General features: G+C 64.8%; 352 protein-coding genes, 5 pseudogenes and 1 riboswitch. Of the genes and pseudogenes, 173 read left to right on the top strand and 184 right to left on the bottom strand.

The window, feature by feature from the left end; all coding sequences use genetic code 11:
* From CAG11_RS13035 to CAG11_RS13025, 3 genes and pseudogenes are all read right to left on the bottom strand, one after another.
* Nucleotides 1-147: pseudogene (locus CAG11_RS13035) on the bottom strand (acetyl-CoA C-acetyltransferase); the annotation flags it as partial.
* Between the two features lie 10 nt (nt 148-157).
* On the bottom strand, nt 158-817 hold the full coding sequence (locus CAG11_RS13030; protein WP_031320552.1) for a CoA transferase subunit B: 660 nt from the start codon (nt 815-817) through the stop codon (nt 158-160).
* 36 nt (nt 818-853) lie between these two features.
* The gene (locus CAG11_RS13025; protein ID WP_085596668.1) at nt 854-1,552 is read right to left on the bottom strand and encodes a CoA transferase subunit A; all 699 of its coding nucleotides are present in this window, start codon (nt 1,550-1,552) and stop codon (nt 854-856) included.
* 223 nt (nt 1,553-1,775) lie between these two features.
* On the opposite strand from CAG11_RS13025, the gene CAG11_RS13020 reads away from it, so the two are divergent.
* Entirely contained in the window at nt 1,776-2,675 is a 900-nt protein-coding gene (locus CAG11_RS13020; protein ID WP_085596657.1) for a LysR family transcriptional regulator, read from the top strand.
* Nucleotide 2,676: 1 nt separating this feature from the next.
* Here CAG11_RS13020 and CAG11_RS13015 read toward each other — a convergent pair whose 3' ends face one another.
* From CAG11_RS13015 to CAG11_RS12975, 9 genes are all read right to left on the bottom strand, one after another.
* Complete coding sequence (locus CAG11_RS13015; protein ID WP_085596656.1) at nt 2,677-3,516, bottom strand: NAD-dependent protein deacetylase; 840 nt, start codon at nt 3,514-3,516, stop codon at nt 2,677-2,679.
* Nucleotides 3,517-3,660: 144 nt separating this feature from the next.
* Nucleotides 3,661-5,892 (bottom strand): LTA synthase family protein, encoded by a 2,232-nt coding sequence (locus CAG11_RS13010; RefSeq protein ID WP_085596655.1) that lies wholly within the window; start codon nt 5,890-5,892, stop codon nt 3,661-3,663.
* Between the two features lie 418 nt (nt 5,893-6,310).
* A complete protein-coding gene (locus CAG11_RS13005) occupies nt 6,311-6,751 on the bottom strand; it encodes a CBS domain-containing protein (RefSeq protein ID WP_022641043.1) in 441 nt (146 codons plus the stop codon).
* A 207-nt stretch (nt 6,752-6,958) separates the two neighbouring features.
* Nucleotides 6,959-7,483 carry a DUF2867 domain-containing protein gene (locus tag CAG11_RS13000; RefSeq protein ID WP_085596654.1) on the bottom strand — a complete coding sequence of 175 codons (525 nt, stop codon included), beginning with the start codon at nt 7,481-7,483 and terminating at the stop codon, nt 6,959-6,961.
* Nucleotides 7,484-7,868: 385 nt separating this feature from the next.
* Nucleotides 7,869-8,981 (bottom strand): polyamine ABC transporter substrate-binding protein, encoded by a 1,113-nt coding sequence (locus CAG11_RS12995; protein WP_022641041.1) that lies wholly within the window; start codon nt 8,979-8,981, stop codon nt 7,869-7,871.
* A gap of 60 nt (nt 8,982-9,041) precedes the next feature.
* The gene (locus CAG11_RS12990) at nt 9,042-9,938 is read right to left on the bottom strand and encodes an ABC transporter permease subunit (protein WP_085596653.1); all 897 of its coding nucleotides are present in this window, start codon (nt 9,936-9,938) and stop codon (nt 9,042-9,044) included.
* The gene (locus tag CAG11_RS12985; protein WP_177409115.1) at nt 9,935-10,816 is read right to left on the bottom strand and encodes an ABC transporter permease subunit; all 882 of its coding nucleotides are present in this window, start codon (nt 10,814-10,816) and stop codon (nt 9,935-9,937) included. The genes CAG11_RS12990 and CAG11_RS12985 overlap by 4 nt, the downstream gene beginning before the upstream one ends.
* 41 nt (nt 10,817-10,857) lie before the next feature.
* Nucleotides 10,858-12,000 carry a polyamine ABC transporter ATP-binding protein gene (potA, locus tag CAG11_RS12980; RefSeq protein ID WP_053136440.1) on the bottom strand — a complete coding sequence of 381 codons (1,143 nt, stop codon included), beginning with the start codon at nt 11,998-12,000 and terminating at the stop codon, nt 10,858-10,860.
* 226 nt (nt 12,001-12,226) lie between these two features.
* Nucleotides 12,227-12,982, bottom strand: a complete 756-nt coding sequence (locus CAG11_RS12975) for a gamma-glutamyl-gamma-aminobutyrate hydrolase family protein (RefSeq protein ID WP_053136438.1) — start codon at nt 12,980-12,982, stop codon at nt 12,227-12,229.
* Nucleotides 12,983-13,248: 266 nt separating this feature from the next.
* Here CAG11_RS12975 and CAG11_RS12970 point away from each other — a divergent pair, with 266 nt between their 5' ends.
* The 5 genes from CAG11_RS12970 to CAG11_RS12950 all read left to right on the top strand — a co-directional run bounded on the left by CAG11_RS12970 (nt 13,249) and on the right by CAG11_RS12950 (nt 18,916).
* Nucleotides 13,249-14,625 carry a glutamine synthetase family protein gene (locus CAG11_RS12970; protein WP_022641037.1) on the top strand — a complete coding sequence of 459 codons (1,377 nt, stop codon included), beginning with the start codon at nt 13,249-13,251 and terminating at the stop codon, nt 14,623-14,625.
* A gap of 33 nt (nt 14,626-14,658) precedes the next feature.
* Entirely contained in the window at nt 14,659-16,149 is a 1,491-nt protein-coding gene (locus CAG11_RS12965; protein WP_022641036.1) for an aldehyde dehydrogenase, read from the top strand.
* Between the two features lie 52 nt (nt 16,150-16,201).
* Complete coding sequence (locus tag CAG11_RS12960; protein WP_085596651.1) at nt 16,202-17,482, top strand: FAD-binding oxidoreductase; 1,281 nt, start codon at nt 16,202-16,204, stop codon at nt 17,480-17,482.
* Between the two features lie 306 nt (nt 17,483-17,788).
* A complete protein-coding gene (locus CAG11_RS12955) occupies nt 17,789-18,337 on the top strand; it encodes a cupin domain-containing protein (protein WP_022641033.1) in 549 nt (182 codons plus the stop codon).
* An 81-nt stretch (nt 18,338-18,418) separates the two neighbouring features.
* Nucleotides 18,419-18,916 carry an HIT family protein gene (locus CAG11_RS12950; protein ID WP_085596650.1) on the top strand — a complete coding sequence of 166 codons (498 nt, stop codon included), beginning with the start codon at nt 18,419-18,421 and terminating at the stop codon, nt 18,914-18,916.
* A 112-nt stretch (nt 18,917-19,028) separates the two neighbouring features.
* On the opposite strand, the gene CAG11_RS12945 is transcribed toward CAG11_RS12950, so the two are convergent.
* The 3 genes from CAG11_RS12945 to CAG11_RS12935 form a co-directional block, all read right to left on the bottom strand.
* Complete coding sequence (locus CAG11_RS12945; RefSeq protein ID WP_085596649.1) at nt 19,029-19,190, bottom strand: DUF2986 domain-containing protein; 162 nt, start codon at nt 19,188-19,190, stop codon at nt 19,029-19,031.
* An 83-nt stretch (nt 19,191-19,273) separates the two neighbouring features.
* A complete protein-coding gene (locus CAG11_RS12940) occupies nt 19,274-19,933 on the bottom strand; it encodes a hypothetical protein (protein WP_085596648.1) in 660 nt (219 codons plus the stop codon).
* A gap of 89 nt (nt 19,934-20,022) precedes the next feature.
* Nucleotides 20,023-21,201: a hypothetical protein gene (locus CAG11_RS12935; protein WP_143494550.1), complete on the bottom strand. Its 1,179-nt coding sequence runs from the start codon at nt 21,199-21,201 to the stop codon at nt 20,023-20,025.
* Between the two features lie 298 nt (nt 21,202-21,499).
* Between CAG11_RS12935 and CAG11_RS12930 the strand changes: the two genes are divergently transcribed.
* Nucleotides 21,500-22,006 (top strand): N-acetyltransferase, encoded by a 507-nt coding sequence (locus CAG11_RS12930; protein ID WP_085596646.1) that lies wholly within the window; start codon nt 21,500-21,502, stop codon nt 22,004-22,006.
* A gap of 114 nt (nt 22,007-22,120) precedes the next feature.
* On the opposite strand, the gene CAG11_RS12925 is transcribed toward CAG11_RS12930, so the two are convergent.
* The 5 genes from CAG11_RS12925 to CAG11_RS12905 form a co-directional block, all read right to left on the bottom strand.
* Nucleotides 22,121-22,870, bottom strand: a complete 750-nt coding sequence (locus CAG11_RS12925) for an amino acid ABC transporter ATP-binding protein (RefSeq protein WP_177409113.1) — start codon at nt 22,868-22,870, stop codon at nt 22,121-22,123.
* 14 nt (nt 22,871-22,884) lie between these two features.
* Entirely contained in the window at nt 22,885-23,544 is a 660-nt protein-coding gene (locus tag CAG11_RS12920) for an amino acid ABC transporter permease (RefSeq protein ID WP_022643710.1), read from the bottom strand.
* Nucleotides 23,545-23,553: 9 nt separating this feature from the next.
* The gene (locus CAG11_RS12915; RefSeq protein WP_085596644.1) at nt 23,554-24,201 is read right to left on the bottom strand and encodes an amino acid ABC transporter permease; all 648 of its coding nucleotides are present in this window, start codon (nt 24,199-24,201) and stop codon (nt 23,554-23,556) included.
* Nucleotides 24,202-24,264: 63 nt separating this feature from the next.
* The gene (locus tag CAG11_RS12910) at nt 24,265-25,053 is read right to left on the bottom strand and encodes an ABC transporter substrate-binding protein (protein WP_085596643.1); all 789 of its coding nucleotides are present in this window, start codon (nt 25,051-25,053) and stop codon (nt 24,265-24,267) included.
* Between the two features lie 208 nt (nt 25,054-25,261).
* Nucleotides 25,262-28,309 (bottom strand): aminotransferase class III-fold pyridoxal phosphate-dependent enzyme, encoded by a 3,048-nt coding sequence (locus CAG11_RS12905; RefSeq protein WP_085596642.1) that lies wholly within the window; start codon nt 28,307-28,309, stop codon nt 25,262-25,264.
* A gap of 139 nt (nt 28,310-28,448) precedes the next feature.
* On the opposite strand from CAG11_RS12905, the gene CAG11_RS12900 reads away from it, so the two are divergent.
* The 4 genes from CAG11_RS12900 (at nt 28,449) to CAG11_RS12885 (ending at nt 33,459) form a co-directional block, all read left to right on the top strand.
* Nucleotides 28,449-28,889, top strand: coding sequence for an Lrp/AsnC family transcriptional regulator (locus CAG11_RS12900; protein ID WP_085596641.1), 441 nt, complete (start codon nt 28,449-28,451; stop codon nt 28,887-28,889).
* A gap of 169 nt (nt 28,890-29,058) precedes the next feature.
* Nucleotides 29,059-29,565, top strand: coding sequence for a sigma-70 family RNA polymerase sigma factor (locus CAG11_RS12895; protein WP_085596640.1), 507 nt, complete (start codon nt 29,059-29,061; stop codon nt 29,563-29,565).
* Nucleotides 29,562-30,527, top strand: coding sequence for a FecR domain-containing protein (locus CAG11_RS12890; protein WP_085596639.1), 966 nt, complete (start codon nt 29,562-29,564; stop codon nt 30,525-30,527). Before CAG11_RS12895 ends, CAG11_RS12890 begins: the two co-directional genes overlap by 4 nt.
* A gap of 97 nt (nt 30,528-30,624) precedes the next feature.
* Nucleotides 30,625-33,459: a TonB-dependent receptor gene (locus tag CAG11_RS12885; RefSeq protein WP_085596638.1), complete on the top strand. Its 2,835-nt coding sequence runs from the start codon at nt 30,625-30,627 to the stop codon at nt 33,457-33,459.
* Nucleotides 33,460-33,542: 83 nt separating this feature from the next.
* Here the strand turns inward: CAG11_RS12885 and CAG11_RS12880 are convergent, their stop codons facing one another.
* The 3 genes from CAG11_RS12880 to CAG11_RS12870 form a co-directional block, all read right to left on the bottom strand.
* Complete coding sequence (locus CAG11_RS12880; RefSeq protein WP_085596637.1) at nt 33,543-34,037, bottom strand: OsmC family protein; 495 nt, start codon at nt 34,035-34,037, stop codon at nt 33,543-33,545.
* A gap of 75 nt (nt 34,038-34,112) precedes the next feature.
* A complete protein-coding gene (locus tag CAG11_RS12875) occupies nt 34,113-34,526 on the bottom strand; it encodes a hypothetical protein (RefSeq protein ID WP_085596636.1) in 414 nt (137 codons plus the stop codon).
* Between the two features lie 48 nt (nt 34,527-34,574).
* Nucleotides 34,575-35,198, bottom strand: a complete 624-nt coding sequence (locus tag CAG11_RS12870) for a TetR/AcrR family transcriptional regulator (protein ID WP_085596635.1) — start codon at nt 35,196-35,198, stop codon at nt 34,575-34,577.
* Between the two features lie 196 nt (nt 35,199-35,394).
* On the opposite strand from CAG11_RS12870, the gene CAG11_RS12865 reads away from it, so the two are divergent.
* The 7 genes from CAG11_RS12865 (at nt 35,395) to CAG11_RS12835 (ending at nt 44,940) form a co-directional block, all read left to right on the top strand.
* Nucleotides 35,395-37,185 carry an ABC transporter ATP-binding protein gene (locus CAG11_RS12865; protein ID WP_085596634.1) on the top strand — a complete coding sequence of 597 codons (1,791 nt, stop codon included), beginning with the start codon at nt 35,395-35,397 and terminating at the stop codon, nt 37,183-37,185.
* Nucleotides 37,179-38,930 (top strand): ABC transporter ATP-binding protein, encoded by a 1,752-nt coding sequence (locus tag CAG11_RS12860; protein WP_085596633.1) that lies wholly within the window; start codon nt 37,179-37,181, stop codon nt 38,928-38,930. The genes CAG11_RS12865 and CAG11_RS12860 overlap by 7 nt, the downstream gene beginning before the upstream one ends.
* Nucleotides 38,930-39,871, top strand: a complete 942-nt coding sequence (locus CAG11_RS12855; protein WP_085596632.1) for an ABC transporter permease — start codon at nt 38,930-38,932, stop codon at nt 39,869-39,871. The genes CAG11_RS12860 and CAG11_RS12855 overlap by 1 nt, the downstream gene beginning before the upstream one ends.
* Entirely contained in the window at nt 39,868-40,812 is a 945-nt protein-coding gene (locus CAG11_RS12850) for an iron chelate uptake ABC transporter family permease subunit (RefSeq protein WP_085596631.1), read from the top strand. Before CAG11_RS12855 ends, CAG11_RS12850 begins: the two co-directional genes overlap by 4 nt.
* On the top strand, nt 40,809-41,585 hold the full coding sequence (locus CAG11_RS12845; protein ID WP_085596630.1) for an ABC transporter ATP-binding protein: 777 nt from the start codon (nt 40,809-40,811) through the stop codon (nt 41,583-41,585). The genes CAG11_RS12850 and CAG11_RS12845 overlap by 4 nt, the downstream gene beginning before the upstream one ends.
* Nucleotides 41,582-42,583 (top strand): siderophore ABC transporter substrate-binding protein, encoded by a 1,002-nt coding sequence (locus CAG11_RS12840; protein WP_085596629.1) that lies wholly within the window; start codon nt 41,582-41,584, stop codon nt 42,581-42,583. The genes CAG11_RS12845 and CAG11_RS12840 overlap by 4 nt, the downstream gene beginning before the upstream one ends.
* Nucleotides 42,584-42,711: 128 nt before the next feature.
* Entirely contained in the window at nt 42,712-44,940 is a 2,229-nt protein-coding gene (locus tag CAG11_RS12835) for a TonB-dependent receptor (RefSeq protein ID WP_371857892.1), read from the top strand.
* A gap of 84 nt (nt 44,941-45,024) precedes the next feature.
* Here the strand turns inward: CAG11_RS12835 and CAG11_RS12830 are convergent, their stop codons facing one another.
* Together CAG11_RS12830 and CAG11_RS12825 are read right to left on the bottom strand one after the other, a co-directional pair.
* Nucleotides 45,025-45,552 (bottom strand): glyoxalase superfamily protein, encoded by a 528-nt coding sequence (locus CAG11_RS12830; RefSeq protein ID WP_085596627.1) that lies wholly within the window; start codon nt 45,550-45,552, stop codon nt 45,025-45,027.
* Nucleotides 45,553-45,735: 183 nt separating this feature from the next.
* Nucleotides 45,736-46,431, bottom strand: a complete 696-nt coding sequence (locus CAG11_RS12825; protein ID WP_085596626.1) for a tRNA (adenine(22)-N(1))-methyltransferase TrmK — start codon at nt 46,429-46,431, stop codon at nt 45,736-45,738.
* A 442-nt stretch (nt 46,432-46,873) separates the two neighbouring features.
* On the opposite strand from CAG11_RS12825, the gene CAG11_RS12820 reads away from it, so the two are divergent.
* The 7 genes from CAG11_RS12820 to CAG11_RS12790 are packed head-to-tail and all read left to right on the top strand — an operon-like array spanning nt 46,874 to nt 52,135.
* On the top strand, nt 46,874-47,071 hold the full coding sequence (locus CAG11_RS12820) for a hypothetical protein (RefSeq protein WP_085596625.1): 198 nt from the start codon (nt 46,874-46,876) through the stop codon (nt 47,069-47,071).
* Nucleotides 47,059-47,733, top strand: coding sequence for an amino acid ABC transporter permease (locus CAG11_RS12815; RefSeq protein WP_085596624.1), 675 nt, complete (start codon nt 47,059-47,061; stop codon nt 47,731-47,733). The genes CAG11_RS12820 and CAG11_RS12815 overlap by 13 nt, the downstream gene beginning before the upstream one ends.
* Nucleotides 47,734-47,735: 2 nt before the next feature.
* A complete protein-coding gene (locus CAG11_RS12810) occupies nt 47,736-48,470 on the top strand; it encodes an amino acid ABC transporter permease (protein ID WP_085596623.1) in 735 nt (244 codons plus the stop codon).
* A 41-nt stretch (nt 48,471-48,511) separates the two neighbouring features.
* Entirely contained in the window at nt 48,512-49,240 is a 729-nt protein-coding gene (locus CAG11_RS12805; RefSeq protein WP_031321487.1) for an amino acid ABC transporter ATP-binding protein, read from the top strand.
* A 23-nt stretch (nt 49,241-49,263) separates the two neighbouring features.
* Nucleotides 49,264-50,217: a bifunctional Delta(1)-pyrroline-2-carboxylate/Delta(1)-piperideine-2-carboxylate reductase gene (gene lhpI, locus CAG11_RS12800; RefSeq protein ID WP_085596622.1), complete on the top strand. Its 954-nt coding sequence runs from the start codon at nt 49,264-49,266 to the stop codon at nt 50,215-50,217.
* Nucleotides 50,218-50,242: 25 nt separating this feature from the next.
* Nucleotides 50,243-51,250 (top strand): trans-3-hydroxy-L-proline dehydratase, encoded by a 1,008-nt coding sequence (gene lhpH / locus CAG11_RS12795; protein ID WP_085596621.1) that lies wholly within the window; start codon nt 50,243-50,245, stop codon nt 51,248-51,250.
* A 60-nt stretch (nt 51,251-51,310) separates the two neighbouring features.
* On the top strand, nt 51,311-52,135 hold the full coding sequence (locus CAG11_RS12790) for a transporter substrate-binding domain-containing protein (protein ID WP_085596620.1): 825 nt from the start codon (nt 51,311-51,313) through the stop codon (nt 52,133-52,135).
* A 48-nt stretch (nt 52,136-52,183) separates the two neighbouring features.
* On the opposite strand, the gene CAG11_RS12785 is transcribed toward CAG11_RS12790, so the two are convergent.
* The 4 genes from CAG11_RS12785 to CAG11_RS12770 form a co-directional block, all read right to left on the bottom strand.
* Nucleotides 52,184-52,906, bottom strand: coding sequence for a FadR/GntR family transcriptional regulator (locus CAG11_RS12785; RefSeq protein ID WP_022643722.1), 723 nt, complete (start codon nt 52,904-52,906; stop codon nt 52,184-52,186).
* 381 nt (nt 52,907-53,287) lie between these two features.
* Nucleotides 53,288-55,492 (bottom strand): OsmC domain/YcaO domain-containing protein, encoded by a 2,205-nt coding sequence (locus tag CAG11_RS12780; RefSeq protein ID WP_085596618.1) that lies wholly within the window; start codon nt 55,490-55,492, stop codon nt 53,288-53,290.
* A gap of 110 nt (nt 55,493-55,602) precedes the next feature.
* Nucleotides 55,603-56,130, bottom strand: coding sequence for an AAA family ATPase (locus CAG11_RS12775; protein WP_085596617.1), 528 nt, complete (start codon nt 56,128-56,130; stop codon nt 55,603-55,605).
* A gap of 62 nt (nt 56,131-56,192) precedes the next feature.
* The gene (locus tag CAG11_RS12770) at nt 56,193-57,083 is read right to left on the bottom strand and encodes a LysR family transcriptional regulator (protein WP_085596616.1); all 891 of its coding nucleotides are present in this window, start codon (nt 57,081-57,083) and stop codon (nt 56,193-56,195) included.
* A 245-nt stretch (nt 57,084-57,328) separates the two neighbouring features.
* Here CAG11_RS12770 and CAG11_RS12765 point away from each other — a divergent pair, with 245 nt between their 5' ends.
* Nucleotides 57,329-58,525 carry an MFS transporter gene (locus tag CAG11_RS12765; protein WP_085596615.1) on the top strand — a complete coding sequence of 399 codons (1,197 nt, stop codon included), beginning with the start codon at nt 57,329-57,331 and terminating at the stop codon, nt 58,523-58,525.
* A gap of 4 nt (nt 58,526-58,529) precedes the next feature.
* Here CAG11_RS12765 and CAG11_RS12760 read toward each other — a convergent pair.
* Nucleotides 58,530-58,754: pseudogene (locus CAG11_RS12760) on the bottom strand (helix-turn-helix domain-containing protein); the annotation flags it as partial.
* Between the two features lie 150 nt (nt 58,755-58,904).
* On the opposite strand from CAG11_RS12760, the gene CAG11_RS12755 reads away from it, so the two are divergent.
* The 4 genes from CAG11_RS12755 to CAG11_RS12740 all read left to right on the top strand — a co-directional run bounded on the left by CAG11_RS12755 (nt 58,905) and on the right by CAG11_RS12740 (nt 63,665).
* The gene (locus tag CAG11_RS12755) at nt 58,905-59,756 is read left to right on the top strand and encodes a hypothetical protein (RefSeq protein WP_085596613.1); all 852 of its coding nucleotides are present in this window, start codon (nt 58,905-58,907) and stop codon (nt 59,754-59,756) included.
* A 45-nt stretch (nt 59,757-59,801) separates the two neighbouring features.
* The gene (locus CAG11_RS12750; protein ID WP_219738284.1) at nt 59,802-60,080 is read left to right on the top strand and encodes a barstar family protein; all 279 of its coding nucleotides are present in this window, start codon (nt 59,802-59,804) and stop codon (nt 60,078-60,080) included.
* 75 nt (nt 60,081-60,155) lie between these two features.
* Nucleotides 60,156-62,711 carry a valine--tRNA ligase gene (valS, locus tag CAG11_RS12745; protein ID WP_085596611.1) on the top strand — a complete coding sequence of 852 codons (2,556 nt, stop codon included), beginning with the start codon at nt 60,156-60,158 and terminating at the stop codon, nt 62,709-62,711.
* A 114-nt stretch (nt 62,712-62,825) separates the two neighbouring features.
* Nucleotides 62,826-63,665 (top strand): EcsC family protein, encoded by an 840-nt coding sequence (locus CAG11_RS12740; RefSeq protein WP_085596610.1) that lies wholly within the window; start codon nt 62,826-62,828, stop codon nt 63,663-63,665.
* 183 nt (nt 63,666-63,848) lie between these two features.
* On the opposite strand, the gene CAG11_RS12735 is transcribed toward CAG11_RS12740, so the two are convergent.
* Nucleotides 63,849-64,145, bottom strand: coding sequence for a cyclic-phosphate processing receiver domain-containing protein (locus CAG11_RS12735; RefSeq protein WP_085596609.1), 297 nt, complete (start codon nt 64,143-64,145; stop codon nt 63,849-63,851).
* Between the two features lie 24 nt (nt 64,146-64,169).
* A complete protein-coding gene (locus CAG11_RS12730; RefSeq protein ID WP_085653199.1) occupies nt 64,170-64,535 on the bottom strand; it encodes a hypothetical protein in 366 nt (121 codons plus the stop codon).
* 163 nt (nt 64,536-64,698) lie between these two features.
* Here CAG11_RS12730 and CAG11_RS12725 point away from each other — a divergent pair, with 163 nt between their 5' ends.
* The 3 genes from CAG11_RS12725 to CAG11_RS12715 are packed head-to-tail and all read left to right on the top strand — an operon-like array spanning nt 64,699 to nt 66,229.
* On the top strand, nt 64,699-65,340 hold the full coding sequence (locus tag CAG11_RS12725; RefSeq protein ID WP_085596607.1) for a DUF4375 domain-containing protein: 642 nt from the start codon (nt 64,699-64,701) through the stop codon (nt 65,338-65,340).
* A gap of 8 nt (nt 65,341-65,348) precedes the next feature.
* Nucleotides 65,349-65,747, top strand: a complete 399-nt coding sequence (locus CAG11_RS12720; RefSeq protein WP_085596606.1) for a hypothetical protein — start codon at nt 65,349-65,351, stop codon at nt 65,745-65,747.
* A gap of 35 nt (nt 65,748-65,782) precedes the next feature.
* The gene (locus CAG11_RS12715; protein WP_103323919.1) at nt 65,783-66,229 is read left to right on the top strand and encodes an NUDIX hydrolase; all 447 of its coding nucleotides are present in this window, start codon (nt 65,783-65,785) and stop codon (nt 66,227-66,229) included.
* Nucleotides 66,230-66,286: 57 nt separating this feature from the next.
* Here the strand turns inward: CAG11_RS12715 and CAG11_RS12710 are convergent, their stop codons facing one another.
* The 3 genes from CAG11_RS12710 to CAG11_RS12700 form a co-directional block, all read right to left on the bottom strand.
* Nucleotides 66,287-68,719: a TonB-dependent siderophore receptor gene (locus CAG11_RS12710; protein WP_177409112.1), complete on the bottom strand. Its 2,433-nt coding sequence runs from the start codon at nt 68,717-68,719 to the stop codon at nt 66,287-66,289.
* A 101-nt stretch (nt 68,720-68,820) separates the two neighbouring features.
* Nucleotides 68,821-69,792, bottom strand: coding sequence for a FecR domain-containing protein (locus CAG11_RS12705; RefSeq protein ID WP_085596603.1), 972 nt, complete (start codon nt 69,790-69,792; stop codon nt 68,821-68,823).
* Nucleotides 69,785-70,318, bottom strand: coding sequence for an RNA polymerase sigma factor (locus CAG11_RS12700; RefSeq protein WP_085596602.1), 534 nt, complete (start codon nt 70,316-70,318; stop codon nt 69,785-69,787). The genes CAG11_RS12705 and CAG11_RS12700 overlap by 8 nt, the downstream gene beginning before the upstream one ends.
* 249 nt (nt 70,319-70,567) lie before the next feature.
* Here CAG11_RS12700 and CAG11_RS12695 point away from each other — a divergent pair, with 249 nt between their 5' ends.
* On the top strand, nt 70,568-71,188 hold the full coding sequence (locus tag CAG11_RS12695) for a cell wall hydrolase (RefSeq protein WP_085596601.1): 621 nt from the start codon (nt 70,568-70,570) through the stop codon (nt 71,186-71,188).
* Nucleotides 71,189-71,197: 9 nt separating this feature from the next.
* Here the strand turns inward: CAG11_RS12695 and CAG11_RS12690 are convergent, their stop codons facing one another.
* Both CAG11_RS12690 and CAG11_RS12685 read right to left on the bottom strand, forming a co-directional pair.
* Nucleotides 71,198-71,539, bottom strand: coding sequence for a hypothetical protein (locus CAG11_RS12690; protein ID WP_085596600.1), 342 nt, complete (start codon nt 71,537-71,539; stop codon nt 71,198-71,200).
* Nucleotides 71,536-71,937 (bottom strand): GFA family protein, encoded by a 402-nt coding sequence (locus tag CAG11_RS12685; protein ID WP_085596667.1) that lies wholly within the window; start codon nt 71,935-71,937, stop codon nt 71,536-71,538. Before CAG11_RS12685 ends, CAG11_RS12690 begins: the two co-directional genes overlap by 4 nt.
* A 275-nt stretch (nt 71,938-72,212) precedes the next feature.
* Here CAG11_RS12685 and CAG11_RS12680 point away from each other — a divergent pair, with 275 nt between their 5' ends.
* Nucleotides 72,213-72,674: an isoprenylcysteine carboxylmethyltransferase family protein gene (locus CAG11_RS12680; RefSeq protein WP_085596599.1), complete on the top strand. Its 462-nt coding sequence runs from the start codon at nt 72,213-72,215 to the stop codon at nt 72,672-72,674.
* A gap of 17 nt (nt 72,675-72,691) precedes the next feature.
* Here the strand turns inward: CAG11_RS12680 and CAG11_RS12675 are convergent, their stop codons facing one another.
* The gene (locus CAG11_RS12675; protein ID WP_085596598.1) at nt 72,692-73,126 is read right to left on the bottom strand and encodes a hypothetical protein; all 435 of its coding nucleotides are present in this window, start codon (nt 73,124-73,126) and stop codon (nt 72,692-72,694) included.
* Between the two features lie 173 nt (nt 73,127-73,299).
* Here CAG11_RS12675 and CAG11_RS12670 point away from each other — a divergent pair, with 173 nt between their 5' ends.
* Nucleotides 73,300-73,833 carry a DUF1993 family protein gene (locus tag CAG11_RS12670; RefSeq protein WP_085596597.1) on the top strand — a complete coding sequence of 178 codons (534 nt, stop codon included), beginning with the start codon at nt 73,300-73,302 and terminating at the stop codon, nt 73,831-73,833.
* 20 nt (nt 73,834-73,853) lie between these two features.
* Here the strand turns inward: CAG11_RS12670 and yfcF are convergent, their stop codons facing one another.
* Both yfcF and CAG11_RS12660 read right to left on the bottom strand, forming a co-directional pair.
* Nucleotides 73,854-74,486: a glutathione transferase gene (gene yfcF, locus CAG11_RS12665; protein WP_085596596.1), complete on the bottom strand. Its 633-nt coding sequence runs from the start codon at nt 74,484-74,486 to the stop codon at nt 73,854-73,856.
* 218 nt (nt 74,487-74,704) lie between these two features.
* The gene (locus CAG11_RS12660; protein ID WP_085596595.1) at nt 74,705-75,664 is read right to left on the bottom strand and encodes a DMT family transporter; all 960 of its coding nucleotides are present in this window, start codon (nt 75,662-75,664) and stop codon (nt 74,705-74,707) included.
* Between the two features lie 155 nt (nt 75,665-75,819).
* Between CAG11_RS12660 and gcvA the strand changes: the two genes are divergently transcribed.
* From gcvA to CAG11_RS12635, 5 genes are all read left to right on the top strand, one after another.
* Complete coding sequence (gene gcvA / locus CAG11_RS12655; protein WP_085596594.1) at nt 75,820-76,728, top strand: transcriptional regulator GcvA; 909 nt, start codon at nt 75,820-75,822, stop codon at nt 76,726-76,728.
* 49 nt (nt 76,729-76,777) lie between these two features.
* Nucleotides 76,778-77,311, top strand: coding sequence for a GNAT family N-acetyltransferase (locus CAG11_RS12650; protein ID WP_085596593.1), 534 nt, complete (start codon nt 76,778-76,780; stop codon nt 77,309-77,311).
* Nucleotides 77,312-77,386: 75 nt separating this feature from the next.
* The gene (locus tag CAG11_RS12645; RefSeq protein ID WP_085596592.1) at nt 77,387-77,716 is read left to right on the top strand and encodes a hypothetical protein; all 330 of its coding nucleotides are present in this window, start codon (nt 77,387-77,389) and stop codon (nt 77,714-77,716) included.
* A gap of 130 nt (nt 77,717-77,846) precedes the next feature.
* Complete coding sequence (gene metE / locus CAG11_RS12640) at nt 77,847-80,135, top strand: 5-methyltetrahydropteroyltriglutamate--homocysteine S-methyltransferase (RefSeq protein ID WP_085596591.1); 2,289 nt, start codon at nt 77,847-77,849, stop codon at nt 80,133-80,135.
* Between the two features lie 540 nt (nt 80,136-80,675).
* On the top strand, nt 80,676-81,398 hold the full coding sequence (locus CAG11_RS12635) for a type II CAAX prenyl endopeptidase Rce1 family protein (RefSeq protein WP_085596590.1): 723 nt from the start codon (nt 80,676-80,678) through the stop codon (nt 81,396-81,398).
* 15 nt (nt 81,399-81,413) lie between these two features.
* Here the strand turns inward: CAG11_RS12635 and CAG11_RS12630 are convergent, their stop codons facing one another.
* Entirely contained in the window at nt 81,414-82,310 is an 897-nt protein-coding gene (locus CAG11_RS12630) for a DMT family transporter (RefSeq protein WP_085596589.1), read from the bottom strand.
* A 116-nt stretch (nt 82,311-82,426) separates the two neighbouring features.
* Here CAG11_RS12630 and CAG11_RS12625 point away from each other — a divergent pair, with 116 nt between their 5' ends.
* The gene (locus CAG11_RS12625; RefSeq protein WP_085596588.1) at nt 82,427-83,761 is read left to right on the top strand and encodes a PLP-dependent aminotransferase family protein; all 1,335 of its coding nucleotides are present in this window, start codon (nt 82,427-82,429) and stop codon (nt 83,759-83,761) included.
* 44 nt (nt 83,762-83,805) lie between these two features.
* Here the strand turns inward: CAG11_RS12625 and CAG11_RS12620 are convergent, their stop codons facing one another.
* The 5 genes from CAG11_RS12620 to CAG11_RS12600 form a co-directional block, all read right to left on the bottom strand.
* Nucleotides 83,806-85,434: a methyl-accepting chemotaxis protein gene (locus tag CAG11_RS12620; RefSeq protein WP_085596587.1), complete on the bottom strand. Its 1,629-nt coding sequence runs from the start codon at nt 85,432-85,434 to the stop codon at nt 83,806-83,808.
* Nucleotides 85,435-85,678: 244 nt separating this feature from the next.
* Nucleotides 85,679-86,560 (bottom strand): alpha/beta fold hydrolase, encoded by an 882-nt coding sequence (locus tag CAG11_RS12615; protein ID WP_022643758.1) that lies wholly within the window; start codon nt 86,558-86,560, stop codon nt 85,679-85,681.
* Nucleotides 86,561-86,647: 87 nt separating this feature from the next.
* Nucleotides 86,648-87,169 carry an alpha-ketoglutarate-dependent dioxygenase AlkB gene (locus CAG11_RS12610; protein ID WP_085596586.1) on the bottom strand — a complete coding sequence of 174 codons (522 nt, stop codon included), beginning with the start codon at nt 87,167-87,169 and terminating at the stop codon, nt 86,648-86,650.
* 55 nt (nt 87,170-87,224) lie between these two features.
* Nucleotides 87,225-87,530 carry a hypothetical protein gene (locus CAG11_RS12605; protein ID WP_085596585.1) on the bottom strand — a complete coding sequence of 102 codons (306 nt, stop codon included), beginning with the start codon at nt 87,528-87,530 and terminating at the stop codon, nt 87,225-87,227.
* Between the two features lie 70 nt (nt 87,531-87,600).
* Complete coding sequence (locus tag CAG11_RS12600; RefSeq protein WP_022643762.1) at nt 87,601-88,326, bottom strand: murein L,D-transpeptidase catalytic domain family protein; 726 nt, start codon at nt 88,324-88,326, stop codon at nt 87,601-87,603.
* Between the two features lie 150 nt (nt 88,327-88,476).
* Here CAG11_RS12600 and CAG11_RS12595 point away from each other — a divergent pair, with 150 nt between their 5' ends.
* The 3 genes from CAG11_RS12595 (at nt 88,477) to CAG11_RS12585 (ending at nt 90,682) form a co-directional block, all read left to right on the top strand.
* A complete protein-coding gene (locus tag CAG11_RS12595; protein ID WP_085596584.1) occupies nt 88,477-90,048 on the top strand; it encodes a murein L,D-transpeptidase in 1,572 nt (523 codons plus the stop codon).
* 78 nt (nt 90,049-90,126) lie between these two features.
* The gene (locus CAG11_RS12590) at nt 90,127-90,498 is read left to right on the top strand and encodes a hypothetical protein (RefSeq protein ID WP_022643764.1); all 372 of its coding nucleotides are present in this window, start codon (nt 90,127-90,129) and stop codon (nt 90,496-90,498) included.
* Nucleotide 90,499: 1 nt separating this feature from the next.
* Nucleotides 90,500-90,682, top strand: a complete 183-nt coding sequence (locus CAG11_RS12585) for a DUF1289 domain-containing protein (protein WP_022643765.1) — start codon at nt 90,500-90,502, stop codon at nt 90,680-90,682.
* A gap of 28 nt (nt 90,683-90,710) precedes the next feature.
* On the opposite strand, the gene CAG11_RS12580 is transcribed toward CAG11_RS12585, so the two are convergent.
* Nucleotides 90,711-91,352 (bottom strand): LysE family translocator, encoded by a 642-nt coding sequence (locus tag CAG11_RS12580; RefSeq protein WP_085596583.1) that lies wholly within the window; start codon nt 91,350-91,352, stop codon nt 90,711-90,713.
* Between the two features lie 85 nt (nt 91,353-91,437).
* A complete protein-coding gene (locus CAG11_RS12575) occupies nt 91,438-91,986 on the bottom strand; it encodes a hypothetical protein (RefSeq protein ID WP_085596582.1) in 549 nt (182 codons plus the stop codon).
* Between the two features lie 190 nt (nt 91,987-92,176).
* On the opposite strand from CAG11_RS12575, the gene CAG11_RS12570 reads away from it, so the two are divergent.
* A complete protein-coding gene (locus CAG11_RS12570) occupies nt 92,177-92,851 on the top strand; it encodes a hypothetical protein (protein ID WP_031321508.1) in 675 nt (224 codons plus the stop codon).
* A gap of 67 nt (nt 92,852-92,918) precedes the next feature.
* Here the strand turns inward: CAG11_RS12570 and CAG11_RS12565 are convergent, their stop codons facing one another.
* The 6 genes from CAG11_RS12565 to CAG11_RS12540 all read right to left on the bottom strand — a co-directional run bounded on the left by CAG11_RS12565 (nt 92,919) and on the right by CAG11_RS12540 (nt 99,295).
* A complete protein-coding gene (locus CAG11_RS12565) occupies nt 92,919-93,770 on the bottom strand; it encodes a CAP domain-containing protein (RefSeq protein ID WP_085596581.1) in 852 nt (283 codons plus the stop codon).
* A 93-nt stretch (nt 93,771-93,863) separates the two neighbouring features.
* Complete coding sequence (locus CAG11_RS12560; protein WP_085596580.1) at nt 93,864-94,559, bottom strand: DUF1963 domain-containing protein; 696 nt, start codon at nt 94,557-94,559, stop codon at nt 93,864-93,866.
* A gap of 105 nt (nt 94,560-94,664) precedes the next feature.
* Nucleotides 94,665-97,106, bottom strand: a complete 2,442-nt coding sequence (locus CAG11_RS12555; protein WP_085596579.1) for a TonB-dependent receptor — start codon at nt 97,104-97,106, stop codon at nt 94,665-94,667.
* A gap of 96 nt (nt 97,107-97,202) precedes the next feature.
* Entirely contained in the window at nt 97,203-98,174 is a 972-nt protein-coding gene (locus tag CAG11_RS12550; protein ID WP_085596578.1) for a FecR family protein, read from the bottom strand.
* Entirely contained in the window at nt 98,171-98,680 is a 510-nt protein-coding gene (locus CAG11_RS12545) for a sigma-70 family RNA polymerase sigma factor (protein ID WP_219738283.1), read from the bottom strand. The genes CAG11_RS12550 and CAG11_RS12545 overlap by 4 nt, the downstream gene beginning before the upstream one ends.
* 120 nt (nt 98,681-98,800) lie before the next feature.
* Nucleotides 98,801-99,295 (bottom strand): PaaI family thioesterase, encoded by a 495-nt coding sequence (locus tag CAG11_RS12540; protein ID WP_085596577.1) that lies wholly within the window; start codon nt 99,293-99,295, stop codon nt 98,801-98,803.
* 718 nt (nt 99,296-100,013) lie between these two features.
* Between CAG11_RS12540 and mqo the strand changes: the two genes are divergently transcribed.
* From mqo to CAG11_RS12525, 3 genes are all read left to right on the top strand, one after another.
* Nucleotides 100,014-101,651, top strand: a complete 1,638-nt coding sequence (gene mqo, locus CAG11_RS12535; protein ID WP_022643772.1) for a malate dehydrogenase (quinone) — start codon at nt 100,014-100,016, stop codon at nt 101,649-101,651.
* 226 nt (nt 101,652-101,877) lie between these two features.
* A complete protein-coding gene (locus CAG11_RS12530; protein WP_085596576.1) occupies nt 101,878-102,597 on the top strand; it encodes a GNAT family N-acetyltransferase in 720 nt (239 codons plus the stop codon).
* Nucleotides 102,598-102,813: 216 nt separating this feature from the next.
* Nucleotides 102,814-103,596, top strand: coding sequence for a DeoR/GlpR family DNA-binding transcription regulator (locus CAG11_RS12525; RefSeq protein WP_085596575.1), 783 nt, complete (start codon nt 102,814-102,816; stop codon nt 103,594-103,596).
* Nucleotides 103,597-103,628: 32 nt separating this feature from the next.
* Here the strand turns inward: CAG11_RS12525 and CAG11_RS12520 are convergent, their stop codons facing one another.
* From CAG11_RS12520 to CAG11_RS12500, 5 genes are all read right to left on the bottom strand, one after another.
* Nucleotides 103,629-104,414, bottom strand: coding sequence for a nucleotidyltransferase family protein (locus CAG11_RS12520; protein WP_085596665.1), 786 nt, complete (start codon nt 104,412-104,414; stop codon nt 103,629-103,631).
* A gap of 81 nt (nt 104,415-104,495) precedes the next feature.
* Nucleotides 104,496-105,824 (bottom strand): MFS transporter, encoded by a 1,329-nt coding sequence (locus tag CAG11_RS12515; RefSeq protein ID WP_085596574.1) that lies wholly within the window; start codon nt 105,822-105,824, stop codon nt 104,496-104,498.
* 102 nt (nt 105,825-105,926) lie between these two features.
* Nucleotides 105,927-107,120, bottom strand: a complete 1,194-nt coding sequence (gene lhgO / locus CAG11_RS12510) for an L-2-hydroxyglutarate oxidase (RefSeq protein WP_085596573.1) — start codon at nt 107,118-107,120, stop codon at nt 105,927-105,929.
* Between the two features lie 95 nt (nt 107,121-107,215).
* Nucleotides 107,216-107,926 carry a FadR/GntR family transcriptional regulator gene (locus tag CAG11_RS12505; RefSeq protein WP_053136270.1) on the bottom strand — a complete coding sequence of 237 codons (711 nt, stop codon included), beginning with the start codon at nt 107,924-107,926 and terminating at the stop codon, nt 107,216-107,218.
* 83 nt (nt 107,927-108,009) lie between these two features.
* Nucleotides 108,010-108,537 carry a GNAT family N-acetyltransferase gene (locus tag CAG11_RS12500; protein ID WP_085596572.1) on the bottom strand — a complete coding sequence of 176 codons (528 nt, stop codon included), beginning with the start codon at nt 108,535-108,537 and terminating at the stop codon, nt 108,010-108,012.
* 137 nt (nt 108,538-108,674) lie between these two features.
* On the opposite strand from CAG11_RS12500, the gene CAG11_RS12495 reads away from it, so the two are divergent.
* Complete coding sequence (locus CAG11_RS12495) at nt 108,675-109,559, top strand: LysR family transcriptional regulator (RefSeq protein WP_085596571.1); 885 nt, start codon at nt 108,675-108,677, stop codon at nt 109,557-109,559.
* A gap of 10 nt (nt 109,560-109,569) precedes the next feature.
* Here CAG11_RS12495 and CAG11_RS12490 read toward each other — a convergent pair whose 3' ends face one another.
* Together CAG11_RS12490 and CAG11_RS12485 are read right to left on the bottom strand one after the other, a co-directional pair.
* Complete coding sequence (locus tag CAG11_RS12490) at nt 109,570-110,190, bottom strand: LysE family translocator (RefSeq protein WP_085596570.1); 621 nt, start codon at nt 110,188-110,190, stop codon at nt 109,570-109,572.
* Between the two features lie 92 nt (nt 110,191-110,282).
* Nucleotides 110,283-111,143, bottom strand: a complete 861-nt coding sequence (locus tag CAG11_RS12485; protein WP_085596569.1) for a LysR family transcriptional regulator — start codon at nt 111,141-111,143, stop codon at nt 110,283-110,285.
* 139 nt (nt 111,144-111,282) lie between these two features.
* Here CAG11_RS12485 and CAG11_RS12480 point away from each other — a divergent pair, with 139 nt between their 5' ends.
* The 5 genes from CAG11_RS12480 to CAG11_RS12460 all read left to right on the top strand — a co-directional run bounded on the left by CAG11_RS12480 (nt 111,283) and on the right by CAG11_RS12460 (nt 116,128).
* Complete coding sequence (locus tag CAG11_RS12480) at nt 111,283-112,341, top strand: agmatine/peptidylarginine deiminase (RefSeq protein ID WP_068586877.1); 1,059 nt, start codon at nt 111,283-111,285, stop codon at nt 112,339-112,341.
* Nucleotides 112,338-113,246, top strand: a complete 909-nt coding sequence (gene aguB, locus CAG11_RS12475) for an N-carbamoylputrescine amidase (protein WP_085596568.1) — start codon at nt 112,338-112,340, stop codon at nt 113,244-113,246. Before CAG11_RS12480 ends, aguB begins: the two co-directional genes overlap by 4 nt.
* 2 nt (nt 113,247-113,248) lie before the next feature.
* A complete protein-coding gene (locus CAG11_RS12470; RefSeq protein WP_085596664.1) occupies nt 113,249-114,358 on the top strand; it encodes an extracellular solute-binding protein in 1,110 nt (369 codons plus the stop codon).
* 40 nt (nt 114,359-114,398) lie between these two features.
* A complete protein-coding gene (locus CAG11_RS12465; protein ID WP_085596567.1) occupies nt 114,399-115,529 on the top strand; it encodes an agmatine/peptidylarginine deiminase in 1,131 nt (376 codons plus the stop codon).
* Nucleotides 115,530-115,669: 140 nt separating this feature from the next.
* Nucleotides 115,670-116,128 (top strand): GNAT family N-acetyltransferase, encoded by a 459-nt coding sequence (locus CAG11_RS12460; RefSeq protein WP_085596566.1) that lies wholly within the window; start codon nt 115,670-115,672, stop codon nt 116,126-116,128.
* 123 nt (nt 116,129-116,251) lie between these two features.
* Here the strand turns inward: CAG11_RS12460 and CAG11_RS12455 are convergent, their stop codons facing one another.
* From CAG11_RS12455 to CAG11_RS12445, 3 genes are read right to left on the bottom strand one after another with little or no spacing between them, the layout of a single operon-like run.
* Entirely contained in the window at nt 116,252-117,193 is a 942-nt protein-coding gene (locus CAG11_RS12455) for a class I SAM-dependent methyltransferase (protein ID WP_085596565.1), read from the bottom strand.
* Nucleotides 117,194-117,251: 58 nt separating this feature from the next.
* Nucleotides 117,252-117,701: a hypothetical protein gene (locus CAG11_RS12450; protein ID WP_022643789.1), complete on the bottom strand. Its 450-nt coding sequence runs from the start codon at nt 117,699-117,701 to the stop codon at nt 117,252-117,254.
* A gap of 28 nt (nt 117,702-117,729) precedes the next feature.
* Nucleotides 117,730-118,665 carry an ankyrin repeat domain-containing protein gene (locus tag CAG11_RS12445; RefSeq protein ID WP_085596564.1) on the bottom strand — a complete coding sequence of 312 codons (936 nt, stop codon included), beginning with the start codon at nt 118,663-118,665 and terminating at the stop codon, nt 117,730-117,732.
* A 200-nt stretch (nt 118,666-118,865) separates the two neighbouring features.
* On the opposite strand from CAG11_RS12445, the gene CAG11_RS12440 reads away from it, so the two are divergent.
* Both CAG11_RS12440 and CAG11_RS12435 read left to right on the top strand, forming a co-directional pair.
* Nucleotides 118,866-119,849 carry an MDR family oxidoreductase gene (locus tag CAG11_RS12440; protein ID WP_085596563.1) on the top strand — a complete coding sequence of 328 codons (984 nt, stop codon included), beginning with the start codon at nt 118,866-118,868 and terminating at the stop codon, nt 119,847-119,849.
* Nucleotides 119,850-119,976: 127 nt separating this feature from the next.
* Entirely contained in the window at nt 119,977-121,332 is a 1,356-nt protein-coding gene (locus tag CAG11_RS12435; RefSeq protein WP_085596562.1) for an MATE family efflux transporter, read from the top strand.
* Nucleotides 121,333-121,341: 9 nt separating this feature from the next.
* Here CAG11_RS12435 and CAG11_RS12430 read toward each other — a convergent pair whose 3' ends face one another.
* Nucleotides 121,342-121,665: a DUF2834 domain-containing protein gene (locus tag CAG11_RS12430; RefSeq protein ID WP_085596561.1), complete on the bottom strand. Its 324-nt coding sequence runs from the start codon at nt 121,663-121,665 to the stop codon at nt 121,342-121,344.
* Nucleotides 121,666-121,678: 13 nt separating this feature from the next.
* Entirely contained in the window at nt 121,679-122,080 is a 402-nt protein-coding gene (locus CAG11_RS12425; RefSeq protein ID WP_085596560.1) for a DUF6713 family protein, read from the bottom strand.
* Nucleotides 122,081-122,221: 141 nt separating this feature from the next.
* On the opposite strand from CAG11_RS12425, the gene CAG11_RS12420 reads away from it, so the two are divergent.
* Complete coding sequence (locus tag CAG11_RS12420) at nt 122,222-122,680, top strand: GNAT family N-acetyltransferase (protein WP_053136225.1); 459 nt, start codon at nt 122,222-122,224, stop codon at nt 122,678-122,680.
* Nucleotides 122,681-122,696: 16 nt separating this feature from the next.
* A complete protein-coding gene (locus CAG11_RS12415; protein ID WP_103323883.1) occupies nt 122,697-123,518 on the top strand; it encodes a helix-turn-helix domain-containing protein in 822 nt (273 codons plus the stop codon).
* On the opposite strand, the gene CAG11_RS12410 is transcribed toward CAG11_RS12415, so the two are convergent.
* Together CAG11_RS12410 and CAG11_RS12405 are read right to left on the bottom strand one after the other, a co-directional pair.
* Nucleotides 123,515-124,216, bottom strand: a complete 702-nt coding sequence (locus CAG11_RS12410) for a TetR/AcrR family transcriptional regulator (RefSeq protein ID WP_085596559.1) — start codon at nt 124,214-124,216, stop codon at nt 123,515-123,517. The genes CAG11_RS12415 and CAG11_RS12410 overlap by 4 nt on opposite strands.
* A 132-nt stretch (nt 124,217-124,348) precedes the next feature.
* Nucleotides 124,349-124,723, bottom strand: a complete 375-nt coding sequence (locus tag CAG11_RS12405; protein ID WP_085596558.1) for a DUF2784 domain-containing protein — start codon at nt 124,721-124,723, stop codon at nt 124,349-124,351.
* A gap of 135 nt (nt 124,724-124,858) precedes the next feature.
* On the opposite strand from CAG11_RS12405, the gene CAG11_RS12400 reads away from it, so the two are divergent.
* A complete protein-coding gene (locus CAG11_RS12400; protein WP_256578566.1) occupies nt 124,859-125,884 on the top strand; it encodes a hypothetical protein in 1,026 nt (341 codons plus the stop codon).
* A 58-nt stretch (nt 125,885-125,942) separates the two neighbouring features.
* Here the strand turns inward: CAG11_RS12400 and ppnN are convergent, their stop codons facing one another.
* From ppnN to CAG11_RS12385, 3 genes are all read right to left on the bottom strand, one after another.
* Nucleotides 125,943-127,316 (bottom strand): nucleotide 5'-monophosphate nucleosidase PpnN, encoded by a 1,374-nt coding sequence (ppnN, locus tag CAG11_RS12395; protein ID WP_085596556.1) that lies wholly within the window; start codon nt 127,314-127,316, stop codon nt 125,943-125,945.
* Nucleotides 127,317-127,536: 220 nt separating this feature from the next.
* Nucleotides 127,537-128,190: a suppressor of fused domain protein gene (locus tag CAG11_RS12390; RefSeq protein ID WP_085596555.1), complete on the bottom strand. Its 654-nt coding sequence runs from the start codon at nt 128,188-128,190 to the stop codon at nt 127,537-127,539.
* 51 nt (nt 128,191-128,241) lie between these two features.
* Complete coding sequence (locus tag CAG11_RS12385; protein ID WP_085596554.1) at nt 128,242-128,991, bottom strand: NAD-dependent deacylase; 750 nt, start codon at nt 128,989-128,991, stop codon at nt 128,242-128,244.
* A 164-nt stretch (nt 128,992-129,155) separates the two neighbouring features.
* Here CAG11_RS12385 and CAG11_RS12380 point away from each other — a divergent pair, with 164 nt between their 5' ends.
* On the top strand, nt 129,156-129,560 hold the full coding sequence (locus CAG11_RS12380) for a response regulator (RefSeq protein ID WP_022643802.1): 405 nt from the start codon (nt 129,156-129,158) through the stop codon (nt 129,558-129,560).
* Between the two features lie 33 nt (nt 129,561-129,593).
* Here the strand turns inward: CAG11_RS12380 and CAG11_RS12375 are convergent, their stop codons facing one another.
* On the bottom strand, nt 129,594-130,463 hold the full coding sequence (locus CAG11_RS12375) for an oxaloacetate decarboxylase (protein WP_031321513.1): 870 nt from the start codon (nt 130,461-130,463) through the stop codon (nt 129,594-129,596).
* 447 nt (nt 130,464-130,910) lie between these two features.
* On the opposite strand from CAG11_RS12375, the gene CAG11_RS12370 reads away from it, so the two are divergent.
* Nucleotides 130,911-132,029, top strand: coding sequence for a saccharopine dehydrogenase NADP-binding domain-containing protein (locus CAG11_RS12370; RefSeq protein ID WP_085596553.1), 1,119 nt, complete (start codon nt 130,911-130,913; stop codon nt 132,027-132,029).
* A 15-nt stretch (nt 132,030-132,044) separates the two neighbouring features.
* Here the strand turns inward: CAG11_RS12370 and CAG11_RS12365 are convergent, their stop codons facing one another.
* The 3 genes from CAG11_RS12365 to CAG11_RS12355 all read right to left on the bottom strand — a co-directional run bounded on the left by CAG11_RS12365 (nt 132,045) and on the right by CAG11_RS12355 (nt 135,408).
* Nucleotides 132,045-133,364 (bottom strand): YncE family protein, encoded by a 1,320-nt coding sequence (locus CAG11_RS12365; RefSeq protein WP_085596552.1) that lies wholly within the window; start codon nt 133,362-133,364, stop codon nt 132,045-132,047.
* Between the two features lie 103 nt (nt 133,365-133,467).
* Entirely contained in the window at nt 133,468-134,415 is a 948-nt protein-coding gene (locus CAG11_RS12360; RefSeq protein ID WP_085596551.1) for a sensor domain-containing diguanylate cyclase, read from the bottom strand.
* A gap of 3 nt (nt 134,416-134,418) precedes the next feature.
* Nucleotides 134,419-135,408, bottom strand: a complete 990-nt coding sequence (locus CAG11_RS12355) for a response regulator (protein WP_085596550.1) — start codon at nt 135,406-135,408, stop codon at nt 134,419-134,421.
* A 662-nt stretch (nt 135,409-136,070) separates the two neighbouring features.
* On the opposite strand from CAG11_RS12355, the gene CAG11_RS12350 reads away from it, so the two are divergent.
* Nucleotides 136,071-136,607 carry a DUF4174 domain-containing protein gene (locus CAG11_RS12350; protein ID WP_085596549.1) on the top strand — a complete coding sequence of 179 codons (537 nt, stop codon included), beginning with the start codon at nt 136,071-136,073 and terminating at the stop codon, nt 136,605-136,607.
* 81 nt (nt 136,608-136,688) lie between these two features.
* On the opposite strand, the gene CAG11_RS12345 is transcribed toward CAG11_RS12350, so the two are convergent.
* Nucleotides 136,689-137,861 carry an aspartate aminotransferase family protein gene (locus tag CAG11_RS12345; protein WP_085596548.1) on the bottom strand — a complete coding sequence of 391 codons (1,173 nt, stop codon included), beginning with the start codon at nt 137,859-137,861 and terminating at the stop codon, nt 136,689-136,691.
* A gap of 103 nt (nt 137,862-137,964) precedes the next feature.
* On the opposite strand from CAG11_RS12345, the gene CAG11_RS12340 reads away from it, so the two are divergent.
* Complete coding sequence (locus tag CAG11_RS12340) at nt 137,965-138,870, top strand: LysR family transcriptional regulator (protein ID WP_022643810.1); 906 nt, start codon at nt 137,965-137,967, stop codon at nt 138,868-138,870.
* Here CAG11_RS12340 and CAG11_RS12335 read toward each other — a convergent pair.
* From CAG11_RS12335 to CAG11_RS12325, 3 genes are read right to left on the bottom strand one after another with little or no spacing between them, the layout of a single operon-like run.
* Complete coding sequence (locus CAG11_RS12335; protein ID WP_085596547.1) at nt 138,867-139,373, bottom strand: NUDIX hydrolase; 507 nt, start codon at nt 139,371-139,373, stop codon at nt 138,867-138,869. The genes CAG11_RS12340 and CAG11_RS12335 overlap by 4 nt on opposite strands.
* Nucleotides 139,374-139,378: 5 nt before the next feature.
* Nucleotides 139,379-140,086 carry an NUDIX hydrolase gene (locus CAG11_RS12330; protein ID WP_022643812.1) on the bottom strand — a complete coding sequence of 236 codons (708 nt, stop codon included), beginning with the start codon at nt 140,084-140,086 and terminating at the stop codon, nt 139,379-139,381.
* Nucleotide 140,087: 1 nt separating this feature from the next.
* Nucleotides 140,088-140,633: an adenylyltransferase/cytidyltransferase family protein gene (locus CAG11_RS12325; RefSeq protein WP_085596546.1), complete on the bottom strand. Its 546-nt coding sequence runs from the start codon at nt 140,631-140,633 to the stop codon at nt 140,088-140,090.
* Between the two features lie 184 nt (nt 140,634-140,817).
* Here CAG11_RS12325 and CAG11_RS12320 point away from each other — a divergent pair, with 184 nt between their 5' ends.
* The 3 genes from CAG11_RS12320 to nadE are packed head-to-tail and all read left to right on the top strand — an operon-like array spanning nt 140,818 to nt 143,551.
* The gene (locus CAG11_RS12320) at nt 140,818-141,465 is read left to right on the top strand and encodes a nicotinamidase (RefSeq protein ID WP_085596545.1); all 648 of its coding nucleotides are present in this window, start codon (nt 140,818-140,820) and stop codon (nt 141,463-141,465) included.
* A 9-nt stretch (nt 141,466-141,474) separates the two neighbouring features.
* Nucleotides 141,475-142,704: a nicotinate phosphoribosyltransferase gene (pncB, locus tag CAG11_RS12315; RefSeq protein ID WP_085596544.1), complete on the top strand. Its 1,230-nt coding sequence runs from the start codon at nt 141,475-141,477 to the stop codon at nt 142,702-142,704.
* 1 nt (nt 142,705) lies between these two features.
* Entirely contained in the window at nt 142,706-143,551 is an 846-nt protein-coding gene (gene nadE, locus CAG11_RS12310; RefSeq protein ID WP_085596543.1) for an ammonia-dependent NAD(+) synthetase, read from the top strand.
* A 131-nt stretch (nt 143,552-143,682) separates the two neighbouring features.
* On the opposite strand, the gene CAG11_RS12305 is transcribed toward nadE, so the two are convergent.
* The 6 genes and pseudogenes from CAG11_RS12305 to CAG11_RS12280 form a co-directional block, all read right to left on the bottom strand.
* The gene (locus CAG11_RS12305) at nt 143,683-144,147 is read right to left on the bottom strand and encodes a hypothetical protein (RefSeq protein WP_085596542.1); all 465 of its coding nucleotides are present in this window, start codon (nt 144,145-144,147) and stop codon (nt 143,683-143,685) included.
* A complete protein-coding gene (locus CAG11_RS12300) occupies nt 144,144-144,530 on the bottom strand; it encodes a GFA family protein (protein WP_068586767.1) in 387 nt (128 codons plus the stop codon). Before CAG11_RS12300 ends, CAG11_RS12305 begins: the two co-directional genes overlap by 4 nt.
* Before the next feature lie 66 nt (nt 144,531-144,596).
* On the bottom strand, nt 144,597-145,910 hold the full coding sequence (locus CAG11_RS12295; RefSeq protein ID WP_085596541.1) for an FAD-binding oxidoreductase: 1,314 nt from the start codon (nt 145,908-145,910) through the stop codon (nt 144,597-144,599).
* A gap of 78 nt (nt 145,911-145,988) precedes the next feature.
* A complete protein-coding gene (locus CAG11_RS12290; protein WP_085596540.1) occupies nt 145,989-147,353 on the bottom strand; it encodes a glutamine synthetase family protein in 1,365 nt (454 codons plus the stop codon).
* 624 nt (nt 147,354-147,977) lie between these two features.
* Nucleotides 147,978-148,638 (bottom strand): annotated as a pseudogene (locus tag CAG11_RS12285) (isoprenylcysteine carboxylmethyltransferase family protein).
* A gap of 76 nt (nt 148,639-148,714) precedes the next feature.
* Nucleotides 148,715-149,608 carry a LysR family transcriptional regulator gene (locus CAG11_RS12280; protein ID WP_085596539.1) on the bottom strand — a complete coding sequence of 298 codons (894 nt, stop codon included), beginning with the start codon at nt 149,606-149,608 and terminating at the stop codon, nt 148,715-148,717.
* Nucleotides 149,609-149,766: 158 nt separating this feature from the next.
* On the opposite strand from CAG11_RS12280, the gene CAG11_RS12275 reads away from it, so the two are divergent.
* The 3 genes from CAG11_RS12275 (at nt 149,767) to CAG11_RS12265 (ending at nt 152,977) form a co-directional block, all read left to right on the top strand.
* A complete protein-coding gene (locus CAG11_RS12275; protein ID WP_068586830.1) occupies nt 149,767-150,408 on the top strand; it encodes a hydrolase in 642 nt (213 codons plus the stop codon).
* 111 nt (nt 150,409-150,519) lie between these two features.
* The gene (locus CAG11_RS12270) at nt 150,520-151,098 is read left to right on the top strand and encodes an antibiotic biosynthesis monooxygenase (RefSeq protein WP_085596538.1); all 579 of its coding nucleotides are present in this window, start codon (nt 150,520-150,522) and stop codon (nt 151,096-151,098) included.
* Between the two features lie 28 nt (nt 151,099-151,126).
* Nucleotides 151,127-152,977, top strand: coding sequence for an amidohydrolase (locus CAG11_RS12265; protein WP_085596537.1), 1,851 nt, complete (start codon nt 151,127-151,129; stop codon nt 152,975-152,977).
* Between the two features lie 78 nt (nt 152,978-153,055).
* Here the strand turns inward: CAG11_RS12265 and CAG11_RS12260 are convergent, their stop codons facing one another.
* Both CAG11_RS12260 and CAG11_RS12255 read right to left on the bottom strand, forming a co-directional pair.
* Nucleotides 153,056-153,634, bottom strand: coding sequence for a hypothetical protein (locus CAG11_RS12260; RefSeq protein ID WP_085596536.1), 579 nt, complete (start codon nt 153,632-153,634; stop codon nt 153,056-153,058).
* Between the two features lie 280 nt (nt 153,635-153,914).
* A complete protein-coding gene (locus CAG11_RS12255) occupies nt 153,915-154,244 on the bottom strand; it encodes a hypothetical protein (protein ID WP_031321517.1) in 330 nt (109 codons plus the stop codon).
* A 571-nt stretch (nt 154,245-154,815) separates the two neighbouring features.
* On the opposite strand from CAG11_RS12255, the gene CAG11_RS12250 reads away from it, so the two are divergent.
* Nucleotides 154,816-157,176 (top strand): DNA polymerase II, encoded by a 2,361-nt coding sequence (locus CAG11_RS12250; RefSeq protein ID WP_085596535.1) that lies wholly within the window; start codon nt 154,816-154,818, stop codon nt 157,174-157,176.
* Between the two features lie 57 nt (nt 157,177-157,233).
* Here CAG11_RS12250 and CAG11_RS12245 read toward each other — a convergent pair whose 3' ends face one another.
* The gene (locus tag CAG11_RS12245) at nt 157,234-157,530 is read right to left on the bottom strand and encodes a hypothetical protein (protein ID WP_022643829.1); all 297 of its coding nucleotides are present in this window, start codon (nt 157,528-157,530) and stop codon (nt 157,234-157,236) included.
* A 269-nt stretch (nt 157,531-157,799) separates the two neighbouring features.
* On the opposite strand from CAG11_RS12245, the gene CAG11_RS12240 reads away from it, so the two are divergent.
* The gene (locus CAG11_RS12240; RefSeq protein WP_085596534.1) at nt 157,800-159,257 is read left to right on the top strand and encodes a serralysin family metalloprotease; all 1,458 of its coding nucleotides are present in this window, start codon (nt 157,800-157,802) and stop codon (nt 159,255-159,257) included.
* Between the two features lie 105 nt (nt 159,258-159,362).
* Here CAG11_RS12240 and CAG11_RS33790 read toward each other — a convergent pair whose 3' ends face one another.
* Nucleotides 159,363-160,103, bottom strand: a complete 741-nt coding sequence (locus CAG11_RS33790; protein WP_085596533.1) for a hypothetical protein — start codon at nt 160,101-160,103, stop codon at nt 159,363-159,365.
* A gap of 204 nt (nt 160,104-160,307) precedes the next feature.
* On the opposite strand from CAG11_RS33790, the gene CAG11_RS12230 reads away from it, so the two are divergent.
* On the top strand, nt 160,308-161,525 hold the full coding sequence (locus CAG11_RS12230; protein WP_022643832.1) for a DUF2599 domain-containing protein: 1,218 nt from the start codon (nt 160,308-160,310) through the stop codon (nt 161,523-161,525).
* Nucleotides 161,526-161,575: 50 nt separating this feature from the next.
* Here the strand turns inward: CAG11_RS12230 and CAG11_RS12225 are convergent, their stop codons facing one another.
* A complete protein-coding gene (locus CAG11_RS12225; protein WP_085596532.1) occupies nt 161,576-163,198 on the bottom strand; it encodes an MFS transporter in 1,623 nt (540 codons plus the stop codon).
* A 208-nt stretch (nt 163,199-163,406) separates the two neighbouring features.
* Nucleotides 163,407-165,053, bottom strand: coding sequence for a GMC family oxidoreductase (locus CAG11_RS12220; RefSeq protein ID WP_085596531.1), 1,647 nt, complete (start codon nt 165,051-165,053; stop codon nt 163,407-163,409).
* Nucleotides 165,054-165,215: 162 nt separating this feature from the next.
* Here CAG11_RS12220 and CAG11_RS12215 point away from each other — a divergent pair, with 162 nt between their 5' ends.
* A complete protein-coding gene (locus CAG11_RS12215) occupies nt 165,216-166,115 on the top strand; it encodes a LysR family transcriptional regulator (protein ID WP_085596530.1) in 900 nt (299 codons plus the stop codon).
* A 6-nt stretch (nt 166,116-166,121) separates the two neighbouring features.
* Here CAG11_RS12215 and CAG11_RS12210 read toward each other — a convergent pair whose 3' ends face one another.
* Together CAG11_RS12210 and CAG11_RS12205 are read right to left on the bottom strand one after the other, a co-directional pair.
* Nucleotides 166,122-167,039 (bottom strand): phytanoyl-CoA dioxygenase family protein, encoded by a 918-nt coding sequence (locus CAG11_RS12210; protein WP_085596529.1) that lies wholly within the window; start codon nt 167,037-167,039, stop codon nt 166,122-166,124.
* A gap of 166 nt (nt 167,040-167,205) precedes the next feature.
* Nucleotides 167,206-167,643, bottom strand: coding sequence for a hypothetical protein (locus CAG11_RS12205; protein WP_085596528.1), 438 nt, complete (start codon nt 167,641-167,643; stop codon nt 167,206-167,208).
* A gap of 244 nt (nt 167,644-167,887) precedes the next feature.
* On the opposite strand from CAG11_RS12205, the gene CAG11_RS12200 reads away from it, so the two are divergent.
* Genes CAG11_RS12200 through CAG11_RS12180 form a run of 6 tightly spaced genes read left to right on the top strand, consistent with a single transcriptional unit; the run spans nt 167,888 to nt 174,496 of the window.
* Complete coding sequence (locus CAG11_RS12200) at nt 167,888-169,072, top strand: MFS transporter (RefSeq protein WP_085596527.1); 1,185 nt, start codon at nt 167,888-167,890, stop codon at nt 169,070-169,072.
* Nucleotides 169,062-170,210, top strand: coding sequence for a class II histone deacetylase (locus CAG11_RS12195; protein ID WP_085596526.1), 1,149 nt, complete (start codon nt 169,062-169,064; stop codon nt 170,208-170,210). The genes CAG11_RS12200 and CAG11_RS12195 overlap by 11 nt, the downstream gene beginning before the upstream one ends.
* A gap of 25 nt (nt 170,211-170,235) precedes the next feature.
* Complete coding sequence (locus CAG11_RS12190; RefSeq protein WP_085596525.1) at nt 170,236-171,621, top strand: carbohydrate porin; 1,386 nt, start codon at nt 170,236-170,238, stop codon at nt 171,619-171,621.
* A gap of 19 nt (nt 171,622-171,640) precedes the next feature.
* The gene (locus CAG11_RS33610) at nt 171,641-172,723 is read left to right on the top strand and encodes a hypothetical protein (RefSeq protein WP_158091418.1); all 1,083 of its coding nucleotides are present in this window, start codon (nt 171,641-171,643) and stop codon (nt 172,721-172,723) included.
* 16 nt (nt 172,724-172,739) lie between these two features.
* Nucleotides 172,740-173,714, top strand: coding sequence for an SDR family NAD(P)-dependent oxidoreductase (locus tag CAG11_RS12185; RefSeq protein ID WP_158091417.1), 975 nt, complete (start codon nt 172,740-172,742; stop codon nt 173,712-173,714).
* Nucleotides 173,711-174,496: a MoaF C-terminal domain-containing protein gene (locus CAG11_RS12180; RefSeq protein WP_085596523.1), complete on the top strand. Its 786-nt coding sequence runs from the start codon at nt 173,711-173,713 to the stop codon at nt 174,494-174,496. The genes CAG11_RS12185 and CAG11_RS12180 overlap by 4 nt, the downstream gene beginning before the upstream one ends.
* Before the next feature lie 192 nt (nt 174,497-174,688).
* On the opposite strand, the gene CAG11_RS12175 is transcribed toward CAG11_RS12180, so the two are convergent.
* Entirely contained in the window at nt 174,689-175,705 is a 1,017-nt protein-coding gene (locus tag CAG11_RS12175; RefSeq protein WP_143494546.1) for an AraC family transcriptional regulator, read from the bottom strand.
* 106 nt (nt 175,706-175,811) lie between these two features.
* Nucleotides 175,812-177,350, bottom strand: coding sequence for an MFS transporter (locus CAG11_RS12170; protein WP_085596521.1), 1,539 nt, complete (start codon nt 177,348-177,350; stop codon nt 175,812-175,814).
* 154 nt (nt 177,351-177,504) lie between these two features.
* Here CAG11_RS12170 and CAG11_RS12165 point away from each other — a divergent pair, with 154 nt between their 5' ends.
* Together CAG11_RS12165 and CAG11_RS12160 are read left to right on the top strand one after the other, a co-directional pair.
* Complete coding sequence (locus tag CAG11_RS12165) at nt 177,505-178,137, top strand: TetR/AcrR family transcriptional regulator (protein ID WP_085596520.1); 633 nt, start codon at nt 177,505-177,507, stop codon at nt 178,135-178,137.
* Nucleotides 178,138-178,166: 29 nt separating this feature from the next.
* A complete protein-coding gene (locus CAG11_RS12160) occupies nt 178,167-178,541 on the top strand; it encodes a hypothetical protein (RefSeq protein WP_085596519.1) in 375 nt (124 codons plus the stop codon).
* A 46-nt stretch (nt 178,542-178,587) separates the two neighbouring features.
* On the opposite strand, the gene CAG11_RS12155 is transcribed toward CAG11_RS12160, so the two are convergent.
* From CAG11_RS12155 to CAG11_RS12140, 4 genes are all read right to left on the bottom strand, one after another.
* Nucleotides 178,588-179,613: a DUF6602 domain-containing protein gene (locus tag CAG11_RS12155; RefSeq protein ID WP_085596518.1), complete on the bottom strand. Its 1,026-nt coding sequence runs from the start codon at nt 179,611-179,613 to the stop codon at nt 178,588-178,590.
* Nucleotides 179,614-179,643: 30 nt separating this feature from the next.
* On the bottom strand, nt 179,644-180,738 hold the full coding sequence (locus CAG11_RS12150; RefSeq protein WP_085596517.1) for a DNA alkylation repair protein: 1,095 nt from the start codon (nt 180,736-180,738) through the stop codon (nt 179,644-179,646).
* Between the two features lie 74 nt (nt 180,739-180,812).
* Nucleotides 180,813-182,642 (bottom strand): monovalent cation:proton antiporter-2 (CPA2) family protein, encoded by a 1,830-nt coding sequence (locus CAG11_RS12145; RefSeq protein WP_085596516.1) that lies wholly within the window; start codon nt 182,640-182,642, stop codon nt 180,813-180,815.
* Nucleotides 182,643-182,789: 147 nt separating this feature from the next.
* A complete protein-coding gene (locus tag CAG11_RS12140; protein WP_085596515.1) occupies nt 182,790-183,680 on the bottom strand; it encodes a LysR family transcriptional regulator in 891 nt (296 codons plus the stop codon).
* A 168-nt stretch (nt 183,681-183,848) separates the two neighbouring features.
* Between CAG11_RS12140 and CAG11_RS12135 the strand changes: the two genes are divergently transcribed.
* The 3 genes from CAG11_RS12135 to CAG11_RS12125 all read left to right on the top strand — a co-directional run bounded on the left by CAG11_RS12135 (nt 183,849) and on the right by CAG11_RS12125 (nt 187,911).
* Nucleotides 183,849-184,931, top strand: coding sequence for a 4-oxalomesaconate tautomerase (locus CAG11_RS12135; protein ID WP_085596514.1), 1,083 nt, complete (start codon nt 183,849-183,851; stop codon nt 184,929-184,931).
* A 330-nt stretch (nt 184,932-185,261) separates the two neighbouring features.
* Complete coding sequence (locus tag CAG11_RS12130) at nt 185,262-186,566, top strand: CitMHS family transporter (RefSeq protein WP_085596513.1); 1,305 nt, start codon at nt 185,262-185,264, stop codon at nt 186,564-186,566.
* 91 nt (nt 186,567-186,657) lie between these two features.
* Complete coding sequence (locus CAG11_RS12125) at nt 186,658-187,911, top strand: OprD family porin (protein WP_085596662.1); 1,254 nt, start codon at nt 186,658-186,660, stop codon at nt 187,909-187,911.
* Nucleotides 187,912-187,916: 5 nt separating this feature from the next.
* Here the strand turns inward: CAG11_RS12125 and CAG11_RS12120 are convergent, their stop codons facing one another.
* Together CAG11_RS12120 and CAG11_RS12115 are read right to left on the bottom strand one after the other, a co-directional pair.
* On the bottom strand, nt 187,917-188,927 hold the full coding sequence (locus CAG11_RS12120) for a M48 family metallopeptidase (RefSeq protein WP_085596512.1): 1,011 nt from the start codon (nt 188,925-188,927) through the stop codon (nt 187,917-187,919).
* A gap of 27 nt (nt 188,928-188,954) precedes the next feature.
* Nucleotides 188,955-189,554 (bottom strand): LemA family protein, encoded by a 600-nt coding sequence (locus CAG11_RS12115; protein ID WP_085596511.1) that lies wholly within the window; start codon nt 189,552-189,554, stop codon nt 188,955-188,957.
* A 124-nt stretch (nt 189,555-189,678) separates the two neighbouring features.
* Between CAG11_RS12115 and CAG11_RS12110 the strand changes: the two genes are divergently transcribed.
* The 4 genes from CAG11_RS12110 (at nt 189,679) to CAG11_RS12095 (ending at nt 191,377) form a co-directional block, all read left to right on the top strand.
* Nucleotides 189,679-190,110: a DUF4265 domain-containing protein gene (locus CAG11_RS12110; RefSeq protein ID WP_085596510.1), complete on the top strand. Its 432-nt coding sequence runs from the start codon at nt 189,679-189,681 to the stop codon at nt 190,108-190,110.
* A gap of 32 nt (nt 190,111-190,142) precedes the next feature.
* Entirely contained in the window at nt 190,143-190,535 is a 393-nt protein-coding gene (locus CAG11_RS12105; RefSeq protein WP_085596509.1) for an Imm10 family immunity protein, read from the top strand.
* A 76-nt stretch (nt 190,536-190,611) separates the two neighbouring features.
* Nucleotides 190,612-190,950: an FKBP-type peptidyl-prolyl cis-trans isomerase gene (locus CAG11_RS12100; protein WP_022643858.1), complete on the top strand. Its 339-nt coding sequence runs from the start codon at nt 190,612-190,614 to the stop codon at nt 190,948-190,950.
* A gap of 16 nt (nt 190,951-190,966) precedes the next feature.
* A complete protein-coding gene (locus CAG11_RS12095) occupies nt 190,967-191,377 on the top strand; it encodes an NUDIX domain-containing protein (protein ID WP_085596508.1) in 411 nt (136 codons plus the stop codon).
* 9 nt (nt 191,378-191,386) lie between these two features.
* Here the strand turns inward: CAG11_RS12095 and CAG11_RS12090 are convergent, their stop codons facing one another.
* Nucleotides 191,387-192,409, bottom strand: coding sequence for a sensor domain-containing diguanylate cyclase (locus CAG11_RS12090; RefSeq protein WP_085596507.1), 1,023 nt, complete (start codon nt 192,407-192,409; stop codon nt 191,387-191,389).
* 213 nt (nt 192,410-192,622) lie between these two features.
* Here CAG11_RS12090 and CAG11_RS12085 point away from each other — a divergent pair, with 213 nt between their 5' ends.
* Together CAG11_RS12085 and dmeF are read left to right on the top strand one after the other, a co-directional pair.
* A complete protein-coding gene (locus CAG11_RS12085; RefSeq protein WP_085596506.1) occupies nt 192,623-192,898 on the top strand; it encodes a metal/formaldehyde-sensitive transcriptional repressor in 276 nt (91 codons plus the stop codon).
* A 9-nt stretch (nt 192,899-192,907) separates the two neighbouring features.
* Nucleotides 192,908-193,900: a CDF family Co(II)/Ni(II) efflux transporter DmeF gene (gene dmeF / locus CAG11_RS12080; protein WP_085596505.1), complete on the top strand. Its 993-nt coding sequence runs from the start codon at nt 192,908-192,910 to the stop codon at nt 193,898-193,900.
* Between the two features lie 4 nt (nt 193,901-193,904).
* On the opposite strand, the gene CAG11_RS12075 is transcribed toward dmeF, so the two are convergent.
* Nucleotides 193,905-194,540, bottom strand: a complete 636-nt coding sequence (locus CAG11_RS12075; RefSeq protein WP_031321526.1) for a LysE family translocator — start codon at nt 194,538-194,540, stop codon at nt 193,905-193,907.
* 118 nt (nt 194,541-194,658) lie between these two features.
* Here CAG11_RS12075 and CAG11_RS12070 point away from each other — a divergent pair, with 118 nt between their 5' ends.
* Complete coding sequence (locus tag CAG11_RS12070; RefSeq protein ID WP_085596504.1) at nt 194,659-195,606, top strand: LysR substrate-binding domain-containing protein; 948 nt, start codon at nt 194,659-194,661, stop codon at nt 195,604-195,606.
* Between the two features lie 15 nt (nt 195,607-195,621).
* Here the strand turns inward: CAG11_RS12070 and CAG11_RS12065 are convergent, their stop codons facing one another.
* Together CAG11_RS12065 and CAG11_RS12060 are read right to left on the bottom strand one after the other, a co-directional pair.
* The gene (locus CAG11_RS12065; RefSeq protein ID WP_085596503.1) at nt 195,622-196,116 is read right to left on the bottom strand and encodes a DUF1543 domain-containing protein; all 495 of its coding nucleotides are present in this window, start codon (nt 196,114-196,116) and stop codon (nt 195,622-195,624) included.
* Between the two features lie 94 nt (nt 196,117-196,210).
* Nucleotides 196,211-197,329, bottom strand: a complete 1,119-nt coding sequence (locus CAG11_RS12060; protein ID WP_085596502.1) for a cytochrome P450 — start codon at nt 197,327-197,329, stop codon at nt 196,211-196,213.
* A gap of 81 nt (nt 197,330-197,410) precedes the next feature.
* On the opposite strand from CAG11_RS12060, the gene CAG11_RS12055 reads away from it, so the two are divergent.
* Both CAG11_RS12055 and CAG11_RS12050 read left to right on the top strand, forming a co-directional pair.
* A complete protein-coding gene (locus tag CAG11_RS12055; protein ID WP_085596501.1) occupies nt 197,411-198,160 on the top strand; it encodes a helix-turn-helix transcriptional regulator in 750 nt (249 codons plus the stop codon).
* 43 nt (nt 198,161-198,203) lie between these two features.
* On the top strand, nt 198,204-198,719 hold the full coding sequence (locus tag CAG11_RS12050; RefSeq protein ID WP_085596500.1) for an AAA family ATPase: 516 nt from the start codon (nt 198,204-198,206) through the stop codon (nt 198,717-198,719).
* A 17-nt stretch (nt 198,720-198,736) separates the two neighbouring features.
* On the opposite strand, the gene CAG11_RS12045 is transcribed toward CAG11_RS12050, so the two are convergent.
* A complete protein-coding gene (locus tag CAG11_RS12045) occupies nt 198,737-199,534 on the bottom strand; it encodes a helix-turn-helix domain-containing protein (RefSeq protein WP_068584514.1) in 798 nt (265 codons plus the stop codon).
* Between the two features lie 168 nt (nt 199,535-199,702).
* Nucleotides 199,703-200,513: pseudogene (locus tag CAG11_RS34050) on the bottom strand (DDE-type integrase/transposase/recombinase); the annotation flags it as partial.
* 523 nt (nt 200,514-201,036) lie between these two features.
* Here CAG11_RS34050 and CAG11_RS12035 point away from each other — a divergent pair.
* Together CAG11_RS12035 and CAG11_RS12030 are read left to right on the top strand one after the other, a co-directional pair.
* Nucleotides 201,037-204,072 (top strand): non-ribosomal peptide synthetase, encoded by a 3,036-nt coding sequence (locus tag CAG11_RS12035; RefSeq protein WP_085596498.1) that lies wholly within the window; start codon nt 201,037-201,039, stop codon nt 204,070-204,072.
* Between the two features lie 64 nt (nt 204,073-204,136).
* The gene (locus CAG11_RS12030) at nt 204,137-204,829 is read left to right on the top strand and encodes a thioesterase II family protein (RefSeq protein WP_085596497.1); all 693 of its coding nucleotides are present in this window, start codon (nt 204,137-204,139) and stop codon (nt 204,827-204,829) included.
* 207 nt (nt 204,830-205,036) lie between these two features.
* On the opposite strand, the gene CAG11_RS12025 is transcribed toward CAG11_RS12030, so the two are convergent.
* Nucleotides 205,037-205,219 carry a hypothetical protein gene (locus CAG11_RS12025; RefSeq protein WP_143494544.1) on the bottom strand — a complete coding sequence of 61 codons (183 nt, stop codon included), beginning with the start codon at nt 205,217-205,219 and terminating at the stop codon, nt 205,037-205,039.
* A gap of 226 nt (nt 205,220-205,445) precedes the next feature.
* Here CAG11_RS12025 and CAG11_RS12020 point away from each other — a divergent pair, with 226 nt between their 5' ends.
* The gene (locus CAG11_RS12020) at nt 205,446-206,381 is read left to right on the top strand and encodes a DMT family transporter (RefSeq protein WP_085596495.1); all 936 of its coding nucleotides are present in this window, start codon (nt 205,446-205,448) and stop codon (nt 206,379-206,381) included.
* A gap of 9 nt (nt 206,382-206,390) precedes the next feature.
* Here CAG11_RS12020 and CAG11_RS12015 read toward each other — a convergent pair whose 3' ends face one another.
* Nucleotides 206,391-207,038, bottom strand: a complete 648-nt coding sequence (locus CAG11_RS12015; protein WP_085596494.1) for a sel1 repeat family protein — start codon at nt 207,036-207,038, stop codon at nt 206,391-206,393.
* A gap of 173 nt (nt 207,039-207,211) precedes the next feature.
* On the opposite strand from CAG11_RS12015, the gene CAG11_RS12010 reads away from it, so the two are divergent.
* From CAG11_RS12010 to CAG11_RS12000, 3 genes are read left to right on the top strand one after another with little or no spacing between them, the layout of a single operon-like run.
* Nucleotides 207,212-208,432, top strand: a complete 1,221-nt coding sequence (locus CAG11_RS12010; RefSeq protein ID WP_085596661.1) for a putative DNA modification/repair radical SAM protein — start codon at nt 207,212-207,214, stop codon at nt 208,430-208,432.
* Nucleotides 208,429-209,319 carry a TIGR03915 family putative DNA repair protein gene (locus CAG11_RS12005; protein WP_085596493.1) on the top strand — a complete coding sequence of 297 codons (891 nt, stop codon included), beginning with the start codon at nt 208,429-208,431 and terminating at the stop codon, nt 209,317-209,319. The genes CAG11_RS12010 and CAG11_RS12005 overlap by 4 nt, the downstream gene beginning before the upstream one ends.
* Nucleotides 209,320-209,331: 12 nt before the next feature.
* Nucleotides 209,332-210,018: a hypothetical protein gene (locus CAG11_RS12000; protein WP_085596492.1), complete on the top strand. Its 687-nt coding sequence runs from the start codon at nt 209,332-209,334 to the stop codon at nt 210,016-210,018.
* Nucleotides 210,019-210,110: 92 nt separating this feature from the next.
* On the opposite strand, the gene CAG11_RS11995 is transcribed toward CAG11_RS12000, so the two are convergent.
* The 5 genes from CAG11_RS11995 to CAG11_RS11975 form a co-directional block, all read right to left on the bottom strand.
* The gene (locus CAG11_RS11995; RefSeq protein WP_022643880.1) at nt 210,111-211,130 is read right to left on the bottom strand and encodes a branched-chain amino acid aminotransferase; all 1,020 of its coding nucleotides are present in this window, start codon (nt 211,128-211,130) and stop codon (nt 210,111-210,113) included.
* Between the two features lie 293 nt (nt 211,131-211,423).
* Nucleotides 211,424-212,815, bottom strand: coding sequence for a dihydrolipoyl dehydrogenase (gene lpdA, locus CAG11_RS11990; RefSeq protein WP_085596491.1), 1,392 nt, complete (start codon nt 212,813-212,815; stop codon nt 211,424-211,426).
* A 3-nt stretch (nt 212,816-212,818) separates the two neighbouring features.
* Entirely contained in the window at nt 212,819-214,117 is a 1,299-nt protein-coding gene (locus tag CAG11_RS11985; protein WP_085596490.1) for a dihydrolipoamide acetyltransferase family protein, read from the bottom strand.
* The gene (locus CAG11_RS11980; RefSeq protein WP_022643883.1) at nt 214,118-215,176 is read right to left on the bottom strand and encodes an alpha-ketoacid dehydrogenase subunit beta; all 1,059 of its coding nucleotides are present in this window, start codon (nt 215,174-215,176) and stop codon (nt 214,118-214,120) included. It abuts the gene before it with no gap.
* A gap of 1 nt (nt 215,177) precedes the next feature.
* Nucleotides 215,178-216,413, bottom strand: coding sequence for a 3-methyl-2-oxobutanoate dehydrogenase (2-methylpropanoyl-transferring) subunit alpha (locus CAG11_RS11975; protein ID WP_022643884.1), 1,236 nt, complete (start codon nt 216,411-216,413; stop codon nt 215,178-215,180).
* Nucleotides 216,414-216,609: 196 nt separating this feature from the next.
* On the opposite strand from CAG11_RS11975, the gene bkdR reads away from it, so the two are divergent.
* The gene (gene bkdR, locus CAG11_RS11970; RefSeq protein WP_022643885.1) at nt 216,610-217,098 is read left to right on the top strand and encodes a Bkd operon transcriptional regulator BkdR; all 489 of its coding nucleotides are present in this window, start codon (nt 216,610-216,612) and stop codon (nt 217,096-217,098) included.
* Between the two features lie 3 nt (nt 217,099-217,101).
* On the opposite strand, the gene CAG11_RS34045 is transcribed toward bkdR, so the two are convergent.
* Together CAG11_RS34045 and CAG11_RS11965 are read right to left on the bottom strand one after the other, a co-directional pair.
* Complete coding sequence (locus CAG11_RS34045) at nt 217,102-217,236, bottom strand: hypothetical protein (RefSeq protein WP_256578564.1); 135 nt, start codon at nt 217,234-217,236, stop codon at nt 217,102-217,104.
* Between the two features lie 70 nt (nt 217,237-217,306).
* Entirely contained in the window at nt 217,307-218,215 is a 909-nt protein-coding gene (locus CAG11_RS11965) for an AraC family transcriptional regulator (protein WP_158091416.1), read from the bottom strand.
* A 257-nt stretch (nt 218,216-218,472) separates the two neighbouring features.
* Between CAG11_RS11965 and CAG11_RS11960 the strand changes: the two genes are divergently transcribed.
* Nucleotides 218,473-219,882: an aldehyde dehydrogenase family protein gene (locus tag CAG11_RS11960; protein ID WP_085596488.1), complete on the top strand. Its 1,410-nt coding sequence runs from the start codon at nt 218,473-218,475 to the stop codon at nt 219,880-219,882.
* A 164-nt stretch (nt 219,883-220,046) separates the two neighbouring features.
* Nucleotides 220,047-221,138 carry a zinc-binding dehydrogenase gene (locus CAG11_RS11955; protein ID WP_085596487.1) on the top strand — a complete coding sequence of 364 codons (1,092 nt, stop codon included), beginning with the start codon at nt 220,047-220,049 and terminating at the stop codon, nt 221,136-221,138.
* A 71-nt stretch (nt 221,139-221,209) separates the two neighbouring features.
* On the opposite strand, the gene CAG11_RS11950 is transcribed toward CAG11_RS11955, so the two are convergent.
* Both CAG11_RS11950 and CAG11_RS11945 read right to left on the bottom strand, forming a co-directional pair.
* Nucleotides 221,210-222,418: an HD-GYP domain-containing protein gene (locus CAG11_RS11950; RefSeq protein WP_085596486.1), complete on the bottom strand. Its 1,209-nt coding sequence runs from the start codon at nt 222,416-222,418 to the stop codon at nt 221,210-221,212.
* A gap of 111 nt (nt 222,419-222,529) precedes the next feature.
* Nucleotides 222,530-224,152 carry a methyl-accepting chemotaxis protein gene (locus CAG11_RS11945; protein WP_085596485.1) on the bottom strand — a complete coding sequence of 541 codons (1,623 nt, stop codon included), beginning with the start codon at nt 224,150-224,152 and terminating at the stop codon, nt 222,530-222,532.
* A gap of 346 nt (nt 224,153-224,498) precedes the next feature.
* On the opposite strand from CAG11_RS11945, the gene CAG11_RS11940 reads away from it, so the two are divergent.
* Nucleotides 224,499-225,983: a DASS family sodium-coupled anion symporter gene (locus CAG11_RS11940; protein ID WP_085596484.1), complete on the top strand. Its 1,485-nt coding sequence runs from the start codon at nt 224,499-224,501 to the stop codon at nt 225,981-225,983.
* 24 nt (nt 225,984-226,007) lie between these two features.
* Here CAG11_RS11940 and dapF read toward each other — a convergent pair whose 3' ends face one another.
* Entirely contained in the window at nt 226,008-226,802 is a 795-nt protein-coding gene (dapF, locus tag CAG11_RS11935) for a diaminopimelate epimerase (protein WP_085596483.1), read from the bottom strand.
* A 237-nt stretch (nt 226,803-227,039) separates the two neighbouring features.
* Between dapF and CAG11_RS11930 the strand changes: the two genes are divergently transcribed.
* Together CAG11_RS11930 and CAG11_RS11925 are read left to right on the top strand one after the other, a co-directional pair.
* Nucleotides 227,040-228,695 (top strand): MFS transporter, encoded by a 1,656-nt coding sequence (locus CAG11_RS11930; protein ID WP_085596482.1) that lies wholly within the window; start codon nt 227,040-227,042, stop codon nt 228,693-228,695.
* Nucleotides 228,692-229,822, top strand: a complete 1,131-nt coding sequence (locus CAG11_RS11925) for an HlyD family secretion protein (protein ID WP_068584445.1) — start codon at nt 228,692-228,694, stop codon at nt 229,820-229,822. The genes CAG11_RS11930 and CAG11_RS11925 overlap by 4 nt, the downstream gene beginning before the upstream one ends.
* Nucleotides 229,823-229,977: 155 nt before the next feature.
* Here CAG11_RS11925 and CAG11_RS11920 read toward each other — a convergent pair whose 3' ends face one another.
* Together CAG11_RS11920 and CAG11_RS11915 are read right to left on the bottom strand one after the other, a co-directional pair.
* Complete coding sequence (locus tag CAG11_RS11920; protein ID WP_085596481.1) at nt 229,978-231,033, bottom strand: permease; 1,056 nt, start codon at nt 231,031-231,033, stop codon at nt 229,978-229,980.
* A gap of 108 nt (nt 231,034-231,141) precedes the next feature.
* Nucleotides 231,142-231,918, bottom strand: a complete 777-nt coding sequence (locus CAG11_RS11915; RefSeq protein ID WP_085596480.1) for an IclR family transcriptional regulator — start codon at nt 231,916-231,918, stop codon at nt 231,142-231,144.
* A gap of 167 nt (nt 231,919-232,085) precedes the next feature.
* Here CAG11_RS11915 and CAG11_RS11910 point away from each other — a divergent pair, with 167 nt between their 5' ends.
* The 4 genes from CAG11_RS11910 to CAG11_RS11895 are packed head-to-tail and all read left to right on the top strand — an operon-like array spanning nt 232,086 to nt 235,602.
* Nucleotides 232,086-232,856 (top strand): ABC transporter substrate-binding protein, encoded by a 771-nt coding sequence (locus CAG11_RS11910; protein WP_085596479.1) that lies wholly within the window; start codon nt 232,086-232,088, stop codon nt 232,854-232,856.
* 60 nt (nt 232,857-232,916) lie between these two features.
* Nucleotides 232,917-233,573, top strand: a complete 657-nt coding sequence (locus CAG11_RS11905) for an amino acid ABC transporter permease (protein WP_085596478.1) — start codon at nt 232,917-232,919, stop codon at nt 233,571-233,573.
* The gene (locus CAG11_RS11900) at nt 233,570-234,316 is read left to right on the top strand and encodes an amino acid ABC transporter ATP-binding protein (RefSeq protein ID WP_085596477.1); all 747 of its coding nucleotides are present in this window, start codon (nt 233,570-233,572) and stop codon (nt 234,314-234,316) included. The genes CAG11_RS11905 and CAG11_RS11900 overlap by 4 nt, the downstream gene beginning before the upstream one ends.
* Complete coding sequence (locus CAG11_RS11895) at nt 234,313-235,602, top strand: FAD-binding oxidoreductase (protein ID WP_085596476.1); 1,290 nt, start codon at nt 234,313-234,315, stop codon at nt 235,600-235,602. The genes CAG11_RS11900 and CAG11_RS11895 overlap by 4 nt, the downstream gene beginning before the upstream one ends.
* Here CAG11_RS11895 and CAG11_RS11890 read toward each other — a convergent pair whose 3' ends face one another.
* A complete protein-coding gene (locus CAG11_RS11890; RefSeq protein WP_085596475.1) occupies nt 235,603-236,277 on the bottom strand; it encodes a histidine phosphatase family protein in 675 nt (224 codons plus the stop codon).
* A 227-nt stretch (nt 236,278-236,504) separates the two neighbouring features.
* On the opposite strand from CAG11_RS11890, the gene CAG11_RS11885 reads away from it, so the two are divergent.
* Nucleotides 236,505-237,209, top strand: a complete 705-nt coding sequence (locus CAG11_RS11885; protein WP_085596474.1) for a glutathione binding-like protein — start codon at nt 236,505-236,507, stop codon at nt 237,207-237,209.
* A gap of 207 nt (nt 237,210-237,416) precedes the next feature.
* Here CAG11_RS11885 and CAG11_RS11880 read toward each other — a convergent pair whose 3' ends face one another.
* Nucleotides 237,417-237,845 (bottom strand): type II toxin-antitoxin system HicB family antitoxin, encoded by a 429-nt coding sequence (locus CAG11_RS11880; RefSeq protein WP_085596473.1) that lies wholly within the window; start codon nt 237,843-237,845, stop codon nt 237,417-237,419.
* A gap of 202 nt (nt 237,846-238,047) precedes the next feature.
* Nucleotides 238,048-238,713, bottom strand: coding sequence for a TetR family transcriptional regulator (locus tag CAG11_RS11875; protein WP_085596472.1), 666 nt, complete (start codon nt 238,711-238,713; stop codon nt 238,048-238,050).
* Between the two features lie 102 nt (nt 238,714-238,815).
* Between CAG11_RS11875 and CAG11_RS11870 the strand changes: the two genes are divergently transcribed.
* The 4 genes and pseudogenes from CAG11_RS11870 to CAG11_RS34490 all read left to right on the top strand — a co-directional run bounded on the left by CAG11_RS11870 (nt 238,816) and on the right by CAG11_RS34490 (nt 242,555).
* The gene (locus tag CAG11_RS11870; protein WP_085596471.1) at nt 238,816-239,472 is read left to right on the top strand and encodes an O-methyltransferase; all 657 of its coding nucleotides are present in this window, start codon (nt 238,816-238,818) and stop codon (nt 239,470-239,472) included.
* 187 nt (nt 239,473-239,659) lie between these two features.
* Nucleotides 239,660-240,214 carry a hypothetical protein gene (locus tag CAG11_RS11865; RefSeq protein ID WP_085596470.1) on the top strand — a complete coding sequence of 185 codons (555 nt, stop codon included), beginning with the start codon at nt 239,660-239,662 and terminating at the stop codon, nt 240,212-240,214.
* Nucleotides 240,215-240,929: 715 nt separating this feature from the next.
* Nucleotides 240,930-241,700 (top strand): annotated as a pseudogene (locus CAG11_RS34495) (MCP four helix bundle domain-containing protein); the annotation flags it as partial.
* Nucleotides 241,692-242,555, top strand: a complete 864-nt coding sequence (locus CAG11_RS34490) for a methyl-accepting chemotaxis protein (RefSeq protein WP_371857893.1) — start codon at nt 241,692-241,694, stop codon at nt 242,553-242,555. The pseudogene CAG11_RS34495 and the gene CAG11_RS34490, both read left to right, overlap by 9 nt.
* A gap of 743 nt (nt 242,556-243,298) precedes the next feature.
* Here CAG11_RS34490 and CAG11_RS11855 read toward each other — a convergent pair.
* The 3 genes from CAG11_RS11855 to CAG11_RS11845 are packed head-to-tail and all read right to left on the bottom strand — an operon-like array spanning nt 243,299 to nt 244,821.
* Nucleotides 243,299-243,730 carry a carboxymuconolactone decarboxylase family protein gene (locus CAG11_RS11855; protein ID WP_085596468.1) on the bottom strand — a complete coding sequence of 144 codons (432 nt, stop codon included), beginning with the start codon at nt 243,728-243,730 and terminating at the stop codon, nt 243,299-243,301.
* Nucleotides 243,731-243,757: 27 nt separating this feature from the next.
* Nucleotides 243,758-244,378, bottom strand: coding sequence for an FMN-dependent NADH-azoreductase (locus CAG11_RS11850; RefSeq protein ID WP_085596467.1), 621 nt, complete (start codon nt 244,376-244,378; stop codon nt 243,758-243,760).
* Nucleotides 244,375-244,821 (bottom strand): GNAT family N-acetyltransferase, encoded by a 447-nt coding sequence (locus CAG11_RS11845; RefSeq protein WP_053136458.1) that lies wholly within the window; start codon nt 244,819-244,821, stop codon nt 244,375-244,377. Before CAG11_RS11845 ends, CAG11_RS11850 begins: the two co-directional genes overlap by 4 nt.
* 87 nt (nt 244,822-244,908) lie before the next feature.
* On the opposite strand from CAG11_RS11845, the gene CAG11_RS11840 reads away from it, so the two are divergent.
* Nucleotides 244,909-246,312, top strand: coding sequence for a PLP-dependent aminotransferase family protein (locus CAG11_RS11840; protein ID WP_085596466.1), 1,404 nt, complete (start codon nt 244,909-244,911; stop codon nt 246,310-246,312).
* Nucleotides 246,313-246,466: 154 nt separating this feature from the next.
* Here CAG11_RS11840 and CAG11_RS11835 read toward each other — a convergent pair whose 3' ends face one another.
* Together CAG11_RS11835 and CAG11_RS11825 are read right to left on the bottom strand one after the other, a co-directional pair.
* The gene (locus CAG11_RS11835; RefSeq protein WP_085596465.1) at nt 246,467-246,868 is read right to left on the bottom strand and encodes a type II toxin-antitoxin system HicB family antitoxin; all 402 of its coding nucleotides are present in this window, start codon (nt 246,866-246,868) and stop codon (nt 246,467-246,469) included.
* Between the two features lie 529 nt (nt 246,869-247,397).
* Nucleotides 247,398-247,679 (bottom strand): hypothetical protein, encoded by a 282-nt coding sequence (locus tag CAG11_RS11825; protein WP_085596464.1) that lies wholly within the window; start codon nt 247,677-247,679, stop codon nt 247,398-247,400.
* Nucleotides 247,680-248,131: 452 nt separating this feature from the next.
* Between CAG11_RS11825 and CAG11_RS11820 the strand changes: the two genes are divergently transcribed.
* A complete protein-coding gene (locus CAG11_RS11820; protein WP_085596463.1) occupies nt 248,132-249,970 on the top strand; it encodes a DUF4209 domain-containing protein in 1,839 nt (612 codons plus the stop codon).
* Nucleotides 249,971-251,154: 1,184 nt separating this feature from the next.
* Here CAG11_RS11820 and CAG11_RS11810 read toward each other — a convergent pair.
* The 6 genes from CAG11_RS11810 to CAG11_RS11785 form a co-directional block, all read right to left on the bottom strand.
* Nucleotides 251,155-251,955 (bottom strand): amino acid ABC transporter ATP-binding protein, encoded by an 801-nt coding sequence (locus CAG11_RS11810; protein WP_085596461.1) that lies wholly within the window; start codon nt 251,953-251,955, stop codon nt 251,155-251,157.
* A gap of 16 nt (nt 251,956-251,971) precedes the next feature.
* Nucleotides 251,972-253,213, bottom strand: a complete 1,242-nt coding sequence (locus CAG11_RS11805; protein WP_085596460.1) for an FAD-binding oxidoreductase — start codon at nt 253,211-253,213, stop codon at nt 251,972-251,974.
* Between the two features lie 45 nt (nt 253,214-253,258).
* A complete protein-coding gene (locus tag CAG11_RS11800) occupies nt 253,259-253,969 on the bottom strand; it encodes an ABC transporter permease (RefSeq protein ID WP_085596459.1) in 711 nt (236 codons plus the stop codon).
* Nucleotides 253,966-254,685 (bottom strand): ABC transporter permease, encoded by a 720-nt coding sequence (locus CAG11_RS11795; RefSeq protein ID WP_068584345.1) that lies wholly within the window; start codon nt 254,683-254,685, stop codon nt 253,966-253,968. Before CAG11_RS11795 ends, CAG11_RS11800 begins: the two co-directional genes overlap by 4 nt.
* A gap of 73 nt (nt 254,686-254,758) precedes the next feature.
* Nucleotides 254,759-255,511 (bottom strand): transporter substrate-binding domain-containing protein, encoded by a 753-nt coding sequence (locus CAG11_RS11790; protein ID WP_085596458.1) that lies wholly within the window; start codon nt 255,509-255,511, stop codon nt 254,759-254,761.
* Nucleotides 255,512-255,527: 16 nt separating this feature from the next.
* Nucleotides 255,528-256,403: a MurR/RpiR family transcriptional regulator gene (locus CAG11_RS11785; RefSeq protein ID WP_085596457.1), complete on the bottom strand. Its 876-nt coding sequence runs from the start codon at nt 256,401-256,403 to the stop codon at nt 255,528-255,530.
* Nucleotides 256,404-256,535: 132 nt separating this feature from the next.
* On the opposite strand from CAG11_RS11785, the gene CAG11_RS11780 reads away from it, so the two are divergent.
* The 4 genes from CAG11_RS11780 (at nt 256,536) to nahK (ending at nt 262,910) form a co-directional block, all read left to right on the top strand.
* Complete coding sequence (locus tag CAG11_RS11780; RefSeq protein ID WP_085596456.1) at nt 256,536-257,573, top strand: Ldh family oxidoreductase; 1,038 nt, start codon at nt 256,536-256,538, stop codon at nt 257,571-257,573.
* A gap of 209 nt (nt 257,574-257,782) precedes the next feature.
* Entirely contained in the window at nt 257,783-258,967 is a 1,185-nt protein-coding gene (locus CAG11_RS11775; protein ID WP_085596455.1) for a porin, read from the top strand.
* Between the two features lie 186 nt (nt 258,968-259,153).
* Nucleotides 259,154-260,317, top strand: a complete 1,164-nt coding sequence (gene nosP, locus CAG11_RS11770; protein WP_085596454.1) for a nitric oxide-sensing protein NosP — start codon at nt 259,154-259,156, stop codon at nt 260,315-260,317.
* Nucleotides 260,247-262,910 carry a hybrid sensor histidine kinase/response regulator NahK/ErcS' gene (nahK, locus tag CAG11_RS11765; protein WP_085596453.1) on the top strand — a complete coding sequence of 888 codons (2,664 nt, stop codon included), beginning with the start codon at nt 260,247-260,249 and terminating at the stop codon, nt 262,908-262,910. Before nosP ends, nahK begins: the two co-directional genes overlap by 71 nt.
* A 23-nt stretch (nt 262,911-262,933) precedes the next feature.
* Here nahK and CAG11_RS11760 read toward each other — a convergent pair whose 3' ends face one another.
* The 6 genes from CAG11_RS11760 to CAG11_RS11735 form a co-directional block, all read right to left on the bottom strand.
* Complete coding sequence (locus CAG11_RS11760) at nt 262,934-263,599, bottom strand: response regulator transcription factor (RefSeq protein ID WP_022643626.1); 666 nt, start codon at nt 263,597-263,599, stop codon at nt 262,934-262,936.
* 50 nt (nt 263,600-263,649) lie between these two features.
* The gene (locus CAG11_RS11755) at nt 263,650-264,192 is read right to left on the bottom strand and encodes a PQQ-dependent catabolism-associated CXXCW motif protein (protein ID WP_085596452.1); all 543 of its coding nucleotides are present in this window, start codon (nt 264,190-264,192) and stop codon (nt 263,650-263,652) included.
* A 309-nt stretch (nt 264,193-264,501) separates the two neighbouring features.
* A complete protein-coding gene (locus CAG11_RS11750; protein WP_085596451.1) occupies nt 264,502-265,296 on the bottom strand; it encodes an ABC transporter permease in 795 nt (264 codons plus the stop codon).
* Between the two features lie 26 nt (nt 265,297-265,322).
* Entirely contained in the window at nt 265,323-266,081 is a 759-nt protein-coding gene (locus CAG11_RS11745) for an ABC transporter ATP-binding protein (protein WP_085596450.1), read from the bottom strand.
* On the bottom strand, nt 266,078-267,052 hold the full coding sequence (locus tag CAG11_RS11740) for a YVTN family beta-propeller repeat protein (RefSeq protein ID WP_085596449.1): 975 nt from the start codon (nt 267,050-267,052) through the stop codon (nt 266,078-266,080). Before CAG11_RS11740 ends, CAG11_RS11745 begins: the two co-directional genes overlap by 4 nt.
* 29 nt (nt 267,053-267,081) lie before the next feature.
* A complete protein-coding gene (locus tag CAG11_RS11735) occupies nt 267,082-268,275 on the bottom strand; it encodes an ABC transporter substrate-binding protein (protein ID WP_085596448.1) in 1,194 nt (397 codons plus the stop codon).
* 161 nt (nt 268,276-268,436) lie between these two features.
* On the opposite strand from CAG11_RS11735, the gene CAG11_RS34035 reads away from it, so the two are divergent.
* The 5 genes from CAG11_RS34035 to CAG11_RS11715 are packed head-to-tail and all read left to right on the top strand — an operon-like array spanning nt 268,437 to nt 271,077.
* Nucleotides 268,437-268,559 carry a hypothetical protein gene (locus CAG11_RS34035; RefSeq protein ID WP_256578563.1) on the top strand — a complete coding sequence of 41 codons (123 nt, stop codon included), beginning with the start codon at nt 268,437-268,439 and terminating at the stop codon, nt 268,557-268,559.
* Between the two features lie 2 nt (nt 268,560-268,561).
* Nucleotides 268,562-269,833, top strand: coding sequence for a HAMP domain-containing sensor histidine kinase (locus CAG11_RS11730; RefSeq protein ID WP_085596447.1), 1,272 nt, complete (start codon nt 268,562-268,564; stop codon nt 269,831-269,833).
* Nucleotides 269,833-270,471 carry a response regulator transcription factor gene (locus tag CAG11_RS11725; RefSeq protein WP_085596446.1) on the top strand — a complete coding sequence of 213 codons (639 nt, stop codon included), beginning with the start codon at nt 269,833-269,835 and terminating at the stop codon, nt 270,469-270,471. Before CAG11_RS11730 ends, CAG11_RS11725 begins: the two co-directional genes overlap by 1 nt.
* Nucleotides 270,472-270,514: 43 nt before the next feature.
* On the top strand, nt 270,515-270,751 hold the full coding sequence (locus CAG11_RS11720; RefSeq protein WP_085596445.1) for a type II toxin-antitoxin system ParD family antitoxin: 237 nt from the start codon (nt 270,515-270,517) through the stop codon (nt 270,749-270,751).
* Nucleotides 270,748-271,077, top strand: coding sequence for a type II toxin-antitoxin system RelE/ParE family toxin (locus tag CAG11_RS11715; RefSeq protein ID WP_085596444.1), 330 nt, complete (start codon nt 270,748-270,750; stop codon nt 271,075-271,077). Before CAG11_RS11720 ends, CAG11_RS11715 begins: the two co-directional genes overlap by 4 nt.
* A gap of 297 nt (nt 271,078-271,374) precedes the next feature.
* Here the strand turns inward: CAG11_RS11715 and CAG11_RS11710 are convergent, their stop codons facing one another.
* A complete protein-coding gene (locus CAG11_RS11710) occupies nt 271,375-272,034 on the bottom strand; it encodes a pentapeptide repeat-containing protein (RefSeq protein WP_085596443.1) in 660 nt (219 codons plus the stop codon).
* Between the two features lie 67 nt (nt 272,035-272,101).
* Nucleotides 272,102-273,988 (bottom strand): quinoprotein ethanol dehydrogenase, encoded by a 1,887-nt coding sequence (gene exaA, locus CAG11_RS11705; RefSeq protein WP_085596442.1) that lies wholly within the window; start codon nt 273,986-273,988, stop codon nt 272,102-272,104.
* Nucleotides 273,989-274,241: 253 nt separating this feature from the next.
* Between exaA and pedF the strand changes: the two genes are divergently transcribed.
* The 14 genes from pedF to CAG11_RS11635 all read left to right on the top strand — a co-directional run bounded on the left by pedF (nt 274,242) and on the right by CAG11_RS11635 (nt 290,811).
* Nucleotides 274,242-274,703 carry a cytochrome c-550 PedF gene (gene pedF / locus CAG11_RS11700; protein WP_085596441.1) on the top strand — a complete coding sequence of 154 codons (462 nt, stop codon included), beginning with the start codon at nt 274,242-274,244 and terminating at the stop codon, nt 274,701-274,703.
* 5 nt (nt 274,704-274,708) lie between these two features.
* Nucleotides 274,709-275,581: an ABC transporter substrate-binding protein gene (locus tag CAG11_RS11695; RefSeq protein ID WP_085596440.1), complete on the top strand. Its 873-nt coding sequence runs from the start codon at nt 274,709-274,711 to the stop codon at nt 275,579-275,581.
* A gap of 11 nt (nt 275,582-275,592) precedes the next feature.
* Entirely contained in the window at nt 275,593-276,372 is a 780-nt protein-coding gene (locus CAG11_RS11690) for a quinoprotein dehydrogenase-associated SoxYZ-like carrier (protein WP_085596439.1), read from the top strand.
* Nucleotides 276,373-276,401: 29 nt separating this feature from the next.
* Complete coding sequence (locus CAG11_RS11685) at nt 276,402-277,331, top strand: quinoprotein relay system zinc metallohydrolase 1 (protein ID WP_085596438.1); 930 nt, start codon at nt 276,402-276,404, stop codon at nt 277,329-277,331.
* 309 nt (nt 277,332-277,640) lie between these two features.
* A complete protein-coding gene (gene pedH / locus CAG11_RS11680; protein ID WP_085596437.1) occupies nt 277,641-279,401 on the top strand; it encodes a PQQ-dependent alcohol dehydrogenase PedH in 1,761 nt (586 codons plus the stop codon).
* A 194-nt stretch (nt 279,402-279,595) separates the two neighbouring features.
* Complete coding sequence (locus CAG11_RS11675) at nt 279,596-281,116, top strand: aldehyde dehydrogenase family protein (protein WP_085596436.1); 1,521 nt, start codon at nt 279,596-279,598, stop codon at nt 281,114-281,116.
* A gap of 190 nt (nt 281,117-281,306) precedes the next feature.
* Entirely contained in the window at nt 281,307-281,378 is a 72-nt protein-coding gene (pqqA, locus tag CAG11_RS11670) for a pyrroloquinoline quinone precursor peptide PqqA (RefSeq protein WP_011060521.1), read from the top strand.
* 59 nt (nt 281,379-281,437) lie between these two features.
* Nucleotides 281,438-282,352, top strand: coding sequence for a pyrroloquinoline quinone biosynthesis protein PqqB (gene pqqB, locus CAG11_RS11665; protein WP_085596435.1), 915 nt, complete (start codon nt 281,438-281,440; stop codon nt 282,350-282,352).
* A gap of 223 nt (nt 282,353-282,575) precedes the next feature.
* Nucleotides 282,576-283,739 (top strand): alcohol dehydrogenase-like regulatory protein ErcA, encoded by a 1,164-nt coding sequence (gene ercA, locus CAG11_RS11660; protein ID WP_085596434.1) that lies wholly within the window; start codon nt 282,576-282,578, stop codon nt 283,737-283,739.
* Nucleotides 283,723-285,462, top strand: coding sequence for a NahK/ErcS family hybrid sensor histidine kinase/response regulator (locus CAG11_RS11655; protein ID WP_085596433.1), 1,740 nt, complete (start codon nt 283,723-283,725; stop codon nt 285,460-285,462). The genes ercA and CAG11_RS11655 overlap by 17 nt, the downstream gene beginning before the upstream one ends.
* A 98-nt stretch (nt 285,463-285,560) precedes the next feature.
* Nucleotides 285,561-286,379 carry a VanW family protein gene (locus CAG11_RS11650; protein WP_085596432.1) on the top strand — a complete coding sequence of 273 codons (819 nt, stop codon included), beginning with the start codon at nt 285,561-285,563 and terminating at the stop codon, nt 286,377-286,379.
* Between the two features lie 197 nt (nt 286,380-286,576).
* Complete coding sequence (locus CAG11_RS11645) at nt 286,577-287,245, top strand: ABC transporter ATP-binding protein (protein WP_085596431.1); 669 nt, start codon at nt 286,577-286,579, stop codon at nt 287,243-287,245.
* Between the two features lies 1 nt (nt 287,246).
* Complete coding sequence (locus CAG11_RS11640; RefSeq protein ID WP_085596430.1) at nt 287,247-289,724, top strand: FtsX-like permease family protein; 2,478 nt, start codon at nt 287,247-287,249, stop codon at nt 289,722-289,724.
* A complete protein-coding gene (locus tag CAG11_RS11635; protein ID WP_085596429.1) occupies nt 289,714-290,811 on the top strand; it encodes a lipocalin-like domain-containing protein in 1,098 nt (365 codons plus the stop codon). Before CAG11_RS11640 ends, CAG11_RS11635 begins: the two co-directional genes overlap by 11 nt.
* A 282-nt stretch (nt 290,812-291,093) precedes the next feature.
* Here CAG11_RS11635 and CAG11_RS11630 read toward each other — a convergent pair whose 3' ends face one another.
* Nucleotides 291,094-291,480 (bottom strand): hypothetical protein, encoded by a 387-nt coding sequence (locus CAG11_RS11630; RefSeq protein WP_085596428.1) that lies wholly within the window; start codon nt 291,478-291,480, stop codon nt 291,094-291,096.
* A gap of 140 nt (nt 291,481-291,620) precedes the next feature.
* On the opposite strand from CAG11_RS11630, the gene CAG11_RS11625 reads away from it, so the two are divergent.
* A complete protein-coding gene (locus tag CAG11_RS11625) occupies nt 291,621-292,010 on the top strand; it encodes a hypothetical protein (protein WP_256578562.1) in 390 nt (129 codons plus the stop codon).
* Between the two features lie 11 nt (nt 292,011-292,021).
* Here CAG11_RS11625 and CAG11_RS11620 read toward each other — a convergent pair whose 3' ends face one another.
* A complete protein-coding gene (locus CAG11_RS11620) occupies nt 292,022-293,428 on the bottom strand; it encodes an FAD-binding oxidoreductase (protein WP_085596426.1) in 1,407 nt (468 codons plus the stop codon).
* A gap of 89 nt (nt 293,429-293,517) precedes the next feature.
* Entirely contained in the window at nt 293,518-294,912 is a 1,395-nt protein-coding gene (locus CAG11_RS11615) for a VOC family protein (protein WP_085596425.1), read from the bottom strand.
* Nucleotides 294,913-295,262: 350 nt separating this feature from the next.
* Between CAG11_RS11615 and CAG11_RS11610 the strand changes: the two genes are divergently transcribed.
* A complete protein-coding gene (locus tag CAG11_RS11610; protein WP_256578561.1) occupies nt 295,263-296,336 on the top strand; it encodes a diguanylate cyclase in 1,074 nt (357 codons plus the stop codon).
* 141 nt (nt 296,337-296,477) lie between these two features.
* Here CAG11_RS11610 and CAG11_RS11605 read toward each other — a convergent pair whose 3' ends face one another.
* From CAG11_RS11605 to CAG11_RS11560, 10 genes are all read right to left on the bottom strand, one after another.
* Entirely contained in the window at nt 296,478-297,407 is a 930-nt protein-coding gene (locus tag CAG11_RS11605; protein WP_085596423.1) for an ABC transporter substrate-binding protein, read from the bottom strand.
* Nucleotides 297,400-298,152 (bottom strand): ferredoxin, encoded by a 753-nt coding sequence (locus CAG11_RS11600; RefSeq protein WP_085596422.1) that lies wholly within the window; start codon nt 298,150-298,152, stop codon nt 297,400-297,402. The genes CAG11_RS11605 and CAG11_RS11600 overlap by 8 nt, the downstream gene beginning before the upstream one ends.
* A gap of 11 nt (nt 298,153-298,163) precedes the next feature.
* Nucleotides 298,164-300,083, bottom strand: coding sequence for a TonB-dependent siderophore receptor (locus CAG11_RS11595; protein WP_256578568.1), 1,920 nt, complete (start codon nt 300,081-300,083; stop codon nt 298,164-298,166).
* Nucleotides 300,084-300,235: 152 nt separating this feature from the next.
* A riboswitch (cobalamin riboswitch) is annotated at nt 300,236-300,438 on the bottom strand.
* A 221-nt stretch (nt 300,439-300,659) separates the two neighbouring features.
* Nucleotides 300,660-301,727, bottom strand: a complete 1,068-nt coding sequence (locus tag CAG11_RS11590) for an arginine N-succinyltransferase (protein ID WP_085596420.1) — start codon at nt 301,725-301,727, stop codon at nt 300,660-300,662.
* Between the two features lie 43 nt (nt 301,728-301,770).
* On the bottom strand, nt 301,771-302,787 hold the full coding sequence (locus CAG11_RS11585) for an arginine N-succinyltransferase (protein ID WP_085596419.1): 1,017 nt from the start codon (nt 302,785-302,787) through the stop codon (nt 301,771-301,773).
* A gap of 169 nt (nt 302,788-302,956) precedes the next feature.
* Entirely contained in the window at nt 302,957-304,306 is a 1,350-nt protein-coding gene (locus CAG11_RS11580; protein WP_085596418.1) for an APC family permease, read from the bottom strand.
* Nucleotides 304,307-304,487: 181 nt separating this feature from the next.
* A complete protein-coding gene (locus CAG11_RS11575) occupies nt 304,488-305,240 on the bottom strand; it encodes an N-formylglutamate amidohydrolase (RefSeq protein ID WP_085596417.1) in 753 nt (250 codons plus the stop codon).
* Nucleotides 305,224-306,579: a glutamine synthetase family protein gene (locus CAG11_RS11570; protein ID WP_085596416.1), complete on the bottom strand. Its 1,356-nt coding sequence runs from the start codon at nt 306,577-306,579 to the stop codon at nt 305,224-305,226. The genes CAG11_RS11575 and CAG11_RS11570 overlap by 17 nt, the downstream gene beginning before the upstream one ends.
* A complete protein-coding gene (locus CAG11_RS11565; protein ID WP_085596415.1) occupies nt 306,576-307,220 on the bottom strand; it encodes an isochorismatase family cysteine hydrolase in 645 nt (214 codons plus the stop codon). Before CAG11_RS11565 ends, CAG11_RS11570 begins: the two co-directional genes overlap by 4 nt.
* 2 nt (nt 307,221-307,222) lie before the next feature.
* Nucleotides 307,223-308,077 (bottom strand): MurR/RpiR family transcriptional regulator, encoded by an 855-nt coding sequence (locus CAG11_RS11560; RefSeq protein ID WP_085596414.1) that lies wholly within the window; start codon nt 308,075-308,077, stop codon nt 307,223-307,225.
* A gap of 308 nt (nt 308,078-308,385) precedes the next feature.
* Between CAG11_RS11560 and CAG11_RS11555 the strand changes: the two genes are divergently transcribed.
* A complete protein-coding gene (locus tag CAG11_RS11555; protein WP_085596660.1) occupies nt 308,386-308,949 on the top strand; it encodes a histidine phosphatase family protein in 564 nt (187 codons plus the stop codon).
* Between the two features lie 77 nt (nt 308,950-309,026).
* Nucleotides 309,027-309,788 carry a precorrin-6A synthase (deacetylating) gene (gene cobF / locus CAG11_RS11550; RefSeq protein WP_085596413.1) on the top strand — a complete coding sequence of 254 codons (762 nt, stop codon included), beginning with the start codon at nt 309,027-309,029 and terminating at the stop codon, nt 309,786-309,788.
* Between the two features lie 44 nt (nt 309,789-309,832).
* Here cobF and ftrA read toward each other — a convergent pair whose 3' ends face one another.
* Nucleotides 309,833-310,819, bottom strand: coding sequence for a transcriptional regulator FtrA (gene ftrA, locus CAG11_RS11545; protein WP_085596412.1), 987 nt, complete (start codon nt 310,817-310,819; stop codon nt 309,833-309,835).
* Between the two features lie 101 nt (nt 310,820-310,920).
* Here ftrA and CAG11_RS11540 point away from each other — a divergent pair, with 101 nt between their 5' ends.
* From CAG11_RS11540 to CAG11_RS11520, 5 genes are all read left to right on the top strand, one after another.
* Complete coding sequence (locus CAG11_RS11540) at nt 310,921-311,355, top strand: rhodanese-like domain-containing protein (RefSeq protein WP_085596411.1); 435 nt, start codon at nt 310,921-310,923, stop codon at nt 311,353-311,355.
* A gap of 269 nt (nt 311,356-311,624) precedes the next feature.
* Nucleotides 311,625-312,404 carry an ABC transporter substrate-binding protein gene (locus tag CAG11_RS11535; RefSeq protein WP_085596410.1) on the top strand — a complete coding sequence of 260 codons (780 nt, stop codon included), beginning with the start codon at nt 311,625-311,627 and terminating at the stop codon, nt 312,402-312,404.
* Between the two features lie 97 nt (nt 312,405-312,501).
* Nucleotides 312,502-313,614: a succinylglutamate desuccinylase/aspartoacylase family protein gene (locus CAG11_RS11530; protein WP_053138046.1), complete on the top strand. Its 1,113-nt coding sequence runs from the start codon at nt 312,502-312,504 to the stop codon at nt 313,612-313,614.
* A gap of 87 nt (nt 313,615-313,701) precedes the next feature.
* Nucleotides 313,702-314,109: a hypothetical protein gene (locus CAG11_RS11525; protein ID WP_085596409.1), complete on the top strand. Its 408-nt coding sequence runs from the start codon at nt 313,702-313,704 to the stop codon at nt 314,107-314,109.
* Nucleotides 314,110-314,223: 114 nt separating this feature from the next.
* Nucleotides 314,224-314,940, top strand: a complete 717-nt coding sequence (locus CAG11_RS11520) for an alpha/beta hydrolase (RefSeq protein ID WP_085596408.1) — start codon at nt 314,224-314,226, stop codon at nt 314,938-314,940.
* Nucleotides 314,941-314,947: 7 nt separating this feature from the next.
* Here CAG11_RS11520 and CAG11_RS11515 read toward each other — a convergent pair whose 3' ends face one another.
* The 5 genes from CAG11_RS11515 to CAG11_RS11495 all read right to left on the bottom strand — a co-directional run bounded on the left by CAG11_RS11515 (nt 314,948) and on the right by CAG11_RS11495 (nt 319,965).
* Nucleotides 314,948-315,526 (bottom strand): hypothetical protein, encoded by a 579-nt coding sequence (locus CAG11_RS11515; protein WP_085596407.1) that lies wholly within the window; start codon nt 315,524-315,526, stop codon nt 314,948-314,950.
* 106 nt (nt 315,527-315,632) lie between these two features.
* The gene (locus CAG11_RS11510; RefSeq protein ID WP_085596406.1) at nt 315,633-317,435 is read right to left on the bottom strand and encodes a B12-binding domain-containing radical SAM protein; all 1,803 of its coding nucleotides are present in this window, start codon (nt 317,433-317,435) and stop codon (nt 315,633-315,635) included.
* Between the two features lie 28 nt (nt 317,436-317,463).
* Nucleotides 317,464-318,378, bottom strand: coding sequence for a DMT family transporter (locus CAG11_RS11505; RefSeq protein WP_085596405.1), 915 nt, complete (start codon nt 318,376-318,378; stop codon nt 317,464-317,466).
* A gap of 101 nt (nt 318,379-318,479) precedes the next feature.
* Nucleotides 318,480-319,256: an AraC family transcriptional regulator gene (locus CAG11_RS11500; protein WP_085596404.1), complete on the bottom strand. Its 777-nt coding sequence runs from the start codon at nt 319,254-319,256 to the stop codon at nt 318,480-318,482.
* A gap of 268 nt (nt 319,257-319,524) precedes the next feature.
* Nucleotides 319,525-319,965 (bottom strand): thiol-disulfide oxidoreductase DCC family protein, encoded by a 441-nt coding sequence (locus tag CAG11_RS11495; protein ID WP_085596403.1) that lies wholly within the window; start codon nt 319,963-319,965, stop codon nt 319,525-319,527.
* Nucleotides 319,966-320,279: 314 nt separating this feature from the next.
* Between CAG11_RS11495 and CAG11_RS11490 the strand changes: the two genes are divergently transcribed.
* Complete coding sequence (locus CAG11_RS11490; RefSeq protein WP_085596402.1) at nt 320,280-321,593, top strand: Nramp family divalent metal transporter; 1,314 nt, start codon at nt 320,280-320,282, stop codon at nt 321,591-321,593.
* A gap of 123 nt (nt 321,594-321,716) precedes the next feature.
* On the opposite strand, the gene CAG11_RS11485 is transcribed toward CAG11_RS11490, so the two are convergent.
* The gene (locus tag CAG11_RS11485) at nt 321,717-322,649 is read right to left on the bottom strand and encodes a LysR family transcriptional regulator (RefSeq protein ID WP_085596401.1); all 933 of its coding nucleotides are present in this window, start codon (nt 322,647-322,649) and stop codon (nt 321,717-321,719) included.
* Nucleotides 322,650-322,761: 112 nt separating this feature from the next.
* On the opposite strand from CAG11_RS11485, the gene CAG11_RS11480 reads away from it, so the two are divergent.
* Together CAG11_RS11480 and CAG11_RS11475 are read left to right on the top strand one after the other, a co-directional pair.
* Nucleotides 322,762-323,265 (top strand): DMT family transporter, encoded by a 504-nt coding sequence (locus CAG11_RS11480; protein ID WP_085596400.1) that lies wholly within the window; start codon nt 322,762-322,764, stop codon nt 323,263-323,265.
* Nucleotides 323,266-323,267: 2 nt separating this feature from the next.
* Complete coding sequence (locus CAG11_RS11475; RefSeq protein ID WP_085596399.1) at nt 323,268-323,720, top strand: DMT family transporter; 453 nt, start codon at nt 323,268-323,270, stop codon at nt 323,718-323,720.
* A 31-nt stretch (nt 323,721-323,751) separates the two neighbouring features.
* On the opposite strand, the gene CAG11_RS11470 is transcribed toward CAG11_RS11475, so the two are convergent.
* The 4 genes from CAG11_RS11470 to glcD are packed head-to-tail and all read right to left on the bottom strand — an operon-like array spanning nt 323,752 to nt 327,964.
* The gene (locus CAG11_RS11470; RefSeq protein ID WP_022643682.1) at nt 323,752-324,159 is read right to left on the bottom strand and encodes a heme-binding protein; all 408 of its coding nucleotides are present in this window, start codon (nt 324,157-324,159) and stop codon (nt 323,752-323,754) included.
* 17 nt (nt 324,160-324,176) lie between these two features.
* Nucleotides 324,177-325,397 (bottom strand): glycolate oxidase subunit GlcF, encoded by a 1,221-nt coding sequence (glcF, locus tag CAG11_RS11465; protein ID WP_085596398.1) that lies wholly within the window; start codon nt 325,395-325,397, stop codon nt 324,177-324,179.
* A 3-nt stretch (nt 325,398-325,400) separates the two neighbouring features.
* A complete protein-coding gene (gene glcE / locus CAG11_RS11460) occupies nt 325,401-326,465 on the bottom strand; it encodes a glycolate oxidase subunit GlcE (protein ID WP_085596397.1) in 1,065 nt (354 codons plus the stop codon).
* Entirely contained in the window at nt 326,465-327,964 is a 1,500-nt protein-coding gene (gene glcD, locus CAG11_RS11455; RefSeq protein ID WP_085596396.1) for a glycolate oxidase subunit GlcD, read from the bottom strand. The genes glcE and glcD overlap by 1 nt, the downstream gene beginning before the upstream one ends.
* Before the next feature lie 232 nt (nt 327,965-328,196).
* Between glcD and glcC the strand changes: the two genes are divergently transcribed.
* Nucleotides 328,197-328,964, top strand: coding sequence for a transcriptional regulator GlcC (gene glcC, locus CAG11_RS11450; protein ID WP_085596395.1), 768 nt, complete (start codon nt 328,197-328,199; stop codon nt 328,962-328,964).
* A 47-nt stretch (nt 328,965-329,011) separates the two neighbouring features.
* Here glcC and CAG11_RS11445 read toward each other — a convergent pair whose 3' ends face one another.
* Nucleotides 329,012-329,239 (bottom strand): DUF6555 family protein, encoded by a 228-nt coding sequence (locus CAG11_RS11445; protein ID WP_085596394.1) that lies wholly within the window; start codon nt 329,237-329,239, stop codon nt 329,012-329,014.
* A gap of 218 nt (nt 329,240-329,457) precedes the next feature.
* Here CAG11_RS11445 and CAG11_RS11440 point away from each other — a divergent pair, with 218 nt between their 5' ends.
* From CAG11_RS11440 to CAG11_RS11430, 3 genes are all read left to right on the top strand, one after another.
* On the top strand, nt 329,458-330,234 hold the full coding sequence (locus CAG11_RS11440; RefSeq protein WP_022643688.1) for a helix-turn-helix transcriptional regulator: 777 nt from the start codon (nt 329,458-329,460) through the stop codon (nt 330,232-330,234).
* A 248-nt stretch (nt 330,235-330,482) separates the two neighbouring features.
* Nucleotides 330,483-330,656 carry a DUF1427 family protein gene (locus tag CAG11_RS11435; protein WP_083457005.1) on the top strand — a complete coding sequence of 58 codons (174 nt, stop codon included), beginning with the start codon at nt 330,483-330,485 and terminating at the stop codon, nt 330,654-330,656.
* A gap of 39 nt (nt 330,657-330,695) precedes the next feature.
* On the top strand, nt 330,696-331,652 hold the full coding sequence (locus CAG11_RS11430) for a zinc-binding alcohol dehydrogenase family protein (RefSeq protein ID WP_085596393.1): 957 nt from the start codon (nt 330,696-330,698) through the stop codon (nt 331,650-331,652).
* A gap of 98 nt (nt 331,653-331,750) precedes the next feature.
* Here CAG11_RS11430 and CAG11_RS11425 read toward each other — a convergent pair whose 3' ends face one another.
* Entirely contained in the window at nt 331,751-332,770 is a 1,020-nt protein-coding gene (locus CAG11_RS11425; protein ID WP_371857890.1) for a purine nucleoside permease, read from the bottom strand.
* A gap of 107 nt (nt 332,771-332,877) precedes the next feature.
* Nucleotides 332,878-333,834, bottom strand: coding sequence for a nucleoside-specific channel-forming protein Tsx (locus tag CAG11_RS11420; RefSeq protein WP_085596391.1), 957 nt, complete (start codon nt 333,832-333,834; stop codon nt 332,878-332,880).
* Nucleotides 333,835-334,308: 474 nt separating this feature from the next.
* Between CAG11_RS11420 and CAG11_RS11415 the strand changes: the two genes are divergently transcribed.
* From CAG11_RS11415 to mnmH, 6 genes are all read left to right on the top strand, one after another.
* A complete protein-coding gene (locus CAG11_RS11415) occupies nt 334,309-344,835 on the top strand; it encodes an autotransporter-associated beta strand repeat-containing protein (RefSeq protein WP_371857889.1) in 10,527 nt (3,508 codons plus the stop codon).
* Nucleotides 344,836-345,323: 488 nt separating this feature from the next.
* A complete protein-coding gene (locus tag CAG11_RS11410) occupies nt 345,324-345,539 on the top strand; it encodes a hypothetical protein (RefSeq protein ID WP_085653195.1) in 216 nt (71 codons plus the stop codon).
* A gap of 775 nt (nt 345,540-346,314) precedes the next feature.
* Nucleotides 346,315-347,289 carry a PAS domain-containing protein gene (locus CAG11_RS11405; RefSeq protein ID WP_158091415.1) on the top strand — a complete coding sequence of 325 codons (975 nt, stop codon included), beginning with the start codon at nt 346,315-346,317 and terminating at the stop codon, nt 347,287-347,289.
* A gap of 101 nt (nt 347,290-347,390) precedes the next feature.
* On the top strand, nt 347,391-347,756 hold the full coding sequence (locus CAG11_RS11400; protein WP_085596388.1) for a DUF4440 domain-containing protein: 366 nt from the start codon (nt 347,391-347,393) through the stop codon (nt 347,754-347,756).
* A 43-nt stretch (nt 347,757-347,799) separates the two neighbouring features.
* The gene (selD, locus tag CAG11_RS11395; protein WP_085596387.1) at nt 347,800-348,834 is read left to right on the top strand and encodes a selenide, water dikinase SelD; all 1,035 of its coding nucleotides are present in this window, start codon (nt 347,800-347,802) and stop codon (nt 348,832-348,834) included.
* On the top strand, nt 348,834-349,931 hold the full coding sequence (mnmH, locus tag CAG11_RS11390) for a tRNA 2-selenouridine(34) synthase MnmH (RefSeq protein ID WP_085596386.1): 1,098 nt from the start codon (nt 348,834-348,836) through the stop codon (nt 349,929-349,931). The genes selD and mnmH overlap by 1 nt, the downstream gene beginning before the upstream one ends.
* Before the next feature lie 106 nt (nt 349,932-350,037).
* Here the strand turns inward: mnmH and CAG11_RS11385 are convergent, their stop codons facing one another.
* The 7 genes from CAG11_RS11385 to CAG11_RS11355 all read right to left on the bottom strand — a co-directional run bounded on the left by CAG11_RS11385 (nt 350,038) and on the right by CAG11_RS11355 (nt 356,415).
* Nucleotides 350,038-351,348 carry an aspartate aminotransferase family protein gene (locus tag CAG11_RS11385; RefSeq protein ID WP_085596385.1) on the bottom strand — a complete coding sequence of 437 codons (1,311 nt, stop codon included), beginning with the start codon at nt 351,346-351,348 and terminating at the stop codon, nt 350,038-350,040.
* A gap of 32 nt (nt 351,349-351,380) precedes the next feature.
* Nucleotides 351,381-352,385, bottom strand: a complete 1,005-nt coding sequence (locus CAG11_RS11380; RefSeq protein WP_158091414.1) for a phosphotransferase enzyme family protein — start codon at nt 352,383-352,385, stop codon at nt 351,381-351,383.
* Between the two features lie 196 nt (nt 352,386-352,581).
* Complete coding sequence (locus CAG11_RS11375; protein ID WP_158091413.1) at nt 352,582-353,559, bottom strand: helix-turn-helix domain-containing protein; 978 nt, start codon at nt 353,557-353,559, stop codon at nt 352,582-352,584.
* 231 nt (nt 353,560-353,790) lie between these two features.
* Entirely contained in the window at nt 353,791-354,645 is an 855-nt protein-coding gene (copD, locus tag CAG11_RS11370) for a copper homeostasis membrane protein CopD (protein WP_085596382.1), read from the bottom strand.
* 3 nt (nt 354,646-354,648) lie between these two features.
* Complete coding sequence (gene copC, locus CAG11_RS11365) at nt 354,649-355,017, bottom strand: copper homeostasis periplasmic binding protein CopC (RefSeq protein ID WP_085596381.1); 369 nt, start codon at nt 355,015-355,017, stop codon at nt 354,649-354,651.
* A gap of 56 nt (nt 355,018-355,073) precedes the next feature.
* A complete protein-coding gene (locus CAG11_RS11360) occupies nt 355,074-355,508 on the bottom strand; it encodes a GNAT family N-acetyltransferase (protein ID WP_085596380.1) in 435 nt (144 codons plus the stop codon).
* 184 nt (nt 355,509-355,692) lie between these two features.
* Nucleotides 355,693-356,415: an Imm52 family immunity protein gene (locus CAG11_RS11355; RefSeq protein WP_085596379.1), complete on the bottom strand. Its 723-nt coding sequence runs from the start codon at nt 356,413-356,415 to the stop codon at nt 355,693-355,695.
* A 306-nt stretch (nt 356,416-356,721) separates the two neighbouring features.
* Here CAG11_RS11355 and CAG11_RS11350 point away from each other — a divergent pair, with 306 nt between their 5' ends.
* Nucleotides 356,722-357,342 (top strand): TetR/AcrR family transcriptional regulator, encoded by a 621-nt coding sequence (locus CAG11_RS11350; protein WP_085596378.1) that lies wholly within the window; start codon nt 356,722-356,724, stop codon nt 357,340-357,342.
* A gap of 66 nt (nt 357,343-357,408) precedes the next feature.
* Here the strand turns inward: CAG11_RS11350 and preA are convergent, their stop codons facing one another.
* The 3 genes from preA to hydA all read right to left on the bottom strand — a co-directional run bounded on the left by preA (nt 357,409) and on the right by hydA (nt 361,778).
* Nucleotides 357,409-358,710, bottom strand: a complete 1,302-nt coding sequence (preA, locus tag CAG11_RS11345; RefSeq protein ID WP_177409111.1) for an NAD-dependent dihydropyrimidine dehydrogenase subunit PreA — start codon at nt 358,708-358,710, stop codon at nt 357,409-357,411.
* Nucleotides 358,707-360,074, bottom strand: a complete 1,368-nt coding sequence (locus CAG11_RS11340; protein WP_085596376.1) for an NAD(P)-dependent oxidoreductase — start codon at nt 360,072-360,074, stop codon at nt 358,707-358,709. Before CAG11_RS11340 ends, preA begins: the two co-directional genes overlap by 4 nt.
* Before the next feature lie 264 nt (nt 360,075-360,338).
* Nucleotides 360,339-361,778: a dihydropyrimidinase gene (gene hydA / locus CAG11_RS11335; RefSeq protein WP_085596375.1), complete on the bottom strand. Its 1,440-nt coding sequence runs from the start codon at nt 361,776-361,778 to the stop codon at nt 360,339-360,341.
* Nucleotides 361,779-362,399: 621 nt separating this feature from the next.
* Between hydA and CAG11_RS11330 the strand changes: the two genes are divergently transcribed.
* The 6 genes from CAG11_RS11330 to msrA all read left to right on the top strand — a co-directional run bounded on the left by CAG11_RS11330 (nt 362,400) and on the right by msrA (nt 370,189).
* Nucleotides 362,400-363,887 (top strand): NCS1 family nucleobase:cation symporter-1, encoded by a 1,488-nt coding sequence (locus tag CAG11_RS11330; protein WP_022643934.1) that lies wholly within the window; start codon nt 362,400-362,402, stop codon nt 363,885-363,887.
* Between the two features lie 152 nt (nt 363,888-364,039).
* Nucleotides 364,040-365,314 (top strand): Zn-dependent hydrolase, encoded by a 1,275-nt coding sequence (locus CAG11_RS11325; protein ID WP_085596374.1) that lies wholly within the window; start codon nt 364,040-364,042, stop codon nt 365,312-365,314.
* 184 nt (nt 365,315-365,498) lie between these two features.
* On the top strand, nt 365,499-366,467 hold the full coding sequence (locus tag CAG11_RS11320; protein WP_085596373.1) for an aliphatic sulfonate ABC transporter substrate-binding protein: 969 nt from the start codon (nt 365,499-365,501) through the stop codon (nt 366,465-366,467).
* A 124-nt stretch (nt 366,468-366,591) separates the two neighbouring features.
* The gene (locus CAG11_RS11315; RefSeq protein ID WP_085596372.1) at nt 366,592-368,676 is read left to right on the top strand and encodes an ATP-binding cassette domain-containing protein; all 2,085 of its coding nucleotides are present in this window, start codon (nt 366,592-366,594) and stop codon (nt 368,674-368,676) included.
* Nucleotides 368,673-369,728, top strand: coding sequence for a glycine betaine ABC transporter substrate-binding protein (locus tag CAG11_RS11310; protein WP_085596371.1), 1,056 nt, complete (start codon nt 368,673-368,675; stop codon nt 369,726-369,728). The genes CAG11_RS11315 and CAG11_RS11310 overlap by 4 nt, the downstream gene beginning before the upstream one ends.
* 11 nt (nt 369,729-369,739) lie before the next feature.
* Nucleotides 369,740-370,189, top strand: a complete 450-nt coding sequence (msrA, locus tag CAG11_RS11305) for a peptide-methionine (S)-S-oxide reductase MsrA (protein WP_085596658.1) — start codon at nt 369,740-369,742, stop codon at nt 370,187-370,189.
* A gap of 64 nt (nt 370,190-370,253) precedes the next feature.
* Here the strand turns inward: msrA and CAG11_RS11300 are convergent, their stop codons facing one another.
* The 4 genes from CAG11_RS11300 to CAG11_RS11280 all read right to left on the bottom strand — a co-directional run bounded on the left by CAG11_RS11300 (nt 370,254) and on the right by CAG11_RS11280 (nt 377,452).
* Nucleotides 370,254-370,514, bottom strand: a complete 261-nt coding sequence (locus tag CAG11_RS11300) for a hypothetical protein (protein ID WP_085596370.1) — start codon at nt 370,512-370,514, stop codon at nt 370,254-370,256.
* Between the two features lie 1,161 nt (nt 370,515-371,675).
* Nucleotides 371,676-373,091, bottom strand: coding sequence for an efflux transporter outer membrane subunit (locus CAG11_RS11290; RefSeq protein ID WP_085596369.1), 1,416 nt, complete (start codon nt 373,089-373,091; stop codon nt 371,676-371,678).
* Nucleotides 373,075-374,241: an efflux RND transporter periplasmic adaptor subunit gene (locus CAG11_RS11285; RefSeq protein WP_085596368.1), complete on the bottom strand. Its 1,167-nt coding sequence runs from the start codon at nt 374,239-374,241 to the stop codon at nt 373,075-373,077. Before CAG11_RS11285 ends, CAG11_RS11290 begins: the two co-directional genes overlap by 17 nt.
* Nucleotides 374,231-377,452: an efflux RND transporter permease subunit gene (locus tag CAG11_RS11280; protein WP_085596367.1), complete on the bottom strand. Its 3,222-nt coding sequence runs from the start codon at nt 377,450-377,452 to the stop codon at nt 374,231-374,233. The genes CAG11_RS11285 and CAG11_RS11280 overlap by 11 nt, the downstream gene beginning before the upstream one ends.
* Nucleotides 377,453-377,674: 222 nt before the next feature.
* Here CAG11_RS11280 and CAG11_RS11275 point away from each other — a divergent pair, with 222 nt between their 5' ends.
* From CAG11_RS11275 to CAG11_RS11260, 4 genes are all read left to right on the top strand, one after another.
* Nucleotides 377,675-378,085: a hypothetical protein gene (locus CAG11_RS11275; protein ID WP_085596366.1), complete on the top strand. Its 411-nt coding sequence runs from the start codon at nt 377,675-377,677 to the stop codon at nt 378,083-378,085.
* Between the two features lie 123 nt (nt 378,086-378,208).
* Nucleotides 378,209-379,225 (top strand): YhcG family protein, encoded by a 1,017-nt coding sequence (locus CAG11_RS11270; protein WP_085596365.1) that lies wholly within the window; start codon nt 378,209-378,211, stop codon nt 379,223-379,225.
* A 100-nt stretch (nt 379,226-379,325) separates the two neighbouring features.
* On the top strand, nt 379,326-379,766 hold the full coding sequence (locus CAG11_RS11265) for a carboxymuconolactone decarboxylase family protein (RefSeq protein ID WP_085596364.1): 441 nt from the start codon (nt 379,326-379,328) through the stop codon (nt 379,764-379,766).
* Between the two features lie 2 nt (nt 379,767-379,768).
* Nucleotides 379,769-380,533 (top strand): sigma-70 family RNA polymerase sigma factor (locus CAG11_RS11260; RefSeq protein WP_085596363.1); only part of this gene is annotated, 765 nt, incomplete at its 3' end.

The following is a 380,533-nucleotide window of genomic DNA, read 5'->3' as shown; positions in this document are numbered from 1 at the left end:
GTCGACCTGGGCCGGGTCGATGCCGGTCTGGGCCAGCAGTTGGCGGATCACCGCGGCGCCGAGGTCGACGGCGGGAATGGCCGCCAGCGAGCCCTGGAAGGTGCCCACGGCGGTGCGGGTAGCGGCAACGATTACGACGTCTTGCATGATGGGCTCCTCAGGCGAACTGCATTTCGGGAACGTGGTCCGGCACGATCAGCTTGCCGGCGGTCTTGCTGACGATTTCCTCGACGCTGACCCCGGGGGCGCGCTCCTTGAGGATGAAGGCGCCATCCTCGATTTCGAGGTAGGCCAGGTCGGTGAGCACGCGCTTGATGCATTGCGCGCCGGTCAGCGGCAGGCTGCAGCGGCTGAGCAGCTTGGACTCGCCGTCCTTGGACGCGTGGGTCATGGTGACGATGATGTTGTCGGCACCGGCCACCAGGTCCATGGCGCCGCCCATGCCCTTGACCAGCTTGCCGGGGATCATCCACGAGGCGATGTTGCCCTGCACGTCCACTTCGAAGGCGCCGAGCACGGTGAGGTCGATGTGGCCGCCGCGGATCATCGCGAAGGATTCGGCGGAGGAGAAGATCGATGCGCCGATGCGTGCGGTCACGGTCTGCTTGCCGGCGTTGATCATGTCGGCGTCGATCTGGTCCTCGGTGGGGAAGGCGCCCATGCCCAGGAGGCCGTTTTCCGATTGCAGCATGACTTCCATGCCGTCGGGGATGTAGTTGGCCACCAGGGTCGGGATACCGATGCCCAGGTTCACGTAGTAGCCGTCCTGCAGTTCGCGGGCGACGCGCTGAGCCATTTGTTCGCGGGTAAGAGCCATGTTTATTGTCCTTTTAGTCGGGCTGGGGAAGGGCGATCACTTGCGCACGGTGCGCTGTTCGATGCGCTTCTCGAAGGTGCCGCAGATGACCCGGTCGACGTAGATGCCCGGGGTGTGGATCTGCGCCGGGTCCAGTTCGCCCGGCTCGACGATTTCTTCCACCTCGACCACGGTGATCTTGCCGGCGGTGGCCGCCAGGGGGTTGAAGTTCTGTGCGGTATGGCGATAGATCACGTTGCCGAAGTGGTCGGCCTTCCAGCCCTTGACGATGGCGAAGTCACCGGTGATGGACTCTTCCATCAGGTAGGTGCGGCCATTGAACTGGCGGGTTTCCTTGCCTTCGGCCACTGGAGTACCGACGCCGGTGGCGGTGAAGAAGGCCGGGATGCCGGCGCCGCCTGCGCGCATTTTTTCCGCCAGGGTGCCCTGGGGGGTCAGTACCACCTCGATCTCGCCGCTGAGCAGTTGCTGCTCGAACAGGGCGTTCTCGCCGACATAGGAGGCCACCACCTTGCTGATCTGGCGGTCTTCGAGCAGCACGCCCAGGCCGAAGCCGTCGACGCCGCAGTTGTTGGATACCACGGTCAGGTCGCGGGTCCCCCGGCGCTTGATCTCGGCGATCAGGTTCTCGGGAATGCCGCACAGGCCGAAGCCCCCGGCGATCACGGTCATGCCGTCTTGCAGACCTTCCAGGGCTTCCTCGTAGGACGCCACGCGCTTATCGAAACCTGCCATATGCACCATCCTCTTTCTTGTTCGTTGGCGGCTGGCCAGCCGTTGTGGGATCAGTGTTGCGCCATGGGATTGATTTGTTAAGTTGATTTTTAAGGTTGATTGATTTGAAAAACAGCATAATGAGCTGCAAGCTGCAAGCTGCAAGCTGCAAGCTGCAAGCTGCAAGCTGCAAGCTGCAAGCTTATAGCTTGTGGCCTGTCGCTGCGCCTCCTGAGGATGATGGATGACGGTCAAACAGATAAGGGCCTTCCTGGCGGTGGCCCACAGCATGAGTTTCGCCCTGGCCTGTGAGCGCCTGCACCTCTCGCAGTCGGCGCTGAGCCTGACCATCAAGGCCCTGGAAGAGGGCCTGGGCGGACGCTTGTTCACCCGCAATACGCGCAACGTCGCCCTGACGCCCGAGGGCGAGGCGCTGTTGCCCCTGGCCCGGCGCCTGATCGCCGACTGGGACAACGCCGAGGACGAAATGCGCCAGCGCTTCACCCTGCAACGCGGTCGGGTGACCCTGGCGGCCATGCCGTCCTTCGCCGGCAACCTGCTGCCGCCGATCCTCAAGCAGTTCCGGGCCCGCTACCCGCAGGTCAACGTCACGGTCAACGATGTGATCAACGAGCAGGTGCTGGAGATGGTCCGCGACCGCGAAGTCGAGCTGGGGGTGGCCTTCGAACCCCAGGACAGCACTTCGCTGGCGTTCACCCCGCTGTATGTCGATCGCTTCGTCGCCGTGGTGTCCCGGGAGTCGCCCCTGGCACAGCGCAGCGAGATCGACTGGCAGACGCTGTTGCAGGAGCCCTTCATCACCCTGCAGCGCCCCTCCACGGTGCGGGTCATGCTCGAGGAGCATCTGCGGGCCCAGGGCGTGCAGTTGCCGGTGGAGTTCGAGAGCCACCAGTTGGCGACCGTGGGCCGCATGGTCGCCAGCGGTCTTGGGGTGAGCGCGGTACCGGCCTTGTGTGCCGGGCAGATGCGTGAACTGGGTGGGCACTGCATCACCCTCGGCGAGCCGGTAGTGGAGCGGGCCATCGGGGTACTGACCAAGCCGGGAGAAGAGCTGTCCACCGCGGCCCAGGCCTTGTTCGACATCCTGCGCGAGGCCAGCCTCGGCCAGCGCCTGCCTGCCTGATTCAACTGCCCAGGCGTTCGGCGAGCCAGGGCAGGGCCTGGTCGCAGGGCTGCTCCAGCTTGAGGTCCAGCAACGCATCGGCGCGGGTCTTGCCGAAATTGATGGCCAGCAGCGGCTTGCCTTGCTCGACCACCGCCCGGCACAGGCGAAAGGCCGAGTAGGCCATCAGCGACGATCCCACCACCAGCAGGCCGCCGGCTTCATGTACCGCACTCCAGGCCTCGGCGGCCGTGGGCGGGGCCACGTTCTCGCCGAAGAACACCACGTCGGGCTTGAGCCGCGCGCCCTGGCAGTGGGGGCAGTGTGGCACCTGGAAGCGTGCCTCGAAGGCCGGGTCCAGCAGGGTATCGCCATCGGGCGCCTGTACTGCGTCGACGCCGGCCAGGTACGGGTTCTGTGCCTCCAACTGTTGCTGGATGGCGTCGCGCTCGCTGCGCTGGTTGCAGTCCAGGCACAGTACCCAGTGCAAGCTGCCGTGGAGTTCGATGACCCCGGGGCTGCCAGCCTGGTCGTGCAGGGTGTCGACGTTCTGGGTGATCACCCCGGCGATCCGCCCCTTGGCCTGCAACTGCGCCAGGGCCAGGTGCGCGGCGTTCGGCCGGGCCTGGCGGATGCGCGGCCAGCCGAGCATGGCCCGGGCCCAGTAGCGCCGGCGGGCTTCGCTCTGGTTGAGGAATTCCTGGTACATCATCGGTTGCCGCCCACGGCGCACACCTTCGTTGTCGCGGTAGTCGGGGATGCCCGAAGGGGTGCTGATACCGGCTCCGGTCAAGACCATGAAAGGCTGGGTGTCCAGGGCGGCGGCGAGTCGTTCCAGGGAGGGCGCGGCGGGTTGGTTCATGCTCGGGGCTCGTTCAGGCAGGCCTGGTAGAAATAGCCGCAAAGCCGGCGTTGCGCCAGCGCCCGTCAGCAGGTGGCGGAACCCGGGCCAGGTTACGGATTGCCGTGGGGCCTGCCGCAGGGCATCGGCAGGCCCGCCCGGGGATCAACTGGAATGCTCGCTGTCGTCCTCCAGGGGCATGTCCACGTTGTTGTCTTCCTGGCCCGGCAGTTCGGTGATCACGCTGAAGTCGCTGACCTCCACGGCGCCCAGGCCATAGCCCAGCAGGTGGAAGGAGAATGCCTTGCGGGTCTGCGGGTTGTCGAAGCGGAAATCCATCTGCAGGGGCTGGTCCGGGGTCACCAGCATTTCTTCCGGCAGGCCCAGGGGCACGTCCTGTTCCAGTTCCTTGCCCTTGAGCAGGATGTAGGCGTTCTGCTGCGGATCGGCCGAGCGCACGGTGAAGCGCACGCGGGTCTGGGTCCCCTTGGGCATCTCCAGGTATTGGGCGCCGATCAGGTTGTCGGCCCAGTCGTCCTTGATCTGCGCCTGCAGCGGGATGATCGCCGGGCTGCCGAACTGGTAGTGCTGGTTCAGTGGCGATTGCAGCAGGCTGCGGTCCAGGTTCGCCGCCCGGGCGCTGACCAGGCGAGCCCGCTGGCCACCGTACTGGCCCAGGAAGCTGGCGCTGTCGGCGATGAAGCCGGGGCTGGCGTAGTTGCGGCAGCGCTGCTGGAAATCACACTCGGTGAAGGTGCCCTGGCCATCGTGGTAGCGCAGCTTGCCGTTGGTGTAGGACATGATTTCCCGGCCCCCGGCATAGTCGCGGAACAACGAGCGGCCGCTGAGGCTGGCGGGTACCGGCAGGGCGAAGTAGTCCAGCACCGAGGCGCTGAGGTCGACATGGCCATAGGTGCCGGACTTGATGTGCGGCAACAGTTGCTGGTCCGGGGCCAGCATCAGGTTGAAGCCCCAGGACGAGGCCAGGCGCACGCCATCGATGCCGTGGGACTCATCGGACGTGATGATCACCAGGGTGTCCTTGAGCACGCCCTTGCGCTCCAGGCCCTCGAGGAAGTTGCCGATGGCGTCGTCCAGGTAACCGACCGCAGCCTGCTTGGGCGTGTCATAGCGTTCCAGATACTCCTCGGGGGCCGAATAGGGCTGGTGGGTGCCGACGGTCAGCAGGGTGAGCATCCACGGCTGCTTGTTCTTCTTCAGCTGGTCGATGTAGCCCAGGGCGCCTTCGAAGAACGCCTTGTCATCCTTGCCCCAGGGAAATTCCAGGTAATTGGGGTTGTTGAACCATTCCAGGCCATGGGTCGAATCGAAGCCGATGTGCGGCATGATCTTGTCCTTGGCCATGAAGCGCAGGCCGGCACCCTGCAAGTAGTGGGTCTGGAAGCCGAACTTGTGCATCTGCGCCGGCAGGCAGGCCTTGTTGCGCTGGTTCTGGGTCAGCATCTCCACGCCCTTGGGCGTGCCGTTGTCCAGCTTGTCGTAGTCGCCGCAGAGCATGGCGTACAGGCCACGGATGGTCTGGTGGCTGTGCAGTACGTAGTCGGGGGTGTTCATCCCGCGTTCGGCCCAGGCGCTGAGCTTGGGCATCAGGTTTTCCTGGTAGCGGCTATGCAGCGCTTCGCGGTTGGTCTTGATATAGGCGCCGGGAATGCCTTCCAGGGCGATCAGCAGCACGTTGCGCGCCCGGCCGGCGCTGGGCAGCAGCGGCTGGCCCGCAAGATCCAGGTTGGTCAGGCCGGCCATCTGCACTGGCGCGTCTGGGGCGTCACCATCGAGCCAGTCTTCGACGCGGATCTGCGCCTGGCCCACGGCAGTGGCCAGGGCCTGGTGCGGCAGGTTGAACAACTGCCATTGGTCAGCCTCGCTGGGCTTGAGGTACTGGATGCCACCGTGGGCCAGCAGCAGCACCGCCGGCAGGCTCCAGGCGTGGCGAGGCAGCGCCGGCAGCGATACCCCGCGACTGCTGCGCTGCACCACCAGCCACAGCACCAGGCCCAGCAACAGCGCCAGGCCCAGTTCGGGGTGGGCCTGGCCGCCGCCAGTGGAGTTCTCGACGAATTGCGGGTCCACCAGGTAGTGCAGGTCGGCGACGTTGGGCATGCGGCCCACGGCGCTGACCAGCTCGGCGCTGACCAGGGTCAGCAGGGCCCAGATCACCAGCACCGACAAGGCCAGCCACCAGCGTCGGCGGTACAGCAGCACGGTGAGCAGGCTGGCGCTGGCCAGGTCGGAAAGGTAGCCCAGCGGGTTCGACCAGCCCAGGGCCAGGCGCGCGCCCATGGGGATCAGCAGCAGAAGGCCGAACAGGGTGCACAGGGGGGCAAGGGGGTGTTGTAGGCAACGACGGATAAAATTCACAGATAACCTGCCTGTCATCAAAGCTTCACGCAAATGTGCGCAATGGTAACAAGACCCGACGGCAAGTCCTGCCATAAATTGCCGGCGCGATGCTGATCCAGGGGTTGTTGCTGAACGCCCCAGTGCGCCACCAGGGAGCTGCCGGGCCCTGGAACAGGGGCTCGCAGGATGCATAGGGGCCGGGTGTGCAGGCTGGATTTACTATTGCAGGTTGTTAAAAAACGCGTGGCCAGTGGCGGCGCTGCCGGCCAGCGAGGCAGGAGCATCACCCGTGCCAGGCAATCTGCGTCGTATGCCTGGGCCCGGGCTTGGCGAGTTCCGGGCAGGCAGATATCCCCGCTGCCCATGGCGTTGTCCGTGATTGGCAGGAGTGGCCAAGGCCTGCGCTGGTCCTCGGGGTGGTGGGAGGAGCCGAAGGTCCGGCCCCTGGAAAGCATCATTCGCCGCGGATGTACTGCTCCAGCTGGCGGATCAGGTCGGCCTGTTCGGCGATCGCTTCCTTGACCAGGTCGCCGATGGACAGCAGGCCCAGCAACTGGCCGTTCTCCACCACGGGCAGGTGGCGCAGGTGGTTGTCGGTCATGATGCTCATGCAGGTCTCGACATTCTGGTGCGAGTCCACGGTGATCACCGGCGAGCTCATGATCGCGCTCACCGGCGTGCCTACCGAGGAGCGCCCGTGCAGCACCAGCTTGCGCGCATAGTCGCGTTCGCTGATGACCCCGACCACTGCGCCGTTTTCCAGGACCGGCAAGGCGCCGACGTTTTTCTCGGCCATCAGCATCAGGGCTTCCAGCACCATCTGCTGCGGGGCGATGGTGTGCACTTGCTGATGGTGCTTGGCCTTGAGTTTCAGCAGTTCTGCGACGCTCTTCATTGGGGGCGCTCCGGTTGTTCTGCAGGGGGCGGCGCCGGCCGCCCCAAGGTGGGTTTCTACAGAATCGTAGAGACTGGGCCGGCCGGCAAGGCTGAAAGCGGCAGATAGACGGCGAAAAACGTCAATCGGCAGGATTTTTCTGCTGCCTTGCCAGGAAAAGTCCCGCCTGGCCTTGGCATCGGGCGCTCCAATCCTGGGCGCAGCGGTTCAGCAGCGGTTGATATTGGCCAGGGTCATGGGCGCGATGATCCGGTGAAAGGGCGCCACCGGCAGCATGTACAGGCGCCCCAGCAGGTTGTGCGGGTGCACCACGGTGGACAGCACCACCGGGCGTTGCCCGTCGTCGTTCAGGGCCAGGCGATTCAGGGACAGGTACACGTCCAGGTGCTTGTCGCGGTCCACCACTAGCACCTCGTCGGGCGTCTGCGACACCAGGGTGAAGATGCCGACCCGCTGGCCTGGCTGGTAGTCCTCATCGGCTCGTGCCAGGTCGATGCGGGTCAGGCGGCCCAGGTCCTTGAGGCCGACCAGCTGCACCACGCGATTACGCAGGGCCATCATCCGGTCGATCCAGGCCGGCGTCCGGCTCATCAGGCCCAGCAGGTGGCGCATGGCGCTGCGCTCGGGGTCGTCGGCCAGCACCTGACGGCAATCGATGAAGCTTGCCCCGACGGCCAGGTTGGCGATGCTGGATGGGCTGGGCACTGGGCAAGGCTGGACGGCGGTATGCATCGATACGATTCCCTGTAGGTCATGACGGCGCTTGGTGGCGCGCGGCAAAAATACCATTGTGCTATGGCCGCTGCCGAGCCTGCGAGGTTGCGACAAGGTCGAGCCTCGGCGGCCGCTGTGCGCCCGTACGCAGCCTGCGGCAGCGGCTACACGAAGCGACCTCGAGGCCTCCACTGCACGCGTCAATGGCCGCAACGCCCAGCAAGACCTGGGCAGTGGCTATGCGCAGAAGGTGGCAGGCAGCATGAAAAAAGGCGCCCGCAGGCGCCAAGGATTCACCCCAACCGAGGGAGCCGGGTGAAGCCGTTCGCAGGAGTGTCGCGGTGGTAAGGCGCGACGTGAACGGAAGAGGGAGGGCGCCGGCGGGAGCACGGGCGCCGGAACATCACTTGCCCAGCTTGATCCGGGTCCAGCCGCGGTTCATCACGCGCTGGATCGGGATCGGCTGGTCGGGCACCGCATACAGGGTGGCCAGCACGTCCTGGGGCGGGTAGGAGGCCGGATCGTTGCGGATCGCCTCGTCCACCAGCGGTGTGGCGGCGGCATTGGCGTTGCTGTAGCCCAGGCTGTTGGTGACCTCGGCGATGATGTCCGCGCGCATCAGGAAGTTCATGAACAGGTAGGCGTTGTCGACGTTGGTGGCGTCCTTGGGGATGGCCATCATGTCGTAGAAACTGCCGGCGCCTTCCTTGGGAATGCTGAACGCGACTTTCTCCTTGTTGCCCGCTTCTTCGGCGCGCGAGCGGGCCTGCAGCACGTCGCCGGAGTAACCCACGGCCACGCAGATGTTGCCGTTGGCCAGGTCCGAGATGTACTTGGAGGAATGGAAGTAGGTCACCGACGGGCGGATCTTCATGAACAGCGCCTCGGCCTCGAGGATCTGCGCCTTGTCCTTGCTGGCCGCCGGGTAGCCCAGGTAGTGCAGGGCGGCCGGGAGCATCTCGGTGGGCGAGTCGAGGAAGCTGATGCCGCAGGCCTTGAGCTTCTCGGCGTTCTCGGGCTTGAACAGCAGGTCCCAGGAGTTGACCGGTGCGTCGCTGCCCAGGGCCGCCTTGACCTTGTCCGGGTTGTAGCCGATGCCGATCGAACCCCACATGTAGGGGAAGGCATGGGCATTGCCCGGGTCGCTGGCGGAAGCGTTCTTGAGCAGCACCGGGTTGAGGTTCTGCCAGTTGGGCAGCTTGGACTTGTCCAGTTCCTGGTAGACCCCGGCCTTGATCTGCTTGGCCAGGAAGCTGTTGGACGGCACCACGATGTCGTAGCCCGACTTGCCGGTCAGCAGTCGCGCTTCCAGGGTCTCGTTGCTGTCGAAGACGTCGTAGGTCACGTGGATGCCGGTCTCGGCCTCGAACTTCTTCAGGGTGTCCGGGGCGATGTAGTCCGACCAGTTATAGACGCGCAGCACTTTGTCGCCAGCTTGGGCGCCGGCGACCAGGGCGCCGGTCAGGGACAGTGTCAGCAGCAGTTTGGCGGACCATATCCTGCCAGGCATTTTCATCACGACAACTCCATTCTTATTCTCAAAACGGCCGCCGGGGCGGCCTTGTCACGCAAGGGTTCAAGCCGTTGCCGGCTGCCGCTTGGCCTGGGGCCTGGCGGGTGTGGGGTTCCACGCTTCGTTGGCCGTGAACTCCATGGCCTCCTGGATCGCCCGCTTGCGGGCTTCCTCGGCGCGTCGGCCGAAGTACCAGACCAGGAAGGTCACCAGCGATACCGCCAGCAAAATCAGGCTGGCCACCGCGTTGATCTCCGGCTTGACCCCCAGGCGCACCGCCGAGAAGACTTCCATCGGCAAGGTGGTGGAGCCCGGGCCGGACACGAAGCTGGCCAGCACCAGGTCGTCCAGCGACAGGGCGAAGGACATCATGCCGCCCGCCGCCAGGGAGGGCGCGATCATCGGGATGGTAATCAGGAAGAACACCTTGAAGGGCCGCGCTCCCAAGTCCATGGCCGCTTCTTCGATGGACAGGTCCAGTTCACGCAGGCGCGCGGAGACTACCACGGCTACGTAGGCTGCGCAGAATGTCGTGTGGGCGATCCAGATGGTGGCGATCCCACGCTCCATGGGCCAGCCGATCAATTGCGCCATGGCCACGAACAGCAGCAACAGCGACAGGCCGGTGATCACCTCGGGCATCACCAGCGGCGCGGTGACCAGGCCGCCGAACAGGGTGCGGCCCTTGAAGCGGGTGACCCGGGTCAGCACGAAGGCCGCCAGGGTGCCCAGGGCCACCGCCGCCACGGCGGTGTAGCAGGCGATTTCCAGGGAGCGCAGTACCGAGCCCATCAGTTGCTGGTTGTCCAGCAGGCCCACGTACCATTTCACCGACCAGCCGCCCCACACCGTCACCAGCTTGGAGGCGTTGAACGAATAGATCACCAGGATCAGCATCGGCAGGTAGATGAACGACAAGCCGAGCACCAGCATCAGTTTGGAAAATTCAAAGCGTTTCATGCCCGTCCCTCCATCTCTTTGGCCTGGCTGCGGTTGAACAGCAGGATCGGCACGATCAGGATCGCCAGCATCACCACCGCCAGGGCCGAGGCCACCGGCCAGTCACGGTTGTTGAAGAACTCCTGCCACAGCACGCGGCCGATCATCAGGGTTTCCGGGCCACCCAGCAGTTCCGGGATCACGAATTCGCCCACCACCGGGATGAACACCAGCATGCAGCCGGCGATGATGCCGTTCTTGGCCAGGGGCACGGTGATCTTCCAGAAGCTGTTGAAGTTGCTCGAACCCAGGTCGGCGGCGGCTTCCAGCAGGCTCTGGTCATGCTTGACCAGGTTGGCGTACAGCGGCAGCACCATGAACGGCAGGTAGGCGTAGACCACGCCGATGTACACCGCGAGGTTGGTGTTGAGGATCTCCAGCGGCTGGCTGATCAGCCCGGTCCACAGCAGGAAGCTGTTGAGCAGGCCGTTGTTGCTCAGGATGCCCATCCAGGCATAGACGCGGATCAGGATCGCGGTCCAGGTCGGCATCATGATCAGCAGCACCAGCACGTTCTGGGTTTCCTTGCTGGCCCGGGAGATGGCGTAGGCCATGGGGAACCCCACGGCCAGGCACAGCAGGGTGCTGATCAGCGCCACCTTCAGCGAGCCCAGGTAGGCCGAGAGGTACAGCTCGTCGCTGGCGAGCATGGCGTAGTTGCCCAGGTTCAGCAGCAGCTGGAATTTCTGTTCGGCGTAGGCATAGATCTCGGTGTAGGGCGGGATCGCCAGGGCTGCTTCGGAGAAGCTGATCTTCATCACCAGGAAGAACGGCAGCATGAAGAACAGGAACAGCCAGAGGAAGGGAATGCCGATCACCAGCTTGCGGCCAGAGGGCAACATGCGCAGCAGTTTGCGGTCCAGGGTCATGGTCGAGGTCCTCATGCGCGCAGTACCACGCCGCTGTCGTCTTCCCACCAGACGTAGACTTCGTCATCCCAGGTCGGCCGGGCGCCGCGGCGTTCGGCGTTGGCCATGAACGACTGGACGATCTTGCCGCCGGGCAGCTCGACGTAGAACACCGAGTGGCCGCCCAGGTAGGCGATGTCGTGGACCTTGCCCCGGGACCAGTTGTAGCGCGACTCCGGCTTGAGGGTGGTGACCAGCATCTTCTCCGGGCGGATGGCGTAGGTCACCGACTTGTCCTGGACCGAGGTGCTGACCCCATGGCCGACGTAGATCTGCTGCGCCAGGTCCGGGCAGTCGATGATGGCGTAGCCTTCCAGGTCTTCGGTGACGGTGCCTTCGAAGGCGTTGACGTTGCCGATGAACTCGCACACCAGGCGGCTCACCGGGGCCTCGTAGATGTCCACCGGGCTGCCGGTCTGGGCGATCCAGCCCAGGTGCATGATGGCGATGCGCTGGGCCATGGTCATGGCTTCTTCCTGGTCGTGGGTCACCATCACGCAGGTCACGCCTACGCGCTCGATGATCTCCACCAGCTCCAGTTGCATCTGCGAGCGCAGCTTCTTGTCCAGGGCGCCCATGGGCTCGTCGAGCAACAGCAGCTTCGGCCGCTTGGCCAGGGAGCGGGCCAGGGCCACGCGCTGGCGCTGGCCACCGGAGAGCTGGTGCGGCTTGCGCTTGGCGTACTGGGTCATGTGCACCAGCTTGAGCATCTCGCCGACCCGGGCGTCGATCTCGTCTGCCGGCAAACGGTCCTGCTTGAGGCCGAAGGCGATGTTCTGGGCCACGGTCATGTGGGGGAACAAGGCATAGGACTGGAACATCATGTTGATCGGCCGCTCGTAGGGCGGCATGTCGGTGATGTCCACGCCATCCAGCAAGATGCGTCCCTCGGTGGGCCGCTCGAACCCGGCGAGCATGCGCAGCAGGGTAGACTTGCCGGAGCCGGAACCGCCCAGCAGGGCGAAGATCTCGCCTTGGTGGATCTCCAGGGACACATCGTCCACGGCCACGGTTTCATCGAACTTCTTGGTCACGCGGTCGATCTTCACCAGAACCTTCTGCGGGCTCGGGTGGCCTTCGAGGGCCTTCCGGTAAGTGCTGGAGGCGTTTGCCATGTGAAACTCCCAACAGATATCAGCGGCCCGGCCAATTCGGCCCGGCCTAAAGGTTGATTGCCAGCCCGGGGGCGGGCTGATTCGGCGCCGCCTCCCTGGCGGCCTGACGCTATTTGTTGTTGTGGTCTTGCCGTTTGCCGCTCACGCCGAATGTGGGGCGCGCACGAGGGCACGCGCCATGGGGCAGGGCGTGTTGTTACAGGTGCAAATGCGCGACGCGCAGGGCTTAGCGGCGCTGTGCGGCTCGTTGCCGGCAGGCGTCGCCGAAGGCCTGGAAGATCCGCAGGTAGGCCGGGTTCGACAGCACCTGCCATTCCGGGTGCCACTGCACGCCGAAGGCGAAGGCCTTGCTGTGTTCCACCGATACCGCCTCGATCAGGCCGTCCGGCGCCACGGCCTCGACCCGCAGACCCGGAGCCAGGCGATCGATGCCTTGGCTGTGGATCGAGTTGACCTGGATCTCGCCATCCAGGCCCATGGCCGCGAAGACCCCGCCGGGCTGGATCGCCACCGGGTGCGCGGGGGCGTACTGCACCTCGATACGCGGATCGTCGGCTTCGCGGTGATCGAGAAAGCCCGGCAGCTCGTGGACCTTCTGGTGCAGGCTGCCACCGAAGGCCACGTTCATTTCCTGGAAGCCGCGGCAGATACCGAGCACCGGCACGCCGGCGGCGACGGCCGCACGCAGCAGGGGCAGGGTGGTGGCATCGCGTTGCGGATCATGGGCGGTACCCGGTTCGCTGGGCGGGCCCTGATAGTGGAAGGGTTCGACATTGGATGGCGAGCCGGTGAACAACAGCCCGTCCAGGTTGTGCAGCAGATCCTGGATATCGACCAGGTCCGCCAGGGAAGGAATGACCAGGGGCAGGCCTTCGGCCGCGACGCTGACCGCACGCAAGTACTTGTCGCCGCTGACGTGGTAGGGATGCAGACCGATCTCTTTGACGCACGCAGTAACGCCGATCAATGGCTTGAATGCCATTTTTATCACCTCGAAATTCACGCTGGAACGAGTTTTTCCAGAGCTTATCCTCGTTGATTTTAATTAACAACTTCCATGTAAAAAATTCTAAACGCATTTCATCTGAAAGCCTTGAGTGGCGCAGGTGCTGAGGCTTATTTGGTTTTTATGGGGCAAAATAATTAACGAATCGGCGCCCTGCGGGGCTATTGACTTCGGTTTTTCTTTCGGATTGACTGCTGATGCGTCACCGCAGTGAACATAATAATTAACACGATAGGTGCATCATGTCGGTCCCCCCGCGTGCCATTCAGCTCAATGAAGCCAACGCCTTCCTGAAAAAACATCCCGAGGTTCTCTACGTCGATCTGCTGATTGCGGACATGAACGGTGTGGTGCGCGGCAAGCGCATCGAGCGTACCGCCCTGCACAAGGTCTATGAGAAGGGCATCAACCTGCCGGCCTCGCTGTTTGCCCTGGATATCAACGGCTCCACGGTGGAAAGCACCGGCCTGGGCCTGGACATCGGCGACGCCGACCGCATCTGCTACCCGATCCCCGGCACCCTGAGCGTCGAGCCCTGGCAGAAGCGCCCCACCGCGCAGTTGCTGATGACCATGCACGAGATCGAGGGCCAGCCGTTCTTCGCCGACCCCCGCGAAGTGCTGCGCCAGGTGGTGAGCAAGTTCGACGAGCTGGGCCTGACCATCTGCGCCGCCTTCGAGCTGGAGTTCTACCTGATCGACCAGGACAACGTGAACGGCCGGCCGCAATCGCCGCGTTCGCCGATCTCCGGCAAGCGCCCGCAATCGACCCAGGTCTACCTGATCGACGATCTGGACGAATACGTCGACTGCCTGCAGGACATCCTCGAAGGCGCGAAAGAGCAGGGCATCCCCGCCGACGCCATCGTCAAGGAAAGCGCCCCGGCGCAGTTCGAAGTCAACCTGCACCATGTGTCCGACCCGATCAAGGCCTGCGACTACGCGGTGCTGCTCAAGCGCCTGGTGAAGAACATCGCCTACGACCATGAGATGGACACCACCTTCATGGCCAAGCCTTACCCGGGCCAGGCGGGCAACGGCCTGCACGTGCACATCTCGATCCTCGACAAGCAGGGCAACAACATCTTCGCCAGTGAAGACCCCGAGACCAATGCGGCCCTGCGCCATGCCATCGGCGGCGTACTGGATACCCTGCCGGAGCAGATGGCCTTCCTGTGCCCCAACGTCAACTCCTACCGCCGTTTCGGCGCCCAGTTCTACGTGCCGAACTCGCCGACCTGGGGCATCGACAACCGCACCGTGGCCGTGCGCGTGCCCACCGGTTCGCCGGACGCGGTGCGTATCGAACACCGGGTGGCCGGTGCCGACGCCAACCCCTACCTGCTGATGGCCTCGGTGCTGTCGGGCATCCACCACGGCCTGACCAACCAGATCGAACCCGGCCCAGCCATGGAGGGCAACGCCTACGAGCAGAGCGAGCCGAGCTTGCCGAGCAACCTGCGCGACGCCCTGCGCGTGCTGGACGACAGCGAGGTGATGGCCAGGTACATCGACCCGATGTACATCGACGTGTTCGTGGCTTGCAAGGAAAGCGAGCTGGCGGAGTTCGAGAACTCCATCTCAGACCTGGAATACAACTGGTACCTGCACACGGTCTGACGGCCGTGTGTCCTCGCGCGTTGAGTATTCGCCATGACTAGATCCCGCAGCGATTGGGAGCAGCGCTTCCAATCCCTCACCCTGGAAGGTCGCGCCTTCATCGACGGCCAGTACTGCGCTGCCCAGGGCGGCGCCACTTTCGAATGCCTGAGCCCGGTGGACGGGCGCTTCCTGGCCAATGTCGCCAGTACCGACCAGGCCGATGCCGATCATGCCGTGGCCGTGGCGCGCCAGGCCTTCGCCAGCGGCGTGTGGTCGGGCAAGGCCCCGGCCGAGCGCAAGCGCATCCTGATCCGCTTTGCCGAGCTGATCCTCGAGCACCAGGAAGAACTGGCGCTCCTGGAGACCCTGGACATGGGCAAGCCCATCAGCGATTCCCTGGCCATCGACATCCCGGCCACGGCCAACGCCATCCGCTGGAATGCCGAAGCCATCGACAAGCTCTACGACGAAGTGGCGGCCACGCCCCACGACCAGTTGGGCCTGGTGACCCGCGAGCCTTCGGGGGTGGTGGCGGCCATCGTGCCGTGGAATTTCCCGCTGATCATGGCCAGCTGGAAGTTCGCCCCGGCCCTGGCGGTGGGCAACTCGTTCATCCTCAAGCCTTCGGAAAAGTCGCCGCTGACCGCGATCCGCATCGCCCAGCTGGCCCTGGACGCCGGCATTCCCAAGGGCGTGTTCAACGTCCTGCCGGGCTACGGCCACACTGTGGGCAAGGCCCTGGCCCTGCATATGGACGTGGACGTGCTGGCCTTCACCGGCTCCACCGCGGTGGGCAAGCAACTGCTGCAGTACTCCGGCCAGAGCAATATGAAGCGGGTATGGCTGGAGGCCGGCGGCAAGAGCGCCAACGTGGTGTTCGCCGATGCACCGGACCTGGGCGAAGCGGCCCGAGCGGCGGCTGCGGCGATCGCCTTCAACCAGGGCGAAGTCTGTACTGCCGGCTCGCGGCTGCTGGTGCAGGCGTCGATCCGCGAGCAGTTCCTGCCGTTGCTGGTGGAGGCGCTCAAGGCCTGGCAGCCCGGGCATGCGCTGGACCCGGCCAGCCGCGTCGGCGCCGTGGTGGATGAGCGCCAGCTGGACAACGTGCTGCGCTACATCGGCATCGGCCGGGAGCAGGGCGGGCGACTGTTGGCCGGTGGTGCGCGCACCCTGCAAGGCACCGGCGGCCTGTATGTCGAGCCGACCGTCTTCGACGGGGTGACCAACGCCATGACCATCGCCCGCGAGGAGATCTTCGGCCCGGTGCTGGCGGTGATCGAGTTCGACAGCGAGGAACAGGCGCTGCAGATCGCCAACGACAGCATCTTCGGCCTGGCTGCTGCCGTATGGACCCGCGACCTCAGCCGCGCCCATCGCTTCGCCCGGGGCCTGCGCGCCGGCAGCGTATGGGTCAACCAGTACGACGGCGGCGACATGACCGCGCCGTTCGGTGGCTTCAAGCAGTCGGGCAATGGCCGCGACAAGTCGCTGCATGCCTTCGACAAGTACACCGAGCTCAAGGCGACCTGGATCAAGCTCTAAGACCTATAACAACGGCAGGGCGGTCGAGCCGCACCTGCTGGGGAACTACGACATGCAAACCTACGTGAACAGCTATTACGCGGCGACCCGCAACCGGACCGTCGACTACCCCGAGCTCGACCAGTTGGTGGAGTGCGATGTCTGTGTGATCGGCGCCGGCTATACCGGCCTGTCCTCGGCGCTCTTCCTGGCCGAGGCCGGCTACAGCGTCACCGTGCTCGAGTCGGCCAAGGTCGGCTTTGGCGCCAGCGGGCGCAACGGCGGGCAACTGGTCAACTCTTACAGCCGCGATGTGGATGTGATCGAAGAGCGCTACGGGGAAAAGAGCGCCGAGGTGCTCGGCAGCATGATCTTCGAAGGCGCGGACATCATCCGCCAGCGCATCCAGCACTACGATATCCAGTGCGACTACCGTCCTGGTGGCATCTTCGCCGCCCTGAACCCCAAGCAGCTCAAGGGCCTGGCCGAGCAGAAGCGCAACTGGGAACGGCTGGGCAACCACAACCTCAAGCTGCTGGACAAGGCGCAGATCGACCGCGAAGTCGGTACCCGCAACTACGTCGGCGGCTTGCTGGACATGCAGGGCGGGCATATCCACCCGCTGAACCTGGCCCTGGGCGAGGCCAACGCCATCATCGGCCTGGGCGGCAAGATCTTCGAGCAGTCGGCGGCCCTGGAAATCACCTACGGCGAGCCCAACGTGGTGCGCACCGCCAAGGGCGTGGTCCGCGCCAAGTACCTGCTGATCGCCGGCAACGCCTACCTGCAGCAGGACCTGGACCCGCGCGTGACCCGCAAGAGCATGCCCTGCGGCTCGCAGATCGTGGTCACCGAACAGCTGCCGGAACCACTGGCCCGCAGCCTGATCACTAACAACTATTGCGTGGAAGACTGCAACTACCTGCTGGACTACTTCCGTCTAACCGGTGACAACCGCCTGCTGTACGGCGGCGGGGTGGTCTACGGTGCCCGCGAGCCCAACGACATCGAGCAACTGATCCGGCCGAAGATCCTCAAGACCTTCCCCCAGCTCAAGGACGTGAAGATCGACTACCGCTGGACCGGCAACTTCCTGCTGACCATGTCGCGCATGCCGCAATTCGGCCGGATCGAGAAGAACGCCTACTACATGCAAGGCTACAGCGGCCATGGCGTGACCTGCTCGCACCTGGCCGGCAAGCTGATCGCCGAGATGATTCGTGGCGATGCCGAGCGCTTCAACGCCTTCGCCTCGCTGCCGCACATGCCGATGATCGGCGGCCGCACCTTCCAGGCGCCGCTGACCGCCATGGGCGCCGCCTATTACGCCCTGCGTGACTGTTTCGGCATCTAATCCGAAAGGACGCCCGCGCTCCTGTTCTATGCAGGAGCGCAGCTTGCTCGCGATGAACGATGACGCTGTTTGCCAAGCACCAAGCGTCGATAGGCTTGGTGCCCGCTTCGCGGTCGAGCGCATTACCTCCCAGGCCCCCGAAAATCCACCGTAAAATCCCCGTAAACCCCTTGTCGCCAGCCTTTACAGCACCGCCGTCAAACATGTTTAAATAGCCGCCTTTCCGGCTCCAGGGGCAGCCAGATCGCGATTTTCGCGACCCAACCGCCACACGATTCCCTCCAGTTCCTCTCACATAAGGCTGTTATGGACACGGGCACACGACTCAAACTCGTTCGCGAAAGCTACAACCTCTCCCAGCGCGAGCTGGCCCGGCGTAGCGGCGTTACCAATGCCACCATCTCCCTGATCGAACAGAATCGCGTCAGCCCCTCCGTCAGTTCCCTGAAAAAGCTGCTGGAAGGCATTCCCATGTCCCTGGCCGACTTCTTCACCTTCGACCAGCCGCCCCGTGAGCACCAATACGTATTCCGTGCCAGCGAACAACCCGACCTGGGCCGTGATGGCCTGCGCCTGTTGATGGTCGGCGCACCCCTGGCCAACCGGCAGATGCGCTTTTTGCGCGAGCAGTACGCCCCGGGCGCCAGCTCCGGCGAAGAGCCGATCGTGCACAACGAAGGCGAGGAGTGCGGCCTGGTGATCCGTGGCACCGTGGAACTGACGGTGGATGGCCAGGTGAGCGTGCTCAATCCGGGCGATGGTTACTACTTCCCCACCACCTTGCCCCATAGCTTCAGGAACATTGGCCAGGATGAGGCCGAGATCATCAGTGCCAACACTCCGGCGAATTTCTGAGCCGGGATACTCGCCCTGGCTTGGGAACGGTATCCGGCAACGTCGTTACCTTGCGGTGGACGCTGAAAAGGACAATGACAGATGGATATTGCTGCACGATTCATCATCCACCAGACCCGACACTGGACCCTCAATCACCGAGTGAACAGTGCGTTGCCCGGTTACCTGATGCTCGGCGCCCGGCAACCGACCACCTCACTGGCGTCATTGCCAGTGCAGGCGCAGGTCGAGTTGGGCAGCCTGATGGCGCTGACCCAGCAGGTACTCGAAGACCAACTGCAACCGACACGCCTGTACATAAGCCGCTATGGCCACGATGCCGGTCACTCCATCCACTTCCATTTCATCCCCATCTATTGCTGGGTCGAGGCGTTGTTCTGGGAGGATGAGCGCTATCGGCTACTGGAGTCTTTCGATGGGGGGCAACGCCCTCGACTCCAGACCGATGGCGCCGAGCTGACCCTGTTCGTCTGGCGGGAGTTCTGCGAGCGCCCAGAGCCGCCGGCCATCCAGGGGCCGTCGGTGGATGAAAGCATTGCGAGCCTGCGCAGGGCGTTTGCATCCCTGGCCGATGTCTAGCTGGAGTCAGTCGTGGTGGTAGGTTGCAAGGTGAAAACGGCGGCTCACCGACTGCTGCGTGGGACACTCAGGCGGTAAGCCAATCAGCGGTGCAGGTACCCGGACGGGCGTATCAGCCCTCTGTCGAAGCCTGGGCCTCGCGGGCGGCCTCTTCGGCCAGCTTCAAGCGATCGGCCTTGCAGATGTACCTGGGCTTGTTTTTTGGTGCCAGCTTGGCCTTGGCTTTCTTGGCGTGGGCGTCCAGCAGCTGCTTGATTTTCTTGCGACGATTCATCGTTCTCTACCTGGGGGACAAGCGCGCGGATGATATCAGCTTGAACTGGATCCCCGTACGCGCCTGGGTTGCCGCGTGTCGTCTCAGCAGCCTGGGCCCTTGAGGTCGGTGCCGATGGTGACCGCGGTGACCTGGACTTTTTCAAAGGCTTTCTGGGCTGCGGCGGCGTATTTCTGGTCGCAGTTGAAGCGCGTTTCCATCACATAGTCCTCGCCTTCGGCCTTTTGCATCTGGCTCGCCCATTGGTCGGCGGCGTTGATCGCGGCATCCGAGACCAGCGTCACTTCCAGCATTACCTGCTTGAAGTCCACGGCATGGGGTCCTTCCCACAGCGCATAGACCGAAGGGTCCGCGGCGTTGCCGCACATGCTCAGGCAGTCGGCGCTATAGCTCAGGCCGCCGCCGGATGAAGCCTCGAAGGCGCCCAGGGTCAGGGGCTGGCCGGGAGCAGGGGCATAGGTACCGACGAACTGGGTCAGGTCGGCCTGGCATTTGGGGCCCAGCTCCATGCGCAGGGCGCTGACCTTGCCGCCTTCTACCGTTGCGGTGATCTGGCAACCCTGGATCTTGAACACATGGGCATTGCCGTTGGATTCCCGGGGGATTCCGGCGATCGATTCGAAGTAGCGCTGGTTGGTGCCCAGCATGTCGCCGGTGAAGACCTCGGCCACGGAGGCGGCGTGGGCCACGTCGAGAGACAGCGCCAGGGTGGCGGCACAAAGGCTGTAGAGCGCCTTGTTCATGGAAGCGTCCTTTCAATTGAGAGACCAATGCCTGTGGTCATCGGCAGGTGGATCGGGACGCGAGTGTAGCAGGCGCGCGCCGGTGTATTTCAATGGGGACTGTGATCGGTATGGGGGTCATACCAGATCTTGTTGACGTAGCACTTGGACTTGTTGTTGCCCACTTCGTCGGATGAGTACGCCTGAAGGGATTTCGCTGTGGAGGCGATGGTATCCAGCCGCGCCTGATACTCCGCCAGTTGCGGTTGGGTGAGCATCTCGAAGCTTTTCACTTGCTCCAGGCCTTGTGCCAGGGCCTGGCCGCGAGCGGTCAGGGAGTACCCCAGGTTGCAGGAGTGGACGCGCTGGCTGGTATTGCCCGAGGCAAGTTTCCTGGCGTTGGACAGATCCGCCTCGGCACTTGCCAGGTACCTTTCCTGTTCCGACAGACGAACCTTGGCCTTCTCGATCCGGGAGGTGGAAACCAGGAGCAGTTGATCGCTCAGGAACAGCATCTTGCCGAGCGCTTGTTCGTATTCCTGGACGTTGTAGGTATTGGCCAGGCCCAGGAAGGAAGACTTTCGCTCGATGCTGGGCTTGAAGCTGGCGAAGCGTTCTTCTGCCCTGGTCATTGCAAGATCCTGTCGCGCCGCGGAGCTCAGGTTGTCCTTGAGGGTCTTGTAGACCAGGGCATAGCAATCTTCGGAACGTGTGCACATGTCCCGCAGCCTGGCCCAGAGGATGTAGGACTCGCTGGCCTGTCCTCGCAGTCGGGTCATTTCCCTGCCGGTTGCACTGGTCCTACCCTCGGCGCATACCACTGTGCGTGCGCTGGCATCGTAATCGGCATAGACGGTCGTGAAGTCATCGGCGGTTGTCTTGTAGGAGAAGTCCTTTCTTATTTCTATCAGTGCGTCCTTCATGTCCTTGACGTCGTTGGGGGTGAATCCCAATACCTGCTTCAAGCCCTTGCCCGCCCCGTAGCCTGCGCCGGTAGCGGCACACGAGAGCTCGTCCACGGCATTGCGCACGGTTTCGTTCACTTTATCGAGGTATCCATAGACGCTTCGGTCGGTGCGATCGAGGATCTTGAACACCTCGGTGCGCACATCGGCGGGCAACGCCTTGATGACCGCCAAGGTCTCCTTGTCGACCCCGGCGGTTACTTCGAAACCCAGGGTCGCTTTCAATTCCCCCAGGAAGGCGAAGCTCGTGCCTGGCAGGCCCAGCAAGATCGTGGCCCCCAGCGCCTTTGAAACCGTCCTGAATACTGCTGCATGTTTTGGCATTTGAACTCCTTGTAGGAAGACAGGCTGACCAGCTTGACCCTGCATCTGAACCATGAGCCTGGGCAGCGCAATGCTATCAAAGCGCCAGGTTTCGCCGAGAAGCGTAGGTGCAAACGGTGGCAAAGCCATCGCGGGCAAAAAATATACCTGGCCCCCGTATTAAGTACCTCGAGTGCCGGGATACTTCGGGTCAAGCTGGATAACGCGGCGGCCCTTGCTTGCAATCGACCCTGGGCCCATGGTTCATGTCCGGGTGGAGTCGGCAGCGACGAGCTGACTATTGAAAAGGAGCTGCGGGGTGATTTCGACGCGTTCGATAAAGGCCAATGAATGGCCGCAATACCGGGATATGCGCCTGCGGGCGCTGGAGGATTCACCGGATGCTTTCGCCAGCACCCTTGAGGACGAAGCGGCGCGGACGGACGAGGAGTGGGCGGCACGTATCGCTGCTGGCCTGGCTGGCGGCAATGACCTGCCGTTGTTCGCCTTCAAGGGGAGCCAGGCCTGTGGCCTGGTCTGGTGCAAATTGCCGGTCGCCGAAAGCGCGGTAGCCGATATCTACCAGATGTGGGTCGATCCGGCTTGCCGTGGTCTCGGGGCCGGCGCTGCCTTGCTCGAGCAGGTACTGGCCTGGGCCCGGGGCAAGGGCGCACGGCGGATTCGGCTGGGGGTCACCTATGCCCGGACGCCAGCCATGCATTTGTACCAGGCCTGTGGTTTTCGCCCCGTGGGTGCGCTCGAGCCATTGCGCGCGGGTTCCAGCCTGATGTCCCAGGCCATGGAGTTGGAGCTCGCGGCGCTGTGAAACACCGGCGAGCCGAGTCCGGATCGGGCGGTGCCCGGCCCATCCTGTTGCGCCAGGCAAACGGTCAAGACCATTGGCCTGGCGCAACAGCTGCTGGCGAAGCGACCGGGCAACCTATCGATCGTGCAGGTGCTTTTTCAAGAACAGGCGAGTCCGTTCATGGGTCGGGTTCTGCAGGATTTCCCGGGGTGTTCCTTCCTCGACCACCACGCCACCGTCCATGAAGATGATCCGGTCGGCGACCTCGCCGGCAAAGCGCATTTCATGGGTGACGATCAGCATGGTCATGTGTTCGGCGGCGAGCTGCTTCATTACCTGGTTGACCTCTTCGACCAGCTCCGGGTCCAGGGCCGAGGTCGCTTCGTCAAACAGCATCACCTTGGGGCGCATGGCCAGCGCCCTGGCGATGGCCACCCGTTGTTTCTGCCCGCCGGACAGGCGCGAGGGGTATTCGTCGAGCTTGTTGGCCAGGCCCACTTTCTCCAGGTACTCCATGGCCAGCTCGCGAGCCAACGGCTTGGTGAGCCCCTTGAGCTTGATCGGGCCGATGGCGATGTTTTCATGCACGGTCAGGTGCGGGAACAGGTTGAAGTGCTGGAACACCATGCCCATCTGCTGGCGCACGCTATTGATGTGCTGCTCGAAGGCCCGGCCTGTCAATGGTCGGTTGACCTGCTCGCCTTCCAGCCAGATCTCGCCGTCGTCAAGTACTTCCAGGTGATTGATCGAACGTAGCAGGGTGCTTTTACCGGAGCCGCTGGGGCCGATGATGGCGATGATCTGCCCGCGTGCGACGGACAGGTCGATGCCCTTGAGGACTTCCAGCGCCCCATAGGCCTTGCGCGCCCCCTTGACTTGGATCATGAGCTTTTCTGTGGTCATCGAGACATCTCTACCCGGGTTTCAAGAAGGTGCAGGCCGGCTTCCAGAACAAGATTGACGGCGTAATAGATCACCGCGACGGCCAGATAGAATTCGAACGGACTGTAGGTTTCGCTCACCGCGCGCTGGGCGCTGTAGACCAGCTCGGCGATACCGATGATGGAGACCAGGGAGGTGTCCTTGAGCAGCACGATCAAGTTGTTGCCAAGAGGAGCGATGGTGCTGCGCAGGGCTTGCGGAACGATGATGTAGCGCTGGGTCTGGCTGCGGCTCAGGCCAATGGAGCGCGCGCCTTCGACCTGGCCCGGATCCACCGACAGTACGCCGGCCCGAATGACGTCGGCGTTGTAGACGGCAAAATGCAGGCTCAGGCCGATGATCCCGGCCATCAATGCCGGGATGTCGATCCCCACTTGCACCAGGCCGTAGTAGATGAGGTACAGCTGTAACAGCAGCGGGGTGCCCATGAGCAGCCAGGTCATGAAGCGTATGGGCAGCGATACCAGCCTTGGGGTGTAGAGCACGATCAGGGCGAAGGCGATTCCCGCCAGCAGGCTCAAGGCGCTGGAGCTCAGGAACAGGACGACGGTCCACCACAGTCCGGTCGCCAGCAGTTCGGAATAAGGCGTCACGATACTCAGGTCGAGGCTTGGCATTGGAGGGTCTCACTTGGCCGCGAAGCGCTGATCGAGGTGGTCGACCAGCAACCTCACCGCGTAGACCATCACGATGTAAAGCACGGCCGATACCATGAAGATTTCAAATGGCTTGTAGGTCGAGCTGATGAACCGCTGCGCGGTATAGGACAGCTCGACCACGGAGATCGTCGACACCAGTGCCGAGCCCTTGATCAATGCCACGGCATTCACGCCCAGGGGCCGGATCATCAGCTTTGCCGTTTGCGGCAGGGTGATCAGCCAGAGGGTCTGGCCCTTGCTGAAACCAATGGAGCGAGCGGCTTCCACCTGCCCGGGATCGACGTTACCGATAGCGCCTCGAATGGACTCGGCCATGTAGGCCGCGATGTTCAGGCCCAGGCCGAGGACCCCGGCCGAGAACGGCTCCAGCTCCAGGCCGATTTGCGGGCCGCCAAAGTAGATGAGGAACAGCTGCACCAGGCAGGGCGTGCCGCGAAACACACTGATGTAGAGCCTGGCCAGGCAGCGCAGGATGAAGCTGCTGCACAGGCGCGCCGCCACCAGGACGATGGAAACCAGCAAGCCGAGCACCAGTGCCAGCAGTGACACTTGCACCGTGGTCCATGCGGCCTCGAGAAAAAACGGCAGCGTACGCTGTATGAGAGTCAGGTCCATGGGAAGGCTCGGAAAAATCAGGTGGACGGGCTCGACGCCGGGTCGAGCCAGGAGGCAAGGGCGTCAGCGAATATCCTTGCCGATCCACTGCATCGAGATCTTTTCGTAGCTGCCATCGGCGAGCATGTTGTCCAGCGCCTTCTGCAGCGCCGCCTTGAGTTCGGGGTTGTTCTTGCGCAGCGCGATGCCCATGCCTTCGATGCCGCCATCGCTGTCCGGGGGCGTGATGATGCGTACTTTCTGCCCGGTTTCCTTGACGGCCACCAGCACCGGGACGCTGTCCATCACGATGGCATCGATCCGCCCGGCCTCCAGGTCGACCAGCATCTCGGGAAGGCCCTTGTAGGTCTTCACCTTCAGGTTGCCGCGGGCCCTGGCCCATTTGTCGTGGGCATCGCCCAGGGTCACGCCGACCGTTACAACCTTGAGCTGGTCCAGGCTGTGGATCGCCGAGTCATCCTTGACCACTATCGTGCGCCCGGCGTGGTAGTAGGGGCCGGCGAAGTCCACGGCCCTCAGGCGCTCCGGGGTAATGGTCATGGAGGCGATGATGGCGTCGTATTTCTTGGCCAGCAGGCCGGCGATGATCCCGTCGAACGGCGTGGTGATGATGGTCACTTTCACCCCCAGCCGCTCAGCCAGGGCTTCGCTGATGGAGGCGTCGAAGCCGACGATCTGGTTCTGCTCGTTGGCGAAGCTGAAGGGGGAATACTGGCCGCTCATGGCGATGCGGATTTCCCTGGCTTGCTGGATCGTCTGCAGGTCATCGGCCTGGGCGGCAGTGGGACAGAGCAGCGCTGTGGCTGCCACGGTGGATGCGAACAACAGACCCTTGAGCGTTCTGGCTAGCATTGGATGGCACCTTTGAAGAATTTTTATTTGTTTTATCGGGCTCTTCACCCAGGCCTCGCAAAAAGCTTTGCACAGGCCACCCTGGAAAGCACCAGGCAAGGTGTTCACTTGCCGGGCACATTGCCGGAATTGGCCGGCACTATGCCGGCGCCGCGTGCAGCCCGCGCCGGCCCATGAGTGCTGTCTTTGCCGTGCCGTTGCTGGCGGCTTATTGCAGCGCCGCCTTGAAGCTCTCGTCCAGGACCTCGAGCAGGAAGTCGGCGTTCTTCTGGCTGAAGATCATCGATGGGCGCATTTTCAGCACGTTGTCGTAGGGGCCTTCGGTGCCGATCAAGATGCCGCGCTCCCGGGCGCCATCGGCGACCTTCCGGGCCAGCTCGGTGGCGGGGAACTTGCTCTTGCGATCGGTCACCAGTTCGATCCCCAGGAACAGCCCCAGCCCGCGCACATCGCCAATGGCCTCGTAGCGCTGCTGCAACTTGCCAAAGCCATCGAGCAGGTAATTGCCGATGGTCAGGGCGTTGAGTTTCAGGTTGTCGCGCTCGATCACCTCCAGGACGCTGAGCCCTACCGCACATGAAACCGGGCTGCCGGCGAAGGTGTTGAAGTACTCCATGCCATTGTCGAAGCTGTCGGCCAGCTCCCGCGTGGTGACCACCGCCGACAGCGGATGGCCATTGCCGATGGGCTTGCCCATGGACACCGCATCGGGCACCACCCCCTGGGTCTCGAACGCCCACCAGTGGCTGCCCACCCGGCCAAAACCGACCTGGACTTCGTCGGCCAGGCACAGGCCGCCTGCGGCGCGAACCATGGCATAGACCTCCCGCAAGTAGTTTTCCGGGAAGAAAAGCTGTCCGGCGACACTGGGAATGGACTCCGCCAGAAAGAACGCCGGCGCTCGATCCTGCTTGCGCATGCTCTCGATTTGCTCGGCCACGCTTTGCGCGAAACGCTGGCCCAGCTCCTCGGACGGCCAGTCGTCGGCGGCGCGGTAAGTATCCGGAACGGTCGCCTCGAACACATGTGCGGCGCGGCCTTTGCCGGCCTTGCGCTTGTACTTGTAGGGGCTGAGGTCGATCAGCTCCTGGGTCGTCCCGTGGTAGGCCCAGTCCAGCACGATGGCGTCGTTGCGCCCGGTGTGATTGCGCGCCATGCGCAGCATCAGGCTGTTGGCCTCGCTGCCCGAGCAACCGAAGGAGGCGACCGTCAGCCCTTCGGGCAAAGTGGCGGTGAGCCGCTCTGCATACTCCACGATAGTGTCGTGCAGGTAGCGGGTATTGGTGTTCAGCCGCGCTGCCTGGCGCGCCAGCGCTTGCACCACGTCCGGGTGGCTGTGGCCCAGGTGGCAGACGTTGTTGAAGCAGTCCAGGTAGGCCCGGCCGAAGTTATCGATCAGCCAGACTCCGTCGCCACGCACGAACTTGATCGGGTCCGAATAGGAAATCGACAGGTTGGGCAGCAGCAGCTCCTTGCGCCTGGCCACGATCTGGGCCTTGCTCCTTCCCTCCTGGCTGTAGGTTTCCGCGGGGATGCCGGCCAGCTCCGAGGCGTCGGGGAACAGGTCGGCCCACACATCCAGATAGGCCCGCTCGCCAACGCCGATGAACTCGCTGGCTTGCAGCTGGGTGTCGGTGGACATCTGCAGGTGCAGGTGGGGCAGCCAGCCGCCGTTTTCCGTGTCCGCGCCCATGTAGCCCAGCAGTGCGCCGGCTTCCAGATGATCGCCGGGCTTCAGGCGCTCCAGGGCTTCGTGAGCCAGGTGGCCCCACAGGGTCAGGAAGGGCGGGCAGCCCTGCGGCGCGTGCTCGAGCATGATCAAGCCGCCATAGCCAAGGGGTTCGGATTCGACCTCGACGCTGCGCACCACGCCGGCCACCGGGGTGTATAGCGGGGTGCCGGCGGGCATGATCAGGTCCACGCCGAGGTGGATGATCCGGCGCTGCCCTTCGATGAATCGCGAGACGAATGCCACGTCGGTGTAGATGGTCCGTTCTTCGCCCCAGGGGCCGATGCCGAGGGGGACCTTGTGCCGGGCAGAGAACTCATTCCACCACTGGGTCGCCTCCGCCGGACGTTGGGCGGCCGAGGCGATCGTCATCTCGTGGGAGGCGTCCGCGAACGGCACTATGACCTTGTTCAGGGTCGCTGCCGCTGGCCGCACGATATCCGCGAACGACTTGCGGTTGTCCATGACCCAGCGGCGCACCTCGCCGGCGCCTTCCATGGCGTCATGGCCACAAGCCTTGCGCAGGATCGCCGTCGCCAGTCGCGGGTGCATGCGATCCAGCCTTTCCAGCAGGCGCCAGGCCGGGGCTTCGCTGATCGCCAGGTAGGGGTTGTCCTGGGCCTGCTCTTGCCGCGATGCCGACAAGGTGACGCTGATGACCAGGCGCATGGCGATCAGGTTGAACAGCACATCCAGCTCTTGCGGTTGCAGGGGGAAGCGCTCGTGGAAGCCGGCAGTGAGAGCCGCGGCCGCGCCGATCGGGTCTTCCATGTCGAGGATGGCGTAGGCGCAGGCGATGGCGACTTCGGCGATGAGCACCGTATGCAGCGCATCGCCAAAGTCGATGATGCCCGCGACCTGCTGGTGGTTCTGCGGGTCGACGAGGATGTTCCAGTCGTTGCCGTCGTTGTGGATGACCTGGGTGCGCAAGCGTGCGAGCTTCGGCTGCACCGTGCTTTGGAAAGCATCGATGAAGCGCTCGAGGATGGCTCTTTTGCCAGGATCCTTGACCAAGTGCAGGCGTGACCTGGAGCGTGCGGCGTGGCGCAGGTCCCAGTCCAGATCGCGGACCGCGCCCGGATGCATGAAGCCTTGCAGTGCGCGATCCAGGTTGCCGAACGCCTGGCCCAGGCTACGCATCAACCCGGGCGTGCGCTTGACCTCGGCCAGGGGCGTGCCGTGCAGCCAGCTGACCAGGCGGACCGCATGGGTCTCGCCGGAAGGGGCCAGCGCAGAGGCGAGGAAGCCGCCTGCAAGGCTGGTCTTGAGCTGGGGTATGGCAAGTTCGGGATCGCTGTTGGCGAGGTGGTCGAGGATGGCGGTCTGCAGCTCGCTTTCGGTGCGCGGTTCGCTGGAGTTGACCACTTTCAGGATCCATCCCGCGTCGGTGCCCGTCTGCAAGCGGAAGTTGCAGTCACGTTCGCTAGCCAGGGGCGTGGCCGTGCCGGTGACATTGAACAACTGCTCGGCCAGCTGTTCGGCGGCGCTGCTGGAGAACTGCGGGGCGGGGTGGCGAAGGTCGGTCATGGCGGCGGTTTTCCAAGCTGTTCTTTTCAGTTAGCTTGGCATGCGCGGCCTGGGCGGGCAGTAGGTATGCGGTCGGCCCTGGCCGGCATATTGTCGGAATCGGCCGGCACAAAATCGGTAGCGGACTTGAGGAGTTGCAATGCGCGACCTCGATGCAAAAGATCGCGAAATACTCGAAATCCTGTCCAAGGAGGCGCGGATTGCCTTGAAGGCCCTGGCCGCGCGAATCGGCCTTTCAAGAAGCGCCACCAGCGAGCGGGTCATCAACCTGGAACGCAGTGGCGTGATCAGGGGTTACCGGGCCGATATCGGCGAAATCGATGCCCATGTGATTCGCGCCATCCTGCTGGTGAGCCTCAAGCGCACGCCGGCCATGGGTTTGCTCGACGTCCTGGCGCAGCACTCGCAGGTACGCCGCGTCTCTTCGGTCAGTGGCCAGCTCGACCTGGTGATCGAGATCGAGGCGCGGACCATCGATGACCTGAACCGCGTCCGGGATGCCGTCGCTACTCACGAATCGGTCGAGGACATCACCACGGCGGTGGTGCTGCGTCGCGACATCGATCGACAAAGCTCCTGATTCGCCGCGCGGGCCAGATCGGCCGGCAGGTTGCTCTTGCCGCCTGGTCCCGGTTGCCCGGGCTGTGGGGCAGGCCTGTCGCCTTGCTGCAATTGTGGGCTTCGCGGCCTGTACAATCCTCGTCGGTAAATAATAAAATGAGAAGCATTATCATTAATGCGAATCTCCCATGCACGACAACAGCACTGCCTCGCCCGTCGCCCAGTTGTATGTGAACCATCATGGCTGGCTGCGTGGCTGGCTGCACCGGCGCCTGGGGCACAGCGCCGATGCCGAGGACCTGGCCCACGACACCTTCATTCGCGTGCTGCGCTCCAAGGAAGACGTGCATGAGTTGCGCCAGCCCATGGCATTTCTCGCCACCATCGCCAACGGCCTGTTGATCAACCGCTGGCGGCGCCAGGCGATCGAGCGCGCTTACCTGGAGGCCCTGGCGGCGCGACCGATGGCCGAGGAGCCGTCGCCGCAAGAGCGGCACTTGATGATCGAGACCCTGCTGGAGCTGGACTCGCTGCTGGTGGGGTTGTCGATGCAGGTGCGGCAGATTTTCTTCCTGTCCCAGCTCGACGGCCTGACCTACCCGCAGATCGCCGCGCAACTGAGCCTGAGCGTGGCCCAGGTGCAGCGAGCCATGGGCAAGGCCTTCAGTGTCTGCTACGCGAGCCGTTTCGAATGAACGGCATGGCCGTCGACCCGCAGGTGCGCGACCGTGCCATCGACTGGCTGGTGCGCTCGCAGTCCGGGCTGATGAGCGTTGGCGAGCAACAGGCCCTGGAGCGCTGGCGGCAGTCCTGCGCCGAACATGAACAGGCCTGGCAGCGGGTCAGCAGCCTGCCATTGTTGTTGCAACCAGGCGTGGGGCTGTTGGCCGATGCGACGGCCCGGCGGACCCTGGAGGCCGCCGGAACCGATCCTCGGCGGCGCCGGCAATTGCTCAAGTGCCTGCTGGCTTTCGGGTTGCTGGGCGGGGTGTCCTGGCAGGGGGCGGATTCGACCCTGGTGCGCTCGGCCCTGGCTACCTACCGCACAGGTATTGGCGAACGGCGGCGCTGGACCCTGGCCGATGGCAGTGCGCTGTGGCTGAACACCGCCAGTGCGGTCGACCTCGAGTTCGATTCGCAGCGACGCAACGTGCAACTGATCGAGGGCGAGCTGGCGCTGGATGCGCGTGCGCAGGCTCCGGCCCTGCAACTGCTGACGCCCGATGTGTTGCTCCATGGCCATGGTGCCCATCTGCTGGTACGCCATGACTCCCTGGGGACCCAGGTCACGGTGTTGCGCGGGCAGCTGCAGGTCGAGCCTCGGCAGCGTCCGGCCTTCCTCAGCCTGGAGGCCGGCTGGCGGGTACGGGTCGACAGCCGTGGCGTCGGGGTGCCGAGTCCGGTCGATCCGTCCCTGGCCCAGGCCTGGTTGCGAGGTATCCTGCCGGCCGAACGCATGCGCCTGGATCAGGTGCTGGCCGAGCTGTCGCGCTATCGACCGGGGGTGTTGCGTTGCAGCGAGGCGGTGGCGGCCCTGCGGGTGACCGGCAGTTTCCAGCTGGACGACACCGATGCGGCCCTGGCGCTGATCGCCCGGACGCTGCCGGTGCGTATCGAGCGCCGGACCCGCTACTGGGTGACTGTGGTGCCGGTCTGAAAATATTTTTTTCTTCGTGCGCAGTTTTTGCCGAGCTCGCGGGGCCTCCAGGTATTACCCACCGGGACAGGTGGGTGCCAACCCCTAGGAGCCTTGCATGACATCCCCCGCCCGTGCCTTGCGCACCCGCACATTTGCCCTGCTATTTCTCAGTTTGCAGCCACTGGGCAGCGAGCTGGCGTTTGCCGTCGGCGAGCGCCAGTACCAGATCGATGCCGGCCCGCTGGATGAGGTCCTGGCGCGTTTCGGGGCGCAGGCGGGCATCAGCATGGCGGGCAATGCCTTGCTCACCGCAGGCAAGACCAGCCGGGGCTTGCACGGTGAATTCACCGCCGAGAATGGCCTGAGCCAGTTGTTGCAGGACACCGGCCTGGGCTTCCAGCGCCAGCCCGACGGCGGTTATGCCTTGCGCTTGCGCCAGGAGTCGGTAGCCCTGCCAGTGCAGAAGGTCAGGGGCGAGAATCCTGATCAGGACGAGGTCTACCGAGCGCCACGTTCCTCGGTGTACATCTCCAGCGAAGACCTGCAACGCTTCGGCGTGGTTTCGGTGGGCGACATGCTCAAGGGCCAGCCCGGCGTACAGGTAGGTGACAGCCGCAATGGCGGTGGCTTGGATGTGAACATCCGCGGCATTCAGGGGCAGAGTCGGGTGGCGGTGACGGTGGACGGTTCGCAGCAGGCACTGGACGTCTATCGTGGTTATGCCGGCACCCAGCAGCGCAGCTACATCGATCCCGACCTGATCAGCGACGTCAGCATCGACAAGGGCCCGAGCCTGACCTCCAGCGCCATCGGCGGCACGGTGAAAATGCGCACCATCGGCGTCGACGATATCTTGCGTGAGGGCAAGGATGTCGGCCTGCGCTTGAAGGGCGACCTGTGGAACAACGGCGTCGCGCCGGCCTCGCGCGATGGCCACTCCAGGACCCAGGACCTGTATTCCGAGCCGCACCAGAGCCGTGGTGGCCTGTTCGGTTCGGAAGCTGAAGCCGGCAGCGCCGCGTTCGCCTATCGCCATGACCTGTTCGATGTGGTGGCCGCCTACGCCAAGCGCAACCAGGGCAACTACTTCGCCGGCAAGAAGGGCCAGGACCGCTACCGCGTCTACAACCGCTATGGCGACGAAGAGAGCAGCGTAGCCAAGACCTACAATGCCGACGAGGAAGTGCTCAACTCCTCGTCACGGACCGAGTCGTTCCTGCTCAAGACCACCCTGCGCCCGGCGGACGGCCACACCTTCGAGTTGGGCTATCGCCGCTACGACGGGCGCATTGGCGAAATCATGCCTTCGGACATCTTCCGTTTCGGCACGGGCGGCATCTACCAGTATCCGTTGGGCCAGACCAAGATCGACACCTATACCGCGCGCTACAACTACCTGCCCGACAACAACCCCTTGGTGGACCTGACTGCCGGCCTGTGGATGACCGACGCACAGACCAGCCAGCTGACTTCGGTGGCGGCGCCGGCATCCCAGGCCTATCGCTCGGACCGTAGCTGGAGTCGCCAGGCCGACCAGCGCATCGGGGGCGACTTGAACAACAGCTCGCGGTTCAAGACCGACTACGGCGACTTGAAGCTGGACCTGGGCGGTTCGTTCCAGATCGAGGACCTCAAGCCGCAGAAAGGGGTGGTGACCACCCAGCACGACATCAACGCCAACCGCATGTTGCGCGAAGGTTCGCGGCAGGAGTTCAGCCTCAACGGCAAGCTGGAATACAAGCCCGTGCAGAGCCTCACCCTATGGGGCGGCGGACGCTACACCTACTACCGCACCAAGGATGAAATTCCCCAGGCCAGCGCCCGCCGCGAGGAGCTCGAGCACAAGTACGTGATGGTTTCCAAGCCCGGCAACTACGGCTACCTGATGTGGTTCCCCGACCAGACCGGCCAGTACACCGATGCCACCGATCCGCGGTTGAACAACGGTACGGTGTTCACCAATACCAACTTCCCATTCGAAGGCACGCCCTACAACCAGTATGGTGCCACCAGTACCAGCGTCTATGGCGCCCAGGTGGGGGAGGTGGTCACCGGCTATGCCTACTCCGGCAAGGATCGCAACAGTGGCGGCGCCTTCGCCCCGGCCTTTGGCGTCAACCTGGAAGTGGCGCCCGATACCTTCATCTATGCCTCGTACACCCAGGGCATGCGCATGCCTTCGCTGTTCGAGACCAGCCAGGGAGTGCTGCAGACCATGCCGGGCAAGAACCTCAAGCCGGAGCGCTCGAGCAACTGGGAAATCGGCGCCAGCACGCTGCACAAAGACTTGCTGGTGGACGGTGACTCGGCCGCGATCAAGGTGGCCTACTTCAACAACACCATCAAGAACTACATCACTCGCTACTACGACCCGAGCCCGGGCCTGTGGGGCCTGATGCGCTTCAGCAACACCGACAGCTTCAAGACCAGCGGCCTGGAGCTGCAGACCCGCTATGATGCCGGCCGGGTGTTCGCCGACCTGTCGTCCACCTACTACCTGAAGACCGAAACCTGCGACTCGCAATTCGCCGCTACGTTGCGGGCCACCAGCAACCGCTACCAGCCAACCGCCGATACGCCGAACTGTACCCCGGGCAGTTTCATGGGCTCCTACACCAACACCCAGAACCCGCCGCGGATCGCCGGCAACCTGACCACCGGCTTGCGCTTCTTCGACCAGAGCCTGACTCTCGGTACCCGCATCACCTATACCTCGGGGCCTACCGTCACCGCCGACAAACCCTGGCAGACTGGCGCCACCACCACGCAGTTGAACTACCGGGAAGTGGCCCTGGTGGATCTGTTCCTCCACTACAAGCTGCAGGATCACACCAGCTTCAACGTCTCGTTGCAGAACCTCACCGATCGCTACTACCTCGACCCGTTGGCGCAAAGCTTCATGCCCGCGCCGGGGCGCACGCTGCGGGTGGGGATGCAGACGAAGTTCTAAGGGCGGGCAAGGAGCGCGTCGGCGTGGGCCGATGCTCTCCTTGGGAGGGTGAACGAGCCGGAGCAGCTCACTCGGCGCGGAGGCTAGAAGGCGATTTCAACGGGCGTCCGGTTCCGGAACAGGTCCATGACCGGGCAAGAGTGGTCAACGCTTTCCTTGAGGGCCATGAGCTCCTCTTTACTGGCCGTGCTATCGAACTTGACCGTCCCGCGTATGCCGGTGAAGCCGGGGCGGGTTTCATCATCGACCGCGAAGAACCCCCTCAGATCGAGTGTTCCTTCAAGGGTGACGCTGACTTCCTTGAGCGGTATCCCGAGGGCGGCCGCATGGAGGTGATAACTGATTTCCTGGCAGGTCGCCAGGGAGGCGAGGGCCATCTCCACGGGGTTGGGCCCCTGGTTCGTTCCCCCCAGGTTTTGCGGTTCATCGATATCCAGGATGAACTCGCGGATTTTCACCTGGCGATGCAGCGCACCATCGCCGCTGCTGGTCACCGAGAAAGTCGCCGTGGCCTTTCCCGGGTTCGCCCTGAAAAAATCCTGGCTCGAGAGAAACAGTGATTTCAGTTGTTCGGACATGCACAGCTCCTTTGTGTTTGCAGGTTCGATGGCTGGATTTGTAGCGGGTACAGGAGTGTCGTGCAACCCGGATCGTCAGGATCGCAAGCTGCACCGCGCCTCTTCGGCCTGCAGGCGCAGGATCAGCCCCGACTGGAACTCGATCACCAGGTGGTGATCGGTGGGGAAGTCGTCGCTGAGGTAGAACTCACCGGTGGCGGCATCCTGCGGTACCACGCCGATGGCGTGCAGGCAACGATCGTCCTCCGGGCCCCAGGCGCAATCACGGCCATCGGCCGAGAAGTAGCTCACGCCGCTGAAGAGCAGGTCGATCGCCTCGGGTTCCTCGGCGGGCACCCAGGGTTCTGGCCACCGGCGAAAGTGCAGGGCCAGGGTGCGGCTCGTGACGTCGTACCGGATATGCTCGGCCCGGTAGAAGTTGTGCAGGTCGTGGGCGCGGCCCTGTACTTGCACCTCGATGTGTCCTAGCACGAAATCGTGAAACAGCATGTTCCGGTCCTTGTTCCGGTAGGCCGCTGGGGGGGCCGGGTAGTTGGCTCAGGAACCTGGAATCAGGCCTTCCTCGAGCAGGGCCAGGGCGCCGACGATCAGTGCATGCATGCCCTGGATCAGTTCGGCCTCCATCTCCGCCACTTCCGCCAGGCGATCAGCCTCCAGTTCCGGCTCTTGGCCTGACACTGCATAGACCGTATCGGCCACGGCGAAGCAGTGGAACGCCACCGTGGCCAGCAACCAGCGGGCCTGCTGCGGCGCGATGTCGTAGGCCTGGGCGATATGCAGCTGGTGCTCGATGATCTTGTCCAGCATCGGCTGGGTCGCCGCCAGCCGGCGGATCATGTAGGGCGTCAGCCCCGGATGCGCCTTGACGAACTCCCGGGCCGAGGTGGCGAACAGGATCAGGTAGTCCTTGAGGCTGGTGCGCTGTTCGGCGTTGACCCGGGGGATCTGCCAGCGCTGGAACAGCTCCTCGGCGATGAGGCTCTTGAGCGCATCGAGTCCCGCGATGTGCTTGTACAGCGCCATGTGGCTGACGCCCAGGGCGGCGGCGACGCCGACGAAAGTGATGTTCGACAAGCCGATGCCGATGCCGGCATCGGCGATCCGTTCCCGGGTGATGGTGCGCGGGCGCCCGCGCGCCGGGGTTTTCTGTGGCGGTTCCATGGAGAGGTCCTGGCTCGATGAGGCATGACTTTTAGCTGTCTTGTCTGGATTTGGCAAATTAGTTTATAGTCATGCAACTAAATATGATTCTGATTCTCAGATCTATCCATGAGCTACTCCCGGCCAGGGTTTCCGGCTCCGTTTACCAGGGGCGGGTGGGTCAGGCCGGTCTTCGAATGTCTGGAAAACTTCATCTATGAGCACCCATGACGCGATCTCGGCCCACTCCAAGGCCCAGGGTCCGATCAGCCAGGTCTTGACTCCCGTGCGCGGTCGGCTGATTACGGCGGCGGCCCTGTCCGCCAGTGGATCGATGCTGACCCTGGTTCCCTTGGCCGTTATCGAACGCATCGCCAGGCTGGCCCTGGGCGATGCCACCCATGTGGCCGGCGATATTGGCTGGCTGCTGCTGGTGGGCGTGGCGAGCCTGTTCTGCGGCATGGCGCTGCTCTGCGCCGGCGAGTTGCAGGCGCACCTGGCCGACAACCGCATCACCCATCAATTGCGCCTGGCGATCGTCCAGCGCCTGGCCCTGGTGCCGCTGGGCTGGTTCACCGAGCGCGCCTCGGGGGAGGTCAAGCGGGCGATGCAGGACGACATCGGCACGTTGCACAACCTGACGGCGCACTTCTTCACCACCCTGGGCCGTGCCGCTGGCGCGCTGCTGATCGGGGTGATCTACCTGTTCGCCATGGACTGGCGCCTGGCGCTGCTCTCGCTGCTGCCGTTCCCCGGGTTCTTCGTGTTCCTGGGCCGGGCCATGAAGTCCAGCGGCGCCAACATGCAGGAGATCGTCACTGGCCTTGGGCGCATCGACAATGCGGTGGTCGAGTTCGTCAACGGCATCCCGGTGATCAAGGCCTTCGGCAGCAGCGGCCAGGCCCATGGGCGCTACCGCGAGGCGATCGACGCCTTCGCCCACACCTTCGTCGCCTTCACCCAGCCGCTGGTGGCGGCCATGGCCAACGCCAACGCGCTGGTCGCCCCGGTCTCGGTACTGGGGATGGTGCTGGCTTGCGGCGCCTTGTTCGTGAGCCAGGGCTGGGCCACGCCACTGGACGTGCTGCCCTTCGCCCTGGTGACCCCGGGACTGTGCGCGCCGGTATTGTTGTTGCACTACATCCTCCACGACCTGGGCAGTGCCACCGGCGCGGCCCAGCGGGTGCAGGCCTTGCTGCAGACCCCGGTGCTGGAACAGCCGGCCCCCGGTACCGGGCAACAGCCCCAGGGCAATGAACTGCGCCTGGAGCGGGTGAGCTATGGCTACGACCCCGAGCATCCGGTGCTGGCGGATATCGACCTGGTGCTCGAACCTGGCACCACCACCGCCATCGTCGGGCCTTCCGGGGCCGGCAAGTCGACCCTGGCGCGCCTGCTGCTGCGGTTCTTCGACCCCAGCGCCGGACGCATCACCCTGGGGGGTGTCGACCTGCGCCAACTCGACAGCGCCAGCCTCTACCGCCATATCGGCTTCGTGTTGCAGGACGTGCGCCTAATCCACGCCAGCGTCGGCGAGAACATCGCCCTGGGCAAACCCTTGGCCAGCCGCCAGGAGATCGAAGCCGCCGCGCGCCTGGCCAATATCCACGAACAGATCCTGCGCTTGCCTCGGGGCTACGACTCGGTGGTGGGCGAGGACGCGCACTTTTCCGGGGGCGAGCAGCAACGCCTGAGCATCGCCCGCGCCGTACTGCTCGACCCACCGCTGCTGGTGCTCGACGAAGCCACGGCCGCGGCGGATGCCCAAAGCCAGGTGGCGATCCAGGAAGCACTGGCGCGTTTCTCCCAGGGCCGTACCCTGCTGGTGATCGCCCATCGACTGGATACCGTGATGCACGCCGAGCGCATCGTGGTGCTCGACAACGGCCGGGTCCGTGAACAGGGCCGGCACTCCCAGTTGCTCGAGCAAGGAGGGCTGTACGCACGGCTCTGGAGGCTCGGTGGCTATGGCGACAACCGCAAGGAACAGGTAGCACAACCATGCTGAAGACCTTCATCCAACTGCTGGGCGAGGATGTCCCGGTATTGCGTCGCTATGCCTGGATGGCGGTGGGCTATGGCTTGCTCAGCGGCCTGACCATCACCGTCCTGGTGCCCTTGCTCGGCCACTTGCTGGCCGGTGATACCCGAGGCGCCAGTGCCTGGCTGGCGTTGTTGCTGGCCGGCGTGCTGCTGTGCTGGCTCTGGCGGCGCCAGGTGGAACGCGCCGGGGTCGCGGTAGGCGTCGCCGTCCTGCAAGGCGTGCGCTTGCGCATGGGCGAGCATATCGCCCGGCTGCCGGTGGGCTGGTTCACGCCCGAGCACAACGCCCGGCTGGGACACGTCATCACCCAGGGCATGATGGCCATCGCGCAGTTGCCGGCCCATGTGTTCACGCCCCTGATCAGTGCCGCGATGACTCCCTTGGCGATGGTCGTCGCCCTGGGCGTGCTGCACTGGCCGACCGGATTGCTAGCCCTCCTGGCCTTGCCGCTGCTGGCGCTCGCGGTGTCGTTCTCGACCCGCCTGGGGCGCCGCGCCGATAGCGCTTTCCATGCGCATTTCGCCAAGACCAGCCAGCGCATGGTGGAGTTCGCCCAGGCCCAGTCGGTGCTGCGTGCGTTCAACGGCGAGCAGGGCGGCACGCGCTTGCTGCGCCAGGCCATCGACCAGCAGCGCCAGTCCGCCGGGCGCTTGATCTACCTGTCGTCATTATCCTCGGTGCTCAACACCTGGGTGGTCCAGGGCATCTTCGCCGCCTTGCTGGTGAGTGCCGGCCTGTGGCTCGAACGCCTGTTGGGCCTGGGCCTGGAAACCGGCCCGGCCATCGCCCTGGCGGTGACCCTGGTAGTGGTCAGCCGCTTCGTCGATCCGCTGCTGGAGCTGGCCAGTTATGGCGAGACCCTGCGCGGGGCCCTGGGCCAGCTCGAAGAAGCCAGCCAGATCCTCGCCGTGCCGCCTCTGGCCCAGGCCCAGTCGCCCCAGGCGCCGGACGATGCCTCGGTCGAACTGCAAGGCGTGAGCTTCGCCTATGGCCCCGGGCAGCCCGAGGTCCTGCGGGACGTCAGCCTGCGCCTGGCGCCGGGCAGCATGACCGCGTTGATCGGCGCGTCGGGTTCGGGCAAGACCACCCTGGCCAGGCTGATCGCGCGGTTCTTCGAGGTCGACCAGGGCAGCGTACGGGTCGGTGGCGTGGATGTGCGGCAGATGTCCGAGGCGCAACTGGCCGGCCACATCAGCCAGATCTTCCAGGATTCCTACCTGTTCCAGGGCAGCATTGCCGACAACATCCGCCTGGGCGACCCCGAGGCCAGCGCCGCCCAGGTCATGGAGGCCGCGCGCCAGGCCGGCGTGGTGGAGATCATCGAGCGCCTGGCCCAGGGTATCGACACCCAGGTGGGCGAGGGCGGGGCGCGCTTGTCGGGAGGCGAGCGCCAGCGCATCGCCATTGCCCGGGCGCTGCTCAAGCAGGCGCCGATCCTCCTGGTGGACGAAGCCACCGCGGCCCTGGATGCCGAAAACCAGGCGGTCATCGCCCAGGCCCTGGCCAGGTTGCGCGGCCAGTGCACGCTGGTGGTCATCGCCCACCAGCTGTCGACGGTGGCCATGGCCGACCAGATCGTAGTGCTGGACCAGGGCCGGGTGGTGGAGCAGGGAACGCCGGATGAGCTGCGTGCCAGGCCGGGGTACTACGCGCGTTTGCTCGACCAGCGTGGCGCCGCCCAGGGCTGGCGGATCGGAGCGTCCCGCTGATGCGTGCCAGCTGGCTGGGGGCCTTCGTCATCCTCTGCGGCGCCTCGTTGCTGGTGGGCGTCCGGCAGTTCTCCCTGGAGCAGTTGTTGTCCGGGGCCGGCGATGCCTGGCTGACCCTCACCGCCAGCCGCCTGCCACGGTTGATGGCGCTGGTGCTCAGCGGTGTGGGGCTGGCGGTGTGCGGGGTGATCCTGCAGCACATCGTGCGCAACAAATTCGTCGAGCCGGCCACCACCGGCGGCCTGGATGCGGCCAAGCTGGGCATCCTGCTGTCGCTGGTGCTGCTGCCGGGCGCCGGCACCCTGGGACGCATGCTGTTCGCCCTGGGGGTGTGCTTCGCCGCGAGCCTGGCGTTCGTCCTGATCATCCGCCGCGTGCCGTTGCGCAGCGCAGCATTGGTGCCGGTGATCGGCCTGATGTACGGCGGCGTGCTGAGCGCCCTCGCCGAGTCCTACGCCTATCGCCATAACGTGCTGCAAAGCATGCAGGGCTGGTTGCTCGGGGACTTCTCCCGGGTGGTCCAGGGCCACTACGAAATCATCTACCTGATCTTGCCGATCGTGGTCCTGGCCTATCTGTATGCCCAGCGTTTCACCGTGCTCGGCATGGGCGAGGGCATGGCTGCGAGCCTGGGCCTGAATTATCCGGCGACGGTGGCCCTGGGGTTGCTGCTGGTGGCCGTGACCGTATCGGCCACGGTAATCACAGTGGGCTCGATTCCCTTCGTCGGCCTGGTGATCCCGCAGCTGGTCGCCCTGCGCCACGGTGACCAACTGGGCCGAACCCTGCCGCTGGTGGCCCTGGGCGGCGCATCGCTGCTGCTGGTCTGCGACCTGGTGGGGCGCCTGGTCATCTATCCCTACGAAGTGCCCATCGGCCTGACGGCCGGATGCCTCGGCGGCGTGCTGTTCCTGATCCTGCTGGCAAGGGGGCGCCGATGAAGCCTTCGCACTATGGGGTGTGGCTCGCGGTATGCGTCCTGGCGCTGCTGTTCCTGTTGCTCGGCTCGGGGCTGGATTTTGCCCAGGTGATCCCCAGGCGCCTGGTCCGGCTGGGGGCGATGGTGATCGGCGGGGTGTGCGTCGCCTGGTCGTCGATCGCCTTCCAGACCTTGACCTGCAACCGCATCCTGACCCCGGCGATCATGGGCTACGAGGCGGTCTACCTGCTGTTGCAGGCGGTACTGGTGGCGGTGCTGGGCATGTCCGGCCTGCTGGTGCTGGGCGCCCATGGCAACTTCGGGTTGTCGGTGCTGCTGATGCTGGCCTACTCCTGGGCGCTGCACCGCTGGCTGTTCGGCGATGGCCGGCGCGACCTGTTCTTCCTGCTGTTGGTGGGGCTGGTACTGACCATGGTCATCGGTACCTTCACCCAGTTCGTCCAGTACCAGGCCAGCCCTGGGGAGTTCTCCATGCTGCTGGGGTTCAGCCAGGCCTCGTTCAACCGGGTGCAGCCCCAGCAGTTGCTGTACGCCGGGTTGCTGGTGGCGGGGCTGTGCCTGGTAGGGCGCAAGACCCTGGCGACCCTCGATGTGCTGGCGCTGGGGCGCGACCAGGCGATCTCCCTGGGGGTCGACTACCAACGCTGCGTGCGCCTGCAACTGGCGCTGATTGCCGGCCTGGTGGCGGTGTCCACCAGCCTGCTGGGGCCCGTGGCCTTCATGGGGGTATTCGTGGCGAACATCGCCTATGCCCTGGCCGGGACCTTCCGCCACCGGGTCACGCTGCCCCTGGGCTGCGCCATCGCCGTGGGCCTGTTCCTGCTCGCCCAGCTGCTGGTCGAGCACCTGTTCAACTACAAGACCACCGTGGGCCTGCTGGTCAACCTGTTGTGTGGCGCTTACTTCCTGGCCCTGATGCTGCGTACCCGAGGAGCTGCATGATCACTGTCCACGACCTTCACAAGAGCTACGGCGCCAAGACTGTGCTGCACGAGGTCAACGTGCAGTTCCCGGCCCGCCGCCTGACCTCGCTGATCGGTCCCAACGGCGCGGGCAAGTCGACCCTGCTGATGATGATCGCGCGACTGCTGGAACCGACTCGCGGCAGCATCCTGGTGGCGGGCCGCGATACCCGTGGCATGGCCATCGGCGACTACGCCCGCACGGTGGCCACCCTGCGCCAGGCGCCGGACTTCAACCTGCGCCTGACGGTCGAGGAACTGGTGGCCTTCGGGCGCTTTCCCTACAGCCGTGGCGCCCTGACCCGGGCCGACCAGCAGGCGATCGACGAGGCCATTGCCTTCCTCTCGCTGCAGGAGCTGCGCGGGGCCTTCCTCGATGAGCTCAGCGGTGGCCAGCGGCAGATGGCGTTCCTGGCCATGACCATCGCCCAGCAGACCGACTACCTGCTGCTGGACGAGCCGCTGAACAACCTCGACATCAAGCATGCGGTGCAGATCATGCGCGCCCTGCGCCGGCTGTGCGACGAACAGGGGCGCACGGTGGTGCTGGTGGTGCACGACATCAACTTCGCCGCCAACTACTCGGACCACATCGTGGCGATGAAACAGGGCGCCGTGCACGCCGCCGGCAGCGTCGCCCAGGTGCTGACCGAAGAGCGGCTGCGAGAGCTCTACGGGCTGGATTTCAGCATCAGCCATGACGCCCACGGCTACCTGTGCAACTACTTCAACCCCGCAAGAGAACTGAAATGACCCGACATCACGCAAGCAGGTATGGGACGTTGGCCCTGTTGGTGGCCGCGATCCTGGCCGGGCAGGGCTGCCAGGATAAAACCGCCACCTCGCCCGCAACGGGCCAGGCTCCGGCTGCTGCCAACCAGGCCCCGGCCTACACCCCGGTCACGGTCCGGCACCAGCTGGGCACCACGCTGGTGGAGCGACTGCCCCAGCGCACGGTGGCCCTGGACATGAACGAAGTGGATTTCCTCGACCAACTGGGCATTCCCGTGGCCGGCATGCCCAAGGATTTCATCCCGCACTTCCTGGCCCGGTACAAGCAGGCGGCCCAGGTCGAGGACCTGGGGGCGATCGTCCAGCCCAATCTGGAGCGGATCTACGCCGTGAAGCCGGACCTGATCCTGATCACTTCGCTGCAGGCCAGCCACTACCAGGAGCTGAGCGCAATCGCGCCCACGGTGCATTTCGATGTGGATTACCGCGACAGCCAGGGCCGGCATATCGAGGTCATCAAGGAGCACCTGGCGAGCCTCGGCGAGATCTTCGGCAAGCAGCAACAGGCCCGGGAGCAGGCCGCGCAACTGGAGGCCAAGGTGCAGCAGGCCCGGCAGGTCACGGCAGGTCGCCCTGAGCGCGCCTTGATCGTGCTGCATAACAACGGCGCCTTCAGCTCCTTCGGCGCGCATTCGCGCTATGGCTTCATCTTCGATGCTCTAGGCGTGAAACCGGCCAGCCCCGAGGGCGAGACCGGCCTGCATGGCCAGCCGATCTCCAGCGAATTCATCCAGCAGGCCAACCCCGACATCCTCTACGTGGTGGACCGCACTGCCGTGATGCAAGGGCGCCCGGCCCTGGATGCCCAGAGCCTGGACAACCCGCTGCTGCGCCAGACCAACGCCTGGAAGAACGGCCGTGTGGTCTTCGCCGATGCCCAGGCCTGGTATGTCACCGCCGCCAGCCCGACCTCGGTGAAGCTGATGATCGACGACGTCATCAAGGGTTATCAGCCCTGACTTCGAGCCTAAGGCTGTTCGCGGTATTTGTTCGGTAGCAAATGATTATCAACAGCCTTAGCTCTTGCATTCGAATCAAGCCAACTAATCAAAAAAACACTGCCTTCTCACTTCAACGGAGCTGTAGCGTGACTCACCGTCATTCTTTCCATCGCAATGCACATCTTTCCCAGGCTTTGGTCGCCAAACCCCTGGCCGTGGGCGTCCACCGCGGGCTGGCAGGGCTGGCCCTGGGGGTCCTGGCCACGCTGGCGGCGCCGGCGGGCGCAGAGGTTCGCGAGCCGGCCGAAGCGACCCAGGACCGGGCACTGGCGTTGCCCGCCACCACGATCCAGGGCGAAGCCGTCTCCAGCCTGCCACCGGCCTACGCGGGGGAGCAGGTGGCCTCTGGCGGCAAGCTCGGCTTGCTGGGCAACAAGGACTTCATGGAGACCCCGTTCAGCACCATCAGCTACACCGAGAAGTACATCGAGGACCGCCAGGCCAAGAGCATCACCGATGTGATCGCCGCCACCGATCCGGCGGTGTTCAGCAACGGCTTGACCGGCACCTTCAGCGAGAACTACTCGATTCGCGGCTTCGCCTCGGACATCAGCGACGTGACCGTCGACGGGATGTTCGGCATGGCGCCGTTCTATCGCGTGTCCCCCGAAATGTACGAGCGCATCGAAGTGCTCAAGGGCCCCTCGGCGTTGCTCAATGGCATGCCGCCAGGCGGCTCGGTGGGCGGCACGGTCAACCTGGTGCCCAAGCGTGCCGGCAACGAACCGCTGACACGCATGACCGGCAGCTACATGTCCGACTCGCAGCTCGGGGGGCACCTGGACATGGGCCGGCGCTTTGGCCAGGACCAGCAGTTCGGCGTGCGTTTCAACGGCGTCCACCGCGAAGGCGATGCGGCCACCGACCACCAGAAGCAGAAAGCCGACCTGGCGTCATTGGCCCTGGACTGGCGGGGCGAGCGTGCGCGGTTATCCCTTGACCTGTACGACGCCGACCAGCGCATCACCGGCCAGAACCGTGGGATGGGCCTGGCTGCCGGGGTTGCGGTGCCCAGGCCGCCCAAGGCCGGTTCGCTGCTCAACCCCGACTGGGCGACGGTTGAAAGCAAGGACAAGGGCGCGATCCTGCGTGGCGAGTTCGACCTCAGTGAACAACTGACCGCCTATGCCGCGGTGGGCAGCAGCAAGAGCGACTACGCCTACAACGGCGCCATGATCGCCACGGTGATCAACGATGCCGGCGACCTGCGCAGCAGCATGGGCCAGTTGAAGTTCCAGGTGCGCAAGGTCTCGGCGCAAACCGGCCTCAAGGGCCAGTTCCAGACGGGCGAGATCAAGCACCAGTGGTCGTTGAACGCTACCCAGTACTCGGACAAGAAGAAGGATTGGGGGCGTCGCTCGGTGCCCGGTGCCGACTGGACCACCAATATCTACCACCCGACCTGGGGTCCCAAGGCGCCCACCAGCTGGCCGCTGATCATGCACAGCGAGAGCCGCCTGCGCAGCTACGGCGTGGCCGATACCTTGTCGGTGCTGGATGATCGCCTGCAGCTGACCCTGGGCGTGCGCCGCCAGGAGGTGCTCAGCGATACCTTCAGCGTCAGCACCGGCAAGCGCACCTCGCGCTATGACGAAAGCGCCACCACCCCGGCGGCCGCGGTGCTGTTCAAGGCCACCGACGACCTGTCGCTGTATGCCAACTACATCGAGGGCCTGAGCAAGGGCGGCACGGCGCCGCTGACCGCAGCCAACGCCGGCGCGATCTTCGCGCCCTACAAGACCAAGCAGAAGGAAGTCGGCCTGAAGCTCGACCTGGGCTCCTTCACCCATACCCTGGCGTTGTACGAGATCACCCGTCCGGGCAGCTACACCGATCCGGCCACCAACATCTACTCCATGGGGGGCGAACAACGTAACCGCGGGGTGGAGTGGGGCTTCTTCGGGGCGCCGCTGGATGACGTGCGGTTGATGGGCGGCGTCGCCCATGTCGACCCCAAGCTGACCAAGACCGAGGGCGGCCGCAACGACGGCAAGAACGCCACTGGCTATCCCGAACTGCAAGGCAAGCTCGGCGTGGAATGGGATACCCCGGTGCTGCAGGGCCTGACGCTGACCGCCAACGCCACGGCGCTGTCCAAGCAGTACATCAGCGCCGACAACCAGCAGTCGATTCCCGGCTACACCCTGTTCGACGTGGGCGCCCGCTACGCCACCCAGGTCGCCAACCGCCCGGTGACCCTGCGGGGCAACGTCAGCAACCTCACCAACAAGGCCTACTGGGGAATGCCGCTGACCACCAGCCTGGGCCTGGGTGCACCACGCACCTTCGAGCTGTCCGCCTCGGTGGATTTCTGAAGCCCTAGCCCATGAGCGGCCACGGGCAGGCACTGGGCCTGCCCGTGGAGCGGCTCGCTTGCGCTCTGGATGGTTGGCGCAGGATCAGCCCTGGCAGAAGCGGATGCGATTGCCGAAGGGATCGTAGACTTCCAGGGTCTTGCCCCAGTCTTGTTCGACGATATCGGGGCGGCCGTAGCCGTAGCGCTTGGCTTGCAGTTCATCGCGCAGCTGTTCGACGTTGTGCATCGGCACGAAGATCGTCGCCCCGGGGCTGGCATCGCCATGGTGCTCGGACAGATGCAGTTGCAGGCCATTGCGGCTGATGCCCAGGTACAGCGGCAGGTCGGCTTCGAAGCGGTGTTCGAACTCCACGGTGAACCCCAGGAAATCGAGGTAGAACTCGCGAGCCTTGGCTTCGTCGAACATCCGGAGGATCGGGATGGCCTTGTCGAAGCTGATCCCCTGGCGTTGTTCCTGGGGCAGGGCTGCGGCGGCGGTGTTCCAGTCCTTGTAGCCCAGTTGCCGGGCCACGCTTTCCAGCGCGGTGGCGTGGCTGATCGACTGGTCGTGGGAAGCGAGCGCGGTGCGCAGGCGCTTGGCCATTTGCTTGGCGTGTTCGAGAGTGATCATCGTTGCTCCTGTTCGCCGAGGTGCAGGGGGGGCTCGCGTTGCCGGGCCTCGACTGTCAAGAGTGACGACAGGGTAGGGGGACAGCGATGCTTTCACCATTCCTTGCGGATGCGAGCGGCAGGTAGCATCGACCTGGGGCGATGATACACAGCGGGTTTTACCAGTGAAAGCGGCGCTGCGGACTCAGGCCAGCAGCTCGCTGATCCAGCGGGCCTTGCGCTGGGTGTCCTGGAGTTTCTCCTCGGGCACCGCCTGCTGCGCCCGGGCGAAGTGGGCCAGGATCTTGTGCTTCTGGCGCAATTTGCGCTGCCACTTGGCCAGGAATGCCGGGCTGCGCTCCTGCATCTGCAGCGGGCCGAAGTACAGCTGCTCGGCGCTGTAGCTTGGGCTGGCGCCGCGCTCGGCGACGATGATCTCGTAGTCGAAGCGGTTCTCGCGCAGCACCTCTTCGAAAAGGATGGCGTAGCCGTTGTCCATCAGCCATTGACGCAGCGGCTGCTCGCCACCGTTGGGCTGCATGACCAGGCGCTCGCGGCCATCGAGCCGCTCCTTGCCGGCCTCGAGGATGTCGCGGATGGTCTCGCCGCCCATGCCGCAGAAGCTGATGGCGGTGATCCCGTCCCCCGGCTCGATTGCCGCCAGGCCATTGGCCAGGCGCACGCTGATGCGCTGGCCGAAACCGCTGGCGCGGGCGTTGCGCTGGGCGAAGTGGAAGGGCGTCAGCGCCACCTCGCCAGCCACTGCCCTCTCGATGGCGCCACGGCTCAGCAACGCCAGCGGCAGGTAGCCGTGGTCCGAGCCGATATCGGCCAGGCGCGCCCCAGCCGGCACTTGGGCCGCGACGCGCTCCAGGCGCATGGACAATGTCTGTTCGTTCAACTGCAACCTCTTGCTTGCGTGGGCCCGCCACATCTCGGGCCGGATCGGGGGGCGATTCTGTCGGGCGCCGCCGCGTATTTCAAATGCAGGCGATCAGGCCCACTGGCTATGGGCGGGAGCGGGCACCGCCATAGCTGATTGCCTGGTCATTTTTATGACCAGTTGTGTTCCGGGCTTTCATCACGAAGTCAGGAACATATGCCGCTTCTACGGTATTTGACTGACCAAATCTTAACGGGATTTAGGAAGTTTCTGATCTTTTTTCCCGAGGCTTTGCTTGAGAATGCAACAGTCTGGATCGGAAATTGACCAGTTAATGGTTGTTTATTAACCAGTCGGGTCGTCCAGACATGACCCATACCCACCCGGGAATCTGCCGGTCCAGCGCCAGGGATTCGCTGGAACCACCAATCGGGTTGCCAGGGCAAGCAGGAGAGCAGCGATGAACAAGAACAACAAAAAACGATACCTCAAGGCCCTGGCGGTGTTCCGGCGGCGCTACCTGCCGCCACGGGACGATCCGCGAGGGCACGGCCTGGGTTGGGCGGGGCTGCCATGCTCGCATGGCTGGCCGGATGCCGGGCCCACCAAAGCAGGCTCGGGCGGCGGACGCAACGGGAGCCTGGCATGGACTTCCTGAACGAATATGGGCAGGTCCTGGCCAGGGGACTGCTGGTGACCCTGATGCTGGCGCTGGGCAGCTGGCTGCTGGCCTTTGCCGTCGGCCTGCTGGTGACGTTGCTGCGCCTGGCCGGGGGGCGCTTCGTCGGCCTCTGGGTCATGGCGTTCATCGAGTACCAGCGCAACGTCCCGCCCCTGGTGCATCTGTTCCTGTGGTACTTCGGCGTGAGCAGCCTGCTGCCCGAGGCGCTCCAGGAGTGGTTGAACGAGCATCACGGCGAGCTGGTATTCGCGCTGATCGCCATCGGGCTGTACTACGGCGCCTACTTCGCCGAGGACATCCGCAGCGGCCTGCGCAGCATCGCTGCGGGGCAGCAGGAAGCGGCGCAGGCCCTGGGCCTGGGTCGGGCCGGCGCCCTGCGTCGGGTGATCCTGCCCCAGGCGCTGCGAGTGGCGATCGCCCCTTTGCTGAGCAACACCGTGATGCTGATGAAGACCACCAGCCTGGCCATGGTCATCGGGGTGATGGAGCTGACCTACGTCACCAAGGAGGTGGCCAGCGGCACCTTCCGCATCTTCGCCACCTATGGGCTCAGTACCGTCCTTTATGTGGCGGTGGCGCTGAGCCTGTTGCTGGCCGGTGGCTGGCTGGGCCGGCACCTGCGGATCAGGGGGCGCTGAGCATGCTGGAGATCATCCAGGAGTACTGGTTGCTGTTCCTGCTGGGGTCCTACCCCAATGGCCCGCTGGGCGGCATCGTCGCCACGCTGCTGCTGTCGATCATCGGCATCGGCCTGGCGTTCCCGTTGAGCGTACTGCTGGCCCTGGCCCAGCTCAGCCCCGCGAAGGTACTGCGCTATCCGGCCATGGGCGTCGGCTACCTGCTGCGCAGCATTCCGTTGGTGATGCTGATCTTCGGGGCCTATTTCGTGGTGCCGATCATCCTCGGGCGACCGGTTGCCGGCTTCACCACCATGGCGGTGACGCTGGTGGTGTTCCAGGCGGTGTACCTGGCGGAAATCGTCAGGGCGGGCATCGAATCGCTACCCAAGGGGCAGGGCGAGGCCGCCGCGGCACTGGGCATGGGCTACTGGACCCGGACCCGCAGGGTGATCCTGCCCCAGGCCCTGGGGAACATGCTGCCGAGCATGGTTGGCCAGTTCGTCACCACCATCAAGGACACCTCGCTGGGCTACGTGATCGGCGTCAACGAGCTGACCTACGCCGCCAACCAGGTCAACAGCACGGTGCTCACCGAGCCCTTCAGCGTGTTCCTGGTGCTGTCGTTGGCCTATTTCGCCATCTGTTTCGCCCTGACCCAGGCCGCCCGCCTGCTGGAGGCGCGCCTTGCCCGCAACAACGGGCGGATGCCCGCCACTTCCCACCCTCCACGCCCGGCTCCGGCCCAGGGGTATTGATCATGCACAACCACAATGCTGCCCAGGCAGCTTCCAGCGTCATCATCGCCCTGGACAAGGTGAACAAGTGGTACGGCGAGCACCAGGTGCTCACGGACATCAGCGCCCAGGTGAAGAAGGGCCAGGTGGTGGTGCTGTGCGGGCCGTCCGGTTCGGGCAAGTCCACCTTGATCCGCACCATGAACCGCCTGGAGGCCATCGGCTCGGGGACCATCCATGTCAATGGCCAGGACGTCCAGGGCCGGCAGGTGGATGTGAATGCCATGCGCAGCCACATCGGCTTCGTGTTCCAGCAGTTCAACCTGTTTCCCCACCTGTCCGTCCTGGAGAACGTCACCTGCGGGCCACTGTGGGTACGCAAGGCGGCAGCGGCGCCGACCCGCGAACTGGCCCTGGGCCTGCTGGACAAGGTCGGCCTGGGGCACAAGGCCGAGGCCTATCCGAACCAGCTGTCGGGTGGCCAGCAACAGCGCGTGGCCATCGCCCGGGCATTGGCCATGCAGCCACCGGTGATGCTATTCGATGAGCCCACCAGCGCCCTGGACCCGGAAATGGTCGGCGAGGTACTGGCGGTGATGAAGGCCCTGGCGGCCGAGGGCATGACCATGGTCTGCGTGACCCACGAGATGCACTTCGCCCGGGAAGTGAGCGACGTGGTGTGGTTCATGGACCAGGGCCGCCTGCTGGAGGTGGCGCCTCCCGGCGAGTTCTTCAACACGCCCAGGCATCCACGGGCGCAGCAGTTCCTTTGCGACATAGGTCGCCGCTGAGTCATCCACAGAGGAGCAACAGAATGAACGATCCATCCATTGCCGTCATGCTGGCGAACCCTCCGGGAATCATCGTCTGCGACCCGGCCAGGACCGCCGCCTTGCTGGGCTTCGAGCAGTTGGTCGAGGCCCTCGGGCGGGCGGTACGGGAACTGGCGGCCGGTTCGATCTTGAGCCCCGAGCGCATGGTGGTGCCCCTGGGCGAGGGCGGGGTGCTGCTCAGCATGCCGGCCAGCGCGCCGGACATCGCGATCCACAAGCTGGTGAACGTGCAGCAGGCCAATGCCCGGCGCCACCTGCCCACCTTGCATGGCAATGTCACGGTATGCGATGCCGCCACCGGCAGGCTGCTGTGCCTGCTGGACGGCCCGGAAGTGACCGGGCGCCGCACCGCCGCCGTCACCCTGCTGGCCCTGCGCACCTTCCTGCCCCAGCCTGTGCAGCGGATCCTGATCTTCGGCACCGGTGCCCAGTCGCGGTTTCATGTCCAGGCCATCAACGCGCTGTATCCCCAGGCCAGGATCTGGGTACGAGGCCTGGACCTCGCGTCCGCCAAGCAGTTCTGCGAAGCCAATCGCCAGTGGCATGGCCAGTTGCAGCCGTTGGATGGCGACATGCCGGAGGTCGATGCAGTCATCACCCTGACCACCAGCCTCGAGCCGGTTTACAACCAACCGGCCCGGGCCGGGTGCCTGGTCGTCGGGGTCGGCGCCTTCAAGCCGGAAATGGCCGAGCTGGGCAAGACTCTGCTCGACGGCAGCCTGATCTATGCCGACGACCCGGCCGGTGCTCGCCACGAGGCCGGGGACCTGCTGCGTGCGGCGGTGGACTGGTCCCAGGTCAGGTCCCTGGCCAGTGCGCTGGATGGCGCCGTCGAGCCTGGGCGTCCGGTGGTGGTCAAGAGTGTCGGTACCGCCGCCTGGGACCTGGCGGCTGCCCGTGTAGCCCTCGCCAACCTCATGGCCGAGCGCGCCTGAATCCATTGTCCAAGGGGAATCGACCATGCGTATCACCCGCAGCATCAACACCGTGGAAGTCCATGCCGGCGGCGAGCCGTTTCGAATCGTGACCTGCGGCCTGCCCCGGTTGCCCGGCAAGACCATCATCGAGCGTCGTGCCTGGCTACGGGAGCATGCGGACGATATCCGCCAGGCCCTGATGTTCGAGCCGCGCGGCCATGCCGACATGTATGGCGGCTACCTCACCGAGCCGGTCTCGCCCACGGCGGACTTCGGCATCATCTTCCTGCACAACGAAGGCTACAGCGACCACTGCGGCCACGGCACCATCGCCCTGGCTACCGCCGCCGTGGAGCTGGGCTGGGTCGAGCGGACGTCGCCACGCACCCGGGTCGGCATCGATGCTCCCTGCGGTTTCATCGAAGCCTTCGTCGAGTGGGATGGCCAGCATGCCGGTAGCGTGCGCTTCATCAATGTGCCGTCGTTCATCTACCGTCGCGACGTGACGGTCCAGACCCCGAGCTACGGTCCGGTCACCGGCGATATCGCCTACGGTGGGGCCTTCTATTTCTATACCAGCGGTGCGCCCCATGGCCTGCCGATCCGCGAGTCGGCGGTGGAGGAGTTGAAGAAGTTCGGGGCCGAGGTGAAGCGCGCGGCCAATGCCGCGTTCCCGGTGGTGCATCCCGAGATTCCCGAGATCAACCACATCTACGGCATCATCATCGACGGTGAGCCGCGCCTGCCCGGATCGACCCAGGCCAACTGCTGCATCTTCGCCGACCGCGAGGTGGACCGCTCACCCACAGGTTCGGGCACCAGCGGCCGGATCGCCCAGCTTTACCTGCGGGGGCAGATCGACCGGGACCAGGTGCTGGTCAACGAGTCGGTAATAGGGTCGGTGTTCAGTGCCAGGGTCATCGAAGAAACCCGGGTGGGGGAATTCAAGGCGGTTATCCCGGAAGTCTCGGGCACGGCCTACATCTGTGGGTTCTGCAACTGGATCATCGATGAGCGTGACCCGCAGCGACACGGTTTCCTGGTCCGCTAGCGCGGCGTTAGCTGCTGCGCGCACATCATTGCCATGCCTATTCTTCCTGGGGACACAGATATGAAACGCAGTTTTTCATCGTGGGGTTCTGCCATTGCCACTTGCCTGTTGCTGGGGGCGGCTGGCGTCCAGGCCGCGCAACTGGACGAGGTCAAGGCTCGCGCAGTGCTGGTCTGCGGCGTACTGGATATCTTCGAGCCATTCGGCTACACGGACGTGAAGACGCGCTCGGTGGTCGGTTATGACGTGGACGTTTGCCAGGCGGTGGCCGGCAAGCTGGGAGCGAAGGTCGAGATCAAGCCGGTATCCATCGAGGCCCGTATCGCCGAGTTGCAACAGGGCCACATGGATGTGCTCGGCGCGGGGCTGGCCCATACGCCGCTACGCGCCGAGCAGGTGGCATTTTCCGATGCCTACTATGTGAGCGAGAACGTGCTGGCGGTCAGGGCCGGTCGGGGCATCACCGCCCTCGGCGAGCTGGATGGCAAGCGCATCAGCTACGTCAAGGGCAGCATCAGCGAGGCCTATATCAGGCAGGCCTTGCCGGGCGCGACGGCGGTCGGCTTCGAGGATGTGTCCAGCGCCTTCACCGCATTGCTCCAGGGCAAGGTCACGGGTTTCAGCACTTCGCAGGAGGTCCTGCACAAGTTGCTCAACCGCCTGGGTGACAAGGCCGGGCAGTACAGCATCCTGCAACCGGCCATCGGCCGGGAAGTCTGGGGCCTGGGCATACGTCGAGACGAGCCGGGCATGCTCGTCGCGGTGAACTCGGCGTTGCGCGAGCTGGAGGCCGAAGGGACGATGCAGGCCATCTTCGACAAGTGGCTGGGAGCCCAGACCCTCTACCGGATGCAGCGCTCCTTCAAGGTCCAGCCGATTCGTTGAACGCAGCGCGCGAGGGGCCGGCATGGCACGTCCATGCCGGCCCCTCGTTCATTCCCGCGAGCTGATATCGCGGCGCACCCGCTTGAGGTGGCCTTCGACGTAGAAAGCGGCGGCATCTTCGTCGCCGCTGATGATCGCCTCGTAGATCAGGCGGTGTTCCGCCGCATACAGCTGGATGCGTTCGGGGTCGTAGATCCCGTCGTCCCGCAGGCGGTTCCACAACGGTTGCTCCATGGTCTTGTTGATTTCCTCGGCGATCCGGGCAATCAGGATATCGCCGGTCATCATCGCGAGCTGGCGGTGGAACAGCCGGTCGGCTTCGCTCCAGCGCGCTTGTTGCAGCGGGTCGCCGATGTCCTTCACATCGATCATCTGTTCCAGGTAGCGCTCGGCCAATGGGTCGCGCTGGGCACGGCGGGCGGCCAGGCGGGCTATCGCCGGTTCGATCAGCAAGCGTACTTCGAGGGTGCTGATGGGGCTGAAGTCAGCGTCCACCGGCGGCAGCCCGGCATAGTCCGGTGCCGCTTCGTTCACCTGCAGCGGGCAATCGGCGACGTAGGTGCCTGAGCCATGGCGGGTGGTCACCATGCCTTCGTTCTGCAAGGCACCGATCGCTTCGCGTACGGCGGGCCGGCTCACCTTCAGCCGCTGTGCCAGGTCACGCTCGGAGGGCAGGCGCGAGCCGTGGGCATACTGGCCGCTCAGGATGCCGGCGCGGATCTGGTCGGCAACCTGCTCGTAGATCTGCTTGGGGCGAAAGTCTGCTTGCATGGTGGCGGTCTCTCGGGGCGCTAGCCGTCGGCTTGGGTTTGGCAGGTCGTGAATGTCAGGAGCCCATGGTACAGCTCGTGAAGACGGGAAACAGGGGGGCGGCATTTTCCGTTGCTGTTATCGGATGGCAGTGGCTGCCTGATCAGATTGTTGCTCAGCCGTGGCGAACATGGGGCAGATTCGCAATCCGGGGGCTGAAACAAAAAAGCACCCGAACAGGCGGTGTGAAAACGTCGCGAGTGAAGGCAAGACAAGGCAAAAACGGGCGAGGAAGCGGAGTTTACTGGCTGTAAATGAGCGCTCTGAGCCTGTTTTTAACGCAGTATTGCCAAACGCAGTAGTTTTCCCACAGCCTGCGAAGGTGCTTTCCTGCCGAAGCCCTCAGCTGGCCAGGCCAGCCATTCTGGCCCGTGCCGCGTGCAGCTTCTTGTAGCTGTCGATCAACCGCAGGTGCCGGTCCAGGCCCTCCAGTTGCATGCTGGTAGGCGTCAGGCCATGGAAGCGCACGCTGCCCTGTACCGAGCCGATCACCGCGTCCATCCGCTCGTTGCCGAACATGCGGCGCAAGTTGGCTTCGTAGTCCGCCAGCTCCAGCTCGTCGTCCAGTTCCACTTCCAGCACCGCGTTCATGGCCTGGTAGAACAGGCCGCGCTCGACGGTGTTGTCGTTGTACTGCAGGAACATCTCCACCAGTTCCTTGGCCGGGTCGAACTGGCCCAGGGCCACGTGGATCAGCAGCTTCAGCTCGAGGATGGTCAACTGGCCCCAGGCGGTGTTGTCGTCGAACTCGATGCCGATCAAGGTGGTGATGTCGGTGTAGTCGTCCAGCTCGCTTTGCTCCAGGCGCTCCACCAGGTCGCGCAGGGCTTCTTCGTCCAGGCTGTGCAGGTTGAGGATGTCTTCGCGGAAGAACAGCGCCTTGTTGGTGTTGTCCCAGATCAGGTCGTCCACCGGGTAGATTTCCGAGTAGTCCGGCACCAGGATCCGGCAGGCGGTGGCACCCAGGTGCTCGTACACCGCCATGTAGCTTTCCTTGCCCAGGCCTTCGAGGATGCCGAACAGGGTCGCGGCTTCCTCGGCGTTGGAGTCGGCGCCCTGGCTGGAGAAGTCCCACTCGACGAACTCGAAGTCGGCCTTGGCGCTGAAGAAGCGCCATGAGACCACGCCGCTGGAATCGATGAAGTGCTCGACGAAGTTGTTCGGCTCCATCAGCGCCTGGCTCTCGAAGGTCGGCTGCGGCAGGTCGTTCAGGCCCTCGAAGCTGCGGCCCTGGAGCAGTTCGGTGAGGCTGCGTTCCAGCGCCACTTCGAAGCTCGGGTGCGCGCCGAAGGAGGCGAACACGCCACCGGTGCGCGGGTTCATCAGGGTCACGCACATCACCGGGAATTCACCGCCCAGGGAAGCGTCCTTGACCAGCACCGGGAAGCCTTGCTCCTCCAGGCCCTGGATACCCGCCAGGATGCCCGGGTACTTGGCCAGCACTTCCTGGGGCACGTCCGGCAGGGCGAGCTCGCCTTCGAGGATCTCGCGCTTGACCGCCCGTTCGAAGATTTCCGACAGGCACTGCACCTGGGCCTCGGCCAGGGTGTTGCCGGCGCTCATGCCGTTGGAGAGGTACAGGTTCTCGATCAGGTTGGAGGGGAAGTACACCACTTCGCCATCCGACTGGCGCACGAAGGGCAGCGAGCAGATGCCGCGCTCGATGTTGCCGGAGTTGGTGTCGTACAGGTGCGAGCCGCGCAGCTCGCCGTCGGGGTTGTAGATCCCGAGGCAGTACTCGTCGAGGATTTCCTTGGGCAGGGCATCCTTGCGCCCTGGCTGGAACCAGCGCTCGTCGGGGTAATGGACGAACTCGGCGTTGGCGATCTCCTGGCCCCAGAACTGGTCGTTGTAGAAGAAGTTGCAGTTCAGGCGCTCGATGAATTCGCCCAGGGCCGAGGCCAGGGCGCTTTCCTTGGTCGAGCCCTTGCCGTTGGTGAAGCACATCGGCGACTGCGCGTCGCGGATATGCAGCGACCAGACGTTGGGCACGATGTTGCGCCAGGAAGCAATCTCGATCTTCATCCCCAGGTCCGCGAGGATCGCCGACATGTTGGCGATGGTCTGCTCCAGCGGCAGGTCCTTGCCGGGGATGCGGGTGCTGGTGCCGGCGTCCAGGCTCGGCATCAGCAGGGCCTGGGCATCGGCGTCCAGGTTCTCCACTTCCTCGATCACGAACTCGGGGCCGGTCTGCACCACCTTCTTCACCGTGCAGCGATCGATGGAGCGCAGGATGCCCTGGCGATCCTTCTCGGAGATGTCCGCGGGCAGCTCGACCTGGATCTTGAAGATCTGGTTGTAGCGGTTTTCCGGATCGACGATGTTGTTCTGCGACAGGCGGATGTTGTCGGTGGGGATGTCGCGGGTCTGGCAGTACAGCTTCACGAAGTAGGCGGCGCACAGCGCCGAGGAAGCCAGGAAATAGTCGAACGGACCCGGTGCCGAACCGTCGCCCTTGTAGCGGATCGGCTGGTCGGCCACCACCGTGAAGTCATCGAACTTGGCTTCAAGTCGGAGGTTGTCGAGAAAGTTGACCTTGATTTCCATGGGGGCTACCAGAATAACGAGCAAGACGAAAAGGCCGCCATTATCCGGTTTTTCACCCGGAAGTCTTGCGCTTTTGCGCCATGGCCGCCGACCGGTCCAGGCTGTCGCGCTCAGTCCGGCAGGCGGGGTGGCAGCGTCTCGAGCCAGTTGTCGATGTCCCGCATGCCTCGCAGATGAACCACCGGCACCTGGGGCGCCACGGCCTGGCGGACCTGTTCGATGCCCGGGCGATTGTGCTGGTCGAAGTGCCACACGAAACCCAGGAACTTGAGGAACTCCAGGTTCAGTTGCTCGTGGCAACCTGCCGGCAGGTCGGCGCGTGGGCGGTTGCGCAGGCTGCGCATGAATACCCGGCGCAGGCAGGTGGTGCGCGGGGTGTCGAGCCAGATCACCAGCTCGGCGCGGGGCAGGCGCAGGTCGAAGGTGCGCCGCGAGTAATTGCCTTCGCAGATCCAGGCATCCGTGGCGACGGCCTCGCGGACCCGGCTGCGGAACACCTCGGTATCGGCCTCGACCCAGCCGGGCTCCCAGAACAGCCGGTCCAGGTGCACCACCGGCACTGCGAGATGGCGCCCCAGCTCCCGGGCCAGGGTGGATTTGCCGCTCCCGGCGTTGCCCAGTATCACGATGCGTTGCATAACCTGGCCCCAGGGAAAAAAGCCGCGCAGTCTAGCATCGGCTCCCGGGGCCGGGCAGGGGGTTAGTGCACGCTGTTGGCAAACATCCCGAGGAGGAAGTCGCGTACGTGGATCAGGCGCGGACTGCGCATCGCAGTCTTGTTCCAGACCAGGTACAGCTCGTTGGTGGGAGCCTGCGCCAGGGACGTCAGCGATACCAGGCGACCGGCTTCCAGGGCCTCGCGGCATTGGTAGTCGGGCAGCACGCTCCAGCCTTGGCCCTGGACCACCAGGTCCTGGATGATGCGCAGGTCGGCGATGGTCAGTGCGGCCTGCAAGGTCGGGGCGAACTGGAACAGCGCGGTCCATACCGGGCGGATCAGCGGCAGGTCTTCGTCGAAGGCAATCAGCGGCACTGCGGCCAGTGCCTCGGCCGATGGTCGCTTGCCCAGTTTCCGGGCCAGCTCCGGGGCCAGCACCAGGAGGAATCGTTCGGTCAGCAGCCGGGCGAAACCGTGGGCATGTTCGTCCGGCAGCGAGGCGGTGATCGCCAGGTCCGCGGTCGAGCTGTCCAGCAGGCTGTAGATGCGCTCGCGGTTGCCGGTGTGCAGGCGGATTTGCAAACCCTGCTCCAGCAGGGGCGCGAGCCCCGAGGCCAGCTTGCCGTGGATGAAGTCCGAAGGCCCGGCGATGTGCACGGTACCGCTCAGTTCATCGCTCTGGCGGTAGGAGGCCATGCGCATTTCCAGCCCGTCGAGCATTGGCCCGATGGCGCGGGCCAGCTCGTCGGCGGCCTCGGTCGCGGTCACGCCCCGCGAGCGCCGCACGAAGAGTGGCTTGCCGACGAAGGCTTCCAGCGCCTGGATGTGCAGCGATGCGCCAGGCTGGGTCATGCCCAGCGCCTGGGCGGCACGGGAGAAGGATTGCAGGCGATAGGCCTCGATGAAGGTACGCAGGTGGTCCAGATGGCTCATGAAGCGGTATCGCGCCCGGGTGGGCGCCCTCGCGAAGTGTTCCCGGTTGATTGGTGGACAAGCGTCCGGCGGCGCGTTGGCTGGCCGGCCAAGGGCTGGCCAGCATAGTGACCAGTCTGCTTGAGGTATAAAAATATTTTGACCTGACTGCCAAAAGGTTGATTTTTCGAAATGACAGGGCCTTTCTACGATTGCGCGCACCCCTGGCCCCAGGCCGGTTTTCCAACTCTTCGGAGCGCGTGTCCATGCCCTTCATCGTCTATATCTTCAGCCTCAGCGCCTTTGCCCTGGGGCTTGCCGAATTCGTGCCCATCGGCCTCACCGACGTCATCGCCCAAGACCTGGGCCTCAAGCTCGAGCAGGCCGGTGGCACGGTCACCCTGTATGCCCTGGGCGCGACCTGCGCCGCACCGATCCTCACGGCCCTGACCGCAAGCTGGCCGCGCAAGCGGGTGATGCTCGGCACCGTGCTGGTGTTCTGCGCCGGGAGCCTGGGCGCCGCCCTCGCCAGCAGCCTGTGGGCGCTGTTGGCGGCGCGGTTCGTCGCGGGCATGGGCCACGGCCTGTTCCTGGCCGTGGCTTCCAGCACCGCCGCGCGCCTGGCCGGACCGAAGCGGGCCGGGCGTGCGGTGGCGGTGGTGTTCTCGGGGTTCACCCTGGCCATGGCCATTGGCGTGCCCATCAGTACCTACCTCGGCGGCCTGTGGTCCTGGCGGCCGGTGCTGGGGGCGATTGCCGGGTTCGGTGCATTGGGTTTCCTCGGGCTGCTGGGCATGGTCGAGCCGGCCAGGACCCCAGGGGAGGCCGCTGGCGAATCCGTGGTCCAGGCACTTCGGGCATTGCTGCATCCAGCCTTGCTGGTGGCGGCCCTGGTCACCGTGCTGGGGTATGCCGGCTCGTTCAGCGCCTATACCTACATCGCGCCGCTGTTGACCGGGGTGACCCAGGTCAGCATCGCCACGGTTGGCCTGTTCATGCTCGGTTATGGCGTGCTCGCCGCAGTCGGCAACCTGTTGGGAGGACGGCTGGCCGATCGCCTGGGTGTCGACCGGGCCAGCTTCATGGTGCTCGCCGGCATCGCCGGGTGCGGGCTGGGATTCTGGGGGCTGGCGCATTCGGCCCTGGGCATGGCGCTCTGCGTGGCCTTGCTGGGGCTGTTCACCTACGCCGCGGTGCCGGCCTTGCAGGCTCGGTTGATCGGCATCGCCGAGCGGCATGCACCCCATGCCCATGCAGTGGCGGCCGGGCTCAATATCGCCGGTTTCAACCTGGGAATCGCCCTGGTAGCGTGGCTGGGGGGCGTTACCCTGGGTTCGCTGGGCATTGCCCACATGGGCCTGGCCGGGGCGGGACTGGCATCAGCCGGGCTGGTGCTGCTGGGGTGGCTGGTGGCCGTCGCGCCGGGACGCACCGTAGCCCGTACCAGCCGTTCGCAGTGCTGAAGGGCTAGTGGTCGCCTGGCCAGGGCCTGGGCTGCCGCTCTCGTTCCGCGACGCCCTGGCGCCACCGGGCCGGGGTCTGGCCTAGTTGGGTCTTGAACAGCCGCGCGAAGTAGCTGACGTTTTCGTAGCCGACTTCGTAGGCGATCGCCTTGACCGACATGTCGCTTGCCAGCAGCAGTTTCTTGGCCTTGTCGACCCGCACCCGTTGCAGGCCGGCGGCTTCCTGGCGCCCTGAGGTCCGCCTGGACGCAAGCTGGCGTCGCGATTGCCATGTGCCAGCATCTTGTGGCTGGCAAAAACCTGCTTATATGATTCCAGCCCCATACCGCAGGCCGCTTCGGCAGGCGGTCCAGCAAGGCACTACAGGGATGTTCAACGCATGAAAAGCAGGTTCGACGCTGCGCACAAGACCGGCCGCCTGGGCCGGGCACTGACGGCCCTGGCCCTGGCCACCGCAGCCCTCGCGGCGCCATTGGCCGGCTATGCCAAGGATCCCTTGATCCCGCCTGGCGCGGTGCTGGCGCTGATCAACAACGTCCAGATCGATGACCAGGTCGAAACCTTCGAACTGGAAGATGGCGTGGTGTCCAACTTCTGGTATGGCCGCGAGATCGACCTGGGCGGCAAGCACTACTACGCGACGTTCTCCTGGTTCACCCGCGATCGCGCGGCCCGTGAGGGTGAAGACTTCATCGCCCCGGAGGTCAAGGTGCGGCTGGCGGACGCGACCTTCGAACTGGCTCGCCCGGGTCAGAAACAGCCTTACGATATTCGCAGCATCGAACGCAAGATCGGCTTCTTCGGCGCCCGCGAGCAGCCCGAGGAAGTGGACACCAGCCGCCAGGCCCTGGAGTACCGCACCAACGATGGCCGCCTGGTGCTGGCGGTGCCCACGGCCACCTTCGACAGCGGCTACGGCATCAGTGGTTATGCCGTGTTCGTGTTCAACCCGAACAAGACCCCGGACCAGGACGGCTGGGTCTGGAGCTACCTGGGCCAGGTCTTCAGCGGCGAGGACAACTCGGCGGCCTGCGACGACGGCACGGTGATCCCCTGCATCGCCAACCAGGGCGAGCTGAATTTCGTGGCGGCCCAAGGACCCATGCCGCGCTTGCTGGTCAAGTTCAGCGGCACCACCTCTGCGGGTGACACCCAGACCCGCAAGATGAGTGATGCCGATGACGTCAGCTACGTCTTCGACGGCAAGCAGGTGCAGTACGTTCGCCAGTGATCGACGCGAGCACCTGGAGTTGAGGGCCACTGGGAGGTAATCGGTTTGCAGCGGTTGGATATCGATTTGAGTGCGGTGGGCAGTTCGGCCGAACTGCACATCCTGCTGCGCGACGCCCTGGGGTTTCCCGCTTGGTACGGCTGCAACTGGGATGCGTTCTGGGACGCGATCACCGGGCTGGTGGAGATGCCACGGCAATTGTCGTTCCACGGCGGGTCGACATTGAGCCAGCGCTTGCCCGACGATGCGCGGTTGCTGGCCCAGTGCCTGGAGCGCATGCGCGCTGAGTACCCGCAGTGGGCGCCGCAGGTGAAATGGCTTTGAAAGGGCGATTTACTAATCCGTGTCCTTGCTCTATAAATCGGCCTTGCGGCGCGCACCACTGCGCGCCATCTGCCGATGACAGGAGGAAGCTATGTCACCGTTAAACGTGAAAGCCTGACGATTTGCCCCACCCCCTCGCTTGAACATCTCGAGACACGCTGGTCCCAGCGCTGGCTCGAAGAAGGCACCTACGCCTTCGACCGCAATGCCCCACGGGACGCGGTCTATTCCATCGACACACCGCCACCCACGGCCTCCGGCTCGCTGCACGTCGGCCATGTGTTCAGCTACACCCACACCGATATCATCGCCCGCTTCCAGCGCATGTGCGGCAAGACTGTGTTCTATCCCATGGGTTGGGATGACAACGGCCTGCCCACCGAACGGCGCGTGGAGAACTACTACGGCGTGCGCTGTGACCCGGATGCCACATACCAACCGCAGTTCCAGCCGCCGGCCACGGTAGCCCGGCGCCGCAGCGAGTATCTCGCGATCAGCCGGCGCAATTTCGTCGAGCTGTGCCATCGCCTGACCGCCATCGATGAGCAGGCCTTTCGCAACCTGTTCGTGCAGCTGGGGTTGTCGGTGGACTGGGGGCTGACCTACGCCACCATCGATGAGCGGGCGCAGCGGGTCAGCCAGCGCGCGCTCTTGCGCAACTACCAGCGTGGCGAGCTCTACAGCCAGCAGGCGCCATGCCTGTGGGACGTGACCTTCCAGACCGCCGTGGCCCAGGCCGAGCTTGAGGATCGCGAGCAGCCGGGAGCCTGGCACGACCTGGTGTTCCGGGGCGACGGGGGCCAGGCGCTGCGCATCGCCACCACGCGTCCGGAGTTGCTGGCGGCCTGCGTGGCGCTGGTGGCGCACCCCGACGATCCACGCTACCAGGGGCAGTTCGGGCAGGCGTTGCGCTCGCCGCTGTTCGAGGTGCCGGTGCCGTTGCTCGCCCACCCGCTGGCCGATCCGCAGAAGGGCACGGGGCTGGCGATGGTCTGCACCTTCGGCGACCTGACGGACGTGCTCTGGTGGCGTGAATTGCAGCTGCCGACCCGTTGCATCATCGGCCGCGACGGTCGCTTGCTGGCGCAGGCGCCTGGGTGGCTGGCCGATCCCGCCGGACGCCAGGCCTATGCCGCACTGGCCGGTTGCAGCCTGGCCCAGGCACGCCAGCGGTTGTTGCCGCTGCTGCACGGGTGCGGCGGCCTGCTCGGCGAGCCACGGCCGATCCGCCATGCCGTGAAGTTCTTCGAGAAAGGTGACCAGCCGCTGGAGATCGTCGCCACCCGCCAGTGGTACTTGCGCAATGGCGGGCGTGATGCCGAGCTGCGCCAGCAACTGCTGGAGCGTGGCCGCGCCCTGGCCTGGCATCCGCCATTCATGCGCAGCCGCTATGAGCATTGGGTTGGCGGTCTCAATGGCGACTGGCTGATCAGCCGGCAACGGATCTTCGGCGTGCCCCTGCCGTTCTGGTACCCCCTGGATGCCCATGGCGAACCGGACCATGACCGGCCGATCGCCGCCAGCGAAGACTCGCTGCCGGTGGACCCGACCCTGGACACCCCGCCGGGTTACGAGCCGGACCAGCGCGGCCAGCCCCATGGTTTCATCGGCGAGCGGGACATCATGGATACCTGGGCCACCAGCTCCCTGAGCCCGCAGATTGCCGCGGGCTGGGAGGAGGGCGATGGCCTGTTCGAGCAGGTCTTTCCCATGGACCTGCGGCCCCAGGGCCACGACATCATCCGCACCTGGCTGTTCTCGACCCTGGTTCGCAGTCACTTCGAGCAGGCCGCCGTGCCCTGGCACCATGTGGCGCTGTCGGGCTGGATCCTCGATCCGGACCGCAAGAAGATGTCCAAGTCCCGGGGCAATGTGGTCACCCCCCTGGCGCTGCTGGAGCAGTACGGCAGCGACGCGGTGCGCTACTGGGCGGCCCTGGGGCGGCCGGGCAGCGATACCGCCTTCGAAGAGCAGCAGATGAAGATCGGCCGGCGCCTGGCGCTCAAGCTGTTCAATGTCTCGAAGCTGGTGTTCGGCTTGCCCGGCGACCTCGCCGGGCCGGTGTCCCAGGCGCTGGACCAGGCCATGCTGCAACGCCTGGGAAGTGTCGCCGGCCAGGCCCGGCAGGCATTGGAAAGCTACGACTACAGTGCTGCCCTGGTACGCATCGAGGGATTCTTCTGGTGGTTCTGCGATGACTACGTCGAGCTGGTCAAGCGCCGCGCCTATCGGTCCGAAGGGCACTCGGCGCGTAACGCCCTGGCCCGAGCCTTGAGCAGCCTGCAGCGGCTGTTCGCGCCGTTCCTGCCTTTCGTTTGCGAAGAGGTCTGGCGTTGCTGGCAGCCGGGTTCGGTGCACCGTGCGTCCTGGCCTGAAACCTGTGCGGTCGAGGCTGATGTGGAGTCGTTGCTGGAGGCGGTCAGTGCGACGCTGGCGGCGATCCGCAAGGCCAAGTCCGATGCCCGGCAATCGATGAAGGCGCCGGTGGCGCGGGTCGAGCTGGTGGACCAGGCGCCGTCCCTGGAGCGTTTGCAGGAGGCCCGCCAGGACCTGCTGGAAGCGGGCCAGGTGGCGCACTTGCTGTTCATCGAAGGCCCCGAGCGGCAGGTACGGGTCTGGTTGCAGGCTTGACCATGCAGCGCATCCCGCCCGCCGACGCGAATCTGCGTCGGCGGGCGGTTTATTTTCCCCGGTCGATGCTGCCACTATGTTCGCCCGTATCAGTGCCTGCCAAGGGAAGCTTCAGTGAATATCCAAGACAACCCGCAAGACTACAGGGACCTCAAGCGCGCCGTGGGCCTCTTGGAGTCGCCATCGTTGACGGCACGCCTGTCGGGCTTGCTGGGCTCGCCCATCGAGAGTGCGGTCAAGGCCTTGCCGGCGGTGGTGTCGCAGAAGATCAACGGCGCGGTGGTGGCCGCACTGCACAGTTCCGCCGATGCGGCCTTGTGGAGCCTGGACAACCAGCCGAAGAAACAGGCCTCGCCGCGCTTGCACAAGTTGTATGCGGCCGCGTCGGGGGCCTTGGGGGGCGCCTTCGGTTTTGCTTCGCTGTTCGTCGAGCTGCCGGTGTCCACCACCATCATGATGCGCTCGGTGGCCGATGTGGCGCGCAGCGAGGGGTTCGACCTGACGGACTTCGCCACCAAGCAGGCGTGCATCGAGGTGTTCGCCATGGGCGGCAACAGCGAGGCCGACGATGCCAGCGAAACCGGTTACTACCTGACCCGCAGCTTCACCACCCAGGCCATGCAGCAACTCTCCAAGGAACTGGCCGCCATCGCCGCCAAGCAGGGCTCCAGTGCCATCAGCCGGATGTCGCCGGGGCAGGCGGGCAAGTGGCTGGCGGTGCTGATCGAAAAGGTCGCGGCGCGCTATGGCGTGACCATCTCCAGCAAGTTCGCGGCCCAGGCCGTGCCGGTGATCGGGGCCGTCACCGGAGCCACCATCAATACCCTGTTCACCGACTTCTACCAGGACATGGCCCGTGGGCATTTCATCGTCAAGCGCCTGGAGCAGCAATACGGTTTCGAGCCGATCAAGGCGGCCTATGCCGAGGTCAAGGGCAAGCGGTTGGTGGGCTGAGGCCCAGGTGTTGCTGGTGGTGGAACCCTGGCATGGAAGATTCGACCGATGGACATGTGCAAGCGGCGCCCGCTGTGGCGGCGCTCATTGAGGCCTGGCGCCGCCCTGAGAGGGACAGGGGCGCCGCTATCCAGTGGGAAGAGGTCCGTGGGGCTGTCGCTAGCGCCACTCAAGACCCTACGGTTACTGCCCGGCTGCCAGCCGCTGTATCGAGCGGACTCCGGCCTGCATTTTCTCCACGGCCGAGGCATTGGCTGAGTGCACCTTGATCCGTGGCGGGCGAAAACCCTGCAAGGCCACGGCTTCCTCGATCCACAGGATCACGTCGTAGCCAGTGCCGCGTTCGTCGTCGCCCAGGTCGTGGTCGAGGCTGATTTCACTGACGCCACCGGCCTTGAGCAAGGCAATGACTTCGTCCGGCCAGTAGGTCCGCCCCCAGCCTTCGGGCGTCTGGCGTTCATCGTCGAGGTAGATTTTCATCGGGCAGGGGTGTCTCGGCTGGTTTCAGGTAGGGGGCGTTGCGTTGACGTGCAGTACCAGGCTCAAGCAGTCATCGCCGAAAGCAGATACATGGCCCTGGCACCGGTCGATGAAGAACATCGCTTCCGGGGGTGTTTCCTGGGGCATCGAAAAGTGTGTCCAAAGGCGGTTCTTGGTGGCCTGGGTAAAATGGATGTACAGGCTGTCCCCTTCGATGCGAATACTGTCCTGGTGTCCACCGCAGTGCAGGATCAGGCTGACGAGTTGCGCAGGTTCGGGCTCCAGGGCAAAAGCCTGACGGCAGTCTTTGCGAATGGCGCGGGCTATGGCATTGAACTCGCCAGGACTGCCATAGAGATGCAGCTCCTGGTCGATCAGTCTGGTGAACACGGCAAGCATCCTTGGAGGGGGCGGGTTTTATAGCGGTTCCAGGTCACGCAAGCCAAGGGTATTTGCAGCCTATGCAGGGTGGCACCGTGCGGTGGATCGGTGTAGAAGCATCCCGGGGCAACGCCCCAGTCTTTGATCGAAACCACTGCCAGGAAGGTCTGCCTTGTCCAACGCCAATCCCATAACCCACGTCGCTTTCGAAGCGGACCAGCTCTGTCTCGGCTGGGCCGATGGCTTGCTGCTGCGCCAATCCCTCGGGCGTTATGGCCGCTTGCAGGAAGCCTCGGCGCAGCAGCGCCAGGCCTGGCGGATTGCGCCCCAGGGCAGCTCGGTGCTGTGGCCCGGGTTGGGTGAGCAGGGGCTGGTGATCGAGGGTGCCGACTGGATCTGGGAGCATGTGTGCGAGCAGTCCATGGCGCGCCTGCAGGCGCTGGATTGGGACCTGGAGCGTCTGCCTGAACGGGACCAGGCCATCGTCGCCCTGTGGCGCCTGGAGGCAGATGGCTACAACGGTGGTTTCCTGCAGTTCTTCTGCAACTGGGGCGAGCGCAGCTACCAGTTGGTCCTGGACGCACTCCAGGCGTTGGGTGCGACCCGGGCCAGGGCGGTGGTAGAACGCCAGCGGCAGACGATCGGCGATCTGCAGGCCCATCCGCCGTTGGAGCGCCTGTGGGATATTCCCGAGCGGCTCAGCGATGAGCAGCATGAGCTGATCGGTGGCGAACTGGACGAGCAATTGTGGACGGCGCTGGAAGAAGTGCCGGCACTGGCGGCCAGCCATTTCTACCCGCCGGCCTGCGAATGAGTGCGGTAGTGGCCCAGGACGATGGGCTGCAATTGTCCATCGTCGCCAAGGAGGGCAGCGTCTGTCCGTTGCTTGACGTTGGCCTGCGGGGCAGCGGCTTCCAGGCCCATGTTCGTATCGTCCACGAACCCCTGGAGGGCTGTGTCGGGTTGGCCGAGTTTTTTCTGCAAGCGGCGCAAGCGTTGCCTGAGGAGCCGTTGCAATGGCGCTCGGCGTGCCTTGACCTGGCCTTGCAAGTGACGGCCGGCGCCGACTGGCAGCCGTTGCTGATGCTCAAGGTCAGCCTGTGGTCGACCGCGGATGACGCCAGCGACTGGCACGTCAACGCCTCGCTGCTGCTCAGCCCGGAGCGACTGCGAAGGTTCGCCGGGGAGGTCCTGGCCGAGATGTCGGTGCCCATGCTCTAATGCCGCGCTTTTTCCCCCGGCAAACGGATTTTCCCATGGCTGAACCGCGTATCCGCGCCCTGGCGCTTTGTGTCTTCCATCACCAGGGCAAGATCCTGGTCCATCAGTTCGACGACCCCCATGAGCAGCAGACGGTGTTCCGCCCGGTGGGTGGCGGCATCGAGTTCGGCGAGCGCAGCGACCAGGCCATCCGCCGCGAGGTGGAGGAAGAGCTCGGCCTGTCCATCAGCCAGCTGCGCCTGCTGGGTACCCTGGAAAACCTGTTCACCTACCTGGGCCAGCCCGGGCACGAAATCGTCCAGGTGTATGACGCACGCTTCGACGATGCCAGTGTCTACTCCCGTGGCCAGTTGCACGGCGAGGAAACCGACGGCATGGGCTTCACCGTCAGCTGGCACGACAGTTCGAGCTTCGGCCCGCAAGCGCCCCTGGTGCCCCAGGGGCTGGAGCAGTTGCTCAAGCAGGCCGGCTTGCTCGACTGAGTGCAGCGAGGCCGCGAAAGGCCCTGCCGGATGCCATTGTCCGACAGGGCCAAGGGCCTAGAAGTCCCAGCGGGTGCTGAGCATGAAGTTGCGCGGTTCACCGTAGGCGGCCGAGTTATAGAAACCGACGTTGGTGTAGTAGGACTTGTCGAAGATATTGTTGACGTTCAGGGTCGCCGACAGGCTGTCGGTGATCTGGTAGCGGGTCATCAGGTCCACCAGCCAGTAGGATGACTGGGTGATGTCCTGGTTGCGGTCCAGCGGCTTGTTGTAGATCGAGTACCAGCCTTTGCTCTGCCACCGCAGGCCGCCGCCGACGGTCAACTTGTCCAGGTCGCCCTTGAGCTTGTAGGTGGTGTACAGGTTGACCTGGTCCTCGGGTTCGAAGGTGGAGAGCTTGTCGCCTTTATCATCGCGCACCACCTTGTGGGTGTAGCCGGCCTGGACCTGCCAGCCCGGGCTCAACTCACCCGAAATCTCCGCCTCGTAGCCCTTGGTGACCGCCTTGGATCCCTTGTAGGCATAGTTGCTCGGGGTGGGGGTCAGGTTGTTGTAGGCGTCGTCGGAGATCGGCCGGTTGTTCTCGCGAATCTCGAAGTAGGCCAGGCTGCTGTTCAACCGGCCTTCGAAGAATTCTCCCTTCAGGCCCAGCTCGTAGTTCTGGCCTTCATCCGGCTCCAAAAGCTTCTGGTCCCGGTCCTTGTTGAAGCTCTCCTGGGGCATGAAGATATCGGTGTAGCTGGCGTATGCCGAGAAGTTCTCGTTGAGGTCATAGATGATCCCGGCATAGGGGACGAAGCGCCCGCTTTCCCGGTACGACGGGGTCAGGCCGGTCTGGTGATAGTTGACCACGCGCCCGCCGAGGATGACGTTCAGGTCGTCCAACAGGTTCAGGCGGGTGGTCAGGTAGGCGCCAGTCTGGCGCGTGGTGTCGTCGGTAATCTGCGCCGGAGCCTGCCAGATGGGGCGGGAAAGGTGGCCCTTCCAGTTGTAGAAATCCACCTTGTTGCCCTGGGGCCAGACCGGCGCCCAGTAACCTTTGCCTTGCCAGCGTGACGTGCTGATGGAACCGCCCAGCACCAGCTCGTGGTCGCGCCCGAACAGGCTGAACGGCCCGCTGGCATAGAGATCGGCGGAGGTGCTCTTGGTTTCGCCGGTGTACTTCTGGCCGTTGATTTCGGCGCTGCCATCGGCCTGGGGCTGGTCGAACTGGATCGAGCCCAGCTCGGCATGGTAGCTGTTGATCTTGTGGTCCAGTTGCAGCTTGGTGACCCAGCCATCGCCCAGGTCATGTTCGAGCATGGCGAAGGCGGTGCGGGTGTACTGCTCCCAGGCGCTCCAGGTCGTACCGTTGTTGTAGGAGCGCGACATCTTGTTGATGCTGCCGTTGGAATTGACCAGCGGGAAGGTGCCGGACCAGCTGGAGCCCTTGGGAATGTTGTCCTGCATGTCGGCGCCCACGGTCAGCATCGTATCCGGGGACAGGTCGAACTCGAGGATGCCGTAGTAGGTTTCGGTCTTGCGCGAGTAGTGGTCCAAGAACGATTGCTTATCCTGGTAGGCAGCAACGGCACGACCACGGACATTGCCGCTGTCGGTCAACGGGCCGCTGACATCCACCTCGCTGCGATAGTTGTCCCAGGAGCCCGCGCCCAGGGTGGCGTGCCCCTTGAATTCGGCGGTGGGTTTCTTGCGCACCAGGTTGATGGTGGCGCCGAGCGAGCCGGCGCCGGTCAGCAGGCCGGTGGCGCCCTTGAGCACTTCGACCCGGTCGTAGATCGCCATGTCGCTCAGGGTGTTGCCTGCCGAGTAGGCGACATTGCGCGAGGTGGAGGGAATGCCGTCGTACTGGAAGTTGTTGATCGAGAAACCGCGGGCGTAGTAGTTGGTCCGGTCGGTGTCGTAGGCCGATACGGTGATGCCCGGGGTGTGGCGCATCACGTCGTCGACGTTGTTAAGGTTGAAATCCTCCATGTGCTGGCGGGTGATGACGCTCACCGATTGCGGGGTCTGGCGGGGGCTCAACACCAGCCGGGTGGCGGTGGCCAGGGTGCCAGGGGTGTAGGAGCCGGAGCCCTCGGTCACGGTGCCCAATTGGTTGCTGATGATCTGGGTCGCACCCAGTTCCACGCTCTTCTCCACCGCGGGCAGGCGGGTCAGCAGGACGGCATTGAGGCCATTGCGCTCGAAGCCCAGGCCGGTGCCCTCCAGCACCTTGGCCAGTGCCTGTTCGGCGCTCAGCCTGCCGCTGACTCCAGGGGACTGGATGCCTTGGGCCATCGGCGATGAATAGGCAATCTGCAACCCGCTCTGGGTGCTCAGTTGGTCCAGGGCCTCGGCCAGGGGTTGCCTGGCGATGGAGAAACTATGCAGGTCCGACTCTTGCCTGCTGGGGGCGCTGGCGGGCTCGACTGCCGCTGCGTGCCCGCAGGCCAGGCAGATGGCTAGCGCCAGGATGCTGCGGGCGGGGATGTGGGATGAGAAGTGCATGGAAGTCCCGTACGAAATAGGAATGATTTGCAAAAGCAAACACCCTGACGGGTTGTCCCGGACAAAGCCGTAAAACTTTTTTCTCGCCTGCCTTGGGTGTGTCAGCGGAGCACCAGGATGCCACCTGGCAGGCGGGTCAGCTCGGTGGCCGTGACCTTGCTCAAGGCCTGGACGACCGCTTGCGGATCGTCGAGCCGGTAGTTGCCGCTGACCTGCTGCTGGGCGGCGGCATCGTTGAACAACAGGATCGGTGCCCGGTAGTAGCGCCGCAACTCCTCCAGCACCTGGGCCAGCGGCATGTCCTGGAACGACAAGCGACCGTTGAGCCAGGCCATCTGCCGTTCACTGCCTTGCAGGTGCAAGGCCTGCAGGTGCCGGTCTTCCAGCCGTTGCCAGTTGCCGGCCTGCAACAGGCTCTGTTCGCCGTCGTCGCTGGCCAGGCGCACCCGGCCTTCACGCACCGCCACCGTGACTGCCTCGTCATGACGATTGACGCTGAAGCGCGTGCCGACCACGGTGACCGTGGCTTCGCCGGCGTCGATGACCATGGGTCGGGAAGGATCGTGAAAGGCTTCGACATAGAGCTCGCCGCGCAGCAGGCGGATGCGCCTGTGCTCGCCGTCGAACGTGGTGCTGATAGCGCTATGGCTACCCAGGACGACATGGGAGCCGTCGGCCAGGTCGAATGCTTGCACCTGGCCCACTCCGGCCAGGTGATCGGCTTGCAAACGCATTGGCAAGTCGCTGATCCAGCCCGCGCCGAGCATCAGCAACAAGGCTGCAGCCGCCGCCAGCCAGCGGCCAGTGGCGGGTTTGCGGCGTACCGGGAGCGGCGCGGGAGGTAGTTCCAGATCCAGCGCCAGATGCTCCAGGGCCTGCTCGAAGGCGGTGGATTCCCATAGTGCTTGCAAGGCTTCATAGGCCGCAGCGTGTCGTGGGTCGGCGTTGCACCATTGTTCGAAGCGTTGGCGCAGCAGTGGGTTGCCAGCCACCGCCTCGCGCTGGGCGAACCAGTCGCTGGCCTGTTCTCGCACCGCATCGCAGGGCAGGGCGTTGCTTGGGTGTTCAGTCATCGGGGTCGTGCCGGTCGGTGGCCTTGAGGCAGGCGTTGAGTGCATGGCGCAGGTCCTTTTCCACCGTGCTCAGGGAGACCTGCAGGCGCTGGGCGATCTCGCCTTGGGAAAGGCCGTGCAGTTTATGCAAAACCAGGATTTGTTGCTGGCGCTTGGGCAGGGTGGCCAGTACCTGCTGCAGCAATTGCAGTTGCTGCTGGCCCTGTACGTGGCTATCGGGGCCCGGCGCGGCGGTCGGAACCTGGTTGACCTGGCGATCGTCGCCCAGCTGGTATTCGAAACGGCGCTTGCTGCGCTGGTTGCGCAGATGATCGAAAGCCAGGTACTGGGCCGTCTGGTAGAGAAACGGTTGCAGATGCTCGATGGGGCGGCTGTTCATGGCCTTGGCCACCCGCAGGTAGGCTTCCTGGGCCAGGTCTTCGGCCAGGCTGGAACAGCCGACCACGCGCGACAGCATGCGGATCAATGCACCGCGCTGGGCGACGAACAGCGTGCTGAGTCGTTGTTGGTTGTCTCCGGTCACCATCGCCCATGGTCCTTGCTACGCCGATGCGGTACCAGCGTGAATGGGCGGCTATTTTAATGAGAATCCGTATCATTACCAGTGGCTAATCCAGTCATGCTCAAGGTTTTTGCCGTGCTGGCATCCCGTGGTTGGCGCTGGGTTGGGCGCGGAATGTTTTAGCCGCTCGATGGTCGATTCAGCATGGCTCCCGCCGACTTGCCAGCAACGCGATGGGGCGGGGTGGTTAAGGTTCACCAGGACGAATCGATCATGTACCTGATTGCCAGGATCATCTGTTTTTGCTTGCTGCCCTTGACTGTTTCAGCCTGGGCGGCCGAGTCGCCGGCAGTCCGGGCCGCTGCCGAGGACAAGGCCCAGGCCCTGGAGCAGAAGGCCGCGGACAAGCAAAGCCCGAAGACCGCGCCCGAGGCCGCTCCCCTGAGCAAGAGCGAAGCCCAGGCCGTCGACCCGGCGGGCCAGGCACCAGTGGACGATGCCCTGACTTGCCTGTCGCGGACCCTCTATTGGGAGGCCAAGGGCGGTGAGGCCGAGGACATGGAGGCGGTGGCCGATGTGGTACTCAATCGCCTGGGCCACGAGGGGTTTCCCGGGACGGTGTGCGAGGTGGTCAAGCAGGGTTCGCAGAAGAGCCCTTGCCAGTTCTCCTGGTGGTGTGATGGCCGTCCGGACCAGGTGGAAGAAGAACAGCGCTACAGCGTTGCCAAGGAGATCGCCCGCAAGGCCTTGAACCAGCAGCTCAAGGACCGCACCGGCGGTGCGCTGTACTTTCACGATCGCAGTGCTTCGCCGGATTGGGCCCGGGCCTACATCAAGACCGTCGAGATCGGCAGCTTCCTGTTCTACCGGCCCAAGGATGTGGCCGCCCGCTAGCGCACGGCGTTAGGGCGTTGGCAGATGCTGGCGCTGCCAGCGCTTGGCCAGTGCCCCCAGGCGCTGGCCGACGGACTGCTCGAAGGCTTTCCCATGCACCAGTTCCAGCAGCCTTGTACAGAGCCCATGGTCGAGGGGAAACCCTTGTTCCAGCCACTGGGCCGCACACCGTGGCCAGTAGGGCGAGCCGGAGCCCAGCGCGGTGAGCAGCAGTTCGCGCAGCGATAGCGGCTCGGGCAGCGGTGCCTCGATCTTCAGCTCGGCCACTGCGCCGGGCAGGTCGGCCATGACCCTGGCCCAGGGACGCTCCAGCAGCGGCAGCAGCCAGACATAGCTGAATTCCCGGGTCATGGCTGCTGGGGGAATTGATCGGTGATGGTGTGCCAGTCGGCTTTCGTGGCCACGCAGTGGTGCTTCTGCCGTGGCGCGGTGAAGGCGGTGTCCAGGGTGGCGATGGCGATCGACAGCCAATCGGCGAACTGGCCCCCGGCGTTGTGCCAGAACAGCGAGGAGCCGCAGTGTCCACAGAACTGGCGCAGCACCCCAGGCGAGGACTCGTAGGCCTTGAGCGCAGCGCCTGGGTCGTCGATGGCGAGCTGGGCGCGCAGGGTGCTGGCATAAGTGGCGAAGGCGGCGCCATGGCCCTTGCGGCACTTGCGGCAATGGCAGTGGGTGACGGCCTTGAGTTCACCGTGGACCTGGTAGTTCACGGCGCCACACAGGCAGCTGCCTCGATGGGGGTTCTGCATGTTCACCTCTTGCTTGAAGGGGAAGGGCCTTGGGGCGGTATTGTCATCGCAGGCAAGGCCTTGCTGGAACTCGTTGCCTGGCAATCCCCGCGTCGTGGGGAGCGACATAGTGATCCAGGCACTCCATTGCCTCAATCCCCTCGGTCCATTCTGGTCTCGGTGTGCCGTGGGGGCGTTGCTCCAGCTTCAAGGCAGGTCCAGGCATTCTAACCGGGCTCACTGACGGATAACCTGTAGGCATCGGCCACAGGGCCATGGGAAGAGGGAGGCAAAACATGCAGGGACTGGAACATCGCATTCCGCCACCGGCGATCGCGCTGCTGTGCGCGCTGCTCATGGGGCTTGTGGCCTGGGGGACGCCGGGGTTGGAACTGGGCCACGGTCTACGCCTGGCATTGGCCTTGCCGCTGGTGTGCGCCGGCGTAGGGGTGGCGCTCGCTGGCGTGGTGTCGTTTCGCCGGGCCAGGACCACGGTCAATCCGCTCAAGCCGGGGAACGCCTCGGCGCTGGTCACCTCGGGCATCTACCGCTACACCCGCAACCCGATGTACGCGGGCTTCGCCCTGTGCCTGCTGGCGTGGGGCCTGTACCTGGCCAGCCCCCTGGCGCTATTGGGCGTACCGGGGTTCGTGTTGTACATGAATCGCTGGCAGGTCGGCCCCGAGGAGCGAGCCCTGGAGCGGTTGTTCGGTAGCGGTTTCACGGCTTACCAGCGGCAGGTGCGCCGCTGGCTGTGAACGGGGGCAGGGAGGGTTCAGGCGGCCTGGACCTGCAGTTGCAACTGGCCATCGGTTTCCCGGGCCAGGCCGCTGGCCAGGAACAACGGCACCAGGCGCTGGTGCAGTTGCGGCTCGACGAACTCCTTGACCGTGGCCAGTTCCAGTTCGCCAGGTACCAGCAGCTCGGCCTTGGTGTAGGACAGCCAGGCCTTCTTCAAGGCCTGCAGCACATCGCTACCGGCGGTGGAGGCAAAGCGGCGGCTGGCCACCTGGCCGGAAAACTCGAAGCTGTGGCGGTATTCGTAGCCACTCTCGTCGCCCTGGCTGGCCACGCAGCGGCCGCAGGCACAGGGACCGTCGGCGAAGGCGGCGCGCAGGTAGGCGTTGAACTCGACGATGGGCTTGAGGGCCAGGCGCTTGTCGACTTCGAACAGGTCCCCGGTCATTGTTGCTTCACTGCTCAAGGTCATTTTCCTCATTGGCTGGCGGTGTATTTCTCAAGGGGCGCACCATAACAGCACGATCGGCGCACGGGTACCTTTGTCACCGGTCGGCACCGTCGAGCCCGGCCTGGTCACCTGCTAGGCTGCAAGCCTTGTGATCATCGTGCGCCCAGGCGCACCCCGAGCCTGAGAGGAAGCCTATGTCGATCCATGCTGTGACCGTCACCTGTTTCGCCCAGATGCTGCATACCCTGGAGACCCTGCTGGCCAAGGGCGAGGAGCATGCCCGGGGGCTGGGTTTCGACCCGCAGAACCTGCTGGATGCGCGCCTGGCCCCGGATATGTACGATCTGGCGGCGCAGGTGCGTTTTACCTGTACCCAGGCCCGGGAAGCGGTGGAGCGCCTGAGCGGCCAATCGGTCAGCACACTGCAGACGCCGGCCAACATGGCCGAGGCCAAGGCACTGATCCGCCAGACCGTGGCGTTTCTCGCCGATGCCGATGACCGATTGATCGATGACAGCGGTGCGCGGGCCGTGGCTATCGAACTGCCCAACGCCATCGCCTTCGACATGACTGGCGAGGAGTACGCGCGTAACTGGGCCACGCCACAGTTCTATTTCCACCTGGTCACCGCCTACAACATCCTGCGCCACAACGGTGTGCCGCTGGGCAAGGCCGAGTACGCGCAACACATGCTCGCCTACCTGCGCCAGGCCCCGGTTGCCGGCTGAGCCGTGACCTTGGCCAGTGCCTACAGTGCCGGGCGCTGCAGCTGCACCCATTCCTGCACCGCCGGGCGCTGCCATTGGCGCTGGGCGTAGTCCACCAGGTTCGCCGGTACCGGGTCGCCGTTGAGCACCAGGCGGTTGAGCATCAGCGCCAGGTCGACATCGGCGATGGACCAGGTGTCGAACAGGTACTGGCGCCCGTCCTCCAGCAGCGCTTGCGCCGCATCGATCAGCTTGGCCGCGGCCACCTGGGCCTGGGCCGACAACGGCTCGCCGCGCTGGCCGTAGAACACCACCAGGGTCGAGCGCTCCTGGCGGATCGGCAGCAGGTCGCTGCGCAGCCAGGCCTGTACCTGGCGGGCCTTGGCCCGTTGGCGCGGCGCCTTGGGGTAGACCGGGACCTGGGGGAACAGCTCTTCCAGGTATTCGGTGATGGCCGAGGATTCGGACAGCGCGAACCCTTCATGGATCAGGGTCGGCACCCTTTGGGTCTGGGACAGCCGGGCATAGTCCTGGCTGCGATTCTGCTCGGCGTCGAGGTCCAGCGGGAGCATTTCGAAATCGATGCCTTTCTCCCGTAGCGCCACGAATACGGACATGGCATAGGGGCTGGTGAACTGGGCATCGAGGTACAGGCGCGGGCGGGAAGCGGTCACGGCATGATCTCCAATGGGGGAGCGGACACGCTAGGAGATCCCGGGCGAGAAATACAATGCACGATTTTCATGGGCCTATTCTTCGTGGGAATACTGCGCCGAGCGCCAGCATGCAGATACGCGACCTGGCGGTACGCCCCATTGCCGGATGCCCCGTGCGCAGCCGGCCGCGTGCAGGGGATGGGCGCTCCACGGGCTGCTGGGCAGCGCTTGCCTGGCTAGATGTCCCGGCCGAGAAAGCTCTCGCGATCCACGGGTTTGTCCTTCGCCCGGGCCAGGCGCTTGAACAAGCGACCGTCGATGGCCACCAGGCCCAGGGTGATCAGGGCCATGCCCAGCAGGTGCTTGGCGTGCAGGTGTTCGCCCAGGACCAGGGCGCCCAGCACGATGGCACTGACCGGGATCAGGAACGTCACCAGCATCAGGTTGGTGGCGCCGGCGCTGGCCAGAATGCGGAAGAACAGCACATAGGCCAGGGCCGTGGACAACAGGGCGATGCCCAGCAAGGCGGCCCATACCGGCAGGCTCGGCAGGGCCAGGGTCCAAGGGCGGTCCACCAGCAGTGCCAGGGGCATCAGCAACAGGCTGGAGGCGCAGACCTGGCCGGCGGCGCTGGGCAGCGGGGCAATACCCATGGCCTTGAAGCGCCGGCCGAAGATCCCGGCCAGGGCATAGGACAACGCTGCCCCCAGCACGGCCAGCTGGGCGCCCGACTGCTCACCGAGGCCGGCCAGGGCATCGGTACCGATCATGATCGCCACGCCAATGAACCCCACCGTGACACCGGCCAGCTTGTTGCCGGTGAGTTTTTCGTCGGCGGTCAGCAGGTGGGCCACCAGAACCGCGAACAGGGGCGTGGTGGCATTGAGGATCGCCGCCAGGCTGCTGGCGATGTGGGTCTGGCCCCAGACGATCAGGCTGAAGGGCACCAGGTTGTTGAGCAATCCCATGCCGAGGAACGCTTGCCACGCCTGGCGGTCGGTGGGCAGTTTCAGGCCCGTGATCCGCAGCACTGCCAGCAGGGCAAGGGCCGCCAGGCACAGGCGCAGCAGGACGATGGTCAAGGGCGGCAGCTCCTTGACGGCGATACCGATGAAAAAGAACGAACCGCCCCACAGGATGGACAACACCAGCAACTGGCCCCATTGCGAGGCGCCCATGACATTCTGCTTGGTCATGCCTGTAGCTCCCGTTTGCCGATCGATGATTGAGTCTTGCTCGGATTTTTCGTCCAGTGTTTGCACTTGAAATCGTGCTGGAGCCAATTATCCTGGGATTTTCCAGTCGCTGACAAACCAGCATTTTTCGCTGGATGATTAAGGAAGGCTAAATCATGAGCATGGAGTTGCCGTCCCTCGTCGCGTTACGTGCATTCGAAGCCACGGCGCGCCACCTGAGTGTGACCTTGGCGGCTGGCGAGCTGCACGTCACTCCCGGTGCGGTGAGCCTGCAGATCAAGGAACTGGAAGCGGCCCTGGGCGTGACGCTGTTCGTGCGTCGGCCCCGGCGGTTGCTCCTGACCGCTTCCGGCGAAGAGTACTTCGCCACCTTGCGGACGGCGTTTCGCATGATCCGCGAAGCCACTGCCGAACTGGTGGGGCGCACGCGCCTGGAGGTGCTGGTGCTCAGTTGCACGCCGAGTTTCGCCGTGCAATGGCTGGTGCCGCGCCTGGGGCAATTCGAGGCAAAAAAACCTGGGGTGGATGTACGCATCAGCGCCTGCAACCGGGTGCTCGACCTGGCTCGCGATGGCATCGATCTTGCGGTTCGCCATGGCTTTGGCCGCTACGACGGCCTGGTCAGCGAGCGCCTGCTCGACGATCAGCTGGTGCCGGTGTGCAGCCCGCAGTTGCTGGGTCCGGAGGCCATCCTGACACTGGCCGAGCTGGCGCACCTGTGCCTGCTGCATGACGAACATCGCCATGATTGGCGCCTGTGGCTCGAGGCGGCAGGAGGCGCGTCGCTCGATGAGCATCAGGGGCGGGTATTCGTCGATAGCAACGGGGCCATCGAGGCGGCGAAGGCTGGCCTCGGCGTGGCCCTGGTGCGCCGCTCGCTGGTGGCGCGGGAGCTGGCCGAAGGGACGCTGCTGGCGCCCATGGCACAGGGCATCGCCAGCGATCTGGCCTACTACCTGGTGTATCCGGCCACTGCCCTCGAACGCCCGGCGGTGGCGGCATTGCGCGAGTGGATGCTGATGGAGGCGGGGAGCGCCGTTACCGGCGCTGTTTCGCCGTCCTGAGCGATTCGCTTGGCAATGAACGTCGTTCAACTGTTGTACAAGGTCAGCTGTGCCGCTATTCGAAACCCCGCGCCTTATCGGGCGCCCGCTGTCCCGCGAGGACTTGCCGGCACTGACGGCAATCCTCAGCGACCCTTGGGTGATGAAACATTCCTTGCGTGGCGTGTGCGATGAACAGGCCACCAGCCGGTTCATCGACGAGTGCCTGGTTTGCTACGCCGAACAGGGCATCGGGCCCTGGGCCCTGGTGGAGAGGGGCGCCGGCGAATTGGCGGGGTTCTGCGGAGTCAGTCCCGAACAGGTGGGTGGGGTCCAGGAAGCCAACCTGGGCTATCGCCTGGCCCGGCGTTTCTGGAACCGCGGCCTGGCCACCGAAGCGGTGCGTGGCGTCCTGGCATTGACCTTCGCCCCACCGGGCCTGGACTGCGTGGTGGTGATTATCGAACCGGACCATGGTGCGTCCTTGCGAGTCGCCGAAAAGGCTGGTTTCAGTGAGTACCAGCAGATGGAGTTCCATCAGCGTCCGGTGCGGTTGTATCGCATGGGTGGCCAGCATTGGCAGGCACTTTGCCTTGACGGTTGAGGCGGCATACTGGCCCCGCAGTTCCCGAAGATTCGCCAAAATCACTTTATTTTCAGGTGGTTAGGTGACCTTTATATGCGCCAGGTGTTGATTGCCATGACTTCGTTGGCCCTGCTGGGCTCGGCTGCGACGGCCCAGGCCCGGGAGCTGGCGGCCAATGACCGGTATGTCTGCAGCTGGGGCGCAGGCACGGCTGCCAGGGCCCAGGAGCTGAAGTTGTCCGGGGTATCGCTGTATGCGGCGCGACAGAAGATCCAGGTCTACAAGTTCAGCAAGGGCTGGATGCGCATGATGGCCCTGGGCATCACCGAGCAGACCTACGACAGCCCGTCGCGGATCAGGCCCGAGGCGTTGCGTAAAAGCTTTTACGACGATTGCGTGCGCTACAAGCTGGCCCGGCGCTGAGCCCGAGAGTGAAATGCGGTGAAAAGATGATCATGAATAAAACTTGTGGTCATCAGGATTAAAATGAGTTTGTCTCACTCATGCCGCGCTAATGACAATGGCTGCCATTCCCACAATGGAGTTGTCTGTCATGGCTTTGGCTCATTCCCTCGGATTCCCGCGCATTGGCCGCGACCGCGAACTGAAAAAGGCCCAGGAAGCGTTCTGGAAGGGCGAACTCGATGAAGCCGGCTTGCGCGCCGTTGGTCGCGAGCTGCGCCAGGCGCACTGGGCACTGCAGAAGGACGCCGGTATCGAGTTGCTGCCAGTGGGCGACTTCGCCTGGTACGACCAGGTCCTGACCCACTCCCTGATGTTCGGCGTGATCCCCGAGCGTTTCCGTCCGCAGAACGGCCCGGCTACCCTGCAGACCCTGTTCGGCATGGCTCGCGGTGTCAGCGACAACTGCTGCGGCGGTGCCCATGCCCAGGAGATGACCAAGTGGTTCGACACCAACTACCACTACCTGGTCCCGGAATTCAGCGCCGAGCAGCAGTTCCAGCTGGGCTGGGAACAACTGTTCGAGGAGGTCGAGGAAGCCCGGACCCTGGGTCACCAGGTCAAGCCGGTGGTGCTTGGCCCGCTGACCTACCTGTGGCTGGGCAAGGCCAAGGGCGCCGACTTCGACAAGCTGGAGCTACTGGAGCGCTTGCTGCCGTTGTACGGGCAGATCTTCCAGCGCCTGGCGGCGCAAGGCGTGGAGTGGGTGCAGATCGATGAACCGATCCTGGTGCTGGACCTGCCCCAGGACTGGAAGAACGCCTTCGAGCGTGCCTACAACCTGATCCAGCGCGATCCGCTGAAGAAGCTGCTTGCCACCTATTTCGGCGGGCTGGAGGAGAACCTCGGCCTGGCCGCCAACCTGCCGGTGGACGGCCTGCACGTCGACCTGGTGCGCGGCCCTGACCAATTCCCGAGCATTCTCGACCGCCTGCCGGCCTACAAGGTGCTGTCGCTGGGGGTGGTCAACGGTCGCAACGTCTGGCGCTGCGACCTGGAAAAGGCCCTGGCGACCCTGCGCCATGCCCATGAGCGGGTCGGCGAGCGGCTGTGGGTGGCGCCTTCCTGCTCCCTGTTGCACAGCCCGGTGGACCTGGCCCGGGAAGACCAGCTCGATGCCGAGCTCAAGGGCTGGCTGGCCTTCGCCGTGCAGAAGTGCGAGGAAGTGGCGCTGCTGGCCCAGGCGGTCGACCATCCAGAGGCACCGCAAGTGCTCAAGGCCCTGGAGCAGAGCCGGGCGCTCCAGCTCGGCCGGGCCGCCTCGCCGCGCATCCACAAGCCCGCAGTGCAAGCGCGGGTGGCGGCGATCGGCGCCCGGGATAGCCAGCGCCAGTCGCCATTCGCCCAACGGATCGCCAAGCAGCGCGCCGGCCTGGATCTGCCGTTGTTCCCCACCACCACCATCGGTTCGTTCCCGCAGACGACCTCCATCCGCCTGGCGCGCCAGTCGTTCAAGCAGGGCAAGCTGAGCGCCGCCGAATACACCGAGGCGATGCAGAGCGAGATTCGCCATGCGGTACAGGTGCAGGAGCGCCTGGGCCTGGACGTACTGGTGCACGGCGAGGCCGAGCGCAACGACATGGTGGAGTACTTCGCCGAGCAACTGGACGGCTACCTGTTCACCCGTTTCGGCTGGGTGCAGAGCTACGGTTCGCGCTGCGTCAAGCCGGCGGTGATCTTCGGCGACCTGAGCCGCCCACGGGCCATGACCGTGGAGTGGATCCGCTACGCCCAGGGCCTGACCGACAAGGTGATGAAGGGCATGCTCACCGGGCCGGTGACCATGCTGATGTGGTCGTTCCCCCGGGAGGACGTGTCCCGCGAGGTCCAGGCGCGGCAGCTGGCCCTGGCCATTCGCGACGAAGTGCTGGACCTGGAAGCCGCTGGTATCCGCATCGTGCAGATCGACGAAGCGGCGTTCCGTGAAGGCCTGCCGCTGCGCCGGGCGCAATGGCAACACTACCTGGATTGGGCCACCGAGGTGTTCCGCCTGTGCGCCTCCGGGGTGCGCGACGAAACCCAGATCCACACCCACATGTGCTACAGCGAGTTCAACGATGTGATCGACTCCATCGCGGCCATGGACGCCGACGTGATCACCATCGAGACCTCGCGCTCGGACATGGAGCTGCTGGAGGCCTTCGAGACCTTCGCCTATCCGAACGAGATTGGCCCGGGGGTCTACGACATCCATTCGCCGCGGGTGCCGGACGCCTCGGAAATGGCCAACCTGCTGCGCAAGGCGGCCAAGCGTATTCCCGCCGAGCGCTTGTGGGTCAACCCGGACTGTGGCCTGAAAACCCGTGGCTGGGCAGAAACCGAAGCGGCCCTGGTCCACATGGTCGCCGCTGCCCGCCAGTTGCGCAGGGAACTGGCCTGACAGTCGTTTGCGTGGCCTTTTAGCCGGGACTCCCAATGGGGTTCCGGCTTTTTTGTGCCCACTGAACAGCAAGGCCGGGTAACGACGCTTGGCGTAACCGGGCATCTGATACGTATTTTTCTGGTTTATCTGCATCTGTTATCAGCACAGCCGAGCTTGGAAAATGGCGCACCCGCCCGGCCCCTGGCTGGAGAGCGGGCCCGCTGCACCCTAATATTCAGGAGGTCCGATGACCAAGATGGCGTTGTTCTTGTTTGGGTTTCTGGTCTTGACCATCACTATCGGTGCACTTGCCACTATCTCCCCGACCTGAAGCCGGGTCGCCCCAGGCTGCGGTGGCTCGCTTCAAGGCGTGCTGCCGTTGCAGCTTCTGATTGCTCCATTGCTTGCGTTGAAGATGGTTCATCCACCTTGGCAGTGGGCGTTGCGCCATAGCACCGAGTTGCGCCACCCTGGCGCACCCTCATTGCAATGGATTGCCGACATGAACCCCATCCTTTCCTGCTCCTGCCAGCTACGGTCGCTTGCCGGAGCCGGGCGATGAGCGCCGCCCTGGCGTTGCTCGGCAGTTACCTGCTGTACCTGTTTCCGGGCCTGGTGCTGTATGCGCTGTGGTTCGGCCTGACTCCCAGGCATCTGGTGGGGCTGCGCATCGCCATCCTGCTGCTGGGGTTCGTGCTGTTGCGGGATGTGATGACGCCGTTGCAGTTGTGGTCCCTGGGCGCTGGCACACAGATCGGCTTCATCGCCAACCCGATGGTGTTGGCGGGCCTGGGCCTGCTGTCGTTGGCAACGCTCGCCTGTCTGGCGAGCGTTGCTGCACAACTCTGGAAACTGGTGGTCTGGGAGCGTCGCGGGTGGCTGTCGGGCCTCGCCCTGGGGCTGCTCGGCGGTATGGCGCTGGGCTTGCCGTTGCGCCTCCATGCCGGGATCGACCTGGACCAGGCTACCGGCTCCTGGTTGCTGGGCATGGCCCTGTTGGCCCTGGGCGGCAATGCCCTGGAGGAAGTGCTGTTCCGTGGCCTGTTGCAGGGATATCTGGAGCAAAGTTGTGCACCTTGGCGAGCAGCCTTGCTCAGCGCCCTGGCATTCGCTGCCTGCCATGCCTTCCTGGCTTTCAGCGTTACCAGCGCTGGTTGGCCGGTGTTGCTGTTCACCCTGCTGGAAGGCTTGATCTGCGCCGGCTTGCGCATGCGGCATGGGGTGCTGGCGGCGATCGCCGCCCACGCCACGGTGATCTGGTTGATCGCCGTGCCGATGTGAGCGGCGCCAGGTTGCCTATTTGGAGAACTTGCGCGCGCCGACGACGCAGAGGATCACTGCAATCGTCACCCCGAGCATGCCCAGGCTGACCTGTTCATGCAGCAGGCCGGCGGCCAGGCCGAGGCCGAAGAAGGGCTGCAGCAGCTGCAATTGGCCGACGGCGGCGATTCCGCCCTGGGCCAGCCCGCGATACCAGAACACAAAGCCGATCAGCATGCTGAACAGCGAGACATAGGCCAGGCTGGTCCAGGCCGGCAGGCTGATGCCGCTGAAGGTGGACGGCAGGGTGAACAGGGTCAGGGCGATCATCAGCGGCAGCGACAACACCAGCGCCCAGGAAATCACCTGCCAGCCGCCCAGGGTCCGCGACAGCTTGGCACCCTCTGCGTAGCCCAGGCCGCAGACCAGCACCGACAGCAGCATCAGCAAGTCGCCCTGGGGCGAAGCCGTCAGGCCCTGGGCGAAGGCATAACCCATCACCAGCAAGCTGCCCAGGATCGAGAACAGCCAGAACACCGGGCGTGGCCGCTCGCCGCCACGGATCACCCCGAACACCGCGGTGGCCAGCGGCAGCAGGCCGAGGAACACGATGGAGTGGGCCGAGGTCACGTACTGCAGGGCCAGGGCGGTCAGCAGCGGGAAGCCCAGGACCACGCCCAGGGCGACTACCGCCAAGGGCAGCAGTTGCGGCTTGCTCGGGCGCCGCTCCTTGAACAGCAACAGGATCGCCAGGGCCAGTATCCCGGCGATGGTGGCGCGGGCGACGGTGAGGAACAACGGATCGAACTCGGCGACCGCGACCCGGGTCGCCGGCAGCGAGCCGCTGAAGATCAGCACGCCGAGGAAGCCGTTGAGCCAACCGCTGGAGGTTTTCTCCAGCACGGGGGATTGCAGGTTCGATGTCCGTTCCATTGAGGGGTCTCGCTTGAAGTGGCAAATTCAGGCCGGCATTGCGCCAAGCCTTGCGTCGGATCCATCCTAGGATTGAGAATCAGCACAATCAAAAAATTGTCATGGATACAGCGCCTATGGCCCGTGCCCGCTACAAGCAATTGGTCGACGCCTTCGCCGGTGATATCCGCAGTGGCGTGCTGGCACCCGGCAGCCGCCTGCCGACCCACCGCGAGCTGGCGGCAAGGGAAGGCCTGGCCCTGGTCACCGCATCCAGGGTGTATGCCGAACTGGAGGCCATGGGGCTGGTCAGCGGTGAAACCGGGCGTGGCACCTTTGTCCGCGAGACTGCCTTGCCGCCAGGGCAGGGTGTGGACCAGCAGGCCACCGCAGCCGGCACCCTGGACCTGAACTTCAACTACCCATCCTTGCCTGGCCAGGCCGAACTGCTGCGCGGCGCCTTGCGCCAGTTGGCCTCCAGTGGCGACCTGGAGGCCTTGCTGCGCTACCAGCCCCATGCCGGGCGGCCCCATGAGCGAGCCCTGGTGGCGCGCTACTTGGCCAGCCATGGGCTGGTGGTGGAGGGCGAGCAAGTGCTGATGGTCAGCGGTGCCCAGCATGGATTGTCGATTGCCGCCATGGCATTGCTCAAGCCCGGCGATGTGGTGGCTACCGATGCCCTGACCTACCCGGGTTTCAAGGTGGTGGCGGACGCCCATGGCCTGGAGTTGCTGGCCATTTCACTGACGCCGCAGGGGCCGGATCTTGCGGCCTTCGAGCGCCTGTGCCGGCAGCGGCGGGTGCGGGCGGTGTATGCCATGCCGACCTTGCACAATCCCATGGGCTGGGTCCTGGACCTGGCCTGGCGCCAGCGCCTGGTGGCGATCGCCCGGGAGCGGCGGCTGCTGATCATCGAGGATGGAGCCTATGGGTTTCTCGCCGAGGACCCGCCACCGCCCCTGGCCGCCCTGGCCCCGGACCTCACCCTGTATGTGTCGGGGTTCTCGAAGAATGTCGCGGCTGGTTTGCGAGTGGGTTACCTGGTGGCGCCTGCGGCCTGGACCCAGGCCCTGGAGCGGGCGATCCGCGCCACCACCTGGAGCAATCCCGGGGTGATGAGCGCCATGGCCTGTGCCTGGATCGAGGACGGCACCGTGGCCCGCCTGGAGCAGGAGAAACGCGCCGATGCACGCCAGCGCCAGGCCCTGGCGCGGGAGTTGTTGACGGGGCTGGAGATCCTCGGCCACCCCGGCTCCTACTTCCTCTGGCTGGCATTGCCCGAGGAGGTGCGGGCCGACCAGGTGGCCATGGCGCTGCTGCGCGAGAAGGTCTCGGTGTCTACGGCCGAGCCTTTCGTTTGCGCCGGTCCGGTGCCCCACGCCATTCGCCTGGCCCTGGGCTCGGTGAGCCTGGCGGAGCTGCGCGAGGCGTTGCTCAAGGTGCGTAGGGTGATCGCCGGCTATGCGTTCTGAAGCGGCAGGCTACAGGCTTGCCGCTCGCGACTCGCGGCTGTCCCTCAGAGCTTGAACTGGTTCACCAGGCCGTTGAGGTCCACCGCCAGGCGCGACAGTTCCTGGCTGGCGGCGTTGCTCTGGTTGGCGCCGGCCGAGGTCTGGGTCGACAGGTCGCGAATGTTGACCAGGTTGCGATCCACCTCGCGGGCCACCTGGGCCTGTTCTTCGCTGGCGCTGGCGATCACCAGGTTGCGCTCGTTGATCGAGGTGATGGCCTGGGTGATCTGGTCCAGGGCCAGCCCCGAGGCTTGCGCCGCCTCCAGGGTCAGGTGCGCCCGTTCATTGCTGGTGCGCATGGCGCTGACCGCACCCTCGGTGCCTTCTTCGATGGTGTTGATCATGCTTTCGATTTCCTGGGTCGACTGCTGGGTACGATGGGCCAGCGCCCGCACCTCGTCGGCGACCACCGCGAAACCACGCCCGGCGTCCCCGGCCCGCGCCGCTTCGATGGCGGCATTGAGGGCCAGCAGGTTGGTTTGCTCGGCGATGGAGCGGATCACCTCCAGCACCTGGCCGATGTTGCGCACATCCACCGCCAGGTGTTCGACCCGCTCGCAGGTCTGGGTCACGTCCTGGGCCAGCTGGCCGATGGAGTCGACGGTGTGCTGCACCTGCTCGCGGCCATGGTGGGCGGTGCGGTCGGTTTCCTTGGACGCCTCGGAGGTGCTCACGGCGTTACGCGCTACCTCTTCCACGGCGGCGGTCATCTCGTTGACCGCGGTAGCCGCCTGTTCCACTTCGTCGCTTTGCTGGTGCAGGGTCTGGCTGGAGTGATCGGTCACCGCATGCAGCTCCTCGGCGGCCGAGGCCAGCTGGTTCGAGGAGTCGGCGATGCGCTGCAGAGTGTTGCGCAGGCTGGCCTGCATGGTCTGCAGGGCTTGCAGCAGGCGCGCCGGTTCGTCCTTGCCGCTGATGGCGATGCTCTGGCCCAGGTCACCGCTGGCGATGGTCTCGGCCACGCCCAGGGCCTGGCCCAGGGGACGCACGATGCTGCGGGTGAGCAACAGGGCCAGGGCGATGGTCAGGGCCACGACCACCAGCAGGATCATCACCACCATGGTGATGGCGCTCTGGAACACCTGGCTGCTTTTCTCGGCGGCGGCGACCCCGCCCCGGGTGTTGATGTCGATGATGCTCAACAGCTCCTTGAGCATGGCGTCGGCGTTGACCAGGAACGATCCGCCGTCGACGATGTTCACCGCTGCTTCCTTGTGGCCCTGGCGAACCTCTTCCAGCACCTGGTGCTGGTCCTTCGCATAAGCCGCCCTGGCGTTGAGGTAACGCTCGTAGGCGGCCCGTTCCTCGGGTTCGCTGATCAATTGTTCGTAGGTGGCCTGCTGGCGGTCCAGTTGCTGTTCGAGCTGCTCGACCCGGGCCAGCAGCGCCTGGACGGCGCTGGCCTCACGGACCACCAGCATGCGCAGGGTGATGGTGCGGATCTGGGTGCTGGTCAGGGCTACGGCATTGGCGGCGACGATGGAGGGTTGCCAGTTCTGGTCGACCTCAAGGGATTGCTGGTTCATGCGCTGCATTTCCAGCAACGAGAAGCCCCCCAGGCCCAGTGCGAGCAAGGCGATCAGGGCGAAGCTGAGCCCTGCGCGGCGGGATATGTTCATCGTTCTCAAGAGCATGACGGTGTTCCTTGTGGCAGCAAAAAGCGCAACCGGCGGGCAGCGCGCGGTTGCATCGGTGCGGCGCGCTATGGAGCAGGCTCCATGGCGCCGTCGGCGTTTTTGCACACAAGGCTGGCACCAGGCGCATCTGGCGGCGCCTTTGGCGAGCGTTATCCAGTGTAGGCGGGGGCACGTCCCCGAGCCGGAAAACCGCCTAATGATAGCACAATGACATGTCTTTCGGGCGGTTTGCTGAAGGGATTCAGCCGGTCTGTTCCAGGAAGAAGCCCGCGACCGCCTCGGCACTGGCGGCCGGGTGTTCCTGCATGAAGCAGTGGTGGCCGTCGAGCACCTGGGTATGCAGGTGCCGGTTGATGGTGGCCCAGCGCTCGATCGAGCGGGCGACATAGGGGTAGCTGTCGCGCCCGCGGATTGCCAGGGTCGGGGTGCGGATCTGGCCCAGGGCCTGCCACAAGCGTCGGGGAACGGAGCTGAAGATATCCACTTCACGCTCGGGCGCGCACTTGAGCGCCACGCCCTGGCCGTCATCCTTCAGGCCGTGCTCGATATAGGCGGCCAGGGCCTCGGTGCTCCAGCCCTTGAACACCCCGCGGTTGGCCAAGGCAGCCCGGGCCGCGGCGCGGTCGGGCCAGTGGCGTCGACGGACGGCGGCCTTGCGCGCCAGGCTGTGGCGGCGGTTCAGGCCCAGCACCGACAGCACCCGCAGCGAGCTGATCATCGAGGGGGTGAACAGCACCGGATCGAGCAGCACGGCCTTGGCGAACAGTTGCGGGCGCTCGGCCAGCACCAGGCAGGTCAGTACCGCGCCGAAGCTGTGGCCCAGGGCATAGCGCGGCACTGCGCCGTAGTCCCCCAGTCCGGCCTCGAAGGCTTCGGCGGCCAGTTGCGCGGTGCGGTTCCAGCCCAGGAAAGGGCCACCATGGTCACTATCGCCGTGGCCCTGGACGTCGCTGAGCCACAGGTCGAAAGACTCGGCCAGCAGCGCCAGCATCGGTTGGTAGGCCATGGCGCAGAAGCCATTGCCATGGAGAAAGTGCAGCAACGGCTTGCCCGAGGGCACGGAACGCAGGCCGCGCAGGGTGAAGCCTTCGCGGCACGGGTGGGACCAGGGAATCAACTGCATGGAGCCTCGACAGGGGCGGTGGGCACAGTCGGGCATTGTCGACGGGCTGCAATTGGAGTCAAGGGTCGATCCGGACCGCCTCCAGCACTAGCGCTCCTGGAGCTGGCGGAACGACAGGCTGATGCGCTCGCCGGCGCCCGGCGCCTTGGGAATCGCATGCAGCCACTGGGTCTGCAAGGCGTCGGACATATGCAGCAGCGAACCGGCGCCCAGGTTGTACTCGTGGATCTGGCCACTTTGCTTGTGCTTGAACAGCATGCTGCGCGCATGCCCCAGGGAAATCACCACCACGCCGGTGCCTGGCACCAGTTGTTCGTTGGCATCGGAATGAAAGCCCATGGAGGATTGGCCGTCGGGGTAGAAGTTGAGCAGGCAATTATTGGGACGAAACCCCAGCAATTGCTCGATGGCCGGGCACAGCCGCTCCAGCATCTCGGGCATGGGTACCGCCGGGTAGCTGATCTGCGAATAGTCGTAGGGCAGGCCGAAGCTGGCAGTCTTGCGCGCGCGCATGCGCTCGTCCCAGGACACCGAGGCCTTGAGCTGCTCGAACAGCGCGAGGGGATCGGGAATGAAACTGACGACGAAGTCGATATCGGGTGGGGTCATGCTGGGCCTGCCTTGGCTGGAGAAAGAAAATGACGGGAGTGGGTCGCTGCGAGCTTCAGTGCACTGCCTGGAGCTCCAGGATGCCGCCGCAACGGGCCTGGAGAAACTCCCCGGCCTGTCGTCCCAGCTCGATCCGGGAGGCGCTGATGGCCAGGACCAGGGGCGTCGCGGATAGCGGGTCGATGTCCAGGCGCTGCGTGCTGTCGGCCCGCAGGATCAGGGTCAGTTCCGTCCACTGGTCATCGGCCGCGCTGCGGCTGTTGCCATCGGAATCGACATTGCACCCGGTGCCCCACAGGTGTTCGGCGAGCAGGTAGAAGGCCGGGCGAGGGCCGGGGCCGTGGAGCAGGAATCTAGGCATGGGGGCGAGCGACAGAGGACGGACCGCGACGGTAGCTCGCCCTCGTTGCTTCGTGCAAGTGCCGGCGGGTTCAGCCGCCGTTGGCGCCGAGGATACTCGCCACCTGGCGCGGCTGGCAGTTGAGGTAGGCCGAGGATTTGAGCCAGCGCTGGTCGGGATACCAGGAGAACATGAACTGGCCGTCCTTGAGCTTGTCTATGACCTGGCGCGCCACCTGCGGACGCACGGCCGGGCAGCCCTGGCTGCGGCCGATGCGGCCCTGGCGCTGGCTCCACAAGGGATTCACGTAGTCGGCGGCATGGATCACGATGTCGCGGTCACGGGCTCGGTCGTTGAAGCCCGGTTCCAGGCCATCCATGCGCAGCGAGTAGCCATGGCTGCCTTCGTAGCTTTCCTGGGTGCGGAACAGGCCGAGGCTGGACTGGTAGCTGCCCAGGCGGTTGGAGAATTGCGTGGCGAAGTTTTCCCCGGATTTTTGCCCGTGGGCCACCAGGTCGCGCAGCACCAGCTTCTTGCTGCGCAGGTCGAAGATCCACAGGCGCCGGGCGGTGGAGGGCTGGGAGTAGTCGATCACCGCCAGGTGCCGGGCTTGCCGGGCGCCGCTGCTGACCGCGCACTGCATGGCGCTCAGGGCGCTTTTAAGGGCCTGGGGGTTGAGGTCCGGGGCGGCGTGGGCGAGGCTGGCGTACAGCGTCGGGCTGGTGGTGGGGCGAGGTTTGCTGGAAGCGAAGGAAGGACTGCAAATGGCGCCCAGGGCAAGGGCCGCCAGGCAGAATCGGCACAAGAAGGTCAACATGTCTAAAACATCCCCATGGTCACTTTGGCTCCTGACGTCCTGTCTCCCCGGCAGTCTGGTCTATATGTTTAATTCCCAGGCCTGATTGTTCTCTGCATCTGCCGTAACGCTTGGCCCTCAGCCTGAGGGCAATGGATTGGAGTAAAGCAGTTGTTCAAAAAACACGCATGTTACTTGAGCTTGTGGCTGCTCGCTGCGCCATTGGTCGCGCTGGCCGAGGACTTGCCCCAGGTGCCGGCGAGCCCCCTGCCGGGGGCGCTGGCCCAGCCTGTGCTGGCCTGCCCGGCACTGGCCCCGCGCCTGGACCTGCCGACGCAACAACTGTTGCAGGCGTTCTATCGCGAGCAAGGCGAGCAACCGGTGTGGTCGACCGGGGCCCGCCTGGAACAACTGCAGGCGCAACTGGCGGGCTTGGTCGATGACGGCCTGGACCCTGGGCACTATCGCCTGCCGCCGGCGAGCGCGGGGGGCGATGGCCTGTGCCGCGACATCGATATCAGCCACCAGTACCTGCAAGCCCTGCAGGACCTGCATTACGGGCGCCTGTCGCAGACCCGCTTCGAACCATTGTGGCGGGCCCAGCCGTTGCCGGACGATCGCCAGGGCGTGTTGCTGGCCATTGCCGGACCGGGGCTGGATGACCTCGGTGCGGTATTCGAGCGGGCACGGCCCAACCTCGAGCAGTACCGCAACCTGCGCCGGGCCTATGCCCATGAGCGGCAACAGCCCTTGCCCCATTGGCAGGACGTGGCCGGCGGCCCGCTGTTGCGCCCGCACATGGAGGACAAGCGCGTTCCGGACCTGGCCCTGCGCCTGTACCACGGCGGTTTCCTGGCCAGCCCCAAGGTCAATGCCGATAACATCTACAGCGACGATCTGGTGAGCGCGGTGAAGAGTTTCCAGCTCAGCCACTCGTTGCAGTCCGACGGCGTGGTGGGGGCTGGCACCCTGAAGGAGATGAATGTCAGCCCGGCCCTGCGTCGCGAGCAGTTGCGCATCAACCTCGAACGCCTGCGTTGGCTGGCCCGGGACTTCGAGCCGAACATCGTGTTGGTCAACGTCGCTGCGGCGCAGTTGAGTTTCTACCAGCACGATGCGCTGGTCTGGCAGACCCGCACCCAGGTCGGTCGCGCCGAGCGCCAGACTCCGTTGCTCAAGTCCCAGGTCACGCGCCTGACCCTGAACCCGACCTGGACCGTGCCGCCGACCATTCTCAAGGAAGACAAGCTGCCGCAGATCCGCCGTGACCAGGGTTTCCTCAATCGCCAGAACCTGCAGGTACTGGACGCCAACGGCCAACCCCTGGCCGCCGAGGACATCGACTGGGATCGTCCGGGCAACATCCTCCTGCGCCAGGGCGCCGGGCCGCGTAATCCCCTGGGGCGCATCGCCATCCGTTTTCCCAACCCGTTCTCGGTATACCTGCACGACACGCCGAGCCAGGCGTTGTTCAGCAAGGGGCCGCGGGCCTTCAGCTCGGGCTGCGTGCGGGTGGAGCAGGCGTTGCAGCTGCGCGACTGGCTGCTCAGCCCGGCGGAGCGCTTGCGCACCAACGATTTGCTGGCCACCGGCTTGACCCATGAGTTCCGCCTGGCCAAGCCGGTACCGATCCTGCTCACCTACTGGACGGTGCAGGCCGACAGCCATGGGCAGTTGCTGTACGCACCGGACATCTACGGACATGATCCGCAGCTGTCCACCGCCTTGGGCAGCAAGATCTGACTTGCGCAAACCGCGTCCTGGCCTGGTGACTTGCGGTATTGTGTGCGGCCTTTTTCGCCACGGATCCAAGACTGCGCCATGCCACTGACCAAACGCCAGCAAGCCGCCATGGAGCGCTTGCTGGCCACTACCCTCACCGAAGCCTGCGAAGCGGCCAAGATCCGCCTCGAAGGTTTTTCCTGGTTGACCCACGAAGTGGACTACGCGGTGTTTCCCGCCAGCCTGGTGGTGGTTTGGGTGTTCGCTGCCCAGGCCGACAAGGAGCGAGCCCTGGCGGCAGGGGAGGGGCCGTGGATGATCGAGCTCACGGCCCAGGCGCTGGCGGATGCCGGCGTCACCCTGGAGCCGGTGGCAGGCCATGTGTTCTTCGACAGCGAAGAACAGTGCCAGCGGATCAGTGGTGGTGATTGGACCCGGCGCCTGGCGCGCCTGCGACCGGGGCGGGGCTGAGATGGCCAAGGAAATCGACAACCCCTGTATTGCCCTGTGCCAGCTCAGCGGCGACTTGTGCGTGAGCTGCGGGCGCACCAAGGACGATATCCGCAAGTGGAAACGCATGAAGCGCCCAGAGAAGATGGCCGCCGTGCAACGGGCCAGCGCCCGCCTCAAGGCCCTGCGCAAAAAGCAGGGTTGAAGGGGCTGGCCTGTCGTCCGCGCGTTGGCTACACCCCTTGCCGGCGCATGGCCAGGATGGTGCTGCCGAAGAAGATGAACGTGGAGCCCACGACCCGGTTGACCCATTTGGACAGCGCCGGGCGGGTCAGCACGCCTTTGGCCCGGGAGGCCAGCAGGGCGTAGATGCTCAGCGAGGTCAGCGACAGCGCCATGAAGATCAGGGTCAGGATGAGGAATTGCGGCAGCAGGGCGGCATGCTGGTCGATGAATTGCGGGAACAGCGCGGTGAAGAAAATGGTCGCCTTGGGGTTGGTGGCGGCGGTCAGGAACGCCGACTTGAACAGTTTGAACCGCGGCGGGGCGCTGACGCCCTGGTCATCCGGGCTGCTGGCGCTGAGCAACGGGCTCTTGCTCAACAACTGCTTGGCACCCAGGTAGAACAGGTAACCGGCGCCGAGGATCTTCACGGCGTTGAATACCCATTCGGAACTGGCGATCAGCGCCCCCAGGCCCAGCATGGCCGCCGCGGACATGCAGAACAGGCCACTGATATTGCCCAGGGATGACCACAGGGTGGACTTGGCGCCGTAGGTCACGCTGTTGTGCAGCGCTACCAGGGTGGCCGGGCCGGGACTGGCGATGGCAATGGCGGCGACCAGGGTGTAGGTGAGGATCGAGTGGGCATCCATGGCTTGGACTCGTCGGGGAAAGAGGGCTGGATTCTACAGGAAAAACCACCGGCAACTCCTCTGCGACACGCGTCGCAAGGGCCGGCTAGAGCGGTCGGTGGTAGACCACCAGGTCACAGGACGAGGCGATCACCAGGCTCCGGCCGCTGTAGGAAAAGCCAAAGGCCCGGCATTCATGCTCGATGGCCAGCTTGTGGAAGATCGCCGGGCGGTTGTGCTGGGCGCCGTAGAGCCAGGAGCCCGGCTCGACCAGCAACAAGTGTTGTTCGGGCCACGCCAGGGGCACATTGTGCACCGCCCAGCCATCGTCGCTGCCCAGGGGCAGGCTGCCGCCATTGATTCCGGACATGGCGATGCGCCGACCCGCCAGGGGGCCGATGCCCTCGGCCTCGAGGTAGCGATCGCTTTCGACCTCCTCGGTATAGTCCCGGGCGATCTTCTCGCCAGTTTCGCAGTCGATGACACTGCGCCCGGCACTGGAAGTCACCAGCAGCAGTTCCCGATCACGATCGAAGCCGACTTCCAGCAGGCTGCCGGCGGCGCGCCGGGTGACCAGTACCCAGGGCGCCGGGGCCGGGCTGATCGGCTGCTGTCTGATGGTGTCGCGCAGGGTTTGCAGGGGGGATGGGTCCATGAAGGCTCCGCTTGCTGGCTTGTGCGCTGCTCAAGATGAACGGCAGCGGGCGATTCTAGCCAACGGGCGGTTTTGCCGCTCTACATCATTGCCATGATCGATAGTTATCATCAAAAAGTGGAGGTTCCGTTTTTCCTGCAAAGGAGGAAGATAGCGCTTACACCGTTTTTGCTGCAGAAGGAAATACCCGATGAGAATCTCGACTTTGTTGGCCCTTGTCGTCGTCTTGCTCTCGGGAACCGGTACTCCAGCGATGGCTCTGGCTGGCGATGACATGGCCTGCCATTTCCTGCCCATGGCCGACAGCGGCGCCAACCTGCAGCGGGCCCGGTCGGTCGGCGTGTTGTACAGCGAAAACACCCTCAATACCCTCGAATACCTCGAGCACTACCATTCGGTGGCGCTCAACGGCGCGAAGAACGCCGGTCTCGATCCTCGTATCAGCCAGGCCTTCGTCGACAGCTCCGATCCGAAATTGGCGATCAACTGGCTGATGGCGTCGCTGAACAAGCATTTCGCTGCGGTGACCGTCTATGACAACCTCGATGCCGTGGTCCAGGCCCATCCCGACGTGGTGGTGATGCTCGACACCTACAACCAGCTGGTGACCAAGCGCAACAATCGAGTGGAGGCGCGCTTCATCGCCAAGTTCTACGACTCCAACCTGCAGTACATCGGCCAGGCCGAAGGGGTTCGGGCCAAGGACTTGCCTTCAGTCTGGGTACGGGGCAAGGCGGCCCCGGAAATCGCTGCCCAGATCAACCAGCAGACCGATTTGCAACTCGATGCCCTGAAACAATTCGACGTCTCGCTCAAGGCCCTGGTGACCCAGGAGGATGCCGGGCAGATGGCGGTCAATCAGTGACGTTATCCTGGCTGCAATGCAAACGCCCCGACTTGTCGGGGCGTTTTCGTTCAGGGGGCATGCACGCTCAAGGCGCGCCGAACATCGCGGTCCAGTAGATGCCGGCATCGCTTTTCGGGTCCACCGCGTAGGCCGCGCCCAGTTCCTGGTAGCCGGGGTTCATCAGGTTGGCGCAGTGCCCGGGGCTGGCCAGCCAGCCGTCCAGCACCTTGCGCACGCTGTCCTGGCCGGCGGCGATGTTCTCGCCCACTTGCTGGCCGGCATAACCTGCCAGCTCCGCACGGTCGCCGGGGGTGCGGCCATCGTGGTCCTTGTGGTCGAAATAGTTCTGGTTGGCCATGGCCCGGCTGTGTTCCTGGGCGGTGCTGCCCAGGGTGGCATTCCAGGCCAGGGGCGCGGTGGCGGCAAAACCCTGGCCACCGCATTGCCGTGCCTGGCTGCGGGCGTTGTTGATCTGCGCCAGCAATTGCTGGCCCTCGGCCTGCCAGTCGCCCAGGCGCGCCGAGAGCAATGGGCGGGCGAGGACGATGCGCCACTGGGCGGCCTGGCGATTGACCGCGATATCGACGAACTGCGGGTCCAGCACCACCTGGCAGAAACTCTCGCGGATCGCCTGCATCGCCGCCTGGGCATCGCGCGGGCCGGAGAGACTGATGGCCTGGACGTTGACCATGGGGTACGCCGCCCGTGCCAGGGCTTGCTGCAGGTCGCCGACGTTGTCCACCGGCAGGATCAGGCGCGGGTCGCTGGCCAGCGGCGGTAGTTCGGACGAGGCCTGGTTGGCGCAGCGTTGCGGCTGGCTGCGGTAGGCGTTGATCGACTCGATCAGCTGCGCCTGGTCATCGGCCATGGCTCCGGCCGGGTCCAGCAGGGCCAGGGACAGGGTGGCGACGGGCAACAGCAATGAGCGCATGGACATGAAGGTCTCCCTGGAATCGGACGCGCCCATGATGCACTCGCCGCCAGGGCTTTTCACCCATTGGCGGATGAAATCGGCGTCAGCCGGAGTGCCTCAGTAGAAGTCGTAGTACAGCGCCCATTCGCCGCTGTCCCGATGCTTCCAGAACATCAGGCTGCCACTGTCCACCACGTTGAGATTGATCTTGGCGTCGGAGGAGATCTGCATCACGAACTCGAAGCCTTCGCCCGGGTCGATCCCCGACTGGCAGAACGATGGGTAGCCCCCAAGCTTGTGTTCGTAGCAGTGGGTGGTCAGGTCGTAGTAGCACTCGATGCGGCCGGAACGTTCCAGTTCGAGGATTTCCAGCTCCAGGTCCCGGGGCACGCCGCCACCGTCCCACAGCGGGTAGTCGGCGGGCACCACCTCGGCCTTGAGCGGGAAGGGCTTGAGAAAGGCCTTCTCGGCCGTCAGCTCCTTGCGCACCAATACGTCCTCGTCACGGTATTCGCGTACCAGCCAACGCTCGCCCATGGGTTCGAGCTCATCAGGAAAGGGGTTGGCGATGAACACCGTGAGTACCTTGACTCCTTGCAAATGCGGGCTGCGAAAGGGTAGGGAGGGCAGGTGGAACTGGGCGAAGGGCAGCAGGATTTCCCCCGCGCTGTTGCGTGGCAGCTCTTCGTCTTCGCGAAACAGGAAGACTCGGCCCAGCCAACTCTCTTCATCGCTATGGCTGGGGCGAAAACCGCCGGCGGTGAACTTCAGCGCCGGTTTGGCCAGTCGGTCCTGGATGCTCTGGATGTCCATGGTCAAGTACAGCGTCCTTTATGGGGGGAACGGGAGCGCGATCATACAAAAGCCGCGCCTGGCGCGCAGCGCCCGAATGCGCTTCGGGCACTGCGTTGGCGCGCTTTAGAACTGCGGCGTGTATTTCACGCTGAGCATGAAGTTGCGCGGGTCGCCAAAGCTGTTGTTGCCACCCAGTTGGTTGTAGCCGGAGATGTAGTAGTGCTTGTCGAACAGGTTGTAGGCATTGAGCGCCAGGCTGACCTGGTCGTTGACCTGGTAGGCGATACGCGCGTTCCAGACGGTGTAGCCCGGTACCTTGTAGCTTCGCTCGTAACCCAGGGTATGGCTCTGGCTGGTGAAGCCCAGGCCGGTGCTGACCTTGCTCCACCCGCCGTCCAGGCGATAGTCGCCCCACACCCGCAGCATGTGTTTCGGGGTCCAGGTGCTGAAGGTCCGCCCCTGTTCCTGTGGGTCCTTGAGGATCTTGGTGGTGTTGTAGGTGTAGCCCGCGGACAGTTGCAGGCGATCCAGCACTTCGCCACTGACTTCGGCTTCCAGGCCCTGGCTGCGCACCTGGCCGGAGGCGGTGGAGCAGTACCAGCCATCACAGGCAAAACCCGAGGCCTTGTCCTGGACGGCGCGGTTCTTCTGGTCGTAGCGGAACAGCGCCAGGGACGTGTTGACCCGGCCATCGAGCAATTCGCCCTTGAGTCCCACTTCATAGTTGGTGCCGATCACCGGTTGCAGCACCGAGCCGCTGGCGGTGCGTGAGCTCTGGGGTTCGAACACATCGGTGTAGCTGGCGTAGAGCGACCACTGGCGGCTCAAGTCATAGATGAAACCGGCATAGGGCGTGACTTCGCCGTTGTTGGTCATGGTGCTCGGCGACTGCACCGTGGCCTTGCGCGTGATGGCTTGGTAATCGGTGGCATCGTAGCGATAGTCGTACCAGCTCACACGCGAGCCCAGCACCAGGGTCAAGTCCTGCACCGGCTTGATCCGCCAACTGCCGTACAGGCCTTTCTGGCGGATGTCGTAGCGGCTGTGGGTGGCACGGCCACCGGGAGTATTGAGCAGGCTGTCGTAGCTGATGGGCGGCCGGTCATGCTCGATGGCGAAGATGTTGCCGCCATTGTTGAAGGTGCGGGCAAACACGTCGTCGCTGGTCATCTTCGAGTAGTTGCCGCCCAGGGTCACTTCCTGCTCCATGGACAAGCCCTCGAAGCGTCCCGTGAGGTTCATGTCCAGGCCGATCTTGGTGTTATCGAAATCAGTGACCCAGTCGGCGTACTGCACGCCGCTGCCGTCGGCATCGAGGCCGTCGGCGATGGTCTGGGTGCGCTGCTGGGTCGAGTCGTTGTCTTCGCTCATGCGCACGGCGCCGACCTTGAACGTCCAGTCCTGGTTGAAGCGATGCTCCAGGTCGGCGTACAGGGTGGTGACGTTGATCTGCGAGTGGTTCCAGCGGGCACCGCTGTAGGTCGAGCGGGGCACGTCGACCGGGCTGCCATCGGCGTGCCGCGGCAGGCCGCGGATCATCGGCCGCGATTCGGCTTCCGAGCGGCTCACGGCCAGGCCCAGGGTGGTGTCGTCGCTGAAGTCGAAATCCAGGGCGCCATAGAGCGAGTGGGTCTTGCTCCACTGCTTGTCGATGAACGAATCACTCTGGTCTTCGTCCAGCACCACACGTCCGCGTAGCGTGCCGGCATCATTCAGCGGGCCGCCGGCATCCAGTTGCAGGCCATAGTGGTCCCAGGATCCGGCCTTGCCGGTCAGGGTCACGGTCGGGGCGTCCTGGCCGCGCTTGCGCACCAGGTTGATCGCGCCCCCCGGGCTGCCGGTGCCCTGCAGCAGGCCGGAAGCGCCGCGCAACACTTCCAGGCGGTCGAAGAAAATCAGGTCCTGGGTCGCCCAGTTGCCCAGCGAGTAGGTGTTGCGGGGGATCGGCACGCCATCGTATTGCCAATCGTCGATCTGGAAGCCCCGCGACGACAGGATCATGCCTTTGCCCACCCCTTGCACACCCACCAGGCCGGTGGTCTGGTTGGCGGCGGCCTTGAGGTCGGTCAAGCCCTGGTCATCCAGTTGCTTGCGGGTCATCACCGTGACCGATTGCGGGATTTCTCGCAGGCTGTGCTGGCCCTTGCCGATGGTCACGGCGCGTGCAGCGTAGGAGTTGGAGCCTTCGGTGGTGGCGCTGTCGAACCCGCTCTCGACGATGTCGGTCATGCCCAGTTGTACCCCGGCGCTAGCGGCGGGGAGCGGTTCGACGCTGAAGTGGCCGCTGGCGGTGAGCCGCAGTTGCAAGCCGCTATCGACCAAGGCGGCGCGCATGGCCTGGGTCGGTGTCATCGTGCCGTTCACTGCTGGCGCCTGCTTGCCCGAGACCAGGCCTGGGTCCAGGGACAGCACGACACCGCTCTGGCCGGCAATGGCATTGAGCGTCACCGCCAGCGGGCCGGCTGGCAGGTTGAAGGGACGGGACTGCTCCTGGGCCAGGACCGGACCGCTCAGGGCAGTCACGGCGATGGCGACGGGCATGGCATGGAACCAAGGGTTGCGCACGAAATTCTCCTGATTGCGTTGAAGTGTCAGGAGATAGGTGGGACGAAAAGTCAAAACCAGACACGAATGAGAGTTATTTTTAAAAAATATCCACTCTCAACTTCGTGGCTGGATCAACGTGAGCCAAGGGCCGTAGCGCTCGATGCGGATGGGCAGGGTCTGGGCCAGCGCATCGAGGGCGCGTTCCGGATCGTCCAGGGGAAATACCCCCTGGACGCGCAGCTGGCTGATTGCCGGGTTGACTCGGATAAAGCCCCGGCAATAGGGACGCAGCGCGGCAATGACCTGCTCCAGGGAGTCATCCAGCACGCTCAAGCGGCCGTTGAGCCAGTCGCCACGGTATGCCTGGTCCTGCGCCAGCAGTTCGATCCGCCCAGGATGCAGCAGCGCGGCCTGGCCCTGTGGCAGGTCCTGTACCGGGCCGGTGGGCAGGCGCAGGCGCACTGAGTGTTCTAGCACTACAACCCGGCTGGCATCGGCTTCCTGGCTCACCAGGAAGCGCGTGCCCAGGGCCTGGACCTGGCCCTGGAGGGTTTGCACCCGCAGGGGGCGCCGGGAGTCGCTGGCCACCTGGATCAGCAGTTGCCCGTGACGCAGGAGCACCAGCCGTTGCTGGTGGTCGAAGCTCAGGTCCACGGAGCTTTCGGCATCCAGGCTCAGGCGGCTGCCATCGGGCAGGATGAAATCCCGGCGCTGGCCCCGGCCGGTACTGAAGTCCGCCAGCAGGGTTTCGCCAACTTGCGTCCGGGCACCCAGCCACAGACCGCCACCCAGCAGGCCGAGCCCGGCCACCCCGCGCAGCAGTTGCCGGCGCGAGGCATGGGGGCTGAGCAGCAATTGTCGTGCTTCGCCCGCTTGCCCTGGCAGGCGCTGGTCGAGGGTACGCAAAGTATTGAACGACGTCCCCAGCTTGGCTTGCAGTTGCTGCCAGGCTTGGGCGTGGGCAGGATCACTGGCCAGCCAGGCGGCCAGCTCCTGTTCCAGGCGTGGGTCCGCTTCGCCGGCACGCAGGCGCACCATCCAGTCGATGGCCTGCTCGACCACCGGGTCCAGGCGTTGTCGGCTCACAGGCCCAGTTCACTCAGGTAGCACTGGCGCAAGGCCTGTTTCATGTAGCGGCTGACGGTGCGTTCGGACAATTGCAGCTTGTTGGCGATTGCCACATAGCTCAGGCCATCGAGCTGGCTGTAGAGGAAGGCGGTCTTGACGATCATTGGCAGGCCATCCAGCGCACGATCGATCGCCACCAGGGCCTCGATCAGCAGCAATTGCTCTTCGGGGGAGGGCGCGAGCAATTCCGGCAGGGCGCTCAGGCGCTGCAGGTAGGCCTGCTCCAGCTGGCGCCGCCGATGCCGGTCGAACACCAGGCGCCGGGCGATGGTGGACAAGTAGGCCCGGGGTTGTTCGATGCTGTCCGGGTCGACCTGGGCGCTGAGCAATTGGCAGAAGGTATCCGCGGCGGTGTCTTCAGCATCGGCACGGTTGCCCAGGCGTTTTTGAATGTGTTGCAGCAACCACCGGTGATGGTCGCTGAAAAAGAAGCCCAGCTTGTTGCTCGCAGATGAGTGCACCATTGGCCGCCGAGATGTGAGTGTGAATCGTTCTCAATAATACAAGGGCGTCGAACAGGACTGCAATCGTCGCATGAGGGCGCTGTGGCCCTCACCGATCGGCACGGCATGGGAGGAACGATTTCAGCTTTCACGGCCGTGGGCCGCATCGGCCAGCCGCTGGGTATCGACCCGCACGAACAGCGAGTTGCCGATGGCCGTGAGCACGTCGCCGGCATACACCTCGCACACCACCCGGCTCTTGCGTGCCACTTCACCTTCGACCCGGGCGCGCAGGGTCAGGGGCATGCCCATGGGGGTCGGCTTGATGAACTTGATCCCCAGGTTGCCGGTCACGCAGTCGATGCGCGGCAGGCTGCCCGGGGCCCGCTGTTCGTTGCGGTAGTGGTAGGCCATGGCGGTCCAGTTGGAGTGGCAGTCCACCAGCATGGCGATCAGGCCGCCGTACACCAGGTCCGGCCAGCCGCAGTACTTGGCCTCCGGCTGGTGCTCGGCGATCACGTGGATACCGTCCTCGTGCCAGTGGCTCTTGATGTGCAGGCCGTGGTGGTTGCTGCTGCCGCAGCCGAAGCAGACGCCCTCGGGCGCGGTGGTGTCTTGCAGGGAAGTCGCGTGCATGGTTGTTCTTCTTGTCCTTGACGATGGTCTGGCGGGTATCGCGGTCGGCCATGATGCCCGTGGTGGTGCCACAGGCCAAGGTCTGCGGCGGCGCCGGGAAAGGATTTGCGCCAGCGTCCCTGTGACGCATTGATTGCGGCGGATGTCGTAGTGCCTCGGGGCTTGCCAAGGGCGCCGCAGCCAAGACAGGCTGATGCCGTAATGATATTCTTGCGCTGAATCGGTTCATCGTTTGTGCAAAAATATGCCCCCTGTGCTTTGCTTCAAATGGCCTGATCGGGTCCTTTGCAAGCGTGCGGGTGTCTCTGGCAAACCTGCCGAGCGTAATGTCAGGCAGTGTCCATCCACCTTCCTTGGTGGAATCCGACCCTTTTTCCCTGCTGGTTCCCGCGAAGGCGGGTACCGCCGTTGCCCGTCGATTCGGCGCCAGCGGAACATGGAAAGGAGCAGGGTGGCTGCCTGTCGGCTGCGTCCCGTGACGAGCCCCGAGCCCCGAGTAACAAGTGTCACTCATGTAGCTGAGCCAACAACGACAAGAAGTCAGCACCGGAGCGATATACAACTGAGGTCGAGCGCGTTTCGTCGGCCTTGTGTGCCCACCCCCCAGTTCTCATGAATGCGTTCATCCGGGACCTGCGAAATGCCTGTTTCGCACCCTCCGGGATTCACAGGATCGAGGATCGGGCGGCGGATGGCGTTCTATCGTAGGTACTACAGAATGTTGAAGAAAGTGAACACGGCCCTCATCGGGCTGGCGATGTCGATAGGTCTGACGACCGCCCATGCGGCCGAGCCAAAAAAAGTGGATGTGCTGCTGATCGGCGGCGGCATCATGAGTTCGACCCTCGGGGTCTGGCTCAACGAGCTGCAGCCGGACTGGTCCATGGAGATGGTCGAGCGCCTGGATGGCGTGGCCGAGGAAAGCTCCAACGGCTGGAACAACGCCGGTACCGGTCACTCGGCCCTGGCCGAGCTGAACTACACCCCTGAAGGCAAGGACGGCAAGATCGAGATCGCCAAGGCCATCGAGATCAACGAAGCGTTCCAGATTTCCCGCCAGTTCTGGTCGTGGCAGGTCAAGAGCGGCGTCCTGAAGAACCCGCGTTCGTTCATCAACTCCACGCCGCACATGAGCTTCGTCTGGGGCGATGACAACATCAAGTTCCTCAAGGCTCGCTACGAGGCCCTGCAAGCCAGCCCGCTGTTCAGCGGCATGCAGTACTCCGAAGACGCCGAGCAGATCAAGAAGTGGGTTCCACTGATGATGGAAGGGCGTGACCCGGCGCAGAAGATCGCTGCGACCTGGAGCCCGATCGGCACCGACGTCAACTTCGGCGAGATCACCCGCCAGTTCGTCGCCCACCTGCAGGCCCAGCCCAACTTCGCCCTGAAGCTGTCCAGCGAAGTAGAAGAAATCGAGCGCAACCAAGATGGCTCGTGGCGCGTGACCTACAAGAACCTCAAGGACGGTTCGAAAACCGAGACCGACGCCAAGTTCGTGTTCATCGGCGCTGGCGGCGGTGCCCTGCACCTGCTGCAGAAGTCGGGTATCCCCGAGGCCAACGAATACGCCGGTTTCCCGGTGGGTGGCTCGTTCCTGGTGACCGACAACGCCAGCGTTGCCGAGCAGCACCTGGCCAAGGCCTACGGCAAGGCTTCGGTCGGCGCGCCACCGATGTCCGTACCGCACCTGGACACCCGCGTGCTGGATGGCAAGCGCGTGATCCTGTTTGGCCCGTTCGCTACCTTCTCCACCAAGTTCCTCAAGGAAGGTTCGTACTTCGACCTGCTGACCAGCACCACCACCCACAACATCTGGCCGATGACCAAGGTGGGCATCGAGCAGTACCCGCTGGTGGAATACCTGGCCGGCCAGCTGATGCTGTCGGATGACGACCGTTTCGCGGCGCTCAAGGAATACTTCCCCAACGCCAAGCAGGAAGACTGGCGCCTGTGGCAGGCCGGCCAGCGCGTGCAGATCATCAAGCGTGACGAAGAGAAGGGCGGCGTGCTGAAACTGGGCACCGAGATCGTCGCTTCCCAGGACGGCAGCATCGCCGGCCTGCTGGGCGCTTCCCCGGGCGCTTCGACCGCCGCGCCAATCATGCTCAGCGTGCTGCAGAAAGTCTTCAAGGACCAGGTGGCCACTCCAGCCTGGCAAGAGAAGCTGAAGCAGATCGTGCCGAGCTACGGCACTGCCCTGAACGACAGCCCTGAGCGTGTGGCCAAAGAGTGGGCCTACACCGCCGAAGTGCTGCAGCTGACCACGCCGCCACCAGTCAAGGGTGCGGCTCCTCAAGCGCCGGCCAGCATGGCCAAGCCTGAGAGCAACCCAGCGGCCGACATGGCGCTGTAAGCCCCGCTCCCGCCCGCGTTCGCCGGGCGGGACATCGCCGATGCCCTTGGCATCGGCTGGCTGGTCCGATTGCGGTGGCGTGTCGCCGCCGCAATGGGGCAGCCCCCCCCAAGCCTTCCCAATCTTGCCTTGCCATGCGGCGCTGCGCCCCTGCGCCTGCGTGAAGGGGTATCATGGCGCGCCCGCTCCTGGCGGACATGCCCCAACCCTCGGAGTCACCGCCCAGATGTCCAGCATCACCCTGTTCCAGGCCCCGCCCGCCGAAGCCATCCAGAGCCAGATCCAGCAGATGGTGGTGGACTACATCACCGACATCAGTGCGGTCGCCATCGCTCCCAGCAATCCGCTGTACAACCTCTACCAGTACGGCGTCGGCTACGAGGTGCACCTGTACCTGCAGGCCATGGACGGTTCCCGGGATCTGGCCGTGGAGCTGCTGGTGGCCGGCGACCCGCTGGACCCGGAGCAGGTGCAGGGCTTCTTGCTCTACCTGCCGCTCAAGGACGACCCAGAAGCTTGCGCCGTGGCCTACATGGCGGTCCGCCAGGACCTGCGCCGCCAGGGCATCGCCCGGCAGATGCTGGCGGCGATGCGCGCACGCTATCCCCATGCCGAGCTGGCCTGCAGCCCGGCCAAGCTCCGGTGCTTCGAGGCCCTGGGGTTCCAACTGTTGGGCGCCCGTGGCCCGCAGGTGCTGATGAACACCCGCGAGCATGGCAGCGATGGCTTGCTGGCAGTGCTGGATGTGGCGCCGATCTACAACTCGGTGGAGGTGCGGCAGATCCATACTTACCTGCTGGCGCAGCATGGGCGCAAGGCGATGATCGAGGCGGAGAAGAAGCGCGACCGCCACCTCGACCAATTGACCCGCCAGGCCCAAGCCCTGGTGCGCGAGCGCCTGGGCGAAGCGGCCTTGCATCGCTCGCGGGCACCGCGCCTGGTCTGACCCTGCTCCGGCAGATCTTGCAGTCGCTGCGCGCCCGAGCGCGGCCTGCGGCAGCGGCCACACCAAGCCTCAACGCATGGCTCCTGTAGCCGCTGTCGAGCCACGGCGAGGCTGCGCCAAGGCCCGCAGGGCCTTTGGGGGGTGCTGGGTCCAGAGGCTTGTGCCACTGCTCCTGCCTGGATAATCTCGCACAAACACGCAGAATCGGGCATCAACATGCAAAACCTGCATTCCACCGCTGAACTACCGTCCCTGCGCCGGCAAAAGATCCTCCTGCTGCTCGAGCGCGACGGCAAGGTCATGGCCGCCGAGCTGAGCCGGCATTTCTCGGTTTCCGAGGACACCATCCGCCGTGACCTGGCGGAGCTGGATGCCGCTGGCCTGGTGCAGCGGGTCCACGGTGGCGCGCTGCCCCGGCCCAAGGACAGTGGCAAGGATTACTTCACCCGGGTAGGCGAGACCGACGTGGTGAAGATGCGCCTGGCGCAGTTCGCCGCACAGTGGGTGCAGGAGGGGCAGACGGTGTTGTTCGACTCCGGCTCCACCACCTTGCACATCGCCCGCTCGCTGCCCCGGGATATCGGCCTGACTGCGGTCACCGCCTCGCCGCTGATCGCCGTGGCCCTGGCCGAATACTCCAGGGTCCGGGTGATCCTGGCCGGCGGCCAGCTCAACCCGGCGGCGTTGGCCGCCAGCGGCCATGAAGCGCTGCGGATGCTCCAGGGCATCAAGGCCGACCTGCTGTTCACCGGGGTCTGCGCGATCCACCCGGAGATCGGCATCAGCTCCCTGCATTTCGATGAAGTGCCGATCAAGCAGGCGATGTTCGACAGCGCCGCGCAAGTCATTGCCGTGACTACCGCCGACAAGCTCGGGGCCATGGAGCCTTTTGTCGTGGCGCCCTGCAATCGTCTGCACCGGCTGGTGACAGAGCGGGAAGTGGCGAGCGCGGAGCTCGAAGGCTATCGACAGCAGGGAGTCGAGGTACTGCAGGTCTGACTCCAGGCAGTTATCAGAGCAGGGCTTTTACTTCATCGAACCTGTCCGCCACTTTCTTGCTGGCTCATCCACTGCGCCATCTGCCGCAAGCGGCTGCTGAAACCGGCATCGGCGGGACTTGTCGCTTCGGCGGCTTGGCGGAACTCGTCGATGACCGCTTTCATTTGCGGGTAGTGCCGCACAAACAACTGGGCATGTTCGTCCAGGCTGCGGGGCCAGCTCGGTTCCTGCTCCGGGCGCAGCAGGTTGGTCGCGCGAAGGAGCTTGCGCGAGGCCTCGCGTTGCAGGCGCAGGGTCTGCCCAGGGGTTGGCGCGTGGTCGATGCGCGTGGCGTAGTCGTTCAGCACCGCAAGAAAATCGCCGTTCACCGCCAGGGCTATTTCCCGGCTGGGCTTGAACGGGGCGAAGCGCTGGCGCAAGTCCTCGCCCAGCAGGCAGCGACAATGATGCTTGAGCCAATAGCCCCAGCTGTGGCGATTGTCGCTGGCCAGGACTTGCTCCAGGTGGCCGATATCGAAATCGATCTTCGACACCTCGGGATGCCGCGCCTGTAATTGCAGGCGCAGCTGTTCCAGCTCATCGAGCAGGCCCGGGGTAGGTGGCTGTCGCAGGATGAGGGTCAGGTCCAGGTCGGAGACCCCAACCCGGGCCTCGCCCCGGGCCACGCTGCCGTACAGGTAGAGGCTGTGCAGCGATGGCTGGCCCAGGCGGTGGCACAGCTCATCGAGCAGGGCACCGAACCCAGGTTGCAGGGGCGGCTCGGGAGGCAGCCTGATCAAGCCTTCGGCATCGACGCCGAACGTACTGGGCATTTGCATGGGATGGCCTGCGAAAAAAAACCAGCGCCAGCTTAACAGGTTGCGGCAGGCTGCTTGGAGCCTGCCGCAACCTTGCATCGCTCAGTTCTTGAAGGCCGAGTGCTTGCGGCCCTGGTCACACAGGGCGAACACCACCACCAGCACCGCGGCAATGGCGAGGATGATCACCACGCCATCGGTGGAATGGGTGGGCGAGGCGGCCACCAGCGACAGTCCGCCCAGCGGGGCCAGGCCACCGGCGATGGCGGTGCCGATCTCGCGCCCGGTGCCGAAGCCCGAGGAGCGGGTCGCGGTGGGGAACTGGCGGCTGAGGAACGAGCCCTGGGGCGCGAACATCATCGGTGCCAGGATGCCGGTGCCGACCCCGATGGCGAGGTAGATCATCAGGCTGTCGCCGGTGTTGAGCAGGGCCAGGAACGGGTAGGCGAACAGCACCGAGAACAGGCCGCCGAGCACCAGGACGGTCTTGCTGCTCCACTTGTCGCACAGCCAGCCGAAGAACGGCACGGCGACGATGGCCACCAGGCTGGCGATGGTCACCGACAGCGAGGTCACGTGCACATCGACATGCTTGTACTGGGTCAGGTAGGCCAGGGAGAAGGTCTTGAAGATGTAGCTCAGGGCGTTGTAGCCGATGGCCACGAAGAACACCACGGCCAGGCCCTTGAGGTCGTTCTTGAACAGTGCCTTGAGCGGCGAGGCCTGGGCCTTGCGGCTCTGCTGGTCCAGTTCCTTGAACTCCGGGGTTTCCGGAATGCTCTTGCGCACCCACAGGCCGACGCCCACCAGCACGATGCTGCACACGAAAGGAATGCGCCAGCCGCCGGCCAAGAGGAATTCGTTGCCGTTGATGGTCAGCAGGTAGATGGTCAGCGACGACAGCAAAAGGCCCAGGTTCAGCCCCAGTGCCGGCCAGGCGCCCTGGCTGCCGCGCTTGCCTTCGCTGGCGTGTTCGTAGGAGGTGACCGCCGCGCCGGACAGTTCGGCGCCGGCACCCAGGCCCTGGATGATGCGGATCGCCACCAGGATGATCGGCGCCCAGATGCCGATCGAGGCGTAGCTGGGAATCAGGCCGATCAGCGCGGTGCATACGCCCATCAGGCAGAAGGTCAGCACCAGCACCTGCTTACGCCCGAACTTGTCGCCCAGGTAGCCGAACAGCACGCCGCCGAAGGGGCGGGCGATGAAGCCGATGGCGAAGGTGGAGAACGACATCAGCATGGCGCTGTTGGGGTTGCTGGTATCGAAGAAAATCTTCGAGAAGACGATCGCCGCCATGGTGGCGTAGAGGTAGAAGTCGTACCACTCCAGCATCGAGCCGAAGATGGTGGCCGCCGCGACCTTGCGCAGGCGTTTCCTGGTTTGCTGTGGGGTTTGCGCTGCAGTAATGCTGGGTTCAACTGCGGTCATCGGGTGCATCCTCTTGGATCATTGTATTTATTGTCGGGTGACGCGAGCACGCGATCCTGCCGGCGTCGTCGAGGCGCCGGGCAACGCGAGTGCCAGGGTGTTTCAGCCGGCCTGGAAGATCCGGTCGGCGATCATCGAGCCAATGGGAATCGCCGAGGTGGCGGCGGGCGAGGGCGCGTTGCACACATGCAACATGCGCGAGGTTTCGGCGAACAGGAAATCGTGGACCAGGCTGCCATCGCGCATTACCGCCTGGGCGCGGATACCCGCTTCGTAGGGCAGCAGGTCGCTGACTTCCAGGGACGGGCAATACTTGCGGCACTGCTCCAGGTAGCCGGACTTGAACAGCGAGTTCTTCATCTCGGTGGTGCCGGAGCCGAGGTTCTGCCAGATGGTTTTCCAGAACCCGGGGAAGCTGGCGTATTGCGCGACATCGCGCCAGTTGATGGAGAACTTGCGGTAGTTTTCCCGGCCCAGGCCCAGCACCGCGTTGGGGCCGACGGTAACGCTACCGTCGATCATGCGGGTCAGGTGCACGCCGAGGAACGGCAGCTCCGGATCGGGAATCGGGTAGATCAGGTGGTTGACGATGTCGTTCTTCGCCGCCGGCAGGCGGAAGTACTCACCGCGAAAGGGGATGATCTGGTGATCGATCCGCACTCCGGCCAGGGTCGCCAGGCGGTCGGACTGCAGGCCGGCGCAAGCCACCAGTTTCTTCGCCCGCCAACTGCCGCCATGGGTGCCGACGGTGACGCTGTCGGCGTGCTCCTGGATGGCGGTGACGGTCTGCCCCAGGCAGATCTCGCCACCGGCGCGGCGGATCACCCGGGCCATGGTGTCGCACACCTGGCGATAATCGACGATGCCGGTGGCGTCCAGGAACAGCCCGCCCAGGCCGACAATGTTCGGTTCGCGCTGGCGCAGTTGCTCGGCATCCAGGCGCTCGACCTTCAGGCCATTGAGCTGCGAGCGTTGGTACAAGGCTTCCATGCGCTGCACTTCCAGGGCATTGGAGGCCACCAGCACCTTGCCGCAGACCTCGAACTTGATCCCATGCTCGGTACAGAACTGCTTGGTGGCCTCGGCGCCGCGCTTGCACAGGTCGGCCTTGAGACTGCCCGGCGCGTAGTAGATCCCGGCGTGGATCACGCCGCTGTTGTGCCCGGTCTGGTGCTTGGCCAGCACGCTTTCCTTTTCCAGGACCACCAGCGAAGCGCCGGGCTGGCGCTTGAGGATCTCCATCGCCGTGGCCAGTCCGACGATGCCGCCGCCGATGATGCAAAAGTCGTAGATCATGGTTCCAGGTGTCCGTATCAGTCTGGTTATCAGGTTGTCAGACTAAGTAGTCCGATAAAAACCGCAGGCTCGGCCTGCGGTCTGGCGCAATAGGGTCAGTCGAGGGTAGGCAACTCCAGGCCCAGGCGCTTGGCCGAGGCCCGCAAATGGGCATCGGCACAGCCGGCGGCGGCCTGGCGGTCACCGGCGGCGATGGCCTGGTACAGCGCCTGGTGTTCCTGGGCCGCGTCGGCAGAACCGCCGACCAGGCGCAGCGCCGAGTTTTCCCAGGCAGTCTTGCGGGCACTGGCCAGCTGGCTGCGCAGGAAGTCATGGAAGGCCACGAAGTAATCGTTCTTGCTGGCTTCGGCGATGGCCCGGTGGAACGCCACGTCGGCCAGGGCCGCGGCTTCGAAATCACTGCGCTTGTCGTGCATTTCCTGTAGCGCGGCCTGCATCCGTTGCAGGTCGTCGGCGTCCCGGCGCTGGGCGGCGATCGACGCGGCCTGGGTCTCGATCCACAGGCGCATCTCGAACATCTGCGCCAGGTCCGCCAGGCGTCCTTCGCTCTGGGGGAAGCGGAACACCGTGCCGGCCGGGGTCTTGGAGATGTACGAGCCCAGGCCACGGCGGGCGATCAGCACGCCATCGGCCTTGAGCTGGGCGATGGCCTCGCGCACCACCGAGCGACTGACATTGAGCTGTTCAGCCAGTTGCTGTTCGGTGGGCAGGCGCGACTCGGGAGCCAGTCGGCCGGAGTCGATCTCATTGCGGATGGCGTTGACGACCCGCACGACCAGGGAGTCGGGGCGCTGGAGTTCGAGCATGGGTAAACCTTGTAAGTCAGGTTGTCAGACAATAGCCGTGGCGAATTTTTCCTGTCAAGAAAAACCCGCGACAAGGCGCCGCATCAAGCCGTCAGGCGACAGCTGAAAATCAGGTCGTCGCAATCCTCGCCGCCCAGCTGGAAGGCCCGTTCGTCACGGCGTAGGAAGGCGAAGCCGCATTTCTCCAAGACCTTGCAGGACGGCGCATTACCGTCGGTGACCGTGGCGATCAGCTGCTTGATGCCCAGGGTGTGCCGGGCGTGCTCGATGACGGCGCGCAGGGATTCCACGGCCAGTCCCTTGCCTTGATGCTGCGGACGCAACAAGTAGCCGACCTCGGCCTCGGAGGCGTCGCCGTTGCTGATCCGCAGGCCGGTGAAACCCAGGCCCTCACCGCTGTGGCGGTCGTTGATCAAAAGGCACAGCCAGTGGGTCGAATCCGTATTCCAGTGCGGCAGGCGCGAGGTAAAGCGCTCCTCGATCTGCGCTCGGGAAAGTGGGTCGCAGACATAGCGCAGGTTATCGGAGTCGCTGTGCAGGGTCAGGAACAGCTCCCAGTCATTGGCGTTGAGGGAGCGCAGGTGCAGGCGTTCAGTGTGCAGTTCCAGCATGGGGCGGTCCTTGTCCTCGGGTTGGGCGACGCCTTCACTCTACAGCTCCAGGCCCGCGACTGAAGAAAACTCTGATCGCGCCAGAGTATTTTTCGCATAAGATCCCGGCCTGATTTCGCAAGGACAGGCATGTAAGCGTGAATTGGGATGATCTGCGATTCTTCATTGCGGTCGCCAACGCCAGCAACATCACCGATGCCGGACAGGCGCTGAAGGTGTCGGCGGCCACGGTCTCGCGCAAGATCCAGATGCTGGAGCAGGCCTTGCACACGCCGCTGTTCCTGAAGACCACCCAGGGCTATTTCCTCACCGAGGCCGGCCGCGACTTGCTGCCCATGGCGCTTGAGGCTCAGGAACGCTTTGGCCAGATGGAGCGCCAGTTGGCCCGGCCCGGTGCGCGCATGGCCGGGGTGGTGCGCATCGATTGCCCGGAGCTGATGGGCAGCCACCTGTTGATCCCGGCCCTGGCGGCGTTTCGTGCGGATCATCCAGAGATCCGTTTCGACTTCGTCAATGCCGCGCGCTCGGTCAAGCTCACCCAGAGCCACAGTGACCTGGTGCTGCGCCTGCACCGGCCGGAAGCCGGTAGCAACTTCACCTTGCGCAAGGTCGGCGCGCTGACCCAGGCGCTGTTCTGCTCCCCGGCATATGCCCAGGCCCAGGGGTGTCCGCAAGCGCCCGAAGACTTGGCCCGGCATGGCTTGATCGGCTGGAACCAGGCCCTGGAGCATATGCCCCTGGCCCGCTGGCTGGACCGGCTCAGTGGCGGCCAGCCGCTGTGGATGAGCACCGCCAACCTGCAAGCGCAGCTCCGGGCGGTACAGGCCGGCCTGGGGATCGCCGCCTTGCCGGTCTATATCGCCGAACCCCTGGGGCTGTGTCGGGTGTTGCCGGATGTCCCGGCGCATCGGGCCGATATCTGGCTGCTGCGCAACCTGGCGACCCAGGGCCAGGAGCGGGTCGAGCAGGTGGTGCAGTTCATCGACCGGGTGCTGCGCCAGCATGGCCTGCAAGACCACTGAGGCGGTCGGCTCAGGCCAGGCCATTGCGCAGGAAGATCCACGCCGCCACCCCCATCAACAGCAAGCCGAACAGCACATTTTGCGCCTTGAGCAAGCCCGGCCTGGCACGTAGAAGCGGTTGCAGGCTCGAGCCCAGGCCCGCCCAGAGCAGGTGGCCGAACAGGTTCACCGCGATCAGCGCGGCGCTCAGCGCCACCACCGCCAGGCTGCCGGCACTGGTGGCCGGGCTGAAGGTGGAGAACATCACCAGCAGCATGACCAGCCCTTGCACGTTGCCCAGTTGCAGCACCACGCCATCGCGGAACAACAGCGCCTGTTCTGGCTCGCCGGGCTTGCGCAGTGGCCGCAGCAACAGGCGCAGGCCGAGCCAGAAGATGTACAGGCTGCCGGCGATCCGCAGGCCCCGCAGCAGTTGCGGCTGCTGCGCCAGGCTGTGGTAGAGCCCGAGGCCCACCAGCAGGGCCAGCAGGAAGTAGGTCAGGTCCAGGCCGAGGATGAAGCGCAGGGAGCGGCGCACGCCGCTGCGGGCGCCGGAGCTGGCCACCATCAGGTTGCCGGGACCGGCGCTCAGGGCCATGGGCAGCATGGTGGACAACCACAATGACCAGTTGATGTCGGGGATCGGGGGCACGCGCGATTCCTTGGAGGCAGTGCGGATTGCACCGGCGCCAGCTTAAGGCGGCGCCGGGGCAGGGGTTACCGCCAGGAATGCAAAGCGGTTTTTCAGGCCTGCTCCAGGGCGTTTTGCAACCAGCTGCAGAAGCTGCGGGTCAGCGAGCTGCCTTCACTGTCGCGATGCACCAGCCAGGCCCAGGTCGGGCCGCGCACGCTTTGTTCGCACAGCGGCTGCAACTGGCCCTGGGCCCGGGCTTGCTGGGCCAGCAGTTGGCTGACCAGGGCGATGCCGTGGCCAGCGCAGGCGGCGTCCAGCAGCAATCCCGGGTCGGAGAAGTTCAGGCCGTTGCTGCGCTGGCCGACGTCGGTGCCGCCTTCCACCACCCAGTGGCTCCAGTCCATTTCCCGTTCGCCGTGCAAGGTGGTGCGCAGCGCCTGGGGCTGCTCCAGCAGGGAGGGGTGGCAGGCCGGATAGAGCTGGTCGCTGCAGAGCTCCAGGTAGCTGCATTCGGCCTGGGCGCTGAGGTCGTCGCGGATCGTCACGTCGATGGTCTGGGTGGCCATGTCCGGCGGCTCGAAACTGGTGAACAGCCACAGGTCCACTTCCGGGTGCAGGCGGTTGAATTCGCCCAGTCGCGGTAGCAGCCAGTGGCGGGCGAAGGCCGGGCTGGTGTTGACCACCAGCTGGTTGGGCTTGCGGTACTGCTCCAGGCGGCGAATGCCCACGGCCAGTTGTTGCAGCAGCGATTGGGTGGTGCTGCGCAGGTCATGCCCGGCATCGGTCAGGGTCACGCTGCGCCCGCTGCGGTAGAACAGCGGCTGTTCGAGGAAGGTTTCCAGGCTGCGGATCTGCTGGCTGATGGCCGATTGGGTCAGGTGCAGCTCTTGCGCCGCCTGGTGGAAGCTGCCCAGGCGCGCGGCGGCTTCGAAGCCGCGCAGGGCGTTCAGGGGAGGCCAGTGTTTTAACATTATCGATAAGCCCAGCTAATCAGAATTTCACTAAATCTATCGTTTGTTGCGGGATTTTCAAAGCCATAGCATGGGCGCCATTGGTTGCACCGGTATTTGTTGGCTGATAACAAAACCTTAATCGAGAGGCGCGATTCCCATGCACAGCAATGACAGTCGAAACAGCGGTTGGCGGATGCCCGCCGAGTGGGTGCCCCACGCGGCGACCTGGATGGTCTGGCCCCATAACCAGGACCTGTGGGAGTCGGGCTGGGGCGTGACCCTGGCCGACGTACAGGCGGATTTCGCCAGGGTGGCCAATGCCATCGCACGTTTCGAGCCAGTCAAGCTGGTGGTCGATCCTTCGGCCCTGGAGAGCGCCCGGCGCCACTGCGGCGCCAACGTCGAGCGGGTGGTCCAGGCCGTGGACGACAGCTGGTGCCGCGACTCCGGGCCGAGTTTCGTCTGCCATCCCCAGCACGGGCTGGCCGGCGTCAGCTGGCGCTTCAATGCCTGGGGCGGCAAGTCGGCCCATGAGCTGGACCGCAGCCTGGCCCGGCGCCTGCTCGACCAACTGGGGCTGGACTGCTTCGGCACCCACCTGGCCAACGAAGGCGGCGCCATCCATGTGGACGGCGAAGGCACCCTGATCACCACCGAGTCGGTACTGCTCAATCCCAATCGCAACCCGGGCCTGGGCAAGGCCGAGATGGAAGAGATCTTCGAGCGCCTGCTGGGAGTGAAGAAAACCATCTGGCTGCCCGGCGATCCGGACTACGTGACCGGCGACATGACCGATGGCCATGTCGATGGCGTCTGTGCCTTCGCCCGTCCCGGCCTGCTGCTGGTGGACGCCACCCATGACCAAGGCTCGGTGTACGCCGAAGTGGTGCGCGAGAACCGCCGTGCCCTGGAGCTGGCCCGGGATGCCCAGGGCCGCGCCTTCGAACTGGTGGAGTTGTTCGAAGCCACTGCCGCGGTGGACACCCAGGCCGAGGTGTTCTGCGCTTCCTATACCAACTTCTACATCGCCAACGGCGCGATCATCATGCCGGCCTACGGCATCGAGGCCGATCAGGTCGCGGCCCAGGTCCTGGCCAAGGCCTTCCCCGGGCGGCAAGTGGTGCCGGTGCAGATCAACCACCTGGCCCATGGCGGTGGTGGCGTGCATTGCATCACCCAGCAGCAACCGCGCTGGCCACTGGAGGTGTCGGCATGAGCAACTTGACCGTCGCGACGTTGCAGATGCCCTGTACCTGGGACCTGGCGGACAACCTCGAGCGTGCCGAGCAACTGGTGCGCGAGGCCGCAGCCCGCGGCGGGCAGGTGATCCTGCTGCAGGAGCTGTTCGCCACGCCGTACTTCTGCATCGAACAGCAGCACCGGCACCTGGCACTGGCCGAAGAGTATGGCCAGAGCCGCATACTCAAGCGCTTTGCCGCCCTGGCCAAGGAGCTGGGGGTGGTGTTGCCGCTGAGCTGGTTCGAGCGGGCCGGCACCGCCTACTTCAACTCCCTGAGCGTGGCCGATGCCGACGGACGCCTGCTCGGGGTGTACCGCAAGACCCACATCCCCAACGCCATCGGTTACCAGGAGAAGGAGTACTTCAGCCCCGGCGACACCGGCTTCAAGGTCTGGGACACGGCGTTCGGCCGCCTGGGCGTGGGCATCTGCTGGGACCAGTGGTTCCCGGAAACCGCCCGTTGCCTGGCATTGCAGGGTGCCGAGGTGCTGCTGTTCCCCACGGCCATCGGCTCGGAGCCTGGCGCCGCCGACCTGGACTCGAAGGATCACTGGCAGATGACCATGCGTGGGCACGCCGCGGCCAACCTGCTGCCGGTGGTGGCGGCCAACCGCGTCGGGCGGGAAGTGGCTCGCAGCGACTCAGAGCTGCACATGCAGTTCTACGGTTCCTCGTTCATCTGCGACCACAAGGGCCGGCTGCTGGCCGAGGCCGACCGCGACACCACCGGCATGCTCTTGCATGAGCTGGACCTGGCGGCCATGGCCGAGGAGCGCCGGACCTGGGGCATCTTCCGTGATCGTCGTCCGGAAATGTACGGGCCCTTGCTGAGCCTCGACGGCCAACACCTGCATTCACGCTGGAACCCTCGGGAGGCATGAGCATGAACCGCATCGGCACATTGCGCCTTGGCGCGCTGGCACTGGCATTGATGGCCGCGCAGGTCCAGGCCGCGCCTGAAGAAAAGACCCTGCGCCTGTACAACTGGGCCGACTACTTCGCCCAGGACACCCTGGCGCGTTTTACCGCCGAGACCGGGATCAAGGTGATCTACGACGTCATGGAAGGCAGCGAGGTCCTGGAGGCCAAGCTGATGACCGGCGGCAGCGGCTACGACCTGATCTTCCCCGGCGACACCGTGGCCGAGCGACTGATGCGTGCTGGCAGCCTGCAGAACCTTGACCCCGCCAAGCTTGCGCAAATGGACGACATCGAGCCCGGCCTGCAAGCCTTGCGCAAGCAGTACCCCCGGGCCAGCCAGGCCACGGTGCCCTATACCTGGGGCACCATCGGCCTGACCTACAACGCCGGGCAGATCGCCCAACGCTTGCCCAATGCACCGGTCAACAGCCTGGACCTGCTGTTCAAGCCGGAGCTGGCGGCGCATTTCGCCGATTGCGGGATCTCGGTGATCGACTCGCCCGACGAAGTACTGGCGGTGGCGCTCAACTACCTGGGGCGCGATCCGCGCAGCGCCAAGCCGGCAGACCTGCAAGCGGCCAGCGAGCTGTTGCTCAAGCTGCGGCCGTACATCCGCAAGTTCCAGTCGCAGCCAGTGACCGACCTGGTCAATGGCAACCTGTGCCTCTCCCTGGGCTACAGCGGCGATGTGACCCAGGCCCAGCGCGCCGCCGACGGAGCCGGCAAGCCGGCGGACTTCCAGTACCGCATCCCGCGTGAGGGCACCACGGTGTGGATGGACACCATGGCGATCCCCAAGGATGCCCGGCACCCGGAGTACGCCTATGCCTTCATCAACTTCGTCATGCGCCCGGAGAACATGGCGGCCATCAGCAACTTCACCGGCTACCCCACGGCCAATGCCAAGGCGCGGCCGCAGATCGATCCACGGATGGTGGGCAACCCGGATATCTACCCGGATGCCGCGACCTTTGCCCGCCTGGTGCCGGGGCGCGATATTCCCCAGGCCGACATGCGGGCCCGAATGCGCATCTGGACCCAGTTCAAGACGGCTACGATAAAAGCACCCTGAGCCGTTCCACTTCATGCAATCCCCCTTGAGAGAAAGACCGATGTCGACCCGACGTACATTCATCAAACAGGCCTCGCTGCTGGCCGGTTTCGCCGCCGTGACTACCCTGGGCCTGGGCGCCCGTCGGGTCTTGGCCCAAGAACAGGAACAGGAACAGGAGGACTGGGTCATGCCCGACGAAGGCGATCGTCACCAGCGGGCCTTCATGGCCTTCGGTGCCCAGGATGCGATCTGGGAAGACTTCACTGGCGATGTGCAGGAGGCCCAGGGCCGGATCGCCCGGGCGATTGCCGCCCATGAGCCGCTGACCCTGTTCTGCCGCGAGCATGAGCGCGACCTGGCCGAGGAGCTGTGTGGCACTCGCAATGTCACCTATGTGATCACCGAGCTGGACGATATCTGGATGCGCGATATCGGCGCCAACTTCGTGGTCGACTCCCGAGGCGAGCTGGGCGCAGTGGACTTCAACTTCAACGGTTGGGGCAACAAGCAGCGCCATTCCCGGGATGCGCGCCTGGCACGCCAGGTCGCCGATGGCGCGCGCGCCACCTACTTGCGCAGCGAACTGGTGGGCGAGGGCGGCGGTATCGAGGTGGATGGCCACGGCACCGGGATCATGACCGAGAGCAGCTGGATCAACCGCAATCGCAACCCCGACTGGAGCAAGACCGATGTCGAGGCCGAGCTCAAGGCTTGCCTGGGCCTGCGCAAGATCATCTGGCTGCCGGGGATCAAGGGGCACGACATCACCGATGCCCACGTCGACTTCTATGCGCGCTTCGCGGCTCCCGGGGTGGTGGTGGCCAACCTCGACAACGACCCGGATTCCTACGACCACGCGGTGACCCGCGCGCACCTGGAGATCCTGCGCAACGCCACCGATGCCGATGGCCGCAAGCTCAAGGTGCACACCCTGTCGCCCCCCTTGAATCCGCGCAAGAGCCGCTTCAGCCGGGGCAACCAAGACTTCGCCGCGGGCTACATCAATTACTTCGTGATCAACGGCGCGGTGATCGCCCCGGAGTTCGGCGATCCCGTGGCCGACGCCAAGGCCCACGACCTGCTCAGCCAGCTCTACCCCGGGCGCGAGGTGGTGCAGCTGGATATCGATGCCATCGCCGCAGGCGGGGGTGGGATCCATTGCGTCACCCATCAGTTGCCGGCGTTGTGAGGTGCTGGCAGGCGAGGGCAAGTGGTCTGCTGTTGAAATTAGAATTGGCCTGCTACAACAGGCCGTTAGCTGCCTAAGCTGGCGCTCTTCGATATCCCCGGAAAGCAGTGTTGTTTCCGGTTTTTCATGAGGAGAGCGTCATGGGCGAGCAGCAACAGACGGTAGCGGTACGGGCCATCCAGGCCGAAGATCGGGAGCAATGGCAGCAATTGTGGCTGGCTTACCAGGATTTCTATCAGGTGAGCCTTTCGGAACAGGTGAGCCAGCGCACGTTCGAGCGTTTCTTCGACCCCCGGGAGCCGGTGTATTCGGCGGTGGCGGTGCAAGGTGGCGAGTTGGTGGGGTTCGTCAACTCCGTGCTGCACCGTTCGACCTGGGCCACCACGGACTTCTGCTACCTGGAGGACCTGTACGTGGCGCCGCAGGTCCGTGGCGGCGGCACTGGCAAACAGCTGATCGAGTGGGTCCAGGCCTTTGCCCGCCAACACGATTGCGCACGGCTGTACTGGCACACCCACGCCACCAACAAGCGCGCGCAAAAGCTCTACGACTGGGTGGCGGACAATTCGGGATTCATCGAATACCGGATGCCACTCTAACCCCGCGCCGATCCTGAAAGCTCATGCGGAGCTGGCGAGGCTGCGCCCGGGCGCGCAGCGGCCGTAAAAAGGCCGATGCGGTCGATCAACTGCGCCGCCAGGCTGGCCCGGTGGCCGCCACGGCTACGCTGGCTGGTTGAACACCAGGGCCTTCAGGCCGCATTGCGCATCGGCATCGGGAAATTCCGGCGGGTTGTCCAGGCGCTGTTCGAAACGCAGCCCTGGCGCGGCCTCGGCCATGCCGTCCAGCAGGAACTCCACGCTGAACGCTGGATCGTTCATGCAGGCCAGCACCCGGCCCGTCGGCGTCAGCAACTCCGGCAGGCGCCGCAGCACTCGCGCGTAGTCCTTGCTCAGCACGAAGCTGCCTTTCTGGAAGGAGGGCGGGTCGATGATCACCAGGTCGTAAGGGCCGCCTTGCTTGACCTTGCCCCAGGACTTGAACAGGTCATGGCCGAGGAAGCTCACCCGGCCCAGGTCGTGGCCGTTGAGCCGATGGTTGTCGCGGCCACGGCTCAGGGCCGCCCGGGACATGTCGAGGTTGACCACCTTCTCGGCCCCGCCGGCGATCGCCGCCACCGAGAATCCGCAGGTGTAGGCGAACAGGTTCAGCACCTTCAGGCCCTGGGCATTGGCCCGCACCCAGTTGCGCCCGTAGCGCATGTCGAGGAACAAGCCGTTGTTCTGCTTGCTGCCCAGGTCCACCCGGTAATCCAGGCCTTCCTCGGTGATGGTGCAGGATTCCACCGGCTCGCCCAGCAACCATTCACCGAGGCTGTCGGGCAGGTAGCGGTGTTGCAGCATCAGGCTGGTGGCGCCGCTGGCCTGCCACTGCGCAGTGGCGCCCAGGTCCACCAGCAGCTGTTTCAAGGCAGCCAGGTCCCCGGCTTGCACTTCCTTGAACAGCGACACCAGCAGCACGCCTTGCAGCCAATCCACGGTCACTTGTTCCAGGCCCGGCCAGCAGCGCCCGCGCCCGTGGAACAGGCGCCGGGTTTCGCTTGGGGCGCTGGCCAGGGCGTCCAGCAGGTGTTGGTTGAGGGTGGCGAGGGCTTGAGGGTTCATCGGCGCGACCGGCAATTTTTCGGGGCGGCATTTAACCACAATTGCCGGCCGGCGCGGTTCAGTCCAGGTGTTCCGGGCGGCCCATGGCTCGCCATTGCGCCAGCCGGCCATCGAGCACCGGAGCGAGCAGGTCGTAGTTGCTCCAGCTGTTCTCCACCCGGTAGATCGTATCGGGGACTGGTGCCAGGAGCTGCTCATAGTCCTCGCTGTAGCGGACGTTGCTGTCCTTTCCCGCATAGTAGGCAGCAGCGAAGGCATTGCCTTCGGCGTTGAAGTCTTCGTCGTAGAGCCTTTCATCGAGCATCTTGAACAGGAACTCACGGCCATCGAGTTTGCGTGAACGTAGCTGCGCCAGTTCCTCGGCGGCATCTTCTTCAAGTTCTTCGCTGGCAAAGCCGTTGAGCAGCATCCAGGCCAGGAACAGGCCGATATGGGTGCCCCCGGCGCTGGGCGGCAGGTCGCTGGGAAAGTCCCCGCCGTAATGCCAGGAAGCGTCGTCGTATTTCATCGGGCATGGGTCCTTGTGTACATGCGATTCAAAGAATGGTGTTTTCCCATTTCTCGGTGCCGGCCAGGCGCCGCTTGACGTTGTCGATCCGCCATTGCCCGCCCGCCAGCTTGACCAGGAAACGATACTCGTAGCGCAGCCTGCGCGAAGCGGGGTCGCGGATCAGCACTTCGGCCTGGCTCGGCTTGAGCAGCTGGCAGGCCAGCAGTTCGTTGTCCTTCGAGTAGGTGGTGGGCGAGCCATAGGAGGCGCGGGTATAGGCCCTGTCGCGCAGGGTGCAGAAGCGCTCCAGCAACTGCCGGGGCTCGGCCCAGAAGTCCTGGTCCAGGCCGTCGCGTGCCTGGGCCTTGCCGCGCCGTTCCCAGGCCTCCACGGCCAAGGTATAGGCTCGCACCTGGGTGATCGGGTCGCTGCTGCTGTGGGCATCGGCCGGCAGATCCGGCCACGGCAGGTACGGGGACGGTTGCGCTGGAGGCTGTTCCCCGGCACCGGCTTGTGCCAGCAACTGCATGATTCGCCCATGGCCCTTGTCTTCGGCCAGGGACCAGGCGTTGCGCTGCTGGAAGTCCAGCAGTTGGGCATCGGCCCCGGCCTGCAGCAGCAGGCTGACCATCTCGGCGTGGCCGCCCTGGGCGGCATTCATCAAGGCACTGCGCCGCAGGTCTGGGGAGACCTGGTCGAGGGCTGCGCCGTGTTCGATCAGCAGCTTGGCGATGGCGCAAGCACCGTTGCCGGCAGCCCAGGACAGCGAGCTGTAGCCCAGGGCCTTGCAGGGTTGTTGCGGGTTGGCGCCACGCTGCAGCAGCAATGCCACGGCGGGCAGGCGGCCGGCGATGGTGGCCGCCAGCAGCGCGGTGCGGCCGGTTCCCTTGTGCTTCCATTCGATGTCTGCGCCGGCATCCAGCAGGCGGGTCAGTGCGGCGAGGTCGCCACGGGCAGCGGCTTTTTCCAGAAGGTGGGACAAGGTCGGGAATCCGTTCGATCAACAAAAACTCGGGCGCAATGGTAACGCCGCGATGCCCGGGTTTGCCATGTCGGTGTCAACGTGGACGCTACGCGGGGCCTTGCGTAGGATGGCGCCTTCGCCGGCATGTCCCTGTGCCGCGCTGGTGCCCCCGGCCTTTGCCCGTTGCCGACAGACCACTTTCCAAGCAGGAGTCCCGGATGTTCAACGCCATTGTGATCGACAAAGACACTGCAGGTTATCGCGCCGATATGACGCAGCTGGAAGACGCCCGGCTGCCCCCGGGCGAGGTCAGTGTGCAGGTTGCCTACAGCACGTTGAACTACAAGGACGGCCTGGCGATCACCGGCAAGAGCCCGGTGGTGCGCCAGTTCCCCATGGTCCCCGGCATCGACCTGGCGGGCACCGTGGAGTCCAGCAGCCACCCTCGCTTGCGGGCAGGCGACCAGGTCTTGCTCAATGGCTGGGGCGTGGGCGAAAGTCATTGGGGCGGGTTGGCGCAGAAGGCTCGGGTGCAGGGCGACTGGCTGATCCACCTGCCGCAAGCCTTCACCCCGCGCCAGGCCATGGCCATCGGCACGGCCGGCTACACCGCCATGCTGTGCCTGATCGCCCTGGAACGTAACGGCCTGCGCCCGGGGCAGGGCGAGGTGCTGGTCACCGGCGCCAGTGGCGGGGTCGGCAGCTTTGCCGTGAGCTTGCTGGCACGCCTGGGCTACTCGGTGATCGCGGCCACCGGCCGCCCGGAAGAGGCCGGTTACCTGCGGCAACTGGGGGCCTGCCAGGTGATCGAGCGTGCCGAGCTGTCCCAGCCGGGACGACCACTGGCCAAGGAACGCTGGGTGGCGGCCATCGATTCGGTGGGCAGCCATACCCTGGCCAACGTCTGCGCCGGTACCGCCGCCGATGGCCTGGTGGCCGCCTGTGGGTTGGCCCAGGGCATGGATTTTCCGGCCTCGGTGGCACCTTTCATCTTGCGTGGAGTCAGCCTGTTGGGAATCAACAGCGTGACCCGGCCATACCAGGAGCGGGTCCATGCCTGGCAGCGGTTGGCCGCCGAGGTCGACCTCGAGCACCTGGAGTTGATCACCCGCGAAGTGGCGCTGGGCGAGGCCATCGGTGTCGCCGCCGAGTTGCTCGAGGGCAAGGTCCGTGGGCGGGTGGTGGTCAACGTGAACCGCTGACCGGCACTGGCCATAGCGCGTGCGGCCATCCCGCGCGCCTGCCGAACCGTCGAGCCTGATAATCGCGGTCGGTCATACCCGGGCCCCGTGGCCCTTTTCATCGCCCTGATTCGAGGTTGCCCGTTCCATGTCCATTGCCCCCCAGCGACCGCTCTGGCAGGTGTATTTGCTCTTCCTGCTGCCCATGGTGCTGTCGAATTTCCTGCAGTCTTTCTCCGGCACCCTCAATGGCATCTATATCGGCCAGCTGTTGGGGACCCAGGCCCTGGCGGCCGTGTCGGGCATGTTTCCCATCCTGTTCTTCTTCATCGCCCTGGTGATCGGCCTGGGTGCGGGGGCCTCGGTGCTGATCGGCCAGGCCTGGGGCGCCCGGGAGCTGGATGCGGTCAAGTCGGTGGCCGGCAGCACCCTGTTGCTCGGGGCCATGATCGGCCTGGTGGGAGCGGTGCTGGGCATGCTCTTCGCCCGGCCGGTGCTGCAGGGCCTGGGCACGCCGGCGGACGTGCTGGATGACGCGGTGGGTTATGCCCGGGTGATGATGCTGATCTTGCCGTTGCTGCTGGTCTTCGTGCTCTTCACCCAGTTGCTGCGAGGCGTCAGCGATACCCTGTCGCCCTTGCTGGCGCTGATGGTCTCGACCCTGGTGGGCCTGCTCCTGACCCCGGCACTGATCCAGGGCTGGCTGGGCTTGCCGCCCCTGGGGATCCAGAGTGCGGCCTTCGCCGGACTGGCCAGTAACATCATCGCCATGGGCTTTCTGGTCTGGCGCCTGCGGGGCCAGCCCCATCCGCTGGCCTTCGATCGGGCGCTGTTCGCGGCGTTGAAGCTGGACCGGGCGATCCTGGCCAAGGTGCTGCGCATCGGCCTGCCCACCGGAGTGCAGATGGTGGTGATCTCGCTGTCGGAGCTGGTCATCCTGGCGCTGGTCAACCACCACGGTTCCCAGGCCACCGCGGCCTATGGCGCAGTGACCCAGATCGTCAACTACGTGCAGTTCCCGGCGCTGTCGATCGCCATCACCGCCTCGATCCTCGGGGCCCAGGCCATCGGCGCCGGACAACTGCAGCGCATCACTCCGATCCTGCGCACCGGGCTACTGATCAATCTGTGCCTGACCGGCGCCCTGGTGCTGCTGGGCTACCTGGTTTCCCACTGGCTGCTGGGGTTGTTCATCATCGACCCGGCGGCCCTGGTCCAGGCGGGGCACCTGTTGCACATCATGCTCTGGAGCCTGCTGGTGTTCGGCTTCCAGGCGGTGGTCGGCGGCATCATGCGTGCCAGCGGCACGGTGCTGATGCCGGTGGCGATCTCGATCTTCTGCATCCTCGGGGTGCAGTTGCCGGCGGCCTACTTGCTGGATGCGCAGTTCGGCCTGCAAGGGGTGTGGATGGCGTTCCCGGTGGCCTACCTGGCGATGCTGGTGTTGCAGGTCAGCTACTTCAAGCTGGTCTGGCGCCACAAGCAGATCCAGCGCCTGATCTGAGCCCCGGCGTCAGCCGTTCCCGGGCTGGCGTTGGTCCCGCCAGTTGCAGACCACCAGGTACAGCAGCGGGCCGATGGAGACGAACACGGCGGTGAGCAGCAGGTAGGGCCATACCGAACTCGCCGATCGTCCTCGGGCGCGGGCGTCGCGCAGCATCCACAGTCCGGCCAGGATGGCCATCAGGTACAGGTCGATCACCACTTGTGCGGTGTCCGGGCGCGACAGCAATTGCAAGCCGAACTGCAGCAGCGATTGCTCGGCCTGCATCAGGGTGAACAGCGTGTAGCCGCTGAAAGCCAGCAAGGCCAGGAGCGCGGGGTAGGGGCGGGGCATGAGTGTTCCTCGATCAGGGGCGGTGGGCATTGGCGAATCGCGGATGCCGGGTTCCCAGGTCCAGCAGCAGGTAGCCCAGGCCGGCAGCCGCCCAGGCATGGATCAGCCCCTGGGACAGCAGCGAATCGAACAGGTACAGCGGGTGCTCTTGCAGGCGGTAATGCAGCCCGGCATGGATTACCGCGAATCCGGCCAGGGCCTGTCGGGTAATGCGTCGAAGCCGGGCCCGAGGGTGTCCGGCCAGGGCCATCAAGGCGAGGCCCAGGGGCACGTGCAAGGCGATGAACAACTGCTGGGCCGGCGCTGGCTCGAGGTCGCGCAGGCCATAGAGCAGGCGCCATTCGGCCTGGGCCACGGCGTCCAGTTCATGGCCGGCGAACAGCGCGACACAGAGCATCCAGAAGGTGGTTTTCACGGTAAAACTCCTTGAACAACGTCAGGCAAACAGGCTAAGTGGCGAGCGCTGCGCCACTCAATGACCCCGCAGGTCATAGACAGCCGCGCACCGATGCGTTGTGCTAAAGCCCGTGCCCCTCTCTTCAAGGACCGAACGACCATGAGCAACCACCAGCCGAACCCAGCAGCCGGCGCTGGCCGAACGATTCGCCTGGCCGACCCCACGGACGTGCCGGCCATGCTCGAGTGCGATCCCTACGCCCGCCAGCATCCGGCCCGGGGGCGGCAGGTCGACCAAGCCGTTGCACGGGGCGAGGGCTGGGTCGAGGTGGCGCAGGGACAGGTGGTTGGCTACCTGCTGCTCAACCATGATTTCTTCGAATACGGCTTCGTCGCGCTGGTGGCCGTGGCCCCCTGGCAGCAACGCCAGGGGGTGGCGCTGCGCTTGCTCCTGGCTGCCGAGCAGGCGTGTCGTACCCCACGATTGTTCATCTCTTGCAACCAGTCGAACCAGGCCTCCCGGGCCATGATCGCCAAGGCCGGGTTCCACCCCAGCGGGGTGATCGAAAACCTCGACGAGCAGGATCCGGAGCTGATCTTCTGCAAGACCCTGGGCTGAGGGCGGAGCGCAACGGATGACCGTCTCCATGACCGATACCCTCGAGCATTCCCGCATCGACCGGCAGGCCGTAGGCATGCAATTACGCCGGCTGCGCCATCAGGCGCGCCTGAGCCAGCTGGACCTGGCCTTGCAGGCCGGCTTGTCGCAACGGCACCTGAGTTGCGTCGAGACCGGTCGGGCACAACCCAGCCCGGCCTTGTTGCAGCGTCTTCTGGATACCCTGGAAACGCCCCTGGAAGTGCGCAACCGGGTATTTCTCGCCGCCGGCTATGCGCCGCGTTATGCCGCGCTGCCATTGAGCGATCCGGGGTTGGCCCCGGTGCGCACGGCGTTGCTGCATTTGCTGGAAGCCAACAACCCCGCGCCGGCGATCGTCATCGACAGCGGCTGGCAGGTGCTGGCGGCCAATCGGGCGACCCAGGCGCTGTTCCAGTTGCTGGGCCTGCCCCGGCAAGCACTGGGCGAAGGTTTCAACCTGCTGGTGACGCTGTTGGCGCCCGCAGGCTTGGGTGATTGCCTGATCAATGCCGAGCAGATCCGCCAGGTGGCCTGGCAACGGGCATCCCGGGAGGCTGGCGAGGCTCCCGGCTTGGCGGCGCTGCTGGCGACCCTGCCGGTGCCTTTGGCGGTGGATGCGGCCGAAGTGTCGGCGCCGCTGTTGCTGACTCGGGTCCGTGGGCCCCAGGGCGAACTGCGGTTCCTGTCCACCTTCACCACCTTCGGCATGCCCCAGGACATCACGGTCGCCTCGCTGCGCATCGAACACCTGATCCCGGCCGACGAAGCCACCTGGCAGGCCCTGGGCGAGGCCTGCGCGCAGCTGGCGCAACCTTAGACCGCCAGTGCCCGGGCCGGCCGGTCCTGGCCCATGCCCGAAGTGCCCACGGCGCCGGCCAGGATCATCCGGGTCAAGGTCCTGGCGACGTCCTGGAAGTCGGCGTCGCTGGGCTCGCCACGGCCCTGGATCAGGGCGATCTGCCAGCCGAGGGTGGGGTAGGTCTGGGTGGTCGCTGCGATGAACAGCAGCAGGTGCTCCGCGGCGACGGCCTGGATCAGGCCATCCTCGATCCAGCTGCGCAGGCAGGCGATTTCGTTCTGTTGCTGGGCATGCAGTCGCTGGCGCCAGCTATCGGGCAACTGCTGCGCACCATGGAGCAGTTCGCTGCAGAGAATCTTCGAGCGCAACGGGTATGCCTGCACGATTCGCAGCCGCGCGGTGATATGGGCGGTGAGCGCGGTCGTCGGCTCGGCGTTGGCGGCCAACAGGGCCGAGGCCTGGCACAGGGGCTCGAGCAACGGTTCGAGGACCTCGGCGTAGAGGTTCTCCTTGGTGTGGAAGTAGTAATACAGGTTGGCCTTGGGGACTCCGGCCCGCAGGGCGATGTCCAGGGTCTGGCAGGCGCTGAAGCCCTTGGCGGCGAATTCGTTGCAGGCCGCGTCGAGGATCAGCTGCCGATGGCGCATGCGCGACTGGCGTTCGCGGCGCGGCGGCGGTTGCGGGCGTGATTGCGGGGATGCGGGAGAGGCGGGCATGGGGCGATCTCGTGATTCGATAGCGCAATATACAAAACTATATAGCGGCGTGCCTGTGCCAGTTGCGCAGGCCTGGATGGCCTGCCCGTGCGTTGTGCGGAAAATCGGGGCCAGTGGCCGGCCCCGCGGGCTTCAGCCGTGGCGCCGGCGCAGCCAGCATCGGAGCAGCCAGGCGTACACCGACAGGTTGATCAGCAGCACCACGGCGCCGAGCCACAACTGGATGCCCGGGGTCAGCCCCGCGGGGTAGATCAGCGGGATCAGGTAATGCTCGATGAATCCGGCGGCGTAGCCCTGTTGTCCGGCGGCATGGCGCAGCAGGTTCTCCCAGCGGGTCAGCGGGCATTCCAGATGCCCGACTTCCACGGCCACGCCCCAGGCCGCCGCCGGCAGGTGCAGCAGCATCAGGTGTGGCTGGCGCAGCACCAGCAGGCCGCCCAGCAGTACGAAGAGGATGAAGGACAGGTGGAACAGCACCAGGCTGTCGGCGGCGATACGGTAGAGCATGAAGGTTCCTTGGGCAGGGCGGCAGGTCCATGGCGCGAGCGCGCGGGCAATATACCTGTGTCGCGCTACCTATACTGGAAAAAGGTCGGCGCGGCTCGGATGGGCGCGGCGCCGCCGATAGCGGAGGGACGTGCCGTGTGCTCACAGGCGCTGGGTGCCGGTCGAGGTCGAACCTGGTTGTTCGTCCTGGGCTTGCTGGTGTTGGCCGGTTGCGCCAACCGCGGTCCCGAGCCCGTGGCGCCGGCTCCGGTGGCCCCGGCTACCTGGCGCCAGGTCGACCGCGCCTTGCTGGAGGCCTCCGCTCGCGCCACCGCACAGGCCGAAGTCTACGCCCAGGGTTCCATGGAGCATTGGCGGACCCGGGTCTATCAGCAGACCGATGAAAACTTCCTGCCCTGGTTCAGCGGCTACTGGACCCAGGAGTGGCTGGCGCTGAAGGTTGGTTGGTATTCGCTCAACAGCCGGGGCGACAGCGAGCAGGCTGCCAGGCGCCTGGCGCTATACCTGCAGGAGCAATACCAGCAGCGGGTGCTGGCGCCGGTAGCGCTGGAGATCGATGCCGACCAGATCACCGCCCAGGCCATGGAGTTCTACGTGCAGCAGCTGCGCCTGCAACTGACGCAGGTCAGCACCCGCCTGCAGTTGCCGGCGGCGCAACTGGACCAGCACCTGGAAGGAATCATGGCCATCGACCTGGGACCGCAGGCGAGCCAGCGGGCCAGCCTGCGCCAGTTGTTGCAGGTCGAGCCGATCGTCCGGTTGCCGGCCTACGGGCCGTTGCTGCAGCAGCTACGCCTGCCCGAGCAGGCCACTGGTATTTCGGGCGTGCCCCGGGTAGCACAACAGACCAGCGAAAAACTCCAGGCCCAGTTCGCCGGGCGTGGGGTCGCCGGTGCCGTGGCCGCTGCAGTAGGGCGTGTGGCCGGGGCGTTGATCTCGGTAGGGGTGGCCGGCGTCCGGGCGCTGGTCCAGGACGACGCTCGGCCCGACTTGCAAGCCCAGACCCGCCGGGACCTGGGCGAGGCATTCGACCAGGCCTGGCTCAGGCAACTGCATGATCCGCAACATGGGGTCATGGCCGGGGTGTATTACCTCGGGCGCCAGCTCGAAGGCCAGTTGCAGTCGCCAACCGAATCAGCGGAGGTTGGCGCCGTGCCTTGATCGAGGTACGAACCGCGCGCCATGGGCTGACGCGCGGCGGTGGGGCGGGTTTCGGGGCTCAGCTGACCACGCGATAGCAGGGCACGTAGGCGGCACCACCGGGCAACTTCATGCGGTGCTGATCGACGAAGGCTTTGAGCAGCTGGTCCAGCGGCTGCATGATCGCCGGGTCGCCATGGATGCTGTACGGGCCTTTCTGCTCGATCAGGCGGATGCCCTGGTCCTTGACGTTGCCGGCGACGATGCCGGAGAACGCCCGGCGCAGGTTGGCCGCCAGTTCATGGGGGGGCAGGGCATGGCTGAGTTGCAGGTTGGCCATGTTTTCGTGGGTCGGGTCGAACGGGTGCTGGAAGCCTTCGTCGATCTTCAGCAGCCAGTTGAAGTGGAAGGCGTCGTTGCGCTCGCGGCGGAACTGCTTGACGGTCTTCAGGCCCTCGGTCATCTGCCGGGCCACTTCGGCCGGGTTGTCGATGATCACCTGGTAGTGCTGGCCGGCCGCTTCGCCCAGGGTCGCCAGGACGAAGGCGTTGAGCTGCTCCAGGTACGGCGCCGCGCTCTTGGGCCCGGTGAGGATCACCGGGAACGGCAGGTCGCGGTTGTCCGGGTGCATCAGGATGCCCAGCAGGTACAGGAACTCTTCGGCGGTGCCGGCGCCACCGGGGAAGATGATGATGCCGTGTCCGACCCGGACGAAGGCCTCCAGGCGCTTCTCGATGTCCGGCAGGATCACCAGTTCGTTGACGATGGGGTTGGGCGCCTCGGCGGCGATGATGCCCGGCTCGGTCAGGCCCAGGTAGCGGCTGCCGTTCATGCGCTGCTTGGCATGGGCGATGGTGGCGCCCTTCATCGGCCCCTTCATCACGCCGGGGCCGCAACCGGTGCAGATGTCCAGCTTGCGCAGGCCCAGCTCGTGGCCGACCTTCTTGGTGTACTTGTACTCGTCGGTGTTGATCGAGTGGCCGCCCCAGCACACCACCAGCTTGGGCTCCACGCCGGGACGCAGGGTGCGGGCGTTGCGCAGCAGGTGGAAAACGTAGTCGGTGATGCCCTGGGAGCTCTCCAGGTTGATGCGCTGGCTGTCCAGTTCGTTGGCGGTGTAGACGATGTCGCGCAGGGCGCTGAAGAGCATTTCCCGGGTGCTGGCGATCATCTCGCCATCGACGAAGGCATCGGCCGGAGCGTTCAGCAGCTCCAGGCGCACGCCGCGATCCTGCTGGTGAATCCGTACTTCGAAATCGTGGTAGGCGTCGAGGATGGTCTTGGCGTTGTCGACGTGGGCGCCGGTATTGAGGATGGCCAGGGCGCACTGGCGGAACAGCGTGTAGATGCTGCCGGAACTGGCGGCGCTCAGTTGTTGCACTTCACGTTGCGAGAGGGTCTCCAGGCTGCCTTTCGGGCTGACCGAAGCATTGATCACATGTCTTTGCGGCATTCATCCATTTCCTGAAAGCGGCGCCACCGATCCCGGGGGCGGGGGCGCGAAAGAGCGGGGCAGTGAACGGGGCCGCCCGTATCCGGGGGCTGGTTTCCAGCGGCAGGGCAAGAAAGCGGCGATCGCTGCGAGGGTGTTCGCTCTTTGAATCTACCTCATGACGACCCGTCGTGGCGGGAAAAATGATGAGGCGTGCCCTTGTCCCCGGGTTTCGGGCGCATCACAGGATGCTGGCGCGCCGTGGATCGATCACCGGCGAGGCACCGGCCTGGGTCAGGCGCTGGAGCAGCTCGGGGTAGCCTTCAGTCTGCGCCCAGGTGTGTTCCGCTGCGGTCAGGCCCACCAGTTGCAGGAAGTCGAAACGCCCGCAGAGCAGTTGCTGGGTCTCGGGAAACCCCGGCGCGGCGATGAACAGCACGCTCTCGACCAGGCTGCCGGCACCGTCGATGGGGTTGCCCAGGCGCATGCGGTCCCACTCGTCCAGCAGCGGTCGCTCGCCGAAGTGACCGGCAGACAACAACAGTTGGTAGGCGCAGAAGTGGCGCAGCAGGTACAGCGCCCATGGCGATTGCTCACGGGTTTCCAGCAGTAGCTCGCGACCCATCCCGGACCAGCCGTCCGGCTCGGGTTGCTCCGCGTGCCAGGCATTGGACAGGCCCGAGGTGACGTACAGCCAGCTCTCGCGTCGGGCATTGGGGGGCGACTCGAAGACCCCATGGGTCAGCCAGCGCGGATCGACTTCGGCGTCGCGGAACAGGCTCGGGTCCAGGGGGTAGATCCCGGAGCCGAGGTCACCGAACAAGCTCCGGTAGATCTGTTCCTCGCGCTGTTCCCAGGCCGCTTCGAACCATGAAAAGTCTTGGGTATCCGACATCTTGAAACATCCTTGAAAGCAGAGGGTGGCCCACTGCGGGCCCCCCGGAAATCAGGTAAAGGCCTGCTGTAGCAGTTGTGGCAGCACCTGCCCGGCCTTGCCCACCAGGTGGTATTCCCCGGGGGCGCTGCCGGGTTGCGGCTGCGGGTTGATATGCACCACGCAGGCGCCTTGCTGCAGGGCCAGCTGGGGAATCTGCGCCGCCGGCTGCACCAGCCCGGAGGTGCCCACCGACAGCAGCAGGTCGCACTCGCGGGCAGCCTGGAAGGCGCGCTTGAGGGCCGCCTCCGGTAGCGCTTCGCCGAACCACACCACGCCGGGGCGCAGCTTGCCATTGCAGCCGGTGCAGCGTGGCGGCTCCAGGCGCGCGCCGCTCTCTGGCACGGATGGCATGGGCAGCGCGCCGCTGAAGGGCCGGTTGCAGGCGAAGCACTTGGGGCTGTGCAGGCTGCCGTGCAGATGCAGCACATCGACGCTGCCGGCACGTTCGTGCAGGTCATCGACGTTCTGGGTGATCAGGGTCAGGCGCGGCAGGCGCCGGCCCAGTTCGGCGATCGCCAGGTGGGCCGGATTGGGCTGGGCCGCGAGCACCTTCTGGCGCCGCCATTCGTACCAGCCCCAGACCAGCGCCGGGTCGTCGCGAAAGGCCTGGACCGTGGCCAGGCGCGCCGGATCGAAGTTTTCCCAGAGGCCGGTCAAGGCATCGCGAAAGGTCGGGATGCCACTTTCCGCCGAGACTCCGGCGCCGCTGAATACCACCAGGTGCCTGGCCTGGGCCAGTCGCTTGGGATCGAACTCCATGGAAAGAACCACCTCCGTTTTCAACCACGGCACCACTTGGGTGGCGCGTGCGGGGCTGGCATTATCCGCCGACGGTCGCGGCAAGTGAATTTATCTTCGCGCCTTCGCTCATAAGTGTGTCGGCGGCTTGGCTCGCCCATCCAACTTGCCAGGGAGTGTGATCCATGTATTCAGCTTCGCCCATCGATAGCGACGCCTGCGGGCGCTTGATCCTGGTGGTGGAGGACGAGCCGACGGTGCTGGAGTTCCTGTGCGAGATCCTCGAGGACGAGGGCTACGCCACCCAGGCCCTGGACAGTGCCGACCAGGCCTGGGAATTCCTCCACGAACGGGCCGCGGACGTGGCGCTGCTGCTGACCGATATCACCATGCCTGGCCGGCTCAATGGCGCAAGCCTGAGCAACCTGTGCGGCGAACACTTACCGGGGATGCCGATCGTGGTGATGTCGGGGTACGAGACTCCCGAGAGTTCCGGGGTGCGCTATCCGGTGTCCTTCATCCGCAAGCCCTGGACCATAGGCCAGGTCCTGGATTGCGTGGAAGGCGCGTTGAAATCGGCCCAGGGTTGAGGCGTTGCGCCTCACCCCGGCCAATTGCCGGTGTTACTCCTTGACGCTCATGAACTCCCGCGCCCAGACGATGTACTCCTCGGGCTGGGTGTAGGTGTGCGCCAGTTCGGTGGCGCTCAGGTCCGAGGCCTGGGTGAAGATCTGCCGCTGTTCGCGCAGGCAATCGTAGGTGGCCTTGATCGCCGCGAAATAGGCGGCGTGGCCATCCACCGCGATCTTCACGCCCAGCTGGGCCAAACGTGCGTCGTCGCGCAGCGCCGGGTTGCCGTAGGTCACCAGCATCAGCGGCACGTTCAGGTGCTCGGAGATCTGCTCCAGTTGTTCGAAATCACGGATGCCGACCATGCAGATGGCATCGGCGCCGGCGCGTTCGTACTGCTGGGTGCGGCTGATGATTTCCTGCACCGGCAGGATCCCGGCGTTGGTCCGGGCGATGATCGCCAGTTCCGGATCGACCCGGGCCTCCAGGGCCGCGCGGATCTTGCCCACGCCTTCGGCGACGGATATCAGGTCGGTGGACTTGCGGCCGAATTGCGCCGGCAGCAGGGTGTCCTCGATGGTCAGCGCGGCGATGCCGGCGCGCTCCAGCTCGACCACGGTGCGCATCACGTTGAGGGCGTTGCCGTAGCCATGGTCGGCGTCGGCGATCACTGGCAACTGGGCCACACGGCCGATGCGGGTGGCCTGCTCGGCGAACTCGCTCAAGGTGATCAGGGCGAAGTCGGGGGCCGCCAGGACCTGCAGCGAGGCCACGGAACCACCGAGGATACCGACCTCGAAGCCCAGGTCGGCGGCGATCCGGGCGGACATCGGGTCAAACACAGAAGCGGTGTGATAGCAGGAAGATGAGGCGATCAGTTCACGGAAACCGCGGCGCAAATCTTGATGGGAAAGCCTGGACATAACAGCTCCGAGATGGGATCGAGAGATCGACCTTCGGGTCGAATCGAATTTTGCAATCAGTTCCCTTGGCGAGCCGATGATCGAAAGGCTCGCAGCGAAACGTTGGTTGGGCAGATGAAGGTGAAGCAGGGGGGTAGCAAGGCGTCTTTATCCCGCTTGATTGAATGAAGCTGCGGGTTTGTTATGCGAGGCCGACATAGCGGGACGAGGCTAACACGCTCCCGGGCCGTAGAGGATGAGGAATTTGCATAGCATTATGCCGGACTGGCATTGGCAATTTTTTAGCAACTTAATGTTACAAGTGTTCCGCACGGCCCTGTCGGGCCCTCGCCGGAAGGTATCCGGCGGCTGCCGGCACTTGTCGCTCCAGGGCAAATCGCGGAAGCTGCCGCGCCGCAAGGTCCGCTCATCCAGCGGCGCAACGTATTTATTTCAGGGATGCAGGTAATGACGCTCAGAGTGTTGGTGGTCGGTGGTTATGGCAATTTTGGCAGCATCATCTGCCGCTACCTGATCCACCGTCGGGGCTTGCACCTGGTGGTTTCCGGACGTGACCCGGCCCGCCTGGAGGCCAAGGTCCAGGCCTTGCGCGCGGAGGGCGGCCAGCCCTGCGAAGGCTGGTGCGGCGACGCCATGGGCGAGGAGTGGGCACCGGCGCTCAAGCGCCTGCAGATCGATTGGGTGATCCACACCGGTGGACCGTTCCAGGGGCAATCCCATGCCGTGGCGCGCGGCTGTATCGAGGCCGGGGTCAATTACTGCGACCTGGCCGACTGTCGCCAGTTCGTCGCCGGCATCGCGGCCCTCGATGCCCAGGCCCGGGCCGCCGGGGTGGTGGTACTCAGCGGCTGCAGCTCGGTGCCGACCCTGTCGACGGCGATCATCGATGAGCATCGCCAGCGTTTTTCCCGGATCGAACGTATCGAACATGGCATTTCCTCCTCGGCGAAGATGCCGGGGCTGTCCACCATCCTCGGCGTCCTGGCCTATGCCGGCCGGCCGATCCTGCAGCTCAAGGACGGCCGGCCGCACCCGGTGATCGGCTGGCAGGGCCTGACCCTGCGCAAGCTGCCAAGGCTGGGCACACGCTTGGTGGCCAATGTCGATGTGCCGGACCTGGATCTGTTCGCCGCCCGTTATGGCGCCCATACCCTGTCGTTCAAGGCGGGTGCCGGGCTCAAGGTCGCCGGGCTGGCCAATGCCTTGCTGGCCCAGGCGGTGAAGCTGGGGCTGGTGCGCGACCCGGCGCCCTGGGCTACGCGCCTGCATCGCTGCGGAACCTGGTTCGAGTGGCTGGGCGATGGCTTGAGCGCCATGTACGTCGATGTCCATGGCCTGGGCCAGGACGGCCAGCCGTTGTCGATGAGAGCGCAACTGACCGCCGCCAACGATCATGGCCCGGAGATCCCCAGCTGCGCAGCGGTGGCGGTGATCCTCAAGGTGCTCGATGGCCAGCCGCTGCTCCCGGGGGCTCGCGCCTGTGCCGGTGAGGTCAGCCTGGAGCAGTACCTGCAAGCCATCGACGATCCGGCCAACCTGCAGATGCAGGTCGAGTTCTCGCGTTAGCCGGGCTGAGCTTTTTCACCATAGAAGCGGCTTGGCCAGGTCCTTCCAGAACAGCCAGCGCTGCACTTCGTGGTGCGCGCCGGTGCCGATCTGCCAGTCCGGGCGGCCACGGTCCAGTTCGATGCGCACGATGATCCCGGCGTAGGTGGCGGCCACCAGGGTCTGGCCGTCGGGGCTGATGTCCATGGCGCACAGGGTCGAGCCGACGTAGTGCTGCCAGCGCTCCTCGCCGGTTTCGCTGAAGGCCCGCAGGTAACCGTAGGCATCGCCGATGATGAACTCGTCGCCCCGCGAGGCCGCGGCGTATACCCGGGCACCCTCCTGCAGCACCGGTGTGCGTGGGTCGTCGCTGTAGAAGTCGGTGGCCAGCCCCGGCAGGTCCGCCACCGCGACGCCCAGGCTGGCACCGCTGTAGAAGTGGCAGGCATTGAGCAGCAGGCGGTCGCCGCGCTGGTTGAAGCAGGCGAAGTGCGGGTATTCGCTGCCGGGTCCGATCTCGGCCACTTGCTGCAGTTGGGCATCGAACACCAGGTGCGAACTGCTTTGCTCGCCCACGGCGATCCACTGGCCGTCGGCTGAAATCGCCCCGTGCTCCATGTCCAGGTCCAGGTTGAGGTCCTCGGCGGCGACTCCCTTGGCCAAGTCCTGGCGCAGCTCTTCCAGGTTGCGCAGCAGGCGGGTGGCGCCACCGGCATGGAGGACGAAGATGCCATCGGCACTGACCAGCAGCACCCGCTGGCCGTCGGGGAAGGGGATCAGGCGGCTGGGAGTGGCGCGTTCGCGCAGCTTCAGGTCCGCGGGCAATCCGGCGAGCCGCTCGGGCCAGGCGAAGCTCGCCACCTGTGGGCCGTCCCAACCGTCGGTGACCTGGATGCCTTCAGCCCGGGCCCAGGCGAAGTAGCGGCGCTGCGGGCAGGCGCCGAAGTACTCCACCCGGTCCAGGGTCCGGACGCGATCGTTGTCGATGTGCACCACCGAGCCCGCCTCGTAGGGCGCGCCGATCCGCGCCAGCAGGCTGCCGTCGGCCAGCAGGGCGAGGGCCGGGATCATCTGGCCCTGGTCGTCCAGGCGTGGCGTCAGGGGAAAGTGCGCCGGCGGCCAGGCCTGGCGAAAAGCCTGGCGCGTGGCTGGGTCCCAGGGGGCCGCGTTGTTCTCTTCCAGGGCTGCCTGCCAGGCCGGTAGCAGGTGCTCGGTGGGTGGCAGGTAGGGCTCTTGCAGGTTGTCCCAGCCTTCACGCATGCCGGTCTCGACATAGCGGTTGATGTCCTGGGCATAGCGGTGCACGGCGTTGTGCCATTGTTCCTGGGCGTTCTGTTGCGGCGTGGATCGAGACATGCGCGTGGCACTCCTTAATAGCGCGGGCAGGCAAGTGGACTGCGGATTGACCGCCAAGGCCGGGAATTTCTCCTCGCCCCGAGGGATTTTTTTACCGGGCGGCTCAGGCGGCGTGGGTGCTGATCCGGTTGCGTCCGGCATGCTTGGAGGCGTACAGCGCGCGGTCCGCCCATTCGACCAGGCAGCGGTGGTCGCGGGCGGTGTGATCCAGGCAGGCGATGCCCAGGCTGATGGTGAAGGCGATACTCTGGCCGTGGTGGACCACGGCCTGTTGCTCCACCGCCTGGCGCAGGCGCTCGGCCAGGGCATGGGCGCCGTCCAGGTCGGTGCGCGGTAGCAGGATGGCGAACTCCTCGCCGCCGTAGCGCCCGGCCACGTCGCTGTCGCGCAGGTGCTGGTGGATCAGCTCCGAGAGGCGTTTGATCACCGCGTCGCCGGCCTGGTGGCCGTAGCGATCGTTGATCGACTTGAAGTGGTCGATGTCCAGCATCAGCAGGGCGGTGGTCCTGTCGTGGCGGGCATATTCCAATTGCAGGCGCTGTTCCCAGTGGCCCCGGTTGTAGAGCTGGGTCAGGTGGTCGGTGCGCGACAGCTGTTGCAGTTGCTGGTTGGCCTTCTGCAGCCCCAGGTTGTTGATCGCCACGTCGGTGAGGTCGTAGATCACCAGGCACACGTGGTGGATCTCGCTATTGGACGAGCGCAGGGGCAGCAGCGTGGTGTTCTGGTACATGAACTCGCCCTGGCCGGTGATCGGCTGGTAGTTCTTGAAGCGCACCAGGTACGGCCGTTGTTTCCAGATGGTGAAGGCCGGCGTGCCGAGGGCCACCACCCGCCCGACCTTGCGGCTGAACCAGGGGCGCTCCACTTCCGGGAACAGCTCGAAGAACGAGCGGTCGATGGCCTGCTTGGAGGCCACGCCGGAGCGGTTCTCCATGAAGCTGTTCCACACCTGGACCCGGCATTCGAGGTCCAGCACGACGATTCCCACGTCGATGCCGTGGACCACCGCCAGCAGCCAGTGCAGTTCACTGAAATCCATTCGTTTGGGCATGGTTCAACTCATCAGGTAGGCGAGTTTCTGTTCCAGCAGGGCCAGGGAGTCCTCGGTGAACAGCAATAGCAGGTCGAAGTGGATGTTCTGCTCATCCAGGCTGTAGCTGATCTCCACGGCCTGGGTGTTCTTCCAGCGTTGCTGGTTGAGCACGATCAGCTCGTCGATGGCGGTGTGCTCCCCGAGTACCTGGGGATGACCCACGGAAAAGAACACGTCCAGTTGCTCGGCGATGCTGCTCAGGCAGGCACCGATCAGCACGCTGGACAGGTCGATCAGCACTTCCATTTCCTGGTAGGGGTCGGTGCCCTGTTCGATCAACTGGGCGATGTCGGCCACCGAGGAATCATGGAATATCAGCAGCGCCTCGCCGGCGATGCCGCTGCCGATGTAGCTCTGGCAGATGGCGGTCAGTTGCCGCGAGCGATTGGCGTCCGTCAGCAGCATCTGCAGTTCCCCGGCCTCCAGGATGTTGACGTGCGGGACCGGCAGGTGCACGAACACATCCAGGACCTTGGCGATCAGTGCCGCGGCGTAGCCCATGGAGACGTTCACAGTCTCGCGAAAGGCATCGCGAAAGGTCACCACCGGTGCCGGCGACGGATCGGGCACCGGCTTGCTGCGCCCGTTGTCCAGGAGCTCCAGCTCGTGGAGCAGGCTGCGCAGTTGCTGGGGATCGAAAGGTTTCTTGAGGAATGCCCGGGCACCCAGCTCCCGGGTCAGGCGTACCGCTTCCTCTTGCACGTCGCCGGAGATGACGATGATCTGCGTGTCGATGCCTTCTTCCTGCACGGCGCTCAACACCTGGTAGCCGTCCATCACCGGCATGGTCAGGTCCAGCAGCGCCACCTTGCCCAGTCCCTTGCGCAATGCCTCCAGCCCTTCGCGGCCATTGCAGGCCTGGGTCACGGATACCCGCCATTCGCCGGGCAGGGTACGCAGCACCTGCTTCCTGGCCATGCTCGAATCGTCGCAGACGAGGAGGGGAATCATCGGGATCGGACGCTCATTCGAATAAATCCGCAGTTGGATAGTGTTCGGGAATGTAACGAGTTGCCGTTTGTATTGTGTTTGTTACGGGCTGTCCGTGCCGCGCCGAACTATAGAGCGACGGATAATGAAAGAACAAGTAGTGGGTAATCGGGTTGTTTGTTCCAGATCATTGTTCGGTGTAGTTGCCTGGAGGCGCTTGTATAACTTGCGTCAGGCCTGGCGCTGCTTGTCGACAGCTAGGTGGAGCGGCGGTGGCGCCGAAGAGTGGCCCCTCTAGTTAAATGAACCGGTTCGTTAATGACTGTTTTCTGGCGTTTAGAAAATGACACTTCGTAAATAACTTTAAAGCGTTCAGGACTGGTTGGTTAGTTGTCGCAAGTGTGTGTGCTTGTCGGGGCGAAGAATTAGGGATGTGATATTGCAGGCTGTTATTCGAGAAGCACTTGAAGACTACGCCAGGTAGTAGTGGCCAGGCAGGTTTCGCTGCTGTTACAGAAGGCGGGGAGTCGATTGGCAAGCGTGTCGGCGGTCCTGCGCCGCCTGGCGTGGCCCAGCCGGGCCGCGGGTGCCGGGGTTAGAAAAATGTCAGATTTTGAGTCGTGGCCTGGACCTTTTCCCGCAATGCGCAATCATTACTGCGTGGAAAATATAAGGAGAGACGCATGTTCATTCGGTCATTGACCCTCGCAACTCTGCTCGCTGTCGCAGGCCCCGTCCTGGCTGCCGACAACGATGGCCCACTGGCCCAGGACCTGGGCAAATCACGGCCATTGATCGTGATCGCCCCCAGCAGCGTCGACCCGACCCTGGTGAGCTTGAAGAAGTCCCTCGAGGAACCGGCCAATCGCCAGGCCTTCAACGAACGCAACATGGTCCTGTACACGGTGCTCAATACCATCGGCCAGCGCGATGGCAAGGACATCGACCCGCAATCCACCATGGCCCTGATCCGCAGCCTCAAGTTGGGCGCGGGGGCCCAGACCAAGGTGATCCTGGTGGGCAAGGATGGCGAGAAGAAGCTGGAGCATTCCGGGGCCATCGAACTCAAGGACGTGTTCAGCGCCATCGATCAATTGCCGGCGGCCGAGAAGCAGGCGGCCGCCCCGGCCCCGGCGCCGGAACCCCAGGCCAAGCCAGCCAATGCCAAGGCTGGCAAGCAGGCCAAGCCCGCAGCGGCGCCCCAGGCCCTGGACGACTGAGCCAGGTGTCAGCACCTGCCGGGAGCTAACTGCGGTAGCCCCCGGCATTGCTCCGCGCAGCGGGATGTTTCCCGCAGGCGCTCATGGGCGATCCAGCAACTGGCGCAATGCCTGGACGATCGTTCGTACCTCGTCCTCATCGATCACCAAAGGTGGCAGCAGGCGAATGGTCTTGCCCCGGGTGACGTTGATCAGCAGCCCATGATCCCGGGCGGCAGCCTGCACCAGGTCCGGAGCCGGATGCCGCAGTTCGAGCCCGATCATCAAGCCCAGGCCACGAATCTCCAGCACCTGCGGATGCCCCGACAGTTCCTCGCGCAACAGCTTGAGCAGCAACGCGCCCTGGCGTTCGGCGTTGGCCAGCAGGCCCTGTTCCTCGATGATCTCCAGTACCGTGCAGGCCACCCGGCAGGCCAGGGGATTGCCGCCGAAGGTACTGCCATGACTGCCGGGGGTGAACAGTTGCGCGGCCTTGCCCCGGGCCAGGCAAGCGCCGATGGGGATGCCGTTGCCCAGGCCCTTGGCCAGGGTCATCACGTCCGGCACCACGTCTTCGTGCTGGCAGGCGAACCAGCGGCCGGTGCGACCGATACCGCTCTGGATCTCGTCGAGCATCAGCAGCCAGTTGCGCCGGGAGCACAGCTCGCGCAGTGCCTTCAGATAACCTGCTGGTGCCAGCTGGATGCCGCTCTCGCCCTGGATCGGCTCCAGCAGCACCGCGCAGATGCGCGCGCCATGGCGGCTGGCGGCCTGCTCCAGGGCCGCCAAGTCACCGAAGGGCACCTTGAGGAAATCCCCGGGCAATTGCCCGTAGCCCAGACGTACCGCCGGCCCGTCGCTGGCCGACAGGGTGCCCAGGGTACGGCCGTGGAAGGCGTTCTCCATCACCACCACCAGCGGTTGCTCGATGCCCTTGTACCAGCCATGCAGGCGCGCCAGTTTCAGTGCGGTTTCGTTGGCCTCGGCCCCGGAGTTATTGAAGAACGCCCGGTCCATGCCGGCCAGCGCCGTCAGCCGGCCCGCCAGTCGCTGCTGCCAGTCGATGCTGTACAGGTTGGAGGTGTGCAGCAGCAGTCCGGCCTGCTCGCTGATGGCGCTGACCAGGCGCGGGTGGGAATGGCCTACACCGGTCACGGCCACGCCGGCGATGGCGTCCAGGTATTCGCGGCCGGCCTGGTCCCAGAGGCGGGTGCCCAGGCCTTTGCTGAAGTTCAGGGACAAAGGCTGGTAGGTACTCATCAGGGCGGCGCTCATGGCGGTTCACTTCCATCACGGGTGGGGGTGTCGCCAGTATCGTTAGCCAGCCAGGCTAGATAAACTCGGCAGATCTTTAATCATCTTGAAGCAGGGCTTGATAATGGATCTGTTCCAGGCGATGTCGGTGTACGTCAAGGTGGTGGAGGCGGGGAACATGACCGCCGCCGCCCGGGAGTGCGGCCTTTCCACCACCATGGTGGGCAATCACCTGCGGGCCCTGGAGCAACGCCTGGGGGTGCGCCTGCTCAACCGCACCACTCGCCGCCAGCGCCTGACCGAGTTCGGCACCGAGTATTACCAGCGTTGCCTGGCGGTGCTGGGTCTGGTGGCCGACTCCGAGCACTTGGCGGAGCAGGCCCAGGGCACGCCGTCCGGGACCTTGCGCATCACCGCGCCGGTGACGTTCGGCACCGAGCGCCTGGCGCCGGCCCTGAGTGAATTCCGCCAGCGCTGCCCGGAGGTCAAGGTCGAGCTGAACCTGGCCAACCAGCGCTTCGACCTCACCGATGGCACCTTCGACGTGGCCATCCGCCTGGGCAACCTGGACACCAATGCACTGATCGCCCGGCCATTGCAGGACTACACCCTGACCATCTGCGCCGCGCCGCAATACCTGGAGCACCATGGCACCCCGCAGGTGCCCGAGGACCTGGCGCAGCACAACTGCCTGGCCTTCGCCTTTCCGGCGGGAGACGAGTGGAGTTCCACCGCGACCCAGTGGCCCTTGCACGGGCCCGAGGGGGATGTGCTGATACCGGTGTCCGGCTCATTGCTGGCCAATACGTCCTCCGGCCTGCATCGCGCGGCGCGGGGCGGGTTGGGGATCGTGATGATGCCCGATGCGCTGGTGGAGGAAGACCTGCGCCAGGGGCGGCTGGTGGCCGTGTTGCAGGACTACCAGCTGCCGCTGCGGGCGATGCACCTGCTCTATGCCCAGGACCGCTACCGGTTGCCCAAGCTGCGCAGTTTCGTCGAGTTCGCCCTGGAGAAGTGGGGGCGCCCCTAGCTCGCTTCGTGGGCCAGCAGCATCATCGCCGCCGACAGGGTATGGCCGTCGGTGATGCGCCCGGCGGCGATCATCGCCAGCAGTTCCTGGCGGCTGACCCACAGCACCTTGTCCACTTCGCCATCGGTGGCGCCGGCCTGCTGCTCGGCGATTTCCACCTGGCACACGGCAACGGCACTGGCGATCAGCGAGGTGTTGCTGTGCAGCAATCCCAGCTGGCGCACCTGCGATGCCTGCCAGCCGGTTTCCTCCAGCAGTTCACGGGCGGCGGCAGCGCAGGGGCTTTCGCCGGCATCGATGGCCCCTCGTGGAAACTCGATGGACTGGCCGCCGATGGCCCGGCGCCTGAGGTCGACCAGCATCAGCCGGCCATCGGCCAGGGTCGGTATGGCGACCACGCCGTTCACCGCCTGGGCCTCCTTGATGATGAAGTAGCCCTGCTCACGGACCACCCTGAAATAGGGGGTTTGCAGCAGGCACTGGTTATCGGGGTTCGAACTCATGTGGGTCACTCCAGGAAGCAGCGATCGAACAGGTACACCTGCTCGGGTTTGAGGTTGTCCAGGGTCGCCTGGGGGCGGCCGCCGTCGCCGCTCTTCTTGCGCCCGGTGTCGCGCAGGTAGCCGGCTTCGCTCATCTTCAGCAGGCGTTGGCGGATGCTGGTCTTGAGCACCGGGCGTTGCAGCACGGTGGAAAAGATCGCCACGGCCTCGGGGGCACTGAATTCGTTGCCGAGGAACATCAGCGGCAGGCTGCTGTACAAGGATTTGGACAGCAGTCGTTCATGGGCCTGGGCCACCAGGCTGTTGTGGTCGAAGGGCAGCTTGAAGGCGCCGCTGGCCACTTCCCGCAAGCTGAAGAAACCTTGCTGCGGGCCAGGCTGCACGGGTTCGCTGGCGATCCCCAGGTAGAAGGTCGAGGACGACCAGCAGCGCGGATCGCGGAAGGCATCGCCCACCGTGCCCACCTGTTCCAGCCAGGCCAGGGGCATGTCCACCTTGCTCGAGCGGCGCAGGCGTTCCACCGCGTCGTTCAGGCTGCGGTCCTCGACATCGCCGTTGACCACGATCCCGGGCAGCGCCCAGTGCCCGGCGAAGGGCTCGCTGTCCCGCTGGTGCAGGAGGATGTCCAGTTCGCCGCTGTCACGGTTGTAGCGCAACAGGCACAGGTCGATGGTGTGCAGGTAGGCGTTGGCGAGGGTGGGGCGGTCGTGCATATCAACTTCCGTGGACGGCGTAGAGGCCGTAGTTTAGCGGATTCATCCCCGGAGCCAGCCACTGGCTGGGCGGTGTTTCGCCACGAGCCAGGCATTGGCGCAAGACCGTGCTGCGCACGCCGGGCTGTTCCTCGATGCGCAGGATGGAAAAGCGCTGCAGCAACTCCTGGCCGCGATGGAACCTGGGCAGCTGCTGTGCCACATCTTCACCGACCACCAGGGCGATGCGCTTGCCCTCCAGGGCCAGGTCGTCGGCCAGGCGCTCGAGCAGGGTGATGCTGTACACCGGGCCGGGATCGGCCAGCGCCAGTGTCTGCTCCAGGCGGCTCACCGCCAGCTCGGCCGGGCATTGCGCTTGCAAGTGTCCGGTGATGGCCTGCAACCAGAGTGCGCGTTGTTCGAAGTCGGCCATGCGCTTGCCGTCGGGGTGGCGGAAGCTGGGCACCACCAGGACGCGCCGGGCATGGCGAGCAGCCTCGAGCATCACTTGGGCGTGTCCGGCGTGGGGCGGATTGAAAGCGCCGCCATACAGGGCCAGTTCGAACATCGGCTAATCCTCATTTAGTACATGACGTGTACTTTACCACTGCATTGCCCTGCTGCAACTGCTGTTTGAGGCGATTATTTAATTTGTGATCGATCTGGAGGCACTGAAAAAAACTGGAGCAGGGGGGATTGCCACAAAAGTACATGACGTGTACTTTGTGCTCCATGCAGAGGAGAGACCCAGCATGAACAGCCAAACGATGAAGACCGCTTCTTTCGATGTCGATGCGCAAAAGAGCTTCACCCCGCTGTGCCCGGACGAGTTGCCGGTGGCCGAGGGCGACCGCATCGGTGGTGAGCTCAACTTCATGGCGACCCTGGCCAGCCTGCGCGTTGGCAGCAAGGACGCCCACAGTCCCCAGGCTCCCTGGGTGGTGGCCGGGCACGAGCAGATGCTGCAGCCCACAGGCCTGGAACACGCCGACCTGACCTGGGTCAGCCACTGCGTTCCAGGCACCGAGGGCTTCACCCTGCTGGACGAATTGCCCAGCCCCTATGACTACGACTACTTCGTGTGGAAGGGCGTGGAGCCGGACCTGCACCCCTACGGCGCCTGCTACCACGACCTGCACGGCAAGCTCTCCACCGGGGTCATCGAGTACCTCAAGAGCCAGGGCGTGCAGCGGGTCATCGTTGGCGGCCTGGCCCTGGACTTCTGCGTCAAGACCACCGCCCTGCAACTGGCCGCTGCCGGTTTCAAGGTGATCATCCACCTGCCGGCGTGCCGGGCCATCAGCGCCGAGGGCGCCACCCAGGCCATCGCCGACATGCAGCAAGCCGGTATCGCGATAGCCGCGACCCGCGAAGAAACCGCCAGCCTGGCCAGCGTTTGAGGAGTCACCATGGAAAGTGCATTTGACCGCGACAACGGCGTGATCCAGAGCCTGCTGGACACCGACTACTACACCTTCACCATGATGCAGGCGGTGCTGCACCAGCACCCCAATGTCGAGGTCGAGTACCAGTTCATCGTTCGCTCCAAAGAGTCCCTGGTGCACCTGATCCCCGAGATCCGCCAGGAGCTGGAGAAACTGGCCGACCTGCAGATGCGCGAAGGCGAGCAGCGCTTTTTGTTCAACAAGCGTTTTCGCGAATACCTGACCCCTGATTTCGAGCAGTTCCTCGGGCTGTTCCGCTTCAACCTGCGCTACATCCATGTGGCCGCCGTCGAGGGTCAGTTGAGCATCCGCGTCCGTGGCCCGATGCTGCATTGCATCATGTTCGAGCAACCGGTGCTGGCCATGGTCAGCGAGCTGCGCAATCGCGACAAATATCCGGATGTCGAACTGGCGGACGTCACTCGCCGGCTCTACCAGAAGTTCGAATGGCTGGAGAAGAATGCCAGCCGCGATGAACTCGCCGAATTGCGGGTCTCGGACTTCTCCACCCGCCGGCGCTTGTCGTTCAAGGCCCAGCGCGAAGTGGTGAAAATCATGCACAGTGATTTTCCCGGGGTGTTCGTCGGCACCAGCAATGCGCACCTGGCCTACGAGTTCGACCTGCCGCTGATCGGCACCATGGCCCACCAATGGCTGATGGTGCACCAGCAACTGGGACGGCTGCGGGAAAGCCAGAACGCCGCGCTGGAGAACTGGGTGCGCGAGTATCGCGGGCGCCTGGGCATCGCCTTGACCGACTGCATCAGCACCGACTTCTTCCTCAAGGATTTCGACCTGTACTTCGCCAAGTTGTATGACGGCCTGCGCCAGGATTCCGGGGACCCGCTGGTCTGGGCCGACAAGGTCCTGGCCCGCTACCGGGAACTGGGTATCGATCCGCGGAGCAAGGACCTGATGTTCTCCGACGGCCTGAACTTCGAGAAATGCCTGCCGATCCTGCGTCATGTGCGCGGCCAGGCCCGCTTCGGTTTTGGCATGGGCACCAGCCTGGCCTGCGATGTGGAGGGCGTGGAACCGCTGAGCATCGTGATGAAGCTGGTGCGGGTGCATGGCGAGCCGGTGGTGAAGTTCTCCGACGACCCGGTGAAGAACGTCTGCGAAGACCCATCCTTCCTTCGCTATGCGGCGCAGGTATTCAACGTCGATCTTGCCAACTCGCCCCTGGAGGCCTGACATGACCCATCCGACCCAAGAACGTATCGCCCGGGAACTGGGCATCGACCGGCAACTGGTCGCTGGCGGCGAGCCTGCCGAGATTGCCCGCCGCGTGGCATTCATCCAGCAGGTCCTGGGTGATTCCGGTTGCCACAGCCTGGTGCTGGGCATCAGCGGCGGCGTCGATTCCCTGGTGGCCGGGCGCCTGTGCCAGCTGGCGGTGGAGCAGATGCGCGAGGCCGGCCATGGGGTGCGTTTCATTGCCATGCGCCTGCCGTATCGCCACCAGGCGGATGAACACGACGCCCAGGCGTCCCTGGAATTCATCCGCCCCGATGAGATCAGCACCTGCAATATCGCCGACAGCGTCGATGGCTTGATGCGTGAGGTGCAGCTCGACGGCCTGGAACCTTCGGCGGCACTCACGGATTTCACCAAGGGCAATGTCAAGGCCCGGGCCCGGATGCTGGCCCAGTACGCGGTGGCCAACCTGAGCAATGGCCTGGTGGTGGGTACCGATCATGGTGCCGAGGCGTTGATGGGCTTCTTCACCAAGTACGGCGACGGCGCTTGCGACCTGGCGCCGTTGTCGAGCCTGACCAAGACCCAGGTGCGGCTGCTGGCCGATGCCCTTGGCGCGCCTGGGCACCTGGTGCGCAAGGCGCCCACTGCGGACCTGGAGGAACTGGCGCCGGGCAAGCTGGACGAGGACGCCTATGGGTGCAGCTACGAGGAAATCGACGCCTACCTGATGGGCCAGCCCGTACCCGACACCGTGCGCCAACTGATCGAAAACGCCTACCAGCGCACCGCCCACAAGCGCGCCTTGCCCCGCACTCCGGCGCCACATACCCGGTCCCTTTAACCGCTGTCGAGCGGGCGAGGCTGCGATCGGGTGCGCAGCGCCCGCCACACCTGGCGATGGGGTACATCAGGCAAATTTCGGATATCCAGATGTGGCTCGTGCCGAGCCTGCGTCAGCGGCTACACGCGGTTTCAACCATCGCGCCACTTGTCCAGGGCCACACGGCAATCGGCGACCAGCTCGGGCATATGTTCCCTTGCCTCGGGCCAGCCCAGGTCCTCCAGCGCTTGCTGGGCCGCCTGGCGCAATGGCTGCCATTGCCGGTGTTCGAAACCATTGTCCTCGAGCGTCATGCCGTAGGCTTCCGGGCTCAGCCCTTCACAGGCCGTCAACAAGGCTTGCAGGTGCTGGTGCAGGGCCGGGTCCAGTCGTGCCGGGAAATCCCGCACGAAACGCTCCAGGTAATCCAGCTGATCGGACCACAGGTTGCATTCCGCGCAGCAACCGATCTCCACCCGTTGCTGGTCCGCATCCATGGCCAGGAACTCCAGGGCCGGTCCCAGTTCGCCCAGGAGGATGAGCCAGCGGTACTGGTCCTGGCCGTACCAGGTCCAGATATTCGTCGCCAGTTTGTCGTAGCCGCTGCCTGGGTTCATGGCGTTTCTCCGGCGTGCCACCAGCGCGGTCGCTGGCTCTTGTAGGAGTGGTGGGTGGGCATCAGCGCCTTGCGGTTGTTGCTGTCGAACGTCCCCAGCAGCAGGGCGACCGTGGGGGCGTCGTCGATGGCGCCCAGGGAGCTGCCACACTGGGCACAGAACGCCCGGCTGGAATAGTCCGACGACCTGAACGTGCTCGGTGCGCCGCCCGGGCCAGTCCAGCGCACCCGCTCGCGGGGGAACTCGACCCAGGCCAGGGTCAGGGCGCCGCTATGGCGCTGGCACAGCTTGCACGAGCAGGTATGGGGATTGGCGGCAGGCCCCCGGGCCTCGAAGCGAATCTGCCCGCACAGGCAGCCGCCCTGGTACATCTCTGCGCTCATGCTGGTCCTCCTCCAGGGTGTGCCGTAGTGGCTGGAGGGCGAATCTAGCATGCCCTCCGACTGGCTTCAGCGCAGTTTTTCCAGCATCTGGTAATACCACATGCCAGCGGCCAGCATCGGGTTGCCCAGTTGGTCGCCGAACGGCACGCGGATGTGCTGGCAGGCGGCGAAGGTGTCATAGCGGCCCAGGTGGCCGGTCAGGGCCTCGGCCATGATCTCGCCCATGATGTGGCTGGTGGCCACGCCATGCCCGGAGTAGCCCTGGCAGTACCAGACGTTGTCCGAGAGCTTGCCCAGTTGCGGGATGCGGTTGATCACGATGCCCATGGCGCAGCTCCATTGGAAGTCGATGGCCACGCCCTTGAGCGCCGGGAAGGTACGCTCGATGCACGGCCGCAGCTCGCCGGCGATATCCCGCGAATCCTTGCCGCTGTAGTTGGCGCCGCCGCCGAACAGCAGGCGACCGTCGGCGGTCATCCGGTAGTAGTCGAGGACGAAGCGGCAGTCGTACACCGCCAGGTCCTCGGGGTTCAGGCGCCGGGCCAGGTCGCCCAGGGGCTCGGTGGTGACGATGCCGCCCATGGCCGGGAAGATCTTGCCCTTGAGCTGCCCGGGCTCGAGCTTGTGGTAGACGTCGCCGGCCAGCAACACCTGGCGGGCCTCGATGCGGCCCTGAGCGGTTACTACCGCCGGCTGCGGGCCATGGACGATCTCCAGCACCGGGCTGTGTTCGAAGATCAGCGCGCCGAGGCTTTCGGCGGCGCGGGCCTCGCCGATGCACAGGTTCAGCGGATGCAGGTGCAGGTTGCGGGTGTTCTTGATCGCGCCGTGGTAGAGATCGCTTTCCAGCAGGCCGCGGACCTGCTCGCGGTCCAGCAGGCTGACCTCGTCGCCCATGCCACGCTCTACTGCTTCGTCGTAGGCGGCGCGCAACTCGGCCAGGTGCCCGGGCTTGTAGGCGGCATGCAGGTGGCCGTGCTTGAGGTCGCAGGCAATGGCGTATTTCTCCACCCGCTGGCGGATGATCTGGTGCCCGCGCCAGCGCAGGTGCCAGATGAAGTCATCCACCTCGTCGCCCAGGCTGCGGCGCATCTGCTTGCGCATGGCGGCATCGCCGGACAGGCTGCCGGTGACCTGGCCACCGTTGCGCCCGCTGGCGCCCCAGCCGATCTTGTGGCTCTCGACGATGGCCACCTTCAGGCCGCGCTCGGCCAGCTCCACGGCGCTGGCAACGCCGGTGAAGCCGCCACCGATGATCACCACGTCCACCTGCTGGCTGCCTTGCAGGGTCGGGTACCGGGTTTCCTGGTTGAGGGTGGCGCTGTAGTAGCTGGGGCAGCGCTCGGCTGCCGGGGTCCGCGGATCGAAGGCGGCGGTCATGGGGGAACTCCTCGCAAAAGAATGAACCGGGCCGCTGCTGGTAGGCAGCGGCCAGCAAGTCGGGTTGCCCGCAGGGGCTCAGGCCTGGGTCAGGTACCAGCGCCAGTCCTGCTCGCCGACCTCGGCCATGAACTGGCGGTACTCGGCGCGCTTGACCGCCAGGTACACCCCGAGGAATTCGTCGCCCAGGGCCTCGCGGGCCCAGGTCGAGCGTTCCAGGGCGGTGAGCGAGGTCAGCCAGTCGGTGGGCAACAGCTCCTTGGCCTGGGCATAACCGTTGCCCTGCACCGGATCACCCGGGTCGAGTTGTTCATCCAGGCCGCGATGGACTGCGGCGAGGATCGCCGCGGCGGCCAGGTAGGGGTTGGCATCGGCGCCGCAAATGCGATGTTCGATGTGCCGGCTATTGGCCGGACCGCCGGGAACCCGCAGGCTCACGGTGCGGTTATCGACGCCCCAGGTGGGGGCCAGCGGCGCATAGCTGTTGGCCTGGAAGCGCCGGTAGGAGTTGGCGTTGGGGCAGAACAGCAGCAACGAGTCCAGCAGCGAGGCGAGCATGCCGCCCACCGCTTGGCGCAGCAGCGGGGTGCCGGCCGGGTCCTGGTCGGCGAACAGGTTGTTGCCGGCGGTATCGGCGAGGCTCACGTGCATGTGCATGCCGGTGCCGGCCAGGTGGTCGAAGGGCTTGGCCATGAAGGTGGCCTGCATTCCATGCTGGTGGGCCACGGCCTTGACCAGGCGCTTGTAGCGCACGGCCTGGTCCATGGCGGCGAGGGCGTCGCCATGCTCCAGGGTGATCTCCACCTGGCCTGGGGCGTACTCGGAAATCGCCGTGCGGGCCGGAATCCCCTGCAGCTTGCAGGCGGCATAGAGGTCGGCGAGGAAGGGTTCGATCTGTTCCAGTTCCCGCAGGCCATAGACCTGGGTGGTACGCGGTCGGCCGCCGTCGGCATCCAGCGCTGGCTGTGGGCGGCCATTGCCGTCGCGCCTGGCGTCCAGCAGGTAGAACTCCAGCTCACAGGCCATCACCGGGTAATAACCGTCGGCCTTGAGCCGGTCGATGACCTTGATCAGCAGGTGGCGCGGGTCGGCGATGCTGGCGGGCATGCCCTCTTGCGGGTGCATGCTGACCTGCACCGCGGCAGTGGGGATCTGGCGCCAGGGCAGGCGCACCAGGCTGCCCGCCAGTGGGTAGGCTCGGCAGTCGATATCGCCCACGTCCCACACCAGTCCGGAGTTCTCCACGTCGTCGCCATTGAGAGTCAGGCCGAGGATGGTGCTGGGCAGGGGGCGGCCGCTTTCGTACACCGCCAGCAGTTCCTCGCGGTGCAGCAGCTTGCCTCGGGGCACGCCGTTGGCATCGAGGATGAACAGCTCGATCATGTCGATATCAGGGTTGGCGGCCAGGAAATCACGGGCCTCTTCGGGGGCGGCAAAATTCATTGTCGTTCTCGCTTGCGCCTTCAGGGCGCACAGGTTTTCAGGTCCTGCGACGACACCACGCATGGGGCGTTCGCAGGGACGCAAAACAGGTCTGGAGGGGGGATGCGCAACGTTGCGCGATCAGCCCAGGAGCGAGTGATCCGGAGGACGTGAGGAGTGGCGCAGGCGGGAACGGCACAGGGCCATGGGCAGGTTGACCAGGAGCTTCATGGGCAGGACCTGTCCAGCAGGTAATAACCGATGGCGGCAGCGCGACCCTCATGGACCTCATGAGGGGGATGGGGGAAGTGGCTAAGGTGGCGAGCAGGCAGCGAACCCTGTGTGACGGCCATGCCCATGCGACCCTGGCTGCAAGCCGTGGGAGCGGGGCTGGTGAATCCGTGGTACGGGTTCGAGAGGTACATCGGCCGGTGATCTCGCTGTCGAGTTCGTTGTGCTTGTTCTTCCGGGTGCCCCTGGGGCAGCAAGCCCCGAGGCGAACCCATACTGCAAGAATCCTTTGGCCAATGTAAGGGGGTGGTGGGGCCAGCCAGCCCCGGCGAGCCGCCAGGGAACCGCTGCCAAGTCCCGGGCTAGAGCGGGGCGTTGGCCTTGGCAAGGGTGTCTGATTTTTTTTACGGCATTTCAGTAGAGGCCGGGCAACAAGCGCCAGCTGCGGGCGCAGTAGTCCTCGTAGGGCTGGCCGAAATGCTCGCGTAGCAGCGCTTCTTCGGCGTGGATCCGGGCAATCAGCGGCACCAGGGTCAGGGCCGCCAGCAACAGCCCCAGCCCGGAACGAAAGGCCAGGGCCCACCCCACCGCATTGACCAGCAAACCGAGGTAGCTGGGGTTGCGCAAATGGCGATACAGGCCGTCGGTCACCAGGCGGTGATCGGGCTGGATGGCCACCAAGCCGCTGAAGCGCCGGCCGAGGATGAACACCGGCCACAGGCGCAAGGCGCCACCGGCGATGAACAGCAGTGCGCCGAGCCAGCGCAGGGCCTCGCCGCCAAAGGTCCAGAACTCCAGGCGATCGCAATAGGCCGGCAGGAAACCGCTCGCCAGGCCGATCAGGCCGAACACCGGCAGCACCCAGCGATTGCCCCGGTCTTCCTGTTCGCCGCTGCTGAGGTTGACCTCGCTGTACAGCGAGGCCAGCACCATCAGCAAGGTGGCGATGGCGACCAGGGCCAGCGCCGGGTGGGCGAAGAACGCCGCGAAGCCGCCGCGTCCCCCAGATCGCCAGGCCAAGGTAGGCCAGGGCACCCAGCAGGCTGGAGATGGCCAGTCGAGAAGAGATTTTCATGATGACCGCACAAGCATCAGGAACCTCCCTTGAGTGTAGGAGCGTGCTGGCTCGGCCAGGTGTGCGTTGGTCCGGTTCAGGCGCTGGGCTGGGCCAGCCGGCTCACCAGGAAGTCGATGAAGGCCCGGGTCTTCTGCGGTACTCGCCGGGCTGAAGGGTAGACCACGTTGATGCTGATGGGCGGCGCCTGCCACTGGCACAGCACCGGTACCAGGCGTCCTGCCTCCAGGGCCTCTTCGACGATGAAGTCCGGCAGCAGGGCGATCCCCATTCCAGCCTCCGCCGCCTGGGCCAGCAGGTCGCCATTGTTGGCGTGCAGGGGCCCGGTCACATGCACCCGTTGGGTATCGCTGCCATGGCTCAACTGCAGGCTGACGCCACTTTGCAGGTAGCCGTAGCCGAGAAACCGGTGGCTGCCCAGGTCCTTGGGCTGGAGCGGCACGCCGGCGCGTTCCAGGTAGGCGGGGGAGGCCACCATGATCCGTGGGGCCGGCGCCAGTTGCCGGGCCACCAGGGAGGAATCCGCCAGGCTGGCGATCCGCAGGGTCACGTCGAAGCCGCCGCGCACCGGGTCCACTTGCTGGTCGCTGAGCACCAGTTGCAATTCGATCAGCGGATGCAATTCATGGAACAGCGGCACCAGTGGTCCGAGCCGGCGCAGGCCGAAGGACATCGGCGCATTGACCCGCAAGACTCCGCGCAGCTCGGCGTTGCCGTCCCGGGCTCGCTGCTCGGCTTCGTCCACCGCTGCCAGCACTTCACGGGCGGATTCGTAGTACTCGGCGCCGGTCTCGGTCAGGCGCAGGCTGCGGGTGGTGCGCTGCAGCAGTTGCACGCCGAGGCTTTCCTCCAGGGCCTGGATCTGCTTGCTGACCTTGGAGCGGGGCACATCCATCGCCCGTGCGGCGGCGGCAAAACCGCTTTCGTCGACGGTGGCGACGAAGGCGCGCATGCATTCGATACGATCCATGATTGTCCCTATTTCGGAATCAATGATTCTCGATTTTAGGGAATTGTTCCTGTTTCAGCCAAGGCCTAGATTAACCACCAAGCCGGCCCCGCAGGACGCTCCCAGCGCCATCAGCCGGTCATGTTCGCCCTTCACCCTGACTGCAAAAGGAACGCGCCATGTCCATTCGTGAACTGCTCACCCCGAACAACTCGGCCCTGATCTTGATCGACCACCAGCCGCAAATGGCCTTCGGCGTGCAATCGATCGACCGCCAGGCCCTGAAGAACAACACCGTGGCCCTGGCCAAGGCCGCCAGGATCTTCAACGTACCGAGCATCCTCACCTCGGTGGAGACCGAGAGCTTCAGCGGCTACATCTGGCCGGAGCTGCTGGCGGTGTTTCCCGAGCAACAGCCCATCGAGCGGACTTCGATGAACTCCTGGGAGGATCGCCACCTGGTGGCGGCCGTGCAGGCCACCGGGCGCAAGAAGCTGGTGATGGCGGCGCTGTGGACCGAGGTCTGCCTGACCTTCCCGGCCCTGGAGGCGTTGGCCGAGGGCTATGAGGTGTACATCGTCACCGATGCCTCCGGCGGCACCAGCCAGGAAGCCCACGACATGGCGGTGCAGCGCATGGTCCAGGCCGGCGCGGTGCCGGTGACCTGGCAGCAGGTGCTGCTCGAGTACCAGCGCGACTGGGCCCGCAAGGATACCTACGACGCGGTCATGGCCCTGGTGCTGGAGCACAGCGGTGCCTATGGCATGGGGGTCGATTACGCCTACAGCATGGTGCACAAGGCCGGGCAGCGCCGCTTGTAGTCTCTGGCCGCCGCAGCGCCAAGGCGCTTGGGCGGCGGTTTTCGAGATTGTGCGGCATGGGGCGAGTCGCTCCCCGCCGTTGTTCCTTCTCCTGGCAGTGTGGAGTCGCAGATGAATATTGAACTTACCGATGGCGTGGTCACCCTGCTGGTGCGCCACCGCATCAAGAAGGGGCAGGAGCAGGCCTATGAGACCTGGCTGCGGCAGATCATCGCCAAGGCCCGCAGTTATCCGGGGCACCTGGGGATCGATGTGGTGCGCGGCCACAGCGGCGGCCTCGGGCTCTTCACCAGCGTGCTGCGCTTTGCCAGCACCAAGCAGTTGCAAGACTGGCTGGACTCCACCGACCGCCGGCAACTGGTGCAGCAGGCCCAGCATCTGCTGGCCGATGGCGACCAGACCGAGGTCAATGTCGAGCGCGAGTTCTGGTTCACCCCCCAGGACAGCGCCGCGCCGGCCCCGCCGCCGCGCTGGAAGCAAGCCTGCGTGACCTTCCTGGTGATCCTGCCGCTGACCTTCCTCGTGCCGCAGCTGTGGAAGCCGCTGTTCGCCCGGCTGCCCTGGCTTGGCGGTTACGTGCCAGCCAATGTGCTGATCACCCTGAGCATCGTGCTGCTGGTGGTCTACGTTTTCATGCCTCGGGTCACCCGCCTGTTCAGCCGCTGGCTGCAACCGCGCGGTGCGGCCTGAACCTTTTCGCTTCAATCGGAGCCATGCCATGAACCACAACGCAATTGCCGATCTGATCCTGTTCAACGGCCGCCTGCACACCGTGGACCGGGCCAACCCCCGGGCCACTGCCGTGGCGATCAAGGACGGGCGCTTCATCGCCGTGGGCGACGATGCCCAGGCCATGGCCCTGCGCGGCAGCAGCACCCAGGTCATCGACCTCAAGGGCCGTACGGTGATCCCCGGGCTCAACGACTCGCACCTGCACCTGATCCGCGGTGGCCTCAACTACAACCTGGAGCTGCGCTGGGAAGGCGTGCCGTCGCTGGCCGATGCCCTGCGCCTGCTCAAGGAACAGGCCCAGCGCACCCCGGCGCCGCAGTGGGTGCGGGTGGTCGGTGGCTGGAACGAATTCCAGTTCGCCGAGAAGCGCATGCCGACCCTGGAGGAGTTGAACCAGGCGGCACCGGATACCCCGGTATTCGTCCTGCACCTCTACGACCGGGCGTTGCTCAACCGCGCCGCGCTGCGGGTGGTGGGCTACGATCGCCATACGCCGAACCCGCCGGGTGGCGAGATCGTCCGCGATGGCAACGGTAACCCCACCGGCATGCTGATCGCCCGACCCAACGCGATGATCCTCTACGCCACCCTGGCCAAGGGGCCCAAGTTGCCGCTGGAGTACCAGGTCAACTCCACCCGCCAGTTCATGCGTGAGCTCAATCGCCTCGGAGTCACCAGTGCCATCGACGCGGGTGGCGGCTTCCAGAACTACCCGGACGACTACCAGGTGATCGAGCACCTGGCGGCCCAGCAGCAATTGACGGTGCGCATCGCCTACAACCTGTTCACCCAGAAACCCAAGCAAGAGCTGGCGGACTTCAAGAACTGGACCAGCAGCGTGCGCTACGGCCAGGGCGACGACTTCCTGCGGCACAACGGGGCAGGGGAGATGCTGGTGTTCTCCGCCGCCGATTTCGAGGACTTCCTCGAGCCGCGCCCCGATCTGCCTCAGGACATGGAGCAGGAGCTGGAGCCGGTGGTCCGCCATCTGGTGGAGCAGCGCTGGCCGTTCCGCCTGCATGCGACCTATGACGAATCCATTTCGCGCATGCTCGATGTTTTCGAAAAGGTCGACCGCGATATCCCCTTCAACGGCTTGCCCTGGTTCTTCGACCATGCCGAGACCATCAGCCCGCGCAATATCGAGCGGGTCCGGGCCCTGGGCGGCGGGATCGCGATCCAGGACCGCATGGCCTTCCAGGGCGAGTACTTCGTCGACCGCTATGGCGCCAGGGCGGCCGAGATGACCCCGCCGATCCAGCGCATGCTCGCCGAAGGTGTGCCAGTGGGCGCCGGTACCGATGCCACCCGAGTCTCGAGCTACAACCCCTGGACCTCGCTGTACTGGATGGTCAGCGGCAAGACTGTCGGTGGGCTGGCTCTGTATCCCCAGGGCCTGGATCGCGATACCGCACTGGAGCTGTATACCCACGGCAGCGCCTGGTTCTCCTCGGAACAGGGCAAGAAAGGCCAGCTCAAGGTCGGGCAACTGGCGGACCTGGTGGCCCTCTCGGCGGACTACTTCAGCATCGAGGAAGAGGCGATCAAGTGGATCGAGTCGCTGCTGACGGTGGTGGATGGCAAGGTGGTGCATGCTGCCGGCGACTTCCACTCGCTGGCGCCGCCCAGCTTGCCCGTGACACCGGACTGGTCGCCGGTGGCCAAGGTGCCAGGGCACTGGAAGCCTGCCGCGCCGTTGTCGGCTCAGTTGCACCAGTGCAGCGGTCCTTGCGCGGTGCATGCCCACGGGCACGAGCGGGCGCGCTTGGCCAAGGTGCCGGTCAGCGATTTCCAGGGCTTCTGGGGGGCGTTCGGCTGCTCGTGCTTTGCCTTTTGAACCCAGCCGATAAAAGGGCGACAGGACGCTGCGGCGTGCTGTCGCCTGCTGGCTGGGCATTCGCGGCAGGCAAGTGTCTCAGTCTTCACCAGGCGCGGCATACGCCTGTTCGATGTGACCGATGTTCTTGTTCAGGATTGGTTTGGAAATACGCAGGATCAGGGACTCGACATGCTTTGGAAAGTCTCGCCATTCTGAGCTGCCGACATCGTAGGCAGAAATGTAGCGCACCAGTTCATAGCGTTTCTCGGGCTTCTTCTTGATTCCCGCGGGGAACTGGATGTGCACATCCCGGCGTATGGCCGAATAGGCTTCCTTGAGCAGGTTGGTGGCTTTGCCGAGGTAGATGAGGTTGGCCATCGAGTCATAGAACGCATAGATGCCGGCCCGGTCTTCGTGTCCTTTGAACAGGACCTTCAACTGCTTCATCACCTGTTGATCCGGCTTGAACTCGGCGAATTCGATCACCGACTGGAATTCAGGCGTGAAGGCGCGGTGAATGAAGTACTCGACGGTGATGTGCTGGGGCTGGCAATGGCCTGAGCACCACTCCTGGATCTGCTTGACGCTGTATCCGGTACGGGCTTCGGCGTCTTCCAGATCGTCCGAGTAGTACCGTTCAATGATGTAACGCAAGACACCGCTGCGATCAGTCACACAAAGTCCTTTTTTTAAGGTTCGACTTGGCTTTCGAATATCGTGCCTGGTGGTGACATCGAGGCGTCAGTGAATACTGCAGCCCTCTTTGCCAACCGCCTGGCCGGTTTGAGCGGGGCGATGCTACTAACTGGCCATCAGGCTGTCCAGTTGCCAGGTGATCGTGTTCACGAACCGTGATGAGTGAGCTGGAAGATGTTGTTCGGATTAATTGCGGGCAATAAAAAGGGGCGCTGAAAGTTCAGCGCCCCTGTTGTTTTATATCAGGTTGAAACTTGTCTCAACAAAACCGATCGATGACCCGAACTTCCGAGTTGCCGCGCAACGATTGCCATTCGGTCTTCAGGGTCTCCAGGACCCGGCCGATGAAATCCTTGTCGGCGGCGGCCTTCTTGCCGACGTAGCCCTGGCCGCGGCGGTACATCTTCAGGCGGGCCGCCAGCTCTTGGTTGTTACGGTCGAACTCTGCTTCATGGTTATGGGGCGACAGGCAGTCGATATGCACTTGACCCGACTTGGCGACCCACAGGATGTGGCTGTCGTGGCTGTCTTTGCGTGCGGCGAACATACGTGCCAATTCATCAATAGTGGGTTGGTTGTTAAGATTCATTTGTAGCCCCCTTGACCATTCATCGATCTATCTAAGTTGTTTCGCTAATTCATCTTGCTACTTCGGTAAGTTGAACCCTGATACCGGAAACAGGGCGACAGAGGGTGTCTGTCGGATACAGATAAGGCCCAGAGCCTGATGTGTGTAGTTACCTTGATCAACTGCTACGCAGAGAGCGTCACAACGATAGAAAAGCAGCATGAACCTGGATGAAGCTGCCGACATTCCCACCATCGGCCACAAGCATCTTGAAGAGTTCTCGCCGGCTTTCCCGTCGAATCGAGGACGGTCAATGCCAGGTCAGTTTCATCAATCTGCCTTGTGGGCAGTACACATCCGGGTCGACAGCTCGGCGGTCAGACGAGCTTGCTCATAACACCTTTGCCTCATCCCCCGATCGGGGGGACGCCTGCATCATGCAAGGGCGCAATCCACTCGTCAACGGTTTTGTAGTGAAAATTTTCAAGCACTACATATTGTCCGACAAAAGCCGTAAAGCCATCATCCAGGCCCCCAAGCAAGGCCGGGACAGGTAGAATCGGCGCCTTGAATCGGCTCTGAGGTTGCAACGGTGGATGTACAACAAGGCTTCGTCCTGACGCGGCACTGGCGCGATACGCCAGCGGGCACGGAAGTCGAATTCTGGCTGGCCACCGACCAGGGCCCGCGCCATCTCCGCTTGCCATTGCAGACCTCCGTGGCGTTCATCCCGGCCGTGCAGCGACCCCAGGCCGAACGCTTGCTGGCCGACGACCCGGATGTCGAGCTGCGCCCCCTGCAACTGCGCGACTTCCACCAGCGTCCGGTCATGGGCCTGTATTGCCCGCAGCACAACCAGTTGATCCGCCTGGACAAGACCCTGCGCCGCGCCGGGGTCGATGTGTTCGAGGCCGATATCCGGCCGCCGGAGCGCTACCTGATGGAGCGCTTCATCACCGCGCCGGTAGAGTTCAATGGTCAACCGGGGCCGGATGGGCTGCTGCTGGACGCGCAGCTGAAACCCGCCGCCGACTACCGCCCGCAGCTGCGCCTGGTGTCCCTGGATATTGAGACCAGCGAGCGCGGCGAACTGTATTCCATCGCCCTGGAAGGCTGTGGCCAGCGCCAGGTGTACATGCTCGGCAAGGCCCGCGCCGACGACAGCGCGGTGGACTTCGACCTGGAGTTCTGTGCCAGCCGCGAGCAATTGCTGGAGAAGCTCAACCAGTGGCTGGCCGAGCACGACCCCGACGCGATCATCGGCTGGAACCTGGTGCAGTTCGACCTGCGGGTACTGCATGAACATGCCCGGCGCCTGGCGGTGCCGCTGCGCCTGGGCCGTGGTGGGCAGGAGATGCACTGGCGCGAGCACGCCACCCACAACCATTACTTCGCCTCGGCGGCGGGGCGCTTGATCATCGACGGCATCGAGGCTTTGCGCTCGGCCACCTGGAGCTTCCCGTCCTTCAGCCTGGAAAACGTCGCCCAGACCCTGCTGGGCGAAGGCAAGTCGATCGACAACCCCTACCAGCGCATGGACGAGATCAACCGCATGTTCGCCGAGGACAAGCCGGCCCTGGCCCGCTACAACCTCAAGGACTGCGAACTGGTGACGCGGATCTTCGCCAAGACCCAGTTGCTGACCTTCCTCCTGGAGCGCGCCACGGTCACCGGCTTGCCGGCCGATCGCAGTGGCGGCTCGGTGGCCGCCTTCACCCACCTGTACATGCCGCTGATGCACCGCCAGGGTTTCGTCGCCCCCAATCTCGGCGAGTTGCCGCCCCAGGCCAGCCCTGGCGGGTTCGTCATGGATTCGCGGCCCGGCCTCTATGAGTCGGTGCTGGTGCTGGACTACAAGAGCCTGTACCCCTCGATCATCCGCAGCTTCCTGATCGATCCGGTGGGCCTGGTGGAAGGCCTGCGCCAGAGTGACGAACAACATTCGGTGGCGGGCTTTCGCGGGGCGCGTTTCTCCCGTACCCGGCATTGCCTGCCGGCTATCGTCCAGCGGGTGGCCGAGGGTCGGGAAGTGGCCAAGCGCGAACACAACGCGCCGTTGTCCCAGGCCCTGAAGATCATCATGAACGCCTTCTACGGTGTGCTGGGTTCCAGTGGCTGCCGCTTCTTCGATCCGCGCCTGGCTTCGTCCATCACCTTGCGCGGGCACGAGATCATGGCCCGCACCCGGCAGTTGATCGAGGCCCAGGGCCACCAGGTGATCTATGGCGATACCGACTCCACCTTCGTCTGGCTGGGCAGTTCCCATGACGAGGAGCGCGCCGGGCAGATCGGCCGGGCCCTGGTGGCCCACGTCAACCAGTGGTGGCGCGATCACCTGCGCGAGCAGTACGGCCTGGAAAGCGCTTTGGAGTTGCAGTTCGAAACCCACTACAAACGTTTTCTGATGCCCACCATCCGCGGCGCCGAGGAGGGCAGCAAGAAGCGCTACGCCGGCCTGGTCCAGCGCGCCGATGGCAGCCAGGAGATGATCTACAAGGGCCTGGAGACCGTGCGCACCGACTGGTCGCCGCTGGCCCGGGAATTCCAGCAGGAGCTGTATCGACGGATCTTCCATCGCCAGCCCTACCAGGACTATGTGCGCGACTACGTGCAGCGCACCCTGGCCGGCCAGCAGGACGATCTGCTGATCTACCGCAAGCGCCTGCGTCGGCTCCTGGACGACTACGAGCGCAATGTCCCGCCCCATGTCCGCGCGGCGCGCCTGGCCGATGACTACAACCGTGAGCAGGGCCGGCCACTGCAATACCAGCGCGGAGGCTGGATCAGCTACGTGATCACCCTGGCCGGTCCCGAGCCCCTGGAGAACCGCCGCGCCGCCATCGACTACGAGCACTACCTGACGCGCCAGTTGCAGCCAGTGGCGGACGCCATCCTGCCTTTCGTGCAGGACGACTTCTCGACCCTGGTGGGCGGGCAGATGGGCTTGTTCTGAGAGAACCCGACACCCCCCTGCGAGCTGTCAAAACGGCCAGCGAATGAGTTTCAGGGATCAGTCGTCGACGGCTTCGCACACGAGGTTGGTGCCGTGCTTGCCGCTGTACTTCACCGTGACCGACTCGTCGTCCTCGACACTGATGGACAGGGTGGCCTCCGGGATCCTGGCCTGGAAATGCCGGTCATCCACGGCAATGCTCTGCACTGCCTTGCCGTTGATGTAGACCGGCCCGCCCTGGTCGGCACTGACGGCCAGGTTGCCCGGGCAGGCGACGTTGAACAGTGGCACGCCTTCGGCACAGGCTGCACCGGCGACGCTCAGCAAAGCGCCCAGCAACAGGATCTTGCGCATTACGGACTCCTCGTGAAAGGGACGGGCACGATGTGGCCAGCCCCGGACAGGTGCCTAGCCTATCGCCGGCGCGATGCGCGCGCGAGGGGGAAATCGACCGCACGCCAGTGGGGTTTTCACACCGTGGTCGGGCGAAGAAAACCATGGACTGGCCGCCGATCACTGTGGCAGCGTTCCAACGCCTCTTTGGGCGAGTGATAGGACGATCTCGCAGGCGGGGTCGTTTGTGTTCTATCGAACATCATCTTGTTTGGAACAAGGACGTAGCAATGTCAAAGACACTGTCAAAAGCACTGTCGGAAATCACCTGGAACTGGGCCGACCAGGCCGCACAAGCCAGCAACGCCTACCAACAGGTACAGGCTTTCAGCCACCGCTATGACCGGGGTGGCAGCGATCTGGTGAACGGCAAGCCGTCGTTCACCGCCGACCAGGCCGCGGATGCGATCCTGCGCAAGAACCTGTCCTGGCACGACAAGAACGGTGACGGCAAGATCGACCTGACCTACACCTTCCTCACCGAGAAACCCGCCAACTACAACCCGTCCCTGGGTACCTTCAGCCAGTTCAGCGCCTTGCAGAAGGCCCAGGCCGTACTGTCGATGCAGTCCTGGGCGGATGTGGCCAACGTCAGCTTCACCGAGGCGGCCAAGGGTGGCGACGGGCACATGACCTTCGGCAACTACAACGTCAGCACCGGCGGCGCGGCCTTCGCCTACCTGCCGTCCGGTGGCAGCTACGACGGCCAGTCCTGGTACCTGATCAACAGCCAGTACCGGGTCAACGAGACCCCCGGCACCGGCAACTACGGGCGCCAGACCCTGACCCACGAGATCGGCCATACCCTGGGCCTGTCCCATCCGGGTACCTACAACGCCGGCAATGGCAACCCCACCTACAAGGACGCCAGCTACGCCCAGGACACCCGTGGCTACAGCCTGATGAGCTACTGGAGTGAGAGCAACACCGGGCAGAACTTCACCAAGGACGGTAGTGGCGCCTATGCCTCGGCACCCTTGGTGGACGATATCGTCGCGGTGCAGAAGCTCTACGGCGTCAACTACCAGACCCGCGCCGACGATACCGTGTACGGCTTCAACTCCAACACTGGCCGGGACTTCTACAGCGCCCACTCCAACAGCGACAAGCTGGTGTTCGCAGTCTGGGACGGCGGCGGCAACGACACCCTGGACTTCTCCGGCTTCAGCCATAACCAGAAGATCAACCTCAACGCCGGTGCCTTCTCCGACGTTGGCGGCCTGGTGGGCAACGTTTCCATCGCCTATGGCGTGACCGTGGAGAACGCCATTGGCGGTTCCGGCAACGACCTGCTGATCGGCAACGCAGCGGCCAACGTGCTCAAGGGTGGTGCCGGCAACGACATCATCTACGGTGGTGGCGGCGCCGATACCCTGTGGGGCGGAAGCGGGGCGGACACCTTCGTCTTCGGCGCGGCGTCGGACTCCACCGTCAACGCACCGGACTGGATCATGGATTTCACCAGCGGCCAGGACAAGATCGACCTGACCGGGATCCCGCAGTTCGCCACTGGTGGCGCAGCCCTGAACTTCGTCAAGGCCTTCACCGGCCATGCGGGCGACGCGATCCTCAGCTACAACGCCGGCACCAACCAGAGCAGCCTGCTGGTTGACCTCACCGGCCACGGCACGACGGACTTCGCCGTGGGCATCGTCGGCCAGGCAGCAACGACCGACATCATCGCCTGATCGATCAGGTCCAGTGGAGCGGCGCGCGATGCGCCGTTTCCACTCTGTCGGCCAGGGTCGCCACCTGCTCGGTAGCAGCTCGGCCGCCACATGTTTCCCCGGCGCTCAGTCGCCGCCCCCGCCGCCACAACCGCCGCCCCCGCAACCACTGCTGTCGCCGCCGCCATCGCTGCCGCCGCCATCGCCGCCGAAGCGCGAGCTGTCGCTGTCGGAGCTGCTGGGGGACGAGTCGCTGTCCGCAGAGCTGCCGTGCAGGTCGCTGCCGCAATGCACCACCGTGCTGCCGGCGCTGCTATCGGCCAGGCGCCGCAGGGACTGGCAGTCGGCGACGTAGTGAAAACCCTGGGCGATCTGCAGCTTGGTATCCAGGGCGAACAGCAACGGCAGGCGGCTGGGGCGGGCAGGGTTGATGTTTTCCTCGCGGCACGCCTGCTGCCAGGTCCGGCGCAGGCCGTCGTCGCTCCGGCGCTCGGCATTCTGGCCCAGGGCCGCCGCCGGGGTGTGGTGCAGGAACTGGCCGAAGGCCTTGTGGCAGAACGCCTGGTACTCCCGGGTATGGAGGATGAACTCATGCCACAAGTCGTCCACCACCTGGGAGGGCATCGACACATAGCGCTGGCCGCTCTTGAGGTAGGCCAGGAAGAACTGGCGCAACCCCTGCGCCACCAGCTGGCAGTCCTTGAGGGTCAGCTGGGGATGCCGGGCCCGCAGGGGCGTGAACAAGCCGGGCGGCAGGCTGAAGTCGCGGATGAAGGCTTCGCGGCGCAGCGCCACCAGGGCTTTCTGGCGGCGCCAGAACAGCAGGGCCAAGGCCAGGGCCGCCACTGTGGGAAAGATGAACAGCATGCAAGATCTCCCGCGCAAAAGTGCCGAGACAGTGGCGCAAAGCCGCGCTTTGTTCAAGTCGCGCAGCGCTGATCCCGGGGCAGTGGCGATCGGGGACAGCCAGCGGAAAAACCCCAGTGGCGCAAGGTCGCGCTTCTATCCTCTGGCAGGCGCCTGTCGCGCTGGCGACCGGCCAGGGAACTCACTCCACACGGAAGTCATGTCATGAAACTCAGCATCTCCTTCGCCATGGGCCTGGCCGGCCTGTGCCTGTTGCCCACTGTCCAGGCCGACCAGGGCAGCGATACGGTGGCCCGTCTCAACCAGCTGTACAACGACACCCGCCAGGACTGTGGCGGCCCGTCCAAGCCGGCGTTCCTCTGTTCGGGGGTGCTGTTTCGCGCCACCTGGCCCTCCACCGACTACCAGTTCTACAGCATCAGCCCGAAAAGCCAGGCCAGTGGCGGTGTCTCGGCGTCCTACCTGCGCAAGGACTCCAAGTTCCGCAAGCTGGCCTACGGCCTGCAGAGCGGCTTCATCTTCGACACCATCTTCGGCAACCCCAAGGATCACCAGGACTACGCCGTGCTGTGTTCCTTCCCCATCGATGCCGCCACCGACGATCGCCAGCAGCAAGGCTGCACCGACTCGCGGCGCACCCCCGGCAGCGTCGAGAAATACTGCCACGAGATCGGCGTGACCACCGCCGAGCAATGGGGTGCCAACTACCGGCAGAATCGAGGCGATCATTCGCGCCAGTGCTCCTTCGACGTGCGTGACGAACGCAATGCCGCAGCCGGCCCGGCGTTCTACCAGAGCATCCGGTCCATGGCGCAGATCGCCGCCGAATCCTTCGGTACCCAGAACGAACTGCGCCTGGCCAAGTGGGAAGAAAAACCGCCGCAGTCGCCGTCGATCCTGGCGCTGTTCTACACCGAGGACGGCGGCCTGGAAGGCGCGCGCCTGAACCAGATCCAGTGGTACCAGGCGGTCCGGCAATACCTGCCGGTGATCAACATGAAGCTGCCGCAGACACCCCAGCAGGAGGCGAGCTTCGTCTACGACAACAAGAAGCAGGTGATCTACCCCATCACCGAAAAGAACAGCTGCGAACGCTATGTGCAGAGCGCTACCTGGATCGAGCGCGACGACCCGGGTTTCGGCAAGAAGATCATGACCCTGGAAGTCACCCCCACCGATTGCGGGCGCAAGGTCCAGGACAACCAGACCAACAACTTCTTCAATGAACTGGCCAGCGACCATTACCTGGACGCGCAGTGGAAGAACAACCCGGACAACCGCGACAGCAGCGTGGGCAGCATGCGCCGCCAACTGGTCTGCCACTTCAACATCGCCCGGGACAAGCCGCAGTGGAACCTGGAGCCCTCGCGCCCCTATACCTCCAATGAGGACTCCATCGCCAAGGGTTGCAACAACATCTGAGTGAGCCGGCCGCCGGCCAAGGGCCGTGCCCTGGCTGGCGGTCGTGGCCATCAGATGTGGTTGATGTCGACCTTGCGGGTTTCCCTAAGGCACAACAGGCCCACCAGCAGGCTGGCCCCGGTGATCGCCACCGGGTACCACAGGCCGTAGAAGATATCGCCGGTGTAAACCACCAGGGCGAAGGACACCGTGGGCAGGAATCCGCCGAACCAGCCGTTGCCGATGTGGTAGGGCAGGGACATCGAGGTGTAGCGGATGCGGGTCGGGAACAGTTCCACCATCAACGCCGCCAGCGGGCCGTAGCACATGGCGGCAATCAGGATCAGGGCGACGATCAGCGCCACTACCATGCCCTTGTTGACGTTCTGGCTATCGGCCTGTTGCGGATAGCCGGCCAGGGTCACCGCGCCACGCAGGGCCGCCTCGTCGAAACCGTCGATCTTCACGTCGCCGATGCTGACCTGCACCGGGCTGCCGGCCGGGGCGGCGATGCTGGAGTAGGGCAGGCCCTGTTTCACCAGGAAGGTCTTGACCTTGTCGCAGGGGCTGTCGAAGCGCGCCTTGCCCACCGGGTCGAACTGGAAGGTGCAGGTGGCCGGGTCGGCGGTGACGGTGATGGGCGCCTGGCGGCTGGCCTGGTCGATGGCCGGGTTGGCGTAGTGGGCCAGGCCCTTGAAGATCGGGAAGTACAGCACCGTGGCCAGCAGCAGGCCGAGCATCAGCACCGGCTTGCGGCCGACCTTGTCCGAGAGCCAGCCGAAGAAGATGAACATCGGCGCACCGATCACCACGCTGATGATCAGCAGGCTGTTGGCCAGGACCGGATCCATCTTGAGGAACTGGGTGAGGAAGAACAGCACGTAGAACTGCGCGGCGTAGAAGGTCACTGCCTGCCCGGCGTTGATGCTGAACAGGGCGATCAGCACCACCTTGAGGTTTTCCCAATTGCCGAAGGATTCGCGGATCGGCGCCTTGCTGGCCTGGCCTTCTTCCTTCATTTTCAAGAACGCTGGCGACTCGTGCAGGCTCATGCGGATCCAGGTGGAGATGCCCAGCAGCACGATCGACAGCAGGAACGGCAAGCGCCAGCCCCAGACGTCGAACTGATCGCCAGTGAAGTAGCGGCAGGCCAATATCACCAGCAGCGACAGCAGCAGGCCCAGGGTCGCGGTGGACTGGATCCAGCTGGTGTGCAGGCCGCGCTTGCCCTGGGGGGCGTGCTCGGCCACGTAGGTCGCGGCGCCGCCGTATTCGCCGCCCAGGGCCAGGCCCTGGAGCATGCGCAAGGCCACCAGGATGATCGGCGCGGCGATGCCGATGCTGGCGTAGTTGGGCAACAGGCCCACGGCGAAGGTGGCCAGACCCATGAGGATGATGGTGACGAGGAAGGTGTACTTGCGCCCGATCATGTCCCCCAGGCGGCCGAACACCAGGGCGCCGAAGGGCCGTACCACGAAACCGGCGGCGAAGGCCATCAGGGCGAAGATGAAGGCCGTGGTGTCGTTGACCCCGGCGAAGAACTGCTTGCTGATCACCGCCGCCAGGGCACCGTAGAGAAAGAAGTCGTACCACTCGAAGACGGTACCGAGGGACGAGGCGAAGATGACTTTCTGGCTTTCCTTGCTGGTGGGCGCCACGGCCGTGGAGTCCATCGCTTGAGCATGTTCCGACATATCGATATCCCTTACAGTGATTGTTTTTGTTGTTCCACTGTCGGCGCCGGCGTGGCGTCGCTATCTTGTTTTTCGCAGTCCTGGCTCCTACGGTCCGGCGTTGGATTTTTCTGTAGGAGCGAAGCTTGCCCGCGCTAGCGCCGGCGTGGGCGGCTCGATCTCTCTGGCGTGCCGGCTGGCTCTGGCGCGAGCAGCCTCGCTCCTACAATCAGGCGTGGGCGGCGGTCTGTTTTTCCGGGGCGGGGCTCCTTGTGGTCGTGGCAAGAATCAGTTCGGCGGCTTTCTCGGCGATCATCAGGGTCGGCGAGCAGGTATTGCCGGAGGTGATGCGCGGCATGATCGAGGCGTCGGCGATGCGCAGCCCGGGGATGCCATGCACGCGCAACTGGGCGTCGACCACGGCCTGGGCGTCGTGGCCCATGCGGCAGGTGCCCACCGGATGGAAGATGGTGGTGCCGATCTTCGCCGCGGCTTCATGCAATTGCTCCTGGCTTTGCAATTGCGCGCCGGGCAGGTACTCGCTGGGACTGAACGCTTGCAGGGCCGGGGCGGCGACGATGCGCCGGGTCAGGCGGATGGCGTCGGCGGCCACTTGCAGGTCCTGCGGATGGCTCAGGTAGTTGGGCTGGATCAGCGGCGCCTGGCCTGCGTCCACGGAACGGATCTCGACCCGGCCACGGCTTTGCGGGCGCAGGTCGCAGACCGAGGCGGTGAACGCCGGGAAGTTGTGCAAGGGTTCGCCGAAGCGTTCCAGGGACAGCGGCTGCACGTGGTACTCGAGGTTGGCGGTGGCCTGCTCGGGGCTGGAGCGGGCGAAGGCGCCGAGTTGGCTGGGAGCCATGGACAGCGGGCCGCTGCGGTCGTACAGGTAGCGCAGGCCCATGCCCATCTTGCCCCACAGGCTGCCGGCGATCTGGTTCAGGGTGCGGGCGTTGTCCAGCTTGTAGATCAGCCGCAGTTGCAGGTGGTCCTGGAGGTTGCCGCCGACCCCGGGCAGGGCATGGGCGACGCCGATGCCCAGGCGTTGCAGCAACGCCACCGGGCCGATGCCGGAGCGCTGGAGGATGCTCGGCGAGCCGATGGAGCCGGCGCAGAGAATGATCTCCCGGCGGGCCTTGAAGTCCTGCTGGCGCCCCTGGGCCATGGCGCGCACCGCCGTGGCGCGGCCGCCTTCGAGGAGTAGCCGTTGCACCTCGACGCCGGTCAGGACGGTGAGGTTGGCGCGCTGGGCGATGGGCTTGAGGAAGGCCTTGGCGGCGTTCCAGCGCACCCCGGCCTTCTGGTTGACCTGGAAGTAACCGCAGCCTTCGTTGTCGCCACCGTTGAAGTCGTCGATCCGGGGGATACCGCTTTGCTCGGCAGCGCTGCGGAAGGCGTCAAGGATCGGCCACGACAGGCGCTGGCGCTCCACCCGCCACTCGCCGGCGGCGCCGTGCAGCGGGCTGGCCCCGGCGAAGTGGTTCTCGCTCTTCTTGAACAGCGGCAGGACCTCGTTCCAGCTCCAGCCCGGGTTGCCCTCGGCGGCCCAGCCATCGTAGTCGGCGGCCTGGCCACGCATGTAGATCATGCCGTTGATCGATGAACAGCCGCCCAGCACCTTGCCCCGTGGATAGCTCAGGGCGCGGCCTTGCAGGCCCGGTTCGGCCTCGGTCTTGAAGCACCAGTCGGTGCGTGGGTTGCCGATGCAGAACAGGTAGCCGACGGGAATGTGGATCCAGGGGTAGTTGTCGCGCCCGCCGGCTTCCAGCAGCAGCACCCGGTGCTGGGGGTTGGCGGACAAGCGATTGGCCAGCAGGCAGCCGGCAGGACCGGCACCGACCACGATGTAGTCGAAAGCGTCAAAGGCAGGAAGCATCCGTGACCTCGTTGGCAGATTCTTATTAGCAGCTGTCCGTCATCCGCGGCAGCCTTGTGCCTCATCCTAGTTGTTAGCTTTCGTCAAAAGAATGTTAGTTTTTGCCCACCCGCTGTGCGTTTTCTAACAGTGTTCGCCCCAAGGCACCGGCAAGGAATCCCCATGTTCGACTGGAACGACCTGCGCTTTTTTCTCGAACTGCAACGCAGCGGGCGCCTGCTCACGGCGGCGCGGCGGCTGAACACCACCCATGCCACGGTGGCGCGGCATATCGAGGCGGTGGAGAAAGCCCTGGGCACCGCGCTGTTCGTCCAGCACGCCCAGGGTTATGAACTGACCCCGGCCGGCGAGGCGTTGCTCAAGCACGCCGAGGCCATGGAGAACGTTGCGCTGCTGGCCCAGGAGGAAATCACCCAGTCCAGCGCGTTGCTGGGCAAGATCCGCGTCGGCGTCACCGAGGGCCTGGGGGTCAAGTTCCTCGCCAGCCGCATGGGCGGCCTGTTCGAGCGTTACCCGGGGCTGGAGGTGGAACTGGTGGCGGTGCCGCGGTTCGTCAGCATCCTCAACCGCGAGGCGGAAATCAGCATCCACCTGGAACGACCCAGTGCCGACATGTTGGTGACCCGCAAGCTCACCGACTACCGCCTGGCGCTGTACGCCAGCCAGGCCTACCTGGACCGCGCCCCACCGCTGCGCAATCGCGAGGACCTGGGGCGCCATGCCTGGATCGGCTACGTCAACGACCTGCTGTTCAGCCAGGAGCTGATGTTCCTCAACAGCTTTTGTCGCAATCCCCAGGTGCTGTTCCACAGCACCAGCGTCATCGCCCAGCAAGAGGCAGCCCGCTCGGGCCTGGGGATCGCGGTGCTGCCGTGCTACATGGCCGCCACGGATCGGCAGCTGGTGCCGTTGCTGCCCACCGAGAGCATCCAGCGGGCCTACTGGATCAGCACCCGCCGCGAGCTGCACAAGTCGGTGCGCCTGCGGGTGGTCTGGGACTACCTCATGGAGCTGTGCGCCACGCACCAGCCGGTATTGCTGGGGACCGCCCCACAGGTCTAGGGCGGCTCACAAAAGCGGCCCACAGTGGGCCGAGCTGCTGAGCAGGTCGCCGGCCTGGATATCGACGAAGCGCGAGCCATAGGACAGCGGCTTGAGTGCCCCGCGTTCCTGGCCCATGCCCAGGCCGCCGGTGGTGCGGGTCTCGCCGTCCTGCAACAGTGGGTCCAGGCGTGCCTGGGCAGCCACCAGGCGCAGGGTCACGGCCTGGCGCCGGGCCAGCTTGCCGGCGAGCAAGGGGCTGGAGCGGTGCCAAAGATACTTGCTGAACAGCAGGGCATCGCCGGGCTCGAAGGCCTCTTCGATGCGCTGTCGCTCGAAACGCTCGGTCAAGGGGCCCGGGCTGGCGTAGGTCTGGCGCAAGAGCTCGGAAAGTTCGGTGATCGACTCGCCCTGGGCCAACTGCTGGGCCAGCATTCGCGAAAACTGGAAGTTGCCCAGGGCCGAGCACAGCGACAACGGCACCCAGGCCATGCCGCCACCCTGTGCCTCTGGGCGTACCGGTTGCAGGGGCAGCCACAGGCTGAAGGCCGGGTCTTGGGGGCGGATGTAGCGAAAGTTCAGCGAATCGTAGTGCCAGGCGAAACCCGAGCGCCCCTGGCCCAGCTCGAAGCCCTGGGCCTCACACAGGATCAGCCGGCTGTCGGTGAGGTAAGTCAGTACCTGGGCCAATGCCGGCTGGCCTTGGAGTTGCCGGAGAATGCCGTCCTGCTCCAGGCGGTGGGTCAGGCGGTTGAACCCCTCGCCAGCGCTGGCCTGGGTCGGGCGCAGTTGCTGCTCCACCAGCTGGCGCAACGGTTCGATGGCGGCGCTGCTCAGCAATCCCGGGAGCTTGAGGTAGCCCTGTTCGTGGAGCAGCCGCCGCTGATGCGGGTCCAGGGGCAGGGGATTGACCAGGCAAGGGGCGGGCGGCTGCGGCAGGTTCACGGGCGTATTCCATTACCGGGGACAGGTGCCTGAGTATGGATAGTGGCGTCGCTGACCGAGCGCTGGATTCGACCTCGACCGGTGTTTAAGCGACACCTGCCACCGGTTGCTGTCGGTGCGCGGCCAGGCTAGGGCGAGTCTGTCGCCGTTGGCGCATCGAGCGCTGTCAGGAGTTGGGGCCAGCAGCTTGCAGGTCTTGCTGGCGGATGTAGGAGTCCTGGCTCCGGATGAACCGGTCGAAGGCCCTGGAGTTGTAGACCTGCAAGCAAGCGTGCAGCACGACTTTTCCAGGACGGTGCTTGCTGTTGGCCGCGACCTGGTCATAAGCCTTGAAGACGTAGTCGGTGGTGGCGTCATAGGGGTCATGCAGGGTCGTGAGTGTGTCTTCGTCCTGCAGGACCTGATGCAGGCCTGCGCCCATGACGCCATACATGCCGATGGCGTGCCCAACGTCCTCGCCCATGGCCGAGCGCTCGGGAAACTGCCTGGCCATGCAGTAGGCCAGGCCATAGTTCTTCAGGGACTGGCGTGCAGCCGCCAGGTCCTGCGCGCCAGCCGGGCCCACGCCTGCCATCAGGCACAGCGCCAGCGAAAGCCTCTTCATCCTTGATCTCCTGAGTCATGGCCGGCAGCGGCCGTTGCGGCGCCGATGGTCGAAGCCGCCATCGCGCTTGTCAATGCCCCGGCTCGCCGGGGCGCCTGGCCAACCTGATAGCGCCCGCGGGCATTGGCGTGAAAAGACAAAAAGTCGTCATCAATTGAAGCCGGTCGTCGCCAGGGCCGTTGCTAGATTGGCAGCCGTTGCCGTGCCACCTCACCCATAACAATCAATAACGAAGGTGCCTATCGTGAGCGCTACCGCCGAACCTGCAGCCCTGCCGGGCGAGGCCAGTCATCGCTGGCTGCTGATCACCATCACCCTATGTGCGTCGGTGCTACCGGCGACCTTCCTCTGGGCCCCGGCCCTGTCCATGCAATTGACCTCGCAGATCGGCCTGAGCCCGAGCCGGATCGGCGCGATGTTTTCCCTGGAGCTGATCTTCAGCAGCCTGGCCACCTTGCCGGCCATCTACTGGCTGCGCTCGGGGCACTGGCAGCGCTGGGCCTTGCTGTTCGTGGGCCTGTACATCGGCGGCAACCTGGTTTCGGCGCTGCTTCTGGAGCGCCATTTCGACGCCTTCCTGGCGGCTCGGGGCGTCACTGCACTGGCCGCCGGTTCACTGCTGATCCTGTGTACCCGCAGCGTCGCGCACCTGGATGATCGCGGGCGGGCGTTCGGCTCGATCATCTTCGGCCAACTGATACTCGGAACCCTGGGACTGGCGGTGTTACCCAGCGCCTTCCAGCATTTTGGCCCCGGGGTGTGCTTTGCCTTGCAGGCGCTGTTGATGCTGGCCTGCGTGCCGCTGTGCCGGCACTTCGTCCGAGTCCCGCAGCTAGCTGCCAGCGGTGGGCGCCGTCGCTTGGGGGCTTCCAGGCATGGCCTGCTGGGGGTGGCCTCGATCTTCCTGCTGTATGTGTGCCTGGGCGGAGTCTGGACCTTCATCAGTGCCTTGCAGGCGCCCACGGCCATGGATCGTGGGCAGTTGGACCAGCTGCTGACCCTGTCCAGCGCGCTGGGCATCCTCGGCGCCGGCGCCGCCACCTTGCTGGGGCGTGATCGCTATCGCGGGACATGCCTGCTGCTGGGGTTCGCCGCGTTGATCCTGGCCTTGCTGGTGATGGCGGCGGTGCCCCGGGCGGATGCGGCCTTCATCGCGGTGCTGGTGTTCAAGTTCACCTGGACCCTGCTGGTGCCCTTCATGCTCACGGTGATCAGCCTGCACGACCGCGAGGGCGGCTTGATCAACCTGACCAACCTGGTCCTCGGCCTGGGGCTGGCCTGCGGCCCGGCGCTGTGCGGCTACCTGCTGGAAACCTTTTCCTACCAGGCGATGTTCGGCTGCGGCGCGCTGCTGGCCCTGCTGGCCGCCGCGGCGATCAACCTCGCGCACTTGCACCTGCCATCCAAGAGTCTTTGCCATGAAGCCTGAATTGCATCCTTCAGCGGGCGCCAGTGCGTTCCTGTTCGACGAACGCTGCCTGTGGTTCCACTCCGGCCGGGCCTCGGCCTTGGCGGCCCCGGTCGGCGGGTGGGTCCAGCCGCTGTCCAGCGGCTCGGGGGTAGCCTCGGCCGATTGCCTGCGGCGGCTCAAGGCGTTGATGGACGCCAGCGGCCTGAGCCGGCAGTTGCGAGTGGAGTCTGCAGCGCCGGCCTCCCTGGCGCAGATGGCCAGGGTCCATGACCTTGAGTACCTGGAGCGTTTTCGCCGGTTGAGCGAGCAGCAGGGAGGAGAACTGGGATTGGCGGCGCCGTTCGCCGCCGGAGGCTTCGAGCTGGCGGCGCTGTCCGCCGGGTTGGCCAGGGCGGCGGTGGAAGGCGTGATGCGCGGCGAGTACCAGCGGGCCTATGCCGCCTGCATCCCGGCCGGGCACCACGCTTTGCGGGACCAGGCCATGGGCTCGACGCTGCTGGCCAACTCGGCCATCGCCGTGGAGCACGCCATTGCCGAACTCGGTGCGCGGCGCGTGGCCATCGTCGATTGGGACGTGCACCACGGCAACGGTACCCAGTCTCTGTTCTACGAGCGCGGGGACGTGCTGACCATCTCCCTGCACCAGGAAAACTGCTTCCCCCCGGGCTCCGGCGGCGCCGACGAACTCGGGCGAGGCGCAGGGCAGGGGTGCAACCTCAACATCCCGCTGCTGCCCGGTTGTGGCCACCAGCAGTACCTGCATGCCATGGCGCAGTTGGTGGTGCCGGCGTTGCTGCGCTTCGCCCCGGACCTGCTGGTGATCGGCAGCGGCTACGACGCCAGCACCTACGACGTGCTCGGCCACATGCAATTGCACAGCGGCAGTTTCCGCGAGATGACCCGGATGATGGTGGCGGTGGCCGAGCGCCTCGGCCATGGACGCCTGGTGATGATCCATGAGGGCGGCTACTCGGAGGTCTACGTGCCGTTCTGCGCGATCGCCGCCATCGAGGCCCTGACCGGCCTGCAGACCCAGGTCCGCGATCCCTTCATCGAGTTCATCGAACAGCAGCGGTTGGCGGACGATTTCGACCGCCTGCACCGCCAGCGCGTGCAAACCCAGGCCCGGCAACTGGAGCTGGTGCCTGCTCCTTGAGTCCATCGCCCATACAGGTCCGACCATGAATCCTTCCAATAACAACAATCGATTCTTCGTCCAACGTGGGACTGTGCTGGCGTGCTGCGCCCTGTGGGCCGGGTGCGCGCTGGCCGGCCCGGATCAGCCCGGCACGATCGCGAACCCGGTCGCGCCAGCCCGGGCACCGAGCCTTGGCGAACAGCTGGATGCCCAGGGCATCGCCGTGCACGGCTTCGGTAGCTGGTACAGCTTGTACAACACCTACGGCGTGGGGCGTCGCCAGGACCAGAACAACCTGTTCCTGATGCTGGCGGCCGACTTCGACCTGGAAAAGCTGCTGGGCGTGAAGGGCGCCAGCGTGCACCTCAAGCAGAGCTATGCGCCGGTGGCCAGCAACGTCGACTACGGTCCGGCGCTGGGGGACATCTATGGCGCGGTGGCGCCTTTCGTGCCGAAGAAGGCGCGGCTGGTGCAGCTGTCCTACGAACAGCGCCTGCTGGAGGATGCCCTGAAGCTGGAGCTGGGCCGGAGCAACCCCGCGACCTCGTTCATGCAGCCGGCTTGTGCCTTCGTGTTCACCTGTTTCAACCCGCTGACGCTGATGAACGGCTCGGTGTTCGCCTATCCGTTCGCCTACTGGAGTGCCACGGCCCGCTACAACTTCGACGACAACCGCTTTGCCCAGGTGGGCGGCTGGTTGCTCAATGGGCAGATCCCCTTCGAATCCGGCTGGAACTGGCGCGAGGAGCGCCACGACGGGCGCTTCTTCCTGGCCCAGGTCGGCACCCAGACCCGTTTTGGCGAGGCGCTCTATCCCAGTCGTTTCGAGCTGGCCCTGTATCGCTCCACCAAGAAACAGCCCAACCCCAGCCGCACGATGGCCGGTACCTCGACCTTGCTCGACCCGGGCTCGGCGCCCAAGGTCCAGGAGCATGCCGACGGCATTCTCTTCAATTGGCAGAAGACGGTGTACCGCGCCGACGGTGGCAGCCGCCCGTTCGATACCCACCCGCGCAGCCTGACCCTGGAAGGCGGGCTCAGCTCGTCGCTGACCCCCGGGGTCACCGGTGGGGTGGATGCCTTCGGCTTCATCGGGGTCAATGCCCTCAACGTCATTCCGGGCCGCCCGCTGGATAGCCTTGGCGCGCGCCTGAGCTGGTTTCGCGTGAGCAAGGACTACCAGGCCCGCCTCAAGGATGCCGGACGCCTCTCGGGCAGTGCCTACGAGCAGCCACGGGACAGTTTCGTCGCCGAGCTCAATGGGCGCTTTGTCTTGGGCAGCGGCGTGACCCTGGATCCCTTCATCAACTACGTGCTGCAACCCAGTCGCTACCAGAACCCCTTCGCCGAACAGCGTCCGGCCAGCGGCTGGTTGTTCGGCCTGGGCCTGAACTTCGCCCTCGACCCGTTGCTGGGCTGGCGCCACTGATCCCTTGAGGAGAGTCCCGATGAACCTTGTGCAAACCCAGGACCTGATCTTCTGCAACTGGCAACAGGCGGCAGTGGACGGTGACCTGGAACAGCAACTTGCCGCCTTGCTCGAAACCATGGCTGCAGCCCTGGCCGAACGAGGGCTGAGCCTGGGCGCGATGCTCAAGCACAGCATCGCCATTCGCAATGGCGCCGTGGACCCGCTGGCGGCGATCCAGGCATTCCATCGCCAGTGCCATGCCCTGGCCCCCCGGTTGGTCCGGGAGCCCAGCGTCGGCACCCTTTTCCGGGTGCCGCACCTGTCCCGGGAAGGGGCGCTGGTGGCGCTCGAGGCGGTATTCGCCAGGCATGCCACGCCGGCACGGCGGGCCCTGTTCGACGACCTGCCGATGGATGTGGCGCGGGCCCTGGAGTATCGCGGCCAGGTGTTCCTCACCGGTTTCGAGGCCCTGGAACTGCTGGCCCCGGAGCGTGGCTTCAGCGCCGATAACCTGCAGGTCCGTCCCGGCCTGGCGGAGCAGGTGGAGGTGATCCTGGACAAGATCCAGGACAGCCTCCGGGCCCTGGACGCCGACTGCTCCGACCTGGCCCGCCTGACCCTGTACCTGCGCGCCGACCAGGACCCGCAGCACGCCCGACAGTTGGTAACGCAGGCTGTGCGCCAGCGGGCCGATGCCAGGGTGGCCGAGGCGCTGCAACTGTGCGTGCTACGTGGCCACGGCATGGTCCTGGAGGATTTCAAGATCGAGATCGATGGCCTGGCCTTGCGCCCGCAAGCCCCGCGGCCAACCTGGTTCAGCCTGGCGTGCGGCGAGGCCGGCAGCTTGTCGCTGGCGAGCGTGGAGCAGGCGGCGGGGGCCCTGGCCAGGCGCCTCGACACCGGTGGCCAGCCGGCGGCCTTGCAGGTGTTGCTCAAGTGTCCCGGCATCGAGGCCGGCCCCGCGGCGAGCCAGCCCTTGCTGGAAGCGTTCAGCCATCAATTGCAGCGTGAGCTGGGGCCCGTGGCGACGTTGCAGCTGTCCGTGGCGCTGCTCTGGGTCAAGGCCCTGGAGGCACCCGGTGCGGCCCTGGAGCTGGACGCCAGCCTGTTCATTCAATGAAGGAAGGAGTAGCAACATGTCGTTCGATACCCATACACGAGCCTGGGACCTGGTCCGGGACTTGGACCTCTCCGGCAAGATCTACCTGGTGACCGGCGGCACTTCGGGGCTGGGCAAGGAATGCGCCCGCTGCCTCGCTGCCCGTGGCGCCCGGGTACTGGTGCTGGGCAGCAGCGCCGAACGCGGCAACGCCGCCCTGGCCGAGCTGCGGGCCGCCACCGGCAGCCAGTCGCTGCACTTCGAGGCGGTGCGCCTGGAGTCATTGCGCGACGTCGAGCGGCTGGCCTCAAGGCTGCTGGAGCAGTTGCCGCACCTGGACGGCGTCATCGCCAGTGCGGGGATCATGGCCACCGATTTCGCTCGTACCGACGATGGCCTGGAGCGCCAGTTCGGCATCAACCATATCGCCCACCATCGGTTGATCACCCGGCTGTTGCCGTTACTGCGCCAGGCGGCCGCTGCCCGGGTGGTGCTGCTGACCTCGGGCGCCCATCGCCTGGCGGGCATCGATTTCGCCGATCCCAACTTCGAGCACCGGGCCTACGACCGCTGGACGGCCTATGGCCAGTCGAAGTCGGCCAACGTGCTGTTCGCCGTGGGCCTGGACCAGCACCTGGCCGAGGAGGGCATCCGCGCCCTGGCGGTGGCCCCCGGAGTGGTGGCCGGGACCAACCTGCACAATCACCTGACCGACGCCGACTTCGTGCCCTTGCTCGAACGCCAGCCCGGGCTGCGCCAGTTGACCCGGCGCAAGAGCACCGAGGAGGGTGCGGCGAGCATTCTCTGGGCCCTGCTGCATCCGCAATTGGAGGGCTGTGGCGGTTACTACCTGGAGGATTGCCAGGTGGCCTTGAGCAACGCCGATCCCCTGGATCACCTGGGCGTCATGCCCCGGGTGCGTGATGTCGCCCAGGCCCGGCAACTGTGGACGCTCAGCGAGCGGCTGATCCAGCAGGCCCTGGCTGGCGAGCAGCGGGAGGTGCGGCCATGAACCCGCTGGAACAGGCGCTTCCCGGATTCGATGACTTTGCCGCGCAGTTGTGCCTCAACCGCCTGCCCGACAGCCCGGCGCTGCGCGGGCGGCGCTTTGTCTTGGAGTTCGCCGAGCAGCGGGGCGAGCTGGCGTTCGATAAGCAGGGCGAGGTTCGTTGGCAGGGACTGCCGCTGGTGCTGGCGTCGGGGACGGCGCAAGCCGACGTGGTGCAGGCCTGTGCCGGGCTGTTTTTCATCGACCTGCCATTGCCGTCGGCGCAGCGCCAGAGCCTGGTGGTGATCATCGACGAGCAGCGATCCCGGGCCTTGCTGGTGCATTCCTGGCTGGATACCGAGCGCAAGGCTCGCGGGTTGGCCTCCAACGTCGGCCAGGCGCTGCATCACGCCGGATTGGATGGCCGGCCGGCCGGTGCACCGCCCGAGCGCAGCGATGAGCTGATCGGCAAGCGCGTGCTCAACCTCTACAGCCAGGACACCGCGGTGGAGCATGTCTATCTCAACAGTCGCTGGTACGCCTACCAGATCCATGGCGGCGTGCGCCATGGTGACTGTGATTGCGACGAGGCCAGCTACTTCAAGCTGCGCGACCAGCTGTACCTGGTGAGCTTTCGCGAGAAGGCGGTGGATGTGGCGATCGTCTTCGTCCTCGACACCAGGGCCTGGCGCAATACCGGCATGGCCCTGGGCGAAGTGGATGGGGCCTGGTTCAACGTGCCCATCGGCGCGCAGGTACGGCTGCTGAGCGAGACAGCGTATCCCGAAGGCATCTCGCCGCTCTGAAGGGCCGGGCATACTAGGGTCTGTTGCCATTTCGCCGCGACCGCGCCGGAGCCAGTTTTAGCGCGGGGCTAGGCACGAGACGCGAAGTTTGGCCGTCCAAATGAGCCGTCGAGTAACGACGCGCCGCGCTAAAACCGGCCCGTCCCTTCGGGTTGCGCGGCAACGCGGTTTGCGCCGAAACGGCAACAGACCCTACAGGAACTGCCGCCGGTAGCGCAGCGGCGGCACCCCGGTCCAGCGTTTGAAAGCCTTGGAGAACGCCGCGCTGTCGGCGTATCCCAGGCTGTCGGCGAGTTCGTCGATCCGCGTGCCGGGATGGCGCATGCGTTCTAGGGCGAGGCTGTGCCGCACTTGCTCCAGCAGCTCGGAGAACACCACCTGTTCCAGGGCCAACTTGCGCTGCACGCTGCGTGGCGACAGGCACAGCTGACGCGCGATGCGCTCCAGGGACAGCGGCTGTTCGCCCAATTGCCCTTCCAGCAGGCGCCGCACCCGCTCATGGAAGCTGCCGCTGTGTTGTTCGGCGCACAGGCCCTGGATGTGCTCGCGAAAGAACAGCAGGACGTCGGCATCGCAGCCCTGGCCGGGGCACCTGTGATCCAGCCAATGGCTGGCGAAGACGATGCCGTTGCTGGGCGCGGCATCCCGCACCGGGCAATCCAGCAGCCCGCCCAGGGCCTCGCGGTCCTTGGCCGTCAGTGCATGGCAGAGGTCGATCCGCTGGGCCCGCCAGTCCTGTCCCAGGCGCAACTGCAAGACATGGATCAGCATGCCCAGGCTGAACTCCACATCCTGGCGGCAGGCCCTGGCCGGGTAGGCGGGTAACTGGTAGCTGATCTGTACCTGCTCGCCGTCGATGCGCAGTTGGGTGCGGGTGCCGCCCTGCAGGGCCGTGGTGCTGAGATTGAGCTCCAACAGTGCGCCGTGCAGGGTCGCTTCGTTGAGGAACAGCTCGCGCAGCGGCGAGAGTACCGGTGAGCGGCTGGCGAGGCCGATGCGCGCGCCCAGCAGCGGGTCGTCCAGGGTCCGGGCCGCTTCTTCGAAGAAGCCCAGGTATTGATCCAGGGGAATATGGTCCGCGGGTTTGAGCCCTTGCCACCGGGCCTGGCAGGGCGATGGCAGGCGCAGCTGCCGCTCTTGCAGGTACTCGAGCAAGGGGCTGAGCTTCAGGCGGCGCACATAGGCGCCGACGGGGCGGGATGCAGGCATGGCGATGGCGTTTTTCTTATTGTTCTGCAAGGCACGTTCCCAGGTGGCACGCGCGGTCCATCAACCATACTAGACGAGGAGAAAAGCCCCGGACAATGGGCATCGTTCACCTGTTCTCGCCCCCTTGGGGCAGGGCGTTGCCATGCCCTGCGGGCTGCTCCGCGTGTTTCGCGCGGGGCTGTCGGCGAATAGCCAGCAGCAAGCCCATGGCCAGCAGGCCGGAGGCACCCGCCAGCAGCATGGCCAGGTGCAAACCGCTGGTCATGGCCGTGCGGTACAGCTCGCCGAACAGCGGGTTGTTTAGTGGCAACTGGTGTTCGGTCACCGCTTGGCGGGCCAGTTCGCCGGCGTTGGCCATGCCGCTGGCCCGAGCCGATTCGCCTAGCACCTGGATGGCCCGGGCGCCCATCAGGCTGCCGAGCAGGGCGATGCCGATGCTCATGCCGGTCTGGCGCAGGGCATTCATGCTGGCCGAGGCGATCCCGGCGCGTTCCGGCGGGGCGCAGGCCATCACCGTCAGGCCGGTGCCCGGCAATGCCAGGCCCATGCCCAGGCCCAGCAGCCCCAGCAACGAGCCCACCAGCCAGTAGGGGGTGTGGGCGTCGAACAGGGTCATGGCGGTCATGGCCAGGCCAACCAGGCCGTAGCCGGCCACCATCAGCCAGGACAGGGGCACATGCTGGTTGATGCGCCCGAAGCCGATGGCTACCAGGCCGGTGACGGTGAATTGCGGCAGCATGCGCAGGCCGGTCTCGGCAGCGGACCAGCCCTGGATCTGCTGCAGGAAGATCGAGAAGAAGAACAAGCTGCTGTAGCTGGAAAAACCGAGGATGAACGAGGCCAGGTTGGCCACGGCGAACGGGCGCTGGCGGAACAGGTCCAGGGGTAGCAGCGGCCGTTGCACCCGCCGCTCCACCAGGGTGAAGGCCAGCAGCCCCGCGGCGGCCACCAGCAAGGTCAGCAGGGGGCCTTGGCTGGCGAAGCCTTCTTCGCCGGCGAGGATCAGGCCATAGGTCAGGGCCGCCAGCCACAACACGCTCAGGGCCTGGCCCAGCGGGTCGAGGGCAGCGTGCTGCGGGTGCTTGCGCTCGCTGATTCCCCAGCACCCGAGGGCCAGGGCGAGGAGGCCGATGGGCAGGTTGATCAGGAAGATGCTCTGCCAGCCGACGGACTCCAGCAGCAGGCCGCCCACCAAGGGGCCGAGGATCAGCGCCAGGGCACTGAACGCCGACCAGCCGCCGATGACATGGGCCCGCTGGCGCAGGTCGGGGAAGGCGTGGCTGAGGATCGGCATCGCCCCGGGAATCAGCAGTGCCCCGGCCAGCCCCTGGACCGCACGCCCGGCCAGCAGCAACCCGAGCTCCTGGGCCAGGGCACAGAGCGCTGAACCCAGGGTGAACAACAACACCCCGGCCAGCCAGCAGCGCTTGTGGCCGAAGCGGTCGCCCAGGGGGCCGGCCGAGAGCATGAAGGCCGAGAGGCAGATGGCATAGGCGTTGACCACCCATTGCAGGCCGGCCAGGTCGGTGGCCAGGGCCTGTTGCAGGGTCGGCAGGGCGACGTTGACGATGCTGATGTCCAGCGAGGCGAGGAAGGTTCCGAGGTAGGCGGCGGCCACCAGGGCCGGGCGACGATAGCGTTCCATCAAACATCTCCCATGGAGGGCTGGAGAGGGGCGAGGCACTCAGGTTAGTATTTCGACTGACCGTCGGTCAATGGAAAATGATAAATATTCTCAACTCTCTTTTGCCCGGCAATTGCCCTAGACTGGCGGCCCTCGCCACCGCCCGGAATCGTTCATGATCGTGAAACGCCACAAGGCCCAGGAACCTGCCAGCGACCTGCCGCAGCCGCGAACCAAACCCGCCGAAGTGCGCCTGGAAGAATTGATGGGCGCCGCCCGCAGCCTGTTCCTGGAGCAGGGAGTGGAGGCCACCACCATCAGCCAGATCGTCGAGCGCGCCGGGGTGGCCAAGGGCACCTTCTATCACTACTTCCAATCCAAGAACGACATGCTGGCGGCCCTGGGCGAACGCTATACCCGGGACTTCCTCGAGTGCCTGGAACAGGCGGTGGCGGCCTGCGCCGAGGATGACTGGGTGGCGAAGGTCAGTAGCTGGATCCGCGCCAGCGTCCAGGCCTACCTGGCCACCTACCGCCTGCACGACATCGTCTACCCCAACCATCACCACCATGAGCGCGGCAACCCGGAGCGCAATGCGATCCTGCGGCAGTTGCAGGGCATCCTCGAAGGAGGGCGGCAGGCCGGTCGCTGGCCCCTGGAACAGCCGACGGTGATCTCCTCGCTGATCTATGCCGGGGTGCACGGCGCCACCGATGACGTGATCGCCGCCCGCCAGGAAGATGGCCAGGCCCTGGCCGAGGCCATCGTCCAGGCCTGCCTGCGGATGCTCGGCGTGACCCAGCCCTGAAGTTCTCCTCGGTACAAGGAAAGACCTCGATGAAACACAGCAAACGCCTGCTCGGCGCGGTACTGGCCGTGTTCCTGGCGTACAAGGGTTATGGCTGGTTCTACTACGGCACGCCCTACCAGGATCGCTACTACAGTGACGACCGGGCCTTCTACTACCAGAAGTACCGGCTGTTCAGCTGGCGCGCCAGGATTGCGACCATGACCATGCCCGGCGATGGCGACAGCTCGCGCTACTCCACCGGTGGCTACCTGCGGGTGTTCAAGGCCGATGGCAGCCTGGTGGGCGAGTCTTATGACCCGTGCATTGCGGTGGTGGAGGTGTCTTGGGGCAGCGAGCACGTGGTGGGCTTTGGCTGCGACGACCACCTGATAGCGTTGCCGGCCACGACCGCCAAGGACTGAAGCCCGGCGTGCTGCGGCCGAGTTGCACGTGGCCGCAGCGCAGGTTTCAGAAGCCGTTGGCCCGGGCGAAGTCCAGCCGTGGGTCGCTGATGCGCGTAAGGTTCACCGCGGCGCCCGACCAGCCACCTTCCATCTCTTCGCTCAAGTGATAGCGGCTCAGGTCGTACTGGATCGCGGTGCTGCCCAACTGCGGATGACCGATCCGGGAGGTGAGGGTCTGCAGCAGGCTGGAGATCAGGTACTGCAGGGGCGACTCGCAGGTTTTCAGGCCGATCCCGTAGTCGAAGCCCTGGTCGTCACGCTCGCGGAAGTAGCCCAGGAACTTGCGTTTGTCCAGGTTGAATCCAAGCACCCGGTTGAAGGCCTGGCGGCAGGCTTCCAGCTCTTCGCCGGCAACCCGGGGCAGGCCCAGGATGTTGTTGAGGTTCTTCAGGGTCACGCAGCCCTGGGTGGCGATCACCTCCGGCATCAGGATCACGTCCTGCTCGCCCTGGGCCAGGGGCTCGCGGTGCCAGGCGTTGAGGCTCTGGCGCAGCTTGTCCAGGCTGCCGGCGGTATAGCCGTTGTAGCCATAGATGTAGGTTGGCGGCAGCAACTGGTCGCGGACCGAGAAGGATTGCGCCGGGGGCAGTTCGGCGAAGGGTTTGCGGTACATGAACTGGCTGTAGTGGTCCATGGATTCCCGGGTGATCGACACCTTGAGGTTGCGTACCGACTTGCCGTTCTCCAGGGCCTGGAACAACTGCGTTTCGTTGAGCTGCGACTTGACCTCCACCGTGGCCACCACGCCTTCGATCAGGTACACGTCGGCCGAGCCGAAGGTGCGCAGGATGGGAAAGTCGTTGCGGTAGATGATCAGGTCGATCTGCTTGGAGATCCCGCCCTCGGCATCGACGATCTGCCCCGAGCCGATGCTGATATTGCGCGGCAGGAAGCGTTGCAGCACATCCCTGATGAAACTCTCCCGGGCGTCGCCCAGGATGGTCTTGTGGTCGGCGATGCTGCTGCTCACCGCAAAGCTGCTTTCCAGCACCTTGGCGATGGACTTGGCCCACCTGTTGATGATTGCCACGAGGTCTTCCTTGTGTGGATTGAGAGGGGCTCAGGGCAGCAGGTCGAAGTGCGCGCTGGCCAGCCGTTCGCCGTTGACCAACAGGTGCACCAGGTGGCGCCCGGGGTAGTGCCGGCGGGTGGTGAATTCACGGATCTGCTGCTGGCGGGCCAGTGCCTGGCGCCCCTGGCCGGGCAGGGTGAAGGTCTTGAGCTTGAACACCTTGGTACTGGTGGCGCCCGAGGCCTTGATGTAGTCGATGGCGTAGTCCACCACCAGGCGCTGGGGCTGCGAGCTGCTGGAGACCAGCTCCAGCGCCAGCTCCAGGCGCTCGCCCAGGCGCAAGGCCGCAGGCGTGACGGTGAAGTGCTTTACCTGGACCTCGGCCCGGGCCCCGGCGCCGATCAATGCCAGGGCCTGGCGCTCGCCCTGCTTGATCAGGCTGCGCAGGCCATGGCGGACGATCCAGGCCGTGTGCGGTTGCTCCAGCGGCCAGTCTTGCAGGCGTTGCAGCACCCACTGCGGGTGGTCCTTGGTGATGTCGTTGAGGTGGTTGGCCACCGACTTGCGCACATACAGGCTGGGGTCGTTGCGCAGTCGCTCGAGGATCGGCGCCGCCAGCCCAGGTTCGGCCTGCAGGCGTTCCAGGCGGAACGACCAGGGCAGGCGCGGGCGGCTGCCTTCGCTGGCCAGGCGGCGCACGTGTTCGTCCGGATCGCGCGACCAGTCGTACATATGCTCCAGGGTCGCCGCCTGCTGGTTGACCAGGAACGGGCGCACGGCGAACTCCGAGGAGCCGAAACCGGTGAAGAACTTCAGCGCCGCCATGGAACGGGCGAAGTCATGGGTGCCATGGCTGGCCACGAAGTGCGGCAGGAACATGCAGACGAAGCGGCTGTCGAGCCGTGGCGCCAGGGCATACAGCAGTTCCAGGCTGTGTTCGTAGGGCCCGGGCAGCACCTGGTGCAGGCTGTCGCTGACCCGCGCCAGGCGCTGCATCACCGAGAGCTCGGCCAGGCCCTGGCTGGCGCGCTTGAGAAAGCCCGGGTGGTCGAACGCCGGATACACCTCGCGCATGGCGTCGGCGATATGCACCAGGCGTTGCTGGTTGAAGATTTCCTTGAGGGCAGGGGCAGCGTCGCTCATCGAGGTTTCCTGTCAGGGGAGGGAGGCCGCCCAATCTAGACTGGGCGGCTGACAGAATCTGTCAGGAGAGTGCTTCAGCGCATCGGCGGTAGCAGGTTCTCTTCCAGGCGTTCGTCCTCTTCGTCGGCCTCGAACAGGCGGGCCAGTTCGGCACGGGCTTCCTGGGCGGTCTGCATGACCTTGGCCTCGTCGTCGTACACCTCATGCTGGGCGGCCAGCAATTGCTGGTCGTGCTGGGTGAAGCGCTGGATCCGCGAGTCGGCCTGGACCTGGCTGAGCCCGAGGCCGATCAGGGTCCGGCGGCTCATCTCCAGGCTCGAGTAGTAGGTTTCCCGCACGGCCTGGGCGCCCAGGTCCACCAGGCGGTGCACGTGCTGGCGGTTACGTGCGCGGGCGATGACCTTCAGGTGCGGATAGAGCTTGCGCACCTGCTCGGCGGTCTTGATGTTGGTGTCCGGGTCGTCGGTGGCGATGACGAAGAACTCCGCCTGGCCGACCTTGGCTGCGCTGAGGATTTCCGGCCGCAACGGGTCGCCATAGAACACCGGGATGCCGCCGCCGAAGCTGCGGATCAGCTCGATGGTTTCCACCGAGGTGTCCAGGGCCACGAACGGCACCTTCTGCGCCCGCAGGATACGCGCCACGATCTGGCCCATACGACCCATGCCGGCGATCACCACCCGCGGTTGGTCGGAGTCGATCCGGCGGTATTCGGCGGGCATCTCCACGGGTTTCGGCTTGGGCTTGAGCAGGCGCGAACAGGCCAGCAACAACAGTGGGGTCAGGGCCATGGACAGGGTGATGGTCAGCACCAGCAGGTCGTGCAGGCGCGCGTCGAACAGGCCCTGGTCGCGGCCGATCTTGAACACCACGAAGGCGAACTCACCGCCCGCCGCCAGCACCACCCCGAGGCGGATCGCATGCTCGCGGTCCAGGCCACCGGCCAGGCGCCCGACCACGAACAGCAACGGCAGCTTCAGGCCGATCAGCAGCAGGGTCAGGCCCAGCACGGCCAAGGGCGCGCTGAGCAGCAGGCTGAGGTTGGCGCCCATGCCGACGCTGATGAAGAACAGGCCCAGCAGCAGGCCCTTGAAGGGTTCGATCTGGGCTTCCAGCTCATGCCGGTATTCCGAGTCGGCCAGCAGCAGGCCGGCGAGGAAGGCGCCCAGGGCCATGGATACGCCCACCAGGTCCATCAGCCAGGCGGTACCGATCACCACCAGCAATGCGGTGGCGGTGGAGACCTCCGGCAAGCGGGTCTTGGCCACGATGCGAAACACCGGGCGCAGCAGGTAGCGGCCACCGACCACCACCACGGCGATGCTGCCCAGTACCTGCAAGCCGTGGCGCAGGTCCTCGGCGCTGCTGGTGTGGTGATCGACACCGGCCAGCACCGGCACCATGGCGATCAGCGGGATCGCGGCGATGTCCTGGAACAGCAGGATGGCGAACGCCAGGCGCCCGTGGGGGCTGGTCAGTTCCTTGCGTTCGGCCAGGCTCTGCAGGCCGAAGGCGGTGGACGACAGTGCCAGGCCCAGGCCCAGCACCACCGCGCTGTTGAGCGTCTGGCCGAAGAGGAACAGCGCCACGCTGCCGATCACGATCCCGGTCAGCAGCACTTGGGCCAGGCCGACCCCGAAAACCGCCTTGCGCATCACCCACAGGCGTCGCGGCGACAGCTCCAGGCCGATGATGAACAGCAACAGCACCACCCCCAGCTCGGAGATGTGGCTGACGCTCTGGGGATTGCCGATCAGGCCCAGCACCGACGGGCCGATCAGCACCCCGGCCAGCAGGTAGCCGAGCACGGCCCCCAGTTGCAGGCGCTTGGCCAGGGGCACGGTGACGACCGCGGCGCAGAGAAACACGACGGCGGCTTGTAGCAGGTTGCCTTCATGGGGCATCGGGGGGACTCCTGGTAGAACGGGGCGCTGGGATGTCGCCTGGCAGCGCTTGAACAAAAACGGCGTGGATGTTCTGAGACTGGCGGTGCTGCCGTCAAGGCACGTCTGCCCAAGTGCCGTGTGGCATGGATAGCGCTTGCTCCTGGGTCAGTGAGGCCATTGTTCGCGCAGGATCGAGACGAATTTTTCCGCTGCCGGCGATAGCGACGCGCCACGTCGGTAAACCAGCCCCAAGGTACGATTGACCACGGGATCGGTCAGGGGAATGCTCACCAGCGTGGGGTGGTCGGCGGCCGGCATGGCCAGGCTTGGCATTGCCGAAATCCCCAGGCCGGCTTCCACCAGTCCCAGGGAGGTGGACAGATGCTGCACCTCATAGAACCACTGCGGACGCCAGCTCAATCCGGACAAAGCATGATCCAGCAACATGCGATTACCGCTCATGCGCCCGACTCCGATCAGGCGATGATCGCTGAGTTCGGCCCACCTTACCGAGCTGCGTCCGGCCAGCTCATGGTCGCGCCGGCAAGCTAGCACGAAGGGTTCGTTGACCAGGGGCACGAACTCGATGTCGGGATGCTGGCCGCTCATCATGTTGATGCCGAAGTCCACCTCGCCTCGCAACACCGATTCCAGGCCATCGTTGGCGCTGAGATCGAGCAGGCGGATACGGATTTTCGGATAGCGCTGGTTATACAGGCGGATGACCGACGGCAGGAAGTAGAAGGCTGCCGTGGGGATGCAGGCCAGGGTCACCTGGCCGATTTGTCGCTGCGCCAATTCGCGAATGTTGAGGATCGAGTCGTCGAAGTCATCCAGCAAGCGCCTGGCTTTGGGCAAGAAGTCACGGCCAACGCTGGTCAGGCTGACTTTACGGGTGGTGCGGTCGAGGAGAGCGGTGCCCAGGCCTTCTTCGAGTTTTTTCATGCGTCGGCTCAGGGCTGGCTGTGACAGGTGCAAGGCATCGGCCGCCTCATGAAAACTTCCAAGTTCGGCGATTTTCACGAAGGATCTTATGTCCTGGAGCTCATATTCCATGAGGTTCTCTCAAGATAGGGGCTAGGGAATGTAGTGATGCACATTATTTAATTGATGCGTTGATCGCAATAATAGCTCTGATATTTGCATTGGAAACACTATTTGAATCCTGACACTCTTGCTTCAAGGACATTAATTTCCTTGATTGATCAACAAGAGTCAGTATTCATGCAGAAAATTCCTTGTGTATTGATGCGCGGTGGCACTTCCAAAGGGCCGGTTTTCCTGGCCAGGGATCTGCCCCTGGCCATTGCTGAACGTGATGAACTATTGCTCGACCTGATGGGGTCCGGTCACGAGTTGGAAATCGATGGTATCGGCGGTGGCAGCCCACAGACCAGCAAGGTGGCGATCGTCAGCCCATCGTTGCACCCGGAGGCCGATGTCGATTACCTGTTCGTCCAGGTCATGGTGTCTCAGCGGCGGGTAGATACCGCGCCCAACTGCGGCAACATGCTGTGCGCCGTTGGACCCTTCGCGATAGAGCAAGGACTGGTCAGGGCCATGGGCGCTGTGACTCAGGTGCGGATTCGCAATCTCAACACCGGCATTCTCGTTATTGCCCAGGTGCAGACGCCCGATGGCCAGGTCAGTTATGAAGGCGATACCGCCATCGACGGCGTGCCGGGCCGTGCGGCACCAGTGGCCCTGACATTTCTCGATGCTGCCGGCAGCAAGACTGGCCAGTTGTTTCCCACCGGCCAGCCCCAGGACCTGATCGACGGGCTGACTGTGACATGTATCGACATGGCAATGCCGATGGTACTGGTGCCAGCCGCCCAGTTGGGCAAGCGCGGTGATGAAAGTCCGGCGCAACTGGATGCCGACCCGCAATTCTTGCAGCGCCTGGAAAGCCTGCGCCTGCATGCCGGGGTAGCCATGGGCCTGGGGGATGTGAGTGACAAGGTGATTCCCAAGCCGGTGCTGGTGTCCCGGGCCCAGGCCGGGGGCACCCTGGCGGTGCGCTATTTCATGCCCCACAACTGCCATCGGGCCCTGGCTATCACCGGCGCCATCGGCCTGGCTACCGCTTGTGTCACGGCTGGTAGTGTCGTGGCCGAGATCTTGGGCGGAGTCAGTGAGCCGCCCTTGCAAAAGGTCCGTATCGAGCACCCCAGCGGAGGTATCGATGTGCTGTTGTCCTACCCCGAAGCTCCCCAGGGAATCCTTCGTGCCTCGGTGGTTCGTACCGCCCGGCGATTGTTCTCCGGTTATGTCTATGTACCGGCTTCACAATCGTTGGACGGCTAGCCAAGGCTGTCGCTGGTGCGCTTCGCACCAGAACAATTCCAAGAACAGGTGATGCCATGAACCATGTCGAATCGCTCCACCTGAGGATCCGTTTGCTGCGGGCCGGTCGTCAGGCCGTGCCGCGCATGCCGGACGGCGAATTCCCATCCCGATGAAAACCGGAAAACCTTACTGGCGCCCCAGTTCGGTCTGATCAGCACCACGGTTGCGCTGTCCCCCAATGCATCTGTTCAAGAGTTTGTGCCGGGTCCCCGAATGGTTGCCCGGCGCCACGGCGGCCGTGCGCCTGCATGCCGGCCATGCTCACCATAAAAACAAGAGAATCGACTTATGCTCGCGTTACTCGGCCTCGCCATGGTGGTGGTTTTCACCTTCCTGATCATGACCAAACGCCTGTCGCCCATCGTCGCCCTGACGGTGGTACCGGTTGTCTTTGCGCTGCTCGGCGGGTTTGCGGACAGTACCGGCAAGATGATGCTCGACGGTCTGAAAATGGTCGCTCCGTCGGCAGCGCTGCTGCTGTTCGCCATTCTGTTTTTCGGCCTGATGATCGATTCCGGATTGTTCGACCCATTGATTCGCAGGATTCTCAAGCAGGTCAACGGCGATCCGACCAAGATCGCCATGGGCACCGCCTTGCTGTCGCTGGTGGTGGCCCTGGATGGCGATGGTACTACCACCTACATGATCACCTGCGCGGCGATGCTGCCGTTGTACAAGCGCATCGGCATGAACCCGATGATCCTCGCCACCATTTCCATGCTGTCGTTGAGCATCATGAGCGGCATGACTCCCTGGGGAGGTCCTGCGACACGTGCCATCGCGGCGCTGGGCCTGGATGCCGGCGAGTATTTCGTGCCGTTGCTGCCGACCATGATCGGTGGCGCGGCCTGGGTAGTCTTCACTGCCTACCTGCTGGGACGGGCCGAGCGCAAGCGCATCGGCAACGTCCATCTGCAAAGTGGGGGTGGTAACTGCTACATCGAGGCGATTCTCGAAGACACGCCGTACAAGCGGCCGAAGCTGGCCTACGTCAATCTGCTGCTGGTTGTGGCCGTCATGGCGGCGCTGGTGTCGGGCCTGATGCACTCCGCGGTGTTGTTCCTGCTCGGTTTCGTCCTGGCGTTGATGATCAATTACCCTCGGCTGGATATTCAAAAAGAACGCATTCTTGCCCACTCAGGCAATGCAATGACCGTGGTCTTGCTGGTATTTGCCGCCGGGATCTTCGCCGGGATCTTTTCCGGTACCCGAATGGTCGATGCCCTGGCCCAGGCATTGGTGGACTGGATCCCGCCGTCTTGGGGTCATCTGTTTCCGCTGGTGGTAGCGGTTACCAGCATGCCGCTGACCTTTGTCCTGTCCAACGATGCCTACTACTTCGGCGTGGTGCCGATCCTGGCCAACGCGGCGGCGGCTTATGGCATTTCTCCCCTGGAAATCGCCCGCGCCTCGATCCTCGGCCAGCCGGTGCACCTGATGAGTCCGCTGGTGGCCTCGACCTTGCTGCTGGTGGGCATGGTGGATCGCGACATCGGCGACTTCCAGAAAGCCACGGTGAAGTGGGCGGTGCTGACTTCGCTGGTGATCATGGCCCTGGCCTTGTTGACCGGCGCCCTGACCTTGTTCGCCTGACTCGTTCAAAGCCCACTTTCGTTGTCTGGCGCGCCTGCTGGCGGGGCGTCTGGCGACCTGCGCCTTGAATAACAACGACGAGAAGTACGACATGAGCCATTTGCTGATCCGCGTAATGCTTGTTCCCGGCCTGAGCCTGTTGCTCCTGAGCCTGGTCCAGGCCGCGGGTTTGATCGACGACAGCAGCCTCAAGCTGCAATTGCGCAACGTCTATTTCAACGAAAACTTCCGCGACGAACACGGCCTCAGCGCCAAGGCTGCGCGCACGGCCAAGAGCGAGCGCACCGAATGGGCCCATGGGTTGCTGTTCGATTATCAGTCCGGATTCACCCCCGGCACCCTGGGGTTCGGGATCGATGCCCTGGGGCTGTGGGGCGTGCGCCTCGATTCCGGCAAGGGCCGCAGTGGCACGGGGCTGCTGCCGGTGCACGACGATGGGCGCGCCGCAGGCGAATTCGCCAGTGCCGGCGCCACGGCCAAGGTGCGGCTGGCCAAGACCACGCTCAAGTACGGCACCCTGCTGCCCAAGACCCCGTTGCTGGTCTACAACGATGCCCGGCTGTTGCCGCAGACCTACCACGGCACCCAGCTCACCAGCACCGATATCGACGGCCTGAGCCTGACCGGCGGCTATCTGCAGCGCTTCAAACTGCGCGACTCCACCGACAGCGTGGGGCTGGTGCCCGACGGCTACAGCGGCGGCCAGTCCGGGGACTTCCGCTATGGCGGGGCCGAATACCAATGGAGCAAGACCCTGCGCCTGAACTATTTCCATGGCGAACTCGAGAACTTCTATCGGCAGGACTTTGTCGGCCTGCAACATGAGCTGGCGCTGGGGCAGGGGACCTTGACCAGCGACCTGCGCTACTTTCGCAGCGCCGATTCAGGCGCGGCGTTCGACGGCAAGATCGCCAACCGCCTGTTCAGCGGCCAGCTGACCTACGCGATCGCCGGGCATTCCCTTGGCGGCGGCTACCAGCGCCTCAGTGGCGATGCCGGCTTGCCGTATATCAACGGCGCCACGGTCTACTCCTTCAGTAATGCCGGGATCGGCAAGTTCATCGAGGAAGGCGAGAGGACCTGGATGCTCGGCTATGGCTACAACTTCGCCAGCCTGGGTGTTCCCGGCCTGACCTTCAGCTCCCGCTACCTGAGCGGCAATGACGGCAAGTCCGGCACCCGCGTCGATGAGTGGGAGCGCGACAGCGAACTGGCCTATGTGCTCCAGCAGGGCTCGTTCAAAGGACTGGGGGTGAAGCTGCGCAATTACGTGTATCGCTCCGACTACTCACGTGGGCGCGACAGCAACCGCCTCTACATCACTTACGACATTGCCCTGTGGTAGCGCATTTACAGCGGCTTGAAGCGCCCATCCCACTGTGGATCCAGGCGCCGTATGCGCTCGGCCAGCGGCGGGTGGGTGGCGAACAGCCGGTTCAGGCGCGACTGCACGCCCTGGTGGAAATACATGTGGCTGTATTGCGCGGCGTTGAAGGCCTTCAGGCGCGAGCCGGCGGTGCAGCAGCCGATTTTCTTCAGCGCCCCGCTCAGGCCCTGGGGATTGCGGGTGAACTGCACGGCCGAGGCGTCGGCGAGGAATTCGCGCTGGCGGCCGATGGCGGCCTTGATCAGGTTGCCCAGCAGGGTGCCGAGCGAGCCCAGGATCAGCAGGGCCAGGCCGAGCACGGCGAAGACGATCTGCCAGATGAAGCGGTGGCGGTCGCTGGCCAGGTGCTCGCGTTCGGCCTGGCGCAGCACCAGCACGCCCGCCAGGCTGAACAGCAGCAGCCCGTGGATCACCGCCAGCAGCCGGGTGTTGAGGCGCATGTCGCCGTTGTGGATGTGGCTGAATTCGTGGGCGACCATGCCTTGCAGCTCATCGCGCTCAAGCCGGGAGAGGGCGCCCCGGGTCACCCCCAGCACCGCTTGCTGCGGGTCGAGACCGGCGGCGAAGGCGTTGATCGCCTCTTCGGGCAGTACATACACCGCAGGCATCGTGGTGCCCGAAGCCAGGGCCATTTCCTCGACGATGTTCAGCAGCCGCTGTTCATCGCTGTTGCGCGCCGCGCCGTTGATCAGGCGTCCGCCCAGGTGCTCGGCGATAACCTTGCCGCCGGCGCGCAGGCGCCAGGTCTTGTACCAACTGCCCAGCAGCACCACCAGGACGATAAGGGCGGCCACCACTGCGACCAGGGGCCAGTTCAGTACCTTGGGCTGCCCGGATTCCTGGTTCAGCTCGCGCCACAGCCAGCCAAGGCCAAGGCTGCTGAGGGCGGTCAGGCTGGCCACCGCCAGGGCCATCAACGACAGCAGCTTGAGGGTGCGACGCCGGGCCTGGGCCTGGTGTTGAAAGAATTTCATGCAAACATCCGCAGGGTAGGGGCCGCTTTACTGGAAGGCGATCCGGGTGGCGTCTTGAATCAGCGCGCTGTCGCTGAATTGCAACAGGGTGGCGTCGCTGCGATGACCCAGCAAGCGGGCGAAGAACAGCGCCGGCACTTGCTGCTTGCACAGGTTGTAGTCGGTCACCGCATCGTTGAAGGCCTGGCGGGCGAACGCCACTTTGTTCTCGGTGCTGGTGAGCTCCTCGCTCAACTGCGCCATGTTCTGCGAGCCCTGGAGTTGCGGATAGGCCTCCAGGTTCAGGTGCAGGTGGCCCAGGGCCTGGTCCAGGGCGCCCTGGTCCTGGCCCAGGCGCAGGATCTTCTCGCGGTCGCCAGGCTCGGCCGCCGCTGCCTGCAGGCTGTCCCGGGCGGTGTTGCGGGCCTGGGCCAGGGCGGTGAGGGTGGTGTGTTCGTGCTGCAGGTAGCCCTTGACGGTTTCCAGCAGGTTGGGAATCAGGTCATAGCGGCGCTTGAGCTGCACTTCGATCTGGGCAAAGGCGTTGCGCAGGCGGGTGCGGCGGATCGTCAGGCGGTTGTAGAGGCTGAACAGGTACAGCGCCAGCAGGGCGAGCAGCGCCAGGGTGACGATATCGGCGGTGGCCATGGATGTCCTTATCGAGGTGGGGCGTGGGGGCGGCCATGGTAACGGAATACTTGCGGCCGATGGTTGCCAGGTCCGGGCAATTCTGCGAAAAAGCGCTCCCATTTCGCACAACCAGGGACTGGCGATGGACAAGATCATGCTCCGGCTGACGGTGGTCGACGACTACCCGCCGGTTTCCAGCGAAGGCGTCTGGGCCCGGCTCCAGTCTTGCGGGCACTACCGGATCGACAACATTCCCTTCTATTCCCGCGAGCTGTGCTGGGGCGACGAGGTACAGGTACGGGTGGCGGATGACGGCCTGAAATGGTTCGAGCGGGTGATCCGCGCAAGCACCAACAGCACCCTGCGCCTGGTGTTCCACGAACCGGGCCACGACGAGGCGCAACAGGTCCTGCAGCACTTGGTGGTGCTGGGTTGCAGCTGGGAAGGGCTGCATCGCTGGTTCTACGCACTCAACGTGCCGGCCGAGGTATCCCTGGACCAGGTACTGGATTATTTGCAGGAACTCGGCGAGCAGGGCTGGCTGGACTATGAACACGGATTGCTGCGTCAGTGACGGCCAGACTGAATGCACAAGGAAAGCAAAGGATGAACCTGGAATTTCACGCCAACACCTATAGCGCCTATACCGAAGACGAGGTGCATATCCTCGGCCTGGCCGACGACCCTGCGCAGCCCACGCATTACCTGCTGTTGCAGCGTGCCGAGGAATTCGACGAGCAGGACGAGGCACTGGGCATGGCTACCTACCATGTGGAGCTTGGGGGCCAGGGTGTATCCGGTTACGGCGGTATCGAGCAGCTGCTGCTGGCGCCGGGCCAACTGACCCTGCACTTCTCCCAGGCGGTGGCCTGGTGTCGTTCCCTGCCGAGCCTGGAAATACGCTGGGACACCGGGTTGCTGGTGCCGGATGAACTCGACGCGGCACTGGCTGGCATCTTCAACGAGACCGCCACCGTTATCCGGCGACAAGCCCAGTGATTGCCAAGCCCGGGCAATTCTGCGAAAAAGCCGCCCGCAGCCCCGCATCGGGGCGATGGTTGAAGGATGAACACGCATGAGCGATGAGTTGCAGGTGATCGATATCCAGCTGGGCGACGGCAAGGCCGTGGTCAAGGGCGCCCTGATCACCACCCAGTACCGCGGATTCCTGGAGGACGGCAGCAGCTTCGATTCTTCCTATGATCGCGGCAAGCCGTTCCAGTGCGTGATCGGCACCGGGCGGGTGATCAAGGGCTGGGACCAGGGCCTGATGGGCATGCAGGTGGGCGGCAAGCGCAAGCTGCTGGTGCCGGCGCACCTGGGGTATGGCGAGCGTGCCGTGGGCTCGATCCCGGCCAACGCCAACCTGGTGTTCGAGATCGAACTGCTGGAAGTGCTGACCCGCGACGACTGAGCCAGGGAGCGTGAACATGCAGGCGAACAAGGCCTGCCCCGTGGTGTTGCGCCAGGGCGCAGGCCTGGAAATCCTGGCTTTTCGGCACCCATTGGCTGGCCTGCAACTGGTCAAGGGCAGCATCGAGGCGGGTGAGGCGGCGGCCGCGGCGGCGGTCCGCGAGCTGGCGGAGGAGGCTGGGGTCCAGGGCATCGCGGTGCGCCCGCTGGGCATCTGGCATTCCGGATTCCCCGGCCAGGTCTGGGCCTTCCATGAATGCCGGGTGATCCAGGCGCTGGCCGAATCCTGGAGCCACCGTTGTGGCGATGACGGCGGCCATGAGTTCAGCTTCTTCTGGCATCCCCTGGCCGAGGCGCCATCGGAGCAATGGCATCCGCTGTTCCAGCGAGCCCTGGCCTATCTGGGTGAACGCCTGCTGCGGCGCTGAGCCGCGGCTTCACTGGCCCAGGCGGTACTGGTTGTTGCCGCTGCGCTTGGCCTCGTACATCGCCAGGTCGGCGACGTGCAGCAGTTGGTCCATGCGTGCCCCGTGGTCCGGAAACACCGCGACCCCCAGGCTGCTGCCCACGCTGTGCCGGCGGTCGTCGACCTCCACCGGCGGCGCCAGTTGGCTGAAGATCTTCTCGCCAATGCGCCCGGCTTCCTCGGCCAGGTCCAGCGCCGGCGACAAGCCTTCGAGAATCACCACGAATTCGTCGCCGCCGATCCGGGCCACGGTATCGCTGCTGCGTAGCACGCCCTGCAGGCGCTGGGCGGTGACGCTCAGTACGCGGTCGCCGATGGCGTGGCCGTACTGGTCGTTGATCGCCTTGAAGCCATTGAGGTCGACGAACACCAGGGCCACCCGGGTCTGGTCCAGGCGCGCCTGTTCCAGGGCTCGCGACAGGCGCTGTTCGAGCATCAGGCGGTTGGGCAGGCCGGTCAGTGGATCGAAGTGCGCCAGGCGCTGCAACTGGCGAGTGGAAACCTTCTCGTCGGTGATATCGCGTACCACCCCCATCATCTTCACCGTGGCGTTGTGCCCGTTACGCACCACGTTGCCGGTCTCGCGCAGCCAGTGGATGCTGCCGTCGGGCCAGATCACCCGGTATTGCTCATCGTGGTTGTCGCCGGTGCGCAGGCAATGGAGCTCGCCGGCGCGCACCCGCTCGCGGTCCTCTGGGTGCACGCAAGAGCAGAACAGTTCGTAGGAGGGCACCACTTCGCCGACCTTGAAACCGAACATGCCGTAGATGGCTTCCGACCAGTACAGGTGCTGGGTATCGACCTCCCAGTCCCAGGTGCCGATCCGTGCGAAGTACTGGCTGCGCTCGAAGCGTTCGACGGTGTCGGGCCGGCCTTGGCTGAGTTCCCGGTAGGCCCGCAGCTGGGCCTGGGCCGACCGCTCGCGGCGCAACAGCCAGAGCACCAGCAGGGCCAGCAGCGAGGTCAGGCAGAGCAGTGACCAGACGGCAATCATCGGATGCTGGGCAACATGGAAGAGAGGATCCTGGAGAAGGGATGGCACTTGGCTATGTTAATCCACGCAGTGTGACGAACAGCAGCTTTTTCTGCCGGGCCATGCCGCTGGTCGGCGGTCTCCCGGGAGCGCAAAGGTTTGCGGCGATAGCGACTTGCGCAACGGCCGATCCGGGCGCAGCATGCTCGCCATATAGGTATAGGGGGTATAGGTATGTCGCACACTCATGAGCGCAAGGAGCAGTTGCTCAAGCGCGTCCGGCGCATTCTCGGGCAGGTCCAGGCCATCGAGCGGGCCCTGCAGGACGGTGCCGAATGCTCCACGACCCTGCATCTGGTGGCCGCCAGCCGCGGCGCAATGAACGGTTTGCTGGACGAGATCATCCAGGCCCATGCCCTGGAACATGTGGCTCACCCCGAGCTCAGCGATGCCGAGCGGGCCAAGGGTGTGGATGAACTGCTGCAAGCCATTCGCCGTTATTCCAAGTAGGAGCCCATGATGAACCTGTCGCAACAGGCCGCGAGCCTGGCCCATGAGCACCAGTTCCTCGGTGCCGATCACGATGCCAATGCCCGGCGCACCTTGTGGGTGGTGGTGCTGACGGTGGTGATGATGGTGGGGGAAATCCTCGCCGGTTATCTCACCGGTTCCATGGCGCTGCTGGCCGACGGGCTGCATATGGCGACCCATGCCGGGGCCCTGGGGATCGCGGCGGCGGCCTATGGCTTTGCCCGGCGCAATGCCGGCAATCGCCGTTTCAGCTTCGGCACCGGCAAGGTCGGTGACCTGGCGGGTTTCGCTTCGGCGATCATCCTTGGCCTGGTAGCCCTGGGCATCGCCGGTGAGTCGCTGGTGCGCTTGTTCCAGCCGGCCAGCGTGGCTTTTGCCGAAGCCACGCTGATTGCAGTGGTGGGGTTGGCGGTGAACATCCTCAGCGCCTGGTTGCTGGGGGCCGGGCATGGACATCACGGCCACGCCCACGGGCATCATCACGAACATCACGAACATCACGAACATCACGAACATCACGAACATCACGAACATCACGAACATCAACGGCAGCACGCTGGCCATGGTGACAACAACCTGCACTCGGCCTATGTCCACGTCCTGGCCGACGCCCTGACCTCGGTACTGGCCATCGTCGCCTTGCTGGCTGGGCGCTACCTGGGGTGGGTCTGGCTCGATCCGGCGATGGGCATCGTCGGCGCCCTGGTGATCGCGCGCTGGTCCTACACCTTGATCAAGTCCAGCGCCGCGGTGCTGCTCGATGCCAGCGACGAGCAGGTGGCCGAGCAGATCCGCCGTTCGGTGGAAGCGCCGGGAGACGCCAATATCGTCGACCTGCATGTGTGGCAGGTGGGCCCCGGGGCACGGGCGGCGATCGTCAGCGTGGTGGCCCGCGCGTCCCTCAATGCCGAGGCCCTGCGTGGGCGGCTGGCGCCGGTGCCCGGGCTGGCGCACCTGACCCTGGAGCTGCGCAGCGTCTGACGTCTCAGGCCGCCGGGCGCAGCAACTCCAGCACCGAATAGACCAGCCCCACCAGTGCCACGCCCAGCAGTACCAGGCTCGACAAGCCGGTGACCAGGCGCTTGTACTTCAGTGAGAAGCCTTGGCGTGCGACGAGGATGTAGGCCCCCAGCACGGCGAAGTCGATCAGCGCCCAGACCAGGGTCAGCAGCAGGGCGCTGTGCTGCAGGGAGCGCCCGACCTGGATGAACTGGGGAAAGAACGAGACGAAGAAGATGATGTCCTTGGGGTTGCCGATCCCCACCAGGAAGCCGGTCGCCAGGCCCTGGCCACGGCGCCGTGGGCTAGCGGCCTCAGGTTCGCTGCCGGGCGCAGCGGCAGCTTCCCGCAGGCCCTGGAGCGCCAGCCAGCCGATGAAACAGCAGCCCAGCAGGCTGACCCAGCTGATCAGGCGCGGGTCCAGGGACAGGCCGGTGGTCAGCATCAGCACCGCCACCAGGGCCAGCAGCAGCGAGGCCGCGTTGGTGCCCACGGCGGTCAGCAGCGCCTGGCGCGGGCCGGCGTTCATGCTGGTATTGATGATCAGCGCCACCACCGGTCCCGGGGTCGCCACCAGCATCAGCACGCTCAGCATGTAGACCAGCAACAACGACAGATTCAGCTCCACGGACCAGGCTCCCGGCAATTGACAGGCGCGCAGCTTGGGGGCTTTTGCCGGCGTTGAAAAACGCAAAAAGCTATGACCTACTATGATTTTTTATCATGATGAGTGCCCGCCGATGGTCGAGTCCCTGCCGCCGCTCTATGCCTTGCGTGCGTTCGAAGTGGCCGCTCGTTCCAGCTCCTTCACCCGTGCGGCGGAGGAGCTGTCCCTGACCCAGAGCGCCATCAGCCGGCATATCCGTACCCTGGAGAGCCAGTTCGGTTGCCGCCTGTTCGAGCGTCATGGGCCGCGGCTGGTGCTGACCGACGTCGGCCAGCGCCTGGCCCGGGAGCTCAAGAGCGGCTTTCGGATCATCGAGGACGCCTGCCTGCCCCTGCGCGCCAACAGCGGCCAGCTGCGCCTGAAAGCGCCTTCGACCTTGACCATGCGCTGGCTGCTGCGGGTACTGGAGCAATTCAAGGGCGACTGCCCGGAGCTGCCGGTGCAGTTGGCCAGCGTGTGGATGGATTTCGATCATGCGGATTTGCACGCCGAGCCCTACGACTGCGCGATCCTGCTGGGCAATGGCCACTTCGGGGCCGGGGTCGAGGCTTGCAAGCTGTTCGACGAGTGGCTGATCCCCATCGGTGCGCCGCAACCTGCGGATGCGCCGGCCTGGACCCTGGAGCGCCTGGCGCAGGCCGAGCTGATCCACCCCTCGGCGGATCGCCGCGACTGGCGCCGCTGGCTGCAGGCCCAGCCGGAGCAGGGCTTGGCACAGGCGCTGCGGCTGGACCGGGGTACGGTCTTCGACACCCTGGACCAGGCGATTTCCGCCGCCATGGCCGGGCACGGGCTGTCGGTGGGCGACCTGCACCTGGTGGCCGAGGACATTCGGCGTGGTCGGGTGGGGCTGCCGTTCCCCCGGGCAGTGGCCTCGGGAGACGGTTACTACCTGGTGTGGTTGCGCGGCAGCCTCCAGCAGGAGCGGATTGCCTGCTTGCGCCAGTACCTGCTGGAGCGGGTGGTGCCGATCGACGACCTGGCCCTGGACTATCTGGTGCCCGGTGCGCCGCCAGCCTAGGCCGCCGCTACCGGCCTAGCCGAGGATGATGTAGTCATTGTGCTGCGTTATGCCCCGGTGCGGGCCTGGCACCAGGTGCACGTAGCGTCCTTGCAACAGGTCGATCGGCAGGCAGTCGTCGACATCCAGCAGGGCATCGGTATGGGCCTTGTGCCAATGGGCGAGCATCTGCTGCTTGCCCTTGGCCTTGGCTTGCTGCTTGTCCGAGGCAACCACCAGCAAGTAGCGATGGGCTTCGCCGAAGGTGGCGCTCTCGTAGCCGCCCAGGTTGATGAAGAACAGCCGGGGCGCACCGGCCGCGGGGGCCAGGGGGCTGAGCTCGAGCTTGTAGCCTTCGACGCCATCGACCTGCATCCATGAGTCGATATGCAGGCCGGCGGGGCTGCCGAACCAGCCCTCGCGCAGTTGCGGGTAGGCCGCTTCCAGGGAGTCGGCCACCACGAACTGGACGTCGTGGACCTCGATCTTCGCCTGGGGGTGCTTGCCCCCCAGCATCACTACAAACAGCATGGGCGTTCCTTGTTCCGGGATCGGTCGGGGTGCCGGGCACCGCGTGGGCCGCAGGTTTTACCGCAAGCCCGGGGCGCTGCCAAGGGTGCCTGGTTCAGTGGGGCGGCGATGCATCGTTGAACCACGGGACCCGACCATTGAGCGACGGCAGGTAGTGCCAGCGTAGCCGCAGCTCGGCCAGGGCTGGCGTGCCCAGCAGGGCCTGGAGCAGGCTGGTGACTATGTTCAGCGCCAGGTCCCGGCCGGGGCACTGGTGGCGGCCGGCGCCGAAACTCAAGTCCTGGTCCGGGGGCAGGGCCGGGTCGTGGTTGGCCGCAGCCAGCAGCACCAGCAGCGTGTCGCCGGGTTGCAGCGCTACTCCGGCCAGGGTGCAGGGTTCGGCGACGAAGCGCCGGGTGTTGTGCACCGGTGGGTCGAGCTTCTGTTGTTGGTGCAACCAGGCACCGAGCTGCGCCGGGTCGTGGCGCAGGCGCTGGGCCAGCGCCGGTTGGTCGAGCAAGGCCAGCAGGGCATTGCCGAACAGCCCGGCACAGGCGTCATGGGCCTGGACCAGCAAGCCCACGAGGTTGGCCCGCAGGTCCGCCGGGTCCAGGCTCCCTTGCTGTTGCCGGATCGCTTGCAGCAGCGGTCCGGGAGCATCGGCCTGCATCAGGGCCTGCATCTGCTGGTCCAGGTAATGCGCTGCCTGATGGGCGGCCTGGCGCTGGGAGGCATCGCCCAGGGGCGACAGCCCGGCCACCAGCTCGCCGGTGCGCCGGGCGATCTCGGGTTGCTGGGCTGTCGCCACGCCGAGCGAGCCGGCGACCATCGCCACTGGCAGTTGGAATTGCCAGCGGCGCACTCCGGCGGCGTCGCTCGGCGTATCCAGCGGTGGCCGCCGGTGTTCCAGGGCAAGCATCAGGTCGATGCCGGCCATGGCCCGCAGGCCCGGCTCGATGGTGGCGCGGGGGCAGCTGTGGCGGGGGCCGTCGTTCATTCGCATCAGGCGCGCGAACAGCGCTGCGGCGGGACCGTTCGCCAGCGCCGCCGGCACTGGTTCGTAAAGGGGCCGCACCCGGCAGGCCGGATGTTCGAGGGCCGCCGTCACGGCCTCGGCGCTGCTGGCGATCCATAGCCCGAGCCCGGCGTCGTAGGCCAGGCCGGACCCGGCCCGTAGCGCGGCATAGCAATGCCGGTAGGGATCGGGATGGGTGATAGTGCTGATCAAGTCCATGATTTATCTCTGTGTGAGCCAAGCGTGTCGGTTGCTACTATCCTCAGCCTTCCGAAGGCATGATTCGTCAGGGAGCGAAATATGAATGCTGAGCAGAACGACCGCGGCGTGTCCCAGGTGGCGGCCGCCATCGCCGAACCGGCCCGCACTCGCATGCTGTGTGCCTTGATGGACGGCCATGCGCGCACCAGCACCGAGCTGGCGGCCATCGCCGAGGTCAGTACCTCCACGGCCAGCGTGCATTTGGCCAAGCTCAAGGACGCGGGCCTGCTGCGGGTCCAGGTCCAGGGCCGGCACCGCTACTACGGCCTTGGCGATCCGCTGGTGGCCCGGGCCCTGGAGGCGCTGATGGTGATCGGCCAGGGCCGCGAGCAGCGCTTCAGCCCGCGCACCCCGGATCGTCTGCAGTTCGCCCGGACCTGCTACGACCACCTGGCGGGCACCTTGGGCGTGCAGTTGCACGACCGCTTGTTCGAGGCCGGTTGGCTGCTGGAGGATGGGGATGGCTACCGGGTCAGCGACAGTGGAAGTGAGTTCTTCCGTGGGCTGGACATCGATGTCGCTGCGTTGGCCGGCCTGCGTCGGCGTTTCGCCTGCGGTTGCCTGGACTGGAGCGTGCGTCGTCCGCACCTGGGCGGCGCTTTGGGCGCGGCCTTGCTGCAAGCCCTGGTGCAGCGCAAATGGCTGGTCCGCGACCTGGACAGCCGCGCCCTCGCCCTGACCGGTACCGGTGGGCGAGCCATCAGCAAGCGTTTCGGCCTGGCCCTGATCCAGCCGACCCGGCCGCTCTCGGCCTCGGCCAGCCTGGAGCTGCAAGGCCTCGGTGGCTGAATGGCACATGACGACCTGTACCCGTAACCAGGAGAAGCGCCCCATGCTCATCGTGTTCGGCGGTTTGCCTGGCACTGGCAAGACCACCATAGCCCGCACCCTGGCCCCACGCCTGGGTGCCACCTACCTGCGGATCGACAGCATCGAACAGGGCCTGCGTGATGCCGGCCTGGCACAGGTCGGCAGTGCGGGCTATCAGATCGCCTTGCAACTGGCCGAGGCCAACCTGGCCCTGGGCAACCCGGTGCTGGCCGACTGCGTCAACCCGGTGGCCGAGAGCCGCGCGGCCTGGCAAGCCCTGGCGCGCAAGCTTGAGGTCGACTTGCTGGAAATCGAAGTGGTGTGCTCCGACCGTGACCAGCACCGGCGCCGGGTCGAGGGCCGGTGCTCGGATGTCCCGGGTCTTTCGCCCCCGAGCTGGCAATCGGTACTGGCCCACGACTACCAGGCCTGGGACCGACCGCGCCTGGTGCTGGACACTGCGCGGCTGGAGCCGGAGCAAGCGGTACAGCGGATTCTTGCGCAGTTGCCTGGCGCACTCCTGCCGCCGGCTCGCTGAAGCACAGGTGACGGGGTTCAGCCCCGGCCCATGCACTGCCGGCGGTATTCGTCCGGGGTGGTGCCCATCATCCGCCGGAACATGCTGATGAAGGCCGAGGCGCTGCTGTAGCCCAGGTCCAGGCCGATGGTCTCCACGGTCTGGCCGCGTTCCAGCAAGGCCAGGGCCTGGACCACCTTCAGCCGCTGGCGCCATTCGAGCAGCGACATGCCCAGCTCCTTCTGGCTGCGACGCACCAGGGTGCGCTCGCTGGTATTGGCGGCATGGGCCAGTTCCGCCAGGGAGCGCGGGTCCCCGGGGTTGGCCTTGAGCATGTGCAGCACCGGGCCCAGCAGCGGATCATCGGAGGAGGGCAGGTAGCTGCCGGCGCAGGAGGCCTGGCCGAGCTTGTCCACCAACACTTGCAGCAAACGCTGCTGCTCCGGGCTTTGCGGCAGGCCGGGCGGGTCTTGGCGCAAGTCGTCCAGCAGCGCCAGCACCAGCGGGCTGAGGCTCAGGGCACAATGCCGCGCGGGCAGGGCGCCGCACAGCTCCGGGCTCAGGTACAGCGAGCAGTGGCAGGCCTCCTGGTGGTTGAAACCCACATGCTCGACATTCGGTGGCAACCAGATGCCGTACTGCGGCGGCGCCAGGTAGTGGTGGTCGTCCAGCTCGATCTCCATCACCCCGCTGTAGGCATAGACGAACTCGCCCCAGGCATGGCTATGCCGGGGGTAGGTGGCGTGGGCGGGCAGGTTGGCCGTGCGAAAGAACACCGGCGCCGGCAGGTCCTGGCTGAACGGTGGCAGGTGCAGGTGTTGCGCGGCTTTGGGCATGGCAGGCACCGGTGGGTGGATAAGCAAAAGGGCGGAGGTGCGATCCTACACGACCCACTGGATTCATCACTGGAGGGGGTGTTAGAAGGTTGTTTGCTAAACTCGGTTTGCTAGGCATCCATTCAGTTTCAAACTGCGAAATACGCGCTGCAATGGCGGATTTTCTCAACAGTTTCCAAGACGACTCAGGCTACGGTTCATGCGGTAACACCAGAGCCGCTTGCGAAACTGACGGTTGCCATATTTCAATTTTTGATCCGAGTGGAACAGCAAACCTTGAGAACTGCCACGCTGTTCATAAGCCATGTCCAATGCCTTGATCACCAGATCCGGGACTGATGTGTTTGATAGCGCCCAACCCACAACTTGGCGTGCGTAGAATTCTAAAACGGTCGCCAAGTAATGCCATCTTACCTGTGCCCTGATATAGGTTATATCGCCACACCAGACACTGTTTTAGTGTAGGCACATCACCAAGATGCTTGGAATATCAGGCCGCTCGATCGTCGCTTGTAAGCATGTACTCCCGGTTCTTTACTGATTAAGGTCAGTTCCTGTATCAGGCACCGCACCTTGAACTGTCCGATTTGCTCGACGTCTTCCTGCAGCATCGGCACGATGCTGCGACTATTTGTAAGCAGTTCATTGATCCGACTGCGCAATTGCAGTCGCTCAACGTTCGGAGTGCTGCGTTTGAGACAACCGGCGCAGTAACACGAGCAAGTGATGGCGAAGACCGAGAAAAGCCAATCCACAGGCGCCTGAGTACTTAACTGATCAATCCGCGCGCGTACTCTTCCGACATCAAAAAGCGCGGTAGCCATTTTTAAAATGAATTTCTCCCGTTCAAGGCGCGCAATGCGGGCCTGATTACCCTGAGCGATCGGCGGGCTTCGATATGGCTATGGCTTTGATCGAGCACGAGCCCTACGGCCTTGCGTTTGAGTTCAGCAGAAAATGAATGACGTTGCTTGCTCATCAAGCACCTCAATCTGGCGAGTATTCTCGCCTAAAAACAGGTGTCTGGTTTTTATTGGGGCACTACACAGGGAAAGAGGTTGCGTAGTTCAGGAGTGAGTAGAAGGGCTGGTGGTTCGGTCTTCGTGGTGGCCGGTACACGGTACAGTCAGGCGTGTTTCCTATGCTTCTAGGAGTTTTCTCAAGGGGTGGTTGGAAGGGGATCTTTGGGTTATTGGAATTATTATATTTTTTTTAATAGCAAAAAAATCATACTTGTATTGGTGTTTTTTTTGACAGTTTGTTTTTGGCTGTCTTAACTGGGCTCTGCATGAAAAATAGAGTTTCTCGTTAATGTCTTTAATAGTTGGTTTTGTGGTTTTATTTCTAGGAAGACCTATGCGGCATGGCCTGTAAGTAGCTTTGCGCTCTCGTTTGGCTCTTGTTTTTTAAGGTTGATCGCCGTTGATTTTGGTTTATACGGCCTGTTCGGAGTGTGTTTGTTGTTGTATTGATTTAAATAAATGGACTGCTAGAGGTGCTATATGGAAATGGCAAGGGATATAACTATAGTCGATATGTTTGAGAGCCAGGCTAGTTTTCGCTCAAGTAAGACTGCATTGTTTCATTGCTCGGACAGTATAACTTATGGACTTCTGAATGAGAAAATAAATCAGTTGGCAAGACATTTGCTCGAGCGTGGTGTCGAGAGTGGCGATATCGTCGCGGTATGTGTTGAGCAGTCAATAAGTCGTGTTGTTTTTATGATGGCGATAGTAAAGGTCGGCGCCGTCTATTTACCTCTTGACCCTGAATACCCTGCCCCGAGGTTTGATTTTATTCTCGAGGATACCCAAGCGAAGCTAATGATTACGTCAAAAGCATATGAGCATAAGTTTTCCGATTTTCGTGGGACTTTGATTGTTCCTGATAGTGACCGAGAAAAGTCGTTGATTGATAAGCAGTCAGGCAGCAATCTTTTGAAGGAAATACCTTCGTCAAGCTTGATGTATGTCATATATACATCTGGCAGTACCGGGGTTCCAAAAGGAGTGGCTGTTCAGCATGGCGCAATTGCTAGTTTTATTGAGAATGTGCAGCCGGTAATCAATGTTTCATCAGAAAACACCGCCATACAAATTCTTTCTTACACATTCGATGCTTCCTTTGTCGATACATGGATGCCGCTCCTGATTGGTGCGACATTGCATCTTTATCCAGATAATAAGTTACTGGGTGAAGCGTTATTGGAATATATTAGATCGAATCGTATTGATACTATTCCAATGATTACTCCGACCATTCTTGCTACATTCCCTACTGGACAGCCAATAGGCGAGCTTAAAAGTATTGTCGTGGGTGGAGAGGCTTGTGCGGACAACGTATTCCTGTATTGGGCCAGTAGGCTGCAGATGTATAATCTTTATGGTCCAACAGAAACAACGGTAGCTGTTACTTGCCATAAATATGTGGCAGGGCAGAGCGTTAAAAATATCGGCAGCCCTCTGTCTGGTGTTGAATTTTATGTGCTGGATGAAAACTTCAAGGCATTGCCTATAGGTTCGCCGGGTGAACTATTCATTGGTGGAGCACAACTTGCTCAGGGCTACTTGAATAGACCTGAGCTAACAAAAGAAAAATTTTTACATATCGACGTGGCGGATTCACGAACTGGAAGAAGTGAGTGCAAGCGACTTTATAGAACTGGCGATATTGTGACTCTATTGCCAAGTGGAAATATTGAATATATAGGGAGGAATGATACGCAACTCAAGATTCGAGGCTTTCGCATTGAGTCTGGTGAGATTGAAAGCTCAATAAATAGAATAAAAAATGTCCGAGAGTCTGCAGTTGTGGCTGTGAACAAGGAACTAGGGCAGCCAATGCTGGCTGCTTTCATTACGCTATCGGATTATCACTCAAAAGATGAAATTAAAATAAAGTCGGAAATTAAAAAGATATTGCAAAATACTCTTCCGGTCTACATGGTTCCCGATAAGATTTTTATCTTGGATTACTTTCCTCAGACGGTTAGTGGGAAAGTTGATCGAAAAGCACTCCAGTCCTTAATGAAGGAAGAAGCACTCTCGCTAGATAATCTGGCAGAGGATGATGTTGAAGGTACTCTCGTCGCGATATGGAAACATGTTCTGCAGACGGATGATATTAAACCTCAGGACAATGTTCTTGAAGTTGGCGGGAATTCTGTTGCCGTAGTTCGAGTGTTCACCTCGCTGCCTGAATCTATCAGAAGCCAAATAACATTGGTTGATCTTTATACCTATCCGTGCATTGAGCAATTGGCGCAAGAAATAAAGATTCGCGAAAATAAGCGTCCGTTGACGTTTGAAGAGAAAATGCAATTATCTAAGAAGACATTGCTTGGTGATATCAAGCTTGCGGCAGACTATGAATTTCCGACGGAGATCGATCCTGATGTTTTAGCCAACCCGGAAAGTGTACTCCTGACGGGGGCTACTGGATTCGTTGGAGTGCATTTGTTACTGGAGTTGCTGGATAAAACCTCTGCGAATATATATTGCCTGGTTAGGGCTGAAAGTGTTAAGCATGCTATTGAAAGGATAAAGTTTACCCTAAAAAAATACCGACTTTCTTGGCCCGAAGAGAAAACTGACCGTATTATTCCAGTTTTAGGCGATTTTACTAGGTCACAGCTGGGTATGTCCGATTCCGATTTTTTAAATACGTCAAAAAATATTCAGGTTATATATCACACTGGCGGAAATGTTAATTATGTAAAACCTTACGCTGAAATGAAAGCGGTCAACGTAAATGGGATTCAGGAAATTATTCGTTTCGCGACAACATCAAAATTGAAGTATCTAGTCGCATGCTCCACTATAGCCGTTTTTAGTTGGGGGTACCTGACTACAGGAAAAACCTGGATGTGTGAAGACGATGATATTCATCAGAATCTATCCGTGGTTTGTCGAGATACCAACTATGTCAGAAGTAAGTGGGTGATGGAAAATGTCCTGGAAGAGGCAAAAAAGAAAGGATTACCTGTTATTGGTATTCGTCTGGGATTTGTCATGTGCCAGAATGACAGCGGTGCCACAGAAATGAACCAGTGGTGGGGAAGTTTTGTCCGGTGCTGTGTTGCTCTCGGGACCTACCCCATGATCATGGGCCTTAAGGATCAGCTGGTGACTGTGGACTTTGTAGCAAAAGCAATTGTGCACATTTCTCAAAACAAAGAAGCTCCAGGAAAATTTTTCCATCTCGTTCCTGAACCGGTACATGACATATCTGTGCCAGAGTTTTTTGAGAAGTTAAATGAATATTTCGGGATTAAACTTCGGCCGGTTCATTATCGCGAATGGTTAAGTAAGTGGAAGGATAATGAACATAGCCCTCTATATAGTTTGTTAAGCCTGTTCACCGAGGAGATTGTTCCAGGGAAATCTCTGGTCGAGTCTTATGAGATGACTTACTACTTTGATAGGAGGAATACTACTGAGTTTCTTAAAGGCAGCGGAATAGAAACGCCTCCAATCGATAAGGCGCTTCTTTCAAGATATTTGGATTTCATGGGTATCTCTGCACATAGTCCTAAGTAGTTTTCAATGGCAGTGCATTGCGGTGCGATGCACTGTTTTTATGCTTGGTTGAGATCTTGCGCTTATGAAGAAACCACAAGTATTTACTTTGCATTTTGCGGGTGGAAACTGTTACTCCTATCAGTTCATGAAACCTGAATTGATCGATTTTGATGTTGTTTCGATAGAGTTGCCAGGGCGAGGCAAGAGAATAGCTGAGCCGCTTATTCGAGGCTTTGAGGCCGCCGCTCAGGATGTTTTTCAACAAATCGTATCTCAGCTTAGTGGGAGCTCTTTTGTTTTATATGGGCATAGTATGGGTGCCGTTCTCGGCCTGAAGGTTGCGCGTATGCTGGAGGATTATGCAAAAAGGCCTTCAGCCCTTATTTTTACCGGCCATGCAGGCCCCAAATTAGTTAAATACAAGAATACTGCTTTCCTGGAGACTCAGGAGCTCAAGCAGGTATTGCTAGAACTTGGCGGTTTGCCTGAGAGTGTTATACATAATTCGGAATTGTTCGCCTTTTTTGAGCCTGTCATCAGGGCTGATTTCGAAGTGGCGGAGCGTGCAGATGGCTACGAGTTTAAGCCTGTTGATATTCCGCTGCATGTGGTAATGGGGACGGAAGAGGAGTTTTCAGAAAAAATAGATTTATGGAGAGAATATACAACGTCTCGCTTTCATAAAAAATTGCTTAGTGGTAACCACTTCTTCATCCATCAGCATGCTTGTGAGATAGCTGCCATTGTAAAGTCAGTGTTGTCACAAGAAGACTAGTATCTATCGAGAAGTTTAGTCCAGTACTCTGCAATCTAAAGCCGACACTAGCTTGTAGTGTCGGCTGCAGTCTTGTAACCGATGAGCCAGAAACGAACCTGTCCAAACGGTTTGGACGCGGTTGCCGGAGCCTTACTCTTTCACAGAGCGCTTGGCTTTGTGGAACATGCGCAAGTCGTCGAACTTGTGGCCATAGGTAAATAGCACTTAGGCGTCCGGGTTCTCCAGGGTGTCGAACCATGGGACAACCCCCGACGATTCGCCCTGGGAGTAGCGGGCCTTGCCTACCGAGACCAGCGGGATGCTGTCCAGCGGGTCGAACTCGTTGCCGGCCAGCTTCAACGTGGCGGTGCCTTCACGGCAAACGCGGTAGTTTTCAATGTTTTTCATGCAGGTGAGGATCACCTTATCTTGCAGGCCGATGCCTTTCACATGGGGCTGGCTTTCAGCTCGAAGCCCAGTCCTTTAGCGCACCGTGCCCAGATCCTCACCTAACCCAGCGCTGACGTCGGCGCAGTTGTCTTTAACTCGCTATGACTTGGCGTAGGCGAGCTATATCTAGCAATTCTGTCAGGCGGACAATAGCCCACCTGACTCATTCACCCAAGGAACCCTCATGGCTGTACGCCAACCCCTCGATGCCACGGCTTGCAGCCTGATGGTCGGCCTCTGTGCCGTCTGGGGCCTGCAACAGGTGGCGCTCAAGGCCACCGCCCAGGACATCGCGCCGATCATGCAGATCGCCCTGCGTTCCGCTGGCGCCGCGTTGCTGGTGGGGCTGTTGATGCTCTGGCGCGGCGAGCGCCTGGGGCTGCGCGAAGGCCACTGGCGCCCCGGCCTGGTGGTGGGCGCGCTGTTCGCCCTGGAGTTCCTGCTGGTGGGCGAGGGCCTGCGTCATACCAGTGCTTCGCACATGGCGATCTTCCTTTACACCGCGCCGATCTTCGCCGCCCTGGGCCTGCATTGGCGGCTGCCCGCCGAGCGTCTCAAGTCGATGCAATGGCTGGGGATCGGCGTGGCGTTCGCCGGTATTGTCGTGGCCTTTAGCGGGCCTTCGTCCCAGGGCGCCGCGGGCAATGCATTGCTGGGGGATTTCCTCGGCCTGCTGGGCGGTGCCGCCTGGGGCGCGACCACGGTGGTGGTGCGCTGTTCACGCCTGGCTTCGAGCCCCACCACCCGGACCTTGCAGTACCAGTTGCTGGGTGCCTGTGTGTGGCTGGGATTGGCGGCCTGGCTGTCCGGGCAAACCTCCATCCGCTTCACCCCGCTGGTCATCACCAGCCTGGGTTTCCAGGTGCTGGTGGTGTCCTTCGCCAGCTTCCTGATCTGGTTTGGCCTGTTGCGCCGCTACCTGGCTTCGCGCCTGGGGGTGCTGTCGTTCATGACGCCGCTGTTCGGCATCGGTTTTGGCGTGTGGCTGCTGCACGAGCCCCTGGAGCCGAGCTTCATCTTCGGCGCCGCGCTGGTGCTGGCGGGCATCGTGCTGGTCAGCGGTTATGAATGGCTGCGCCAGCGCCTGGGCCATGGCCTGCGGCGGGCCCTGGACTCTTGAGGCGGTGCCTCAGGGCTTGGGCGCCGCGAGCTTGTCCTGGATCTTCTGCTGGAGCTGGATGGCGGCGGTGCAGGCCGGGTCCTCGGTACCGTGCTTGTTGCAGGACCTGCCCAGCACCTTGAGGGCCTTGGTGTTGTCTGTCGTGGTGCCGATGCCCTGGCTCAAGTTGAAACCGTACATGGTGCAGGCCCAGGGGTCGTTCGTCTCGCAGGCCTTGGCGTAGGTCTTGGTCACGCACTGGCGCACGGATTCGTCGTCGGGGGTGGCCACGTACATCCCGGCCGCACGGTTGGTGCAGCCGGAGACCACGCCCAGGCTGCAGGCCCGCTGGAACAGCGGCTCATAACCCATGGCCGGGCCCTTGGCCTTTTGCACGTTGATGCCCAGCCAGTAGCAGTCATTGCCATCGCCGCGCTTGCAGCTTTGCAGGCAGCCTTCCATCTGCCCGGGCTCGCTGCAGCGGTCGGGCTCTGTCGGCGCCTCCTTTCGTGGCACCAGCGTCGCCGGGCATTGCCGGGCCAGGCTCTGCCATTGTGGTTGCGCCAGGACCTGGGTCGACACGGCTTCGGCCGGGGTTGCAGGGGCTGGTGCGGCCTGGACCTGCCAGGCTGGCAGCAGGGTCATGGCGAGTAGCCAGGGAAAGTAGAAGGGGCGCATGGGCAATCCTTTAGCGGCATGGATAAGCGCGCGTATCTTAAGGACTTTTACCCACCAGGCCAGGGTTTTATCCCAAGCGGCCAGGGATATTTCTGTGACGCTGGTCAGACGCCCCCTTGAAGTGCCGGGTGCGAACTCTGTACTGTATATAAAAACAGTATATGGGTCCGACCATGCAACTGATCGACAAGCTGGGCATCCTCGCCGATGCCGCCAAGTACGACGCTTCCTGCGCCAGCAGTGGCGCCCCCAAGCGCAGCTCCCAGGGCAAGGAAGGGCTGGGCTCGACCAACGGCATGGGCATCTGCCATAGCTACACGCCGGACGGGCGCTGCGTCTCGTTGCTGAAGATCCTCCTGACCAACTTCTGCCTCTACGACTGCCAGTATTGCGTCAACCGCCGTTCCAGCGATGTGCCGCGGGCCCGCTTCACCCCCGAGGAAGTGGTGCGCCTGACCCTGGACTTCTACCGGCGCAACTGCGTCAGCGGGCTGTTCCTCAGTTCCGGGATCATCCGCTCGGCGGACTACACCATGGAGCAATTGGTGCAAGTGGCCAGGCTCTTGCGCGAGGACCACGAGTTCCGTGGCTACATCCACCTCAAGACCATCCCCGATGCCGACCCCGCGTTGATCGAGCAGGCCGGGCGCTATGCCGACCGCCTGAGCGTGAATGTCGAGCTGCCCACCGACCAGGGCCTCAAGACCCTGGCCCCGGAGAAGCAGCTGGGTTCGATCAAGCAGGCCATGCGCACCATCCACACCGGCGAGCAGACGGTGCTCAACGAGCCCCGGGCCCCGCGTTTCGCCCCGGCCGGGCAGAGCACGCAGATGATCGTCGGCGCCGACGACACCGATGACAGCACCATCTTGCACAGCGCCGAGGCCCTGTACGGCAACTTCCGCCTGCGCCGGGTCTACTACTCGGCCTTCAGCCCGATCCCCAACAGCCCGAAGAGCGTGCCCCTGGCCGCGCCGCCGCTGATGCGCGAGCACCGTCTGTACCAGGCCGACTTCCTGTTGCGCGGTTATGGCTTCAGCGCCAATGAACTGTTCAAGGGACCGGGGCACCTGGCCCTGGACATCGACCCCAAGCTGGCCTGGGCCCTGGAGAACCGCAGCCTGTTTCCCCTGGACCTGAACCGCGCCGAGCCAGCGTTGATCGCGCGTATCCCGGGCATCGGCCTGCGCACCACCCAGCGCCTGGTGGAGCTGCGCCGGGAGCGGCGCATCCGCTTCGAGGACCTGGCGCGCATGCGGTGCGTGCTGGGCAAGGCCAAGCCGTTCCTGATCACCAGCGACTATCACCCGCGCCAGGCCGAGACCAGCAGCGCGCAGCTCTACCAGCAACTGCGTGATCGCCCGCAACCGCAGCAGATGGGGTTGTGGGGATGATCGACCTGGACTGCCACGAGTCGTTCGACACCTGGCGCGAGCAGGCCCGGCGCTTGCTCAGCCATGGCATCGACCCCAGCCAGGTCAGTTGGTCCGGCGCCCGCGAGCCCGACCTGTTCGGCCGGCCGCAGGACTATCCGCAGCAACCCGGGCCATTCCAGGCCCGCATTCCCCTGGCGCTGCTGGGGCTGTTGCAGAGGGCGGCGAGCTATCGTGGCGAGCAGCGCTGGAGCCTGTTGTACGAGGTGCTGTGGCGGGTCAGCCATGGTGACCGCACCGCCATGCTCAGCGGCGACCCCTTGGGCAGCGAGTTGCAACGGCGCATTCGCCAGGTGGATCGCGAGGCTCATCACTTGCACGCCTTCGTGCGTTTTATCGCGGTGCCGCCCGGACGTTCGGCCCTGGCCGAGCAGCCGCAGTTCGTGGCCTGGCACGACCCGGCCCACGACATCCTGGCCAGCGCCAGCGAGCATTTCATCGGACGCATGGGGCGCCAGCGCTGGATGATCGCCACACCCCGCGATGGGGTGTATTTCGATGGCTTGCAACTGCATCACCAGCGCCATTGTCCGCTGGGCTGGCAACAGCTGGCCCAGGGCATGGAAGACCCCGGGGGCGAACTGTGGTTGACCTACTACAGCCATATCTTCAACCCGGCGCGGCTCAACCCCAAGGTCATGCAAGGTCACTTGCCGGCGCGGTTCTGGAAGCACTTGCCGGAGGGGCCGTTGATCCCCGCGTTGATCGCCCAGGCCCGCCACGGCAAGCAGCGCGACGGCCAGGCCAGCCAGGTGGCGGTGCAGCGCGGCAAGCAGATCGGTCCGCGAAGGGAGAGCAAGGTGGCGTCGCTGGAGCCATCAGCGACAATGCGCAGCTTTGAACAATGAGGCAGGCAGCCAATGGATGATGGCAAGGGCATTACCGAGGAATTCTGGTCCAAGGGGGTGAGCGACGACGCCAAGATGATGTGGCGGGTAGGCAGCCGGGGCGTGACCTTCCTGATGGCATTGCTGCTGCCCAAGACCGGGTTCAGGGCCGTGGATATCGGGGTCGGGGTGCTGACCATGCTGGTTCCGTTGCTGGTGATCGAGACACAGAGGGCCTATTCGAAATTTTCTCCCGGGTTCCTGGAACGGGTGATCCGCCTCAGTGTGTTCGCCACGGGTGTCGCCATGGCCAGCCTGGGGTTGGTGGTCTACTTCGGGGTCGTCATGCCCGTGGTTTCAGCGGTGGGCATTCATTTTTTTCAACAAAGTGCCAGCGTCCAGCTGCAGGGGCAGAACGGGGTGGAGGTCGTCGGTTTCTGGTGGATGGCAGCCGTCACCGGGTGCGCCGTGGTATACGCGATACTCAAGAACTTTCGCGAGATGAAGATTTTCGAGCTCGTCTATCACAAGCCGCGCAATGGGGTGAGGCAGCTCATGCAGGACCGGCCGTTGCGCGTCAGCAACTGGCCGATGTTCATCTGGTTCGAACTGTGTGTGTTGATCGCGAGTTTTCTCTACACCTTGATGGCCTCCCGGGCTGCGCTGCTGGTGGTGGAGGGGGCGCACCAGGTGCTGGCGCTGCTGGGTATCGGTCGTTGAGGATTGAACCTGCCTTCATCGGGTCCTGCACACCTCCCATGAAAAAGCCCGCCGCTGGCAAGCAGGGGCGGGCTCGGGTGAAGCGGGGCGGGTCAGACCTTGACGATCCAGCCGGCCGGAGCCTCGACTTCGCCGGTCTGCACGCCAGTCAGCTCCTTGTAGAGCTTCTGGGTGATCGGACCGACTTCTTTTTCGCTGTAGAACACGTGCAGCTTGTTCTGGTACTCGATGCCGCCGATCGGGGTGATCACCGCGGCGGTACCGCAGGCACCGGCTTCCTTGAAGTCGCCGAGCTTGTCGATGAACACGTCGCCCTCGACCACTTCCAGGCCCAGGCGGCTCTTGGCCAGTTCGATCAGCGACAGGCGGGTGATCCCCGGCAGTACCGATGGCGAGTTCGGGGTCACGAACTTGTCGTCATGGGTGATCCCGAAGAAGTTGGCCGAGCCGACTTCCTCGATCTTGCTGTGGGTCAGCGGGTCCAGGTAGATGCAGTCGGCGAAGCTGGCCTTCTTGGCCTGGGAGCCGGGCATCAGGCTGGCGGCGTAGTTGCCACCGACCTTGGCCGCGCCGGTGCCCTGTGGCGCTGCACGGTCATAGCTGGAGATCAGGAAGTTGTGCGGGGTCAGGCCACCCTTGAAGTAGGCACCGACCGGAATGGCGAAGATCGAGAAGATGAACTCGGGTGCGGTGCGCACGCCGATGTTGTCGCCCACGCCGATCACGAACGGGCGCAGGTACAGCGCGCCGCCGGTGCCGTAGGGCGGGATGAAGCGCTCGTTGGCCTTGACCACGGCCTTGCACGCTTCGATGAATTGTTCGGTCGGTACTTGCGGCATCAGCAAGCGAGCGCAGCTGCGCTGCATGCGAGCGGCGTTCTGGTCCGGACGGAACAGGTTGATCGAACCGTCCTTGCAGCGGTAGGCCTTGAGGCCCTCGAAGCACTGCTGGCCATAGTGCAGGGCGGTGGAGCCCTCGCTGATGTGCAGCACGTTGTCTTCGGTCAGGGTGCCTGCGTCCCACTCGCCATTGCGCCAGTACGACAGATAGCGCTTGTCTGTCTTGATGTAGTCAAAACCCAGCTTGTCCCAATTGATGCTTTCGTTACCCATGACACCCTCTATCTCTTAACAACCGTCGGAACGGCTCAAGGCTTCTGACGTTTTTATTGGATGGGCACAACAATACTGCATTCCGGGGGCAGGCCGCACCCCGGACGATGGGAGGGGGAGCAAAAAAACTTAGCCTGCTCATGAACCCTCCCGTCCCCCGGGATAGCGACCTGCTTTGCATCTTTTTTGTAGGAGCGAAGCGTGCTCGCGATGGCGTCGGCGCAGATGGTTCGACGTTTCTGGCGTGCCTGCTGGCCTTATCGCGGGCAAGCCTCGCTCCTACGCTCTGGTGGTTACATGTGCAGCGCGTGGCCCAGGGCCCGCAACGCGGCTTCCTGGACCGCTTCGCCCAGGGTCGGGTGGGCGTGGATGGTGCCGCCGATGTCTTCCAGGCGCGCGCCCATCTCCAGGGATTGGCCGAAAGCCGTGGACAGTTCGGAAACCCCGACGCCTACCGCTTGCCAACCCAGCACCAGGTGGTTGTCACGCCGTGCCACCACGCGTACGAAGCCACCCTTGGATTCCAGGGTCATGGCCCGGCCGTTGGCGGCGAACGGGAAGCTGGCGACGATGCAGTCCAGGCCGGCGGCCTTGGCTTCGTCCGGGGTCTTGCCGACCACCACCACTTCCGGGTCGGTGAAGCACACCGCCGGGATCCCCGCCGGGGTGAACTCCCGGCGCTTGCCGGCGATCAGCTCGGCCACCATCTCGCCCTGGGCCATGGCCCGGTGGGCCAGCATCGGCTCGCCGCTCAGGTCGCCGATGGCCCAGACGTTGCGCATGCTGGTCTGGCAGCGCGCGTCGATCTTGACTGCCGAGCCGTTCATTTCCAGGTTCAGCGCTTCCAGGTTCCAGCCCTGGGTGTTGGGCTTGCGGCCCACCGCCACCAGCACCTGGTCGGTTGCCAGGTCCAGGGTGTCGCCGTTGGGGTCGCGTACCTGCAGGCTGCTGGTGCCGGCATCGAAGCCCAGCACGCTGTGCTTGAGGTAGAGCTTGATCCCCAGTTGCTTGACCGATTCCAGCACCGGTTGGGTCAGCTCGGCGTCATAGGCCGGCAGGATGCGCTCCTGGGCCTCGACCACGCTGACGTCCACCCCCAGCTTGCGGTAGGCGATGCCCAGCTCCAGGCCGATGTAGCCACCGCCGACCACGGCCAGGCGCTTGGGCAGGACCTTGGGCGCCAGGGCCTCGGTGGAGGATATGATCGGCCCGCCGAGGGGCAGCATCGGCAGGTTGACGCTCTTGGAACCGGTGGCCAGCAGCAGGTGCTCGCACTGGATACGGGTATCGGCGCCGTCGATTTCCACGGTCTTGCCGTCGATCACCCGGGCCCAGCCATGGATCACCTGGACCTTGTTCTTTTTCAGCAGGGCCGCGACCCCGGTGGTCAGGCGGTCGACGATGCTGTCCTTCCATTCCACGCTCTTGCCGATGTTCAGGGTCGGCGCCGCCACCTCGATGCCCAGGGCCGAGCCCTGGCTGTGGTGGCGGGTCTGGTGGAACTGTTCGGCCACGTGGATCAGCGCCTTGGACGGGATGCAGCCGATGTTCAGGCAGGTGCCGCCCAGGGACTGGCCTTCCACCAGGATGGTGGAGATCCCCAGCTGGCCGGCGCGGATCGCTGCTACATAGCCGCCAGGGCCGCCGCCGATGATCAGCAGTTGGGTGTTGAGAGTCTGTTGCATGTCTTACTCCACAAACAGCGTGGCGGGTTGTTCGAGCAGGCCGCGGATGGCCTGGATGAATTGCGCGGCGTCCATGCCGTCGACCACCCGGTGATCGAAGGAGCTGGAGAGGTTCATCATCTTGCGGATCACGATCTGGCCCTTGATCACCATGGGCCGCTCGACGATCTTGTTGACCCCGACAATGGCCACTTCCGGCAGGTTCAGCACCGGCGTGCTGACGATCCCGCCCAGGGCGCCGAGGCTGGTGAGGGTGATGGTCGAGCCGGACAGCTCTTCACGCGCGGCCTTGCCGGCGCGGGCGGCCTTGGCCAGGCGCACGATCTCCTCGGCGTTGCCCCACAGGCTGCGGGCCTCGGCATGGCGCACCACCGGCACCATCAGGCCAACGTCGCTCTGGGTGGCGACCCCGACGTGCACCGCGCCGTGACGGGTGACGACCTGGGCTTCATCGTCGTAGCGGGCGTTGATCTGCGGGAAGTCGCGCAGGGCCACGACCATCGCCCGTACCAGGAACGGCAGCAGGGTCAGCTTGCCGCGGGTGGCGCCATGCTTCTCGTTGAGGTGGATGCGCAGTTCTTCCAGGGCGGTGACGTCCACTTCCTCGACGTAGCTGAAGTGTGCGGCGCGGTGCTTGGATTCCTGCATGCGCTGGGCGATCTTGCGACGCATGCCGATCACCTGGATCTGCTCTTCGTCGTGGCGCTCGGCATAACCGGCAGATGGCGCCGAATGTCCGTGCGCCGCCTGGGTGCCCTGGGCCAGGTAGGCGTCCAGGTCCTCATGTAGCACGCGCCCGGCAGGGCCGCTGCCTTGTACCAGGCGCAGCTGGATGCCCAGGTCCAGGGCATGCTTGCGCACCGCCGGCGAGGCCAGTGGGCGCTCGTTGGCGTCCCGGGCGACCGGAGCCTGGGCCGGACGGCTGGCGGCGACCTGGCAGGCGGGAGCCGGTTTTTCCACTTGAGGTGCGGCGGCCACCGGCGCGGCGGCGGGTTTTTCCGGGGCGGCTGGCGCCTTGCTCGGCGTCGGCAACTGGTCGGAGTCCTTGAGGTTGCCTGCCCCCTCGACCTCGATGCTGATCAGGATGCTGCCTACCGCCATCACTTCACCCGGCTCGCCGCCCAGGGCCAGCACTTTGCCGTGGACCGGGGAGGGGATGTCGACCATGGCCTTGTCGGTCATCACGTCTGCCAGCACCTGGTCTTCGACCACCAGGTCGCCGACCTTCACGTGCCACTGCGACAGTTCTACTTCTGCGATGCCTTCGCCGATGTCCGGCATCTTGATAACGTGCGTGCCCATTCAGACCTCCATGACCCGTTGCAGCGCCGCGCCCACTCGGGACGGCCCTGGGAAATATGCCCACTCCTGCGCGTGGGGATACGGCGTATCCCAACCGGTGACGCGCTCGATCGGGGCCTCCAGGTGATGGAAGCAATGCTCTTGCACCAGCGACACCAGTTCGGCGCCGAAACCGCAGGTCCGGGTGGCCTCGTGCACCACCACGCAACGGCCGGTCTTCTGCACCGACTTGACGATGGTGTCCAGGTCCAGCGGCCACAGGCTGCGCAGGTCGATGACCTCGGCGTCGATGCCGGTTTCCTCGGCCGCCACTTGCGAGACATAGACCGTGGTGCCGTAGGTCAGCACGGTGACGTCCTTGCCCGGGCGGGCGATGGCCGCCACGTCCAGCGGGACCTTGTAGTAGCCGTCCGGAACCTGGGCCGAAGGGTGCTTGGACCAAGGGGTCACAGGGCGGTCGTGGTGGCCGTCGAACGGGCCGTTGTACAGGCGCTTGGGCTCCAGGAAGATCACCGGGTCATCGTTCTCGATGGAGGCGATCAGCAGGCCCTTGGCGTCGTAGGGGTTGGACGGCATCACGGTACGCAGGCCACAGACCTGGGTGAACACCGCCTCGATGCTCTGGCTGTGGGTCTGGCCGCCATAGATGCCGCCGCCACACGGCATGCGCATGGTCAGTGGCGCGGTGAACTGGCCGGCGGAGCGATAACGCAGGCGCGCGGCTTCGGAGATGATCTGGTCGGTGGCCGGGTAGACATAGTCGGCGAACTGGATTTCCGCCACCGGCCGCAGGCCATAGGCGCCCATGCCGACGGCGGTGCCGATGATGCCGCTTTCCGAGATCGGTGCGTCGAACACCCGCGAGGTGCCGTACTTGGCCTGCAGGCCCTCGGTGCAGCGGAACACGCCGCCGAAGTAGCCCACGTCCTGGCCGAACACCACGACGTTGTCGTCACGCTCGAGCATCACATCCATGGCCGAGCGCAGGGCCTGGATCATGGTCATGGTGGTGGTGGTCATGGCGGTGTCCAGCTGGATATTGTTGTTGTGATCGTTCATCTCAGACCCCCAGTTGCTGGCGTTGGCGTTTCAGGTGCTCGGGCATGTCCTTGTAGACATCCTCGAACATGGTCGCGGCGCTGGGGATCTGGCCGCCGGCGAGGGTGCCGAACTGCTCGGCTTCCTTCTGCGCGGCGATGACCTGGGCTTCGAGTTCGGCGCTGAGCGCGGCGTGTTCCTCTTCGGACCAGTGGCCGAGCTTGATCAGGTGCTGCTTGAGGCGAGCGATCGGATCGCCGAGCGGGAAGTGGCTCCAGTCGTCGGCCGGCCGGTACTTGGACGGATCGTCGGAGGTGGAGTGCGGGCCGGCACGGTAGGTGACCCACTCGATCAGGGTCGGGCCGAGGTTGCGGCGGGCGCGTTCGGCGGCCCAGCGCGAGGCGGCGTACACGGCGATGAAGTCGTTGCCGTCGACCCGCAGCGAGGCGATGCCGCAACCCACGCCGCGTCCGGCGAAGGTGGTGGCTTCACCACCGGCGATGGCCTGGAAGGTGGAGATCGCCCATTGGTTGTTGACCACGTTGAGGATCACCGGCGCCCGGTAGACGTGGGCGAAGGTCAGGGCGGTGTGGAAGTCCGACTCGGCGGTGGCACCGTCGCCGATCCAGGCCGAGGCGATCTTGGTATCGCCCTTGATCGCCGAGGCCATGCCCCAGCCCACACCCTGCACGAACTGGGTCGCCAGGTTGCCGGAGATGGTGAAGAACCCGGATTCTTTCACCGAGTACATGATCGGCAGCTGGCGCCCCTTGAGCGGGTCGCGCTCGTTGGACAGCAGCTGGCAGATCATGTCCACCAGCGGCACGTCGCGGGCCATCAGGATGCTTTGCTGGCGATAGGTGGGGAAGCACATGTCGTCGACATTCAGGGCCAGCGCCTGGGCGCTGCCGATGGCTTCCTCGCCGAGGCTCTGCATGTAGAACGACATCTTCTTCTGGCGCTGGGCGACCACCATGCGGTTGTCGAAGATGCGGGTCTTGAGCATGGCCCGCATGCCCTGGCGAAGGATCTCCACAGGCACGTCTTCGGCCCATTCGCCCAGGGCGTTGCCCTGGTCATCGAGTACACGGATCAGGCCACGGGAGAGGTCGGCGGTATCGGCGGGTTCTACATCGATCGGGGGTTTGCGCACCAGGCCGGCGTCGTTCAGGCGCAGGTAGGTGAAGTCGGTCTTGCAGCCGGGACGGCCCGATGGTTCGGGAACGTGCAGGCGTAGCGGTGCATACGCTGGGGTCATGGCTTTCTACGCTCGATCTTGTGGATTTCTTGTATTTGGGCGCGCTAGCTGACAGTCCTTCCCTGGGTAAGGGAAATCTTGTCCTACAAACATCATAGGCCGGGAGAAGGAGAATATTTATCTCTGTTTCGTTGCACAGAAAGTCATTTGCAGATAAAAAATCTCTATAAACATAAAAAAAAGGTTGTTTTATCTCATGCGTAAACTGGACCGTACCGATATCGGCATTCTCAACAGCCTGCAAGAGAACGCTCGCATCACCAACGCCGACCTGGCCCGCTCGGTGAATCTTTCTCCAACCCCCTGCTTCAATCGGGTCCGGGCCATGGAGGACCTGGGGCTGATCCGCGAGCAGGTGACCCTGCTGGACGCCGATCTCCTGGGCCTGCATGTCAACGTGTTCATCCACGTCAGCCTGGAGAAGCAGGTCGAAGAAGCGCTGCAGCACTTCGAAGAGGCCATTTCCGATCGTCCGGAAGTGATGGAGTGCTACCTGATGGCCGGCGACCCGGACTACCTGATCCGCGTGCTGGTGCCCAGCATCCAGGCCCTGGAGCGCTTCATGATGGACTTCTTGACCAAGGTGCCGGGGGTGGCCAACATCCGCTCCAGCTTCGCCCTCAAGCAGGTGCGCTACAAGACCGCGCTGCCGCTGCCGGCCAATGGCCTGACCCTGGGTACCTGAGGCTCAGGCCGGCACTTCCCGCCACAACCTGTCGAGCTCCTTGAAGTCCCGGTCGTCCGGGGCCTCGCGGTCGACGATGCGCTCCTGGCCCTGGACCCGGGCCAGGTCCACCACGCCCTGTCCGAGCGCAACCGCCACAGCTGCCGCCAAAAAACCAGGTGGATATGCACTGGATCGTCTCGGCCGGGCATCGCCGGGCATATCAGGTCTATTGCTTGGCCAGGGCACGATGGTGCCCTTGCTGCTGCAATACCAGGATGTCCTGCTTGGGCGTGGCACGGAACAAGCGCGCGTATTCGCGGATGAATTGCGAAACGCTCTCGTAGCCGACCTTGTATGCAGAGGCGCTGACGTTCATGGCTTCATCCAGCATCAGGCGCCGGGCTTCGAACAGGCGCAATTGCTTCTGATACTGCAGGGGCGTTGCTCCGGTCAGTGACTTGAAGTGGCTATGGAACGAGGAAAGGCTCATGCCGCTCGTTTCCGCCAATTCGGCGATGCACAGGGGCTCAGTGAACCTGCCTCGCAATAGCGATATAGCGTCCATGACCCCTCGCGAACGGGTTCCCGCCAGGGCCAGCTCCGCGAAGCTTTCGCCCTTGGGGCCAGCCAGCAGCCAATAGGCTATTTCGCGAATGATGCCCCGGGTCAGCAGGGGGATCGCGTCGGGAACGGCCAGCAAGCGCAGCAAGCGTTGCAGCGCGTGCTCCAGATCGCCTCCCACATCGATGACGAACAGCCCTGGTTCCAGGCTCGCATCAGCGCAAGGGCCTTGGGTGCTTGCCGCTATCTCCCGCAGCACCTCCAGGTCCAATGCCAGCATCAAGCCTAGATAGGGCTTGTCGGAACTGGCTTGGACCACGCTGCCTATGGCGGGTGAATCGATCCTGGCGGCGAGGGCTTGTCCGGGTCCGTAGGCCAGGACCCTGTCGGCGACTCGTGCCTGCTTGAGCCCCTGCAGGGTTACGCAGATCGCCGGCCTGTAGAGCTGGTGATAGAGCGCAATGGGCTCGGTCGCCACCACCAGGTACAGGCCATCGATGGCTGTGCGCAAGAACCCAGTGCCGGATATCGGACTGAGATAGTGTTCGACCATCTGCTTGAGGGCGTATGCCATGGACAAGCTCCTGCATGAAACGACTATTTTCAGCATATCCGCAGCCGATGGGAGCAGCCAGGGCCCAAAACAAGGTTGCAGGATCAGGTGAAAAATTTGGAGGTTTGTTCGTTCCCAATGCGAGTTGGCGACCCTAGAGTCCAGGGAACGCCCTACCGGTGCTCTAGCGGGTCGGTACCAAATGCAGGATCGAGTTTTCGAAGAACGCCGCTGGGGCCCACGTGGCTGTTTCTCTCTCGTATTCAAGGATCATCCTCATGGCAACAATCGAATCCGACATGTCTTCGCGCCTGGCCATGGACGGCTATCGCACGTTCAATCCGGCGACCGGCGAGCTTCTTCGGGAATATCCCACCCTGAGCGATGGACAAGCCCGCGCCCTGGTCGAAAGAGCGCACGAAGCGTTCCTTGCCTGGCGCAGCGAACCGCTGGTGCGGCGCATCGAACTGTTCCGCAAACTGGCCGATCGCATCGATGCGAACGTCGAGCGTCTGGCCAGGCAGATTACCGTCGAAATGGGCAAGCCCCTGGAGCAGGCGAGATTCGAGGTCGGCGTTGTGTCGAGCATGCTCCGCTACTACGCGGATCATGCCGCGCAATTCCTGGCTGACTCGGCGGTGGCGGTCTCGGGGTTCTCCCGGGTCTACACGCGACGTGAGCCCGTAGGGGTTGTCGTGGGCATCGAGCCTTGGAACGGGCCGTTGTACCAGGCCATGCGCGCGGCCGTTCCCAATCTGATGCTCGGCAACAGCGTAGTGCTCAAGCCCGCCGAGATCACCGCAGGATCGACGCTTATCCTCGAGGAACTCTTGGTCGCGGCAGGATTTCCCGAAGCGGTGTTCCAGGTGGCCCTGGTTTCCCGGGAGCAGATCTCGACTTACATCGCCGATCCGCGAGTGCGAGGAGTGACGTTGACCGGTTCGGACCGTGCCGGGGCGCAAATCGGCGCACAAGCCGGGCGGCACATCAAACCGCTGATCCTCGAACTGGGAGGCTCGGATCCATTCATCGTCCTTGATTCTGCCGATATCCCCAAGGCGGCAAGTTCGGCGGCCATATCCCGTCTCGCCCTGGGAGGGCAAATCTGCATCTCGCCCAAGCGCGTGATCGTCACCGAGAAAGTGGCCGATGCATTTATCGAAGCCTATGGCGAAATCTTCATGAACCAGAAAATCGGCGACCCCCTGGATCCGCAAACCACGTTAGGGCCGCTTTCTAGTCCCGGCGCTGTCGATACCTTGCAGGCGCAATACGACGATGCCATTGCCAAGGGCGCCCAGGTCCTGGTCGAGGGCGGACGCATGCCCGGGCCTGGCGCTTATTTCAAACCAGCGGTCCTGGGCGGGATCACAGCCGACATGCGCCTCTATTATGAGGAGGCCTTCGGTCCCATCGGCATCATTTATCGGGTCGCCGATGCCGATGCAGCAGTGGTGCTGGCCAATGACAGTCCGTACGGCCTCGGCGGAACGGTTTATGGGAAGGATCTTAGAGAGGCGAACCGGGTGGCGCAGGCCCTGGACATCGGCATGGTCGGTATCAACCAGTACCTGGGTGGCCCGATCGAGATTCCGTTCGGCGGCACGAAAGCGTCTGGCATTGGCCGTGAATTGGGCAGCACCGGTATGGATGCATTCGCCAACATCAAGACTTACGCGTTGGCCTGATGGCAGGCCAGATCGGCCTGTCTGCGTGGGGGCATCGTTAACGATCCGACGGTTCCCATGTTTCGCACGAAGGCATCGCGTTGTGCTTCCCGAGTCACTCAAGGAAGCGCTGCGGGTTTGCTGGTAATGACATTCCAGTTTTTGACTTGCTCGGGAGCATTCTCATGAAAGCATCGGTATGTCGAGGAATAGGATCAGGGTTTGAGGTCGTGGATGTCGACATCGACCGGCCCATTGGGCGAGAGGTGCTGATCGACGTCCGCGCTTGCGGCCTTTGCCATACGGACCTGACTCTTTCAGAGGCGGACTACGGCTTCACCTTTCCTGCGGTCTTCGGCCATGAGGTGTCTGGCGTGGTGAGGGAAACCGGACCCTTGGTAACGCAGGTTAGCGTCGGTGACCATGTCGTTGGCTGCCTGATCGCCTTCTGCGGGCGGTGCGTCGCCTGCCTCAGTGGCCGGACGCATGAATGCAGCGAGCCAGGCGCGACCCTGCGGGCGGTCGAGCAAGACCCACGCCTGTCGCTCGCCGGTACCGCTATCACCCAAGGATACGGCCTTGGCGGATTCGCAGAACAGGCATTGATCCATGAAAACCAGTTGGCGGTGATCAATCGGGAAATCCCTTTCTCCCATGCTGCGATCCTGGGCTGTGCGACGGTAACGGGCGCAGGGGCGGTCATCAACACTGCCCGGGTTCGTCCCGGAGATACCGTCGCGGTGTTCGGAACTGGCGGCGTCGGGCTCAACGCGATCAATGCCGCCCGGCTCAGCGGCGCCTTGAAGATCATCGCGATCGACATCATCGACGCCAAGCTCAAGCGTGCCGTCGATTTTGGTGCAACCCATGTCGTCAACTCCCTGGCATCGGACCCTGTCGAGGCGGTTCGGGATATCACCGGTGGTGGCGTGGACTTCGCTTTCGAAGCCATTGGCTTGCCCGCTACGCAGGCGCAGGCGATCCGCGCGGCCCGAGATGGAGGAACGGCACTGCTGATCGGCCTGGGCAAGCCTGGCGCATGCATCACGCTGGATACGTCGCTCTCGCTGCTAGCCGAGCACAAGACGATTCGGGGGGTCGCAATGGGCTCTACGAACCTGAAGCGGGACATTCCGCTCTATGCCGATTTCTGTGTGGATGGACGTCTTCTGGTTGGGGAACTGGTAAGCGAGGAAATTTCCCTCGAGCAGATCCCCAGTGCCTACCAGCGATTGAAGCGGGGCGAGACGCTGCGAGCTGTTGTCACCCAGTGGTGACCACGCAGAAGCCGGGATGCGACGCCAGAGCCGGACATCCGGCCAATGGCCTGACCCTGGGCACCTGAGGCTCAGGCCGGCGCTTGCCGCCACAACCTGTCGAGCTCCTTGAAGTCCCAGTTGCCCGGGGCTTCGCGGCCGACGATGCGCTCCTGGCCCTGGACCCGGGCCAGGTCCACCACGCTCTGTTCCAGCGGCAGGTTGGAGCGGGTGGAGAAGAACACCTTGACCTTGGGCAGCAGCAAGGTCTCGGGGTGCTGCTCCAGCACCACCGCCAGGCGCCCGCTCTCTAGGCGCACCAGGGAGCCCACCGGGTAAATCCCGACACTCTTGACGAAGGCCTGGAACACTCGCTGGTCGAAGTGGCCGGTCCAGGTGGACATGCGCTGGATCGCCTCGGCCGGGTCCCAGCCACGGTTGTAGGGACGGTTGGAGGTCACCGCGTCGTACACATCGCACACCGCGCCCATCTGTGCGAATAGGCTGATCTGCTCGCCCTTGAGGCGGTGCGGGTAACCCGAGCCGTCGGCCTTTTCATGGTGGTGCAGGCACACATCCAGCACCAGGGCATCCACGTCGGGACTCTGGCGCAGGATTGCGCCGCCGGCCTCGGGGTGCAGCTTGACCTGTTCGAACTCGTTGTCCGAGAGTTTCTGCGGTTTGTTGAGGATGGCATCGGGGATGGTCAGCTTGCCCACGTCGTGCAGCAACCCGGCGACCCCGGCAAGTTGTACGAGGGGCGCCGGCAGGCCCAGCTGGCGCGCGGTGGCCAGCATCAATGCGCAGACCGCCACCGAATGCATGTAGGTGTAGTCGTCGGCGCTTTTCAAGCGCGCCAGGCTGATCAGCGCATGGGGATGGCGCAGCAGCGACTCGGTGATCTGGCCCACCAGGTCGCTGGCTTGTTGTATCGCCACCACCTGGCCCAGCCGCACTTCCTGGAACATGTCCATCACCGCCTGGCGCGAGTGGGCGCAGACCTTCAGCGCCCGCTGCATTTCCTCGTCCATGCTGGCCCGTGGCGCCGCGACTGCGGGGGCCGGGGTGGCGGTCGTCGCATCGGCGCTGGCTACCGGCGGAGCAGGGGGCTCGGGCAGGTCGCGGCCTTTGCTGGGGTCGATCCACAGGCCGTTCAGGTTCGAGCGCTGCAAGCGCCGCAGGTCTTCGTGGTTGTCCAGGAGAAAGCCGGCCTTCCAGAACGAATGGTCCAGCCAGGAACCCGAAAAGCGCTGGATGTACATGCCCAAGCGCAGTTGTTGCACCGAGATCAGTTTCAGCATGACCAGTACTCCCCCGAGGGCGCTTGACTCTCATCGCTCCGGCGCTTGTCCGGCAACGGCCGGAGCGATGAACCACGAACCACACAAGCCTTGTCCCACCTCGTTGCGCATCTACAGGGCGAAGCGGGCCACCAGCTTGTTCAGCCCCACCGCCAGGGACGACAGTTCGCTGCTGGCCAGGGAGGTCTGGCTGGCGGCGGACGAGCTCTGCAACGCCAGGTCGCGGATGCTCATCAGGTTCTGGTCCACCGAGCGGGCCACCTGGGCCTGTTGTTCCGAGGCGGTGGCGATCATCAGGTTGCGTTCGTTGATGTCGCTGATGGCTTCGGTGATATGGCCGATGGCGCTGCCGGCCTCATGGGCGATGGCCAGGGTCTGGTTGGCGTCCTCGCTGCTCTGCTGCATGGACAGCATGGCCTTGCTCGAGCCGTTCTGGATGCCCTGGATCATCTGCTCGATTTCCTGGGTCGACAGCTGGGTCCGGTGGGCCAGCGCCCGCACCTCGTCGGCCACCACGGCAAACCCACGGCCCTGCTCACCGGCCCGCGCCGCCTCGATCGCGGCGTTCAGGGCCAGCAGGTTGGTCTGCTCGGCGATGGCGCGGATCACGTCCAGGACCTTGGTGATGTCCTGGGCCTGCTGGGCCAGGCCGGCCATTTCCACCCGGGTGTTCTCCACGGTGCCGGTGAGCTTCTCGATGGCATGGATGGTCTGCTCGACCCGTTCCTTGCCCAGGCCCGCCGAATGCTCCGAGGCCTGGGTGGACTGCGAGGCGGATACCGCGTTGCGCGCCACTTCCTCCACCGCCGCGGTCATCTGGTTGACCGCCGTGGCGGCCTGGTCGGTCTCCATGCTCTGTTGCTGGATGCCGGCGTTGGATTCGCGGGTGATGGCGCTCATCTCCTCGGCGGCCGAGGCCAGTTGGGTCGAGGAATCGCTGATATGGCGGATGGTCGACTTGAGGCTGTCGAGCATGGCCTGGGTCGCCGCTTGCAGGTCGGTCAACTCGTCGCGCCCGCTGACTTCCACCTGAGTACGCAGGTCGCCTTCGGCGATCTTGCGGGTGCTTGCCAGCAGCGACAGCACCGGGTGGGTGATGCTGCGGGTGAACAGGGTGGCGATCAGGATGGTCAGGACGATAGCCAGGATGATGATCACCCAGGTCACGGTCAGGCCGCCGCTGAATTGCTCGCCGGCGACGACCGCGGATTGCTCGGCCCCGCTCTCGTTGATGCGAATCAGCTCCTCGATGGACGCTTGCAGGGTGTTGGCCAGAGGCACCGTGATCTGGTTGATGTAGTCGGCGGTCTGCTGGGCGGTATTGGCCTGGGTGGAGTCGATCATCACCGCCAGTTTGTCGAGATAGTCCCGGGCGCCACGCTTGACCTGCTCGTAGGCGGCCTTTTCCTCGGGGCCGGACACCAGCGGCTCATAGTCCTTGATGGCCTCGGCCAGGGTGGTCTTCAAGGTGCCCAGCTTGTCCAGCGAAGCGGGTTTCTGGCTGTCTCCTTCAGTGGCGTAGTGCAGGGCCTCCAGGCGTACGCGCAAGGTGCCGGATTCGATTTTCGCGGCTTGGCGGACGCTGGGCATCCAGTTGGTTTGCAAGTCCAGCGCGGCGTCGTGAATCTGTCCCATCTTCCACAGTGCCAGCCCCCCGAGGCCGATCAGTAGTACGCAGATGGCGCCGAAGCTCAGCAGCGCCCTGGAAGTCAGCTTCAAGTTTCTTGTCACCATAGAGGCACCTTGCAGGTTGGAGTGATACAGCCAGGTTTGTGTCGACTCCTTGTCGCCCTGATATCACTCTGACTCCTAAATGATGAAAAATCTGTAGAGATGTTAAAAAATATTTCTGTAAACGATTCTCCGTTTCACCCAGCGCGCCAACGCCCGGCAAACCGAGCGATGCGTTTAACCAGGCACACCGCGAATGCCGGCTCTGCGGCTCGTGTCGAGCCATGCGCAGCTTGCGGCAGCGGCTGTACGAAGCGCGGTACACGGCCCCTGGTTTGACTCCCATCAACGTGCCTTTTGCGCTTTTGCGCCATGCTGGGCGCCTGTCCAATGGAGAAGGAAAAGGCCCATGACTACGCCTGTGACAACGGCGCCCGCGGCCAAGGCCGCATTACCGATTGGATTGCTGGTCGCCGTGCTGGCCATGATCGGCGTGTTGTTCCTGCCGCTGCCCGCCGACCTGCCCGTGGCGGGGCACCGCATGCTGGCGATCCTGGCATTCGCCGTGGTGGTGTGGATCAGCGAAGCAGTGTCCTACGAGGCCAGCGCGATCATGATCACCGCCCTGATGGCGATCCTCATCGGCACCGCGCCAACCTTGAACGACCCCGGCCAACTGTATGGCAGCTCGGCGGCCATCAGCCTGGCCCTGACCGGGTTTTCCAACTCGGCCCTGGCCCTGGTGGCCGGCGCCTTGTTCATCGCTGCCGCCATGACCCACACCGGCCTGGACCGGCGCATCGCCCTGGTGACCCTGGCCCGGGTCGGCACCAGCACCCGGCGCATCCTCCTGGGCGCCATCGCCGTGACCATCCTCCTCAGCCTGCTGGTGCCCAGCGCCACCGCCCGCAGTGCCTGCGTGGTGCCGATCATGATGGGGGTGATCGCCGCGTTCGGCGTCGACAAGCGCTCGAACATCGCCGCCGGGCTGATGATCGTCGTCGCCCAGGGCACCAGTATCTGGAACGTCGGGATCCAGACCGCCGCCGCGCAGAACCTTCTGACCGTAGGATTCATGGACAAGATGCTCGGCCAGCGCGTGGCCTGGCTCGACTGGTTGATCGCCGGCGCGCCCTGGGCGCTGATCATGTCCCTGGTGCTGTTGTATCTGGTGCTCAAGATGCTGCCCCCGGAGAGCGACAGCATTCCCGGCGGCAAGGAAGCGGTGGCCAGGTCCCTGGCGGATATCGGCCCCATGACCGGACCGCAGAAGCGCCTGCTGGCGGTGTCGCTGCTGTTGCTGCTGGCCTGGTCCACCGAAGGCAAGCTGCACCCGTTCGACACCACGACCACCACCTACGCCGGGCTGGTGTTCCTGCTGCTGCCACGGATCGGCATCATGACCTGGAAGGATGTGCAGTCGCGCATTCCCTGGGGCACGGTGATCGTCTTCGGGGTCGGCATCAGCCTCGGTTCGGCGCTGCTCAGTACCCAGGCCGGGCAATGGCTGGGCACCCAGGTGGTGGCCCACACCGGGCTGGACCAGGTGGGCCCGCTGGCGGTCTTCGCCATCCTCGGCGCCTTCCTGATCCTGATCCACCTGGGTTTCGCCAGCGCCACGGCACTGACCTCGGCCTTGCTGCCGATCCTCATCGCGGTGCTGCAGACCCTGCCGGGCGAGTTCAGCCGGCTGGGCATGACCATGCTCCTGGGATTCGTGGTCAGCTACGGCTTCATCCTGCCGATCAACGCCCCGCAGAACATGGTGTGCCTGGGTACCGAGACCTTCACCGCGCGCCAGTTCGCCAAGGTCGGGCTGGTGGTGACGCTGGTCGGCTACCTGCTGATGCTGGTGTTCGCCATGACCTGGTGGAAATGGCTGGGCTGGCTGTAGGCCCGGAGCGGGGCAGGGCTGGCGCTACAGCCAGCCGCTGAACACCCGGGTCACGCTACCGGCCAGGCGCACCTTGCCCTGGCCGTCCCAGCTCACGCTCACCGGTCCGCCGTCGCACAGCACCGTCACCTGGTTGTCCAGCAGGCCCCGGCGGATGCCGTTGACCACAGCACCGCAGGAGCAGGAACCGGACCCCAGGGGAATGCCGCCGTGGCGTTCCCAGATCCGCAGGCGAATGGTCTGGCGGTCGATGACCTGGATGAAATGCACGTTGGTCTGGTGCACGAATAGCGGATGGGTCTCGATCGAAGGTCCAAGGCTGGCGATGTCCAGCTGCTGCAGGTCGTCGACGAAAAAACTGCAATGCGGATTGCCCATGCTGCACGCCGCCGGTTCCCCCGGCAGCGGCAGGCGCAGGCTGTCCAGCTCCCGGGCCAGGGGAATGTCCTGCCAGGCGAGCCCGGGAATACCCATCTCCACCGACACGCTGTGGTCGGCCAGGCGCTGGCACTCTTGAATGCCGCGGGCGGTCTTCAGGCGCAGCGAGCTGGCGCCGCTTTCGCGCAGCAACAGCTCGGCGGCACCCCGGGTGGCACTGCCGCAGGCATCGAGGCTGGAACCATCGGCATTGAAGAAGGTCAGTTGCGCCGCGCTCTCGCGACAATCGCCCAGCACCACCAGTTGATTGAAACCTATGCCACGTTGCCGGTCGCCCAAGGCCCTGGCGCGTTCGGCGGTGATCGGCTGGCCGCGACCGCGGGCGTCGATCACCACGAAATCGTCGCCATTGGCATGCATCTTCACGAAATTAAGCGCCATTCATGCTCCACAGGGACAGGACAAGATATGCCACCAGGCCAGGATCGACCGGCTAGCGGCTCGCGCCGCCACCTGTTGCAGGATTTCGAAAAAACTCCGGCGACGCCAGCGTCTTGCAATAAAATTCACCCAACGTACTCCAGGTGTGCCTGGGGCCGGGGGTTTATAGCAGGCTGGCGGTCACACGACCCGCGTCGACCTTCCCGGTACGGACTAGAACAACACTAAGGTCACTGCATGGATCACTACGCCCCGCGCAACTGGCAGCCCCATGAAAAGCCCAGCTTGCCCGGCTCGCCCTCGACACCGCTGCACCCCACCCACAAGCGCCTGGCCTATGCGCTGGTGGGCCTTCTGGTGGCCATCACCGGCGGCTTGGGCAACTCCCTGGTGATCGCCAACCTGCCTTACCTGCAGGGCGCCCTGGGTGCCACCAGCGCGGAAATGGCCTGGCTGCCGGCCGCCTATGTCATGACCAACGTGTCGATGAACCTGCTGCTGGTGAAGTTCCGCCAGCAGTTCGGCCTGCGGGCCTTCACCGAAGTGTTCCTGGTGCTCTATGCGCTGGTGACCTTCGGCCACCTGTTCGTCAACGACCTGAGTTCGGCCATCGCCGTGCGCGCGGCCCACGGCATGGTGGGCGCGGCCTTGAGCTCCCTGGGCCTGTACTACATGGTCCAGGCCTTTCCGGCCAAGTGGCGGCTCAAGGCCCTGGTGCTGGGGCTGGGCACCTCGCAGCTGGCCTTGCCCCTGGCGCGGCTGTTCTCCGAAGACTTGCTGCAGATCGCCGAGTGGCGTGGCCTGTACCTGTTCGAACTGGGCCTGGCGCTGACCTCCCTGGGCTGCGTGTTCATGCTCAAGCTGCCGCCCGGCGATCGCTTTCGCACCTTCGAGAAACTCGACTTCCTGACCTTCGCCTTGCTCGCCACCGGCGTGGCGCTGCTATGCGCAGTGCTGTCCCTGGGGCGCATCGACTGGTGGCTGGAGGCACCGTGGATCGGCTACGCCAGCGCCGCCTCGATCCTGCTGATCTTCGCTGGCCTGTGCATCGAACATAACCGTCGCAACCCGATGCTGATGACCCGCTGGCTGGGCAGCGGGGCGATGATCCGCCTGGCCCTGGCGGTGATCCTGATCCGCATGGTGCTGTCGGAGCAGTCCACTGGCGCGGTGGGTTTCCTCCAGGCGCTGAACATGAGCAGCGAGCAGATGCGCCTGCTTTACGGGGTGATGCTGCTGGGCAGCATCGCGGGGCTGGCCACCAGTGCCTTGACCATCAACCCGGCGCACCTGTTCATGCCCCTGGTCATTTCCCTGGCGCTGATGGCCGTCGGTTCGGTGATGGACAGTTTCTCCAGCAATCTCACGCGGCCGGCCAACATGTACATCAGCCAGTTCCTGCTGGCTTTCGGCGGCACCTTCTTCCTCGGCCCGACCATGGTCCTGGGCACCCGCAACGTGCTGACCAACCCGCGCAACCTGGTGAGCTTCTCGGTGCTGTTCGGCATCTGCCAGAACCTCGGCGGGCTGATCGGCTCGGCCTTGCTGGGGACCTTCCAGATCGTGCGCGAGAAGTACCATTCCAGTCATATCGTCGAGCAGCTGACCTTGCTCGATCCCCAGGTCCTGGCCCGGGTGCAGAGCGGCGGGGCGGCCTATGGCAAGGTCATCGCCGACCCTGACCTGCGCACCCTGCAAGGTATGCGCAGCCTGGCTTCGGCGGCCACCCGCGAAGCCAACGTGATGGCCTACAACGATGTATTCATGCTGATCGCGGTGATCGCCGTGCTGACCATGATCTGGATCTTCATCCGCAGCCTGTGGCTGATGAGCACCACCAAGCCCGTCGCGCCCCAGGCTCCCGTCCAACCCAGTGGTGCCCCTTCTTCATGAGCGAAACCGTCAATCCCACCACCAATGCCATCGCCTCGAGCCCCGAGCCCAATGGCCCGCCGACCATTCCCGCCACCGAGCCACGGCCGTTGGCGGTGCGGATCATCTCGTCCCTGGGGTTTGCCGCGATCGCCATCGTCGGCGTGCTGATCGTGCTCTATGCCTGGCAGCTGCCGCCTTTTTCCAGCGCCATCGAAAGCACCGAGAACGCCCTGGTGCGTGGCCAGGTGACGATCATCGGGCCGCAGCTCAGCGGTTATGTGTTCGAAGTGCCGGTGCAGGACTTCCAGCACGTCAAGACCGGCGACCTGCTGGTGCGCCTGGACGACCGCATCTACCAGCAGCGCCTGGACCAGTCCCTGGCCCAGCTGGCGGTGCAGAAGGCCTCCCTGGCCAATAACCTGCAACAACGCAACAGCGCCGAAGCCACCATCAAGCTGCGCCAGGCGGCCCTGGCCGACAGCCAGGCCCAGGCGCGCAAGAGCGCCGCGGACCTGTCGCGCAACGAGGCGCTGATCGCCGATGGTTCGGTGTCCCGGCGTGAGCTGGACGTGACCCGCGCCGCCAATGCCCAGACCGTGGCGGCGGTGGCCCAGGCCCAGGCCCAGCTGGAAATCGCCCGCCAGGACCTGCAGACCGTGATCGTCAATCGCGGCTCCCTGGAGGCGGCGGTGGCCAATGCCGAAGCGGCGGTGCAACTGGCGCGGATCGACCTATCCAACACCCGGATCCTCGCCCCGCGCGATGGCCAGCTGGGGCAGATCGGCGTGCGCCTGGGGGCCTACGTCAACTCAGGGGCGCAGTTGATGGCCCTGGTGCCGGACCAGTTGTGGGTGATCGCCAACATGAAGGAAACCCAGATGGACAACGTCCGGCTGGGGCAGCCGGTGAGCTTCACCGTGGATGCGCTGAACCACCGCAAGTTCACCGGCAAGGTGCAGCTGATCTCGCCGGCCACCGGCTCGGAATTCGCCTTGCTGCAGGCGGACAACGCCACCGGCAACTTCGTCAAGATCGCCCAGCGGGTGCCAGTGCGGATCACCGTCGACCCCGACCAGCAGGAACTGGATCGCCTGCGCCCGGGCCTGTCGGTGGTGGTCAGCATCGACACCTCCGTCACCCCCTAGCGCTACCGCCCTGTAGCCGCTGTCGAGCCCGCGAGGCTGCGCACGAGGACGCAGCCCTCGCCAAACCGGCCAATGAGTATTTTCTGGATGAGCGCGGTGCTTGCTCTTGCGGGCGCTGCGTTCCGGTCGCCGCCGGCGCTGGGCAGCGGCTGGGGCTACAGCAGGGCGGCGCCGACCAGGCCGCAGGCGATGCCCACCAGCATGGTCAACACGGCGACGGTGACCAGCACCCGGGCGTCGAAATCCTTGCGCAGCATCAGCAGCGACGGCAGGCTGATGCTCGGCAGGGTCATCAGCAGGGCCACGGCGGGGCCGGTACCCAGGCCCAGGGTCATCATGGTCTGGACGATGGGGATTTCCGCGGCGGTAGGGATCACGAACAGGGTGCCGGCAATCGCCAGGGGCACCAGCCACCACAGGCTATCGCCCATGGCCCCGTCGATATGCGGGAACAGCCAGACCCGTGCCGCGCCCAGCAGCAGGACCGCGGCGATGTAGATCGGGATGGTGCTCCAGAACAGTTGCCACAGGGTCTTGCCCCAGCGTGCCAGGAAGGGCTGAGAGTTCGGCGTACCGGCTTGCACCACGGCTTCCACCGCCGCTTCGGGCAGTTGCTCGGGGCGCGCCACGCGCTGGGCGACCAGCGATACCCCCAGCACCAGGACAATGCCAGCCACCAGGCGCAGGGCCGTGAAACCCCAGCCGAGGACGAAACCCATGAACACCAGGGTCGCGGGGTTGAGCACCGGGTTGGCGATCCAGAACGCCAGGGCCGCACCCACCGATACGTTCTGCCGGCGCAGGCCGGCGGCCACCGGGGCGGCGCAGCAAGAGCACATCATGCCGGGCAGGGCGAACAGGCCGCCGCGCAGGGTCGAGCCGAAGCCGGCGCGGCCGAACAACCGCAGCAGCCAGTCCCGGGGGATCAACACCTGCAGCAGGGAGCCGAGGATCACTGCCAGAACGGCGGCCTTCCAGATCGCCAGGAAGTACACCTGGGCATAGGCCAGGGCAGCGCTCCAGGGCGAGCTTTGCTGATCGTTGAGGATCGAGGCGCCGATGCTGTGGCTGTCGGCGGCGACGAAGGCCTTGAAGTAGTAGGGCGACCACTTCACGTAGTACAGGCCGATGGCGGCGACCAGCAGGAACAGCAGGGGTTTGCACCAGAACGACCAGCCACGGACAGGCTGGGTGGAGGCGAGGTTGGACATGAAGGGGATTTCCACACGAAGACAATAAGCGCGGATTGTAGCTGCTGGGGCTTCCCTAAGCTGCAAGTCTCAAGCTGCAAGCATCACCGCGTGCTTGTTGCTTGCAGCTTAGAGCGTTCGGATCGAGGCGCGGATCGCCCGGGCGCATTCGATCACTGAAGGCGCGAGCTTGCGTTCGGCTTCTTCCAGGGTCCAGCGGCTGCTGGGCACCACCACATGCACGGCGGCCACCGGTAGGCCCTGGCTACCGAGGATCGGCGCGGCGATGCTCATGTCGCCCAGAAACAACTCCTCCGCATTCAACGCATAGCCGCGCTGCTGGCTGGCATCGATTTCGCCCAGGATGTCCGTGAGCTCGGTGCGGGTATGCCGGGTATGGGCCTGGCGGTCGCTGGCCTCCAGGATCTGGCGGGCGTCGACTGTCGGCAGGGCGCTGAGGTAGGCGCGCCCGGAGCCGGTGCAGTACATCGGAATACGGCTGCCAATGGGCATATGGATCGGAATGAACTTGGGTGCCACAAAGCGCGCTACGTAGACCATGTCCAGGCCATCGGGCTCGGTCAGGTTGGTGGTTTCACCGGTGACCTGGGCCAGCTCGGCGAGAAAGGGGTTGGCCACGTCCACCAGCGTGTCGGCGGCCAGGTAGTTGTAGCCGATCTCCATCACCCGGGGAGTCAGTTGGAAGCGTTTGGTCTGCGGATGCTTACGCACATAGCCCAGCTGTTCCAGGGTATGCACCATACGCTGGGCCGAACTCTTGTTGATATCGGCGGCAGCGGCGATTTCCGCCAGGTTCATGGTCCGTTGCGTGGCGTTGAAGGCTCGCAGCACCGCCAGGCCCTTTTCCAGTGACTGGTTGAACAGGGAATTATTGTTATCGTTCATGGCAGGCTCTTGTGGTAATTATGGTTTATAAATATCGATATTCGATATTTATAAATCTCTTTACGATTTTTGTAAATTGTTTATAGTCGCTCCCAGGTCTCCGCTCTCGCATCGAGACCATCCATCACGGACTTCCAACAATAAAATCGTCCAATGGGAGATTCGCCATGCAGATCCATCTTCGTACTCTCGCGCCCTCGCTTTTCGCCCTGGCTTGCGCTTTCGGTGCACTCCAGTGCGGGCCACTCAAGGCCGAACCGCAATACAAGGTCGGCGCCACCGCCACCGGGATTCCCTTCACCTTCCTCGACGTCAAGAGCCAGAGCATCGAGGGCATGATGATCGATGCCGCCCGGGCCGTGGGCAAGGCCGGCGGTTTCGCCGTGGAGATCCAGCAGACCCCCTTCGCCGCGCTGATTCCCTCCCTGACCACCCACAAGATCGACATCATCTCCGCCGCCATGCTGCGTACCCCGGTGCGCGAGAAAGTGGTGCAGTACTCCGACCCCGTGTTCAGCTATGGCGAAGGCCTGATCGTCAAGGCTGACGATGCGACCGACTACACCCGCATGGAGGACCTGGCCGGAGCGACCGTCGGGGCCCAGGTCGGCACGGTATTCATCGACGAGTTGAACAAGCGCGGGATCTTCAAGGAAGTGCGTGGCTATGACTCGATTCCCGACTTGATGCGTGACCTGGCCCTGGGACGAATCAAGGCCGGCTTCGCCGACCGACCGATCCTCGCCTACCAGCTGGCCCAGGACAGCCAGGCCAAGGTGCGGCTGGTCAAGGGCTACCAGCCGGTGGTCATGGGCGATGTCTGCCTGATCGTGCGCAAGGGCGATGCGCAAACCCTGGCCGAGGTCAACCGCGGGATCGCGGCAATCAAGGCCGACGGCACCCTGGACCGCATCATCGAGCACTGGAAGCTCAACTGATCCAGTCGCGGCCCGGCGTCTGGTCCGGGTTCCTTCCTCGCTGATTAAACAGGTCTTGCCATGTTTCTCCAGAACGCTCTGGACTTCCTGCCCATTCTATTGAAAGGGGCGGTAGTCACCCTGCAGGTCACCGTTGGCTCATTCGTGCTCAGTTCGCTGATCGGCCTGGTCTTCGCCTTGATGATGGTGTCCAAGGTGCGCTCGGTGGCGTTGTTCGCCATCGGCCTGGTCAATGTCATTCGGGGGCTGCCGATCATCGTCCAGCTGTTCTACATCTATTTCGTGCTGCCGGATTTCGGTATCCAGCTCAGCGCCATGCAGGCTGGGGTGATCGGCCTGGGCATCGCCTATTCGGCGTACCAGGCGGAAAACTTTCGTGCCGGGATCCAGGCCATCCACCAGGGGCAGATCGAAGCGGCCGAGTCCATCGGCATGCGTGGGCCGATGATCATGCGCCGGGTGGTCCTGCCCCAGGCCTTGCGCATCGCCTTGCCTCCGTATGGCAACACCCTGGTGATGATGCTCAAGGACTCGTCGCTGGTGTCCACCATCACCGTGGCCGAGATGACCCGCGCCGGGCAACTGATCGCTTCCTCGACCTTCGAGAACATGACCGTCTACACCCTGGTCGCCTTGCTCTACCTGGCCTTGAGCCTGCCATTGTCCTTTGCCCTGCGCCGCCTGGAGGCGCGTATCAGCACCCGGAGAAAGCCATGATCCAGATCAAGGGCGTACACAAGAGCTTCGGCAACGTGGCGGTGCTCGAAGGCATCGACCTTGAGGTGCACAGCGGTGAAGTGGTGTGCCTGATCGGGCCTTCGGGGTCTGGCAAGTCGACCCTGCTGCGCTGCATCAACGGCCTGGAAAGCTACGAGCAGGGTGACATCCTGGTGAGCGGGGCGCGGGTCGATCGGCAAGCCAAGAGCATCCATGAACTGCGCACCCGGGTGGCCATGGTGTTCCAGCGCTTCAATCTGTTTCCCCACCGCACGGCGTTGCAGAACGTCACCGAGGGGCCGATCTACGTCAAGCAACAGGACCCCACGCAAGCGCGCCTGCGGGCCGAGGCACTGCTGGAAAAGGTCGGCCTGGCCCATCGCATGCACGCCTATCCGGACGAACTCTCCGGCGGCCAGCAGCAACGGGTGGCGATTGCCCGGGCGCTGGCCATGGACCCCGAGGCGATCCTGTTCGACGAGCCGACCTCGGCCCTGGATCCGGAGCTGGTGGGGGAGGTACTGGCGGTGATGCGCAAGTTGGCCGACGAGGGCATGACCATGATCGTGGTCACCCATGAAATGGGCTTTGCCCAGGACGTGGCAGACCAGGTGTGCTTCCTCCACGGCGGGCGCATCGTCGAGGCCGGGCCGGCGAGGGCCGTGCTCAGCAGTCCCACTCATCCGCGTACCCAGGACTTCCTGCGACGCTTGCTCAACCAGGGCGGGGAGGTGCACGCATGAGCATCTCTGAACCCTTGCGGTGGCCGCCTTCGCTGTGGGCGGCCACCGCCATGCCGGCCGAGCACACACCGGCGCTGGCCGAGGACCGTGAGGTCGATGTGGCGATTGTCGGGGCTGGCTACACCGGGCTGGTCACGGCGCTGCGCCTGGCCCAGGCCGGTGCCAGGGTCTGTGTGCTGGATGCCGGTGAGCCCGGCTGGGGGGCTTCCGGGCGCAACGGTGGGCAGGTGATTCCCGGGCTCAAGTTCGATCCCGAGCAACTGCTGGCCAAGTTCGGTCCGGTGCAGGGCGAGGCGCTGGTAAATGCCGTGGGTTCGGCGGCCGATGAAGTGTTCGAGCTGATCAACGAGTACGGCATTGGCTGCGATGCCACTCGCAAGGGCTGGATCCAGCCGGCGTGTTCCAGTGCCGCGATGCAGACTCTGGAGCGACGCGCCGAGCAATGGCGCCAGCGCGGTGTGGCCGTGGAGTTATTGGACAAGGCCGCGGTGGGCCGACGCATCGGTAGTCAACAGTATGTGGGCGGCTGGGTCGACCCGCGGGCCGGCAGCTTGCATCCCTTGAACTATGCCCGGGGCCTGGCCCGGGTGGCCCTGGGGCTGGGAGTGAGCCTGCATGGCCAGAGCCGGGTCCGGCAACTGTACCGCGATGGCGGGCAATGGATCCTGGAGACTGGGCGCGGCATCCGGGTGCGCGCGCCGAAGGTCGTGCTGGCGACCAACGGCTACACCGATGGCCTGTGGCCGGGACTGCGCCAGACGGTGATCGCCGCCAATAGCTTCATCATCGCTACCCGCCCGCTGCCTGCGCCGCTACGCCAAAGCATCCTGCCCGGTGGCGAGGTGTGCTCCGATGCCCGGCGGTTGTTGTTGTACTTCAAGCAGGATGCCCAGGGACGCTTGTTGCTGGGGGGGCGCGGGCCGTTTTCCGAACCGCGCCAGGATGCCGACTGGGGCCACTTGGAGCGCTCGCTACTGACCTTGTTTCCACAACTGGCGGGTATACCCATCGAGTACCGCTGGAGCGGGCGCGTGGCCCTGACGCCGAGTTTCCTGCCGCAATTGCATGAACCTGCGCCGGGATTGTCGATCCTGCTGGGTTACAACGGCCGTGGCATTGCCCTGTCGACGTTGTTGGGCAAGCACCTGGCCGGAAGATTGATTGGCACAGGGCAGGGTTTTCCATTTCCACTCACGCCGCTGCGGCCGATCCCGCTGCATGGTTTGCAACGCCTGTACCTGGGTGCGGGGATTGCCTGGTATCGGATGCTCGATGCCCTGGGCTGATCAGCTCGGGCACTCATGCGCGCCATTGTCCAGGCCCTGCTTGTAGCTCTGGCTGTGCAGGCTGGCCTTGCCGTCGCGCCAGGTCAGGGTCAGCACGTACAGCGAGTCGAAGTCATTGGAAGCCCAGTCTTCGGTGATCGAGTGTTTTTCGCCCACGGCTTCTTCAGCGACCTTGTTGATCAACTCCGGCAGGTAGCCGTGGGACCAGGCGGTGTAGATGATCGAGTTGTGGTAGCGATCATGCAGCAGCTCGTCCGCCAGGTCGCTGGTGTCGTTGGCGGCAAAATCGATGTTCACCGGCAGGCCCAGCTTGATGGCGCTGGGGCTGATGGTCATCAACGGGCGGATGTAGCTGTAGGAGTTGTCCAGTTCGCCTTCCTCGACGTTGCGCGTCGGGTCGGCGGCGAACACGTACTGCGCCTTGCCGAACTTTTCCGGCAGCAGCGAGGCCAGGTCGATGGCCCGGTTCAGGCCCTGGCAGTTGAGTTGGCCAAGGCCGCCGGCGGGCTTTTCCGCGTGGCGCAAAAAGACCAGGGTCTGGGTGCCATCCGCTGGTTGCGCGCGGCTGACGCTGGATTCCAGGGACAGGCACAAGGTACTGCCCAGCAGCAGGGCGGGGAGCGGCAGGTAGCGGCGGTGCAGGGCGTAGCGGGCAAGGCGGCGGGGCAGGCTCATGGGCTTGTGTTTCTTCGCGGGCATTCATGACGGCTGACAAACCGATGTTCCTTGTCGTTGCTGCGGCCTGTCGGGGCCGTGGGTTCTGAGTACCTGAATGGAATTTGGTTCGATCATTGGCAGGTTGAACGCTGCAGGTTGCCGATTTAAGAAAAGCCGGCGGATAATTCCCCGCGGTTGCCCACCTGTGGCGCTGTTCCCCTTTTGATTGAGACTGGAAGCCTGTCATGACCGATCTTTCCGCTTTTGCCGTCACCCAGAAATGGCCCGCGCAATTTCCCGACTGGATCCAGTTGTACTCCCTGCCGACCCCCAATGGGGTCAAGGTCTCGATCATGCTCGAAGAGATCGGCCTGCCTTACGAGGCCCATCGGGTCAGCTTCGATACCCAGGACCAGATGACGCCCGAGTTCCTCAGTGTCAGCCCCAACAACAAGATCCCGGCGATCCTCGATCCCCATGGCCCGGGCGAGCGACCGCTGGCGCTGTTCGAGTCCGGGGCGATCCTGATCTACCTGGCCGACAAGAGCGGGCAACTGCTGGCCCAGGAGTCGGCGGCCCGCTATGAAACCATCCAGTGGTTGATGTTCCAGATGGGCGGCATCGGGCCGATGTTCGGCCAGGTGGGCTTCTTCAACAAGTTCGCCGGCAAGGAGTACGAGGACAAGCGCCCCCTGGAGCGCTACGTGAACGAAGCCAAGCGCCTGCTGGGGGTGCTCGACAAGCACCTGCAAGGGCGTGACTGGATCATGGGCGAGCGCTACACCATCGCCGATATCGCCACCTTCCCGTGGATCCGCAACCTGCTCGGCTTCTACGAGGCCGGCGAGCTGGTGGGTATCGACAACTTCCCTGAGGTCAAGCGAGTGCTGGCGAAATTCGTGGCGCGCCCGGCGGTGATCCGCGGGTTGGAGATACCCAAGGTGGCCTGACCCGGCCGAACGGGACTTGGCGGCTGCAGCGGACAATGCCCCCGGGATTGACGGCAACCCTGTACCCGCTGCCAAGCGCAGCGCGACTGCGTACGGGCGCGTAGCGGCCGCAAAATCGCCTGGCGCGGTATGTCAGTTATTACACGCACGCAGGCAGGCCTGGCGGCCCGTGCCGGGCCGTGCGCAGCTTCGCCAGCTCGACAGCGGCTACACGGCGGCTTTTACCACCGCCACCTCGATCCGCCATCCCAACACCCTTAGTGCCTGTTCCACCTTCTCGATCTTCGAGCGGTGCAGCAGGTTCACCAGCCGGTCCACCTGCGGCCGGTTCACCCCCAGGCGCCTGGCCAGTTCCGCCTTGCTCACCCGCTGCCTGAGCATGGCATTCCATAGCGCCACCTTGGCCACGCTCAGCGCCGGCAAGCGCACCAGCTGTTGCCCCGCAGGGCAGGGCGAGGGCAGTGGAATCGCCATCCGCTGCATGACATACAACGACAGCGCCATCTCCAGGGCGATCACCGCATCGGCCATGGCTTGCTCCGGCGTATCGCCGACGCAGGCCATGCCGGGTACGTCGACACAGCTGATCCGTGGGTGGCCGTTTTCCAGGTTCATGATCACAGGGTATGCGTACATGGCTGCTCATCCTTCTGTAGGGCCGGACTTCATTCCTTAAAGAAGCAATTGCAAGGGCAGGCTGACCCCGCCAGATCGCACTATAAAAATGATGCCGAGGCCGGCACAACGAACCCTGTCGGAACAATGTTTGAACGATTGTGTCCAGGGCTCTAGGTCAAGGTTTCAGCGGCAGTGGCAGGCAAACAACAGCCTGAAAACCTCAGCTGTCGACAGGGGCGGGCATGGTCGCCGCCCCGGGTTGGGCGAGCGCCACGACGTAGGCGCTGAACATGTCCGCCAGGCCGTCGGCGCGCTCGGTCATGGCGTTCTTCGTGTGGGGCTTGCTGGAGAAATCCTTGCCCACCGAACTGAGCGTGGAAAGGATCAGCTCGCAGGCCGCGGCGCGGGTCGCTTCGCTGGCATCGGGCAGCAGCTGGAGCATGAAACCGGTGAAGATCTGCCGTCCCCCCGCACGGGCTGCGTCAGCCTCGGGGGCATCGCGATACAGCGGCGCGGCCTCGTTCAAGGCACTGCGCAGCGGCGCCTCCTCGCACTCCGAGCGGATGAAGGCATGCACCAGGCTGCGCAGGCGCGCCAGGGGCGCTTGTGCCTGGTCGTCGAGGATCCGGCTCAACATCTGCCGGGTTTGCAGCCACTCATCGCTTTGCAGGCGGAACAGGATCGCCGCCTTGTTGGGAAAGTACTGGTACAGCGAACCGATGCTCACCCCGGCCTTTTCCGCGACCCGCGCGGTGGTGAAGCGCTTGGCGCCCTGTAGGGTCAAAACCTGAATGGCGGCCTGCAGAATCGCTGCTACCAGCTCGGTGGAGCGCGACTGCTGAGGCTGTTTGCGTGAGGAAATACGGGGGCTCTGGCGCTTGCTCATGGACAGCTCGGATGTGCCTGGGAATGCGAATAGCGGATGGGCCGAATCGCTCCCATCATGGTCGTGACCCAACATCTTAGACCCATCCGATGGAAGACCAGCATGACGACCCTCACCTGCGAGCCCCTGGCGGGCTTGATCGAACGCCTCTACACCCTGGCCGATGCCGCCACCAGCCCGGCCCTCGACAACCTGCCCCGGGAAGAACGCGAACGGCTGATGCACAGCAAGACCGACTACCTCGAGTTCTACGGATTGCTCAAGGACCTGTGGCTGCCGGTCTCGCGGGATACCGGCAAGCTGTTGTACCTGCTGGCACGCAATGCCAAGGCCAGGAGCATCGTCGAATTCGGCACCTCGTTCGGCCTGTCCACCCTGCACCTGGCGGCCGCCCTGCGCGACAACGGTGGCGGCGTGCTGATCGGCAGCGAGTTCGAAGCCTCGAAGGTCGCCATGGCCCGCGAGCATATGCTCGAGGCTGGCGTCGGCGACCTGGTGCAGATTCGCCAGGGCGACGCGCTGGTGACCTTGGCCCGCGACCTTCCGGAGAGCATCGACCTGCTCCTGCTCGATGGCGCCAAGGCGTTGTATGGGGAGGTCCTGGGGCTGGTGGAACCGCACCTGAAACCTGGCGCGCTGGTGGTGGCGGACAACACCGACTACTGCCCCGAGTACCTGGCGCACGTCCGGGCGCCGCAGAACGGCTACCTGTCGGTGCCGTTCGCCGATGATATCGAGCTGAGCATGCGCCTGGGTTGATGCACCGCGTTCCAGGGGCCACCGGTGGGCGGTGGCCCCTGCCAGGTATGCGGCCAGCGCCAACAATCACCGGTCTTCATGGACGCCAGGCGCTCGCCCACTGCACAATTGCGCCGCTTTTTGCATCATCCATCATCTTCTCGTCGCAGGTTGCCCAGCGACGAGTCCGCCAGGGAAGCCCCGATTCATGACCGTCTCCGAACTGCTTGTCGCCATTCGCAAGCCCTATGTTGAAACGCTGGCCCGCCAGATTGCACAAGGGGCCGCCTACGTCGAGCCCGCCTACCGCAACAGCGACGGCTCACTGGCCACCGAAGGGGTCATGGCCATGCCGTGCCGGGTCGACATGATCGCGCAGGAGGGCGCTGCGGCCGGGGAACCTGTCCAGGTCGATGCCGAGTCCGAACTGGCCTTCGAGCCCGTGGGTTTTGCGATCGAGCAGATGGCGGTGCGCATCTCGCCCTTTGGCTGGGACTGGCTGGCGCTGGAGGTCCGTGGCCTGGGCCAGGAGGCGCTTGTGCAGGTCATGGGCCCCTGGTTTCTCGAGTGGTTCGATGTGGAAGATGAAAACCCACCGACCGAAGATGCGCTGCAAGGGGTGGTGCACTTTATCTCCGACCCTGAGCCGACGGCCGAAGGCTTCCAGTTGAAGATCGACCTGGGGTCTGCTCCGGCGCCGGCAGTGGAGGATCTTCTTTTTGCATTGGCCGATGCTGGGGCCAGTGGGGTTGTGCTGGGGTAGTGACGGGAGGGCTGTGCTTGGTCGTTGAGCTGGCGGCGGTTGCGGCTACTGGCGGTTCCGTTCTTATACGGGACACGTCGATAACCTGTAGCCGCTGTCGAGCGTAGCGAGGCTGCGCACGGGGGCGTAGTCCTCGCTAAACCTGCTTACGCGATTTTGCGTACATATCCGTTGCTGCGGGTGTGGCCACTGGCGGTTCCGCTCTTACAGCGGGTCACTTTGGAAAGCCCGGAATGCCGGCCAACCCAAAGTAACCAAAGGCTCTTTGCCCCCTCACTCGGTGCCTCGCATAGCGAGGCATGCCCTCTCTCCGGCATTGATCCGTGGGCCGCCGCCACCGGCCATCCATGGCCGGGGGCGGCTAACCCGGCGTCCTGCCGGGTTGCCCACGGCTCAATACCTGCGTTCGGCCATCGTGTTTAAAGGGGCGGGTGGATCAAGATCAAAAGCCAAAGCCAAAGCCAAAGCCAAAGCCAAGGCCAAGGCCAAGGCCGGTGGAGCGGCTCCTGTCGTGCCTTGCCCCCACGCCTCAGACCATAAAAATTCACGCCAGCAAAATGGTTTTGTGACGAGGCTGGATCTATCGTGATGACAAAGTGCAATTGCCTGTAGCCATCACCGTTTTGCCCAACCTTGCATCGGTGCCATGTCCCATTCCCTGGCGTCGATAACGTACAACCGCGAACCATCGAGCTTTCTATAAGAGAGATAACCAATGAACGTCAGGACAATGAATCTCGCGCCCAGGTCTGCCGTGTTTTTCTCACTCATTATCCTGGTGGTCTTTGCCCTGGGAGTGGTCGCGGTGTTGCAGATGGGCAAGCTGCGCGAGTCCGAGCAGGATGTGGAAAACAACTGGATGGCCAGCATCCGGGAAATCGGCAAGATGAAGGCCGGCACCCTGCGCCTGCGCCTGGAAAGCTTGCGCATCACCGTGACCACCGACGAGCAGCAGCGCCAGACCCGGATCGCCGCGTTGGGCGGTTATCGCAGTACCTTGCAGGGCACCCTGACCCAGTACGTGCCGCTGATCAGCGGCTCGGCGGAGCGTGAGTTGTACCAGGCGGTAGCTGGGGACGTGCAGGCCTACTTCAAGTTGCTGGACGAGTTGGAGCCGCTGCTGCGCAGTGGCGATAACGCCGCGGCCATCACCCTGATCAATACCCGCATCAGCCCCATGACCAATTCCCTGCAGGACAAGATGGACAAGCTCTCGGACTTCAACGACGAGGGGGCTAAGGGCGCCGGGGTGCATGCGACCTCGGTCTACAGCGGCGGCGTGAGCCTGGTGGTCGGCCTGCTGGTGGCCACCGTGCTACTGACCGTTGCCCTGGCGGCGGTGCTGACCCGCAGCATCACCGCGCCGATTGGCGATGCCCTGGCGGTGGCCGAGCGCATCGCCGGCAGCGACCTGTCCCGGGACATCGGGGTAAGCGGTGGCGACGAAGCCGGCCGGCTGTTGGCCGCACTGGCGAAGATGCAGGCCAACCTGCGGGAGACCATCGCCCATATCGCCGACTCCTCGACCCAACTGGCTTCGGCCTCGGAGGAAATGACCGCGGTGACCGAAGACGCCAGCCGTGGGCTGGTGCGGCAGAACGACGAAGTCAGCCTGGCCGCCACCGCCGTGACGCAGATGAGCGCTGCGGTGGATGAAGTGGCGCGCAACGCCGAGGCCGCCGCGCAGTCTTCCCGCGAGTCGTTGGAGTTCACCCGCTCCGGCATCGAGAACGTGGCCCAGACCCTCAAAGCCATCGAAGGCCTGGCCGGCAACGTCGCCAGCACTGGCGAGCAGGTCAAGGCCTTGTCCAGCAGGGCCCAGGACATCAGCAAGGTGGTGGAGGTGATTCGCGCCATCGCCGAGCAGACCAACCTGCTGGCCCTCAACGCCGCCATCGAGGCGGCGCGGGCCGGTGAGCAGGGCCGTGGCTTTGCGGTGGTGGCCGACGAGGTGCGGGCGCTGGCCCACCGGACCCAGCAGTCGACCCAGGAGATCGAGCAGATGATCAGCGCGATCCAGGCCGACTCGACCCAGGCGGTGAGCGCCATGAACGTCAGCGCGGAAATGGCCAACAACTCGATCTCGGTGGCGCAGAACGCCGACCAGTCGCTCAAGCAGATCGCCCAGGCCATCACCCAGATCAACGAGCGCAACCTGTTGATCGCCACTGCCTCGGAGGAGCAGGCGCAGGTGGCCCGCGAGGCCGACCAGAACTTGACCAGCATCCGTGAGCTGTCGGTCCAGAGTTCGGCGGGGGCCAGTCAGACGGCCAGTGCCTGTGGGGAGATGGCCAATCTGGCGACGGAGTTGAATCGGTTGGTGGCGCGGTTCAAGGTCTAAGCGTGGTGCTGCCTATGGGGAGCCGCCCCATTAGCCTGTAGCCGCTGTCGAGTGCAGCGAGGCTGCGTACGGGGACGCAGTCCTTGCTAAACCTGGCGATGCTTTTCACCTGACCTCATGCAGTTTTGTGCAGCTATCCATGGTTGGGGCTCCGATCTTGGGCACGCTGAGAAGCCTGTAGCCGCTGTCGAGTGCAGCGAGGCTGCGTACGAGGACGCAGTCCTCGCCAAACCTGCTCATGCTTTTCTCCTGGCTTTATGCGGTTCTGTGTACATATCCGTTGCAGCGGGTGCGGCCACTGGCGGTTCCGCTCTTACAGCGGGTCACTTTGGAAAGCCCGGAATGCCGGCCAACCCAAAGTAACCAAAGGCTCTTTGCCCCCTCACTCGGTGCCTCGCATAGCGAGGCATGCCCTCTCTCCGGCATTGATCCGTGGGCCGCCGCCCCCGGCCATCCATGGCCGGGGGCGGCTAACCCGGCGTCCTGCCGGGTTGCCCACGGCTCAATACCTGCGTTCGGCCATCGTGTCTAAAGGGGCGGGTGGATCAAGATCAAAAGCCAAAGCCAAAGCCAAAGCCAAAGCCAAAGCCAAAGCCAAAGCCAAAGCCAAAGCCAAAGCCAAAGCCAGGTGAAGCTGTTGTCGTCACGGCCGAAGGTTGTGCTCGGCTCGGCTGGAGTCGCCAGGGCGTCTGCCGTGTTGTTCAGCCCAACCCTCGTGATCTGGCCCACGGGCGACCTCGCCCTTAGAGCTTCATGCCCACCGCCAGCCGGTTGAAGGCGTTCATCAAGGACACGGCCAGGGTCAGGTCGGAGATTTCGACGTCGTTCAGGTGTTCTTTCAGTGGTTCGTACAGTTCGTCCGGCGCGCCTTTGTCGTGGACGTAGGTGAGGGTTTCGGCCCAGGCCAGGGCGGCGCGTTCGCGGTCGTTGAACAGTTCGCTGACGCGCCAGCCGGCGAGGCAGTCCAGTTTGTCTTGCGCCACTCCACTCTCGCGCAGGGTCTGCGAATGCTTGCCCAGGCAGAACGAGCAGCCGTTGATCTGCGATACGCGCAAGTACACCAGTTCCAGCAAGGGCAAGCCGAGTGGGCTGGCGGCGAGCGCGGTGTTGGTGGCGAGCAGGCCTTGATAGGCGGCAGGCGACAGGGTGGCAAAGGGCAGTCTGAGTTGGCTCATGCTGAAACTCCGGTAGGGAAAAAGTGATCAGGCACCCACGAGGGGGGTGAACAGGGGGTTGGAGAACAGTGCAGTGCGGGCTTCTTGGATGGTTTGCCGCACGGCGTCGTCCCCGAACACCAAGCCTTGGAGGTAGGTGAACTGCAGGTCGAACAGGCCGAGGGTGTTAAGCACGTGGCGCAGGTAGGGTGTCAGGAAGTCCGGTTGGCGTGCCCGTTCGCCTTGGTGAACGCCGCCGGAGCTCACCAGCACATGTACCGGGCGGTCCTTGAGCAGGCCGACCTTGCCCTCCGGGAGGGCGCTGAAGGTGCGGTGAATGCGCAGGACATAATCGACCCAGAGCTTGAGCGCGGCCGGCAGGGTGAAGTTGTGCATCGGCGTGGCAATGACCAGGGCATCGCTGCGCTCCAACTCACGAATCAACCCTTCGGACACCTCGAACAGCGGCGCGTCGAAGGGCGTGGCGGTGGTCAGGGCGTGGGCGTAGTCCAGGCCGAGCGGTGGCAGCGGTTGCGCCACCAGGTCGCGTTCGAGCAGTTCGAGGTGCGGATGCCGTTGGCGCAGGGCGCTCGCCAGTTCCAGGGCCAGCTGGTGCCCGTGGGAACCCTGGCCGTGGGGGCTGGCGTTGATCAGCAGCAGGTTGTTCATGCCGGCTCCTCACCGCGCAGGCGCTGGGTGAAGTGCATGCCACGGGCCAGCAACCCCTGGCGAAAATAGAAGCGCTGGGCCAGGGGCATGTGCAGGCCGGTATCCAGCACAAAGTGCTCGCATTGACGTTGCACGGCCTCATCCCGCACGGCGCTCAACAGCCGGGCGCCCACGCCGCTGCGCTGAAGCTGTGGGCACACCACCAGGTCATCGACGTAGATGAAGTGCCCGTAGAGCAGGTTTTCCATTTCGCGGTAACCCGCCAGGCCGACGATGCGCTCAGCGTCCCACGCGGCGAGCAAGCGGTAGCCCTGCGCGGCTTGCCGAGCCAGTTGCGCGCTATAGGCCGCGGGGGTGGTGAGGTGTGGGCGCAGGACGCGCATCAAGTCGAAACTGGCGGCAAAGGCCTCTTCGCTGTCGAGGTGTTGAAGGGTGTAGGGCATGTTCGTCATCCACTGAAAAGAGATGACCCACCTTAGAAGGACGATGGCTTAAGCTGTAGAGCCAAAAAGTGCATAAATGACTAGGCCATGATGCTTGCATTCGAACTGGACCGCAGCCAGACGGCGCCGATCTATCGCCAGCTTTATCAACGGTTTCGCGAGTCCATCGCCGATGGCCGCTTGCGTCCGGGAGACCGGGTGCCGGCGGTGCGCGCCCTGGCGGCGGAACTGAACCTGGCGCGTGGCACTGTGGAGGCGGCTTACCAACTGCTGATGGGCGAGGGCTACCTGACGGCGCGCGGAGCCGCCGGGACCATTGTTACGCCGCAGCTGGTGCCGGTTGCCGCGCCCATGCCGCATGCCCCGGTGGCTGCCACGGCCTACCAGGCCACCCACGCCGGCACGCCGCCGCTGGCGCTGCAAATGGGCCTGCCGGCGCTGGATACCTTTCCGCGCAAGCTCTGGACCCGTCTCGCAGGCCGACAATTGCGCCAGGCGGGCGCCGAAGGCTTCGTCTATCCGGACTCGCGAGGCTATGCGCCGTTGCGGGCGGCCATTGCGTCCTACCTGGGGATTTCCCGGGGCATCAGCTGCCAGCCGGAACAGATTTTCGTCTGCGCCGGCTACCGCGCCTGCCTCGACCTGATCAGCCGCACGCTGATGCACAAAGGAGCCACCTGCTGGCTGGAAGAGCCCGGTTACTTCATGGCCCGGAGCGCACTGCTGGCGGCCGGCGCCCAGCTGGTGCCGGTGCCCGTGGACGATCAGGGCCTGGACGTCGCCCAAGGCATCGCCCGCGCGCCAGAGGCCGATTTTGCCGTGGTCACCCCGACCCACCAGAGCCCGCTGGGGGTGTCGCTGTCTCTGCCGCGGCGCCTGGCTCTGCTGGACTGGGCCAACCGCCAGGGCAGCTGGATCATCGAGGACGACTACGACAGCGAGTACCGCTACCAGGGCAAGCCCTTGCCGGCCCTCAAGAGCCTCGACCAGCAGGGCCGCGTGCTCTACACCGGCACCTTCAGCAAAGTATTGTTTCCAGGGTTGCGCCTGGCCTACCTGGTGGTGCCCGCCGAACAGGCCCAGGCGTTCGCCCGGCAGGCGGATCGCTTGCACAATCACTGCCCTCAGCTGCTGCAGGCGACGGTGGCGGCCTTTCTCAACGAGGGGCACTTTGCCCGGCACTTGAAGAAGATGCGTGGCCTGTATGCGCGTCGGCGGCAATGGCTGGTTGAGGCGTTGCACCAGCAGTTGGCGGGGCGGTTGCAGATAGACCCGCAGGCCGGGGGCATGCATGTGGTGGCCGGCTTGGCGGAGGGGGACGATGTGCAGATTGCCCAGCGGGCCTGGACGCAGGGCATCGCTGTGGAGCCGCTGTCGCAGTGGTACCTGGGGGAGGGGGTTAGGCAGGGGTTGGTGATGGGGTTTACCAATGTGGGCAGTGCGGAGCAGGCGGTGGGCGTGGCGAGGCGGTTGGCTCAGGTCATCAGCTGAAAGGGGCTGTGACCGCTGAGGCTGGCGTTTTTTCTACGGTAGCCCCATTCATTTGGCAGGCCGCCACCCCTGTGGCGAGGGAGCTTGCTCCCGCTGGGTTGCGCAGCAACCACAACAGCCCTCATACCGCTTGGCCTATCCCCTGTAGCTGCTCTCAGCGCCCGAGCTTTTCCAGCGCGGCATCGGCCAGGAAAGACGACCGGCTCTTGATGTTGTGCTCACGGACAAAGCGGTCGATCTGCTGAATCACATAACCGGGCAGGGTGACGTTGACCTTCTCGGTCTTGCCCAGGTACGGCGTGATGTCGATGTCCAGCATGCCCCAGCCCATGCCTGTGAAATCGGGGTTGGCGCGGTGCTTGCTCGTGGGTGAGGGTAGGGGAATGGTTTGCCCGGCGCGGGCCAGTTCTTCGAGCATGACGTGGGCGATCTCGATGGCGGCGCTGTAGGCGCTCTCGAAGGTGTCGCCGGCGGTGACTGCGCCGGGGATGTCGGGAATCTGGATGCCGGTGGCGGTGTGTTCGTCGCCCCATTCGATGCAGATGGGATATTGCATGGGGATCTCCTCAATAGGTGTGAAGGGGGCAGGCGCTATATCAGTTCGGCCAGTTTTCGGATGGCCCTGACCGTCACCTGTAGCCGCTGTCGAGCGCAGCGAGGCTGCGTACGAGGACGCAGTCCTAGCCAAACCTGCCTATGTATTTCACGTGGATTATCTCGGTATCCGATCCGCCGTACGAGTACATATCCGTTGCTGCGGGTGCGGCCACTATCGGTTCCGCTCTTACAGCGGGTCACTTTGGAACAGCCCCAAAGTAACCAAAGGGCTCTTGCCCCCTCACTCGGTGCCTCGCCTAGGCTCGGCATGCCCTCTCTCCGGTATTGCTCCGTGGGCCGCCGCAATGGGCCATCCATGGCCCAGTGCGGCTAACCCGGCGTCCTGCCGGGTTACCCACGGCTCAATACCTGCGTTCGGCCATCGTGTCTAAAGGGGCAGGTGGATCAAGATCAAAAGCCAAAAAGCCAAAGCCAGATCAAAGGCTGAAGCAAAACCAAGCGCGTTTTATGCGCTTGTTGAGTCGCGCTTAGCTCTCCAGCGCTGTTCGCCACTGAATCACCTCCAGCACCGCGCAACCCTCCCGGGTGAGCAGATGCACCCCTCGGGTGACCCGCGCCAGATCGCAGTCGGAAATGTTTTTCAGGTTAAGCGTGGACAGCGTGTCCATCAGATCCCGCACCACGGTGAAACGATGGGCCGCACTGCTGGCCAGATCGCTCAGAGAGGCTTGGGTGTCGAGGTAGAAAACGGCTTGGTTGGCGTCGTGGGTATCGACGGGGGAGAAGCGGGAAACCGATTGATCGTCCATGGTCGTTACTCGTTGTAGAGCTTCCACCATCTGCGGCCAAGCAAATTGAGGGTGGCAGCTGTGTGAGGGTTGGCCGACCGGTAACAACGACACCGGCACACCCGAAGGTGTCCCGCACACAGCCGCCATAACACAGAATCGCAGGCACAAAAAAAGCGTCTGCAATGGTGTTTTGGACGCTGATGCGTCGTTGTAATTCGACCGGCCAAGGTCGTTCGCGGATTTTGCCGCGAAGGGCGAACTATAGGGGCGGAGCTTGAGTGGTGCAACTGTGTATTGGTGGGGGTGTTTGAGTGGTTGTGTCATTGCGTTGGCCACGGTATGACTCTTTGTGTGTCAATGAGATTGAAGGTGTCTAAAGAATCTGGGGGTGGTTCAATGCATGCTATGCATGTGCTCACCATTCTCGAGGCGACCTTAAGCATTTCGACAGACCTACATGGAGATAACGTATGCCACTGAATTGGCAGCTCATCACTGAAGAAACCTTGTCATCTCTTGACTTGGACAGCCTGCTTCAAGGTGTAACAGACTTCGACTGCTGCAGTTTTCAAAGTGAAATTTCCCGTTTGGAAAAGGAAGAAGCTCGGTGGAGTCCTACTCAACTGGAAGGTTTACGCTTTATTGGTGAATCACTATCAATGATGCTTCACGCATCACAGCCGTCTGAGCCTTTTGGTCCAATGTTTGTGATGGGCGGTCATCGGAGCGCTGTTCCGACAGATTTCCCGAAAGATAAGCTTCGTGAACTGCAGGCGTGGGCACTCGCTCTCAAAGACCCAGAACTTCGAGCAAGACTTTTGGATCTGATATGGATTCAAGCTCGTTCATTTCCCGCTGCTCTGGGCGCTGTTGATGCGTATGTTGAATCAGCATTGAGGCTTGAAAGTCCGACTGATTGGCCAGCATGCCTTGAGCGTTTAGAGCGATCTTTGCGCCTCTCTGCAGGATTGGGCAAAGGCGGAGCCGAGTTGCGACTAAAGGTTTTAAACGGAATTGAGTCCATGCTGCACCGGCATCAAGGAAAGGATCCTCTTTATTTAACATTGCGCCTCACGCGACTGCTTCTGGAGTTCAAACACGGTGAGCCGAAGCAGTACGCCGAATATGCTCGTGCGGCAGCGGCAGCCGCTGATGCAGAAAAAAACCACTGGCGTGCGAAAGACTACTATCAACTGGTAGCTGATTGCCTGCGCATCTCAGGTGATCTGGAGGGAGAAGGTGCCGCCCTTAGAAACTCGGCAGAATCATTGGTCAAAGAATCTGAACTGGCTCGGATCCAGACTGGACGCGGAGCGATGGCTGCTGCGTCAATTTTGTCAGACGCAGTAGAATCCATGCGTCAAGCTCCAGGTGGACGCGAACGTGCGGCAGAGCTGCATGATCAGTTGTTGAAACTGCAGAAAGATTCCTTGGATGATTTCAAGCCAATTTCCACTAGCATCGACCTAACCGAGATGGTCCTAAACTCAAGGGCGGCTGTACGTGATAAAAGCTTGCATGACGCTGTAATCTCCTTGATTAACATGGCTGCACCGCCATCAATCCCTAAACTGATCCAAGGCGTCAAGGATCAAGCTCGTGTCTCGGTTCTGGGCAGTTTGATGTCCAGCGAGATCGTTAATTCTCGCGGTCGAGTGGTTGCCCGGGCTCCCGGACTTGATGGCGCTACTGACGATATCAAGCACGATGGACTACGTTGGAGGCTGTACAGCACCGCGCGCCTAGGAAGAGGGCTTAACGTCCAAGGAGCCTTGGAGCCCGCTCGAATGGAGATTTTGGCTGCACACTTTCCGGACCGGCTCGATATATTAGGTTTGATTCAGCATAGTCCGTGGGTACCCCCAGGACATATCGAGAGCATACTTCGTGCATTAGTAGCTGGTTTCCAAGGGGACATGCTCATAGCATCGCATCTTGTGATGCCACAACTCGAAGCTATTATTCGGCATGTCGTTGAGTCGATGGGTGGTGCTACTTCAATGCTAGAACCTGGTGGAGTACAACCGGAAAGACCGTTAAGTGTTCTTCTCGAAACTCCTGAAGCACTCCAGGTCTTTGGATCGGATGGAGTCTTTGAGCTACAGGGTTTGCTGGTTGACCCTCTCGGAACGAATCTACGCAACGAAGTAGCACATGGCCTGATTGATGATGAGGGCCTGTTTGGCACAGACGTGCTATATGCATGGTGGCTGCTGTTGAAATACTGCGTAATCACATCAAAGCTTGTACAGCGACGATCGACCGATTTCACTAGTGCCGAAACGCTTGGGGAAAGTTCTAAACCATGAGCCTAGCGGTATTGGAAAATCAGACGCCACACCCTTCCGATGCTCCCAAGAGTGGGACCTTGGTAACTTGAGATTTTCGGCGGATTTGTTGGAAAAAGTGCGGGGGCGGACACGACCCGCATTTTCATGTACGGGCAGTTGGCGGACTGGGTACTGTAGATATCTCTTTGTCCTTCGTACCTTGAATTCATCGCTCTCATTACTATGGGCGGTCGTAGTACCTCCGAATATACCCTCAACCAATATACGCACCATCAGATATTATTTGAGTTGCTGTTTCTGGATTGATGAGGGGTTTGATCGATCGTTGGTCGCAAGTTGTTATGGTATTATGAGGGTGAAAAAGGGTTTTCTCTTTAATGCTCTTTCTGCTTAAACGGAATTTAGTTGTGTTGCATCGACCGGTTGAATTCACAGTCGATAGCTGTCTGTCATGAATGATAGTTAATAGTTATTTACTGGCTGTGATCATTGTTGTACGCAATGTTTTCGGTTGGTCGATTTAACTTTTTTCATGCTTCGTGAAGGGCGCTTAGAGGCTACTCCAGATGTTTTCGTAGCTTTGCAGCTCCTACAGAGAATGTGAACGACAACAAAACAGGCCGGCCGGTAGGCCGCCGTCTGCTCTTGCTCTTGCTCTTGCTCTTGCTCTTGCTCTTGCTCTTGCTCTTGCTCTTGCTCTTGCTCTTGCTCTTGCTCTTGCTCTTGCTCTTGCTCTTGCTCTTGCTCTTGCTCTTGCTCTTGCTTTGGCTTTTGATCTGCCTGCCCCTTTAAACACGATGGCCGAACGCAGGCATTGAGCCGTGGGTAAACCGGCAAGGATGCCGGGTTAGCCGCCCTCCGGCCATGGATGGCCGGTGGCGGCGGCCCACGGATCAATGCCTTCGTTCTGGCATGCCGAGCCTAGGCGAGGCACCGAGTGGAGGGGCAGAGAGCCTTTGGTTACTTTGGGCTCTTTCCAAAGTGACCCGCTGTAAGAGCGGAACCCTAAGCCGCCGTGACCGCAGCAATGGATATGTACACTAAAAAGACCGCAACCTCAGGTTTTACGACCGCTGCGCGGCCGAGCGGGAGCAAGCTCCCTCGCCACAGTAAGTTCGCGGGGCCCCTGGCTCACTCTGGAACTCCAACCTGACTCGTTGCAGGACGCCGCCACACCCGCAGCAACGAACCTACCCCCAACCTCAATGCACAATCTGCGCAAGAAACGCCTTCGCCCGCTCACTCTTGGGCGCCGCAAAAAACGCCTCCGGCGGCGCATCCTCCACAATCCGCCCACCATCTAGAAACAACACCCGCTCCGCCACCTGCCGCGCAAACCCCATCTCATGGGTCACGCACAGCATGGTCATGCCGCTGTCGGCCAGTTTCACCATCACATCCAGCACTTCACTGACCATCTCCGGGTCCAGCGCCGAGGTGGGTTCGTCGAACAGCATGATCTTCGGTTCCATGCACAACGCCCGGGCGATGGCCACGCGTTGTTGCTGCCCGCCGGACAGTTGGCTGGGGTATTTGCCGGCCTGGCTTTCGATGCCGACCTTGGCCAGGAAGCTGCGGGCCAGTTCTTCGGCTTTTTTGCGCGATAGGCCGCGCACGGTGGTGGGGGCCAGGGTGCAGTTGTCCAGCACGCTCATGTGCGGGAACAGGTTGAAGTGCTGGAATACCATGCCCACCTGGCTGCGCACCTTGGCCGCTTCGCGGGTGTTTTGCGCCAGGTCGGTGCGGTCCACCAGGATCCGGCCTTTTTCGGCGATTTCCAGGCGGTTGATGCAGCGGATCAAGGTCGATTTGCCGGAGCCGGAAGGCCCGCAGAGGACGATGCGTTCACCCTGGCGGACCTTGAGGTCGATGTCGTGCAGCACATGGAAGGCGCCGTAGAACTTGTTCAGCCCGGCGATATCGATCACCACTTCGCGGCGGTCGATGGTGGCGCGGGCGGCGGGTTCGGGCACGGCGGACAGCGGGGCGGTCTGGGTCAGCATGGCAGGTCTCCGACGGTCAGTTGAAGCGCTCGGCGCGATAGGGGGCAGGGTCGGTGAAGGGTGTCTGGCCGGTCATCAGTTGCGCCAGCAGGCGACCGCTGACCGGGCCCAGGGTCAGGCCGTGGTGGGCGTGGCCGAAGTTGAACCACAGCCCCGGGTGGCGCGGCGCCGGGCCGATCACCGGGCACATGTCCGGCAGGCAGGGGCGGCGCCCCAGCCAGGGTTCGGCGTCGAGGCGTTCGCCCAGGGGGTAGAACTGCCGGGCCAGGGCCTCGCAGCGGCGCAGTTGGATTTCGTTGATCGGGTCGCTCGGGTCGGCGAATTCGATGCCGGTGGTCAAGCGAATGCCGCCCACCATCGGCGCCAGCACGTAGCCGCCCACCGGGTCGAGGATCGGGTGGCGCAGCTCGCTGCCGGGCAGGGCGGCGTAGTGCATGTGGTAGCCACGCTTGATCGCCAGCGGGATGCGGTAGCCCAGGGGTTCGAAGAGGCCTGCGGCTTGCGGGCCGAGGGCGACCACCACTTCCTGGGCGCTGATCGGGCCCTGTTCGCCCTGCACCTGCCAGCCGCCTTCGACCTGGGCCAGGCTCAGGGCATCGCCGATGACGAACTGGCCGCCGCGCTGCTTGAACAGTTCGGCGTAGCCGCGGGTCAGGCCGCCGGGGTCGCTGACGGTCTTGGGATCGAGCCAGTGCAGGCCGCCCACCACGTCGCCGTGCAGGCCGGGTTCCAGGGCGTGGATCTGCTCGCGGTCCAGCACCCGGTAGTTGAGCTGGTACTGGGCCAGGTCCGCGGCGGCGGCCTGGGCGCTGTCGAAGGCTTGCTGGTCGTTGAAGGCTTCGAGCCAGCCGCCGTCGTGGATCAGCCCGAGCATGCCCGCCGGCTCTGCCAGGGCCAGGTGGTCGCTGACGCATTGTTCGATCAGCGGCAGCATGGCGCGGGTGGCGGCGGCCAGACCCTGGGGCGAGGAGTGGCGCCAGTATTGCAGCAGCCAGGGGCCGGCCTTGGGCAGGTGGCGCAGGCTGTAGCGCACGTCCGATTGCTGGTTGAGGCCGTAGCGCAAAAGCTTGGTCACTTCCCGGGGGAAGGCGTAGGGGATCACGCTGGCGCGTTCGATCAGCCCGGCGTTGCCGTGGCTGGTGCCGTTGCCCGGCGGCTGGCGGTCCAGCAGCACGACTTCGCGGCCACGGGCCTGCAAGTGCAGGGCGGTGCTGACGCCGACGATCCCGGCGCCCAAGACGATGGTCTGGCAATGCATGGTTCTATCCTTACTGCGGGGGGCCGTGCGCGGGCTCCCAAGGGTTCAGTTCAAGTGCCGGCCGAGACGGCCTTCCAGGTATTTCAGGCTGCGCCGCACCACCTCGACGATCACCAGGTACAGCACCGCGGCCCACAGGTAGATCTGGAAGTCGAAGCTGCGGGAGAAGGCCAGTTTGGTCACGCCCATCAAGTCGTAGAGGGTCACCAGGGAGGCGATGGCGCTGGCCTTGATCATCAGGATCAGCTCGTTGCCCAAAGGCCCGATGGCCACCAGCAGCGACTGCGGCAAAATCACCTTGCCAAAAGCCGTCCAGCGCGACAGGCCCAGGGCCTGGCAGGCTTCACGCTGCCCCTGGGCCACCGCCAGCAGGCTGCCGCGCAGGATCTCCGCCTGGTAGGCGGCGGTGTTCAGGGTGAAGGCCAGCAGGGTGCAGAGCCACGCCTCGCGAAAGAACCACCATAGCCCCACGTCCTGCCAGAAGCCTTTGAACGAGCCCAGGCCGTAATACAGCATGAACAGCTGGGCCAGCAGCGGCGAGCCGCGGAAGAAGTACACATAGGCCCCGGTAAAGCGCCGCAGCAGCGGGTTGCCGGACAGCCGCCCAAGGGCGATCAGCAGGCCCAGCAGGGCGCCGAGGCTGAAGGAAATCGCCACCAGCTTGGCGGTCACCAGCAGGCCGTCGATAAAGCGCGGGCCGTAGCGCTCCAGCAGTTCCTGGTTGAGCACCAGGTTCAGCCATTGATCCAGGTTCATGGTTGCAGGCTCCGTTGATGGCGGCTGAAGCGCCGTTCGAGAAAGCCGAACAACTGCCCGGACAACGCCGAGAACAACAGGTAGCCCAGGCAGGCCACGGTGTAGAACAGCATCGGCTCCTTGGTCACGCTGACTGCCAGGTTGGTCTGGCGCATCAGGTCCACCAGGGAGATGGTCGACACCAGCGAGGTGTCCTTGAGCAGCGACAGCCAGTTGTTGGAAAGGCCCGGCAGGGCGATGCGGGTCAGTTGCGGCAGCAGCACCTGGTTGAAGGTGGTGCGCCGCGACAGGCCCAGGGCGCTGGCGGCTTCGTACTGGCCCTTGGGCAGGGTCTTGAACGCCGCCAGCCAGATCTCGCTGGAGAAGGCGGCGAACACCAGGCTGAAGGCAATCATCGCGGCGACGAAGGTATTGATCGCCACCTCGCCGGGGTAGCCCAGGGCGGCGAGGATCTTCTGTGCGGCGATCTGGCAGCCGTAGTAGATGATCAGCAGGGTCAACAGCTCCGGCAGGCCGCGAAACACCGTGGAGAAGCTGGTGGCCCAGGCTCGCGCCCAGCGGTTTTTCGAGCGGGCGGCCAGGGCCACGGCGAGCCCCAGGGGCAGGCCGATGGGCACGCAGGCCAGTGCCAGGGCGATGGTCACCAGGGCCCCGGCCAACAAGGCCGAGCCCCAGCCGCCGCTGGCCAGGGAAAGAAGAGACAGCTGTTCGAACATGCTCGGACCCTCTTGCGCAAAGCTTCGTGCAGCCGGTCGCCGCGCCAGGGCGGCGCGGCACCGTGGCGGCGGATCAGTAGATGTCGAAGGCGAAGTAGCGGCTGGAGATCTTCTTGTAGGTGCCGTCGGCGACGATCTCGTCCAGGGCCTGGTTCAGGCGCTCGCGCAGGGCGTTGTCTTCCTTGCGCACGGCGATCGAGGCGTCGGCGGTGGTGCCGTTGACGTCACCGATGATCTTGCAGCAATCCTTGCCGGCGCTTTCAGCCCAGGCCAGCAGCGGGAACTTGTCGGCGATCACCCCGTCGATGCGCCCGGCGGCCAGGTCGCTGTTGGCTTCGTCCAGGGTCGGGTAGAACTTCACGTCGGCCCCGGCCGGGCCGTAGTGGTCCTCGGCGTAGATGGCCTGGGTCGAGGACGATTGCGCGCCCACGGTACGGCCCTTGAAGTCGGTCTGGGCGTCGGTGATGTCCGAGTCCCTGGGCACCGCCACCGACAGCGGAGTGCGGTAGTAGTGGTTGGTGAAGGCGATCTTTTTCTTGCGTTCGTCGGTGGCGATCATCGAGGCCACCACGGCGTCGTACTTCTTGGCCATCAGCGCCGGAATGATGCCTTCCCAGTCCTGGGCGACGATCTGGCACTGCACCTTGAGCCGCTCGCACAGGGCGTTGGCGATGTCCACGTCGAAGCCGTGCAGCTGGTTGCTGGAGTCCACGTAGTTGAAGGGCGGGTAGGCGCCTTCGGTGGCGATCTTCAAGACCTCGGCCTGGGCCGCGGTAGCGGCGACGGCCATGACGCAGGCACTGGCGAAGCGAACGACGTTTTTCATGGAGCACCTCGATTATTTATTGTTTTGCTCGGGTGGAGGATGTGTAGCCAACGAACTCGTTATGCAGGGCGGCAGTGGCTTCAAGGCGCTTTTCCACCTCGGGCCCCAGGTGCTTGCACACCTGGTTGACCAGCAGGTGCACCAGCGACAGCATCGCCGCGGTGGACTCCCAGAACAGGTTGAACTCAGTGGGCACGCGAAACACCTCATCGGCGTTCTGCTCGGCCCAATCGCAGAAGGTATCGGTCACCAGTGTCACCGGAATCCCGGCCGCACGGGCCTTGTGGCACAGGGCCAGGGCGTGGCGCGAGTAGCGCCGGGCCTCGAACACCACCAGCGCGCAGTCGGTGGGCGGGGCCAGCAGCACCTCGGCGAAGTGCCCGGCGGAACCGTCCACCAGCTGCACGCCGTCGCGCAGGTATTGCAGCAGGTGGACCATGCACACGGCGATGCCGCGCTCGGTCTGGAAGCCGGCGACGAACACCCGCGGCCGGCTGGCCAGGCGTTGCACCACCTGCTGCCAGGCCGGGGTCAGGCTGTATTCATAGACCTTCATCAGCGCGCCGACTTCCAGCTCGAAGCTGCGCGGCAGGCCCTGGCCGGTGGGGTTGGGTTGCTGGCGAAACTCCTGCAAGCGATCGCCCACCAGCCACGGCCCTTCGCCGAGGTCGTTCTTCAGGTCGTTCTTCAGATCCTTGAAATGGCTGTAGCCGATGGCGCGGCAGAAGCGCCCGACGCTGGACTCGCTGAGCCCCAGTTTGCCGGCCACATCGGCGGCGGTCTGGAACGGCAGTTCATGGAGGTTGGCCAGCATGTAGCTGGCGATTGCCCGGCCTGAGGCGGTAGTACCGGACAGGGCACTTTCAAGGCGTTGCTTGATCGGTTGGCTCATGGCTATTTTCGTTGTTGTGGGCCGTTGGCAATGAAAAATGGATGTTTTCTGTCATTAAGTCAATGTTTGACAGTTAACTGGCGTGACGCGATAGTCAGGTGCCTTCCAATAACAATTCCAATGGAGCCACCCATGTCCGACGCCCCCCTGGCGCAGGCCGCTAGCGAGTACCTCGACCTATCGGCCTTGACCCATCTTCTGCAACGTATCTTCCTGCGCCACGGCACCAGCGCCGAGGTGGCCCGGGTCCTGGCGGACAACTGCGCCCGGGCCCAGCGCGACGGCTCCCACAGCCACGGGGTGTTCCGCATTCCCGGCTACCTGTCGTCCCTGGCCAGCGGCTGGGTCGATGGCCAGGCCGTGCCGCAAGTCGAGGATGTGGCCCCCGGTGTGGTGGCGGTGGATGCCGGGGGCGGCTTTGCCCAGCCGGCCCTGGCGGCGGCCCGCGAGGCACTGGTGAGCAAGGCCCGCAGCGCCGGGATCGCGGTGCTGGCGATCCGTAATTCCCATCACTTCGCTGCGCTCTGGCCGGATGTCGAGCCCTTCGCCGAAGAGGGCCTGGTGGCCCTGAGCCTGGTCAACAGCATGACCTGCGTGGTGCCCCACGGCGCCCAGCGGCCGCTGTTCGGCACCAACCCGATTGCCTTCGCCGCGCCCCGCGAAGGCGCCGAGCCCATCGTCTTCGACCTGGCCACCAGCGCCATTGCCCATGGCGACGTGCAGATCGCCAAGCGCCAGGGCCAGCAGCTGCCCGAGGGCATGGGGGTGGATCGTGACGGCCAGCCCACCTGCGATCCGGCGGCGATCCTCGACGGCGGCGCCTTGTTGCCCTTTGGCGGGCACAAGGGCTCGGCGCTATCGATGATGGTGGAGCTGCTGGCGGCGGCGCTGACCGGAGGCAACTTCTCCTTCGAGTTCGACTGGTCCCGACATCCCGGGGCACAGACGCCCTGGACCGGCCAGTTGCTGATCGTCATCGACCCCAGCCACTGCGGCGGTGGCCGCTTCGCCCAGCGCAGCCAGGAGCTGGTACAGCAGATGCAGGCCGTGGGCCTGGAGCGCCTGCCCGGTGACCGGCGCTACCGCACCCGGGCCAGATCCCTGCAAGAGGGCATTCCCCTGGCCACCGCCGAACTGGCGCGGCTGCGGGGCCTGGCGGGCGACGACTAAGGGCTTCATCCCTTCGCATCCGGGTCCATGAGCCCTTGGTGTTACTCCAGGTAGGGGGCCGGTAGCGGGGCAGGTCGTGGACCGAAACGGCCGCTCCTCTCCAGCCCCTCCAAAGCACCGGCCACTTGCCCCCAAGGCAGCCTATGGGCGCTTGCGGCGCCTTTTGATAATCGCCTCCGACATCTCGTCCCCCGAATGCGGAGCGCGCCATGCACAACAATAAGAATCGCCAGCACCCTCTGTTCCCGGCCCTGATCGCCGGCCTGTCGACCCTGGGCCTGGGCAATGCCGCCCAGGCCCAGATCATGCTCTACGACAAGGACCAGACCACCTTTTCCACCGACGGCTACGTCAACGCCTTCTACGTCAACAGCAAGGTCGACCGTGCCGGCGAGCAGTACGACCGGCGCCAGGCGCGGGTGAAGATGGGCTTTCTGCCCAACTACCTGGGCTTCAACATGGGCAGGCAGGTGGACGACCTCAAGCTCGGCGCCCGGGCCTCGTTCTGGGTGACCATCAACGACAGCCAGGACAACGGCACCGACACCGCCATCGACGTGCGCCAGTTCTATGGCACCGTGGCCAACCCGGAGTGGGGCGAAGTGCTGATCGGCAAGGACTTCGGCCTGTTCGCCCGCTCCAACATCCTGCTCGACGAGATGCTCGCAGGCTATGGCCAGGTCAGCGACAGCCTGGGGCTGGTGGATGGCGGCGGGGTGTCGTTCGGCAATATCGGCAGCGGTTATCCCTATCCCTTTCCCACCTCGCAGATCACCTACCGCAGCCCGTTGATGGACGGCCTGCGGGTGGCGGTGGGCATCCTCGATCCGGTGGACACCAACGACAGCAGCACCCTGGGCAAGGCCTACCAGAAGAACCCGCGCACCGAGAGCGAGATCACCTACCAGTTCGACCTGGGCGGGGCCAAGTTCTACAGCTGGCTCAACGGCAGCTACCAGACCTCCGACAACACCGACCCCGAGGTGCGCTCGGTAACCTCCAAGGGCCTGGGCTACGGCCTGCAAGCCAAGATGGGCGGGCTGTCCCTGACCGGCTCGGGGTTCCAGGCCAGGGGCATCAACCCCTTCTTCACCAACAACGCCGGCAAGGCCACCCTGCGCAATGTCGACAGCCGCGGCTACCTGCTGCAGGGCTCGTACAAGCTGGGCAAGAACCGCCTGGCGCTGTCCTATGGCAAGACCCGTGACGACGGCAACGGCGTGGTGGGCAGCGGCGCCGACTACCAGACGCGCGGCGTCGCGCTGTTCCATGACATCAACGACAACCTCAAGCTGGTGGCCGAGTACAACCAGTTCCAGATCGATGGCCATCGCGGCAGCGCCCAGAACGAAGACACCAACACCTTCGCCGTGGGCGCAGTGCTGACCTGGTAACGGCAGCGGCAAGCCGCCAGTTGCCAGCTGCAAGTGGTTTGCATCCGTTACTGCGGCCGGTTGTAAAAAAACCTGTGGCCAGCGCCTACGCCCATGGAACTGGCCATCCGCTACCCAAGTAGCATTCGTGGCCGGCCGGGCGCTTCGTACACTTGCGAGCCTAACCAATCCGCGCCGGAGACAACCATGCAGCAAGCCCAGAGCGAGGGCGTGGTCAGCGCCATGTCCCAGGCCGGCGATCCGCAGCAGGTGGCCCAAGACCTGGCCCGCCAGCTGCTGCATCCGCACCTGGGCTTCGTGCTGTTCTTCTGCTCCGCCGAATACCCGCTGCAAGCCCTCGGCCAGGCCCTGCAACAGGGCTTTGGCGGCATCCCCCTGGTGGGCTGCACCAGCGCCGGGGAAATCACCCCCCTGGGCTACGGGCGCAACTGCGTGACCGCCATCGGTTTCGACCACCGGCACTTTTCCATCGCCGCCGAACTGATCGACCAGATGGAGCATTTCAGCCTGATCGACGCCCAGCGCATGGTCGAGCGCCTGGTGGGCGGCTGTCGCAGCAACACCCTGGCGCCGATCAAGGGCAACACCTTCGCCCTGACCCTGCTGGATGGCTTGTCGAGCCGCGAGGAAATGGTCCTGGCGGCCCTCAGCGCGGCCCTGGGCGATATCCCGCATTTCGGCGGCTCGGCCGGCGACGACAACTACCTGACCCACACCCACGTGTACTTCGGCGGGGAGTTCCACAGCGGTGCGGCGGTGGTGGTGCTGGTCAACACCTGGCTGGATTTCGAGGTGTTCACCACCCACCACATCCAGCCCCGGACGGAAAAACTGGTGGTCACCGGCGTCGACAGTACTTTGCGCCGGGTCTATGAGCTGAACGCCGAGCCGGCCGCCGAGGAGTACGCGCGGCTCATCGGCGTACCGCTGGCGCACCTCGACCACCGGGTATTCGCCGCCCATCCGCTGGCGGTGCGGATCAACCAGCACTACTACGTGCGTGCGGTGCAGCAGGTGCACCCGGACCTGAGCCTGAGTTTCTACTGCGCGGTGGAGAACGGCATCGTGCTTACCGCCATGACTCCCGGCCCCTTGCTGCCCAACCTGCAAGCCTTGTTCGACGGCTTGCAGCAACGCCTGGGCAGCTTGCTGCTGACCATCGGCTGCGACTGCTTCCTGCGCCGCCTGGAGCTGGAGGACCAGGGCGGCCTGGAGCGTATCGGCGCCTTCCTGCGCGAGCAGCGGGTGATGGGGTTCAACACCTACGGAGAACAGTTCAATGGCATGCACATCAACCAGACCTTCACCGGGGTCGCCATTGCCCGCAGCCGAACTGCGGCCCGTCGCTGAACTGCAAGCCCGTATCGACTGCCTGCAACGGGAGAACCGCAAGCTGCGGCGGATCAACGACGCGCTGATCGAGCGGGTCGAGTCCGGCATCACCCGGGGCAACGATCCTTATGCGGCATTCCAGCACTCGGTGGTGTTGGCCGAACAGGTGCGCGAACGCACCGACGCACTGAACCAGGCCATGGCCGAGCTCAAGGCCGGCAACCATTTGCTCAGCGAGGCGCGGTTGCGGGCCGAGACCGCCCACCAGCACCTGATCGATGCCATCGAGAGCATTTCCGACGCCTTCGTGCTGTTCGACCAGGAGCAGCGCATCGTCCTGTTCAACAGTCGCTTTCGCGCCTTCTGGGCCCACAGCCGGGTGCGGATCATGGCCGGCATGCGCCTGGCCGAGGTCCGGCGGTTGCTGACCAGCACCGGGCTGTTCAGCGAAGAGCCGCGCAGCGGCGGTGACGAACACCTGTTGTATCGCCTGCACAACGGCCGCTGGCTGCAGGTTAGCGAACGGCCGACCCGCGAGGGTGGGCGGGTGATCCTGTTCACCGACATCACCGAGGTCAAGCACAGCGAGACCCAGCGCCGCGAGCAGGCAGTGGCGCAAAAGTCCCACCTGTTGCAACGGGCGGTGGACAACCTCTCCCAGGGCGTGGCCATGGTCAACGCCGAGGGCGTGCTGGAGTTGTGGAACCGGCGCTTCCTGGAACTCAGCGGGTTGGCGCCGGTGGCCGCGCATCGCTTGTTTGCCGAGGTCATCGGTGACAGCGAACTGAGCCTGCTCAGCCCCGACAGCCGCGATGCCAATGGTCGGCCGATCCACGAGTGCGAGCAGCGCCTGAGCGATGGCCGGGTCCTGGAGATCCGCACCCATCCGCTGCCCACCGGTGGTTTCGTCAACACCTTCACCGACATCACCGAGCGCTACCGGCATGCCGAGGCCCTGAGCGAGAGCGAACGCTGGATCCGCCTGATCACCGATCAGGTGCCGGCGCTGATCGCCTACCTCAATGCCGACCTGGTGTACGAATTCACCAACAAGGTCTACGAAGAGTGGTACTGCTGGCCGCGGGGCGTGATGCTCGGCCAGAGCCTGCGCGAGGCGCACAGCGAGCAGCACTACCAGCGCCTGGAGTCCTACATCGCCCGGGCGCTGGCCGGGGAGAGCGTGACCTTCGAGTTCCCCGAGACCAACATCAACCATCAAGAGCGCTACATGCTGCGCTCCTACGTGCCCAACCGCCTGGCCAGTGGCGAGGTGGTGGGGATCTTCGTGCTGATCCGCGACATCACCGAGCGCCGGCGCACCGCCGAGGCCCTGCACCAGGCCTACCAGAACCTGGAGCTGCGGGTGCGCGAGCGCACCGCCGAGCTGACCACCCTCAACCAGCAACTGCTGCGCGAGATCGAGGAGCGCAGCCGGGTCGAATCGCGCCTGCGCGAGGCCAAGGGCGAAGCCGAGCGGGCCAACCTGTCGAAGACCAAGTTCCTGGCCGCGGTCAGCCACGATTTGCTGCAACCGCTGAACGCCGCGCGGCTGTTCACCAGTGCCCTGCTGGAGCGTCGCGATCCCGAGGCGAGCCAGGCGTTGGTGCGCAATGTCAGCAATTCCCTGGAGGACGTGGAAAACCTGCTGGGCACCCTGGTGGACATTTCCAAGCTGGATGCCGGGGTGATCAAGGCCGATATCGCACCCTTCGCCCTCGGCGAGCTGCTGGACAACCTGGCCGCCGAATATGCCCAGGTGGCCCGCAGCGAGGGCCTGGAGCTGCACTTCGTGGCCTGCTCGGCGCTGGTGCGCAGCGACATCCAGCTGCTGGCGCGGGTCCTGCGCAACCTGTTGAGCAATGCCATCCGCTACACCCGCCAGGGTCGGGTGGTGCTGGGCTGCCGGCGCCAGGGCCGCTGGCTGTCGATCCAGGTCTGGGACAGTGGCCTGGGCATCGCCGCCGAGCGGCTGGAGGAAATCTTCCAGGAGTTCAAGCGCGGCGATGAACAGCGCCCCGACCAGGACCGGGGCCTGGGCCTGGGGTTGGCCATCGTCGAGAAAATCGCCGGGATCCTCGGCCACCGCATCGACGTGCGTTCCTGGCCTGGGCGCGGTTCGGTGTTCAGCGTGCAAGTGCCGATCAGCGCCAGCGCGCCGCCACCTACACCGTGCCTGGAAGGACGGGCGGCGCCGCTGGAGCGTTTGCAGGGCGCGCGGATCTGGGTGCTGGATAACGATGCCGCGATCTGCGCCGGCATGCGCACCCTGCTCGAAGGCTGGGGCTGCCAGGTGGTCACGGCGTTGTCCGAGGAAGACCTGGCGCGCCAGGTGGATGACTACCGGGCCGAGGCCGACCTGCTGATCGCCGACTACCACCTGGACCAGCAGCGCAACGGCATCGACGCCGTGGCGCGGATCAACGCCCGCCGCGCCCTGGCGATCCCGGCGATGATGATCACCGCCAACTACAGCAACGACCTCAAGCAGCAACTGCGCGAACTGGGCCACACCCTGATGCACAAGCCGGTACGGCCGATGAAACTCAAGACCGCCATCAGCCATTTGTTGAGCGGCAAGCTGCAAGCGGCAAGTTCCAAGCTTGAGGCTTGAGGCTTGCCGCTCGAACCTGCTTCCTAGCGGCGCAGGTAGGCGCCGAAATCGATATCCCCGGCGCTGAGGATTGCCTGCACCCGGTTGTGCACGTTGAGCTTGCGCAGGATCGCCGAGACGTGGGCCTTCACCGTGGTCTCGGCGATGTCCAGGGTGTAGGCGATCTGCTTGTTGGATTCGCCCTTGGTCATGCGCTCCAGCACCAGCAGTTGCTTGCGGGTCAGGGCCTGCAACAGCTCCGGCGGGAAGCTCGGGGCTTCGCTGCTGCGCCGTCCTGGCGAGCTCTTCTGGGTGCGGATGATGTCCGGCGGCAGGTACACGTTGCCATTGAGGATCTGCTCGATGGCTTCGGTCATCTGCGAGCGCGGCGAGGACTTGGTGATGAAACCCACGGCGCCGTAGGTGATGGCCTGCAGCACGATCTGCTTGTCCTGCTCGGCGGAGACGATCACCACGGGGATGGTCGGTGCTTCGTTGCGCAGGGTGATCAGGCCATTGAGGCCGTGCATGCCCGGCATGTTCAGGTCCAGCAGGATCAAGTCCAGGTCGTCGTGGTCCTGGGTCAGGGCCAGGGCGCTGTCCAGGTCGGCGGTCTCCATCACCTCGCTGCCGGGGAAACCGTCGCTGATGACGTTGTGGATGGCTTCGCGAAACAGTGGGTGATCATCGGCTATCAGGATTCTGTACACGGCCTTTCACCTCGTTATTGTGGTTATGGGGACACTTGAGCAAGGCATCGTCAGGGTAGGGGTTCGGGCTGGGCGGCCACCAGGGGCAACCCGGCGGCTTCCCAGGCATCCAGGCCATCGCGGTACCAGTAGATATTTTTATAGCCCAGGGCTGCGGCGCGTTTTACCGCGTTCCAGCTCAGCCAGCAATCGGCGCGGCAATAGAACACCAGCGCTCGCTGGCGGTCGCCCTGGCTCAGGCGCTGCAAATGCTGGTTGAAGTAGCCCTGCCACTGGGGCGTCAGCTCGCCGTCGCCGGTATTGGCCAGCCAGTGGCTGCCGGGCAGGTTGGCGTGGGGTTCGCTGTCGATGAAGCGGCCTTGCAGCCATTGCCGGCGATAGACATCGATCAGCAGCGGCGCCGGGCGCACTTGCAGCAGGCCCTGCAAGGCCTGGGTGTCGACGATCTGCGCCGCCTCGATGTGCAGCGGGGTCGGGCTGCGATAGCTACCTGTGCGATAACCCTCGGCGGAAAACAGCGGGTCGGCGGCCTGGGCGCTGCCCAGCGCCAGGCTCAGGCACAGTGTGGCCAGGGTTTGCAGCGCACGAGGCATAAGGCTTTTATCCTTGTCGTTATGGGGCCACTACATGCCAGGGCCAGGCACTTGGGAATGCGACCATCGACAGTAAAAGCAGTACCAAAGTCGTAGGTCCTGGCTGGGCGACGCTCTTGCGCTTGTCGGTAGTCGCTGCTGCGGCTGTTCAGGTGACGCCAAGCCTGCTGGCGCGGTCCGCCAGGGCCATCCACGGGGTTTCATGCACTGCAAGGTGCCGGCTTTCGGAGCCCTGGAAGGTCCTTCGGCCCTTTGCGCCGCCTCGCCCAGGGCTCGACAGCGGCTACGGAGGTTTTTCATCAGCAGAACCTAGGCGGTGTTCTTGCGCAGGGCGGCGTGCTGCGGGTTGAAGGTGGCCACTGCGAGCAGCGCGAACACCAGGGTCAGGCCCAGGCACACCGCCAGGGCCAGGGGGTTGAAGCGCAGGTACAGGGCAAATCGCACCAGCTCCACCGCATGGGTGAAGGGGTTGAGCGCGCACAGCCAGTACAGCCACTGGCTGGCCTCGAGCATCTTCCACAGCGGGTACAGCGCCGAAGACAGGAAGAACAGCGGGAAGATCACGAAATTCATCACCCCGGCGAAGTTCTCCAACTGGCGGATGGCGTTGGACAGTAACAGCCCCAGGGCGCTGAGCATCAGCGCCACCAGCAACAGCGCGGGCAGTGCCGCCAGCAGGCCCAGGGCCGGGGGCTGCACCCCGTAGAGCCAGGCGATGGCGAGAAAGGCATACACCTGCAACAGCGACACCAGGGCCGTGGCCAGCAGCTTGCTGGCCAAGAGGAACGGCCGGGGCAGGGGGCTGGTGAGCAGGAGACGCATGCTGCCCATCTCGCGGTCGTAGACCATCGACAGCGATCCTTGCATGCCGTTGAACAGCAGGATCATGCAGGCCAGCCCGGGGATGATGTAGACCTCGTAGGGAATGTAGGTGTCGTAGGGCTCGATGATGGCGATGCCCAGGGCCGCGCGAAAGCCGGCGGCGAACACCAGCAGCCACAGCAACGGGCGCACCAGGGCGCTGAGAAAGCGCGTGCGCTGCAGGACGAAGCGCAGCCATTCGCGCAGCACGATGCCGCGCAGGCACTGCCAGTAGGCGCTCATGCCAGGCGTGTTCATGACCGGTGTGCTCATGCCGCGTGTCCTCCGGTTGCCAGCGAGTGGGTGGGCGTCGCCGAGGTCAGGCGGGCGAAGGCGCTGCCCAGGTCACCGCCGTGGGCCTGGCTCACCGCGCCAGCTTCGCCACTGGCCACCAGGCGCCCCTGGTGCAGGACCAGCAACTGGTCGTCGGTTTGCACTTCATCCAGCAGGTGGGTGGTCCACAGCACGCTCAGCTGTTGCTCCTCACACAGCTGGCGGATATGCCGGCCCAGGGCCAGGCGGCTGGCCGGGTCGAGGCCGCTGCTGGCTTCGTCGAGCAACAGCAGGCGCGGCTGGTGCAGCAGCGCGCGGGCGATCTCCACCCGCCGTCGGTGCCCGCCGTTGAGCTGGCGCACCGGTTCGCGGCGGCGCTCCTCCAGGCCCTGGCGTTGCAACTCGGCCTCCACCCGCGCCTGGGCCTGGCGCCGGGACAGGCCATGCAGGGCGGCGTGGTAGCGCAGGTTCTGTTCGACGCTCAGGTCCAGATCCAGGGTACTTTGCTGGAACACCACCCCCAACTGGCGCAGGGCCGCCCGCGCGGCATTGCGCAGCGAGCAGCCGCCGACACGGATGTCGCCCTGTTGCAGGTCGTAGAGCCGGGTGAGCAGGGCGATCAGCGTCGACTTGCCGGCGCCGTTGGGTCCCAGCAGCGCGGCGAAGCGCCCGGGGGCCAGGCTCAGGCTGACCTGGTCCAGGGCCTGGCGCGGGCCGTAGGCGAAGCTCAGCTGGCACACCTCCAGGGCCTTCATGGGGTCACCACCACGCCCCAGGGGTAACGCCCGACCTTCACCGACTTGAGCACCTTGCGCTGCTCCACGTCGATCACCGAGACGTCGCCGCTGACCCCGTTGGTGGCCAGCAACTGGCGCTGATCCGGGGTGAATGCCAGCTGCCAGACCCGCCTTCCCACCAGCAGATAGTCGAGGACCTCGAAGCTCTTGGCATCGATCACCGCCACATGGTTGGCCGGACCCAGGGCGACGAAGGCGTACTGGCCATCGGCGCTGAGCTTGATGCCCACCGGCTGGACCTTGTCCGGGTGCACGCCCTTGATCTTGAACCCCAGGGTCTTGAGCACCTGGCGGGTGGCCACATCGAGGATGGTTACCGTGCCGCCGATTTCCGCCGAGGCCCACAGGCGCGAACCGTCCGGGGAAAATTCGACGAAACGCGGGCGCTGGTCCACCAGGGTGTTGTCGGCCAGGGTCTGGGTGCTGGTGTCGATCCAGTGCAGCATGTTGGTGGTTTCGCTGGTGTTGACCGCCCACTTGCCGTCGGGGCTGACCGCCATGCCTTCGGGCTCGACACCGACGTCGATCTGCCCCAGGACCTTGGCGGTCTGGGTGTCGATCACCGTCACCAGCGCATCGTCTTCGTTGGATACGTACAGCCAGCGGTTGTTGGGGTGCAGGGCGAATTGCTCGGGGTCCTTGCCCGAAGGCAGTTCCTTGATGATCTTGCGGGTGGCCACATCCATCACCTGGACCCGGTCCGAATCGCTGGCGCAGATGTACAGCAGCGTGTTGTCGTGGGACAACAGCAGGCCCCGGGGCCGCTGGCCGACGGGCAGGGTATCGGTGACTTGCAGGGTCTGCAGGTCGATCAGGCTCAGGCTGTTGTCCTTCTCGTTGGAGACCCAGGCGGTGGCGGCCAGGGCCTGCCCGGTGGCGAGCAGCAGGGCCGCGCAGAGCGTGGAGCGGCGAAGAAGAGGGCGGCGCATGGCGGATTCCTTATTGTTGTAGGGGCGGGTCAGGGATAGCGGCAGGTCACTTCGGGGCGGTCGTAGCCCAGGCTGTCCATCTCGTTGAACGGATGCAGGAAACCCTCCTGGGGCGAGGTGCTGACCAGGGCCCGGGGTTGCACCAGGGCAATGGGTTGGCGCAGCTCGCCGTTCCATGGGCGGTAGCTGAGCTTGCGGCCCTTGAAGCCATCCAGCGGCAACTGGTCGCCCAGCAGCCGTTGTTGCAGGGCCCGGGGCTCGGCCTGGCGCAACGTGCGCACCGCGCTGGCGATGCTGCGCACGGCCATCCAGGCGGCGAAGTCACGGTCGTTCATCCAGCGCCCGGCCTGGGCTTCGAAGCGCTTTTGCAATTGCGCGGCGCCGAAGGTCTCCACGCTCTTGTGCCAGGCGGTAGGGGTCAGGCCCTGGGTGCCGGCCACCGGGCGCGGGTACCAGGTCTGGTAGGGCAGGTATTCGCCGAAGTCACCGCGCTCGTCGGCCACCAGCACCACGTCGTACTCGGCGGTTTGGGTGAACAGCGGCATGTCGGCCTGGGCACTGCGGCGCTGGTCGTTGTCGAAACTCCAGGCTTTTTCCGCGACGATCTGCAGGCCGAAGCGCTTCATGGCCCGGCGCAGGGACTGGGCGTAGGCTCGGTCATCCTCGGTCTGGCCGACCACCAGCAAGGCCCGCTGCCATTTGCGCAGGGCCAGGAACTGCACCAGGGCGTCGGCCAGCATGGCCCGGCTCGGCAGGCTGTGCAGCACGTTGCCCAGGCACTGGTCGCTGCGCAGGCGGTCGTCGGGACTGCCGGCGTTGAACAACAGGCTGTCGGCCAGGGCGGCGGACAAGGCGCGCAAGCTGGCCGCCGGGGCGTTCACCACGAACAGCCGCAGGCCCTGCTCGTGCTGGGCCCGGGCGGCTTGCAGCAGCGCCTCGGGGCTGTCGACGCTGGCGCTGAGCAGCTCGAACCGCTGCTTGAGGAAGCGCCCGGTGCTGTTGTTGTCGACGATCGCCAGCTCGGCGCCTTGCAGGCCGGCATCGGCGGGTTCGGGAATGATGTTCGAGAGCAGCGGACCAGCGTCGGGCCGATAGCCCAGGTAGCCGATGCGCACCTGCAGGCTGGGCTCGGCCACTTGCGTGGCCCGCGCGCATTGGACGCCGCCCAGGGCCATGGCAAGGGCCAGCAGGCAGGTCAGTGCAAGGGGGGCGGGCTGGCTCATCGGCGGCTCTCCACGGCAGGTGGCGCCAGCATAGAAAGAGCGTCGGAGCGGGGAAATATGCAGAAAGTAGCGCCCGGCCAGTACCAAGGTAGTAGCCCGGTGCGGCGGTGGCGGTCTTAGCATGGCCAGCACCGTCCCTGGCCACTGCGGAGTCATCGCCCATGCGCCTTATCAAACTGCTGCTGTTGCCCTTGCTGCTGATCCTCAGCCTGATCGGCGTCGATCGCTTGCATGGCTCGCGCCCGCTGCCGGTACCGGCGGTGCCGTTGGCGCCGGGGCACTAGGCATGTCGGCGCTGTGGCGGATTAACCTGTGGGTCAGCGGTTTTTTCGCCCTGGTGACCCTGGCTTGTGCCGGGTTGCTGTGGCACCAGGCCTTGGCTGATGTCGAGCGCGAGTTGCAGTCCGCCGAGGCGGTGGTGGCCTACCTGGGCGAGACCGCCGAGCGTGATCCGGCCAGCCTGCAACCACGCCTGACCCGTAGCCTGCGCCATGTGCGGGTGCATTGGCTGGAACCGGGCGCCAGTGCCCGCCTGCCCGAACAATCGGGCTGGGATGCCTGGCTCGGCCGCCGCTTGTTCAGCGAGCGCCAGCATGCCAGCCGGCTGCTGGACTTGAGCGACGGACGCCGGGTGCTGATCGCCGTCGATGCCCGGGACGAGATCGACGAAGCCTGGGATTCCCTGCAACAACTCCTGGGCCTGTGCGCCTTGGCCCTGGTCCTGAGCCTGTTGACCATCCGCTGGGCGGTGCGCCGGGGCGTTGGCTTGCTCGATGAACTGCTGCGGGCCTTGCGCCAAGTATCGGCCGGGCAACTGGCGGTGCGCCTCCCGGAAAGCGGCCTGCCCGAAGCGCTGCAACTGGCCGGGCACTTCAACCGCATGACCTCGGCCCTGGAGCAGACCCGGGCCGACAACGCGCAACTGACCCGGGCGCTGCTGGCGGTGCAGGAACGGGAGCGGACCCAGCTGGCCCAGACCCTGCACGACGACCTTGGCCAGTACCTGGCCGGTATCCGTGCCCAGGCCTGCCTGTTGCGCCTGGTGGCTGGCGAGCCGGCCACGGTGGCGCAGACGGCCGAACTGCTGGAGCGCAATTGCCAGCAGTTGCAGCAGGGCTTTCGCGCCCTGGTGCAGGACCTGTATCCGCTGGTGTTGCAGCACGTGTCGCTGCCAGCCGCCTTGCAGATGCTGGTGAGCCAGTGGCAGGACAACCAGGGCATCGCCTGCCAGCTGAAGTTGGGCGAGGACCTGCCAACGCTGTCGGCCACGGACCAGACCCAGTTGTACCGGCTGTTGCAGGAGGCGCTGACCAATGTCGCCCGCCACGCCAGTGCCAGCCAGGTGCGGATATGCCTGCAACGCCGCGGCCGGGGCCTGCGCCTGTGGGTGCGGGACAACGGCCGCGGCGCCTGCCAGCCCCAGCGGCCCGGGGTCGGCCTACATTCGATGGCCGAGCGTGCCCGCAGCCTGGGCGGCGAATTGCGCGTCTTCAGCCGTCCCGGCGCCGGTTGGGCACTGGCTTTGAACATGCCCCTGAACATGCCCATGGAGGCCTGATGAACATCTTGTTGGTCGACGACCATGCCGTGGTCCGCCAGGGCTACGCCAGCCTGCTGCGAGCGGCGTTGCCGGCAATGCAGGTCCGTGAAGCCGCCAATGGCGAGGAGGCCCTGGCCCGGGTCCTGGAAGAGGTGCCGAACCTGGTGATCATGGACTTCGGCCTGCCGGGCATCAGCGGCCTGGAGACCACCCGCCGCCTGCGCCAGCGCTTGCCGCAGCTGCGGGTGCTGTTCTTCAGCATGCACGACGAACTGCCCCTGGTGCGCCAGGCGCTGGAGGCCGGGGCCTCGGGCTACCTGACCAAGAGCTCGCCGCCCCAGGTGCTGATCGAGGCGGTGCAGCGGGTGCTGGCGGGCCACGCCTACATCGAGCAAGCCCTGGCCACCCAGCTGGCCTGCACGCCCCAGGCCGGCGCCAGCGACCCGCGCTTGCAGAGCATGACCCAGCGTGAGCTGGAGATCTTCGTGATGCTGGCCCGCGGCACCCCGGCGCGGGAGATTGCCGAGCAGCTGTGCATCAGCACCAAGACCGTGTCCAACCACCTGACCCTGCTCAAGAGCAAGTTGCAGGTCAGTTCCCATGCGCAGCTGGTGCATCTGGGGATCGACATGGGCGTGGTGCGGGTGGCGGGGTGAGGGGTGTATAATTTGGCAAATTTTGTCAAAAGCGGACAAAGCCATGAGCACCATGAACATCTCCCTGCCGGACGCCCTCAAGTCCTTTGTCGATGATCAAGTCAGCCAGCGTGGCTACAGCACCAGCAGTGAATATGTGCGTGAGCTGATTCGCAAGGATCAGGATCGGCAACATCTGCGTGGCCTGTTGTTAGCGGGGGCTCAATCGGCACCGGGCACTGCTGTGGACGGTGACTATTTCGAATCCCTGCGTGCCAGGGTTCGCAAGGCTCGGGGATGAAAGCCAAGCCGGTCATTCCACGTGCCTTTGCCAGTCAGAACGTGGAAGGCGCTATCAACTACTACCTTGACCAACAGGCCGAGCAGGCTGCGCTCGGTTTTATCGATGCTCTGGAAAAGGCCTATGTCCATATCGGCCGTCATCCGGCCTCGGGTATGTCTCGTTACGCCCACGAGCTGGATCTGCCGGGGGTGCTTTGTTGGCCGTTGAAGCGCTACCCCTATCTGATGTTCTACGTTGAACGTGCTGACCATATCGACGTGTGGCGGGTTTTGCATGGTATGCGGGACTTTCCTGAATGGTTGGCTGAAGGTGTTTTCTGGTAGTGGTGGGGGATGTCTGGGGTTTTTTGTGGTGAGTTTGAGGGGGGGGACATATCCGTTGCTGCGGTAACGGCCTCTTACGGTTTCGCTCTTACAGCGACTCACTTTTGAAAATCCGGAATGCCGGCCCAGACAAAAGTAAGCAAAACGCTCCTGCCCCCGCATCCGGCACCTCGCTAAGGCTCGGCACCGAGTGGAGGGGCAGGAGCCTTTGGTTACTTTGGGCTTTTCAAAGTGACTCGCCGTAAGGGCGAAACCACCAGCCGCCACACCCGCAGCAACGGATATGCCCCCGTCCCCTTACTTATCCCACGTCCCCGGACACCCCTGGCAGCCCTCCATATTGGCATCCTGGAAATTCCCATAATGCTGCCGCGCCTCGCGCAGGTCGGCGCCTTCCAGATTGCTTTCGCCGAACTTGGCCTCCTGCAGATTGGCCTCGCTCAGATTGGCCCCTTGCAGATCCGCCTTGCTCAACCAGGCCATCTCCAGGTCCGCCGCCTGCAAGTTGGCCCGCTGCAGCTTGGCTCCGGAGAGCCGGGCGAACTGCAGGTAGGCGGCGCTGAGGTTGGCGTTGGCGAACTGTGCGCCCTGGGCGAACAGGCCCCAGCCCTGGATCGCCATCAGCTTGGCGTCGGTAAAGTCCGCCAACCGCAGGTTGCTCTGCTGCAGGCTGGCGCGGGTCAGGTTGGCGCCCTGCAAGCGGGCTTTTTCCAGGTTGGCCAGGTCCAGTTGGGCGTGACGCAGGTCTGCATCGCGCAGATCGGCGCCGGCCAGGTTCATCTTGCGCAGGTCCTGGTTGGCCAGGTTGGCGCCCCGCAGGTTGGCCCCGGGGCACTGGCTGGATTCGGCGATCAGGCAGCCGTTGATGGTCAGCGGGACGTCGTTGCCCTCGTCGTCGACGTTCATTGCGAAGGCGGGGGAGAGGGTCAGCAGCAGGGCAAGGGGCAGGTAGTTCATGGGGCGGTTCTCCGGAAGCAGTGAAGGCGGGTGTGGCGAGGGAGCAAGCGCCCTCGCCACAGGTCGATCAGCGCTGGGCGGTCTTGCTGTCCCAGCTGGGGATCTTGAACACCCAGAACGAGCCGCCCTGGGCCACCGGCTTGGTCAGCTCGGCCATGTCACCGCCCCACAGTGGCACGGCGCCGCCGTAGCCCACGGTCACGCCGATGTACTGCTCGCCATCCTGCTCCCAGGTGATGGGTGGGGAGACGATGCCGCTGCCAGTCTGGAATTTCCACAGCTGCTTGCCGGTCTTGGCGTCGAAGGCCTTGAAGAAGCCGTCGCCGGTGCCGGTGAATACCAGGTTGCCCTTGGTGGCCAATACCCCGGCCCACAACGGCAGCGGCTCCTTGTGCTCCCACACCAGCTTGCCGGTGGTGGGGTCCATGGCGCGCAGGGTACCGACGTGGTCGTCGTACATGCGCTTGATGCGAAAGCCCATCCCCAGGTAAGCCGAGCCTTTCTTGTAGTTCACCTCTTCGGTCCAGTACTCCTCCTTCCACTGGTTGCCGGGGATGTAGAACAGCCCGGTGTCCTGGCTGTAGGCCATGGGGTTCCAGTTCTTGCCCCCCAGGAACGGCGGCGAGACTTCCACCGGCTTGCCCTTGGTCTCGCCCGGCAGCGGCTTGGCCGGACGCTGGCCTTCGTTCTCCACCGGACGCCCGGTCTTGAGGTCGATATGGCTGGCCCAGGTGATGTTGTCGACGAAGGGGAAGGCGTTCTGCAGCTTGCCGTTGCTGCGGTCGACCACGTAGAAGAAACCGTTGCGGTCGGCGTGGCCGGTGGCCTTGACCCGCTTGCCGTCCTTGCCCTTGTAGTCGAACAGCACCAGCTCGTTGTTGCCGGAGAAGTCCCAGGCATCGTTGGGGGTGTGCTGGTAGAACCACTTGACCTCGCCGGTGCTCGGATCGACGCCGACCTGGCCCGAGGTATAGAGGCTGTCGAAGTCGTGGGGGTTGCCGTCCTTGGCGGTGCGCGCCCAGGTGTTCCAGGGGCCGGGGTTGCCGGCGCCGACGATGATGGTGTTGGTCTCGGAGTCAAAGCTGGCGCTCTGCCAGGGGGCGCCGCCGCCATGGCTCCAGGCCTCGACCTTGCCAGTCTCGGTGGTCTTGTCGTCCGGCCAGGACGGCGCCTTGACGTCGCCGGTGGGGGTGCTGTCCTTGCCGTTCAGGCGGCCCATGTGGCCTTCGACGAAGGGCCGCATCCACACTTCTTCGCCGGTGTCCGGGTCACGGGCGAACAGCTGGCCGACCACGCCGAATTCGTCGCCGGAGCTGCCATGGACCAGCAGTATCTTGCCGCTCTTCTGGTCCTTCACGATGGTCGGCGCACCGGTCATGGTGTAGCCGGCGCTGTGGTCGCCGAACTTCTTGTTCCACACCACCTTGCCGGTGTTCTTGTCCAGGGCGATGACCCGGGCATCGAGGGTGCCGAAGAAGACCTTGTCGCCGTAGATCGCCGCGCCGCGGTTGACCACGTCGCAGCACGGGCGAATGTTGTCCGGCAGGCGGTGATTGTAGGTCCACAGGCGCTTGCCGGTCTTGGCGTCCAGGGCGAACACCCGGGAGTAGGAGCCGGTGACGTAGACCACGCCGTCGCTGACGAGGGCCTGGGACTCCTGGCCGCGTTGCTTCTCGTCGCCGAAAGAGTAGGACCAGGCCGGGGTCAGCTTGAACACGTTCTGGTCGTTGACCAGGGCCAGCGGGCTCCAGCGCTGGGCGTTGGTGCCCATGCCGTACTGCAGCACGTCCTGGGTGGTCAGGTGGTCGTTGGCGATGTCTTCCCAGGTCACGCCCTTGCCGGTTGGGGCGTTGGCGGCCAGGCCGGCGCCGGCCAGGGACAGACTGCCGGCCAGTAGCAGGGCCTGCACGGCGCGGCTGAAGGGGAAGGGGGCGGATAGGGTTCTTGTTGTCATGGTGGCAGTTCCCGGTAAAGGTTTTTGGCCTGGCCAGGGTCTGCTGCGAACGGGTTTTCAGATACGGAAAAAGTCCCGCCCTTGCCGGGAATAGTTCCCGGGAGGCACCTGATTTAGAACCGCGCCACAAGCCCTACTACCAAGGGAGTAGGGCGCGACCACCAAAGCAGCATACGGCCGCATCCGGGCTGTTCCTAAGATGGCGGCATGGCCTCTGTAGCGAGGTCTTGCGTGCAATCTTGAGGGCCTGACAATGACAACAAAACACAACGCCCTGCTCGTGGCAGGGCTGCTGGCCGGAGCCTTGGCCACCGGCGCGGCATGGGCCCATGGCAACGTGGTGCCCCAGGCGGTGCAGACCCAGGGCCTGACCCCGATCAAGGACGCCGGGGTGACGCTGGATGGCGATGGCTGGGCGGCGGTCAACCCGTACCGCACCTCGCCCGAACACGACAAGGCGGTGGAGATCGGCGCTTCGGCCTACAACCAGAACTGCGCCGCCTGCCATGGCCTGGAAGCCAAGTCCGGAGGCATTGCGCCGGATCTGCGCATGCTGGATGCCGGCGAAGCCGGGGATGAGTGGTTCGTCGAGCGGGTGCGCCACGGCGCGGTGCGCGATGGCCGGGTGTACATGCCGAAGATGGCCGACTACCTGAGCCAGGAGGCCCTGTGGGCGGTGCGCACTTACCTGGACAGCGTGCACGTCGAGGAATGAGCGCCATGGCTCGTCTCGTGCTGCTGTTTGCCGCCGTGCTGTGCTGCCTGGCGGCCCAGGCCGGGGTGCGCAACTATGATGCGATGATCGCCTCCGGTGAACTTAAGGTGGCGGTGTACCAGGATTTTGCCCCCTACAGCTTCCAGGACCGGGGCCAGCCCCGGGGCGTCGATGTGGAGCTGGCGCAAGCCCTGGCCGAGGCCCTGGGGGTGCGCTTGCAACTGATCTGGGCGCCGCCTGGGGAAACGCTCGACGACGACCTGCGCGACTACATCTGGCGCGGCAGCCCGCTGCGCCACCAGCAACTGGCGGACCTGATGCTGCGCGTGCCCTACGACCACGACTACGCGCAAAAGCGCAACGACCTGGGCGAGCTGGCCAACGATCAGGTGGTGATGTTCGGTCCCTATCAGGAGGAGCGCTGGCAGGTGGCATTCGACCGCCGCCGGCTGGATTCGGTGGCCAGTGTCGCGGTGTTCCAGCAACACCCCATTGGCGTCGAGGTAGACAGCGTGCCGTCGTTCTACCTGACCTCGGTGTTCAACGGCCTGCTCAGTGCCAAGACCCATCATTACCCCAGCGTGCAACAGGCGTTCGGGGCCTTGCGGGCGGGGCAGGTGGATGCGGTGATGGCCATGCGCGGCGAGATCGACTGGCAGTTGCACCAGGCCGCTGATCCGCAGTGGGCGCTCGCGCAAAACGCCTACCCGAACATGGGCAAGCAGGTGTGGGAGATCGGCATGGCGGTGCATGAAAGCAACCGCCAGCTGGCCTATGCCGTGGAAGAGGCCCTGGAGGGGCTGATCCGCGATGGTCGGCTCAAGGCGCTCTACGCCCGTTATGGCCTGCGTTACGAGGTCCCACAGATGTATCAATAGGAGCAAGGTTGATGAACTGGCGAGCGACCTGCCTGCTGGCGTGCTGGTTGCCCTGGGCGACCCCGGCGCTGGCTGCCGAGCCTGGTATGCACCGGCCACCGGGCGCGGACCCGGTGCCCTCGGTGATGTGGGCCTTCTACCACAAGCAATTGCTGGGAGACGCGGCGTTCGTCTTCGATGAGCGGGTCAAGCTGCTGGCGCCGCCTTTTGCCGAGGACGCGCGCCAGGTGCCGCTGGAGATCGATGCCCGGGCCTTCGGCGGCGAGGTGGTGCGGATTCTCGCCTGGGCCGAGCTCAACCCCTTGCCGCGCATCGTCGACTTCGAGCCCGGGGAGCGGGTGCTGCCCTGGCTGTCGATCCGCATCCGCATCGAACAGGCCACGCCCCTGCGCGCCGCGGTGCAGACCCGCGATGGCCTGTGGCACGTGGGCTCGACCCTGATCGATGCCGCGGGCGGTGGTTGCACCGCGCCCAGCGTGGTGCGCACCCAGCCCGGCTGGGAAGAGCACATCGGCGAGGTGCTGGGTGGGCGCTATCCCCGGGGCGCTGCCAGCCGCCTGCGCCTGCAAGTGTCCCATCCGATGGATAACGGCCTGGTCAGCGGCGTCCCCGAGTTCTTCCTCAACCACGCCGAATTGCGCGACCAGAACGATCAGCGCCTGGCCCGCCTCGAACTGTTCCCGGCGGTCAGCGAGAACCCCAACCTGGGCTTCGATATCCAGGACCCTGGGCCGGCCAGGCTGGTGCTGCAGGACAACAGCGGCAACCGGTTCGAGGCCGCGTTGCCCTGAACCCCATGTGCTTACCGGAGGCGCCCGCCATGCGTTGGATCCTGTTGTTGCTGCTGTGCCTGGGCCTGCCGGCCCGGGCCGACCTGGACTATCGACTCACCCCCCGGCAGATCGCCGCGGACACCTGGCTGCTCGAAGGCAGCACCGACAATTTCGCCAAAGCCAACGGCGGCAACATCGTCAACACCGGGTTCATCGTCACCGACAGCGGGGTGCTGGTGATCGACAGCGGGCCGTCGAAGCGCTACGGCGAAGCCCTGCGCCGGGCTATTGCCACCATTACTGACAAGCCGGTGATCGAGCTGTGGCTGACCCATCACCACCCCGACCACGTGCTGGGCAACCAGGCCTTCGCCGACGTGCCCATCGGTGCCCTGGCCGGCACCACCGACCTGCTGCGCCAGCAGGGCGAGGCCCTGGCGGAAAACATGTATCGCCTGGTGGGCGACTGGATGCGCGGCACCGAGGTGGTGCTGCCCACCCAGGTGCTGGAGCCTGGGGTGCGCGACATTGGCGGCCACCGCCTGCGCTTGCTGGGGCTGGGCGGACACACCGGGGCCGACCTGGCGATCCTCGACGAGACCACCGGGGTGCTGTTCGCCGGTGACCTGGTGTTCTACGAGCGCGCGCTGACCACTCCCAACAGCCCGGGGCTCGAGGTCTGGCTCAAGGACCTGGACACCTTGCAGGCGCTGCCGTGGAAGCAGGTCGTCCCCGGCCATGGCCCGCTGGCCGCCGATGCCCGGCCCTTTGCCCAGATGCGCGACTACCTGGGCTGGCTCGATGGCCTGATGCGCGACGGCGCGGCACAAGGCGACGACATGGCGGAGATGATCCGCCGCCCGATCCCCGAGCGTTTTGCCGGCATCAGCCTGACCCGCTACGAGCTGATCCGCAGCGTCAGCCACCTGTACCCGCGCTACGAGCGCCAGCGCCTGCAACGCCTCGACGGCCACTGATCCCGTGGCGAGGGCGCTTGCTCCCGCTCGACCGCATAGCGGCCGCAAAACCTGAATTCGTGATCCTGGCAGGAACGGGGTGGCAGCCATGGGGGCGGCTGCGCCACCCGGCGGGAGCACGCTCCCTTGCCACCTCCGCGGGAGGGCTGCTTGCCGCTTGTAGCTTGCTGCTGGCCGCTGCTCTTCTTCTACCAAGGAACTAGAAAACTCAGCACTGCGAGCAATTGTTGGCGGGCAGGCCGCGACCAAGAATTCCCGGCAGGCCGGGAAAATTTCCCGGGGACAACAATAACCGCAGAGGTAGCCGTCATGACCCAACCCCCACGCCGTCCCTTCTTCGCCGTGAGCCTGGTGCTCAGTGCCATGCTGCTGTCCGGCGCGGCGCTGGCCGCCGTCGACGACCAGGAGATCCTCCAGGATCCGAAGAATCCGCAGCAGATCGTCACCAACGGCCTGGGGGTGCAGGGCCAGCGCTACAGCCCGCTGGACAGGCTCAACGTCGACAACGTCAAGGACCTGCGGCCGGTGTGGGCGTTCTCCTTCGGCGGCGAGAAGCAGCGCGGCCAGCAGGCCCAGCCGCTGATCAAGGACGGGGTGATGTACCTCACCGGTTCCTACTCGCGGGTGTTCGCCGTCGAGGCCCGTACCGGCAAGAAGCTCTGGCAGTACGACGCGCGCCTGCCCGATGACATCCGCCCGTGTTGCGATGTGATCAACCGGGGCGTGGCGCTGTATGGCGACCTGGTGTTCTTCGGCACCCTGGACGCCAAGCTCGTGGCCTTGAACAAGGACACCGGCAAGGTGGTGTGGAGCAAGAAGGTCGCCGATCACAAGGAAGGCTATTCCATCAGCGCCGCGCCCATGGTGGTCAACGGCAAGCTGATCACCGGGGTCGCCGGTGGCGAGTTCGGCGTGGTCGGCAAGATCCAGGCCTACGACCCGAAGAACGGCGAGCTGCTGTGGATGCGCCCCACCGTGGAAGGCCACATGGGCTACGTGTACAAGGATGGCAAGGCCATCGAGAACGGCATTTCCGGCGCAGAGGCGGGCAAGACCTGGCCGGGCGACTTGTGGAAGACCGGCGGTGCCGCGCCCTGGCTGGGCGGCTACTACGACCCGGAAACCAACCTGCTGCTGTTCGGCACCGGCAACCCGGCGCCGTGGAACTCCCACCTGCGCCCCGGCGACAACCTGTATTCCTCCTCGCGCCTGGCCCTGAATCCGGACGACGGCACCATCAAGTGGCACTTCCAGAGCACCCCCCACGACGGCTGGGATTTCGACGGGGTCAACGAGCTGGTCTCCTTCAACTACAAGGAGGGCGGCAAGGAGATCAAGGCCGCCGCCACCGCCGACCGCAACGGCTTCTTCTACGTGCTGGACCGCACCAACGGCAAGTTCATCCGCGGCTTCCCCTTCGTCGACAAGATCACCTGGGCCACCGGCCTGGATAAGAACGGCCGGCCGATCTACAACGAGGCCAGCCGCCCTGGCGCGCCGGGCAGCGAAAGCAAGGGCAGCTCGGTGTTCGTCGCCCCGGCCTTCCTCGGGGCCAAGAACTGGATGCCCATGGCCTACAACCGCGACACCGGGCTGTTCTACGTGCCCTCCAACGAGTGGGGCATGGACATCTGGAACGAGGGCATCGCCTACAAGAAGGGCGCGGCGTTCCTCGGGGCTGGCTTCACCATCAAGCCGCTCAACGAGGACTACATCGGCGTGCTGCGGGCCATCGACCCCATCAGCGGCAAGGAGGTCTGGCGCCACAAGAACTTCGCGCCGCTGTGGGGCGGGGTGCTGACCACCAAGGGCAACCTGGTGTTCACCGGCACGCCGGAAGGCTTTCTCCAGGCGTTCAACGCCAAGACCGGCGAGAAGGTCTGGGAATTCCAGACCGGCTCCGGCGTGCTGGGCTCGCCAGTGACCTGGGAAATGGACGGCGAGCAGTATGTCTCGGTGGTCTCCGGCTGGGGCGGCGCGGTGCCGCTGTGGGGCGGCGAAGTGGCCAAGCGGGTCAAGGACTTCAACCAGGGCGGCATGCTCTGGACCTTCAAGCTGCCCAAGACCTAAAAGCAGCGGCAAGCTTTTAGCTGCAAGCGGCAAGCTTTCGATCTTGCCGCTTGAGGCTTAAGGCTTGCCGCTGCTGTTCTACGACCAAATGACGAGAGCCCTTGCTGCCAACGATGCATTCGTCTGGCACCAGGGGCTCTCTACCATCGAGCCATCGCCTGTCGTGGACAGGCATCGACCCGCAGAGGCCCAGCATGATCTACGCACAACCCGGAACCCCAGGCGCCATCGTGTCCTTCAAGCCGCGCTACGGCAATTTCATCGGTGGCCAGTTCGTGCCGCCGGTGGCCGGCCAGTACTTCACCAACACTTCGCCGGTCAATGGCCAGGTGATCGCCGAGTTCCCCCGTTCCACGGCCGAAGACATCGACAAGGCTTTGGACGCTGCCCATGCCGTGGCTGAGGCCTGGGGCAAGACCAGCGTCCAGGAACGCTCGCTGATCCTGCTGAAGATCGCCGATCGCATCGAGCAGAACCTGGAGCTGCTGGCGGTCAGCGAGACCTGGGACAACGGCAAGGCGGTGCGCGAGACTCTCAATGCCGACGTACCCCTGGCCGCCGATCATTTCCGTTATTTCGCCGGTTGCATCCGCGCCCAGGAAGGCGGCGCCGCGGAGATCAACGAACTGACCACCGCCTACCACTTCCATGAACCGTTGGGCGTGGTGGGGCAGATCATCCCGTGGAACTTCCCGCTGCTGATGGCCGCCTGGAAGCTGGCCCCGGCCCTGGCCGCCGGCAACTGCGTGGTGCTCAAGCCCGCCGAACAGACGCCGCTGTCGATCATGATCTTCGCCGAGCTGGTGGCCGACCTGCTGCCGGCCGGCGTGCTGAACATCGTCCAGGGCTTTGGTCGCGAGGCCGGCGAGGCCCTGGCCACCAGCCAGCGCATCGCCAAGATCGCCTTCACCGGCTCGACCCCGGTGGGTTCGCACATCATGAAATGCGCTGCCCAGAACATCATCCCGTCCACCGTGGAACTGGGTGGCAAGTCGCCGAACATCTTCTTCGAAGACATCATGCAGGCCGAGCCCAAGTTCATCGAGAAGGCCGCCGAGGGCCTGGTGCTGGCGTTCTTCAACCAGGGCGAGGTCTGCACCTGCCCATCCCGGGCCCTGGTGCAGGAGTCGATCTACGAGCCGTTCATGGCCGAGGTGTTGAAGAAGATCAAGCAGATCAAGCGCGGCAACCCGCTGGACACCGAGACCATGGTCGGCGCACAGGCGTCCCGGCAGCAGTACGAGAAGATCCTCTCCTACCTGCAGATCGCCCAGGAGGAGGGCGCCCAACTGTTGACCGGCGGCGCCGTCGAACCCCTGGCGGGCGACCTTGCCAGCGGCTACTACATCCAGCCGACCCTGCTCAGGGGGCATAACCAGATGCGCGTGTTCCAGGAGGAGATCTTCGGCCCGGTGGTGGGGGTGACCACCTTCAAGGACGAGGCCGAGGCCCTGGCGATCGCCAACGACAGCGAGTTCGGCCTCGGGGCCGGGGTCTGGACCCGCGACATCAACCGCGCCTACCGCATGGGCCGGGCGATCAAGGCTGGTCGCGTGTGGACCAACTGCTATCACCTGTACCCGGCCCATGCGGCATTCGGTGGCTACAAAAAGTCCGGCGTGGGCCGCGAAACCCACAAGATGATGCTCGACCACTACCAGCAGACCAAGAACCTGCTGGTGAGCTACGACATCAATCCGCTGGGCTTCTTCTAGGCAGCGGCAAGCTTCAAGCGACCCATGCGTGCCTTTGTCGCTTCTATCTTGCCGCTTGCCGCTTGTAGCTGCCCCTGTCGCCCCTACCAAGGCATCCGCCAACCGGTGCCAAAGTAGCATTCGACCCCTTCGCTGCACGTGCATTAATGCGGTTACCGGAATCTCCCGGCACGACAAGAGGATCGACCCCATGTGGCATAAACCCGCCTACACCGACCTGCGCATCGGCTTCGAAGTGACCATGTACTTCGCCAATCGCTGAGCCGTTCCGCTCCGGTCGCTACGGGTGGCGACCGGAGTCTTCTGTCTTCGGAGCACTCCATGCATATCCGCATCCTCGGTTCCGCAGCGGGCGGCGGTTTTCCGCAGTGGAACTGCAACTGCCGCAACTGCGCCGGTGTGCGCAATGCCAGCCTGCGGGCCCGGCCGCGCACGCAATCGTCCATCGCCCTGAGCGACAACGGCGTGGACTGGATCCTGTGCAACGCCTCGCCGGACATTCGCGCGCAACTGGCGTCTTTTCCTCCCTTGCAACCGGCACGGCAACTGCGGGACTCGGCGCTGGCCGGGGTGATCCTGCTAGACAGCCAGATCGACCATTGCACTGGCCTGCTCAGCCTGCGCGAGGGCTGCCCGCATCAGGTCTGGTGTACCGAGATGGTGCACCAGGACCTGTGCAGCGGTTTCCCGCTGTTCAACATGCTCAGCCACTGGAACGGCGGCCTGGCCTGGCAGCCGATCCACCTCGATGGCCGCACCTTCAGCGTACCGGCCTGCCCGGACCTGCTGTTGCGGGCGATTGTCCTGCGCAGCAGTGCGCCGCCGTATTCGCCCCATCGCGGCAACCCCCATCCGGGGGACAACATCGGCCTGTTCGTCGAGGACCGGCGCAGCGGCGCCAGCCTGTTCTACGCCCCGGGCCTGGGCCAGGTGGACCAGGCCCTGCTGGAGTGGATGGGCCGCGCCGACTGCCTGCTGGTGGACGGCACCCTGTGGCGCGATGACGAGATGCGCCAGTGCGGGGTCGGCGACAAGCTCGGCAGCGAGATGGGCCACCTGGCGCAAAGCGGCCCCGGCGGCATGCTCGAGGTGCTGGAGGCGTTTCCAGGGGCGCGCAAGGTGCTGATCCACATCAACAACACCAACCCGATCCTCGACGAAGACTCCGCCGAGCATGCCCAATTGCTGCGCCGTGGCATCGAAGTGGCCCACGACGGCATGGACCTGCACCTGTAGCCGCTGTCGAGCCTGCGAGGCCGCGACCGGGTGCGCAGCGCCCGTAAACCAGGCGGCGCGGTGCATCAGGCCGATCGCGCCACCTGATCGGGCGACCCGTGCCGGGCCGTGCGCAGTCTGCGGCGGTCACACGAGGCGAGGGGCACCATGGTCGGATTGCATTCGCCCGGCGATGCTTTAGGCTGGCGTTCTTTCCAGAACAATAAGAAAACAGGCTTTTGCCATGGGCCAGAATCTCAGTCTGCTGCGCAAGTTCGTCTCCCCGGAAATCATCTTTGGCGCCGGTTGCCGGCATAACGTCGGCAACTATGCGAAGACCTTCGGTGCGCGCAAGGTCCTGGTGGTCAGCGACCCCGGGGTGATCGCCGCCGGCTGGGTCGCCGATGTCCTGGCCAGCCTCCAGGCCCAGGGCGTGGAGCACTGCCTTTACAGCGCGGTGTCGCCCAACCCGCGGGTGGAGGAGGTGATGCAGGGCGCCGAGGTCTACCGGGAGAATGCCTGCGACGTGATCGTCGCCGTCGGCGGCGGCAGCCCCATGGATTGCGGCAAGGGCATCGGCATCGTGGTGGCCCATGGGCGCAGCATCCTGGAGTTCGAGGGGGTGGACATGCTCCGCATGCCCAGCCCGCCATTGATCATGATTCCCACCACCGCCGGGACCTCGGCGGATGTCTCGCAGTTCGTCATCATCTCCAACCAGCAGGAACGGATGAAGTTCTCCATCGTCAGCAAGGCGGTGGTCCCCGATGTGTCGCTGATCGATCCGCAAACCACCCAGGGCATGGACCCGTTCCTCTCCGCCTGCACCGGCATCGACGCCCTGGTGCATGCCATCGAGGCATTCGTCTCCACCGGCCACGGCCCGCTCACCGACCCCCATGCCCTGGAGGCCATGCGCCTGATCAACGGCAACCTGGTGCAGATGATCGCCAACCCGCAGGACATCGCCCTGCGCGAGAAGATCATGCTCGGCAGCATGCAGGCCGGGCTGGCGTTTTCCAACGCGATCCTCGGCGCGGTGCATGCCATGTCCCACAGCCTCGGCGGCTTCCTCGACCTGCCCCACGGGCTGTGCAACGCGGTGCTGGTGGAGCACGTGGTGGCGTTCAACTACAGCTCGGCACCGGAGCGCTTCAAGGTGATCGCCGAGACCTTCGGCATCGACTGTCGCGGCCTCAACCAGCAGCAGATCTGCCGGCGCCTGGTGGACCACCTGATCGCGCTCAAGCAGGCCATCGGCTTCCACGAAACGTTGGGCCTGCATGGGGTCAGCAGCAGCGATATCCCGTTCCTGTCGCGCCATGCGATGGACGACCCGTGCATCCTCACCAATCCCCGGGAGTCGAGCCAGCGCGATGTCGAGGTGGTCTATGGCGAGGCCCTCTGACGAACAGCAACGGGCCCTGGCCGGGCTGCTGGGCCTGGGCAATCACTCGGCGCGCAAGAGTCACTACCCGGAGCTGGCCGCACGCCTGGAAGACCTGGAAACCGAGCGCAACCGCTACAAATGGCTGTTCGAGCACGCCGTGCACGGGATCTTCCAGGCCAGCCTGCAGGCCGGCATGCGCGCCGCCAACCCGGCCCTGGCGCGTATGCTGGGTTACCAGGACCCCCAGGAAGTGCTGTTCTCGCTGGCCGACCTGGCCGGCAACTTGTTCGTCGGCGGCGCCCAGGAGCTGGAGGCCATCGGCGAGCAGTTGCAACGCGAGCGCAGCTTGCTGGGCTACGAGACCCAACTGCGGCGCAAGGACGGCAGCAGTATCGACGTGCTGATGAACCTGCTGCTCAAGCCCGATGAAGCCGGGCTGGTGGAGGGTTTCGTCGCCGATATCACCGAGCGCAAGCTGGCCCAGCAACGCCTGGAGCAACTCAATGACCAGCTCGAACAACGGGTGGCCGCGCGCACCGATGAACTGCTGGACGCCAACCGCGAGTTGCAACAGCAGATCCTGCGGCGCGAGCGCAGCGAACGGGAAGCGCGGGAGGCGCGGGATGCCGCCGAGGCTGCCAACCGCAGCAAGGACAAGTACCTGGCCGCCGCCAGCCACGACCTGCTGCAACCCTTGAATGCCGCGCGCTTGCTGATCTCCACCCTGCGCGAGCGCCAGTTGCCCAGTGCCGAGCAACTGTTGGTGGAGCGCACCCACCAGGCCCTGGAGGGCGCCGAGGACCTGCTCACCGACCTGCTGGATATCTCCCGCCTGGACCAGGCGGCGGTCAAGCCCGATCCGGCGACTTATCGCCTGGATGAAATCCTCGCGCCACTGGTGTCCGAGTTCCAGTCGGTCGCTGAGGCCGCTGGCCTGGAGTTGCGGGTGCGCCTGGGGGACTACGCGCTGTTCACCGACCTGCGGTTGCTGACGCGGATCCTGCGCAACCTGTTGAGCAATGCCTGTCGCTACACCGAGCGCGGCAGCATCCTGCTGGCGGCGCGGCGTCGGGGCGAGCACCTGCGGCTGGAGATCTGGGACACCGGGCGCGGGATCGCCGCCGACCGCCTGGAGTCGATCTTCCTCGAGTTCAACCAGCTGGACGTGGGCCGCGCCGCCGATCGCAAGGGGGTCGGCCTGGGGCTGGCGATCGTCGAGCGCATCGCCCGCATCCTCGGCTACCGGGTGCAGGTGCATTCGCGTCCGGGCCGTGGTTCGCGGTTCAGCATCGAGGTGCCCCTGGCCGCTCGTATACCGCTGCCCATCGGCCAGCAAGTGCCACAGCCAAGCACCGGCAACCCGCTGCCCGGGCGCCGGCTGCTGGTGCTGGACAATGAAACGAGCATCCTGGACAGCATGGCCGCGTTGCTGGGGCAGTGGGGGTGCCAGGTCGTCACCGCCACTGACCAGGCGGCGGCGCTGGAGGCGTTGCAGGGCCGGGCGCCGGAGCTGATCCTGGCGGACTTCCACCTGGATCACGGCATCACCGGGTGCGAGGTGGTGCGCCAGTTGCGCGAGCACTTCGGCCTGCCACTGCCGGCGGTGATCATCACCGCCGACCGCAGCGACCAGTGCCGGCGGGCCTTGCAGCAATTGGGCGCGCCGCTGCTCAACAAACCGGTGAAGCCAGGCAAGCTGCGTGCTGCCTTGAGCCAATTGCTGGGGCAGGGCAGCACCTAGGGGCCGGACTCCCGGCTAGTGGGGCGGCGGACTTGCGGCTAAGATGCCGCTCTTTTTTTCAAGGACGAAGCCGGCCCTGGGCTGGCCCATACCCATCGATGAAGCCGTTGTCTTCGTACCACCCGTTGTTGTACTGGCTGCGCGTGCGCCAGAAGCGCCTGGCGCGCAGCCTGGCCTGGCGTTTTTCCGGCCGGCGTTATGCGCGGCCCGTAGCCGACAGCCCGCGCTTGCCTTATCGCTATATCAAGCACACCTCCAAGCTGATCCGCACCCTGGGCGATTGCGACCTGGCCCTGCAGCACAACAAGGTGATCAATCTCAGGCTGGCGGTGGCTTGCATCGATGGGGTGCGCATCGGCCCGGGGGAGTATTTTTCCTTCTGCCAGCTGGTGGGCCGGCCGAGTCGCTCGCGGGGGTTCGTCGAGGGCATGGAGCTGTCGTTCGGCGAGGCGCGCAGCGGTATCGGCGGGGGCATCTGCCAGCTGAGCAACCTGATCCACTGGATGGCGATCCACTCGCCGTTGCAAGTGGTGGAGCGGGCCAACCACAGCTTCGACCCGTTTCCCGACGAGGGCCGGGTGCTGCCTTTCGGCTCCGGCGCGGCGATCTTCTACAACTACATCGACCTGGTGCTGCACAACCCCGGGCCGCACGCCTTCCAGCTCAAGCTGCATGTCGGCGCGCACCAGCTCGAGGGCGAACTGTTGTGCGAGCAACCGCGCGGCTACCGCTACCACGTCTACCAGCAGGGCCATCGTTTCGTCCGCGAGGGTGGTCGGGTGTTTCGCGAGAACCAGATCTGGCGCGACATCCGCACCAAGGGCCAGGACTGCGAGCTGGTGCGCCAGGAATGCCTGTATCGCAACCGGGTGGTGGTCAAGTACCCGGTGGCCGACGACTTGCAGGAGCAAGCCTGACGCTGCCGGCGTGGCCTTGCGCCCGCTACGACCGCTACGCCCGCTAAGCTCTGTAGCCGCTGTCGAGCCGGCGAGGCTGCGAGCGGCTGCGCAGCGGCCGTAACCCGGCCCGTACCGATCTTCCAGGGATGTGTTACACACGGCGCGGTGGCTGTTTTATCCTTGGCCCCTTCACTGGCCCAAGGACGAACCCCGCGATGCTCGAAGTGCAAGGCGTGTTCAAGAGCTATGCCACACCCCAGGGGCCCCTGGCGGTGTTGCAGGGCGTCGACCTGCAGTTGGAGCAGGGCGCCAGCCTGGCGTTGATGGGCGAATCCGGCAGTGGCAAGAGCACCTTGCTGCACCTGATCGCCGGCCTGGACCGGCTCGACGCCGGGCGCATCCGTGTCGGCCAGCGCCAGTTGCAGGAGCTGAGTGAAGCACAGCTGGCCAACTGGCGGCGTACCGAGGTCGGCCTGGTGTTCCAGCAGTTCAACCTGATCAGCAGCCTGCGGGTCGAGGACAACCTGGGCTTCCAGGCGCGCCTGGCTGGGCGCTTCGACCCGGCCTGGCAGGCCCACCTGGCGGCGCGCCTGGGCCTGGGGGAACTCTTGCGGCGCTATCCCGAGCAACTCTCCGGTGGCCAGCAGCAACGGGTGGCCCTGGGCCGCGCGCTGGCCGCCAGGCCACCCTTGCTACTGGCCGACGAACCCACCGGCAGCCTCGACGAAGCCACCAGCGATGAAGTCCTGCAGCTGTTGCTGGAGCTGCTGGCGGACAGCCCCACCAGCCTGCTGATGGTCACCCACAGCCAGCGGGTCGCCAGCCGCCTGCAACGTACCGTGGTCCTGCACCACGGGCGCCTGGCCGCCACGGACGAGGCCTGAGATGCGAGTCTTCGGCACGGCGCTGTGGGCGCTGCTGAGCCATTGGCGCCAGCACCCGGTGCAGTTCTTCAGCGTGCTGACCGGACTGTGGCTGGCCACCAGCCTGCTGACCGGCGTGCTGGCGCTCAATAGCCAGGCCCGCGACAGCTATGCCCGGGCCAGCCGCCTGATCGGCGGCGAGCCCCAGGCCAGCCTGGCCACCGCCGGCGGCGGCAGCTTCCCCCAGCAGTGGTTCGCCGACCTGCGCCGGGCCGGCTGGCCGGTCTCGCCGGTGCTCCAGGGCCGGGTGCAGCTCGAAGGACAGGACGCCGCCCTGCAGCTGATGGGCATCGAACCGGTGTCGCTGCCCAATGGCGCGGCCATTGCCGGACAGGTCCTGGACTTGCGCCAGATCGCCGAATTCTTCAGCCCGCCGGGGCGGACCTGGGTCGCGCCGCAGACCCTGGCCAGCCTTGGCTACCATGAGGGGCAGCAGCCCCGGACCGAGGATGGCCAACGCCTGCCACCGCTCCAGGCGCGGGCGGACATGGCCCCGGGCCTGCTATTGATGGACATCGGTTTCGCCCAGCCATTGCTGGGCCAGCCAGGCCAGCTCAGCCGCCTGCTGCTGGCCAGGGACTTCGCCGACCAGGCGCCGCCCCTGCCCACGGCGCTGGCCGGGCAACTGGTGCTGCGCCAGGGCGATGCCCAGGGCGACCTGGCGCGGTTGACCGAGAGTTTCCACCTGAACCTGGATGCCCTGGGGTTCTTGTCCTTCGTGGTGGGTTTGTTCATCGTCCACGCCGCCATCGGCCTGGCCCTGGAGCAACGCCGCGGCCTGTTGCGTACCCTGCGGGCCTGCGGGGTCAGCGCCCGACAACTGATTGCCTGCCTGGGCCTCGAACTCGCCGGCCTGGCGCTGCTGGGCGGGGTGGCGGGGGTGATCAGCGGCTACCTGCTGGCTGGCGCCTTGCTGCCCGATGTCGCTGCCAGCCTGCACGGCCTGTATGGCGCCCAGGTGCCCGGGCAACTGAGCTTGAGCCCCTGGTGGTGGTTCAGCGGCATTGGCCTGGCTTTGCTCGGCGCCTTGCTCGCCGGTGCCGCCAGCCTGCTGCGGGCGGCGCGCCTGCCATTGCTGGCCCTGGCCGCCCCCCAGGCCTGGCACCAGGCCCATGCCCGTTGGCTGCGGCGCCAGGGCCGGGTGGCGATCTGCGCGGCATTGACCGGCTTGGCGGCCTGGTACTGGGGCAACAGCCTGGCCAGTGGGTTCGTGTTGCTGGCGGCGCTGTTGCTGGCCGCGGCCCTGGGCTTGCCGGTGCTGCTCAATGCCTTGCTGGGGGCCTTGCTCGGGCGCCGGCACGGGGCGTTGGGGCAATGGTTCCTGGCCGATTGCCGGCAGCAGTTGCCGGCCCTGAGCCTGGCGCTGATGGCGTTGCTGCTGGCCCTGGCGGCGAACGTCGGCGCCGGCAGCATGACCGCGGGCTTTCGCCAGACCTTCGGCGACTGGTTGGAGCAGCGCCTGAGCGCCGATCTGTATATCAACCCGCGGGACGCGCAACAGGCCCGGCAACTGCAACGCTGGCTGGCCGAACAGCCCGGGGTGCAAGCGAGCCTGCCGGTGTGGCAGGTACCGTTGCAGGTCCAGGGCTGGCCGGCGGATTTGTATGGGGTGATCGACCATCCGGCTTATCGCCAGCATTGGCCGTTGCTGGAAGCCGAGGGCGAGCGGCCCTGGGACCGGCTGGCCAGCGAGGATGGCCTGATGCTCAGCGAGCAATTGGCCAGGCGCCTGGACCTGCGCCCGGGGGACCACCTGCCGTTGCCGGTGCCCGGCGGGCAATGGGCGCCGCGGGTGCTGGGGATCTACGCCGACTATGGCAACCCCAAGGGGCATCTGCTGGTGAACGCCGGGCACCTGTTGCAACACTGGCCAGGGCTGGCGCCGAACCGCTTCAACCTGCGCCTGGAGCCAGGCACGCGCGCAGCGCTGATCCAGACGCTGCAACAACGCTGGCAACTGGACGACAGCCGGATCGTCGACCAGGCCCGGCTCAAGGGCTGGTCGCTGCAGGTCTTCGAGCGCACCTTCGCCGCCACCGCCGCCCTCAACAGCCTGACCCTGGGGGTGTCCGCCGTGGCCTTGTTCATCAGCCTGCTGACCCAGAGCCAGAGTCGCCTGGGCCAGTTGGCGCCGCTCTGGGCCCTGGGCGTGGGCCGGCGCCAGTTGGCGCTGCTCAACCTGGGCCAGACCTGGCTGCTGGCCTTGCTGACCCTGGTCCTGGCGTTGCCCCTGGGGATCCTCCTGGCCTGGTGCCTGGATACCGTGATCAACGTCCAGGCCTTCGGCTGGCGCCTGCCGTTGCGGGTATTCCCCGGGCAACTGATGCAGCTGTTGGGGCTGGCCATGCTGGCCACCTTGCTGGCCTCGGCCTGGCCGTTGCTGCGCCTGTACCGGGCGCAACCGGCAGACTTGCTACGCAGCTTCGCCCATGAAGATTGAACGCCCGTGGCGCTGTCGGCTCCTGGCCTGGACCCTGGCGCTGCCCCTGGGACTGGCCGGCTGCGACCAGGGCGCCGAAGCGCCCCAGGGGTTTGCCGGGCTGGGTAACGAGGCGGCGCAATTCACCCCGGTGCGGCCGGGGCGGACCTTCAGCTTCCCGGCCGATCATGGCGCCCACGATGGTTTTCGCATCGAGTGGTGGTACCTCACGGCCGACCTCAGCGATGCCCAGGGCCGGCGTTTCGGCGTGCAGTGGACGCTGTTTCGCAGCGCCTTGCGTGCCGAGCCGGAGCAGGCCGGCTGGGGCGCGCCGCTGGTCTGGCTGGGGCATGCAGCGGCCACTTCGGCCAACAGCCACCAGGCGGCCGAGCGATTCGCCCGGGGCGGCGTCGGCCAGGCCGGGGTCAGCGTGCAACCGTTTGCGGCCTGGATCGACGACTGGAGCCTGACCAGCCTCGCGCAGGCCGGCGACCCCCTGGCGCAGATGCAGGTACAGGCCCATGGGCCGGGGTTCGCCTACCGCTTGCAGTTGTCCGGCAAGGGCCCGCTGGTGCTCCAGGGGCAGGGCGGCTACAGCCGCAAGTCCGATCAGGGCCAGGCTTCCTACTACTACAGCCAGCCGTTCTTCCAGGCCTCGGGCGAATTGCAGATCGATGGCCAGCGCTACCAGGTCAGCGGCCCGGCCTGGCTCGACCGGGAGTGGAGCAGCCAGCCCCTGGCGGCCGGGCAGAGTGGTTGGGACTGGTTCTCCCTGCACCTGGACAGCGGCGAGCGGCTGATGCTGTTCCGGGTCCGCGAGGAGGCCGGCACGCCCTATGTCACCGGTACCTGGATCGACGTCGACGGCCATGGCCAGAGCCTGGACCGGCAGGCGATCCGCCTCACCGCGCAAGAGTATTCCGAGGTCGCCGGCAAGCGTGTGCCCACCACCTGGCGCCTGGAGATTCCCGGCAAGGGCCTGGACATCCAGGCGCGAGCGCTCAACCCCCAGTCGTGGATGAACCTGAGCGTGCCCTATTGGGAAGGGCCGATCGATTTCAGTGGCAGCCATGGGGGGCGAGGTTATCTGGAGATGACCGGATACTGAGATGGCCATTAGCGAATTTCAGCGACAGGGGTGTGAAACGTCCTGATCGTGTATGGGACATTTCCTCTATGCAGTTTTATTCAGAATCAGTCCTCGGACTTTCCTGAGCAGTTGCACTAGAATGCGTACCGTTCGCCCGGTGCAAGGGCTCTTTACCGGTGCAAGGATTGCCAAGGCCAGAGCACTGGGCGAACACTCCCTCCCCATCGCGTCCTGCGAGCTGCTTGCTGCCCACCCACTTCTCGATCCTCGCCAATGGCGCTGGTGTCTTGTGCCTGGCGCTCAGAGCATGAGCGGGTGCAGCGCCACATCGCTGGAATCGATCTCGACCCACCGTGGGCACACTCCGGGATCGCCGCGTACCTCCAGCAGGACGATGGACTGGCCGATAGCCAGGGCGGCCGCACCATCCTCATCCACCCCCAGCAATTGCCCGCAGACCCGCAAGCCCTCGGTGCTCCAGCCCAGGCCGGGTTGCTGGCGCGAGGCGGCGTGCAGGTTGCGCCCGCACTCGAACACATCGTCCAGGCTGATTTCCACTTCGTGCACGCTGGCCAGCACCGGGAGCGGCCCTGGCCAGCGCCCGCGGCCTTCGCCCAGGGCGCAGTTGAAGCCGACCCACAGGCCGCCGGGCATATGCGGGTACAAGGCGGTGAGGGTGATACGCATGGGCAGGGTTTCCGTCGCTCGGCAGATGACTGGCGCCAAGGCTGCCGCAGCCGGGCCAGGCTGGCAAGGCGGCGATGGTTTTGCTTGCGCGGGCCAGGCCCGTTCAACAGAATGCGCCCCTTGCCCGAGCCCACAGGGGCATGGACGCTATTGGAGATCCGGGATTGATCTGGTTGCAACGTTTCTTGATGTCGGTCGGTGTGCTGGCGCTGGTACTGCTTGGCCTGATGCTGGCCAAGATGGAGTTCGCCCCGACGCCGCCCCTGGCCCTGGCCAACCACCCCGGGGCCCAGTGGCAGGGCGCCGTCGATGGCGGTTACTTCGTCGAGATCACCCGCGCCGAGCCGCCGCTGTTCTTCGTCCAGGTGCGCCATGCCAGCGGCGACCTGTGGGATGAAGGCTGGGTGCGCTACGAAGATGGCGACGGCAGCCCGCTGACCGCCGACAAGGTGCTGGCTTTTGATGGCGATGCGGTGATCTATCTGCAACAGCGCAAGGTCCTGGCCTCGCAGAAGTCCACCGCCCGCTAGCGCCCCGAGGGTTATTGGCTCGGGCGCTGCGGGGCATAGGCATCCCACAGCTTGTTGCGGAACTTGTTGCGCGGATCGACCCGTGCCTTGAGGGCGAAGAACTCGTTGGCCCGGGGATAGGCCGCATGGAACTGCTCAGGCGTGGCCAGGATCTGGTAGGGCAGGTAGTAGCTGCCGCCGTGGCGGATGGCGCTGTCCACCAGGGATCGGGTCCACTGGCGCACCTCATCGCGGGCGGCCGGGCGGGTGTCTTGCTGGTAGTACAGCACCAGGGCGAATACTTCGGTCCGGGCCCAGGCCAGCAGCGTACCGGGATCGGCCTTGGCGTGGCGGATGGACAGGTTGATCACATTGACCTTGTGCCTGCGCAGGGTCTCGCCCATTTCCTCGACGAAGCCTTGCAACTGCCCAGGGGGCACGAAGTACTCCTGCAACACGTAGGTGCGCCTGGCCCGGGATGCCGGCTCCAGCTCACGCACGTCGAGGCTGGCCTCGTAGTTGCGCCAGACCACCTGCTGGCGCTTGAACACCAGCGGGTCGATGACCTCCTCGCGGATCGACTTGCCCATGGGCCATTGGCTCACCACCTTCATGGCCCGGCGTTCCTTCCAGTAGTTGCGGTCCAGGGGCGTGAGGCGTTCCTCGACCGTCACCGGCAGCTCGGTCTGGCTGTAGGACACCGCGCGCAGGTGCTGGTACTGGTTGGGGTAGAGCACGGCGTTGTGCAGGATCACCTTGGGATCATTGGCGATGTGCTGGAAGAAATAGTCGTTGTAGCGCTCCAGGGGCATTTCTTCGAAGGTCCGCAGCAGGCGCACGTTGTCGCTCAGCTGCAAGGTGGCTTCGGCTATCACCCCCAGGCCGCCGTAGCCGCCGATGGCGCCGTAGAACAGCTCGGCATGGTGCTGCGGACTGGCGTCGATCACCTGGCCGTCGGCCAGCACCAGCTTGATCGACTTCACCGAGCTCACCAGCGGCCCATAGCCGATGTAGCGGCCATGGGCGTTGACGCTCAGGGCGCCGCCGACGGTGAAGTTGGCGTAGCTCTGCATGATGCTCACGGAGAGGTCGTAAGGGTCGATGAAGGTTTGCAGGGCGCGCCAGGTGATACCGGCCTGGACCGTGATTTCCTTGCGCTCGCGGGAGAACGCCAGGACCTGGTCGAAGCGCCGCATGTCGATCTGCAGCGCGTGCTCGGTGGCGGTCTGCCCACCCATGCTGTAGCGGCCGCCACCGATGGCGATGGGCCCGGGGTGATTGGCCACCAGCTGGACGATCTGCTCCAGGCGAGTAGGTTGCGCCACCTGGTCGACCACGATGGGATTGAGTTGGGTGATGTCGTTGACGATTTGTTCGCCGTGGCTGGCCGAGGCCAGGCCCAGTGCGGCGCAGAACAGCAGGCCGGTGCTGAATTTCATGGAACCATCCCTGGAAGACGCCACCCGCAGGTGGCGCAAATGGCGGCAGGATAGCCTTGCCGCCGTTTCCCGGCCATGAATTCTTGCGCTTACAGGGCGGGCAGGCCCAGGGCTTCGGCACACTGCTCCAGGGAGCGCCGCTGGGTCTGGGCGTACAGCTGCAACTCGTCGAGGGTCGGCCGGCCCAGGGCCGTTTCGAATGCCTGGCGGTTGGAGCGCCCGGCGTAATGGCTCTGGCTGTCGTCGCCGAGGTTGGACTGGAAGATCCCGGCGGCGCTGACCGGCAAAAAGTCTTCGTACACCAGGGGCTCGCAGCCCAGGTGTCCGGCGGCCAGCAGCGCTTGCACCGTGGTAGGGCGACCGGGCTCGGTGCGGGCGGCGAGCCCGGCTTCGCTGGCGAAATAACGGAAATAGGCCAGGCCCTGCTGGCGCATGGCGTCGTGGCTGTCGGGAAACTGGGCGAAGTGCTGCTGCATCAGCTGGTTGTAGCGCTGGGCATTGGCTTCGCTGGGGAAGTCACCGAGCTCATCGCGGGCCGCGTTCAGCAAGCGGTCGTAGAGCATGCGGCCCTTGGGCGTGAGGGCCGCGCCACGCTGTTCGATCTCGCCGAAGCGGGCGCTGTGGCTGCCCTGGTTGTGCGCCTGGTCGGTGAAGGCGACGCTTTCCTCCAGGGCCTTGAAGCTGGTCTGGCGCAGCAGGATCGGGCAATCGCGGCGCGGCGGGCCCTCGACCACCGCCTTGGGAGTGATGCCATGCGTGGGCATCAGCCGCTGTACTTCGTCGATGTCCAGGGTGCGTGGGGTCAGGTGGTTGATATGCGGGCCCTTGAACGCCACCACGTCGGCGATCAACCGATGCTGGGCGCTGAGGTTGGCGTACTGGGCGGCGCTGACCGTGGCGTGGTGGTGCCAGCGGAAGGTCTCCAGGGCTTGCTGGATGAAGTCCTCGGCGGCGTCGGCGGCCAGGCCGCCCTGGTCCTCGGCCTGATGGATCAGCTCCAGCACCTTCGGGGTGAAGATCGAGCGCCGCGCCAGCACCTGCTCGGCGAATGCGCGCAGCTCGGGGTTGTCGATCAGCTCCAGGCGCAGCAGCGAGGTGAAGACCCGGAACGGGCTGACCTGCAGGGCCTGTTCATGCACCGCGCGAAACGCCGTGGAATGCACCGGCACCCCGGCGGGGGTGAGGTCGTAGTAGCCCACCGGCTGCATGCCCATCACGGCGAACAGGCGCGCCAGGGTCGCCAGTTCGGCGGCGGTGCCGACGCGGATCGCGCCATGGCGCTCCAGGTCCAGGCGCTGCAACTCGCCGGTGTGTCGCAGGTGCCGGGCAATGGCCGGTTGTTGCTCCAGCACCTGGGCGTTGACCTTGGCCACCAGTTGCATCAGGTCGCCGTACAGCGGCACTTCCTCACGGTACATATCCGACATGGCCCGGGAAAATCCCTGGCGGATCAGGTCAGGACTGACGAAGCGCTGGTTGCTCATGGACAAGGTTCCCGTGGCTGTGGATCGAGGCGTGGGTGGAGCGGGTCGGCCTCGATTCTGCGCAGCGCCGCCAGGGCTGACAAACGAAAGTTCCTCTGAACTTCATTCTGCAAACGAATGCATGGCATCCGCTCCGGGCGTTGGCAGTGAGTGAGTGCAAGGGCGCACCGTGGCCAGGGAAATGGTTATCGAGCGCGGCGCGGTTATAGCCAAATATTCCCGAAACCTCGCGCCGAGGCTGGTAAAACAGGGCCTGTGCCATGCTGGCGTTTTGTGCCCATGTCGCTCGATGGCCGTGGCTCGATGCTCATCCGCTCGCTGTATCTTTCCCAACGCTGGACGGAGGCGACTTGGCCCCTGCGCAGTGCACCAGAGGAAAGGGATTGTCACTGGCCAGGAGGCTCTACCGCTCGCGCACCTTGGGCCTGGCCCTGGGGTTCTTCTGCGTGTTCGAGGGCATGGCGCCGCTGCATCCCGCGCCCTGGGTGTGGGGCTTCATGTTGTTCAACGCCTTCGCCTGGCCACACCTGGCCTACCAGTGGGCGCGCCTGGCCCGGCAGCCGTTTCGCGCCGAGTACCGCAATTTGCTGGTGGATTCGCTGCTGGGCGGTTTCTGGGTCGCGGCCATGCAGTTCAACCCGCTGCCGCTGGCCACCACCCTGGGCATGATGGCCATGAACAATATCGCCATGGGCGGAGTGTGGTTCTTCCTCGCCGGTTGCGTGGCACAGTTGCTGGGGATTGGCCTGGGCCTGGGGATCTTCGGTGTCGCCTTCAGTGCCCGGACCACGCCCGAGCAGCTGTATGCCTGCCTGCCGATGCTGACCTTGTACCCGCTGGTCCTGGGGTACATCTGCTACCAGCAGGCGGTGACCCTGGCCCGGCACAAGCGTGAGCTATTGGCCTTGAGCCGTACCGACAGCCTGACCGGGTTGCTCAACCACGGCGCCTGGAAGGACCAGCTGGAGATCGAGTTCCAGCGCTGCAAGCGCCAGGACCATGGCGGCGCCATCGCCCTGATCGATATCGATCACTTCAAGGCCATCAACGATACCTACGGCCATGTGGCCGGCGACGTGGTGCTGCGCCAGTTGAGCAAGCTGCTGCGCCAGAACCTGCGCAGCAGCGACCAGGCCGGTCGCTATGGTGGCGACGAGTTTTGCGTGATCCTGCCGGACGTTCCCCTGGAGCATGCCGCCGAGCTCATGGAAGCCCTGCGCGGGCGTTTCGGCGCCCTGGGCTACGAGCAGACCCCGGCCTTGCAGGTCAGCCTGAGCATCGGCCTGGCCGCCTTCGACTCCCGGCATGAAGAAGCCATGGGCTGGCTCAACGACGCCGACCAGGCGCTGTATGCGGCCAAGACCTGCGGGCGCGACAACGTCAGCTGCCACCCGCCACAACGGCACCTGCTCAACTCCCTGTAGCCGCTACCGAGCCTGCGCAGCTGCGCCCAGGCCCGCAGGGCCTTGCGGCGATGGTGTCGCGCCTACGTTCCGGCGTTCGCTGCACGGTCGTGCGCAGCCTGCGGCAGCGGCCACCGAGGCAGGGCCGCTGTCGTTGTGCGCTCAATCCTGTGGCAGGTGCAGGCGCCGGGCCAGTTCCAGGGCGGTGCGGGCGCTGGCGATACCGGGGACCAGCTGGGTGAAGGGGATGTCGATCAGGCGTTGCTCGCGCACTGCCCGCAGCCGTGACAGCACCGGATCGCTGTGCAGCAGGCGGCGCTTGCGCGCGGCCGGCGACCACAGGGCATCGGCCAGCAGCATCACCTCCGGGTTGTTGGCCAGCAGGGTCTCGCTGTCCACCACCAGGCGCGGGCGGTCGATGGCGGCGAAGCTGTTGCGCGCCCCGGCGGCTTGCAGCAATACCCCGACAAAACCCCGCCGGCCCTGGCTGGCCAGGCCGTTGACCTCGCTGTCCAGGTAGAACACCGAGGGCTGGGGTTGGTCCTGGTACAGGGCCCGGGCCGAGGCGAGATCGGTATCCATCTGGGCGATCAACTGCCGTGCCCGTTCCTGCGTGCCCAACAACTGGCCCAGGGTCAGCAGGTCGCGGCGGATGTGCCCGAAGTAGTCCTCGTCATGCCCGACGCAGGCCGACTCCAGCAGGTAGCTGCCGACGCCGATGGCGCCCAGGCGCTCGCGGGAGCTGAAGTTGTCGGGGAAGGCCGAGGCGAAACCGCCCACCACCAGGTCGGGCTTGAGGCTGTACAGCACCTCGGCCGACGGGTATTGGCGGGCGATCACCGGCACCCCGTGGTAGTGCCCCTGGGCCATGGCCTGGCCATCGTCGTCCAGGTAGGCGACGCCGATCAGCGCCGGCCCGGCGCCCAGGGCCAGCAGCAGGTCGGCGCTGTGCTGGTTGAGGGCGACGATGCGCTGGGGCGTGCCGGGGCTGGGCCAGATCTTGCCGCAGTTTTCGTAGCTGCCGGCCAGGGCCGGCCCACTGGCCAGCCACAGCAGGATGGCCAGGCACCTGGCCCGGGCCTTCCTAGGCATCGGTGGGTACTCCATAAGGGGCGGCGATCTGCAACTGGGCGACGGGCTCGCCTGCCAACAGGTGCCCCTCCACCAGTTGCAGCACCTGGCTGTCGTTCTCGACCCGGTACCAGCAGCCATCCGGGTGCACGGTGAGTACCGGTCCCAGGTTGCAGGGGAACTGGCAGGCGGTGCGGGTCAGCAGCACGCCTCCGGGCTTCTCCATGAGGTCAAGGCGCAGCAGCTCGCGACGCAGGGTCTTCCACAAGGGCAGGGCGCCACGCCGGACGCAGCGCGGGCCGGTGCAGAGCAATACCTGGCGGGCGTGGGGCGGCACCTGCGACCAGTCCGGATCGCTGGCCACCGGGTTGACCTGGTCGCATGGCAGGTGGCGTTCGCGCTGGGCGATGCTGGCCCAGGCCAGGGCCGCATCCAGCCCCCGGCGACCCAGGGCCTGGGCGGTGACCCACAGCCGTGGCGCCTGGGAGTGGGCACGGGCGCGGCGTCCCAGTTCATCGCGCAGCCAGTCCAGGTAGGCGCTGTCGGAGCTGGGCTCCAGGTCCACCACCAGCAACGCCGCGCCAGCCTTGGCCAGCGTTTCGTCCAGGGCAGCCCAGAGACTGTCGAAGCCATCCAGGGTATCGATCACCCGGGTCTCGACGCTGTCGTGGCGCAGGCCTTCGAGCTCGTGGCAGAAGGCCTGGCCGAGGGCGCCGCCCAGCAGGCCGGGACCGACGAACAGCACCCGTTGATAGTGTTCATGCATGTCGGTGGGCCTCAGAAACGGTAGGTGTAGCGCACTTCGGTGGTGAAGGGGCGCCCCAGGTTGTCCAGCGCCGGCCTGTCGCTGGTCATGCTGGTGGTGTAGTCACGGTCGAACAGGTTCTCCACCAACAGGCTCAGGCGATGCTGCTGGGCCGTATCGAGGTAGCGATAAGCGTCGGCATCCACCACCGAGTAATGGCCATAGTCCACTTTCTTCGAACTCTCGACCTGGCCGATATAACGGATCGCGCCGCCCACGCCCCACATGCGGTCCGGCGATTCGAAGCCCAGGCGCGAGCGGGCGAAGAACCCGGGGATGTTGCTCAGGGTCACGTTGCGTGATTCGACCAGGTTGCGGGTCATGTCGGCGGACAGGTTCCATTGCGGGCTGAACTGCCAGCGTCCATCCACCTCGATGCCCCGGACCCTGACCTGGCTGTCACCGTTGACGAATTGTTTGTTGTCCAGGGCAATCAGGTCGTCGATCTTGCGCCGGTAGGCGGTGATGCTGGCATTGAATTCACCGGCCAGCAGGCTGCCCTTGTAGTCCAGGCCCAACTCAGCGTTGACGCTCTTTTCCGGCTTGAGGTTGCGGTTGCCTTTTTCATTGGGCTCGTTGGCGAACAATTGCTCGGCGTTGGGCAGCTTGAAGGCATTGCCGTACTGGCCGCGCAATTGCCAGTTGGGCGTGAGGTCGTACAGCGAGGTGAGCATGCCCACCGTGGCGCTCTCGCCGCCGCTGATGTTCTCGTGGCGCACGCCAATGCTCGGGTGCCAGTCCGGCAGGGCTTCGAACACCGGGCGCAACTGGGTATACAGGGCGTTGGCCTGGGCCTTGTTGTCGTCGATCTTGAGTACGTCGTCCTGGCCCTTGAACCACTGGTTGTCGGTGCCGAACACCAGCACATGGCCGCCGTCCAGCTCGGCCTTGCCCTCGGCCTGCACGCCCCAGTCGGTGAAGCCCCAGTAGTCGTTGTGGTTGATGACCTTGATGCCGCCATCATCGTTGCTGTTGATACGGGTGTAGCGCGTGTCCCAATCGTTGACATGGCCCTTGACGAAGTAGCTGAAGCGTTCGCCCAGGCGTTGCTCGAAGGTGGCGGTGGCGATCTGCTGGACCCGGTCGTTGGTGGTCTTCTTGTTGTTCGCGGCGCGGGCGAAATCCAGGTTGGCGTCGGTGTACTGGTAGAACAACTCCAGGCGCGAGTCGTCGCCGAACCCCTGGATCGCCTTGGCGCCGAAGGTGGTCACCTCATAGGAGCGCTTCTTGTCCCGGGTGCTGGTGTTGTAGGCGCTGTTGCGAAACGGCTGGTAGCCGTCGGAGACGTTGTGGCTGACATAGGCCAGCAAGCCGAGATCGCCCAGGCCGTTGCCGACGATGCGTTCCGCCCGGGCATCGCCGCTCCTGCCCATGAAGCTGTCCAGGCCCAGGTTGACTTCGCCGGAGGCGTCGCGGGTCTGCGGGCTGCGGGTGACGATGTTGATCACCCCGGACACCGCCTGGGTGCCGAACAGCAGGCTCTGCCCGCCCTTGAGCACTTCGATGCGCTCGATGGCGTTGGCTGGCAGGGTATCCAGGTACAGGCCGCCGTACAGGCGGTTGTTCAGGCGCACGCCATCGAGCAGGATCAGCGTGTCATCGTTGCGCCCACCCAGCAGCGAATAGGTGCCGTAGTCGAAGGGGCCGTTCTTGGGCGCCACGTAGAGGCCCGGCACGTACATCTGCAGGACCCGGGTGATGTCGCTGCTGGGGCCGGCGCGTTCGATCTGCTGGCGATCGATGATTCCCACCTTGCTGCCGTACTTGGCCATCTCGGCCACGGTGGTGGACTCCACCGACGGGGCGGAGACGAACTGCTGGTCGAGCTTCAGGGAGGTGTCGTCCGCCAGCAGCCAGGGGCTGAACAGGCAGCCGAGCAGGGCGCCGCCCATGGAACGGCGCGCAGCGCGCCAGTCGCGCGCAAGGGAAGTGTCTGTTGTTGTCATTCTTGGTCTTCTCGAAAGTATCTTCGGGAAGCACGCAGGGAGAAGGTGGCAGGCACGCGCACGCGCCCACACCGGCCCATGCCCGCCCACCGCAGGATTGCCAAACAGATGCTTCAGGCCGGTCTCCGGGCTCGCGAGGCTGGCTGCATTCGCCTTCCCATACCTTGGGTACAGTGGCGTGTTGAATGCAGCACTCGCTTACCGTTGCGGGGGCAGCACCGGACTTGCCCCTGGGGGCGCACCGGTTTCCCGTTTCACCTCACGCACGGCGGCGTGAGGCACCTGAAACAGGGCGGCATCTGAACATCCGTCCGGCCGTTCGTCAATCCTGTGGCCGACACGATTGCGCCCACTGCGCAGTCATGCCGTTATCGCCCAGCCCAGCTCCGGTAGCCGCTGCTGAGCCTGCGAAGCTGTGCCAAGGCCCGCGGGGCCTTGATTGTGGAGTGCGCAAGGTTTGCGCTCGCTGCGTGGTCGTGCGCAGCCTGCGGCAGCGGCTATACCAAGCGGGTTTGCCCGGCGTTACCAGGCAATGGCGGGGGAGGTGCGTACCTGGGCCTGGCCACCGGCATCGGCGGGGCAGGCCAGCAGTGGCACCGCACGCACCGAGTCACCGGGTTGCAGTTGCAGGCGCTTGGTGGCCTGGCGGTCCACCAGCAGGCAGCCGGCCACCAGGCGCCCGGGCGCGGCGGTGATGCGGCAGCTCTCCAGGCGCCGGTTGTGGATCAGCCACATCGGCGCCTGCTCGTCCGGGTTGCCCACCAGCAACGGCAGGACCTGGCTTTCACGCACGCTGCGGATCTTCGCCACTTCGGCCTCGATCAGCGGGCCACCGTCGAACACATCGATGCAGCCCTGGTGGCTGAAACCTTCGTCGTGCAGGATGCCCACCGCCTGTTCGGTGCTGGCGTGGGCCTGGCCGATGGCCGCCTGGGCCTGGGGGCTGAGCAGGCAGGTATAGAGCGGTTGGCGCGGCATCAGCTCGGCGATGGAGGACTTGCCGCCATGGCTGGACAGGCGGTTGGCCTGCTGGAAATCCATCTTGAAGAAATGCCGCCCCAGGCTGTCCCAGAACGGCGAGCAACCTTGGCTGTCGACCTGGCCGCGCAACTCCACCACCAGCTTGTCGCCGAACAGCGCCGGGTACTCGGCGACGAACAGCAAGCGCGCCGTGGACAGCAGGCGCCCGGTATAGCCCTGGCGCAGGTCGTGGCGCAGGAACAGCGAGCACAGCTGGGATTGCCCGGCCATGTCGTTGCTCAAGAACAGGGTCGGGATCTGTTTCTCGATACCCAGTCCCGGGGCGCTGCCGCGAGTGATGCCGAGCCGGTAGTTGTAGCAGGGCTCGCGCAGGCCGATGGCACCGCTCAAGCCACAGATGCCGATCACCTGCTGCTCGTCATCTTCCAGCACGAACAGGTAGTCGGCGTCGGCGCGTTCCACCTGGCCGGCGAACGTGCGTTGGGCCCAGCGCACCCGATGGTCCAGGCGCTCGGGGTCGGTGCTGAGGTTGTCCAGTTCTCGCTGGCTGCCACCCAGCAGGCGCAGCAGCGCGGGCAGGTCGGAGACGCGAATCGGGCGCACGATCATGCACGGGCTCCTGGCAATGCCACGGTTGCGAGTCGATAAGGGGTCATAGCGCAATGCTCCGCACGGCAGCGCCGGGCTCCAGTTGCAAGGCCTGGAACATCTCCTGGCCAAGACCGATACGCTCCTCTGGAGCTTCGTCGAGCAGCGCGACGATGGCGCGGAAACCTTGCAGGCGGTCGTTGCTCAACAGCCATGGGCGGCCCCGGCCGCTCTGCGCGGCGAAGTAGCTGGTGGCGATCCGGCTCTGGATGATCGAGCGCAGTTCGTTGGTGCGCGCCTGCAGGGTCGGCCCGGCATCGAACAGGTCGACGTACTGGGTCGGGGCGAAACCTTCGTCCACCAGGATGTCGCAGGCTTCCCGGGCGTCGGGATGGATGCGGCCGATGCAGTCCTGGGCCGCCTGCGCCAGCATCGGGATGTAGATCGGGTACTGGGGCATCAGCTCGACCAGGAACCCGCGTCCCTGCAGGGCGCACAGGCGCTCGGCCTCGACATAGGGCAGGTCGAAGAAATGCTGGCCCACCGCCTCCCAGAACGGTGATTGGCCGTCGGTGTCGCTGTAGCCGACGATTTCGCTGATGCAGCTGTCGGCGAAACGCTGGGGGTGGGCGGCGATGAACAGCAAGCGGGCCCGGGAGGTCAGTTGCGCCAGGGGGCTGCCGGCCAGCTCGACGTCCATGTGGAAGCTGCGCAGCAGGGTCTGCTCGCTCAGGTCGTGGCACAGCGACAGGGTCGGCACTCCATGCTGGATGTCCAGCTCCCGCGAGCTGCTGATGAACGGGCGGTTGCGCAGGCTGTAGAACGGTTCGCTGAAGCCGGCCGTGGCCAGGATGTCGGAGCAGCCATGCAGCCGGCCGGTGGCGGGATCTTCGAGGACGAAGAAATAGTTCTCCGGCCCCTGGCCGGCCTCGGCCTTGGCGAAGGACGCCAGGGAGTCGAGGATCTTTTCCCGCAGGCAGGTTTCGTCGTCCACCAGCGAGGTCACGCCCAGCAGGCGTTCGCGGGCCAGGCGCCGCAGTTGGGGCAGATCGGATAACGCCACGGGACGCAAGGCCAGCATGGGTGCACTCCTGTATCAAGGGCCGCCGGCTTTGGGCCGGGCAGCCAGACATCACTGTCGATTACCACGCATTGTCCCCGGCCGTGGCATCCGGCGGCCGATTCCCGGGCTGCTCTTGATGGCCGTGCCGGGATGGCGCGTCACCCCGCAGGGCAACGCGCCGCGTTGACTATTGCTTGAGCGGATCTGGCAGGGCGGCACCGTTGCCCAGCCGGTTGAGCACGAACAGGTATACCAATCCTGCGACCACCCAAATGGCGCCAAGTTTCTGCGCGTCCACGCCCATGTTGTACATGATGGCGCAGACGATCACGAAACCGATCGACGGGCAGACCAGGTGGCGCAGCACCTGGCCGGACTTCTGCCGGCGCCAGTAGAAGTTGATCACGGTGATGTGCAGCAGCATGAAGCCGCTCAGGGCGCCGAAGTTGACCAGCGAGGTGAGGGTGTCCACCGAGTCGATGAACAGGTAGCAGATCACCAGCGACAACAGCGCTACCAGGTAGATGCTGATGTGCGGGGTGTTGTGCTTGGGGTGGACCTTGGCCAGCACCTTGGGCAGCTTGCCGTCGCGGGCCATGCCGAACAGCAGGCGCGATACCGCCGCTTGCGAGGTGATGGCCACCGCCACGCCCCAGGCCAGCGCCGTGGCCACCCCGGTGAGGGTCGCCAACCAGCTGCCGGCTGCCAGCTCGGCGATCTCGTAGAAGGCGGTGTCGGCGGACTTGAAGCCCATGCCCGCTGCCAGGTCGGTGGCGATCCAGGTCTGCACCACGAAGATCGCGCCCATCACCACCAGGGTGATCAACGCTGCCCGGCCAACGCTACGGCCGGGATCGCCCTTGACCTCTTCGGCCAGGGTCGAGATGGCGTCGAACCCCAGGAACGACAGCACCGCGATCGACACGCCCTGCATCAGCATGCCGAAGTGGAAGTTTTCCGGGCTGTAGAGCGGCGCCAGGGTCAGCTCGCCGTGGCCGGTGCCGCCGTGCAGGGCGTTCCAGGCGTAGAACAGGAAGATCCCCAGGACCACCAGTTGCGCCAGCAGGAACAGGATGTTCATCCGTGCGGTGAAAGTGATGCCCCGCAGGTTGACGAAGGTGGCGCTGACCAGGAACGCCAGGATGAAGCCGACCTTGGGCACTTCCGGGTACAGGTGGTTGAGCGCCATGGCCGCGTAGACATAGAGCAATGGCGGGATCAGCAGATAGTCCAGGAGCATCAGCCAGCCGGCGAGGAACCCCACGTGGGGGTTGAGGCCACGCTGGGCATAGGAGTACACCGAACCGGCGATGGGAAAGGCGCGGGCCATGGCGCCGTAGCTCAGGGCGGTGAAGACCATCGCCACCATGCCGATGATGTAGGCCAGGGGCACCATGCCCGGAGCCTCCTGGTTGACATAGCCGTAGACCCCGAACGGGGCGATGGGGATCATGAAGATCATCCCGTAGACCACCAGGTCGCGCAGGTTCAGCCCGCGCTTGAGCTCCTGCTTGTAGCCGAATTCTTCAATCTCCATGAAGCACTTCTCCTTGTAGCCAATAGGGGGCAAAGCCCGCAGCGTGCGTCGTCATTGACGCTTGGGCCGCGGGCCGGTGTTTGAACCTGGCAGGATCAAAGACACACCACAGCGGTTTTTCTGATTGTTATTGCAGTCCTGCTAACAGCGTTATTGGATGATCCTCGGTGCTCTTGAGGCACTACAGCAACGGCGCCAGGCAATCGCTCCAGTGCTGTACCGCCTGTGGGGTGCGCAGCAGGTCGTTGCGCACCTCGATCAACACCGATTCCAGGCCCCGGGCATCGCCGTGCACCGGTACCGTCATATCGCTCAATGGATCGATTTCATAAGGCTGGTTGCCGGCCACTTTCAGCGGCAAGGTCCACAAGCCTTCCAGGACCCGGGCGGCATAGGCGGTGGCGTTGCCATAGAGCACGCCGATTTCCAGGTCCCGTGGCTGGCCGTAGTACACCGGGGTGAAACTGTGGATGCCCACCACCCGCACTTCGCGGCCCTGGGCCAGGCGCCGGTCGATGATCCGCTGCAAGCGCTGGTGGAATGGCGTGAACAACTGCTGGCGCCGGTACTCGCGGGTCGCTTCGTCCAGGTGCTGGTTGCCCGGCACCTGGTAGATCTCGCTCTGCAACGGGATGCTGTCGGGGGCATGCCGTGGCCGGTTGAGGTCCACCAGCAAGCGCGAGTAGTTGGCCGCGATCAGGGTCGCGCCCAGGGCCTGGGACAGGCTCTGGGCCAGTTCCAGGGCGCCCGGGTCCCAGGCGATATGCTCGCGGGCCGCCACCGGGTCCAGTCCCAGGTCGTTCAGGGCTGGCGGAATGTAGTGGCTGGCGTGCTCGCACACCAGGATCAGCGGATGCTCGGAGTCTTCCCGGAACAGGCGATAGGCCGGCTCGGTATAGAGTCCCAGCTCGGCGGATTTAGTACAGGTGTCCATAGTGCTCACAGAGTTGGGCGGCGTTCAGGTGCTCGGTCAGGGACACTTCCTTTTGCTTGACGGCGAAATAGGTATCCAGCAGCGCCTGCGGCAGCAGTTGTCGCAACTCGCGGTTCTCGCGCAGGCAGTCCAGGGCCTGGGGCAGGTTGCCGGGCAGCGGCACGATGCCGCTGGCCCGACGCTGTTCGGCGCTCAGTTCATCGGGGACCTTGTCGGTCACCGCATTGAGCGCCAGTTGTTGCTCGATGCCCAGGCGGCCGGCCATCAGCACCACGGCCATGGCCAGGTGCGGCGAGGCGGTGGCATCCAGGGCGCGGAACTCCAGGTTGTATTGCGGCGCTTCAGGCTTGCCGCCGATGGTCACGGTGGGGCAGATACGCAGCGAGGCTTCGCGGTTGCGCAGGCCCAGGCAGGCATAGGAGGCGCTCCAGTGATGGGGCTGCAGGCGCGCATAGGAAATCGGTGTTGGCGCGGTGAAGGCGCACAGCGCCGGCAGGTGCTTGAGCACTCCGGCGGCCCAGTGCTGGCCCAGGCGCGAAAGGTCGTCGCCGCTCACCGCTTGCGGATCGTAGAGCAGCGGGGTGCCTTCCAGGTCCTGCAAACTCAGGTGCAGGTGCACGCCGTTGCACACCGCGTTCTCGGCGGTCTTGGGCGCGAAGCTGACCCGCTGCCCCAACTGCCGGGCGATCTCGCGGGTGATCTCGCGCACGTTAACCGCCCGGTCGGCGGCGGCCAGGCCCTGGGTCGGGCGGCAGGTGACCTCGTACTGGTGCTTGCCGTATTCGGGCAGGAACATTTCCGGCTCGACCCCGGCGGCGCGCAATGCCGCCAGCAACCAGCCGCCGAAGCTCGCGCCCTGGCGCTGGGCCTGTAGCGAGAACGCCAGGTGTTCGGCCTGCTCGCCGCCGGTGTCGAGGTTGAACTCATGCTCGAACGCCGCGATGACCTGGATGCCCAGGGCCTGGTAGGCCTCCAGCTCGTTACGCAGCAGGGTGCGCGGGCAGGCTGCCCAGGGCTGGCCATCGGTCTCGCGGATATCGGCGTGGATGAACTCCAGCGGCGGGGCGAAGGGATCGGGGCCGGCGCCGACACTGACCCGGCTGTCCAGGTCGGGAATCAACCGCAGGTCGCCATAGGCGCCCCAGGGATTGTCCTCGGCGATCAGGTCCTGGGGTGTCAGCGCGCTGTTGGCCGGCACCCAGCCGCAGCCGCCGAGCCGGTAGTGCTCCAGTTCGTCGCTGGGAAACGAGCGTCCGCGCGTGACGCCGATCAGGTCGGTGGTGACGATGCTGGTCATCGCCACCGGGCTCAGGGCCTCGATGTCCTGGCCCCGGCTCATCCGCGGATCTCCCGCAGGCGGCCGAGCACGGTGGCGGTGTCGGTGATCCAGCAGTAGCCCTTGATCGCATCGAGGCAGGCCTGGTGCCGGGCATCGCTGTAGGTGGCGCAGGCGTCTTCCACCAGGGTCACCAGGTAGCCGCGGTCGGCGGCATCGCGCACGGCCATGTCCACGCACTGGTCGGTGACGATCCCGGCGACGATCAGGTGGCGAGTCTCCAGGTTGCGCAGCACGTAGTCGATGTTGGTGGAGTTGAAGACCCCGGACGACGTCTTGGGCAACACGATCTCGTTTTCCACCGGCTCGAGCTCGGCGATGATCGCCGCTTGCGGGCTGCCCTTGGGCAAGTGCATGTCCGACAGCTTGTGGTCCAGGGAGCGGTCACGGCCGTCGGCGGTGAGGCTCTCGATGATGGTGTGCAGCACGTTCTGCCGAGCCTCGCGCACCGCGGCCAGGAGCTTCTGCTGGTTGGGAATCACTTGCTCCCGGGCGCGCTTGAGGAACGCCTCGCCTTCGGGGCCTTGCAGGTGCGGGTCGAACTGCGGCTCGAGCCAGGCCCGTTGCATGTCCACCAGCAGCAGGGCGGTGTGGTCGACGACGAAGGGCAGGTCCCGTGGCGAACGATGGGGCAGGCTGAACATCCTTATTTCTCCTCCAGCACATGAGTGGCGAATTCGGCCCGCAGGGCATCGATGCCCTCCAGGCGTTGATCCAGATGGGTACTGCGCGGGGTCATGCAGGCGATCAGCGCCTCGACCTGGGCCAGGGCCGGCACCAGGCTGTCGAAGGGCGACAGCGACTCCACCGGGGCGCTGATGATCAGGTCCGCCAGTTCGCGCAGCGGCGACGCGTAGATATCGGTGAACAGCACCACCCGGGCGTTGCGCGCCTTGACCGCGCTGGCCACGCGCAGGGCCTGGGTCTGGTAGCGGCGATAGTCGAACAGCAGCACCACGTCCTGGCGCTGTACGTCGAACAAACGGTCCGGCAATTGCGCGTTGTCTTCGAGAAAGAAGCAGCCCGGGCGCATCAGGCGCAGGTGGTTGAGCAGGTACTGGGCGAGGAAGCTGCTGAAGCGTCCGCCGAAGCAATGCACCGAGTGCCGGCTGTCCAGCAGCCAGTCGGTCAGCACGCGGATGTCCTCGGGCTGGGTCAGCGCCTGGGTGTCTTGCAGGGCCCGCTGGCTGTCGGCCAGGTAGCGCCCCCAAGTGTCGCCCCGGGCCACCTGGGCCTTGGGGTGGAGCAGGGTGCTGGGCGAGCGCAGGCGGTCGTCCATGTCACTGAGCAGTGCTTCCTGGAACTCGCCGTAGCCGCTGAAACCGAGCTTCTTGACCAGGCGCACGATGGTCGGGTCGCTGACCCCGGCATGCTCCGCCAGCCGCGACATGGGCCCCAGGCCGTTGCGCGGATAGTGGTCGAGCAGGGCTCGCACCACCTTGCGCTCGGAGGGCGTCAGATCGAGGGCGGGGTTGGTGATCAGGTCTCTGAGAGAAGGCATCGGGGCGCCTTGTAGGCTGGGTGTAGTTTTTGTTTCATAAAATGGCGAAAACGATATTTATGTAATGGACGCTACATGTCCAGTGAATTTTTGGAAGCTGGGCAAATGCTCTGGAACGGGGTTTTGCCCGGCGTCCTGCTGTCATGTATGAGAACTCGCCCTGGGTGACAGCAGGGTTCACCCGGCGAGCGTCTCGCTGGCAACCCTGGCCGCTGCCCAGCCGGCGCGGCACCCACGGCGCTTCGGCTAAACCCGCGCGGCGCCATGGGTGTAGGATGCCCGGTCGCCAATCCATCGGAGCGCTGCCCGTGCAGGCCACCCGTCTGACCCTGATCTGCCATGCCCGTACCCTCGCCCAGAAATTGGCACGCTTGCCCCAGGACGAGCCGCTGGAGATGGACTGGCAGGCCCAGGCGGCCTCCCGCGCCGCCGAGCTCAAGCGCAGTACCCGGGTGCTGTGCGCTCCAGAGCTGCGGACCCGGCAGACCGCCGCGTTGTTCAGCCCCAGCTACCAGGTGGAACCGTCCCTGGGTGACTGCGCCCTGGGTGACTGGCAGGGGCTGTCCCTCGATTTCCTGCAAGAGCGACAACCCCAGGCGCTGCAGGCCTGGCTGGCGGATCCGCACCAGGCCCCGCCGGGCGGCGAGTCGGTGGCCGAGCTGTGCCAGCGCGTGACCCGCTGGCTGGAGCGACTGGCGCAGCAGCCCGGGCACTGGCTGGCGGTGACCCACCCCTGGGTCATGCGCGCCGCCATGCTCGAGGCGCTCCAGGCGCCACTGCACAGCTTCAACCAGATCGATATCGAGCCCCTGTCACGCCTGGACCTGAGCCACGCCGGGCGCTGGCGCCTGCGCCTGGATGGTCGCCCCTGAGGTCCGGCGCCGGCATTTCTCCCGGGGCCAAAGCAGCCCATACTTGCCCGCTGGCATAGCAGCGGGAGCATCCCTTCATGAAAACCGTCCTGGTCATCGGCATCGGCGCCGGCCACCCCGACTACATCACCATCCAGGCGATCAAGGCGCTGAACCGCTGCGACGTGGTGTTCCTGATGGACAAGGGGCCGAGCAAGGATTCGCTGATAGACCTGCGCCGCCAGTTGTGCGAGCGCTACCTGACCGAGCGCCCCTATCGTTTCGTCGAGGCACAGACCCCGGAGCGCGAGCGTGGCGAGGTGGATTACCAGGCCAGCGTCAAGGCCCTGAACCGCGAGAAGCAGCAAGTCTTCGAGCGCCTGATCGACCAGGAGCTGGAGGAGGGCCAGACCGGGGCGTTCCTGGCCTGGGGCGACCCGGCGCTGTACGACAGCACCTTGCGCATCCTGCAGCGGATCCTGGCCGCCGGCACGGTGCAGTTCGACTACCAGGTGATTCCCGGGATCACCAGCGTCCAGGCCCTGGCCGCGCAGCACAAGGTGCCGTTGAACCGCATCGGCCGTTCCCTGGAGATCACCACCGGCCGGCGCCTGGCGGCGGGGCAGGGAGGCGATGCCGACACCCGGGTAGTGATGCTCGATGCCGAGGACTCCTATCGGCAACTGCGCAACCAGGACCTGGACATCTACTGGGGCGCCTACCTGGGCACGGCGGATGAAATCCTCATTGCCGGGCGTCTCGACGAGGTCGCCGACGAGATCCGCCGGGTGCGCCTCGAAGCCCGCCAGGCCCATGGCTGGATCATGGACACCTACCTGCTGCGCAAGCCCGAGGACTGAGCCCCGCCGGACTCGCGTCGACCCCTTCGCCGGCAAGCCGGCTCCTACGGGCGCGGTGGCGGGGCGCTTTCCCGGCCGCGGCCGAAGCGTTCGCGGTACACCGACGGCGGTACGCCCACTAGGCCGCGAAAAGCCACGCGAAAGCTCTCCACCGAGCGATAACCGCAGCGCAGGGCAATGGTTTCGCTATTCTCGCTGCCGCTTTCCAGCAGTTCCCTGGCCCGGGCCAGCCGTTCATGCTGCAGCCAGGCCTTGGGCGAGGCGCCAGTGGCGTCGTGGAAACGCCGCAGGAAGGTACGTTCGCTCATCAGCGCCTGGGCCGCCAGTTCGCTCACGCTCAACGGTTGATGCAGGCGCTCCCGGGCCCATTGCATGAGCCGCGAGAGGTCGCTGCGCGGGGTGCGGCTGACCGGCGCGGGAATGAACTGCGCCTGGCCGCCGGTGCGTTGCGGCGACATCACCAGGCGCCGGGCAACGCTGTTGGCCACCTGAGTGCCGAAGTCCCGGGCCACCAGGTGCAGGCAGGCATCGATACCGGCGGCGCTGCCGGCGGAAGTTATCAGTTGCCCGGCATCGACATAGAGTACATCCGGGTCCACACGGATATTCGGAAACCCCTCGGCCAGCTCGCGGGCATAGCGCCAGTGAGTGGTGGCGCTACAACCATCCAGCAGCCCGGTCGCCGCCAGAACGAACACCCCGGAACAGATCGACAGCAGCCGCGCGCCGCGTTGGTGGGCCTGGCGCAGCGCTTCCAGCAACCGCGGCGGCGGCGCCTGCTCGCGGCTGCGCCAGCCGGGAACGATGATGGTCCGCGCCTGCTCCAGCAGCTCCAGGCCACCGTCGGCCAGCACCTGGATCCCGCCCAGGGCACGCATCGGGCCGGGGTCCACGGCGGCGATGGTTTGCCGGTACCAGGGGAAATCGAACTCCGGCCGGGCCAGGCCGAAAATCTCCACGGCGATGCCGAACTCGAAGGTGCAAAGGCCGTCGTAGGCGAGAATCGCCACCAATCCAGGGTGCTTGTGCATTTGGCGGAAAGTTACCAGTCGTTGTCTGGGGCGCCACTGTAGTCGTAGGGGCAGGGCGGATAAAGTCCTGCTCACCGCCACCCTGATACCTGGAGAGCCCCATGACCAGCCTGGTCCGCAGCACCGCCGCCGCCCCGTGCGCCCGTGCCCTGATGCATTTTTCCAACCGCCTGAGCTTTGAAACCGACTGCTCCGATGTCTATTCCAGCCAGCAGGCCGGTGCCGTGGATTTTATCCTGGTGGACGTGCGCGGCCCTGAGGCCTTTGCCCGGGGCCATGTGCCGGGAGCGATCAATATTCCCGTGCGCCTGCTCACCGCCGAGCACCTTGCCCACTATCCGCGGGACAGCCTGTTCGTGGTGTATTGCGCAGGCCCGCACTGCAATGGCGCGAACAAAGCCGCGGTAAAGCTCGCGGCCCTGCAGTACCCGGTCAAGGAAATGATCGGCGGTATCACCGGCTGGCTGGATGAAGGCTTTGCCCTGAGCAGCCAGGCGCCAGGCGCGCCAACCCCGACCTTGCCCTGTGCCTGTTGAAGGCCGTCGTCGCGGCGGCACCCCTTGGCCGCCCAGGGCCTTCGAGCGCCAAAAATGAGCCGTCATGGGGCAAGTCTCGGCTTTGGCCGGGGCGCGTGCACCACGGCGCAGCGCAGGCAAAAGCGCCCGGCAGCGGGCGCATGTTTTTTATAAGTATTTGTCGCATGAACACAATTTGCATCCAGGGTGCCGCTCTAGACTGCTGGCCACTTCGATTGGCCCACGATCGAATTCTGCCAACAAGAAACCTCCGTCTCCTGGAGCTATAAATGAACAAAGTTGTGCTATTCGGTGCCCTGGCACTGTCGCTGTTTTCCTTCACCGCTTCGGCCGACGAGGCCAAGCCGATCCGTATCGGTATCGAAGCCGGCTACCCGCCATTCTCGATGAAGACTCCCGACGGCAAGCTCGCCGGTTTCGACGTGGACCTGGGCAACGCCCTGTGCGAGCAGATGAAAGCCAAGTGCACCTGGGTCGAGCAGGAGTTCGACGGCCTGATTCCGGCGCTGAAGGTGAAGAAGATCGACGCCATCCTGTCGTCCATGACCATCACCGACGATCGCAAGAAGAACGTCGATTTCACCATCAAGTACTACCACACCCCGGCTCGTTTCGTGATGAAGGCCGGCACCACCATCAAGGACCCGCTGACCGAGCTCAAGGGCAAGAAGGTCGGCGTACTGCGTGCCAGTACCCACGACCGCTTCGCCACCGAAGTGCTGGTGCCCGCCGGCATCGACCTGGTGCGCTACGGCTCGCAGCAGGAAGCCAACCTGGACATGGTTTCCGGTCGCGTCGACGCGCTGCTGGCCGACTCGGTCAACCTTGACGACGGTTTCCTGAAAACCGAGGCCGGCAAGGGTTTCGCCTTCGTTGGTCCTGAGTACAACGATCCGAAGTATTTCGGTGGCGGTGCCGGTATCGCCGTGCGCAAGGGTGACAAGGAGCTGGCGGAGAAATTCAATGCCGCCATCACCGAGATCCGCGCCAATGGCAAGTACAAAGAAGTGCAGGACAAGTACTTCACTTTCGACGTCTACGGCGAATAAGCCGCTGGCATGAAAAAAGGTGGCGATCGGCTCCCGGTCGCCACCTTTTTTATGCGCGCTGTTCTATCCTGCGCCACGCCTTTTTTCCGGAGCCAGCATGCAACGCATCGACCACGCCCTGCCTTGGGGCCACCTGGGCACTTCGCGCCAGCTCAGCGTATTTCGCTTCGGCAACGGCCCGCGCAAGGTCTACATCCAGGCCAGCCTGCACGCCGACGAGCTGCCGGGCATGCGTACTGCCTGGGAGCTCAAGCAACGCCTGGCGCTACTGGAAGACCAGGGGCGCCTGCAATGCACGGTGGAACTGGTGCCGGTGGCCAATCCCATCGGTCTCGACCAGCAGGTGCAGGGCAACCATCTGGGGCGCTTCGAGCTGGGCAGCGGCAAGAACTTCAACCGTGCCTTCGTCGAGCTCAGCGGTCCGGTCGGCGACCGGATCGGCAAGCTGTTGGCGGATGACGCAGCCGCCAACGTGACCCTGATCCGCCGCACCATGCTCCAGGTGCTGGACGAGCTGCCAGCCCCGCTGTCGCAGCTCGAAGCCCTGCAGCGCTTGTTGTTGCGCCATGCCTGCGACGCCGATATCACCCTCGACCTGCATTGCGATTTCGAGGCGGCGATCCACCTGTATGCCTTGCCCCAGCACTGGCCCCAGTGGCAGTCCCTGGCGGCGCGGCTCAAGGCTGGCGTGGCGCTGTTGTGCGAGGACTCCGGGGGCAGTTCCTTCGATGAGTCCTGCTCCGCCCCCTGGCTGCGCCTGGCGCGGGATTTCCCGCGGGCGGCGATCCCCCTGGCCAACCTGGCCACCACCCTGGAGCTGGGCAGCATGGGCGACACCCGGGTCGAGCAGGCACGCGCCAACTGTGAAGCCATCCTGGGCTTTCTTGCCGAACAGGGGCTGATCGACGGCGACTGGCCGGCGGCGCCGCAGGAATGCTGCGAGGGCATGTCGTTCGACGGTACCGAGTATCTGTTCGCCCCGCACCATGGCGTGGTCAGTTTCCTGCGTGAAGCCGGGGAGTGGGTCGAGCGCGGCGACGCCTTGTTCGAGGTGGTGGATCCGTTGAGCGACCAGGCCAGCATCGTCCGGGCCGGCACCAGCGGCGTGCTGTTCGCCCTGGATCGAGGACGCTACACCCAACCGGGGATCTGGCTGGCCAAGGTCGCCGGCCGCGAACCCATGCGCCATGGCAAGCTGGTCAACGACTGACCCGTTACACACCGCGAACCGCCCGTTGCCGAGCTTGCAGTGGGCCTTTCACCACCCGGCCGCCTTGCGGCCCATGGGGCTCAAGCCTTGTTCCGATTGTCCCTGTGCATCCGCTGGTTGTTCGCCCTGTGCCTGCTGGCGGCGACGTTCAACCACCTGCATGCCGCCTTTACCCATGGCCTGCTCTGGGATTACGCCTATGGCGTCGCTACGCCCCTGGCCAGCCGGGCGTTCTGGGGTTCGCTGACGCTATTGGACCCGCTGGCCGTGCTGCTGTTGTGGCGGCGCCCACGCTGGGGGCTGGGGTTGACCCTGGTGATCATGCTGGCGGACGTCCTGCACAACAGCTTCTATGTCGCTGCCCACCACCAGTGGCTGGCGTCTTTCTACTTGTCCCAGGTGGCGTTCCTGCTGCTGGTGCTGTTGCTTGCGCCGCTGGCCTGGCGGGGGCTGGCCGGCACCGGGCAAGCGAGATGCCAGCGCTTGCCCGGCTGAATTGGCGCGAGCTGCCCAGGGTGGTCATGGTGACGGGCTCTGGCGGCTGCTGCTCCAGCCAGGCCCACAGTGCTAGGCTCTGGCCGTCGATTTTCCCCACCCAAGGAGCCATCCATGATCCGTTGCCTGGCGCTACTGGCCCTATTAGCCGCGCCCTTTGTCCACGCCGATACCCTGCTGCACGACGACTTGCCGCTGCGCTACCTGGAGCAGGCGCCGGCAGAGACCCGCGACCAGCCGCTGGTGATCTTCCTGCACGGCTACGGCAGCAACGAGGCCGACCTGTTCGGGCTGCATGAGCGCTTGCCGGCGACCTACACCTACCTGTCGGTGCGCGCGCCGCAGACCCTGGACGCAGATAGCTTCCAGTGGTTCCGGCGCCAGGGACAGGGCGCCTATGACGGCGTCAGCGAAGACCTGGCCAGCAGTGGCGAGTTGATCGGCCGCTTCGTCCGTGCGGCGGCGGCCAAGTATCACACCGAGCCTGGCAAGGTGGTGCTGGTGGGCTTCAGCCAGGGGGCGGCAATGGCTTATGAAGTGGGCTTGCGGCATCCGCAAGCGGTGCGCGGGATTGCCGCCTTGAGCGGGAAGATCCTGCCGCTGCTGGCCTCGCAGCTCAGGAGCGAGCCAGGGTTGCAGCGCCTGGGGATCTTCATCGGCCATGGCACCAGCGACCAGCGCTTGCCCTACAGCGACGGCGTGGAGGCCAACCGGCTATTGCGCGGGCTGGCCCTGGAACCGCAGTTCCATGCCTATCCGGGGATGGGCCACAGCATCAGCGAAGTGGAGATCCAGGACCTGGATCGCTGGCTGCGCGCACTCGCCCCCTGAACCAGGGTCATTGGCCGAGGATCTGCTTCATCAAGGCCGCATGCCCGGCTTTGTCGGCGGCCCGGGAGATCACCTGGATCACCGCCATGTGCGTACCGGAGCCGGCGATCAGGGTCGAGTTCAAGGTCAGGCCGCCACCCTGGGTGGCGGTGCTGTCGATCTGGCGCACGCCGAGACCCTTGAGGGTGAGGCTTCTTTGCGCCTGTTTCTTGAAGTCCGGCAGTGCCTGGGACTGCTGGACCAGGAAGCCGGCGGTCGCGTCATCGAGAAAGGCGCTGTCGTTGTCCTTGACCTGGGCCCCGTTGGGAATGCGGTTCTGCGCCGCGATCACCACGGTGCGGGTCGTGTCATTGGCGTACAGGGTGCCGCTGGCGCCGCCGGTGCCCTTGGCGTCGTCACCCACCGGCAGGGTCGCGGCGCTGAAGCCCTTGGGCAGGCTGAAGGCCAGCTTGCCGTCGAGCAGCGTGACTTTTTCGCCCGTGGCCTGGCGAGCGGTGGATTTGCCGGCGGCCACGGCGTTCAACGCACCAAGGCCCGCCACGGCGGCGAACACCAGGACCAGGGCTTTTCTAGCTAGGGATGACATGCACGATCTCCGGGCATCTGGATGGAAGGCGCGCATCATCCCACGCCCGTGGCAGCCGGCTCCAGAGGGATTTCTTTCATTGGATCCCTGGCCAGGCGTATCGGGTCTAGGCATCTACCGGCCAGGTACCGCGGCGGACCATCTCTTTCACTCGTTCCGTACCGTTGGCCCGAACCAACAGCTCCAGCCTGGCTTTCTCAATGTCCTGGGCACTCCATAGTTCGGTGGCCATAGTGGCTTTTTCATGGGACCAGCCATTGTCATAGTGGCGCACTACATACTGCTGCTGGTATTCCCACATCTCTGTACCCGGAATGGGGGTGACGATGAACGGGTTGGCATATGCCATGCCGGCTCCCATCAGCCTGACTGCATAATCGGTAGTCCTTTCGATCAGCTCCAGGCTCTCGATGAACGGCTTGGCTCCAGGCGCAGCTGGAGGGTTGACGAAGCCGAGCATGAAGCCTCCGGTCACTTGAATGCCGTGTTCGGTGAATATTTCGATGATTTCGAAGGTGGCCTGCTGGATGGCGTTGAAGCGTGATTTATTGGAATTGACAAGGCTGTCTTCGTTGGCGCTTTCCACCGCCAGGTAGATGTTGTAGCAGCCGTTTTCCGCAATCGAACGAATGAACTCACGTGCAGTCAGGCCTCCTTTGATTGCCGCTATCACATTGCGGTATTGCGGGCTCTTCAGCTCCTTGTCGTCCAACTCTGCGAGGAAGCGCTCTCCCTGATGTAGAAGTACGAGGTTGAACAGGCTCAAGCCGCCTTCCTCGACCCAGGGCAGGTTGTGCTTTTTCAGCAGACGCCCTACTTCCATGGCGTATAGGGGGTCGTGCATCAGGTGATCGTCCTCGATCAGAACTTCAGTGACGCCTTGGTTGACCAGATCGGCCAGGTGCAGGTCGAACCAGTCCAGCCCCAACGCTCGCCATGGGCCATTGATCTTGGGGATGTAGCAGAAGTTACAGTTCACGTTGCAACCGATGGTGGAGAAGATCTGCGCCCAGGCACCGTGCTTGTGCACCCGGGCCCCCGAGGAGTGATAAGGCTGCAGGTAATGATTCATGTCCAGGAAGCTGAAGTCCGGCAACGGCATCACCCCCAATCGCTCATCCAGCTCCTGGCGGGCTGGCACGATGCTCAGGTAGCTGGATTTACGTGACGGGCGGATCAGTTGGCCCTGCTGGCCTCGATACGCCACCCCTGGAACACCATGGATGTCTGCTTCAGGATGGCTCAGTGCGTCGAGCAATAAGGTGAAGGCGCGATCGGCTTCATTGATCAGGACAAAGTCGAATGCTGAATCTAGCAAAGCGTTTTGCCAGTCGCCGCTGGAGTGGGCGCCTCCGGTCACTAATACCAGGTTTGGGTCGATGGACTTGACCAGGTCGGCCAAGGCTCGGGCATTGCCCCACTGCACTGTGTAGTTGCACTGGATTCCGATAATGTCCGGCTGGGCCGTTTCGATGATAGTGCGCAACTGTTCGTCGGTCAGTCCATAGCGCAGCAGGTGGCCTTGATCCACCCTTATCAGCTGTGATTCCTGCTCCCAACCCGCAAACGGAGCATCGACTATCTGTACGTCATACCCGGCTCGTCGGGCGACAGTGGCAATACGTAGCAGGCCGATGGGAGTGCCGGCGCGCTTCATCACCTCGAAGGTTTCGATGCCAATATCGGTAAAAGCGCTACCAGCCGGTGCCGGCTCGACCAACCGTGTATAAGGCGGGACGAACAACAGTACTCGGGGCGCTTCCCCGTGGGCACGCCGGCGAGTTGCACTATGGCTGGTGGTTTGAGAGGGCGCTCCCAGCGACTTGAGAGCCGCCCGGGTAGGCGCCACCGAGAAACTTGGAGCTGCGCGATCAAGCATTGCGGCTCCTTCGGAGGCAATCAGATGCATTTTTCTTGGGTTCCTTGCAGATAAATAATCAGGAGCGGGGCGCGCGCTCAACGGAGGTCGCAATCACGGCTCCGGCAATGATGAGTAGCGCGGGGATGAGCAGAATCGGCTTGGCGTGGGTTTGTCCGACGATGATGAGTAACAGGGTCGAAAACAGTGGCGCCAAGTAGGACAAGGCTCCAAGGCTCGCTAGGTTGCCGTGCTTGGTGGCGTGATCCCAGGCAAAGAACGCCAGGCCGACCGGCCCCAGGCCCAGTCCAATGATGGCTGCCCACTGATGTGCATCTGGTTGGATGGTGGTTTCGAAGGACAGGTGGCAGAGCAGCCCGGCAATGGCGACCAAGCCGCAGATGCCGCCAATGATGCTGCTGGGAACATTGCTGAAACGACGGTTGATCACTGAATAGCTCGACCAGACGAGGGCACAGAGCAGCGCTGCTGCGTAGCCAGCGAACGGCATTGCGGCGATGCTGACTTGAGATCGCTGTTGCATGATAAACGCTGTGCCGGCGAGCCCCAGGAGCGCGCCCAGTACCTGCCTACGGTGCAATGGTTGGCCGCCAGCGAAACTTGCGAGCAAGACGATCAGCAGCGGCCAGAGATAGGCGATCAGACTGGCCTCGGCCGGAGGTGCGGCCTTGAGGGCAAAGAAATACAAGGCATGGTAGGCGAATATGCCTAGAAACCCCGTGGCCCAGACCTGCCAAGGCTGGCGCCAACCTGCAAACCCTGATGGGCCTCGCAGTCCAAGGATCACCAGGCTTGCCAGAAATGCCACGGCAAAGCTTAACGCCAGTAGTTCAAAAGGCGGGATGCCCGCAGTGAGGGTTGTAAGCAATGCCAGACATGACCAAAGAAATACAGCAACGACCCCGATGGCCGTTGCTGATGTTGCTGTTCTGGCATTGCTGGTCGTTCTGGAGGACGTCGTGCTGTTTGTCATGGGCCCCGCCCGATGAGCGTTTCGGAACGGGGATGATAGAAATGTTGGCCTGGGGGGGTATTGGTTAGTGCTGCTGGATATTTGTTCCAGGCTGCATGTTTTCAGTAGGCTCTGGAATGCCTTCTGGCAAGCGCAGGTGTCAGGTCATGGCTTTTCTTCAAGGCATGGTTCAGCGCACTCTGGTCGGCGTATCCCACTCGGTGGGCAATTTCGGTGATTGATAGTTGAGTATCGCGTAACAGATCCATGGCCAGGTTCAGGCGCAAGCGAGTGACATGGGCGAACGGGGTTGTACGTAGGTGCTGCTCGAACAATATGTACAAGCGCCTTTCGCTTGTTCCTGATACCCGGGCAATTTCCGAGGCAGTCAAATGGCTATCAAGATTATTTTCGATGTGAGTCAGCGCCCTGGCCAGGGTGAACTGTCCATGGTCGGGAGTGTTGCTGTGAGGTTGTACCAGGGATGACATCAACAAGGTGCTCCAGGATTGCGCCACCTCCGTTGAGCTGGTCAACAAGGGCACGCTACGAGTGGCGTAATCAAGTAGATGTCGAATCTCTGGGCGGACTGGGAAAAAGCTTTTTTCATTCAATCTCTTGATGGTTTCTGCTTCGCTTTTCTGCATGTAGGCGCAAGGCAGCGGCACATCAAGAACCAGGAAGGTATTGCAAGTATTGGAAGAAAATGCATGAGGAGTCCCAGCAGGGATGATGACGCCCTGACTCCAATCGACCTTACCGCCACGGCCATCAATTTCGATTTCCATCGACCCTGATTGGGGCAGGACTATCTGGTGATAATCGTGATCATGCAGTTCGACTTGACCTGAATAAGATCGCAAAGCCAGTGAAGCCTTCTGTATTTCCATGTTGCTCATTAGGCTCTTCCATAAGACGAATCGTATGCATGATGCATGAGTGATTGAGTACTGCGCCAGTATCTGGCTATCAAGATTCAGCAGCGTTTTCTGTATGCATTGTCCGTAGACGCTGCCGAGTCTGCGAGGCTGCGACCGGGTGCGCAGCGCCCATAAACAGTTCGGCGCGGTGCATCCGGATTATCGTATGGCCAGGCCCTGCCCCCGGTACCGGGTCGTGCGCAGCCTGCGGCAGCGGCTAGACCAAGCAAAGCGCCGGCGTGGCAGGTCAGGGTGTGTCGTCGAGAAAGCGCCCACGGTGATCGGGGCTGGGCAGCAGGCAGACGTCGTAGCGGCCGAACCAGCGATAGCGGTGGCGGGCGATGTAGCTGTAGCCCCAGTCGCGCAGGGGCCGGGGAATCCACTGCAGCAGGCGCAGCCAGCGCCAGGGCGCGGGCAGTTGCGCCATCAGGCGGATGAAGGCTGTGGAGCGCAGGGACAGGCGCTGGCCTTCGATCAGCACCACGCTGTCGAACTGTTCGGTGGACAACCCGGCCCACGCCAGCAGGGCCTGGCCCTGGGGCGATTGCACCGAGGCCAGGCGGATCCGCCGTTGGGTGTCATGGGCGATGACGAAGCGCACCGAGGCGTTGCACAGCTTGCACACGCCATCGAACAGCAGCACTCGTTCGCCAGGTTGCAGGAAGGGCGGCAGGGTATCGCTTGCCATAGTCGTTGCGGAGTCAGCCACGGAGAAAACCTTGCAAGGGTGGAACGATGTCCGGTCCGGGCCGGAACCTGCGCAGCATACTCGCCTTGGCCGATGAATTTCAGGCTTGGGCGGCCGCGGCGAAACCTCTCGCAGGCCGTTGAAAAACGTAGGCGAGGCAGCTAGCGCCAGGCGAAAACAGGCGAAAAAGCGCAGTTTACGGATGGTAAATGAGCATTTTTAGCTTGTTTTCAACGCAGCGATGGCAACGCAGTTAGTTGTTCACCGGCCTGCTAAGCTGGGCACCTGCTTCAAGCCGCCGTGGAATCCCCCTTGTGAAATTCAGCCTGCCGAAAATCGCCACCGCTCCTTTCTGCCCGCCGGAAGTGGCCGGTTCCGTCACCGTCGACCCCCGTGCCTCGCTGTTCAAGCGCCTGCTGCGTTTTGCCGGTCCCGGATTGCTGATTTCCATCGGCTACATGGACCCGGGCAACTGGGCCACGGCCATCGAGGCCGGCTCGCGCTATGGCTACAGCCTGCTGTTCGTGGTGCTGCTGGCGAGCCTGGCGGGCATGGTGGTGCAGTGCCTCTGCTCACGCCTGGGCATCGCCACCGGGCGCGACCTGGCGCAGCTTTGCCGCGAGCGCTACAGCCCACGCTCGGCGCGGGTCCAATGGTTGCTGGCGGAGGTATCCATCATTGCCACGGACCTGGCCGAAGTGCTGGGCTGCGCCTTGGCTTTCCACCTCTTGCTGGGAGTCTCGTTGAGTACGGGAATCGTCATTACCGCCTTCGATACCTTGCTGGTGCTGGCTTTGCAGAACCGTGGCTTTCGCCGCTTGGAAGCGATCATGCTGGTGCTGGTGGCGACCATCGGCGTGTGCTTTTTCATCGAGTTGCTGCTGATCAAGCCCCTCTGGCCAGACGTGGCCCGGGGCTTCACCCCGTCGCTGGCGGCCATCAGCGATGCCGCGCCGTTGTACCTGGCGATCGGCATCCTCGGCGCCACGGTGATGCCGCACAACCTGTACCTGCATACCTCGGTGGTCCAGACCCGCCTAGTGGGCAAGGACCTTGCCAGCCGCAGCGATGCGATCCGCCTGGCGCGCATCGATACCATCGGTTCCCTGGCCCTGGCGCTGCTGGTGAACGCGGCGATCCTGATCCTTGCCGCAGCGGCCTTCCACAACACCGGGCACAGCGACGTGGTGGAGATCCAGGATGCCTACCACCTGCTCGATCCGCTGGTGGGCGGGGCCCTGGCCAGCGTGCTGTTCGGCGTGGCGCTGCTGGCTTCGGGGCAGAGCTCGACCTTCACCGGGACCATCGCCGGCCAGGTGATCATGGAGGGTTACCTGAACCTGCGGATTCCCTGCTGGCAGCGCCGCCTGATCACCCGTGGCCTGGCGCTGATCCCGGCGTTCATCGGCGTCTGGCTGCTGGGCGACGGCGCCGTGGGCAAGCTGCTGGTGCTGAGCCAGGTGGTGCTCAGCCTGCAATTGCCGTTCGCCTTGTATCCGTTGATCCGCATGACCAACGACCCGCGCCTGATGGGCGTGTTCGTCAACCGCTGGCCGACCCGCTGGCTGGCCTGGAGCCTGTTCGCCGTGATCAGCGCAGCCAATGCCTGGCTCATAGCTAGCCTTTAGCGGCAAGCGGCAAGCGGCAAGCCAAAGCCAAAGCCAGAGCCAGAGCCAGAGCGCTCAAGCCAAGGCTGATCGCGTCCGGCTTTCAACTTGCCGCTTGCAGCTTGGAGCTTGCCGCTGATCGCGCTAGCGATCCCAATACGGTACTGGCCCGAATTTCTCGACGAAGAAATCGATCACCGCGCGGACCTTCACCGACAGGCGCCGGCTGCCCGGCCATAGGGCGGCGATCTGTTGCGGTTCGAGGCTGGTGGCCACTTCGAAATCTTCGAACAGCGCCACCAGCCGTCCCTGGTGCAGGGCCTCGCCGATCAGCCAGGAAGGAAACATCACCAGCCCCAGGCCTTGTTCGGCGGCCTGGGTCAGGGTGTCGGCGTGGTTGCCGGTCAGCGGGCCAGTGACGCTGTAGGGCGTCCAGGATTCCTGGCCCTGGCGGAAGAACCAGCGCTGCTGGCCGCTTTCGCCCTTGTAGGCCAGGCATTGGTGTTGGTGCAGCTGGTCGGGATGCCGGGGGTGGCCGTGACGGGCCAGGTAGCCCGGGCTGGCGGCGACCCGGTAGCGCTGCGGTGCCAGCAACCGGGCCTGCATCGAGGAGTCTCCCAGCACGCCGATGCGAAACAGCAGGTCGGTGCCGTCCTGCAACGGGTCGATGTAGCTGTCGGTCTGCTGGATATCCAGTTGCAGCTTGGGATAGCGCTGGTGCAGTTCGCCCAGCCAGGGCGAGATATGCCGCTGGCCGAACACCACCGGCGCATTGATCCGCACCAGCCCGGTCGGCTCGTCCTGCTGTTCTTGCAGGGCCTGCTCGGCTTCTTCCCATTGCGCCAGCACCCGCCGGGCATGGTGCCCCAACAGGCGCCCGGCCTCGGTGGGGCTGACCGCCCGGGTATGGCGATACAGCAACTGTTGGCCCAGGGTCTGTTCCATCAGCTGGATCTGCCGCGAAATGGAGGAGGGTGCCAGGCCTTCGCGTCGGGCCACGGCAGAGAAACTGCCCTGGTCGAGCACCGCGATGAACAGCCGCAGGGCCTTGAAACCCAGGTCGTTGAAGCCTTGCATGGGAAGTCCTTGCTATGCGTTTTACGCAAAAGTGTTGTCGGCATGCTCCCATTTATCGCAAAGCACGGGCAACCAATAATGCTCGCCATTCCATGAACCCAAGAGGTGCCCCATGTCTTGCGAAACCCTTGACCCAACGCTGCCACCGCCAGTGGCCCCTGCGGTATCCACTGCCGGCTGGCAACGCCTGGCCCTGCTGCCGCTGGTGATCCTGGCCGGCATGGGCCTGTCGGTGGAGGCCGGCTTGCTCGGCCCCCTGGGAGCCCAGGTCGGCCACCTGTGGGCGACCCTGAGCATCTTCGGCGTCGGCGCGGCATTGCTGGCCTTGCTGTTGCTGTTCAGTGGCCCGCAGCCGGGGCCGGCCTTGAGCCAGTTGCCGCGCTGGCAGTTGCTGGGCGGAGTGCTGGGGCCGATCTACGTGGTGGTGTTGACCCTGGCCACGCCGCATATCGGGATTGCCATGACCATGATCGCGATTCTTTCCGGCCAGGTCGGCAAGAGCGTGCTGATCGACCACTTCGGCTGGTTCGGCAGTATCCGCAAACCGGTCAACGCCGAGCGTTGGCTGGCCCTGGTGCTGATCGTCGGCGCCCTGATCCTGATTGCCCGAGGTTGAACATGAACCTGATTCCATTGCTGGTGGTCGTGGTGGCCGCAGGTGCGGTGCTCAGTGTGCAGGCGGCGATCAACGGCCGCCTGGGACAGAGCGTGGGGGTGTTGCGCAGCAGCCTGCTGACCTTCGCCGTCGGTGCCCTGGTCACCTCGCTGCTGATCGTGTTCTTCCAGCCGCCCCAGGCCATGGGCCTGTTGCAGGCGCCCAAGTGGCAGCTCAGCGGCGCGCTGTTCGGCGTGGTGTACATGCTGGTGATGGTCGGCGCGGTGCCTCGGGTCGGTACTGCCGTGGCGACGGTGGCGGTGATCCTCGGGCAGTTGGGCATGGGCATGTTGATCGACCACTTCGGCTGGTTCGGCAACCCGGCCATGGCACTTTCCGGCAACCGCATCCTGGCGATGCTGTGCCTGGCCCTGGCCTTGTTGTTCATGTACCGCAGCAGCCTGCGCCGTAGCTGAGGGCCCAGGGGCGTTCTACGCAGCCGAGGGGTCAGGATCCTTCCAGGCAGTTGGCGGCCACTTGCGCCACCTGGGCATCTTCGCCGGAGCGCACGCCGGACACGCCCACCGCGCCGACCACCTGGCCATCCACGCGAATCGGCACGCCGCCTTCCAGGGAGGTCAGCAGCGGCGCCGAGAGAAAGGCGCTGCGCCCGGCATTGACCATGTCTTCGTAGGCCTTGGACTCACGCCGGCCCAGGGCGGCGGTGCGGGCTTTCTCCAGGGCTATGTAGGCACTGATCGGCGCGCAGCCGTCCAGGCGCTCCAGGGCCAGGGGATGGCCGCCATCATCGACCACGGCGATGCTCACCGGCCACTGCTGGCGATGGGCCTCGGCCCGGGCGGCGGCGAGGATGCGGCTGACTTCGTCTTGGCACAACACGGCTTTGTGGTGCATGGCAGGCTCCATTGGGTTCAAGGCTTGAGGGCGGCGTCCAGCAGTTCGATCCAGTGGCGTACCGGGGTGCGCCCGGCGCCATCCAGGTGGCTCTGGCAGCCGATATTGGCCGTAGCGATCACGTCCGGGCTGCCGCTTTCCAGGGCCCGCAGCTTGTCGTCGCGCAGTTGCCGGGCCAGGGCGGGCTGGGTCAGTGAATAGGTGCCGGCCGAGCCGCAGCACAGGTGGCCGTCGGGCACCGAAGTCAGGTTGAAACCCAAGCGTTGCAGCAGGCTTTCCACGGCGCCGCCCAGTTGCTGGGCATGTTGCAGGGTGCAGGGGCAATGGACGGCCAGGCGCTGCCCACTGCGTACTTGCAGCGCTGCCAGAGGTTCGGCCCGCACCACCTCCACCAGGTCCCGGGCCAGGGCGCTGACTTGCTGCGCCTTGGCGGCATAGACCGGGTCGTCGGCCAGCAGGTGCCCATAGTCCTTGACGAAGGCGCCGCAGCCGCTGGCGGTCTGGACGATGGCCTCGGCACCTTGTTGCAGGTGCGGCCACCAGGCGTCGATATTGTGCCGGGCCCGCTGGCGGCCGCGCTCCTGGGCATCCAGGTGGTAGTCCACGGCGCCGCAGCACGCGGCCCCGGCCACCGGCTGCACGCTGATGCCCAGGCGATCCAGGACCCGGCTCGCGGCGGCGTTGGTATTGGGCGACAGCCCCGGCTGCACGCAGCCTTCGAGCAGCAGCACGCGCCGCGCGTGGACCCGGTCCGGGCGCACGCCGGCGGCGGGTACCTGGCGCGGCAGCTTGTCTTGCAGGGCCTGGGGCAGCAGCGGGCGCAAGCGACTGCCGCCCAGTACCAGTGTCTTGAACAGCTGCGGGTTGCCCGCCAGGGTCCGCAAGCCCTGGCGCAGCAGACGCTGGCCGGCGGGCCGGGGCAGGGCGGCGTCCACCACCGCCCGGCCGATGTCCAGCAGGTTGTGGTACTCGACGCCCGATGGGCAGGTGGTCTCGCAGTTGCGACATGACAGGCAACGGTCCAGGTGCAGTTGCGCCTGGTGGGTGACCGCGGCGCCCTCCAGCACCTGCTTGATCAGGTAGATGCGGCCGCGCGGCCCGTCCAGCTCGTCGCCCTGGACCTGGTAGGTGGGGCAGGTGGCGTTGCAGAACCCGCAATGCACGCAGCTGCGCAGGATACGTTCGGCTTCGGCGGCCCTTGGCAACTGCCGGGCCTCGGGGCTGAGGGTGGTCTGCATGGATCAGAGCTCCGGGTAGAGTCGGCCGGGGTTGAAGATGCCCTGGGGATCGAGCTGCGCTTTCAGGCGTTGGTGATAGTGCAGCAGGGTCGGTTCCAGGGGTTGGAAGGGGCTGTCCAGCAGGCCATGGCTGTAGCAACTGGCATGACCGCCGGCGGCGCTGGCCATGGCGCGGATGCGCTCGGCCGGAACATCGGACTTGAGCCAGCGCTGGGCGCCGCCCCAGTCCAGCAATTGGGTGCCGGGCAACGCAAGCTCCGGGGTGTTGTGTGGCAGCGACAGGCGCCACAGCGGCAGGCCGGGGTCGAAAAACGGCAGTTGCTGCTCGTTGAGCCGGTTCCAGTAGTGGCTGTCCAGGGGCTCGCCGCCGAGCCGATCGCGGGCCGCGGCCACCGAGCCTTCGCCGCCTTCCAGGCGCAGGTGCAGGCGGCTGCCATCGTGGCAGGCGGCGCTGATGGGCAATGGCTGCTGGCCCCATTGTGCGAGCCTGGCCAGGGCTTGCCCGGCAGGCAGTTCCAGGCTCAGGCTCAGGCAGTGGCGCGGCTTGGGCAGCACCTTCAGCGAGACTTCGGTCACCAGAGCCAGGCAGCCATAGCTGCCGGCCATCAGCCGCGACAGGTCGTAGCCGGCGACATTCTTCATCACCTCGCCACCAAAGCGCAGGTGCTGGCCCAGGCCACTGATGATCCGGGTGCCCAGGACGAAGTCGCGCACCGCCCCGGCCCAGGGCCGGCGTGGCCCGGACAGGCCACTGGCGAGCATGCCGCCCAGGGTGGCGCCGGTACCGAACGCCGGCGGCTCGCAGGGCAGCATCTGCCCGGCGGCATCCAGTACCGCCTGCAGTTCGCCAAGCGGTGTTCCGGCCCGGGCGCTGATCACCAGTTCGGTGGGGTCGTAGCTGACGATGCCGCGATGGAGCCGGGTATCGAGGATTTCGCCGGCGCTGTCGCGCCCCAGGAACGCCTTGCTATTGGAGCCCTGGATGCGTAGCGGGGTGGCGTTGTCCAGGGCGTCGCGCACCTGCTCCAGCAGGGTTTGGCTGGCGTCGCAATCGGTGGGGGCGGCCATCAGAATCGCTCCAGTTCGGGGAAGGGCAACTGCCCATGGTGGATGTGCATGGCCCCGGCCTCGGCGCAGCGGTGCAGGGTCGGGATGTTCTTGCCGGGGTTGAGCAGGCCCAGGGGGTCGAAGGCGCGCTTGATGCCGTGGAACAGGCTCAGCTCGTCGCCGCTGAACTGCACGCACATCTGGTTGATCTTCTCCCGGCCCACGCCGTGCTCGCCGGTGATGGTGCCGCCCACCGCCACGCACAGCTCGAGGATCTTGCCGCCCAGGGTTTCCGCTCGCTCAAGTTCCCCACTCTGGTTGGCATCGAACAGGATCAACGGGTGCATGTTGCCGTCGCCGGCATGGAACACGTTGGCCACCCGCAGCTGGTGCTCGGCGGCCAGCCGGGCGATGCCGTGCAGCACCGCGGGCAGTTGGCGCCGGGGGATGGTGCCGTCCATGCAGTAGTAGTCCGGCGACAAGCGGCCCACCGCCGGGAAGGCATTCTTGCGCCCGGCCCAGAACCGCGCGCGCTCGGCCTCGTCCCGGGCCAGGCGCACTTCGCTGGCGCCGGCCTGTTGCAGCAGTTGGCGCACCCGCTCGCAGTCGTCGTGGACATCGGCCTCGACCCCATCCAGCTCGCACAGCAGCATGGCCTGGGCATCCACCGGGTAGCCGGCGTGGATGAAGTCTTCGGCGGCGCGGATCGCCAGGTTGTCCATCATCTCCAGGCCGCCGGGGATGATGCCCGCGGCGATGATCGCCGCCACCGCCTGGCCGGCGTTCTCCACCGAGTCGAAGGCCGCCAGCAGCACCTTGGCGATCTGCGGCTTGGGCAGCAGCTTGACCGTGACTTCGGTGATCACCCCCAGCAGCCCCTCGGAACCGGTGAACAGCGCCAGCAGGTCGAAGCCCGGCGAGTCCAGGGCCTCGCTGCCCAGGGTCAGGGGCTGGCCCTCGACGGTGAGCATCCGCACCTGGAGCAGGTTGTGCACGGTCAGGCCGTATTTCAGGCAGTGCACGCCACCGGCGTTTTCCGCGACATTGCCACCGATGGAGCAGGCGATCTGCGACGACGGGTCGGGGGCGTAGTACAGCTCGTAGGGCGCCGCGGCCTGGGAGATCGCCAGGTTGCGTACACCGGGTTGCAGGCGCGCGCAGCGCGCGGCGGGGTCGATCTCGAGGATGTCCTTGAATCGCGCCATCACCAGCAGCAGGCCCTTTTCCAGGGGCAGGGCGCCGCCGGACAGGCCGGTGCCCGCGCCCCGGGCCACCACTGGTACCCGTTGCTGGTGGCAGATCTTGAGGATCTGCTGCACTTGCTCCAGGCGCCGGGGCAGGGCCACCAGCAGCGGGGTGCTGCGGTAGGCACTCAGGCCGTCGCATTCGTAGGGCTTGAGTTGCTCCTGGCGGTCCAGCAGTTCCAGGTCCGGCAGCTGGCTGCGCAGGGCGTGGATCAAGGCTTGGCGGTCGACCTCGGGCAGGGCGCCGTCGAGGCGTTCATCGTAGAGAATCGTCATGGCTGGCGAATGACCTTGTGTCGTTGTTATCAGGTCGCGACTGCATCACGCATGCCTTGCATCATTGGCCCGGGGCGCCTTAGTGTCCATGTGCGCCGGCAGTGGTCGAACCACTTTGTTTTCCGGTACTTGCCCCGGGCTCCAGTAAACCTGATTGATTTCAGTAAGTTGCAGCCAAGCGAGGAAGTGGGCGCGAATCGACAAGGAACTGGTCATACCAGTGGGAGGCGAGATGCAGGAGAAACCGGGACAGCCGCGCTTGCAGGTGGCCGATAGGGTCTGCGCACGGATCGAGCGCCTGATCGTCGACGGGGTATTCAAGACCGGCCAGCTGTTGCCCTCGGAGCGGCGCCTGACCGCCAAGCTCGGGGTCTCGCGCACGGCCCTGCGCGAGGGCCTGAAGCTGTTGCGGGCCCGGGGCATCATCGACACGGTGCAGGGCCGTGGCTCGCAGGTGGCGCAACTGTCGGCGCCGGCGGCGGACTCGCCACTGCTGCACCTGTTCAGCTCCCAGCCACGTACTCTCTACGACTTGCTGGAGGTCCGCGGCCTGCTGGAGGGCGAGTCGGCGCGGCTGGCGGCCCTGCGTGGCACCGAGGCCGACTTCATGCTCATCGGCCGTAGCTACCAGGCCCTGCTCGACGCCCATGACCAGGACCTGGAGCCCGCCGACCTGGCGCGCCTGGACCATGCCTTCCACCTGGCCATCTGCGAGGCTTCGCACAACCCGGTGCTGGTGCAGACCCTGGGCTCGCTCAACGGCCTGTTGCTCAATTCGGTGTTCGCCTCGGTCAACAACCTCTATCACCGGCCACTGCACAAGCGCCAGATCGACCGCCAGCATGCGCGCTTGTACCACGCGGTCACCGGTCGCTTGCCGGAACAGGCGCGCAAGGCCGCACAGGCGCATATCCAGGGCATCGCGCAAAACCTGCAGGAGATCGAAGAGGAGGAGCAGCGCTTGGTGCGGGCCACGCTGCGCCTGCAAGGCTGGGATTGAGCCTCGGCGCTGGGGATGGCGCCGGGTGGCGCCATCCGGTTTACCGGCTAGACCGAAGGGCGCCAGGTGACGTTGTGGATACCGAACTTCTCCGCCGTGGGTCGGCTGGTCTTCTTCACTTGTTCGCGCCCGAAGCGGCCGATGCGGCCCACCCCCGCGTCGCAGCTGGCCCAATGCCAGGCCTCGGCGTTGTCCATCTTGTCCTGGCGGATGATGAAGGACTTGGGGGCACCGTGCAGGGTGTATTCGATGACGAAGAGTTTTGCGTTGTTCATAAAGCGTTCAATCCTCCCTGTGATGCAGCAATGATCCCCCTGCGGCGGAAAAATTCACTCGAATTGCCCCAGCGGGCCGGCGAGCTGTCGAAAAATCCCGGCAGGCCATCCAAACGAATGGATCTGGAGCACCACGGCATCGATTTGGCTAGTGCTGGCTGGTGGCTGCCTCGACGGCTGGTTACCATGGTCGCCCGCCGTCCCGCCGCGACCTTGCCATGGCCCTAGCCGCTCCTCCCGACCTCACCGACACCGCGATTCCCGTGCAGCCGCTGGCCCGTACCTACCCGCGCGGGTTGTTCGTCGAGCCCCATGAGCACGACTGGGGCCAGCTGCTGTATGCCATGAGCGGGGTGATGTGGGTCGAGACTCCCCACGAGGCCCTGGTGGTGCCGCCGCAGCGGGCGGTGTGGCTGCCGCCTGGCGTGGTCCATGGCATCCGGGTGGTCAGCGACCTGCAGATGCGCAATATCTACCTGCGTCCCTCCCTGGCGGCGACCCTGGATACCAGGGTCCAGGTGCTGCAAGTGGATACCCTGCTGCGGGAGTTGATCGTGCGCCTGGTGGAGCTCGAACCGCCCCAGCCGGACTACTACGAGGCCCTGGTGGGCCTGGCCCTGCTGGAGCTGCAACGGGCGCGGCGCTCGGAGTTGAAGATCGTCTTGCCCGATGCCGCCGACCGGCGCCTGTGCAGCCTGTGCCAGGCGGTGATGGCAGCGCCGTCCCTGGAAATATCCTTCGAGCAGCATGCCGAGGCCGTCGGGGCCAGCGTGCGTACCCTGGCGCGCTTGTTCAAGGAACGCCTGGGCCTGGGATTCGCCGAATGGCGGCGCCAGGTGCAACTGGCCACCGCGGCGGCGGAGCTGATCCAGGGCGTGCCGGTGAGCCGGATCGCCCGCGAGCTGGGTTATTCCCCCAGCAGTTTCAGCGACATGTTCCGCCGCGAGCTGGGCGTCGCCCCCTCGCAGTATGTCGCCGGTGAACCCTCGGCCTGACCAGCGCCGATGCTTTGGCCGATAGCCTGAAGTACTTGGCCGATGCCACTGCCTCCTTGTCTCTAGAATCCACTCCATGCCTGTAGCCGCTGCCGAGCCTGCGAGGCTGCGTTCGGGGCCGCAGGGCCTTGCGCGATCCCAGGCTCGCGGTGGCCCTGCGGGCCATGCGCAGCCTGCGGCAGCGGCTACACGAAGCGACGCTGTAGTTGCAGCCGAGCCCATGCACCACGGCCTTTTGGGAGTGAGCCATGAATTACCTGATGTCCCTGGCGGCCGGCCTGCTGGTCGGGCTGCTCTACGGTGCCCTGCAGGTGCGTTCCCCGGCACCGCCGGCCATCGCCCTGGTGGGGCTGCTGGGCATGCTCGGTGGCGAACAGTTGTGGCCCCTGGGGCGCCAACTGTTCAGCCAGTGGCTGTCCTGATCGCTGGTATCGACTGTTTTTCGACCCATGGAGTCTTTGATGAAAGCACTGCAATTTTCCGCCACCGGCGACCTCGCTTCCCTGCAACTGGTGGAGGTTCCGACTCCGGTCCCCGGGCCCGGCCAGGTATTGGTACGGATCAAGGCGGCGGGCCTGAATCCCAGCGATGTGAAGAATGTCCTCGGGCGTTTTCCCTACACCACGCTGCCACGAATTCCCGGACGGGATTTTGCCGGGGTGGTGGAGCAGGGGCCGGACGACTTGATCGGCCAGGAAGTCTGGGGCACCGGCAGGGACCTGGGCTTTTTCGCCGACGGCAGCCACGCCCAGTACGTGGTGTTGTCGGCCAGCGGCGTGGCGCTCAAGCCCCGGCACCTGAGCTTTGCCCAGGCCGCGAGCCTCGGCGTGCCCTATACCACCGCCTGGGATGCCCTGGAGCGTAGCGGCGTGATCGCCGGTACCCGGCTGCTGGTGATCGGCGGCGGCGCCGTGGCCACTGCGGCCCTGGCCCTGGCCAAGGTTCGTGGCGCCCAGGTGCTGGCGGCGGCGCGCCGGCCGGAGCAGGTGCAGGCGTTGCAGGCCCAGGGCTATCCGGCGCTGCAACTGGCGCAGCCGGAAAACCTCGCCACCCAGGTGGGCGAGCATCATGCCGGCGGCGCCGAGGTGATCTTCGACACTACCGGCTTCTGGCTGCCTGCGGCGGTGCCGGCCCTGGCCACGTTCGGTCGGATCGCCATCATCGCCGCGCCGGTGGATGGCCATGTGCAGCTGCCGGCCCTGGCCCTGTACCGAAAGGGGGGCTCGGTGGTGGGGATCAATTCGTTGCTGTATGGCGTCGAGGAATGCGCGGCGATGCTGGAGCAGTTCGGCCGCTATTTCGACGAAGGCTTGCTGCCACTGCCCGAGGGTTTGCTGGAGTCGCCGCTGGAGCAGGGGCTGGAGCGCTATGCCGAGGTCAACCAGGGCGGTGGCGACAAGGTGATCCTGATTCCTTGAGGCGGGCAGGGCCGGGGGGCATTGAAGGCCCTGCGGGCCTTGGCGCAGCTTCGCAGGCTCAGCAGCGGCTACAGGTTTGGATAGGGCCGATCACGGGGTCATTGCGGGACGCCGTGCTCCCAGGCCGACCAGTTCTTGAGGATGTCTTGCACCAGTGGGTTGCCGGCCCGGTAGAGGTTTTCCAGGGCCGGCACGAAACCGCCCTGGTCGGCGTACTTGAGCAGGTTGTCCACTTCGCTGGCACCGGGTGCCGGGCGGTCGAAGTCCGAGCCGGCGCGCAGTACCGCCAGGCGCTGGACGTCCACTCGGCCTTCGCGGCTGGCCCGCAGCAGCGCCTCGTAGGTGGAGTTGTCTTCCTGCTGGGTGGTGCAGTAAACGCCTTTGTTGTCGGTGAGCAAGCGGGTCCAGACCTCAGCTCGTTCGCTCAGGCGCGTGCCGGAGAACCAGGTGTTGCCGGCCACGGTGTCGCAGCGGGTGACCACCGGCGGTTGGTTGGCCGGAGCCTGGGGATACTTCAGGCGCCAGGCTGCTGATTCCTTGCTTTCGCTCAAGGTCACCTTCTGGCTCAGGGCGAAGGCCTTGGCCTGGAGTTTCGGGTTGAGTTCGAACACTTCGGTCTTGTAGTCCAGGGGCGGTTTTTCATTGGGCCCCTTGGTGTTGATGCCCAGGTAGCCGGTGGGCCATTCCTTGGGCGCATCCCGCGAGTCGAGCTCCCACTGGGTGCCGAACTCCACCAGGTAATGGGCCCAGGCCGCAGTGCCGATGGTGCCCTGGTGCGGGCTGATGCCGGCGATCCCTGCAATGAGGAAGTAGCTCTTGCGCAGGTCGAACTGCGGCGACAGCGCCAGGGCCAGGGTCGAGGCCGCGGCGTTGGTCTGGCCCATGCCGGTGGTCAGCAGGCACACCTGCCGGTCGTTGTTGCAACTGATGTCCGGGTATTCTCCGGCCAACCCGGGGACACGCACCTTGTGCTTGAGCTCCAGGCGCTCGATCCAGTTCTGTGCTTCCGGAGCGAACATGCTGATCAGCACCACCTTGGGCTTGATCGGCGCCTCATTGGCCCAGGCCCCGCCGGCCAGCACCGCACTCAGGCCCACTATCCACGAAACTTTCTGCATGCCACGCATAACACCTCCATGATTGCCGTTGATCGGTGCTGATCCTGCTCGATCCAGGTTACACCGTGGTTGTCTTGCTGCTTGTCGCTCGAAACTTGCCGCTGTCGCTAAAACTGGTAGCCGACCCCGGCGTAATACCCCCAGCCGTTGGAGCGGGCGCGGAATTCGCCATCGCCGAAATTCAGCACGCTGCCGTCTTCCCAGTTGCCGCCGTTGTGGAAGTACCGGCCCACCAGGGTGAAGCGCAGGTGGGTGAAGGAGTACAGCAGCACATTGGTGGCCACGGTGGCATTGGCCGTGCGGGCCGGATTGTCCTTGTGCAGGTCGGAGCCGAAATCGAAGTTGGTGAAGCCGATGTAGGTCAGCGAGGCGCCGTTGCTGAACTTGTCGATGGGCACGATGTACTTGAGCTGGGCGCGGTAGCCGTCCCAGGAGTATTCATTGCTGGCGCCATAGTTTTCCCACTGGTAGCGACCGTAGAAGTTGGCGGACAGGTTGACCCGCGAATGGGTGTCGATGTCGGTGCCCAGGCCGCTGTACAGGGTGTTGGCACGGTTGGCGGTGCGGCTGCCGTGGTCGTAGATCCAGTCGAAGGCCACGTACCACTCCTTGATCGGGCCGATGGCCAGGCTGCGGCCGGCCAGGTAGTCGATGGAGATGCGCGGTTCGTGTTCCATGAACAGCGGCGAACCGTGGTCCCAGATGCCCTTGTCGTGGCTGTTGCCGATATCGAGGATCTTCGGCAGGTCGATGTAGCCATAGAGCTCGAATGGCCCCTTGCGTCCGAAGTATTCGTATTCCAGGTAGACGTCGTCCGCCGGGCGTGGGCCGAAGCTGATGTCCTTGCTGCCGATCAGCATCAGGTCCTGGTTGTACCAGTCGGAAAGGTAGGCGCCGGGCTTGGCCGGTTGCACGTCCTTGCTCAGGCCTTCGCCCTGGGCCGATTCGTCCGGGGTGGCGGGTTGGGCCAACAGGGCAGGGCTGAGTAGTCCGGTAACGATGCCCAGTAGCAGGGAAACGCTGCGTGGGTACGAAGGCGCGGTAGGCCTGGAGGTGACGAGCATTGAAAATCCTTGTTCGTGCGGGGTGAGATCAGGTTTGGGCAATCATCGGCGAATGGCCTGGATTCCCTGGTGCGCAAACGTTTGCATGTGTCGTACCAACTGGTCTTTTTGCTACTGGATCGACGTGACCGGCCTGTTTGGGAAGGAAGGGGTGAATGGGGGCACCCTAAGGGTGCGACGCAGCGGCCTGTGCAGTGTTGTAAAAATTTTAAAACACCAAGGATCGCTGAAAATAAACGCTTTTTCCCTGATTTTTACCGAGATTAATCGATGCACCTTACCAAGGTATTAATGCTATTTGATGGTGCGCCTGGGTTGGGCAAGCTTTGCGGCGTCGTCTAGGTTACTGCCAGGGAAACTTAACCATCGGTCAGGTTTTTGCGGGTTGCTGCGTGTAGTAGAGGGATCTGAAGCTTCCGGGTAGTACGCGTTCCTACGTAATGAAAAAGCCTGCTCTCAAGGAAGGAGCTGCATGTGAACGCTCGCGCCAAGGATGTGCTGGTCAGTCTTTCGCCTTTGCCCCTGGCGATCCGTTTGGGCCTGGCCGGCCTGCTCTGGGGGCTGGCCAGCCCGGCCGCCATGGCCGCTTGTTCGCCGGCCAACCCCAGCGCCGGCAGCATCGTCACTTGCAGCGGCAATGCCACGGCGGTCCTCACCAACGCTTTCGCCACCTCGGCCGACGACCTGACGGTCAACGTCAACAGTGGCGCGACCTTCAACTCGCTGCTCGGCGGCACGGCGATGAGCCTCACCGGCCATAACGTCACCCTGAACAACAGTGGCACTATCGACCCGGCCCTGCTCGGGCTGGTGACCCTGCTCAGCAATGGTGCGGTCATCGGCAATGGCAGCGCCGCGACCGTCAACATCAACAACGCGGCCAGCGGTACCCTCAACGGCACCTCCGGCATCCTCGGCCTGAACCTGGGCACGCTCAACGGCATGGCGCTGAACATCAACAATGGCGCGGGCGGCGTTACTACCATCGTCAACAACGGCAGCATCGGTTCCTCGGCATTGCTGGGCCTGACCCTGCTCTCCGCCGATGCGCCGGTGGTGGCGGTGCGGGGCGGCTCGCAGGTCGACATGACCAACAACGGCACCCTGGTGGGCCGGGTGGCGTTCCAATCCTCGGCGGCTGGCAACAACTTCACCAACACCGGGCAGATCACCGGAGGCGTGTCCCTGGGGGCCGGCAGTACCAACAGCTTCACCGCAGTGACCGGTTCCTCGGTCAGCAGCGGCGGCGGGATCGGCATCGCCCTGGGCGGCCTGCTGGGGGTCGACCTGACATTTGCTGCTACCGGGCAGATCGATGGCGGCGCCGGCGGCTCCAACAGCCTGCTGCTGCAGAACACCCTGGGCGTGGGTGGCGGCACCACCGGCAGCGGTACGGTTTCCAGTGCCAATTACGTCAACTTCAACAACCTGACCCTCAACAGCGGTACCTGGACCTTGCAGGGGCCGGTGGTCAGCGGCAACACCACGCTCAATGGCGGGGTGGCCCTGTACAACAACAGCGCGACTTTCGGCAGCGGCCTGCTGACCTCCAATGGTGGTGTGCTGCAAGCCAGCAGCGCTGGCCTGACCCTGAACAACCTGATCGCCCTGGGTGCTGGCGGCCTGACCCTGCAAGGCAGCAACGACACCACCCTGGCCGGGGTGATTTCTGGTGGCGGCGGGCTGGTCAAGTCCGGCGCCGGGCAACTGACCCTCAATGGCGCCAATACCTACACCGGCAGCACCACCCTCAATGGCGGTACGGTGCAGGTGGGCAACAACCAGGCTTTCAGCACTTCCACCGTGACCCTGGGCGGCGCGGCCACCTTGAGCGCTCCGGGTACCGTCAACCTGGGCAACAATTTGGTGCTCAACAACGCCCTGAGTACCAGTGGCGTCGGCGCGCTGACCTTGTCCGGCGTGCTCAGCGGCAGTGCCGCGCTGAGCAAGGGCGGTACTGGCAGCCTGACCCTGAGCGGCAACAACACCGGCTTCAGCGGCACCACCAATCTCAATGCCGGCAGCCTGATCCTGGGCAATAACAATGCCTTGGGCAGTGGCTTGCTCAGTACGGCCGGCGGCACCACCCTGGATGCCAACACCGCCATCAACCTGGGCAACGCCCTGGCCCTGGCCGGCAACCTGACGGTGGGTGGCAGCAATGCCCTGACCCTGGGCGGCCTGGTCAGCGGTGCCGGTGGCCTGGTCAAGAACGGCAGCGCCGACCTGGTCCTCAATTCGGCCAATGCCTACCTGGGCAACACCGCCCTGAATGCCGGGCGCTTGATCGTCGGCAATGCCGGCGCCCTGAGCACCGGCACCCTCAACGCGGCGGCCGGTACGACGCTGGATGCCAACACCGCCTTGAGCCTGGGCAACAACGTCAACCTGGCCGGCGCCCTGACCATTGGCGGCAACCAGAACCTGGGCCTGTCCGGACAGATCAACGGTGCCGGCGGGTTGGTCAAGAATGGCGGGGCCAGCCTGACCCTGTCTGGCAACAACGGCTACCTGGGCAATACCAACCTCAACAGCGGTTCGCTGATCCTGGGCAGCAACCTGGCCCTGGGCCTGGGCGTGCTCAATACCGCCGCCGGCACTACCCTGGATAGCAGTACCGCGGTGTCCCTGGGCAATACCCTGAACCTGTCCGGCAACCTCAACCTGGCCGGCAGCAACGCGCTGACCCTCGGCGGGCTGGTCACCGGCATCGGTGGCCTGACCAAGAGCGGCACGGCGGGGCTGACCCTCAATGGCAGCAATACCTACCAGGGCGGAACCTTGCTCAACGGCGGCACCCTGACCCTGGGCAACAGCGGCGCCCTGGGCAGCGGCGCCTTGACCGTGGGCGGCGCGGCGAACCTCGCCGGTAGCACCAGCCTGGACCTGCTCAATGCCATAGTGCTCAACGCCGACCTGACCCTGGACGGGCTCAATCCGCTGATCCTGGATGGCGACGTCAGCGGCGCCTATGGACTGGTCAAGAACGGTGGCGCCAACCTCACCCTCAACGGCAACAACAGCTACCAGGGCGGCACCTTGCTCAATGCCGGCAACCTGACCCTGGGTAGCGCCACGGCCCTGGGCAGCGGTGCGCTGACCGTGGGCGGCGCCAGTTCGCTGAATGCCGGCAGTGCCCTGAACGTGGGCAATGCCATCAACCTCAATGCCAACCTCACGGTGGGCGGTAGCAATGCCCTGACCCTGGGCGGCACCATCGGCGGCAGCGCCGGGCTGATCAAGGGCGGTACTTCCAGCCTGACCCTCAGCGGTACCAATACCTACCAGGGCAATACCGCCCTCAACGGCGGCACGCTGATCCTGGGGGCCAACGGCGCCCTGGGCAATGGCACGCTGAATGCCGCCAACGGCACCAGCCTGGACGCCAGCACCGCGGTCAGCATCGGCAATGGGCTGAACCTGGGCGGCAACCTGACGATCGCCGGCAGCAATGCCCTGACCTTGGGTGGCGCGATCGGCGGGATCGGCGGCCTGATCAAGAATGGCAGCGCCGACCTGATCCTCAACGGCGCCAACGCCTACCTGGGCAACACCACCCTCAACGCCGGCCGGTTGATCATCGGTAACGCCAATGCCCTGGGCGGTGGTGCGTTGAATGCGGCCGCCGGCACCACCCTGGACAGCAACACCGCAGTGAGCCTGGGCAACCAGGTGAACCTTGGCGGCGGGGTCACTATCGGTGGCGGTGCCGACCTGACCCTGGCCGGGGTGGTTGGCGGGATCGGCAGCTTGATCAAGAACGGCAACGCCAATCTGACCCTGAACGGCGTCAACACCTACCAGGGCGGCACCACGCTCAACGCCGGGACCCTGACCCTGGGCAGCAATGGCGCCCTGGGCAATGGGGTGTTGACCGTAGGCGGCGCGGCGAGCCTGGACAGCGCACCAGGTATCAGCCTGAACAACAACCTGACCCTCAATGCCAACCTGACCCTGCCCGGCAGCAACGACCTGACCCTGGGCGGGGTCATCGGCGGTACGGGGCAGTTGATCAAGAACGGCACCACCAACCTGACGCTCAACGGCATCAACACCTACCAGGGTGGCACCACGCTCAATGCCGGGACCCTGACCCTGGGCAACAGCGGGGCCCTGGGCGCTGGCGCCCTGACCGTTGGCGGCGCCGCGACCCTGGACAACAGCACGCCAATGGCCCTGGGCAACAACCTGACCCTCAATGCCGACCTGACCCTGGCCGGCAACAACAACTTGATCCTGGCAGGGGTGATCGGCGGTAGTTCAGGCCTGATCAAGGACGGCCTGGCGGACCTGTCCCTGAGTGGCAACAACACCTTCAGCGGACCTTTGAACGTGCTGGCAGGCAGTGTGACCACGCTTTCCAGCGGCGCCCTGGGCAACAGTTCCGGGGCCAACATCAGCGCGGGCGCCAGCCTCAACCTGGGCGCCAGTGCCAGCCTTGGCGGGTTGACCGGCAGCGGTTCGGTGCAACTCAGCCCCGGGGTGGCGCTGAGTGTCGGCGGCGGCAACGCCAGTTCGGTGTTCAACGGTGATCTTGGTGGCAGCGGGCAGTTGACCAAGGTCGGCAGCGGCACCCTGACCCTGGGCGGCATCAATGGCCTGACCGGCAACAGCCTGGTCAGCGGCGGCACCCTGAAGGTCGATGGCTCCCTGGCCAGCGGCACGGTCAACGTCGCCAGCGGCGGCACCCTGACTGGCGCCGGCTCATTGCTGGGCGCCCTGGATGTAGCTTCCGGCGGCCACCTGGCGTTGAACTCGGGCAGTACCTTGTCGGTGGGTTCGCTGGTGCTCAACAGCGGTGCCAACCTGGACGCCAACCTTGGCGCGCCGTCCACCACTTCGCTGCTCAACGTCGGCGGCAACTTGACCCTGGGCGGCCAGCTCAACGTCAGCGATGCCGGCGGTTTCGGCGTAGGCGTGTATCGCCTGATCAACTACACCGGCAGCCTGGTGGACCTGGGCCTGAACGTGGCCAGCGTGCCATTGGGCTTCAACCTTGGCGACCTGGTGGTGCAGACCAGCGTTGGCAACCAGGTCAACCTGCTGGTGTCGGGAAGCGGCAGCAACGTGCGTTTCTGGGATGGCAGCCAGACCACGGCCAACGGCGTGGTCGATGGCGGCAGCGGCACCTGGGACTCGCTCGGCAACAACTGGACCTCGGTCAACGGCAGCCTCAACCAGACCTGGGGCAACGGCTTCGCGGTCTTCCAGGGCACTGCGGGTACGGTCACCGTGGCCGGGGCGCAGAGTTTCACTGGCATGCAATTCACCACCAGCGGTTATCAACTGGTGGGGGCCCCCGGTGGTTCGTTGACGGCGGTCAATGGCAGCGGCAACACGGCGATTCGTGTCGATCCCGGCATGACTGCCACCCTCGGCGTGGCGATCAACGGCAGCGGCACCCTGGCCAAGCTCGACAGCGGCACCCTGGTACTCAATGGCACCAACAGCTACAGCGGCGGCACTTCGCTGCAGGGCGGGACCCTGGTGGTGGGCAACAACAGCGCCCTGGGTACAGGTGCCTTGAGCACCGCCAATGGCACCACCCTGGATAGCAACACCGCGGTGACCCTGGGCAATGCCGTGACCCTGGCTGGTGCACTGAATATCGCCGGCTCCAATGCCCTGACCCTGGGTGGAGTGATCAGCGGCAACGGGAGCCTGGTCAAGAACGGCAGCGCCAGCTTGACCCTGGCCGGCAACAACACCTACCTGGGGCCTACCGCGCTCAACGCCGGTGGCCTGATCCTGGCCAGCAACACCGCCCTGGGCGGTGGTGCACTGGACGCAGCAGCGGGTACCAGCCTGGACGCCAGCACGGCGGTCAGCCTCACCAATGTGCTCAACCTGGCCGGCAACCTGGGCATCGGCGGTACCGCCGACCTGACCCTTGGCGGGATGATCAATGGAGCAGGCAGCCTGACCAAGAACGGTGCGGCCAACCTGATCCTGAACGCCAACAATGGCTTCACTGGCGGCACCTTGCTCAACGCCGGGACCCTGACCCTGGGCAACAACGGCGCCCTGGGCACCGGTGGCCTGACCGTGGGCGGTGCCGCGACCCTGGACGCCAGCAGTGCCCTGAGCCTGGCCAATGCCCTGACCCTCAATGCCAACCTGACGCTGGCTGGCAGTAACGACCTGACCTTGGGTGGAGTCATCGGCGGTGCCGGCCAGCTGATCAAGAATGGCCCGGGCAACCTGGTCCTGGGCGGCGTCAACAACTACCAGGGCGGTACCTTGCTCAACGCCGGCACCCTGACCCTGGCCCAGGCCGCGGCCCTGGGCAGCGGCGCGCTGACCGTGGGCGGCAACGCGACCCTGGCCAACAGTGCGCCGCTGGTGCTGAACAACGATTTGAACGTCAATGCCGGGCTGGCCCTGGCCGGGGCCAACGACCTGACCCTGGGTGGCGTGATCGCCGGCAGCGGGACCTTGACCAAGAACGGCGCGGCCAACCTGACCCTGAGTGGCAACAACAGCTTCAGCGGCCTGTTCGACGTGTCGTCCGGCAGCCTGATCACCCAGGGCAGCGGGGCCCTGGGCAACAACGCCAGGGTCAACCTCGGGGCTGGAACCAACCTTGACCTGGGCGCTTCCGCCAGCCTTGGCGGCCTCAGCGGCAGCGGTGCGGTGACCATCGGCAGCGGCAACACCCTGACCCTGGGCGCTGACAACCTGGGCAGTACCTTCGCCGGCGGCCTGAACGGTGCCGGACAACTGGTCAAGACCGGTAGCGGCACGCTCAATCTCGGCGGCAGCAGCAGCCTGAGCGGCAATACCCAGGTCAACGCCGGCACGCTGAACCTCAGCGGCTCCCTGGCCAGCAATACGGTCACGGTCAACAGCGGCGCGACCCTGACCGGTAGCGGCAGCCTGGGCGGCGCCCTAAGCGTGGCCGATGGCGGGCACCTGGCGCTGAGTTCCGGCAACAGCCTGTCGGTGGGCTCGCTGGTACTGGGGGCCAACTCCAACCTGGACGTGGGCCTGGGCACGCCAGTCAGCGGAGGCGGCAATGCCCTGGTCAATGTCGGCGGCAACCTGACCCTGGACGGCACCTTGAACGTGAGCGATATCGGCGGCTTCGGCACCGGCGTCTATCGCCTGATCAACTACACCGGGGCGCTCACCGACAACGGCCTCAACTTCGGCACCCTGCCCGGCAGCGTGGTGCCGGGCGACCTGCAATTGCAAACCGCCGTGGGCAACCAGGTCAACTTGCTGGTGAGCGCCCCCAACACCACGGTGCTGTTCTGGGATGGCTCGCAAACCACGGGCAACGGCGTGATCGACGGCGGCTCCGGTACCTGGGGCAGTGGCACCAGCAACTGGACCTTGGCCGACGGCAGCCTGAACCAGGCCTGGGCCGGCAGCTTCGCGGTGTTCCAGGGCAGCGCTGGCAACGTGACCGTGAACGGCACGCAGAACCTCACCGGCATGCAGTTCGTCACCGACGGCTACAACCTGGCCGGCGGTGTGGGCGGGGCGCTGAACCTGGTCAATGGCGGCACCGGCAATACCGCGATCCGGGTCGATCCGAATGCCACAGCTACCCTCGGCGTGACGCTCACTGGCGGCGGTACCCTGGCCAAGCTCGACAGCGGCACCCTGGTGCTCAATGGCAACAACAGCTACAGCGGCGGCACCTCGCTACAGGGCGGCACCCTGGTGGTGGGGGCCGACAACGCCCTGGGTACAGGCGGCCTGAGCACCGCCAATGGCACCACCCTGGACAGCAATACCGCAGTGTCCCTGGGCAATGGGCTGAACCTGGCTGGCGCATTGAACATCGGCGGTTCCAATGCCCTGACCCTGGGCGGCGTGGTCGGTGGCAGCGGCGGATTGGTGAAGAGCGGCAGCGCCAGCCTGACCTTGAACGGCGTCAATACCTACCAGGGCGGTACCTTGCTCAAGGCCGGGCAATTGATCCTGGGCAACAACAGCGCCTTGGGCACCGGAGCCCTGACGGTGGGCGGCAATGCCCAGCTCGACAGTCCGGTGGCCCTGCAACTGGCCAACGCCATTACCCTTGGCGCGCAGTTGAACCTGGCCAACCAGCAGGCCCTGACCCTCAGCGGCGTGATCAGTGGCAATGGCTCGCTGGTGAAGAATGGCAGCGGCGATTTGCTGCTCAGCGGCGCCAACACCTACAGCGGCGGCACCACGCTCAACGCGGGCACCACCCGCGGCGACGCCAGCAGCTTGCAGGGCTCGATCCTCAACAACGCCGCGCTGATGTTCCAGCAGAACGCCAATGGCACCTATGCCGGCAACCTCAGCGGCAACGGCACCCTGGTCAAGCAAGGCAGCGGCACGCTGTTGCTGACCGGCAACAACAGCTTTACCGGTACCACCCAGGTGCAGGGCGGCTCGTTGCTGGTGGACGGCAGCCTGGCCAGCGGCAATGTGCAGGTGGCCAATGGCGCCAGCATCGGTGGCAGCGGCCAGCTCAACGGCACCCTACAGTTGGGCGATGGCGCCAGCCTCAAGGCCGGCGGCAGTGCCACGCCATTGTCCGTGGGCGGGCTGGTGCTGTCTTCCGGCACCAACCTGGACTTCAGCCTGGGCCAGGCCACCAGTTCCACCACGGTGGTCAACGTGGCTGGCGACCTGACCCTGGACGGCACCTTGAACATCACCGATGCCGGAAACTTCGGCGTAGGCGTCTACCAGCTGTTCCGCTACGGCGGCAGCTTGACCAATAACGGCCTGGACTACGGCACCCTGCCTGGTAGCGTGCTGCCGGGCTCCCTGAGCCTGCAGACCGCCCTGGCCAACCAGGTCAACCTGCTGGTACAGGGTGCGCCAGGCCAGGTGCAGTTCTGGAACGGCGGCCAGACCACGGCCAACGGCAGCATCACTGGTGGTAGCGGAACCTGGGGTGGTTCGACCAACTGGACCGACCCCACCGGTACCCAGACCGAAGGCGCGGGCAACCAGTTCGTGATCTTCGGCGGGCAGGGCGGCACCGTGACCGTGGCCGGCAACCAGAGCTTCACCGGCATGCAGGTACTCGACAGCGGCTACAATTTCGTCGCTGGCAGCAACGGCAGCCTGAGCCCCACCAATGGCAGCGATGGCAGCCTGGCCAAGGTGCGGATCAACGGCGGGGTGGTGACCCAGATCGACGCACCACTGGTGGGCAGCGGCGGTATCGAGAAAACCGATGCCGGGGTGTTGCTGCTCACCGGCGCCAATACCTACACCGGCGGTACCACGGTCAGTGGTGGCACCCTGGCGGGCAACACCACCAGCTTGCAGGGACGGATGCTGGTCAACGCCCGGATGTTGTTCGCACAGAACAGCAACGGCGTGTTCAACGGCCTGCTCAGTGGTACCGGTACCGTGGTCAAGCAAGGCGCGGGGCTGTTGCAACTCAATGGCAACCAGCCCTTCAGCGGCACCCTGGCGGTGGAGCAGGGCACCGTGCAGATTGGCGACGACCCGGCTTCCCTGGCTGGGCAAGTGGTGGTCAGCAATGGTGCGACCCTGGCTGGCAACGGCAGCGTCGGGGGGCTGGTCAACAATGGCCTGGTGAGTTCCGGCGGGCCAATCGGCAAGCTGGCGGTCGCCGGCAACTTCAGCAATGGCAGCACCGGCACCCTGCAGTTGACGCCGACTTCGGCCAGCAGCCCGGCGTTGCAGGTCGGCGGCACTGCCAACCTGGCGGGCAACCTGCAGGTCACTGGCTTGAACTATGGTGGCGCCAACACCAGCTATGCACTGATCAACGCCGGTGGCGGTATCACCGGTACCTTCAGCGGCAGCAACTTGCCGCAACTGGTGTTCTTCGACACCTCGCTGGTGTACGACGCCAACCAGGTGAACCTGAATGTCAATCGCAACCAGACCAGCTTCGTCGACGTCGCCCAGACCTCTAACCAGCGTGCGGTGGCCGCGGCCCTGGGGGCTTACTCGGGGGATGACGACGATCCGGCCGACCAGTTGAACGACCAGATCCTCGGCCTGGACCGCGCCGGGGCGGTGGATGCGTTCAACAGCCTGTCCGGGGAGATCCATGCCAGCACCGTCAGCGCCTTGCTGGAGGACTCGCGGTATGTGCGCGACGCCCTCAATGACCGGATGCGCCAGCCTGGCTGCTCCAGCTCCCAGGACGACCCGCGGCAGGTCCTGGCCAGCCGCGAGAACCGCCTGAGCAGCAGTGGTTGCCAGGGCGAGATGGTCGGCTGGATGCGGGTACTCGGCACCTGGGGTGACATGGCCGGCAACAGCAATACCGCCAAGCTGGACCGCAACCTCTCGGGCTTCATGCTCGGCAGCGACCGCCAGCTGGACGATACCTGGCGGGCCGGGGTCGCTGCCGGTTATACCCGCAGCGACCTGTCGGCCCACCGGCTGCAATCCGATGCCAAGGTCGACAGCACGCACCTGGGTGCCTACCTCAACTCCCAGTTCGATGCCGTGGCCGTACGCCTGGGAGCGGCTTACAGCTGGCATCGGATCGAGACCAAGCGCGACGTCAATGTCGGCACCTACAGCGATCGGCTCAAGGCGCACTACAACGCCCGCAGCGCCCAGGTCTTCGGTGAGGTGGGGTATGCGATGGACGCTGCAGGCGTAGCCCTGGAGCCATTCGTCGGGCTGTCCTATGTCAACTACGACAGCAACACCGGCAAGGAGAAGGGCGGTGCGGCGGCGCTCAAGGCCAAGGCCAGCCAGGACGTGACCTTCTCCACCGTCGGCATACGGGCCGGCAAGCGCCTCACCTTGGGCAATGGGCACCAGCTCACGCCACGGGTGGGCCTGGGCTGGCGCCATGCCTATGGCGACACCAAGCCGGATGCCGACCTGACCTTCATCGACGGTGGCACCTCCTTCACCACCCAGGGCGTGCCGATCGCCAAGGACAGTGCGCTGCTGGAGGCTGGCCTGGACTACCAGATCACCCCGGCCGGCAAGCTGGGCATCGGTTACTCGGGGCAGGTGTCCGACAAAACCAAGGACCATGCCATGACCCTCAACTTCACCCTCGACTTCTGACTGTCTTGGGTGTTCGGCAGCCGCCTTGCGAGGCGGCTTTGTCGTTTCCTGGCGGCCATTCAGGGTTGCCGACTGTCGCTGGGACGCCATTGGTGGGGGCCGGCGCTCTTGCACGCTGCGGGGCGTCGCCATGCTCGCCGGGCATGACCGAAATCATTGTCGGCGCCGAAGCTGATATGCCGTGCTAGTTGGCCGAAGGCTCTTCTCGATATTAAAAATGCACTGGTTCTTGATTGGTATTAACTAGCGCCAAAGTTGAGCGTTGGTGTGCTGGACTTGACCTGTTGCAAGTTGTCGGGGGCTCCGATCACCTTGCCTGGTATTGAAATAAAATTGTAACAGCTGCGCGTAAGTATATCTGGAGGATGAGTGTGCCCGGGATGGACTCATTCAGGTCTGGTTAAGTTTGAATATGATATTTGCGAAGCAATGTAGTTGGGTTTAATGATAAGCCCCGGTTTGCCATGGGCGTGGCCAGGATAGAAGTCATGGGTGATGAACAGCGTCAGGTCAGGATCATGACCGTCCTGCAACTGATAATTAATGCCCCTGATGCAATGCGGGTCCGCGCGGCTGCGGCCTATGCCCATGGTTATATCGATGGACTCTTCGATGAAGGACAACTCTCGGTACAGTCTGCCCAGGATATGAAGTGGGTGGCACAGATGCGACGTGACAAGCGATTGTCGGATTTGAGTATTTGATCGCTGCAAGCGGTTCCAGAGACAGGGCCCGAATACTCATTCGCTTATTGGCAGAGCGGCAATATGCTCGCCCGCAGAATATGGGTTGGCGTGCCTGATCCTGCTTTGGACAAAGTCCGGCCAGCCAGGCTTCGGCCCGCACGGCCCCAGGCTCCGCGCCTGCTTGTGAACGCGGATTTTCATGGCTGGCAGCCTCGTCGGATGGCCGTTATCGTCGGTACCTCGATACCGGCGTCACCATGCCCCCTCTTTTCGGTGCTGTTTTTAAAGTGCATGTTTTTAAAGCGCATATTTTTAAAGTGCACGAAGTCTTCCTGTAACGATCAAGTGCTCGGGCCAGGGGTTTTTCGGGAACTTCGAGTGACAACATATAAGAATTTTAGTTGTCGTGGATGGCTCTGTGGCGGGTGTAGCCTGTCAAAAATGCAAGTCTGCATTTGGATGGTGAGACATCTCCTGGAGCTATTCGATACTCCGGGATAAGTTTTTTTGAGTGTTCATTCGGTTTTTCAGTTGCCCTCGCCATATCCTTGGGGTGGATTGGTTAACTATAGTGAAGGTGGTGGTTTCATCGGCTGGACTACAGGCAGGCAACATTAATGCTGCTTATAGCAAGTTTCGGCAAATGCCGTGAATGCTGTTCGAACATTGATTGGCTGCAGGAAAGTCTTCGTCATATTTCTGTCGCGTGAAAGCTTGGCGCTTTGCTCCAGGTTCACTGTTCGGGTAGTCAAGGTATATGCAGAAAGATCAGGACAAGCAGGGAATTCCCGGCATGCAACTCACTGTTGCCGATATACAGCGGGCAATGCTGGATGCCTCTTGCGATTGCATCCACGTGCTGACGCCCGATGGCGTGCTCCTGGCCATGAGTGAAGCCGGATGCGTGGCCTTCCAGATCTCGCAGGCCCAGGTCAGGGGTACGGCCTGGGTACCGCTGCTGCCTGCTGCGACCCACGAGGCTGCCCATGAGGCCCTGGCCTCGGCGGCGGCGGGGCTCTGCGCGCGTTTTGCCGGCTACAGCGATGCCCACGGCAAGATCATCCACTGGGACAATGTACTGACCCCCACCCTTGATCGGCAGGGGCGGGTGCACAGCATCGTGTGCGTGTCTCGCGACGTGACCGAACAGGTGTTGCTGCAGCAGGAGCTGAACCAGGCGCTGGTGCGCGAACAACTGCTGACGGGTGAAAGGCTGCACCGGATCAAGAATCTTTTCACCGTGGCCGATGCGGTGGTCATGATGGCTGACAGGGAAGCCCGCAGCACCGGTGCCCTGGACCGGTTGGGCAAGCTTGCGGCCGACAAGCTGCGGGCGTTATCCAGGGTCTACACCCTGGTTCTGGATAGCGAGGGGGCCAAGGCTGTGGACATGGCGGCCTTTGTCGGTTCCGTACTGCAACCTTTCGGCAGCCAATGCCGATTCAGCGGTACGGCCGAGCACGTCCCAGGGCCGCTGGCCAACCTGTTGGCGCTGCTGCTCCATGAGCTGGCGACCAATTCGGTGAAACATGGCGCCCTCAGCATCGCCGAGGGCGGGGTCGACATACGTTGGGCCAGCCAGGAAGGTTGGCTGAACCTGGATTGGGTGGAGAAGGGCGGGCCGGCGATTTCCGCCCCACCGGTTCGCTATGGCTATGGCTGCGAGCTGATCGATGAGCTAGCGATCGTCGCTGGCGGGCGCATCGAGCGGAACTGGTCTGCGCAGGGGCTGCGGGTGGCATTGAGGCTCTCATTGGCTGGCAAGTAGGCACGGGCCAGGGTTCGGTGTGGGGGCTGGGTCATCGATCATGCCTGGATGGGAGGATGCTAGAGTCCGCTGTCCAGGCATGGCCAATACCCGGGGGAAAGATGAATCTGTCCGAACACTTGTTGCTGCTCGAACGTCGGTTGCAGGAAGCCGACGTGCGCGGTGATCGCCAGGCGCTGGATGCCTTGCTGGCCGATGAGTTCCTCGAGTTCGGCGTCAGCGGCGGGCGCTGGGACAAGGCCCAGGTGCTCGCCAGCTTGCCGCAGGAGTGGTTTATCGAGCGGCACATCGAGCAGTTCACCGTGCAGCGGCTGGCAGTCGACCTGGCCCAGGCCACCTACCTGTGCCATAACGCCGCAGCGCCCGGGCGGGCCGCCTGCAGTGCCTGGCGCAGCTCGCTGTGGCGCTGCCGCGAAGGGCGCTGGCAGATGCTGTTCCACCAGGGGACGCCGCGACCAGGGGCGTGAGGGCTCTGCTAGAATCCCCGTCCCAGACTTGACGAGGTGCCCCATGAGCGAGCCGATTCGCCTGACCCAGTACAGCCACGGAGCCGGTTGTGGTTGCAAGATTTCCCCCCAGGTCCTGGAGGTCATCCTGGCCGGCAGCGGGGCGCAGAACCTCGATCCCAAGCTGTGGGTCGGCAACGCTTCGCGCGATGATGCGGCGGTCTACGCCATCGACGGTGAACGTGGGGTGGTTTCCACCACCGACTTCTTCATGCCCATCGTCGATGATCCCTTCGATTTCGGGCGGATTGCCGCCACCAACGCCATCAGCGATATCTACGCCATGGGCGGCGATCCCTTGATGGCCATCGCCATCCTGGGCTGGCCGGTGAACGTGCTGGCCCCGGAAGTCGCCCGTGAAGTGATCCGCGGCGGGCGCTCGGTGTGCGACGCGGCGGGCATTCCCCTGGCAGGCGGGCACTCCATCGATGCCCCGGAGCCGATCTTCGGCCTGGCGGTGACCGGCCTGGTGGAAAAACGCTTCATGAAGCGCAACGACACCGCCACCGCCGGCTGCCTGCTGTACCTGACCAAGCCCCTGGGGATCGGCGTGCTCACCACCGCCGAGAAGAAGGGCAAGCTGCGCGATGCCGACGTTGGCCTGGCCCGGGACTGGATGTGCACCTTGAACAAGCCCGGCAGCCATTTCGGCAAGCTCGAGGCGGTTACCGCAATGACCGACATCACCGGCTTCGGCCTGCTCGGGCACCTGGTGGAGATGGCCGATGGCAGTGGCCTGACCGCGCGTATCCACTATGACCGGGTGCCGCGCCTGCCCGGGGTGGAGTACTACCTGGACCAGGGCTGCGTGCCCGGTGGCACCCTGCGCAACTACAGCAGCTACGCCGACAAGGTCGGGCGGGTGCAGGAGCTGCACAAGCGGGTGCTGTGCGATCCGCAGACCAGCGGCGGCCTGCTGGTGGCGGTGACGCCTGAAGGCAATGCCGAATTCCTTGCCCTGGCGGCGCAGTTGGGCCTGGAACTGGCGCCTATCGGCGAGCTGTTGGAGCGACAGAGTCACGCGGTCGAGGTGTGCTGATGTCCCTGGACTACACCGATTACCGCGAGATATTCCTCAACGACCGGCCGATGATGGACACCCGTGCGCCGATCGAATTCACCAAGGGCGCCTTTCCCGGGGTGCTCAACCTGCCGCTGATGACCGACCAGGAGCGCCAGCGGGTCGGCACCTGCTACAAGCAGCAGGGCCAGCAGGCGGCGATCGTCCTCGGGCACCAATTGGTGTCCGGGGCGATCAAGGCCGAACGTATCCAGGCCTGGGCCGATTTCGCCCGGGCCCATCCCGATGGCTTGCTCTACTGTTTCCGTGGCGGCTTGCGTTCGCAGATCGTCCAGCAGTGGCTGCGCGACGAGGCCGGCATCGACTACCCACGGGTGGGCGGTGGCTACAAGGCCATGCGGACCTTTCTCCTGGACACCGTGGAGCAGGCCATGCAGCAGTGCGACTTCGTGCTGCTGGGAGGCATGACCGGCACCGGCAAGACCCAGGTTCTGGGGCAGTTGGACAACGCCCTCGATCTGGAAGGCCATGCCAATCACCGGGGTTCCAGTTTCGGCCGGCGCGCCACCGGGCAGCCGAGCAACATCGACTTCGAGAACCGCCTGGCGGTGGACCTGCTGAAGAAGCGTGAGCGTGGCGTGCAGGGCTTCGTCGTCGAGGACGAGAACCGCATGATCGGCAGCTGTGCGTTGCCGCTGCCGCTGCACCAGGGCATGCAGCTAGCGCCGATGATCTGGCTGGAGGACCGCCTGGACCAGCGGGTGCAGCGGATTCTCCAGGACTACGTGGTGGACCTGTGCGCCGAGTTCGTGGCCGTGCATGGCGAGCCGGGTTTCGCGCTGTTCGCCCAGCGCCTGCTGGAAAGCCTGAACAAGATCCACAAGCGCCTGGGCGGCGAGCGCCACCAGCGGTTGCTGGCGCTGATGCAGGAGGCCCTGGCCGAACAGGAGCGCAGCGGCGTGGTGGAGTTGCACCGGGGCTGGATCCAGGGCCTGCTCAGCGAATACTACGACCCGATGTACGCCTTCCAGCGCGAGAGCAAGGGCGCCCGGATCGAGTTCGTGGGCGACCAGGCCGCAGTGCTCGATTACCTGCGCCAGCGCCGCCCTCTGTAGCGGCTGTCGAGCCTGCGAGGCTGCGTCCGAGGACGCAGTCCTCGCAAGATCCCGTTCTGGCGGGCGCTGCACGTCTGGTCGCCGCCTCGCTGGCGCTCGATAGCCGCTACAGGGCGTCTTTGCGTTCCTGGCCAGAGCCCTCAAGGACCTCAAGGCTCTGTTCGATGGCTGCCAGCAACTCCTGGGCATGTTCCGTCTTGAAGACCAGGGGCGGACGTATCTTCAAGACATTGCCGAACGGCCCGATTCGGTTGACCAGGATGCCCCGTTGCCTGAGGGCCTCCACCAATTGCCCGGTCTCCCAAGTGGCGGGTTCCCGGCTGGCATGGTCCGATACCAGTTCCAGGCCGACCCATAATCCCTTGCCGCGGATATCACCGATCAACGCATGCTTTGCCGCAAGCTCGGCCAACCCCCGGCGCACCAGCGCGCCAACGGTGCGTGCGTTGTCCATGAGCCCTTCGTCTTCGATCACATCCAGGACTGCCATCGCCGCGGCTGCCGCTGTCGGCGAGGCGGCGAAAGTATTGAAATAGAACGTCTTGTCGCGAAAGCCATCCAGCAGTTCGCCCCGGCTGACCACGGCCGCCACTGGATAGCCGTTGCCCATGGGTTTGCCCAGGGTGACGATATCGGCGGTGATGCCCATGGCCTGGTGGCCCCACATGCTGCCGGTGCGACCGAAACCCGCCTGGACCTCATCGATGATGACCAGGCCGCCCGCATCGCGGACCAGGGCGCATGCACGTTCGAGCAAGGTGGCCGGGATCCGTGGCAGGCCCTCGTTGGCGAAGATCGGACAGAAGATCATGCCGGCCAGGCCCACGCCCGTCGTGTCGAAACTCTCGATCTCATCCTCGATCTGCGCCAGGTAGGCCTGGATCAGCGCTTCGCCCACCAGCCCGCCCAGCGGCCGGTAGATCTGCGGGAAGGGGACGCTCCTGACTTCATCGAAGCAGTGCCGGTTGCGGTGTATCAGGGGCGAGACCTGCTCCACCGCTGCCGTGTTGCCGTGGTAGGCATGGCTGCTGCAGATGATGCCTCGGCCCGAACCACGCGTGCGGGCGATGCGCAGGGCCTGGTCGTTGGCTTCCGAGCCCGAGCAGGTATAGAGCACCTGGTCAAGACCGTTGGCGAAGGTCTCCAGCAGCCGCTGCGAGTAGTCGACTATGCCCTGGGTCAGGTAGCGGCTATGGACATTGAGGGTGTCGTTCTGCCGGGCGATGGCTTCGTTGACCCTGGGGTGGCAATGCCCGACCACCTGGACATTGTTGTAGCAGTCCAGGTAGCGCCGGCCATCTTGCCCATAGAGGTGCACGCCTTGTCCCCTGACCAGATGCAGGGGCTCGTCGTAGAACAGCGGCGCGGCGCCCATGGTCTTGCGGCGGCGGTCCAGCAGGTCGGGGGCGTCGGTCATGGTGATCTCCTGCGATGCACGCAACGGGGTTGTCAGATTCCGCGCAGGGCTCGCCCCGCGAGGTATCTGCTGGCGAATTCGACGGCGCTGGCGCTGTACCTCCCATGCATTTCCAGGGCGAGGTCGGTGCAAGGATGCGAGCCGGCCCAACCCAGGACGACTAGCGTGCGGAACATCATCAGGGTCGGGATCAGCGCCAGATGTTCCTCGCCCAGTGTCTGGACCTGGCGATAACCGTCGATCCAGGCTGCGATGATCTTCCCGATATCCGGATGGTTCTCGAGAAAGGTCACCGAGGAAGCGAGGTCGTACAGGTACCAGCCAAAGCCGCTGTCATCGAAGTCCAGGACCCGGGCTCGGCCTTGGTCGACCAGCAGGTTCGACAGGCGAAAGTCGGTATGGATCAGGCCGAAGCGGTCAGGAGCCTTGCCGTACCGCTCCAGGTGCTGGCACATCAGGTGCTCGGCTTGCTCGAGGATCTCCAGTCCTGGTGCATGCGGGCTGAACCCCGCGCGCCAGTGGCCCCAGATCGGCGCATCGCCGAAAGCGCCCTGGTAATCCCAGACCTGGCGTTGGAAAAAAGCCGGGCGTTGCCATTGGCGTGAGTGCCGGTGCATGCGCGCGGTGATGCTTCCCAATTGTCCGAAGGCGTCGAGCAGGTTGTCCGGCTCGGGCGCGGAACCCGGGATGAAGTCGAACAGCACCAGCATCCTCGGCGTTGTCTCGGGCTCGAGCATCACCTGCTGCACCAACTGGCGATCGGTACCGGAGACGGCGATCGGCGTTTCGATCCCAGCGTCGTCGCGCAGCGCGCGCATCCAGGCCAGTTCGGAACGGACCGCAGCCAGGCTGTGGTAACCCTGGCGATGTACCCGCAGCACCCAGCGGCGATGGTCGCAGCTCACCAGGAACATGGCGTTCTCCGACAGGCTGAGCAGATGCAACTGTGCGTCCTGGGCGATGTTCCAGCGCGGCAGAGCCATGCGCGCCACTTGGGTCAGGTAGTCCTTGCGTACAAACTCATTGGCGGCATTCATGCAAGCCCCCTTGTTATTTTCATGGGCGGTGCTGGAGGCGCTCATGGACCCGCAGGTTCCAGGGTGCGCCCAAGCCTGCACTGCAAACGCTTCCCATCATGAAATGGAGCATCGGTGAGCGTTAGCGGATATCGGCAAGTTTGCGCGCGCCTGGCAATGGCCCTGTCTCGGGACGGTCGCTATCGTCCTGTGGGGCTCAGCGCGGCCGGTGCAGGGTCTGCGAGGGCAGCTCGCCGAACATCCGCTTGTAGTCCGCGGTGAAGCTGCTCAGATGCCAGAATCCCCAGGTGCAGGCGATGTCCTGGACCTTGGGCTTGTGTGTCGTACTTTGCCGCAGCGCGCGGCGTACCTGGTTCAAGCGCACTGCACGCAGGTAGTGGACGGGATTGGTGCCCATGATTTCCTGGAAGCACGTCTGCAGGGTGCGCCGGCTCACGCCGATCATGGCGCACAGCTCGGCGATGGTCGGCGGTTCCTGGGGCGATTCGAGGATGTATCGCTTGGCGCGTTCGACGATGAGCTTGTGCTGGAGTGTCCGTTGATTGCCCTCGTAGCGGTTGTCCTGATGCGAGAAGGCTTCTAGCAACGATGTCACCAATGTATGGCGCAGGCCCTTGCGCACGGCGGGGTAGGCGAGCAGTTCGGGGGCAAATTCGAACACCCGCGCCAGCGCTTGCAGCAAGGCGCGCAGTTCCATGAGCCTGGGGGCGTTGCTGGCCAGGCAATGGCTGCCGCCCAGGACGGACTCCAGGTCGAAACCGTCGAGGGCGAGCGACAGCTGCGAGAGTTTTTCGGCGCTCAGCACAATGGATATCACGTCGAGGGTAGGCGGGGTGCGATAGTCCAGCTCCTGCCCTGGTCCGAGAGTGACCGGCGCAGCGGCTTCGATGACTTGGGTGCCGAAGCGCGCCGCGCCGGACTGTACCATGGGAATGCCGAACACCCGCGCACCGCTCCAGGAGTAGCCCATCTGGTGCAGGCAGAGGTTGGAGCGCTCGCGGATGACCTGGATATCGTCGATCCAGCATTCGGTGAGGCTGCCGTGGTAACGGCCAGGACTGAGTTGGTCATAGCGCTGATCCCAGCCGCAGACGCTGGAGGCCAGCTCATCGATATCACTGGTCGAATGGCTGCATACCTGCACCGCTTGCTCTACACCGGGTTCATCGTTCATGCCGTCACCCATGGCGCTGCAGAAGGTTTCTCAACCTAGCGCCGATGGCACCACGCCTGGTAGCAAAAATTGGCAAACCCGGTAGCCGCTGTCGAGCCCGCGAGGCTGCGCACGAGGGTGCAGTCCTCGCCAAACCGGCCGATGAGTATTGTCTGGATGAGCGCGGTGCTTGCTCTTGCGGGCGCTGCGTTCCGGTCGCCGCCGGCGCTGGGCAGCGGCTACAAAGGCGGTTCAGGCTTGCAGCGGCGGTAGGGTGCCTAGCAAGGCGACGGCCGCCACGGCGGCGATGCCCAGCAACCACTCCAGGCCCACGCTGCGGCGCAGGCTGTCCAGGCGCTGGTCGCAGCCCCGGGTGCGCAAGCGATTGAACAGGGCCAGGGCCAGCATGCCGACCACCAGCAGGGCTTTCACCAACAGCACCAGGGCGAAACCGCTGAACAGCGGAGTCGGCCACCATTGGCCAGTGAGCATCCGTACGTTGACCAGGCCGCTGGCCAGCAGGCCCGCCACCAGCACGTAGCCCACGCCGCTGAAGCGCCGCAACAGTGGCTCCAGGGACGCCTGCGGTTGGCGCAGGACCATCAGCAATACCAGCAAACCGCCCAGCCACAGGCCGACGCAGCCCAGGTGGACGATCTGGTTGAGAATCAGCAATTGCCCCTTGAGGCCATCGAACATGGCGCCGTGGCCCACCGGGGCCAGGGTGCCCAGGAGCAGGGCGGCCAGCCCCAGGCGTAGCGGCAGGGAACGGCCCAGGGGTGTCAGCAGCAGGCCCAGCAACACCAGGTTGAGCGCCAGGTGCCAGGTCCAGACCTGGCCGAAGAACGTCTTGCCCAGGACCAGCCATAACGTCGCCGGGTCCAGGGCGACGGACCAGGAACCGGCCATGCTGGCGCTGATCAGCAGTAACCAGGCCAGGCCGCTGCCAAGCCCGACCAGGGTCAGCCCGCGGGCCACGCGGTCCAGCCGCCGCTGCACGACTTCATGGCCTCGGCCCAGCAGCAGCGGGCGCAAGCCCCAGGCCCCGACCAGGGTCAGGATCGCGGCGAAATGCACGAAGCGGCACAGCACCAGCCATGACGCCACGGGTTACGGGCTCACCTTGAAGCTGTAGCTGCCTTCGCTCTTGTGGGTGTCCACCGACACCGCGTGCCATTGCACCTTGTAGCTGCCGGCCGGCAGCGGAGCGCTGGCGGGGGTGACGACCAGGGTCTTCTTGTCCGCGCCTTCGGTGGCCAGGCCCTTGAGCGCGACGGGGGTGCCGTCCTTGCTCAGCTCGACCTTGGTGAAGGCCGCTTCCACGCCCTCGCTGAATTCCAGGCGCAGTTCGCTGGGGGCGCTGGCGCTGCTGTCGGCGGCGGGCGTGGTGGTTTCCAGGTGGGCGTGGGCCAGCGCCGAGCCGGTGGCCAGCAGGCAGGCGAGAAGGGCGGAGGTGGTGCAGAGTGTTTTCAACGACATGGCAGGTTACCTCTAGAAAAGCCAGGGAGCCGGCGCCGCTGGGGCGCCGGTTTGGTTCAAGCGTCTTGCAACTGCATGTGGATGATGGGGTACGGCTTGCCTTCGCCATCGGTTTGCGAGCGACCGTAGTCGACGAACCCGTAGTGCCGGTAGAAACCGTGGGCCTGGGGGTTCTGCTCGTTGACATCGACCTTCAGGCCCGGCTGCCGGACCTGATCCAGCAACTGGCGGCCGATGCCCTGGCCACGCTGGGCCGGTTCGATGAACAGCATTTGCACGGTGTCGTCGCCAATGGCGATGAAGCCGCCGGGCGTGGCATCGGGGTTCTCCCAGACCAGCACTTGCAGGGCCGGCAGGTAGCTGTCACGTATCAGCGGGTAGAGGCGCTGGATGTCGTCTTCGCTGATGAAGTCATGGGTGGCGCGTACCGAACGCTCCCAGAGCGCGGTAAGCAAGGCGTCGTCCGCAGCGACGCGAGGGCGAATCTTCATGGGGATGATCCATCTTGGTAACTGATTAGATGGCCGGCGGTAGGGTAGGGCCGGCATTTGGGCAGAGACCTGTATGCCCGTGTCGCGAATCAACGCTTGGACGGAGCACTGCAGTGACGGCTGCAAATGAGCGGGAGGCCGATCCTACCCAAACAGGCCGGCCAGCGAAACCCCGAAGGCATCTTTAATGCCGCATGGGCAAGAGCCCCAGCTCGACCAGCTTGGCGTCGGTCGTTGCGGTTTTCGTTAGATGTTGTGCGTTGCCTTCATCCATGACCCCGGGGCACGTCACGATGATGCTGCCTTGGGTCGAGGTTGGGCGCAGTTCATCCACCTGGGGGAAGTCCTGCGCCGACAAGGGCTGGGGGCAGTAGCCGATCCAGCCGATGGTTTGCCGGTCTGCGAAGGTTCGTTGCCGGCGGTAGTAAGCGTTGGGGGCCACCACGCCCCAGGCGATCTCCGGCCAGAACTCAAGCGCCGTGCTGATCAGCTCCACCAAGCCTTGCCGTGGATTTTGCAGGCAGCGGACCAAGGTCCCGGCATCGGAAAACTCGAGGCCCGTGGGCAGCGAACCTCTGTTCCTTGCGTGGTACTTGAGTGAAAGCCCGCCTTTGAGCGGGTCGGATATCCCGTTCCAGAGCACAAAGCTCATGTCATTGATGGCGAAGTCCTCATCCTTCCAGGACTGCACTTCGCGGACAAAACTGGCTTCGTCGAGCAGCACCTCATGCTCCAGGCCCTTGTTGCGGCTGTCAGCGCACAAGAACCAGTGCTTGAGGATGGGGTCGATCCTGCCGATCTTGCGCAAGAAACCAAGGCTTCTCTGGATCTGGAGGTGCTCCGGGACTTGAGCGATTTTCTGCCTGTCGAAACTCAAATTGAAATTGAAGCGCTTGAATTCGTCCATGAGGTCTCCGTAAGGATGCTCCCTGCCTGTTGGGGCAAAGCGTTGTCGCGTGAATCGCTGGGCGGCGAGTCGTCTCCTCGGCCCAGGGTACGGGCGGGCTGCGCCAGGGCGTGATTTAACATGAAAAGGCGAGCAGGGTGTGGTTCCCATGAATCAGTCGCCACGTTTATGCAGGCATGGCACTGGCACCGGTGATCTGTGTTGTTTCTAGCGGGCAAGCAAGCCGGTTTTCTCGGCAGTGCTTGAGTTAGAAGTGCTCCTAGCAGGGTGCTAGTCTTGCCGCAGACTGTTTTCGTAGGAGCCCTCATGGGCAATCACAAGATCGAGATTCGTCGCAACAACGTGGAAAAGATCCTGCTGGGGGCCGAGAAAGTCTTCGCCGAAAAGGGCTACGCCGGCACCGCCATGGCCGACATCGCCGAAGAGGTACAACTGCCGCGTTCCAACCTGCATTACTACTTCAGCACCAAGCACGAGCTCTACAGCGCGGTGTTGCTGGACCTGCTGGAAGTGTGGAAGCAGGACGCCCTGTGCTTCGAGATGTTCGACGACCCGCGGGTGGTGCTCAGCAGCTACATCCGCGCCAAGATGCAGCATTCGCGCAGCCGCCCCCACGGCTCCAAGGTCTGGGCCAACGAGATCATGCATGGCGCGCCAAGCTTGGGCACCGCGTTGGACGAGAGCTTGTACGACTGGGCGAAGATGAAGGAAGCCAAGATCCGCCAATGGGTCGAGGACGGGCGGATCCTTGCGGTGGAACCCTCGGCTCTGCTGTACCTGATCTGGGCCTCGACCCAGCACTACGCCGACTTCGACCACCAGGTGAACATCCTCAACGACCACCAGCCGCTGTCGGATCTGCAATTCGAACGGGCGGTGCAGACCGTCACCAGCGTGGTCCTGCGCGGTATCGGCCTCGAACCATAGAGGCAGCGGCAAGCGGCAAGTGAAAGCAAGCTTCAAGCTAGGAGCTTGAAGCTTGCGACTTGCTGCTTAGAACTTGCCGCTTGTGGCTGCTTCCGTGGTCTCGCGGTGAGGGTTGCGGGGGTCGTGCAGCCAGTCGAGGAATGGCTTGCCGGTCTGCTGCGGCACCATCTCGATGCAATCCTGCACCGGGCAGGTGATCTGGCACAGGTTGCAGCCCACGCATTCGTCGTCGATCACCTCATATTTATGGGTGCCGTCCGCTTGCCTGAGGCTGGCGATGGCCTGGTGCGAAGTGTCTTCGCAGGCGATATGACAACGGCCGCAACCGATGCACGCCTCCTGGTCAATTTTCGCGATCACCTGGTAGTTGATATCCAGGTACTTCCAGTCGGTGGTGTTGCCCACCGCCCGCCCGGAGAAGTCCTGCAGGCTGTGGTAGCCCTGGCTGTCCATCCACCGCGAGAGGCCATCCTGCATCTCGTCGACGATACGAAAGCCATGCAGCATCGCCGCCGTGCACACCTGTACCGCGCCGCAGCCCAGGGCCACGAACTCCGCGGCATCGCGCCAGTTGCCGATACCGCCGATGCCGCAGATCGGCAAGCCACGGGTCTGCGGGTCGCGGGCGATCTCGGCCACCATGTTCAGGGCGATCGGCTTGACCGCCGAGCCGCAGTAGCCGCCGTGGGTGCTCTGGCTGCCCACCATCGGGTGGGCCACCATGCGCTCCAGGTCGACGCTGGTGATGGAGTTGATAGTGTTGATCAACGACACCGCATCGGCCCCGCCACGGTGGGCGGCGCGGGCCGACTGGCGGATGTCGGTGATGTTCGGCGTCAGCTTGACGATCACCGGCAGCGAGCAGTACGTCTTGCACCAGCGGGTCACCTGCTCGACGTACTCCGGCACCTGGCCCACCGCTGCGCCCATGCCGCGTTCCGGCATGCCGTGGGGGCAACCGAAGTTCAGCTCGATGCCATCGGCGCCGGTGGCCTCCACCAGCGGCAGGATGTATTTCCACGAATCCTCGACGCAAGGCACCATCAGCGAGACGATCAGCGCCCGGTCCGGCCAGTCCTTCTTCACCTGGGTGATTTCCCTGAGGTTGATCTCCAGGGAACGGTCGGTGATCAGCTCGATGTTGTTGATCCCCAGCACCTCGCGGTTGGCGCCGAAATGCGCCGAGTAGCGCGACGACACGTTGACCGCCGCCGGGTCTTCGCCGAGGGTTTTCCAGACCACGCCGCCCCAGCCCGCCTCGAAGGCGCGGACCACGTTGTAGGCTTTGTCGGTGGGCGGCGCGGAGGCCAGCCAGAACGGGTTGGGCGCCTTGATTCCTGCGAACACAATCGACAGATCGGCCATCACGCAGCCTCCACGTTGAGCATGAGTTGGGCATGCATGGCCTCGGCGGCCAGCTTGCCGTGCTGCACGGCCTGGACGGTGAGGTCCTGGCCGAGGCTGGTGCAGTCGCCACCGGCGTAGACTCCGGGAATGCTGGTGCGCAGTCGCTCGTCCACGGCGATGCGTTCGCCGCTGCGCTTGAGCTCCCGGGCCAGTGGATCGCCCAGGCTGGTGCTGTCGAACGCCTGGCCGATGGCCTTGAAGATCGCGTCGGCGGCCAGTTCGAAGGTTTCGCCGGTGGTCTGCAGGCGGCCCTCCACCAGTTGGGTGCGGGCAAAGCGCATGCCGCGCACCCGGCCCTGGTCGTCCAGCAATACCTGCTCGGGAGCGGCCCAGGTCAGCAGCCGCACCTGGTTGGCCTTGGCTATGTCCTGCTCATGGCCGGTGGCGCCCATGTCGGCGGCGCCACGGCGGTACACCAGGTTGACGTCGCGGGCGCCGAGGCGCGCCATCTGCACCGCCATGTCGATGGCGGTATTGCCGGCGCCGATGACGATGCAGCGCTCGGCCAGGGGCAACTGGCCAAGGTCGTTGGCCTGGCGCAGCTCGCGGATGTAGTCGGTGGCCGCCAGCAGTCCGGGGGCGTCCTCGTGCTCCAGGCCCAGGCGCTTGCTGGCCGCCAGGCCCAGGCCGAGGAATACCGCATCGAACTCTTGGTGCAGTTCGCTCAGGCTCAAGTTGTCGCCCAGTATCTGGCCATGGCGGATCTCGATGCCGCCGACGTCGAGCAGGAACTCCAGTTCGCGCTGGGCGAAATCGTCCACCAGCTTGTACTTGGCGATCCCGTATTCGTTGAGGCCCCCGGCTTTTTCCCGGGCCTCGAAGATCACCACCTCATGGCCGTGCAAGGCGCTGCGGTGGGCGCAGGACAGCCCGGCCGGGCCGGCGCCGACCACGGCGATACGCTTGCCGGTGGCGGCGGCGCGCTGGAACGGATGCTGGCTGAACTGCGCGTTGTCCAGGGCGTAGCGCTGCAGTTGGCCGATCAGCACCGGCGCGCATTCCTGGGCGTTGTTGCGCACGCAAGCCTGCTGGCACAGAACCTCGGTGGGGCAGACCCGGGCGCAGCTGCCGCCGAGGATATTCGCCGCGAGGATCTTCTGCGCCGCGCCCTGGACGTTGTCGGTGTGGATGTGGCGGATGAACGAGGGGATGTCGATCTCGCTGGGGCAGGCATTGACGCAGGGCGCGTCGTAGCAGTACAGGCAGCGCGAAGCTTCCAACTGCGCCTGGCGTGGGGTCAGGGGTGGCGCCAGGTCGCTGAAATGCTCGGCGAGGGTGGCGCCGTCCAGGGTCGGACGGGGCAAGTGGTTCAGGGTCTGGATCACGGTTCTGGCCTCAGGTTTTTTTATCGAATGCCTCTGATGGGCATTGTTTTTCAGCGATGGAGCGGTTATCGCGCTGACCTCTGATTCGCTGCCTGTTTCTGTAGCCCCAGCGGGGTTGCGATCGGCAACGCAGTTGCCGCAAAACCTGCGCTTGCGGTGCGCCAGGGAGAACGCGATAGCCGGGTTAGGGCGCGCTTCGTCGGAACGCCGCCCAACCCGATCGCAGCCTCGCCAAGGCTCGGCAGCGGCTACAGGGCTACAGGTTCAGCGTTTGACGGCAGTCGGCTTGTGGGCTTCGGCGCGCTTGTTCAGCAGGTCGAACACCGTCGGGTAGGGCGGGCGCTCGACGTAGCGCCCGGCGCCGCGCTCGGCCCGCAGGTCGCCGTCGGCCCACACCAGCCGGCCCTGGCTGATGGTGTGGCTGGGGATGCCACGCACGGTCTTGCCTTCGAAGATGTTGAAGTCCACCTGCTGGTGGTGGGTCTTGGCGGAAATGGTCCGGGTGCCGGCCGGGTCCCACAGCACCAGGTCGGCATCGGCGCCGACGCGGATCGCCCCCTTGCGCGGGTAGAGGTTGAAGATCTTGGCGGTGTTGGTGGAGGTCAGGGCGACGAACTCCTGCATCGACAGACGCCCGCTGTTGACCCCTTCGTGCCACAGCACGGCCATGCGGTCCTCGATGCCGGCGGTGCCGTTGGGGATCTTGCTGAATTCCTCGCGCCCGGCGGCCTTCTGCTCGGCGCAGAAGCAGCAATGGTCGGTGGCGGTGGTGTGCAGGTTGCCCGATTGCAGGCCATGCCACAGCGCCTCCTGGTGGCCGCGCGGGCGAAAGGGCGGGCTCATCACGTAGCCGGCGGCGGTCTGCCAGTCCGGGTCGCGGTACACGCTGTCGTCCAGCAGCAGGTGCCCGGCCAGCACCTCGCCGTAGACCGGCTGGCCCTGGGCCCGGGCATAGGTGATTTCGTCCAGGGCCTCGCGGGTGGACACGTGCACCAGGTACAGCGGCGTGCCCAGGGTCTGGGCGATGCGGATCGCCCGGCTGGCGGCTTCGCCCTCCACCTGGGATGGTCGCGACAGTGGATGGGCTTCCGGCCCGGTGATGCCCTGGGCCAGCAGCTTGCGCTGCAGGTGATACACCAGCTCGCCGTTCTCGGCGTGCACCGTGGGCACCGCGCCCAGTTCCAGGCAGCGCTCGAAGCTGGCCACCAGGGTGTCGTCGGCGGCCATGATGGCGTTCTTGTAGGCCATGAAATGCTTGAAGCTGTTGACCCCGTGATGCCGCACCAACTCGGCCATTTCCTCGCGCACCTGCTCGCTCCACCAGGTCACGGCCACGTGGAAGCCGTAGTCGCTGGCCGATTTCTCGGCCCAGCCGCGCCACTGGTGGAAGGCCTCCAGCAGCGATTGCTGCGGGTTGGGAATCACGAAGTCGATGATCGAGGTGGTGCCGCCGGCCAGGCCCGCCGCCGTCCCGCTGAAGAAGTCCTCGCTGGCCACGGTGCCCATGAAGGGCAGTTGCATATGGGTGTGGGGATCGATGCCGCCGGGCATCAGGTACTGGCCGCTGCCGTCGAGCACTTCGCAGCCTGCGGGAATGTCCAGGTGAGTGCCGATGGCTCTAATCAGGCCCTCTGCGCACAAGACATCGGCTTTATAACTTTCATCATGGGTAATAACGGTGGCGCCACGGATCAACAGAGACATTCCGAGTTCCTCGCAGGCATGACCGGCTGCTTGCCGGTTCTAACTTTTTATTGAACGCACTGACAACTAAACAATCCTGTCAGTGGTGTCAGGATTAAACGCTAGTCTTACTTCAAGGAAACATCAAGAATATTTTTTATAAGCTTATATTCAATATAACTAATTGAAATTTAACGATAAAAAATACAAATCCCAGAAACTGTGCAGGCGTTCACCATTTTGACGCACTTGACAGGATCGAAAAATAGTCGAGATTTTCCATGTCCTATCAGCAGCTTGAAGAGGTACGAGAACGAATCGGATATCGTTGCTGTAAAGTGCGGTGCACCTATTTGGGTCTTGATCTAAGTGGCAACTTGCCAGCTACCTTGCCTGAGTGGCCTGGCAACTAACCGAAGACCTGAAAGTTATTTGAACAAAGCTGAGTTACATCAGTTGCTTACATGGATTCCATCAACGGGTCAGTCACGAACCTGGGCTCACCGGCACACTTATTGAGTGCCGCCACGGATCGTCACGCCGGAGGGTGGAAGTCGTCAGTTCTCCGGCCATCGCCCGGCGCCCGATCCCATCGTCCGCTGGCCTGATGAGCAAAATAATCAGAACAACAGTGGAGCGGCCATGCAACAGATCAGATCCCAGGTGACCGAGCGCGCCGGCTTGTACGAGCTGGACGCCGGCAGCGACGTGCTCGACAGCCCCCGTTACAACCACGACATCGCCCCGACCAAGGTCCAGGAACGCACCTGGAACAAGTGGCACATCACCGCGCTGTGGATCGGCATGTCGATCTGCGTGCCGACCTACACCCTGGGCGGGGTGCTCACCGCCTACTTCGGCCTGAGTGTCGGCGAGGCGCTACTGGCGATCCTCTTGGCCAATGTCGTGGTGCTGTTGCCCCTGACCCTCAACGCCTTCGCCGGCACCAAGTACGGCATTCCGTTCCCGGTGCTGCTGCGCTCGTCCTTCGGCATCATCGGCTCCAACGTGCCGTGCCTGATCCGCGCCCTGGTGGCCTGTGGCTGGTTCGGCATCCAGACCCTGTTCGGCGGCCTGGCCATCCACCTGTTCCTGGGCTCGATCTTCCCGGATTGGAAGGCCCTGGGCGGCACCGGCGAGGTGATCGGCTTCATGCTGTTCTGGACCCTCAACCTGTGGGTGGTGCTGCGCGGCGCGGAATCGATCAAATGGCTGGAGACCTTGTCGGCGCCGCTGTTGGTGGCGGTGGGCATCGGGTTGCTGCTGTGGGCCTTGCCCAGCGTGTCGCTCGGTGAGTTGCTGGCGATCCCGCCCAAGCGTCCCGAGGGCGCCAGCGTCACCGGCTACTTCATGGCCGGGCTGACGGCCATGGTCGGATTCTGGGCCACCTTGTCGCTGAACATCCCGGACTTCAGCCGCTACGCCAAGAGCCAGAAGGACCAGGTGCTGGGGCAGATCTTCGGCCTGCCGCTGACCATGTTCCTGTTCGCCGCCCTGGGAGTGGTGATGACCGCGGCCTCGGCCAAGCTGGTGGGGGTCACGGTCTCCGACCCGGTGAGCCTGATCGGGCATATCCAGAGCCCGGGCTGGGTGGCCGTGGCCATGGCGCTGATCATCATCGCCACGCTGTCGACCAACACCGCGGCCAACATCGTTTCGCCCACCAACGACTTCCAGAACATCGCGCCCAAGCTGATCGGCCGCACCACGGCGGTGATCCTCACCGGCCTGGTGGGGCTGGCGCTGATGGGCCACGAACTGCTCAAGAAGCTCGGCCTGCTGGTGTCCGACGTCAGCCTGGAAACCGTTTATTCCAACTGGCTGCTGGGCTACTCCAGCCTCCTGGGGCCGATCGCCGGGATCATGGTGGTGGACTACTTCATCATCCGCAGGCAGCGCCTGGACCTGGCCGGGTTGTACCGCGACGACGTGTACCCGGCGTGGAACTGGCACGGCTTCATCGCCTTCGCCATCCCGGTGGCGCTGACCCTGATGTCGCTGGGCAGCAGCGCCTTCAACTGGTTCTACAGCTACGGCTGGTTCACCGGTTCGGCCCTGGGCGGGCTCATCTACTACGGCCTGTGCAACCTGCGCAGCCCGCAGGGCGTGAGCGCCAAGACGCCGGTGTGATGCATTGAGAGCATCGTGGGCAAGTCGCATCGCCGCCCGCTCGCTCCTGCAGGGAACGCGGGGCTTGTTCACAAACAATCCACCAGACACCACAGCACTCAAGACGAGCACGACCTTGTCGACCACAACCAGAAAAGCCTGAGGAGATCACCATGAACGCTGCCGTCGACGTTCTGCAATCCAGCCATCAGCACATCAACCGCGACCGCCTGTGGCAGTCGCTCATGGAGCTCGCCCGGCTCGGCGCCACGGTCAAGGGCGGGGTCTGCCGCCTGGCCCTGACCGACCTCGACCGCCAGGCCCGCGACCTGTTCGTCACCTGGTGCGAGGAGGCCGGGTGCACGGTCAGCGTGGACGGCATCGGCAACATCTTCGCCCGCCGCCCCGGGCGCAACCCGCAGCTGCCGCCGGTGATGACCGGCAGCCATATCGACACCCAGCCCACCGGGGGCAAGTTCGATGGTTGCTTTGGCGTGCTGGCCGGGCTGGAGGTGTTGCGCACCCTCAACGACCTCAAGCTGGAAACCGAAGCGCCCCTGGAAGTGGTGGTGTGGACCAACGAGGAAGGTTCGCGCTTCCCGCCGTGCATGATGGGCTCCGGGGTGTTCGCCGAGAAGTTCACCCTGCAGGACACCCTGGCCAGGACCGATGCCGAGGGCATCAGCGTCGGCACGGCGCTGGACGCCATCGGTTATGCCGGCAGCCGGCCGGTGAGCGGGCATCCGGTGGGGGCCTATTTCGAGGCGCACATCGAGCAGGGGCCGATTCTCGAAGACGAGCGCAAGACCATCGGCGTGGTGCTCGGCGCCCTCGGGCAGAAGTGGTTCGACCTCAAGCTGCGCGGGGTCGAGGCCCATGCCGGCCCGACCCCGATGCACCTGCGCAAGGACGCCCTGGTTGGCGCCGCGCAGGTGGTGGCGGCGGTCAACCGCGCGGCCCTCGGCCATCAGCCCCACGCCTGCGGCACCGTCGGTTGCCTGCAGGCCTACCCGGGCTCGCGCAACGTGATTCCCGGCGAGGTGCGCATGACCCTGGACTTCCGTCACTTGGAGCCGGCGCGCCTGGACTCGATGATCGCCGAGGTGCGCCAGGTGATCGAGCGCACGTGCGAAGAACATGGCCTGAGTTTCGAGCTGACCCCGACTGCCGACTTCCCGCCGCTGTACTTCCACAAGGTGTGCGTCGAGGCCGTGCGCGGCGCCGCCGAGGGCTTGGGCCTGTCGCATATGGATATCGTCAGTGGCGCCGGGCACGACGCGATCTTCGTTGCCGAACTGGGCCCGGCGGGGATGATCTTCGTGCCCTGCGAAGGCGGCATCAGCCACAACGAAATCGAGAACGCCGATCCCGACGACCTGGCCGCCGGCTGCGCGGTGCTGCTGCGCGCCATGCTCGCCGCCTCCCAGGCCATCAGCTTGAAATCCTGACTGCCGTTCCCGGCCTGCGAGGCTGCGTCCTCGTACGCAGCTTCGCAGGCTCAGCAGCGGCTACAGGTTTGCATGGGTGACGAATCTTTGGCTGACACTAAGCTAATTCCTAAAAATTATTTATTTTAGATTTATTAGATCTATTAGCTTTTAGCGACTTTCCTCCCCCAGAAGGTTCGCCCCCATGCGCCAGCCCCATGCTTTGCCTCGTCGCTTGTCGCTCTCCGTCCTTGCCGTGCTGGCGCTGGGCATGGCCTGCAACGCCCTGGCCGACACCAGCCTGCGCATCGGCTACCAGAAATCCTCGACCCTGCTGGCGGTGCTCAAGGCCCAGGGCACCTTGGAAAAACAACTGGCGGGGCAGGGGGTGAACATCACCTGGCATGAGTTCACCAGCGGCCTGCCCCTGGCCGAATCGCTGAACGTGGGCAATGTCGATATCAGCGCCGATGTCGCCGACACCGTGCCGGTGTTCGCCCAGGCCGCCGGCGCCAGGTTGACCTACTTCGCCACCGAGACCCCATCGCCCGCGGCCCAGTCCATCGTCATCGGCAAGGATTCGCCGCTCAAGTCCCTGGCCGATCTCAAGGGCAAGCGCATCGCCGTGACCAAGGCCGCCGGCAGCCATTACCTGCTGATCGCCGCATTGCGCGAGGCGGGCTTGAGCTTCGCCGATATCCAGCCGGTGTACCTGACCCCCGCCGATGGCCGCGCCGCCCTGGAAACCGCCAAGGTCGATGCCTGGGTCACCTGGGAACCCTTCGTCGCCAGCGCCGAGCGCCAGCAGGGCGCACGGGTGCTGCACGACGGCCAGGGCCTGGCCAGCTACCGCCGCTACTACCTGGCCTCCAACGACTACGCCAAGGCCCATCCCGAAGTCCTGCAGCAGGTGTTCAGCGAGTTGCAGAAGACCGGCACCTGGGTCAAGACGCACCCGCAACAGGCGGCGCAGTTGCTCGGGCCGCTGTGGGGCAACCTCGACGTGCCCACGGTGGAACTGGCCAACAGCCGCCGCACCTACAAGGTGGAAGCGGTCAAGCCCGACGCCTTGGGCGAGCAGCAGAAAATCGCCGATGCCTTCTACCAGGAAAAGCTGTTGCCCAAGCCGGTGGATGCACGGGCCGTGCAGCTCTGGAGCCCCAAGCATTTGTGATCGTCCGTTGCCAGGCCGGGGCCAGCAGGCACCGGCCTGGCAGCGTTGCGCTTGCCGCTGAGCGCCCCCCTTTTTCTTTGTCACCGCCGGCTACGCCATCCCGCGCCCGGCGCCAGGAGTTCTTGTGTCTGCCGTTCAACCCCAAGAGGCCTTTGCCGTTCTAGCCTCGTCCACCGTCCTTGCGGACGACGCCGAAGTGGTGCTGGAACTGCGCAACCTGACCAAGACCTACGCCAGCCGCCGCGACCGAACCAGCGCGCCGGCGGTGCAGCAGGTCAGCCTCAGTGTGCGGCGTGGCGAGCTGCTGTGCCTGATGGGCACCTCTGGCAGCGGCAAGTCGACGCTGCTGCGCCATATCAATCGCTTGATCGAACCCGGCAGCGGCGAGGTGCTGATCGACGGCACCGCCATCGGCCAACTGGCACCCCGGGACCTGCGCACCCTGCGCTCGCGGCGCATCGGCATGGTGTTCCAGCACTTTGGCCTGCTGCCCCATCGCAACGTGCGCGACAACGTCGCCTTGCCCCTGGAACTGCGCGGCGAACCCGAGGCGCTGCGCCACGCCGCGGCTGATGTGCAACTGCAAGCCATGGGCCTGGCGGGCTGGGACGAGCATTACCCCCATGAGCTGTCCGGCGGCATGCAGCAGCGGGTCGGCCTGGCCCGGGCGCTGGTCAGTGAACCGGACATCCTGCTGATGGACGAGCCCTTCAGCGCGCTGGACCCGACCATTCGCCGCGAGCTGCAGGGACACTTCCTGCGCCTAGTGCGCGAGCGTGGCATCACCACCTTGCTGGTGACCCACGACCCCGCCGAGGCCTTGCGCCTGGCCGACCGCATCGCGGTGCTGCGCCATGGCCGGCTGATCCAGCTGGGCACGCCGGCACAGTTGCTGGAGCAACCGGCGGACGCCGAGGTGGCGGATTTCTTCCAGGACCAGGGTGCACGCAGCGTCCCGACCCAGGCGGCTGCGCCGGTGGCGGTCGGCCCTGTCCCGGTGGCGCTAGAGGCGGCTCCGGCCAAGCCAGGCCGGGGTTTCTGGAGCGCGCTGTGGCGTGGGCCGGCGGCCCTGGCCGCCAGCGGCCATGGCGCCTTGTATTGGCTGGGATTCGCCCTGGAGTTACTGGCGGCCGCAGGCTTGGGCCAGTGGCTGGCTACGTTCCGCCCGGGCTGGGCTGGGCTGGCGCTGCTTGGCCTGGTGCTCAGCCGCCTGCTGTGCGTGACCCTTGCCCGGCGCCCGCGCCGCCAGGTTCGCGCCGGCTGGCACCTGCCGTGGCTGGTGTTGCTGTTGTGCCAGGGCCTGGTGCTGTGGCGCGCCCTGGCTGTCGACGCCAGTGGGCCCTGGGTGCAGTTTCCCGCCGATCGCCAGTGGTTGCTGGCGACGGCAGCGGCCATCGACCAGTTGATCGGTTGGTCCCAGGTCACCTTCGAAAGCACCTTCGTCGGGGTGATCGTCGCGGTGCGCACGGTGATCGAAGGCATCGAGAGCCTGCTGGGCTGGCTGCCCTGGCCGGTGCCGGCGCTGGCCCTGGTGCTGCTGGCCTGGCGCAGCGCCGGCGCCGCCCTGGCCCTGACCAGCGCCGCGGCCTTGCTGTACATCGGCCTGTTCGGCTTCTGGGAGCGCACTGTCGCGACCCTGGCCCTGGTCAGCGCCGCGGTGCTGCTGTCGCTGCTGATCGGCGTGCCCACCGGCATCCTCCTGGCCAAGCGCGCCCTGGCCCGGCGGTTGGTCACGCCGTTGCTGGACGTGATGCAGACCCTGCCGACCTTCGTGTACCTGATTCCGGCGGTGGCGTTCTTCTCGGTGGGCAAGACTCCGGCGGTGATCGCCACGGTGATCTTTGCCCTGGCGCCGATGATCCGCCTCACCGCCCTGGGTATCCGCGAGGTGCCCAAGACCGCCGTCGAGGCGGCCCTGGCCCACGGCGCCACGCCCTGGCAGGTGCTGGCCAAGGTCGAGTTGCCCCTGGCCGCCGGCTCGCTGCTGCTGGGGATCAACCAGACCCTGGTCATGAGCTTGTCGATGGTGGTGGTCGCCGCGCTGATCGGCGCCGGTGGCCTGGGCTACGACGTGATGACCGCGCTGCGCAATATCAAGGGCGGCGAGGGCATGCTGGCCGGCGCCGCGATCGTGTTCTGCGCGTTGATTCCCGACCGCATCATTCAAGCGACCCTGCGCCAGCGGGATCGCGCTTTCCATCAGTCATGAGGTGTTCGATGAACCCATCCCTTTCCCGTGCCCTGGGCGCTACCGCGCTGTTGCTGGGCTTGTCGCTACCGGTGCTGGCCAAGGACAAGATCGTCATCGGCGAGCAGAACTGGACCGGCGCCATCGCCATCCAGAACATCCTCGGCGAGGTGATCAAGAGCCGCCTCGATGGTGATGTGTCGTACCTGGCCGGCGACGTACCGGTGCTGCTTGCCGCCGCGGCCAAGGGCGATGGCGCGGTGGATGTGCTGACCGATATCTGGCTGCCCAACCAGTCCGCCGCCTGGGCCAAGTACGTCAGTGGCGGCACCCGCTCGCTGGTGCCCAATAAGCAGCCGTACCTGGGCGAGCAGGGCTTCTACGTGCCCGGCTACCTGCAAGACAAGTACGGGGTGAAGTCGGTCTACGACCTGCAAAAGCCCGAAGTGGCGAAGCTCTTCGAGCCCCTGGGCGGCGGCAAGGCGCAGTTGCTGGTGGGCCCGGCTGGCTGGGAGTCGACCTATATCGGCGAGATCAAGGCCAAGGATTTCGGCTTTGCCGACAAATTCGAGTCGGTGTCCACCGAAGCCTCGGTGACCTACGCCAAGCTCGCCAGCGCCTACAAGGCCCAGCGCGGCGTGGTGTTCTACGCCTACACCCCGGACTGGATCTTCTCCGCCTTCGACCTTCGGCGCCTGGATGAACCGGCGTTCGACGGCTACGCCCAGGACAACAAGAAGGGCGACCCGCTGTACAAGGCCGACGGCTGCTGGAAATTCATCAGCCCGACGGTGAGCGCCGACTGGCTGGCCCAGAGCAAGATCACCTGTGCCTACCCCGATGCCCGGGTGTATGTCCTGGCGTCCACCGCCCTGCAAAAGCGCGCACCACGGATCGCCGCCTTCCTGGAGAACTTCAGCATTGACCCGCAGGCGCTCAACGACCTGATTCTGAAGATCGAGAAAGAGCAGCAACCGCCGGCGCAGGCGGCCAAGGCCTGGGTGGCGGCGCATCCGCAGATCGTCGATGGCTGGCTGGGCGCCAGCGGCGAGAAGGTGGGGGTGGCGCAATGAGCGGAGCGCCGCTGAACGGCCTCGAACAGGCGACCTTCGGCGCCGGCTGCTTCTGGGGCGCCGAAGCGGCGTTCCGGGCGCTGCCTGGGGTGCTGGAGACCCGGGTCGGCTATGCCGTGGAGGCGGGGGACGAAGCCGTGCAGATCGAGGTGGTGCAGGTGGATTTCGATCCCCGGGCGTTGGCGTATTCGAGCCTGGTCGAGCACTTCTGGGGGCTGCACGATCCGACCTCGGTGGATCGGCAGGGGGAGCATGGTGGGGTGAAGTATCGGTCGGCGATCTTCTATGCCAATACCGTGCAGGCGGAACAGGCGCAGTTGGCCAAGTTGGCCCTGCACGAGTCGGGGCGTTTGGGTAAGCCTGTGGCCACGGTGATCGTGCCCCTGGGCCGCTTCGACCTGGCGGATGAAGCGCACCAGCGGTATCTGGAGAAGAATGGGTTGAGTAGTTGCCATATCTAGAAGCTACAAGCTACAAGCTACAAGCTTGGAGCTTGCGGCTTAGAGCTCGCTCTTATGCAACCCGTCACTGAATCACTTCCAACACCGCGCAGCCTTCTCGTGTCAGCAGGTGCACGCCACGGGTGATACGGGTCAGGTCGCAATCGCTGATGTCTTTCAGCGCCAGGGTGGACAGGCTGTCCATCAGGTCGCGGACCACGGTGAAACGGTGGGCGGCGCTGCTGGCCAGGTCGCTCAAAGGGGCTTGGGTGTCGAGGTAGAACACCGGGTGTTCGGTGTCATGGGTGTCGACGGGGGTGAAGCGGGGGAGGTGATGGTCAGTCATCGGTGCAGCTCCTATAAATTGAGCTGCCACCTTCCGCGGCCAAGCGAATTAGGGTGGCAGCTGTACGCGGGTTGGCCGACCGGCTATAGGAAACCGGCACACCCGAAGGTGTCCCACGCACAGCCGCCATGAGACAAAATCACAGGCACAAAAAAAGCGCCTGCAATGATGTTTTGGACGCTGATGCGTTCCTATATTCGACCGGCCAAGGTCGCTCGCGGGCCTGGCTGCGAGGGGCGGACTATAGGAAGGATGCTGGAGCAGTGCAACCGGGCATTGAAGGCGATGTTTGAGTGGTTGTGTCGACTGTTGGTGGCTGGTTTTGATGGGGTACATATCCATTGTTGCGGTCACGGCCACTTAGGGTTTCGCTCTTACGGCGAGTCACTTTGGAAAAGCCGGAATGCCGGCCCAGCCCAAAGTAACCAAAGGGCTCCTGCCCCCGCATCCGGCCCCTCGCTGGGGCTCGGGGTTCCCTCACTCCGGCGCCGCTCCGGGGGCACGCCGCCACAGGCCATCCATGGCCTGATGGCGGCTAGCTCGGCATCCTTGCCGAGCTGCCCCCTGCGCAACGCCTGCGTTCGGCCTTCTGGAGGGGGCAGGCAGATCAAGATCAAAAGCCAAAGCCAAGCACCCCGTAGGAGCCGGCTTGCCGGCGAAGAGGCCCTTGGATGGGGCGGTGATCTTGCGGACGCCTTCGCTGGCAAGCCAGCTCCTACGGGAGGAGGGGGATCACCCCCACATTCTCTTCAGGCCGGCCGCAAGGCCGCCGTCAGATTTTGCTTTTGCTTTTGATCTTCCTGCCCCCTTAGACACGATGGCCGAACGCAGGCATTGAGCCGTGGGTAACCCGGCAGGACGCCGGGTTAGCCGCCCCAGGCCATGGATGGCCTGGGGCGGCGGCCCACGGATCAATGCCGGAGTGAGGGCATGCCGAGCCTAGGCGAGGCACCGAGTGGAGGGGCAGGAGCCCTTTGGTTACTTTGGGCTGGGCCGGCATTCCGGCTTTTCCAAAGTGACTCGCTGTAAGAGCGAAACCGTAAGTGGCCACACCCGCAGCAACGGATATGTACTCCCAACAAATAGCGAACACAGATTTCACGACCGCTACGCAGTCGATCGGGAGCAAGCTCCCTCGCCACAAGGTTTGCGCTTCAGGTTTCAAACCCCACCTTTCCACCCCCCACCCAACGCCACCACCAACCCCACACTCGCCTGCAACTCCCTTGTCCGCACCGCCTGCAACCCCCGCTGCGCCTGCAAGGCCGCGGTCTGCGCGGTGACCACATCGAGATAACTCACAGCGCCGGCCTGATAGCTATTCATGGCCAGTAACTGGGTGTGCTGGGCAGCATTCACCGCTGCCTGCTGATCCAGCGCCTCCTGGCGCAAATCCCGTAGTTGCCCCAGGTTGTCCTCCACCTCGCGCACCGCCCGCAGCACCTGCCCACGGTAATGGGCGGCGGCCTCTTCAAACTCGGCATGGGCCTGGCGTTCATTGGCGCTCAGTCGTCCGCCATTAAAGATCGGCAGGTTCACCAAGGGCCCCAAGGCCCAATAACGGTTGCCCGCAGCCAGCAGATTACCTACGCCCTGGGTTTGCCCACCGAGCATGCCGGTCAGGCTGAAGTCCGGGTACCAGGCCGCTCGTGCCACGCCGATGCCGGCATTGGCGGCGAATACCCGGCGTTCGGCGGCGGCGATGTCCGGTCGGCGTTGCAGCAGGCTGCTGGGCAGTTGCCGGGGGACTTCCGGCAGGCCCAGCAGTTGTTCCGAGGGCGCCAGGCGGAACTGGCTGGCCGGTTCGCCCACCAGCTCGCCGATGGCGTGTTCCGTGAGGTTGCGCTGGGCCCGGACTTCGTCCAGGTCGGCCTCGGCATTGGCCAGCTGGCTCTGGGCCCGGGTCAGGTCCAGCTCCGAGGCGATCTGCCCCTGGTAGCGGTCACGGGTCAGTTGCAGGGCCTGGCCATAGTCCTCCAGGGAGCGGCTGAGAATCCGGCTTTGCGCGTCCAGGCCGACCAGTTGCACATAGAGCAGGGCCAGCTGGCGTTGCAGGCTCAGGCGCGCCGCCGCCAGGTCATCACCGGACGCCTGGGCCTGGGCATCGCCCGCCAGCGCCTGGTTGCGCAACCGGCCCCAGAGGTCGAGGTCGAAGTCCAATGTAAAGCCGGCGCTGTTGCTGTTGTACACCGAGGGTTGGCTGCCGCCGCGCAGCGGTCGGCTGTCCGACTGGCGCTGGCGCAAGGGCTGGGCGCTGGCGCTGATCTGCGGGAACAGCCCGGCATGCAGCTGGCTGGCGTAGGCCTGGGCGCCGTCGTAGTGGGCCAGGGCCGCGGCGAGGTCCGGGTTGGCCTGGAGCAGGCGTTGTTGCAGGTCGTCGAGCCGTGGCTCGTGGTACAGCCGCCACCAGTGCGCGTCGAGGGCCTGGGGCGTGGCCGGATGCCAGGGCCCGGCGGCGCTCTGTTCGCGAAACTGCGCTGGCAACGCCACCTCCGGCGCCTGGTAATGCGGCGCCAGGGAGCAGCCGTGCAGCGCCAGCAGCACCAGCGCGGCGAAGGGCTTAAGCCTTGGGCGCATGGGCACCTCCGGCGTCGGCCAGTTGCACCAGGTCGCCTTCGCGCAGGGCATCGGGCGGGTTGTCGATGACCTGATCCGTGGCTTGCAGGCCCTGGTCGATCACCAGGCGGTCGCCCAGGTCCAGGCCGATATGGATGCTGCGCAGGTGCACGTGTTTTGCGCTGTCGATGAGCGCCACCTGGGTGCCCTGGGCGCGGAAGATCAGGGCGCTGGCGGGGATGCTCAGGCCATGGGTGTCGGCCGCCAGCGCCAGGCTTGCTTCGGCGTAGTCGCCAGGATGCAGGGCGCCGTCGGGGTTGGCGGCGACGAACTGCGCCAGCAGCGTGCCGGAGCGCGGATCGATGGCGGTGGAGTCGCCCACCAGTTGCGCGCTGAAGTGCTGCCCCGGGTGCTCGGGCACGCTCAACCGGGCTTGCAGGCCGGGGTGGATCACGCTGGCGTAGTTCTGCGGAATCGGTACGTAGAGCCGCAGTTTGTGGGTGTCCGCCAGGTCGAACAGCTCCGGGTCGCTGTCGTTGTCGGCCTTGATCAACTGGCCGATGTCGGTGTGGCGCGCGGTGATGGTGCCGGCGAACGGCGCGCGAATGGTCTTGTAGTCTTCCAGGGCCGAGAGCCGTGCGTAGTCGGCGGCGGCCGCTGCGGCACTGGCCTGGGCGGCGGTGGCGTTGGAGCTTCTTTCATCGGCTTCCTGGCGCGATACCGAGTGGCTGGCCAAGAGGTGCTGCCAGCGCTCGGCGGTGGTCTGCGCCAGCCGCGCATTGGCTTGCTGCTGGAGCATTCGTGCCCGGGCCTGGGCCACTTGCTGGTCCATGTCGGGGCTGTCGATGTGGGCCAGCACCTGGCCGGCGGCGACCTGGGTACCGATGTCGGCGCTCCAGTCCTTGAGGTAACCGCTGACCCGGGCGTGGATCGGCGCCTTGCTCCAGGCTTCCAGGTGGGCCGGCAGGCGCAGGCTGTCGCCCTGGGCGTTGGGTTGTGGTTGCACCGCCAGCACTTGGGGCACGGCGGCGGTTTCGGTCCAGGCGGCGACGGCCCGCTCATGCCGGGTGCGCGCGGCCAGGCCGCTGGCCACCAGCAGGGCGGCCAGGCTCAAGCCGCCGATGCCCAGCAGCATCAGGCGTTTGCGCGAAGGGGTGTGGTCAGGCGACATGGGTGGTTTCTCCAGCGACAGCGGGGTGGGAACGGCGACCGTGGACCAGGCTGAAGACCACGGGGACGAAGATCAGGGTGGCGACGGTGGCCAGCAGCAGGCCGCCGATCACCGCCCGGCCCAGGGGCGCGTTCTGCTCCTCGGACAGGGCCAGGGGCAGCATGCCGATGATCATCGCCAGGGCGGTCATGCACACCGGGCGAAAGCGCGTGTAGCCGGCTTCCAGGGCGGCCAGCAGGGCATCGCCGTGTTCCGCCAGGCGCTCGCGGCAGAAGCTCACCACCAGGATCGAGTTGGCGGTGGCCACCCCCATGCACAGGATGGCCCCGGTCAGCGCCGGCACCGACAGCGAGGTGCCGCTGAGGAACAGCATCCAGACGATGCCGGCCAGGGCTGCCGGTAGCGCGCTGATGATCACCAGCGGGTCGAGCCAGGATTGGAAGTTGACCACGATCAGCAGGTAGATCAGCACCACCGCCCCCAGCAGCCCCAGGCTCAGGCCGCTGAAGGCCTGGTGCAGGGCGTCGATCTGCCCGTGCAGGCTGACCGTGGCGCCCTTGGGCCGCAGGGCGGCGGCGTTGTCCAACACCTGTTGCATGTCGTGGGCCACGGCGCCCAGGTCGCGGCCCTGGACGTTGGCGTACAGGTCCAGGGTCGGCTGGATGTTGTAGTGGCTGACCACCGCCGGGCTGTCAACGCGGGAGATATTCGCCAGGCCACCGAGGATCTGCGCCTGGCCGTTGCTGCCGGTGACCGGCAAGGCCTCCAGGGCTGGCAGGCTGTCCAGGCGGTACTGCGGGGTGGCGGCGACGATGGAGTAGGACACGCCGTTCTTCGGGTTGAGCCAGAAGGTCGGCGCCACCTGGGAGCTGCCGGCTAGGGAGGCGACCATGCTGTTGGTCACGTCGCGCTCGGTGATCCCCAGGCCGTTGGCCCGCAGGCGATCGACCTTGACCGCCAGCGACGGATAGCCGGTGGACTGCTGCAGGCGCAAGTCGGCGATGCCCGGCACGTGGCGCAGGCGCCGTTGCAGCTCCAGGGCATAGGCGCGGTTGGCCGCATCGTCAGGCCCGGAGATCTTCACGTCCAGCGGGGCCGGCGCGCCGAAATTGAGGATCTGGCTGCTGATGTCCGCCGGCAAGAAGGCGAACTGGCTACCGGGGAAACTCTCCGGCAGGGCCTCGCGCAAGCGCTTCACGTAATCGGCGGTGGGGGCGTGGCCGGGCTTGAGGGTGACCTGGATATCGCCATCCTGGGGGCCGATGGTGCCGCTGTTGCTGTAGGCCATGTCGATGCCGCTCAGGGGGATGCCGATGTTGTCGATCACGCTGTCCAGCTCCTCGGGCGGGATTACCTCGCGAATTCGTGCTTCGATGCGGTCGAAGGCCGCCGCGCTTTCCTCGATCCGCGTGCCCAGGGGCAGGCGCACATGCAAGGCCAGGGCCCCGGCATCGGTGGCGGGGAAGAAGTCCTGGCCCAGGCTCGGCAGCAGGGCGAAGGAGGCCAGCACACAGGCCAGGAAACCCAGGAGGAATGGCCGGCGCCTGGCCAAGGCCAGTCGCAGCAGGCCGTGGTAGGTGTCGCGCACATTGGAAAAACGCCGCTCGAAGCCTTGTTGGAACCCCAGCAGGGCGCGTACCAGGGCATGCCGGGGCGGGGCGTGCTGCTCGCCTTCGTGGTGGTTGATGAAGGCATCTTCCGGGTGATGGCCAGGGCCGGCTTCCGGCACGTGGGGCTTGAGCAGGTACAGGGCCAGGGTCGGCACCAGGGTCCGCGACAGCAGGAAGGAGCTGGCCATGGCGAAGATCACCGCCAGGGCCATGGGCCGGAACAGGTAGCCGGCGATGCCCTGCAGCAGGAACATCGGCACGAAGACGATGCAGATGCACAGCAGCGAGACGAACGCCGGGCCGACGATCTGTTTGGCGCCGTCGAGGATCGCGTCCTTCACCGTCTTGCCCTGTTCCAGGTGCCAGTTGATGTTCTCGATGGTCACCGTGGCGTCGTCCACCAGGATCCCCACCGCCAGGGCCAGGCCGCCCAGGGTCATCACGTTGAGGGTCTGGCCGCTGGCGGCCAGCAAGGCGATGGCGGCGAGCACCGCCAGGGGAATCGAGGCGGCGATGATCAGCGTCGAGCGCCAACTGCCGAGGAACAGCAGGATCATCGCGCTGGTCAGCAGCGCGGCGATGATGCCTTCCCGGGCCACGCTGCCCACCGACTGCTTGACGAACACCGAGGCGTCGCCCAAGAGCGAAGTCTTCAGCGCTGGCGGCAGGGTCTCATCGATGCGCGGCAGCATCTGGCGGATGCCATCGACGATGGCCAGGGTCGAGATATTGCCGTTCTTCAGGGCCGGCATCAGCACCGCCCGGTGGCCATCGACCCGCACGATGTTGGTCTGCGGCGGCGCGCCGTCACGCACGTGGGCCACCTGGCCGATGGTGATCAAGGCGCCGTCGACGGTCTTGATCGGCAGGTCGTTGAGCTCGTCGATGGCACTTGGGCTGTTGTTCAGCAGCACCGTGTATTCATTGCCACCCAGCTTGGCGGTGCCCACCGGGATGATCTGGTTCTGCGCCGCCAGGGCGTTGCCCACGTCCTGGGCGGACAGGCCCTTGGCCGCCAGCGCCTGGGGATCGAGGTCGAGGGTGATCTGCCGCTGCTTGCCGCCCATGGGCGTGGGCATCGCCAGGCCCGGCAGGGCGCTCAGGGGCAGGCGGATATTGTTCTGCACCAGGTCGCGAATCTTCGCCTCGGACAGGGTCGGGCTGGAAAACGCCATTTGCAGAATCGGCACCGTCGAGGCGCTGTAGTTGAGGATCAGCGGCGGAGTGATGCCCGGCGGCATCTGCTTGAGCACCGTCTGCGACACCGCGGTGACCTGGGCGTTGGCGGTGCGGATGTCCACCCCCGGCTGGAAGAAGATCTTGACGATGCCCATGCCCGGCAGCGACTGCGACTCGATGTGCTCGATGTCGTTGACCGTGGTGCTCAGCGAGCGCTCGTAGGTGTAGATCACCCGGCCGGCCATGGCGTCCGGTGACAAGCCGTTGTACTGCCAGACCACCGCCACCACCGGGATGCCGATGTCCGGGAACACGTCGGTGGGCGTACGCAGGGCCGCCAGCGGCCCGATGATGCAGATGAAGATCGCCAGCACGATAAACGTGTAGGGCTTGAGCAGAGCGGTCTTGACCAGCCCGAGCATGGGGTGGACCTCCGAGGCGGAAACGAGGCTCGGCAGTCTCCAGCGACCCACCTAACACGCGGCTTTCAGCCAGGTGAAGGAAGTTTTAGGTTGGGCCTTAACTTCCTTTCATGGGGATTCATTTGTCCTCGTTGCCGGGCCTCGACAAGCTGGATGGCAATCCGGCGCGGCTGGCGTTCGCAGTCGCACCCCGTGTTCCCTCTCACTGCCGAGGTACCTGCCATGAATACCAAACCGCTGCTGCTGATTCCCGCCCTGAGCCTGGTGCTGGCGCTTTCTGCCTGCGCCGGCCCGATGCCCAAGGCCGACCCCAACGACGCCTGGATCAGCCTCGAGGAAGAAGCCCCCAGCGACCTGATGGCCGAACGCGTGGACGGCAAGAACGTCGACGACGGCCGCTACTTCCAGGTCCGCCCCGGCGCCCACCGCCTGGACGTGACCGTATTCGAAGACAGCACCGGCGACTCCAACCAGCAAGACTGCAACGGGCATGTCAGCTACAGCGGCTTCAAGGCCGGCGAGCATTACAAACTGGTGGAATCGACCCTGGGCACCGAAGTGCGGGCGCGGCTATATGACGGGCAGGGCAAGCAAGTGGCCAGTGCGAGTGGGTTCAGGTGTATGCCGGGGTGACGGCGCCTCTGGCACTGCGCAAACCAGGACATTTCGCTCAATAGAAATAGAAGCGGCTGACTGCACGTTCAGGGAGGGAGGTCCAATGATGAGGACCTGAATCCTTCAAGCGGAGCCCTGTTTATGACTCAACCCGCCGGAGCCAAGCCGACTTCCACCGATGCGGCCTTCAGCGAAGTGGCGCAAATGATCGCCGCCGCGCGCCAACGCGCGGTGCGGGCGGTGAATACCGAGCTGCTGGAGTTGTATTGGCAGGTCGGTGCCTATATCAGTCGCAAGATCGAGACGGCGGAGTGGGGCGATGGGGTGGTGCCGCAACTGGCGGATTATCTGGCGCGGCAGCAGCCGGGGCTGCGAGGGTTTACCCGGCGCAACCTGTTCCGCATGCGTCAGTTCTATGAGGCTTATCGAGACGAGGAGAAAGTGTCAGCACTGCTGACACAATTATCCTGGACCCAGAACCTGATCATTCTTGCGCAAGGAAAACGCCCAGAAGAGCGCGAGTTTTATCTGCGCATGACAATCCAGGAACGGTGGTCAACCCGGGAACTGGAGCGCCAGATCAAATCAGCCCTCTTTGAACGCTCGCTGACCCGCCCGGCAAAAGTCTCGACAGCGTTGAGACAATTTCATCCCGAGGCGCTACAGGTGTTCAAGGATGCCTATGTGGTGGAGTTTCTCGACCTGGCCCAGGGGCATAACGAAGCCGACTTGCATCAAGGGCTGGTGCGGCAACTCAAAGACTTTCTGATCGAAATGGGGCGTGACTTCTGCTTTGTCGCCTCGCGCTATCCCCTGCAAGTCGGCGGGCGCGATTTCGTGCTGGATTTGCTGCTGTTCCACCGCGGACTGAATTGCCTGGTGGCCATTGAGCTCAAGGTCGGGCGTTTCGAACCTGAATACCTTGGCAAGCTGGATTTCTACCTCGAGGCCCTGGACCGCCAGGTGCGCAAACCCCATGAAAACCCGGCCCTGGGCGTGTTGCTCTGCGCCAGCAAGGACGATGAGGTGGTCGAGTACGCCCTCAACCGCTCACTCTCACCGGCCTTGATCGCCGAGTACCAGACCCAACTGCCGGACAAGAAGCTGCTGCAGGCCAAGCTGCATGAGTTTTATGCGCTGAATCCTCAGGTGGATTGAATCGCGTTATCGGCGCCCGAATTATTTTTCCGCCACCCCGTCACAAACCCCCCGGCTGGCCCGTCATGTCGGTGTATCCCTCAAATAACGGAGCCACCCCATGTCATCCAGCCACCCCACCCAAGCCGTCAACCTGCTGCAAACCATCCCCGAGATCTTCGACAGCCTGGGCCAGATCCACGGCCTGATCGACGCCCATGGCCTGGATCGCAAGCTGCATCACCTGGTGGTGCTGCGCGCCTCGCAGATCAACCAGTGCGGCTTCTGCGTGAAGATGCACACCCGCGAAGCCCGGGAAGACGGCGAAAGCAACGAGCGCCTGGACCGCCTGGTGGTCTGGCGCCACGTCAGCGACTTCAGCGCCGCCGAACGCGCCGCCCTGGCCTGGACCGAAGCCCTCACCGTGCTGCGCGAAGACACCGACTTCGGTCCCTTGCGCGCCGCCCTGCGCGAACATTTCAGCGACGCGCAGATCGCCGCCTTGACGGCCGATATCGGCATGATCAACCTGTGGAATCGCATGCAGGTGTCGAGGCACTGAGGATGGATCGAATCGATGACGCGACGGTGTTCGCAAGCCGTCGCAGCTTCCTGCTGGGCCTGGCCTACCGCCTCCTCGGCTCCCGCGCCGAAGCTGAAGACGTGGTGCAAGACCTGTTCATCAAATGGATGGAGGCCGACCAGGCCTCCATCGCCAACCCCGCCGCCTGGCTGACCACCGCTTGCACCCGCCACTGCATCGACCTGCTGCGCTCCGCCCGCCGCGCCCGGGTCGACTACATCGGCACCTGGCTGCCGGAACCGATCCACACCCTGCACCACGACTCCCCCGAACAGAGCCATGAACTGGCCTCGTCGCTGTCCACCGCGTTCCTGCTCTTGCTGGAACGCCTGACGCCCAAGGAGCGCGCTGCCTATCTGCTGTATGACATCTTCGACCTGGACTACTCACAAGTAGCTGCTGCACTCGATGTTCAAGAAGCCACCTGCCGCAAGTTGGTATCCCGCGCCAAGGCCAGCCTGGGAAATGCCCAGGTCCGCCACCAACCGGAACCGTCCCGCCAGCAGGAACTGCTGACTGCCTTTCATGCCGCCATCGCCAGCGGTTCGACCCAGGGGTTGGCGGCGTTGTTGTCTGAAGACGTTGAGCTGTGCGCCGATGGTGGCGGCAAGGCCAGCGCCATTCGTGAGACGCTGTATGGGCTGGAAGCGGTGTTGGCGTTTGTGGGGGAGTCGTTGAGCCGGTACTGGCGGGAGTATCAGTGGCAGGAGGTGGAGATCAATGGCGGGCGTGGGGTGGTGTTGCGC

The organism is Pseudomonas sp. B6(2017), from assembly GCF_002112765.1.
GTDB lineage: Bacteria > Pseudomonadota > Gammaproteobacteria > Pseudomonadales > Pseudomonadaceae > Aquipseudomonas > Aquipseudomonas piscis.
This window is presented reverse-complemented; position numbering and strand designations above follow the sequence as displayed.

Excerpts from the sequence above, each read along its gene's own strand:
- CAG11_RS13030 (WP_031320552.1), bottom strand. The coding sequence starts at position 817 with ATGGCTCTTACCCGCGAACAAATGGCTCAGCGCGTCGCCCGCGAACTG.
- CAG11_RS13025 (WP_085596668.1), bottom strand. The coding sequence starts at position 1,552 with ATGGCAGGTTTCGATAAGCGCGTGGCGTCCTACGAGGAAGCCCTGGAA.
- CAG11_RS13020 (WP_085596657.1), top strand. The coding sequence starts at position 1,776 with ATGACGGTCAAACAGATAAGGGCCTTCCTGGCGGTGGCCCACAGCATG.
- CAG11_RS13015 (WP_085596656.1), bottom strand. The coding sequence starts at position 3,516 with ATGAACCAACCCGCCGCGCCCTCCCTGGAACGACTCGCCGCCGCCCTG.
- CAG11_RS13010 (WP_085596655.1), bottom strand. The coding sequence starts at position 5,892 with ATGACAGGCAGGTTATCTGTGAATTTTATCCGTCGTTGCCTACAACAC.
- CAG11_RS13005 (WP_022641043.1), bottom strand. The coding sequence starts at position 6,751 with ATGAAGAGCGTCGCAGAACTGCTGAAACTCAAGGCCAAGCACCATCAG.
- CAG11_RS13000 (WP_085596654.1), bottom strand. The coding sequence starts at position 7,483 with ATGCATACCGCCGTCCAGCCTTGCCCAGTGCCCAGCCCATCCAGCATC.
- CAG11_RS12995 (WP_022641041.1), bottom strand. The coding sequence starts at position 8,981 with ATGAAAATGCCTGGCAGGATATGGTCCGCCAAACTGCTGCTGACACTG.
- CAG11_RS12990 (WP_085596653.1), bottom strand. The coding sequence starts at position 9,938 with ATGAAACGCTTTGAATTTTCCAAACTGATGCTGGTGCTCGGCTTGTCG.
- potA (WP_053136440.1), bottom strand. The coding sequence starts at position 12,000 with ATGGCAAACGCCTCCAGCACTTACCGGAAGGCCCTCGAAGGCCACCCG.
- CAG11_RS12975 (WP_053136438.1), bottom strand. The coding sequence starts at position 12,982 with ATGGCATTCAAGCCATTGATCGGCGTTACTGCGTGCGTCAAAGAGATC.
- CAG11_RS12970 (WP_022641037.1), top strand. The coding sequence starts at position 13,249 with ATGTCGGTCCCCCCGCGTGCCATTCAGCTCAATGAAGCCAACGCCTTC.
- CAG11_RS12965 (WP_022641036.1), top strand. The coding sequence starts at position 14,659 with ATGACTAGATCCCGCAGCGATTGGGAGCAGCGCTTCCAATCCCTCACC.
- CAG11_RS12960 (WP_085596651.1), top strand. The coding sequence starts at position 16,202 with ATGCAAACCTACGTGAACAGCTATTACGCGGCGACCCGCAACCGGACC.
- CAG11_RS12955 (WP_022641033.1), top strand. The coding sequence starts at position 17,789 with ATGGACACGGGCACACGACTCAAACTCGTTCGCGAAAGCTACAACCTC.
- CAG11_RS12950 (WP_085596650.1), top strand. The coding sequence starts at position 18,419 with ATGGATATTGCTGCACGATTCATCATCCACCAGACCCGACACTGGACC.
- CAG11_RS12945 (WP_085596649.1), bottom strand. The coding sequence starts at position 19,190 with ATGAATCGTCGCAAGAAAATCAAGCAGCTGCTGGACGCCCACGCCAAG.
- CAG11_RS12940 (WP_085596648.1), bottom strand. The coding sequence starts at position 19,933 with ATGAACAAGGCGCTCTACAGCCTTTGTGCCGCCACCCTGGCGCTGTCT.
- CAG11_RS12935 (WP_143494550.1), bottom strand. The coding sequence starts at position 21,201 with ATGCCAAAACATGCAGCAGTATTCAGGACGGTTTCAAAGGCGCTGGGG.
- CAG11_RS12925 (WP_177409113.1), bottom strand. The coding sequence starts at position 22,870 with ATGATCCAAGTCAAGGGGGCGCGCAAGGCCTATGGGGCGCTGGAAGTC.
- CAG11_RS12920 (WP_022643710.1), bottom strand. The coding sequence starts at position 23,544 with ATGCCAAGCCTCGACCTGAGTATCGTGACGCCTTATTCCGAACTGCTG.
- CAG11_RS12915 (WP_085596644.1), bottom strand. The coding sequence starts at position 24,201 with ATGGACCTGACTCTCATACAGCGTACGCTGCCGTTTTTTCTCGAGGCC.
- CAG11_RS12910 (WP_085596643.1), bottom strand. The coding sequence starts at position 25,053 with ATGCTAGCCAGAACGCTCAAGGGTCTGTTGTTCGCATCCACCGTGGCA.
- CAG11_RS12905 (WP_085596642.1), bottom strand. The coding sequence starts at position 28,309 with ATGACCGACCTTCGCCACCCCGCCCCGCAGTTCTCCAGCAGCGCCGCC.
- CAG11_RS12900 (WP_085596641.1), top strand. The coding sequence starts at position 28,449 with ATGCGCGACCTCGATGCAAAAGATCGCGAAATACTCGAAATCCTGTCC.
- CAG11_RS12895 (WP_085596640.1), top strand. The coding sequence starts at position 29,059 with ATGCACGACAACAGCACTGCCTCGCCCGTCGCCCAGTTGTATGTGAAC.
- CAG11_RS12890 (WP_085596639.1), top strand. The coding sequence starts at position 29,562 with ATGAACGGCATGGCCGTCGACCCGCAGGTGCGCGACCGTGCCATCGAC.
- CAG11_RS12885 (WP_085596638.1), top strand. The coding sequence starts at position 30,625 with ATGACATCCCCCGCCCGTGCCTTGCGCACCCGCACATTTGCCCTGCTA.
- CAG11_RS12880 (WP_085596637.1), bottom strand. The coding sequence starts at position 34,037 with ATGTCCGAACAACTGAAATCACTGTTTCTCTCGAGCCAGGATTTTTTC.
- CAG11_RS12875 (WP_085596636.1), bottom strand. The coding sequence starts at position 34,526 with ATGCTGTTTCACGATTTCGTGCTAGGACACATCGAGGTGCAAGTACAG.
- CAG11_RS12870 (WP_085596635.1), bottom strand. The coding sequence starts at position 35,198 with ATGGAACCGCCACAGAAAACCCCGGCGCGCGGGCGCCCGCGCACCATC.
- CAG11_RS12865 (WP_085596634.1), top strand. The coding sequence starts at position 35,395 with ATGAGCACCCATGACGCGATCTCGGCCCACTCCAAGGCCCAGGGTCCG.
- CAG11_RS12860 (WP_085596633.1), top strand. The coding sequence starts at position 37,179 with ATGCTGAAGACCTTCATCCAACTGCTGGGCGAGGATGTCCCGGTATTG.
- CAG11_RS12855 (WP_085596632.1), top strand. The coding sequence starts at position 38,930 with ATGCGTGCCAGCTGGCTGGGGGCCTTCGTCATCCTCTGCGGCGCCTCG.
- CAG11_RS12850 (WP_085596631.1), top strand. The coding sequence starts at position 39,868 with ATGAAGCCTTCGCACTATGGGGTGTGGCTCGCGGTATGCGTCCTGGCG.
- CAG11_RS12845 (WP_085596630.1), top strand. The coding sequence starts at position 40,809 with ATGATCACTGTCCACGACCTTCACAAGAGCTACGGCGCCAAGACTGTG.
- CAG11_RS12840 (WP_085596629.1), top strand. The coding sequence starts at position 41,582 with ATGACCCGACATCACGCAAGCAGGTATGGGACGTTGGCCCTGTTGGTG.
- CAG11_RS12830 (WP_085596627.1), bottom strand. The coding sequence starts at position 45,552 with ATGATCACTCTCGAACACGCCAAGCAAATGGCCAAGCGCCTGCGCACC.
- CAG11_RS12820 (WP_085596625.1), top strand. The coding sequence starts at position 46,874 with ATGAACAAGAACAACAAAAAACGATACCTCAAGGCCCTGGCGGTGTTC.
- CAG11_RS12815 (WP_085596624.1), top strand. The coding sequence starts at position 47,059 with ATGGACTTCCTGAACGAATATGGGCAGGTCCTGGCCAGGGGACTGCTG.
- CAG11_RS12810 (WP_085596623.1), top strand. The coding sequence starts at position 47,736 with ATGCTGGAGATCATCCAGGAGTACTGGTTGCTGTTCCTGCTGGGGTCC.
- lhpI (WP_085596622.1), top strand. The coding sequence starts at position 49,264 with ATGAACGATCCATCCATTGCCGTCATGCTGGCGAACCCTCCGGGAATC.
- lhpH (WP_085596621.1), top strand. The coding sequence starts at position 50,243 with ATGCGTATCACCCGCAGCATCAACACCGTGGAAGTCCATGCCGGCGGC.
- CAG11_RS12790 (WP_085596620.1), top strand. The coding sequence starts at position 51,311 with ATGAAACGCAGTTTTTCATCGTGGGGTTCTGCCATTGCCACTTGCCTG.
- CAG11_RS12785 (WP_022643722.1), bottom strand. The coding sequence starts at position 52,906 with ATGCAAGCAGACTTTCGCCCCAAGCAGATCTACGAGCAGGTTGCCGAC.
- CAG11_RS12780 (WP_085596618.1), bottom strand. The coding sequence starts at position 55,492 with ATGGAAATCAAGGTCAACTTTCTCGACAACCTCCGACTTGAAGCCAAG.
- CAG11_RS12775 (WP_085596617.1), bottom strand. The coding sequence starts at position 56,130 with ATGCAACGCATCGTGATACTGGGCAACGCCGGGAGCGGCAAATCCACC.
- CAG11_RS12770 (WP_085596616.1), bottom strand. The coding sequence starts at position 57,083 with ATGAGCCATCTGGACCACCTGCGTACCTTCATCGAGGCCTATCGCCTG.
- CAG11_RS12765 (WP_085596615.1), top strand. The coding sequence starts at position 57,329 with ATGCCCTTCATCGTCTATATCTTCAGCCTCAGCGCCTTTGCCCTGGGG.
- CAG11_RS12755 (WP_085596613.1), top strand. The coding sequence starts at position 58,905 with ATGAAAAGCAGGTTCGACGCTGCGCACAAGACCGGCCGCCTGGGCCGG.
- valS (WP_085596611.1), top strand. The coding sequence starts at position 60,156 with ATGACAGGAGGAAGCTATGTCACCGTTAAACGTGAAAGCCTGACGATT.
- CAG11_RS12735 (WP_085596609.1), bottom strand. The coding sequence starts at position 64,145 with ATGAAAATCTACCTCGACGATGAACGCCAGACGCCCGAAGGCTGGGGG.
- CAG11_RS12715 (WP_103323919.1), top strand. The coding sequence starts at position 65,783 with ATGGCTGAACCGCGTATCCGCGCCCTGGCGCTTTGTGTCTTCCATCAC.
- CAG11_RS12710 (WP_177409112.1), bottom strand. The coding sequence starts at position 68,719 with ATGCACTTCTCATCCCACATCCCCGCCCGCAGCATCCTGGCGCTAGCC.
- CAG11_RS12705 (WP_085596603.1), bottom strand. The coding sequence starts at position 69,792 with ATGACTGAACACCCAAGCAACGCCCTGCCCTGCGATGCGGTGCGAGAA.
- CAG11_RS12700 (WP_085596602.1), bottom strand. The coding sequence starts at position 70,318 with ATGGTGACCGGAGACAACCAACAACGACTCAGCACGCTGTTCGTCGCC.
- CAG11_RS12695 (WP_085596601.1), top strand. The coding sequence starts at position 70,568 with ATGTACCTGATTGCCAGGATCATCTGTTTTTGCTTGCTGCCCTTGACT.
- CAG11_RS12690 (WP_085596600.1), bottom strand. The coding sequence starts at position 71,539 with ATGACCCGGGAATTCAGCTATGTCTGGCTGCTGCCGCTGCTGGAGCGT.
- CAG11_RS12685 (WP_085596667.1), bottom strand. The coding sequence starts at position 71,937 with ATGCAGAACCCCCATCGAGGCAGCTGCCTGTGTGGCGCCGTGAACTAC.
- CAG11_RS12680 (WP_085596599.1), top strand. The coding sequence starts at position 72,213 with ATGCAGGGACTGGAACATCGCATTCCGCCACCGGCGATCGCGCTGCTG.
- CAG11_RS12675 (WP_085596598.1), bottom strand. The coding sequence starts at position 73,126 with ATGACCTTGAGCAGTGAAGCAACAATGACCGGGGACCTGTTCGAAGTC.
- CAG11_RS12670 (WP_085596597.1), top strand. The coding sequence starts at position 73,300 with ATGTCGATCCATGCTGTGACCGTCACCTGTTTCGCCCAGATGCTGCAT.
- CAG11_RS12660 (WP_085596595.1), bottom strand. The coding sequence starts at position 75,664 with ATGACCAAGCAGAATGTCATGGGCGCCTCGCAATGGGGCCAGTTGCTG.
- gcvA (WP_085596594.1), top strand. The coding sequence starts at position 75,820 with ATGAGCATGGAGTTGCCGTCCCTCGTCGCGTTACGTGCATTCGAAGCC.
- CAG11_RS12645 (WP_085596592.1), top strand. The coding sequence starts at position 77,387 with ATGCGCCAGGTGTTGATTGCCATGACTTCGTTGGCCCTGCTGGGCTCG.
- metE (WP_085596591.1), top strand. The coding sequence starts at position 77,847 with ATGGCTTTGGCTCATTCCCTCGGATTCCCGCGCATTGGCCGCGACCGC.
- CAG11_RS12635 (WP_085596590.1), top strand. The coding sequence starts at position 80,676 with ATGAGCGCCGCCCTGGCGTTGCTCGGCAGTTACCTGCTGTACCTGTTT.
- CAG11_RS12630 (WP_085596589.1), bottom strand. The coding sequence starts at position 82,310 with ATGGAACGGACATCGAACCTGCAATCCCCCGTGCTGGAGAAAACCTCC.
- CAG11_RS12625 (WP_085596588.1), top strand. The coding sequence starts at position 82,427 with ATGGCCCGTGCCCGCTACAAGCAATTGGTCGACGCCTTCGCCGGTGAT.
- CAG11_RS12620 (WP_085596587.1), bottom strand. The coding sequence starts at position 85,434 with ATGCTCTTGAGAACGATGAACATATCCCGCCGCGCAGGGCTCAGCTTC.
- CAG11_RS12615 (WP_022643758.1), bottom strand. The coding sequence starts at position 86,560 with ATGCAGTTGATTCCCTGGTCCCACCCGTGCCGCGAAGGCTTCACCCTG.
- CAG11_RS12610 (WP_085596586.1), bottom strand. The coding sequence starts at position 87,169 with ATGACCCCACCCGATATCGACTTCGTCGTCAGTTTCATTCCCGATCCC.
- CAG11_RS12605 (WP_085596585.1), bottom strand. The coding sequence starts at position 87,530 with ATGCCTAGATTCCTGCTCCACGGCCCCGGCCCTCGCCCGGCCTTCTAC.
- CAG11_RS12600 (WP_022643762.1), bottom strand. The coding sequence starts at position 88,326 with ATGTTGACCTTCTTGTGCCGATTCTGCCTGGCGGCCCTTGCCCTGGGC.
- CAG11_RS12590 (WP_022643764.1), top strand. The coding sequence starts at position 90,127 with ATGCCACTGACCAAACGCCAGCAAGCCGCCATGGAGCGCTTGCTGGCC.
- CAG11_RS12585 (WP_022643765.1), top strand. The coding sequence starts at position 90,500 with ATGGCCAAGGAAATCGACAACCCCTGTATTGCCCTGTGCCAGCTCAGC.
- CAG11_RS12580 (WP_085596583.1), bottom strand. The coding sequence starts at position 91,352 with ATGGATGCCCACTCGATCCTCACCTACACCCTGGTCGCCGCCATTGCC.
- CAG11_RS12575 (WP_085596582.1), bottom strand. The coding sequence starts at position 91,986 with ATGGACCCATCCCCCCTGCAAACCCTGCGCGACACCATCAGACAGCAG.
- CAG11_RS12570 (WP_031321508.1), top strand. The coding sequence starts at position 92,177 with ATGAGAATCTCGACTTTGTTGGCCCTTGTCGTCGTCTTGCTCTCGGGA.
- CAG11_RS12565 (WP_085596581.1), bottom strand. The coding sequence starts at position 93,770 with ATGTCCATGCGCTCATTGCTGTTGCCCGTCGCCACCCTGTCCCTGGCC.
- CAG11_RS12560 (WP_085596580.1), bottom strand. The coding sequence starts at position 94,559 with ATGGACATCCAGAGCATCCAGGACCGACTGGCCAAACCGGCGCTGAAG.
- CAG11_RS12545 (WP_219738283.1), bottom strand. The coding sequence starts at position 98,680 with ATGGTGCACTCATCTGCGAGCAACAAGCTGGGCTTCTTTTTCAGCGAC.
- CAG11_RS12540 (WP_085596577.1), bottom strand. The coding sequence starts at position 99,295 with ATGCACGCGACTTCCCTGCAAGACACCACCGCGCCCGAGGGCGTCTGC.
- mqo (WP_022643772.1), top strand. The coding sequence starts at position 100,014 with ATGTTGAAGAAAGTGAACACGGCCCTCATCGGGCTGGCGATGTCGATA.
- CAG11_RS12530 (WP_085596576.1), top strand. The coding sequence starts at position 101,878 with ATGTCCAGCATCACCCTGTTCCAGGCCCCGCCCGCCGAAGCCATCCAG.
- CAG11_RS12525 (WP_085596575.1), top strand. The coding sequence starts at position 102,814 with ATGCAAAACCTGCATTCCACCGCTGAACTACCGTCCCTGCGCCGGCAA.
- CAG11_RS12520 (WP_085596665.1), bottom strand. The coding sequence starts at position 104,414 with ATGCAAATGCCCAGTACGTTCGGCGTCGATGCCGAAGGCTTGATCAGG.
- CAG11_RS12515 (WP_085596574.1), bottom strand. The coding sequence starts at position 105,824 with ATGACCGCAGTTGAACCCAGCATTACTGCAGCGCAAACCCCACAGCAA.
- lhgO (WP_085596573.1), bottom strand. The coding sequence starts at position 107,120 with ATGATCTACGACTTTTGCATCATCGGCGGCGGCATCGTCGGACTGGCC.
- CAG11_RS12505 (WP_053136270.1), bottom strand. The coding sequence starts at position 107,926 with ATGCTCGAACTCCAGCGCCCCGACTCCCTGGTCGTGCGGGTCGTCAAC.
- CAG11_RS12500 (WP_085596572.1), bottom strand. The coding sequence starts at position 108,537 with ATGCTGGAACTGCACACTGAACGCCTGCACCTGCGCTCCCTCAACGCC.
- CAG11_RS12485 (WP_085596569.1), bottom strand. The coding sequence starts at position 111,143 with ATGTTAAAACACTGGCCTCCCCTGAACGCCCTGCGCGGCTTCGAAGCC.
- CAG11_RS12480 (WP_068586877.1), top strand. The coding sequence starts at position 111,283 with ATGCACAGCAATGACAGTCGAAACAGCGGTTGGCGGATGCCCGCCGAG.
- aguB (WP_085596568.1), top strand. The coding sequence starts at position 112,338 with ATGAGCAACTTGACCGTCGCGACGTTGCAGATGCCCTGTACCTGGGAC.
- CAG11_RS12470 (WP_085596664.1), top strand. The coding sequence starts at position 113,249 with ATGAACCGCATCGGCACATTGCGCCTTGGCGCGCTGGCACTGGCATTG.
- CAG11_RS12465 (WP_085596567.1), top strand. The coding sequence starts at position 114,399 with ATGTCGACCCGACGTACATTCATCAAACAGGCCTCGCTGCTGGCCGGT.
- CAG11_RS12460 (WP_085596566.1), top strand. The coding sequence starts at position 115,670 with ATGGGCGAGCAGCAACAGACGGTAGCGGTACGGGCCATCCAGGCCGAA.
- CAG11_RS12455 (WP_085596565.1), bottom strand. The coding sequence starts at position 117,193 with ATGAACCCTCAAGCCCTCGCCACCCTCAACCAACACCTGCTGGACGCC.
- CAG11_RS12450 (WP_022643789.1), bottom strand. The coding sequence starts at position 117,701 with ATGAAATACGACGACGCTTCCTGGCATTACGGCGGGGACTTTCCCAGC.
- CAG11_RS12440 (WP_085596563.1), top strand. The coding sequence starts at position 118,866 with ATGTTCAACGCCATTGTGATCGACAAAGACACTGCAGGTTATCGCGCC.
- CAG11_RS12435 (WP_085596562.1), top strand. The coding sequence starts at position 119,977 with ATGTCCATTGCCCCCCAGCGACCGCTCTGGCAGGTGTATTTGCTCTTC.
- CAG11_RS12430 (WP_085596561.1), bottom strand. The coding sequence starts at position 121,665 with ATGCCCCGCCCCTACCCCGCGCTCCTGGCCTTGCTGGCTTTCAGCGGC.
- CAG11_RS12420 (WP_053136225.1), top strand. The coding sequence starts at position 122,222 with ATGAGCAACCACCAGCCGAACCCAGCAGCCGGCGCTGGCCGAACGATT.
- CAG11_RS12415 (WP_103323883.1), top strand. The coding sequence starts at position 122,697 with ATGACCGTCTCCATGACCGATACCCTCGAGCATTCCCGCATCGACCGG.
- CAG11_RS12410 (WP_085596559.1), bottom strand. The coding sequence starts at position 124,216 with ATGCCCGCCTCTCCCGCATCCCCGCAATCACGCCCGCAACCGCCGCCG.
- CAG11_RS12405 (WP_085596558.1), bottom strand. The coding sequence starts at position 124,723 with ATGCTCTACCGTATCGCCGCCGACAGCCTGGTGCTGTTCCACCTGTCC.
- ppnN (WP_085596556.1), bottom strand. The coding sequence starts at position 127,316 with ATGCCGCAAAGACATGTGATCAATGCTTCGGTCAGCCCGAAAGGCAGC.
- CAG11_RS12390 (WP_085596555.1), bottom strand. The coding sequence starts at position 128,190 with ATGTCGGATACCCAAGACTTTTCATGGTTCGAAGCGGCCTGGGAACAG.
- CAG11_RS12385 (WP_085596554.1), bottom strand. The coding sequence starts at position 128,991 with ATGGAGTTCGATCCCAAGCGACTGGCCCAGGCCAGGCACCTGGTGGTA.
- CAG11_RS12380 (WP_022643802.1), top strand. The coding sequence starts at position 129,156 with ATGTATTCAGCTTCGCCCATCGATAGCGACGCCTGCGGGCGCTTGATC.
- CAG11_RS12375 (WP_031321513.1), bottom strand. The coding sequence starts at position 130,463 with ATGTCCAGGCTTTCCCATCAAGATTTGCGCCGCGGTTTCCGTGAACTG.
- CAG11_RS12370 (WP_085596553.1), top strand. The coding sequence starts at position 130,911 with ATGACGCTCAGAGTGTTGGTGGTCGGTGGTTATGGCAATTTTGGCAGC.
- CAG11_RS12365 (WP_085596552.1), bottom strand. The coding sequence starts at position 133,364 with ATGTCTCGATCCACGCCGCAACAGAACGCCCAGGAACAATGGCACAAC.
- CAG11_RS12360 (WP_085596551.1), bottom strand. The coding sequence starts at position 134,415 with ATGCCCAAACGAATGGATTTCAGTGAACTGCACTGGCTGCTGGCGGTG.
- CAG11_RS12355 (WP_085596550.1), bottom strand. The coding sequence starts at position 135,408 with ATGATTCCCCTCCTCGTCTGCGACGATTCGAGCATGGCCAGGAAGCAG.
- CAG11_RS12350 (WP_085596549.1), top strand. The coding sequence starts at position 136,071 with ATGTTCATTCGGTCATTGACCCTCGCAACTCTGCTCGCTGTCGCAGGC.
- CAG11_RS12345 (WP_085596548.1), bottom strand. The coding sequence starts at position 137,861 with ATGAGCGCCGCCCTGATGAGTACCTACCAGCCTTTGTCCCTGAACTTC.
- CAG11_RS12340 (WP_022643810.1), top strand. The coding sequence starts at position 137,965 with ATGGATCTGTTCCAGGCGATGTCGGTGTACGTCAAGGTGGTGGAGGCG.
- CAG11_RS12335 (WP_085596547.1), bottom strand. The coding sequence starts at position 139,373 with ATGAGTTCGAACCCCGATAACCAGTGCCTGCTGCAAACCCCCTATTTC.
- CAG11_RS12330 (WP_022643812.1), bottom strand. The coding sequence starts at position 140,086 with ATGCACGACCGCCCCACCCTCGCCAACGCCTACCTGCACACCATCGAC.
- CAG11_RS12325 (WP_085596546.1), bottom strand. The coding sequence starts at position 140,633 with ATGTTCGAACTGGCCCTGTATGGCGGCGCTTTCAATCCGCCCCACGCC.
- CAG11_RS12320 (WP_085596545.1), top strand. The coding sequence starts at position 140,818 with ATGAACAGCCAAACGATGAAGACCGCTTCTTTCGATGTCGATGCGCAA.
- pncB (WP_085596544.1), top strand. The coding sequence starts at position 141,475 with ATGGAAAGTGCATTTGACCGCGACAACGGCGTGATCCAGAGCCTGCTG.
- nadE (WP_085596543.1), top strand. The coding sequence starts at position 142,706 with ATGACCCATCCGACCCAAGAACGTATCGCCCGGGAACTGGGCATCGAC.
- CAG11_RS12305 (WP_085596542.1), bottom strand. The coding sequence starts at position 144,147 with ATGAACCCAGGCAGCGGCTACGACAAACTGGCGACGAATATCTGGACC.
- CAG11_RS12300 (WP_068586767.1), bottom strand. The coding sequence starts at position 144,530 with ATGAGCGCAGAGATGTACCAGGGCGGCTGCCTGTGCGGGCAGATTCGC.
- CAG11_RS12295 (WP_085596541.1), bottom strand. The coding sequence starts at position 145,910 with ATGACCGCCGCCTTCGATCCGCGGACCCCGGCAGCCGAGCGCTGCCCC.
- CAG11_RS12290 (WP_085596540.1), bottom strand. The coding sequence starts at position 147,353 with ATGAATTTTGCCGCCCCCGAAGAGGCCCGTGATTTCCTGGCCGCCAAC.
- CAG11_RS12280 (WP_085596539.1), bottom strand. The coding sequence starts at position 149,608 with ATGGATCGTATCGAATGCATGCGCGCCTTCGTCGCCACCGTCGACGAA.
- CAG11_RS12275 (WP_068586830.1), top strand. The coding sequence starts at position 149,767 with ATGTCCATTCGTGAACTGCTCACCCCGAACAACTCGGCCCTGATCTTG.
- CAG11_RS12270 (WP_085596538.1), top strand. The coding sequence starts at position 150,520 with ATGAATATTGAACTTACCGATGGCGTGGTCACCCTGCTGGTGCGCCAC.
- CAG11_RS12265 (WP_085596537.1), top strand. The coding sequence starts at position 151,127 with ATGAACCACAACGCAATTGCCGATCTGATCCTGTTCAACGGCCGCCTG.
- CAG11_RS12255 (WP_031321517.1), bottom strand. The coding sequence starts at position 154,244 with ATGAATCTTAACAACCAACCCACTATTGATGAATTGGCACGTATGTTC.
- CAG11_RS12245 (WP_022643829.1), bottom strand. The coding sequence starts at position 157,530 with ATGCGCAAGATCCTGTTGCTGGGCGCTTTGCTGAGCGTCGCCGGTGCA.
- CAG11_RS12240 (WP_085596534.1), top strand. The coding sequence starts at position 157,800 with ATGTCAAAGACACTGTCAAAAGCACTGTCGGAAATCACCTGGAACTGG.
- CAG11_RS33790 (WP_085596533.1), bottom strand. The coding sequence starts at position 160,103 with ATGCTGTTCATCTTTCCCACAGTGGCGGCCCTGGCCTTGGCCCTGCTG.
- CAG11_RS12230 (WP_022643832.1), top strand. The coding sequence starts at position 160,308 with ATGAAACTCAGCATCTCCTTCGCCATGGGCCTGGCCGGCCTGTGCCTG.
- CAG11_RS12225 (WP_085596532.1), bottom strand. The coding sequence starts at position 163,198 with ATGTCGGAACATGCTCAAGCGATGGACTCCACGGCCGTGGCGCCCACC.
- CAG11_RS12220 (WP_085596531.1), bottom strand. The coding sequence starts at position 165,053 with ATGCTTCCTGCCTTTGACGCTTTCGACTACATCGTGGTCGGTGCCGGT.
- CAG11_RS12215 (WP_085596530.1), top strand. The coding sequence starts at position 165,216 with ATGTTCGACTGGAACGACCTGCGCTTTTTTCTCGAACTGCAACGCAGC.
- CAG11_RS12205 (WP_085596528.1), bottom strand. The coding sequence starts at position 167,643 with ATGAAGAGGCTTTCGCTGGCGCTGTGCCTGATGGCAGGCGTGGGCCCG.
- CAG11_RS12195 (WP_085596526.1), top strand. The coding sequence starts at position 169,062 with ATGAAGCCTGAATTGCATCCTTCAGCGGGCGCCAGTGCGTTCCTGTTC.
- CAG11_RS12190 (WP_085596525.1), top strand. The coding sequence starts at position 170,236 with ATGAATCCTTCCAATAACAACAATCGATTCTTCGTCCAACGTGGGACT.
- CAG11_RS33610 (WP_158091418.1), top strand. The coding sequence starts at position 171,641 with ATGAACCTTGTGCAAACCCAGGACCTGATCTTCTGCAACTGGCAACAG.
- CAG11_RS12185 (WP_158091417.1), top strand. The coding sequence starts at position 172,740 with ATGTCGTTCGATACCCATACACGAGCCTGGGACCTGGTCCGGGACTTG.
- CAG11_RS12180 (WP_085596523.1), top strand. The coding sequence starts at position 173,711 with ATGAACCCGCTGGAACAGGCGCTTCCCGGATTCGATGACTTTGCCGCG.
- CAG11_RS12175 (WP_143494546.1), bottom strand. The coding sequence starts at position 175,705 with ATGCCTGCATCCCGCCCCGTCGGCGCCTATGTGCGCCGCCTGAAGCTC.
- CAG11_RS12170 (WP_085596521.1), bottom strand. The coding sequence starts at position 177,350 with ATGGAACGCTATCGTCGCCCGGCCCTGGTGGCCGCCGCCTACCTCGGA.
- CAG11_RS12165 (WP_085596520.1), top strand. The coding sequence starts at position 177,505 with ATGATCGTGAAACGCCACAAGGCCCAGGAACCTGCCAGCGACCTGCCG.
- CAG11_RS12160 (WP_085596519.1), top strand. The coding sequence starts at position 178,167 with ATGAAACACAGCAAACGCCTGCTCGGCGCGGTACTGGCCGTGTTCCTG.
- CAG11_RS12150 (WP_085596517.1), bottom strand. The coding sequence starts at position 180,738 with ATGAGCGACGCTGCCCCTGCCCTCAAGGAAATCTTCAACCAGCAACGC.
- CAG11_RS12145 (WP_085596516.1), bottom strand. The coding sequence starts at position 182,642 with ATGCCCCATGAAGGCAACCTGCTACAAGCCGCCGTCGTGTTTCTCTGC.
- CAG11_RS12140 (WP_085596515.1), bottom strand. The coding sequence starts at position 183,680 with ATGGAATATGAGCTCCAGGACATAAGATCCTTCGTGAAAATCGCCGAA.
- CAG11_RS12135 (WP_085596514.1), top strand. The coding sequence starts at position 183,849 with ATGCAGAAAATTCCTTGTGTATTGATGCGCGGTGGCACTTCCAAAGGG.
- CAG11_RS12130 (WP_085596513.1), top strand. The coding sequence starts at position 185,262 with ATGCTCGCGTTACTCGGCCTCGCCATGGTGGTGGTTTTCACCTTCCTG.
- CAG11_RS12125 (WP_085596662.1), top strand. The coding sequence starts at position 186,658 with ATGAGCCATTTGCTGATCCGCGTAATGCTTGTTCCCGGCCTGAGCCTG.
- CAG11_RS12120 (WP_085596512.1), bottom strand. The coding sequence starts at position 188,927 with ATGAAATTCTTTCAACACCAGGCCCAGGCCCGGCGTCGCACCCTCAAG.
- CAG11_RS12115 (WP_085596511.1), bottom strand. The coding sequence starts at position 189,554 with ATGGCCACCGCCGATATCGTCACCCTGGCGCTGCTCGCCCTGCTGGCG.
- CAG11_RS12110 (WP_085596510.1), top strand. The coding sequence starts at position 189,679 with ATGGACAAGATCATGCTCCGGCTGACGGTGGTCGACGACTACCCGCCG.
- CAG11_RS12105 (WP_085596509.1), top strand. The coding sequence starts at position 190,143 with ATGAACCTGGAATTTCACGCCAACACCTATAGCGCCTATACCGAAGAC.
- CAG11_RS12100 (WP_022643858.1), top strand. The coding sequence starts at position 190,612 with ATGAGCGATGAGTTGCAGGTGATCGATATCCAGCTGGGCGACGGCAAG.
- CAG11_RS12095 (WP_085596508.1), top strand. The coding sequence starts at position 190,967 with ATGCAGGCGAACAAGGCCTGCCCCGTGGTGTTGCGCCAGGGCGCAGGC.
- CAG11_RS12090 (WP_085596507.1), bottom strand. The coding sequence starts at position 192,409 with ATGATTGCCGTCTGGTCACTGCTCTGCCTGACCTCGCTGCTGGCCCTG.
- CAG11_RS12085 (WP_085596506.1), top strand. The coding sequence starts at position 192,623 with ATGTCGCACACTCATGAGCGCAAGGAGCAGTTGCTCAAGCGCGTCCGG.
- dmeF (WP_085596505.1), top strand. The coding sequence starts at position 192,908 with ATGAACCTGTCGCAACAGGCCGCGAGCCTGGCCCATGAGCACCAGTTC.
- CAG11_RS12070 (WP_085596504.1), top strand. The coding sequence starts at position 194,659 with ATGGTCGAGTCCCTGCCGCCGCTCTATGCCTTGCGTGCGTTCGAAGTG.
- CAG11_RS12065 (WP_085596503.1), bottom strand. The coding sequence starts at position 196,116 with ATGCTGTTTGTAGTGATGCTGGGGGGCAAGCACCCCCAGGCGAAGATC.
- CAG11_RS12060 (WP_085596502.1), bottom strand. The coding sequence starts at position 197,329 with ATGGACTTGATCAGCACTATCACCCATCCCGATCCCTACCGGCATTGC.
- CAG11_RS12055 (WP_085596501.1), top strand. The coding sequence starts at position 197,411 with ATGAATGCTGAGCAGAACGACCGCGGCGTGTCCCAGGTGGCGGCCGCC.
- CAG11_RS12050 (WP_085596500.1), top strand. The coding sequence starts at position 198,204 with ATGCTCATCGTGTTCGGCGGTTTGCCTGGCACTGGCAAGACCACCATA.
- CAG11_RS12045 (WP_068584514.1), bottom strand. The coding sequence starts at position 199,534 with ATGCCCAAAGCCGCGCAACACCTGCACCTGCCACCGTTCAGCCAGGAC.
- CAG11_RS12035 (WP_085596498.1), top strand. The coding sequence starts at position 201,037 with ATGGAAATGGCAAGGGATATAACTATAGTCGATATGTTTGAGAGCCAG.
- CAG11_RS12030 (WP_085596497.1), top strand. The coding sequence starts at position 204,137 with ATGAAGAAACCACAAGTATTTACTTTGCATTTTGCGGGTGGAAACTGT.
- CAG11_RS12025 (WP_143494544.1), bottom strand. The coding sequence starts at position 205,219 with ATGAAAAACATTGAAAACTACCGCGTTTGCCGTGAAGGCACCGCCACG.
- CAG11_RS12020 (WP_085596495.1), top strand. The coding sequence starts at position 205,446 with ATGGCTGTACGCCAACCCCTCGATGCCACGGCTTGCAGCCTGATGGTC.
- CAG11_RS12015 (WP_085596494.1), bottom strand. The coding sequence starts at position 207,038 with ATGCGCCCCTTCTACTTTCCCTGGCTACTCGCCATGACCCTGCTGCCA.
- CAG11_RS12010 (WP_085596661.1), top strand. The coding sequence starts at position 207,212 with ATGCAACTGATCGACAAGCTGGGCATCCTCGCCGATGCCGCCAAGTAC.
- CAG11_RS12005 (WP_085596493.1), top strand. The coding sequence starts at position 208,429 with ATGATCGACCTGGACTGCCACGAGTCGTTCGACACCTGGCGCGAGCAG.
- CAG11_RS12000 (WP_085596492.1), top strand. The coding sequence starts at position 209,332 with ATGGATGATGGCAAGGGCATTACCGAGGAATTCTGGTCCAAGGGGGTG.
- CAG11_RS11995 (WP_022643880.1), bottom strand. The coding sequence starts at position 211,130 with ATGGGTAACGAAAGCATCAATTGGGACAAGCTGGGTTTTGACTACATC.
- lpdA (WP_085596491.1), bottom strand. The coding sequence starts at position 212,815 with ATGCAACAGACTCTCAACACCCAACTGCTGATCATCGGCGGCGGCCCT.
- CAG11_RS11985 (WP_085596490.1), bottom strand. The coding sequence starts at position 214,117 with ATGGGCACGCACGTTATCAAGATGCCGGACATCGGCGAAGGCATCGCA.
- CAG11_RS11980 (WP_022643883.1), bottom strand. The coding sequence starts at position 215,176 with ATGAACGATCACAACAACAATATCCAGCTGGACACCGCCATGACCACC.
- CAG11_RS11975 (WP_022643884.1), bottom strand. The coding sequence starts at position 216,413 with ATGACCCCAGCGTATGCACCGCTACGCCTGCACGTTCCCGAACCATCG.
- bkdR (WP_022643885.1), top strand. The coding sequence starts at position 216,610 with ATGCGTAAACTGGACCGTACCGATATCGGCATTCTCAACAGCCTGCAA.
- CAG11_RS11965 (WP_158091416.1), bottom strand. The coding sequence starts at position 218,215 with ATGGCATACGCCCTCAAGCAGATGGTCGAACACTATCTCAGTCCGATA.
- CAG11_RS11960 (WP_085596488.1), top strand. The coding sequence starts at position 218,473 with ATGGCAACAATCGAATCCGACATGTCTTCGCGCCTGGCCATGGACGGC.
- CAG11_RS11955 (WP_085596487.1), top strand. The coding sequence starts at position 220,047 with ATGAAAGCATCGGTATGTCGAGGAATAGGATCAGGGTTTGAGGTCGTG.
- CAG11_RS11950 (WP_085596486.1), bottom strand. The coding sequence starts at position 222,418 with ATGCTGAAACTGATCTCGGTGCAACAACTGCGCTTGGGCATGTACATC.
- CAG11_RS11945 (WP_085596485.1), bottom strand. The coding sequence starts at position 224,152 with ATGGTGACAAGAAACTTGAAGCTGACTTCCAGGGCGCTGCTGAGCTTC.
- CAG11_RS11940 (WP_085596484.1), top strand. The coding sequence starts at position 224,499 with ATGACTACGCCTGTGACAACGGCGCCCGCGGCCAAGGCCGCATTACCG.
- dapF (WP_085596483.1), bottom strand. The coding sequence starts at position 226,802 with ATGGCGCTTAATTTCGTGAAGATGCATGCCAATGGCGACGATTTCGTG.
- CAG11_RS11930 (WP_085596482.1), top strand. The coding sequence starts at position 227,040 with ATGGATCACTACGCCCCGCGCAACTGGCAGCCCCATGAAAAGCCCAGC.
- CAG11_RS11925 (WP_068584445.1), top strand. The coding sequence starts at position 228,692 with ATGAGCGAAACCGTCAATCCCACCACCAATGCCATCGCCTCGAGCCCC.
- CAG11_RS11920 (WP_085596481.1), bottom strand. The coding sequence starts at position 231,033 with ATGTCCAACCTCGCCTCCACCCAGCCTGTCCGTGGCTGGTCGTTCTGG.
- CAG11_RS11915 (WP_085596480.1), bottom strand. The coding sequence starts at position 231,918 with ATGAACGATAACAATAATTCCCTGTTCAACCAGTCACTGGAAAAGGGC.
- CAG11_RS11910 (WP_085596479.1), top strand. The coding sequence starts at position 232,086 with ATGCAGATCCATCTTCGTACTCTCGCGCCCTCGCTTTTCGCCCTGGCT.
- CAG11_RS11905 (WP_085596478.1), top strand. The coding sequence starts at position 232,917 with ATGTTTCTCCAGAACGCTCTGGACTTCCTGCCCATTCTATTGAAAGGG.
- CAG11_RS11900 (WP_085596477.1), top strand. The coding sequence starts at position 233,570 with ATGATCCAGATCAAGGGCGTACACAAGAGCTTCGGCAACGTGGCGGTG.
- CAG11_RS11895 (WP_085596476.1), top strand. The coding sequence starts at position 234,313 with ATGAGCATCTCTGAACCCTTGCGGTGGCCGCCTTCGCTGTGGGCGGCC.
- CAG11_RS11890 (WP_085596475.1), bottom strand. The coding sequence starts at position 236,277 with ATGAGCCTGCCCCGCCGCCTTGCCCGCTACGCCCTGCACCGCCGCTAC.
- CAG11_RS11885 (WP_085596474.1), top strand. The coding sequence starts at position 236,505 with ATGACCGATCTTTCCGCTTTTGCCGTCACCCAGAAATGGCCCGCGCAA.
- CAG11_RS11880 (WP_085596473.1), bottom strand. The coding sequence starts at position 237,845 with ATGTACGCATACCCTGTGATCATGAACCTGGAAAACGGCCACCCACGG.
- CAG11_RS11875 (WP_085596472.1), bottom strand. The coding sequence starts at position 238,713 with ATGAGCAAGCGCCAGAGCCCCCGTATTTCCTCACGCAAACAGCCTCAG.
- CAG11_RS11870 (WP_085596471.1), top strand. The coding sequence starts at position 238,816 with ATGACGACCCTCACCTGCGAGCCCCTGGCGGGCTTGATCGAACGCCTC.
- CAG11_RS11865 (WP_085596470.1), top strand. The coding sequence starts at position 239,660 with ATGACCGTCTCCGAACTGCTTGTCGCCATTCGCAAGCCCTATGTTGAA.
- CAG11_RS34490 (WP_371857893.1), top strand. The coding sequence starts at position 241,692 with ATGCAGGCCAACCTGCGGGAGACCATCGCCCATATCGCCGACTCCTCG.
- CAG11_RS11855 (WP_085596468.1), bottom strand. The coding sequence starts at position 243,730 with ATGAGCCAACTCAGACTGCCCTTTGCCACCCTGTCGCCTGCCGCCTAT.
- CAG11_RS11850 (WP_085596467.1), bottom strand. The coding sequence starts at position 244,378 with ATGAACAACCTGCTGCTGATCAACGCCAGCCCCCACGGCCAGGGTTCC.
- CAG11_RS11845 (WP_053136458.1), bottom strand. The coding sequence starts at position 244,821 with ATGCCCTACACCCTTCAACACCTCGACAGCGAAGAGGCCTTTGCCGCC.
- CAG11_RS11840 (WP_085596466.1), top strand. The coding sequence starts at position 244,909 with ATGATGCTTGCATTCGAACTGGACCGCAGCCAGACGGCGCCGATCTAT.
- CAG11_RS11835 (WP_085596465.1), bottom strand. The coding sequence starts at position 246,868 with ATGCAATATCCCATCTGCATCGAATGGGGCGACGAACACACCGCCACC.
- CAG11_RS11825 (WP_085596464.1), bottom strand. The coding sequence starts at position 247,679 with ATGGACGATCAATCGGTTTCCCGCTTCTCCCCCGTCGATACCCACGAC.
- CAG11_RS11820 (WP_085596463.1), top strand. The coding sequence starts at position 248,132 with ATGCCACTGAATTGGCAGCTCATCACTGAAGAAACCTTGTCATCTCTT.
- CAG11_RS11810 (WP_085596461.1), bottom strand. The coding sequence starts at position 251,955 with ATGCTGACCCAGACCGCCCCGCTGTCCGCCGTGCCCGAACCCGCCGCC.
- CAG11_RS11805 (WP_085596460.1), bottom strand. The coding sequence starts at position 253,213 with ATGCATTGCCAGACCATCGTCTTGGGCGCCGGGATCGTCGGCGTCAGC.
- CAG11_RS11800 (WP_085596459.1), bottom strand. The coding sequence starts at position 253,969 with ATGAACCTGGATCAATGGCTGAACCTGGTGCTCAACCAGGAACTGCTG.
- CAG11_RS11795 (WP_068584345.1), bottom strand. The coding sequence starts at position 254,685 with ATGTTCGAACAGCTGTCTCTTCTTTCCCTGGCCAGCGGCGGCTGGGGC.
- CAG11_RS11790 (WP_085596458.1), bottom strand. The coding sequence starts at position 255,511 with ATGAAAAACGTCGTTCGCTTCGCCAGTGCCTGCGTCATGGCCGTCGCC.
- CAG11_RS11785 (WP_085596457.1), bottom strand. The coding sequence starts at position 256,403 with ATGAGCCAACCGATCAAGCAACGCCTTGAAAGTGCCCTGTCCGGTACT.
- CAG11_RS11780 (WP_085596456.1), top strand. The coding sequence starts at position 256,536 with ATGTCCGACGCCCCCCTGGCGCAGGCCGCTAGCGAGTACCTCGACCTA.
- CAG11_RS11775 (WP_085596455.1), top strand. The coding sequence starts at position 257,783 with ATGCACAACAATAAGAATCGCCAGCACCCTCTGTTCCCGGCCCTGATC.
- nosP (WP_085596454.1), top strand. The coding sequence starts at position 259,154 with ATGCAGCAAGCCCAGAGCGAGGGCGTGGTCAGCGCCATGTCCCAGGCC.
- nahK (WP_085596453.1), top strand. The coding sequence starts at position 260,247 with ATGGCATGCACATCAACCAGACCTTCACCGGGGTCGCCATTGCCCGCA.
- CAG11_RS11755 (WP_085596452.1), bottom strand. The coding sequence starts at position 264,192 with ATGCCTCGTGCGCTGCAAACCCTGGCCACACTGTGCCTGAGCCTGGCG.
- CAG11_RS11750 (WP_085596451.1), bottom strand. The coding sequence starts at position 265,296 with ATGAGCGCCTACTGGCAGTGCCTGCGCGGCATCGTGCTGCGCGAATGG.
- CAG11_RS11745 (WP_085596450.1), bottom strand. The coding sequence starts at position 266,081 with ATGAAGGCCCTGGAGGTGTGCCAGCTGAGCTTCGCCTACGGCCCGCGC.
- CAG11_RS11740 (WP_085596449.1), bottom strand. The coding sequence starts at position 267,052 with ATGCGCCGCCCTCTTCTTCGCCGCTCCACGCTCTGCGCGGCCCTGCTG.
- CAG11_RS11735 (WP_085596448.1), bottom strand. The coding sequence starts at position 268,275 with ATGAGCCAGCCCGCCCCCCTTGCACTGACCTGCCTGCTGGCCCTTGCC.
- CAG11_RS34035 (WP_256578563.1), top strand. The coding sequence starts at position 268,437 with ATGCGCCTTATCAAACTGCTGCTGTTGCCCTTGCTGCTGATCCTCAGC.
- CAG11_RS11730 (WP_085596447.1), top strand. The coding sequence starts at position 268,562 with ATGTCGGCGCTGTGGCGGATTAACCTGTGGGTCAGCGGTTTTTTCGCC.
- CAG11_RS11725 (WP_085596446.1), top strand. The coding sequence starts at position 269,833 with ATGAACATCTTGTTGGTCGACGACCATGCCGTGGTCCGCCAGGGCTAC.
- CAG11_RS11720 (WP_085596445.1), top strand. The coding sequence starts at position 270,515 with ATGAGCACCATGAACATCTCCCTGCCGGACGCCCTCAAGTCCTTTGTC.
- CAG11_RS11715 (WP_085596444.1), top strand. The coding sequence starts at position 270,748 with ATGAAAGCCAAGCCGGTCATTCCACGTGCCTTTGCCAGTCAGAACGTG.
- CAG11_RS11710 (WP_085596443.1), bottom strand. The coding sequence starts at position 272,034 with ATGAACTACCTGCCCCTTGCCCTGCTGCTGACCCTCTCCCCCGCCTTC.
- exaA (WP_085596442.1), bottom strand. The coding sequence starts at position 273,988 with ATGACAACAAGAACCCTATCCGCCCCCTTCCCCTTCAGCCGCGCCGTG.
- pedF (WP_085596441.1), top strand. The coding sequence starts at position 274,242 with ATGACAACAAAACACAACGCCCTGCTCGTGGCAGGGCTGCTGGCCGGA.
- CAG11_RS11695 (WP_085596440.1), top strand. The coding sequence starts at position 274,709 with ATGGCTCGTCTCGTGCTGCTGTTTGCCGCCGTGCTGTGCTGCCTGGCG.
- CAG11_RS11690 (WP_085596439.1), top strand. The coding sequence starts at position 275,593 with ATGAACTGGCGAGCGACCTGCCTGCTGGCGTGCTGGTTGCCCTGGGCG.
- CAG11_RS11685 (WP_085596438.1), top strand. The coding sequence starts at position 276,402 with ATGCGTTGGATCCTGTTGTTGCTGCTGTGCCTGGGCCTGCCGGCCCGG.
- pedH (WP_085596437.1), top strand. The coding sequence starts at position 277,641 with ATGACCCAACCCCCACGCCGTCCCTTCTTCGCCGTGAGCCTGGTGCTC.
- CAG11_RS11675 (WP_085596436.1), top strand. The coding sequence starts at position 279,596 with ATGATCTACGCACAACCCGGAACCCCAGGCGCCATCGTGTCCTTCAAG.
- pqqB (WP_085596435.1), top strand. The coding sequence starts at position 281,438 with ATGCATATCCGCATCCTCGGTTCCGCAGCGGGCGGCGGTTTTCCGCAG.
- ercA (WP_085596434.1), top strand. The coding sequence starts at position 282,576 with ATGGGCCAGAATCTCAGTCTGCTGCGCAAGTTCGTCTCCCCGGAAATC.
- CAG11_RS11655 (WP_085596433.1), top strand. The coding sequence starts at position 283,723 with ATGGCGAGGCCCTCTGACGAACAGCAACGGGCCCTGGCCGGGCTGCTG.
- CAG11_RS11650 (WP_085596432.1), top strand. The coding sequence starts at position 285,561 with ATGAAGCCGTTGTCTTCGTACCACCCGTTGTTGTACTGGCTGCGCGTG.
- CAG11_RS11645 (WP_085596431.1), top strand. The coding sequence starts at position 286,577 with ATGCTCGAAGTGCAAGGCGTGTTCAAGAGCTATGCCACACCCCAGGGG.
- CAG11_RS11640 (WP_085596430.1), top strand. The coding sequence starts at position 287,247 with ATGCGAGTCTTCGGCACGGCGCTGTGGGCGCTGCTGAGCCATTGGCGC.
- CAG11_RS11635 (WP_085596429.1), top strand. The coding sequence starts at position 289,714 with ATGAAGATTGAACGCCCGTGGCGCTGTCGGCTCCTGGCCTGGACCCTG.
- CAG11_RS11630 (WP_085596428.1), bottom strand. The coding sequence starts at position 291,480 with ATGCGTATCACCCTCACCGCCTTGTACCCGCATATGCCCGGCGGCCTG.
- CAG11_RS11625 (WP_256578562.1), top strand. The coding sequence starts at position 291,621 with ATGGACGCTATTGGAGATCCGGGATTGATCTGGTTGCAACGTTTCTTG.
- CAG11_RS11620 (WP_085596426.1), bottom strand. The coding sequence starts at position 293,428 with ATGAAATTCAGCACCGGCCTGCTGTTCTGCGCCGCACTGGGCCTGGCC.
- CAG11_RS11615 (WP_085596425.1), bottom strand. The coding sequence starts at position 294,912 with ATGAGCAACCAGCGCTTCGTCAGTCCTGACCTGATCCGCCAGGGATTT.
- CAG11_RS11605 (WP_085596423.1), bottom strand. The coding sequence starts at position 297,407 with ATGCCTAGGAAGGCCCGGGCCAGGTGCCTGGCCATCCTGCTGTGGCTG.
- CAG11_RS11600 (WP_085596422.1), bottom strand. The coding sequence starts at position 298,152 with ATGCATGAACACTATCAACGGGTGCTGTTCGTCGGTCCCGGCCTGCTG.
- CAG11_RS11595 (WP_256578568.1), bottom strand. The coding sequence starts at position 300,083 with ATGGGCGGCGCCCTGCTCGGCTGCCTGTTCAGCCCCTGGCTGCTGGCG.
- CAG11_RS11590 (WP_085596420.1), bottom strand. The coding sequence starts at position 301,727 with ATGATCGTGCGCCCGATTCGCGTCTCCGACCTGCCCGCGCTGCTGCGC.
- CAG11_RS11585 (WP_085596419.1), bottom strand. The coding sequence starts at position 302,787 with ATGCTGGCCTTGCGTCCCGTGGCGTTATCCGATCTGCCCCAACTGCGG.
- CAG11_RS11580 (WP_085596418.1), bottom strand. The coding sequence starts at position 304,306 with ATGGAGATTGAAGAATTCGGCTACAAGCAGGAGCTCAAGCGCGGGCTG.
- CAG11_RS11575 (WP_085596417.1), bottom strand. The coding sequence starts at position 305,240 with ATGGACACCTGTACTAAATCCGCCGAGCTGGGACTCTATACCGAGCCG.
- CAG11_RS11570 (WP_085596416.1), bottom strand. The coding sequence starts at position 306,579 with ATGAGCCGGGGCCAGGACATCGAGGCCCTGAGCCCGGTGGCGATGACC.
- CAG11_RS11565 (WP_085596415.1), bottom strand. The coding sequence starts at position 307,220 with ATGTTCAGCCTGCCCCATCGTTCGCCACGGGACCTGCCCTTCGTCGTC.
- CAG11_RS11560 (WP_085596414.1), bottom strand. The coding sequence starts at position 308,077 with ATGCCTTCTCTCAGAGACCTGATCACCAACCCCGCCCTCGATCTGACG.
- cobF (WP_085596413.1), top strand. The coding sequence starts at position 309,027 with ATGAAAACCGTCCTGGTCATCGGCATCGGCGCCGGCCACCCCGACTAC.
- ftrA (WP_085596412.1), bottom strand. The coding sequence starts at position 310,819 with ATGCACAAGCACCCTGGATTGGTGGCGATTCTCGCCTACGACGGCCTT.
- CAG11_RS11540 (WP_085596411.1), top strand. The coding sequence starts at position 310,921 with ATGACCAGCCTGGTCCGCAGCACCGCCGCCGCCCCGTGCGCCCGTGCC.
- CAG11_RS11535 (WP_085596410.1), top strand. The coding sequence starts at position 311,625 with ATGAACAAAGTTGTGCTATTCGGTGCCCTGGCACTGTCGCTGTTTTCC.
- CAG11_RS11530 (WP_053138046.1), top strand. The coding sequence starts at position 312,502 with ATGCAACGCATCGACCACGCCCTGCCTTGGGGCCACCTGGGCACTTCG.
- CAG11_RS11520 (WP_085596408.1), top strand. The coding sequence starts at position 314,224 with ATGATCCGTTGCCTGGCGCTACTGGCCCTATTAGCCGCGCCCTTTGTC.
- CAG11_RS11515 (WP_085596407.1), bottom strand. The coding sequence starts at position 315,526 with ATGTCATCCCTAGCTAGAAAAGCCCTGGTCCTGGTGTTCGCCGCCGTG.
- CAG11_RS11510 (WP_085596406.1), bottom strand. The coding sequence starts at position 317,435 with ATGCATCTGATTGCCTCCGAAGGAGCCGCAATGCTTGATCGCGCAGCT.
- CAG11_RS11505 (WP_085596405.1), bottom strand. The coding sequence starts at position 318,378 with ATGACAAACAGCACGACGTCCTCCAGAACGACCAGCAATGCCAGAACA.
- CAG11_RS11500 (WP_085596404.1), bottom strand. The coding sequence starts at position 319,256 with ATGAGCAACATGGAAATACAGAAGGCTTCACTGGCTTTGCGATCTTAT.
- CAG11_RS11495 (WP_085596403.1), bottom strand. The coding sequence starts at position 319,965 with ATGGCAAGCGATACCCTGCCGCCCTTCCTGCAACCTGGCGAACGAGTG.
- CAG11_RS11485 (WP_085596401.1), bottom strand. The coding sequence starts at position 322,649 with ATGCAAGGCTTCAACGACCTGGGTTTCAAGGCCCTGCGGCTGTTCATC.
- CAG11_RS11480 (WP_085596400.1), top strand. The coding sequence starts at position 322,762 with ATGTCTTGCGAAACCCTTGACCCAACGCTGCCACCGCCAGTGGCCCCT.
- CAG11_RS11475 (WP_085596399.1), top strand. The coding sequence starts at position 323,268 with ATGAACCTGATTCCATTGCTGGTGGTCGTGGTGGCCGCAGGTGCGGTG.
- CAG11_RS11470 (WP_022643682.1), bottom strand. The coding sequence starts at position 324,159 with ATGCACCACAAAGCCGTGTTGTGCCAAGACGAAGTCAGCCGCATCCTC.
- glcF (WP_085596398.1), bottom strand. The coding sequence starts at position 325,397 with ATGCAGACCACCCTCAGCCCCGAGGCCCGGCAGTTGCCAAGGGCCGCC.
- glcE (WP_085596397.1), bottom strand. The coding sequence starts at position 326,465 with ATGGCCGCCCCCACCGATTGCGACGCCAGCCAAACCCTGCTGGAGCAG.
- glcD (WP_085596396.1), bottom strand. The coding sequence starts at position 327,964 with ATGACGATTCTCTACGATGAACGCCTCGACGGCGCCCTGCCCGAGGTC.
- glcC (WP_085596395.1), top strand. The coding sequence starts at position 328,197 with ATGCAGGAGAAACCGGGACAGCCGCGCTTGCAGGTGGCCGATAGGGTC.
- CAG11_RS11445 (WP_085596394.1), bottom strand. The coding sequence starts at position 329,239 with ATGAACAACGCAAAACTCTTCGTCATCGAATACACCCTGCACGGTGCC.
- CAG11_RS11440 (WP_022643688.1), top strand. The coding sequence starts at position 329,458 with ATGGCCCTAGCCGCTCCTCCCGACCTCACCGACACCGCGATTCCCGTG.
- CAG11_RS11435 (WP_083457005.1), top strand. The coding sequence starts at position 330,483 with ATGAATTACCTGATGTCCCTGGCGGCCGGCCTGCTGGTCGGGCTGCTC.
- CAG11_RS11430 (WP_085596393.1), top strand. The coding sequence starts at position 330,696 with ATGAAAGCACTGCAATTTTCCGCCACCGGCGACCTCGCTTCCCTGCAA.
- CAG11_RS11425 (WP_371857890.1), bottom strand. The coding sequence starts at position 332,770 with ATGCAGAAAGTTTCGTGGATAGTGGGCCTGAGTGCGGTGCTGGCCGGC.
- CAG11_RS11420 (WP_085596391.1), bottom strand. The coding sequence starts at position 333,834 with ATGCTCGTCACCTCCAGGCCTACCGCGCCTTCGTACCCACGCAGCGTT.
- CAG11_RS11410 (WP_085653195.1), top strand. The coding sequence starts at position 345,324 with ATGGGTGATGAACAGCGTCAGGTCAGGATCATGACCGTCCTGCAACTG.
- CAG11_RS11405 (WP_158091415.1), top strand. The coding sequence starts at position 346,315 with ATGCAACTCACTGTTGCCGATATACAGCGGGCAATGCTGGATGCCTCT.
- CAG11_RS11400 (WP_085596388.1), top strand. The coding sequence starts at position 347,391 with ATGAATCTGTCCGAACACTTGTTGCTGCTCGAACGTCGGTTGCAGGAA.
- selD (WP_085596387.1), top strand. The coding sequence starts at position 347,800 with ATGAGCGAGCCGATTCGCCTGACCCAGTACAGCCACGGAGCCGGTTGT.
- mnmH (WP_085596386.1), top strand. The coding sequence starts at position 348,834 with ATGTCCCTGGACTACACCGATTACCGCGAGATATTCCTCAACGACCGG.
- CAG11_RS11385 (WP_085596385.1), bottom strand. The coding sequence starts at position 351,348 with ATGACCGACGCCCCCGACCTGCTGGACCGCCGCCGCAAGACCATGGGC.
- CAG11_RS11380 (WP_158091414.1), bottom strand. The coding sequence starts at position 352,385 with ATGAATGCCGCCAATGAGTTTGTACGCAAGGACTACCTGACCCAAGTG.
- CAG11_RS11375 (WP_158091413.1), bottom strand. The coding sequence starts at position 353,559 with ATGAACGATGAACCCGGTGTAGAGCAAGCGGTGCAGGTATGCAGCCAT.
- copC (WP_085596381.1), bottom strand. The coding sequence starts at position 355,017 with ATGTCGTTGAAAACACTCTGCACCACCTCCGCCCTTCTCGCCTGCCTG.
- CAG11_RS11360 (WP_085596380.1), bottom strand. The coding sequence starts at position 355,508 with ATGAAGATTCGCCCTCGCGTCGCTGCGGACGACGCCTTGCTTACCGCG.
- CAG11_RS11355 (WP_085596379.1), bottom strand. The coding sequence starts at position 356,415 with ATGGACGAATTCAAGCGCTTCAATTTCAATTTGAGTTTCGACAGGCAG.
- CAG11_RS11350 (WP_085596378.1), top strand. The coding sequence starts at position 356,722 with ATGGGCAATCACAAGATCGAGATTCGTCGCAACAACGTGGAAAAGATC.
- hydA (WP_085596375.1), bottom strand. The coding sequence starts at position 361,778 with ATGTCTCTGTTGATCCGTGGCGCCACCGTTATTACCCATGATGAAAGT.
- CAG11_RS11330 (WP_022643934.1), top strand. The coding sequence starts at position 362,400 with ATGCAACAGATCAGATCCCAGGTGACCGAGCGCGCCGGCTTGTACGAG.
- CAG11_RS11325 (WP_085596374.1), top strand. The coding sequence starts at position 364,040 with ATGAACGCTGCCGTCGACGTTCTGCAATCCAGCCATCAGCACATCAAC.
- CAG11_RS11320 (WP_085596373.1), top strand. The coding sequence starts at position 365,499 with ATGCGCCAGCCCCATGCTTTGCCTCGTCGCTTGTCGCTCTCCGTCCTT.
- CAG11_RS11310 (WP_085596371.1), top strand. The coding sequence starts at position 368,673 with ATGAGGTGTTCGATGAACCCATCCCTTTCCCGTGCCCTGGGCGCTACC.
- CAG11_RS11300 (WP_085596370.1), bottom strand. The coding sequence starts at position 370,514 with ATGACTGACCATCACCTCCCCCGCTTCACCCCCGTCGACACCCATGAC.
- CAG11_RS11290 (WP_085596369.1), bottom strand. The coding sequence starts at position 373,091 with ATGCGCCCAAGGCTTAAGCCCTTCGCCGCGCTGGTGCTGCTGGCGCTG.
- CAG11_RS11285 (WP_085596368.1), bottom strand. The coding sequence starts at position 374,241 with ATGTCGCCTGACCACACCCCTTCGCGCAAACGCCTGATGCTGCTGGGC.
- CAG11_RS11280 (WP_085596367.1), bottom strand. The coding sequence starts at position 377,452 with ATGCTCGGGCTGGTCAAGACCGCTCTGCTCAAGCCCTACACGTTTATC.
- CAG11_RS11275 (WP_085596366.1), top strand. The coding sequence starts at position 377,675 with ATGAATACCAAACCGCTGCTGCTGATTCCCGCCCTGAGCCTGGTGCTG.
- CAG11_RS11270 (WP_085596365.1), top strand. The coding sequence starts at position 378,209 with ATGACTCAACCCGCCGGAGCCAAGCCGACTTCCACCGATGCGGCCTTC.
- CAG11_RS11265 (WP_085596364.1), top strand. The coding sequence starts at position 379,326 with ATGTCATCCAGCCACCCCACCCAAGCCGTCAACCTGCTGCAAACCATC.